Source organism: Streptomyces sp. NBC_00510 (assembly GCA_036013505.1).
In the GTDB taxonomy this organism is placed as follows: Bacteria; Actinomycetota; Actinomycetes; order Streptomycetales; family Streptomycetaceae; genus Actinacidiphila.
The window spans coordinates 2984808-3352500 of the sequence record CP107851.1 but is presented as its reverse complement, the minus strand read 5'-3'; the positions used below and the strand labels follow the sequence as shown (position 1 = coordinate 3352500).

Annotated in this window: 296 protein-coding genes, 1 tRNA gene, 2 rRNA genes, 2 pseudogenes and 1 riboswitch (2 of these 302 only partly in view); of the genes and pseudogenes, 179 read left to right on the top strand and 122 right to left on the bottom strand. The window is 72.8% G+C overall.

Annotation, left to right across the window (positions count from 1 at the left end):
* From OG937_14670 to OG937_14655, 4 genes are all read left to right on the top strand, one after another.
* Window positions 1-1226, top strand: a 23S ribosomal RNA gene (locus OG937_14670); it begins 1897 nt to the left of the window's first position.
* 65 nt (window positions 1227-1291) lie between these two features.
* Window positions 1292-1408 (top strand): 5S ribosomal RNA (gene rrf / locus OG937_14665).
* A 141-nt stretch (window positions 1409-1549) separates the two neighbouring features.
* Window positions 1550-2515: a DegT/DnrJ/EryC1/StrS family aminotransferase gene (locus tag OG937_14660; protein WUD72850.1), complete on the top strand. Its 966-nt coding sequence runs from the start codon at window positions 1550-1552 to the stop codon at window positions 2513-2515.
* A gap of 83 nt (window positions 2516-2598) precedes the next feature.
* Window positions 2599-2671: transfer RNA gene (locus OG937_14655), tRNA-Thr, on the top strand.
* 72 nt (window positions 2672-2743) lie between these two features.
* Here the strand turns inward: OG937_14655 and OG937_14650 are convergent.
* Entirely contained in the window at window positions 2744-5359 is a 2616-nt protein-coding gene (locus OG937_14650; GenBank protein WUD72849.1) for a SpoIIE family protein phosphatase, read from the bottom strand.
* Between the two features lie 446 nt (window positions 5360-5805).
* Between OG937_14650 and OG937_14645 the strand changes: the two genes are divergently transcribed.
* The 9 genes from OG937_14645 to OG937_14605 all read left to right on the top strand — a co-directional run bounded on the left by OG937_14645 (window position 5806) and on the right by OG937_14605 (window position 19814).
* Complete coding sequence (locus OG937_14645) at window positions 5806-11121, top strand: HAMP domain-containing protein (GenBank protein WUD78739.1); 5316 nt, start codon at window positions 5806-5808, stop codon at window positions 11119-11121.
* Between the two features lie 258 nt (window positions 11122-11379).
* Complete coding sequence (locus OG937_14640) at window positions 11380-12060, top strand: response regulator (GenBank protein WUD72848.1); 681 nt, start codon at window positions 11380-11382, stop codon at window positions 12058-12060.
* A gap of 114 nt (window positions 12061-12174) precedes the next feature.
* Entirely contained in the window at window positions 12175-14811 is a 2637-nt protein-coding gene (locus tag OG937_14635; protein ID WUD72847.1) for a DNA translocase FtsK, read from the top strand.
* A 220-nt stretch (window positions 14812-15031) separates the two neighbouring features.
* A complete protein-coding gene (locus OG937_14630) occupies window positions 15032-15832 on the top strand; it encodes a DUF4115 domain-containing protein (GenBank protein ID WUD72846.1) in 801 nt (266 codons plus the stop codon).
* A 114-nt stretch (window positions 15833-15946) separates the two neighbouring features.
* Window positions 15947-17431, top strand: a complete 1485-nt coding sequence (rimO, locus tag OG937_14625; GenBank protein ID WUD72845.1) for a 30S ribosomal protein S12 methylthiotransferase RimO — start codon at window positions 15947-15949, stop codon at window positions 17429-17431.
* Window positions 17428-18165: a CDP-diacylglycerol--glycerol-3-phosphate 3-phosphatidyltransferase gene (pgsA, locus tag OG937_14620; GenBank protein ID WUD72844.1), complete on the top strand. Its 738-nt coding sequence runs from the start codon at window positions 17428-17430 to the stop codon at window positions 18163-18165. The genes rimO and pgsA overlap by 4 nt, the downstream gene beginning before the upstream one ends.
* The gene (locus OG937_14615) at window positions 18162-18704 is read left to right on the top strand and encodes a CinA family protein (protein WUD72843.1); all 543 of its coding nucleotides are present in this window, start codon (window positions 18162-18164) and stop codon (window positions 18702-18704) included. The genes pgsA and OG937_14615 overlap by 4 nt, the downstream gene beginning before the upstream one ends.
* Before the next feature lie 94 nt (window positions 18705-18798).
* Complete coding sequence (locus OG937_14610) at window positions 18799-19182, top strand: helix-turn-helix transcriptional regulator (GenBank protein ID WUD72842.1); 384 nt, start codon at window positions 18799-18801, stop codon at window positions 19180-19182.
* A gap of 161 nt (window positions 19183-19343) precedes the next feature.
* Complete coding sequence (locus OG937_14605; GenBank protein ID WUD72841.1) at window positions 19344-19814, top strand: DNA starvation/stationary phase protection protein; 471 nt, start codon at window positions 19344-19346, stop codon at window positions 19812-19814.
* 538 nt (window positions 19815-20352) lie between these two features.
* Here OG937_14605 and OG937_14600 read toward each other — a convergent pair.
* The 3 genes from OG937_14600 to OG937_14590 are packed head-to-tail and all read right to left on the bottom strand — an operon-like array spanning window position 20353 to window position 26735.
* A complete protein-coding gene (locus tag OG937_14600; protein ID WUD72840.1) occupies window positions 20353-21150 on the bottom strand; it encodes an SDR family oxidoreductase in 798 nt (265 codons plus the stop codon).
* A gap of 32 nt (window positions 21151-21182) precedes the next feature.
* Window positions 21183-22007, bottom strand: coding sequence for a DNA glycosylase (locus OG937_14595; GenBank protein WUD72839.1), 825 nt, complete (start codon window positions 22005-22007; stop codon window positions 21183-21185).
* 18 nt (window positions 22008-22025) lie between these two features.
* On the bottom strand, window positions 22026-26735 hold the full coding sequence (locus tag OG937_14590) for an ATP-dependent helicase (protein ID WUD72838.1): 4710 nt from the start codon (window positions 26733-26735) through the stop codon (window positions 22026-22028).
* A 111-nt stretch (window positions 26736-26846) separates the two neighbouring features.
* Here OG937_14590 and OG937_14585 point away from each other — a divergent pair, with 111 nt between their 5' ends.
* From OG937_14585 to OG937_14570, 4 genes are read left to right on the top strand one after another with little or no spacing between them, the layout of a single operon-like run.
* Entirely contained in the window at window positions 26847-27695 is an 849-nt protein-coding gene (locus tag OG937_14585) for an AraC family transcriptional regulator (GenBank protein WUD72837.1), read from the top strand.
* A gap of 25 nt (window positions 27696-27720) precedes the next feature.
* Complete coding sequence (locus tag OG937_14580; protein ID WUD78738.1) at window positions 27721-28434, top strand: AzlC family ABC transporter permease; 714 nt, start codon at window positions 27721-27723, stop codon at window positions 28432-28434.
* Complete coding sequence (locus OG937_14575; GenBank protein ID WUD72836.1) at window positions 28431-28739, top strand: AzlD domain-containing protein; 309 nt, start codon at window positions 28431-28433, stop codon at window positions 28737-28739. The genes OG937_14580 and OG937_14575 overlap by 4 nt, the downstream gene beginning before the upstream one ends.
* Before the next feature lie 48 nt (window positions 28740-28787).
* Window positions 28788-30008 carry a helix-turn-helix domain-containing protein gene (locus OG937_14570; protein ID WUD72835.1) on the top strand — a complete coding sequence of 407 codons (1221 nt, stop codon included), beginning with the start codon at window positions 28788-28790 and terminating at the stop codon, window positions 30006-30008.
* A gap of 7 nt (window positions 30009-30015) precedes the next feature.
* Here the strand turns inward: OG937_14570 and OG937_14565 are convergent, their stop codons facing one another.
* Entirely contained in the window at window positions 30016-30918 is a 903-nt protein-coding gene (locus tag OG937_14565) for a hypothetical protein (protein ID WUD72834.1), read from the bottom strand.
* A gap of 164 nt (window positions 30919-31082) precedes the next feature.
* Between OG937_14565 and OG937_14560 the strand changes: the two genes are divergently transcribed.
* The 6 genes from OG937_14560 (at window position 31083) to OG937_14535 (ending at window position 42014) form a co-directional block, all read left to right on the top strand.
* Entirely contained in the window at window positions 31083-32258 is a 1176-nt protein-coding gene (locus tag OG937_14560; GenBank protein WUD72833.1) for a hypothetical protein, read from the top strand.
* A 100-nt stretch (window positions 32259-32358) separates the two neighbouring features.
* Window positions 32359-34800: a SpoIIE family protein phosphatase gene (locus tag OG937_14555; GenBank protein WUD72832.1), complete on the top strand. Its 2442-nt coding sequence runs from the start codon at window positions 32359-32361 to the stop codon at window positions 34798-34800.
* Between the two features lie 174 nt (window positions 34801-34974).
* Window positions 34975-37038, top strand: coding sequence for a SpoIIE family protein phosphatase (locus OG937_14550; protein ID WUD78737.1), 2064 nt, complete (start codon window positions 34975-34977; stop codon window positions 37036-37038).
* Window positions 37039-37110: 72 nt separating this feature from the next.
* Complete coding sequence (locus tag OG937_14545; protein ID WUD72831.1) at window positions 37111-38136, top strand: AraC family transcriptional regulator; 1026 nt, start codon at window positions 37111-37113, stop codon at window positions 38134-38136.
* Between the two features lie 61 nt (window positions 38137-38197).
* Window positions 38198-39157: a polyphosphate kinase 2 family protein gene (locus OG937_14540; protein WUD72830.1), complete on the top strand. Its 960-nt coding sequence runs from the start codon at window positions 38198-38200 to the stop codon at window positions 39155-39157.
* A 67-nt stretch (window positions 39158-39224) separates the two neighbouring features.
* A complete protein-coding gene (locus tag OG937_14535) occupies window positions 39225-42014 on the top strand; it encodes an HAD-IC family P-type ATPase (GenBank protein ID WUD72829.1) in 2790 nt (929 codons plus the stop codon).
* Here OG937_14535 and OG937_14530 read toward each other — a convergent pair.
* The 4 genes from OG937_14530 to OG937_14515 form a co-directional block, all read right to left on the bottom strand.
* On the bottom strand, window positions 41975-43075 hold the full coding sequence (locus OG937_14530) for a histidine kinase (protein WUD72828.1): 1101 nt from the start codon (window positions 43073-43075) through the stop codon (window positions 41975-41977). The two genes, OG937_14535 and OG937_14530, sit on opposite strands and share 40 nt — an antisense overlap.
* Complete coding sequence (locus OG937_14525) at window positions 43072-43737, bottom strand: response regulator transcription factor (GenBank protein ID WUD72827.1); 666 nt, start codon at window positions 43735-43737, stop codon at window positions 43072-43074. The genes OG937_14530 and OG937_14525 overlap by 4 nt, the downstream gene beginning before the upstream one ends.
* Before the next feature lie 332 nt (window positions 43738-44069).
* On the bottom strand, window positions 44070-44786 hold the full coding sequence (locus OG937_14520) for a HEAT repeat domain-containing protein (protein ID WUD72826.1): 717 nt from the start codon (window positions 44784-44786) through the stop codon (window positions 44070-44072).
* A 71-nt stretch (window positions 44787-44857) separates the two neighbouring features.
* Window positions 44858-46708, bottom strand: a complete 1851-nt coding sequence (locus OG937_14515; protein ID WUD72825.1) for a Na+/H+ antiporter NhaA — start codon at window positions 46706-46708, stop codon at window positions 44858-44860.
* Window positions 46709-47031: 323 nt separating this feature from the next.
* Between OG937_14515 and OG937_14510 the strand changes: the two genes are divergently transcribed.
* From OG937_14510 to OG937_14495, 4 genes are all read left to right on the top strand, one after another.
* The gene (locus tag OG937_14510) at window positions 47032-49686 is read left to right on the top strand and encodes a phosphopantetheine-binding protein (protein WUD72824.1); all 2655 of its coding nucleotides are present in this window, start codon (window positions 47032-47034) and stop codon (window positions 49684-49686) included.
* A gap of 208 nt (window positions 49687-49894) precedes the next feature.
* Entirely contained in the window at window positions 49895-52309 is a 2415-nt protein-coding gene (locus OG937_14505) for an ATP-dependent Clp protease ATP-binding subunit (GenBank protein WUD78736.1), read from the top strand.
* Between the two features lie 94 nt (window positions 52310-52403).
* On the top strand, window positions 52404-52823 hold the full coding sequence (locus tag OG937_14500) for a PLDc N-terminal domain-containing protein (protein WUD72823.1): 420 nt from the start codon (window positions 52404-52406) through the stop codon (window positions 52821-52823).
* Between the two features lie 61 nt (window positions 52824-52884).
* Complete coding sequence (locus OG937_14495; GenBank protein ID WUD72822.1) at window positions 52885-53496, top strand: DUF308 domain-containing protein; 612 nt, start codon at window positions 52885-52887, stop codon at window positions 53494-53496.
* Here the strand turns inward: OG937_14495 and OG937_14490 are convergent, their stop codons facing one another.
* The 3 genes from OG937_14490 to OG937_14480 form a co-directional block, all read right to left on the bottom strand.
* A complete protein-coding gene (locus OG937_14490) occupies window positions 53497-55803 on the bottom strand; it encodes a SpoIIE family protein phosphatase (protein ID WUD72821.1) in 2307 nt (768 codons plus the stop codon).
* A 91-nt stretch (window positions 55804-55894) separates the two neighbouring features.
* Entirely contained in the window at window positions 55895-57115 is a 1221-nt protein-coding gene (locus OG937_14485; GenBank protein ID WUD72820.1) for a serine/threonine-protein phosphatase, read from the bottom strand.
* Between the two features lie 194 nt (window positions 57116-57309).
* Window positions 57310-57891: a TMEM165/GDT1 family protein gene (locus OG937_14480; GenBank protein ID WUD72819.1), complete on the bottom strand. Its 582-nt coding sequence runs from the start codon at window positions 57889-57891 to the stop codon at window positions 57310-57312.
* 339 nt (window positions 57892-58230) lie between these two features.
* Here OG937_14480 and OG937_14475 point away from each other — a divergent pair, with 339 nt between their 5' ends.
* The 5 genes and pseudogenes from OG937_14475 (at window position 58231) to rny (ending at window position 63298) form a co-directional block, all read left to right on the top strand.
* Complete coding sequence (locus OG937_14475) at window positions 58231-58425, top strand: DUF3046 domain-containing protein (protein WUD72818.1); 195 nt, start codon at window positions 58231-58233, stop codon at window positions 58423-58425.
* Between the two features lie 135 nt (window positions 58426-58560).
* Entirely contained in the window at window positions 58561-59724 is a 1164-nt protein-coding gene (locus OG937_14470; GenBank protein ID WUD72817.1) for an AI-2E family transporter, read from the top strand.
* Between the two features lie 257 nt (window positions 59725-59981).
* Entirely contained in the window at window positions 59982-61118 is a 1137-nt protein-coding gene (gene recA / locus OG937_14465) for a recombinase RecA (GenBank protein ID WUD72816.1), read from the top strand.
* Window positions 61070-61717, top strand: a pseudogene (recX, locus tag OG937_14460) (recombination regulator RecX). Before recA ends, recX begins: the two are co-directional and overlap by 49 nt.
* 93 nt (window positions 61718-61810) lie before the next feature.
* Entirely contained in the window at window positions 61811-63298 is a 1488-nt protein-coding gene (rny, locus tag OG937_14455; protein WUD72815.1) for a ribonuclease Y, read from the top strand.
* A gap of 112 nt (window positions 63299-63410) precedes the next feature.
* Here the strand turns inward: rny and OG937_14450 are convergent, their stop codons facing one another.
* The 5 genes from OG937_14450 to OG937_14430 form a co-directional block, all read right to left on the bottom strand.
* The gene (locus OG937_14450; protein WUD72814.1) at window positions 63411-65066 is read right to left on the bottom strand and encodes an FAD-dependent monooxygenase; all 1656 of its coding nucleotides are present in this window, start codon (window positions 65064-65066) and stop codon (window positions 63411-63413) included.
* Window positions 65067-65171: 105 nt separating this feature from the next.
* Entirely contained in the window at window positions 65172-66020 is an 849-nt protein-coding gene (locus OG937_14445; GenBank protein ID WUD72813.1) for an amino acid ABC transporter permease, read from the bottom strand.
* Window positions 66017-66664 carry an amino acid ABC transporter permease gene (locus OG937_14440; protein ID WUD72812.1) on the bottom strand — a complete coding sequence of 216 codons (648 nt, stop codon included), beginning with the start codon at window positions 66662-66664 and terminating at the stop codon, window positions 66017-66019. The genes OG937_14445 and OG937_14440 overlap by 4 nt, the downstream gene beginning before the upstream one ends.
* Window positions 66665-66775: 111 nt before the next feature.
* A complete protein-coding gene (locus tag OG937_14435) occupies window positions 66776-67696 on the bottom strand; it encodes a glutamate ABC transporter substrate-binding protein (GenBank protein ID WUD72811.1) in 921 nt (306 codons plus the stop codon).
* A gap of 39 nt (window positions 67697-67735) precedes the next feature.
* Window positions 67736-68512 (bottom strand): amino acid ABC transporter ATP-binding protein, encoded by a 777-nt coding sequence (locus tag OG937_14430; GenBank protein WUD72810.1) that lies wholly within the window; start codon window positions 68510-68512, stop codon window positions 67736-67738.
* A gap of 290 nt (window positions 68513-68802) precedes the next feature.
* Here OG937_14430 and OG937_14425 point away from each other — a divergent pair, with 290 nt between their 5' ends.
* Both OG937_14425 and OG937_14420 read left to right on the top strand, forming a co-directional pair.
* Window positions 68803-69513: a response regulator transcription factor gene (locus OG937_14425; protein ID WUD72809.1), complete on the top strand. Its 711-nt coding sequence runs from the start codon at window positions 68803-68805 to the stop codon at window positions 69511-69513.
* 14 nt (window positions 69514-69527) lie between these two features.
* The gene (locus OG937_14420) at window positions 69528-70916 is read left to right on the top strand and encodes a HAMP domain-containing histidine kinase (GenBank protein WUD72808.1); all 1389 of its coding nucleotides are present in this window, start codon (window positions 69528-69530) and stop codon (window positions 70914-70916) included.
* Here the strand turns inward: OG937_14420 and OG937_14415 are convergent.
* Window positions 70891-71658, bottom strand: a complete 768-nt coding sequence (locus OG937_14415) for a GntR family transcriptional regulator (GenBank protein WUD72807.1) — start codon at window positions 71656-71658, stop codon at window positions 70891-70893. The genes OG937_14420 and OG937_14415 overlap by 26 nt on opposite strands.
* A 277-nt stretch (window positions 71659-71935) precedes the next feature.
* Between OG937_14415 and OG937_14410 the strand changes: the two genes are divergently transcribed.
* The 5 genes from OG937_14410 to OG937_14390 are packed head-to-tail and all read left to right on the top strand — an operon-like array spanning window position 71936 to window position 77755.
* Entirely contained in the window at window positions 71936-73096 is a 1161-nt protein-coding gene (locus OG937_14410) for an ABC transporter substrate-binding protein (protein WUD72806.1), read from the top strand.
* 8 nt (window positions 73097-73104) lie between these two features.
* The gene (locus tag OG937_14405; GenBank protein WUD78735.1) at window positions 73105-74001 is read left to right on the top strand and encodes an ABC transporter permease subunit; all 897 of its coding nucleotides are present in this window, start codon (window positions 73105-73107) and stop codon (window positions 73999-74001) included.
* On the top strand, window positions 73989-74825 hold the full coding sequence (locus OG937_14400; protein ID WUD72805.1) for an ABC transporter permease subunit: 837 nt from the start codon (window positions 73989-73991) through the stop codon (window positions 74823-74825). The genes OG937_14405 and OG937_14400 overlap by 13 nt, the downstream gene beginning before the upstream one ends.
* A 7-nt stretch (window positions 74826-74832) precedes the next feature.
* Window positions 74833-75924 (top strand): ABC transporter ATP-binding protein, encoded by a 1092-nt coding sequence (locus OG937_14395; protein ID WUD72804.1) that lies wholly within the window; start codon window positions 74833-74835, stop codon window positions 75922-75924.
* 49 nt (window positions 75925-75973) lie between these two features.
* Entirely contained in the window at window positions 75974-77755 is a 1782-nt protein-coding gene (locus OG937_14390) for an HAD-IA family hydrolase (GenBank protein WUD72803.1), read from the top strand.
* Between the two features lie 43 nt (window positions 77756-77798).
* Here OG937_14390 and OG937_14385 read toward each other — a convergent pair whose 3' ends face one another.
* Both OG937_14385 and OG937_14380 read right to left on the bottom strand, forming a co-directional pair.
* Window positions 77799-79643: a bifunctional serine/threonine-protein kinase/glutamate ABC transporter substrate-binding protein gene (locus OG937_14385; GenBank protein WUD72802.1), complete on the bottom strand. Its 1845-nt coding sequence runs from the start codon at window positions 79641-79643 to the stop codon at window positions 77799-77801.
* Window positions 79644-79767: 124 nt separating this feature from the next.
* Window positions 79768-80751 (bottom strand): TAXI family TRAP transporter solute-binding subunit, encoded by a 984-nt coding sequence (locus tag OG937_14380; GenBank protein ID WUD72801.1) that lies wholly within the window; start codon window positions 80749-80751, stop codon window positions 79768-79770.
* A gap of 131 nt (window positions 80752-80882) precedes the next feature.
* Here OG937_14380 and OG937_14375 point away from each other — a divergent pair, with 131 nt between their 5' ends.
* The 4 genes from OG937_14375 (at window position 80883) to OG937_14360 (ending at window position 84487) form a co-directional block, all read left to right on the top strand.
* Window positions 80883-81770, top strand: coding sequence for an MBL fold metallo-hydrolase (locus tag OG937_14375; protein ID WUD72800.1), 888 nt, complete (start codon window positions 80883-80885; stop codon window positions 81768-81770).
* Window positions 81771-81892: 122 nt separating this feature from the next.
* Entirely contained in the window at window positions 81893-83383 is a 1491-nt protein-coding gene (gene miaB / locus OG937_14370) for a tRNA (N6-isopentenyl adenosine(37)-C2)-methylthiotransferase MiaB (protein WUD78734.1), read from the top strand.
* Between the two features lie 53 nt (window positions 83384-83436).
* Window positions 83437-83766 (top strand): hypothetical protein, encoded by a 330-nt coding sequence (locus OG937_14365; protein WUD72799.1) that lies wholly within the window; start codon window positions 83437-83439, stop codon window positions 83764-83766.
* Between the two features lie 25 nt (window positions 83767-83791).
* A complete protein-coding gene (locus OG937_14360; protein ID WUD72798.1) occupies window positions 83792-84487 on the top strand; it encodes a hypothetical protein in 696 nt (231 codons plus the stop codon).
* Between the two features lie 31 nt (window positions 84488-84518).
* On the opposite strand, the gene OG937_14355 is transcribed toward OG937_14360, so the two are convergent.
* Complete coding sequence (locus OG937_14355; protein WUD72797.1) at window positions 84519-84758, bottom strand: antitoxin; 240 nt, start codon at window positions 84756-84758, stop codon at window positions 84519-84521.
* A 108-nt stretch (window positions 84759-84866) separates the two neighbouring features.
* Between OG937_14355 and miaA the strand changes: the two genes are divergently transcribed.
* The 6 genes from miaA to hflX all read left to right on the top strand — a co-directional run bounded on the left by miaA (window position 84867) and on the right by hflX (window position 92760).
* Window positions 84867-85808: a tRNA (adenosine(37)-N6)-dimethylallyltransferase MiaA gene (miaA, locus tag OG937_14350; GenBank protein WUD72796.1), complete on the top strand. Its 942-nt coding sequence runs from the start codon at window positions 84867-84869 to the stop codon at window positions 85806-85808.
* A 99-nt stretch (window positions 85809-85907) separates the two neighbouring features.
* Entirely contained in the window at window positions 85908-86384 is a 477-nt protein-coding gene (locus tag OG937_14345; GenBank protein WUD78733.1) for a hypothetical protein, read from the top strand.
* Between the two features lie 16 nt (window positions 86385-86400).
* Window positions 86401-87279, top strand: coding sequence for a diaminopimelate epimerase (dapF, locus tag OG937_14340; protein ID WUD72795.1), 879 nt, complete (start codon window positions 86401-86403; stop codon window positions 87277-87279).
* 152 nt (window positions 87280-87431) lie between these two features.
* Window positions 87432-89558: an HD domain-containing protein gene (locus tag OG937_14335; protein ID WUD72794.1), complete on the top strand. Its 2127-nt coding sequence runs from the start codon at window positions 87432-87434 to the stop codon at window positions 89556-89558.
* Window positions 89559-89630: 72 nt separating this feature from the next.
* A complete protein-coding gene (locus OG937_14330) occupies window positions 89631-91115 on the top strand; it encodes a M1 family metallopeptidase (protein ID WUD72793.1) in 1485 nt (494 codons plus the stop codon).
* A 145-nt stretch (window positions 91116-91260) separates the two neighbouring features.
* Window positions 91261-92760 (top strand): GTPase HflX, encoded by a 1500-nt coding sequence (hflX, locus tag OG937_14325; protein WUD72792.1) that lies wholly within the window; start codon window positions 91261-91263, stop codon window positions 92758-92760.
* A 69-nt stretch (window positions 92761-92829) separates the two neighbouring features.
* Here hflX and OG937_14320 read toward each other — a convergent pair whose 3' ends face one another.
* A complete protein-coding gene (locus OG937_14320) occupies window positions 92830-94005 on the bottom strand; it encodes a hypothetical protein (protein WUD72791.1) in 1176 nt (391 codons plus the stop codon).
* A gap of 203 nt (window positions 94006-94208) precedes the next feature.
* On the opposite strand from OG937_14320, the gene OG937_14315 reads away from it, so the two are divergent.
* The 4 genes from OG937_14315 (at window position 94209) to OG937_14300 (ending at window position 100355) form a co-directional block, all read left to right on the top strand.
* Complete coding sequence (locus OG937_14315) at window positions 94209-95591, top strand: diaminobutyrate--2-oxoglutarate transaminase family protein (GenBank protein WUD78732.1); 1383 nt, start codon at window positions 94209-94211, stop codon at window positions 95589-95591.
* Between the two features lie 67 nt (window positions 95592-95658).
* Window positions 95659-97515 (top strand): iron transporter, encoded by a 1857-nt coding sequence (locus OG937_14310; GenBank protein WUD72790.1) that lies wholly within the window; start codon window positions 95659-95661, stop codon window positions 97513-97515.
* Between the two features lie 51 nt (window positions 97516-97566).
* The gene (locus OG937_14305; GenBank protein WUD78731.1) at window positions 97567-98286 is read left to right on the top strand and encodes an acetyltransferase; all 720 of its coding nucleotides are present in this window, start codon (window positions 97567-97569) and stop codon (window positions 98284-98286) included.
* 80 nt (window positions 98287-98366) lie between these two features.
* Window positions 98367-100355: an ATP-dependent DNA helicase gene (locus OG937_14300; protein WUD72789.1), complete on the top strand. Its 1989-nt coding sequence runs from the start codon at window positions 98367-98369 to the stop codon at window positions 100353-100355.
* Between the two features lie 127 nt (window positions 100356-100482).
* Here OG937_14300 and lexA read toward each other — a convergent pair whose 3' ends face one another.
* Window positions 100483-101253 (bottom strand): transcriptional repressor LexA, encoded by a 771-nt coding sequence (gene lexA / locus OG937_14295; GenBank protein WUD72788.1) that lies wholly within the window; start codon window positions 101251-101253, stop codon window positions 100483-100485.
* A 535-nt stretch (window positions 101254-101788) separates the two neighbouring features.
* On the opposite strand from lexA, the gene nrdR reads away from it, so the two are divergent.
* The 3 genes from nrdR (at window position 101789) to OG937_14280 (ending at window position 106360) form a co-directional block, all read left to right on the top strand.
* A complete protein-coding gene (gene nrdR, locus OG937_14290) occupies window positions 101789-102301 on the top strand; it encodes a transcriptional regulator NrdR (GenBank protein ID WUD72787.1) in 513 nt (170 codons plus the stop codon).
* 127 nt (window positions 102302-102428) lie between these two features.
* Entirely contained in the window at window positions 102429-105338 is a 2910-nt protein-coding gene (locus tag OG937_14285) for a vitamin B12-dependent ribonucleotide reductase (GenBank protein ID WUD72786.1), read from the top strand.
* A gap of 299 nt (window positions 105339-105637) precedes the next feature.
* Window positions 105638-106360 carry an alpha/beta hydrolase gene (locus tag OG937_14280; GenBank protein WUD72785.1) on the top strand — a complete coding sequence of 241 codons (723 nt, stop codon included), beginning with the start codon at window positions 105638-105640 and terminating at the stop codon, window positions 106358-106360.
* Window positions 106361-106370: 10 nt separating this feature from the next.
* Here OG937_14280 and OG937_14275 read toward each other — a convergent pair whose 3' ends face one another.
* Complete coding sequence (locus tag OG937_14275) at window positions 106371-106526, bottom strand: hypothetical protein (protein ID WUD72784.1); 156 nt, start codon at window positions 106524-106526, stop codon at window positions 106371-106373.
* A 132-nt stretch (window positions 106527-106658) separates the two neighbouring features.
* Between OG937_14275 and OG937_14270 the strand changes: the two genes are divergently transcribed.
* The 3 genes from OG937_14270 (at window position 106659) to OG937_14260 (ending at window position 110315) form a co-directional block, all read left to right on the top strand.
* Window positions 106659-108026: a dipeptidase gene (locus OG937_14270; protein ID WUD72783.1), complete on the top strand. Its 1368-nt coding sequence runs from the start codon at window positions 106659-106661 to the stop codon at window positions 108024-108026.
* Between the two features lie 174 nt (window positions 108027-108200).
* A complete protein-coding gene (locus tag OG937_14265) occupies window positions 108201-108668 on the top strand; it encodes a hypothetical protein (protein ID WUD72782.1) in 468 nt (155 codons plus the stop codon).
* 30 nt (window positions 108669-108698) lie between these two features.
* A complete protein-coding gene (locus OG937_14260) occupies window positions 108699-110315 on the top strand; it encodes a serine/threonine protein kinase (protein WUD72781.1) in 1617 nt (538 codons plus the stop codon).
* Window positions 110316-110418: 103 nt separating this feature from the next.
* Here OG937_14260 and OG937_14255 read toward each other — a convergent pair whose 3' ends face one another.
* Entirely contained in the window at window positions 110419-111420 is a 1002-nt protein-coding gene (locus OG937_14255) for a hypothetical protein (GenBank protein WUD72780.1), read from the bottom strand.
* Window positions 111421-112010: 590 nt separating this feature from the next.
* Here OG937_14255 and OG937_14250 point away from each other — a divergent pair.
* From OG937_14250 to OG937_14240, 3 genes are all read left to right on the top strand, one after another.
* On the top strand, window positions 112011-112712 hold the full coding sequence (locus OG937_14250) for a DUF4232 domain-containing protein (protein ID WUD72779.1): 702 nt from the start codon (window positions 112011-112013) through the stop codon (window positions 112710-112712).
* Window positions 112713-113545: 833 nt separating this feature from the next.
* Window positions 113546-114271, top strand: a complete 726-nt coding sequence (locus tag OG937_14245) for a helix-turn-helix domain-containing protein (protein ID WUD72778.1) — start codon at window positions 113546-113548, stop codon at window positions 114269-114271.
* The gene (locus OG937_14240) at window positions 114268-115044 is read left to right on the top strand and encodes a GNAT family N-acetyltransferase (protein WUD72777.1); all 777 of its coding nucleotides are present in this window, start codon (window positions 114268-114270) and stop codon (window positions 115042-115044) included. The genes OG937_14245 and OG937_14240 overlap by 4 nt, the downstream gene beginning before the upstream one ends.
* Window positions 115045-115111: 67 nt before the next feature.
* On the opposite strand, the gene OG937_14235 is transcribed toward OG937_14240, so the two are convergent.
* The 5 genes from OG937_14235 to OG937_14215 form a co-directional block, all read right to left on the bottom strand.
* Window positions 115112-115696: a DUF4255 domain-containing protein gene (locus tag OG937_14235; GenBank protein ID WUD72776.1), complete on the bottom strand. Its 585-nt coding sequence runs from the start codon at window positions 115694-115696 to the stop codon at window positions 115112-115114.
* Between the two features lie 202 nt (window positions 115697-115898).
* Window positions 115899-116534, bottom strand: a complete 636-nt coding sequence (locus OG937_14230; GenBank protein ID WUD72775.1) for a hypothetical protein — start codon at window positions 116532-116534, stop codon at window positions 115899-115901.
* A 186-nt stretch (window positions 116535-116720) separates the two neighbouring features.
* Window positions 116721-119597, bottom strand: coding sequence for a tetratricopeptide repeat protein (locus tag OG937_14225; GenBank protein ID WUD72774.1), 2877 nt, complete (start codon window positions 119595-119597; stop codon window positions 116721-116723).
* Window positions 119598-119677: 80 nt separating this feature from the next.
* Entirely contained in the window at window positions 119678-120526 is an 849-nt protein-coding gene (locus OG937_14220; protein WUD72773.1) for a GNAT family N-acetyltransferase, read from the bottom strand.
* A gap of 206 nt (window positions 120527-120732) precedes the next feature.
* Complete coding sequence (locus OG937_14215; GenBank protein WUD72772.1) at window positions 120733-121113, bottom strand: antibiotic biosynthesis monooxygenase; 381 nt, start codon at window positions 121111-121113, stop codon at window positions 120733-120735.
* 413 nt (window positions 121114-121526) lie between these two features.
* On the opposite strand from OG937_14215, the gene OG937_14210 reads away from it, so the two are divergent.
* The gene (locus OG937_14210) at window positions 121527-122630 is read left to right on the top strand and encodes a ricin-type beta-trefoil lectin domain protein (protein WUD72771.1); all 1104 of its coding nucleotides are present in this window, start codon (window positions 121527-121529) and stop codon (window positions 122628-122630) included.
* A gap of 95 nt (window positions 122631-122725) precedes the next feature.
* Here OG937_14210 and OG937_14205 read toward each other — a convergent pair whose 3' ends face one another.
* Both OG937_14205 and OG937_14200 read right to left on the bottom strand, forming a co-directional pair.
* A complete protein-coding gene (locus OG937_14205; protein ID WUD72770.1) occupies window positions 122726-124192 on the bottom strand; it encodes an MFS transporter in 1467 nt (488 codons plus the stop codon).
* Window positions 124193-124282: 90 nt separating this feature from the next.
* Window positions 124283-124687 (bottom strand): VOC family protein, encoded by a 405-nt coding sequence (locus tag OG937_14200; GenBank protein ID WUD72769.1) that lies wholly within the window; start codon window positions 124685-124687, stop codon window positions 124283-124285.
* An 84-nt stretch (window positions 124688-124771) separates the two neighbouring features.
* On the opposite strand from OG937_14200, the gene OG937_14195 reads away from it, so the two are divergent.
* On the top strand, window positions 124772-125380 hold the full coding sequence (locus OG937_14195; protein WUD72768.1) for a YdbC family protein: 609 nt from the start codon (window positions 124772-124774) through the stop codon (window positions 125378-125380).
* Window positions 125381-125420: 40 nt separating this feature from the next.
* On the opposite strand, the gene OG937_14190 is transcribed toward OG937_14195, so the two are convergent.
* Entirely contained in the window at window positions 125421-126212 is a 792-nt protein-coding gene (locus OG937_14190; GenBank protein WUD72767.1) for a VOC family protein, read from the bottom strand.
* 210 nt (window positions 126213-126422) lie between these two features.
* On the opposite strand from OG937_14190, the gene OG937_14185 reads away from it, so the two are divergent.
* From OG937_14185 to OG937_14175, 3 genes are all read left to right on the top strand, one after another.
* Complete coding sequence (locus OG937_14185; protein WUD72766.1) at window positions 126423-127088, top strand: histidine phosphatase family protein; 666 nt, start codon at window positions 126423-126425, stop codon at window positions 127086-127088.
* A gap of 55 nt (window positions 127089-127143) precedes the next feature.
* A complete protein-coding gene (locus tag OG937_14180; GenBank protein WUD72765.1) occupies window positions 127144-128046 on the top strand; it encodes an ADP-ribosylglycohydrolase family protein in 903 nt (300 codons plus the stop codon).
* Window positions 128047-128262: 216 nt separating this feature from the next.
* On the top strand, window positions 128263-129912 hold the full coding sequence (locus OG937_14175) for a DUF4173 domain-containing protein (protein WUD72764.1): 1650 nt from the start codon (window positions 128263-128265) through the stop codon (window positions 129910-129912).
* Between the two features lie 59 nt (window positions 129913-129971).
* On the opposite strand, the gene OG937_14170 is transcribed toward OG937_14175, so the two are convergent.
* A complete protein-coding gene (locus OG937_14170; GenBank protein WUD72763.1) occupies window positions 129972-131519 on the bottom strand; it encodes an MFS transporter in 1548 nt (515 codons plus the stop codon).
* Between the two features lie 110 nt (window positions 131520-131629).
* Here OG937_14170 and OG937_14165 point away from each other — a divergent pair, with 110 nt between their 5' ends.
* The 3 genes from OG937_14165 to OG937_14155 all read left to right on the top strand — a co-directional run bounded on the left by OG937_14165 (window position 131630) and on the right by OG937_14155 (window position 133711).
* Window positions 131630-132223: a TetR/AcrR family transcriptional regulator gene (locus tag OG937_14165; protein ID WUD72762.1), complete on the top strand. Its 594-nt coding sequence runs from the start codon at window positions 131630-131632 to the stop codon at window positions 132221-132223.
* Window positions 132224-132317: 94 nt separating this feature from the next.
* Window positions 132318-133013 (top strand): ribonuclease HII, encoded by a 696-nt coding sequence (locus OG937_14160; protein ID WUD72761.1) that lies wholly within the window; start codon window positions 132318-132320, stop codon window positions 133011-133013.
* Between the two features lie 59 nt (window positions 133014-133072).
* The gene (locus OG937_14155) at window positions 133073-133711 is read left to right on the top strand and encodes a hypothetical protein (GenBank protein WUD72760.1); all 639 of its coding nucleotides are present in this window, start codon (window positions 133073-133075) and stop codon (window positions 133709-133711) included.
* On the opposite strand, the gene OG937_14150 is transcribed toward OG937_14155, so the two are convergent.
* Both OG937_14150 and OG937_14145 read right to left on the bottom strand, forming a co-directional pair.
* The gene (locus OG937_14150; protein ID WUD72759.1) at window positions 133712-134308 is read right to left on the bottom strand and encodes a hypothetical protein; all 597 of its coding nucleotides are present in this window, start codon (window positions 134306-134308) and stop codon (window positions 133712-133714) included. It abuts the gene before it with no gap.
* 197 nt (window positions 134309-134505) lie between these two features.
* Window positions 134506-136665: a RecQ family ATP-dependent DNA helicase gene (locus OG937_14145; protein WUD72758.1), complete on the bottom strand. Its 2160-nt coding sequence runs from the start codon at window positions 136663-136665 to the stop codon at window positions 134506-134508.
* A gap of 154 nt (window positions 136666-136819) precedes the next feature.
* Here OG937_14145 and OG937_14140 point away from each other — a divergent pair, with 154 nt between their 5' ends.
* A complete protein-coding gene (locus OG937_14140; protein ID WUD72757.1) occupies window positions 136820-138061 on the top strand; it encodes a DUF4192 domain-containing protein in 1242 nt (413 codons plus the stop codon).
* On the opposite strand, the gene OG937_14135 is transcribed toward OG937_14140, so the two are convergent.
* A complete protein-coding gene (locus tag OG937_14135; protein WUD72756.1) occupies window positions 137973-139283 on the bottom strand; it encodes an alpha/beta hydrolase in 1311 nt (436 codons plus the stop codon). The two genes, OG937_14140 and OG937_14135, sit on opposite strands and share 89 nt — an antisense overlap.
* Window positions 139284-139415: 132 nt before the next feature.
* On the opposite strand from OG937_14135, the gene OG937_14130 reads away from it, so the two are divergent.
* The 6 genes from OG937_14130 to OG937_14105 all read left to right on the top strand — a co-directional run bounded on the left by OG937_14130 (window position 139416) and on the right by OG937_14105 (window position 147789).
* Window positions 139416-141395 (top strand): glycogen debranching protein, encoded by a 1980-nt coding sequence (locus OG937_14130; GenBank protein ID WUD72755.1) that lies wholly within the window; start codon window positions 139416-139418, stop codon window positions 141393-141395.
* Window positions 141396-141515: 120 nt separating this feature from the next.
* Complete coding sequence (locus OG937_14125; protein WUD72754.1) at window positions 141516-142232, top strand: NUDIX hydrolase; 717 nt, start codon at window positions 141516-141518, stop codon at window positions 142230-142232.
* Window positions 142233-142261: 29 nt separating this feature from the next.
* The gene (locus OG937_14120; GenBank protein ID WUD72753.1) at window positions 142262-143896 is read left to right on the top strand and encodes an ABC transporter ATP-binding protein; all 1635 of its coding nucleotides are present in this window, start codon (window positions 142262-142264) and stop codon (window positions 143894-143896) included.
* A 92-nt stretch (window positions 143897-143988) separates the two neighbouring features.
* Window positions 143989-144897, top strand: coding sequence for a FadR family transcriptional regulator (locus OG937_14115; protein ID WUD72752.1), 909 nt, complete (start codon window positions 143989-143991; stop codon window positions 144895-144897).
* Between the two features lie 323 nt (window positions 144898-145220).
* Window positions 145221-146786, top strand: coding sequence for an RNA polymerase sigma factor (locus OG937_14110; protein WUD72751.1), 1566 nt, complete (start codon window positions 145221-145223; stop codon window positions 146784-146786).
* 142 nt (window positions 146787-146928) lie between these two features.
* On the top strand, window positions 146929-147789 hold the full coding sequence (locus tag OG937_14105) for a serine protease (protein ID WUD72750.1): 861 nt from the start codon (window positions 146929-146931) through the stop codon (window positions 147787-147789).
* A gap of 77 nt (window positions 147790-147866) precedes the next feature.
* On the opposite strand, the gene OG937_14100 is transcribed toward OG937_14105, so the two are convergent.
* Window positions 147867-148097, bottom strand: a complete 231-nt coding sequence (locus OG937_14100; protein ID WUD72749.1) for a hypothetical protein — start codon at window positions 148095-148097, stop codon at window positions 147867-147869.
* Between the two features lie 424 nt (window positions 148098-148521).
* On the opposite strand from OG937_14100, the gene OG937_14095 reads away from it, so the two are divergent.
* From OG937_14095 to OG937_14050, 10 genes are all read left to right on the top strand, one after another.
* Window positions 148522-150651: a type IIA DNA topoisomerase subunit B gene (locus OG937_14095; GenBank protein ID WUD72748.1), complete on the top strand. Its 2130-nt coding sequence runs from the start codon at window positions 148522-148524 to the stop codon at window positions 150649-150651.
* A 189-nt stretch (window positions 150652-150840) separates the two neighbouring features.
* Window positions 150841-151290: a DUF485 domain-containing protein gene (locus OG937_14090; protein ID WUD72747.1), complete on the top strand. Its 450-nt coding sequence runs from the start codon at window positions 150841-150843 to the stop codon at window positions 151288-151290.
* Entirely contained in the window at window positions 151287-152894 is a 1608-nt protein-coding gene (locus tag OG937_14085; GenBank protein WUD72746.1) for a cation acetate symporter, read from the top strand. Before OG937_14090 ends, OG937_14085 begins: the two co-directional genes overlap by 4 nt.
* A gap of 78 nt (window positions 152895-152972) precedes the next feature.
* The gene (locus tag OG937_14080; GenBank protein ID WUD72745.1) at window positions 152973-153116 is read left to right on the top strand and encodes a hypothetical protein; all 144 of its coding nucleotides are present in this window, start codon (window positions 152973-152975) and stop codon (window positions 153114-153116) included.
* Window positions 153116-153922 carry an ABC transporter permease gene (locus tag OG937_14075; GenBank protein WUD72744.1) on the top strand — a complete coding sequence of 269 codons (807 nt, stop codon included), beginning with the start codon at window positions 153116-153118 and terminating at the stop codon, window positions 153920-153922. Before OG937_14080 ends, OG937_14075 begins: the two co-directional genes overlap by 1 nt.
* A gap of 27 nt (window positions 153923-153949) precedes the next feature.
* The gene (locus OG937_14070) at window positions 153950-155026 is read left to right on the top strand and encodes a substrate-binding domain-containing protein (protein ID WUD72743.1); all 1077 of its coding nucleotides are present in this window, start codon (window positions 153950-153952) and stop codon (window positions 155024-155026) included.
* 24 nt (window positions 155027-155050) lie between these two features.
* Entirely contained in the window at window positions 155051-156607 is a 1557-nt protein-coding gene (locus OG937_14065) for a sugar ABC transporter ATP-binding protein (protein WUD72742.1), read from the top strand.
* Between the two features lie 12 nt (window positions 156608-156619).
* Window positions 156620-157384 (top strand): SDR family oxidoreductase, encoded by a 765-nt coding sequence (locus OG937_14060; protein WUD72741.1) that lies wholly within the window; start codon window positions 156620-156622, stop codon window positions 157382-157384.
* Between the two features lie 14 nt (window positions 157385-157398).
* The gene (locus tag OG937_14055; GenBank protein WUD72740.1) at window positions 157399-159036 is read left to right on the top strand and encodes a thiamine pyrophosphate-binding protein; all 1638 of its coding nucleotides are present in this window, start codon (window positions 157399-157401) and stop codon (window positions 159034-159036) included.
* Window positions 159037-159053: 17 nt separating this feature from the next.
* A complete protein-coding gene (locus OG937_14050; GenBank protein WUD72739.1) occupies window positions 159054-159803 on the top strand; it encodes an IclR family transcriptional regulator in 750 nt (249 codons plus the stop codon).
* A 6-nt stretch (window positions 159804-159809) separates the two neighbouring features.
* On the opposite strand, the gene OG937_14045 is transcribed toward OG937_14050, so the two are convergent.
* Both OG937_14045 and OG937_14040 read right to left on the bottom strand, forming a co-directional pair.
* Window positions 159810-160502, bottom strand: coding sequence for a response regulator (locus tag OG937_14045; protein WUD72738.1), 693 nt, complete (start codon window positions 160500-160502; stop codon window positions 159810-159812).
* Window positions 160499-162127 carry a sensor histidine kinase gene (locus OG937_14040; protein WUD72737.1) on the bottom strand — a complete coding sequence of 543 codons (1629 nt, stop codon included), beginning with the start codon at window positions 162125-162127 and terminating at the stop codon, window positions 160499-160501. The genes OG937_14045 and OG937_14040 overlap by 4 nt, the downstream gene beginning before the upstream one ends.
* Window positions 162128-162358: 231 nt before the next feature.
* Here OG937_14040 and OG937_14035 point away from each other — a divergent pair, with 231 nt between their 5' ends.
* Genes OG937_14035 through OG937_14025 form a run of 3 tightly spaced genes read left to right on the top strand, consistent with a single transcriptional unit; the run spans window position 162359 to window position 165128 of the window.
* Complete coding sequence (locus tag OG937_14035) at window positions 162359-163174, top strand: ABC transporter ATP-binding protein (GenBank protein WUD72736.1); 816 nt, start codon at window positions 162359-162361, stop codon at window positions 163172-163174.
* Window positions 163164-164042: an ABC transporter permease gene (locus OG937_14030; protein WUD72735.1), complete on the top strand. Its 879-nt coding sequence runs from the start codon at window positions 163164-163166 to the stop codon at window positions 164040-164042. The genes OG937_14035 and OG937_14030 overlap by 11 nt, the downstream gene beginning before the upstream one ends.
* A 48-nt stretch (window positions 164043-164090) precedes the next feature.
* The gene (locus tag OG937_14025) at window positions 164091-165128 is read left to right on the top strand and encodes an ABC transporter substrate-binding protein (GenBank protein ID WUD72734.1); all 1038 of its coding nucleotides are present in this window, start codon (window positions 164091-164093) and stop codon (window positions 165126-165128) included.
* On the opposite strand, the gene OG937_14020 is transcribed toward OG937_14025, so the two are convergent.
* The 3 genes from OG937_14020 to OG937_14010 form a co-directional block, all read right to left on the bottom strand.
* On the bottom strand, window positions 165095-166000 hold the full coding sequence (locus tag OG937_14020; GenBank protein WUD72733.1) for a sucrase ferredoxin: 906 nt from the start codon (window positions 165998-166000) through the stop codon (window positions 165095-165097). The two genes, OG937_14025 and OG937_14020, sit on opposite strands and share 34 nt — an antisense overlap.
* A gap of 161 nt (window positions 166001-166161) precedes the next feature.
* Window positions 166162-166398 (bottom strand): hypothetical protein, encoded by a 237-nt coding sequence (locus tag OG937_14015; GenBank protein WUD72732.1) that lies wholly within the window; start codon window positions 166396-166398, stop codon window positions 166162-166164.
* Between the two features lie 143 nt (window positions 166399-166541).
* On the bottom strand, window positions 166542-167219 hold the full coding sequence (locus OG937_14010) for a DUF6082 family protein (GenBank protein ID WUD72731.1): 678 nt from the start codon (window positions 167217-167219) through the stop codon (window positions 166542-166544).
* 338 nt (window positions 167220-167557) lie between these two features.
* Here OG937_14010 and OG937_14005 point away from each other — a divergent pair, with 338 nt between their 5' ends.
* From OG937_14005 to OG937_13985, 5 genes are all read left to right on the top strand, one after another.
* A complete protein-coding gene (locus OG937_14005; GenBank protein ID WUD72730.1) occupies window positions 167558-168565 on the top strand; it encodes a LacI family transcriptional regulator in 1008 nt (335 codons plus the stop codon).
* Window positions 168566-168813: 248 nt separating this feature from the next.
* Window positions 168814-170226: an extracellular solute-binding protein gene (locus OG937_14000; protein WUD72729.1), complete on the top strand. Its 1413-nt coding sequence runs from the start codon at window positions 168814-168816 to the stop codon at window positions 170224-170226.
* Window positions 170227-170263: 37 nt separating this feature from the next.
* On the top strand, window positions 170264-171238 hold the full coding sequence (locus tag OG937_13995) for a sugar ABC transporter permease (GenBank protein ID WUD72728.1): 975 nt from the start codon (window positions 170264-170266) through the stop codon (window positions 171236-171238).
* 15 nt (window positions 171239-171253) lie between these two features.
* A complete protein-coding gene (locus OG937_13990) occupies window positions 171254-172135 on the top strand; it encodes a carbohydrate ABC transporter permease (GenBank protein WUD72727.1) in 882 nt (293 codons plus the stop codon).
* A 98-nt stretch (window positions 172136-172233) separates the two neighbouring features.
* The gene (locus tag OG937_13985) at window positions 172234-173883 is read left to right on the top strand and encodes a glycoside hydrolase family 13 protein (GenBank protein WUD72726.1); all 1650 of its coding nucleotides are present in this window, start codon (window positions 172234-172236) and stop codon (window positions 173881-173883) included.
* A gap of 69 nt (window positions 173884-173952) precedes the next feature.
* Here OG937_13985 and OG937_13980 read toward each other — a convergent pair whose 3' ends face one another.
* Window positions 173953-176403, bottom strand: coding sequence for a DNA topoisomerase IV subunit A (locus OG937_13980; protein ID WUD72725.1), 2451 nt, complete (start codon window positions 176401-176403; stop codon window positions 173953-173955).
* A 206-nt stretch (window positions 176404-176609) separates the two neighbouring features.
* Between OG937_13980 and OG937_13975 the strand changes: the two genes are divergently transcribed.
* Together OG937_13975 and OG937_13970 are read left to right on the top strand one after the other, a co-directional pair.
* Window positions 176610-177962 (top strand): insulinase family protein, encoded by a 1353-nt coding sequence (locus OG937_13975; protein ID WUD72724.1) that lies wholly within the window; start codon window positions 176610-176612, stop codon window positions 177960-177962.
* Complete coding sequence (locus OG937_13970; protein ID WUD72723.1) at window positions 177959-179350, top strand: insulinase family protein; 1392 nt, start codon at window positions 177959-177961, stop codon at window positions 179348-179350. Before OG937_13975 ends, OG937_13970 begins: the two co-directional genes overlap by 4 nt.
* A gap of 71 nt (window positions 179351-179421) precedes the next feature.
* On the opposite strand, the gene OG937_13965 is transcribed toward OG937_13970, so the two are convergent.
* Window positions 179422-180267: a class I SAM-dependent methyltransferase gene (locus OG937_13965; GenBank protein WUD72722.1), complete on the bottom strand. Its 846-nt coding sequence runs from the start codon at window positions 180265-180267 to the stop codon at window positions 179422-179424.
* Between the two features lie 278 nt (window positions 180268-180545).
* Window positions 180546-180703, top strand: a riboswitch (cyclic di-AMP (ydaO/yuaA leader).
* Window positions 180704-180717: 14 nt separating this feature from the next.
* Between OG937_13965 and OG937_13960 the strand changes: the two genes are divergently transcribed.
* Window positions 180718-181482, top strand: coding sequence for a M23 family metallopeptidase (locus tag OG937_13960; protein WUD72721.1), 765 nt, complete (start codon window positions 180718-180720; stop codon window positions 181480-181482).
* A gap of 220 nt (window positions 181483-181702) precedes the next feature.
* Entirely contained in the window at window positions 181703-182395 is a 693-nt protein-coding gene (locus OG937_13955; protein ID WUD72720.1) for a GntR family transcriptional regulator, read from the top strand.
* A 215-nt stretch (window positions 182396-182610) separates the two neighbouring features.
* On the opposite strand, the gene OG937_13950 is transcribed toward OG937_13955, so the two are convergent.
* A complete protein-coding gene (locus tag OG937_13950) occupies window positions 182611-182892 on the bottom strand; it encodes an HPr family phosphocarrier protein (protein WUD72719.1) in 282 nt (93 codons plus the stop codon).
* 121 nt (window positions 182893-183013) lie between these two features.
* On the opposite strand from OG937_13950, the gene OG937_13945 reads away from it, so the two are divergent.
* The 4 genes from OG937_13945 to OG937_13930 are packed head-to-tail and all read left to right on the top strand — an operon-like array spanning window position 183014 to window position 188236.
* Window positions 183014-185737, top strand: coding sequence for a GNAT family N-acetyltransferase (locus OG937_13945; GenBank protein WUD72718.1), 2724 nt, complete (start codon window positions 183014-183016; stop codon window positions 185735-185737).
* 28 nt (window positions 185738-185765) lie between these two features.
* Window positions 185766-186353 (top strand): DUF5998 family protein, encoded by a 588-nt coding sequence (locus OG937_13940; GenBank protein WUD72717.1) that lies wholly within the window; start codon window positions 185766-185768, stop codon window positions 186351-186353.
* A complete protein-coding gene (locus OG937_13935) occupies window positions 186353-187537 on the top strand; it encodes an alkaline phosphatase family protein (GenBank protein ID WUD72716.1) in 1185 nt (394 codons plus the stop codon). Before OG937_13940 ends, OG937_13935 begins: the two co-directional genes overlap by 1 nt.
* 54 nt (window positions 187538-187591) lie before the next feature.
* Window positions 187592-188236: a thymidine kinase gene (locus OG937_13930; GenBank protein ID WUD72715.1), complete on the top strand. Its 645-nt coding sequence runs from the start codon at window positions 187592-187594 to the stop codon at window positions 188234-188236.
* Here the strand turns inward: OG937_13930 and OG937_13925 are convergent.
* The gene (locus OG937_13925) at window positions 188233-189027 is read right to left on the bottom strand and encodes a VOC family protein (protein ID WUD72714.1); all 795 of its coding nucleotides are present in this window, start codon (window positions 189025-189027) and stop codon (window positions 188233-188235) included. The two genes, OG937_13930 and OG937_13925, sit on opposite strands and share 4 nt — an antisense overlap.
* A gap of 128 nt (window positions 189028-189155) precedes the next feature.
* Here OG937_13925 and OG937_13920 point away from each other — a divergent pair, with 128 nt between their 5' ends.
* Window positions 189156-189995 carry a sulfurtransferase gene (locus OG937_13920; protein ID WUD72713.1) on the top strand — a complete coding sequence of 280 codons (840 nt, stop codon included), beginning with the start codon at window positions 189156-189158 and terminating at the stop codon, window positions 189993-189995.
* A gap of 76 nt (window positions 189996-190071) precedes the next feature.
* Here the strand turns inward: OG937_13920 and sepH are convergent, their stop codons facing one another.
* The 3 genes from sepH to OG937_13905 form a co-directional block, all read right to left on the bottom strand.
* Window positions 190072-191175 carry a septation protein SepH gene (gene sepH, locus OG937_13915; protein WUD72712.1) on the bottom strand — a complete coding sequence of 368 codons (1104 nt, stop codon included), beginning with the start codon at window positions 191173-191175 and terminating at the stop codon, window positions 190072-190074.
* Between the two features lie 331 nt (window positions 191176-191506).
* Window positions 191507-192829, bottom strand: a complete 1323-nt coding sequence (locus OG937_13910) for an FAD-binding protein (protein WUD72711.1) — start codon at window positions 192827-192829, stop codon at window positions 191507-191509.
* On the bottom strand, window positions 192786-194033 hold the full coding sequence (locus tag OG937_13905; protein WUD72710.1) for an MFS transporter: 1248 nt from the start codon (window positions 194031-194033) through the stop codon (window positions 192786-192788). Before OG937_13905 ends, OG937_13910 begins: the two co-directional genes overlap by 44 nt.
* A 149-nt stretch (window positions 194034-194182) precedes the next feature.
* On the opposite strand from OG937_13905, the gene OG937_13900 reads away from it, so the two are divergent.
* Window positions 194183-195307, top strand: coding sequence for a ferrochelatase (locus OG937_13900; GenBank protein WUD72709.1), 1125 nt, complete (start codon window positions 194183-194185; stop codon window positions 195305-195307).
* A 29-nt stretch (window positions 195308-195336) separates the two neighbouring features.
* Complete coding sequence (locus OG937_13895; protein ID WUD72708.1) at window positions 195337-196137, top strand: inositol monophosphatase; 801 nt, start codon at window positions 195337-195339, stop codon at window positions 196135-196137.
* A 124-nt stretch (window positions 196138-196261) separates the two neighbouring features.
* Here the strand turns inward: OG937_13895 and OG937_13890 are convergent, their stop codons facing one another.
* Window positions 196262-196435, bottom strand: coding sequence for a hypothetical protein (locus OG937_13890; GenBank protein WUD72707.1), 174 nt, complete (start codon window positions 196433-196435; stop codon window positions 196262-196264).
* Between the two features lie 331 nt (window positions 196436-196766).
* Between OG937_13890 and OG937_13885 the strand changes: the two genes are divergently transcribed.
* From OG937_13885 to OG937_13870, 4 genes are all read left to right on the top strand, one after another.
* Window positions 196767-197420, top strand: a complete 654-nt coding sequence (locus tag OG937_13885; protein ID WUD72706.1) for a response regulator transcription factor — start codon at window positions 196767-196769, stop codon at window positions 197418-197420.
* 6 nt (window positions 197421-197426) lie between these two features.
* A complete protein-coding gene (locus tag OG937_13880; GenBank protein ID WUD72705.1) occupies window positions 197427-198689 on the top strand; it encodes a HAMP domain-containing histidine kinase in 1263 nt (420 codons plus the stop codon).
* Window positions 198690-199087: 398 nt separating this feature from the next.
* Window positions 199088-199387, top strand: a complete 300-nt coding sequence (locus OG937_13875) for a DUF4193 domain-containing protein (GenBank protein WUD72704.1) — start codon at window positions 199088-199090, stop codon at window positions 199385-199387.
* Window positions 199366-200148: a hypothetical protein gene (locus OG937_13870; GenBank protein ID WUD78730.1), complete on the top strand. Its 783-nt coding sequence runs from the start codon at window positions 199366-199368 to the stop codon at window positions 200146-200148. The genes OG937_13875 and OG937_13870 overlap by 22 nt, the downstream gene beginning before the upstream one ends.
* A gap of 42 nt (window positions 200149-200190) precedes the next feature.
* Here OG937_13870 and OG937_13865 read toward each other — a convergent pair whose 3' ends face one another.
* Together OG937_13865 and OG937_13860 are read right to left on the bottom strand one after the other, a co-directional pair.
* Entirely contained in the window at window positions 200191-200640 is a 450-nt protein-coding gene (locus OG937_13865; protein WUD72703.1) for a DUF3093 domain-containing protein, read from the bottom strand.
* A 26-nt stretch (window positions 200641-200666) separates the two neighbouring features.
* On the bottom strand, window positions 200667-201551 hold the full coding sequence (locus tag OG937_13860) for an SDR family oxidoreductase (protein ID WUD72702.1): 885 nt from the start codon (window positions 201549-201551) through the stop codon (window positions 200667-200669).
* Between the two features lie 105 nt (window positions 201552-201656).
* Between OG937_13860 and OG937_13855 the strand changes: the two genes are divergently transcribed.
* The 12 genes from OG937_13855 to OG937_13800 all read left to right on the top strand — a co-directional run bounded on the left by OG937_13855 (window position 201657) and on the right by OG937_13800 (window position 215082).
* Entirely contained in the window at window positions 201657-202262 is a 606-nt protein-coding gene (locus tag OG937_13855; GenBank protein ID WUD72701.1) for a PaaI family thioesterase, read from the top strand.
* Window positions 202259-202792, top strand: a complete 534-nt coding sequence (dut, locus tag OG937_13850; protein ID WUD72700.1) for a dUTP diphosphatase — start codon at window positions 202259-202261, stop codon at window positions 202790-202792. The genes OG937_13855 and dut overlap by 4 nt, the downstream gene beginning before the upstream one ends.
* Window position 202793: 1 nt before the next feature.
* On the top strand, window positions 202794-203558 hold the full coding sequence (locus OG937_13845) for a DUF3710 domain-containing protein (GenBank protein WUD72699.1): 765 nt from the start codon (window positions 202794-202796) through the stop codon (window positions 203556-203558).
* 298 nt (window positions 203559-203856) lie between these two features.
* Window positions 203857-203946, top strand: a complete 90-nt coding sequence (gene kdpF / locus OG937_13840; protein WUD72698.1) for a K(+)-transporting ATPase subunit F — start codon at window positions 203857-203859, stop codon at window positions 203944-203946.
* Window positions 203947-203955: 9 nt separating this feature from the next.
* Complete coding sequence (gene kdpA, locus OG937_13835; protein WUD72697.1) at window positions 203956-205617, top strand: potassium-transporting ATPase subunit KdpA; 1662 nt, start codon at window positions 203956-203958, stop codon at window positions 205615-205617.
* A gap of 35 nt (window positions 205618-205652) precedes the next feature.
* Complete coding sequence (gene kdpB, locus OG937_13830) at window positions 205653-207758, top strand: potassium-transporting ATPase subunit KdpB (GenBank protein WUD78729.1); 2106 nt, start codon at window positions 205653-205655, stop codon at window positions 207756-207758.
* 20 nt (window positions 207759-207778) lie between these two features.
* Window positions 207779-208408, top strand: a complete 630-nt coding sequence (kdpC, locus tag OG937_13825; protein WUD72696.1) for a potassium-transporting ATPase subunit KdpC — start codon at window positions 207779-207781, stop codon at window positions 208406-208408.
* A 667-nt stretch (window positions 208409-209075) separates the two neighbouring features.
* On the top strand, window positions 209076-210446 hold the full coding sequence (locus tag OG937_13820; GenBank protein WUD72695.1) for a hypothetical protein: 1371 nt from the start codon (window positions 209076-209078) through the stop codon (window positions 210444-210446).
* 150 nt (window positions 210447-210596) lie between these two features.
* Window positions 210597-213140: a sensor histidine kinase KdpD gene (locus OG937_13815; GenBank protein WUD72694.1), complete on the top strand. Its 2544-nt coding sequence runs from the start codon at window positions 210597-210599 to the stop codon at window positions 213138-213140.
* A 58-nt stretch (window positions 213141-213198) separates the two neighbouring features.
* Window positions 213199-213882, top strand: a complete 684-nt coding sequence (locus tag OG937_13810) for a response regulator (protein ID WUD72693.1) — start codon at window positions 213199-213201, stop codon at window positions 213880-213882.
* A 39-nt stretch (window positions 213883-213921) separates the two neighbouring features.
* Window positions 213922-214320 carry an OB-fold nucleic acid binding domain-containing protein gene (locus tag OG937_13805; protein WUD72692.1) on the top strand — a complete coding sequence of 133 codons (399 nt, stop codon included), beginning with the start codon at window positions 213922-213924 and terminating at the stop codon, window positions 214318-214320.
* Window positions 214321-214323: 3 nt separating this feature from the next.
* Window positions 214324-215082, top strand: a complete 759-nt coding sequence (locus OG937_13800; GenBank protein WUD72691.1) for a DUF3159 domain-containing protein — start codon at window positions 214324-214326, stop codon at window positions 215080-215082.
* Between the two features lie 95 nt (window positions 215083-215177).
* Here OG937_13800 and OG937_13795 read toward each other — a convergent pair whose 3' ends face one another.
* Together OG937_13795 and OG937_13790 are read right to left on the bottom strand one after the other, a co-directional pair.
* Window positions 215178-215855 (bottom strand): TrkA family potassium uptake protein, encoded by a 678-nt coding sequence (locus OG937_13795; GenBank protein WUD72690.1) that lies wholly within the window; start codon window positions 215853-215855, stop codon window positions 215178-215180.
* A complete protein-coding gene (locus tag OG937_13790) occupies window positions 215852-216520 on the bottom strand; it encodes a TrkA family potassium uptake protein (GenBank protein ID WUD72689.1) in 669 nt (222 codons plus the stop codon). The genes OG937_13795 and OG937_13790 overlap by 4 nt, the downstream gene beginning before the upstream one ends.
* 137 nt (window positions 216521-216657) lie before the next feature.
* Here OG937_13790 and OG937_13785 point away from each other — a divergent pair, with 137 nt between their 5' ends.
* From OG937_13785 to OG937_13775, 3 genes are all read left to right on the top strand, one after another.
* The gene (locus tag OG937_13785) at window positions 216658-218709 is read left to right on the top strand and encodes an APC family permease (GenBank protein ID WUD72688.1); all 2052 of its coding nucleotides are present in this window, start codon (window positions 216658-216660) and stop codon (window positions 218707-218709) included.
* Between the two features lie 77 nt (window positions 218710-218786).
* A complete protein-coding gene (locus tag OG937_13780; GenBank protein ID WUD72687.1) occupies window positions 218787-220139 on the top strand; it encodes a methyltransferase domain-containing protein in 1353 nt (450 codons plus the stop codon).
* 344 nt (window positions 220140-220483) lie between these two features.
* A complete protein-coding gene (locus OG937_13775; GenBank protein WUD72686.1) occupies window positions 220484-221188 on the top strand; it encodes a phosphatase PAP2 family protein in 705 nt (234 codons plus the stop codon).
* 7 nt (window positions 221189-221195) lie between these two features.
* Here OG937_13775 and OG937_13770 read toward each other — a convergent pair whose 3' ends face one another.
* The 21 genes from OG937_13770 to OG937_13670 form a co-directional block, all read right to left on the bottom strand.
* Window positions 221196-222530, bottom strand: coding sequence for a glutamate-1-semialdehyde 2,1-aminomutase (locus OG937_13770; GenBank protein WUD72685.1), 1335 nt, complete (start codon window positions 222528-222530; stop codon window positions 221196-221198).
* 7 nt (window positions 222531-222537) lie between these two features.
* On the bottom strand, window positions 222538-223089 hold the full coding sequence (rfbC, locus tag OG937_13765) for a dTDP-4-dehydrorhamnose 3,5-epimerase (GenBank protein ID WUD72684.1): 552 nt from the start codon (window positions 223087-223089) through the stop codon (window positions 222538-222540).
* Entirely contained in the window at window positions 223086-224336 is a 1251-nt protein-coding gene (locus OG937_13760) for a polysaccharide pyruvyl transferase family protein (protein ID WUD72683.1), read from the bottom strand. Before OG937_13760 ends, rfbC begins: the two co-directional genes overlap by 4 nt.
* Window positions 224333-225280, bottom strand: coding sequence for a glycosyltransferase (locus OG937_13755; GenBank protein ID WUD72682.1), 948 nt, complete (start codon window positions 225278-225280; stop codon window positions 224333-224335). Before OG937_13755 ends, OG937_13760 begins: the two co-directional genes overlap by 4 nt.
* Window positions 225277-226584 carry a hypothetical protein gene (locus OG937_13750; GenBank protein ID WUD72681.1) on the bottom strand — a complete coding sequence of 436 codons (1308 nt, stop codon included), beginning with the start codon at window positions 226582-226584 and terminating at the stop codon, window positions 225277-225279. Before OG937_13750 ends, OG937_13755 begins: the two co-directional genes overlap by 4 nt.
* On the bottom strand, window positions 226581-227864 hold the full coding sequence (locus OG937_13745) for a DUF4910 domain-containing protein (GenBank protein ID WUD72680.1): 1284 nt from the start codon (window positions 227862-227864) through the stop codon (window positions 226581-226583). Before OG937_13745 ends, OG937_13750 begins: the two co-directional genes overlap by 4 nt.
* The gene (locus OG937_13740) at window positions 227852-228877 is read right to left on the bottom strand and encodes an SDR family oxidoreductase (GenBank protein ID WUD72679.1); all 1026 of its coding nucleotides are present in this window, start codon (window positions 228875-228877) and stop codon (window positions 227852-227854) included. Before OG937_13740 ends, OG937_13745 begins: the two co-directional genes overlap by 13 nt.
* A 3-nt stretch (window positions 228878-228880) precedes the next feature.
* A complete protein-coding gene (locus OG937_13735; GenBank protein WUD72678.1) occupies window positions 228881-229528 on the bottom strand; it encodes a PIG-L family deacetylase in 648 nt (215 codons plus the stop codon).
* Complete coding sequence (locus OG937_13730) at window positions 229525-230319, bottom strand: glucose-1-phosphate cytidylyltransferase (protein ID WUD72677.1); 795 nt, start codon at window positions 230317-230319, stop codon at window positions 229525-229527. Before OG937_13730 ends, OG937_13735 begins: the two co-directional genes overlap by 4 nt.
* On the bottom strand, window positions 230316-231551 hold the full coding sequence (locus OG937_13725) for a class I SAM-dependent methyltransferase (GenBank protein WUD72676.1): 1236 nt from the start codon (window positions 231549-231551) through the stop codon (window positions 230316-230318). Before OG937_13725 ends, OG937_13730 begins: the two co-directional genes overlap by 4 nt.
* Window positions 231548-232825: a glycosyltransferase family 4 protein gene (locus OG937_13720; GenBank protein WUD72675.1), complete on the bottom strand. Its 1278-nt coding sequence runs from the start codon at window positions 232823-232825 to the stop codon at window positions 231548-231550. The genes OG937_13725 and OG937_13720 overlap by 4 nt, the downstream gene beginning before the upstream one ends.
* Window positions 232826-232827: 2 nt before the next feature.
* Window positions 232828-234132: an O-antigen ligase domain-containing protein gene (locus tag OG937_13715; GenBank protein WUD72674.1), complete on the bottom strand. Its 1305-nt coding sequence runs from the start codon at window positions 234130-234132 to the stop codon at window positions 232828-232830.
* A 1-nt stretch (window position 234133) separates the two neighbouring features.
* The gene (locus OG937_13710; protein ID WUD72673.1) at window positions 234134-235675 is read right to left on the bottom strand and encodes a right-handed parallel beta-helix repeat-containing protein; all 1542 of its coding nucleotides are present in this window, start codon (window positions 235673-235675) and stop codon (window positions 234134-234136) included.
* A gap of 8 nt (window positions 235676-235683) precedes the next feature.
* Complete coding sequence (locus tag OG937_13705; GenBank protein ID WUD72672.1) at window positions 235684-237648, bottom strand: heparinase II/III family protein; 1965 nt, start codon at window positions 237646-237648, stop codon at window positions 235684-235686.
* Complete coding sequence (locus OG937_13700; GenBank protein WUD72671.1) at window positions 237645-239825, bottom strand: bi-domain-containing oxidoreductase; 2181 nt, start codon at window positions 239823-239825, stop codon at window positions 237645-237647. The genes OG937_13705 and OG937_13700 overlap by 4 nt, the downstream gene beginning before the upstream one ends.
* Before the next feature lie 29 nt (window positions 239826-239854).
* Complete coding sequence (gene asnB, locus OG937_13695) at window positions 239855-241789, bottom strand: asparagine synthase (glutamine-hydrolyzing) (GenBank protein ID WUD72670.1); 1935 nt, start codon at window positions 241787-241789, stop codon at window positions 239855-239857.
* A 2-nt stretch (window positions 241790-241791) separates the two neighbouring features.
* Window positions 241792-243321, bottom strand: a complete 1530-nt coding sequence (locus OG937_13690) for a Wzz/FepE/Etk N-terminal domain-containing protein (GenBank protein WUD72669.1) — start codon at window positions 243319-243321, stop codon at window positions 241792-241794.
* A complete protein-coding gene (locus tag OG937_13685) occupies window positions 243318-244685 on the bottom strand; it encodes a polysaccharide biosynthesis protein (protein ID WUD72668.1) in 1368 nt (455 codons plus the stop codon). The genes OG937_13690 and OG937_13685 overlap by 4 nt, the downstream gene beginning before the upstream one ends.
* Window positions 244682-245947, bottom strand: coding sequence for a glycosyltransferase family 4 protein (locus tag OG937_13680; protein ID WUD72667.1), 1266 nt, complete (start codon window positions 245945-245947; stop codon window positions 244682-244684). Before OG937_13680 ends, OG937_13685 begins: the two co-directional genes overlap by 4 nt.
* Window positions 245937-247253: a nucleotide sugar dehydrogenase gene (locus OG937_13675; GenBank protein ID WUD72666.1), complete on the bottom strand. Its 1317-nt coding sequence runs from the start codon at window positions 247251-247253 to the stop codon at window positions 245937-245939. Before OG937_13675 ends, OG937_13680 begins: the two co-directional genes overlap by 11 nt.
* Before the next feature lie 73 nt (window positions 247254-247326).
* Window positions 247327-248805 (bottom strand): sugar transferase, encoded by a 1479-nt coding sequence (locus OG937_13670; protein WUD72665.1) that lies wholly within the window; start codon window positions 248803-248805, stop codon window positions 247327-247329.
* A gap of 1086 nt (window positions 248806-249891) precedes the next feature.
* On the opposite strand from OG937_13670, the gene OG937_13665 reads away from it, so the two are divergent.
* Together OG937_13665 and OG937_13660 are read left to right on the top strand one after the other, a co-directional pair.
* Window positions 249892-250509 (top strand): TetR/AcrR family transcriptional regulator, encoded by a 618-nt coding sequence (locus OG937_13665; protein ID WUD72664.1) that lies wholly within the window; start codon window positions 249892-249894, stop codon window positions 250507-250509.
* 30 nt (window positions 250510-250539) lie between these two features.
* Window positions 250540-252213, top strand: coding sequence for an acyl-CoA dehydrogenase family protein (locus OG937_13660; GenBank protein WUD72663.1), 1674 nt, complete (start codon window positions 250540-250542; stop codon window positions 252211-252213).
* A 48-nt stretch (window positions 252214-252261) separates the two neighbouring features.
* On the opposite strand, the gene OG937_13655 is transcribed toward OG937_13660, so the two are convergent.
* Window positions 252262-252654, bottom strand: a complete 393-nt coding sequence (locus OG937_13655; GenBank protein ID WUD72662.1) for a PPOX class F420-dependent oxidoreductase — start codon at window positions 252652-252654, stop codon at window positions 252262-252264.
* A 145-nt stretch (window positions 252655-252799) separates the two neighbouring features.
* On the opposite strand from OG937_13655, the gene OG937_13650 reads away from it, so the two are divergent.
* From OG937_13650 to OG937_13640, 3 genes are all read left to right on the top strand, one after another.
* Window positions 252800-253813 carry an alcohol dehydrogenase gene (locus OG937_13650; GenBank protein WUD72661.1) on the top strand — a complete coding sequence of 338 codons (1014 nt, stop codon included), beginning with the start codon at window positions 252800-252802 and terminating at the stop codon, window positions 253811-253813.
* A 175-nt stretch (window positions 253814-253988) separates the two neighbouring features.
* Window positions 253989-255938: a TetM/TetW/TetO/TetS family tetracycline resistance ribosomal protection protein gene (locus tag OG937_13645; GenBank protein ID WUD72660.1), complete on the top strand. Its 1950-nt coding sequence runs from the start codon at window positions 253989-253991 to the stop codon at window positions 255936-255938.
* A gap of 85 nt (window positions 255939-256023) precedes the next feature.
* Window positions 256024-257019 (top strand): PHB depolymerase family esterase, encoded by a 996-nt coding sequence (locus OG937_13640; GenBank protein WUD72659.1) that lies wholly within the window; start codon window positions 256024-256026, stop codon window positions 257017-257019.
* A gap of 39 nt (window positions 257020-257058) precedes the next feature.
* Here OG937_13640 and OG937_13635 read toward each other — a convergent pair whose 3' ends face one another.
* Window positions 257059-257601, bottom strand: a complete 543-nt coding sequence (locus OG937_13635) for a DUF1697 domain-containing protein (protein ID WUD72658.1) — start codon at window positions 257599-257601, stop codon at window positions 257059-257061.
* A gap of 102 nt (window positions 257602-257703) precedes the next feature.
* Between OG937_13635 and OG937_13630 the strand changes: the two genes are divergently transcribed.
* From OG937_13630 to OG937_13580, 11 genes are all read left to right on the top strand, one after another.
* A complete protein-coding gene (locus OG937_13630; protein WUD72657.1) occupies window positions 257704-258972 on the top strand; it encodes an ATP-binding protein in 1269 nt (422 codons plus the stop codon).
* A 10-nt stretch (window positions 258973-258982) separates the two neighbouring features.
* Window positions 258983-259315, top strand: coding sequence for a nucleotide pyrophosphohydrolase (locus OG937_13625; GenBank protein ID WUD72656.1), 333 nt, complete (start codon window positions 258983-258985; stop codon window positions 259313-259315).
* 241 nt (window positions 259316-259556) lie between these two features.
* Entirely contained in the window at window positions 259557-260012 is a 456-nt protein-coding gene (locus OG937_13620) for a DUF6099 family protein (protein ID WUD72655.1), read from the top strand.
* 118 nt (window positions 260013-260130) lie between these two features.
* Window positions 260131-261054, top strand: coding sequence for an LLM class F420-dependent oxidoreductase (locus tag OG937_13615; GenBank protein ID WUD72654.1), 924 nt, complete (start codon window positions 260131-260133; stop codon window positions 261052-261054).
* Window positions 261055-261085: 31 nt separating this feature from the next.
* A complete protein-coding gene (gene mmuM / locus OG937_13610; protein ID WUD72653.1) occupies window positions 261086-262048 on the top strand; it encodes a homocysteine S-methyltransferase in 963 nt (320 codons plus the stop codon).
* Entirely contained in the window at window positions 262039-263496 is a 1458-nt protein-coding gene (locus tag OG937_13605) for a 3' terminal RNA ribose 2'-O-methyltransferase Hen1 (GenBank protein ID WUD72652.1), read from the top strand. Before mmuM ends, OG937_13605 begins: the two co-directional genes overlap by 10 nt.
* Window positions 263493-266039, top strand: a complete 2547-nt coding sequence (locus OG937_13600) for a polynucleotide kinase-phosphatase (protein WUD72651.1) — start codon at window positions 263493-263495, stop codon at window positions 266037-266039. The genes OG937_13605 and OG937_13600 overlap by 4 nt, the downstream gene beginning before the upstream one ends.
* Window positions 266040-266114: 75 nt before the next feature.
* Window positions 266115-267338 (top strand): arginine deiminase, encoded by a 1224-nt coding sequence (locus OG937_13595; GenBank protein WUD72650.1) that lies wholly within the window; start codon window positions 266115-266117, stop codon window positions 267336-267338.
* A 115-nt stretch (window positions 267339-267453) separates the two neighbouring features.
* A complete protein-coding gene (argF, locus tag OG937_13590) occupies window positions 267454-268458 on the top strand; it encodes an ornithine carbamoyltransferase (GenBank protein ID WUD72649.1) in 1005 nt (334 codons plus the stop codon).
* Window positions 268459-268556: 98 nt separating this feature from the next.
* Window positions 268557-269384 carry an enoyl-CoA hydratase family protein gene (locus OG937_13585; protein ID WUD72648.1) on the top strand — a complete coding sequence of 276 codons (828 nt, stop codon included), beginning with the start codon at window positions 268557-268559 and terminating at the stop codon, window positions 269382-269384.
* A 2-nt stretch (window positions 269385-269386) separates the two neighbouring features.
* Window positions 269387-271654, top strand: coding sequence for a bifunctional salicylyl-CoA 5-hydroxylase/oxidoreductase (locus OG937_13580; protein ID WUD72647.1), 2268 nt, complete (start codon window positions 269387-269389; stop codon window positions 271652-271654).
* A gap of 48 nt (window positions 271655-271702) precedes the next feature.
* On the opposite strand, the gene OG937_13575 is transcribed toward OG937_13580, so the two are convergent.
* Complete coding sequence (locus OG937_13575; protein WUD72646.1) at window positions 271703-272527, bottom strand: PaaX family transcriptional regulator; 825 nt, start codon at window positions 272525-272527, stop codon at window positions 271703-271705.
* 4 nt (window positions 272528-272531) lie between these two features.
* Window positions 272532-274136: an AMP-binding protein gene (locus OG937_13570; GenBank protein ID WUD72645.1), complete on the bottom strand. Its 1605-nt coding sequence runs from the start codon at window positions 274134-274136 to the stop codon at window positions 272532-272534.
* Window positions 274137-274231: 95 nt separating this feature from the next.
* Between OG937_13570 and OG937_13565 the strand changes: the two genes are divergently transcribed.
* Both OG937_13565 and OG937_13560 read left to right on the top strand, forming a co-directional pair.
* Entirely contained in the window at window positions 274232-275338 is a 1107-nt protein-coding gene (locus tag OG937_13565) for an acyl-CoA dehydrogenase family protein (protein WUD72644.1), read from the top strand.
* Complete coding sequence (locus OG937_13560) at window positions 275335-275733, top strand: RidA family protein (GenBank protein WUD72643.1); 399 nt, start codon at window positions 275335-275337, stop codon at window positions 275731-275733. The genes OG937_13565 and OG937_13560 overlap by 4 nt, the downstream gene beginning before the upstream one ends.
* Window positions 275734-275818: 85 nt before the next feature.
* Here OG937_13560 and OG937_13555 read toward each other — a convergent pair whose 3' ends face one another.
* The 7 genes and pseudogenes from OG937_13555 to OG937_13525 all read right to left on the bottom strand — a co-directional run bounded on the left by OG937_13555 (window position 275819) and on the right by OG937_13525 (window position 285560).
* Window positions 275819-275965 (bottom strand): hypothetical protein, encoded by a 147-nt coding sequence (locus OG937_13555; protein WUD72642.1) that lies wholly within the window; start codon window positions 275963-275965, stop codon window positions 275819-275821.
* 98 nt (window positions 275966-276063) lie between these two features.
* Window positions 276064-278976, bottom strand: coding sequence for a hypothetical protein (locus OG937_13550; GenBank protein WUD72641.1), 2913 nt, complete (start codon window positions 278974-278976; stop codon window positions 276064-276066).
* Entirely contained in the window at window positions 278976-280820 is a 1845-nt protein-coding gene (locus tag OG937_13545) for an HSP90 family protein (GenBank protein WUD72640.1), read from the bottom strand. The genes OG937_13550 and OG937_13545 overlap by 1 nt, the downstream gene beginning before the upstream one ends.
* Window positions 280821-280870: 50 nt before the next feature.
* A complete protein-coding gene (locus OG937_13540) occupies window positions 280871-281893 on the bottom strand; it encodes a hypothetical protein (protein ID WUD72639.1) in 1023 nt (340 codons plus the stop codon).
* Window positions 281894-282016: 123 nt separating this feature from the next.
* Entirely contained in the window at window positions 282017-283546 is a 1530-nt protein-coding gene (locus OG937_13535) for a UDP-N-acetylglucosamine 1-carboxyvinyltransferase (GenBank protein ID WUD72638.1), read from the bottom strand.
* A 14-nt stretch (window positions 283547-283560) separates the two neighbouring features.
* A complete protein-coding gene (locus OG937_13530; GenBank protein WUD72637.1) occupies window positions 283561-284067 on the bottom strand; it encodes a methylated-DNA--[protein]-cysteine S-methyltransferase in 507 nt (168 codons plus the stop codon).
* A gap of 3 nt (window positions 284068-284070) precedes the next feature.
* Window positions 284071-285560 (bottom strand): annotated as a pseudogene (locus tag OG937_13525) (DNA-3-methyladenine glycosylase 2 family protein).
* A 133-nt stretch (window positions 285561-285693) separates the two neighbouring features.
* On the opposite strand from OG937_13525, the gene OG937_13520 reads away from it, so the two are divergent.
* The 12 genes from OG937_13520 (at window position 285694) to OG937_13465 (ending at window position 303395) form a co-directional block, all read left to right on the top strand.
* Window positions 285694-286521 carry an isocitrate lyase/phosphoenolpyruvate mutase family protein gene (locus OG937_13520; GenBank protein ID WUD72636.1) on the top strand — a complete coding sequence of 276 codons (828 nt, stop codon included), beginning with the start codon at window positions 285694-285696 and terminating at the stop codon, window positions 286519-286521.
* A gap of 270 nt (window positions 286522-286791) precedes the next feature.
* Window positions 286792-289506, top strand: coding sequence for an aconitate hydratase AcnA (acnA, locus tag OG937_13515; GenBank protein ID WUD72635.1), 2715 nt, complete (start codon window positions 286792-286794; stop codon window positions 289504-289506).
* A 266-nt stretch (window positions 289507-289772) separates the two neighbouring features.
* Window positions 289773-291167 carry an N-acetylglucosamine/diacetylchitobiose ABC transporter substrate-binding protein gene (ngcE, locus tag OG937_13510; GenBank protein ID WUD78728.1) on the top strand — a complete coding sequence of 465 codons (1395 nt, stop codon included), beginning with the start codon at window positions 289773-289775 and terminating at the stop codon, window positions 291165-291167.
* Window positions 291168-291269: 102 nt separating this feature from the next.
* Entirely contained in the window at window positions 291270-292202 is a 933-nt protein-coding gene (locus tag OG937_13505; protein ID WUD72634.1) for a sugar ABC transporter permease, read from the top strand.
* A 16-nt stretch (window positions 292203-292218) separates the two neighbouring features.
* A complete protein-coding gene (locus OG937_13500; protein ID WUD72633.1) occupies window positions 292219-293154 on the top strand; it encodes a carbohydrate ABC transporter permease in 936 nt (311 codons plus the stop codon).
* A gap of 220 nt (window positions 293155-293374) precedes the next feature.
* Window positions 293375-294577, top strand: a complete 1203-nt coding sequence (locus OG937_13495) for an ROK family transcriptional regulator (GenBank protein WUD72632.1) — start codon at window positions 293375-293377, stop codon at window positions 294575-294577.
* 146 nt (window positions 294578-294723) lie between these two features.
* A complete protein-coding gene (locus OG937_13490; protein ID WUD72631.1) occupies window positions 294724-295827 on the top strand; it encodes a substrate-binding domain-containing protein in 1104 nt (367 codons plus the stop codon).
* 187 nt (window positions 295828-296014) lie between these two features.
* The gene (locus tag OG937_13485; GenBank protein ID WUD72630.1) at window positions 296015-296803 is read left to right on the top strand and encodes an ATP-binding cassette domain-containing protein; all 789 of its coding nucleotides are present in this window, start codon (window positions 296015-296017) and stop codon (window positions 296801-296803) included.
* Window positions 296800-298101, top strand: coding sequence for a sugar ABC transporter permease (locus OG937_13480; protein ID WUD72629.1), 1302 nt, complete (start codon window positions 296800-296802; stop codon window positions 298099-298101). Before OG937_13485 ends, OG937_13480 begins: the two co-directional genes overlap by 4 nt.
* Before the next feature lie 136 nt (window positions 298102-298237).
* Window positions 298238-300166: a 1-deoxy-D-xylulose-5-phosphate synthase gene (dxs, locus tag OG937_13475; protein ID WUD72628.1), complete on the top strand. Its 1929-nt coding sequence runs from the start codon at window positions 298238-298240 to the stop codon at window positions 300164-300166.
* Window positions 300167-300313: 147 nt separating this feature from the next.
* Window positions 300314-301825, top strand: coding sequence for an amino acid permease (locus tag OG937_13470; GenBank protein WUD72627.1), 1512 nt, complete (start codon window positions 300314-300316; stop codon window positions 301823-301825).
* 37 nt (window positions 301826-301862) lie between these two features.
* Window positions 301863-303395, top strand: a complete 1533-nt coding sequence (locus tag OG937_13465; protein ID WUD72626.1) for a glycosyltransferase family 39 protein — start codon at window positions 301863-301865, stop codon at window positions 303393-303395.
* Here OG937_13465 and OG937_13460 read toward each other — a convergent pair whose 3' ends face one another.
* A complete protein-coding gene (locus OG937_13460) occupies window positions 303396-303803 on the bottom strand; it encodes an NTP pyrophosphohydrolase (protein WUD72625.1) in 408 nt (135 codons plus the stop codon).
* 129 nt (window positions 303804-303932) lie between these two features.
* Between OG937_13460 and OG937_13455 the strand changes: the two genes are divergently transcribed.
* The 3 genes from OG937_13455 (at window position 303933) to OG937_13445 (ending at window position 306996) form a co-directional block, all read left to right on the top strand.
* Window positions 303933-304670: a DsbA family protein gene (locus OG937_13455; protein ID WUD72624.1), complete on the top strand. Its 738-nt coding sequence runs from the start codon at window positions 303933-303935 to the stop codon at window positions 304668-304670.
* An 89-nt stretch (window positions 304671-304759) separates the two neighbouring features.
* On the top strand, window positions 304760-306043 hold the full coding sequence (locus OG937_13450; protein ID WUD72623.1) for a peptidoglycan-binding protein: 1284 nt from the start codon (window positions 304760-304762) through the stop codon (window positions 306041-306043).
* The gene (locus OG937_13445) at window positions 306040-306996 is read left to right on the top strand and encodes an SPFH domain-containing protein (protein ID WUD72622.1); all 957 of its coding nucleotides are present in this window, start codon (window positions 306040-306042) and stop codon (window positions 306994-306996) included. Before OG937_13450 ends, OG937_13445 begins: the two co-directional genes overlap by 4 nt.
* 63 nt (window positions 306997-307059) lie before the next feature.
* Here the strand turns inward: OG937_13445 and OG937_13440 are convergent, their stop codons facing one another.
* The 5 genes from OG937_13440 to OG937_13420 form a co-directional block, all read right to left on the bottom strand.
* Window positions 307060-309198, bottom strand: a complete 2139-nt coding sequence (locus OG937_13440; protein ID WUD72621.1) for a 3-hydroxyacyl-CoA dehydrogenase NAD-binding domain-containing protein — start codon at window positions 309196-309198, stop codon at window positions 307060-307062.
* On the bottom strand, window positions 309195-310415 hold the full coding sequence (locus OG937_13435; GenBank protein WUD72620.1) for an acetyl-CoA C-acyltransferase: 1221 nt from the start codon (window positions 310413-310415) through the stop codon (window positions 309195-309197). Before OG937_13435 ends, OG937_13440 begins: the two co-directional genes overlap by 4 nt.
* 660 nt (window positions 310416-311075) lie before the next feature.
* The gene (locus tag OG937_13430; GenBank protein ID WUD72619.1) at window positions 311076-312317 is read right to left on the bottom strand and encodes an HRDC domain-containing protein; all 1242 of its coding nucleotides are present in this window, start codon (window positions 312315-312317) and stop codon (window positions 311076-311078) included.
* 79 nt (window positions 312318-312396) lie between these two features.
* Complete coding sequence (locus OG937_13425) at window positions 312397-313059, bottom strand: response regulator transcription factor (GenBank protein ID WUD72618.1); 663 nt, start codon at window positions 313057-313059, stop codon at window positions 312397-312399.
* Between the two features lie 215 nt (window positions 313060-313274).
* Window positions 313275-313925, bottom strand: a complete 651-nt coding sequence (locus OG937_13420; GenBank protein ID WUD72617.1) for a DUF3000 domain-containing protein — start codon at window positions 313923-313925, stop codon at window positions 313275-313277.
* An 89-nt stretch (window positions 313926-314014) separates the two neighbouring features.
* On the opposite strand from OG937_13420, the gene hemE reads away from it, so the two are divergent.
* Window positions 314015-315058 (top strand): uroporphyrinogen decarboxylase, encoded by a 1044-nt coding sequence (gene hemE, locus OG937_13415; protein WUD72616.1) that lies wholly within the window; start codon window positions 314015-314017, stop codon window positions 315056-315058.
* 46 nt (window positions 315059-315104) lie between these two features.
* Here hemE and OG937_13410 read toward each other — a convergent pair whose 3' ends face one another.
* Window positions 315105-316136, bottom strand: a complete 1032-nt coding sequence (locus tag OG937_13410; protein ID WUD72615.1) for a DUF4349 domain-containing protein — start codon at window positions 316134-316136, stop codon at window positions 315105-315107.
* Window positions 316137-316263: 127 nt separating this feature from the next.
* Here OG937_13410 and hemG point away from each other — a divergent pair, with 127 nt between their 5' ends.
* Both hemG and OG937_13400 read left to right on the top strand, forming a co-directional pair.
* Window positions 316264-317709, top strand: a complete 1446-nt coding sequence (hemG, locus tag OG937_13405; protein WUD72614.1) for a protoporphyrinogen oxidase — start codon at window positions 316264-316266, stop codon at window positions 317707-317709.
* 4 nt (window positions 317710-317713) lie between these two features.
* The gene (locus OG937_13400) at window positions 317714-318445 is read left to right on the top strand and encodes a chlorite dismutase family protein (protein WUD72613.1); all 732 of its coding nucleotides are present in this window, start codon (window positions 317714-317716) and stop codon (window positions 318443-318445) included.
* 118 nt (window positions 318446-318563) lie between these two features.
* On the opposite strand, the gene OG937_13395 is transcribed toward OG937_13400, so the two are convergent.
* The 5 genes from OG937_13395 to OG937_13375 form a co-directional block, all read right to left on the bottom strand.
* On the bottom strand, window positions 318564-319313 hold the full coding sequence (locus OG937_13395) for a TIGR04222 domain-containing membrane protein (protein WUD72612.1): 750 nt from the start codon (window positions 319311-319313) through the stop codon (window positions 318564-318566).
* Window positions 319314-319386: 73 nt separating this feature from the next.
* Window positions 319387-320559, bottom strand: coding sequence for a DUF1996 domain-containing protein (locus OG937_13390; protein WUD72611.1), 1173 nt, complete (start codon window positions 320557-320559; stop codon window positions 319387-319389).
* A 14-nt stretch (window positions 320560-320573) separates the two neighbouring features.
* On the bottom strand, window positions 320574-321311 hold the full coding sequence (locus OG937_13385) for a DUF4142 domain-containing protein (GenBank protein ID WUD72610.1): 738 nt from the start codon (window positions 321309-321311) through the stop codon (window positions 320574-320576).
* 161 nt (window positions 321312-321472) lie between these two features.
* Window positions 321473-322828 (bottom strand): DUF692 domain-containing protein, encoded by a 1356-nt coding sequence (locus tag OG937_13380; protein WUD72609.1) that lies wholly within the window; start codon window positions 322826-322828, stop codon window positions 321473-321475.
* Window positions 322829-322921: 93 nt separating this feature from the next.
* Window positions 322922-323728, bottom strand: coding sequence for a peptidyl-tRNA hydrolase (locus tag OG937_13375; protein ID WUD72608.1), 807 nt, complete (start codon window positions 323726-323728; stop codon window positions 322922-322924).
* Between OG937_13375 and OG937_13370 the strand changes: the two genes are divergently transcribed.
* From OG937_13370 to OG937_13360, 3 genes are read left to right on the top strand one after another with little or no spacing between them, the layout of a single operon-like run.
* A complete protein-coding gene (locus OG937_13370; protein ID WUD72607.1) occupies window positions 323670-324344 on the top strand; it encodes an AIM24 family protein in 675 nt (224 codons plus the stop codon). The genes OG937_13375 and OG937_13370 overlap by 59 nt on opposite strands.
* Before the next feature lies 1 nt (window position 324345).
* Window positions 324346-325170, top strand: a complete 825-nt coding sequence (locus tag OG937_13365) for an ATP-binding cassette domain-containing protein (GenBank protein ID WUD72606.1) — start codon at window positions 324346-324348, stop codon at window positions 325168-325170.
* Entirely contained in the window at window positions 325167-325838 is a 672-nt protein-coding gene (locus tag OG937_13360; protein ID WUD72605.1) for an ABC transporter, read from the top strand. The genes OG937_13365 and OG937_13360 overlap by 4 nt, the downstream gene beginning before the upstream one ends.
* An 18-nt stretch (window positions 325839-325856) precedes the next feature.
* On the opposite strand, the gene OG937_13355 is transcribed toward OG937_13360, so the two are convergent.
* The 6 genes from OG937_13355 to OG937_13330 all read right to left on the bottom strand — a co-directional run bounded on the left by OG937_13355 (window position 325857) and on the right by OG937_13330 (window position 331992).
* A complete protein-coding gene (locus tag OG937_13355) occupies window positions 325857-326480 on the bottom strand; it encodes a LysE family translocator (GenBank protein WUD72604.1) in 624 nt (207 codons plus the stop codon).
* A 4-nt stretch (window positions 326481-326484) separates the two neighbouring features.
* Window positions 326485-328554 carry a spermidine synthase gene (locus OG937_13350; protein ID WUD72603.1) on the bottom strand — a complete coding sequence of 690 codons (2070 nt, stop codon included), beginning with the start codon at window positions 328552-328554 and terminating at the stop codon, window positions 326485-326487.
* A gap of 97 nt (window positions 328555-328651) precedes the next feature.
* Entirely contained in the window at window positions 328652-329059 is a 408-nt protein-coding gene (msrB, locus tag OG937_13345) for a peptide-methionine (R)-S-oxide reductase MsrB (GenBank protein WUD72602.1), read from the bottom strand.
* Window positions 329060-329073: 14 nt separating this feature from the next.
* Window positions 329074-330465 carry a UDP-N-acetylmuramate--L-alanine ligase gene (gene murC, locus OG937_13340; GenBank protein WUD72601.1) on the bottom strand — a complete coding sequence of 464 codons (1392 nt, stop codon included), beginning with the start codon at window positions 330463-330465 and terminating at the stop codon, window positions 329074-329076.
* A gap of 79 nt (window positions 330466-330544) precedes the next feature.
* Window positions 330545-331018, bottom strand: coding sequence for an indole-3-glycerol phosphate synthase (locus OG937_13335; protein ID WUD72600.1), 474 nt, complete (start codon window positions 331016-331018; stop codon window positions 330545-330547).
* Window positions 331019-331215: 197 nt separating this feature from the next.
* A complete protein-coding gene (locus tag OG937_13330; protein WUD72599.1) occupies window positions 331216-331992 on the bottom strand; it encodes a pyrimidine reductase family protein in 777 nt (258 codons plus the stop codon).
* An 86-nt stretch (window positions 331993-332078) separates the two neighbouring features.
* On the opposite strand from OG937_13330, the gene zapE reads away from it, so the two are divergent.
* Window positions 332079-333182: a cell division protein ZapE gene (zapE, locus tag OG937_13325; protein WUD72598.1), complete on the top strand. Its 1104-nt coding sequence runs from the start codon at window positions 332079-332081 to the stop codon at window positions 333180-333182.
* 151 nt (window positions 333183-333333) lie between these two features.
* Entirely contained in the window at window positions 333334-334212 is an 879-nt protein-coding gene (locus tag OG937_13320; GenBank protein WUD72597.1) for a polyphosphate kinase 2 family protein, read from the top strand.
* Window positions 334213-334231: 19 nt separating this feature from the next.
* Here OG937_13320 and OG937_13315 read toward each other — a convergent pair whose 3' ends face one another.
* The 3 genes from OG937_13315 to OG937_13305 are packed head-to-tail and all read right to left on the bottom strand — an operon-like array spanning window position 334232 to window position 337077.
* Window positions 334232-334369 (bottom strand): hypothetical protein, encoded by a 138-nt coding sequence (locus OG937_13315; protein ID WUD79094.1) that lies wholly within the window; start codon window positions 334367-334369, stop codon window positions 334232-334234.
* A 13-nt stretch (window positions 334370-334382) separates the two neighbouring features.
* Complete coding sequence (gene treZ / locus OG937_13310) at window positions 334383-336140, bottom strand: malto-oligosyltrehalose trehalohydrolase (GenBank protein ID WUD72596.1); 1758 nt, start codon at window positions 336138-336140, stop codon at window positions 334383-334385.
* Window positions 336141-336168: 28 nt separating this feature from the next.
* A complete protein-coding gene (locus OG937_13305) occupies window positions 336169-337077 on the bottom strand; it encodes a GNAT family N-acetyltransferase (protein WUD72595.1) in 909 nt (302 codons plus the stop codon).
* Between the two features lie 238 nt (window positions 337078-337315).
* Between OG937_13305 and OG937_13300 the strand changes: the two genes are divergently transcribed.
* Window positions 337316-337870 (top strand): FHA domain-containing protein, encoded by a 555-nt coding sequence (locus OG937_13300; GenBank protein WUD72594.1) that lies wholly within the window; start codon window positions 337316-337318, stop codon window positions 337868-337870.
* A gap of 22 nt (window positions 337871-337892) precedes the next feature.
* Here OG937_13300 and OG937_13295 read toward each other — a convergent pair whose 3' ends face one another.
* From OG937_13295 to glgX, 5 genes are all read right to left on the bottom strand, one after another.
* Entirely contained in the window at window positions 337893-338429 is a 537-nt protein-coding gene (locus OG937_13295) for a hypothetical protein (GenBank protein WUD72593.1), read from the bottom strand.
* A gap of 44 nt (window positions 338430-338473) precedes the next feature.
* Window positions 338474-338956, bottom strand: a complete 483-nt coding sequence (locus tag OG937_13290) for a VOC family protein (protein WUD72592.1) — start codon at window positions 338954-338956, stop codon at window positions 338474-338476.
* Between the two features lie 83 nt (window positions 338957-339039).
* Window positions 339040-339765 carry a hypothetical protein gene (locus OG937_13285; protein ID WUD72591.1) on the bottom strand — a complete coding sequence of 242 codons (726 nt, stop codon included), beginning with the start codon at window positions 339763-339765 and terminating at the stop codon, window positions 339040-339042.
* 117 nt (window positions 339766-339882) lie between these two features.
* Window positions 339883-342279 (bottom strand): malto-oligosyltrehalose synthase, encoded by a 2397-nt coding sequence (gene treY, locus OG937_13280; protein ID WUD72590.1) that lies wholly within the window; start codon window positions 342277-342279, stop codon window positions 339883-339885.
* A 52-nt stretch (window positions 342280-342331) separates the two neighbouring features.
* Entirely contained in the window at window positions 342332-344452 is a 2121-nt protein-coding gene (gene glgX / locus OG937_13275) for a glycogen debranching protein GlgX (GenBank protein ID WUD72589.1), read from the bottom strand.
* 343 nt (window positions 344453-344795) lie between these two features.
* Here glgX and OG937_13270 point away from each other — a divergent pair, with 343 nt between their 5' ends.
* From OG937_13270 to OG937_13255, 4 genes are all read left to right on the top strand, one after another.
* On the top strand, window positions 344796-345527 hold the full coding sequence (locus OG937_13270) for a Tat pathway signal sequence domain protein (protein WUD72588.1): 732 nt from the start codon (window positions 344796-344798) through the stop codon (window positions 345525-345527).
* A gap of 19 nt (window positions 345528-345546) precedes the next feature.
* Entirely contained in the window at window positions 345547-346839 is a 1293-nt protein-coding gene (locus OG937_13265; GenBank protein WUD72587.1) for a copper amine oxidase, read from the top strand.
* A 126-nt stretch (window positions 346840-346965) separates the two neighbouring features.
* Window positions 346966-348213: an SAV2148 family HEPN domain-containing protein gene (locus OG937_13260; protein WUD72586.1), complete on the top strand. Its 1248-nt coding sequence runs from the start codon at window positions 346966-346968 to the stop codon at window positions 348211-348213.
* A 222-nt stretch (window positions 348214-348435) separates the two neighbouring features.
* Window positions 348436-349149, top strand: a complete 714-nt coding sequence (locus tag OG937_13255; GenBank protein WUD72585.1) for a 3'-5' exonuclease — start codon at window positions 348436-348438, stop codon at window positions 349147-349149.
* On the opposite strand, the gene OG937_13250 is transcribed toward OG937_13255, so the two are convergent.
* Together OG937_13250 and OG937_13245 are read right to left on the bottom strand one after the other, a co-directional pair.
* A complete protein-coding gene (locus tag OG937_13250; GenBank protein WUD72584.1) occupies window positions 349130-350773 on the bottom strand; it encodes a hypothetical protein in 1644 nt (547 codons plus the stop codon). The two genes, OG937_13255 and OG937_13250, sit on opposite strands and share 20 nt — an antisense overlap.
* A 66-nt stretch (window positions 350774-350839) precedes the next feature.
* Window positions 350840-351700 (bottom strand): aminoglycoside phosphotransferase family protein, encoded by an 861-nt coding sequence (locus OG937_13245; protein ID WUD72583.1) that lies wholly within the window; start codon window positions 351698-351700, stop codon window positions 350840-350842.
* Between the two features lie 33 nt (window positions 351701-351733).
* On the opposite strand from OG937_13245, the gene OG937_13240 reads away from it, so the two are divergent.
* The 3 genes from OG937_13240 to OG937_13230 all read left to right on the top strand — a co-directional run bounded on the left by OG937_13240 (window position 351734) and on the right by OG937_13230 (window position 353519).
* Complete coding sequence (locus tag OG937_13240; GenBank protein WUD72582.1) at window positions 351734-352090, top strand: hypothetical protein; 357 nt, start codon at window positions 351734-351736, stop codon at window positions 352088-352090.
* A gap of 165 nt (window positions 352091-352255) precedes the next feature.
* A complete protein-coding gene (locus tag OG937_13235) occupies window positions 352256-353155 on the top strand; it encodes a hypothetical protein (protein ID WUD72581.1) in 900 nt (299 codons plus the stop codon).
* A gap of 64 nt (window positions 353156-353219) precedes the next feature.
* A complete protein-coding gene (locus OG937_13230) occupies window positions 353220-353519 on the top strand; it encodes a YciI family protein (protein ID WUD72580.1) in 300 nt (99 codons plus the stop codon).
* 17 nt (window positions 353520-353536) lie between these two features.
* On the opposite strand, the gene OG937_13225 is transcribed toward OG937_13230, so the two are convergent.
* Window positions 353537-357235, bottom strand: coding sequence for a CHAT domain-containing protein (locus OG937_13225; protein ID WUD72579.1), 3699 nt, complete (start codon window positions 357233-357235; stop codon window positions 353537-353539).
* A 223-nt stretch (window positions 357236-357458) separates the two neighbouring features.
* Between OG937_13225 and OG937_13220 the strand changes: the two genes are divergently transcribed.
* The gene (locus OG937_13220) at window positions 357459-357698 is read left to right on the top strand and encodes a hypothetical protein (GenBank protein WUD72578.1); all 240 of its coding nucleotides are present in this window, start codon (window positions 357459-357461) and stop codon (window positions 357696-357698) included.
* Window positions 357699-357887: 189 nt separating this feature from the next.
* On the opposite strand, the gene OG937_13215 is transcribed toward OG937_13220, so the two are convergent.
* The 6 genes from OG937_13215 to OG937_13190 are packed head-to-tail and all read right to left on the bottom strand — an operon-like array spanning window position 357888 to window position 364911.
* Window positions 357888-358964 carry a glutamate--cysteine ligase gene (locus OG937_13215; protein WUD72577.1) on the bottom strand — a complete coding sequence of 359 codons (1077 nt, stop codon included), beginning with the start codon at window positions 358962-358964 and terminating at the stop codon, window positions 357888-357890.
* A gap of 45 nt (window positions 358965-359009) precedes the next feature.
* Window positions 359010-360302: a condensation domain-containing protein gene (locus OG937_13210; protein ID WUD72576.1), complete on the bottom strand. Its 1293-nt coding sequence runs from the start codon at window positions 360300-360302 to the stop codon at window positions 359010-359012.
* Window positions 360303-360355: 53 nt separating this feature from the next.
* Window positions 360356-361267 (bottom strand): NAD-dependent epimerase/dehydratase family protein, encoded by a 912-nt coding sequence (locus OG937_13205; protein ID WUD72575.1) that lies wholly within the window; start codon window positions 361265-361267, stop codon window positions 360356-360358.
* Window positions 361264-362412: an N-acetyltransferase gene (locus OG937_13200; protein ID WUD72574.1), complete on the bottom strand. Its 1149-nt coding sequence runs from the start codon at window positions 362410-362412 to the stop codon at window positions 361264-361266. The genes OG937_13205 and OG937_13200 overlap by 4 nt, the downstream gene beginning before the upstream one ends.
* A complete protein-coding gene (locus OG937_13195; protein WUD72573.1) occupies window positions 362409-363650 on the bottom strand; it encodes an aminotransferase class I/II-fold pyridoxal phosphate-dependent enzyme in 1242 nt (413 codons plus the stop codon). The genes OG937_13200 and OG937_13195 overlap by 4 nt, the downstream gene beginning before the upstream one ends.
* A 16-nt stretch (window positions 363651-363666) precedes the next feature.
* Complete coding sequence (locus OG937_13190; protein WUD72572.1) at window positions 363667-364911, bottom strand: cytochrome P450; 1245 nt, start codon at window positions 364909-364911, stop codon at window positions 363667-363669.
* Window positions 364912-365459: 548 nt separating this feature from the next.
* Between OG937_13190 and OG937_13185 the strand changes: the two genes are divergently transcribed.
* The 4 genes from OG937_13185 to OG937_13170 form a co-directional block, all read left to right on the top strand.
* Window positions 365460-366572: an LLM class flavin-dependent oxidoreductase gene (locus OG937_13185; GenBank protein ID WUD72571.1), complete on the top strand. Its 1113-nt coding sequence runs from the start codon at window positions 365460-365462 to the stop codon at window positions 366570-366572.
* Window positions 366569-367201, top strand: a complete 633-nt coding sequence (locus tag OG937_13180) for an FMN reductase (protein WUD72570.1) — start codon at window positions 366569-366571, stop codon at window positions 367199-367201. The genes OG937_13185 and OG937_13180 overlap by 4 nt, the downstream gene beginning before the upstream one ends.
* An 8-nt stretch (window positions 367202-367209) precedes the next feature.
* Complete coding sequence (locus OG937_13175) at window positions 367210-367533, top strand: N-acetyltransferase (GenBank protein ID WUD72569.1); 324 nt, start codon at window positions 367210-367212, stop codon at window positions 367531-367533.
* A 122-nt stretch (window positions 367534-367655) separates the two neighbouring features.
* A protein-coding gene (locus tag OG937_13170) for a pirin family protein (GenBank protein WUD72568.1) crosses the window boundary here: on the top strand, window positions 367656-367693 show its 5' portion. The gene runs 952 nt beyond the window's last position; only the first 38 of its 990 coding nucleotides appear in the window; it begins with the start codon at window positions 367656-367658; its stop codon lies off the right edge, out of view.

Below are 367693 nucleotides of genomic sequence, written 5' to 3'. Positions count from 1 at the left end.
CCCCCGTAACTTCGGGAGAAGGGGGGCCATTGCTGGTGAGGGGACTTGCTCCCTGAGCTGGTGGTGGCCGCAGAGACCAGCGAGAAGCGACTGTTTACTAAAAACACAGGTCCGTGCGAAGCCGTAAGGCGATGTATACGGACTGACGCCTGCCCGGTGCTGGAACGTTAAGGGGACCGGTTAGCTCCATTTCGGTGGGGCGAAGCTGAGAACTTAAGCGCCAGTAAACGGCGGTGGTAACTATAACCATCCTAAGGTAGCGAAATTCCTTGTCGGGTAAGTTCCGACCTGCACGAATGGCGTAACGACTTCTCGACTGTCTCAACCACAGGCCCGGTGAAATTGCACTACGAGTAAAGATGCTCGTTTCGCGCAGCAGGACGGAAAGACCCCGGGACCTTTACTACAGCTTGATATTGGTGTTCGGTTCGGCTTGTGTAGGATAGGTGGGAGACTGTGAAGCGATGGCGCCAGCCATTGTGGAGTCGTCGTTGAAATACCACTCTGGTCGTGCTGGATGTCTAACCTCGGTCCGTGATCCGGATCAGGGACAGTGTCTGGTGGGTAGTTTAACTGGGGCGGTTGCCTCCTAAAGAGTAACGGAGGCGCCCAAAGGTTCCCTCAGCCTGGTTGGCAATCAGGTGTTGAGTGTAAGTGCACAAGGGAGCTTGACTGTGAGACTGACGGGTCGAGCAGGTACGAAAGTAGGGACTAGTGATCCGGCGGTGGCTTGTGGAAGCGCCGTCGCTCAACGGATAAAAGGTACCCCGGGGATAACAGGCTGATCTTCCCCAAGAGTCCATATCGACGGGATGGTTTGGCACCTCGATGTCGGCTCGTCGCATCCTGGGGCTGGAGTCGGTCCCAAGGGTTGGGCTGTTCGCCCATTAAAGCGGTACGCGAGCTGGGTTTAGAACGTCGTGAGACAGTTCGGTCCCTATCCGCTGTGCGCGTAGGAGTCTTGAGAAGGGCTGTCCCTAGTACGAGAGGACCGGGACGGACGAACCTCTGGTGTGCCAGTTGTTCTGCCAAGGGCATGGCTGGTTGGCTACGTTCGGGAGGGATAACCGCTGAAAGCATCTAAGCGGGAAGCCTGCTTCGAGATGAGGACTCCCACCCCCTTGAGGGGTTAAGGCTCCCAGTAGACGACTGGGTTGATAGGCCGGATGTGGAAGCCCAGTAATGGGTGGAGCTGACCGGTACTAATAAGCCGAGGGCTTGTCCATAGGTTGCTCGCGTCCACTGTGTAGTTCTGAAACAACGAACCGTTGGTTCGATAGTTTCATAGTGTTTCGGTGGTTATAGCGTTAGGGAAACGCCCGGTTACATTTCGAACCCGGAAGCTAAGCCTTTCAGCGCCGATGGTACTGCAGGGGGGACCCTGTGGGAGAGTAGGACGCCGCCGAACAATCTTTAGCAGCCGTGCCCCCGGACCCAGTCCGGGGGCACGGCTCTTTGGCGTATCCACACCCGCTGTTCATGTTCAGATCAGCAACGCATCACCGGCTGCGGTGATCCTTGCCGGAACGGGTAAGTGGAGGTGAGCCTGATGCAGCAGTTTCTGGTTCAGGGTGCTGAAGTAGCCGCGCTGGAGGACGAGTTCGCGTCCGCGGTGGACGGGCGTCATGCCGTCGCCGTCGACTCCGCGACCTCCGCGTTGCATCTGGCGCTGCTCTCGCTCGGCATCGGTGCCGGCGAGGAAGTGATCCTGCCGTCGTTCGCGCCCGTGGAGACCGCGGCCGCGGTGCGGCTGGCCGGCGCCGTGCCGGTCTTCGCCGACATCGACCCGCTGACGTTCTGCCTCGACCCGGAGGCGGTGGTCGCCGCGATCACGCCCCTCACGGTGGCGATCCTGCCGGTGCACCTCTTCGGGCACCCCGCCGCCGTCGACCAGATCACCGACATCGCCGCCCGGCACGGCCTGGCGATCGTCGAGGACGCCACCCAGGCGCAGGCGGCGACGCTGGCCGGCCGCCGGGTCGGCACCTACGGGGCGCTGAGCGTGTTCGCGGTCGAGGAGGGGGCCGTGGTGACCACGGAGCACCCCGAACTGGCCGGTGCCGTCAAGAGGCTTCGGGACACGGCCCACGCCAGGGCCCGGATGACCGACGGCAAGGCGGCCGCGGGCCGCGGGGTGCTGGCGAAGCTCGCCGGTTCCGTGGCCCGGCAGCGGGCCAACTGCCGTTACCTGGACTCGGCCCTGACCGGTGTCCTCGTGCCGTACGTGGAGCCCGGCGCGCACCACGTCTACCACCGCTACACGGTGCGGATACCCGGGAACGGCCGGCCGGACCGGGACGCGTTCGCGATGGCGCTGGCCGCGCGCGGCGTGCGGGCGAACGTGAGCATCCCGACCCCCGTGCACCGGTTGCCGGAGTACCGGTCCAGCTCGTACCTGCCCAGCACGGAGAAGGCGGCCGGTGAGACGTTGTCGCTGCCCGTCCACCCGGGCCTGACGGAGAAGGAGTTGGAGCGGATGGCCGTGGCGTGCAACACGCTCGGCGGACTGCTCTGAAGCCGGGCCGCCCCGGTCGGGCCGTGCGTCGATCGGATTTCCGAACCGGGGCGTGCATGCGTTAAGATCCTTCACGTCGACGCGCCCCAATAGCTCAGTCGGCAGAGCGTCTCCATGGTAAGGAGAAGGTCTACGGTTCGATTCCGTATTGGGGCTCTGATGAGGAAAGGCCCCCGCCATTCGGCGGGGGCCTTTCTTGTTTTCCTTCCCCTTCGCGGACCGCCGCCGCTACGCGGGCAGTTCCGGGACGCGCATCGTGAGGATGGCCATGTCGTCGGAGGGGGCGTCGGAGGCGAAGCGTTCGACGGCCCGCTGGATGCGGGCCGCCACGGCGCCCGCCGTGAGGCCCGTACAGGTGGCCAGGACGTCGGCGAGGCCGTCGTCGCCCAGCATGCGGGTGCCCTCGCGCCGTTCGGTGACGCCGTCGGTGACGCAGAGCAGGACGTCGCCGGGGTCGAGCGTGACGGTCTGCTCGACGAGTTCGAGGTCCTCGATGACGCCGAGCAGCGGCTGGGGTTCCGCGGCGGCTTCCACGACGCCGCTCTGCCGCAGTCGCAGCGGCAGGGGGTGGCCGGCGCAGACGACCTTCAGGACGGCGCTGCCGTCGCTCTGCGGCCACATCTCGCCGTAGAGGAGGGTGAGGAAGCGGCTGCGGGCCCCCTCGTCCAGGATGGCCGCGTTGAGCCGTTCCAGGACGGAGGGGCCGCTGAAGCCCTCGCGGGCGAGCAGGCGCAGCGCGTGGCGGGCGAGACCGGTCACGGCGGCGGCCTCGGGGCCCGTGCCGCACACGTCGCCGATGGCGAAGCCCCAGCAGCCGTCGCGGATGGGGAACACGTCGTAGAAGTCGCCGCCGACCTCGTTGCCCTCGCCGGCGGCGCGGTAGACGACCTCGACCTCGACGCCGGGGATCACCGGGAGGCCGGGCGGCAGCAGGCTGCGCTGCAGGGACTGGCTGATGGCCGTGCGCTCGCTGTAGAGGCGGGCGTTGTCCAGGGCGAGGGCGGCCCGGCGCGACAGGTCCTCGGCGAGTTCCAGGATCTCCTGGCGGAAGCGCTCGTCGGCGGACCTGCCGAGGGTGAGCATGCCGATGACGCGGTTGCGGGCCACGAGCGGCAGGACGACCGTCTCGCCGCCGACCGCGGCCGCGGTCGCCAGGGCCGTGCCGGGGCCCGTGGCGGGCCGGCCCGCCTCGCCGAGGCCCAGGCTGCGCAGGGAGGCGCGCAGGGCGGTGGAGTGCGCGGCGTCGGCGGGGGCGGTCCACACGCGGGCGCCGGGGGTGGGGTCGGGCTCGGGAGGCGCGAGGCGGGACAGCAGGGCCTTGATGCCGTCGATGCGGTCCTCGTCCTCGTGCAGGACGAAGGCGAGTTCGGGTTCCGAGGCCTGGTCGGCGATGGTGTAGACGGCGCACCAGCTGGCCAGGGTCGGCACGGTCATCTGGGCCATCAGGGCGAGCGTCTGGTCGCGTTCCAGGGTGCCCGCCAGCAGGTCGGATGCCTCCACCAGGAAGGACAACGAGCCGCGGCGCAGCCGCTCGAGCTCGGTGAGGCGGGCGCTCTCCACCGCCAGCGCGATGCGGTCGGCGGCGAACTGCAGCCGCAGCGCCTCCTCGTTGGTGTAGCGGCCGGGGCTCTCCGCGGCGACGCCGAGCGAACCGGTGAGGCGGCCCTCGACCTTGAGGGGGACGGTGACGATGGAGCGCATGCCCGTGCCGGCGAGCAGCGGGACGGCCCCCGGCACCGCCGTGAGGTCCTCGTGGACGGCGGGCATGCGGGCGCTGCCGTAGCGGCCGGTGCCGGCCTCGACGGGGACCCGTGCGAAGCGCTGCCGGGCGGAGGGGAGGCCGGTGGAGGCGCGCACCTCGAGCTCGGTCTCGTCGTCGGTGGCGAGCAGCAGGTAGGCGGCGTCGCCGTCGAGCATGTCGCGGGCCCGCTCCACGGTGCGCTGCAGCAGCCCGTCGAGGTCGTCGGGGGCGGGGGAGCCGATGAAGGACTCGAAGGGGTCCACGGCCTTGCCGCGTTCGACGCCGCCCTCGACGGAGATCATCCCGCGGCCGGGGTTCTGCAGGACGGCGCGTTCGTCCTCGCGCACCAGCAGGCACACGGTGGACGGCTCGCCGGAGGAGTCGCGGACCCGCAGGTGCGCTCCGTAGACGGGCAGGATCCGGCCGTCCGCGCCGCGGATGCCGTAACTGCCCTCCCAACGGGACAGCCGCAGCGCCTCGGCGATGCCGTGTCCGGTGCCGGGGGTCTGCGGCCAGGCGGCGAAGTCGCCGAGCGGTTTGCCGGTGACCTGGTCGCCGAGGTGGCCGAAGAGCTCGGCGGCGTCCTGGTTCCAGCGGGTGATGATGCCTGCGCGGTCGACCTGCACGACCGCGACGCGGACCCGCTCGTCGGCGAGCGGCAGCGCCTGGACGGGCAGGGCGGGACCCGCGGAGCGGGTGCCCGCGGGGCGCTGGGGGAGCTCCAGGCGGAACCAGACGTGCTTGTTGGCGGCGGTGTACTCCACGCCCCAGCGGCTGGCCAGCGCCGAGCACAGGAGCAGCCCGCGGCCGCCCTCGTGGTCGGGGTGGATCTGCTTCTTGGCGTCGTGGAGAGGAAGCTCACGTTCCGGGTAGCGGTCGGCGACCTCGATGCGCACGGCGGACTCGTAGCGCAGGCACTGGACGTCCGCGGCGGTGCCGGCGTGCACCACGGCGTTGGTGACGAGTTCACTGGTGAGCACGACGGCGTCGTCGACCACCTCGGAGAAGCCCCAGCCCTGGAGCGTGTCGCGGACGAACGCGCGTGCGGTGGCGACCGAGCGTCCCACGGGTTCGAAGGTGGCCGCTGCCCGCGCCGTGATCACAGATCTCCTTGTTTGTCCCGGGACGTCACCATTCGTCGTCCGCTGTACTGTCACCACCGGCCCCCACTTCGAGGTGTACGCCCGGCCCAAGGTGGGCAACCGCATGCCAGGTTACTTACCCCCGGCGACCGCGTGTGTGCCGGTTGGGGGTGTTCCTGCCCCGATCATGACGCCGGTCATATGCGATGCTGCCGAACTGTTATGGCCGGGCCCGGGCATGGTGAAACACTGGTCATGTCTGAACGAGGCACCTGCAGGTCGGTCGACCCTCCGGGAGGGACACGGTGGAGTCTGGCGCATCGGCGCGAGGCGGCGCGGCATCCGCGGCGAAGCGGGGCGGTTCCGCACGGGTGAAGAACGCGCGGTCGCGTAAGAGCGGGGCCGGTACGGGGACCGTCGAGGTCGACTCGGCGGCCCTGCACCGGCTGCTGTCCGCGCTGGAGTCCATGCGGGACGGCAACTTCCGCAAGCGGCTGACGGTCACCGGCGACGGGGTCATGGCGGAGATCTCCGCGGTGTTCAACGAGGTCGCCGACCGCAACCAGCACCTCACCGGGGAGCTGGCGCGGGTGCGGCGGGTCGTGGGCCGCGAGGGCAAGCTCGCCGAGCGCCTGGAGACGGGGGCGTGCGAGGGCGCCTGGGCGGCGGCCATCGACGCCTCCAACGCGCTCGTGGACGACCTCGTGCGCCCCATGTCCGAGGTCGGCCGGGTGCTGTCGGCGGTCGCCGAGGGCGACCTGGAGCAGCGGATGGATCTGCGCTCGCAGGGCGCCGACGGCTCGGGGCATCCGCTGCGCGGCGAGTTCCTCAAGGTGGGCCGCACCGTCAACGGGCTGGTCGACCAGCTGTCCACGTTCACCGACGAGGTGACCCGGGTGGCGAGCGAGGTCGGCACCGAGGGCAAGCTCGGCGGTCAGGCGCGGGTGCGCGGTATGTCCGGTTCGTGGAAGGACCTCACGGACTCGGTCAACACCATGGCGTCCCGTCTGACGGCCCAGGTGCGTGACATCGCCCTCGTCACGACGGCGGTCGCCAAGGGCGACCTGTCGCGCAAGGTCACCGTGCACGTGGCCGGCGAGATGCTGGAGCTGAAGAACACCGTCAACACGATGGTCGACCAGCTCTCCTCCTTCGCCGCCGAGGTGACCCGCGTCGCACGCGAGGTGGGCACCGAGGGCCAGCTGGGCGGCCAGGCCAAGGTGGCCGGTGTCGACGGCGTGTGGAAGGACCTCACGGACTCCGTCAACCTGATGGCCGGCAACCTGACGGCCCAGGTACGCGACATCGCCCAGGTGACGACCGCGGTCGCCAACGGCGACCTGTCGCAGAAGATCACCATCGGCGCGCGCGGCGAGGTCGCGCAACTCGCCGAGACCGTCAACGCGATGACCGAGACGCTGCGCACCTTCGCCGACGAGGTGACCCGTGTCGCGGGCGAGGTCGGCGCGGAGGGCCGCCTCGGCGGCCAGGCGCAGGTGCCGGGCGCGGCGGGCATCTGGAAGGACCTCACCGACTCGGTGAACACCGCGTTCCGCAACCTGACCGGCCAGGTGCGGGACATCGCGCAGGTGACGACGGCGGTCGCCAACGGCGACCTGTCGCAGAAGGTCACGGTGGACGTCTCCGGCGAGATGCTGGAGCTGAAGAACACCGTCAACACGATGGTCGACCAGTTGTCGGCCTTCGGTGCCGAGGTGACCCGGGTGGCGCGCGAGGTCGGCGTCGAGGGTGAACTGGGCGGCCAGGCGCAGGTGCCGGGTGCGGCGGGTCTGTGGAAGGACCTGACGGATTCGGTGAACACCGCGTTCCGCAACCTGACCGGCCAGGTCCGCAACATCGCGCAGGTGACGACGGCGGTCGCCAACGGCGACCTGTCGCAGAAGGTCACGGTCGACGTCTCCGGCGAGATGCTGGAGCTGAAGAACACCGTGAACCGCATGGTGGACCAGCTCTCCTCGTTCGCCGGGCAGGTCACACGCATGGCCCGGGACGTGGGCACGGAAGGCCGCCTGGGCGGTCAGGCCCGCGTCGACGGCGTGAGCGGCGTGTGGAAGGAGCTGACGGACTCCGTCAACTTCATGGCGGGCAACCTCACCTCGCAGGTCCGCCAGATCGCGCAGGTGACGACCGCGGTGGCCCGCGGTGACCTGTCCCAGAAGGTCGACGTCGACGCGCGCGGCGAGATCCTGGAACTGAAGAACACCATCAACACGATGGTCGACCAGCTCTCCTCGTTCGCCGAGCAGGTGACCCGGGTCGCCCGCGAGGTGGGCACCGAGGGCCGGCTCGGCGGCCAGGCGCAGGTGCCGGGCGTCGCCGGTGTGTGGCGCGACCTCACCGACTCCGTGAACGGCATGGCGGGCAACCTGACCGCACAGGTCCGCAACATCGCCCAGGTGGCGACCGCGGTGGCCCGCGGTGACCTGTCCCAGAAGATCGACGTCGACGCGCGCGGCGAGATCCTGGAGCTCAAGAACGTCCTCAACACGATGGTCGACCAGCTCTCGTCCTTCGCCGAGCAGGTGACCCGGGTGGCCCGCGAGGTGGGCACCGAGGGCATCCTGGGCGGCCAGGCCGAGGTGAAGGGGGTGTCGGGCACCTGGAAGGACCTGACGCAGTCCGTCAACTTCATGGCGAACAACCTGACGATGCAGGTCCGCAACATCGCCGAGGTCACCACCGCGGTCGCCCAGGGCGACCTGTCGAAGAAGATCACCGTCGACGCCAAGGGCGAGATCCTCGCCCTGGTCACCACCGTGAACACGATGGTGGACCAGCTGTCCGCGTTCGCCGACGAGGTGACCCGGGTGGCCCGTGAGGTGGGCACCGAGGGCCAGCTGGGCGGTCAGGCCCGGGTGCGGGACGTCTCCGGCATCTGGAAGGACCTCACCGACAACGTCAACCTGATGGCCAACAACCTGACCAGCCAGGTGCGTTCGATCTCCTCCGTCGCCACCGCCGTCGCCAACGGCGACCTCACCAAGAAGATCACCGTCGAGGCGCGCGGCGAGGTCGCCCAGCTCGCCGAGACCATCAACACGATGGTGGACACGCTCTCCGCCTTCGGTGACGAGGTGACCCGGGTGGCCCGCGAGGTGGGCACCGACGGCATCCTCGGCGGCCAGGCGCGCGTGCCGGGTGTGTCCGGCTCGTGGAAGGACCTCACCGAGTCGGTGAACAACATGGCCTCCAACCTGACCGGCCAGGTCCGCAACATCGCCATGGTCACCACCGCGGTCGCCCGCGGTGACCTGTCCAAGAAGATCGACGTCGACGCGCACGGCGAGATCCTGGAGCTGAAGACGACCATCAACACGATGGTCGACCAGCTGTCGGCCTTCGGTGACCAGGTGACCCGGGTGGCCCGGGAAGTGGGCACCGAGGGCCGCCTGGGCGGCCAGGCCCGCGTGCCGGGCGTGTCCGGGATCTGGAAGGACCTCACCGAGTCGGTGAACTTGATGGCGAACAACCTGACCCGTCAGGTGCGCAACATCGCCCAGGTGGCCACCGCGGTGACCCGCGGCGACCTCAACATCCGCACGGACGTGGACGCGGCGGGCGAGATCCTGGAGCTCCAGGACTACATCAACACCATGATCGTCCGACTCCGCGAGACCACGCTCGCCAACAAGGAGCAGGACTGGCTCAAGGGCAACCTCGCCCGCATCTCCGGTCTGATGCAGGGCCGCCGCGACCTCAACGACGTGGCGGCGCTCATCATGAGCGAGCTGACCCCGGTGGTCTCCGCCCAGCACGGCGCCTTCTTCATCGCGGAGGAGCCGGCCGGCGGGGAGGAGATCGAGGAGGGCTACGAGCTGCGGCTGTCCGGCTCGTACGGCTTCTCCAAGCGGACGATGCCGACGGTGTTCCTGCCCGGCGAGGGACTGATCGGCACGGCCGCGGTCGAGAAGCGCTCGATCCTGGTGGAGGACGTCCCGCCGGGCTACCTGAGGATCTCCTCCGGGCTCGGCGAGGCGCCTCCGGCCCACGTCATCGTGCTGCCGGTGGTGTTCGAGGACCGGGTGCTGGGTGTGATGGAGCTGGCCTCCTTCCAGCCGCTCACGCAGATCCAGAAGGACTTCCTCGGCCAGATCACCGACATGATCGCGGTCAGCGTGAACACCATCAGCGTGAACACCAAGACCGAGTACCTGCTGGAGCAGTCGCAGGAGCTGACCGAACAGCTGCGGGAGCGCTCGGCGGAGCTGGAGAACCGGCAGAAGCAGCTGGAGATGTCCAACACGGAGCTGGAGGAGAAGGCGGAGCTGCTGGCCCGCCAGAACCGGGACATCGAGGTGAAGAACACCGAGATCGAGGAGGCCCGGCAGGTCCTGGAGGAGCGCGCCGAGCAGCTGGCCGTCTCGATGCGCTACAAGTCCGAGTTCCTGGCCAACATGTCGCACGAGCTGCGCACCCCGCTGAACTCGCTGCTCATCCTGGCCAAGCTGCTCGCGGACAACGCCGAGGGCAACCTGTCCCCGAAGCAGGTCGAGTTCGCCGAGACGATCCACGGCGCCGGCTCCGACCTGCTGCAGCTCATCAACGACATCCTGGACCTGTCCAAGGTCGAGGCGGGCAAGATGGACGTCAGCCCGACCCGCATCGCCCTGGTCCAGCTGGTCGACTACGTGGAGGCGACCTTCCGCCCGCTCACCGCGGAGAAGGGCCTGGACTTCTCCGTACGGGTCTCCCCGGAGCTGCCCGCCACGCTCCACACCGACGAGCAGCGGCTGCTGCAGGTGCTGCGCAACCTGTTGTCGAACGCGGTGAAGTTCACCGACAGCGGTTCGGTCGAGCTGGTCATCCGCCCGGCCGGTCCCGACGTGCCGCAGGCCATCCGGGAGCAGTTGCTGGAGTCCGGCTCGCTGCGGGGCGCGGACGAGCCGCTGATCGCCTTCTCGGTGACCGACACGGGCATCGGCATCGCGGCGAGCAAGATGCGGGTCATCTTCGAGGCGTTCAAGCAGGCGGACGGCACCACCAGCCGCAAGTACGGCGGCACGGGCCTCGGTCTGTCCATCAGCCGGGAGATCGCCCGGCTGCTCGGCGGCGAGATCCACGCCGACAGCCAGCCCGGCCGCGGCTCGACCTTCACCCTCTACCTGCCGCTCAACACCACCGAACTGCCGCCCCAGGGCTACCCGCAGCTCCCCGGCGGCGAGGCCGGGGAACTCGAGGGGGCGCCGGCCTCGCCGTTCCACGTCCCGGCCCACGGTCACGTGGCCATGCGCGGCCGGGGCGCGGGCAGCAGCCTGGCCCGGCTGCGCCGACGTTCCGCGGCACCGCGGCCCGCCGCGGCTGCCGGGCCGGTGGAGCGCGCCGCGCTGCCCGAGTCGTGGGTGGAGGGGGCGCACAGCGACGCCTACACCGGCTTCGCGGGCGGGTTCAGCGGTGAGAAGGTGCTCATCGTGGACGACGACATCCGCAATGTCTTCGCCCTCACCAGCGTGCTGGAGCAGCACGGGCTGACCGTTCTGTACGCCGAGAACGGCCGGGAGGGGATCGAGGTCCTGGAACAGCACGACGACGTCGCGGTCGTCCTGATGGACATCATGATGCCCGAGATGGACGGTTATGCGACCACGGCCGCGATCCGCAGGATGCCCCAGTTCGCGGGGCTGCCGATCATCGCGCTGACGGCGAAGGCGATGAAGGGCGACCGGGAGAAGAGCATCGAGTCCGGGGCGTCCGACTACGTCGCCAAGCCGGTGGACACCGACCACCTCCTCGCGGTGATGGAGCAGTGGATGCAGTCCAGGTGACGCCACGTTGGGTGAGCGGCCGGGCAACGGACGGTGAACGTCCATGACTCGGCGTGTGTGAAGAGGTGTGAGAGTGCGGGATTCTGGGAACCTTCTGGTCTCCGCTTGCGTTTCTGCTACGTGCACAGTGACATGGCGGTGACAGGGTGTGGCGGACAGCGGGGTGCGGCTACCATGACCGGCACAAGGACGGGCGGCACTCAGGAGTCGTCCATGGGGGCGGCGACCGGTGCAGTGCCGGGGCGAGGAGGGCGGGCCATGGTGCAGAAGGCCAAGATCCTCCTGGTCGATGACCGGCCGGAGAATCTGCTGGCGCTGGAGGCCATCCTCTCCGCGCTCGATCAGACCCTGGTGCGGGCATCGTCCGGGGAGGAAGCGCTCAAGGCGCTGCTGACCGACGACTTCGCGGTGATCCTGCTCGACGTCCAGATGCCGGGCATGGACGGGTTCGAGACCGCGGCGCACATCAAGCGGCGCGAGCGCACCCGCGACATCCCGATCATCTTCCTGACCGCCATCAACCACGGGCCGCACCACACCTTCCGCGGCTACGCGGCCGGCGCGGTGGACTACATCTCCAAGCCCTTCGACCCGTGGGTGCTGCGCGCCAAGGTCTCGGTCTTCGTCGAGCTCTACATGAAGAACTGCCAGCTGCGCGAGCAGGCCGCCCTGCTGCGGCTGCAGCTGGAACAGGGCGCGCGGCAGGGCGGCAACGGCGCCAAGGAGCCCGTGGGCCTGCTCGCCGAGCTCTCCGCACGGCTCGCCGCGGTGGAGGAGCAGGCGGAGGCGCTGTCCAAGCAGCTCGACGAGTCCGCGGACGCGGCGGCGGTGGCCACGGCCGCCCACCTGGAGCGGAAGCTGACCGGACTGCGCCGCGCGCTGGACGCGCTGGAGCCGGGCACGGGCGGCGGCGACAAGAAGATTCCCCCGCAAGAGTGAAGCGTGTGCGCCACTTGATGCAGTGTCATCCATGGCGCATCAGGGGCACGACACGAATGGCGGTATGCGTGGCCACGCGTGTCGTGCGCGGGGCGGAACGGTAACCTCACCATCATGGCCTCACGTACGTCCGGCACCGCCAAGAAGGCTGCCGCCAAACCTGCGGCCAAGCCCGCGACGAAGAAGGCCCCCGCGAAGAAGACGGCGGCGGCCAAGAAGCCGCCTGCCAAGGCGGCGGCGGCCAAACCCGCGCCGAAGCCCGCGCCGTCCCCGACCGGCGGCGTCTACCGGCTCGCGCGAGCGGTGTGGCTCGGCCTGGCGCACACCGTGGGTGCCCTCTTCCGGGGCGTCGGCCGCGGCGCGCGCGGGCTCGACCCGGCGCACCGCAAGGACGGCCTGGCGCTGCTGCTGCTCGGCCTCGCGCTGGTCGTCGCCACCGGCACCTGGTCGGACCTGCGCGGTCCGGTGGGCGATCTGGTCGAGATACTGATCACCGGGCTGTTCGGGCGGCTGGACCTGCTCGTGCCGTTCCTCGTCGGTGCCGTCGTCTGGCGGCTGATGCGCCACCCGCAGAAGTCCGACGCCAACGGGCGCATCGTCATCGGCCTGACCACCCTCACCGTCGGTGTACTGGGCCTGGTGCACATCGGCTGCGGTTCCCCCGGCCGCGGGCAGGGCGCCGACGCGATCCGCGACGCGGGCGGCCTGATCGGCTGGGCGGCGTCCGCGCCGCTCGACTACACCGTCGGCGCACCGCTGGCGGTCGCGCTGCTGGCGCTACTCACCTTCTTCGGGCTGCTGGTCACCACCGCGACGCCGGTCAACGCCATCCCCCGGCGGCTGCGCGAACTCGGCATCCGGCTGGGCCTGGTGGAGGACCAGGGCAGCGCCGGGACCGAGGACGACGCCGTGCCGTTCAGCGACCTGCTGGAGGAGGACACCGCCCCGCAGGACGGCGGGGAGAAGTCGCGCCGCCGGTCCAGGCGCCGCCAGGAGCGGTCGGAACTGCCCGATCTCAGGCCCAGCGACGGACTGGACGCGGTCGACCTCGCCTACGGCGTGGCCGCCGACCTCGACGGCGCCCTCGCCTACGGCGTCCCCGGCTCCTCCGTCGTCGCGGACCTCGTCAGCCACTCCCTGCCGCAGGCCCGGGACACCGGGGAGGCCGCCGCCGAGGACACCGCCGACCGGTCCGTGCCCGACCTCACCAAGCGCGCGGCGCCCGAGCAGGGCCCGCCGCTGCCGCCGCGCGCCGAGCAGCTCCAGTTGTCCGGCGACGTGACCTACGGCCTGCCGTCCCTGGACCTGTTGGAGCGCGGCGGTCCAGGACGCACCCGCAGCGCAGCCAACGACGCCGTGGTCGAGTCGCTGACGAGCGTCTTCTCGCAGTTCAAGGTGGACGCACGGGTCACCGGCTTCACGCGCGGCCCGACGGTGACCCGTTACGAGGTGGAACTCGGCCAGGCCGTCAAGGTCGAGCGGATCACGGCCCTCGCCAAGAACATCGCGTACGCCGTGGCCAGTCCGGACGTACGGATCATCAGCCCGATCCCCGGCAAGTCGGCGGTGGGCATCGAGATCCCCAACAGCGACCGGGAGATGGTCAACCTCGGCGACGTGCTGCGGTCGGCGGAGGCCGCCGGCGAGGAGCACCCGATGACGGTCGGCCTCGGCAAGGACGTCGAGGGCGGCTACGTCATGGCCAACCTCGCGCGCATGCCGCACATCCTCGTCGCGGGCGCCACCGGATCCGGCAAGTCCTCCTGCATCAACTGCCTGATCACCTCGATCCTGGCGCGCGCCACGCCCGACGAGGTGCGGATGGTGCTGGTCGACCCCAAGCGCGTCGAGCTGACCGCGTACGAGGGCGTCCCGCACCTCATCACCCCGATCATCACCAACCCCAAGCGGGCCGCCGAGGCGCTGCAGTGGGTCGTGCGCGAGATGGACCTGCGTTACGACGACCTCGCCGCCTACGGCTTCCGGCACATCGACGACTTCAACGCGGCGGTGCGTTCGGGCAAGGTGAAGCCGCCGGAGGGCAGCGAGCGGGAGCTCGCGCCCTACCCCTACCTGCTGGTGATCGTGGACGAGCTGGCCGACCTGATGATGGTCGCGCCGCGGGACGTCGAGGACGCGATCGTCCGCATCACCCAGCTCGCCCGGGCTGCCGGCATCCACCTCGTGCTGGCCACCCAGCGGCCCAGCGTCGACGTCGTCACGGGTCTCATCAAGGCCAACGTGCCGTCCAGGCTGGCCTTCGCGACCTCCTCGCTCGCCGACAGCCGGGTCATCCTCGACCAGGCCGGCGCCGAGAAGCTGATCGGAAAGGGTGACGGGCTGTTCCTGCCGATGGGCGCGAACAAGCCGGTCCGCATGCAGGGCGCCTTCGTCACCGAGGACGAGATCCAGGCCGTCGTCGCCCACTGCAAGGCGCAGTTGACCCCCGCCTACCGTGACGACGTGGTCGTCGGCTCGGGCCCGAAGAAGGAGATCGACGAGGAGATCGGCGACGACCTGGACCTGTTGTGCCAGGCCGCGGAACTGGTCGTCTCCACGCAGTTCGGCTCGACTTCGATGCTCCAGCGGAAACTGCGTGTCGGCTTCGCGAAAGCGGGCAGGCTCATGGACCTGATGGAATCGCGCGGGATCGTCGGCCCCAGCGAGGGGTCGAAGGCCCGTGACGTACTGGTCAAGCCGGACGAGATGGACGGAGTGCTCGCCCTGCTCCGGGGCGAGGCCGGTTCGTAGCCATTCCGTGGCTCACTCGTAAGTGGGTTGGACGCAACCGTTGCTCCCGCCCGTACGTCAAGTTAGTGCAGGGGGAAGGCGTATGGCCGACTGTCATCGGCGCCGGGAAAGACGGCAATCCTGATGGCGGACAAACAACGCCCGCCCGCTTGCCCGTCCTTTTGCACACCCCCCTAGACTGAGTCTCCAGCAGGTGGCTGCACGCTCGAAAGGCGCCCCCGTGTCCATCGGCAACCCGCCCCCCGACGACCGGCTCTCGGTCGGTCGCGCCCTCGCCCAGGCCCGCATCGCCGCGGGTCTGACCGTCGACGAGGTCAGTACCACAACGCGTGTGCGCCCGCCCATCGTGCACGCGATCGAGCAGGACGATTTCTCCCGCTGCGGCGGCGACGTGTACGCCCGCGGCCACATCCGGGCGCTCGCGCGCGCCGTGGGTCTCGATCCCGAGGCCCTGATCGAGCAGTTCTCGGCGGAGCACGGCAGTGCGCCCGCCCCGACCCCGGTGGCGCCGCTGTACGAGGCGGAGCGGATGAGGTCCGAGCCGCGCCGCCCCAACTGGACCGCCGCGATGGTCGCGGCGATCGTCGCCGTCATCGGTTTCGTCGGGTTCACCCTGTTCAGCGGTGGCGAGGACGGCGGCAAGGAGCCGGTGGCGGGCAAGCCGAGTGCGGCGAGCCCGGAGGCGAAGCCGTCCGGCAACCCCACGAGCTCCGCACCGAGGCCCGAGGAGTCCGACAGCGCGATCGCCGCGGCGCCGGCCGACAAGGTCACCGTCAAGCTCACCGCCCGGAACGACAAGAGCTGGATCCAGGCGGTGGACGGCAACGGAAGGCAGCTCTACCAGGGCAGTCTGGAGCCGGGCGACTCCAAGACCTTCACCGACAAGAGCAAGATCAACCTCATCATCGGCAACGCGGGCGCGGTCGACCTCTTCGTCAACGGCAAGGACCTCGGACCTGCGGGCGACCCCGGTCAGGTCCAGCGCCTCACCTTCACCCCCGGCGACCCGGAAGCAGGGTGACGCCCGGTTCCACGGGCGCGCACGGACACCGCGGCGCCCGGCGCGGGACACCCGTCCCGGCGCCGGGCGCCGCTGCGCGTCGGAGCCCCGTCGGGGACAAAGTAGGCTGAGCCTATGTCCGAACCCCGTACCGTCGCTCTTGTCACGCTCGGCTGCGCCCGTAACGAGGTGGATTCCGAGGAGCTCGCCGGCCGGCTGGCGGCGGACGGGTGGCAGCTCGTCGAGGACGCCGCCGCCGCCGACGTGGCCGTCGTGAACACCTGTGGCTTCGTCGAGGCCGCCAAGAAGGACTCCGTCGACGCCCTGCTGGAGGCCAACGACCTCAAGGGCCACGGCCGCACCCAGGCCGTCGTCGCGGTCGGCTGCATGGCCGAGCGCTACGGGAAGGAGCTGGCCGAGGCCCTGCCCGAGGCGGACGGGGTGCTCGGCTTCGACGACTACGCGAACATCTCCGACCGCCTGCAGACGATCCTCTCCGGCGGCGTCCACGCCTCCCACACCCCGCGCGACCGCCGCAAGCTGCTCCCGGTCAGCCCGGCCGCCCGGCAGGCCGTGAGCGAGGTCGCGCTGCCCGGCCACGCGCAGGGCGCCACGGAGCCGGTCCCCGCCCCCGCGGACCTGCCCGAGGGCGTCGCGCCCGCCTCCGGGCCGCGCGCACCGCTCCGCCGCCGCCTGGACAGCAGCCCGGTCGCCTCGGTGAAGCTGGCCTCCGGCTGCGACCGCCGCTGCTCCTTCTGCGCCATCCCGTCCTTCCGGGGCTCCTTCATCTCCCGCCGCCCCTCGGACGTGCTCGGCGAGACGCGCTGGCTGGCCGAGCAGGGCGTCAAGGAGGTCATGCTGGTCAGCGAGAACAACACCTCGTACGGCAAGGACCTCGGTGACATCCGGCTGCTGGAGACGCTGCTGCCGGAACTGGCCGACGTCGACGGCATCGAGCGGATCCGGGTCAGCTACCTGCAGCCCGCCGAGATGCGCCCGGGCCTGATCGACGTACTGACCTCGACGCCGAAGGTCGCGCCCTACTTCGACCTGTCCTTCCAGCACTCCGCACCCGGGGTGCTGCGCGCGATGCGCCGCTTCGGCGACACCGAGCGCTTCCTGGAGCTGCTGGACACCATCCGCTCGAAGGCGCCGGAGGCCGGGGTCCGCTCCAACTTCATCGTCGGTTTCCCGGGCGAGTCGGAGGCGGACCTGGAGGAGCTGGAGCGCTTCCTGGGCGCCGCCCGGCTCGACGCCATCGGCGTCTTCGGCTACTCCGACGAGGAGGGCACCGAGGCGGCCGGTTACGACGGCAAGCTCGACGAGGACGTCGTCGCCGAGCGGCTGGCCCGGGTCTCGCGGCTGGCCGAGGAGCTGACCGCGCAGCGTTCCGAGGAGCGGCTGGGCTCGACGGTGCAGGTGCTGGTCGACTCCGTCGACGAGGAGGAGGGGGCGGTCGGCCGCGGTGCCCACCAGGCGCCGGAGACCGACGGCCAGGTCGTCCTGACCTCCCACGCGGGCCTGGTGCCCGGATCGTTCGTCGCGGCGAAGGTGGTGGACACCGAAGGCGTCGACCTCGTCGCGGAGCCGCTTGGCACGACGCAGGAGGCGCGCAGATGACGGGAGTCCCGGCGTCCGCCGCCGGCAATCACCGGTCCGCACCCGCCGCCCCGGCGGCCGCGGTCCGGCGGCCTTCGTTGTGGAACATCGCCAACGTCCTGACGATGGTGCGGCTGCTCCTGGTGCCGGGCTTCGTCATGCTGCTCGTGCACGACGACGGGCACGACCCGGCGTGGCGCTCCTTCGCGTGGGCGGCGTTCGCCATCGCGATGATCACCGATCTCTTCGACGGCGAGCTGGCCCGGCGCTACGGGCTGGTCACCGACTTCGGCAAGATCGCCGACCCGATCGCCGACAAGGCGATCATGGGCGCGGCGCTGATCGGCCTCTCGGCCCTCGGGGACCTGCCCTGGTGGGTCACCGCGGTGATCCTCTTCCGCGAGCTGGGCATCACGCTGATGCGGTTCTGGGTGATCCGCTGGGGAGTGATCCCGGCCAGCCGGGGCGGCAAGCTGAAGACGCTCACCCAGGGCGTCGCCGTCGGCATGTACATCCTGATCCTCACCGGGCCGCTGGCGACGCTGCGGGCGGTGCTGATGGGCGCCGCGGTGGTGCTGACCGTGGTGACGGGCCTGGACTACGTGCGCCAGGCCGTCGTCATGCGCCGGGCCGGACTGGCCGCGCAGCGCGCGGCCGCCGTGCGCCGGGCGCGCGAGGGGGCGGACGAGGAGGAGGGGGCGCTCGCGGAGGACGTCCCGCTGGAGTTCCCGGAGGAGCAGGGACAGGGCGCGTGAACGTCGCCGCCGAGGTGCTGGGGCTGCTGGAGGGGCGGCAGCAGTGGCTCGCCGTCGCCGAGTCGCTGACCGGCGGCCTGGTCGCCGCCGAGCTGACCTCGGTGCCCGGCGCCTCCAGGTCCTTCCGCGGTTCGGTCACCGCGTACGCCACCGAACTGAAGCGGGACGTGCTGGGCGTGGACGGCGCGCTGCTGGCCGAGCGCGGGGCCGTCGACCCCGACGTCGCGCGGGGGATGGCGGAGGGCGTGCGGCGCGTGCTGCGCGCCGACTGGGGGCTGTCCACCACCGGAGTCGCCGGCCCGGACCCGCAGGACGGACAGCAGGTCGGGACGGTCTACGTGGCGGTCGCCGGGCCGACCGGCTCGTGGTGCGAGAGACTGCAGTTGAACGGCGACCGTGCCGAAATCCGTACCACCACCGTGAACGCCGTTCTGACCCTCTTGCAGCAGACGCTTCTGACGGGCGGGGGAACACCCGACGAATCCCCGACGGCGAAGGGTAGGGAAGACAGCGGGGGGAAGGGATGTTTGCAGCCCTGAGTGAACACGTCATCGCTCCCCGCACGGCCGGTGTCGGAGGCGGTACGGTGGGGCAAGAAGGTTGCGAATTCGCGGTCCGAGGAGGGAGCCACCGATGATTCTGCTCCGTCGCCTGCTCGGTGACGTGCTGCGTCGGCAGCGCCAGCGTCAGGGCCGCACCCTGCGTGAGGTCTCCTCATCCGCCCGGGTCTCCCTGGGCTATCTGTCGGAGGTCGAACGAGGGCAGAAGGAGGCTTCCTCCGAACTGCTCTCCGCGATCTGTGACGCCTTGGACGTCCCGATGTCCGAGGTGATGCGGGAGGTCAGCGACGATCTGGCGCTTGCCGAACTCGCCGAGTCGGCTGCTGTCGGGTCGGCAGCCGCGCCTATGCGGCCGCTGCTGGGCGCGGTTCCGTCCGTACCGTCCGGTCCGGACGAGCGGGTCACCATCAAGGCGCCGAAGGCGCCCACCGAGGCCGTGGACGTCGTCGCGGCCTGAGCGACACCAAGCAGTTCCGAACCGTGGCCCCGGCCGGTGGGCAACCGGCCGGGGCCACGGCGTGCCCGCGTGTGATCCGCGGATCCGGGGAAGGCGCTCATGAGGCGGGGCCGCCGTGGAGGTGGCCCTGCGGCGCCAGGCAATTCCCGAGGAGGAGCAGCATGACCATCGTGAAGAGCACGCTGCCCGAGGCCGACCGCAAGACCGTCGGTGAGGCCCTGCAGCACACCCTCAGCGATCTCATCGACCTGTCGCTCGTGGCCAAGCAGGTGCACTGGAACGTGGTCGGGGCGCGGTTCCGGTCGGTCCACCTCCAGCTCGACGACGTGGTGACCACCGCGCGGACCTACGCCGACACCGTCGCGGAGCGGGCGGCCGCGATCGGGGTGACGCCGGACGGGCGCGCGGGGACGGTCTCCAAGAGCAGCAGGATCGACGAGGTGCCGGACGGCTGGATCAAGGACGAGAAGGTGGTCTCGGTCATGATCGTGGCGCTGGACGCCGTGATCAGGCGGGTGCGCCAGGGGATCGAGGCGACGGAGAAGCCCGATCCGGTGAGCCAGGACATCCTGATCGGGCTCGCCGCCGAGCTCGAGAAGCACCACTGGATGTTCCAGGCCGAGAACGTCTAGGCCGGTGGGGCGTCGTCGGCGGGAGCATCGGGGGCCGTCGCCCTGGGTTGCGCCCGGGCCGGGGAATGTCGCAGGTAGTAGCCGTACGTGTCCTCCTTCCGGGTGAACGTTGTGCGGGGTGGGGCGGCAGAGGTCTAGAGATCTTGCCGGACGGGGATCGCACCTGTGTACGGGGAAAGCCCGGGATTGGGTCCCTGGTGATACCCGCCGCAACCTCGGGGCTCCGAAGGAGGCGGCCATGCACGTTCTCCGCCTGTTTCACGAGCTGTGGGCCCGGCGGCCGGTCCGCTGGGCGATCGCTTTCGTCGCGGGAGTGGTGTGGTGGTGGGCCCTGCTGAGGCTCATCGTCCAGCCCGCGCAGGCAGGCTCCTTCGAGGGCCTGGTCGTCGCCGGTGGATGGGGGCTCAGCATCGTCCCCCTGCACACGGCGAGGTGGTCACGGGGATCATCATCCGCCGCTCCGGCGGCCGTCCGTGAGGTTGAGGGCCCGGCGCCGGGAGAGCTGTCGGGAAGACTTCCGGGACCGCGAAGTCAGTCACTACCAGGGCATGACGACGCCCCCGTTGGGGCGCAGGATCTGGCCGGTCGTGAAGGCTGAGGCGTCGGAGGCCAGGAAGAGCACGGTGTGCGCCACGTCCTGCGGGTCGCCCACACGGCCCAGGGGCGAGGCGCGCACCAGCGCCTCCTCGGCGCGCGCCTGGGCCCGCTCGTCGAAGAGGCCGTCGGGGCCGGTGCCGTAGTGGCTCGTCATCGGTGTGCGGACGAAGCCGGGCGCCACGGCATTGGCCCGCACGCCGTGGGGTCCCAGCTCCGTGGCGAGGGTCCGGGTCAGCTGGACGACGGCGGCCTTTGAGACGCTGTAGCAGAGCAGCCCGCGGGTGCCGGTGTCGATGGCTCCGGAGGCCATGGTGACGATGCTGCCGGCACCGCGCTCCGCCATCGGGCGGGCGGCCTCGCGGGCGCAGTGCAGCACCCCCTTGAAGTTCACCGACAGCACCCGGTCCAGGTCGGCCTCGTCGGTGTCCAGGACGGAACCGGAGTGCATGACGCCCGCGATGGCCGCCAGGACGTCCAGCCGTCCGTGGGCGGCCACGATCGCCGCGACGGCCTCGGCCACCTGCGCACGGTCGGTGACGTCCACGGCACGCGCCTTTGCCGCGCCGCCGGCCTTCACGGCGAGTTCGGCGGTGTGCCGGGCCCCCGGCTCGTCCACGTCCGCGCACGTCACGGTGGCCCCGGCCTGGGCGAGCAGCAGCGCCGAGGCCCGGCCGATGCCGCTGGCGGCACCGGTGACCAGAGCGGTGCGCCCGGTGAGGTCGTACGCCGGTACGGTCATGCGGCGACGGTACGACCAGATCTGACGGTCCGTCAATCGGTGTGTCGCGGCGCCGACGCGGGCGCCGGCGCGGGGCCGCGCTGGCACTGCGGGCACCAGTACGTCGCACGGGTCTGGCCGGGCGGGCCCAGCTCGGCGACGCGGATCGCCGTCCCGCAGCGCAGGCAGCCGTGCCGGTCCCGGCGGTACACCCAGTGCGTCCGGCCGCGCCGGGTGTCGCCGGTGGTGATGTGGCCGTGCCGGGTCTTGTTGGCCTGCAGCAGCTTCCTGGCGAGCTCGACGACCCGTTCGGGCTCGGGGACCTCGCCGACCGGCATCCAGGGCGTGACGCCGCGCAGGAAGCACACCTCGCACTTGTAGACGTTGCCGATGCCCGCCAGATTGCGCTGGTCCAGCAATGCTTCCCCGACCGGCCGGGCCGGGTCGGCGGTCAGCCGGCGCAGCGCCTCGGCCGGATCCCAGTCCGGGCCCAGCAGATCGGGACCGAGGTGGCCGACGGCCCGGTCCTCCTCGGCGGTGCGCAGCAGCTCCAGCACGGGCAGCCGGTAGCCGACCGCGACCCGCTCGGCGTTGGCCAGGACCGCCCGGACCTGGTGGTCGGGACCGCCCCGCCAGCGCTCGCCGGGTGCGTACAACTGCCAGGAACCGTCCATGCGCAGATGCGAGTGGAGGGTCAGCCCGCCCTCGACCCGGATCAGCAGGTGCTTGCCGCGGGCCACGACCTCCTCCACGCGGCGTCCCGACAGATCGGTCGTCGCCAGCCGCGGCACACGCAGGTCCGCACGGAGCAGGACATGCCCCGCCAGCGCCCAGTGCAGCCGGTGCGCGGCCAGCCAGATCGTGTCGCCCTCGGGCACGGATCCCCCTGTTCCCGTTCAGGCCCGCAGCCGCAGGCCGCGGGGTGTCGCATGGAAGCCGGCCGCCTCCAGGGCCCGGCCGAGCACCGAGGTGAGGGCGGACTCGCCGTTCGTGCGTTCCACCGTGAGCCGGCCGAGCGCTCCGTCGCGCACGGCCAGGGCGAGCGCGTCGGCGGCCGCCTGCAACCGCTCCTCGTCCGCGCCGCCGCCTCCCCGGCCGTCGCCCTCCGCCGCGGAGGGGCCGGGCCAGGCCAGCAGGGTCTTGCCGCCGCGCTCCACGTACAGCGTGAGCTCGCCGTCGACCAGGACGACCAGGGCCCCCGCCTTGCGTCCCGGCCGGTGGGTCACCCCGGCGGGCTGCTCGGGCCAGGGCAGGGCGGCGCCGTAGGCGTTGGCCGGGTCGGCCGCGGCCAGCACCACGGTGCGGGCCTTGTCGTGCCGGACGTCCTCGCGGTCCCGGGCGTTGCTGATGGCCCGCAGGCGGTCCACCGCGCCGTCCATGGCGAACTGGGCCGCGCCCAGCCCCTCCACGACGTAGCCACGGCGCGCCTGGCCGGTCTCCTCGAAGGCCGACAGGACGCGGTACGCGGCGGAGAAGCCGCCCTCCACACCCTCGGCGGCCACCGCCCCCCGGGTGACCACGCCGTGCCGGTCCAGCAGCGCGTGGGTGAGGGCGTGTGCCCGGTGCGTCGCGTCGGGCTCCACCTCCGGCACCAGGGACCAGCGGCCCGCGGTCGTCGGCGGCCCGCCCCGTGACGCCGTCACCCGGGGCGCGGGCCGGCCGGTACGGGCCGTGAAGGCGCCGTAGCGGCCGCGGGGCACCGCGCGCGGCGCCCGGTGCGCGGTGGAGCCCGCCGTACGGCCGGAGCCGAGCAGGGCGCGCAGCGGCGCGAGCGTGTCGTTGGTCAGCCGGCCCGACCAGGCCAGCTCCCAGACCACCTCGGCCAGTTCCGGATCGGACAGCTCGTGCCCGGCGGCGCGGACCTGTTCGGAGATCTGCCGGAAGAACAGCCCGTAGCCGCCCGAGAGCCCGTCCAGGACCGCGTGGTGCACCGGGGAGAGTTCCAGCGGCTGGGGCTGCGGCAGCAACAGGGGCGCGGTGTCGGCGAGATACAGCGACAGCCAGCCGTCCTTGCCCTGCAGGGCGCCGGCCCCCGCCCACACGATCTCGCCCGCCGACGTCAGCTCGTCCAGCATCGCCGGGGTGTAGTCCGCCACACGGGCGGGCAGGACCAGCTTCTCCAGGGCCGAGGCGGGGACGGCGGCGCCCTGCAACTGCTCGACGGCCCGCACCAGGCCGTCGAGGCCGCGCAGGCCGTGCGTGCCCACGTGCTGCCACTGCGGCAGGAAGGTGGCCAGCGTGGCCGGCGGCACGGGTTCCAGTTCGTGCCGCAGCGCCGCCAGCGAGCGCCGCCGCAGCCGCCGCAGCACACCGGCGTCGCACCACTCGTGGCCCGCGCCTCCCGGCCTGAACTCGCCCTGCACGACCCGGCCGGACGCGGCGAGCCGGTGCAGGGTGCCGTCGGCGACGGCGGTGCCCAGGCCGAAGCGCTGTGCGGCCTCGGCCGAGGTGAACGGCCCGTGCGTACGGGCGTAGCGGGCCAGCAGATCCGCCAGCGGGTCCTTGACGGGCTCGGTGAACGCCTCGGGCACACCGACCGGCAGGGCGGTGCCCAGCGCGTCCCGCAGCCGCCCGGCGTCCTCCACGGCGGCCCAGTGGTCCACGCCCGCGACGCGGACCCGGATCGCCCGGCGCGCGCCCTCCAGCCCGGCCGCCCAGCCCGGCTCCGCTCCGCGCGCGGCCAGCTCGGCGTCGTCCAGCGGGCCCAGCAGCCGCAGCACGTCGGCGACCCCCTCGGGGCCCTTGATCCGCCGGTCCTCGGTGAGCCACTGCAGCTCCTGCTCCAGTTCCACCATCACGTCGGCGTCGAGCAGCTCGCGCAGCTCCGCCTGGCCCAGCAGCTCCGCCAGCAGCCGGGAGTCCAGCGAGAGCGCCGCGGCGCGCCGCTCGGCCAGCGGCGAGTCGCCCTCGTAGAGGAACTGCGCCACGTAGCCGAAGAGCAGCGACTTGGCGAACGGCGACGGTTCGGGCGTCGTCACCTCGACCAGCCGCACCTTGCGGGACTCGATGTCGCCCATCAGCTCGACCAGCCCGGGGACGTCGAAGACGTCCTGCAGGCACTCGCGTACCGCCTCCAGCACGATGGGGAACGAACCGAACTCCGAGGCCACCTGGAGCAGCTGGGCGGCCCGCTGGCGCTGCTGCCACAGCGGCGTGCGCTTGCCAGGGTCCCGGCGGGGCAGCAGCAGCGCACGGGCCGCGCACTCCCGGAACCGGGACGCGAACAGCGCGGAACCGCCGATCTGGTCGGTGACGAGCTGCTCGACCTCGCCCTTGTCGAAGGCGACGTCGGCGGCGCCGACCGGGGACTGGTCGGCGTCGTACTCGGTGCCCTGCCGCGCCGGATCCACGTCCAGCAGGTCCAGGCCCATCAGATCCGCGTCCGGCAGACGCAGCACGATGCCGTCGTCGGCGTGCATCACCTGCGCGTCGAAGCCGTACCGCTCACCGAGCCGGGCACCCAGTGCGAGCGCCCAGGGGGCGTGGACCTGGGCGCCGAAGGGGGAGTGGACGACCACCCGCCAGTCGCCCAGCTCGTCCCGGAAGCGCTCCACCACGATGGTGCGGTCGTCGGGCACATGGCCGCAGGCCTTGCGCTGCTCCTCCAGGTAGGCCAGCACATTGTCGACCGCCCACGGGTCCAGCCCCGCCGCGGCCAGCCGGGCCCGGCCCTTGCCCGGGGCCAGGGCGGCGACCTCGCGCAGGAACGCGCCGAGGGCGCGGCCCAGCTCGAGCGGACGGCCGAGCTGGTCGCCCTTCCAGAACGGCAGCCGCCCGGGCACGCCCGGGGCGGGGGAGACCAGTACCCGGTCGCGGGTGATGTCCTCGATCCGCCAGGAGGTCGTGCCCAGGGTGAAGACGTCTCCCACCCGGGACTCGTAGACCATCTCCTCGTCCAGCTCGCCGACCCGGCCGCCGCCCTTCTTCGGGTCGGCGCCGGCCAGGAACACCCCGAACAGCCCGCGGTCGGGGATCGTGCCGCCCGAGGTCACCGCCAGGCGCTGCGCGCCGGGCCGGGCCGCCACCGTGTTCGCCACCCGGTCCCACACCACGCGCGGCCGCAGCTCCGCGAAGGCGTCCGACGGATAGCGCCCGGCCAGCATGTCCAGCACCGCGGTGAACGCCGAGTGCGGCAGCGCGGCGAAGGGCGCGGCCCGGCGCACCACCGCCAGCAGTTCGTCGACGTCCCATGTGTCCAGCGCCGTCATCGCGACCAGTTGCTGCGCCAGGACGTCCAGCGGGTTGGCCGGGATGCGCAACGCCTCGATCGCGCCCTCCCGCATCCGCTCGGTGACGACCGCCGACTGCACGAGATCGCCGCGGTACTTGGGGAAGACCACCCCGGTCGAGACCGCCCCCACCTGGTGCCCTGCCCGGCCCACGCGCTGCAGCCCGGACGCCACCGAGGGCGGCGACTCCACCTGGACGACCAGGTCCACCGCGCCCATGTCGATGCCCAGCTCCAGGCTGGACGTGGCGACGACGGCCGGCAGCCGTCCGGCCTTGAGGTCCTCCTCCACCAAGGCGCGCTGCTCCTTGGAGACCGAGCCGTGGTGCGCCCTGGCCAGCAGCGGCGGCGCCCCGCGCGCCGCGCCGGACTGCGCCATGATCTCCGCGGGGGGCGCGCCCTCGGGTAGCGGCTCGCCCATGGCCCGTTCGTACGCGATCTCGTTGAGCCGGTTGCACAGCCGCTCGGCCAGGCGGCGCGAGTTGGCGAAGACGATCGTGGAGCGGTGGTCCTGCACCAGGTCGGCGATGCGCTCCTCGACGTGCGGCCAGATCGAGGGCCGCGGGTCGTCGCCGTCGGTGGCGGGGGAGCCGCCGAGCTCGCCCAGGTCCTCGACCGGGACGACCACCGACAGGTCGAACTCCTTCTGCGACGGGGGCTGGACGACCGTCACCTTGCGCTGCGGCGACAGGAAGCGCGCCACCTCGTCCACCGGGCGGACCGTCGCCGACAGGCCGATACGCCGCGCGGGACGCTCCAGCAGCTCGTCCAGCCGCTCCAGCGACAGCGCCAGGTGCGCGCCGCGCTTCGTCCCGGCGACGGCGTGCACCTCGTCGAGGATCACCGTCTCGACGCCGCGCAGCGACTCCCGGGTCGAGGAGGTCAGCATCAGGAACAGCGACTCGGGGGTCGTGATCAGGATGTCCGGCGGCCGGGTGGCGAGCGCGCGCCGCTCGGCGGCCGGGGTGTCGCCCGAGCGGATGCCCACCCGCACCTCAGGCTCCGGCAGCCTCAGCCGCACGGACTCGTGCCGCAGGCCGGTCAGCGGACTGCGCAGGTTGCGCTCCACGTCGACGGCGAGCGCCTTCAGGGGCGACACGTACAGCACACGGCAGCGGCGCTTGGCCTCGGCCGGCGGCGGCGTCGACGCCAGCCGGTCCAGGGCGGCCAGGAACGCCGCCAGCGTCTTCCCGGAGCCCGTGGGGGCCACCACGAGCACGTCGGACCCGCCGGCGATCGCCCGCCAGGCCCCCGCCTGCGCGGCGGTGGGCGCGCTGAAGGCCCCCGTGAACCACGCGCGCGTGGCGGGGGCGAACGCGTCGAGGGCCCCCGCCGGATCCCGCTCCTCCGGGGTGGCCCCAGTGCTCCGTCGCGACATGCCATCCATCCTGCCTCGCCCCACTGACAAACCGCCCCCCTCCGTGCGCGTACGCGGCCTTTCCCGGGCCGGGCGGGCGGGAGGAGGGCGGGCACGGCGCAGAATGGGGGGATGGGGTCGGACGAGCGGGCGCGGTTCTGGAGGCATCCGGGCTTGCCGGACGTCGATCTCCTGCGGGCGCGGTACGTGCGCAAGACGTTCGTCCGGCACACGCACGAGTCGTTCGTGATCGCCGGCATCACCCAGGGAGTCGAGGCCTTCCACCACCACGGCACCATCGAGCGGGCGGGGCCGGGGGCGGTGGCGCTGATCAACCCCGACACCGCGCACACCGGGCACGCGGGCGTGCCCGAGGGGTGGACGTACAGCGTGCTGTACCCCGGGGCCGACGTCGTGGCCTCCGTCGCGGCGGAGACGACGGCGATCCGCGGGACGGCGGGCTTCACCGTCGCCGTCGCCGAGGACTCGTACGCCGTGCACCTGGTCACCCAGGTGCTGCGGGCGGCCGACCAGGGCAACGCGCTCGCCGCCGACACCATGATGCGGCTCGCCGTCGCCCGGCTGCTGCGCGCCCACGGGGGCACGCTGCCCGAGCGCGCCCTTCTCACCGCGGGCGCCCGCAACGCCGAGCGGGCCCGGCAGATCCTGGAGGCGCGCCTCACCGACCCGCCGCCGCTGGCGGAGCTCGCGTCCGGGCTGGGCACGAGCCCCTTCGCGCTGCTGCGCGGGTTCCGCGACCTGTACGGCATGCCCCCGCACGCCTGGCTCACCGACGCCCGGGTCCGGCGCGCGCGGCGGCTGCTGGACGACGGGACGGCACCGGCCGAGGCCGCGGTCGCCGTGGGCTTCACCGACCAGCCCCATCTGAACCGCCACTTCACGCGGATCGTGGGGGTCCCGCCGGGCGCGTACCAGCGGGAGCGCAAGAACGTACAAGACGGCTCCAAGGGCGCGGCCTAGCGTCGGTCAGGTGACCGCAGCACCCTTGGAAGCCGGCCGGGACCGGCAGCACCCCCCGCCGTCCGTCAAGCCGCGTTCCGCGGTGGTCCGTGACGCCCTGGGAGTGGGCGTCGCCGTCGGTCTGTCCGGCTTCGCCTTCGGAGTGACCTCGGCCGGGGCCGGGCTGAGCCTGCTGCAGACCTGCGCGCTCAGCCTGCTGGTGTTCACCGGCGCCTCGCAGTTCGCGCTCGTCGGCGCCCTGGGCGCGGGCGGCAGTCCCCTGGCGGCCGCCGCCGGGGCGTTCTTCCTCGGGGTCCGCAACGCCTTCTACGGGCTGCGGCTGTCCGAACTGCTGCGCGTCCCGCGCGCGGTGCGCCCCTTCGCGGCGCAGTGGGTGATCGACGAGACGTCCGCCGTCGCCCTGGCGCAGCCCGACCGGGCGAGCGCCCGGCTGGGTTTCACGGTCACCGGCGCCACCCTCTACACGCTGTGGAACCTGACCACGTTCCTGGGCGCGTTCGGCGCCGCCGCGCTCGGCGACCCGGCCGACTGGGGCCTGGACGCGGCCGGTCCGGCGGTCTTCCTCGCGCTGCTCGCACCGATGCTGCGGGGCCGCCGCGAGCGGGCCACGGCGGCGGTCGCCGTACCGCTCGCCCTGGTGTGCCTGCCGCTGCTCCCCGCGGGGGTGCCCGTCCTGGTCGCGGCGCTGGCCGCACCGCTCGTCCTGGCCGTGACCCGCCGCAAGGAGGCCGACCGTTGAGCACGTGGATCGCCGTGGGCGTCACCGCCTTCGGCTGCTACGCCGTGAAACTGCTGGGCCTGTCCGTTCCCGCGGGCTTCCTGGAACGCCCCGTCGTGCGGCGGCTGGCCGCGCTGCTGCCCATCGCCCTGCTGGCGGCCCTCACCGCACTGCAGACCTTCGGGGACGGGCGCGGCCTGGTGCTCGACGCGCGCGCCGCGGGTCTGGCGGCGGCCGGCGTCGCCCTCCTGCTGCGCGCCCCCTTCCTGGTGGTCGTCGCCGTCGCGGTGGTGGTGACCGGAGCGCTGCGGGCCGTCACCGGGTGACGGGTTAGTGTGACCCGTCACAACGGATGCGCAAGTGAGGGTGGGACGATGGCGGTCGACTCCCTGCCGGTCCTCTCCGACGCGGCCCGCGCTCTCGCGGCGCGCTGCGAGCACCGGGTGCACGAGATCGCCCGCTCCATGACGACGCGCGCCTTCGCCGACCTCCCCGGCTATGCCGAGCTGCCCTCGGACGTCAAGGACGGGGAACTCGCCGCCACCGCGCGCCACGGCCTGCGGCTCTTCCTGCGCCGGGTCGTCCACGGCACTCCGGCCGAGCGGCCGGAGCGGGGCGACTTCGACCGCTTCAGGGAACGCGCCGCCCAGCGCGCCGAGGAGGGGCTGCCCCTGCACCTGGTGCTGCGCGGCCACCTGCGCGGCACCGCCGTGCTGTGGCGGGCGCTGCGGGAGGTGGCGCGGCCGGGCGAGGAGGCCGCGCTCGCGGAGCTCGCCGACGTCCTCATCGGCATCCAGGAGGGCATCGTCGGCGCCGTCTCCGAGACGTACCTGGACGAGCAGAGCACGCTCGCCGCAGAGCGCCGTGAGGAGCGCCGCGCCCTGGTGCGGGCGCTGCTGGACGGCTCCCTGCCGCCGGAACGGTTCCCCGCCGGGCGGCTGGGCCTGGCGGGCGGCGCCCTCGTGCTCGCCCTCCACTTCCCGCCCGAGGACGCCGCCGGCCGTCCCCCGGCGGCCGCGCACCGCAGGCCGCGCCGGGCCCAGGCCGCGCTGGACCGCGCTTTCGGCACCGAGGTGCCGGCCCTGCTCGACGACACCGGCGGCCACGCCGTCGTCCCCGGCCACCCGGTGCTGCCGGGCGGCGACGACGCCCTGCTCGCACCGCTGCGCCGCGCCTGCTCCGCGGACGTGCGGCTGGCCGCCGTCACGGCCGCCGGCCCCGAGGACATCCCCGGTGCCGCCCGCACGGCGACGGAGGTGCTGAGGGTGGCGCGCGCCGGAGGGCTGCCGCCGGGGCTGCACCGGCTCGACGACGTGCTGCTGGAGTACCACCTGTCACGGCGCGACGAGAGCAGCGATCGCATAGCGGCCCTGCTCGACCCGATCGCGGGCCGCCAGGACCTGGTCGAGACGCTGCGGACCTACCTCGGCAGCCGGCAGGAACGCCGCAGCACCGCCCGGCAGTTGGGGCTGCACCCCAACACCGTCGACAACCGGCTGGCCCGGATCTGCGAACTCACCGGGCTCGACCTCGCCGCGCCGCACGGCACGGCCCTGGCACTGGCCGCGCTGCTGCTGCGCGACGCCGCCGGGTGAGCCGTCCTCAGGCGAGGCGTCCGTACGCCCGCAGGGTGAGCAGCGCGTCGAGGGTGACCAGCGGCCGCCACTCCAGCAGCGTCCCAGGGGCCCACGCGGCCCGGCGCGCGGGCCAGCCGCCGTCGTCCTGCTGGCCGGCCGCCAGGAAGTCCAGCGCGCGGTCCATCTCCGCGTCCGTGAACCACTCCCGCGCCGGGGAGTCCGGCGTGCGCGCGTAGTCGTACGCGAAACGGTGCTCGCCGTCCGGGGATCCGGACGGCGGCGCGGCCTCCGGGGGCCGCCCGGGGTCCAGTACGACGAGCCGCTGCTCGCGCACGATCCGTCCCAGCCGCGCCGCCGCCGCCCGGGCCCGCGCCCGGTCGGGCGCGTGGTCCAGGAACGCCATCGCGGCCACGACCTCGCCGGGGTGGGTCTTGTCGAGGGTCTCGATCGCCTCCCAGCAGAAGTCCGTGGCCCGGAACAGCCAGGCGTGCCAGACCTCGTTGCGGTGCAGCGTGCCCACCACCGGCCCGCTGGCCAGCAGGTCGCCCGGAGGGTTGTCCACCAGGGGCAGCCAGGGGGCGACCGGGAAGCCGCGCAGCGAGGGGTGGAGCGCGGGCAGCGCGCCCTCCGGGGTCGACACGGCCGTCACGTAGCGGCAGATCCGCTCGGCGCGCTGACCGGTGCACCTGCCGATCTCGTCGAGCACGCGCAGCGCGTGGGCCACGTGCAGCGGCTGGCTGACCGTGCCGCGCAGGTCGGGCTCGAGGGCGTGGCCGTAGCCGTCGTCGCCGTTGCGGTAGGCGGTCAGCGCGGTCTCCACCGCGTCCGCCGGGCCGTTCCGGAAGTGGTACGCGAACCTGCGCTGCTCGAGCACGCGTGCGGTCAGCCACACGAAATGCTCGGCGCGTTCTAGCGGGGTTGCTGGCATGTGCGCACAGTAGGCCTCCGTAAGCGCTCTGCACACAGAAGTGCGCAGGGAGCACCCTGGCGTGCGACCACGCGCCCCCCAGTACGGGTCATCCGCCGCCGGGAGTTGACGGCCCTGGCACACCCCGGACTTAATGTGCCGGAAAACACGGGGGAGGGGGCGCGGTGGACGATCCACTGCTGTGGCGGGCCGGTTCCGAGGAACTGGCCGACTGGCTCGACGGCGTACGGCGGAAGCTGCTCGGGGACACGGTCGCCGGGTACGACGTGTGGAGCGGTCCGGTCTTCCCCGACTACGGGAGCGTGATCCACCGGGCCGGCGACACCGGCGCCCTCGCCCGGTACCTCACCACCGAGGGCGCCGACGCGCTGCGCGCCACCACGCACCGCGGTGCCCGGCAGGGGGAGACCGTGGTCGAGCTCCGCGTGGAGGGCCGCACCGGCGCGGACGCCCTGCGCGTCGTGCCGTCGGGCGAGCGCGCGGGCACCGTACGCCTCACCGCCCCGGTCGCCGATCCGGCCGGGCTCGCCGCGTGGCTGCACCAGCTGTCGCCGCTGCTCCCCGTACCGGTCCCGCGCCGGGAGGCGCCGGCCGACCCGCTGCCCGAGCCGCTCGCCGTCACCCTGTACCACCGCGCAGGCGACGTCCTGATCGGCCTGGAGGCGCGCGACGGGCGTCCGGCCGGCTCCGGGCCGCGCCCCGCGGACGGCCGGGTGCTCGTCCGCACGCGGCCGGACACCCTCGCACACGAGTCCGGACTTCTCCTGCATGCGGCCGTCCTCGAACGCAGGCCGGTCACCACGGCCGGCGAACTGGCCCGGTGGCTCGGCGAACTGGACGCGGCGTGGGGGGAGCGGCCGGCGCTGTCCGCGCTCACCGGCCGCGCCGCCCGGGCCGTCCTGCCGTACGGCGACCTCCGCGCGGAGGTGCGGAAGATCGAGCACGGGACGCCGTTGCTCATGGTCGGCCGGCCCTTCGGCCCCGAGGTGACGGCCTCCGGGCCCCCGGAGCGGCTCGCGCGGTGGGCCGGGCCGCTGCTCGGGGTGGTCGTGCACCAGCGGGCCGCGTCCTCGTCGCGCCGCGCCCTGGTGAGATGGCTGCGCGGTGTGGAGGAGTCGGTGTTCGCCGGGCCCGCCGCGTGGACGGTCACCGCGTCCGCCGCCCCGCCCGGCGTGCTGCCCCGGACCCCCGTCACCACCGCCGAGCTGGCCGCCCTCCTGTCCGGCACCCTGGACGGCGGCGTCCCGGGAGTGGACCGCCTCGCCCCCGGCGAAGTCTCCCTGAGGGGCGCCGGCGCGGCGTTCGGCCGGGTCGACGTCACCGGCCGCCCCGCGCACTGAGCCGCCGGCGGCGACGGCGCCCGACCGGGCCCGGTGGCGATGCGCGTGCGGGCTCCCGGGGGTTTGAATGGGAGGGGGAACCACGACATCGGACGACCGGGTGACTACACACACCGACCTGGACAACCTCGGCTCGCCGCATGACGGCAGCGGCGCCCTGTTCGTCGTCGACGGGCACGGCGACGTCCTCATGTGCACCGGATCGGTGCACGAGCTGACCGGACGGCCCCCCGGGGCGGTGTGCGGACACCCGGTCGCCGAACTCCTGACGGCCCCGGAGGTGTGGGCACGCCTCCTCCCCGCGGCCCGCGCCGCCGAAGCGGAGGACGACGCCGAGCTGCGGCACAGCGACGGCACCGCGGTCCCGGTACGGCTGCGGGTGCAGCCGATGGCCGCGGGCGGCGGGCCGGCCGGGGGGATGGTCGTGACCGTCACACCCCGCGCGGTGTCCGAACGCCGCAAGGAGGACGAGGCACTGCTCAGGGCCCTCTTCCGGCAGCGGCACGTCGGCCTCGCGATCCACGACATGGCGCTGGAGACCACCCGGTTCAACCTCGTCTCCGGCGTCGACCTTCCGCCGGGAGCCGGCGTCCGCGTGGATCCGACGGACTGGACCGTCGAGGACGTGCTGCTCCCCAAGGACGCGGCGGCGCTCCGGGAGCAACTGCGGCACGTGGCCGAGACCGGGGAGCCGCTGGTCGACTGGGTGCACAGCGCCCGGCGCCAGGGGACACCGGACGTCAAAAGGGTGGCGTCCTTCTCCGCCTTCCGGCTGCACGGCGCGAACGACCGCCCCGTCGGGGTCGCCGTCATCTTCACCGACGTCACCCAGGAGCACGCCGCCCGCCAGCGCATGGAGTTGATGCACGCCGCCGCGGAGGGCATCGGACGCAGCCTGGACGTCGCCAGGGTCGCCCAGGAACTCGTGGACGTGCTCGTCTCCCACCGTTTCGCCGACCTGGCCGCCGTGGATCTCACCCACACCGTGCTGATCGGCCAGGAGCCCGGCGAGTTCCGGCTCGGTGCCCCCTTCCGCAGGGTCGCGGTGGCCTCCTTCGACGGCTCGTGGCCCCCCGAGATCCACCCCCGGGGCGCCGGTTTCCGCCTGCGCAGCCTGGAGAGCGACCACCTGCGCGGCGGCGCCGCCGTCTTCAGGTCGGACCTGACCTCCTGGCGCGAGGGCCTGGCCGGGGACCTCGAACGCAGCCGGCTGCTGCTGCCCGACACGGCGGCGTCCTTCCTGAGCGTGCCGCTGATCGCCCGCGGCCTGGTGCTCGGCGTCCTGGTGATGTGGCGGACCGCCGCCCTGCCCCCGTACGGCCTGGGCGACGCGGGCCTCGCGGAGGAGCTCGCCTCACGGGCCTCCCTGGGCCTGGACAACGCCCGCCGCTACACGCGCGAGCACCGCACCGTCGAGGCGCTCCAGCGCAGCCTGCTCCCGCCGTCGATCACCGAGACCACCGGGGTGCTGACCGCCGGCAGCTACGTACCGGCGGGCACGACGGAAGCGGTCGGCGGCGCCTGGTTCGACGTGATCCCGCTGTCCTCCAGCCGGCTGGCGCTGGTCAGCGGCGACGTCACCGGCCACGGCCTGAACGCGGCGGCCACCATGGGCAGGCTCCGCACGGCGGTGCAGACCCTGGCCGACCTCGACCTGCCGCCCGGTGAACTCCTGGCCCACATGGACGACCTCGTCGTCAGGCTCGGCGACGTCGCCCCGCCGCACGGCGAGGACCAGGACGGCACGGCGGGCGGCAGCGCGGTCGGCGCCACCTGCCTGTACTGCGTCTACGACCCCGTCGAGGGCCGCTGCGAGATGGCGAGCGCCGGGCATCCCGCGCCGGTGTACGCCGCGCCGGGCGCCCCCGCCGAGGTGATCGGCCTCAAGCCCGGTCCGGCGCTGGGCGTGGACAGCCTGCCCTTCGAGCCGGTCGGCTTCGAGGTCCCCCCGGGCAGTGTGCTGGCGTTCTTCAACGAGCCGCTCCTGTCCCACCCCGACGGCTCCGCGCAGGAGCGGCTCGGGCGTCTGTGCTCGGTGCTCGCCACGGACCCCGGCGGGACCCGCACCCCCACCCAGACGGGCCGCGCGATCCTCGAAGAACTCCTGGCAGAACCGCCCGGCGACGACGTCACGCTGCTCGTCGCCCGTATGCGCCCCCTGCCGCCCGGCTCCGTCGCCACCTGGGAGTTCCCCGCCGATCCCGCCGTCGTGGCGCGGGCCAGGACCGCGGTGGAGAGCCAGCTGCAGCTGTGGGACCTCAAGCACCTGGCGTTCACGACCGAACTCATCACCAGTGAGCTGGTCACCAACGCGATCCGCTACGGCGGCGACCCCGTCGGGCTGCGCCTGATCCGCGACGACACCCTGGTCTGCGAGGTGTCCGACCCGAGCCAGACCCAGCCCCGGCTGCGCCGGGCCCGGCTGTCCGACGAGGGCGGCCGCGGGCTGTTCCTCATCGCCCAGCTCTCCAGCCGCTGGGGCAGCCGCTACACCGCGGGCGGGAAGACCATCTGGGCGGAGCAGCCGCTGTCCGAGTCCTGAGGCGGGCGGGGCGGTGTGTCCGGGCGGTGTCAGGCATCCGGGCCGCCCGGGTCGCCGGTCGCGGTGGTTCGCACTAAACCTGGGAGGACGGCCGTAGGCGGCGCCCGTCCGGTGTCCACCGGGCGGGCGCCGACGGAGGTGGTTCCAGTGGCGCACGGCAGCCCGCCCGCTCCCATGGGTGACGCGGAGGCGGCGATCCTGCGCGCCCTGTTCACCCAGTCGCCGGTCGGCCTGCACGTCCTCGACCCGGACCTGCGGGTGGTCCGCGTCAACATGGGCACCCCTGCCATGCGCGGGGTGCGCTCGGAGGACCTCCTCGGGCGGTACTTCCGCGACGCCTATCCCGTCGTCTCGCCCGACGACGTGGAGGTGCGCCTGCGCCAGGTGCTGGAGACCGGCGTCCCGCTGATCGAGGACCTCGTGCGGACGTACCCGCTGACCGGGGACGGCGAGGCGCATTCCTACTCGCTCTCCGTCTTCCGGCTGGAGGACCCGGACGGGACGGTCCTGGGCGTCGCGCTCGCCCTGGTCGACGTGACCGAGAGGGAGAAGGGGCGTGCCCGGCTGCGCGTCCTCAACGCGGTGCGCGATCGCGTGGGCCGCACCCTGGACGTGGTGGTGACCTGCGAGGAACTCGTCGACGCCGTGGTGCCCGCCTTCGCCGACGTCGTCGTGGTGGAGGTCGTCGACGACGTGGTCCGCGGCGACGACCCGCCGCTGTCGCCGCTCCCCCTGGGGACCCCGTTGCGGCGGGCCGCGTTCGGGAGCAGCGCCGGCCTCGGGCAGCCCCAGGCGTACCCGGTGGGCGACGTGCGGAGCCTGCCCGACCCGACCCCGTACACCCAGGCGCTGTCCGACCTGCGGCCCCGCGTGGTGCGGCTGCACGCCGGGCTGCCGTGGCTGGCCACCGACCCCGCCCGCGCCGAGGCGATCCGCGCCTCGGGGACGCGGACGCTGCTCACGGTGCCGCTGACACTGCGCGGGACGGTACTCGGGCTGATCAGCCTCTACCGCACGGAACGCCTGGAGCCCTTCACGGAGGACGACGTCGAGATCGCGCTGCAGCTGGCCGACCACACTGCCCTGTGCGTCGACAACGCCCGCCGCTACACCCGGGAGCACAGCGTCGCCGCCACGGTGCGGCGGCAATTGCTGCCCCGTCGCCCCGTCTCGCACACCGCGCTGGAGACCGCCTACCTGTCGGCGGCGAGGGAGAGCGCGGCGGGGTCCTGGTACGACACGATCCCGCTGTCCAGCGCCCGCACCGCGCTGGTCGTCGGGGACGTGGCGGGACAGGGCATCCACGCCACCGCCGGCATGGGCCAGTTGCGTACCGTCATCCGCTCGCTGAGCGCGTTCGACCTGGAGCCCGACGAACTGCTGGCCCGGCTCAACGACATCACGACGCACCTTGCCGCCGAGCGCGCCTCGCTGCCGCCCGCCGACCCGCTGCACCGGGAGGCCCTCACCGCCGCCTGCATGTACGCCGTGTACGACCCGCTGACCCGCAGATGCACGATGGCCCGCGCCGGTCATCTCGCGCCGGTGATCGTACGGCCGGACGGCAGTGCGCAGATCCCGGAGATCCCGGACGGGCCGCGCCTGGGCACCGCAGGGGGGACGCCCTTCGCCGCCGCCGAGCTCGACATCCCGGAGGGAAGTGTCCTGGCCTTCACCAGCTCGCCGGTGCTGTCCCTGCACCTGGCGGGCGGTTCCACACCGCTCAAGGGCGGCCGGCCGGGGCGGGAACGTCCGCTCCAGGATCTCTGCGACGAGATCATGTACACGCTTCCCGGTGGCGTCGACCGCGGGGTGCCGATGCTCCTGCTGGCCCGCACGCGCCCCTTCCCGCCGGACCGCGTCGCCGCCTGGCCGCTCGCGGACGACCGTACGGCGGTCGCCACCGCGCGGGCCCTGGTCCGCGACCGGCTCGCCGAGTGGGGAGCGGACGAGGACACCGTCTTCAACGCCGAGCTGATCGTCAGCGAACTGGTCACCAACGCGATCCGCTACGGGAGCCCCCCGATGCGGCTGCGCCTCATCAACGACCGGATGCTGACCTGCGAGGTCCGGGACACCAGCCCCGCCGCCCCGCACCTGCTGCACGCGCGCACCGTGGACGAAGGCGGGCGTGGGCTGTTCATCGTCGCCCAGCTCGCCGACCTGTGGGGCACGCGGTACGCGGAGGACGGCAAGACGATCTGGACCGAGCAGGCCCTCCCCGCGCCTGCGGGCTGACCGGCCCGCCCGCCGGCGTCGAGGCTGACGAAGACCGGGCCGGGTGCCGTGCTACGTTGCCGACTCCGCCGCGTGCCATACGCCGAGCTGAGCCGCTCCCTCGGCATCGACCCGCGGACGCTGATGAGGCGCGTTGGCCTGGACGTCGCGACGCTCGCCGGCCCGGAGCGGTGGATCTCCGGCGCGGCCGTGGCACAGGTGCTGGAACTCTCGGCGGAGGCCTCCGGGCGCGAGGACTTCGGGCTGCTCCTCGCGGAGTTCCGCCGCTTCCGCGACCTCGGTCCCATCGGCCTGGTCGTCCGTCAGGAGCCCGACGTCCGCGGTGTGCTCGGCGTCCTGATCCGGCACCAGCGCGGGTACAACGAGGTGCTGGACGCCCGGCTGTCCGAGGGGGACGGACTCGCCGCCCTCAAGGTGGGCGTACGGCTCGGCGTGCCGATGGAGGCCCGGCAGGCCACGGAACTGGCCGTCGCCGCCTACCACCGGACCCTGCGCGAGGTGCTGCACCCCCACTGGCAGCCGCTCTCGGTGTGGTTCGCCCATCCCGCACCGGCGGACACGGTGACGTACCGGCGGCTGTTCGGCCCGGTCGTGCAGTTCGACCGGGAGTTCGACGGCATCCTCCTGCGGGCCGACGACCTCGACGCCCGCAACGCCACCGCGGACCGCCCGCCCGGGTACGTGGGCGGGCAGCCGCAGGTGCTCGCGGGTCCCCGGGACGCCACCGTCGTGGACCGGGTGCGGGAACTGATCGAGGTGCTGCCTTCCGGCCGCTGCTCGATCGAGCAGGTCGCGCGCAGCCTCGGCGTCGACCGGCGCACCCTCCACCGGCACCTGGCCCGCTCGGGCGAGACGTTCTCCTCGCTGCTCAACGCCACCCGCATGGACCTGGCGCGGCAGTTCGTGGCCGGCCCGTACCGGTCGCTCACGGAGGTCTCCCGTCTGCTGGGCTTCTCGTCGCTCAGCGCGTTCTCCCGCTGGTTCCACGACCGGTTCGGCTGCAGCCCGCGGGAGTGGCGCAGGTGCGGGCAGGCCCGGCCGCCGATCCGGTCCGCGGCCGGCGCCGCCCGTTCAGGCGAACGGACCCGGTCCGTTTGACGCACCGTCCGGGGCGGCGGACCGTGGCGGGTATCCCCGCTCGTAGAAAGGCCGGACGGCGATGGCGGACACGCAGGCCAGGCGCATAGCCGCGTTCATCGAGCCGCTGCGTGTGGAGCCCGGGTCCACCGTGGACCTGGCCAGGGACTTCGACCCCCGGTACAAGGGCAGCCTGAAGAAGCGGGACGGCGTCGGACTGCTGAGCACGGGCGTGTCGCTGCTGGCCGAGTACCAGGCGCGGCTGGCCGCCCAGGACACCTACGGGGTGCTGCTCTGCCTCCAGGCACTCGACGCCGGGGGCAAGGACGGCACCATCCGTCACGTCATGAGCGGGGTGAACCCGCAGGGCGTGCGGGTCAGCAGCTTCAAGGTGCCCTCCGCGGAGGAGCTCGACCACGACTACCTGTGGCGCTACGCGCAGCGGCTGCCCGCGCGGGGCGAGATCGCGATCTACAACCGCTCCCACTACGAGGAGGTGCTCGTCGTCCGGGTGCACCACGAGATCCTCCAGCGGCAGAAGCTGCCGGAGCAGCCCAAGGGCGCGGGCATCTGGGAGCGCCGCTACCGGGAGATCAACAACTGGGAGCGCTACCTGACCGACAACGGCTTCAAGGTCGTCAAGGTCTTCCTCAACCTCTCCAAGGAGGAGCAGCGCGCCCGCTTCCTGAAGCGGATCGACCTCCCCGAGAAGAACTGGAAGTTCTCCGCCGCCGACGTACGGGAGCGCCGCCACTGGGACGAGTACCAGAAGGCCTTCTCCGAGATGCTGTCGGCGACGAGCACCAAGCACGCCCCCTGGTACGTCGTCCCGGCGGACCGGAAGTGGTTCGCGCGGATCTGCGCCGCGGCGGTGCTCGCCCACACGCTGATGGAGATCGACCCCCAGTACCCCACGGTCGGCGAGGAGGCCCGGCGCGACCTGCTCGCCGCCCGGCGGGAGTTGGAGGCCGAGGCCCCGCAAGGGGCGCCGGCCGACCCGTACGCGCCCCGGCGGCGGACGAAGGACGCGCGGCGCCCCTAGGCCCGGGACCGCCGGACCGCCGGACCGCCGGACGGCCCGACGCAGCGACCGGATCGGAGGCAGGACGATGACGGTGCAGCCCAAGCCGGAGGGGGAAGGGCCCGCGTCACCGGAAGGCTGGTACGCGCGGTCCCCGCAGGACGTTGCCATGGCGTTCGAGGTCGACCCGGACGTCGGCCTGCCGGCCACGCGGGTGACGGAACTGCTCGCCGCGCACGGCCCGAACGCGCTGCCCGAGGAGAAAACGCCGCCCGCGTGGCGGCGCTTCCTCGACCAGTACCGCAGCTACATGCAGATCATCCTGGTCGCCGCGGCCGTCGTCTCGTTCCTGATCGCCCAGTGGAGCACCGGCATCCTCCTGGTCCTGCTGACCCTGCTCAACGCGGTCGTCGGGCTGCGCCAGGAGGGCAAGGCCGAGAGCGCGATGAACGCACTGAAGTCGATGATGAAGGCGACCGCGCGGGTGCGGCGCGACGGCACCGAGTCGGAGATCCCGGCCGAGGGCGTCGTGGCGGGCGACATCGTGCTCATCGCCGCCGGCGACCAGGTGCCGGCCGACGGGCGGATCGTCCGGGCCAACGCCCTGCAGATCGACGAGTCCGCGCTGACCGGCGAGAGCGTCCCCGCCGCCAAGGACACCGGCACCCTGCCCGCGGGCGCCACCCCCCTCGGGCCCGGCGACCAGACCAACATGGCCTTCATGAACACCCCCGTCACGCACGGGAGCGGTGTCCTGATCGTCACCGGCACGGGCTCGGGCACGGAGCTGGGGAAGATCTCCGGGATGCTGTCGGCCACCGCCAAGGAGCAGTCGCCGCTGACCAAGGAGCTCGACGACCTCACCCTGTGGATCGCCGCGGCCGCGGGCCTGACGATGGTCGTGATGTTCGCCCTCGGCCGTGCCCGCGGCCAGGAGTGGGACGCGCTGTTCGTCAGCGCGGTGTCCCTGGCCATCGCCGCGATCCCCGAGGCGCTGCCCACGGTGACCCAGGTGATCCTCTCGGTCGGCAGCCTCAACCTCGCCCGGCGCAACGCGATCGTGAAGGAACTGCCCTCGGTCGAGACCCTCGGCTTCACCTCCGCCATCAACTCCGACAAGACCGGCACCCTGACGATGAACCAGATGACCGCCGTCGAGGTGGTCAGCCCCACCGACCGCTACACCGTCTCCGGCACCGGCTACGGCCTGGAGGGCAGGATCCACCACGCCGCGGGCTCCTCCGCGGGCATCGAGGACGCGATCCTGCCGTACGTGGTGGCCAGCGACGCCAAGCTGGTGGACGGCACGGTGGTGGGCGACCCCACCGAGGGCGCACTGCTCGTCCTCGGCCACAAGGCCGGGCTGGACATCGAGGCCACCCGCGAACGGCTGCCCCGGCTGGCCACCCTGCCGTTCGACCCCGGCTACAAGCTGATGGCCACCTTCCACTCGGCCACCGACGCCTCGGGCCGCCCGGTCGTACGGTGCTTCGTCAAGGGCGCGGCGCCGGCCGTGATGGCACGGGCCGCGACCGCGCTGTCCGCCGGCACGACCGTTCCCTGGGACGACGACCTCAGCCGGCGCGCCCAGGGGGCCACCGAGCGGATGGGCGGCGAGGGACGCCGCGTCATGGCCGCCGCCACCCGCGACCTGGACCCCGTCGGCTTCGACCCCGCCGGCGACCTCCTCGCCCTCGTCACCGACCTGCGGATGACCAGCCTCGTCGGCATGATCGACCCGCCCCGCGACGAGTCCCGGGACGCGGTGGCGGACGCCCAGGCCGCCCACATCAGGGTCCGCATGGTGACCGGCGACGACGTCACCACCGGCGCCGCCATCGCGCGGCAGCTCGGCATCCCCGGGGAGGCGATGCTCGGCGCGGACTTCGCCGCCCTGCCGGAGGAGGAACGCCTCGCCCGCATCGACGACATCGGCGTGGTCGGACGGGTCGCCCCCGAGCACAAGGTCCTGCTCGCCGACACCCTCAAGAAGAAGGGCGAGGTGGTGGCGATGACCGGCGACGGCGTCAACGACGCCCCCGCCATCAAGGCCTCGGACATCGGCATCGCCATGGGCAGCGGCACCGACGTCGCCAAGAACGCCGGCCGCATGATCCTGTCCGACGACAACTTCGCCACGATCATCCACGCCGTGGAGGAGGGCCGGAAGCTCTACGACAACCTCACCAAGTACATCCGCTTCGTCCTCCTGCTGCTGGTCACCTTCGTCCTGACCTTCCTCGGCGCGACCCTGCTCAACATCGCCGCCGGTGAACCCTTCACCCCCGCCCAGGTCCTGTGGGTGCACTTCGTCGTCAACGCCCCCTTCGGCTTCGCCCTCGGCTTCGACCAGGAGAGCCCCGGCCTGATGCGCCGCACGCCCCGGCCCCGGGGGCAGTCCGTGCTCACCAGGCCCGTGCTGATCACCGTGGGGCTGAGCGGGCTGGCGATCACCGCCATCCTGCTGGCCCTGATCAAGGTGGGGGAGAGCCACTTCCACAGCGCCGCCGTCGGCAACTCGATGGCCTTCACCGCCTTCGCGCTCTGCCTGATCGTGGCCGCGTTCGAGTGCCGCAGCGAAACCGCCTCCGTCCTCACGACCACCACCTTCGACAGCAAGCAGATGAACTGGGCGGCCCTGGGCGAGTTCGTCCTCGCCGTCCTGGTGACCCAGATGGACGGCTTCCGGCGCATCCTGGGCACCACCGGGATCAACCTGCGGCAGTTCGGCTGGGCCCTGCTGTCCGCCGTCGTCCTGCTGCTGCTGTGGGAGCTCGGCAAGCTCCTGGCACGCCGGGTGCGGGCGGCGGCCGCGGAGCGGGGCCGGGCGGCGCCGCTTCAGGTGCCCGCGGCGGGCAGTTCCAGCCTGAGCTCGTAGCCGCCGTCGGCGGTCGGGCCCGAGGTGACGGTGCCGCCGAGCAGCGCGGCGCGTTGCCGCAGGCCCACGAGGCCGTAGTGGGCGCTGGGCAGGGGGAGCGCGGGCCGGGTGGGGGCGGTGTTGGTGACCGTGACCCGGACGGTGCCGCCCTGGCGGTGGATACGGACCCGTGCAGAGGCCCCGGGCGCGTGCTTGCGCACATTGGTCAGCGCCTCCTGGACGGTGCGGTAGACCGCGCGCTGCACCGTCGGCGGCAGCCCGTCCGGCAGGTCAGGTTGCAGCTCGGCCTCGATGCCGCTGCCGCTCACCAGCCGTTCCAGGTCCGCGAGGGAAGGCTGCGGGGTCAGCTCCGTGGGCCGGCCGCCGGCGGCGCGCAGCACGCTCACCATGTGCCGCAGCTCGTCCAGGGTCTGCACGCTCAGCCGCCGGATCGTCGCCGCGGCCTCCTTGACCTCGGCGTCCTGCGTGCCGACCTGGAGCGCCCCGGCCCGTACGGCGATCAGGCTGACCTGGTGGGAGACCACGTCGTGCATCTCGCGGGCGAGCTGGGCGCGTTCCTTGGCCAGTACGGTCTGCGCGGTGAGCAGCCGCTCGTGGTCACGGGCCTCCGAGATCTCGGTGAGCCGCAGCGACAGGTCCCGCCGGGCCTGCACGAGCTGGCCCAGGAAGACCGGTGCGGCGGCCGTCGCGGCGGTGTAGCTCAGGGTGATCAGGGTCGAGGGCTCGGACAGGTCGAACTTCGGCGCGGGCCACGGCGCCATGTCGGCGATCGTGAAGGCCAGCGCGCAGCCGGCCAGCAGCCACCGGCGCTGGGAGAGCGAGGCGAGGGTGTAGAGCGCGGCCAGCGTGGCGAAGGCCGCGTCCGAGACCAGCACGGCGGGCAGCGCCAGCACGAAGGTGACCAGCGGCAGACGCCGGCGCAGCATCAGGGCGACGGCGCCGCCGAGGGCGCACCCGAGGCGTACCGGCTCCTCGGGGTCGACGTTGACCCAGATGTCGAACAGCGCCACCGCGACGACGACGAGGTCCATCGCCATGGGCGTCGGACGCCGGAACCTCATCCGCCCTCACCGTCCTGCGGCCGCTTGAGCAGCCCCGCGCGCTCCGCGAGCAGCGCGGCCTGCACCCGGCTGCCCACCTGCAGCTTGGTCAGGATGGCGCTCACATGGTCCTTCACCGTGCCCGTCCCCAGGTGCATCCGCCCGGCGATGTCCGCGTTCGACAGGCCCTCGGCGACCAGCAGCAGGACGGCGCGCTCGCGCTCCGTCAGCCGGGCCACGCCGCGGGCCGCCGGCTCCTGCGGGCCGGCGCCCAGGTAGCCGTCCACGACCGTCCGGGTGACCTTGGACGACAGCACGGCACCGCCGTCGGCCAGGGTCCGCACCAGGAAGGGCAGTTCCTCGGGGTCGGTGTCCTTCAGCAGGAAACCGGCCGCGCCCGAGCGGAGCGCCGTCGTCACGTACTCGTCCATGTCGAAGGTCGTCAGCATCGCCACCACCGGAGGCTGCGGCAGCCGCCGGAGCCCGGCCAGGACGGTGAGGCCGTCCACGTCGGGCATCCTGATGTCCAGCAGGACGACGTCGGGCTGGGCGTCCTGCGCCGTACGGATCGCCTGCCCGCCGGGCACCGCACCCACGACCTCGATGTCGTCCGCCGCGTCGAGGATGCGCTGGAAGCCCGTACGGATCAGGGCCTCGTCGTCGACCACCAATACCCGGATCACGCGTGCTCCACTCACCACCGGACCCCTGCCCGATTCCTACCACGCCGCGCGCCGTCCGGCAGGGCACCGGGCCGCGTCCGGCCAGGTGACGGGGAGCGTCGGTCGGGGGGCGGGCGCGGTTCCGGACGACTGCCCGGCGGGGTGCCGCGGGCGGTTTCCACAACCCTGGAGCACTGACCAACGTAACACCGGGTGCGCCGCGGGCCACGGCACGCGCGGTGGGGCCCGCCCCGTCGGCGGGGCTCCGGTCGCGCTCCACCTCGCCCGCGGTCCGGCGGTGCTCGGCAGGTTCGCGTCCCCCGTACGCCGCCCCAACCCTCCGGCCGCCCTGATCAACCGGCGCCGTACCGGGCGGGGAAACGGGCGAGTGCGACGGACACCCAGGAACGGACCCTCTCGTCGGGGTCGTCCGCGAGCCCGCGGATCGCCGGCAGGGTCTCCGGGCGCCGTGCGAAACCGAGGCTGCTCAGGGCCGAGATCCGCACGCGCGGCGAGGCGTCGGAGAGCAGCCCGGTCAGGACGACGACGGCCCCCGGATCGGTCCCGCAATGCCCGGTCAGCGCCCCCGCCACCGTGCGGCGGACGCCCTCGTCCGGGTCCGCGGCGGCCCGCGCGAGCCGTTCGACGTCGGACGCGTGCCGCACGTGGCCGAGCAGCCAGAACGCCGTCCGCCGCAGTTCCGGGTCCGGATCGAGGGTCCAGGGGAGCAGCAGCGCGCGGGCGGAGGCGGGGTCCTCCTCGGCGAGGTGGGTCAGCTCCGCCGTGAGGGAGTCCTGGTCGTCCCCGAGGTCCCGGGCGTGGGCGCGCAGCAGTGCCGTCAGCGCGGCACGGCCCGCCGTGTGCACGAGGATCCCGGCGAGAACGGCGCGCGCGTACCAGCCCCGCGCCTCCACCGCGGCCGCGAGGTGGGCCTCCAGCGCAGGGACGAGGGCCGCGTCGCGGGCGGCGAGCAGCCGCCGCTCCAGCACGTGGAGGGCGTCGACGTCGGCGTCGGGGTCCGCCAGCCCGGTGGCGAGGGCCTCGAGGTCGGCGACCACCGTCTCGTCCATGGGGCGTCCCTCCCGGTTCGTGCTTGCGGTACCGGGAGCCTACGGGCCCGGTACGACAGAGCCCCGGGGAGTCAGTGGTGGAGGGCCGCCTTCGCGCGCTCCAGCGCGCCGCGGACCCCGGCCGAGAGGCTCTCGATGTCGTACGCGCGGTAGTGGCGGCGGCCGTTGATGAAGAACGTCGGGGTCCCCGACACATTGCTCAGGTCCGCGGACTCGGCGTCCTCGGCGACCCGGACCGCGACGGAGCGGGTCTCGACGTCACGCCGGAAGCGCTCGATGTCGAGACCGATCGCCGTGGCCAGGCGTTCGAGTCCCCGAGAGTCGAGCGCCTGGGGGTGGGCGAAGATCTGGTCGTGCATCTCCCAGAAGCGGTCCTGCTCGGCGGCGGCCTCCGTGGCGCGGGCGGCCTGGACGGCGTGGGGGTGCACGTCGGCGAGCGGCAGGTGGCGCCACACGTAACGGACGTCGCCGAAGTCGGCGAGCAGGTCGCGGATGACGGGCTCCGCCTCGCCGCAGTAGGGGCACTCGAAGTCGCCGTACTCGACGACGGTGACCAGGGCGTCGTGCGGGCCGCGGACGTGGTCGCGCTCCGGGTCCACGGGGACGGCCAGGTCCTCCAGTTGCTGCGACTTGCCGAGCAGCGCCCGCCGGCGCACCGCCCGGGGAAGCCGGTTCAGGACGAGCGTCACGCACCAGGTGAGCAGGAAGGAGAGGACCACCGCGGCGAGGATGCCGATCTTCGCCTCGGCGAGCCGTCCGCCCTGGAACGCGCGGTCCGCGATGAGGAGGGCGATGGTGAAGCCGATGCCGGAGATGGTGCCGCCGGCCGCCACCGCTCCCCAGCCGACCGCCGGGCGCAGCCGGCCGCGGCTGAGCCGGGTGGTCAGCGCGGAGGCGCCCACGATCCCGAGCGGTTTGCCCACCACGTACGCGACGACGATGCCGAGGGTGACGGGGGAGGTGAACGCGGCCGCCAACTGCCGTGCGTCGATGGTGATGCCGGCGTTGGCCAGGGCGAAGGCGGGGACGATGAGATAGCTGGTCCAGGGCCGGAACAGCTCCTGCAGCCGGGAGTTGAGCGAGACCGACAGCGCCAGACCCCGCCGGGCGCTGCGCTCCAGTGCGGGTGTGGGCTGCTCCCTGAAACGCAGGTAGAGCGTGCTGGCCCGGCGCAGGTCGGCGCCGCGCGCCGGGTGGTCGCAGGCCATCAGACCGAGCGCCAGCCCCGTCACGACCGGGTCCACCCCGGAGCCGAGCAGGGCGAACCACACCGCCACGCCGGTCAGCGCGTAGGCGGCGCCGCGGAACTCGCCGCAGGTCCGCACGATGGAGTTGGCCGCCCCGATCCCGACGGCGAAGAGGCCGATGGCGACGAACAGTTCGGGCCACGAGATGCCGCTGGTGTACGCGAACGCGATGACGGCGAGCGCGATGAAGTCGTCGACGACGGACGCGGTCAGGATGAACGCCCGGGTGGCCGCGGGGAGTCTGCGGCCCAGCAGGGCGTACATCCCGAGGGCGAACGCGGTGTCGGTGGAGATCACGGTGCCCCAGCCGCGCGCTTGCGGGGTGCCGTGGGTGAAGGCGAGGTAGAGGGCGAGCGGCACGAGCATCCCGGCGAGTCCGGCCATGGTCGGCAGGGTGATCCGGGTCCGTTCGCGGAACTCGCCGAGGTCGAACTCCCGGCGGGCCTCCAGGCCGACGATGAAGAAGAACAGGGTCATCAGCCCGCTGTTGATCCACTCCCGCAGGTCGAGCGACACCCCCCGTGAGCCCAGCGTGAGCGACAGATGGGTGTGCCACACCGACTCGTAGTTGCCCGGCGCCAGGTTGGCCCAGGCCAGGGCGACGATCGTGGCGGCCAGCAGGAAACCGGCGCCCGCCGTCTCGGTGCGCAGGAACCGCAGGCGCGGAGTGGTCACGCCGGGGCGGCGCGGAGTCTGCCCCGTTGCCCGCAGTGACGAGAACGCGCTCACCCGCACATCGTGGCACGAGCCCGCGACGGTGGCCTGTCGCACGGGCCCACGGGGCAGGAAGGCGGCCCGGGCGGTGGTTCCGCGGCGCGCGCCCGCCCTACGCACAGTGACGGTTCCGGCGGTCGCGGGCCCGGCGGTTGGCGCCCCGGCGCCGGACGTTCGAGACTGCAAGGAGACGACTTCTTCCCGTACGGCCGGACAGGCGCCCACGACCCCTCGTGGCAGCGGGCCGCTGGGACGCGGATGGTCGTAGACCCTCAGGGGATCACATGGTGGACAAATCAGCCGAAGCCGGTCGGCGCGATCAGGATGAAGCTTCAGCCGCCGGGGGTGATCGTGCCGGTCCGCGGACCGGCACGGAAAGGATCCTCGCGGAGACCCTGGCCGGCGTCGTCCACGTCGAGCAGGTCCGCGTCGACAGCCACTTCTTCGAGGACCTGGGCGCCGACTCCCTGGTGATGGCCCACTTCTGCGCGCGGCTGAGGAAACGGCCGGACGCGCCGTCGGTGTCGATGAAGGAGATCTACCGCCATCCCACGGTCCGCAGCCTGGCGGCGGCCCTCGAGGAGGCCGCACCGGCCGCCTCCGCCGCCTCCGCCCGGGCGCCCGCCCCTTCCGGCTCCGTACGCGCCTCGTCCGCGCCCGGCGCGCCCGGTGTGAACGGGTACACCGGCGCCGACCCGTCGCGCGCCGCGGTGCCACGGCCGGTGGTGGGGCCGCCCTCCGGCACCCCCCACTACGTGCTGTGCGCGACGCTGCAGCTCGCCTTCTTCGTGGCGTACTCCTTCGGGGCCGCGCTCGTCCTCACCAAGGGCGTGGACTGGATCGCCGGGGCCTCGGGCCTGGTCGACACCTACCTGCGGGCGATCGCCTTCGGCAGCATGACCTTCGCCGCGGTGTGCGTGCTCCCGATCGTCGCCAAGTGGGTGCTCGTCGGCCGGTGGCGGCCCCGGCAGATCCGCATCTGGAGCCTGTCCTACCTGCGCTTCTGGTGCGTCAAGACCCTCATCCGGTCGGATCCGCTGGTGTTCTTCCACGGGTCGCCGCTGTACACGCTCTACCTGCGGGCACTCGGCGCGAAGATCGGGCGCCGGGTCACCGTGCTGTCACGGCGCGTGCCGGTCTGCACCGACCTGCTCACCATCGGCGACGACACGGTGATCCGCAAGGACGTGCTCTTCTCCTGTTACCGCGCCGAGTCCGGGGTGATCCGGACCGGACCCGTCACGCTCGGCAAGGACGTGCTGGTCGGCGAGGTGACGGTGATCGACATCGACACGGTCATGGGCGACGGCACCCAGCTCGGGCACGCCTCCTCGCTCCACGCCGGCCAGCGCGTCCCCGACGGCGAGCACTGGCACGGGTCCCCCGCCCAGCCCGCCGAGGTCGACTACCGGGCCGTCGGCCCGGCCCGCTGCGGCACCGCGCGCAGGGCGGGCTACTCCCTCTCGCAATTGCTGGGAGCGGTCCTGGTCTACGTGCCGCTGGCCGTCGCCGGCTCGGTGCTGCTGTTCGCCGCCGTGCCGCAGTTCGCCTCGCTCCTGGAGCCCGGCCCCAGGGCGCTGACGACCTGGTCGTTCTACTCCGACGCCCTGGTCACCTCGGCCGCCCTGTTCTTCGGCGCGGTGGTGCTCGGCCTGCTGTTCACGGTGACGGTCCCGCGCGTGCTGAACCGGGCCGTCCGGCCGGACACGGTCTACCCCCTGTTCGGCTTCCGGTACGGGATGCACCGGACCATCGGATTCCTGACCAACCGGCGTTTCTTCAAGACCCTGTTCGGCGACAGCTCGGCCATCGTCCACTACCTCGGCGGCCTGGGCTACCGGCTCTCCCACGTGGAGCAGACCGGGTCGAACTTCGGCACGATCATGAAGCAGGACAACCCGTTCCTCAGCGCCGTCGGCCGGGGGACGATGGTGGCCGACGGACTGTCGATCATCAACGCCGACTTCTCCAGCTCGTCCTTCTGCGTCTCGCGCGTCACCATCGGGCCGCACAACTTCGTCGGCAACTACGTCGCCTACCCGTCGCAGGGCAGGACGGGGGACAACTGCCTCCTGGCGACCAAGGTCATGGTCCCGGTGGACGGGAAGGTGCGGGAGGGCGTCGGCCTGCTGGGCTCGCCCAGCTTCGAGATCCCGCGGTCCGTCCTGCGCGACAGCAAGTTCGACCACCTCAAGGACGGCGAGACCTTCCGGCGCCGCCTGGCGGCCAAGAACAAGCACAACGTCTCCACCATGGCGCTGCACCTGCTCGTGCGGTGGGTGTTCTTCTTCTGGGTGGCGCTCGTGGTGTCGGTGGCCGCGGACCTCTACGACGCGCTCGGGGTGTCGGTGATCGCGCTCGCCAACATCCTCACGCTCGCCTTCACGGTCGCCGACATGGTGCTGTCCGAACGCATCGCCACCGGCTTCCGGGGGCTGCGGCCGCTGTACTGCTCGATCTACGAACGTCCCTTCTGGCGGCACGAGCGGTACTGGAAGGTCACGAGCGTGAGCGAGGCGATCATGGTCTTCAACGGCACGCCCTTCAAGAGCGTCATCTGGCGCTGGCTCGGCGTCCGGGTGGGCCGGCGGGTCTTCGACGACGGCTGCTACTTCCCGGAGCGTTCCCTGGTCGCCGTCGGGGACGAGTGCGTCCTCAACGAGGGCAGCCGCATCCAGTGCCACTCCCAGGAGGACGGCACCTTCAAGTCCGACCACAGCGCCCTCGGGGCCGGCTGCACGCTCGGCGTCGGTGCCCTCGTGCACTACGGGGTGACGATGGGCGACGAGGCGGTCCTCGCGCCCGACTCCTTCCTGATGAAGGGCGAGGAGATGCCGCCGGGGGCCCACTGGGCCGGCAACCCCGCCCGGGAGATGCCGGACGTGCTGCCGGTGCCCCCGGCGCACCGCGACGCCGCGGCCGCCGCCCGGACCGGCTGAGCGGCGGCGCCGCGCCGCGTCCGGTCACCGGCCGGGACCCCCGGTGGCACGCGCGTCCGATCGGGCCAACACTGGTGGAGTACGGGCAAATCGACTACGGCGGGCGCCACTCAGCCGTTGTGGGCCCGCCGGACGGGTGGGCAAGGTGACGACTTCCCCCTTCGGGTCCGGCGACCCGTTCTCCGACCTCTTCAACCGCTTCTTCGGGATGAGTCCCGCGGCGTCGCCGCCCGCGGTCCAGCGCGTCCCCATCGGGCGCCTGCTCAGCGACTCCTCGAACGAACTGCTGGCGGCCGCCGCGAGCCGGGCGGCCGCCGACGGCGCCGACCTCGACACCGAGCACCTGCTGTGGGCGGCCACCCGCGTACCGGCGGGCAGGCAGCTGCTGGAGCAGGCGGGCGTGGACCCCGACCGGCTGGCCGAGGACGTGGGCGCGATCCTGCCCTCGGGCACCGGCAGCGGGGAGCCCGCGCTGACCCCGGCCGCGAAACGCGCCCTGCTCGCCGCCCATGCGCGCTCCCAGGCCTCCGGCGCCTCCTACATCGGCCCGGAGCACATCCTCGCCGCGCTCGCGGACGACCCCCGCTCCGGCCTCGAGATGCGCTCCGAGGGCGCCGATCCCACGGCCCTCGCCGGCAAGGGCGGCCGCCCCCGGTCCGCGCCGACCGACACCCCGACCCTGGACGAGTACGGCCGGGACCTCACCGAGGAGGCGCGCGCCGGACGGCTGGACCCGGTGATCGGCCGGGGCGAGGAGATCGAGCAGACCGTCGAGGTGCTGTCCCGGCGGACGAAGAACAACCCCGTGCTCATCGGCGACCCCGGCGTCGGCAAGACCGCCATCGTCGAGGGCCTCGCGCAGCGCGTCGTGGCCGGCGAGGTGCCCAGGACGCTCCGGGACCGCAGGGTGGTCGGCCTGGACCTGGCCGGACTCGTGGCCGGCTCCAAGTACCGGGGCGAGTTCGAGGAACGCCTGAAGAAGGTGATCGACGAGGTCACCGCGGCGAAGAGCAGCGTCATCCTGTTCATCGACGAACTCCACACCGTCGTCGGCGCCGGGGCGGGCGGCGAGGGCGCCATGGACGCGGGGAACATCCTCAAACCCGCCCTGGCCCGCGGCGACCTGAGCGTGGTCGGCGCCACCACCATCGACGAGTACCGCAGGTACATCGAGAAGGACGCCGCCCTCGAGCGCCGCTTCCAGCCCGTGATGGTCCCCGAGCCCTCCGTCGACGAGACGGTCGAGATCCTGCGCGGGCTGCGCGACTCCTACGAGGCGCACCACCAGGTGCGTTACACCGACGAGGCACTGGACGCCGCGGCCGCCCTGTCCGACCGGTACATCAGCGACCGCTTCCTGCCCGACAAGGCGATCGACCTCATGGACCAGGCCGGCGCCCGCGTGGGCCTGCGCTCCCTGGGCGGCCCGGGCCCGTCCGACGAGCTGGAGGAGCGCCTGACCAAGCTCCGCCGCGAGAAGGACGAGGCCGTCAGCACCGAGGACTTCGAACGTGCCGGCGGCCTCAAGGAGCGGATCCGGGAGCTGGAGAACGAACGCGCCGCGGTCACCGCGGAACGCGAACAGACCCCCGGCGTCACGGCCGAGGACATCGCCGAAGTGCTGTCGGCGCGCACCGGCATCCCCGTCTCCCAGCTGAACGAGACCGAACGCGAGCGGCTGATGAAGCTGGAGGAGGACCTCCACCGGCGGGTGATCGGCCAGGACGAGGCGGTCGACGCCGTGGCCCAGGCCGTGCGCCGCGGCCGCGCCGGCATGGGCGACCCCGACCGGCCCACCGGCAGCTTCCTCTTCCTCGGACCGACCGGCGTCGGCAAGACGGAGCTCGCCAAGGCGCTCGCCGAGCTCCTCTTCGGCGACCCCGAGCGCATGATCCGCTTCGACATGAGCGAGTTCCAGGAGAAGCACACCGTCTCCCGGCTCGTCGGCTCCCCGCCCGGCTACGTCGGGTACGAGGAGGCCGGGCAGCTCACCGAGGCGGTGCGCCGCAAGCCGTACAGCGTCGTGCTGTTCGACGAGGTCGAGAAGGCCCACCCGGACGTCTTCAACCTGCTGCTGCAGGTGCTGGACGACGGGCGCCTCACCGACGCCCAGGGCCGCACGGTGGACTTCCGGAACACCGTGGTCATCATGACCAGCAACATCGCCTCCAAGCACATCCTCGACCACGAAGGGGCCATCGACGACATCAGGGACGACCTGATGGCCGAGCTCCAGGCGCACTTCCGGCCCGAGTTCCTCAACCGCATCGACGAGATCATCGTCTTCCACGCGCTGACCCGGTCGGACCTCGTGCAGATCGTCGACCTCCTGCTGGAGCGCAGCCGCCGCAGGCTCCACGCCCAGCAGGTCGGCCTCGAGGTCACCCAGGCCGCCAAGGAATGGCTGGCCGACCGGGGCTACCAACCGGAGTTCGGAGCACGGCCGTTGCGCCGCACCATCCAGACCGAACTCGACAACAGGCTCTCCAACATGCTGCTCGACGGCACCCTCAACCCCGGGGACACGGTCGTCGCCGACGTCAAGGACGGGCAGCTGTCCCTCGGCCTCAAGGAGGGCGAACCGCGGGAGCCGGCCAAGGAGGCGGCGGCGTCGGACGGTTGACCCCGGCCCACCGCGCAGCTTCACGGGCGGGCATCCGCCACGGGCCCGCGCCCTCCCCGGAACCGCACGGGGCGGGCGCCAGGAGGAGACGGAAATGACCGGTCACATGTACCTGGCCTACGACTACCCGGTCCTGGGCGCGTTCTGGACGATGATGTGGATCTTCCTGTGGGTGATCTGGATCTTCCTCATCGTCCGCGTCGTGATGGACGTCTTCCGCGACGACACCATGAACGGATGGGCCAAGGCGGCCTGGCTGCTCTTCGTGCTGGTCCTCCCCTTCATCGGGATCCTCGCCTACCTCCTCTTCCGCGGCTCGGGCATGGGCAAGCGCGAGGCGGAGCAGGCGCGCACCCGTCAGAAGGCGTTCGACGACTACATCCGCGAGACCGCGGGCGGCGCCGGCACGGCGACGGGCGGGGTCGACGCGCTCGCGAAGCTCTCGGAGCTCAAGGCGAGGGGCGACCTGACCGAGGAGGAGTTCCAGCGCTTCAAGGAGAAGGTCCTGCACTGAGCGGTCCCAGCCCTTCGTCCCGCGGCGGCGTCCGCCGCCGCGGGCACCGCCGGGAGACACCATGAACGCACCGTACGGACACGCCACGACGCAAGGGCCGGCCGACCCCGACGAGGTGCTCGGCAGGCTGGGGGGCTCCTGGGGGTGGTCCCTGGGCTTCGGCCTCGCGACGCTCGTGGCGGGGGTGGTCGTGCTCGTCTGGCCGGACGAGACGCTGCACGTGCTGGCGGTCGTCATCGGCCTGTACCTGCTGGTCACGGGGGTCTTCCACTTCGTCACGGCGTTCTCCCGCCGGGACGGCGGCAGCAGGGTGACGGCGGTGATCGTCGCGGTGGTCGCCGTGCTCGCGGGGGTGCTGTGCCTGCGGCACCCGCTGCAGACCGCCGCCGTGCTCTCCCTCGTCCTCGGCGCCTACTGGCTGGTGTCCGGCCTGCTCGTGGGCTTCATCGCCGTCGCGGGACGGGACATGCCGCACCGGGGCATGGCCTTCGCCGTGGCCGGGCTCGGCGTCGTCGCGGGGATCGTCGTGCTCGCCTTCCCCGTGCAGTCGGCGGTCGCGCTGGCCCGGCTGGTCGGGCTGTGGCTCGTCCTGCTCGGCCTGGCCGAGGTGGCGGCGGCGCTCGCGTTGCGCTCCCTCGCGAAACGTCCGGCGTCCGCGCCTCCGCCCGTGTGATCAGGGCCCCGCGTCGTCGTCGGCGGCCCGTAGGGGCGGGACCGGCGTCTGCAGGGACTGCTCGGCCCAGATGGTCTTGCCCTCGGCGTGGTAGCGGGTGCCCCACTGGTCGGCGCAGCGGGAGATGATGAACAGGCCGCGCCCGCTCTCGTCCAGGGTGCGGGCGTGCTTCAAGTGCGGGGCGCTGGCTCCCGCGTCGCTGACCTCGCAGGTCAGCGTGGCGTCCAGCACGAGCCGCAGTTGCAGGGGCGGGGCCCCGTACCGCACCGCGTTGCCGACCAGTTCGCTGACGATCAGCTCCGTGGTGAAGGCCGTCTCCTCGTCGACCCCCCACTGCGCCAGCCGGCGCCGCGCCAACGACCGCGCGATGGGCGCCGCCTCCGCGTCGCTGGGCAGCGGGCAGGTCAGCACCCGGTCGCCGGGGAACCCCCGGGTGCGGGCGAACAGCATGAGCAGGTCCCCGGGCTGGCTGCCGTTCCTGATGGCGTACGCGAAGGCGTCGCTCAGCTCCTGCAGCGGGCCCCGGCCGTACCGCTCCAGCAGGCCGTGCAGCGTTCCGGAGCCCGGGTGGAGCAGGTCCGTCAGCGGGGAGGTGCCGAACAGCAGGGTGGTGTGCTCGGGGAGCGCGACCGTGGTCGCGGAGAAGGGGGTGTTGCTCGTCTCCGCCAGCAGCGGCCCGGCGGAGACGGGGAGCGACTCGATCGCGCCGTCGGGGAAGACGGCGATCGGCTGCGGGTGGCCCGCGAGGGCGATCGTGCAGGTGAGGTCGAGCGGGTCGTAGACGGCGATGACGCACTCCGCGGTCAGCGGCTCGCGGTGCAGGGGGTCCCCGGCCGGCAGCGCCGCCCGCTCCGCGGCCAGCCGGGTCGCCGTGTCGCTCAGCCGGGCCAGCAGTTCCTCGGGCTGCAGGTCGAGCGCGGCCAGGGAGTGGATCACCGTACGCAACTGCCCCATGGTGGTGGCGGCCTCGACGCCCCGCCCCTTGACGTCACCGGCGACCAGCGCCGTCCGCGCCCCGGGTAGCGGGATCACGTCGAACCACGCCCCTCCGCCCTCCATGCCGGGCAGGTGGAGATGGGACGTCTCCAGCGCGATCCGCGGCGCCGGCCGCTGCGGCAGCAGCCGGCGCTGCACGGTCGCGGCGATGGTGCGCTCGCGGGTGAAGCGCCGGGCGTTCTCGATGCACAGCGCCGCGTGGGTGCACACGTCCAGCGCCAGCCTGACGTCGTCCTCGTCGAAGAGGTCCTCGTCCTCGTGCCGGTAGAAGCTGACCAGACCCAGCGCCTCACCGCGCACCGCCAGCGGCGCCACGATCAGGGAGTGCACGTTCTGCCGGCGGATTGCGTCGGCCCGCGCCGGGTCGGCCGCCAGCCACATGCTGTCCTCGTCCACCGGGATGAGCCGCGGCTGCAGATCGGCCAGCACGCGGGCGAACGGGGTGCCGTAGGGCAGGTGCCGGACGTCCCCCACGGGGTACGCCGAGATCTTCCCGCGGTAGGCGGCCCTGCGCAGCGGCACGTCGCGGTCGACGGGGACCAGCGGCGGCACCTCGCCGCGCACGACGTCCTCCACCACCTCCACCACCACGATCCCGGCGAACGCCGGGACCACCGTCTCCGCGAGCTCCTCGCAGACCGCGACCACGTCCAGCCGCTGCCCCACCCGCTCGCGCACCGCGTCCAGGACGGCCATCCGCCGGCGGCTCGTCTGCCGCTCGGTGACGTCGGAGGCCGCGGCCACCAGCCCCAGCACCTCGCCGTGCGGGCCCTCCAGGCGGAAGACGGACGTGAGGTACATGCGCCGGTGCGGCCGGCCCTCGCCCAGTGCGCCGCGCACCAGGCGGTTCACCACCGGCTCCCCGGTCTCCAGCACCCGCCGGGCGACCTCCTCCTCCGTCACCGGGTCGTCCAGCTGGAACACCTCGCCGAAGTGCCGCCCGGGGCTGAGCGCCGCATCGTGCAGCGCCCGCGTCGCGCTGTTCATCCGCACCAGGCGCAACTGGTCGTCGAGGACGTGCAGACCCACCGGGGCCTGCGAGAACATCACCTTCAGCAGCGCCATGTCCCGCGCGCCGAGGGAGTCGCCGCCCGCGCGCACCTCCCACATCACGGAGTCACCGCACAGGAGCGGCCTGACCAGCAGCTCGCTCTGGCCCAGGGCGGAACCGGGTGCGCGGACGAGGTCGGCGACGGGCTGTCCCACGGCCCGGTCGGCGGGCAGGCCGAACAACTCATCGGCCTTGGGCCGCCACTCGGCCACCCGCCCGTCCTCGTCGACGAGCAGGAGCACGTCACCGCCACCCGCCATCCGCACGCACCTCCCACCTCACCCTCTCCCACCCCACCAGCCCCCGCACCCTGGCGTTTTCCCCCGGGGAGGGTCCGCCGCCGCGACCGCGTCAGGAGGTGAGGAGCCGCTCGTCGGACGGGGCGGGGGAGGGCGAGGGGAACCCGTCGCCGTACTGCACCGCGATCATGGCGATGTCGTCGTCGAGCTTGATGTCGCCGCCGCCCACGTGCAGGGAGAGCCCGTCGAGCACGTGCTGGAGCAGTTCCTCCGGACGGGAGCCCGGCCAGTCGGCCACGTGGGCGCCCAGGTCGTAGAACTGGCCGTCGTCGTTGCGGGCCTCGATGGCGCCGTCGGTGTAGAGCAGCAGCGTCGCCTCACGGCCGAAGGGGAAGGTGTCGACGACGTAGTCCTCGGCGTTCAGGCTCCCCAGGCCGAGCGGGGGAGAGGGCACGGCCGGGGACAGCAGCAGGGTGTCGGACCGCTGTGCCATGTAGGGCGGGGGGTGTCCGCAGGTGACCATGTGGATCTCGGCGCAGTCGTCGGGTACCTCCAGGACCAGCGCGGTGATGAACCGTTCCACGGCGTCGCTGTCGGTGCGGCCGGTCTCCTCGAAGTGGCCGCGCACCGCGTGCTCCAGGTCGGCCACCAGCTCCGGGAGCGAGCCGAACCTGCGGGCGGCCCCCCGGAACGCCCCGAGCAGGGCCTCCGCGTCCTCGACCGCCGGCAGCCCCTTGCCCTTGACGTCCCCGATCAGGAAACGGACCCCCGCCGCGCTCCGGGCCACCGCGTACAGGTCCCCGCCGATCTGCGCGTACGGATGGGAGGCGTGGTACGTCGCCCGTACGAGCAACGGCCCGATGCGCGGGGGCAGCGGGCGCAGCAGGACGCGCTGGATGGTGTCGGACACGATCCGCACCTCCATCAGCTCCCGGACGCTGCGGTCCCGGATGCTGCGGGAGGCGATGACGAAGGCCGAGACGAGGAGGATCTCCAGCTGGTGCACGGCGGGGATGGAGGTGCCCAGCAGGTTGTCGTGGACGTCCAGCACGAAGGCGGCGACGCAGGACAGGGCGGCGCTCAGGGTCGTCGTCCCCGGCCCCGCCAGCACGGCCGTGGTGGCGGGGACCACCACCATCAGCGAGGCCAGGTGCTCGGTGGGCGGCAGTATGAAACCGGTGACGACGATCGCGCCGATCATGAACACGGCCAGCGCCAGTGGCCCGTGGCCCTGGGCCACCCGCGTCACCCAGGAGGGGCCGGGCCCTGAGCCCGGCGCGGCCGCCCGCCGCCCGGGCAGCCGCCGCAGGCGGTGCGTGAGACTGCCCTTCATCGCGGCTCCGGGTCCCTGACGGGGCCGGGGGCCGCGGCGCGAAGGTCGTCCTCCACCGCTGGCGCTCGCATACACCGAATGTACGCCCGGCAAACATCTCCGGTCATCGCACCACTTAATGGCAGCATTCGGAAAAAGCGGACGGTGCGAGGAAAGAAGGCGGTGGTGCGCCCTCCCCGGAAGCCGGGGACCGGTCAGCCCGTGAACGCCTCGACCAGGGTCCAGACGGCCAGGCCCGCCATGCAGGCGCCGCCGATGCGCTGGACGGTCTTCAGCGGCACCTTCTTGGCGATGAACCGGCCCACCACCAGGGCCAGGGCGGAAACCGACATCAAGGCCGCTGCCGAGCCTATGGCCGTCGGCAGCCAGCCGTTGGTGGCGGCGAGGTTGGCGGTGGTGATCTGCGTGAGGTCGCCCCACTCGCCGATGAAGACGGCCATGAAGGCGGTGGAGTACACCGGCCAGAAACCGGTCACGGTCCTGCCGGCCTCGTCGTGGTCGTCGTCGCCCCCGCTCCGCAGCAGCATCACGGCGCCGAAGGCGAACAGGGCGGCGGAGACCAGCTTCACGGCCATGTTCGGCAGCATGCTGATCAGGCTGCCGGCGCCCACCGCGATGGCCACGTGCACGATGAAGGCGGTCGAGGTGCCGAACCAGACGTACAGCGGGCGCATGCGCGTGCCCATCGCCAGTGAGGCGAACATCGTCTTGTCCGGGAGCTCGGCGAGGAAGATCAGCCCGAAGGCGGTGACGAGCGCCAGGGGGTCGAAGGTCATTCCGGTGCTTTCTGCTGGGGCCGGACCGCGGACTCGACGGCACCCAGGGGGTGACGGGAAGCGCCAACGGCCCGGCACGACGGAGCGGCCCGCACGGCGGTGCGGACCACGTCTTGCCTTGGCCGAAGGTCTCGTCCACCCCCGCACCTGGTGCGGCGGCCCGGTGGCCGGGACGTCCAGGACGTCCAGTGTGTCGACCAGCCGGTATTGCGGGACTACTCCCCTTCGCTGCAGCCCAGTGTACCCAACGCACGGATCGGCCCCGCCGGCCCGGCGGCGGACGTGTGCGCCCTTGTGCGACGCCCGCCCGTTCGGTCGGCGGCGCGGGATACTGGCCGCATGAAGCTGACGGTGTTCTGGGAACGGATGCGCACGCACTTCGGCGAGACGTACGCCGATTCCTTCGCGCGCGACCACGTGATGTCCGAGCTCGGCGGCCGGACCGTGCACCAGGCACTGGACGAGGGCTGGGAGACCAAGGACGTGTGGCGGGCGGTCTGCGCGGCCGTCGACGTTCCGGCCTCGCGCCGCTGATCACGGGGTGGGACTGGGGTCGTGGCGGGAAGCGACGAGACGATAGCCGGGGCGGCCGCGGGTCCGCGGTCGCCGGGGGAGCCCGGGGACCCGGGACACGGAACGGGTGCCGGGGAGGGCGCGGGGGGTTCCGCGATGCCGCGGTGGCTGCCGAAGGCGATGCTGCTGGCGATCGCGCTGCTGGCCGCCTTCCAACTGGCGAACTGGGCGTTCCACCAGGTCATCGGTTTGCTGGTGAACATCCTGCTGGCCTTCTTCGGCGCCCTGGCGATCGAGCCGGCGGTGGACTGGATGGCCGCGCGCGGCATGCGCAGGGGGTGGGCGACCGGGCTGGTGTTCCTGGTCGTGCTCGCCGCGGGCGGGATCTTCGTGGTGCTGCTCGGTTCCCTGCTGGTGGACCAGATCACCTCGATCGGGCGCAATCTGCCGGAGTACGTCGACGACGTGGTCGTGTGGGTCAACCAGACCTTCGGCACCGACCTGTCCGTCGGCAAGGTGCAGGACAACGTGCTGCACTCCGACTGGCTGCGCACCTACGTGCAGCGGCAGGCGGGCAACGTGTGGGGGCTGTCGGCGACGGTCCTCGGCGGGGTCTTCCAGGTGCTGACGATCAGCCTGTTCACCTTCTACTTCGCCGCCGACGGGCCCCGGATACGCCGTGCCGTGTGCTCGGTGCTGCCGCCCGCCCGGCAGGCCGAGGTGCTGCGGGCCTGGGAGATCGCGGTGGCCAAGACCGGTGGCTACCTGTACTCGCGGGCGCTGATGGCGCTGATCTCGGCCGTCTCCCACTACGTGCTGTTCGTGATCATCGGGGTGCCGTACGCGCCGGCGCTGGCGGTCTGGGTCGGCGTGGTCTCGCAGTTCGTGCCGACGGTCGGCACGTACCTGGCGGGGGCGCTGCCGATGCTGATCGCGTTCACGCAGGACCCGTGGGACGCGGTGTGGGTGCTCGGCTTCGTCGTGGTCTACCAGCAGTTCGAGAACTACGTGCTGCAGCCGCGGATCACCGCGCGCACCGTCGACATCCACCCCGCGGTGGCCTTCGGGTCGGTGATCGCCGGCACGGCGCTGCTGGGGGCGGTGGGCGCGCTGGTGGCGATCCCGGCGACGGCGACGCTGCAGGGCTTCCTCGGGGCGTACGTGAAGCGGTACGCCGTCACGGACCCGCGGGCGCACGGGCCGCAGCGGCGGCCGTTGTTCCGGTTGCGGTCGCGCAGGGCCGGCCGGGGGAGCGGTCCGGGCGACGGGCAGGGCACCGGTCCGGGCGACGACGGGCCGGAGGGGCCTGCGGGGGCGTGAGGGACCGGCGGGACGGCCGGGACGGGGCGGACGGGGCGGACGGGGCGGACGGCGGGGGGCGACCGAGGTCCGGGAGTCGCTTGACACGAAAATCGAACATCCATTCTCATGGATGTCCCGGACCCGGTTTCCCAAGGGTTTTCACGGACTCCCGTGGGTTGTCCACAGGCCGGGGGCGGCGTCGGGACGCGTTGTCAGTGGCAGGCAGTAGCGTCATGGACGTGAAGCGAACGACTCAGACACCCAGGGTGGAACCCATGGCAGGAACCGACCGCGAGAAGGCGCTCGACGCCGCGCTCGCACAGATTGAACGGCAGTTCGGCAAGGGCGCCGTCATGCGCCTCGGCGACCGGCCGAACGAGCCCATCGAGGTCATCTCGACGGGATCCACCGCCCTGGACGTCGCCCTCGGCGTCGGCGGTCTCCCGCGCGGCCGCGTGGTGGAGGTCTACGGCCCGGAGTCCTCCGGCAAGACGACCCTGACCCTGCACGCGGTGGCCAACGCCCAGCGGGCCGGCGGCAAGGTCGCCTTCGTGGACGCCGAGCACGCCCTCGACCCCGACTACGCCAAGCGCCTCGGCGTGGACGTGGACTCCCTGCTGCTGTCCCAGCCGGACAACGGTGAGCAGGCCCTCGAGATCACCGACATGCTGATCCGTTCCGGCGCGCTGGACCTCATCGTGATCGACTCCGTGGCGGCCCTCGTGCCGCGGGCCGAGATCGAGGGCGAGATGGGTGACTCGCACGTGGGTCTGCAGGCCCGTCTGATGAGCCAGGCGCTGCGCAAGATCACCGGTGCGCTCAGCCAGTCCAAGACCACCGCGATCTTCATCAACCAGCTCCGCGAGAAGGTCGGCGTGATGTTCGGCTCGCCGGAGACCACCACCGGTGGCCGCGCGCTGAAGTTCTACGCCTCCGTGCGGCTGGACATCCGCCGCATCGAGACCCTCAAGGACGGCACTGACGCGGTCGGCAACCGCACCCGCGTCAAGGTCGTCAAGAACAAGGTCGCGCCGCCCTTCAAGCAGGCCGAGTTCGACATCCTCTACGGTCAGGGCATCAGCCGCGAGGGCGGCCTGATCGACATGGGCGTGGACCACGGCTTCATCCGCAAGTCCGGTGCCTGGTACACCTACGAGGGCGACCAGCTCGGCCAGGGCAAGGAGAACGCGCGCAACTTCCTGCGCGACAACCCCGACCTCGCCGACGAGATCGAGAAGAAGATCAAGGAGAAGCTCGGCATCGGCGTCCGGCCCGAAGCCTCGGGCGAGCAGCCTGGTGAGGACGCGGTCGCTCCCGCCGCGGTGACCGATCCGGCCAAGGCGGACGCCGGCGCGACGGTCCCGGCGCCCAAGGCCGTCAAGGCGACCAAGGCCGCGGCTGCCAAGGCCTGACGGTGGTATCCGGGCACAAGGATCGTGGCGGCTCTTTCTCTCGCTCCTCGCCCGCCGTAGGGCAGGAGGGACCGAGGGCGGAGCAAGAGCGCCCGCTCGACCCCGTGGAGCAGGCGCGGGCGCTCTGCCTGCGCCTGCTCACCGGGACCCCTCGTACCCGCAAGCAGCTCGCCGACGCCATGCGCCGCCGGGAGATCCCGGAGGACGCGGCGGAGCACGTGCTGGAGCGGTTCGAGGACGTCGGGCTCATCGACGACCAGGCGTTCGCCAACGCCTGGGTGGAGTCCCGGCACCACGGCCGGGGCCTCGCCCGGCGTGCCCTGGCCCAGGAGCTGCGCACCCGGGGGGTGGACGCCGAGGCGATCGGCCAGGCCGTGGGACGGCTCGACGCGGGGCAGGAGGAGGAGACCGCCCGCGCCCTCGTCGACCGCAAGCTCCGGGCCACCCGCGGCCTGGAGAAGGAGAAGCGGATCCGCCGGCTCGCCGGGATGCTCGCCCGCAAGGGGTACGCGGAAGGGCTCGCCCTGAGGGTGGTCCGCCGTGCTCTGGAGGAGGAGGGCGAGGACCCGGAGTCGCTGGAGCACTACCTGCCCGACTGAACCTCCGTTGAGGTTCCTTGACCGTGCCTCTGAGTCGACTTAGCCTCACAACCGGTGAGGGATCGCGTCCTCAGAGATACGGGAGTTGGTGCCATGGGCATCGCGCTGGGGACCGAATCCGTGTTCACGGCCGTGGCCGTGGCCGTCACCGTGGTCGTCGCGGTCACCGCGGGGGTGCTGCTCCAACGGCTCCGCGCGGAACGCGAAGAGCTCAGGGCGGCGGCCGAGCGTGAGGCCCGGGAGATCCGGGCCACCGCCAAGGAGGAAGTCCGCGAGATCCGGGCCGACTTGGAGCGACGTGAGCAGCGGCTCGCCGACCGGGAGGCCCGCATCGACGCCGAGTCGGAGCAACTGCACCGGCGTCGCCGTGAACTGGCCGAGGAGCGCGAGGAGCTGGAGCGCCGCCGCGCCGAGCTCAACCGGCTGGAGGAGGAGCGGCGCGACGTCCTGGAGCGCGTCGCCGCCTACACCGCAGCCGAGGCCCGCGCCGACCTCGTGCGCTCCGCCGAGCAACAGGCCAAGCGTGAGGCGGCGGTGATCGCCCGCGACATCGAGCGGGCGGCCCGCGACCGCGGCGAGGAACGCGCCCGGCGGATCGTGGCCGGGGCCATCCAGCGCGTGGCCACCGAGCAGACCGCCGAGTCCGTGGTCTCGGTGCTCCAACTGCCGGGCGACGAGATGAAGGGCCGGATCATCGGCCGTGAGGGCCGCAACATCCGTGCCTTCGAGGCCGTCACCGGGGTCAACCTCATCATCGACGACACACCCGAGGCGGTGCTGCTGTCCTGCTTCGACCCGGTGCGCCGCGAGGTCGCCCGGCTCGCCCTCGACGCGCTCGTCACCGACGGCCGCATCCACCCGCACCGCATCGAGGAGGTCTACGAGCGCAAGCAGGCCGAGGTCGAGCAGCTCTGCGTGCGCCACGGCGAGGACGCGCTCACCGAGATCGGCATCACCGACATGCACCCCGAACTGGTCACGCTGCTCGGGCGGCTGCGCTACCGCACCTCCTACGGCCAGAACGTGCTCGGCCACCTCCTGGAGTCCGCGCACATCGCGGGCATGATGGCCGCCGAACTCGGCATCGACCCGGCCGTGACGAAACGCGGCACGCTGCTGCACGACATCGGCAAGGCCCTCACCCACGAGGTCGAGGGCAGCCACGCCCTCATCGGCGCGGACCTGGCGCGGCGGCACGGCGAGTCAGAGGACGTCGTCCACTCCATCGAGGCCCACCACAACGAGGTCGACCCTCGCACCGTCGAGGCCGTCCTCACCCAGGCCGCCGACGGCATCTCCGGGGGCCGTCCCGGCGCGCGGCGCGAATCCCTGGAGAGCTACGTCCGCCGGCTCAAGCGACTGGAGCAGATCGCCGCCGCGCACACGGGCGTGGCCAAGGTCTTCGCTATGCAGGCCGGACGCGAGGTCAGGGTCATGGTGCGCCCGGAGGACGTGGACGACATCCAGGCGCAGGTCATCGCCCGTGACGTGGCCAAGCAGATCGAGGAGGAACTCACCTACCCCGGCCAGATCCGCATCACCGTCGTCCGTGAGTCCCGCGCCACGGAGTTCGCCCGCTGAGCGGACCGGCCGGGACGAACGGACCGGCCCGGCGGCTCACCCCGGCTCCTCCGGAGGTCCAGCGGACGGAGCCGGGACCGGGCTCCCCGGGCCCGCGCCCCGCCCCGCCCCGTCAGTGGGGGACGCGGTCCTGGACGGGGCTCGGGGGGCCGCCGCGGGCGAGGTCGGCGTAGGCGTACAGCTCGGTCGGGCGGCAGCCGGTCATCACGGTCACCAGGTGGCCGTCCGGGCGGATCAGCAGCACGCTGTGCGCCGTCGACCCCGGGTACGCCTCCGTGACGAGCAGCTCCGCCCGGGTGGGCAGGGCCGCCACCGCCTTGGCCAGCCGGGGCATCAGGCCCGCGGTGAGCCAGTGCCGGCTCTCCCACACACCGGTGCCCGGCGCGACGAGGACGACCAGCAGGTCACGCCCGAGGCGCTCGTACAGGCGCGCCCCGGAGCCGTCGAGCGCCGTGACCGGGACGTCGACGACCGCACCGCCCGGGGGAGTGGCACAGGACCCCAGGAGCGGCGACGGCGCGGCCGCCGAGGAGGCCGAGGCCGCGGCGCCCGCCCCGCGGGGAGCGGGCAGCGCGAGCGGGGAGCGGGCGTAGACCGGCGGCGCGCCGAGCGGGCCCCGGCCGAGGTGGCCGTCGGTGAGCAGTTCGGCGTACCGCCGGGCGGAGCCGGACAGCACGGAGCGTCGCACCGTGTGCCAGACACCGCTGGCCCGCAGCAGCGGCAGCACCTGGTCGGTGGCCCGCAGCCGGGCGCCCACCGCGCCGCGCCGCTCGGCCTGGTAGCTGTCGAGCAGGGTGTCCGAGGCGCCGTGGTGCCAGGCCAGGGAGAGCTTCCAGGCGAGGTTGTCGGCGTCGCGCAGGCCCTCCTCCAGGCCCTGCGCGCCCAGCGCGCCCATGAGGTGCGCCGCGTCCCCGGCCAGGAAGACGCGTCCGGCGCGCCAGCGCCGGGCCAGCCGCTGGTGCACCGGGTACTCGGCGGAGCCCAGCAGCTCGTACGACGGAACGCTTCCGCACCAGGCCGAGAGGGTGCCGCGGATCCGCGAGACGAGCTCGTCGGAGGTGAGCGGCTCACCGCGCGCGGGCAGCAGCCAGTCCAGCCGCCACACCCCGTCCGGCAGCGGACGGGCCGTCACCTCCGGTCCCGCGCCCGGCCCCGGCGGCTCGCGGTGCAGCAGCGCCACGCCCTCGTCGGGCAGTGCGACCCGCAGGGCGGCGACGGCGTGCCGGTCGACGGCCGTGCGGCCGGGGAAGCGCACGCCCAGCAGCTTGCGCACGGTGGACCGCGGGCCGTCGCAGCCGATCAGGTAACTCCCGCGCCACCAGGTGGCGTTGGCACCCTTGGTGCGGACGCTGACACCGCGGTCGTCCTGCTCGACGGAGTCGACGCGCGCCCCCGGGACGATCCGCACCAGCGCCTGCTCGGCGAGGGCCCCGCGCAACCCGTGCTCCAGGCGCTCCTGCCCGATGTGCAGCGGGGAGGGCCCCTGCCCGCCGGAGGCGCGGTCGCCGAACTCCACCCGGACGGTCTCCTGCCGCCGGCGCAGCGTCCGCCACGCCTCCCAGGTGGCGCCGGACTCGTAGAGCCGGCGGTGGCCGAGCCGCACCAGCAGCCCGGCGGTCTCGGGACTGAGGACGGCCGTGCGTTCCGCGGGGAGCGAGGGCGCGTGGTCGTGCTCGTCCAGCACGATGCTCGGCACGTCGTGCCGGGCCAGGCAGAGCGCGAGGGCGAGCCCGACCGGACCCGCCCCCGCGATGATCACCGGGTCCACTGTGTGGTCCCCGGAAGTTGTGCAGTCACATTGCGTATGCAACCTACTGCGCGTGCGTGCGTCAAGTGACCACACCTGCCGCGCGGTGGTGCGCCTGGCGCGCCGTCACTCCGCGGCGGCCTCCACCGCCTTGATGTCGCCCGCCTTCGGCGGCGCGCCCTTGCGGCTGCGGCGGCCGCGACGCTCGATCCAGTTGGCCAGCGCGCTGAGCGCCAGGCACATCAGGATGTAGATCGGCGCCACGATGATGATCATCGGGATGAAGGGGAAGCCCGCGCTGTTCTTCGCGATGAGGTTGCCGGTGTAGAGCAGCTCCTCGTACGTGATGATGTAGCCGAGCGAGGTGTCCTTCAAGGTGACCACCAGCTGGCTGATGATCGAGGGCAACATCGCCCGGACCGCCTGCGGGATCAGCACGAAGACCATGACCTGCGTCTTGCGCAGGCCGATCGCGTACGCGGCCTCGCTCTGGCCCTTCGGTACGGCGTTGATGCCGGCCCGGAAGATCTCGGCCTGCACCGAGCCGTTGTAGAGGGTCAGGCCGATCACCAGCGCCCACAGCGGGGCCGAGGTGAAGACGCCTACGTACAGCGCGAAGATCATGATCAGCAGCGGCATCGCGCGGAAGAACTCCACGACGACCGTCGCCACCCACCGCACCGGGGCGTGGTCCGACAGCCGGCCCGCCGCCAGCGCCGCGCCCAGCACCAGCGAGAAGACGGCGGCCAGCGCGAACGCCTTCAGCGTGGCGAGCAGACCGTCGACGATGCGCTGCTGGATGTCGGTGTACTGGAAGGGCTCCCAGAGGTACGAGGCGAACTGCCCCGACTCGTCGAGCCGCCGGTGGACGAACCACAGCAGTGCGAGGATCACCAGGGCGGCGGCCGCGCCGACGACCCGGTTGCGGATCCTGGCCCGGGGGCCGGGCGCGTCGAAGAGGACGTTCGCGCTCATCGGGCCACCGCCAGCCGGCTCTCGAGCAGTCGGAAGACCGCGCTGATGAAGAGGGTGAGGACCAGGTAGGCGAGTGCCACCCAGACGAAGGTCGCGAAGATGCTGTAGCCCTTCTCACCGAGCGCCTTCTGCACGCTGAACAGCTCGGTGACGCTGAACCCACCGGCGATCGCGGAGTTCTTGGTGAGCGCGATCAGCAGGCTGCCGATGGGCGGCAGCACGGTCCGGGTGGCCTGCGGCAGGATGATCAGCCGCAGGGTCTGGGTGAAGGTCATCCCCAGGCTCCGGGCGGCCTCGGCCTGCCCGAGCGGGACGGTGTTGATGCCCGAGCGCACGGCCTCGCAGATGAACGCCGAGGTGTAGCAGCTCAGGGCGAGCACGGCGAGCCGGAAGAAGCTCCAGGTGTTCAGCCCCAGCCGGGGCAGCACCAGCACCGCGATGAAGAAGAGCAGGGTCAGCGGGGTGTTGCGCAGCAGGGTCACCCACGCCGTGCCGAAGGCACGCAGCGGCGGCACCGGGGACACCCGGAATGCGGCCATGATCACCCCGAGCACCAGGGCGATCGCCCCGCTGAGCGCGGTCAGCTCGACCGTGCCGAGGAACCCCTCGCGGAAGAGCGCGAAGTTGTCCAGCAGTACGTTCATCGATTCTCCGAAAGGGGTGCGCCGACGGCCGCTCCTGGCCGCCGGCGCATCAGGCTCGGGCTGTGCCGGGGAGGGGGGACGGGACCCGGGTCAGGCCGGGTCCCGCCCGCTTCAGGACTGGAGCTGCGGGATCTCGGCGCTCACGCCGGACTTGCCGAGCGTGGCGTCGTACGCCTTCTTCCAGTCGCCGTTGTCCTCGTGGTTCTTCAGCGCGTTGGTGATGGCCTCCTGCAGGACGGTGTCGTCCTTGAGCAGGCCCACGCCGTAGGGCTCCTCGGAGAACGGCTTGCCGACGACCTCGAGGTTGGCCGGGTCCTGGGCCGCGTAGCCCTTGAGGATGGCGTCGTCGGTGGTCACCGCGTCGACCTGGCCGGAGGCCAGGTTCTGCACGCACAGAGAGTAGGAGTCGTACTCGACGGGCTCGGCGCCGTAGTTGCCCTCCTTGATGCGCTGGATGGAGGTCGAACCGGTCGCGGAGCAGACCTTCTTGCCCTTGAGGTCGCCCGTGCTCTTGATGCCGCTGCCCTTCTTGACCAGGAGGTCCTGGCCCGCGACGAAGTACGGGCCGGCGAAGGAGACGGACTTCTTGCGCTCGTCGTTGATGGTGTACGTGCCGACGTAGTAGTCGACCTGGCCGCCGGAGAGGGCGGTCTCGCGGTTGGCCGACTGGATCGTCTTGTACTCGATCTTGCTCTCGTCGAAGCCGAGGTCGGCGGCGATCATCTTGGCGATCTCGATGTCGAAGCCGGAGTACTTCTTGCTGCCGGGGTCCTGGTAGCCCAGGTTCGGCTGGTCGGCCTTGACGCCGATGACGAGCTTGCCGTTCTTCTTGATCCGGTCCCAGGTCTTGGAGCCGGCCAGGTCCACACCGGTCTTGACGGTGTAGGTGGGCAGTTCGGCGGCGGCCGCGCTGCTGGAGCCCTTGTCAGGGGTGCTGGAGGAGGAGGGCGAGCCCTCCTTGCCGCACGCGGTCGCGGTGGCGGTCAGCGCCAGGACGGCCAGAGCGGCGGCGGCAGTGGTACGGAAGCTCATCGTGATCATCCTTAGGTCGGCGAACCGTCGGTGTCGCTCTCAGTGGTGAAGGATCTTCGAAAGGAAGTCCTTGGCCCGGTCGCTCCGGGGATTGCTGAAGAACTGGTCGGGCGTCGCCTGCTCGACGATCCGCCCGTCCGCCATGAAGACCACGCGATTGGCGGCGGACCGGGCGAAGCCCATCTCATGGGTGACGACTACCATCGTCATCCCGTCGCGCGCGAGCTGCTGCATGACCTCCAGCACCTCGTTGATCATCTCCGGGTCGAGCGCCGAGGTCGGCTCGTCGAAGAGCATGACCTTCGGCTCCATCGCCAGCGCCCGGGCGATCGCCACGCGCTGCTGCTGGCCCCCGGAGAGCTGCGCCGGGTACTTGTCCGCCTGGCTGCCCACGCCCACCCGGTCCAGCAGCGCGCGGGCCCGCTCCTCGGCGGCCTTCTTGCCGGCCTTGCGCACCTTGACCTGGCCGAGCGTGACGTTCTCCAGGACCGTCTTGTGCGCGAAGAGGTTGAACGACTGGAAGACCATGCCGACGTCGGCGCGCAGCCGGGCCAGCTCCCTGCCCTCCTGGGGCAGCGGCTTCCCGTCGATCGTGATCGCGCCCGAATCGATCGTCTCCAGGCGGTTGACGGCCCGGCACAGCGTCGACTTGCCCGACCCCGAGGGGCCGATGACGACCACGACCTCGCCGCGGCCGATGCTGAGGTTGATGTCCTGGAGCACGTGCAGCGCGCCGAAGTGCTTGTTCACGTCCTTCAGTACGACCAGGTCGTCGGGCGCCGTAACGGCGTCCTCGGTCACCGGCACTTCGGTCATCGGCGTGTGCTCCATCCTCGTCGGTTGACCAGACCTTGGCGATCACCCTATTGACGCTTGGCAAACCGAGTCAGCACATCTGAGGGGAACTTGAGCATCACGATCCGGTCACTGGCTGGCACAAATCCGGCACTGTGGGTGAGCCCGGCCGGTTGTGCAGCGTACCGGCTCCGTAACAGTCGTCCCGCAGGACCGGGCTGCGCTTGACGCGCACGTGGCCCATCGGCGTGTATTCGGTGGTAGAGCATGATTGCGGGGGCGTGAAGGGCCGGACCGCGGGAGGTGAACGGATGAGACTGCTGCTCGTGGAGGACGACCACCGGGTCGCCGCCGCGCTGTCGGCCGTGCTGGCCAAGCACGGGCTGCAGGTCACCCACGCCCGAAGCGGCGAGGAGGCGCTGCACGCGCTGCTGCCCGACCACGGGCCCGGTTTCGACGTGGTCCTGCTCGACCTCGGCCTGCCCGACCAGGACGGCTTCGAGGTGTGCAGCCGCATCCGGCTGCGCACCGCCATCCCCGTGATCATGGTGACCGCGCGTGCCGACGTGCGGTCCCGCATCCACGGCCTCAACCTCGGCGCCGACGACTACGTGGTGAAGCCGTACGACACCGGTGAGCTGCTCGCCCGCATCCACGCCGTCTGCCGCCGCAAGGCGCAGGAGGCGCCCGCCGGGCCCGAGACGGAGGGCACGGAGGCCGCGGGCGGCGTCATCGGGCTCGGCCCGGTCCGTGTGGAGCTGGAGACCCGCAAGGTCACCGTCGGCGACGAGCCGGTCGCGCTCACCCGCAAGGAGTTCGACCTGCTCGCGATGCTCGCGCAGCGGCCCGGTGTGGTCTTCCGCCGTGAACAGATCATCAGCGAGGTGTGGCGGACGAGTTGGGAGGGGACCGGGCGCACCCTTGAGGTGCATGTGGCGTCCCTGCGGTCCAAGCTGCGCCTGCCCTCCCTGATCGAGACCGTGCGCGGGGTCGGCTACCGCCTCGTCGTGCCCTCCGGCTAGGAGGCCGTTCCTCCGTGCGCACCCGGCTGCTGCCGCTGCTCATCGTGCTGATGGCCGGTGTGCTGCTGGCCCTCGGCTTCCCGCTCGCCGCCAGCCTGGCCGCCGCCCAGCAGCAGCGCGTCGTCGTCGACCGCATCGACGACACCGCGCGCTTCGCCGCGCTGGCCCAGTACGTCAGCACCGACGGCAGCGGCGAACGGGTGAAGACGCTGCGGGCGGAGCTGCTGCAGTACCACTACGTGTACGGGATCCGGGCCGGCGTCTTCGACCGCGACGGCGAGCCGATCGCCTCGGCCCCGAAGGGCTGGACGCTGCCCACCGGCGGTGAGGCCTTCACCGCGTACAGCGAGGCCCTGGCCGGGCGGCGCAGCCACGACCCCAAGCAGATCTGGCCCTGGCAGCACCGCTCCCTGTCGGTCGCCTCCCCGGTCGTCCGGGACGGCGACGTCGTCGCGGTCGTGCTCACCGACTCGCCGACCGGCGCGATGCGCTCGCGCATCCTGCGCGGCTGGCTGCTGCTCGCGGCCGGTGAGCTGGCCGCCATGATCGTGGCCGTCATGGCCGCCTTCCGGCTCACCGGCTGGGTGCTGCGCCCGGTCCGGGTGCTGGACCGGGTCACCCACGACATCGCCACCGGCCGGATGAAGTCCCGTGTGGCGGTGTCCGGGGGGCCGCCGGAACTGCGGCGCCTGGCGCGCTCGTTCAACGAGATGGCCGACAACGTCGAGGAGGTGCTCGACCAGCAGCGGGCCTTCGTCGCCGACGCCTCCCACCAGTTGCGCAACCCGCTGTCCGCACTGCTGCTGCGGATCGAGCTGCTGGGCCTGGAACTGCCCGACGGGCACGAGGAGATCGCCTCGGTCCGGGAGGAGGGCAAGCGCCTCGCCTCGGTCCTGGACGACCTGCTGGGCCTCGCCACCGCCGAGCACGCGGAGGCCAACCTCGCCCTCACCGACATCGCCGCCCTCGCCGCGGAACGCGTCGAGGCGTGGCGGCCGGTCGCCGAGCGCGACGGCGTGGAGCTCTCCTACGGGGGCGCCGCCGCCGTGACCGGCTGGGCCGACCCGGTGGCGCTGTCCAGCGCCCTCGACGCCGTGATCGACAACGCCGTGAAGTTCACCCCGGACGGTGAACGCGTGCGGGTCACCACCGAACTGCGCGGCCGCCCCGGCGCGATCGACGTGACCGTCGCCGACGGCGGCCCGGGTCTCACCGAGGACGAACTCGCCCGCATCGGCGACCGTTTCTGGCGCAGCCCGCGTCACCAGAACGTCGACGGCTCGGGCCTCGGCCTGTCCATCGCGCGGGTGCTGCTGACGCAGGGCGGCGGCAGCATCGCGTACGCGCCGAACGAGCCGCACGGACTGGTGGTGACCCTCACGGTGCCGCGTACGGCTCCCTGAGCCCGGGGCCGGCCTGGCGGGCCAGCGGGTTGGAGCCGATCGAGTTGTGGATGCTGAAGTTGACGGCGTCCGAGCGGTAGCGGTCGTCCGACCACTCCACCGGGCGGCCCTTCTGCGTGGTGGTGACCCGGCGCACCCGCAGCAGCGGGCTGCCGCGCCGCACGCCCAGCAGTTCGCTGTCCCGGGTGCCGGCCGCGACCGCGTCGATCAGGTGCTCCCCGTAGGCGAAGACCAGGCCCGTGTCGTCGTACAGCCGCTGGGTGACCGACTCGCAGTCCGGCTCTATGCGCAGCACCGCGGGGGCGATCCAGTCGGCGTAGACCGTGCGCTCCACCAGGACGTGCTCACCGTCCAGTCCGCGCACCCGCAGCACGTACAGCACGTCCGCGCCCGTGCGCAGGTGCAGGCGCGTGGCGTCCTCAGCGGTGGCCGGCCGGGTCTCGGTGCGGACCACGGTGCCGGAGGCGGCGCGGCCCATGGCCCGCGCCCACTGGGCGAAGCTGCGCAGCTCCGCGAAGCTCTGGCTGCGCCGGCTGGCCAGCACGACGCGGCGGGCGCCCTGACGGGAGCCGATCAGCCCCTCCGCGGTCAGCGCGGCCACGGCCTGGCGCACCGTGCCACGGGAGACGCCGTACCGGGCGGCCAGTTCGGTCTCCGGCGGGAGCAGGGCACCGACCGTGTACTCCTCGTCGTCGATGGCCCGCCGGAGCTCCTCGGCGATCTCCTCGTGCCGCGCCGCCACCGCGCCCCCTTCCGTTCATTCACCGTCTGCGCACAACATCGCTCAGCGTAGACGAGCCGGGCGCCGATCGCGCGCAGGGGTTCACGGCTCCCGGGGCCGCTCCCGGGCTCCTTGGCTGAAAAGGGACGACTGCCCTCTGCAGGCTTGCCGAGGTTTTCCCGCCGTTTACGGAAAGGCCATTGACGCACGGCCTACTGAAGGCCAACTTGTTCGGACAAGTTGAACCGCCCCGACCTCCCTGGCCCTCAGGACCCGACTTCCCCTCCAGGAGACTTCCGTGCCCGCGTCCCTCCCGAAGGCGGCCGCACTCGCCGCCGGCCTCGCCGTGACCGCGCTGGCGCTCAGCGCCTGCGGCTCGGCCCCCACCACCCAGACCGCCGCCGACGGCAAGAACGGCAAGAGCGCGGCCACCGCGACCTCCGCCGAGGAATTCGGCGGCATGGACGCCCTGGTCGCCGCCGCCAAGAAGGAGGGCACGCTCAACGCGATCGCCCTGCCCCGCGACTGGGCGAACTACGGCGCGCTGATCGACGGCTTCACCAAGAAGTACGGCATCAAGATCCAGAACGAGACTCCGGACGCCGCCAGCCAGGACGAGATCAACGCCGTCACCTCCCGCAAGGGCCAGGACCGCGCCCCCGACGTCCTCGACCTCGGCGCGTCCTTCGCGATCAGCGGCGCCCAGCAGGGCCTGTTCGCCCCCTACAAGGTCGCCTCCTACGACGACATCCCGGCCGCCCAGAAGGACGCCCAGGCCCGCTGGTACAACGACTACGGCGGCTACGTCTCCATCGGCTGCGACGCCAAGCGCGTCAAGAACTGCCCGACCACCTTCGCCGACCTGCTCAAGCCCGAGTACAAGGGCCAGGTCGCGATGAACGGCAACCCGACCAAGTCGGGCTCGGCCTTCGGCGGCGTCTACGCGGCGGCGCTGGCCAACGGCGGCTCCTTCGACGACATCCAGCCCGGCATCGACTTCTTCGGCAAGCTGAAGAAGAACGGCAACTACAACCCCGTCGAGTCCACCCCGGCCACCGTCGAGAAGGGTGAGACCCCGATCAGCATCGACTGGGACTACCTCAACGCCGGCTACGCCGAGGAGTTCGCCAGCAAGGGCGTGGACTGGAAGGTCTCCGTCCCGAGCGACGGCGAGTACGCCCAGTACTACGCGCAGGCGATCAACAAGGACGCCCCGCACCCGGCGGCCGCCCGCCTGTGGCAGGAGTACCTGTACAGCACCGAGGGCCAGAACCTGTGGCTCGCCGGCTTCGCCCGCCCCGTCCTGATGCCCGCCATGGACACGGCCGGCACCCTCGACAAGACCGCCGCCGCCAAGCTCCCCGCGGTCAGCGGCACCCCGTCCTTCCCGACCGACGCCCAGCAGAACAAGGCCAAGGAAGTGCTGGCCCAGGGCTGGGGCAAGGCCGTCTCCGGATGACCGACCCGATGACCGCCACCGCGGCGCCCGTCGCCGCCGCTGCCGGGGCCACCGCCCCGGCGCGGCGGCGCTCGGCCGGCTGGCTCGCGGTGGTCCCGCTGCTCGTCTTCGTGGCGATCAGTTTCGGGGCCCCCGCGGTCGCCATGCTCAACGGCGCCTTCACCGTCAAGGACCCCGCGACCGGGGCCACCTCGTACACCACGGCCAACCTGACCGCCTCCCTGCAGGGCGCCTACCTGACCGCCCTGTGGGGCAGCGTGAAGCTGTGCGGGCTCTCCGCCGCCATCGGCGCGGTGTTCGGGCTGCTGCTCGCCCAGGCGGTGGTGACCTCGCGCTTCCGCGCGCTGCGTGAAGCCGTGCTGACCGCCTCCGGCGTGCTCGCCAACTTCGGCGGGGTGCCGCTGGCCTTCGCCTTCGTGGCGACCCTGGGCAACGCCGGCGTCCTCACCCGCCACCTGGGTCTCGCCGACCACGGCTGGAGCCTCTACAGCTTCTGGGGCCTGGTCATCGTCTACCTCTACTTCCTCATCCCGCTCATGGTGCTCACCGTGACCCCGGCGCTGGAGGGGCTGCGCGTCCAGTGGCGCGAGGCGGCCCAGAACAACGGCGCCACCAACGGGCAGTACTGGCGGCACGTCGCCCTGCCCGTGCTGGCCCCCTCGCTCCTCGGCGGCCTGGTCCTGCTCTTCGGCAGCGCCTTCGCCGCCTACGCCACCGCCGCGGCGATGGTCGGCAGCTCCGTGCCGCTGATCACCCTGCAGATCGCCGACGCCATCTCCGGCAACGTCCTGGTCGGGCAGGAGAACGTCGCCCTCGCCCTCAGCCTGGACATGGTCGTCGTCGCCGGCCTGGTCATGGCGGTCTACCTGCCCCTGCAACGACGGAGCGCGCGATGGCTGGTCTGACGAGCACCCGGATCCGGCCCTGGCGCGGCATCGTCCTCGCCGGTGCCGGCCTCTACTTCCTGGTGCCGCTGGCCGCCTCGGTGATCTTCACCGTGGACGTCCCCGGCCAGGGCATCACCTTCGACGCGTACGGGCAGATCGTGGGCGCCGAGGGCTTCACCTCCAGCCTGCTGCTCTCCCTGGAGCTCGCGGCCGCCACCATCGCCGTCGTCCTGCTGCTGATGGTGCCGGCCATGGTCGCGTTGCGGCTGTCCGCGCCCCGGCTGCGCCCGGTGGTCGAGGTCGTCTGCTCGCTGCCGCTGGTCGTGCCGCCGATCGCGCTGGTCGCCGGGGTGAGCAACGTGCTGCGCTGGGGCCCCGAGCACCTGGCCACCACGCCGCTCTTCCAGACCTTCGTGGCCATCCAGAACCCGTCCTTCCCGGTCGTCCTGGTGCTCACGTACGTCGTGATGGCGCTGCCCTTCGTGTACCGGGCCCTGGACGCCGGACTGCGGGCGGTGGACGTCCGCACCCTGGTCGAGGCGGCCCGCTCCTGCGGCGCCGACTGGCCGCGCGCGCTGGTCCGGGTCGTGCTGCCCAACCTGCGCGGGGCGCTGCTCAACGCCTCCTTCCTCACCCTCGCCCTGGTGCTCGGCGAGTTCACCGTCGCCCAGCTGCTGGGCTTCCAGCCTTTCGCGGTGTGGATCGTCACGGTCAGCGGCTCGCAGGCCCAGCTGTCCGTGGCCGTCTCGGTGCTCAGCCTGCTGGTCACCTGGGTGCTGCTGCTCATCCTGGCCGCCGTCGGCGGACGCCGCCCCACCTCACGTACCGCCTCCCGGAAGTGACCGAGACATGACCGACACCGTCCCCGCCCCGGCCGACGCCGCGCCGACCGTGCCCGGCGGCGCCACCGTCGAGTTCCGGGCGCTGCGCCGCGCCTTCGGGCCCACCGTCGCCCTCGACGGACTGGACCTGACCGTCCGGCCCGGAGAACTCCTCGCCCTGCTCGGCCCGTCCGGCTGCGGGAAGACCACCGCGCTGCGGATGCTCGCCGGCTTCGAGCACCCCGACTCCGGTCAGGTGCTGGTCGACGGCAAGGACATCACCAAGATCCCCGCGCACCGCCGCGACGCGGGCATGGTCTTCCAGTCCTACAGCCTCTTCCCGCACCTGAGCGCCGCCGACAACGTCGCCTTCGGGCTGCGCATGCGCAAGGTCGGCGCCGCCGAACGGCGCGCCCGCGCCGCGGAACTGCTGGAACTCGTCGGCCTGCCGGACCACGGGGACCGCTACCCGCACCAGCTCTCCGGCGGCCAGCAGCAGCGCGTGGCCCTCGCCCGCGCCCTGGCGCTGCGACCGCGCGTCCTGCTCCTGGACGAGCCGCTGAGCGCGCTGGACGCCAAGGTGCGCACCAACCTGCGCGAGGAGATCCGCCGCCTCCAGCTCGAACTCGGCATCACCACGCTGTTCGTGACGCACGACCAGGAGGAGGCGCTGTCCATGGCGGACCGCGTCGCCGTCATGAACGCCGGGCGGATGGAGCAGTGCGCCGCCCCCGCCGAGCTGTACGACCGCCCCGCCACGGCCTTCGTCGCCGAGTTCGTGGGCACCAACAGCCGCCTGCCGGGCCGGCTGACCGACGGCGGCGACGTCGAGGTCCTCGGCCGGCGGCTCCCCGCCCAGGGCGACGTGCCCGCCGGCACCGAAGTGGACGTCCTCGTCCGTCCCGAGGCGGTGCGCCTGACCGCCGACCCCGCCGGCGACGCGCGCGTCATGGCGACCGCCTTCCTCGGCGCCGTCACCCGGGTGACCGTGCAACTGCCCGACGGCACCTCCGTCAAGGCCGACGTGGCCGGCTCCGACGCCGCCGCCCTCCCGCCGGGGGCGACCGTCACCGTCTCCCTGCCCGACCGGCCCGTCCTGGTCACCGCGCGCACCGCCTGACCCCGATCGCACCTCCCATCCCCCCACACCCCCGAGGAAAGAGAGCCCCGTGACCCACCCACCGCACCACCCGCTCCAGGCCGTCCTGTTCGACATGGACGGCACGCTCGTCGACACCGAGGAGCTGTGGTGGGAGGCGGTCGCCGAGGTGGCCGCCGGGCTGGGACACGTGCTCGGCGACGCGGACGTGACCGAGGTCCTCGGCCGCGCCGTCGAGCACACCGCCACCCACCTGGTGACCACGACCGGGACGGCGGCCGGCGCCGAGGAACTGGCCGCCCTCCTGCACCGGGAGTTCGCCGAGCGGGTCCGCGCCCGCACGGTGCCCCGCCCCGGCGCGCTGGAGCTGCTGGACGAACTCGCCCGGCACGAGATCCCCATCGCCCTGGTCTCGGCGTCCCCGCGCGAGGTCGTGGACATCGTGCTGGCGGTGCTGGGCCGCGAGCGCTTCGCGGTATCCCTGACCGCCGACGACACCCCCCGCACCAAGCCCGCCCCCGACCCCTACCTCGCCGCCGCCCACGCCCTCGGCGTGGACCCCGGCGCGTGCGTGGCCGTCGAGGACACCCCGACCGGTGTCGCCTCCGCCGAGGCCGCCGGCTGCCGCGTGCTGGCCGTGCCCTCCCTGGCGCCCATCGCCCCCGGCGCCGGACGCGCGGTGCTCGGCAGCCTGGAACGGGCCGACGTCTCCGTGCTGCGGGCCCTGGTCGCGCGGCCGCCGTCCTTCCTCGTGCCCGCCTTCACCAGCCGCCGCGCCCGCGTCGGCGAGCCGTTCCGCGCCACCGTCGCCGGGCTCCTGCGCGGCGCCCCCGTCACGTACGCCGGGACCGCGGGCCCCGGCTGGGCGCGGGTCTCCGCCGACGGCACCGTCACCGGCACCCCCGACGCAGCCGGCGACGTGGAGGTCGCCGTCACCGCCACGGACGCCGACGGGCGCTCCGCCACCGTCACCGTGCGTGTGCCGGTCGTCGCGGCGGGCGAACCCGTCGTGCGCGAGCTGCGCGTCATGAGCTGGAACCTGTGGCTCGGCGGCACCCGCGTCGACGACCACCGGGACAAGCAGTTGCGCGTGCTGCTGGAAGCCGACGTGGACGTCGTCGGCCTGCAGGAGACGCGGACGCACTCCGCCAAGGAACTGGCCGAGGCACTGGGCTGGGACCACCACCAGGCGGGCGACAACCTCGGCGTCATCAGCCGCTACCCGATCGTCTCCCGTCACGGCCTGCCCGCGAGCCCGTTCTACGGCGGCCTCGGCGCCACCGTCCGGCTCGACGAGGGCCACGACCTCACGCTGTGGAGCGCGCACCTGAACTACACCCCGTACGGCCCCTACGACGCCCTCCACGACCGGCAGCCGGTCGAGGTGCTCGTCGAGCACGAGGCGGCCTCGGGACGCCTGGACCAGATCCGGGACATCCTGCACGACATGGCCGACGACCTCGCCGCCCGCGACACCACCCCGGTCGTCCTCGTCGGCGACTTCAACGTCCCCTCCCACCTGGACTGGACCGCCGAGGCGGCGCCCCTGCACGGCGGGTACGGACCCGTGCCCTGGCCGGTCACCCTCGCCGCCGAGGCCGCCGGACTGCGCGACTCCTACCGCGAGGCCCACCCGGACCCCGTGCGCGAGCCCGGCACCACCTGGTCACCCGTCACCCCCGAGCCCGAGCCGCAGGACCGGATCGACTACGTCCTGTACGCCGGGCGGGGCCTGCGGGTGCTGGACTCCACCACCCTGGTCACCGGGGAGCCCCGCCCCGAACCGGACGTGGCGGGCAACGCCTGGCCCTCCGACCACGCCGCCGTGGTCACCACGTTCGCCCTGTCCTGAACGGGCGGGCCCGCGCGACCGACCGGTCGCGCGGGTCACGGCCCTAGTCGCACTCGCTCATCTCGTCCAGCCTCGGCCGCTGGTCCGCCACCTCCTGGGAGGCCAGCGGCTTGAGGTGCTTGACGTACGAGGCGCGCCAGGCCCCGGAGGAGATCTCGTCCTTGATGGCGTCGCATATGGCGTGCTTCAGCTCGGGCTCGTTCTGGGCCAGCCCCACGCCGTACTCCTCGGTCCCGAAGGGGACCCCCAGCAGCCGCAGTTGCCCGGTGTGCTGGGCGCGGTAACCGGCCAGGATGATGTCGTCGGTGGAGACGGCGTCGACCTTCCCCGCCAGCAGCTGGTTGACGCACAGCCCGTACGAGGTCTGCTGCTCGGTCCTTATCTGCGGGTACTCCTTGCGGAGCCGTTCGGCGGGCGTCGAGTCGGTGACGGTGCAGACATGACGGCCGAACAGGTCCTGCACGCTGTGGACGGGGGCGTCCTTGCGGACGAGGAAGTCCTGGCCGGCCTGGTAGTAGGGGCCCGCGAAGTCGACCGACCTCTTGCGTTCCTCCGTGATGGAGTAGCTCGCCACTATGAAGTCGACGTACCCGGCGCGCAGGAAGTACTCGCGCGACTGGGTGTCCACGACCGTGAACTGCACCTTGTCGAAGCCCAGATGCCGGGCGATGGCCCTCGCCAGGTCGATGTCGAACCCTTCGTAGCCGTCCTTGGCGGTGCTGGAGGCCTCACTGAGGCCCGGCTGGTCCTTCTTGACGCCGACCACGAGGTAGCCGCGGTCACGCGCCGTCCGGTAGGTCGGCGAGGAGGAGAGGTCGGGGCCGTCGTCCCCCAGCCGGTCGACGGCGAACCACCCGGCAGCGGCCAGGACCGCGAGCGCGACCCCGCCCGCCGCGAGCGTGTACCACCGGCGCAGGGACGTGCGCCCCCCGGGTTCCCGTGCCGGCTCCGCCACCGCGGGGGCATCGGGCTCCGTCCGGTGCGACGGGGGCGCGGCGCCGCCGTCCGTCCGCGTGGCGTCCGGGTCGTAGTCCGGGTAGACGCCGACCGGGAACTGCGGGGTCTCCTGCGCCACGTGCTGCAGCAACTGCTCGGTGCGCTCCGCCGACAGCCGTGCCCCCGGCTCCTTGACCAGCAGCCCGTCGATCAGCGGGCGCAGCGGCCCCGCGTGCGCCGTCGGCGGCACCTCGGCCGTGCGGACGGCCTCCAGCACCTCGTACGGCGTCGGGCCGCGGAAGGGGGGCCGGCCCTCGACCATCTCGTAGAGCGTGACGCCCAGCGACCACAGGTCGGCGGCGGGCGTGGGCGCCAGCCGGTTGGCCAGCTCCGGTGCCAGGTACTGCGGGGTGCCGACGGTCTCGTGCACCCGCGTCACCTGGGCCGCGCCCTCGAAGGTCGCGATCCCGAAGTCCATGAGCACCGCCCGCCCGTCCCGGCGGAACAGGATGTTGTGCGGTTTCACGTCGCGGTGCAGCACCCCGGCCGCGTGCACCGCGCGCAGCCCGCGCAGCACCTCCAGGCCGATCCGCGCCGCCTGCAGCGCCGGGATCCGGCCCTGCTCGCGCAACTGGTCCGCCAGGGAGTGCGGGTTGACCTGCTCCATGACGATCCAGACCTGGCCGTCGGCCTCGATCACGTCGTGCACGGCGACCACGTGCTCATGCCCGATCCGGGCGATGGCCTGCGCCTCCCGGCGCGCCCGCTCCACCCACTGGGCCTGCGTCTCCGGGTCCAGCGCGCCCCGGAACAGCAGCTCCTTGACGGCGACCTGACGGCTGAGCCGGTTGTCGTAGGCCTCCCACACCACGCCCATGCCACCGCGCCCCAACTGCCGGCGCAGCTCGTAGCGGCCGTCGACGAGGGTGTGCGGCATCCCCCCAGAACTCATGCGTGTGCCCCCATCGGTACGTGGTCCGCTACAGGTTAGGGGGCTCTGACGGGGATGAACATCGTCCCCGGGGCGGGGAGCGATCACATGTCGGGCGGAATGGTCCGTACCGGTCCCGGATCCCCTAGGGCTTGACGGACCGGTAGTAGCGCTCGGCGCCGTCGTGCAGCCGCAACGGGTCGGTGAAGACCGCCGTCCGCAGGTCCATCAGCTGGGCGGCGTGCACCTCCTGACCGATCCGGTCACGGCTGTCGATCACCGTGCGGGTGAGGCGGTCCACCAGCCCGGTGTCCGTCCGGTCCGTGGTGATCAGCAGGTTGGCCACGGCGATCGTCTGCACCGCGCGGCCGCCCTGGACCATGGGGTACGCGTCCGCCGGCATGACCGCCTGCCGGTAGTACGTCGACTCGTCGCTCTCGGCGTGCAGCCGGGCCACCAGGTCGCCGAGCTGCACCAGCTTCACGTCGGTGGTCTCCGCCAGGTTCGCGACGGTCTTGGTCGGCAGTCCGCCCGACCAGAAGAACGCGTCCAGCTTCCCCCGGCGCAGCATCTCCGGCGCCCGGTCGATGCCGACCGTCCGGCGCCGCACGTCGCCCGGTTCCCCGAGGTCGGCCGCCTCGAGCAGCCGCTGCGCTATCAGGTTCACCCCGGAGCTGGGCTGGCCGATCCCCACCCGCAGCCCGCGCAGGTCCTTCGCCGACCTCACGGGCGAGTCGGCGGGCACCACGAGCTGCACGTAGTCGTCGTACAGCCGGGCGCAGGCACGCAGCCGCCCCGCGCCCGGGCCGTGGTAGTCGGCGACGGCGTCGGCCGCGGCGATCGCGAAATCGGCCTTGCCGGTCGCGACCCGCCGGACGTTGTCCACGGACCCCTCGGACCGCACCAGGCGCACCGGCACCCCGGGCAGGTCCGTGTGCAGGTAGGGCTGGAGCCGCTTCCCGTACGTGTCGTACACGCCGTTGCGCACACCGGTGGCGAAGTCGACCCGGTCCTTCGGGTACGACGGCCCGTCGGAGGGCAGCACCCACCACAGCAGCAGCGCGACCGCCGCCGCCACCGCCAGCACGGCCTGCACGGCCCTGCGTCTGCCGATACGGGGGAACTCCATCCCCGCGATAGTGCCAGGCCCGGCGGCGCGGCGGCCAGCGCCGTCCTGCCGCGTCCGGATTTCGGACGTGACGGCCCGCCCCACGGGGAACACTCGTCCCAGGGCGCACCCCGTACGAAGGGAGGCCCCGCATGGGACGCACGGTGAGCTGGACGGTGGGCGACCTCGTCGTGCATCGCGTCGACGAGACCACGCTGCCCGCGGCGACCGGACGGCGGCTGCTGCCCGCCGCCACCGCGCGGGTGGTGGCGGGGGCGCCGTGGCTGCGGCCGGACTTCGCCGCCCCCGACGGCACGCTCCGGCTGGCCACCCACACCTTCGCCGTGGTGGCCGGCGGCCTGCGCGTCCTGGTGGACACCGGGATCGGCAACGGCAAGACCCGGTCGGACCCCGCGTGGCACCGGCTCGCCACCGACTACCCGCGGCGGCTGGTGGAGGCGGGCTTCCCGCCGCACGCCGTGGACCTGGTGATCCTCACCCACCTGCACACCGACCACGTCGGCTGGAACACCCGTGACGACGGCGGCACCTGGGTGCCCTCCTTCCCCCGCGCCCGTTACCTGGTCTCCCGTGCCGAATGGGACCACTGGGCGGGCACGGACCTGGACGACGACCACCGGCAGGTCTTCCGCGACTCGGTGCTGCCGGTCCGCGACGCCGGACTGCTCGACTTGGCCGACGTCACCGACGCCCCCGTGGAGGCGGCCCCCGGCATCCGTCTCCTGGCGGTGCCCGGGCACACCCCGGGGCAGGTCGCGGTGGAGCTGCACGGCACCGGGCGGTCCGCGCTGGTCACCGGCGACAGCTTCCACCACCCCGTGCAGATCGCCGATCCCGCGATCACCAGCACCGCCGACTTTGACGCGGCCCTGGCCGTGCGCACCCGCCGCGCGCTGCTCACCGCGTACGCGGGTACGGACACCCTGCTGCTCGGCACCCACTTCCCGCCGCCCACCGCGGGCACCGTCGTCCCGGGGGCGGGCGGCCACCGCCTCCTCGCCGAGCCACCCGGCACCTGATGCGGCGGGCGCCGTCCGGTGCCGTGCGGCGCCGTCCGCTGCCGTCCGCGCGGGGGCGGGCGCGGGCACGAGCGCGCGCGGCGCGCCCTTACCCTGGATGGGTGCAGCGTGAAGAGCAGGGTGTGAAGAGCTACGAGATCCGCACCTACGGGTGCCAGATGAACGTCCACGACTCCGAGCGGCTGGCAGGCCTCCTGGAGGCGGCCGGCTACGTCCGCGCGCCCAAGGGCGAGGACGGCACGGTGTCCGCAGATGTTGTCGTCTTCAACACCTGCGCGGTCCGGGAGAACGCCGACAACCGCCTGTACGGCAACCTCGGCCGCCTGGCACCGCAGAAGGCCGCCCGGCCGGGCATGCAGATCGCCGTCGGCGGCTGCCTGGCGCAGAAGGACCGGGACACGATCGTCAAGAAGGCCCCCTGGGTCGACGTCGTCTTCGGCACCCACAACATCGGCAGCCTCCCCGTGCTGCTGGAGCGTGCCAGGATCGCCGAAGAGGCGCAGGTCGAGATCGCCGAGTCGCTGGAGACCTTCCCGTCCACGCTGCCGACCCGGCGCGAGTCGGCCTACGCGGCGTGGGTGTCGATCTCGGTCGGCTGCAACAACACCTGCACCTTCTGCATCGTCCCCGCGCTGCGCGGCAAGGAGAAGGACCGCCGCCCCGGCGACATCCTCGCCGAGGTCGAGGCGCTGGTCGCCGAGGGCGTCACCGAGGTCACCCTGCTCGGCCAGAACGTCAACGCCTACGGCTCCGACATCGGCGACCGCGAGGCCTTCGGCAAACTGCTGCGCGCCTGCGGGAAGATCGACGGCCTGGAGCGGGTCCGCTTCACCTCGCCCCACCCGCGCGACTTCACCGACGACGTGATCGCGGCCATGGCCGAGACCCCGAACGTGATGCACCAGCTGCACATGCCGCTGCAGTCCGGCTCCGACACCGTGCTGCGCGCGATGCGCCGCTCGTACCGGCAGGACCGCTACCTCGGCATCATCGAGAAGGTGCGCGCGGCCATGCCGGACGCCGCCATCTCCACCGACATCATCGTGGGCTTCCCCGGCGAGACCGAGGAGGACTTCGAGCAGACGCTGCACGTGGTCCGCGAGGCGCGCTTCGCGCAGGCCTTCACCTTCCAGTACTCCAAGCGCCCGGGCACGCCCGCCGCCGAGATGGAGGGGCAGGTCCCGAAGGCGGTCGTCCAGGAGCGCTACGAGCGGCTGGTCGCGCTGCAGGACGAGATCTCCTGGGCCGAGAACAAGAAGCAGGTCGGCCGCGTCCTGGAGGTGCTGGTCGCCGAGGGCGAGGGCCGCAAGGACGACGCCACGCACCGCCTGTCCGGCCGCGCCCCCGACAACCGCCTGGTGCACTTCGCGCCGCCCGCCGAGCCCGTCCGCCCCGGCGACATGGTCATGGCGGAGATCACCTACGCCGCGCCGCACCACCTGCTCGCCGAGGCGCCGGCCTTCGGCGTCCGCCGCACTGCGGCGGGCGACGCCTGGGAGCGGCGTACCTCGGCCGCGGCGGCCAAGCCCGCGGGTGTCATGCTGGGCCTGCCGACGATCGGCGCGCCCGTTCCGGCAGCGGCGGCGGCCGCGCCGGGCTGCGGCTGCGACTGACGGAGCGGGGACCGCGAGGACCGCGAGGACCGCGGGGACGAGGGGGGACACGGATGGCTCGTTGGGGGCTCTTCGCCGAGGAGACCGTGGGCAGCGGCGACGCCAGGCGCTGGGAGTTCGAGCTCCTCGGCCACGCCGAGGGCACGCGCGAGGAGGCGCTGGGCAAGCTGGAGGAGGCGGCGCTGGCCTACCGGCCCAGCAAGCCGTTCAGCGTGCGGCGCAGCTGGCTGTACCGCTCGGGGGAGGGGTTCGTCCAGGTCAACGAGGGTGTGACCACGACCTACATCTGCCGTTTCACGGTCGCCGAGCTGGTCCGCGACAGCAAGGACCCGAAGGTCGCCGCCACGGCCGAGCCCTGGGACCGCGTGCCCGAGGGCTTCTGAGACGGCGGACGGTAGGGTTCCGATCATGCTGGTCGCCGCCGCCGTCTGCCCCTGTCCGCCGCTGCTCGTGCCCGACGTCGCGTCGGGCGCGGCGCCGGAACTGGACCCGCTGCGCGCCGCCTGCGCGGACGCGTTGGCCGTGCTGGCCGCCGCGCGTGCCGATCTGCTGGTCGTGGTGGGTGCCGCGGACTCCGCGCACGTCTGGGAAGGCGGCGGTACGGGCTCGCTGCGCCCGTACGGCGTCAATCTGACGGTGCGGCTCGGCGACGGCAGCGACCCCGAGCCCCTGGCCCCGTCGCTGACGCTCGCAGCCTGGCTCCTGACGCAGGCGGGCTCCGCCGCGCCCCTGCACGCCTGCGCCGTGCCCGCGCACGCGCCGGCGGCCAGGATGCTGGAGCTGGGACAGGGCCTGGCGGGACTGGCCGACCGGGTGGCGCTGCTGGTCATGGGCGACGGCACCACCTCCCGCACGCTCAAGGCTCCCGGCTACCTCGACGAGCGGGCCGAGCCCTTCGACGCGTCCGTGGCGCGCGCCCTCGGTGCCGCCGACACCGGGGCGCTGGCGGCCCTTGACGCACGGCTCGCCACCGATCTGGGGGCGGCCGGCCGCGCCCCCTGGCAGGTCCTGGCCGGCGCCGCGGACGGCGCCGGGCTCGGCGGCCAGCTGCTGTACGACCAGGCGCCCTACGGCGTCGGCTACTTCGTGGCGGCCTGGTCGTAGACCGGCCGGTTCTCGGGGTCCGGGACCGTCCTCAGGGCGTGCCCTTGGAGCCGCCCTCCTTGAGGTGCTCCATGGCGTCCTTCGTCTTGTCGACGCCCTTGTGGATCTTCCCGCTGTACTTGTGCTTGGTCTTCTCGTCGACCGTGCGCGCGACCTTGTCCAGGCGGGAGCCGATCGACTCGCCGTGGTGCTCCATGAAGTCGCCGGCCTTGGCGCCGGCCCTGGCCTTGGCGTGCTCGGCCTTGGCCTTCAGCGTGTCCTTGAAGCTCATGCGTCACCGTCTCCCGTGGATGCCTTTGCCGGAAATGACCCTTTTCCCGTAAAGATCTTACCCGTCCACAGGTAAATCCGCGCCGCCGGAATTTGCGAAACTGTGCACGTGAGAATCGACGTCCCCCACGTGATCGCCGTCGTCGGCCCCACCGCGGCCGGCAAGTCCGACCTCGGAGTCGCCCTGGCCCAGGCCCTCGACGGCGAGGTGGTCAACGCGGATTCCATGCAGCTCTACCGCGGCATGGACATCGGCACCGCCAAGCTCACCGAGGACGAGCGGCAGGGTGTGCCGCACCACCTGCTCGACATATGGGACGTCACCCAGGCCGCCAGCGTCGCCGAGTACCAGCGCCTCGCCCGCGCCGAGATCGACCGGCTGCTGGCCGCCGGTCGCACCCCCGTGCTCGTCGGCGGATCGGGGCTCTACGTGCGCGCCGCCATCGACGCCCTGGAGTTCCCCGGTACCGACCCGCAGGTGCGCGCCCGGCTGGAGGCCGAGCTCGACACGCTCGGCTCCGGCCCGCTGCACGCCCGCCTGGCCGCCGTGGACCCGGAGGCGGCCCGCGCGATCCTGCCCAGCAACGGCCGGCGGATCGTCCGCGCGCTGGAGGTCGTGGAGATCACCGGCCGCCCCTTCACCGCCAACCTGCCCGGGCACGACTCCGTGTACGACACCGTCCAGATCGGCGTCGACGTCCCCCGCCCGGAGCTCGACGAACGCATCACGCTGCGGGTCGACCGCATGTGGGAGGCCGGACTGGTCGGTGAGGTCGCCGCCCTGGAGACGGCCGGCCTGCGCGAGGGGCGCACGGCCTCCCGGGCGCTCGGCTACCAGCAGGTGCTGGCCGCGCTGGCCGGGGAGTGCACGGACGCGGAGGCGCGCGCCGAGACCGTCCGCGCCACCAAACGCTTCGCGCGCCGGCAGGACTCGTGGTTCCGCCGGGACGGCCGGGTGCACTGGCTGGCGGGCCGTGGACAGGAACTGGTCGGCCAGGCGCTCGCCCTGCTCGGCCCCGCCCGGTCGGGCGGTCACAGCCTGATCACGTGATGGCATCGGGACGCCCCAGCGGCACTTGACGCCTCTTCGAGCGTGCCATCATCGAGCATCGGAGCTACGGTGTCGGACTTCTTGGGAGGGCGCGTGGCGATGGAAGCCGGCCCTCGCAACGGACCGCAGCCGGAACACACCGAGCACACCTCTGGCGGGGAGCTCGAGCCGCGCGACCGGCTCGTGGTGGACGGCCCCCTGGAGGACCCGCTGGACGGGCAGACCCTCGCGGAGGAGGAACAGTCCTTCCGCGAGCTGCGTCCCGAGCGGCGCCTGCGCGCGTGGCAGCTCGCCCCGATCGTCGCCCTCGGCGTGCTCGGCTCGCTCATGTTCGCCTTCCCGCTGGCCTTCGAGACCGGCGACGGCGGTGCCGTCGTCGCGATGCTCGGCCTCCTGCTGGGCTGCTGCTCCGCGGGCTGGGGGATCATGGCCGCCCGCCGGGTCGGCTACACCTGGCCGGGACTGCCGGCCCGCGGCTCCGGCCGCCGCCCGGACTGGCGCTTCGTGGCGCTGTACGCGGCGATCACGGTGGTGCTCACGCTGCTCGCCTTCTGGCGGGTCGCCCGTCTGCGCTGACCCGTAGACTCGGCGCATGACCAGCGCAGCACCGCAGGGCCTGCCCTTCCTCAAGGGGCACGGCACGGAGAACGACTTCGTGATCATCCCCGACCCCGACGGGGCCCTCGACCTGACCGCGGGGACCGTCGCGCGCCTGTGCGACCGCCGCGCCGGGATCGGCGGCGACGGGGTGCTGCGGGTCGTGCGGTCGGCGAAGCACCCGGAGGCCGCTGCCATGGCCGCGGAGGCCGAGTGGTTCATGGACTACCGCAACAGCGACGGCAGCATCGCGGAGATGTGCGGCAACGGCGTACGGGTCTTCGCGCACTACCTCCGGCGCGCCGGTCTCACCGGTGCCGGGGACGTCGCCGTGGCGACCCGCGCCGGCGTGCGCCGGGTGCACATCGACAAGGACGGCGACATCACCGTCGACATGGGCCGCGCCGCGCTTCCCGCCGGCGAGGTCGAGGTGACCGTCGGCGAGCGCAGCTGGCCCGCCCGCAACGTGAACATGGGCAACCCGCACGCCGTCGCCTTCGTCGACGACCTCGCCGACGCCGGCAAGCTGCTGGACCCCCCGGCCCACGCGCCTGCCGCGGCCTACCCGGACGGTGTGAACGTGGAGTTCGTCGTCGACCGGGGTGAGCGCCACGTCGCCATGCGGGTCCACGAGCGCGGCTCCGGCGAGACCCGTTCCTGCGGCACCGGGGCCTGCGCCGTCATGGTCGCCGCGGCCCGGCGCGACGGCCGCGACCCGGCCGTCACCGGCCGTCCCGAGACGTACCGCGTCGACCTGCCGGGCGGCACCCTGGTGATCACCGAACGTCCCGACGGCACCGTCGAGATGACCGGTCCCGCCGTGATCGTCGCCGAAGGCGTCATCGATCCGGCCTGGCTCGGCGACGGCGGCTGAGGATACCCGCTCCGAGGGCCCGGTATTCGCTCGAACGGGTGATGCCGATCACGCTGGGCGAGAGCGTGGCAGCGGCACGTGATGGGCTCGGTAGCATCAAGCACCGGCACGGAAGCCATCCCGCCGGTGGGTGACGCTGCCGGAGGTGCCGCATGAGACCGGACAACGCAGTGGAGACCGCCCCGGGCGCCGCAGGACGCAGGCGCATCCCCCGGGCCGCGGACCTGCGCCGGCTGGGACGCGCGGCCCTGCTGGGCCCCGGCGGACGCGCCGGCCGGCTGCCGGAGTCCATCGAGCACATCGCCAAGGTGCACCGTGCCCGACATCCCGGCGCGGACCTCGCCATCCTGCACACGGCGTACGTGCTCGCCGAGTCCTCGCACCGCGGCCAGATGCGCAAGAGCGGGGAGCCGTACATCACGCACCCGCTCGCCGTGACCCTGATCCTCGCCGAACTCGGCGCGGAGACGACGACGTTGACCGCGTCGCTGCTCCACGACACCGTCGAGGACACCGATGTGACGCTCGATCAGGTGCGGGAGGAGTTCGGCGAGGAGGTCCGTTTCCTCGTCGACGGCGTCACCAAGCTGGAGAAGGTGGACTACGGCGCCGCCGCCGAGCCCGAGACCTTCCGCAAGATGCTCGTCGCCACCGGCAACGACGTCCGCGTCATGTCCATCAAGCTCGCCGACCGGCTGCACAACATGCGCACCCTCGGCGTCATGCGCCCCGAGAAGCAGGCCCGCATCGCCAAGGTCACCCGGGACGTGCTGATCCCGCTCGCCGAACGCCTCGGCGTCCAGGCGCTGAAGACCGAACTGGAGGACCTGGTCTTCGCCATCCTCCACCCCGAGGACTACCTCCGCACCACCGAACTCATCCTGGAGCACGCCGCCCTGCCCGATCCGCTGGGCGCCGTCGCCGAGGACGTCCGCAAGGTGCTCCGCGAGGCCGGCATCAGCTCCGAGGTCGAGGTACGGCCCCGGCACGTGGTGTCCGTGCACCGGGTCCGGCTCAAGCGCGGCGGTGCGCAGCCCGGCGGCAGCGACTTCGGGCGGGTGCTGATCCAGGTCGCCGAGGACGCCGACTGCTACGCCGTCCTCGGTGAACTGCACACCTGCTTCACCCCCGTCATCGCGGAGTTCAAGGACTTCATCGCCGCGCCCAAGTTCAACCTGTACCAGTCGCTGCACACCGCCATCCGCGACGGTGAGGGCCGCATCGCCGAAGTCCTCATCCGCACACGGCAGATGCACCACGCCGCCGAGGCCGGGGTCATCGCGCTCGGCAACCCGTACGCCACCGCCGAGGCGGCGGACTCCGACGAGGGCGAGCGCGTCGACCCCACGCGCCCCGGCTGGCTGGCCCGGTTGCTGGAGTGGCAGCGCGAGGCTCCCGACCCGGACTTCTTCTGGAGCACCCTGCGCGACGAGCTCGCCCAGGACCGCGAGATCACCGTCTTCTCCGCCGACGGCGGCACCGTGGGCCTGCCCGACGGCGCCACCTGTACCGACGCCGCGTACGCGCTGCACGGTGAGGGCGCCCACTCCTGCGTCGGGGTGCGGGTCAACGGGCGGCTCGCGCCGCTCGGCACGGTCCTGCGGGACGGCGACACCGTCCAGCTCCTGATGACCGAGGCCACCGACGGGGACGGGTACGGGCCCTCGCCCGAGTGGCTGGAGCACGCCCGCACCCCGGCCGCCCGGATCGCCATCGCCCGCTGGCTGGAGGCCCACCCGGCGGCCACCGCCGAGGAGGAGCCGGCCGCCCCCGCCGTCCGCGCCGCCGCAACGGCCGCCCGCAGGGCCGCCGAACCGCTCGCGGACACCGACCCGCCCGGGACCGCCGTCCGCATGGCCCGCTGCTGCACGCCCGTGCCGCCCGACGGGATCACCGGCTTCCCCATCCGCGGCGGCACCGTCGCCGTGCACCGCAGCGAGTGTCCCGTCGCCGCGCGCATGGCCGCCTCGGGCCGCGCCAGGGTCGCCGTCCACTGGCGCTCCGACGCCCCCGTCACCGGTCACCGGGCCACCCTCTACGCCGAGGCGCTCGGCAGGCCCCGGCTGCTCGCCGACCTCACCGAGGTGATCGCCACCCAGGGCGTCGCCATCGTCTACGCCGCCGTGGAGCCGCCGCAGGAGCACCGCGTACGCCACACCTACACCGTCGAACTGCCCGACCCGGAAGCGCTGCCCGCCCTCATGCGCGCCATGCGCGCCGTCCCCGGTGTGTACGACGTGTACCGCGCCCAGGAGGCCGTGGCCGCCGCGCAGCCGTAGAGGAGTACCCGATCGGGTGGGGTGCTGACGTGCCGCCGTCGGGCGGGCACGGTGCGCTGATACCGGTATCCCATGATCGGATCCTTTGCGCGCCGTGCCACCGTCACCGCGGCGGCCGTGGTGGCGCTCACCGCGGCCGGACTGCCCGGCGACGCGACGCCCGCGGGGCTCGGTGACCGGCTCTACCCCGAACTCGGCAACCCCGGGTACGACGTCTACGACTACGACATCTCGTTCACCTACCGCGGCAACGACCGGCCCCTGGACACGGTGACCCGGGTCGACGCGCTCGCCACGGACACCCTCGACCGCTTCCACCTCGACTTCCGCGGCGACGTCCGTTCCGTCGAGGTCAACGGCCGCCGGGCGGCGTTCAGCACCTGGCGCGAGGAACTGGTCGTCACCCCCGCCGTCCCGGTACCGCGCGGCGACCGCCTGCGGGTGACCGTCGTCCACACCAGCGACCCCGCGGTCAAGGGGGACACCGGCTGGATCCGCACCAAGGACGGCCTGGCCATGGCCAACCAGGCAGCCGCCGCCCACACCGTCTTCCCCTGCAACGACCACCCCTCGGACAAGGCCCGCTTCGCCTTCCACGTCACCGCGCCGAACGACCTCACCGTCGTCGCCAACGGCCTGCCCGAGACGGCCGTCCGCAAGGGCCCCGTGACGACCTGGAACTACCGCACCGTCCACGTGATGGCCACCGAGCTCGCCCAGGTCTCCATCGGCCGCTCCGCGGTGCTGCGCCGGACCGGCCCCGGCGGCCTCCCGTTGCGCGACGTCGTCGGCTCCGCCGACCCCGACCGGGCCAAACTGGAGAAGCGCCTGGCGATGACCGCCGGGCAGATCGCGTGGATGGAACAGCAGGTCGGCCCGTACCCCTTCGAGACGTACGGCATCCTCAGCGCCGACACCGTCACCGGCTTCGAGCTGGAGACCCAGACCCTCTCGCTCTTCGAGCGGCGGGTGCTGCTGTCCCGGGAGGCCGACGCGGCGCCGGTGATGGTGCACGAACTGGCCCACCAGTGGTTCGGCGACAGCGTCTCGCCCGCGACCTGGTCCGACCTGTGGCTCAACGAGGGGCACGCCACCTGGTACCAGTGGCGTTACGCCGCCGAGCACTACCACGAGCTCACGCTGGAGCAGCTCGCCAAGGCCGCCTACGGCGCCGACGCGCGTCTGCGCCGCGACGGCGGCCCGGCCGCCGCCCCCAAGCCGCCCGGCGCCGACGGCAAGCTCGGCATCTTCCGCGGCAACGTCTACTTCGGCGGAGCGCTCGTGCTGTACGCGCTGCGCCAGGAGATGGGCACCGACGCCTTCCAGCGGCTGGAGCGGGCCTGGGTCGCCCGCCACCGCGACGGGGTCGCCTCCACCCGGGACTTCATCGCCCTCGCCTCCGAGGTCGCCGGCCGCGACCTGGGCGGCTTCCTGGGCGCCTGGCTCTACGGTCCGACCACGCCCCCGATGCCCGGCCACCCCGACTGGAAGCGCTCCGTGCCCGCCAAACCGGTGCACGGTCCCGCGCACCGGCGCGAGGCGGGGAAAGTCGCGTGACCCGGCGGCGACGACCGTGCGACCATCTAGGTACGGCGACGGCGGCGTGCCCGGGCCGGGGGAATCCTCCGGGTCCGTGCGGCGTTCTCTCCGTACGAGGGGCGAGAGCCCCCCGTTCCCGTCGATCTTCCGAGCAAAGGATCCAATGACCTCCTCTTCCTCCTCTTCTTCTGCCCGCAGCCGCCAGCGCCTCCCCGAGAGCCTTCGGGCCGACGCCCTGATGGAAGAGGACGTCGCCTGGAGTCACGAGATCGACGGAGAGCGTGACGGCGACCAGTTCGACCGCTCCGAGCGAGCGTCGCTGCGCCGCGTCGCGGGCCTCTCCACCGAGCTCGAGGACATCACCGAGGTCGAGTACCGCCAGCTCCGCCTGGAGCGGGTCGTGCTCGTCGGGGTGTGGACGGACGGCACGGTCCAGGACGCCGAGAACTCCCTCGCGGAGCTCGCCGCCCTCGCCGAGACCGCCGGCGCCCTCGTCCTGGACGGTGTCATCCAGCGCCGTGACAAGCCGGACCCGGCCACCTACATCGGTTCCGGCAAGGCCCAGGAGCTGCGCGACATCGTCATGGAGAGCGGTGCGGACACCGTGGTCTGCGACGGTGAGCTCAGCCCCGGCCAGCTCATCCACCTCGAGGACGTCGTCAAGGTCAAGGTCGTCGACCGCACCGCGCTGATCCTCGACATCTTCGCCCAGCACGCCAAGAGCCGTGAGGGCAAGGCCCAGGTCTCGCTCGCGCAGATGCAGTACATGCTGCCGCGGCTGCGAGGCTGGGGTCAGTCGCTGTCCCGGCAGATGGGTGGCGGTGGCGCCGGCTCCTCGGGCGGCGGCATGGCGACCCGTGGTCCCGGTGAGACCAAGATCGAGACCGACCGGCGGCGCATCCGCGAGAAGATGGCCAAGATGCGCCGGGAGATCGCGGAGATGAAGACCAGCCGCGACCTGAAGCGCCAGGAGCGCAAGCGCCACAAGGTGCCCTCGGTGGCGATCGCCGGCTACACCAACGCCGGCAAGTCCTCGCTGCTCAACCGGCTCACCGGCGCCGGCGTCCTGGTGGAGAACGCGCTGTTCGCCACCCTGGACCCGACCGTGCGCCGGGCGGAGACCCCGAGCGGCCGGCTCTACACCCTGGCCGACACCGTCGGTTTTGTGCGGCACCTGCCGCACCACCTGGTCGAGGCGTTCCGCTCCACCATGGAGGAGGTCGCCGAGGCCGACCTCATCCTGCACGTGGTGGACGGCTCGCACCCCAATCCGGACGAGCAGCTCGCCGCCGTGCGCGAGGTCTTCCGCGACGTCGGCGCGCTGGACGTGCCGGAGATCGTGGTGATCAACAAGGCGGACGCCGCCGACCCGGTGCTGCTGCAGTCCCTGCTGCGCCGCGAGAAGCACGCCATCGCCGTCTCCGCCCGCACCGGGCGGGGCATCGCGGAGCTGCTCACCATGATCGACGACGAGCTGCCGAGGCCCGCCGTCGAGATCGAGGCCCTGGTGCCGTACACGCGCGGTGCGCTCGTCGCCCGCGTCCACGCGGACGGCGAGGTGCTCTCCGAGGAGCACACCGGCGAGGGCACCCTGCTCAAGGCGCGGGTGCACGACGAGCTCGCGGCGGAGCTCGAACCGTTCGCGCTGGTCGCGCGCCGCTAGGCGGTACGCACGTACGAGGAGGGCCCGCCCCCGGCCGGGGGCGGGCCCTCCTCGTGTCCGACGGCGGTGTCAGCCGCGGATCGCGTCGAAGACCTCCTCGGCCTCGGAGCCCAGGTGCGGTCCTGCCAGCCAGCGGGGACTGTCCTGCGGGCCGATGGAGGTGTTGCTGACCAGGGCCGGCTTCCCACCGGGCCCCCGGGCGAACCAGCCGCCGCCGGAGGAGCCCGCCGTCATGGTGCAGCCGAGCCAGTGCATGGTCGGCGCCCCCGGGTCCAGCGCGAGGCGGACCGGGTCGCCCGAGCAGTGGTACTGCTGGTAGCCGAAGCCGTCGAAGGGGGCCGCGGCGGGGTAGCCGCGGATGTCCATGGAGTCGATGCCGGCCGAGGTGGGCGCGTCGAACCAGACCGGCACCGACGCCCCGACCGTCTCCTCCAGCGACGTGTCGGAGTCCGGGTTGGTCACCTTCAGCACCGCGAAGTCGTAGGGGTAGGCGGAACTCGTCTGCGAGGACTCCCCGCCCCCGTCGATCCACTGCTGGGAGGTCCCCGCCTTCGTCGCCCACCACGTGCCGTACGGGGCGAGCTGCTGCTTGGTGGCGCTCCGCAGCGCGGCGCCGCTCAGGCCCGTGTCGTTGAAGGACGGCACGAAGACGATGTTGCGGTACCAGCCGCCCTGGGCGCCCGCGTGCACGCAGTGCCCCGCCGTCCACACCAGGTTGCTGCGGCCCGGGTTGGCCGGGTCGCCGACCACGGTCGCCGAGCAGACCGCCTGGCCGTCGGGCATGTCGAAGAGCAGCTTGCCCGTCGCCGGGGAGGCCTCGTGGTACGGGGTCGAAAGGCGCTGCGCCCGGATCGCGGCGGGCTCACGGTCGGTGGTGCCGTCGTCCACCCGCCCCAGGTCGGGCCGTTGCTCGTCGTCCGGGGTCCCGTCGGCGTTGCGGAGCCGGTCGGCGTCCCAGAGGTCCTTGATGATGGGGTTGATGAAGTCGGCCGCGTCGCGCAGCCACTTGTCCTTGTCCCAGTCCTTCCAGCCGCCGTTCTTCAGCGCGTCGGCCCACTGGTCCAGGTCGTCGAGGCTGGTCGGGAGGGCCGTCGGCAGTTGGAGGCCGCCGTCACCGGCCGTCGCGGTGGGTGTCGGGCTCGGCTTGGCGTCGGCGTTGTCGTCCGACGGGCCGCAGGCGGTCGCGGTCACGGCCAGCAGCGCCGCGGCGACGGCGGCCACGGCCAACCGGCTTATCGGTGCCATGGGTTGTGGTCCCCCTGTTGTGAACATGTCGTCTGCCCGCTCAAGGGCAACCCCTCACTGTGCCCTCGAAGGGAGGACGGCGGGCGCCGCGCCCGCGGTTCCTCGCCAGGATCTCGGCCCGAGACAGTTGCCGGTAAGCGCGTGCGTCGTTGGTAGCTCCGGGGACGGAGCAGCCGACACCGAGGAGTGAGCACGTGGCCGCCATGCCGAGCGCCAGGAGCCGACCGGCGGTGCACGAGGGCGAGTTCGACGACACCGAGGGCATCCTGCGGCGTCAGTCGGCGCGCGAGTCCGCCGCCCGCACCTACGCCCGCTCGCTGCCCGTCGTCCCCGTGCGCGCCCGCGGCATGACCGTCGAGGGCGCCGACGGCCGCCGCTACCTCGACTGCCTCTCCGGCGCCGGCACCCTCGCCCTCGGCCACAACCACCCCGTCGTCCTGGAGGCCATCCGCGCCGTCCTCGACTCCGGTGCCCCGCTCCACGTGCTGGACCTCGCCACCCCCGTCAAGGACGCCTTCACCACCGCGCTCTTCGAGACCCTGCCGCGCGAACTCGCCGACCGCGGACGCATCCAGTTCTGCGGCCCGGCCGGCACCGACGCGGTCGAGGCCGCCCTCAAGCTCGTCCGCACCGCCACCGGCCGCGGCGGACTGCTCGCCTTCTCCGGTGGCTACCACGGCATGACCGCCGCCGCCCTCGCCGCCACCGGGGACATCGCCGTCCGGGGCGCGGCCTGCGCCGCCGACGCCCGGATCACCCGGCTCCCCTACCCGTACGACTACCGCTGCCCGTTCGGCGTCGGCGGGGAACACGGCGCCGAACTCTCCGCCCGCCTGACGGAGAACCTGCTCGACGACCCCAAGGGCGGCATCCAGCCCCCCGCGGGCATGCTCCTCGAACCCGTCCAGGGCGAGGGCGGCGTCATCCCCGCCCCCGACGCCTGGCTGCGGCGGATGCGCGACCTCACCGCGGCCCGCGGCATCCCGCTCATCGCCGACGAGGTGCAGACCGGCGTGGGGCGCACCGGGACCTTCTGGGCCGTCGAGCACAGCGGCGTCGTCCCGGACGTGATGGTGCTGTCCAAGGCGATCGGCGGCAGCCTCCCGCTCGCCGTCATCGTCTACCGCGAGGAACTCGACTCCTGGCAGCCCGGCGCCCACGCGGGCACCTTCCGCGGCAACCAGCTCGCCATGGCCGCGGGCACCGCCACCCTCGCCTACGTGCGGCGCAACGGCCTCGCCGAGCGCGCCGCCGAGCTCGGTTCCCGGATGCTCGCCCGGCTGCGCGCCCTGGCCGCGGAGCACCCCTGCGTCGGCGACGTCCGCGGCCGCGGCCTCATGCTGGGCGTCGAACTCGTCGACCCGGACGCCGCCCCCGGCCCCCGCGGCGTCCCCCCGACCGCGCCCCGCCTCGCGGCGGCCGTCCGTCGGGCCGCCCTCGAGCGTGGCCTCATCGTCGAACTCGGCGGCCGCGACGCCGCCGTGATCCGGCTGCTGCCCCCGCTGACGATCACCGAAGAACAGTCAGAAGCCGTCCTCGACCGCCTCGCCGACGCCCTCGTCGCGGCGACGGCCGTCCGGGCGTGACCATGCGCCCGCCGGCCCCGCCCCGGGGCGGATCCCACCGGGCGCCGATCCCTCACGGAGCGAAGCGATGACCGTACGTCCCGGCGACGAAGCCACCGCGGCCGTCCCCCAGCAGCGCGCCGCCGCGGCCGAACCGCCGGGCCGGGCCGAACCGCCGGGCCGGGCCGGGCTGCCCGGACCGTCCACCCCGTCGCCCGGCGCCGACCCGCTGGAGCAGGCGGATCCGTGGGCCGCCGCCGACGCCGCCGGCACGGAGGCCCTGCTGCGCTGCTGGGTCCGCGAGACGGGGCTGCCACCGGAGCCCGACGGCCGCACCCTGCGCGTGCCGCTGCCCGCGAGCGGCGCGGAACTCCTCGTCCCGGTCCTCCACTGGTCGGCCGTCGGCCACCACCGCCTCGGCGCCCCGCAGCCCGCCGCCGGGGGCGCCCCACTGGACGCCGTCACCCTCGCCGCGCTGCTCGCACGGGAGGCCGCCGCGGCCGGTCCGGACGGTCCCGGCCTCGTCGCGCGGGTCGCCGACTCCGTACGCCAGACCGCCGTCTTCCTCTCCGCACGCCGCGCCCGCCCCGCCGCCCCCCGGGGAACCCATCCCTTCCTCGACTCCGAGCAGGCCCTCGTCCTGGGCCACCCGCTCCACCCCGCGCCCAAGGGCCGGGAAGGACTCACCGAGGCCGAGGCCGTGGTCTACGCCCCGGAAACGCGCGGGGCCTTCGCCCTGCACTGGCTGTCCGTGCACCGCTCGCTGCTGGCCACCGACTCCGCATGGACCGAACGCGGCCGCCCGGTCCCCGCCGAGCACCTGCTGGCGGCCCTCGCCGGACCGGAACTCGCCCGGCGGCTCCCCGCCGGCACCGTGGCCCTGCCGCTCCACCCCTGGCAGGCCCGCGAGGTCGCCCACCGCCCGGCGGTGCGCGCACTGCTGGAGGCCGGGCTGCTCCACGACCTCGGCGCCGCGGGCGACCCCTGGCACCCCACGTCCTCGCTGCGCACGGTGTTCCGCCCCGGCGCCCCCGCGATGCTCAAGCTCTCGCTGGCGCTGCGGATCACCAACTCCCGCCGCGAGAACCTCCGCAAGGAACTCCACCGGGGCGTCGAGGTGCACCGGCTGCTCCGGGCCGGCCTCGCCACGCGCTGGCACGCCGCGCACCCAGGGTTCGACATCGTCCGCGACCCCGCCTGGCTGGCCGTCGGCACGGACGCCCCCGTACCCGGCCTCGACGTCGTCCTGCGGCACAACCCCTTCGGCCCCGGCGACGAGGTGCGCTGCCTCGCCGGGATCACGGCCCTGCGCCCCGCGCCGGACGGGGGCGCCCTGCGGTCCCGGCTCGGCGAACTGCTGGCCCGGCTCGCGTCCCGTACCGGACGACCGGTGGCGGCCGTCGCCACCGAGTGGTTCCTGCGCTACCTGGACGCCGTGGTCCGGCCGGTGCTGTGGCTGGACGGCGAGGCGGGCATCGCCCTGGAGGCCCACCAGCAGAACACCCTGGTCGTCCTCGACGCCCACGGCTGGCCGGCCGGCGGCCGCTACCGCGACAACCAGGGCTACTACTTCCGCGAGTCCGCGCGCGCCGGGCTCACCGCGCTGCTGCCCGGGGCCGGCGGGAGCAGCGACACCTTCGTGGACGACGCCGTGGCGGACGAGCGCTTCGCCTACTACCTCGGCGTCAACAACGTCCTCGGCCTGGTCGGCGCCCTCGGTTCCCAGCGCCTCGCCGACGAACGGGTGCTCCTCGCCGCCCTGCGACGCTTCCTGGAGCAGGCCGCCCGCACCGGCCGCTCCGGGCTGCCCGCACGGCTGCTGGAGGAACCCGGGCTGCGCTGCAAGGCCAACCTCCTCACCCGGCTGCACGGGATGGACGAGCTGGCCGGCCCCGTCGACACGCAGTCCGTCTACGTCACCGTCCCCAACCCCCTCACCGCCTGACGAGAGGAGGCCGCGACCACCGTGGCGACCGCCGACCCCACCCGCGCCCCCGTGTGCCCGCCCGCGACCGCCGGCCCCCGGGACCCCGGTGCCGGGAACGCCGACGACACCCTCGACCTGGAACTGCCCCCCGAGCTCCGCGCCCTCCTCGACGAGGACGTCACCGCCGACGACCGCGCCGGCGGCCCGGCCCCGCTCGACGACCTCCTCGACGGCGTCGCCGACTGGGGCCCGGTCGGCACCCCCGCGGGCACCTTCCAGCTCGTCCCCGTACGCCCCGAGCGCGACCTCCCGGTCATCACCCACTGGATGAACGACCCCGCCGTCGCGGAGTTCTGGGACCTGGCCGGCCGGCCCGAGGTCGCCGAGCGGCACCTGCGCGCCCAGCTCGACGGCGACGGGCGCAGCATGCCCTGCGTCGGGGTCCTCGACGGGGTGCCCATGAGCTACTGGGAGGTGTACCGCGCCGACCTCGACGCGGTGGCCCGCTACTACCCGGCCCGCCCCCACGACACCGGGCTCCACCTGCTCATCGGTCCCGTCGCCGACCGGGCCCGCGGCCTCGGCGGCACCCTCCTGCGGGCCGTCGCCGACCACGCCCTGCGACAGCGCCCCCGGTGCACCCGGGTGATCGCCGAGCCCGACCTGCGCAACACCCCGTCCGTGGCCGCCTTCCTCGCCGCGGGCTTCCGCTTCTCCGCGGAGGTCGAGCTGCCCGGCAAGCGGGCCGCGCTGCTGGTCCGCGACCGCGCGCTGCGTCACGTCCTGTGACCGGCCGCGCCCTCGGGCGGCTCCCCGGTACGTTCGGTGGCGACCGCGGTGTCAGTGCCGCCCCGTAGGCTGGATGCCCTATGACACAGCCCGCGAAGCCCGCCCTCACCGACCTCCTCCACGCCGCCGTCACCGCGGTCGGCGGAGTGGAGCGCCCCGGCCAGGTCACCATGGCCGAAGCCGTCGCCGAAGCCGTCGACACCGGCTCCCACCTGCTCGTCCAGGCGGGTACCGGAACCGGCAAGTCGCTGGGCTACCTGGTGCCCGCGCTGGCGCAGGGCGAACGCGTCGTGGTGGCCACCGCGACCCTGGCCCTGCAGCGCCAGCTCGTCGAGCGCGACCTGCCGCGCACCGTCACCGCACTGCAGCCGCTGCTGCGCCGCGAGCCGCAGTTCGCGATGCTCAAGGGCCGCTCCAACTACCTGTGCCTGCACCGACTCCACGAGGGCGTGCCGCAGGACGAGGGCGACGGGCTCTTCGACCAGTTCGAGGCCGCGGCGCCGACCAGCAAGCTCGGCCAGGACCTGCTCCGGCTGCGCGACTGGTCGGACGAGACGGAGAGCGGCGACCGCGACGACCTGACCCCCGGCGTCTCCGACCGCGCCTGGCAGCAGGTCTCGGTGACCTCCCGCGAGTGCCTGGGCGCCTCGCGCTGCGCGTACGGCGCCGAGTGCTTCGCGGAGGCGGCGCGCGAGCGCGCCAAGCTCGCCGACGTCGTGGTCACCAACCACGCGCTGCTGGCCATCGACGCCCTGGAGGGCGCGCCCGTCCTGCCCAGCCACGAGGTGCTCGTCGTCGACGAGGCCCATGAACTGGTCTCGCGCGTCACCGGGGTCGCCACGGGCGAGCTCACCCCCGGCAGGGTCAACCGGACGGTGAAGCTCGCGGCCAAGCTGGTCAACGAGAAGGCCGCGGACGCCCTGATGAGCGCGTCGGAGGGCTTCGAGCGGCTCATGGAGCTGGCCCTCCCCGGGCGTCTGGAGGAGCTGCCCGAGGATCTGCGCTACGCCCTGATGGCGCTGCGCGACGCCTGCCGCCAGGTCATCACCTCGCTCGGCGAGACCCGTGACCGCTCCGTGCAGGACGAGGACGCCGTGCGGAAGATGGCCCTCGCCGCCACGGAGAACGTCCACGAGGTCGCCGAGCGCATCGTGGAGGGCTCCGAGTACGACGTCGTCTGGTACGAGCGCCACGACCGCTTCGGCGCCTCGCTGCGGGTCGCCCCGCTCAGCGTCTCCGGACTGCTGCGGGAGAAGCTGTTCACCGAGCGCTCCGTCGTCCTGACCTCGGCCACACTGCGGCTCGGCGGCGACTTCAACGGGGTCGCGGCCTCGCTCGGGCTGGCCCCGGAGGGCACCGTGGCCGCCGAGGGCGAGGAGGAGCCGCCGGTGTGGAAGGGCGTCGACGTCGGCTCGCCCTTCGACTACCCCCGGCAGGGCATCCTCTACGTGGCCCGTCATCTGTCGCAGCCCGGCCGGGACAGCGGCCGCGAGGACATGCTGGACGAGCTCGCGGAGCTGATCGAGGCCGCGGGCGGCCGTACGCTCGGGCTGTTCTCGTCCATGCGTGCGGCCCAGGGCGCCGCCGAGGCGCTGCGCGGCCGCATCGACCACCCGGTCCTGCTGCAGGGCGAGGAGACCCTGGGCGAGCTGATCCGCCGCTTCGCCTCGGACGCCCGCACGTGCCTGTTCGGCACCCTCTCGCTCTGGCAGGGGGTGGACGTGCCCGGGCCGAACTGCCAGTTGGTCGTCATGGACCGGATCCCGTTCCCCCGCCCCGACGACCCGCTGATGAGCGCGCGCCAGAAGGCGGTGGAGGACCGGGGCGGCAACGGTTTCATGGCGGTCGCCGCCACGCACGCGGCCCTGCTCATGGCGCAGGGCGCCGGCCGGCTGGTGCGGGCCTCCGGCGACCGGGGGGTCGTCGCCGTCCTCGACCCCCGGCTGGTGACGGCCCGCTACGGCGGCTTCATCAAGGCCTCGATGCCGGACTTCTGGCAGACGACCGACCGCAACCAGGTCCGCCGTTCGCTGGCCGCCATCGACGCCGCCGCCTCGGCGGCCGAGTGACGCCCACGGGCACCCCCGGCAGAGCACGACAGCAGCCTCGGCAGAGCACGACAGCAGCCCCGGCACACAACGGGGCCCCGGAACCGGCGCAGAGGTTCCGGGGCCCGGTCACGGGCGGGTCCTTGGCTCAGACCCGGCGCAGCACCGCCACCACCTTGCCGAGGATGGTCGCCTCGTCACCGGCGATGGGCTGGTACGCGGCGTTGTGCGGCATCAGCCAGACATGCCCGTCCTCGCGCTTGAAGCGCTTGACCGTGGCCTCTCCCTCGATCATCGCCGCGACGATGTCGCCGTTCTCCGCGACCGGCTGACGGCGCACGGTCACCCAGTCGCCGTCGCAGATGGCGGCCTCGATCATCGAGTCGCCGACGACCTTCAGGACGAACAGCTCGCCGTCGCCCACCAGCTGGCGGGGGAGCGGGAACACGTCCTCCACGGACTCCTCGGCGAGGATCGGGCCACCGGCGGCGATCCGGCCCACCAGGGGGACGTACGACGCGGACGGCTTGCCCGCGGTGTCCGTGGGCTGCGCCTGCGCGGAGTCGGAGGCCCGCACTTCGTAGGCGCGGGGCCGGTGCGGGTCACGCCGGAGGAAGCCCTTGCGCTCCAGCGCCATGAGCTGATGGGCGACCGACGAGGTGCTCGACAGCCCGACGGCCTGGCCGATCTCGCGCATGGACGGCGGGTATCCGCGCCGCTGGACGGAATCCCGGATCACCTCGATGACGCGCCTTTGGCGGTCGGTGAGTCCGGAACTGTCCGCCCGGATTCCTGGAGGTCGTCCGGGTAGCGCTCGCGCGGGCTTTGGCGTCTCGTCGTTCATCGCTTCCATCGGGCGTAGCCGGTCCTGGGGGCGGTCATGGGCGGTCAATGTGGCGCTGTCGGCGGTGGTGGTCACGGCGGCCCCTCTCGAGATGTTCTCCCTAGTAGGACAACGGTAGTTGCTTTCGAAAGGTTGCGCCAAACACACGTTCGAGTGAATTTGCGCGGATCCAGTGACGCGATCAAGGTGTAGATGGTATTGATCGAATATGATTTCGAATTCATCCCGCATTCGGGATCCGAACGCCGTTTCCCCGAGCCGGTATTGCGGTGTCGCCCCCGTCCGCCCGCCCGGTTCCATGATGCGCGAGCCGTGACGATCCGTACACCCAGTGTGTCATCCGCGCCCCGGCTCTCCCGGGAGGCCGCGCGTCGCGTAGGCTCCCGTCCCGTCGACGGGCCGCGACACGCGGTCCGAGCGATGGGCGCATATGGCCACCACGCCACCAGATCTAGTGGTTGGATGGGGTCCAGCCCCCACAAGTAGTGGTCCCCGGGTCATCAAGCCCTCCCGGATCGCCTATGCTTGTGGCTGCTTCGCGGGGCCGTGACCGGCCCCTCGGGCTCAGAAGTCGTGCGCTCACCGTGGGTGAGGGAGGGAGAGGGAAACGATGCACTGCCCCTTCTGCCGACACCCCGACAGCCGCGTCGTCGACAGCCGGACCACCGACGACGGCACCTCGATCCGCCGTCGCCGGCAGTGTCCCGACTGCGGCCGCCGCTTCACCACCGTGGAGACGGCCTCGCTGATGGTGATCAAGCGCAGCGGGGTCACCGAACCCTTCAGTCGTAACAAGGTCATCGCCGGAGTCCGCAAGGCCTGCCAGGGCCGGCCCGTCACCGAGGACGCCCTCGCCCAGCTCGGGCAGCGCGTCGAGGAGGCGGTACGCGCCACGGGCAGCGCCGAGCTGTCGACCCACGACGTCGGACTGGCCATACTCGGCCCGCTGAAGGACCTGGACCTGGTCGCCTACCTCCGCTTCGCCTCCGTCTACCGGGCCTTCGACTCGCTCGAGGACTTCGAGACGGCGATCGCCGAGCTGCGCGACCAGGGGCCACCGGACGACACCGGTGGGCGGGACCGGGACGGAACCGTCCCGACCGCCGCCGTCGCCGCAGAGTAGCGGCGGCACACCGGTACGAGACTTGCCGGGCACCCGGGGGGTGCACCGGCCGTGAGAGACACAGACGCGGGAAGACCGCGGCGCTTCAGGGCGTTTTACCTGTAATGCCTGTAATGGGAGGCGGCACATGACAGAGACGACGAGCGGCCCGGCACGGAGCTCCCGAGCCAAGGCCGGCAAGGCGGCCGCGGCGGCCCCGGCCGCCAAGGGGCTGCGCATCGAGCGCATCCACACCACCCCGGGGACGCACCCCTACGACGAGGTGGTCTGGGAACGCCGTGACGTCGTCATGACCAACTGGCGCGACGGCTCGATCAACTTCGAGCAGCGCGGCGTGGAGTTCCCCGACTTCTGGTCGGTGAACGCGGTCAACATCGTCACCAGCAAGTACTTCCGCGGCGCCGTCGGTTCCCCGCAGCGCGAGAGCAGCCTCCGCCAGCTGATCGACCGCGTGGTCACGACGTACCGCAAGGCCGGCGAGGACCACGGCTACTTCGCGTCGCCCGCCGATGCGGAGATCTTCGAGCACGAGCTCACCTGGGCCCTGCTCCACCAGGTCTTCAGCTTCAACTCCCCGGTCTGGTTCAACGTCGGCACCGCCCAGCCGCAGCAGGTCTCGGCGTGCTTCATCCTCTCGGTCGACGACTCCATGGAGTCCATCCTCGACTGGTACAAGGAAGAGGGGATGATCTTCAAGGGCGGTTCCGGCGCGGGCCTGAACCTCTCCCGCATCCGCTCCTCCAAGGAGCTGCTCTCCTCCGGCGGCAACGCCTCCGGCCCGGTCTCCTTCATGCGCGGCGCGGACGCCTCCGCCGGCACCATCAAGTCCGGCGGCGCCACCCGCCGCGCGGCCAAGATGGTCGTCCTGGACGTCGACCACCCCGACGTCGAGGCCTTCATCGAGACCAAGGTGAAGGAGGAGGAGAAGATTCGCGCCCTGCGCGACGCGGGCTTCGACATGGACCTGGGCGGCGACGACATCGCGTCCGTCCAGTACCAGAACGCCAACAACTCCGTCCGCGTGAACGAAGAGTTCATGAAGGCGTACGAGAACGGCGAGAAGTTCGGCCTGCGCGCCCGGATGACCGGCGAGGTCATCGAGGAGATCGACGCCAAGGCGCTGTTCCGCAAGCTGGCGGAGGCCGCCTGGGCCTGCGCCGACCCCGGCATCCAGTACGACGACGTCATCAACCACTGGCACACCACGCCGGAGACCGGCCGCATCACCGCGTCCAACCCCTGCAGCGAGTACATGCACCTGGACAACTCGTCCTGCAACCTCGCCTCGCTCAACCTGATGAAGTTCCTCGACGACGACGGCAAGGGCACCCAGCGCTTCGACGCCGTGCGCTTCGCCAAGGTCGTCGAACTCGTCATCACCGCGATGGACATCTCCATCTCCTTCGCGGACTTCCCGACGCAGAAGATCGGCGAGACCACCCGCGCCTTCCGCCAGCTGGGCGTCGGCTACGCCAACCTCGGCGCGCTGCTCATGGCGACCGGGCACGCCTACGACTCCGAGGGCGGCCGCGCGCTGGCCGGTGCCATCACCTCCCTGATGACCGGCACCTCGTACAAGCGCTCCGCGGAGCTCGCCGAGGTCGTCGGCCCGTACGACGGCTACGCCCGCAACGCCACCGCCCACAAGCGCGTCATGAAGCAGCACTCCGACGCCAACGCGGTCGCCACGCGGATGGACGACCTGGACTCCCCGGTCTGGGCCGCGGCCACCGAGGCCTGGCAGGACGTCCTGCGCCTCGGTGAGAAGAACGGATTCCGCAACGCGCAGGCCTCCCTGCTGGCCCCGACCGGCACCATCGGCCTGATGATGGACTGCGACACCACCGGGATCGAGCCGGACCTCGCCCTGGTCAAGTTCAAGAAGCTGGTCGGTGGCGGCTCCATGCAGATCGTGAACAACACGGTCCCGCAGGCCCTGCACCGCCTGGGCTACCAGCAGGAGCAGATCGAGGCGGTCGTCGCCCACATCTCCGAGCACGGCAGCGTCATCGACGCGCCCGGCCTGAAGCCCGAGCACTACGAGGTCTTCGACTGCGCCATGGGCGAGCGCTCCATCGCGCCGATGGGCCACGTCCGGATGATGGCCGCGACCCAGCCGTTCCTGTCCGGCGCCATCTCCAAGACGGTCAACATGCCGGAGTCGGCGACCGTCGAGGAGATCGAGGAGATCTACTACGAGGGCTGGAAGCTCGGCCTGAAGGCGCTCGCGATCTACCGCGACAACTGCAAGGTCGGCCAGCCGCTCTCCGCCAAGAAGAAGGCGGACGAGAAGAAGGCCGGGACGGTGGAGGCCCCCGCCCCCGCCGCGGTCGAGAAGGTCGTCGAGTACCGCCCGGTCCGCCGCCGGCTCCCCAAGGGCCGTCCGGGGATCACCACCTCCTTCACGGTGGGTGGCGCCGAGGGCTACATGACCGCCAACTCCTACCCGGACGACGGTCTGGGCGAGGTCTTCCTGAAGATGTCCAAGCAGGGCTCGACCCTCGCGGGCATGATGGACGCCTTCTCCATCGCCGTCTCGGTCGGCCTGCAGTACGGCGTGCCGCTGGAGACCTACGTCTCGAAGTTCACCAACATGCGCTTCGAGCCGGCCGGTCTCACGGACGACCCGGACGTGCGGATGGCGCAGTCGATCGTCGACTACATCTTCCGCCGCCTGGCGCTGGATTTCCTGCCCTTCGAGACCCGCTCCGCCCTCGGCATCCACTCCGCCGAGGAGCGCCAGCGCCACCTCGACACGGGCTCGTACGAGCCCGCCGCCGAGGAGGTCGACGTCGAGGGCCTGGCGCAGTCCGCCCCGCGCCAGACCGAGGTGCCCAAGCCGGCCGTCACGGCCAAGCCCGAGGCCGTCGCGGTGACCCCGGCGCCGAAGACCGCGCACAACTCCACGGAGCTGCTGGAGATCCAGCTCGGCCTCAACGCCGACGCCCCGCTCTGCTTCTCCTGCGGTACGAAGATGCGCCGCGCGGGCAGCTGCTACCTCTGCGAGGGCTGCGGCTCCACCAGCGGCTGCAGCTGATTTCGGGCGGTCGACACCCGAAGGCACCCGCGAGGGGGATCCGGATTCGTCCGGATCCCCCTCGCGGGTCTTCCCAGCCGCACCGCCCGGGGCCGGGCGGGTCCGTGCGGGTCCGGCGTGGGTGAAAAACCCGTTGGCGGACCACGGCGACCGCTGCTACCTTTCCGGAGGCCGTGCGAGAGAACGAGGAGGTGGTACCCGTGAACGCAGTATCGACATGGGTGCTCCCCTCCGGGGTCGCGGTCGGGCGATAGGTCGTCCGGGAGCGCCGTTCAAGCGCACTCCCGAAAGGCACGACCATGCGATTCACTTCCGAGCAGCGCCTCGACGACGGCGTCCTCGAACGCGAATTCACCCTCGGCGAGATCCCCGGCACCCTGTGGACGCCTGAATCCGCCGCACCGGCCCCGCTGATCCTGATGGCCCACAACAACGGCCTGCCCAAGGGGGAAGCCCGGCTGGTGGCCCGCGCCCGGATCACCGCGGCGTCCGGCTACGCGGTGGCCTCCATCGACGCCGCCGGGTGCGGTGACCGGCCCCGTTCCGCCGCCGACGAGCAGGCCCGCGCCGACCTCCGCCGGGCGATGCAGGCCGGCGAGCCGGTCGATGAGATCTTCGAGTCCCTCGTCGGCCCGCTGGTCGCAAAGGCGGTCCCGGACTGGCGGACCACCCTGGACGCCCTCCTTCCGCTGCCCGAGATCGGCGGCCCGGTCGGGTACTCGGGGTGGACCGCCGTCGGGATCCGGCTGGCGGCGACCGAGCCGCGCATCGCGGCCGCCGGTTTCTTCGCCGGGGGTTACGTGCCCCGCGCCCAGCGCGAGGAGGCCCGGCAGGTCACCATTCCGCTGCTCTTCCTGCTGCAGTGGGACGACGAGGGGAACCCCCGGCGCAGGGCCCTGGACCTGTTCGACGCCTTCGGCACCAAGGAGAAGACGCTGCACGCCAATCTGGGCGGGCACACCGGCACCCCGTTCTTCGAGTTGGAGGACGGGATCCGGTTCTTCGGCCGGCACCTGAAGTGAGGCCGGGCCGTCAGGCCGGCAGCAGACGGTAGGCGGTGCCGGCCAGGACGCCGCTCATCGAGGACGGGCCCCGGCCCTCCTCGATGGCGGCGTTCGGCCACCAGCGCCTCCGTAGGTCTCCGGCCGGACCGCGTGTTTTCCTCCGGTATTCGGCGCCACCGAACATGGCACTCACCTTCTATTCCCGTCCATCGCGACGCGATTAAGGTCGAGGGGGTTGTCGAATTCCCGTGACGGTGAGGCGTTTTCCCTCCTCCGGCGATCGGCGCTCCCTTCCCCGCACGCCAAGGAGTTCCCGTTGTCCACCGATCCCCTCGCCGACACCGTCGCCTCGCTGATCCCGGCAGCGCGGGACGAGCTCACGGAACTCGTCGCGTTCAGGTCGGTCGCGGACCCGGCCATCTCACCCCCCGAGGAATGCCGCAAGGCCGCCGCCTGGGTGGCCGGCGCCCTGCGGGACGAAGGATTCGACGACGTACGCATCCTCGACATGCCCGACGGCCACCAGTCCGTCCACGGTCACCTCGCGGGGCCGGCGGGGGCTCCCACGATCCTGTTGTACGCGCACTACGACGTCCAGCCGGCCCCGGACGAACAGGCCTGGCACACCCCGCCGTTCGAGCTGACCGAACGCGACGGACGGTGGTACGGACGCGGCACCGCGGACTGCAAGGGCGCCGTGGTCATGCACCTCCTGGCCCTGCGCGCGCTCAAGGCGCACGGCGGCGTGCCGCTGAACGTCAAGGTGATCGTGGAGGGCTCCGAGGAGCAGGCGACGGGCGGCCTGGAACGGTACGCGCGGGCTCACCCCGAACTGCTCGACGCCGACGTGATCCTCATCGGTGACGCCGGGAACTTCCGCCTCGGGACGCCGACCGTCACCGCGTCGCTGCGCGGCATCACGATGCTCCGGATCGACGTCGAGACCCTGCGCGGCAACCTGCACTCCGGCCAGTTCGGCGGGGCCGCGCCCGACGCGCTCACCGCGCTCGTGAAGATCCTCGGCTCGCTGGTGGACGACGACGGATCGCCCCGGGTCGAGGGCCTGGAGACCGACGGCGCATGGCGTGGACTGGCCTACCCCGAGGCCGATTTCCGCGTGGACGGCGGGGTGCTGGACGGGGTGGACCTCGTCGGCACCGGCTCCGTCGCGGACCGTCTCTGGGCACGGCCGTCCCTCAGCGTGATGGGCATCGACTGTCCCCCCGTCGTGGGCGCCACCCCTTCCGTCCACGCGAGCGCGCGGGCGGCGGTCAGCCTGCGCATCCCCCCGGGCGTCGACGCCGCGCAGGCCACGGAGCTGCTGACCGCCCACATCGAGAAGCACACCCCGTGGGGCGCGCGGGTGTCGGTGGAGCAGGTCGCCCAGGGCGAGCCGTTCCTCGCCGACACCTCGAGCCCCGCCTACACGGCCATGGCCGAGGCCATGCGCACGGCCTACAGCGGTCGCGACCTGAACATCGCGGGGCTCGGCGGCGGCATCCCCCTGTGCAACACCCTCGCCTCCCTCTACCCCCGGGCGGAGATCCTCCTGATCGGGTTGTGCGAACCGGAGGCACAGATCCACGCCGTGGACGAGAGCGTGTCCGTCGACGAACTGCGGCGCCTCGCCGTCGCCGAAGCCCATTTCATGCGCCACTACGCCGGAACGGGAGACCGCGGATAGCGGGCGGATCCCGTGAATCCGGTGCCCTTTCCGAAGGAAAGCGCCGTCGTCCTCAACGCGGCCCCCGATCCGCGATCCGTCATTGATCCCGCAGCACCCGCGGCGACCCGCTGCCCGGAGGCATCCGCCGTCCGGCGGCGCCCGCCGCGGGTCGCCCGCCTCCTGGAGCACCCGGTGCGGAAAGCACTCGTACCCGCCGTACTCGCCACCGCCGTACTCGGCGTGTTCGCCGTCGTGCAGCCACGGGGTTCCGACGCGCACGGGGCGGCGGTCGAGGCCGCCCCGCCGGCCGGTCTGCGGGTCGGCGCCGTCTGCTCGTCGGACATCGACTACGCCACCGAGGTCTCCTGCGGGCTGGGGAACTTCGGCGACGTGCGCTTCCGGTGCGGGTCCGCGGGCACCGCGGCCACTCCGTGCCCGCGGACCCGCACCGTCACCCTCGAGAACACCGGCCGTACCGCCCTGCGGCTCGTCACCGTCAGCGGCACGGCCCCGGGCGAGCGGCACGAGACCGTCTCCCGCCTGCTGCGCCCCGGGACCCGGACGGCCCTGGGGCCCCGGGCCGGCGACACCTACCTCTACGACATCGTCCTGCGTTTCGACGCGGGCCCGGCGCAGGCACGGGTCGTCGCCCTGTCCTGAGCCCGGCCGGCCGAGGAGACCCGTCAACGGATGACCAAGGAGAATCGCGCGATGTCCGAGCTCGGACGCCTGGTGGCCGGGAGATACCGGCTGGTGGAGCGGATAGGCCGTGGCGGCATGGGCACGGTCTGGCGGGCCATGGACGAGCTGCTGGGCCGTGCGGTGGCGGTCAAGCGCCTTCACCCCCAGGTCCACCTGGAGGACGACGAGCTGGAGACGTTGTTCGAGCGGACCCGGCGGGAGGCGCGCAGTGCGGCGCGGATCAGTCATCCCAATGTCGTGGTGGTGCACGACGTGGTGGATGACGAGGGTCTGCCGACGATCGTGATGGAGTACGTGCCGTCGACGACCTTGGGTGATCTGCTGAAGGAGCGGGGTCCGGTGGGGCCGGGGGAGGCGGCGCGGATCGGCCGGGGGATGGTGGCGGCGCTGCGTGCGGCGCATGCGGCGGGGGTGCTGCACCGGGATGTGAAGCCGGGCAATGTGCTGTTGTCGGAGTCGGGGCGGGTGGTGCTGACCGATTTCGGGATCGCGCAGGCTTCGGGGACGTCGACGCTGACGCGGACGGGTGAGTTGATCGGTTCGATCGATTTCCTGGCTCCGGAGCGGCTGACCGGTGGTGCTCCGGGTCCGGAGGCGGATCTGTGGGCGTTGGGGGCGACGTTGTTCCAGGCGGTGGAGGGGCGTTCGCCGTTCCGCCGGGACACGGCGATCGAGACGGCGTACGCGATCGCCACCGATGAGGTGCCGGTGGCGGGTCTGGCGGGGCCGTTGGGGCCGGTCATCGCGGGGTTGCTGGTGCGGGAGCCGGAGCGGCGTCTGTCGGCGGCGGACGCCGAGCGGATGCTGCGGGCGAGCGCCACCGAGACCGAGACCGAGACCGCGAACGCGTCGCGGGACGGCCTCGTATCCCCGATCGGGCCGGCCCCTGCCGTGCGCCCCCGGAGCAGCGGCACCACGACCGCCCCCGTCCGCTTGCCGCGCCCCCGGCGCCGCCGCGCCCCGCTGTGGACCGCCGCCGCCCTGGTGCCCGCCCTCGCCGGCGGGGTCGTGTACGCCGTCCCGCACTTCGGCGACCGGGACCACGGCACGGCGACCTCGCCCTCGTCCCCGCCCGCGGTGACCACGCCGGGCACGCCCTCCGCCTCCGCCGCGGCCGGCCCTTCCGCGTCGCCGGCACCCTCGTACACACCGCCCCCTGTCCCGGACGGCTACCACCTCGTCGCGGAGCGGGACCGCGGCTTCTCCGTCCCCGTGCCGGACGGCTGGAAGCGCCAGGTGAGCGACGACGGGCGGCAGTTCGTCTACGTCGACCCGACGGGGCTGGTGGGCCTGCGGGTCGCCGCGCTCGACTTCGCGGGCCCCAGCCCGCTGCAGCACTTCGAGGACGTCGAGGAGCAGATGGTCCCCGACCTGGAGGGCTACGAGCGGCTGCGGATGCAGAGCACCCGCTGGCGCGGGCGGCCCGCCGCCGTATGGGAGTTCACCTTCAAGGGGACGGCCCGGGACTTCCGGGCCGTCGACCTCGGCTTCGGGCAGCCCGGGGAGCGGGAGTTCACGGTCTACCTCTCCGCTCCGTCGGACCGATGGGGCTCCTACCGGGCGGTCTTCGACAACGCGGTCGCCGGACTCCGCCTCGACGGCTAGGCGCCCGGGACGCGTCCCCCGCGGCGGGCGTCCATCGGACACCGACGTCGTGTCCACTGCCGCCGGGGGGAGTCGGATCGTCTGAACCGCGACCCCGGCGCGCTCAGGCCCCGACGGGCTCCGAGCCGGCGTCGCGCTGTGCGGGGTCGCCGGCTTCGGCGGCCCCGGCCGGTACCGAGGGGGCGGCGTCCGCGAGGGTGCGCAGGTGCGGCCGGCGGTCACGGCGGACGTCCCCGGCGACGAGGGCGACGACAGCCGCGGAACCCACGAACTCCAGCAGGCTCTGGGACGTGTCCACGAGGGACTGCGGCACCGTGCCCGCCGCGTGCGCCCACAACTCCGTGAGCGCCGACGGCATCATGAACAGCGACAGACCCACGGAGAAGCCGGTCGCGACGGGGCGGCGCCGGGCGGCGAGGAACATGCCGGCCCCGCAGAGCACCGTCAGGCAGGCCCACTGGTAGGGGGCGGAAACGCCGAGGACCGCCCGCCCTGTGCCCTTGCCGACGAGCAGCTCGCCGAGCGTGCCGGGCCCGACCTCGAAGGCCGTCACCGCGTTCCGGCCGATGTAGAAGACGTTGAGCACCGCCAGCAGCAGGCCGGAGGTCGTGGCCGTGACCTTCACCGGGCGGATCCCGCTGCCGGAGACCGCGTCCGCGGCGGCCCCGTACTCCATCTGCCGCGCCAGGACCAGGAGCGCGCCGAGGGCGAGGGCCAGCACCACGGCGACCGCGGCGGTGCCGCCGACGGCGCTCACCGAGGCACCCGTGAGCGTGCCGAACCACGGGTCGGAGGGCGAGTCGAGCAGGAAGTACCAGACCGCGGGCAGCCTGAAGCCGAGCGTCACCGCGCACGCGGTCACCAGCAGACCGCCGGCGCCCCGGGTCTGATGGAACGTCGCCAGTCCGGCGCCCAGTTGCAGCGCCGCCAGGCCGAGGTCCAGTGAGGACGTCGCCGACAGGCCGGGCGCGTCACCGGCCGTCCACAGCGCCCATGCCCCCGGCAGGCCGCGCACGACGACGTCGTGCACGAGCCAGATCGCCGTCTGGGCGAACAGCGCGAGGCTCAGCACGGCCATGGCGACGCGCACCTGATGGAACGACACACACGGATGGTTCACGGTGTGCGGTCTCCTTCGACCTCGGACGGTGGTTGATGCACCAGGGCCCGCGCCGCACGGCGATGCGCGAGGTTCAGGGGGCGGCGGGGAGATCAGCATGACAAAGCGTCAGAGGCGATGGCCAACGCCCCCGCGATATCGGCACATCCCTTCCATCGCGGGGCGCGGATCTTCCATTCGGGCGTGCCGGGACGCCCGGTCGGCACCCGCGTCAACCGCCGAAGGACGATTCGTCAACGCGCAGTCGACGAGGCGTGAACGCCCACCGGATTGACTGAGGGGAGCGACAGCGCAGCACGAACGAAAACGACGGAACGGATACGCGGTGGATGTCAAGAAGGTGCCGTGGAAGCGCCGGCCGGCGGATCTATGTCCCGCGCGCCGACAGCACCGGCTGAATGCACGTGCATCTATTTAGGTGCCGGGAATTTCTCCGGTGTCATCGGTCGGTAACCGATCACGGATGGGGTCGTCACAGGGCCCCTGCGTGCCTGGTCCGGTGCCGGGTGAGCGGTCAGAGTGAGGGACATGGCGGGGAAAGGCCTCGCCGGCGTCAAGAAATTGGGGTTATTCCGATGCAGGTTTCGACTGCCCGCCGTGCCGTTCCCGTTCTCGCTCTGGTCGTGGCCGGTTTCGCCGTGACGGCGTGCGGACCGGATACGAAGGACGCTTCCGGAGCCGGCTCGTCCCCGTCCTCCGCGGCGGCGCCCTCCGGGATCGCGTCACCGGCCCGCGGGAATTCGGGCGACGGCGGTTCGGACGGGGAGGGCCGGGATTCCGGGGCCGGGTCGCCCGACCGTTCCGCGGGACAGGATTCCGTCGCCGATTCCGGCTCGGGGCGTGAGGGCGGAGCGCAGCGGTGCGCGTCCGCGCAGCTCTCGGTTTCCATCGGGGACAAGGACTCCGGCGCCGGCACGACGCATTTCCAGCTGGTCTTCCGGAACACGGGCAGGACGGCGTGCACGCTCACGGGCTTCCCCGGGGTGTCCTTCCACGGGCGTGACGGCGGGCAGGTGGGAACTGCCGCGGAACGCACCACGGGGACGCCGGTCGCCACGGTGACCCTGGACCCGGACGCCCGCGCCGTCGTCGACGCGCAGGCGCCGAACGGGCAGGCCGGGTACTCCGACGACGTGTGCGCGCTGCGGAGCGTCAACTACCTCGGCGTGTTCCCGCCCGGTTCGAAGGACCAGATCAACGTGGCGTGGAAGGCCTCGCAGTGCAGCGGCCGGGGCGCGGGCGGCCTGAAGGTCGGCCCGGTCCGGCCCGCCCGCTGACCCGCGCGTCCCGGGGGATCCGGCCACCGGGCCGGTGGCCGGATCCCCCCGGCGGTCCGGGGCCGTGACGCATGGAAGCGGAGTGCCGGTCCCACGTTCCACGCGGGGGGCGATCTGGCACGGTCGTACTATTCGATGAGCGGTGCCGTCGGAAATAATGCCGACGAGCAGCCGTCGACGCGCCCGTGGCGTGTCGTACGAGCTGTGCCCGCCCCCGCTGTGCGGTGTTGCCGTCGGCTGACGTGCACTCCTGGCGCCGGGCGCACCCGGTCGTGAACGACCTCGCGGGCAATGAGGCCCGTCTCGGTGACAACCTTGTCAAGGGTGCCGGAGCGCGCTGTGGCCCTCTTGGGTACGGGCGCCCGGCTGCGGCGTCCTCATCGTCGGGAATCGGCTGACGTGCTCGACATCCCCTTGTGTGGGGGTGTGCCGACCGGGCGGCCGATCAGGGGTGAACAACATCAATGCAGGTTTTACGTCGATCGCTCAACGCGTTGTGTGGCGGGTGACGGGGCGATCGCGGGAGGATACGGGTGGAAGGTCAGCGGACGGCGGGCTCGGTGAATCCATGGCCGGTTCACGACAGCGCGATAAACTACCGGGAGAGAATGAGCCTCACGGCCGAACAGGCACAAGTTTCCGAGCGCCATTTCTCGCAATGGGAGCGGGGCCCGTTCTCACACCTCATACGCCTTGCCGTTCCTCGTCCCGCCGTTTACCGCGGTTTTCGATTCGCCGCGAACGGGCACCTCATCGACGGCCTGCTGTCCGCCCAGGTGTACTGCGATTCGCTGACCGGGGTATCGGGCAACAACCACGACCGGGATCCGATCGTGGCCGATCTGGTGACCTCGGGCTGGATCGAGTTCCTGGGCGGGAGGAAAAGGCATGCGGTCAAGCCCGGGCAGATCTGCATTCGCGACACCAAGTCCTCCTGGGAGTTCTCCTGCTCGCCGGCGACGACCGCGCACGTCATATCGATCCCGCGGCACCTCGTCGTTCCGCACCTCGGATCGCTCAAGGCGCTCAGCGACGCGTACGTGTCGGACGTCGACGTCCCCGAGGTCCGGTTCTTCGTCAACTTCCTTGAAACGATCAAGAGGAGCAGCGGTGAACTGGAGGGTTCGGTCGCCGCGCAGCGGATGGCCAGGGACGCCCTGGCCACGCTGTTCTCCCGGATCATCTCGGAGCGCCCCGGCCCGCGGCTGGACGACCACCCCGGGGCCGTCGTGGTCGCCGCCAAGAACGTCATAGAGAAGCACCTGGAGAGCGGTGACCTGTCCCCTCCGATGGTCGCCCGGAGCGTCGGGGTGTCCCTGCGGACGCTGCACCGGTGCTTCTCGGCGTCGGACGACTCCGTCATGGCGTTCGCCCGGCGGAGGCGGTTGCAGAGGGCGCACGACGAGCTCATGAACGTGGGCGGCGCGGCCGGGATGTCGGAGATCGCGGCGCGTTGGCACTTCTCGGACGCCAGTCACTTCATCAGGCACTTCAAATCGTTCTACGGGGCCACTCCGGCCGCGTACTTGAGAGACCAGAGAAAGGTCGGTCCGTCATGACCCGAGTCCAGGACCCGCTCGCGCCGGTCGCATCCGCCTACACCGACGTCGTGGAGGGACTGGCCGGCGTGGCCACCGGACGCACCCGCAGGGGTGCGGGCGGCGCCCTGCTGGCCGTCACCGGGGCGCCGGTCGCCTCGCTGAACGGCATCCTCGCCCCGGCGCTGGAACCGAGTGCGGAAGAGATAGCCGCGCTGGCGGCCTCCGAGCCGTGGGACGTCCCCTGGAGCATCTACGTGCGCGGGGTACCCGCAGCCGAGGTCACCGAGGTGGCGGCGCGGCACGGGCTGACCCGGTTCGACCGCACACCGCTCATGATCAGGAATGCAGCCGAGGGAATGCCGCCGGAGCCCGTCGACTGGTCCCTGACCGTCCGCGCGCTGGACGGCGGCGAACTCGGCCTGTACGCCAAGGTGATGGCGGAGGGCTTCGAAGCACCGTACGCGTTCTTCAGCATGTTCGCCGATCCGGGCATCGCCCGCATCGAGGGCTTCACCTGCTACCTGGCCGAGGTGGATGGCGTTCCGGTGGGGACGGGGCTGGGAGCCGTGGCCGGTGGTCTGACGGGGATCTTCAACATCTCCACGCTCCCGGAGTACCGGCGCCGCGGCTACGGGAGGGCCGTCACCATGGAGATCGTGCGCGCGGGCCACGCCGCCGGTGCCACCACCGCGTACCTCTACGCGAGCAGCATGGGCGAATCCGTGTACGCCTCGGCGGGCTTCCGCACCGAGGAGCAGCTGACCATGATCTCGGCCCCGCAGCAGGCGTGACGACCGGTGCGGCCCGGCCGGACGGCGTCCCGCGTCGCCGGGCCGGGGCACCTGGAGTCCCCGCCTTTCACGGCCGCCGGGGGAAGTCGTGCACCATCGCCACCCTCGGCTCCAGGACCTGCCGCGGCACCGTGTGGTCCGTGTGGACCGCCACCGGCATGGTCACCACGACCTCCAGCGAGGGCTTGAGCTCCCCGCCGAGGGCGGACCGGGTGTCCGCGCCGGATCGGGGCTCGTCCTGCCGGGTCCCGATCACGAGGGGAACGGTCAGGCCGAGGTCCGCCAGGGCTCCTTCGAGGTACCCGGCCGGCAGTGACTCGTGGGGGAGCAGGCAGGACAGGACCGCGGAGAGGAGCCGGTGCTCGTCCTCGGCGCGGTCGGCCCACGCCGTGAGCAGGTACGACAGCCGGAACCAGCGGGGCGGTCGCCGATGCGCGGTGAACGTGCCGGCGGGATCGCGCAGTGCCGCCGTACCGTGCTCCCGAGCGGCCGTCTCCTCCCGCACGTCGTAGAGGTGCGCGTTCACGGTGGGAGCCTCGCGCCGGGTCGCCCAGGCGCGGGTGGGAGCGTCGAAGACGATGTCCGCGGCCCCGCCCGGCAGCGCCCGCGCGGACAGCAGGCGCCGCAGTGCCTCGTCAACCTCGTGGATCACCGGTGGGCTCCCGGGGTGCCGGCGCGTGCGCCCTGCGTGAGGTGGGGCCCTGGCCGCCGGGTGATCGCCTCGGCCGCCCTCCCTGCCCTTCCTGCCTTACCTGTTGTGCCTGTCGCGTGTGCCGCCATCGTCGTCACCGTCCTGTCCCACGCGTTCCGGGCGCCGGGCCGGTGGGGGTCCGGCCCGGCGCCCGACCGGGCCGTCAGTCCTTTCTGTCCTTGGCCTTCGTGCCGTCGGGGGCGACGGCGAACCAGGTGCCGCCGACGCCCTCGCCCTTGGTGTCCCCGGCCGCCGTGTCCTTGGAGAACTTGTAGACCGGCCAGCCCCCGATGGTCAGCTGATGCGTGCCGTCGGGCCTGGTGACCGCGGAGATCGTGGTGCTGTCCAGCCCCTTGAAGGTGATCTCGTCGTTGACGAGGACGGGCGGCCAGGTGACCGCGCAGGCGTCGACGCAGGTCGCCTTCGAGGGATGGGCGGAGTCCGGGTCGAAGCGGTAGAGCGTCCTGCCCTCACCGTCCACCACGGTGCTGCCGAGACCGTCGTTGTGGCCGAGCTGCACGGTGGCGGGCCAGTAGCCCCCGGACGGGTTGGTCGACCCGGACCCCTGACCGCCGGAGGCGCCGTTACCGGTACCGCCGTTCCCGGTACCGCCGTTCCCGGTACCGCCGTTCCCGGTACCGCCGTTCGCGGCGCCGCCGGATCCGGCGTCCTGCGAGGCGGCGGCGGGCGCGGCGGGAGCCTGGGACGCGGATCCGCCGTCGGGGTCACCGCATCCGGCGAGCAGCAGGACACCTCCGAGCGCGGCGGCCATGCCGAGCGATGCGTAGGAACGCGACATTGCTTCTTCCCTTGCTGTGTTCGTACGAGCAGGTGCACACGGCACGCGGGGGCGCACCGCCCCCACGGGGCGATGCCGTGCCACCGACAGGCAACCGCGCGGGCATCCACGTTCCATGGACGTCTCGTTGACGACCCGTTCACGGGCGACCCGGCGCGGCTCCGGGGGGCGGCCGGGAGGCAGGACCTAACCGCCCCCGTCCAGCTCCTTGATCCTGGTCCGGATGTCGTCGCCCCGCCCGTGGCCCATCGCGTCGAAGACGTCCAGGGCGTCGCACCAGGCGTCCCGCGCGTCCGCCGGCCGGCCCATGCTCAGGTAGGTGTCGCCGAGCCGGCCGAGGGTGTCGGCACTGCCGTACAGGACGCCGATCGCGCGGTAGCGGGCGAGGGCCTCCCGGTAGGCGGACACGGCCTGCTCGTGCCGGCCCAGTTGATGATGGGCGTAGCCGATGCTGTCGTGGGTGTCCGCCGAGCCGCACACGTCACCGACCGCGTCGTGCAGGGGCACGGCCTCCCGGCAGTGGACCAGGGCCTGGTCGTACTGTCCGAGCAGGGCGTGGTACCAGCCGACCGCGTTGAGCGAGCGTGCCGTCGTCACGGCGTCGCCGCTCGCCCGGCTCAACTCCAGTGCCTGTGAGGCGTAATCCAGCGCGCCGCGTACGTCGCCCAGGCGCTCGGCCAGCCATCCGGCCTGGCGGTAGGCGTTCCCGGCGGTGGCGGCGTCCCCGGTCCTGACGAACAGCTCCACCGAGCGGGCCATGTGCCCACGGGCCTCCTCCATGCGACCGAGCGTCGCCGTCGCCCGGGCGAGCCCCAGGAGGGTGTGCGCCTCGGCGAGCAGGTCGCCCAGGCGGCGCGTCGCGCCCAGGGCCGCCCGGTGGGTCACCTCTATCTCGTGCCATCCGAACCGGCGGTCCAGGTAGGGCCTGACGGCCCAGGCGAGTCGCCACGCGTGCGTGTCGAAGGACCGGTCGGAGGCCAGGCCGACGCAGGCGACCAGCGCGGCGTGCTCGGCGTCGAACCATCGTCGTGCCGCTTCGCCGCCGCCCCCGCGGGCGAACTCCTCGACGTACGCGCCCGGCGCCGCCGGGGGTATGCCGATGTCGTCCCGGCCGGAGGTGAAGAGCCGCCTCGCGTGGCCGGCGCTGTGCAGGTAGTGGTCCAGCAGCCTGCGGCGTCCCGCGTCCTGCTCGTCCTCCGTCTCCGTCGAGTCGAGCAGTTCGGAGGCGTACGCGCCCAACAGGTCGTGCGAGGCGAACCGGCCGGGGCAGCGCTCGTCCACGAGATGGGCCTGGAGCAGTTCGTCCAGCAACCGGCGCGTGTGCGCCATGGAGAACCCGCCGAGGCTCGCCGCGGCACCCGGCCCGATGTCGGGGCCCGGATGGAGCGCGAGCATCCGGAACAGCCGTGCGGCATCGGTGCCGAGCGCCCGGTAGGAGCAGGCGAAGGCGGCGCGGACGTCGGCCGCGGCGTCGCCGCTGCGGAAGGCGTCGAGGTCACCGGCGCTGTCGTGCAGTTCCGCCGCGATGACCGACAGCGGCATGGCCGGGCGGGTCACCGCGCGGCCGGCGGTGATCGCCAGCGCCAGCGGCAGCCGGCAGCACATCGCGACGATGTCCGCGACCGCCTCGGGCTCGGCCGCCGTCCTGGTACCTCCGAGACGACGCGTCAGGAGGCTGTGTCCCTCCGACGCCGACAGCACGTCCAGGGGGATCGGCCGGGCACCGTCGACGGCCACCAGGCCGGCCATCTGGTCGCGGCTGGTCACGATCACCAGGCATCCGGGCGCCCCCGGCAGCAGGGGCCGGACCTGGGCGGCGTCGCGCGCGTTGTCCAGGAGCAGCAGCACGCGCTTCCCGGCGAGCCAGGTCCGGTGCAGGGCCGCCAGCGCGTCGACGTCCTGCGGCTCGCTCCCGACGCTGGCGCCCAGGGCGTCCAGCACCGTGCGCAGGGCCTGTTCCGGGCCGAGCGGAGGACCCGCGTGGTCGAAGCCCCGCAGATTGAGGAAGATCTGCCCGTCGGGGAAGCCGTCGGCGACCTGCCGGGCCCAGTGGACGGCGAATGCCGTCTTCCCGACACCCGCCATGCCGGTGACGACGCTCACCGCCGCCCCGCTCTCCGCCGGCAGGCCCGTCGCGACGGACAGTTCGGCCTCCCGGCCGACGAACGGCGCCGGGCCCGCAGGCAATTGGGCGGGCGTCGCCGCCGCGGGGGGCACCTGCCCGCGGGCGGTGTCCACCTGCTCCGTACGGGCCTGCTCCGTACAGGTCCGGTCCGTACGGGCCTGGGCCACCGGGGCGACGAGGTCGCCGTCCGCACGCAGCACGCGCTGGAACATCCGCTGGAGGCCCGGGCCGGGGTCGACGCCGAGCTCCTCCGCCAGCAGTTCCTGTCCCTCGCGGTAGGTGGCCAGGGCCGCAGCCTGCCGTCCCGACCGGTAGAGGGCGAGCATCAGCATCTCCCGGAACCGCTCGTCGAGCGGGTGCTCGCTCACGAGCCCGGTCAGCTTGCCGACCGCCTGCACGTGCGAACCGAGGTCGATCTCGGCCCTCATGAGCATCGCCTCGCCGGACAGCCGTTGTTCACCGAGCCTGTGCCGCTGGGAGTCCGCGTACGCGCCGCGGACTCCCGACAGGGCGGATCCCTGCCACAGCGCCAGGGCCGCACGTGCGTGCCCGGCCGCCTCCTTCGGGCTCCCCGCGTCGAGGGCGCGCTCCGTCCGGTTGAGCAGCTCCTGGAAGATCCCGAGGTCGAGTCCGTCCGGTGGCATACGGAGCTGGTAACCGCGCCCCACGGACTGGATCGTGGAGGACGCGCCCTCCCCGGCGGGGTCCAGTGCCCTGCGCAGCCGGTGCACGTAGGTGCGCAACGTGCCCAGCGCGGAAGCGGGCGTCCGCGTACCCCACACCGCGTCGATCAGTTCGCCGGCCGACACCTGGGCACCGTCGGCCAGCAGGAGCGCGGCCAGCACCGCCCGCTGCTGGGGCGGTCCCAGGTCGACCTCGTCCGCACCCCGCCATGCCCTGACCGGGCCCAGGACGGCATAACGCAACTGGTCCTTCAATGGTCTTCCTTCTGGGCATCCCTGATGCCACGCCGTGTGTGGCGGGCCGCCCGCGCCGTGACCGGCCCGCGGGAACCGCCTTACGCGCCGGTCGGTCGCCAGATCCAGCTCGGCCGCCGATAGGCGATCCCGAAGCCGTACCGCAGCATGTTCCGGTAGGAGGGGTTCGGGTCTTCCGGGGTCGAGGGCCCGGTCTCCACGACGAGCCACTCGCAGCCCGCCTCCCGGGCCGCCAGGGCGCGGGCGTGGATGAGGGCCCCCTGCGCCCCGAGGTCGCGCGCCTGCGGCAGGGTCCCTCCCGCGAAGAGGGAGGCCACCCGGCCGTGGATCCGGACGTTGCCTCCCGCGACGATGTTCCCCTCGCCGTCCCACACACCGAAGGGACGCCATGAGGGATGCCCCGTCGTGGCGACGGCGGCGGGCGGGAAGCACCGTCCGCCGATCCCCATCGCGGTGGCGACCGTACGCGCCCACTCCGCGGCGTGCCGCGGTCGTACGACCTCCACGGACAGGCCGTCACCCAGGCGGAGGGAGCGGCCGGCGGCGATGACGTCCTCCACCGGAGCCGCGAACTTGACCACTCCCGCGCTGCCCTGCAGCGCGAACTTCTCGGCGATCCGGTCCCAGTCCGCGGGCAGCACGGAGGGCGCGAACTGGAGAACGGCCAGGCCGGGCCGGTGAGCCGCGTAGAAGTCGAGCACGTCGGCGACGAGGCCCGCGGTGACCGGTGTCCCGAAGCCGAACCCGAGCGCCCTGCTCCAGAAGCTGTCGGGGTCGTCACCGACCGACAGGCAGACGCCTCCGTGGAGCCGTGCCGCCGCCATGGCCAGGTCGACGCGGTCCTGTCCGGACACCAGACCCTCGAACTCGAACATCTCCTCCGCCTCCGCCGACTCCAGGAGGGGAAGGATGTCGCTCGGAATCTTCATGGAACCCCCGTGATGCGCCGCTCACCCCCGTGCCGCCCCCGCGCCCGCCCGGACCGCCCCGCGATGCGCGGGGCCGCCCGGGGTTTCCGCGACCTGGGCGAAGTCTTCCGGCCCCAGTTTTCCCGGCCGTCACGGCGATTAATAGAACGGACGTGCCAAATTTGTTTCCCCGTGGGCCGCTTGGCGCGGGGAGCTTTCCGGCCGCCTCACACGACGGTGGTGACGACCGCGTGACGGTCCCTCAGGAGCGGGATGACGCGCTCCAGGGCGAGGCCGCGGAAGTGGGGGCTGTCGCGGTGGGCCTGGAGGGCCGCCCGGTCCTCGTAGCGCTCGACCAGCACGATGTCCCCGTCGTCGGTCCCATCCGGGTGGAAGACCTGGTAGCCCAGGCAGCCCGGTTCGTCCCGGGAGGCCCGTACCAGTGCCGTGAGCGTGGCGAGGACGGTGTCGCGGCTGCCGGGCCCGGGGCTCCACCGGGCGATCACGACGACCTGGCCCGGCTGGGCGTCGGTCAGTGGCCACGTTGCCTCGGGGGTGTCGTTCATCGGCTCGGTGCTCCCGTCGTCCGCGGCGTGGATGGCACACACACCGGCCACCCAGGGGCATGGTGGCACCCGTCCACGGGGAGGTCGGTGCCCTGAGGGGCGTGTCCCCTCCCCTTCGCCCGGAGGCCGGACACCGTGGAATCGCCCCGGATCTCCGAGGCGGAGCCGGACGGCGGTTTCGCCGATGAGCCGGCCATCGATCCAGGGTGACGCCAGGACGGCACGCGGGTTCTATGGGGCGACGGTGTGCCCGGGGATAGTGGGAGCGGTGGCCGCCGGCCGATGCGTCTGCGGGCCGTCCCTGCCCTGTCTCGCCCGGGGTGCGGATGGGGCTGTCCGCCCGGGCCGCATGCCGGGGCCGGGGCGAGCCCCGGCGGGGAGCGGCCGGCCGCGACGTCCGTCTCCGGACCGCGCGGTGGTGAAGTTCCCTCGCCCCCTGACGCTGGAAGGATCCGATGGCAGCCTCTCCTGACGAGCCGACGGCTGCGGACGACGAGGCGGGGGCCGTGCGCCGCCCCGGCCCCGCACCGCTGCCCCGGCGGACGCGGAGGACGAACGCGATCGCCGAGGCCGACGCCACCAGGAGCCGGAACCCCCCTGACTGGTCCACGCACAGGACCGTGACGATGCGCGCCGGCCAGGCCGCCGCCCTTCCGGTCGAACCCGAGGACACGTCCGGGGGGTCGCCCTCCGGCTACGCGGACGGATTCGCGGCCGGGCTCGCCTTCGCCTCGTACCCCGAGGCGACCGCGGCCGAGGACGATCCGACGCCCGGGGCCGAACCGCACGGGGACGCCGGCCGGGAGGGGACCGCGCTTGTGGCCTCCCCCGGCCGCAGGCCCCGCCGGCTGCTGCTGCTGGGTGCCTGTCTGGTGGCCGGCCTGCTGGTGTGCGTTCCCTTCCTGGTACGGGGTTCGGACTCCGGCGAGGGCGGTTCGACGGCCGCCCCCCGCCCCGGCTCGGCGCCGGGCATCGGGTCCTCCCCGGCCGGCACCGTCCCGGCGAGCCCGCTCGACGTGACACGTCCGTCCCCGGGACGGACTCCGGGGCGGCCGTCCGCGGGCGTTGCCGCGAGCGACGCCCCGCCGTCCCCTCGGGATCCCGAGGTGGGCGAGGCCGCCCCCGGAGCGGAGAGCGGCGAGGTTCCCGCCTCCGGGGGACCCTCCTCCTCCGAGGTGGTTCCCGGTGTGGCGATACGGAGTCACGCTTCCCGAAGGTGCATCGACGCGGGCTCCGCGGAGGGCGTGCCGCTGAGGCTCCGGGACTGCACGGTCGGCGCCGGACAGTCGTGGCGGATCGTGCCGGAGGACAGGAGCATCCGGATCGCGGCCACGTGCATGGACGTCGCGGGCGGATCCACGGCCGACGGTGCGGCCGTCCGGCTGGTCGACTGCAACGGCGCCGCATCCCAGAGGTTCCGGCTCAACCCCGCCCACGACCTGGTCAACCTCCAGGCCCACAAGTGCGTGGAGGCCACGGACGCGCACGGAGGCGACGGCACGACGCTGCGGCTGTGGACCTGTACGGGCGCGGACAACCAGAAGTGGAGTGCCGGCTGATCCCCCGGCCCGTGGGTCACGCGGCAGGAGCAACGGCGACCGCCACCGTGGGCAGGACCGGCCGCGGGCGGCCCGTCCCCGTCGGCCGCCCGCCGTCAGGCCGGCGGAGGGACGTCCCGTTCGCGCCGCGGCCGCAGTATCACCAGCGCGAGCACGAAGGCCGCGGCGAGCAGGGCCGCGCCGGTGCCGAAGGCGAGGCGGAAGCCCGCGGTGAGGGCGGACGCGGCGTCGTGCCCGTCGGCGACGAGGGCGTGCGTCCGGGAGCCGGCGAGGGTGGACAGGACGGCGACGCCGAGGGCGCCGCCCACCTGCTGGGTGGTGTTGAACAGGCCCGAGGCGACCCCCGCGTCCTCGGGGCCCGCGCCGGACATGCCGAGCACCGTCAGCGCGGAGACGGCGAGGCCGAAGCCGGCCGCCAGCAGCATCGTCGGCAGCAGGTCGGCGGCGTAACCGGCGTGGACCGGCAGCCGGGTGAGCAGACCGAGTGCCACCACGAGAAGGGCGAGCCCGGTGAGCAGGACGCGGCGCTCGCCGAAGCGCGCGCTCAGCCGGGCGGAGAGCAGCAGCGAGACGGTGCCGATGGACAGCGCGGCGGGCAGCATGGCCAGCCCCGTGGCGGCGGCACCGTACCCCCGGACGTTCTGCAGGTAGAGCGCCATGAGGATCTGGAAGCCGAAGAGGGCGGAGATCATCAGCACTTGGACGAGGTTGGCTCCGGAGACCTCGCGTGAGCGGAACATGCGCAGCGGCAGCAGCGGGGACGCCGCCGTCGCCTGGCGGACCACGAAGGATCCCAGGAGCGCCGCGGCCAGGGCGGCGAGGCCGAGGGTGCGTGCGGAGGCCCAGCCGTGACCGCCGGTCTGGACGATCGTGTAGACGCCGGTCATCAGGCCCGTCGTGACCAGGAGTGCGCCGAGGGCGTCGGCGCCCCGGGCGGGGGGACGTGCCGGGTCGGGCTCCAGCACGCGCGCCGCCAACAGCGCGGCCGCCAGCCCGATGGGCAGGTTGATGAAGAAGATCCAGTGCCAGCCGGCGGCCTGGGTGAGCACACCGCCGAGCACCTGGCCGATCGACGCCCCGGCGGCGCCGACGAAGCTGAACGCGCCGATGGCCCGGCCGCGTTCACGGGGTTCGGGGAAGAGCGTGACGAGCAGGCCGAGGCTGACGGCTGAGGTCATCGCGCCGCCGATGCCCTGGAGGAAGCGGGCGCCGATGAGCACGGCCTGCCCGGTGGCGAGGCCGCACAGGAGCGAGGCCCCGGTGAAGACGGCCAGTCCGGCGATGAACATCCGCTTGCGCCCGAGGAGGTCGCCGAGCCGGCCGGACAGCAGGAGCAGCCCGCCGAAGGCGATCATGTAGCCGTTGACGGTCCAGGTCAGGTCGGCGGGGGAGAAGTGCAGGTCATGCTGGATGGCGGGCAGTGCCACGGTGACGATGCTGCCGTCCAGGATGATCATCAGCATCCCGGCGCACAGGACCGCGAGGGCCAGTCCGCGGGATCGGTGGTCGGGGGCGGCTCCCGTGGTCGCCGCCGCGGGCGAGAGCTGTGCGCGTAAGGGCATGGCGTCGTCTCCTGGTTGTCGAGGACCCAGGTAAGACGCTAGCAGATGGTTTTGTTGAAGACTATTTGTTTCGGGCCTTCTGAGGTCCGGTCAGTACGACTGGAGCTCCACGAGGCTGCCGTCCGGTGTGCGCAGATGCGCGGTCCGCAGCCCGGCGCCCCACTCGGGCCGGTCCCGGGGTTCGGTCACGACGCTCGCACCGTGCGCGGTCAGCTTCCCCGCGGCCGCCTCGACGTCGTCCACCCGCAGGACGAGCATGGCCGCGTCCTGTGCGGGGGCGTGCGCGGGCAGGGCCTCGGTGCCGATCGCACGGGCGAGCGCGGCACGGGAGAAGAGGGTGAGGGCGGCTTCGCCGCCCAGGTCCCAGTTGGCGTATCCGGCCTGCGGGATCACCTTGACGGGCTCTATGCCGAGCAGGTCGCGCAGGGCTGCGGTCCAGAAGCGGGCGGCGGTGTCGAAGTCCTCGACGAGGAGGCGCGGGTACAGGGCGTCCATGTCGTGATCGTATTCCTCTCCCGTTCAGGGGAGTTGGTCCCTTGATGGGGCGGAAGGGCCGCCGGCGGGCCATAGGATGGCGCGGTGCTGGTGAAGTGGATTCGCTGCGGAATCGTCGATCGCGCCGGATTCGAGCGCGGGCAGCGGAAATGGGCCAACGGGCTCACGGGGGAGCCGGGGTTCCGGGGGCAGGGCGGCGGCTGGAGCCGCAGCCAGCCGGGCGTCGCGCACCTCTTCGCGTTCTGGGAGGACCGCGAGTACTACGACGCCTTCATGGCCGGCGCGCACGACCGCCTCGCGGCCGCCCAGGCCGGCACCTACGAGAGCCTCGGCGTCAAGCTCTTCGAGCACCGCCTGGACGTCAAGGTCGGCTTCCGCCCCCGCTTCGCCGACAGCGACCTGCTGCGGCTGGCGCACTGCAAGGTGCGGCCGGACCGTGTCGAGCACTTCGTGCTGATGCAGGAGAAGGTCTGGAACCCGGCCATGGCCGGATCCCCGGGGATGCTGCGGGGGGTCTTCGCGCAGGGACCCGAGTCCGACTTCCTGGTGCTGTCCATGTGGGACTCGGCGTCCGAGCACGCCAAGTACCGGGACGGCTCCATCCTGCGACTGTCCGAACGTGCCGATCTCGACGCCGACGTGCTCACCGTCGCCGGTGACGTCGTCGACCTGGAACAGGCCTGGTCGATATGACGGCACGGCGACCGGGGGCCGCCCCCGGGAGCCGCCGCGGTCAGCCCTTCCCGCCCTGCGCGGGGCGGGTGATCACCGAGAAGTACGCGCCGTGCGGATCGTCGAGCACGGCGACCCGCCCGACGTGCTCGAGGTCGAACGGCGGCACGGAGACGCTGCCCCCGAGCTCGGTGGCCCGCGCGGCGGCCGCGTCGGTGTCGGCGACGGAGAAGTAGTGCATCCAGTGCTGGGGTATCTCCTGCGGCCAGGCGTCGTTCATGAGCAGGATGCCGCCGAACTTCCGGTCCGTTCCCTCCACTTCGAGCTCGGTGTACGAGCTGTCCCCGGCGAACGGGTGGGTCTCGCCCGTCCAGCCGAAGACGTTGCGGTAGAAGGCGCGGGAGCCGTCCACGTCCCGGGTGTTGAGCTCGATCCAGCACAGCGCTCCCGGCTCGTCGAGCAGGCCCGCGCCGCTGAACCGGCCCGGCTGCCACGCGGCGAACTCCGCCCCGTGCGGGTCCGTGAACTGCGCGAAGCTGCCCTGGTCGAAGACCGCCATCGGCGGTACGCACACCGAGCCGCCCGCCGCCTCGACCGCCTTGGCCGTGTCGGTCACGTCGCTCGTGGCCATGTAGGTGATCCACCGCGGCCGGTCGCCCTCGGCCATCACGGGCCCGACGGCCGCCACGTGCTCGCCGCGCAGGCTGAAGAAGGTGTATCCCCCGGCCTCCGGGGGGCCCGCCTGGGAGTCCCAGCCGAACAGGCCGCCGTAGAACGCACGGGAGGCCTCGATGTCGGGACTGCTCAGATCGGTCCAGCAGGGTGTGCCGGGAACGAACGACGTGGTCTTCATGGCGGCCTCCAACCGTGGCGCGCGAACGCGCCCCCCTCTTCATGCTGAGTCTGAGGTACGCCACTGACAATCGGGGGCGGGACGCCCGGCCTGTGGACGGAGCCGGCGACCGTCGGCCGGGGCCCGTGGCAGGCCTGCGGCGGGGTCCGCCCACGGCCTCCGCCGGGGACCGCCGCGACCTTGCTCGCGCGTACGAATTACAGTGAGGCCATGGCCCGACCGCGTCGCATAGTGCTCATCAGGCACGGAGAGTCCCAGGGCAATGCCGACGACACGATCTACGAGCGGGTGCCCGACCACGCGCTGACCCTCACCACGAGAGGGGAGGAGCAGGCCAGCGCGGCGGGCCGGGAGCTTCGGGAGCTGTTCGGCGAGGAGCGGGTGCAGGCCTTCGTCTCGCCATATCGCCGGACGCATCAGACCTTCCACCTGCTCGGTCTCGAGCCGTGCCGTACCCGCGCCAAGGAGGAGCCCCGGCTGCGCGAGCAGGACTGGGGGAACTACCAGGACGCCGAGGACGTGCAGCGGCAGCGCAAGGCCAGGGACGCCTACGGTCACTTCTTCTACCGCTTCGCCCAGGGCGAGTCCGGGGCGGACGTCTACGACCGCGTCGGGTCCTTCCTGGAGACGCTCTACCGCGCCTTCGACAAGCCCGAGTTCCCGCCGAACGTCCTGCTCGTCACGCACGGGCTCACCATGCGGCTGTTCTGCATGCGGTGGTTCCACTGGACCGTCGACGAGTTCGAGTGCCTGTCGAACCCCGACAACGGCGAGACGCGGATGCTGCTGGCCGAGCCCGACGGCCGGTACCGGCTCGACCGGCCCTTCGCCCGCTGGCGGACCACCGACTCCGGCCTGGCGCGATATCACGGGTGAGATTGCGCACAGGACGATTGACCCGGGTGGCACCGGATGTCAGAGTTCTCCCGCCATGACCGCTGACCCCCATGACCTCCCACGCCGCCGCGCGCTGTCCAGCCTGCGCGGTCTCGCCCTGGGCGACGCCCTCGGCTCCCAGTTCTTCGTGCCGGCGCACTACCCGGCACTGCAGGGCCGCACGCTGCCGCCGGGAACCTGGCAGTGGACGGACGACACCGAGATGGCGTGCTCGGTCGTCGCGGTCCTGGACTCGCACGGCGCCGTCGACCAGGACACCCTGGCCGCCTCCTTCGCGGCACACCACGACTTCGACCGCGGCTACGGCCCCGGCGTGAACCGGATGCTGCGGCTGATCCGGCAGGAAGGCGCCGACTGGCGCACGCTCGCGGCCGAGATGTTCAACGGCCAGGGTTCCTGGGGCAACGGCGCCGCCATGCGCGTGGCGCCCCTGGGCGCCTGGTACGCGGGCGAGCCGGAGAAGGCCGCCGAGCAGGCCGAGCTGTCGGCGTACACCACCCACCAGCACCGCGAGGCCGTCGTCGGCGCGATGGCCGTCGCGGCCGCCGCCTCGCTCGCCGCGGACCCGGCCGGCCCCGGCGACCCCGCGGACCTGATCACCCGCGTCGTGGCGCTGCTGCCGCGCAGCGCCGTGCACGCCGGGCTGCGCCGCGCCGTCGACATGCTCGACTACGACGACGTGGCCACCGTCGCGGCCGTGCTCGGCAACGGCCGCCGCACCAGTGCGCACGACACCGTCCCCTTCGCCCTGTGGTCCGCCGCGCGGGGCCTGGGCGACTACGAGGGCGCCTTCTGGACCACCGCCCGCGCGGGCGGCGACGTGGACACCACCTGCGCCATCGTCGGCGGGATCATCGCCGCCGGCGCCGGTGGCGAGCCCCCGCGGGAGTGGCAGGAGCGGTGCGAGCCCCTGCCGGAATGGCTGCCCGCCGGCTGAGCCGCGCCCGCCGGCCCCGCCCCCGGCCTCCCAACCCTCTGCATTGTCACGGCCCTGTCACAGACTGCGCCTCGGGCCCGTACCGCGTTTGCGCAGCTCGTCGGCGCGCCTAGCCTGTCGGCCACGCCGTCCGGCCGATCTTCGCCGGACGCGCAGTCGAGCACCGGTCCCGCGCGCAGCCCCCGGGCGCCGTGCGACCGGCGGGGAGGGGTTCTCATGTCCGACACACCGTCCGACGCCGCGCCGACGGCGCAGGCGCCCGCGCAGGCACATCCGCAGGCACCGCTGCGGAAGCACGGTCCACCCGTCCATCCGGCGCCGCCGTACCCGCGTCCCTGGACGCCCCCGCCACCGCCCCCGCCGCCCGCGTGGGTGATCGCGAGCCGCTCGCGGACCCCACGCGCCGCACGGCCCGCCGTGCTGTGGACGGCGCTGCTCACCGGTGTGCTGGCCGCGGTTCTGCTGCGCGGCGGCCTGGGGATCAACCTGTTGCTGGTCAGCGTGCCCGCCGCGGCCGCGGCCGCGGTCGCCGCCCTCGACCATGGACGCCGGCTGCGGCCCTGGTCGGCCCTCTGGGCGGTCGCAGGCCTGACGCTGCTGCTCATTCCGGCACTGCGGGACGCCTGGTGGCCGTCGTTCCTGGCCGTCGTCGCCGCCGCCTTCCTGGGCTCGCTGGCCCTGCACGGCGGCCGCCGCTGGCCGGGCGTCCTGCTCGGCGGCGTCGGGCTGTGGTCCGCTCCGGCGTCCGCGATCGGCTGGGCGCTGCGCGGGCTGCGCGAGCGGTCCGCCCGTGACCGCAGCCGGCTGCTGCCGATGCTGAAGACCGTCGGCGTGACCGTCGTGCTCCTCGTCGTCTTCGGCGCGCTCTTCGCGGGGGCCGACGCGGCGTTCGCCGACCTGCTGGGCGACCTCATGCCCGATGTGACCGTCACCGACGCCCCCCTGCGCGTCCTGCTCCTCCTCGTCGGGACGCTGTTCGCCCTCTGCGCGGCGTGGACCGCCGCGGCGCCGCGCCGCTGGGACCGGATCGAGGTGAAACCGGGACGCGCGCGCCGGCGCGCAGAGTGGGCACTGCCGTTGGTCGTCCTCGCCGCGCTGTTCGCGGCCTTCAACGCCGTCCAGCTGGCGGTGCTGTTCGGCGGCTACGAGAAGGTGCTCGCCAAGACCGGCCTGACCTACGCGCAGTACGCCCGGCAGGGCTTCTGGCAGTTGCTCGTCGTCACCCTGCTCACCGTGGTGGTCATCGCCCTCGCCCAGCGCTGGGCGCCGCGCGGCACCGACCGCGACCGCCTGCTCGTGCGCTCCGTCCTCGGCACGATCTGCGTGCTGACCCTGGTCGTGGTCGCCTCCGCGCTGCGTCGCATGGACCTGTACGTCGACGCGTACGGGCTGACCCGGCTGCGGATCTCGGTGGCGGGTGTGGAGCTGTGGCTCGGGCTGCTGATCGTCCTGGTCATGGCGGCCGGGGTGTTCGGCGCGCGCTGGCTGCCGCGCGCCGTGGCGGTGAGCGCCGCGGCGTCCGTCCTCGCCTTCGGGCTGGTGTCGCCCGACGCACTCATCGCCGACCAGCAGGTGAGCCGCTACGAGAGCACCGGCAAGATCGACCTGGAGTACCTGCGGCACCTCTCCGCGGACGCCGTCCCGGAGCTGGACCAGCTGCCGGAGCCACAGCGCTCCTGCGCCCTGGAGAAGATCGTCGAGCACCTCTACGAGGACGGCACCGAGGCCTGGTTCACCACCAGTCTGGGTGAGGTCCGGGCGCGGTCGCTGCTCGACGGGCACCCGCCGCAGACCGGCGGCCGGCCGTGCGACGAGGCGGGGCTGCCGGGCCTCTACGACGAGTGGGGCGATCCGGTCTTCCCGTGAGGTGGAACGCCGTGTGCCGCCGCCCCGGCCTCCCCTCGGGCCGGGCGGCGGCGCCGGCGTCAGGCCGCGGGCACGCCCGCGCTGCCGCTGAGCGCCTCCAGGTCGCTCTTGCGGACCCGGATCACGAACAACGCCGTGACCAGGGCGAGCACGACGAGCCCCACGGCCGCGTAGAACGCGGTCGAGATGCCGTGCGCGAGGACCTCGTGGCCCCACGGCGGCGGCAGTTCGTGCGTCCGCTGGAAGGCGGTCTGCTGCTCCCGGGTGGCGTGCGCCAGGAAGTCCGGGACGAGACCGGTGGCCTTGTCGCGGCTCGCGGTGCCGAACACCGTCACCAGGATGGACAGCCCGAGCGAACCGCCCACCTGCTGCATCGCGTTGAGGAGCCCGGAGGCGGCCCCCGCCTCGTGCTGGGCGACACCGGAGACGGCCGTCAGGGTCAGCGTGACGAAGTTCAGGCCCATGCCGAAGCCGAAGAGCAGCATGGGACCGAGCACGCCGCCCACGTAGCTGCTGCCGGGGTCGATCAGGGTCAGCCACGCCATCCCGGAACCGGTCAGCGCCGAGCCGGCCACGAGGAACGGCTTCGGCCCGAGCACCGGCAGGAAGCGGGTGGACAGCCCTGCCCCGGTCACGATCGCCGCGGTGACCGGGAGGAAGGCGAAGCCCGCCGCGATGGGGCTGTAGCCGAGCACGTTCTGCACGAAGATGACGATGAAGAAGAACATCCCGAACATGGCCGCGGCCAGGCTCAGCATCATCAGGTAGGTGCCCGAGCGGTTGCGGTCGGCGAACATCCGCAGCGGGGTGATCGGCTCCCGGGCCCGCCGCTCGATGACCACGAAGGCGCCGAGCAGCACGACGGCGGCCGCGAACGAGGACACGGTCAGGGTGTCCCGCCAGCCCGAGTGGGCGGCGCGGATGAAGCCGTAGACCAGCGAGGCCATGCCGAGCGTCGAGGTGACGGCTCCGGCGACGTCGAACCGCCCCGGGTGCCGCTGCGACTCGCTGATGAAGCGCGGTGCCAGGAAGGCGATCAGCAGGCCGATCGGCACGTTGACGAAGAAGACCCAGCGCCAGTCGAGCCAGTCGGTGAGCATGCCGCCGGCCAGCAGGCCCACGGCGCCGCCGCCCGCGGAGACCGCGGCGAACACGCCGAAGGCCCGGTTGCGCTCCGGGCCCTCGGGGAAGTTGGTGGTGATGAGGGCGAGCGAGGTCGGCGAGGCTATCGCACCGCCGACGCCCTGCAGGGAGCGCGCGGCGAGCAGCTGCCACGGCTCCTGGGCGAAGCCTCCGAGGAGGGAGGCGAGGGAGAACAGCAGGATGCCGAAGACGAACACCCTGCGCCGTCCGAGGATGTCGCCCGCGCGCCCGCCGAGCAGCAGCAGACCGCCGAAGGTGAGCGTGTAGGCGTTGAGCACCCAGGACAGATCGGTGGTGGAGAAGGAGAGCGCGTCCTGGATGTGCGGGAGCGCGATGTTCACAATGGTGGCGTCCAGCACGACCATGAGCTGGCAGGCCGCGATCACCGCGAGTGCGATGCCCGGCCTGCCGTCGCGTCGCGCGGCTCCGGGCTTTCGTGGTGAGGTGAGTTGCCCAGTCGTCACGAGGTCCCCCAGTCGGTGACTTAGTGAACGGTCGCGTTCACTGTGTACGACACTAGGGTGATGGTGGTAGTGAACGCAAGCGTTCACTAGAGAGTGAATGAGAAGGTGGCATGACCATGTCGCAGGGAGCGGGAACCCGCCGCCGCGGGCCCGTTCTGGAGCGGGCGATCCTCGGAGCCGCTCTGGACCAGCTCAGCACCGTGGGCTGGCGAGGGCTGACCATGGAGGGCGTCGCAGCCGGCGCCCAGACCGGCAAGGCGGCCGTCTACCGCCGCTGGCCGTCCAAGCAGGCCCTCGTCGCCGACGCCCTGCAGACGGCCTTCCCCGAGGTCCCCGACGTCCCGGACCTGGGCGGCCTGCGGGAGGACCTGGTCTTCCTCGTGCTGCGGATGCGCGAGGCGATGTACTCGCGCGGCGGGCTCGCCCTGCGCTCGGTGATCGACGAGTGCGACCAGGAAGCCGCCCACTGCTTCGTACGGCTGATCATGGAAGGGGTCGTCGAACCCACCAAGCACCGCATCCTGGACGTGGTCCGCCGCGGCATCGAGCGCGGTGAGGTGCGGCCCGACGCCACCGGTGACATCGTCGCCGACGTGGTGCCCGCGCTGATGATGTACCGGTCGAAGATCGGCGGCCGGGAGATCACCGAGGAGGACCTGATCGAGGTCGTCGACCAGGTGATGCTGCCCCTGCTGCGCCCCTGACGCGGTCGCCGGGCCGGCCCGCCCGCGACCTCCGGCCGTGCTCCCCGGCCTGCTCCCGGCCGGTCCAACACGGGAGCGTAGGCTAAGCCTTGCCATGGTCCACGAACCCCCCACCCACACCGTCGAGCGCTCGCTGCGCGCGACCCTCGGCGCCAAGGTCATCGCGGGCGTCGACGAGGTCGGACGGGGCGCCTGGGCCGGGCCCGTCACCGTGTGCGCGGCCGTCACCGGGCTGCGACGGCCCCCGGACGGCCTCACCGACTCCAAGCTGCTCACCGTCAAGCGCCGTACCGCGCTCGCCGGTGCGCTCACCGGATGGGTGAACTCCTTCGCGCTCGGCGACGCCTCCCCGGAGGAGATCGACGCACTGGGGATGACCGCCGCGCTGCGGCTCGCCGCCACGCGCGCCCTGGACGCCCTGCCCGTGCGTCCGGACGCGGTGATACTCGATGGCAAGCACGACTACCTCGGGGGTCCCTGGCGTGTGCGCACGGTCATCAAGGGCGACCGCTCGTGCGTGGCCGTGGCGGCCGCGTCCGTGATCGCCAAGGTGCGGCGGGACGCGATGATGGCGGAACTGGGCGTCGACTATGCTCCGTTCGGCTTCGAGGACAATGCCGGGTACCCTTCGCCGGTGCACCGGGCGGCACTGGAGGAGCTGGGGCCCACCCCCCTCCATCGGCTGTCCTGGGCATATCTCGATACGCTGCCGCGTTGGCAGCACTTGAAGAAGGTCCGGGAGACCGTGGAGGCGGGGGAGATGGGTGAGCAACTCGGGTTCGACTTCTGAGTCGAGTTGTGACCTACCCGCCGCTGCGTTGTTCCGGTGCATTTGATAGACATCAGCACATGCCTCTCACCCCCGAGGAGCCTCAGATTCACGAGAGTGTCCCGGGTCCCCGCGTAGCCCCGGCCGCCGGCCGGCCCGCGCCGACCCCCCGCCCCGTACCGGGCCCCGGCCCTCGCCCCGCGCCGCCGCGTGGCGCCCCGGCGGCCAACGCCCGGCCCGGCCGTCCCGGTCCGGCCCGCGGACCCGTCGTACCCCCGCAGCAGCGTTCGCCGCGGGACCCCGAGGTCGTGGCCTCCGTCTCCGCCGGCCCGTCGGCGCAGATCCAGCTCATCCCCGCCCCGGTGGACGGCGCCCTCGACGCCGCCGACGAGGCCGTCGACCTGCTGCTGGACAGCGGGCGCGCTCCGGGTGAGGTCCTGGTGCTCACCACCGGCGAGCAGCACCCCTGGGCCGCCCACGAGCTGAGCTTCGGCGAAACGTCCTACTGGGCCCAGCACGACGCCGGCGACGACGTGTTCTACGCCGCTCACGACGCCGACCGCGCCAAGGGCCGGCCCGTGGTGGTCGTGGCCGTCAACGGCGGCTCCGACGAGACCGTGGCACGTGTCCTGCCCTCCGCGATGGCACGGGCCGGAACCCTGCTGGTCGTCTGCGGCGACCCGCAGCGGATCAACGCGCTGCTCGGCGTCAACGCCTGATCAACGCGCCGCCGCGCGGCGCAGGGGCGGCGTCCCACTGGGACGCAGGCTCGCTGCGCCGCGGCTCGTGGCCGACCAGGAAGTGGCGTTCGGGGAACGTCCCGAACGGTCCTCGCCCTGCACCCGCCAGCCGTCGTCGGTCAGGGTGATGTACGAACCGGGGCGCAGCCCGTACAGCGAGCAGGCGTCGCGCAGTCCCCACATCCACGCACCGTCCACCTCGGTCCACCCCGCTCCGCCGTCGCGGCAGACGAGCAGGACCGCGGTGCGCACGGGCCTGCGCCGCCGCAGGTCGTCCGCGGTGATCCGGCGCAGGTGGACGAGGATCGCGTTGCGCCGTTCCCAGCCGTCGGTGACGCCGGGGCGCTGTGCGAAGGACGCGCTGGCCGTCAGCCGTTCGTCCGGGGAGTAGACCGCGACCACGGCGGTTCCCGGGGCCGGGAGGTGGCGTGTGTGGAGGTCCGTGACCACTTCGCGCGGGTTGATCAGCAGGGGGATGCCCGCGGCCGTCCATTCGGCCGGCTCGAGGGTGCGATGGCGTCCGGCACGGCGGGAGGAATTCACGGAAGCGGTTTCCGGAGCGAAGCCGATGGCCACGGTCCTCCCTTCGGGTATGCGTCCGCGACCGGGCGTGCGCGGGCATGCCGGTCGTGGGGCTCCAAGAGCCGATGCGGGGATCCAGACTCAATTGTTCCTGTCGCACACGCAGGCGGCAACGGTCATTTTGTCGACCTGTCTGTTATCTGACCCTCCGCCGCTTAGATCCCGTCTCCGTCTCACATGGTGACTACCGGTCAGCCCTGCAAGGCCAGGACCAGCGGAAACACCGCCGTAACACCGGATCGGCGCAACAGCCGCGCGGCGACGGCCACGGTCCACCCCGTATCGGTGAAGTCGTCGACCAGCAGAACCGGTCCCGCGGCCGCGGCGAGGGCGTCGGAGAGGGCGGGTGGAACGGTGAACGCCCCGTGCAGCGCCCGCAGTCGCTGTGCGCTGTTGCTGCGCGGCACCCGCGAGGGCTCCAGGTCACCGCTGTGCGCCACTTCCCCGAGCAGCGGCATACGGCCGATCTCGGCGATGCGCGCACCGAGCGACGCGATGAGCTGCGGCCGGGTGTGCGAGGCGACGGTGACGACGCCGACCGGCCGCTGCGGGGCGTCGGGCTCGCCGCTCGCCCAGCCGCCCGGGCCCTTCGCCCAGTCCGCGAGCACCTGCACCACGGCCTGCGCCACGTCGTCCGGAACGGGGCCGTCCGTCGCGTTCTCGGCGAACAGCGGGCGGAGCCGGTTGCCCCAGCCGATGTCGGAGAGCCGTCCCAGTGCCCTTCCGGTCGCGGCCTGTTCGCCCGGCGGGATCTTCCCCTTGAGGTCGATGCCGATCGCGGGCAGACCCGTCGGCCACATCCGGCGGGGCTCGACCTCGACCCCCGGGCGCCCGAGGGCGGCCCGTGCCGCCTCCAGGGCCTCGCGGGAGACCTCCGCGGTGAACCGGGGCCCGGCGCAGTTGTCGCAGCGGCCGCAGGGGGCGGCCTCCTCGTCGTCGAGCTGACGGCGCAGGTACTCCATGCGGCACACCGAGGTCGTGGCGTACTCGCGCATCGCCTGCTGCTCGGTCTTGCGCTGCCGGTCGACCCACGCGTACCGCTCGGTGTCGTACGTCCAGGGCAGGCCCGTGGCCGTCCAGCCGCCGCGCACCCGGTGCACCGCGCCGTCCACGTCGAGGACCTTGAGCATGGTCTCCAGACGGTTGCGGCGCAGGTCCACCCGGGTCTCGAGCGCGGGCACCGACATCGGGCCCCCGGAGGCGGCCAGCGTCTCCAGGGTGCGCCGCACCTGTTCCTCACGGGGGAAGGCGAGCGAGGCGAAGTAACGCCAGATCGCCTCGTCCTCCGGCCCGGGGAGCAGCAGCACCTCCGCGTGGTCCACACCGCGTCCGGCACGTCCGACCTGCTGGTAGTAGGCGATGGGGGAGGAGGGCGAGCCCAGGTGCACCACGAAGCCCAGGTCCGGCTTGTCGAAGCCCATGCCGAGCGCCGAGGTGGCGATCAGCGCCTTGACCTCGTTGTTCAGCAGCGCGGACTCGGCGGCCCGGCGGTCGGCGTCCTCGGTGCGCCCCGAGTAGGCGGCGACCCGGTGACCGCGCTGCCGGAGGAAGGCCGTGACCTCCTCCGCGGCCGCCACGGTCAGGGTGTAGACGATGCCCGAGCCCGGGAGGTCGCCGACGTGGTCGGCGAGCCAGGCGAGCCGGTGGGCGGCGTCGGGCATGCGCAGCACCCCGAGCGACAGGCTCTCGCGGTCCAGCGGCCCGCGCAGCACGAGGGCACCTTCGTGGTCGCCGGTACCCAACTGCTCGGCGACGTCGGCCGTCACGCGTGCGTTGGCGGTGGCCGTCGTGGCCAGCACCGGAACGCCCGGAGTGAGATCGGCGAGCATCGTCCGCAGCCGGCGGTAGTCGGGCCGGAAGTCATGGCCCCAGTCGGAGATGCAGTGGGCCTCGTCGACCACGAGCAGGCCGGTGGTGGAGGCCAGCTTGGGCAGCACCTGGTCCCGGAAATCGGGGTTGTTGAGCCGCTCCGGGCTCACCAGCAGGACGTCGATCTCCCCTGCGGCGACCTCGGCCTGCACCGTGTCCCATTCCTCGGGGTTGGCCGAGTTGATCGTGCGGGCGCGGATCCCGGCCCGGTCGGCGGCCTCGATCTGGTTCCGCATCAGCGCCAGCAGCGGGGAGACGATCACCGTGGGACCGCTGCCCCGCTCGCGGAGCAGCGCGGTGGCCACGAAGTACACGGCCGACTTGCCCCAGCCCGTGCGCTGGACCACCAGGGCGCGGCGGCCGTGCGCGACCAGCGCCTCGACGGCACGCCACTGGTCCTCGCGCAGGCGGGCGGTGCCCGTCGGGTCCCCGACGAGCCGGCTGAGGATCGTGTCGGCGGCGGTGCGCAGTGCGGTGGTCATGCCCCCATGCAACCCGATGGCACCGACACCGCGCCAACCGTGGGGAGGTAGCCTGTGGACAACCCGCCCCGGATAATTGCGATGATATGCGCGAGTTATCCACAGGTTTTGGAGGGGTCTGGCGGAGATCCACGGCGTACGGGACCTTCGGATCATGACTCAGCACACCGAATCCCCCCGTCCCTCGGACGACCCGAAGGTCACGCTGCGCAGCCCGGCCGAACTCGCCGCCGCGCTCCCCTACCTGTGCGGCTTCCACCCCGACGACAGCATTCTGATGATCGCCCTGCACGGCGAGCACGGCCGTTTCGGCGGCCGGGCCCGGCTCGGCATCCCGCGGGACGCCGCCGAGTGGCCCGGCGCCGCCCAGCAGTTGGCGGAGTGCCTCGTGAACGGCAGCGAGCAGCGCGGCGCGCGGCCGGACGCGATCGTGCTCTTCCTCGTCCAGGAGCCCGCTCCCGGCGAGGACCCCCACCAGGTCATGGAACGGCTGCGTCCGCTGGCGCAGCGGCTGCGGATCGCCTGCGGCACGCTCGACATCCCCGTCGTCGAGGCGCTGTGCGTCTCCGCCGGCCGCTGGTGGTCGTACTGCTGCCCGGACACGGAGCGGTTCCCGCGTGAGGGCATCGGGATCACGCGGTCCGGCGATTCCGTGATGGCCGCGGCGGCCGCCTACGCGGGCCTGCGGATCAGCGGCTCCCTCAAGGAGATGGAGGAGCGCCTGACCCCGCCGCCGCCCGGCGCACCGGCCTCCACGGCCCGTGGGGACGCCCTGGACGCGGCGGCCGCCGCACTCGTCCCCCGCATGCTGGAGCGCGACGACTCCGAAGCGGTGCGGCGCAGCACCCTGCGGCTGCTGCGGGAGGCGCTCGAGCGCTTCCGGGCCGCCACCCCGGTGGGGGACGGAGCGGAGGCCGACCGCGGCGACGACGCGCTGCTGGACGACGACGAGGCCGCCACGATGATTCTCGGCCTGCAGGACCGCACCACCCGCGACGAGGCCGCCGAGTGGATGGACCCGCCGCACACCGACCCTGCGGTACGCCTGTGGCGGGCGCTCGCCCGGCGCTGCGTCGAGCCTTACCACGAGCACGCCGCCGCGCCCCTGACCCTCGCCGGCTGGGTGGCCTGGTCCGCCGGGGACGAGGCGGCGGCGCGCGTGGCCTTCGGCCGCGCCCTGCACCTCGCCCCCGACTACACCTTCGCCCGGCTGCTCCACGCCGCCGTCAACAACGGCCTCTCACCGGAGCCGCTCCGCCGCTACCTGCGGCGGCAGAGCATCGCACGGGCCCGCCGGGCAGCGCTCCTCACAGCTCGCCGTGGGCCAGCCGGATCAGCCGGTCGAGGACCCGGCCGCCGCTCACCCGGAGCCCGTCGTGCTCGTACTCGTCGGTGACCCAGGTGCGCAGGCCGCGGACCGAGCGTGCGGTGGCCAGCGAGTCGGCCGTGTCCACGTACATGTCGTCGTGATAGACGGCCGCCGCCACCGGCACCTCGTTCCGCGCCAGCTGATCCGGGTCGTACAGGTCGGGCCACTCCTCGTGCTGCGCGAGGTGGTGCGCCGTCTCGCGCAGCGGCGCCAGTGCCGGGTCCGTGGCGAACATCCAGGGGTAGATCATCTCGCCGGTCAGCAGCACCGGCGCGTCGTCCGCCAGCGGCTTGTCGACGTCGAACTGCGGGAACTCGGCCCGGACCGACTCGGCGGCCCAGCCGGTGGCCCGCGGCGAGACCGAACGCTGGCCGTAGATCGACTCGTGCAGCACCGCGTAGAGCGGATTGCCCGCGAACGACAGGTGGCCCTGGACCTCGGCGAGGAAGGAGTCGGAGAGCTGGAGGCCGGATCCTGCGGTCACGAAGGCGTCCTCGAGCAGGTAGTGCAGCGTGTGCGAGCCGGTGCCCGTGCCGAGCAGCATCCCGGTGGTCTGGAAGGCCTCCGCGGTCAGCAGTCCGCCGCCCGGGAGCCTGACCTCGCGCTCGCGCAGGTGCCGCACGATCGCGCGGACCGTCTCGACGTCCTCCGGGTAACGCGCGTAGTGCGCCGCGGCCTTCCGCTCCACACGGGGGTAGGCGGCCCGGTAGACGTCCTCGGCCGTGCTGCGCAGGCCGGCCAGCCCGCCGGTCACGAAGGCCTCGCGGACGCCCTCGGGGGCGAAGGACAGGTAGGTGAGCGTGCAGAAGCCGCCGTAACTCTGGCCGAGCAGGCTCCACTGGCCGTCCTCGCCGAGCAGCTCACGGCGGATCAGCTCGCAGTCGCGGACGATCGAGTCGGCCCGGAAGTGCTCCAGATAACGGGCCTGGGCCGAGGCGTCCCCGCGCAGCGGCAGGGTCTGCCGGTTCGCCGGGGTGGAACGGCCGGTGCCCCGCTGGTCGAGCAGCAGCACCCGGTAGTCGTCCAGCGCCCGGGTGAGCCAGCCGTCGCGGCCCAGCGGCCGCGGCGACCGGCCGCCCGGCCCGCCCTGCAGGAACAGCAGCCAGGGCAGCGGATCTCGTTCCTTCCCGGCGGCCACGACCTCCCGTGCGTACACCTCGATCCGTTCACCGCCGGGGTCCGCGTGGTCGAGCGGCACCTGGAAGGCGTGGTCGGTGATGACGGTTCCCGGCTGACGGTAGACGGCCATGGCTCTCTTTCCGGTGATACGGACGGCTTCCCGATCAGGAACGGTAGACGGCGCGTGACCCGAGTGCCCACACGGCCGTTCTCGTGGGTAGTGGCGGCAGCGCCCGAGCGACCGATTCGACGAGGAGGTGGCATGAGCCCGCAGCCGGTCAACCGGCCGCCCCGGCAGGACCGGGGGCCGCAGCCGGTGCACGACGCCGTGATGTGCGTCGCGGCCCCGGCCCTCGCGGTCTCGCCGGAGCACGGACAACTGGACGGAAGCGGCCTCGCCGGCTTCTACCAGGGCGGCCGCCGGGTCCTGGCCCGCTGCGAGCTGCGCATCGCAGGGGCGCCACCGGTCCCCGTGCAGGGCGGGCTCGTCACGGCGGGGCGGGCGCGGTTCACCTCCGTCGCCCGCGTTCCCGGCGACACCGCACCCGACCCGGCCCTCACCGTCGAGAGGCTCCGCACGGCCGGGGGCACCGAGCGCATCACGGTCCACAACACCGGTTCCCGCGCCCTGCGCATCCCGTTCGAGGTGGCCCTGGCGACCGACCTCGCCGAGCTGGCGGCGATCGCCGCCGGATCCTCCGGGCCTGAGCTGCAGCCCAGCGTCTGCGACGCGGGGCTGCTGTGGTCGGCGGAGGGCCTGCGGGCCCGGGTGACCGCCGTGCCGGCACCCGAGAGCGCCATGGCCTCCGCCGGGCTGCTGTGCTGGGAGCTGGCGCTGCCCGCGGGGGCGTCCCGCACGATCGAGCTGCGCGTGACGCTGGAGCCCGCGGCGGCCGGCGTGAACGGCGGATCCGCCCCGGCGGTCCCCGTGCCCTGGTCGGCCCCGGAGATCCGCGGCGCCGACGGCCGGGCGGAGACGCTGCTGCGCGCCGCCCTCGACGACCTGCGGGCGCTGCTGCTGCGCGACCCGGGGCACCCGCTGGACGTCCATGTGGCGGCGGGCGCCCCGTGGCGGCTCGGTCCCGCCCCGGCCGACGCCCTGTGGGCGGCCCGCATGCTGCTGCCGCTCGGCACCCGCCTGGCGGCCGGCACCCTGCGGGCGTTCGCCCGCCGCCAGGACCCGGAGACCGGCGGCCTGCCCGGGCCGCTGCGCCATGCCGGCCCGCATCTGCCGCCCACCTGTTCCGGAGTGGAGGCGGGGCTGCTCTTCGTCACGCTGCTCGCCGAGGCACGCCGGTGGGGACTTCCGGAGCGGGACACCGAACAGTTGCTGCCGGCCGCCGAGCGCAGTCTGTGGTGGCTTCGGTCCGTCGCGGGTGAGGGCGGATACGTCCCCGACCCCGCGCCGGGCGGTCCGCTGCGCTGCGATGTGCAGGCGCACGCCCACCGGGCCATGCTGCACGGCGCCGATCTGCTGCAGGCCCACGGACGCCCGGGCGCTGAGGAGTGGCGGGAGCGTGCCGAGGTGCTGCGCCGGAGGTTCCGGGAGGACTTCTGGCTTGACGACCCGGCCGGCGGGAGCCCGGCCGCCGCGCTCACCCCTGACCGCAGACCCGTGCCCCACCTGGGCTCGGCAGCCGCCCATCTGCTCGACACCGGTCTGCTGGGCGGTTGCGAGCTCGCCCCCGGTCTGCTGGACAAGGTGCAGACGGAACAGCTCGCCCGCCTCCTGGCGGCTCCGGAGCTCGACTCGGGGTGGGGGCTGCGCACCCTGTCCGCCAAGGCCCCCGGCTACAACCCCTTCGGCCACCGCGGCGGAGCGGTACGCGTCCACGAGACGGCCGTCGCGGTCGCCGGGCTGGCGGCCGCCGGCCACGAGCGAGAGGCCTCGGCGCTTCTCCTGGGCGTGCTGGACGCAGCCGGTGCCTTCGGCCACCGGCTGCCCGAGATGTACGCGGGGGAGCAGCGTGACGACTCCCGCCGTCCCGCCCCGCACCCGACGGCCTCGCGGCCCGCCGCGGTGGCCGCGGCCGGGGCCGTCCACATGCTGATGGCCCTCGCCGGGATCCGCCCCGACGCCCCCGAACGCATGGTGGCCCTACGCCCTCTGGTCACCGCCCCGCTCGGCGACCTCGGGCTCGCCGGGCTGCGGGTGGCCGAGGAGCCCTTCGCGCTGCGGATCGGCGTGTCCGGTACGGCCGTGATCGAGGAGGCGGCTCCCGGACTCCAGCTCGGTGCCTGAACCCGCCGGCGGCACCGGACGCCGGACCTGCGCCGTGACGTCGAACAACAGGCCGAAAGCGGGTCGCGTCATCCCGCCAACCTGCTGTTTATCGTCAGGCAGACGACTATGATCGCGGGCATGGCGCCCTACGACCCGTCAGCTTTCCCGCCCTTCGCCGTCACTGTCGATCTCGTCGTGCTCACAGTGCGCAGCCACGCCCTGTGCGCCCTCGCGGTCCGCCGCGGTGAACCGCCCTACCAGGGCCGGTGGGCGCTGCCCGGCGGCTTCGTACGCGGCGACGAGGACCTGTCCGGGGCGGCCGCCCGCGAACTGGAGGAGGAGACCGGACTGCGCGCGGGCAGCGGGGTCCACCTCGAGCAGCTGGCCACCTACGGCGATCCCAAGCGCGACCCGCGCATGCGCGTGGTGAGCGTCGCCCACCTCGTGCTCGCCCCGGACCTGCCCGCGCCCCGCGCCGGGGGTGACGCCCGCAGCGCCCGGTGGGCACCGGTCGAGGAACTGCTGCGCAACGGCGAGGACGGTGCCCTCGCCTTCGACCACGCGCGCATCCTGGCCGACGGCGTGGAGCGCGCCCGCTCCAAGCTGGAGTACTCGGCTCTGGCCACCGCCTTCTGCCCGCCCGAGTTCACCGTCGGCGAGCTGCGCCGGGTCTACGAGGCGGTGTGGGGCGTCGCCCTGGACCCGCGCAACTTCCACCGCAAGGTGACGGGGACGGTCGGCTTCCTCGTCCCCAGCGGCGGCACCACGACCCGTCAGGGCGGCCGCCCCGCGCAGTTGTTCCGCGCGGGTGGTGCGACCATCCTCAATCCGCCTATGTTGCGACCAGAGGTGTAAATTCCGGGCCATTTGCGCGTTATGGTGCAATGGTGATCCAGGCCATCGGATTGACCAGCGCGTCCCGGGGCGAAGAGCCCCCCGCCGTCGACGACCTCAGCTTCGACGCCCGTCCCGGCGAGATCACCGTCCTGCTCGGCGACGGCGGCGCCGGCAAGTCCACCGTCCTGCGGCTGATGCTCGAACTCGAACCGGGCCGCGGCATCACGCTGTTCGGCGGGCGCCCCCTGCACCGCCACACCCATCCGGCCAACGCGGTGGGCGTGCTGCTCGGTGAGGTCCCCGGCCACCCCTCCCGGACCGCGCGCGGCCACCTGCGCATGCTCGCAGCCGCGGCCGGGGCCCCCGCCGAACGCGCCGACCAGGTCCTGGAGATCGTGGGCCTGCGCGAAACGGCCGGACGGCGCCTGTCGACCTTCTCTCTCGGGATGGACCGCCGCCTGGGCGTGGCCGCGGCGCTCCTCGGAGACCCTCCCGCGCTGCTCCTGGACGATCCCGCCCAAGGGCTCTCCCCGCACGACACCGCCTGGTTGTACGGCCTGCTCAAGGCGTACGCGGCGCGCGGCGGCGCCGTCGTGGTCACCTGCGCCGACCCCAAGGCGGCGGGCCGGCTCGGCGACCGCGTCGTCACCCTCGACAAGGGCCGGCTCGTCGCCGACCAGTCCGCCCACGAGTTCGGCCGCCGCCGGCTGCGTCCGTACGTGGCCGTCCACTCGCCCCAGGCCGAACGCCTGGGCCTGCTGCTGACCGACGACGGGACCGAGATCACCCACGAGAGCGGCAGCCGCATCCGCGTGCACGGCGCGACCACCGCTCAGGTCGGCGAAACCGCCTTCCGCAACGGCATCCTGCTGCACCGCCTCGCGGACGAGGTCGCCGACACCGGTGTTCCGGAGGGTCCTCACGGCGACCGCGACCGGCCCGCCGTGCCCCTGGCGGCCGCGCGCGCCGCGGTGCCGCCCGCCGGTCCCGCCCGGCCCGTCCGCTACGAACTGCGCCGCCTCACCGGCGTCCGCGGCCCCTGGCTCGTCGCGCTGGTCTCCGTCCTGGCCTCGGGACTGGCCACCCTGGCGCTGCTGCGCACCGGGCACGACGCCTTCTCCCTGCGCCTGCTGACCGGCTGGTCGCACTCCCTGCCCCTGCCGCCCGCCGCATTGGGCGGCGGGCTCCTCGGCGCCCTCGCCTACGGCCAGGAGTTCCGCTATCCCGCGCTGGCGCCCGCGCACGCGCCCGTGCCCCGTCAACTCCGTCTGCTGCTCGCCAAACTCGTCGTCAACGGGTCGGCGGCGGTGCTGATCGCCCTCCTGGGGACGGGGCTCGGCCTGGTCGCGATGCGCCTAGAGTTCGGGGCGGGCGGACTGCCCGCGCCGTTCGCGCTGGCCTCCGCCACGGCGGCCTCGGTCGCCCTCGCGCTCGTCTGCTGCTGGGCCGGGGTGCTGGCGGCCGGGGTGTTCCGCACCACCGCGCTCGGGCTGGCCGGTGTCCTCGCGGTTCCGCTGCTGGTGGCGCCGGTGGTGAGGCGGGCGGCGTCCGCCCCGGCGATCGACGTGGTCCGCATGGCGACCCAACCGGTGCGCTATTCCTTCGTTTTGTCGCTCCTCGCTCTCTTGTGTGCCTATGCGGCAACGGTCTTGCGCCGGAGAAACCCCATTTCCTTCCGATAAAGCGTCAATTATCAGGTGATGAGTGCTCACCCTTTCGTGTGCTTTTCAGGAAAGCCCTCAAGGCCTCCCGCGCCATCGCCGACAAATGATGCGTGAGTACCCTTGCGCACACCATGATGACCGCGGCCCGCCCCGCCGACCCGAGTCTCGGCGGCGGGGACATCGACCGCTATCCGTACGCCGACGCCCCCGTCGGCCTCGACCGCCCCGGTCCCGCACCCTCCTGGGACGGTGGCGACACCGACATGGGCCGGGTCGGCCGCCGCGCCGCCGGGAGCCGTGGCCGCGGGCTGCACGGCCAACTCGTCCAGCAACTCGGCCAGATGATCGTCTCCGGCGATCTCGGGGCCGACCGCCCGCTCGTCCCCGAGGAGATCGGCCAGCGTTTCGAGGTCTCCCGTACCGTCGTCCGCGAGTCGCTGCGGGTGCTGGAGGCCAAGGGCCTCGTCAGCGCCCGGCCCAACGTCGGCACCCGGGTCCGCCCGGTCAGCGACTGGAACCTGCTCGACCCCGACATCATCGAATGGCGGGCCTTCGGCCCGCAGCGCGACGACCAGCGTCGGGAGCTGTTCGAACTGCGCTGGACGATCGAGCCCCTCGCCGCGCGCCTCGCGGCGGGTCACGGCCGGGAGGACGTCCAGCAGCGCCTCGTCGACATGACCGACATCATGTCCCACGCCGTGGGGCAGGGTGACGGCCTCACCTTCTCCCGGGCGGACGCCGAGTTCCACGCCCTGCTGCTGCAGGTCGCGGGCAACCGGATGCTGGAGCACCTCTCCGGCATCGTCTCCTCCGCCCTGCAGGTCTCCGGCGGCCCCGTCACCGGCTGCGAGCGCCCCGGTGAACACTCGGTGGCCCTGCACACGCGGGTCGTCGAGGCGCTGGCCGCCTCCGACGGTGCCGAGGCGGAGACCGCCATGCGCCAGCTGCTCGCCGCCCACCCCGACCCGGGTGCCGGCGGGTCGACGGACCACGTCGTGCCCGCCCCCCGGGAGCACTGACCGCTCCCGCGCAGCACGAGACGGCACCGACTTCCGCCGCCGGCCCACGCCCTCCGGGCCCGGCGGCGGAGCCGTCCGCCATGTTTGACGCCCGCATCCGACCGGGCATGGTCGTGGCGTGCACGGGGAGTGTCCCGCTATCGACGGTTTGGTGCCGATCCGGGGTGTGACCCGGCCCACGTACGGCCGGGCGTAACGCTCTCGGCGGCAGCGCGATGAGCTTAGAGGTGGCGGCCGTGCGAGGAATATCCGCGACGAACATGACGCTGAGTTGCTGAGCGGTTCCCACCGTAGTCGTTTTCCATCGTTCCGAGAGGTTGTTCGTGTCGGCCAGCACATCCCGTACGCTCCCGCCGGAGATCGCCGAGTCCGAGTCTCTGATGGCGCTCATCGAGCGGGGTAAGGCTCAGGGTCAGATCGCCGGCGACGACGTGCGCCGAGCCTTCGAAGCGGACCAGATCCCGGCAACCCAGTGGAAGAACGTTCTGCGCAGCCTCAACCAGGTCCTCGACGAGGAGGGTGTGACGCTGATGGTGAGTGCCGCCGAGGCGCCCAAGCGCACCCGTAAGAGCGTCGCAGCCAAGAGCCCGGCGAAGCGTACTGCCACCAAGACCGTCGCCACCAAGGCCGCCCCGGTCAAGAAGACCGTCGCTGCCAAGACCACCGCGGCCCCCGCCCCCACCATGGCGGCGGAGCCCGTGGCGGAGCCGGAGGACGATGCCGTGGCATCCGCGAAGAAGGCCGTCGCCAAGAAGACTGCGGCGAAGAAGACCACCGCGACCGCCAAGAAGACCGCGGCGAAGAAGACCACCGCGACCAAGACCAAGAAGGACGACGAGCTCGTCGAGGGCGAGGAGCTCATCGAGGACGCCGCCCCCGGCAAGGACGAGGACGTCCCCGCCGAGGCCGAGGCGGAGAGCTTCGTCCTGTCCGACGAGGACGAGGACGACGCGCCCGCGCAGCAGGTTGCCGCGGCCGGCGCCACCGCCGACCCGGTGAAGGACTACCTCAAGCAGATCGGCAAGGTCCCGCTGCTCAACGCCGAGCAGGAGGTGGAGCTCGCCAAGCGCATCGAGGCCGGTCTGTTCGCCGAGGACAAGCTGGCCCAGGCCGACAAGCTCGCCCCGAAGCTCAAGCGTGAGCTGGAGATCATCGCCGAGGACGGCCGCTGGGCCAAGAACCACCTCCTGGAGGCCAACCTCCGTCTGGTGGTCTCGCTGGCCAAGCGTTACACCGGCCGCGGCATGCTCTTCCTGGACCTGATCCAGGAGGGCAACCTCGGTCTGATCCGTGCGGTCGAGAAGTTCGACTACACCAAGGGCTTCAAGTTCTCGACGTACGCGACCTGGTGGATCCGCCAGGCGATCACCCGCGCGATGGCCGACCAGGCCCGCACCATCCGCATCCCGGTGCACATGGTCGAGGTCATCAACAAGCTGGCCCGCGTCCAGCGCCAGATGCTCCAGGACCTGGGCCGCGAGCCCACCCCGGAGGAGCTGGCCAAGGAACTCGACATGACCCCGGAGAAGGTCATCGAGGTCCAGAAGTACGGCCGCGAGCCCATCTCGCTGCACACCCCGCTCGGCGAGGACGGCGACAGCGAGTTCGGTGACCTCATCGAGGACTCCGAGGCCGTCGTGCCGGCCGACGCGGTCAGCTTCACGCTGCTGCAGGAGCAGCTGCACTCGGTGCTCGACACGCTCAGTGAGCGCGAGGCGGGCGTGGTCTCCATGCGCTTCGGCCTCACCGACGGCCAGCCGAAGACGCTGGACGAGATCGGCAAGGTGTACGGGGTCACCCGTGAGCGCATCCGCCAGATCGAGTCCAAGACCATGTCCAAGCTGCGTCATCCCTCGCGTTCCCAGGTGCTCCGCGACTACCTGGACTGATCCGGCAGGACGCCCGGACGGGCCCGCGACCGCCACGGCGGCCGCGGGCCCGTCGGCTTTTCCGGACAGTTCTCCGGATGCGGCTCCCGTTCCGTCACGTCACTGTGGGTGTTCTGGGCATTCCGGAGGGTGAGGAGAATGCATGCGTTCCTCGGTCAGCACGCTGATCGGCGGGCTCATAGCCGGGTCCGCGCTCGCGCTGTCGCTACCGGCTTCCGCCACCGCCGCGGCGGTGGAGTACGCCCCCCGCGCCCCGGGCGCCGACAACGGTGTCATAGGCGGCACGCCGGTCACCACGGAGCAGCACCCGTGGGCGGTGGTCCTGTCGAGCCGGTCCCGCTACGGAACGGGTCGCTCGGGGCAGTTCTGCGGCGGAGCGCTCGTCGGGCCGACCACGGTGGTCAGCGCCGCGCACTGCTTCAGTCCTACCGCACTGGGCGGGGACTGGGGCCAGGTGCCCGACCTGCGCATCATCGCGGGGCGGACGGACCTCGCCGGTTCCGACGGCCGGGAGGTGGCGGTCCGCAACGTCTGGGTCAACCCCGCGTACGACCCCACGACCAACAGCGGCGACGTGGCGGTCGTCACGACCGCGGAGCCGTTCCCCGCGGGAAGCGCGATACGCATGGCGGCGCCGGGGGACGTGACCTCCTACGAGGCGGGCACGCCGGCGCAGGTCTTCGGCTGGGGGGACACCGCGGGCCTGGGGACCTACTCGAACGTCCTGATGGCGGCGAACGTCTCGGTGCTCGCCGACTCGGTCTGTGAGCAGGCCTATCCGGGCAGTACCGAAGGCAAGTACCAGAAGAGCGGCATGGTCTGCGCCGGCGACCTGGCCGGCGGGCACGACTCGTGCCAGGGGGACAGCGGCGGTCCGCTGGTGGCGGAGGGGCGGCTGATAGGGCTGGTGTCCTGGGGCGCGGGATGCGCCCAGGCGGGGCATCCCGGTGTGTACACCCGGGTCTCGGCGGTGGCGGGACTGGTCGGCCAGCACTCTTCGTGACGTGCGGCGGACAAGCCGACGGGCGGCCTCCCGCAAGGGGGGCCGCCCGTCGTGAGAGCTCGTCGCAGTGCTACGCGTCAGCGTTCGTCTTCGGCCGCGACGGCCGGGGTGGCGGTGAGCCGACCGGTCTCGTCCTGTATCTCCGTAGCGATCTTCTTCAATTCGGGCTCGAACTTACGCCCGTGGTGCGCGCAGAAGAGCAGCTCGCCGCCACTGATGAGTACGACGCGCAGGTAGGCCTGGGCGCCGCAACGGTCGCAGCGGTCCGCCGCCGTCAGCGGGCTCGCGGGGGTCAGAACTGTAGTCACGTCGCCTCTTCTCTAGCTCGACGAGCTGTCGTACCAGGGTCAACATCCAACCAGGCCCAAACTGTTCCCGCTCAGGTCTTTTCCTTGGAAACTGTCGTTGTAGCGGCCGGATGCTACCGATTGGCGGCGAAAGATCCTCTGGCGTCTTATCTGTCGGCTTCGGGTCGATCTGGCAGATCTGGTCAGATTGTTCGGTTGTGTCCCCCCGGCCCGGAAGCCGGTTGTTGAGGAGGACGTGCCCCGAGCCTAAATGGTTCATGCCTCCAGGGGAACGTGACATGTGTATCACTCAAACGAGGGATCGAACGTACCTTCGAAAAAGGGCTAGCATGATGCCCGTACCGGGTCGCGGCGAAACGGCCGTGCGTGACCTCGGTACCCTCTCACCGATACGGGCTGAAGAACTTCATGAGGAGACGTTCGCGTGACCGCCGAAACATCCGTGCCGTCCACCGCGTTGCTGACCGGTGCAGATCGTGACGGCTCCAACTACACCGCGCGACACCTGCTCGTGCTCGAGGGCCTCGAAGCGGTCCGCAAGCGCCCCGGCATGTACATCGGTTCCACCGACAGCCGCGGCCTCATGCACTGCCTGTGGGAGATCATCGACAACTCGGTGGACGAGGCCCTGGGCGGCCACTGCGACCACATCGAGGTCGTCCTCCACGGCGACGCCTCCGTCGAGGTGCGGGACAACGGCCGCGGCATCCCCGTCGACGTCGAGCCCAAGACCGGTCTGTCCGGCGTCGAGGTCGTCATGACCAAGCTGCACGCCGGCGGCAAGTTCGGCGGCGGCTCCTACGCCGCCTCCGGCGGTCTGCACGGTGTCGGCGCCTCCGTCGTCAACGCGCTCTCCGCCCGGCTGGACGTCGAGGTCGACCGCGGCGGCCACACGCACGCGATCAGCTTCCGCCGCGGCGTCCCCGGCAGCTTCGCCAAGGTCGGCCCCGAGGCGGCCTTCGAGCCGGGCAACGGGCTGGACAAGGTCAAGAAGGTGCCGCGGGCCCGCACCGGCACCCGCGTCCGCTACTGGGCGGATCGTCAGATCTTCCTCAAGGACGCCAAGCTCTCCCTGGACACGCTCCACCAGCGCGCCCGCCAGACCGCGTTCCTGGTCCCCGGGCTCACGATCGTCGTCCGCGACGAGCGCCCCGACAACGGCTCGGAGGACGGGAAGCCGGTCGAGGACACCTTCCACTTCGACGGCGGCATCAGCGAGTTCGCCGAGTACCTCACCCCGGACAAGCCGATCTGCGACGTGCTGCGGCTGACCGGCAGCGGCACCTTCAAGGAGACCGTCCCGGTCCTCGACGACCTCGGCCACATGACCCCGACCGAGGTCACCCGCGAGCTCGGCGTCGACGTCGCCCTGCGCTGGGGCACCGGCTACGACAGCACGCTGCGCTCCTTCGTGAACATCATCGCCACCCCCAAGGGCGGCACCCATGTGCGCGGTTTCGAGGGCGCCGTCACCAGGACGTTCAACGAGGTCCTGCGCGCCACCAAGCTGCTGCGCGTCGCCGAGGACGACATCGTCAAGGACGACGCCCTGGAGGGCATGACGGCGGTCGTCACGGTCCGGCTCGCCGAGCCGCAGTTCGAGGGCCAGACCAAGGAGGTGCTGGGCACCTCGGCGGCCAACCGCATCGTGGCCAACGTGGTGTCCCGCGAGCTCAAGGCGTTCCTCACCTCCACCAAGCGGGACGACAAGCAGCAGGCCCGCGCCGTCCTGGAGAAGGCCGTCGCCGCGGCCCGCACCCGGATCGCCGCCCGGCAGCACAAGGACGCGCAGCGCCGGAAGACCGCGCTGGAGTCCTCGTCGCTGCCGGCCAAGCTGGCCGACTGCCGCAGCGACGACGTGGACCGCAGCGAACTCTTCATCGTCGAGGGTGACTCGGCCCTGGGCACGGCCAAGCTCGCGCGCAACTCCGAGTTCCAGGCGCTGCTCCCGATCCGGGGCAAGATCCTCAACGTCCAGAAGTCCTCGGTCACGGACATGCTGAAGAACGCCGAGTGCGGCGCCATCATCCAGGTCATAGGAGCAGGCTCGGGCCGCACCTTCGACATCGACCAGGCCCGCTACGGCAAGATCATCATGATGACGGACGCCGACGTCGACGGCAGCCACATCCGCTGCCTGCTGCTGACGCTCTTCCAGCGCTACATGCGGCCCATGGTCGAGGCCGGCCGGGTCTTCGCCGCCGTGCCGCCCCTGCACCGGGTCGAGCTGACCAACCCCCGCAAGGGCCAGGACAAGTACGTCTACACGTACTCCGACCGGGAGCTGCGCGAGACGCTGCTGGAGTTCGAGCGCAAGGGCATCCGCTACAAGGACTCCATCCAGCGCTACAAGGGTCTCGGCGAGATGGACGCCGACCAGCTGGCCGAGACCACGATGGACCCGCGCCACCGCACCCTGCGCCGGATCAACATCAGCGACCTGGAAGGCGCGGAGCTCGCCTTCGACCTGCTGATGGGCAACGAGGTCGCGCCGCGCCGCGAGTTCATCGCCAACTCCGCCGCCACGCTCGACCGTTCGCGGATCGACGCCTGACGGACCGGTTCCCCGTGCCGGCGCCCTCCGCGGTCACCCACCCGTGGAGGGCGCCGGAGCTTCCCCACCCCCAGGAGTGGGGCACCATCACCCGATGAGGTGAAGGTTTCTGCTTGGAGGCTCCCGGATCTTCCCGCAATGTCCATGCTTGGGCGCACGGCCGATCGGCCCGTGAGGCGAGGAGAGTTCGTGAAAGATCACGACCGGGCGGAAACCGGAGGGCTGTGGGTGGACGACCCCTGGTACGACGTCCTGGCCGCGGGGGAGTGGGAGGGCCCCGAGCCACCGCCGGTCTCCCTCCCGTCGCAGGCCCGCCCGGCCGACGCGCACGCCCGGGTGTACCGCGAGGTGCAGGCCAGCGGCCCCTTCCAGGAGGTGCGTTCCCGGTACCGGCGGTTCGTCTTCCCGGCAGCCGCCGCCTTCCTCGCCTGGTACCTGCTCTACCTCGTCCTGGCGACGGCCGCGCCGCGGCTGATGGCCCGGCCGCTGGTCGGCGAGTTCAACGTGGCCATGGTCCTGGGCCTCGCCCAGTTCGCCACGACCTTCCTCCTGACCTGGGCCTACGCCCGGCACGCCCGGCTGCGCCGGGACCGGGCCGCCCTCGACCTGCGCTGGGACACCCAGGAGCGGATGCGGTGACCGGCAACCACCAGGGCCTGGCGCTGGTCCTCTTCACCGTCTTCGTCTCCGTCACCCTGGCGATCACGGCCTGGGCCGGCCGACGGCGCAGCTCGTCCGTGGAGTTCTTCGCCGGCGGCCGTCTCTTCTCCCCGCTGGAGAACGGATTCGCCATCGCCGGCGACTACATGTCCGCCGCCTCCTTCCTCGGCATCTCGGGGCTCATCGCGCTCTTCGGCTACGACGGCATGCTCTACTCCGTCGGCTTCCTCGTCGCCTGGCTGTTCGTGCTGCTGCTCGTCGCCGAACTGGTCCGCAACTGCGGCCGCTACACCCTCGCCGACGTCCTCACCGCCCGTATGCGCCAGCGCCCGGTCCGGATCGCCGCGGGCACCTCCGCGGTCACCGTCTCCGTGCTCTACCTGGTCGCGCAGATGGTCGGCGCCGGGAGCCTGGTCTCCCTCCTGCTCGGCGGTCAGGGATCGGCCGCCCGCACCTGGACCGTCATCGGCGTCGGCGCGCTCATGGTCTTCTACGTCGCCTTCGGCGGCATGCGCGCCACGACCTGGATCCAGATCGTCAAGACCGTGCTCCTCATGGGCGGCACGATCACCCTCACCGTCCTGGTCCTCCTTCGCTTCCACGGCGACCTCGGAGCGCTGCTGCGCTCGGCCGCCGACGGCAGCGGCCAGGGCCGGGAGTTCCTCGCCCCCGGAAGGCTGTACGGGCAGAGCTGGACCGACCGGCTGGACTTCATCAGCCTCGGCCTCGCCCTCGTCCTGGGCACCGCCGGGCTGCCGCACATCCTCTCGCGCTTCTACACCGTGCCCACGGCCCGCTCGGCGCGGCGTTCCGTGGTCTGGGCGATCGGGCTCATCGGCGGCTTCTACCTGATGACGATCGTGCTGGGCTTCGGCGCGGCGGCGCTGGTCGGCTCGAACACCGTGCGCGCGTCCAACGCCGCCGGGAACACGGCGGTGCCGCTGCTCGCCCTCGACCTGGGCGGGGGAGCGGGCTCCACCGGTGGAACGGTTCTCTTCGCGGTCGTCGGGGCGGTCGCGTTCGCCACGATCCTGGCCGTCGTCGCCGGTATCACGCTCGCCTCGTCCGCCTCGGTCGCCCACGACCTCCACGCGACGCTGCGCCGTCGAAGGACCGCACCGGGCGGCAGGCGCCGGGAGAACCAGGACGTGCGGGTGGCCCGGGTGGCCGCCGTCTGCATCGGTGGGGTGGCCATCGCGCTGAGCCTGTTCGCGCAGGGCCAGAACGTGGCCTTCCTGGTGGGGCTCGCGTTCGCGGTGGCCGCGTCCGCCAACCTGCCCGCGCTGCTGTACACGCTGTTCTGGCGGAGGTTCACGACCCGCGGCACGGTGTGGGCGATCTACGGGGGTCTCGTCCCGGCGGTCGTGCTGGTGGTGCTGTCCCCGGTGGTGTCGGGCAGCCCGCAGTCGCTGTTCCCGGGCGTGGACTTCCAGTACTTCCCGCTGGAGAACCCGGGCCTGGTGTCCATCCCGCTGGGCTTCGCGGCGGGCTGGCTGGGCACGGTCCTGTCCCGCGAGCGCGCCGACGAGGACAAGTTCGCCGAGGTCGAGGTCCGTTCGCTCACCGGGGCCGGAGCGGTGTGACACCCGTTCCGCCTGGCGGAACGCTCTGATTGCCGCGGGCCCGCGGCGCCTCCACGCTGTGCGGCATGCCATCGAGCCGTGTGCGTTTGGCTGCTGCGCGACGAGACGGGCGTGGCAGCGGTACTGGTCCTGCTGGTGCTCGTCGTGGGCATCGCCGAGCCCGACTTCCTGACGCGGTCCAACCTGACCGGGACCGCCCACAACGCCTGCTACGTGGGCTGATGGCGGCCGGCATGGTCTTCGCCCTCGCCATGCGCGAGGTCGACCTGTCGGTCGGCGGGGTCTACGCGCTCGGCGTGACCGTCGGCGCGGTCTGCATCCGCGACGGCTGGTCCCCCTGGGCGGCGGCCGCAGCGGTGCTGGTGCTGTCGGCGCTGCTCGGGGCGGGCAACGCGATCGTGGCGACGTACGTGGGGCTGCCGACGTTCATCGTCACCCTCGCCACCGCCATGCTCTTCCGCGGCATCGGCCTCGCCCTGGCCGACGGCAGGCAGATCAGCGCGATGCCGCAGGACCACGCCTTCTTCCAGGTCGTGGGCGGTGACGTCGGCGGCCTGCCGACCGCCGTGTGGGTGCTGCTCGCCACGACGGCGGCGCTCAGCGTGCTGCTCACCCGCACCCGCTTCGGGGCACAGGTCAGGGCGGTCGGTTCCAACCCGGACGCGGCGCTGTTCACCGGGCTGCCGATCGTACGGACGCGGATCAAGGCCATGGCGCTGTCCGCGTCGACGGCCGGTCTTGCGGCCGTCCTGGCCCTGGCCTTCTTCATCTCCGGGGACCCGACCATCGGCCAGGGGTACGAGCTGAGCGCGATCGCCGCGGCGATCATCGGCGGCACCCCGCTCGCGGGCGGCCGCGGCTCCGTGCCGGGGGCGGTGATCGGCGCGCTGATCCTGGCCGCCGTGGCGTCCGCCCTGGTGTTCTTCGACGTACCGATCAACTGGACGACGTTCGCGACCGGAGCGGTGATCCTCGCCGCCGTCGCCGCCGACAGCGCACTGCGCCGTTTCCGCGGCCGCCACACCTGATGCCACGTCACCGCTCCGGAGGCCACCATGGCGTACTTCCCGCACCCCCGGCAGGCCCACCGTCCCACCCGGCGTTCCCTCCTCCTGGCCGGGGCGGTGGTGCCCGCCGCGGCCCTCCTGCCCGGGTGCGGCGACGACGGCGGCCGCGACGGCAAGGGCGACGGCACCCTGCACATGGGCATCGCCGTCGCCAACATCAGCCTCAACTTCGCCGCGGAGATGGTGAACGGCGCCAAGGCGGCAGCCGCGCGGGCCGGGGGCGTGGACTTCACGGCGGTCGGCCCGCCCAACACCGACGGCCCGGCCGAGGCCCAGCTGTTCCAGAACCTCACCACGACCGCGAAGGACGGCGTCGTCCTGGAGAACCTGGACCCGCCGATCTTCGTCCGCCCCGCCGCTCAGGCCGTCGACCGGGGCGTCCCGGTCGTCGCCCTCGACACCGCCCCGCTGGACGGCTCCAAGGTGACGTTCTACGTCGGCAACGACAACTACGAGATGGGCGCCAAACTCGCCGAGGAGGCCCTCAAACGCCTCCCCGCCGACCCCGCCGGCACGGTCGTCGTCGGTGTCCCCAACCCCGGCACGCCCGTCCTCGACAGCCGGGCCGAGGGCATCCGGGAGGCCTTCGCCGCCAAGGCCCCCGGCATCAAGGTGCTCGGCCCCTTCCAGACCTACAGCGACCCGGCCCAGAACTACGGCGCCTGGCTCGCCCAGGTGCACGCCAACCCCGGGGCCCTGGCCTTCCTCGGCGTCGGCGACGCGGACAGCTACAACCTCGGCCGGATCAAGACCAAGGAGAAGGGCGCGTACCTGGTCGCGGGCGCCGACGTGGACGTGAAGACCCTCGAGTACGTCAAGAGCGGGGCCAACTTCTGCACCGTCGACCCCGAGCACTTCCTCAAGGGCTACGTCGCCACCGCCGTCCTCATCGACACGGTCAGGAAGGGCGGCGAACTGCCCGAGGGCTGGTTCCGGATGCCCAGCCTCGTCGTCGACTCCTCCACGTCGACGGGATCATCGCGCGCCAGAAGAGCAGCGAGGCCGCCCACCGCTGGTACAAGCCGCAGATCGACGACCTGCTCGCCCACCGGGACGCGCACATGAAGCCCCTGCGGGACGAGCGCTGACATGGCCGCCGTGACCCCCGTCCTCGCCGCCGCCGACCTGGTGAAGTCCTACGGGGGCGTCACCGCCCTCGACGGGGCGGGCATCGCCCTGTCCGCCGGCGAGGTGCACGCCCTCGTCGGCGAGAACGGCGCCGGGAAGTCCACCCTCGTCCGGCTGCTGCTGGGCATCGAGCGCCCCGACGCCGGCACGGTCGAGGTGGAGGGCGCGCCGCCGCCGTACGCGGGCGCACGGCAGGCCGCGGCCGCCGGGATCGCCGTCGTCGCGCAGGAGCTCAGCCTCTTCCCCGACCTGACCGTGCTGGAGAACCTCTACCCCTACGGGCCTCCGCGCCGGGCCGGACTGGCCTCGCCCTCGCGCGCCAGGGCCGGGGCCCGCGAGGTGCTCATCGCCCTCGGCCTGGCCGACGTCCCCTGGGACACCCCGCTCGGCCGCCTCGACCTCGCCGACCGGCAGCTCGTCGAGATCAGCAGGGCCCTGCTGGGGCGCCCGCGCGTCCTCGTCCTCGACGAGCCGACCTCCGCCCTGCCCGTCGACGCCGTCGAGCGGCTCTTCGCGGTGATCCGCAGGCTCGTCGGCGGGGGCCTCGCCGTGCTCTACATCTCGCACTTCCTGGAGGAGGTGCGGCGACTGGCCGACCGGATCAGCGTCCTGCGCGACGGCCGTACGGTGATGCGCGGCGCCCCCGTCGGCGAGGTGTCGCTGGACTCCCTCGTCGCCGCGATGCTCGGCGACACCCCGCCGCCTGCCAGAGCGGCTCCCCGGCCGGCGGCCGCCGCGCCGTCGGCGGACGGGCTCGGCTTCACGCGGGTCAGTGCCGCGGGGAGCCTGCGCGAGGTCAGCTTCGAGGCGGCCGCGGGCGAGGTCACGGGCTTCACGGGTCTGCAGGGCGCGGGGCACCTCACCGTCCTCGACATCGTCTGCGGTCGCGCCCGGCCCACCGCGGGCCTGGTCACCCTCCCCGGCGGCGGACCCCCACCGCGTGACGTGCGCCGTGCCGTCGCGGCCGGGGTCGCCTTCGTGCCCGGCGACCGCAAACGGTACGGGCTCATGCTCGACCGCATGGTCTGGGAGAACACCTGCGCCGCCTCCTGGCTCGCCCGCGGCGACGGCTCGCCCTGGCTGCGCCGCTCCCGTCACGTCGCACGGGCCCTCGCCCACGCACGGCGCCTGCGGCTCCAGGGCACGCCCCACACATCGGTCGGCGCGCTCTCGGGCGGCAACCAGCAGAAGGTCGTCTTCGCCAAGTGGCTCGACATCGAGCCCTGCGTCGTCGTCCTCGACGACCCGACCCGGGGCGTGGACGTCGGCGCCCGCGCCGAGATGCACGCGATCGTCGGGGAACTCAGGGCCGCGGGCACGACCGTCCTCGTGGCCTCCACCGACCTCGCCGAACTGGCCGAAATCTGTGACCGGGTGCTGGTCCTCCACCGCGGCAGGATCGCGCGGGAGCTGTCCGGCGCGGCCCTGACCGAGCACGCACTGGGCCTCGCCATGAACGCCGGCCCCACCGGACCGGAGCCCGCCCCGGGCGGCGACCCCGGAACCACGGACGACTGACAAGGGGACCCCATGGCACCAGGACGCCTCGACGGCAAGGTCGCCCTGATCACCGGCGGCGAGAGCGGCATCGGCCTGGCCACCGCGCGGCTCTTCGTCGCCGAGGGCGCGCAGGTCCACCTGCTCGGCCTCGACGCCGCCGCACTGCGCGCCGCGGCGGCCGAGTCCGGCGCCGGCCGCCGCTCCACCGGCGTCGTCGACGTCACCGACGCCACGGCGGTGGCCGCCGCCGTCGCCGAGGGCCTCGCCCGCTTCGGCCGCCTCGACGTCGTCTTCAGCAACGCCGGGATCACCGGTGAGGTCGCGGCCGTCGAGGACTACCCGGAGGAGGTCTTCCGGCGGGTCCTCGAGGTCCACGTCGTCGGAGCCTTCCTCTTGCTCAAGCACACCCTCCCGCACCTGGGGCCCGGTGCCTCCGTGATCATCAACTCCAGCGTCGCCGGACTCACCGCAGACCCCGGCATCAGCGGCTACGCGGCGGCCAAGCACGCCCAGGTCGGGCTGATGCGCGTCGCGGCACGCGAGTGCGCCGCCCGCGGCATCCGCGTCAACACCATCCACCCGGGCCCCACCGACACCCCGTTCATGCGGCGCATCGAGACCGCCGCAACCGGGCAGCCTTCCGAGCACGCGGCCAGGGCGTTCGACGCGATGATCCCCCTCGGCCGGCACGCGGCACCCGAGGAGATCGCCCGCACCGTGCTCCACCTCGCGGGCGACGACGCGAGCTTCACCACCGGAGCCACCGTCGCGGTCGACGGCGGCATGAGCGTATGAGAGGCGTCCCCGCCATGACGACCGCCCTGCGGGCCCTGCTGGAGATCCTCGCCGACGAAGGGGTGGACCGGGTCTTCGGCAACCCGGGCACCACCGAACTCCCCTTCCTGGAGGCGCTGTCCGGGCCCGGCGCCCCGCCCGAGTACGTCCTCGGGGTCCAGGAGGGCTCGGTCGTCGCCATGGCCGACGGCTACGCCCGGGCCACCCGCCGTCCGGCCTTCGCCAGCCTGCACATCGCCGCCGGCACCGCCAACGGCCTGATCGGGATGCTCAACGCCCGGCGCTCCCGCACCCCGCTGGTCGTCATGGCGGGCCAGCAGGACCGGCGCCACCTGCTCCAGGACCCCATGCTCGCCGGGGACCTGGTCGCCCTCGCCTCCGGAGCGGCCAAAAGGGCCGAGGAGGTGCACCGCCCCGAGGACCTGCCGCTCGTGCTGCGCCGTGCCTTCGCGCTGGCCCGGCAGCCGCCGCAGGGCCCGGTGTTCGTCTCCGTGCCGATGGACGTCCTCGAGGACGCCGCCCCCGTGGAGGTCCCCGCACGCTCCCCCCTCGCGCCGCCCGGGCCGGCCGGCGGGCTCGACCGGGCGGCGGCCCTGCTGGCCGCCGCCGGACGGCCCGCGGTCGTCGCCGGTGACGGGGTCGGCAGGGACGGGGCGGTCGCGGCGCTGGTACGGGTCGCCGAGGCGCTCGGCGCGGTCACCTACCACCAGCCGATGAACGACCACCTGGACTTCCCCGGCTCCCACCCGCTGTACGCCGGACCGCTGCCGCCCGTCAACGCCCGCATCCACGAGCGGTTGAAGGGCCACGACGCGCTGCTCATCGCCGGCTGCCGGGCCTTCACCCCGCACCACTACAGTCCCGGCCCGCCCGTCCCCGAGCACCTGACGGTCGTGCAGATCGACGCCGACCCCGCAGAACCGGGCCGCAACTTCCCCGTCGCCCTGGGCCTCACCGGGCCGCTGGACTCCTCACTGGCCGCGCTCGCCGGCCATCTGGCCCGGCTGGTCCCCGAGGACACCGCCCGCGAGCGGATGCGGGAGGCGGGTGCCCGCCACGCCGAGACGCGGGACCGGCTCGACCTGCGGGCCCGGTCGGCGCGGCACCGTGCCCCGGTCGACCCACTTGCCGCCGCGCACGCCCTGGCCACCGCGCTGCCGGAGGAGGCGGTGCTCGTCGAGGAGTCGATCACCGTCGGGGTGCACCTGCGTGGCGTGCTGCGCCGGGACCGGCCGGGCGGCTTCGTCCACACGGTCGGCGGGGGCCTGGGCTGGGGCATCGGCGCGGCCGTCGGCCACCGTCTCGGCGCGCCCGAACGCCCGGTGGTGGCCGTGCTGGGGGACGGCTGCGCGATGTTCGGGCTGCAGGGGCTGTGGAGCGCGGCGCACCACCGGGTGCCGGTCCTGTTCGTGGTGATGGCCAACGGCGAGTACCGCACCCTGAAGGACACCCTCGACACCCGTGGTGGCAGCCCCTCCGTCCCCCACCCCGGCCTCGACCTGGGCGAGCTCGACTGGCGGCTGGCCGCACGCTTCTTCGGCATCCCCGCGGTCCGTGCGGACGGGACGGAGGAACTGGCCCGGACCGTCGCGGCGGTGCGCGGGCTCGACGGCCCGCTCCTGGTCGAGGTGCCCTTGCGGGGGCACTCATGAGCGCCGAGGATGCGACCGTGACGGAGAGCCGGTCGATGCTGGCCCGCGGGGCCGCGCTGCTCGGCGCCTTCGCCGCGGGGGAGGACGGGATCCCGCTCGGCGAACTCGCCGCCCGCACCGGCCTGCCCAAGTCGACCGTGCACCGGCTGCTCGCCGAACTGACCGCCGTCGGCCTCGTGGAGCGCGGGACGGACGGCTACCGGCTCGGCCTCGCCCTCTTCGAACTGGGCCAGCGGGTGCCGCACCGGCGGCTGCGCGAGGCGGCGCTGCCGTTCATGGAGGAGCTGTACGAGGCCACCCACGAGAACGTGCACCTCGCCGTCGTCGACGGCGCCGACACCGTCTTCCTGGAGAAGCTCACCGGCCGCCGCTCCATGCAGATCATCTCCCGGGTCGGCGGCCGCCTGCCCGCCTACTGCACCGCCACCGGCAAGGCGCTGCTCGCCTACGGGACCCCGCCCGGCCTGGCCGCGGTGCTCGGCGGCGGGCTGCGCCGTCGCACCCCGCGGACCATCGTCGTGCCGCGGCTGCTCCAGCAGGACCTCGTCCGCACCCGGGCCCGCGGCTACGCCGTGAACTGGGAGGAGGCCGAAGTCGGCGTCTCCGCCGTCGCCGCCCCCGTCTACGGGCCGCGGCTGGGCCCGCGTGCCTTCCCCGTCGCCGCCGTCTCCGTCACCGGCGCCACGCGGGGGCTGCGGCCGGACCGCGTCGCGCCCGTGGTGTGCGCGGCGGCGCGGGCGCTGAGCCATGAACTCGCCCGCCGGTGAACCGGGTCAGCCGGTCCGCGCCCAGGCGTACCGGTGCTCGGGGCGGCCGGTGTCGCCGTACTTGAGGGTGAGGCTGATCCGGCCCTCGCGCTCCAGGAACTTCAGGTAGCGCTGCGCGGTGGAGCGGCTGATGCCCGCGCGTGCGGCGACCTCGTGGGCGGAGAGCGGCTCCGCGGCCTCGGTGAGGACTTTGCGCACCAGGTCGGCGGTGGGTGCCGAGTGCCCCTTGGGCAGGTCCGCCGGCGCCGCGCCGGCCGTGCGCAGCGCGCCGAAGATGCGGTCCACCTGCTCCTGGCCGGCCTCTCCGCGCCCGCCGACGCCGTCGAGCGTGCGGCGCAGCGCCGCGTAGGCGTCCAGCTTGGCCCGCAACCCGGCGAAGCTGAACGGCTTGACCAGGTACTGCAGCGCGCCGAAGCGCATCGCCGCCTGCACCGTCGCCACGTCGCGGGCGGCCGTCACCATGATCACGTCCGCGCTGTGGCCGAGCTGCCGCATGCGCCGCACCAGGGTGAGGCCGGTCTCGTCCGGCAGGTAGTGGTCGAGCAGGACGAGGTCGACGTGCATGCGCTCCAACGTCGCCAGCGCCTGGGCCGCGGTGTGGGCGCGGGCGGTCACCCGGAACCCGGGGACCCTGGCGACGTACGCCGCGTTGATCTCAGCGACGCGGAAGTCGTCGTCCACGACCATGACGTCGATCATCGTGTTCCCCCCGCGGATGCCCCGGACACCGCGGACGCGGCCGAGGTGAGTTCCGCGCCGGCCAGTGCCTCCGGCAGGACGACGGTGAAGACCGCGCCGCCGCCCGCGCGGGCGGTCACCCGGGCCATGCCGCCGTACCGTTCGGCGAGCCGCCGCACGAGCGCGAGGCCGAGCCCGCGGCCGCGGTGGGCCGGGGACCGCTTCGTCGTCCAGCCCTCGGCGAAGATCTGCTCACGGGCCTCGGGCGGTACGCCGGGACCGTCGTCGGACACCCGCAGCACGACCGTCGTGCCCTCGGCACGCAGCTCCACCTCGATGAGCGAACCCGCCGCGTCCAGGGCGTTGTCGATGAGGTTGCCGAGCACGGTGACCAGGTCCCGCGGGTCCACGACCCGGTCCGGGAGCAGGGTGACGGGGGAGACCGACAGGGCCACCCCCCGCTCCGCGGCGATCGCCGACTTGCCGACCAGCAGGGCGGACACCAGCGGGTCCCTGACCCGTTCCGCGACCTGCTCCGCGGAGGCCCGCTGGGCGTCGGCGACCTCGCCGACGAAGTCCACCGCCTCGTCGTACAGGCCGAGTTCGAGCAGCCCGAGCAGGGTGTGCAGGCGGTTGGCGTGCTCGTGGTCCTGGGCGCGCAGCGCGTCCAGCAGGCCGTGCGTGCTGTCCAGCTCCCGCCCCAGCCGCTCCAGTTCGGTGCGGTCCCGCAGGGTGGCCACCGCCCCGCCGTCCCCGGTCGGCATCCGGTTGGCGACCAGCACCCGCGCCCCGCTGACGGTGAGCAGGTCGGTGCCCGCGACCCGGCCGGTCAGCACGTCGGTCGTCCGCCCGGGGGGCAGCACCTCGTCCAGGGCGCGGCCCGCGGCGTCCGGGCCGAGGCCGAGCAGCCGTTGCGCCTCGTCGTTGAGCAGCCGCACCCGCCCCTGGGCGTCCAGGGCGATGACGCCCTCACGGATGCCGTGCAGCATCGCCTCGCGCTCGTCGAGCAGCGCGGAGATGTCGGCGAAGGCGAGCCCGTGCGTCCTGCGCTGCAGCCGCCGCGACACCAGGAGCGCCGCGAGGACGCCGACCGCGAGCGCCGCTCCCGCGTACAGCAGCAGCACCGGCACCGTGGCCAGCAGCCGCTCCCGCACGCTGTCGTAGGCGATGCCCACCGACACGGCGCCCACGATCCTCCCGTCGGCCCCGTGCAGCGGCACCTTGGCGCGCGCGGAACGCCCGAGGGTGCCCCGGTCGATCTGCATGATCTCGCGCCCCGACAGGGCCACGCTGGGGTCGGTGGAGACGTGCCGGCCGATCTGGGCGACGTCCGTGTGCGACCAGCGCACACCGCGGGTGTCCATGACGACGATGTACAGGGCGCCGGTGGCACGGCGGATCCGCTCGGCCTCCTCCTGCACCGGCCCGGTGACGCTCGGGCGCGTGGTGACCAGGTCGTGGGCGAGACCCGGGGTCGCGGCGGTGGTCTGGGCGATCGACAGCGCCTGCCGCATCGCCTGCTGGTCCAGCTGGGAGCTGAGCGGGGCGAGGAACAGCCCGGTGGCCAGGGTGATGACGCCGGTGGTGAGGACCACCTGGACGAGCAGCACCTGGGCGAAGACGCGGCGGGGCCAGCGGATGCGCATCTACGTCACCCCTGTCCTTCCCGGTGTTCCGCGCCCTTGCGGAATTCGCTCGTCCGTTTGCCCGGCTGTGAACGCAACGTAAACGCGGCCGGGGTCCGCTGCCCAGCCCCCGTGGCCCTTTCGTTGTTGTAGCGCGAGCAAAACGAGCAGAACAGGGGGTTGTGGGCACAAGGCGGAGTTGTGACCGCAAGGGTGCCGCTGTGGCCCGGGCCACGCCTACCGTCCCGGCGCATGAGCACACAGACCGGCCCCGCCATCGAACTGCGGGGAGCGAGCAAAGCGTTCCGGACCCCGTCCGGGGCCCTCCACACCGCCGTCCGCGACCTGGACCTGACCATCGGCCGCGGGGAGTTCGTGGCCGTCGTGGGCCCGACCGGCTGCGGCAAGTCCACGACCCTGACCCTGGTCAGCGGGCTGGAGGAGCCCACCGAGGGCGAGGTGCTGGTCGGAGGCGAGCCGGTGCGCGGCATCGGCGACAAGGTCGGCTACGTCTTCCAGCAGGACGCCGTCTTCCCCTGGCGGACCGTGCTGTCCAACGTCATGGCCGGCCCCCGCTTCCGCGGCGTGTCCAAGGCCGAGGCCAGGGAGCGGGCCCGCGAGTGGCTCGCCCGCGTCGGCCTGTCCGCCTTCGAGGACCGCTACCCGCACCAGCTGTCGGGCGGCCAGCGCAAGCGCGTCGCGCTCGCCGCCACCTTCGTCAACGACCCCGAGATCCTGCTCATGGACGAGCCCTTCTCCGCGCTCGACGTGCAGACCCGCGCGCTGATGTCCGACGAGCTGCTGGAGCTGTGGTCCGGCACGGGCGCCTCGGTCGTCTTCGTCACCCACGACCTGGAGGAGTCCATCGCGCTCGCCGACAAGGTCGTCGTCATGACCGCCGGGCCGGCCACGGTCAAGGAGGTCTTCGAGATCGACCTGCCGCGCCCGCGCCAGGTCGAGTCCGTGCGGCTGGAGCCGCGGTTCATCGAGATCTACCGGGAGATCTGGGCCTCGCTCGGCGAAGAGGTCCGCATCACCCGCGAGAGGGGTGCGGCCGATGTCGCCTGAGACCGTGGCGGCCCCCTCGGCCGCCGTCACGAAGGACCCCGTGGGCACCGACCGCGCGCGCTCGCGCGCCCGTGCCGCCCGCAACCGGAGTTACCTCGTCCACGGCAGCCGCGTGCTGCTCCTGGTCGCCGTCCTCGGGCTGTGGGAGTGGCTGGCCAGGGCCGGGGCCGTCGACCCCTTCCACTTCTCGATGCCCTCCAGGATCTGGGAGCAGATCCGCACCTGGGCCGTGGACGGCACCGCGCAGGGCACCCTGTGGGAGCAGATCTGGTACACGCTCTACGAGGCCCTGCTCGGCTGGGTCATCGGCGTCGTCGCGGGCGTGGTGCTCGGTATCGCCCTCGGGCGGATCCGTTTCCTCGCCGACGTGCTCGGCCCGTACATCAAGGTGCTCAACGCGCTGCCGCGGATCGTGCTCGCGCCGATCTTCCTGATCTGGTTCGGACTCGGCCCGGCCTCCAAGGTGGCCTCCGCCGTCGTCCTGGTCTTCTTCCCGGTCTTCTTCAACGCCTTCCAGGGCGCCCGCGAGGTCGACCGCAACCTGGTCGCCAACTCCCGCATCCTGGGCGCCCGCGACCGTCAGGTCACCTTCCAGGTCGTCATCCCCTCGGCCACCTCGTGGATCTTCACCAGCCTCCACGTGAGCTTCGGCTTCGCCCTCATCGGCGCCATCGTCGGCGAGTACATCGGCGCCACCAAGGGCCTGGGCCTGCTGGTCGCCGCCTCGCAGGGCACCTTCAACTCGGCCGGCGTGTACGCCGCGATGGCGATCCTGGCGGTCGTCGCGCTGCTCGCCGAGGGCCTGCTGACCTTCCTGGAGAAGCGGCTCTTCCGCTGGAAGCCGGGCGAGGCCGGCTCCGCCCGCTGACCCCGCCACCGCCTCCCGCCCACCCCCCTTCACAAGGACGTGAACCAGATGCGCGCAACCCTCAGGGCCGCGGCCGCCGTCGCCGCCTCCGCCGTCGCCCTCACCACGCTCACCGCGTGCGGCGGCGACTCCGCCTCCGCCTCCGGCGGCAAGGGCGACAAGGTCAAGATCATGGTCGGCGGCCTGGACAAGGTCATCTACCTGCCCGCGATGCTCACCGAGCGGCTCGGCTACTTCAAGGCCGAGGGACTGGACGTCGAACTGCTCACCGAGCCGGCCGGCGTACAGGCCGAGACCGCGCTCGTCTCCGGCGACGTGCAGGGGACCGTCGGCTTCTACGACCACACGCTCGACCTGCAGGTGAAGGGCAAGCAGGTGGAGTCCGTGGTGCAGTTCTCACAGGCGCCCGGCGAGGTGGAGATCGTCTCCAACGCGGCGGCCGGCGACCTCACCGGCGCCGAGGACTTCAAGGGCAGGAAGCTGGGCGTGACCGGCATCGGCTCGTCCACGGACTTCCTCACCAAGTACCTGGCCGTCAGCAACGGCGTGAAGACCAGCGAGTTCACCCCGGTCGCGGTCGGCGCCGGCCAGACCTTCATCTCCGCGATGGAGCAGGGCTCGATCCAGGGTGGCATGACCACGGACCCGACCGTGGCCACGATCCTGGACAAGGGGCTCGGCAAGGTGCTCATCGACATGCGCACGCCGGAGGGCTCGCGGCAGGCGCTCGGCGGGCTCTACCCGTCCTCCAGCCTCTACATGCAGACGGAATGGGTGGACAGCCACAAGGAGACGGTGCAGAAGCTCGCCAACGCCTTCGTGAAGACGCTCCGCTGGATGTCCACGCACAGCGCCGCGGAGATCGCCGCGAAGATGCCCGCCGACTACGCGCAGGGCGGTGGGCAGGAGCTCTACGTCAAGGCGATCGAGAGCACGCTGCCGATGTTCACCAAGGACGGCGTGATGCCCGAGGGCGGACCCGAGACGGTGGAGCGGGTCCTGAAGGCCTTCAACCCCAACCTGCAGAACGCCCAGGTGGACCTGGGCAAGACCTACACCACGGAGTTCGTCAAGAGCGCCGGCTGAATGCCGCTGATCTCCATCCGCAGCGGCGCCCCCAGGGCCGCCCCGCAGCTCTCGGGCCGGGGCGGCTCCGCCGCGACCGGCGTCACCTCGACGTCCCAGGCCCGGCCGTCGCGGTGCCGCACGCGGGTGCCGTGCTCGCCGTCCACGGTCAGCGCCTCGGCGTTCAGCTCGCCGGTCAGCCGCCGCACGGCCAGTTCGGCGGCCTGGCCCGGACGCTCCCACGCGGAACGTCCGCGGCAGCCCTCCAGCACCATGTCGCCCTCGCGGGCGGCCGCCAGCACCTGCCGGGCCAGCGCGGCGTCGACCCGGCCGTAGGCGTAGCCGTACGGCAGCACCAGCATCGTCGGGGAGAACCGGTGCCCGCCCAGGTGGGTCACCTCCCACACCTCGCCGAGCCCCGAGGCGGCCAGCTCCGCGGCGAGCGGCCGGCCGTTGAGGGCGCAGCAGCGGTCGCGCTTGCCGTTGGTGCAGACGAGGGCGAGCGGGTCGCCCTCGTACGGCATCCCGAAGCCGCGGTGGTCGCCGCGGCCCAGCGCCTCGAAGTCCAGGCCCAGCAGCGCGGCCGGGTCCTCCACGACCGCGTCCCGCACCCAGGAGCCACCCGGCACGGTGTGCGCCACGTACGCCGCGCGCCGCCGCACGTCATGCCGGTCCGCGTGCCGCCCGGGCCGCCGGATCAGCCCGACCCGTACCCCGGTCCCGGCCGCGGCCCGCTCCAGCGCCCTGCCCACCCGCGGATCCAGATGGCTCCCGGTCAGCGCCTTGGGACCCCACGGCCCCGGCTGCTCCAGCAGCAGCCAGGTCCGCGCGGTGGCCGCCGTCGCGGCGACGGGCTCCGCCAGTGAGCTGGACGCGGAGGTGCAGGTGCTCATGAAGGTAAGCCTAACCTTCGGCACCACCCCCGGCTCTCCCGCCCCTCCCGTATTACGTTGGGCGCCCCGTCGAAGGGGCTTGGGATGGCCCGACACGGCATGGTGCGGCCTCCCCCTCCGAGCAGTTCGTGGGGGGAGGCCGACGGTTCGCGAGCGGCGGTTCAGAGGTCGGGGATGTCCTGTTTGGCGCGAAGGAGCGTGTCGCGAGTGATCACTACGATCCGCTCGTAGTCCGCCCGGGCCGCGTCGGCCGGAAGTTTGCCGTCCAGGTCAGCTGTGGCATCGGTGCCGATGACTGCAAAGTTGCCATCGGACAACTCGAAGATATCGGGGCATGTCGCGGCGGCGGTGCTTCCGCGTTCGCGAGGTGAGGCCCCGATCCTGCGCACGATCTCCACGCTGATCCATCCCATTCCGGGAGGTCGCGCCGTTCCGTGAATGGCCCCTTCCCTCCCATGAGGCTTCGAAGATCCTTTCTCTTTAGCGGATCGAGTGCTTCCAGGGTGCAGTTTTGGTGCAGCCGTGACAGAAATTCAGCCGATCAGGGGTACCTGCCTCCGCCATTGGCTTCCAGTTCCCTGATGAACGCGTCCACCATCGCCCCCAGCCGCGCTTCGTCGCCGGTGGGGTCCAGGCGTGTCTGACGGAACGGTCGGGACCACGTCCAGTACTCGCGGAACCTGCGGCTCTTCACCAGGTCGCGCAGCACCTGTTGGAACTCGATCGCGGACAGGCTGCCCAGGCGCAACACAAAGAGGTGATGAGTGAAGATCATGTTGGCGTACAACAGTTCTCGGGCCTGATCGGCGGGAACCGTCTCCAACTCCGGCCACACGGAGGCCAACTCCGGATGCTCAATGCCGATCTTGAGGAGTTCGACGTGCAAGGTGCGCAGCTCTGCCTCGGCGGTGCGGTAGAGCTGGTTGTGCGTGCCGCTCAACTCCCTGCGCTGGGCTGCCAGTTCCCGTCGCTGGAGGTGGGCCTTCCGCTGCTGGACGCCGAACGTCACGAGCACCGCCGCCAGCGCCAGCCCCGAGAAGGCGGCGTTGGCGGCCATGAAGGTGGACGCGGCGGAGTCCTGGCCGGGGCCCGAGGGGGAGGCAAGGGCCACCATGAGCTTGCCCAGGGCCACGGCGACGGCGGCCGTGAGCAGCAGGACGGAGGTGACCCCGATGACCAGCAGGGCGGCGATTCCGCCCACCTCTCTGGAACGCGCCATGTGACCCCCCGATCGGCGCACGCCCGCCCGTCATGGCGGCCGCAGCCCGAAGAAACGAAGCTCCGGGCAGGTGCGAGCGGCTCTGGTCGACTGCCTCGGAGAGGTGAGAAGCACGCAGGGACGCACGGGTCCGGCACCCGCCGTCGAATGAGTGTTACCCGCAGGGAACGGTCGTGAAGCGCGCTATTCAGGACAGGTGGGCGCTGTATTGGCCCAGGTTGAGGGTGAGGCGACGCCTCGGTCCCTGACGCCACGGCGGCACCGCCGGGTGTCGGGCGCCCCAGCGGTCTTGCGCAAGAGCGCAAACCACTTGCATGTCATGTCGTATGCTTGCGCTCATGACGCGACGGCTTGCCGAAGTAGCGAAGAAGGTCGGGGTCAGTGAGGCCACCGTCAGCCGTGTGCTGAACGGGAAGCCGGGGGTGTCGGAGGGCACCCGGCAGGCGGTGCTCACGGCGCTGGACGTGCTGGGGTACGAGCGGCCGACGCAGTTGCGGGGGAACCGGGCCCGGCTGGTCGGGCTGGTGCTGCCGGAGCTGCAGAACCCGATCTTCCCGGCCTTCGCCGACATCGTGGGGGCGGCCCTCGCCCAGCAGGGCCTGACGCCGGTGCTGTGCACGCAGACCGCGGGCGGGGTGTCGGAGGCGGACTACGTCTCGCTCCTGCTGCAGCAGCACGTCTCCGGCGTGGTCTTCGCCGGCGGTCTGTACGCGCAGGCGGACGCGCCGCACGACCACTACCGCCTGCTGGCCGAGCGGAACCTGCCGGTGGTGCTGATCAACGCCGCGATAGAGGACCTCGGTTTCCCGAGGGTGTCGTGTGACGACGCGGTCGCCGTGGAGCAGGCCTGGCGGCACCTGTCCTCGCTGGGCCACGAGCGGATCGGCCTGCTGCTCGGGCCCACCGACCACATGCCGTCGCGGCGCAAGCTGACCGCGGCGCGGGCCGCGGCCGCCGCGGGCGGCGGGTCGCTGCCCGACGAGCACGTCGGGCGGGCGATGTTCACGCTGGAGGGCGGCCAGGCCGCTGCTGCCAAGCTCTGGGAGCGCGGGGTCACCGGGATCATCTGCGCCAACGACCCGATGGCGCTCGGCGCGGTGCGGGCGGCGCGCCGGCTGGGGCTGTCCGTGCCCGGGGACGTCTCCGTGGTCGGTTACGACGACTCGGCGTTCATGACCTGCACCGACCCGCCGCTGACCACGGTGCGGCAGCCCATCGAGGCGATGGGCCGCACCGCCGTCGAGCTGCTCGCGCTGAAGATCGCGGGCAAGCAGGTGGCCTCCGACGAGCTGCTGTACGAGCCCGAGCTGGTCGTCCGCGGGACGACGGGGCCCGTGCGCGGCTGAGCGGCCGCGCGCCCCGCGGACCGGGCGGTTCCGACGACGTCGGAACCGCCCGGTCCGCGTTTGCGGCCTCGGGGTTCCCGCTCCGTTCCCGGTGTTCGCGGGCTTCGTTGCCGAGCTGCGCAAGGCCGTCAATCTTTTGCGAAATCTGCGCGAGATCTTGCGGACACCTGTTTGTGGTGCTTGAGTGTGCGACGCCCCCGCTGCGTGTGGTCGGGGGCTTCCACGCTCATGCCCGAAGGGGACCACCGATGAGAAGCTCCTGGTTCCGCCCCGCTCGCCGTGCCTCCGCGGCCACGCTCGTCTCCGTGATGGCCCTGGCCGTCCTCACCGCCTGCGGCACCAGCAGCAGTGCGGACAACGACAACGACGCGGCCGGCGGTTCGTCCGACCCCACCGCCCCGCTGGACCCGAAGGCCAAGGTCACGCTGACCATCGACTGCATGCCGCCGGCCGCGAAGAAGGCGGAGCTCAAGGAGTGGAAGGAGGACGTCGCCGCCTTCAACAAGAAGTACCCGAACGTGACGATCGACGGTAAGTCGACGCCCGGCCAGTGCGAGGAGCCGGCCCGCTTCACGGCCGCGCTGAAGGCCAAGTCCCAGCCGGACGTGTTCTACACGTACTTCACCGACCTGCAGCAGGTGCTCGACAACGACGGCGCCGCGGACATCTCCGCGTACGTCACCGACAAGACCGTCCCGGCCCTGAACGACATCGACCCCAACGTGCTGAACGTCCTGAAGAAGGACGGCAAGCTCTACGGCCTGCCCACCAGCAACTACACCATGGGTCTGCTGATCAACCGCAAGCTCTTCACGCAGGCCGGCCTCGACCCCAACAAGCCGCCGACCACCTGGGAAGACGTGCGCACCGCGGCCAAGGCGATCGCCGGCCTCGGCAAGGGCATCGCCGGGTACGGCGACTACAGCGCCCAGAACACCGGCGGCTGGCACTTCACGGCCACGATGTACGGCCTGGGCGGCGACGTCATCTCCGCGGACGGCACCAAGGCGGGGTTCAACTCCGACCTCGGCAAGCAGATCGTGCAGAACCTGCACGACATGCGCTGGACCGACAACAGCATGGGCCAGACGCAGCTGCTCAAGTGGGGCGACCTGCAGAAGCAGATGGCCACCGACAAGCTCGGCATGTTCCTGGCCGCGCCGGACGACATCACGTACATGGTCCAGCAGCTCGGCGCCGACTACGCCAACTTCGGCATGGGCCCGATCCCTGGCGGCAAGGCCACCCTCTTCGGCGGCAACGACTACATGATCAAGAAGGGCAGCTCGCCCGACAAGATCAAGGCCGCCATCGCCTGGCTGAACTTCAAGACGCTCAGCGTCGGCAAGGGCCAGTTCGAGTACGCGCGCTCCAAGGCGGACGGCCTGCCCGTCGGTCTGCCCCAGCCGGCCTTCTTCATCGGTGCCAGCAAGACCAAGGACGACCAGCTGAAGACCGAGAGCGCCACGATGCCGGTGGAGAACTTCCGCGCCTTCATGGACAACCCGATCCCCGGCAAGGCCGAGCCGCCGAAGGCGCAGGAGATCTACAAGGTCCTGGACAACGTGATGTCCGGTGTTCTCACCAACAAGAACGCGGACCCCGCCAAGCTGCTGTCCACCGCGGAGACCCAGGTCAACCAGGTCCTCGCCAACCAGTAGCCCAGGCCCCCTCGGCACCCGGCACCCAGGAGCGACGATGTCGGCCCCCAGCGCCCCCACCCTGCCCACCAGCACTCCCGCGAAGAGCCGGTCGCGCCGTACGGTGCGCCGCCCCGCCCCGGACGGCCGCCGTCCGGGGCGGGCCGGCCGCGCCCTGCGCCGCAACCTCACCGCGCACGGCTTCCTGATCGGCGCCGTGCTCTGCTTCGGGTTCTTCTCCTGGTACCCGATGGTCAGGGAGGTCCTGCTGGCCTTCCAGAAGACCGAGGACGGGGCCACCACCTGGGCCGGCTGGTCGAACCTGAACTACGTCTTCCACGACCCCGCGTTCTGGCAGGCCTGGCGCAACACCCTGCTCTTCACCGCCCTGGCGCTGCTGCTCGGCTTCGCGGTGCCGTTCGTCATCGCCCTGCTGCTCAACGAACTGCGGCACGCGCGGGGCTATCTGAGACTGCTGGTGTACCTGCCGGTGATGCTGCCGCCGGTGGCCTCGGTGCTGCTCTTCAAGAACTTCTACAACCCCGAGTACGGCCTGTTCAACCGCATCTTCGAGGTGCTGCACCTGCCCCAGCAGCAGTGGCTGCAGTCCACCAGCACCTCCATGCTGTCGGTGGTCATCGCCGCCACGTGGATGAACATGGGCGGTGCCACCCTGATCTACCTGGCCGCGCTCCAGGGCATCCCCGGCGAGCTCTACGAGGCCGCCGAACTCGACGGCGCCGGACTCCTGCGCAAGATCTGGCACGTGACGATCCCGCAGACCCGGCTGATCCTGTCGCTGATGCTGCTGATGCAGATCATCGCCACGATGCAGGTCTTCACCGAGCCGTTCCTGCTGACCGGCGGTGCCGGCCCAGAGGGCTCCACGACCACCGTCGTCTACCTGATCTACCAGTACGCGTTCAATTTCGGCAACTACGGCAGCGCCGCGGCGCTCGGCCTGGTCCTGCTCGTACTACTGGCGGTCTTCTCCGCCGGGTACGTGCGGCTCAGCCGCGCCACGGACGAGTAGGGCGGGGAACCACCGATGAGCAGCAGCACCCGAACGCTGATATCGCCGACGCAGCTGGCGAGCCGCCGTGGCAAGATCGTCTACCGGACCGTCCTCGCCCTGGTACTGGTCGCCTTCACGCTGGTCTTCCTCGGTCCGCTGTACTGGATGGCCTCCAACGGCCTGAAGTCCACCGAGGAGTTCGCGCAGATCCCGCCCACCGCCTTCCCGCACGCCCTGCACCCCGAGAACTACAAGAGCGCCTGGGACGTGATGGACCTGTCCCACCTGCTGCTCAACACCCTCTGGTACGCGTTCGGGGCACTCGCCTTCCAGCTCGTGTTCGACGTGGCGGCCGCCTACTCGCTGTCCAAGCTCCGTCCGGTGCTGGGCAACGTGATCCTGGGGATGATGCTCGCCACGCTGATGATCCCGGCCACCGTCCTGGTCGTACCGCAGTACCTGACCGTGCTGGACGTGCCGATCTTCGAGCGCAACCTGCTCAACTCGCCCTGGGTGATCTGGCTGCCGTCGGTCACCAACGCCTTCAACATCTTCCTGCTGAAGCGGTTCTTCGACTCGGTCCCGCAGGAACTGCTGGACGCCTCCGCCATCGACGGAGCCTCCCAGCTGCGCACCCTGTGGTCGGTCGTCCTGCCGATCTCCCGCCCGATCCTCGGAGTGGTCTCCATCTTCGCGATCGTCGGGGTCTGGAAGGACTTCCTCTGGCCGATGCTCACCCTGCCCGACCCGACGAAGCAGACGCTCAACGTCGGCATCTACTCGCTCGCCAGCGGGGTGCCGGAGAACTGGCTGGTCGCGGCCATCGCGATGGCCTCGGTGCCCACCCTGCTGATCTTCTTGATCTTCCAGCGCAACATCATGAGCGGTCTCACCGCCGGCGGCCTCAAGGGCTGAGACCCGGCCCCGACGGCCCCCGGCCGCACCCGTCCAGCACCACGCCGCCCGCCACGGGGCGGGCGGCGCGGTCCCAGCTGCCCGAAAGGACCAGTCACGTGGCAGACACCCACCCGGCCGAGGCCACCGACGCGTGGTGGCGCGGCGCCGCCATCTACCAGGTGTACGCACGCAGCTTCGCCGACGGAGACGGGGACGGCACCGGCGACCTCGCCGGGGTGCGGTCCAGACTGCCGTACCTGGCCGCGCTGGGTGTGGACGCGCTCTGGTTCAACCCCTGGTACCCCTCGCCGATGGCCGACGGTGGCTACGACGTCGCCGACTACCGGGCGATCGACCCGGCCTTCGGGACCCTGGCCGACGCCGAGAAGCTGATCGCCGAGGCACGCGCCCTGGGCATCCGCACCATCATCGACATCGTCCCCAACCACATCTCCGACCAGCACGTCTGGTTCCAGGCCGCTCTCGAGGCCGGGCCCGGCAGCGCCGAGCGCAAACTGTTCCACTTCCGCACCGGCCGCGGCGAGGACGGCGAGCTGCCGCCCAACGGCTGGCGTTCGCAGTTCGGCGGCTCCGCCTGGACCCGGCTCCCGGACGGCGACTGGTACCTGCACCTGTTCGCCCCGGAGCAGCCCGACCTCAACTGGGCCCACCCCACGGTGCGACGGGAGCACGAGGACGTACTGCGCTTCTGGTTCGAGCGCGGCGTGGCCGGGGTGCGCATCGACTCGGCGGCCATGGTCGCCAAGGACCCGGACCTGCCCGACTTCGTGGAGGGCACCGACCCGCACCCCTACATCGACCGCGACGAGCTGCACGATATCTACCGTTCCTGGCGCAGCGTCGCCGATCCCTACGACGGCGTGCTGATCGGCGAGGTGTGGCTGCCGGACACCGAGCGCTTCGCCCGCTACCTGCGTCCCGACGAGCTGCACACCGCCTTCAACTTCGACTTCCTGGCCTGCCCGTGGGACGCCGGCCGGCTCCGCGCCTCCGTAGACGCGACGCTCGCCGCGCACGCGCCGGTCGGTGCCCCCGCGACCTGGGTGCTGGCCAACCACGACGTGACGCGTACGGTCACCCGATACGGCCGCGCCGACACGGGCTTCGACTTCAAGACCAAGGCCCACGGCATCCCCACGGACCTGGAGCTCGGCACCCGGCGCGCCCGCGCCGCCGCTCTGCTGACCCTGGCCCTGCCCGGCTCGGTCTACCTCTACCAGGGCGAGGAACTGGGGCTGCCCGAGGTCGAGGACATCCCGGCCGAACTGCTGCAGGACCCGATGTACTTCCGCTCCGGCGGCACCGACCCGGGCCGTGACGGCTGCCGGGTGCCGCTGCCCTGGTCGGGGGACGCGCCGCCGTACGGCTTCGGGGGCGAGCACCCCTGGCTGCCGCAGCCGGCGGACTGGGCGCGCTACACCGCCGAGGCGCAGGAGACGGACCCCGGTTCCCTGCTGAGCCTGTACCGGATGGCGCTGGAGCTCCGCCGCGCGGAACCCGGCCTCGGCGAGGGCCCGATGGACTGGCTCGACGGTCCCGCCGACGTGCTCGCCTTCCGCCGCGCGGGCGGGTTCGCCTGCGTGCTCAACCTGTCCGCGGACCCCGCCGCGCTCCCCGCGCACCGGCAGCTCCTGCTGGCCAGCGGACCGCTCGCCGAGGACGGCCGGCTGCCCCGGGACACCTGTGTGTGGCTGCGCCTGGACGACCCGGCCGGACCCGGCGGGGCGCAGGCGTACGCGTCCTGACACCGCGTACGCCGAGGGGCGCGGCACCCGGTACGGGTGCCGCGCCCCTCATCGCTGTGGACGTGCCGGTCACACCGGCCCGGCGACCACCGAGACCCGCTTGGTGAGGGCCACGCCCGAGCCGTCCCGGCGCGGGTCCTTGGGCGGGAGGTCGGCCGGCGCGCCCGTGGAGGTGGCGGCACGGGCGGGGGTGCAACCGGCCCAGGCGAGGAGCAGCATGTCCTCGCCCTTCAGGAAGCGCTGGCAGCGCACGCCGCCGGTCGCCCTTCCCTTGCGCGGGAACTGGTCGAACGGCGTGAGCTTGGCCGTGCCCTCCTCGGCCCCTTCGAGCGTCTCCCGGGTCCCGGCGAGGGTGAAGACCACGGCGTCGGCCGAGGGGTCGACGGCGGTGAAGGAGATCACCTTCGCGCCGTCCGTCAGCTTGATGCCGGCCATGCCGCCCGCCGGGCGGCCCTGCGGACGGACCTGGCCCGCCGGGTAGCGCAGCAACTGCGCGTCATCGGTGATGAAGACCAGGTCCTCCTCACCGGTGCGCAGTTCGACCGCGCCCACGATGCGGTCGCCCTCCTTGAGCGCGATGACCTCCAGGTCGTCCTTGTTCGCCGGGTAGTCCGGCACGACGCGCTTGACCACGCCCTGCTCGGTGCCGAGCGCCAGACCGGGCGAGGACTCGTCGAGCGTGGTGAGGCAGAGCACCTGCTCGTCCGGCTCCAGCGACAGGAACTCCGCGAGCGGCGCCCCGCCCGCCAGGTTCGGCGCGCCGGAGGGCTCCGGCAGGATCGGCAGGTCGATCACGGCGATCCGCAGCAGGCGCCCGGTGGAGGTGACCATGCCGATGTCGGCCCGCGCCGTCGTCGGGATCGCCGAGACGATCACGTCGTGCTTGACGCGCTTGCCGTCGCCCGGGGCCAGGGCCTCGCCGTTCGCCGTACGGGCCAGCAGCCCGGTGGAGGAGAGCAGCACGCGGCACGGGTCGTCGGCGACCTCCAGCGGCACGGCCGCGACGGGGGCCGCGCCCGGCTCCATCAGCAGGGTGCGGCGCTCGGTGGCGTACTTCTTGGCGACCGCCGCCAGCTCGGCGCCGACCAGCTTGCGCAGCTCGGCGTCGGACTCCAGGATCCGGGTGAGCTCCTCGATCTCGGCGGTCAGCCTGTCCCGCTCGGACTCCAGTTCAATCCGGTCGAAGCGGGTCAGCCGGCGCAGCGGGGTGTCGAGGATGTACTGGGTCTGGATCTCCGACAGCGCGAAGCGCTCGATGAGGCGCTCCTTGGCCTGGGCGGCGTTGTCGCTGGCGCGGATGATCGAGATGACCTCGTCGATGTCGACCAGGGCGACCAGCAGGCCCTCCACCAGGTGGAGGCGGTCCCGGCGCTTGCCGCGGCGGAACTCGCTGCGCCGCCGGACGACCTCGAAGCGGTGGTCGAGGTAGACCTCCAGCAGTTCCTTCAGGCCCAGCGTGAGCGGCTGGCCGTCGACCAGCGCCACGTTGTTGATGCCGAAGGACTCCTCCATGGGGGTCAGCTTGTACAGCTGCTCCAGGACGGCCTCGGGGTGGAAGCCGTTCTTCACCTCGATGACCAGCCGCAGTCCGTGCTCGCGGTCGGTGAGGTCCTTGACGTCCGCGACGCCCTGCAGCTTCTTCGAGCCGACCAGGTCCTTGATCTTGGAGATGACCTTCTCCGGGCCGACCGCGAACGGCAGCTCGGTCACCACCAGGCCCTTGCGGCGGGCCGTCACGTCCTCCACGGCCACCGTGGCGCGGATCTTGAACGTGCCGCGGCCGGTCTCGTACGCGTCCCGGACGCCGTCCAGGCCCACGATCCGGCCGCCGGTCGGCAGGTCCGGGCCGGGGACGTAACGCATCAGCGTCTCGAGGTCCGCGTTCGGGTAGCGGATCAGGTGGCGGGCGGCCGCGATGACCTCGCCCAGGTTGTGCGGCGGCATGTTGGTCGCCATGCCGACCGCGATGCCCGAGGCGCCGTTGACCAGCAGGTTCGGGTAGGCGGCGGGCAGGGCCACCGGCTCCTGCTCCTGGCCGTCGTAGTTCGGCGTGAAGTCGACGGTGTCCTCGTCGATCGACTCGACCATCAGCATCGCGGCGGGGGTCGTGCGGCACTCCGTATACCGCATCGCGGCCGGCGGGTCGTCGTTGCCGAGCGAGCCGAAGTTGCCGTGGCCGTCGACCAGCGGCACGCGCATCGAGAACGGCTGGGCCATGCGCACCAGCGCGTCGTAGATCGAGGAGTCGCCGTGCGGGTGGAGCTTGCCCATCACCTCGCCGACGACGCGGGCGCACTTCACGAAGCCGCGCTCGGGGCGCAGCCCCATCTCGTTCATCTGGTACACGATCCGCCGGTGCACCGGCTTGAGCCCGTCGCGGGCGTCCGGGAGGGCGCGCGAGTAGATGACCGAGTAGGCGTACTCGAGGAAGGACCCCTGCATCTCGTCGACGACGTCGATGTCGAGGATGCGCTCCTCGAAATCGTCCGGCGGCGGGGTCTTCGTGGTGCGGCGGGCCATCAGGGCGCTGCTCCTTCGGCTGGACCTCATCGGATAAGGACACGGGACTGTCGCGGACCATTGTGGACCGCCCCACCGACAGCCCGGACCACCCCCCCGCCTCATACGTGGCGGTGACGGGAACTTCGCGGGCCGTTTGTCCGCTGCCTAGAGTGGCAGGTCTCAGCACAAAACAACGAGTACGCGACCGGAAGGACAGCTTGCCCATGGGTCACACGGCCACGCCGGAGGCAGAATCCGGCGGCCTCACCGCGACCGAGCACCGCCTGGCCAACGGCCTGCGCGTCGTGCTCTCCGAGGACCACCTCACCCCGGTCGCCGCGGTCTGCCTCTGGTACGACGTCGGTTCCCGCCACGAGGTGAAGGGCCGTACCGGACTCGCCCACCTCTTCGAGCACTTGATGTTCCAGGGTTCGGCGAACGTCAAGGGCAACGGCCACTTCGAACTGGTCCAGTCCGCCGGCGGCTCCCTCAACGGCACCACCAGCTTCGAGCGCACCAACTACTTCGAGACCATGCCGGCCCACCAGTTGGAGCTCGCGCTCTGGCTCGAGGCCGACCGCATGGGCAGCCTGCTGTCCGCACTGGACCTGCAGAGCCTGGACAACCAGCGCGACGTGGTCAAGAACGAGCGCCGCCAGCGGTACGACAACGTCCCCTACGGCACCGCCTTCGAGCGGCTGACCGCGATGGCGTACCCGGACGGCCACCCTTACCACCACACCCCCATCGGCTCGATGGCGGACCTGGACGCCGCCTCCCTGGAGGACGCGCGCGCCTTCTTCCGGACCTACTACGCCCCGAACAACGCCGTCCTCGCGGTCGTCGGGGACATCGACCCGGAGCAGACGCTGGCCTGGATCGAGAAGTACTTCGGCACCATCCCGTCCCACGACGGCAAGCCGGCGCCCCGTGACGGTTCACTCCCCGGGGTGATCGGCGGGGAGCTCCGCGAGGTCGTCGAGGAGGACGTCCCCTCGCGCGCCCTGATGGCCGCCTACCGGCTGCCGCACGACGGCACCCGCGAGTCCGACGCCGCGGACCTGGCGCTGACCGTCCTCGGCGGCGGTGAGTCCTCCCGGCTGCACAACCGCCTGGTGCGCCGGGACCGCAGCGCCGTCGCGGCCGGGTTCGGCCTGCTGAGGCTGGCCGGGGCGCCGTCGCTCGGCTGGCTCGACGTGAAGACGTCCAGCGGCGTCGAGGTGCCCACCATCGAGGCCGCGGTCGACGAGGAACTGGCCCGCTTCGCCGAGGAGGGCCCGACCCCGGAGGAGATGGAGCGGGCCCAGGCCCAGCTCGAGCGCGAGTGGCTGGACCGGCTCGCCACGGTCGGCGGCCGCGCCGACGAACTGTGCCGGTACGCCGTGCTGTTCGGCGACCCGCAGCTCGCGCTGACCGCCGTCAAGCGCATCCTGGACATCACCGCGGACGAGGTGCGCGCCGTCGCCGCGGCCACCCTGCGGCCCGACAACCGAGCCGTGCTGGTCTACGAGCCCACGGGTTCGGCGGCCGCCTCCGGCGAGGACTCCGACGAGGACGAGGAGGGCGCGGACCAGTGACCGACGTCCACACCACCATGACGTTCCACCCGCAGCCACGGCCGGGGCAGCCCAAGCCCTGGGACTTCCCGGCCCCCGAGCGGTCCACGCTGCCCAACGGGCTGACGGTGCTGCGCAGCCGGCGCCCCGGCCAGAAGGTCGTCGCCGTCGAGGTGCTGCTCACGGCGCCGCTCGACGCCGAGCCCGAGGGCCTGGACGGCGTCGCCACGATCATGGCCCGGGCCCTGTCCGAGGGCACCGACAAGCACACCGCCGAGGAGTTCGCCGCCGAGCTGGAGCGCTGCGGGGCCACCCTCGACGCGCACGCCGACCACCCCGGCGTCCGGGTCTCCCTGGAGGTCCCCGCCTCCCGTCTCGACAAGGCCCTCGGCCTGCTCGCCGACGCGCTGCGCGCCCCGGCGTTCCCGGACGGCGAGGTCGAGCGGCTGGTGCGCAACCGCCTCGACGAGATCCCGCACGAGCTGGCCAACCCCGCGCGCCGCGCCGCCATGGCGCTGTCCAAGGAGCTCTTCGCCGCCGACCTGCGCTGCTCCCGGCCGCGCCAGGGCACCGAGGAGACGGTCGCGCGCATCGACGCCTCCGCCGTCCGTGCCTTCTACGACACGCACGTACGGCCGTCCACCTCGACGGCCGTCGTGGTCGGCGACTTCACCGGGATCGACCTGGAGGCGCTGCTCGAGAGCACGCTGGGGGAGTGGAGCGGCAAGCCCGCCGAGCGCCGCCCGCTGCCCGCGATCACCGCGGACGACACCGCGCGCGTCGTGATCGTCGACCGGCCCGGGTCCGTCCAGACCCAGGTGCTCATCGGCCGCGCCGGCGCGGACCGCCACGATCCCGTCTGGGCCGCCCAGGTGCTCGGGACGTACTGCCTCGGCGGCACGCTGACCTCGCGCCTGGACCGCGTCCTGCGCGAGGAGAAGGGTTACACCTACGGCGTGCGGGCCTTCGGCCAGGTGCTGCTCTCCACGCCCGAGGGCACCGGTGTCTCCCTGCTCGGCATCAGCGGGTCCGTGGCGACCGACGTCACCGCGCCCGCGCTGGCCGACACCTGGCAGGTGCTGCGCACCCTGGCGGCGGAGGGGCTCACCGACGAGGAGCGCGACGCCGCCGTGCAGAACCTGGTGGGCGTCGCGCCGCTGCGCTACGAGACCGCCTCGGCGGTGGCCGGGACCTTCGCCGACCAGGTCGAGCAGTCCCTGCCGGACGACTTCCAGGCCCGGCTCTACGAGCGGCTGGCCGTCACCGGCACGGTGGAGGCGACGGCCGCGGCCGTCAACGCCTTCCCCCTGGACCGGCTGGTGGTCGTCCTCGTCGGCGACGCCTCCGTCATCGCGGACCCGATCCGCGAGCTGGGCATCGGCCCGGTCGAGGTCGTCACGGGCGGCTGACCGGTGGCTCCACGGCGCGGCCCCGGGTGCCCTTGCGGCGCCCGGGGCCGCGGTGCGCGGGGGGTGCCCGTTCAGCGGCCCAGCCGGGCCGCCGCCACGTTGATCCGCATGCCGCACGGAATCCGTCCGCCGGCTCCGCTCAGGCCGGCGGCCCGGTCCAGGAACACGGCGCGCAGCTCCGCGGTCGGCTCCTCGTCCAGGACCTCCATGTTGTAGAACGTCCCGGTGAGGGCGGACCAGACCTCGTGGGGCGTCCCGTCCATGCCGATGACGACCGTCTCCCAGGACAGCGGCGCGAAGCCGAGGGGTGCGAGGAGTCCGTCGAGCCCCTCCCGGCTCCGTGTCCTGCGGTCGCCCAGCCGCGGAAGGCGCCGCTTCGCCGCCCGGAAGTACGGCACGGCCAGCGTCAGGAAGAGCTCCACGGCCTCGCCGGGGACGGGCCCGCCGCCGACGGCGACGGCGAACGTGCCGCCCGGTGCGAGCACCCGAGCGGCCTCGGCCACGACCCGGTCGGGGTCCGACATCAGCATGAGCGCCATGTGGGAGACCACGGCGTCGAAGGAGCCGTCGGCGAAGGGCAGCTCCTGCGCACGCCCCTGCCGCAGGTCGGCGCCGGCCAGCGCGGGCCGCCGGCGGGCGAGGGCCAGCTCGCCCTCCGACAGGTCGACGCCGGCGGGAACCTCGGCCCCGCGCCCGGCGAGCAGCTCCAGCAGGGCGCCGTCCGCGCAGCCGAGGTCCAGGACCCGCCGGGCGCCGGCGACACGCTCGGCGAGCACCTCGTAACTCGTCCGCCCGTCGCGGGTGGGGGCGGCCTCGGTCCCCTCCGACTGACGGCCGGGCATCCGGTCGTGGAAGGCGCGCAGGAAGTCCTCGGCGGCGCGGGCGGCGTCGGTGGCCGCCCCTGGTGTCGTGGTCACCCCGTGACCCTACGTACGCGGTGCCGCCGCCGGGTCCCGTTCGGCCGGGCCGGACGGTGACGCCGGTCACCGCGACCCGCGCCACGGCCGTGCGGGGGCTTCCCGGAGGGGCGCGCACCGCCGGGGAGCTGCGGCATCGCGGGATTGCGGACGGTTGCGACCGGTTGGCGGCCGGTGTGGCATCCCGCACATATTGCCGGATTTTTTTGGAGCCGGGAGCAACGCCTGGTTAACGTCCTCGGGTTGTCCGGCGGAAGCAGCCGCCTCCCGCGGCACCGGAGCAACGATCGCCGAGTCCCCGTCGGGCGTGAGCCTGGGGAGCCGGGGACCCACCTGAGATGTCCCTGGGGTGAATCGGGCGGCCTGTCGCCGCCCGTAGGAGACCTTCCTGCTCCGAACCCGTCAGCTAACCCGGTAGGCGAGAAGGAAGGAAAGGATCCCCGCCTGCCCATGGCGTCGTTCTCCATACGTTCCACCCTGGCCGGCGCCGCCGCGCTGACCACCGTCACCACCGGCGCGTTCGTCGTGCCCGCCGCGGCTGCCGACGCCAGGGCCGAGGGTTCCGCCTTCGCCCGCTGCGCCGCGGTCGCCGGGGACCTCGCCGCGCACCTCGCCGACCAGGCCTCGGCCCAGCACCGGGCCGCCGTCGTCACGCGCCAGCGCCACGACGCCCATGTCGCGCGCGCCAAGCGTGCCGCTCGTGAGCGCGCCGCCAAGGAGGTGGCCGCCAAGGAGGCCAAGGCCAAGGCGGCCCGGGAGAGCGGCACCGCGCACGCCTCCCGGGGCGCCGCCAAGGGCCGCGGCACGCTCGGCGGCTGGATGCCGCCGGTCGCCGGCTCCATCGGCACGCCCTACCACGCGACCAGCAGCCTGTGGTCCTCCGGCTACCACACCGGCGTGGACTTCCAGGCCTCCGTCGGCACCCCGGTGCACGCCGCCGGCGCGGGCACCGTCGTCGAGGCGGGCTGGGGTGGCTCCTACGGCAACAACGTCGTGATCCGCCACGCGGACGGCATGTACACCCAGTACGCCCACCTGTCCTCGCTGGGCGTGTCCGTGGGCCAGGCCGTCTCCGCGGGGCAGCAGATCGGCCTGTCGGGCGCCACCGGCAACGTGACGGGACCGCACCTGCACTTCGAGGCCCGTACGGCACCGTCCTACGGCGCCGACGTGGACCCGCTGGCGTACCTGCGTTCCAAGGGCGTCCGCATCTGAGCCATTCCCCTCCCCCCACACGAAGGCCCCGGTTCCCCCGCCGGGGCCTTCGGCATGCCGGCGCTTCCCGGCCGAGGGGTGTCCAAAAATGCTCCATGAATTCAGGCCGGCCGTCGGAATCGACGGCGTGCTGGAATAGAGTCGCGGCAGAAACGCCGGCTCCTCCGTTACGCGGGGATTAAAAGACGGCCGTCGGCGCGCACCGAAAGGAACCTGCGATGTGGGGTCGTACGTGAAGGGGGCTGGCGGCACGGGCCGCCCGATTTCGGCCCGGGCGGTGTGCACCGCGATCCGTGACGACATCATCAGCGGGTTCTTCGCGCCGGGGAGCCGGCTGACCGAGGAGCAGTTGGCCAAGCGCTACGGGGTGTCCCGGGTCCCGGTGCGCGAGGCGCTGCGCACCCTGGAGTCCGAGGGCTTCGTGCGGACCCGCCGGCACGCCGGGGCGTCCGTGGCCGAGCCGACCGAGCAGGAGGCCGCCGACCTGCTGGACATCCGCGCCCTGCTGGAGCCGCTGGGCGCGGCGCGGGCGGCGCAGCGGCGCACCGAGGCCCATGTGAAGGTACTGCGCGGGCTCGTCCGGCTGGGCCAGGAACGTTCCCTCCGGCGCCAGTTGTCCGACCTGCCCGCGTTGGACGGCTGGTTCCACGAGACGCTGGCCCAGGCCTCCGGCAGCCCGACCCTGGTGGCGCTGCTGACCCAGCTGCGGCACAAGATCGCCTGGGTGTACGCGGTGGACACCCCCGGGCGCGCCGTGGAGTCCTGGGAGGAGCACGGGGCGGTCGTGGACGCGGTGGCGCGCGGTGACGCGGAGCGGGCCCGGAGGCTGATGGCGGCCCATGTGGAGCGGGCGACGGCGGTGCACCGGCTGCGCCGTCCGGAGAGCACGGGACGCGGCGCCGCGGCGCGGTGAGGAATCGGAAACACGCCGTACACACTTCACGCGGCCGGGTTTAACAGAAGTGCCGTATACAACTTGGGGAATTGTGCGCGGGATATTTCCGCGCCCTATTGTGCTGCGCGCTGCCCGAAAATGACTTCGCAATGACGAAGGGGCGGGTCCGCGAAATCCGGCCGGATTTCACGCGCAGGCCCGCCCCTTTTGCCGCACCACGGCTCCGCGCGATGTCAGACGGTCTCGGGGAGCTCGTCCAGCCCTTCGGAGACGAGCTTGGCCAGGCTGTCCAGAGCGGCGTCCACGCCCTCCGCGTCGGAGGCCAGCACGACCTCCTCGCCGCCGGCCACGCCCAGGCTCAGCACGGCGAGCATCGAGGCGGCGTTGACCGGGGCCCCGTCCGCCTTGGCGATGGTGACGGGGGCGCCCACGGCGGTGGCCGCGCGGACGAAGATCGAAGCGGGACGTGCGTGCAGGCCCTCGGCCCAGCCGATGGTGACGCGGCGCTCAGCCATGGTGTTGCCCTTCGGGTCGTTCCTGGGAGGTCTAGACCAGTCTGCCATGCCTCGGACACCGGTCCGTCCCCACATCGTCGCACCGGTCCCGCGACCGGCAGGGTGCCCGTACGCTTGGGCCATGACGACGCCGTCCGCCGCAGAGCGCGACTACCCGGTCCACTGGGAGGCGGACGTGGTCCTGCGCGACGGCGGGATCGCCCACGTCCGGCCCATCGCGCCGGACGACGCGGGACGGCTGGTGAGCTTCTACGAGAAGGTCTCCGACGAGTCCAAGTACTACCGCTTCTTCGCGCCCTACCCCCGGCTCTCCGACCGGGACGTGCACCGCTTCACCCACCACGACTACCGCGACCGCGTCGGCCTGGCGGCCCTGGTCGGCGGCGAGTTCATCGCGACCGTCCGCTACGACCGCACCGACGACGGCGAGGCCGAGGTCGCCTTCCTGGTCCAGGACGCGCATCAGGGCCGCGGGGTGGCCTCCGCCCTGATGGAGCACATCGCGGCGGTGGCCCGCGAGCGCGGCATCCGCCGCTTCATCGCCGAGGTGCTGCCCTCCAACCGCAAGATGATCAAGGTCTTCACCGACGCGGGCTACACCCAGCAGCGCAGCTTCACCGACGGCGTCGTCCGCCTCGAATGCGACCTGGAGCCCACCGAGCAGTCCCTCGCCGTCATGCGCGCCCGCGAGCAGCGCGCCGAGGCCCGCTCCGTGCAGCGGCTGCTCGCCCCCGCCTCGGTGGCCGTCATCGGCACCGGCCGCCGGCCGGGCGGCGTCGGCCGCGGAGTGCTCCGGAACATCGTCGCGGGCGGCTACACCGGCCGCGTCCACGCCGTGAACCGCTCCTTCCCCGAGGACCTGCGCACCCTCGACCCCGAGGGCGTCCCCGCCCACCGCTCCGTCGCCGAGATCCCCGACACCGTCGACCTCGCCGTGATCGCCGTGCCCGCCGACGACGTCGCCGAGGCCGTCGACGCATGCGGCCGGCACGGCGTCCTGGGCCTGCTGGTGATCTCCTCCGGCTACGCCGAATCCGGGGCCGACGGCCGCCGTAGGCAGCGCGCCCTGGTGCGGCAGGCCCACTCGTACGGGATGCGCGTCATCGGCCCCAACGCGTTCGGCATCCTCAACTCCGCCGAGGACGTCCGGCTCAACGCCTCCCTGTCGCCGCAGACCCCGGACGCCGGACGGCTCGGCCTGTTCACCCAGTCCGGCGCCATCGGCATCGCCCTGCTGTCCGGGCTGCGCCGGCGCGGCGCCGGGCTGTCGTCCTTCGTCTCCGTCGGCAACCGGGCGGACGTCTCGGGCAACGACATCCTGCAGTTCTGGTACGACGACCCGGCCACCGACGTCGCCCTGCTCTACCTCGAAACCCTCGGCAACCCGCGCAAGTTCTACCGCCTCGCCCGGCGCACCGCCGCCGTCAAGCCGGTCGTCGTCGTCAAGGGCGCGAGGCACTCGGCGGCCGCCCCGCCCGGCCACGCGGTGCCCCCCGCCCGCATCCCGGACAGCACCGTCTCCGCCCTGCTGCGGCAGGCCGGCGTCATCCGCACCGACACCGTCACCGAGCTCCTCGACACCGGACTGCTGCTGTCGTGCCGGCCGCTGCCCGCGGGCCCCCGTGTCGCGGTCCTCGGCAACTCGGAGTCGCTCGGCCTGCTCACCTACGACGCCTGCCTCACCGCCGGGCTGGAACCGGGCCTCCCGCTCGACCTCACCACGGCCGCCGGCCCCGAGGACTTCCGGGCCGCCCTCACCGCCGCCCTCGCCGACCCCGCCCACGACGCCGTCGTGGTCACCGCCATCCCGCGCGTGGGCTCCGACCTCGGGGAGGCCCCCGCGAGCAGCGACGACCCCGCGCTGGCCGAAGCCCTCCACGCCGCCGCGGACGAGGCCGGCACCGGGAAGCCCGTCGTGATCGTCCACACCGCCCTGGAGGCCATGGCCACCCGCCTCGCCGCCGTCCGCATCCCCGCGTACGGCGCCGCCGAGCGCGCCGTGAAGGCACTGGCCAGGGCCGCCGCCTACGCCCAGTGGCGCAGGGACGCCCAGGTGCCCGGCAGGGTGCCGGAGTTCGAGGACGTCGACGAGGCGGGCGCCTGCCAGGACGTCACCCGGCTGCTCGACGAGGCGGCGGAGCCCGCCGGCGACACCCACGGCGTCCCCCTCGACGACTCGGCGGCCGCCGCCCTGCTGGCCCGCTACGGCATCACGGTCCGGCCCACGCTGCCCGCTCCCGGGATCGACGCGGCCCTGGAGGCGGCCCGGCGGCTCGGCTACCCGGTCGCCCTCAAGACCACCGCGCCCCACCTGCGGCACCGCGCCGACCTCGGCGGCGTACGCCTGGACATCGCCGGCCCCGACGACCTCGGCCGCGCCTTCGAGGAGCTGACCGCCCGGCTGGGCAAGCCCGAGGAGCTGCACCTGGTCGTGCAGGCCATGGCACCGCGCGGCGTCGACACGGTCGTACGCGCCACCGTCGACCCGGCCGCGGGCGCCGTGCTCTCCTTCGGCATCGCCGGCGCCCCCTCCGAACTCCTCGGCGACATGGCGCACCGGCTGGTCCCGGCCACCGACCGGGACGTCGCCGAGCTGGTCCGCTCCATCAAGGCGGCCCCGCTGCTGTTCGGCTGGCGCGGCGCGGAGCCGGTGGACACCGGCGCCCTGGAAGAGCTGCTGCTGCGGGTGTCGCGGCTGGTCGACGACCTGCCCGAGGTGGTCTCCGTCGACCTCGAACCGGTCGTGGTGGCCCCCGCCGGCCTCACCGTGCTCGGCGCCTCCGTGCGCCTCGCGCGGCCCCCGGCCCGCACGGACCTCGGGCCTCGCGCACTGTCGTCCTTCTGAACACGTGCTCCGCACTAGGATGGTCGCCATGGCGAAGACCGGTACGACGACCCAGGGGCTGCGCGCGGCGATCGAGCGCAGCGGCTACTACCCCGCCCTCGTGGCCGAGGCCGTGGAGGCCTCCGTCGGTGGGGAGGCGGTCGCCTCGTACCTGGTCCACCAGGAGACCACCTTCGACGCGAACGAGGTCCGCCGGCACGTCACCGTCCTGGTCCTGACCAGCACCCGCTTCATCGTCAGCCACACCGACGAGCAGAGCGCCGACGACACCTCCCCGAGCCCCTACGCCACCACCTCCACCGAGTCGGTCAAGCTCGAGCGGATCTCGTCGGTCGTGCTGAGCCGGGTCGTCGCCAACCCCGAGTCGTACACCCCGGGCACCCTGCCCCGCGAGGTCGTGCTGACCATCGGCTGGGGCGCGGTCAGCCGCATCGACCTCGAGCCCGCCGCCTGCGGCGACCCCAACTGCGAGGCCGACCACGGCTACACCGGCTCCTCCAGCGCCGACGACCTGAGCCTGCGGGTCAGCGAGGCGGGCGACGGCCCCGAGACCGTCCGCCAGGCCCTCGCCTTCGCGCAGGCGCTCTCCGAGGCGACCGCGGGCGCGGCCTCCTGATGGTCCATCCCGCCCCGTCCTACGAACCGCTCGATCCGTACGCCGCGCCCGCCCCGCGCTACGGCAGCGGCTCGCTGAGCGACCTGCTGCCCGCGGTCGCCGCCGGGCTCGGCATCACCGGCGCCCCGCGGACGGCGCTCGACCTCGCGCCCGCCGACCGGGTCTGCGTGTTCCTCGTCGACGGCATGGGCTGGGAACTGATCCGCCGGCATCCCGACGAGGCGCCGTTCCTCACCTCCCTGATCGCCGGCTCGGCCACCGGCAGCGGCCGGCCGATCACCGCGGGCTTCCCCTCCACCACCGCGACCTCGCTCGCCTCCGTCGGCACCGGGCTGCCGCCCGGCGCGCACGGCCTGGCCGGGTACACCGTGCTGAACCCGGACACCGGCGAGCTGATGAACCAGCTGCGCTGGCAGCCGTGGACCGACCCGTACGCCTGGCAGCCGTACCCCACGGTCTTCCAGCTCGCCCAGGCCGCCGGCATCGAGACCTGCCAGGTCACCTCGCCCACCTTCCAGCACACCCCGCTGACGAAGATCGCCCTCAGCGGCGGCACCTTCCACGGGCGGCTCACCGGCGAGGAGCGCATGGACCTCACCGCCGAGCGGCTCGCCGCGACCGACCGGGCGCTGGTCTACACGTACTACAGCGAGCTGGACTCCATGGGTCACCGGCACGGGGTCGACTCCGACGCCTGGCGCGGCCAGCTGATGATGGCCGACCGGCTCGCCCAGCGGCTCGCCGAGCAGCTCCCGCCGCGCAGCGCGCTCTACATCACCGCCGACCACGGCATGATCGACATCCCCTTCGACCCGGAGTCCCGGATCGACTTCGACGAGGACTGGGAGCTGCGCGCCGGCGTAGCCGTCCTCGCCGGCGAGGCCCGGGCCCGTCACGTCTACGCCGTGCCCGGCGCCGCAGCCGACGTGCACGCGGTGTGGAGCGAGGTGCTCGGCGAGCAGATGTGGGTGGCCTCCCGTGAAGAGGCGGTCGCCGCGGGCTGGTTCGGGCCCGTCGTGGAGGACCGGGTGCTCGGCCGCATCGGCGACGTCGTCGCCGTCGCCCGGGACGACATCGCGATCGTCGCCACCCGCTCCGAGCCGGGGGAGTCCACCATGGTCGGCCTGCACGGCTCGATGACCCCCGTGGAGCAACTGGTGCCGCTGCTCGAAGTCCGCACCTGACGCATCTCCCTCCCCACCGCCCACCGCCCCGCCCCGAAAGGCCGCCTCCTCCTCATGCCTGAGCTCGTGTTCTTCTCCGGAACGATGGACTGCGGGAAGAGCACCCTCGCCCTGCAGATCGAGCACAACCGCTCGGCACGCGGCCTGGAGGGCCTGATCTTCACCCGCAACGACCGGGCCGGCGAGGGCGTCCTCTCCTCCCGGCTCGGCCTGGAGACCAAGGCCGTCGAGGCCGCCGACGACTTCGACTTCTACGGCTACCTCGTCACGCACCTGTCCGGCGGCGCCCGCGCCGACTACGTCATCGTCGACGAGGCCCAGTTCTTCACCCCGGACCAGATCGACCAGCTCGCGCGCATCGTCGACGACCTGCGGCTGGACGTCTTCGCCTTCGGGATCACCACCGACTTCCGCACCAAGCTCTTCCCCGGCTCCCGGCGCCTGGTGGAGATGGCCGACCGGATCGAGGTGCTCCAGGTCGAGGCCCTGTGCTGGTGCGGCGCCCGTGCCACGCACAACGCCCGTACGGTGGGCGGGGAGATGGTCGTCGAGGGCGAGCAGGTCGTCGTCGGCGACGTCAACCGCCCCGGCGCGAAGATGGGCTACGAGGTGCTCTGCCGCCGCCACCACATCCGGCGGATGACCGCGGCCGCGGCGCGCGCGGCGGCGATCTCGCCGGACGTCCTGCCGGTCGACTAGCTGCCGCCGCCCCCCGGCTGCGGCCGGGACCGGATCACGGTGAAGACGGCGCCCTCGGGGTCCGCCACGGTGGCCAGCCGGCCGTACTCGGAGTCGCGCGGCGTGCGGATGACCGTCCCGCCCAGGTCCGTCACCTGGCGGGCGGCGGCGTCGGTGTCGGCGACCTCGAAGTACGTCATCCAGTGCGCCCCGCGATCGCGCGGCAGGGCCCGGCCGACGCCGTGGATCCCGCCGACCGGACGGCCGGCGAGGTGGAGCGTGAGGTAGTCGAAGTCGGTGGAGACGACCGCGTCGGTCTCCAGCCCGAAGACCACCGAGTAGAACTTGCCGACCAGCGAGGTCTCCCGGGTGACCAGCTCGTTCCAGACCGGCGCGCCCGGTACCCCGAAGACCTCGGTCCCGCGGTGGTGCCGGGCCTGCCACACCCCGAACACCGCGCCCATCGGGTCCGAGGCGACGGCCAGCCGTCCCGCGTCGTCCGCGTCCAGCGGGCCGACGCCCACCGTGCCGCCGCAGATCCGGATCAGCTCGGCGGTCTTGTCGGCGTCGTCCGTGGCGAAGTAGGTCGTCCAGGCGATGGGCAGGTGCCGGTCCCTGGGCAGCTCGCCGATGCCGGCCACGCTCTTCCCGTCCAGCGTGGCGCGCACGTACAGGCCCAGCGAATGCGGACCGGGGTGGAACTCCCAGCCGAACAGATGGCTGTAGAACTCCTGCGTGGCCTCGACGCTGTGAGCCAGCAGGCTGACCCAGCACGGGGTGCCGTGCGGGTGGCGGTTCCCTACCTCGGTCATCAATTCTCTCCTGGGGAGCAACGCTCGGGCTTGCAGGGGACGTGCCACAGCGATGCTCGCACCACCAGGTGTGCCGCGGACCGGGGCCGCGCCGCAGATTTCCCGCGCCGGGTGACCACAATGGGCTTATGCATCCTGTCATTACCGTAACCGAATTGGCCGCGCCGCCGAAGGGCGTCCCGGCAGGCGCCGCCCTTCTGGACGTCCGCTGGCAACTGGGCGGGCCGCCCGGCCGTCCCGCGTACGAGGCCGGTCATCTGCCCGGCGCGCACTACGTCGACCTGGACACCGAACTCGCCGGACCGCCCGGGGAGGCGGGCCGCCATCCCCTCCCGGACCTCGCGGTGTTCACCGCCGCCATGCGCCGCGCGGGCGTCGGCGCGGACCGCGACGTCGTGGTCTACGACGGCGGTCTCGGCTGGGGCGCGGCCCGCGCGTGGTGGCTGCTGCGGTGGGCCGGGCACGAGCGGGTCCGCGTCCTGGACGGCGGGCTCGCGGCGTGGACGGCGGCGGGACTGCCCCTCGAGACGGACGTCCCCGCCTACGAGGAGGGCGACTTCACCGCGGCGCCGGGCGCGCTTCCCGTGCTCACCGCCGACGAGGCGGCGGCACTGGCCCGCCGCGGCGTCCTCCTGGACGCCCGTGCGCCGGAGCGCTACCGGGGCGACACCGAGCCCATCGACCCCGTCGCCGGTCACATCCCCGGCGCGGTCAACGCCCCGACCACGCAGAACGTCGTCCCGGACACCGGAGTCTTCCTCGCCGCCGACGAACTGGCGGCGCGCTTCGGCAAGGCCGGCGCCACGCCCGGCGCCGAGGTCGGCGTCTACTGCGGCTCGGGCGTCTCCGGCGCCCACGAGGTGCTGGCCCTGGCGGTCGCCGGCATCCCCGCGGCGCTCTACGTCGGCTCCTGGAGCGAGTGGTCCACGGCGGGCCGCGACGTCGCGACCGGGCCGCAACCGGGCTGACAGGGCGCCGGCGGCCGGCGGCCGGCCCACACGGAGGACCGCACCGGGGCACCCCCTGAGGGGCAGCGTGCCCCGGTCAGTCCTGCTTCTTGCGCCGGCTCCCGAAGACGATCTCGTCCCAGCTCGGCACCGTCGCCCGCCGCCCCGGACGGACCCCGTCCGCCTCGGCCTGGCGGTCGGTGGACCCGACCAGCCGGTCGCGGTGGGCGCCGACCGAACGCGGCATCAGGACGTCGGCGTACGCGGAGCCCGCGCCGGCGCTCGCGGCGGGGGCCGGCGGCGCCTCCTCCTCCGCCCCGGGCGTGTCGGGACCGTCTTCCGTGACCGCTGCCGCGGCCGCGGCCGGCGTGTCGGGCGTGACGGTGGGCGGCCCCGCCTGGGCCGGCACCACCATGTCGCCGCGGAAGCTGGGGACCGCCTCCAGGAGGCTGGTCAGGGAGTCGCGCTCCTCCTCCGCCCGCTCCTCGGCCGTGCGTTCCGCCCGCTCGGCGCGGTCGGGCCGCTCCAGCGCACGGTCGCGCGGCAGCCGCGCGATCCGCGGTACGAAGGGGTAGCTCGGCTCCTGCGCGGCCTCCTGGGTCGTCTCCCCGATGAGCGCGCGCGCCTCGTCGTCCACGGCCTGGACGAGCCGCCGCGGCGGGTCGTACGTCCAGCTCGCGGAGTGCGGCTCACCGGCCACCCGGTAGACGAGGAGCACCTCCCAGGTGCCGTCGTCACGTCGCCAGGAGTCCCACAGGACGCTGTCCTTCTCGGCGCCGCGCAGCAGCAGCCGCTCGGCGACGGCCTCACCGAGCTGCGGACCGGTGCTCTCGCCCTGACGCCGCACCGCGGTCTTGCGGGCCCGCTCGGCCATGAAGGCGCGCTCCGCCAGCACGGGGCCCTCGAAGCGCCGGACGCGCTCCACCGGGATCCCGCCGAGCTGCGCGACCTCCTCCGCGGTGGCACCGGCTCGTATCCGCGCCTGGATGTCGCGCGGACGCAGATGGCTCTCGACCTCGATCTCGATCTGGCCCAGCCGCGCCCGGTCGTTGCGGATGGCGGCACGTAGGCGTTCGTCGATCGGAAGCGTGTACTCCGTGCTGTCGGCAGCCTTGAGCACCAGTCGTGTGCCGTCGTTGCTGACGGCCACGACACGCAGTTCGGGCACGGTTACCTCCCGGGTGGTGCCTGCCGACGTCACGTGCGTCGCTGCTCCCGATGGACGAGTGTGACCTGCCCGGGTGCAGCCTGCCACAACCTTGCTGAGTTTCCCGGCGTGTCGGGCATGTGCCGTGACTCGCCGTTATGGCACGGTTACCTATTTGCAACGCTGAGTGACCAAACGAACCACTCGGCGTCAAGCGTCTCCGGTTCGATCGACGGCACCCCGGGACGAGTGCGCCGTCTCCCCCCGGAGCCAGGATTTGTCACAGTACTCCATTTGGGCCACGTCGGTGGGGCGCCGCGCCGTCGAACTTCGCGCGCGCCAAGGGAGTTGGGGCGGGATCTTCACAAAAACCACATAAGTGGAACTATTCGCCGAGCACCCGCCGCAGGTAGTCGTTGCGGAACAGCCGGTCCGGGTCCAGCCGGTCGCGCAGGGCGGTGAACTCGGCGAAGCGCGGGTAGGCCTTGGCGAAGTAGTCCGCGTCCCGGGTGTGGATCTTCCCCCAGTGGGGGCGCCCCTGATGGGCGGTCATGATCTGCTCGACCGCCGTGAAGTACTCCTGGTACCGGCTGCCGCGGTACATGTGCACCGCGACGTACGCGGTGTCCCGGCCGGAGGCCGTCGACAGCGCGATGTCGTCCGCCGGGGCGACCCGCACCTCCACGGGGAAGCTGATCCTGAACTGAGAGGACTCGACCATGGACTTCAGTTCGCGCAGCACCTCCACCGCGGCCTCGCGCGGCACCGCGTACTCCATCTCCACGAAACGCACACGACGTGGATGGGTGAACACCTTGTACGGGACGTCGGTGTAGGCGCGGGCCGACAGGGCCCGGCTGGAGACCTGGGCGATGCCCGGGATCAGGGCGGGCGCCGCCCGGCCCACGGCGCAGGCCGCGTGGAAGACCCCGTTGGAAAGGAACTCGTCGTCGATCCAGCCGCGCACGCCCGGGACCGGGGCGGCGGGCCCCTGGCTGCGGTTGTTCCGCTTGGTGTTGCAGCTGTCGGTGTGCGGGAACCAGTAGAACTCGAAGTGCTCGTTCTCCTCGACCAGTTGGTCGAACTCGGCGACCACCCGGTCGAAGCGCATGGGCTCCTCGCGCGCGGCGAGCAGGAAGAGCGGCTCGACCGCGAAGGTGAGCGCGCTGACCACGCCGAGCGCGCCCAGCCCGATCCGGGCGGCGGCGAAGACCTCGGCGTTCTCCTCCGCCGAGCAGGTGAGCACCGAACCGTCGGCGAGCACCAGTTCCAGCGCCTTGATCTGGGCGGCTATGGAGCCCGAGTCGCGGCCCGTGCCGTGGGTCCCGGTGCTGGTCGCGCCGGCCACGGTCTGTTCCATGATGTCGCCCATGTTCGTGAGCGACAGGCCCTCGGTGGCGAGCAGCGCGTTGAGGTGCTTGAGCTGGACGCCCGCCTCCACCGTGACCGTGCCGGCCTCGCGGTCGATGCCCCGCACCGCGGTCATCGCCTCGGGCCGGATCAGGACGCCCGAGGTCGCCGCCGTCGAGGTGAAGGAGTGCCCGGTGCCGACCGCCTTGGCCGGGAGCCCGTCCGCCGCCGCCTTGCGGACCACGGCCGCCAGTTCGTCCACCGAGGCGGGTGACTCGGTCCGCGCGGGCAGGGCCTGCACGTTGCCCGCCCAGTTACGCCATGTGGCCTTCCCGGCGGTCCTGTTCGTCGTAGCCATGCGCACGCGTCCCCTCCAGCTCAGGCGCCGGCTCCAGCCGGCGGTACCCCAGGAAGGCCGCCACCACGGCGAGCGCCGCGGCGGAGGCGGGCACCGCGAACGCGGCCCGGGCCCCCGCCGCGTCGATCACCCACCCGGCCGCAGAGGCGCCGAGCGCCACACCGACCGCGAGCCCCGTGCTCGTCCACGTCATGCCCTCGGTCAGCTTCGCGCGCGGTACCAACTGCTCGACGAGCGCCATGGTGGTGACCATCGTCGGTGCGATGGACAGGCCCGCGACGAACAGCGCCACGGCCAGGAACGGCAAGTTCCCGACCAGTAGTGGCGGGATCATACTCACGGCCATGGCCACCACGCCCAGGAGGAAGCGGCGGGAGGCCGTTCCCGTCGGCTTCATCAGTCCGAAAAGCACCCCCGCGAGGCAGGAACCCGCCGCGTACACCGCCAGCACCACGCTCGCCGCGGCCTTGTGGCCCTGCTCCTCGGCGAAGGCCACGGTGTTCACGTCCACGGCACCGAAGAGCGCCCCGGTCGCGACGAAGGTCAGCACGAGCACCTGCAGCCCGCGGGAGCGCAGCGCGGAGCCGGGGGTGTGCTGTTCGCGCGGGTGGGGCGGCGGTTCGGTGGCGCGCTGCGCGCTCAGCAGCCACACCCCGGCCGCCAGGAAGAGCACGGCCAGCAGCGGCCCCGCCTCGGGGAACCAGATCGTGCACAGCCCGATCGACAGGATCGGGCCCACGATGAAGCAGACCTCGTCGACGACGGACTCGAAGGAGTAGGCGGTGTGCAGCAGCGCGGGCGACCCCCGGTGGATCATGGCCCAGCGCGCCCGCACCATGGCGCCCAGGCTCGGGGTCGTCCCCGCCGGCGCGACGCACACGAAGAGCGCCCAGTCCGGAGCCCCGGTCCGTACGCACACCAGCAGGCCCGCCACCGCCAGCACCGTCACCCCGGCCGCCGGGCGCAGCACCCTGCGCTGGCCGTACCGGTCGACCAGGCGGGAGACCTGCGGACCCAGCGCCGCCCCGGCCAGCGCCAGGGTGGCCGCGAGCCCGCCCGCGATCCCGTAGCGGCCGGTGACCTGGGACATCATCGTCACGATGCCGATGCCGAGCATGGACAGCGGCATCCGGCCGATGAAGCCCGCCGCCGAGAAACCCCTGGTCCCCGGAGTGGAGAAGATCGCACGATAGGGACTGGGCACAGGGCGCTCCAACGGCTTCGTCGCCGATGTTCGGGGGCTGAGGTGGGGGCCGGAGTAAGGAATGTGACTGCCTCACACAGCTTACAAAGGGAGCGCAAGCGAATTTTCCCGGTTCCTCGGCCGTCACCCCCGGGTGGCAGGATCGGAACATGTCCGATCACACCGAGGCCGGCACCGCCACTCCGTACGACGCACTGCTCCTGCTGTCCTTCGGGGGGCCCGAGGGGCCCGACGACGTCGTCCCCTTCCTGGAGAACGTCACGCGCGGCCGTGGCATCCCCCGCGAGCGCCTGAAGGAGGTGGGGCAGCACTACTTCCTGTTCGGCGGGGTCAGCCCCATCAACGCGCAGAACCGCGAATTGCTGGAGGCGCTGCGCAAGGACTTCGCCGGGCACGGCCTCGACCTGCCGGTGTACTGGGGCAACCGCAACTGGTCGCCCTACCTCACCGACACGCTGCGCGAGCTGGCCGGGGACGGCCACCGCCGGGTCCTGGTCCTGGCCACCAGCGCGTACGCCTCCTACTCCGGCTGCCGGCAGTACCGCGAGAACCTCGCCGACTCCCTGGCCGCCCTCGAGGCCGAAGGACACCCCGTCCCCCGTGTGGACAAGCTGCGGCACTACTTCAACCACCCCGGCTTCGTCCGGCCGATGGCCGACGCGGTGCTGACCGCCCTCGCCACGCTGCCGAAGGACGTCCGGGACGGGGCGCACCTGGCGTTCACCACCCACTCGATCCCCACCGCGGCCGCCGACACCTCCGGCCGCCCCGAGGACCACGGTGAGGGCGGCGCCTACGTCGCCGAGCACCTGGACACCGCCCGGGTGATCGCCGACGCCGTCCGCGAGGCCACCGGCACCGACCGCCCGTGGAAGCTCGTCTACCAGTCCCGCAGCGGCGCCCCCCACATCCCGTGGCTGGAGCCCGACATCTGCGACCACCTGGAGGAGCTGCACGCCTCCGGCGCCCCCGCCGCCGTCATGGTGCCGATCGGCTTCGTCTCCGACCACATGGAGGTCAAGTACGACCTCGACACCGAGGCGACCGCCAAGGCCGCGGAACTGGGGCTGCCCGTCGCCCGCGCCGCCACCGTGGGCGCGGACCCGCGCTTCGCGGCCGCCGTGCGCGAGCTGGTGCTGGAGCGCGCCGCCACCGAGCGGGGCCTGACCCCCGAGCGGTGCGCGCTGGGCGCGCTCGGACCCAGCCACGACGTGTGCCCCGTGGGCTGCTGCCCGGCGCGCAGCCCCCGGCCCGCTGCCGCGGGCGCCGAGTGACCGACGTACCCGAACGCACGAGGAGTACCGTGAACGACCACCTCAAGGACGAACTCCTGGCCGTGGCCCTCGAGGCCGCCCGCAGGGCGGGCGAGCTGCTGCGCGACGGCCGCCCGGCCGACCTCGGTGTGGCCGCCACAAAGAGCAGTCCGATCGACGTCGTCACCGAGATGGACATCGCCGCGGAGAAGCTGATCGCCTCCTTCATCATCGAGCGCCGCCCGGACGACGGGCTCCTGGGCGAGGAGGGCGCCAGCACCCCGGGCACCAGCGGGGTCCGGTGGGTGATCGACCCGCTGGACGGCACCGTGAACTACCTGTACGGCCTGCCGTCGTGGGCGGTGAGCATCGCGGCCGAGCGGGACGGCGAGACGCTCGTCGGGGTCGTCGAGGCCCCGATGCGCGGCGAGAGCTACCGCGCGGTGCTGGGCCGGGGCGCGTGGGTGGGCGACCGGCCGGCGGCCGTGCGCCCGGCGCCGCCGATGGACCAGGCGCTGATCGGCACCGGCTTCGGCTACCTGCAGGAGCGCCGCGAGGGCCAGGCGAGGGTGCTGCGCGAGCTGGTGCCGCAGGTGCGGGACATACGCCGCGGCGGATCCGCCGCCATCGACCTGTGCGACGTGGGCTGCGGCCGCCTCAACGGCTACTACGAGCGCGGCCTGAACCCGTGGGACTACACGGCGGGCGCGCTGTTCGCCCGCGAGGCAGGTGCCCTGACCGGCGGCCGCCCCGGGGTGCCGGAGTCCACGGAGCTGACCGTGGCGGCCCCGCCGGGACTGTTCGAGCCCCTGCAGCGCCGGCTCGACGAACTCGGCGCCTGGCACGACTGAGGGCCGCTGACGCCCCTTCCCGTGACGGCCGGCCGCCCCACGGGAACCGGCGGCGGGCACGCGAACGCCCCGGCACCTGTCCAGGTGTCCGGGGCGCGGCGTTCGGCTGTGCCGCCCGGCGATCTCAGGCGATCTTGGGCAGCACCTGGACGCCGTGCTCAGCGGCGAGGCGGCGCAGGTCGGCCAGTTCGGCCTCCTCGACCTCGGCCAGGAACTCGTCCCCGTCCTCGCGGGCGCGCAGAAGGTCCGATTCGGTGCTGTGTATGCGCTGCAGGATTCCAGTGGTGAATGCGTCCATCAGGTGGCGCCCCCTCGTCGTCGTGGGTTGACACAGGGATATTCGGGGTCGTGCGATGTGCGGGGTCGTTCACAGGTCTTGTCCGGGGACCCCTCGGATCACACAGCGGCTACTGCCACGGGAGTTGCGGACGCCCTGGGGGCGTGATCGGGGGTGTGCAGTCGTCCTCCCCAGGCCCGCCGGAGGGGAAACCTCCGGGACGCGAAGAATTAGGCGCCAACTGCTCTTACCCCTGTTTTACGGCCTCCCGGTGCAGGATGGAGGGGCGTTCAGCCTGCGCACGCGGGCTGTGCACGGCTCTTTGAGAAGTGCCTAGGGAAGGAACAGCGCCTTGCGCGTACTGGTCGTCGAGGACGAGCAACTGCTCGCCGATGCGGTAGCCACCGGACTGCGCCGTGAGGCCATGGCCGTCGACGTCGTCTACGACGGCGGCGCCGCCCTGGAGCGGATCGGGGTCAACGACTACGACGTCGTCGTCCTCGACCGCGACCTGCCGGTCGTCCACGGGGACGACGTGTGCCGCAAGCTCGTGGAGCTGGGCCTGCCGACCCGCGTCCTGATGCTGACCGCCGCGGGCGACGTCAGCGACCGCGTGGAGGGGCTGGAACTGGGCGCGGACGACTACCTCCCCAAGCCCTTCGCCTTCACCGAGCTGACCGCCCGCGTGCGGGCCCTCGGGCGCCGTACGACCGCGCCGCTGCCGCCGGTGCTGGAGCGTTCCGGGATCAAGCTCGACCCCAACCGCCGCGAGGTGACCCGGGAGGGCCGCCAGGTCCACCTGGCCCCCAAGGAGTTCGCGGTGCTGGAGGTGCTGCTGCGCAGCGAGGGTGCCGTGGTCTCCGCGGAGCAGTTGCTGGAGAAGGCCTGGGACGAGAACACCGACCCCTTCACCAACGTCGTGCGCGTCACCGTCATGACCCTGCGCCGCAAGCTCGGGGAGCCCGCGGTGATCGTCACCGTGCCCGGCTCCGGTTACCGGATCTGATCCGCCGTGCCCGCGCCCTCGTCCTCGCCGACGACCCCGCCCGCGTCGCAGGCCATCCCGCCCAAGCCCACCTGGGACCCGAAGCCGGCCGCCCGCCCCATGCCGCTGCTGCGCCCCACGATCCGGATAAGGCTCACCCTGCTCTACGGCGGCATGTTCCTGATCGCCGGGGTGATACTGCTGTGGATCATCTACCTGCTGGCGGCCCAGGCCATCCGCCAGGGCACCGAGGCGCAGTTCCACGTCGAGGCCGGCCGGCTGTCGCTCACCGGGCTGTGTCCCGAGCTGCCCACCGGCCCGACCAACCCCGACGCCTTCAACAAGGCCTACGTCCACTGTCTGGCCGTGCAGCGCGAGACCGCCCTGAACGTCCTGCTCAAGCGCTCGCTGTTCGCGCTCGTCGGTCTCGCCGTGCTCGCCTTCGCCTTCGGCTACCTGCTGGCCGGCCGTGTGCTGGCGCCGCTCGGCCGGATCACCCGCACCGCGCGCGGCGTGGTGAGTTCCGACCTGACCCAGCGGATCCACCTGACCGGCCCGGACGACGAGCTCAAGGAGCTGGCGGACACCTTCGACGACATGCTGGAGCGCCTGGAGCGGTCCTTCGACGCCCAGCGGCGCTTCGTCGCCAACGCCTCCCACGAGCTGAGAACGCCGCTGGCGATCACCCGCACGCTGCTGGAGGTCCAGCTCGCCGACCCCAACGCCTCCCCGGACATGGCACAGCTGGGGAAGAACCTGCTCGTCACCAACACGCGCAGCGAGCAGCTGGTGGAGGGCCTGCTGCTGCTCGCCCGCAGCGACAACGAGATCGTCGACCGCAAGCCGGTGGACCTCGCCGAGGCGGCCACCCAGGCGCTGGAGCAGACCCGCAGCGAGGCCGACGCCAAGGGCGTGGAGCTGCGTGCCGCGCCGGGCGAGGCGGTCGTCCAGGGCAACGGGGTGCTGCTGGAGCGCATCGCGCTGAACCTGGTGCAGAACGCCGTCCGGTACAACGTCGCGGACGAGGGCTGGGTGGAGGTCACCACGGGCGTCGAGGCGGGCTCCGCGGTCCTGACGGTCGTCAACACCGGGCCCGTCGTCCCCGCGTACGAGATCGACAATCTGTTCGAACCCTTCCGTCGGCTGGGCAACGAGCGCACGGGCAGTGACAAGGGCGTCGGTCTCGGGCTCTCCATCGCCAAGTCCGTCGCCCGGGCCCACGGCGGCACGATCAGCGCGGTCCCGCGCGAGGGAGGTGGCCTGGTCATGCGGGTTGTCATCCCCGTGTGACCCGTCACACGACACCCCCGGAGGCGTGTTCGCTTTGCGCTGAATTTTGCGGTCTGCGCGCCTCGGGGGCATGCTGTGAGCGATCACACATACGATTCCGGCCGCGGGTACTCTCCGTGATTGCGACCTCCGGGAAAAGACCGGAAAAATCCATGTTTCCGCAGGTCATGATCACGGGAAGTACACGTGGAGGCGCGAGCAAGGTGCGACAAGCGGGCCGTTTCCGGTCATGACCGGCAGCGGATGCGATCACCTCTTCGGGGGTGCGTTTGGGTGTCGATTGAGTAACGGCACTTGATGTAAGGCAAAATCTCCGCTTCGGGCCGGGCACAAGACCGGCCTCCCGTGCGTTACGTGCGCTGGAGACACCGCAGACACCCAGAGGGGGAGAGCGATACATGGCTACTGATTACGACACCCCACGCAAGACCGACGATGACGTCAACGAGGACAGCATCGAGGAACTCAAGGCCAGGAGGAACGACAAGTCGACCTCGACGGTCGACGTCGACGAGTTCGACCAGGCCGAGTCCCTCGAGCTGCCCGGAGCCGACCTCTCCAATGAGGAGCTGTCGGTCCGGGTGCTGCCCCGGCAGGCGGACGAGTTCACCTGCATGAGCTGCTTCCTCGTGCACCACCGCAGCCAGCTGGCGACGGAGAAGAACGGCAACCCGATCTGCCGCGACTGCGCGGCCTGACGGAGAGCCGGACCGTGGCGAGCGACGACGAGCGGGGCCATGAGGCCTCGCTCGCGGGCGCAACGGAGGGGCCGGCGGGAGATCTCGTCCCGCTCCGTCCCCCCGGCCGTGCCGCACGGGCACGGGCACGCGCCAAGGCGGCGCTGAACACCTTCGTCGACGGGCTCGTCGAGACGGCCCCGAGGGTCCCCGTCAGGGACCTGGAGACGCTTCGCCGCCAGTTCCCCGGGCTCGGGCCCGAGGAGCTGGCCGACAAGCTGGTGGGCGCCGCCACGATGGGCACCGCGACGGTCGGCGCCGGCATCGGCGCCGCCGCCATGCTGCCCACCCCGCCGGCCATGCCGGCGGAGCTGGCCTCGGAGACCCTCGGCGTCGCCCTGGTCGAGTACAAGCTCATCGCCGAGCTGCACGAGGTCTACGGGCTGCGCGCCCCGGGCACGCTGCGTCAGCGGTCGACGATGTACCTCGCCGAGTGGACCGAGCGGCGCGGGATCGACTTCTCCAAGCCGTCCACGCTGAACATCGCCCTCGGCGGCAGGATGAAGCGCGAGCTGCGCCAGCAGCTGATGAAGCGCACCATGCGCAACCTGCCGACACTGACCCCGTTCATGGTCGGCGCGGCCGTCGGTGCCGTGATGAACCGGCGCGACACCAAGAAGCTCGCGGAGCAGATCCGCAAGGACCTGCGCGTCCGCCAGGTGCCCTGGGGCCTGCTGTCCGCCGAGGAGGAGCCCCCGCCCGCGCTCGGGCCCGGTGGCTGAGCCACCCGGCACCGGGCACCCCGTGCCGGGGCGCCCGTGTGCTCAGACGCGCACGTCCCGCAGGGCCGCGGCGAGGCGCTCGGGCGAGCGGGTCGACAGGTACAGGTAGGGCGTCGGGTCGTCCGGGTCGGTGACCTCGACCTTGAGCGCGGTCGGCACGTACGCGCGCAGCAGCATGAAGGCGCGCGGATCGGCCTTGTACGACCGCCAGGCCACGGCCTCGTCCCGGTCCAGCACCGTGGCCTCGCCGAGCGCCGTCACGGGGATCTTCGCGTCCCCGGCCACCAGCGAACCGGCGACCACCCGCAGCCGCGGCGAGCCGTACGCGCTGACCAGGGCCGCTCCGGCGGCCGTACCGCCCACCAGCCCGCCGAGCAGCGCCAGGGGCCCGAAGGGCAGCAGGATCAGCGCCAGTGAGACGCCCGCGCCGACGGCGAGGCCCCACCACGAACGCGGCGCGGTCAGCCGCTCCTCATAGCTCATGACGGTCATGACACCAAGCTTGTCATGCCGTGTCCTCAGCGCCCGCCCCGGGACCGCAGCCTCGTCAGCGCGTGCGCCGCGCGCGGGGGACGCCGCAGCCCCGTGGCGACCTGCTTGGCCCAGTCGGTCGCGGCGGTCGGCAGGGCGGCGTCCAGGACGGCGGAGGACCGGGCGTCGGTGCCCACCAGGTAGCGGGGGAGCGGCCGCGGTGCCGTGAGCGCCCTCAGGACCGTGCGCGCCACCGGGCGCGGCGAGGGCAGCTCCCGCTTGATCATCTCCTCCGCGGCCTCGTACTGGTGCCGGTAGGCGGAGTTGCGGCGCTGCGGGAGCCGGCTCGCGCCGCGCTGCCAGATGTCCGTGCCGTACGAGCCGGGCTCCACCAGCACGACCTTGACGCCGAACGGGGCGGCCTCCATCCGCAGAGCGTCCGTCACCGCCTCCAGGCCCTGCTTGCTGGCGCAGTACCAGCCGAGCAGCGGCATCGAGACCCGCCCGGAGATCGACGAGATGTTGACGATCCGCCCCGCGCGCCGGGCCCGCATCGTGGGCAGCACCAGGCGGGCGATGCGCGCCGGGGCCACCAGGTTGGTCTCCAGTTGCTGCCGCACCTGCTCGTCGTCGACGTCCTCGATCGCACCGGGCTGGGCGATCCCGGCGTTGTTCACCACCGCCCACGGGCCGCCGTCCGTCATCGTGGCGATCTCGGTGAACGCCCGGACGGAGGACGTGGCGTCCGTGACGTCCAGGAGGACGGTGCGCACCGACGCGCCGGTGCGCTCCACCGCCTCGCGCAGCGCCTCCGCCTTCTCCTCGCTCCGTACCGTCCCGATGACGTCGAAACCGGCGTGGGCGAGTTCCAGGGTGGTGGCGAGGCCGATCCCGCACCCGGCTCCTGTGACGACGACGGACCTGGGGGTCATGTGGTGCTCCAAGGGAGGGTGCTCCGGTGATGGGCGGGCCGCGGGGCCGCAAGGACAACGGCCGGGCGGCGGGAATGGATCCCGCAGGAGGGTAGGGTCTCCCGCGTGAGTGGAGCTACGACCGACGCCGGCCCGGACCGCCCGGGCCTGACACCGCCGAGCGACGCCGTCGCGCCCGAGCGGCACCCCGACGCCCCCGCTCCCGGTGAACCGCTGGGCGCGCACTACGACCACTGCTTCGGCTGTGGCGGGGCGCAGCCGCACGGCCTGCACCTGGAGGCCACGGCCGGTGAGGGCGTCAGCGTGACCGCGGAGTTCACGGTCCAGCCCGCCCACCAGGGCGCCCCGGGCCTGGCGCACGGCGGTGTGCTGGCCACGGCGCTCGACGAGACGCTCGGTTCGCTGGCCTGGCTGCTGCGGACCATCGCCGTGACCGGCCGCCTGGAGACCGACTTCGTGCAGCCCGTGCCGGTCGGTGCCACCCTCCACCTGCAGGCCCGCTGCACCGCCGTGGCCGGGCGCAAGATCTACTCGACCGCGGTCGGCCGCATCGGCGGCCCGGACGGCCCGGTCGCCGTCCGCGCGGACGCGCTGTTCATCGAGGTCAAGCTGGAGCACTTCACCGACAACGGCCGCCCCGAGGAGATCCGGGCCGCGATGTCCGACCCCGACCAGGTCAAGGTCGCGCGCGCCTTCGAGGTGAACCCGTGACCGGCGGCGGTCGCCCCCCGGTCGACGTCCTCATCCACCGTTTGCACGAGGACGTCCCGATTCCTTCGTACGGGCACCCGGGCGACGCCGGGGCCGACCTCGTCACCACCGAGGCGGCCGAACTGGCCCCCGGTGAGCGTGCCGTGCTGCCCACGGGGGTGTCGATCGCGCTGCCGTACGGCTACGCCGCCTTCGTGCACCCGCGCTCGGGCCTGGCCGCGAGGTGCGGAGTGGCGCTCGTGAATGCCCCGGGAACGGTTGATGCCGGGTACCGTGGGGAGATCAAGGTGATCGTGGTCAACCTGGACCCGCGCGAGAGCGTACGGTTCGCAGCAGGGGACCGGATCGCCCAACTGGTCGTCCAGCAGGTCGAGCGGGTCCGCTTCCACGAGGTGGCGGAGCTGCCCGGCTCGGAACGGGCAGCAGGGGGCTTCGGCTCCACGGGGGGTCATGCCGCGGTGGATGGCTCGCCGGTCGGTCCGTCCGGCAATGGATACGCATCGGTCATCGCTGACCGGGAAGGACAGTGACGTGTTCCGTCGTCGTCGCAAGGAGCGCGGAGACGCCCTCGACGAGCTCGAGGCCGAGGGCCCTGACGAGCTGGCCGAAGACGCCGAGGAGTCGGACGACTCCATGGAGTCCCGTCGGTACAACCTTCCGCCCGCCCCCAGGCCGGACGGCCCGTGGGACGTGAGCGAGGTCAGGGACCCGGCCGAGGGCCGGGTCGACCTGGGCGGGCTGTTCGTGCCCGGTGTGCAGGGCATGGAGCTGCGCGTCGAGGTGGCCGGGGAGTCCATCGTCGCCGCGACCGTGGTGCTCCGGGAGAGCGCCGTCCAGCTGCAGGGCTTCGCCGCCCCCAAGTCGGAGGGCATCTGGGGCGAGGTCCGCGACGAGATCGCGTCCGGCATTACCAAGCAGGGCGGCATCGTCGACGAGGTCGAGGGTCCGCTGGGCTGGGAGCTGCGCGCCCAGGTCCCGGTGCAGCTGCCCAACGGCGCCAACGGCGTCCAGGTCGTGCGCTTCGTCGGCTGCGACGGCCCGCGCTGGTTCCTGCGGGGCGTCATCTCCGGTCAGGGCGCCGTCCAGCCCGAGACCGCCGGCCTGCTGGAGCAGATCTTCCGCGACACGGTCGTCGTCCGCGGCGAGTCGCCGATGGCGCCGCGCGACCCGATCGTGCTGAAGCTGCCCAACGACGCCCAGATGGTGCCCGAGGGCATCGCCCAGGAAGAGGCCGGTCGCTTCTCCGACGGCATCGACCCGATGCGTCGCGGACCGGAGATCACCGAGGTGCACTGAACCCCGGGGCCCAGCGCCCCGGCCACGCCGAACGCCCGTGGGCCGACCTGTGAGAACAGGTCGGCCCACGGGCGTTTTCGCAGGTCATCGGGGTGAACGTCAAAGGTCCGTCAAGGCGCCGTGAGGGCCCGTATGGAAGCCGTCAACGAGGTCCGCGTACGGCGGGGACGGAGGTTTCCTGGCCTGGTAAACGTCCGATCCGAAGCTAGGAGCACACGATGGCCGACCTGGCCTTCGTGGTCACCACGATCGCGGTCTTCGCGCTGGTGGCCCTCATCGCCAAGGGGGTGGCGAAGCTGTGAGCGCCGAGAACATCGTCGGACTCGTCGTCGCCGTCGCCCTGCTGGTCTACCTGATCCTGGCGCTCGTCCGACCCGAGAGGTTCTGAGTTCCGGACATGGGCCCCATCACCGCTGACGTGCTCCAGGTCACCGCCCTCATCGTGGCGCTGGCCCTGGTGTACCGCCCCTTCGGCGACTACATGGCCGCCGTCTACAGCTCCGACCGGCACCTGCGGGTGGAGCGGCTGATCTACCGCTGCTTCGGCGCCGACCCGGACGCCGAGATGCGCTGGCCCGCCTACCTCAGGGCGGTGCTGGCCTTCTCCTTCGTGGGCGTGCTGTTCCTGTACCTGTTCCTGCGGCTCCAGGACCACCTCCCGCTGTCGCTCGGCTTCGCCGCCATCACGCCCGACCAGGCGTTCAACACCGCGGCCTCGTTCGTGACCAACACGAACTGGCAGTCGTACATGGGTGAGAACGCCATGGGGCACGCCGCCCAGACCGCGGGCCTGGCCGTGCAGAACTTCGTCTCGGCGGCGGTCGGCATGGCCGTGGCCGTGGCGCTGGTCCGCGGCTTCGTGCGCTCCCGCACCGGCGAGCTCGGCAACTTCTGGACCGACATGGTCCGCGGCACCGTCCGCATCCTGCTGCCCGTGGCGTTCGTCGCCGCGATCGTGCTGGTGGGCTTCGGGGCGATCCAGAACTTCGCCGGCTGGCACGAGATCACCACCCTCGCCGGCGGCCACCAGACGCTGACCGGTGGCCCGGTGGCCTCCCAGGAGGCCATCAAGGAGCTCGGCACCAACGGCGGCGGCTTCTACAACGTCAACTCCGCCCACCCCTTCGAGAACCCGGACGCGTTCACCAACCTCTTCGAGATCTTCCTGATGCTGGTGATCCCGCTCTCGCTGACCCGCACCTTCGGGAAGCTGGTCGGCAACATCAAGCAGGGCTACGCGATCCTCGCCGCGATGGGCCTGATCTGGATCGGCTTCGTCACGCTGATGACCTGGGTCGAGTTCGCGCACCCCGGCTCGGCGAACCAGATCGCGGGCGCCGCCATGGAGGGAAAGGAACAGCGCTTCGGCGTCGGCGCCTCGTCGCTGTTCGCGGTGAGCACCACCTTGACGTCGACCGGCGCGGTGGACTCCTTCCACTCCTCCTTCACCGGCCTCGGCGGAGGCATCACCCTGCTCGGGATGATGCTGGGCGAGATCGCGCCGGGCGGTGTCGGCTCCGGCCTCTACGGCATCCTGATCATGGCGATCATCGCGGTGTTCATCGCCGGCCTGATGGTCGGCCGCACCCCGGAGTACCTGGGCAAGAAGATCGGCACCCGGGAGATCAAGCTCGCCGCCCTCTACATCCTGGTCACCCCGACCGTCGTGCTGGTCTTCACCGCCCTGGCGATGGCCCTGCCGACCCCGCCGCACTCCATGCTCAACAGCGGGCCGCACGGCTTCTCCGAGGTCCTGTACGCCTACACCTCCGCCGGCAACAACAACGGCTCCGCCTTCGCCGGCCTGAGCGCCAACACGCAGTGGTACAACACCACGCTCGGCCTCGCGATGCTCCTCGGCCGCTTCGTGCCGATGGTCTTCGTCCTGGCCCTGGCCGGGTCGCTCGCCCGGCAGAAGCCGGTGCCCGCCACCGCGGGCACCCTGCGCACCGAGAAGCCGCTCTTCGCGAGCCTGCTCGTCGGCGCGATCCTGATCATCACCGCCCTGACCTACTTCCCCGCGCTCGCCCTCGGCCCGCTCGCGGAGGGCCTGTCATGAGCCGTGCGACCACCCCCACCCCCGCAGAGGAAACCATGTCCACCGACACGCCCGTACGCGCGCCCGAGGGAGGACTGGCACCGCACGCCCCGGACGCGGGCCACGGCGCCCGCGTCTCGGGCGGGCTCTTCGACCCGGCCCAGCTGCTGCGGTCCCTCCCGGACGCCCTGCGCAAGCTCGACCCCCGGGTGATGATCAAGTCGCCCGTCATGTTCGTGGTCCTGATCGGCTCGGTGCTCACCACCGTGCTGGCGCTGCTCTCCCCGGCCGACTGGTTCGGCTGGGCGATCACCGCATGGCTCTGGCTCACCGTGATCTTCGCCAACCTCGCGGAGGCCGTCGCCGAGGGCCGCGGCAAGGCCCAGGCCGACACGCTGCGCCGGGCCAAGACCGACACCGTCGCCCGCCGTCTCATGGACGGCGCCGAGGAGCGTGTGCCGGGGACAGAACTGCGCGTCGGCGACCAGGTGGTCTGCGAGGCGGGCGACGTGATCCCGGGTGACGGTGACGTCGTGGAGGGCGTCGCGTCGGTCGACGAATCGGCGATCACCGGTGAGTCGGCCCCGGTCATCCGGGAGTCCGGTGGTGACCGCAGCGCGGTCACGGGCGGCACGAAGGTGCTGTCGGACCGGATCGTCGTGCGCATCACGACCAAGCCCGGTGAGACCTTCATCGACCGGATGATCGCCCTGGTGGAGGGTGCGGCCCGGCAGAAGACGCCCAACGAGATCGCGCTGAACATCCTGCTGGCCTCGCTGACCATCGTCTTCCTGCTCGCGGTCGTCACCCTGCAGCCGTTCGCGATCTACGCGGGCGCCGAGCAGTCGATGATCGTCCTGGTCGCGCTGCTGGTCTGCCTCATCCCGACGACGATCGGCGCCCTGCTGTCGGCGATCGGCATCGCCGGCATGGACCGCCTGGTGCAGCGCAACGTGCTCGCCATGTCCGGCCGCGCCGTCGAGGCCGCCGGCGACGTGTCCACCCTGCTGCTCGACAAGACCGGCACCATCACCCTCGGCAACCGCCAGGCCGCGGAGTTCGTGCCCGTGGCGGGCGCGGACGAGGCCGGGCTCGCCGACGCCGCGCAGTTGTCGTCGCTGGCCGACGAGACGCCCGAGGGCCGTTCCATCGTCGTCCTGGCGAAGGAGAAGTACGGCCTCCGCGAGCGAAACGAGGGCGAGCTCGGGCACGCCGAGTTCGTGCCCTTCACCGCGCAGACCCGCATGTCCGGCGTCGACGTCGACGGCCGCCAGGTCCGCAAGGGCGCGGCCGGCGCGATCGCCGCCTGGGTCACCGGGAACGGCGGCACCGTCGCCCCCGACGCGCAGCGCACCGTCGACACCATCTCCGCTGCCGGCGGCACCCCGTTGCTGGTCGCGGTCAAGGAGGACGGCGCGGCCCGCGTCTTGGGTGTCATCCACCTGAAGGACGTGGTCAAGGAGGGCATGCGGGAACGGTTCGACGAGCTGCGGCGGATGGGCATCCGCACGGTGATGATCACCGGTGACAACCCGCTGACGGCCAAGGCGATCGCGGACGAGGCGGGGGTCGACGACTTCCTGGCGGAGGCGACGCCCGAGGACAAGATGGCGCTGATCAAGCGGGAGCAGGCGGGCGGCAAGCTCGTCGCGATGACCGGTGACGGCACCAACGACGCCCCGGCGCTGGCCCAGGCCGACGTGGGCGTGGCCATGAACACCGGCACCTCGGCCGCCAAGGAGGCCGGGAACATGGTGGACCTGGACTCCAACCCCACCAAGCTGATCGAGATCGTGGAGATCGGCAAGCAGCTGCTCATCACCCGCGGCGCGCTGACCACCTTCTCCATCGCCAACGACGTGGCGAAGTACTTCGCGATCATCCCCGCGATGTTCGCGATCGTCTACCCGGGCCTGGACAAGCTCAACATCATGCAGCTGTCCTCGCCACAGTCCGCGATCCTGTCCGCGGTCATCTTCAACGCGCTGATCATCATCGCCCTCGTGCCGCTCGCCCTGCGCGGCGTGCGCTACCGGCCCACCAGCGCCGACCGGATGCTCCGCCGGAACCTCGGGATCTACGGACTCGGCGGCCTGGTCGCCCCGTTCATCGGCATCAAGCTGATCGACATGCTCATCTCCCTGATCCCCGGAATCCACTGACGCGAGGCGTGCAGAGAACCATGAACACTTCCGTACGCAACTCCGCCCGGCTGCTCTGGAGCGCCCTGCGCGCGCTGCTGGTGCTGACCGTCGTCCTCGGCGTCGTCTACCCCGTCGCGGTGTGGGGGGTGGGCCAAGCGGCCTTCCACGACCAGGCAGGCGGCTCCGAGGTGAAGGTCGGCGGCAAGGTCGTCGGCTCCACGCTGATCGGCCAGAACTTCACCACGGGCAAGGACTTCGCCCCGGACCCCAAGTGGTTCCAGCCGCGCCCCTCGGCCGCCGACGCGGGAGCCGGAGCCGGGCCGTACGACCCGACCTACACCAGCGCGTCCAACCTCGCGGTCACCAGCAAGGCCCTCACCGACCTGGTGAAGGAGCGCAAGCAGGAGGTCGCCGCCTTCAACGGCGTCCCGGAGTCCGAGGTCCCCGCGGACGCGGTCCAGGCGTCCGGCTCCGGCCTCGACCCGGACATCTCCCCGGCGTACGCGGACATCCAGACCGCGCGCGTAGCCAAGGCCAACGGGCTGAGCACCGCCGAGGTCGCCCGGCTGGTCAAGGGGCACACGGACGGACGGCAGTTCGGCATCCTCGGCCAGCCGACCGTCAACGTCCTGGAGCTCAACATCGCGCTGCAGAAGCTGGCCGGCTGACCCACCGCCGCCCCCACCCACCCGGCATCCCACCCGCCGGGTGGGTTTCGGCGCGCGCGAGGGACGCACCGCCGTGGCGGCGGGTGACCGACTCCCCGGTGCGGTACCGCGCCGCCGGACCGCTCGCGCTGCTCGTCGTCGCTGTGCTCGGCAGTCAAAGACCGGCCCGGGCGGCCGCGTGACGGCCCGTTGCGCCGAACGGCGCCCGAGCGGTGGGCGTTCATGGGCCGGGCGGCGGCGGCCCCGCTGACCGCCGGGCTGCCTGGCCCGCGGCGCCGGGCACCGCCGCGCCGGCGGACCTGCTACGCCCGGCCGTGTGCGCCTGGGCGCGTACCCCGCCGCGGCGCCCGCCGTCGTGGGGGCGTGGGGCGGGTCGCGTCAGGAAGGCGTCAAGCGCCGGGGGTTTGCCGTCAGGGGGCCGACAACGCAGGGCCCGGGACGTGGCCGGCGGGGAGAGAGTGGAAGCACGGAGGGGAGGCCGGCGGAGGCCGCTCGGCGGTGCGGAGGGGGCTGCGGAATGGCGCACACCGTTACCGCTGAGGAGCGGCGGCAGGTGCCACCTGGTCCGGATCCGGACGGCGGTGGGGATTCCGGGTCAGGGAGACGGCACCGTGTTCCGCGCAGGCCTCCCCTCCGTGGGGGGTCGCCGGGCCGGCCGCGTTGCACGTTGACAGCGTCGCTGCGCGGCCGCCCCGGCACCGTACCCGCGCGGTTACGGCTGCTGCGGACGACCGCCCTCGCCGCGTGCGCCGCCCTGGCGGCGGTGCTTCTGGCGGGCGGTGCGTCGGCGGACGACTCCTGGGCGGCGATCCGCACGCACTCCGCGCCCCAGGTCACCAGCGCCGCGGGCCTGTACTTCGCGCTCAGCGACATGGACGCCCAGGTCGCCAACCAGCTCCTGACCCCCGGCGGCGGCGACGCCGCGCGGATCTACGGCCAGCGCCGCTCCGAAGCCGCCGGATACCTCCGCGACCTCGCGGAGGCCGCGGCGGGCGACCCCGCCGCCGAGCGGGAGGTCGCCGCCGCCATCCGCGACTTCGGCCGCTACGAGGAACGGGCCGCCCGGGCGCTGCTGCTCGGCGAGCGCTCCGACCGGGCCGCCGTCGACGCCTACCGCTCCGCGTCCGACCTGATGCGCACCCGGCTGCTCCCCGAGGCCGACGTCCTGGTGACGGTCAACGACGCCTCCTTCGAGCGCGCCTACCGCCACGCGTACGACAAGGCAGGCGCCGTGCGCACGGCCGTCGTGTGCACCGGCCTCCTCCTGCTCGCGGTCCTTGTGGTGCTGCAGCTCTTCCTCGCGAGCCGCTTCCGGCGCGTGGTCAGCCCCGCCCTCGCCGCCGCCACGCTGATCGCGCTGGCCGTGACGGCCGCCGGCACGGTGGGCCTCGGCGCCCAGCGGGACGACCTGACGGTGGCCCGCCGGGACGCCTTCGACTCCGTCCTCGCGCTCACCCGTGCCCGCGCGGTCGCCTACGACGCCAACGCCGACGAGTCCCGCTACCTCCTGGACCGGGCGCACGCCGCCGGGCACGAGGCGGACTTCCTCGACAAGAGCCAGAGGCTGGCGCGGCTGCCGGGCGTCGCCTCCGTCGACGACTACGACCCCGCCCTCGCCCGGGCCCTCGGCGCCTACCGCGCGGATCCCGCGGACCTGCGTTTCACCGGGTTCCTCGGTGACGAGTTCCGCAACATCACCTTCCCCGGTGAGCGCGCCGCCGCCGAGCGGGCGCTGCTCCGCTACCAGGTGTACGAGCGGGACGACCGCACGATCCGGGCCCTGGCCGAGGCCGGCCGGCTTCCCGCTGCCGTCGCGTACGGCACCGGCTACGGACCCGGGGAGTCGAACCACGACTTCGCGGCGTTCGACCAGGCGCTCGGCGAGGTCATCGCCATCAACTCCGCCGCCTACGAGCGCGCCGCCGCGGACGGCGCGGACCGGGCGCTGTCCGTCCCCCTGGGCCTCGCCGGGGCGCTGGTGGCCGCCGCGGCGCTGGCCGTCCTCGGCCTGAGGCCGCGGCTCGCGGAGTTCCGCTGACCGCAGGCGGCGGCACGAGGAGGGCGTCAAGGACGCGTCAACGTGCTCCCCGCAGGAACATCACGCCCGATTTGTCCGCTGCTGGGACCATAGGATTCTTAACGTCGGACGCGCCCGGAAGGGGCACGCCACGAGGCGGAACGTGGAGCCATGGCACGCGGGACTTTGCGGATATACCTGGGGGCGGCCCCGGGAGTGGGCAAGACCTACGCCATGCTCTCCGAGGCCCACCGGCGCCTGGAGCGCGGCACCGACGTCGTCGTCGCCTTCGTCGAGCACCACAACCGCGCCCGCACCGAGGTCATGCTGCACGGCCTGGAGGTCGTGCGGCGCAAGGAGATCGAGTACCGGGACACCGTCTTCACCGAGATGGACGTCGACGCGGTGCTCGCGCGCCGGCCCGAGGTCGCCCTCGTCGACGAGATGGCGCACACCAACATCCCGGGCAGCCGCAACGAGAAGCGCTGGCAGGACATCGAGGAACTGCTCCAGGCCGGCATCAACGTCATATCGACGGTGAACATCCAGCACCTGGAGTCGCTCGGCGACGTCGTCGAGTCGATCACCGGGGTACGCCAGCGCGAGACCGTGCCCGACGAGGTGGTCCGCCGCGCCGACCAGATCGAGCTGGTCGACATGTCGCCACAGGCGCTGCGCCGCCGCATGGCGCACGGCAACATCTACGCCTCCGACAAGGTCGACGCGGCCCTGTCCAACTACTTCCGGCCCGGCAACCTCACCGCGCTGCGCGAGCTGGCCCTGCTGTGGGTGGCCGACCGGGTCGACGAATACCTGCGGCAGTACCGCACCGACCACCGGATCTCCGCCACCTGGCAGGCGCGTGAGCGCATCGTGGTCGGCCTCACCGGCGGCCCCGAGGGACGGACGCTGATCCGGCGCGCCGCCCGGATGGCCGCCAAGGGCTCCGGCGGGGAGATCCTCGCCGTCCACATCGCGCGCAGCGACGGCCTGACGGCCGGCTCGCCCAAGGAACTCGCCGTCCAGCGCACCCTCGTGGAGGACCTCGGCGGTTCCTTCCACCACGTCGTCGGCGACGACGTCCCCGGCGCCCTGCTGGACTTCGCCCGCGGAGTCAACGCCACCCAGGTCGTGCTCGGCACCAGCCGCCGGCCCGCGTGGCAGTACGTCTTCGGGCCGGGCGTCGGCGCGACCGTGGCCCGCGAGTCCGGGCCGGACCTCGACGTGCACATCGTCACCCACGAGCACGCCGCCAAGGGCCGGGGCCTGCCCGTGGCCCGCGGCGCCCAGCTCGGCCGCTCCCGGGTGATCGCCGGCTGGCTGACCGGTGTGCTCGGCCCCGCGCTGCTCTGCCTGGTGCTCACCCAGCTGCACCCCGCCCTGGGCATCGCCACCGACATGCTGCTGTTCATGACCCTGACGGTCGCGGCGGCCCTCGTCGGCGGCCTCTACCCGGCGCTGGTCTCGGCGGTCGGCGGCTCACTGCTGCTGAACTACTTCTTCGCCCCGCCCCTGCACACCTTCACCATCGCCCAGCCCGAGAACCTGATCGCCATCGTGATCTTCGTGCTGGTCGGCATCGCGGTGGCCTCCGTGGTGGACCTGGCGGCGCGCCGCACCCACCAGGCCGCCAGACTCCAGTCCGAGGCCGAGATCCTGTCGTACCTGGCCGGCAGCGTGCTGCGCGGCGAGCACTCCCTGGACGCCCTGCTGGAACGGGTCCGGGAGACCTTCGGCATGGAGGCCGTGTCGCTGCTGGAGCGGGCCAGCGAGCACGACGCGTGGACCTGCGCCGCCGGCGTCGGCAGCCGGCAGTGCCCGCGCCCCGAGGACGCGGACGTGGAGGTGCCGGTCAGCGACAACCTCTCGCTGGCCCTGGTCGGCCGGGTGCTGCCCGCCTCCGACCGCCGGGTGCTCTCCGCCTTCGCGGCCCAGGCCGCCGGCGTCCTGGACCGGCAGCGGCTGGAGGACGAGGCCGCCAGGGCCCACAAGCTCGCCGAGGGCAACCGCATCCGCACCGCCCTGCTCGCCGCCGTCTCGCACGACCTGCGCACCCCGCTCGCCGCCATCAAGGCGGCCGTCAGCTCGCTGCGCTCCGACGACGTCGCCTGGTCCGAGGAGGACGAGGCCGAGCTTCTGGAGGCCATCGAGGAGGGCGCGGACCGGCTCGACAACCTGGTCGGCAACCTCCTCGACATGTCGCGCCTGCAGACCGGCACGGTCACCCCGCTGATCCGCGAGGTGGACCTCGACGAGGTCGTCCCCAAGGCCCTGCGCGGAGTCCCCGACGGCAGCGTCACCCTGGACGTCCCCGAGACCCTCCCGATGGTCTCCGTCGACCCGGGGCTCCTCGAGCGCAGCGTCGCCAACATCGTCGAGAACGCCGTCAAGTACAGCCCCGCCGGCACCCGGGTGCTGGTCGCCGCCAGCGCCCTGGGCGGCCACGTCGACCTGCGCGTCGTCGACCGCGGGCCCGGTGTCCCCGACGTCGCCAAGGAACGGATCTTCGAGCCGTTCCAGCGGTACGGCGACGCCCCCCGCGGCAACGGCGTGGGCCTCGGCCTCGCGGTGGCCCGCGGCTTCGCCGACGCCATGGGCGCCACCCTCCAACCCGAGGACACCCCGGGAGGCGGCCTGACGATGGTGCTCACCCTCCCGGCCGCGCCCGGCAGCACCCCCGCCGCCCCGGACCTACCGGCCGAGGCGACGACCTGACCGTGCCCGCACCGCACCCCCGCTCCACCCCCCTCACCGAGAAGGAAAGGCAGGCTCCATGAACCGGGTGCTCGTGGTCGACGACGAGCCGCAGATCGTGCGCGCTCTCGTGATCAACCTGCGGGCCCGCAAGTACGAGGTCGACGCCGCCCACGACGGCGCGACCGCGCTGCAGCTCGCCGCCGCCCGCCACCCCGACGTCATCGTGCTCGACCTCGGCCTGCCCGACATGGACGGCGTCGAGGTGATCCGCGGACTGCGCGGCTGGACCCGGGTGCCGATCATCGTGCTCTCCGCCCGCCAGGCCTCCGACGAGAAGGTCGAGGCCCTCGACGCGGGCGCCGACGACTACGTCACCAAGCCCTTCGGCATGGACGAGCTGCTGGCCCGGCTGCGCGCCGCCGTCCGCCGCGCCACGCCCGGTGGCCCCGAGGACGGCGCCGCGACCGTGGAGACCGAGTCCTTCACCGTCGACCTCGCCGCCAAGAAGGTCAACCGCGACGGCGCCGACGTCCGGCTCACGCCCACCGAGTGGCACCTGCTGGAGGTCCTGGTCCGCAACACCGGCCGTCTGGTCAGCCAGAAACAGCTGCTCCAGGAGGTCTGGGGCCCGTCCTACGGCACCGAGAGCAACTACCTGCGGGTCTACATGGCGCAGTTGCGGCGCAAGCTGGAGGCCGACCCCGCGCACCCGCGGCACTTCATCACCGAGCCGGGCATGGGCTACCGCTTCGAGAAGTGATCGGTGATCCGTTCACCCGGGCCCGGTACCCTTCCAGGTATGAGTGGTACCACCCGTTCGGACCGGCCTGCCGGCCGCTTCCGCAGGATGCTCGACCGACTGTCCAGCTCCCAGGAGGAGCTGCACTCCGACGAGCTGCGGCAGGACACCGCGGACGTCGGGTGCACCCGGATCTGCGACTGCTCCGATCGCGACATAGTGACCGTGACCGGTACACTACGCGCTGTCACTCTGCGGCCGCGGGCCGGCGTGCCCGCCCTGGAGGCCGAGCTGTTCGACGGTTCCGCACCGCTGGACGTGGTGTGGCTGGGCCGGCGCAGCATCGTCGGCATCGAGCCGGGCCGCAGGATCATCGCGTCGGGGCGGATCTCCATGAACCGCGGCCGTCCGGTGCTGTTCAATCCCAAGTACGAGTTGCGTCCGGTCGGACAGGAGTAGCCGGTGGCGTCGATCGACAAGCGGACCGGGGCACAGCCCACGACCGGGACCGAGCACGGGCCGGAGCAGGACGCGGCCGCCTCCAAGGCGGCCGCCGACCATGCGCTCCTGGAGGCCTTCGGCGGCGTCTGGGGCATGATCGACACGACGGTGCCCGGCCTCGTCTTCGTCCTGATCTACACGATCAACCGGGACATCCACGTCGCGGCCATCGCCGCCCTGGGCCTGTCGCTGGTGCTGGCACTGGCCCGCCTGGTGCGCAGGCAGACCCTCAAGCACGCCTTCAGCGGCGTCTTCGGCGTCGCCTTCGGCGCGGTGTTCGCGATGATGTCCGGCGACGCGAAGAACTTCTACCTGCCCGGCATGCTCTACACCCTCGGGCTCGCGGTCGCCTACGTGGTCTCCGCGCTGGTGAAGTACCCGCTGATCGGACTGCTGCTCGGCCCGATCCTCAAGGAGAACCTGTCCTGGCGGACGCGGAACCCGGGACGGCTCGTCGCGTACACCAAGGCCACCTGGGCCTGGGGCGTCATCCTGCTCGTCAAGTCGGCGATCCTCTTCCCGCTCTACTTCTGGGGGAACGCCACCCAGCTCGGCTGGGTCAAGGTCGCCCTCGGCATCCCGCCGTTCCTGCTCTGCGTCTACCTGACCTGGATCTTCCTGGCCAAGGCGCCGCCGCCGATCGACGTGATCGCGGAGATGGAGGAGGCCGAGCGGGCCGAGAAGGCCGAGCGCGCCGCCGAGGAGGCCGCCAACCGCTGACCCGGCGCCCCGCGCCGACGGCGAACGCACGAGGGGCGGCCGGAACCCACGGGTTCCGGCCGCCCCTCGTGCGTACGGCCTGTACGTCCTACGCCTTACGCACCGGCCTCGGCGCTGCGCACCGAGAGCAGGTCCTCCAGCTGCTCCTCGCGGTGCGGGGCCGCGACGAACAGCAGCTCGTCGCCCGCCTCGAGCGCGTCGTCCTTGGACGGGGTGAGCACGCGGTGGCCGCGGATGATCGTGACCAGCGAGGTGTCCTCCGGCCAGGCGACCTCCCCGACCCGGGTGCCCACCAGCGCGGCCTCCTCCGGGAGGGTCAGCTCGACCAGGTTCGCGTCGCCCTGGCTGAAGCGCATCAGCCGGACGAGGTCGCCGACGCTCACCGCCTCCTCCACCAGCGCCGACATCAGGCGCGGGGTGGAGACGGCCACGTCCACGCCCCAGGCCTCGTTGAACAGCCACTCGTTCTTGGGGTTGTTCACCCGCGCGACGACGCGCGGGACGCCGTACTCGGTCTTGGCGAGCAGCGAGACGACCAGATTGACCTTGTCGTCGCCCGTGGCGGCGATCACCACGTTGCAACGCTGCAGCGCGGCCTCGTCCAGCGACGTGATCTCGCAGGCGTCGGCCAGCAGCCACTCGGCCTGGGGCACCCGCTCCACCGAGATCGAGGTCGGGTTCTTGTCGATCAGCAGGACCTCGTGGCCGTTCTCCAGCAGCTCACCCGCGATGGAGCGGCCGACCGCCCCGGCCCCGGCAATGGCGACCCTCATCGGTGCGCCTCCTCAGGGCCCTTTGCGAACGCGGCCTCGACCTGTTCGACCTCGCCCGTGCGCATCATCACGTGCACCAGGTCGCCTTCCTGCAGGACCGTCTCCGACGTGGGGAGCATCGCCTCGCCCAGCCGGGTGAGGAACGCCACGCGCACTCCGGTCTCCTCCTGGAGCCTGCTGATCTTGTGGCCCACCCAGGCGGTGTCCGTGTGCACCTCGGCGAGCTGCACACCCCCGCTCGGGTCGCGCCACAGCGGCTCCGCGCCGGACGGCAACAGGCGGCGCAGCATCTGGTCGGCCGTCCAGCGGACGGTGGCGACGGTGGGGATGCCCAGGCGCTGGTACACCTCCGCCCGCCGGGGGTCGTAGATCCGGGCGGCGACGTTCTCGATCCCGAACATCTCCCGGGCCACCCGGGCCGCGATGATGTTGGAATTGTCACCGCTGCTGACGGCCGCGAAGGCGCCCGCCTCCTCGATGCCGGCCTCGCGCAGCGTGTCCTGGTCGAATCCGACCCCGGTCACGCGGCGTCCGCTGAACCCGGAGCCCAGGCGGCGGAACGCCGTCGGGTCCTGGTCGATCACGGCCACTGTATGACCTTGCTGCTCAAGGGAGTGCGCGAGAGTGGAACCCACTCGCCCACACCCCATAATCACGACGTGCACGACCGTCCTTCCGGCTGTCAACAATTCCGGCCGATCCCCCTCAGGGTCTCAGACCGCGCCCAAAGCTACACACGCACGTAAGCCCTTGATAGGTGGGCGGGGGATCGGAAATCTTGACGATCCTCTAACATCGCGGGGTGTCCAAACTGACCGACCTTCCGAAACGGATCCTGATCGGGCGGGCGCTCCGCAGCGACAGGCTCGGAGAGACGCTCCTCCCGAAGAGGCTGGCGCTCCCCGTCTTCGCCTCCGACCCGCTGTCCTCCGTGGCGTACGCGCCCGGAGAGGTGCTCCTGGTCCTGTCGATCGCGGGAGTGTCGGCCTACCACTTCAGCCCCTGGATCGCGGTCGCGGTCGTCGTGCTGATGTTCACCGTCGTCGCCTCGTACCGGCAGAACGTGCACGCCTACCCCTCCGGCGGTGGCGACTACGAGGTCGCGACGACCAACCTCGGCCCGCGCGCCGGGCTCACCGTGGCCAGCGCGCTGCTGGTCGACTACGTCCTGACCGTGGCCGTGTCGGTCGCCTCCGGCGTGGAGAACCTCGGCTCCGCCGTGCCGTTCTTCGTCGAGCACAAGGTGCTGGGCGCCATCGGCATGATCGTCCTGCTCATGCTGATGAACCTGCGCGGCGTGCGCGAGTCGGGCACGATCTTCGCCATCCCCACCTACGCCTTCGTCTTCGGCGTCTTCTGCATGCTGGCCTGGGGGATCTTCCGGATCGCGATCGGCGACGAGATGCACGCGCCGACCGCCGGCTACACGATCAAGGCCGAGCACACCGGACTCGCGAGCTTCGCGCTCGTCTTCCTCCTGCTGCGGGCCTTCTCCTCCGGCTGTGCCGCGCTGACCGGCGTCGAGGCGATCAGCAACGGCGTGCCCGCCTTCCGCAAGCCCAAGTCCAAGAACGCCGCGACGACCCTGGCGCTGATGGGCGTCCTCGCCGTGACCATGTTCTGCGGCATCATCGCGCTCGCCCTCAACACCAACGTCCGCATGGCCGAGAACCCGGCCGCCGACCTGCTGGTGAACGGCAAGCCGGTCGGCCCCGGCTACACCCAGGACCCGGTGATCGCCCAGGTCGCCTCCGCCGTCTTCGGCGACGGGTCGATCCCCTTCATCTTCCTGGCCGGGGCCACGGCGCTGGTGCTGTTCCTGGCCGCCAACACCGCGTACAACGGCTTCCCCGTGCTCGGCTCGATCCTCGCCCAGGACCGCTACCTGCCGCGCCAGCTGCACACCCGCGGCGACCGGCTCGCCTTCAGCAACGGCATCGTGCTGCTCGCCGCCTTCGCGTGCGTGTTGGTCTACATCTACGGGGCCGACTCGACGCGGCTGATCCAGCTGTACATCGTCGGCGTCTTCGTCTCCTTCACCCTCAGCCAGATCGGCATGGTCCGGCACTGGAACCGGCACCTGGCGACCGAGACCGACCCCGCCGTGCGCCGCCACATGGTCCGCTCCCGGGCGATCAACACCTTCGGCGCCTTCTTCACCGGGCTCGTCCTCGTCGTCGTGCTGCTGACCAAGTTCACGCACGGCGCCTGGGTCGCCGTCCTCGGCATGGTCCTCTTCTACGGCATGATGACGGCCATCCGGCGCCACTACGACCGGGTCTCCAGCGAACTCGCGGCCGCCGAGGAGCGCAGCGAGGAGGAGGTCAAGCCCTCCCGCGTGCACTCCATCGTCCTGGTCTCCAAGGTGCACAAGCCCACCCTGCGGGCCCTGTCGTACGCCAAGCTCTTCCGGTCGGACACACTGGAGGCGCTCAGCATCAACGTGGACCCGGCCGACACCAAGGCGCTGCAGGCCGAGTGGCACCGCCGCGGCATCGAGGTGCCGCTGAAGGTGCTGGACTCGCCGTACCGCGAGATCACCCGGCCGATCATCGACTACGTCAAGAGCCTGCGCCGCAGCAGCCCGCGCGACGTCGTGTCGATCTTCATCCCGGAGTACGTGGTCGGCCACTGGTACGAGCACCTGCTGCACAACCAGAGCGCGCTGCGGCTCAAGGGCCGGCTGCTGTTCACCCCCGGCGTCATGGTGACCTCCGTGCCCTGGCAGCTGGAGTCCTCCGAGCGCGCCAAGCAGCGGGCCCGCAAGGGCGCCGAGTGGAACGCGCCGGGCTCCGTGCGCCGCGGCGAGGCGGGGCCGTCCAAGCGGCGCCGGGAGCCCAGCGGGCGGGCGTGAACCCGGGGCGGCGGCGGGCCGTAGACTGGTGAGCTGCCGTCCTTCCCCGCCCCCTGCCCCCAGGAGCCTGTTCCGTCATGCAGCACCGTACGAAGGCCCCTGAGGCCGACGCCCTCGTCGGCGAGCGCTACGAGGTCGAGGTCGGCCCGGTGGCGCACGGCGGCCACTGCATCGCGAGGACGGTCCTGCCGGGCCACGACCGGCCGCAGGTGATCTTCGTCCGGCACACGCTCCCCGGCGAGCGGGTCATCGCCGAGATCACCGAGGGCGGCCCGGACTCGCGCTTCCTGCGCGCCGACGCCGTGGAGGTCCTGGAGGCCTCCCCGGACCGTGTGGAGGCGCCCTGCCCGTTCTCCGGCCCCGGCAAGTGCGGCGGCTGCGACTGGCAGCACGCGGCCCCCGGCGCGCAGCGGCGGCTCAAGGTGCAGGTGATCACCGAGCAGCTGCAGCGGCTCGCCCACCTCACCCCCGAGGAGGCCGGCTGGGACGGCACCGTGGAGCCCGCCCCGGGCGACAAGGTCGCCAAGGGTGAGGTCCCGGCCTGGCGCACCCGCGTCCAGTACGCGGTCGACGCCGAGGGCCACGCGGGGCTGCGCCGCCACCGCTCGCACGAGGTCGAGCGCATCGACCGCTGCCTGATCGCCGCCCCCGGCGTCCGCGAGCTGGGCGTGGAGTCCCGCGACTGGTCCGGCATCGCCTCGGTCGAGGCCATCGCCGCCACCGGCTCCTCCGACCGCCAGGTGATCCTCACCCCGCGCCCCGGCGGCCGGCTCCCCCTGGTCGAGCTGGACCGTCCCGTCTCCGTCCTGCGCGTCGACGAGCAGGACGGCGTCCACCGCGTGCACGGCCGCGGCTTCGTGCGCGAGCGCGCGATCGACCGCACCTGGCGCGTCGGCTCCGGCGGCTTCTGGCAGGTCCACCCGCAGGCCCCCGGGCTCCTGGTCGAGGCCGTCATGCAGGGCCTCATGCCGCGCAAGGGCGAGACCGCCCTGGACCTCTACTGCGGCGTGGGCCTGTTCGCGGGCGCCCTCGCCGAGCGGGTCGGCGAGACCGGCGCGGTGCTCGGCATCGAGTCCGGCAAGCGCGCCGTGGAGGACGCCCGGCACAACCTGGCCGACTTCGACCGCGTCCGCATCGAGCAGGGCAAGGTCGAGTCCGTACTGCCGCGCACCGGGATCACCGAGGCCGACCTCGTCGTCCTCGACCCGCCCCGCACCGGCGCCGGCCGCGCCACCGTGGAGCACGTCGCCTCCCTCGGCCCCCGCCGCATCGCCTACGTCGCCTGCGACCCCGCCGCCCTCGCCCGCGACCTCGGCTACTTCGCCGCGGCCGGGTACGCCCCGCGGCGTATGCGTGCGTTCGACCTCTTCCCGATGACGCACCACGTGGAGTGCGTGGCCATCCTCGAACCGGTGCGAGAGGCCGTCTGAGCCCACAACGTGCCCCGGCCCACGTCGGGGCCCGCAGGAGGGTGACACCAATCCGAAGTTCGCCAAGTGTTGACCCGCGGACGCTCCGACGGCGGTTTGCCGCGACCGCGTTGTTGGTTAGGGTGGGCCGCACGGGCTGATGGCTCCCGCGGGGGCCACGCCGGACACGACGGGGGGTCGTTGGTGGGGAGTTGGCGCCGGCAGGAGCCGAAGGCCGGAGCGGGCCCGGAAGTCGGCCCGGCTCCGTTCACGCTCGACGTGTTGGTCATCGTGCCCGGTCGAGCCGTGCGCAGTCCGTGCGACTGACGATCCCGGCCGTGCCATCGGCCGGACGCGGTGGGCCCGTGACCCGCCGGACGGGGCCCGCGGTGCTGCCTCCTTCGCTGCGTGGGTGGCTCGGGCCGATCGCGGCCCTCGCCGCGCTGATGGTCCTCGTGCTCGGGGTCCTGTATGCGGGCGACAGCGAGCCCGGCAGGGTGGACGCGCGGATCTCGGCGGCCGTGGACGGTGTGCAGGAGTCGTGGCGGAACGTCGCTCTGGCCACGGACTTCTTGGGCGAGCCCAAGGGAGCGGTGATGCTGCTCGTGGCCACCGTGACGGGCTGCCTGCTGCTTCGGCGTCCTCGCGCGGCGGTGCTCGTCGTCGCCGGCGCCGGCCTGACCGTGGGGACGACGACGCTGCTCAAGTCCGTGGTGGGACGCACCATCCACGGCGCGAACCTGTCCTATCCGAGCGGGCACACCGCCTTCGCCACCGCGCTCGCCCTCGTGGTGGCGCTGCTCGCCGCCGACCGGCTCCGCCTCGGCAGGACGGCCGGCACGTCACTCGTGCTCGCCGCGGCGCTGGTTGCCGGCGCCGCCATGGGCTGGGCGCAGGTCGCCCTGGGCGCGCACTACCCGACCGACGCCCTCGGCGGTGGGTGCACCGCGCTGGCCGTGGTACCGGCGACCGCCTGGCTGGTCGACCGGATGGCCGACCGGCTGGTCGACGGGACGGCCGATGGGACGGCCGGTGAGATGGCCGACGCCGGTCGGCTGGAGCGTCACTGACGCCCCGTCACGCCAGGCGGCGGAACACGGGTTTCACCGGTCGTCCGGTCAGCCAGGGGGTGGGGTCGGCGGCGTCCAGTGCCTTCCTGTACACCGCGCATGCCCGGGCCACCACGTCGACGGTGTGATCGATGTCGGCGTCGCTGAGCGCGCTGCTCACCACGAACGACGGGGCCAGCACCCCGCCGGCGAGGAGCCGGTGCAGGAACAGGGTGCGGTACTCCTGCGAGGGCTGCAGGTTCTCGTCGAGGGTGGCGAAGACCAGGTTGCTGGGCCGGCCCCGGACGACGATGTGGTCGCCGACGCCCATGGCGGCCGCGGCGTCGCGGACACCCGCGGCCAACCGCTCGCCCAGGGTGTGCAGCCGCGCGGTGACGCCCTCTTCGACGTAGGTGGTGAGCACGGCCATCGCGGCTGCCAGGGAGTGCGTTTCCGCACCGTGCGTGGTGGACAGCAGGAACACCCGGTCGCCGGAGTGCCGCAGCCCGCCCCGCTCCATCAGATCGCGGCGCCCGGCCAGCGCGGAGACGGCGAATCCGTTGCCCAGCGCCTTGCCGAACGTGGAGAGGTCGGGGACGACGCCGTACAGGCCCTGGGCGCCCGCCTCCGACCAGCGGAAGCCGGTGATCATCTCATCGAAGATCAGTACGCAGCCATGCCGGTCGGCCAGCTCGCGCAGGCCGGCGAGGTACCCCGGCGGCGGCTCGGTGTGGGTGGCGGGTTCGAGGATCAGACAGGCGACCTCGTCCCGGTACCGGGTGAGCAGCTCCTCCGTGGCGGCCAGGTCCCCGTAAGGGAACGCCACGGTGAGCTCGTTGGACGCCGCCGGAACACCGGCGGACATCGGCGTGGTGCCGATGAACCAGTCGTCGACGGAGAAGAAGGGATGGTCGGCGCAGAGGGCCACCCGCGGGCGTCCGGTGGCGGCGCGGGCGAGGCGCACCGCGGCGGTGGTGGCGTCGGAGCCGTTCTTCGCGAACTTCACCATCTCGGCGGTCGGCACCGTGGCCAGGAAGCGTTCCGCGGCTTCGACCTCCACGATGGACGGCCGGACGAAGTTGCTGCCGCGGTCGAGTTCCCGCCGCACGGCCTCGACCACACGTGGGTGGGCGTGACCGAGGCTGACCGACCGCAGGCCGGAGCCGTACTCGACGTAGCGGTTGCCGTCGACGTCCCACACGTGGGCACCGTGGCCGTGGCTGATGACCGGGGCCAGGTTCTCGGGGTACTGGTCGTCGCCCTTGGCGTAGGTGTGCGCACCCCCGGGGATCATGGCGTGCAGCCGCTCGTTTGCCATCCGCGACCGGGGCAGGAGCAACTCTTCGGTGTCTTCGGTGTACACGCCGACCTCAACCTTCCTGGTGCTTGAGGACCTCGGCGAGGCTCGGCGCCTCCCGGTCCCGCTGGGACATCGATGTGACCGGCAGCGGCCAGGCGATGGCGAGCTCCGGGTCGTCGAAGGCGATCGTCACGTCCTCGGCCGGATCGTGCGGGCGGTCGATCCTGTACGAGGTGTCGGCGGTGTCGGTCAGCGCCTGGAAGCCGTGCGCGCACCCCGCCGGGATGTACAGGGTCACCTGCGTCTCGCCGGACAGCTCGAAGGTGGCCCGGTTGCGGTACGTCGGCGAGTCCGGCCGCAGGTCCACGACGACGTCGAAGATCCTCCCGTACGAGCACCGCACCAGCTTGGCCTCGCCGGCGCCGGAGCGCAGGTGCAGGCCGCGCAGTACGCCCCGGACCGAGCGGGACAGGCTGTCCTGGATGAAGGCGTCCGGGTCGAGGCCCACCGAGCGGACCACGTCGGCGTCGAAGGTGCGGCAGAAGAAGCCGCGTTCGTCGGCGTACGGCGTCGGTTCGAAGAGGTACGCGCCGGTGATCTCCGGGACTTGGGTCGCCTTCATGGGGCCTTCCGCGAGGTGTGGGCGTGGTCGGCCGCAGGGAACAGGGCCGCGGTCAAGGAGTGGAACTGGTGCTGGAGTCGCAGGGCGGCGGCCAGGTTCCGCTCGGTGAGGGTCCGCCGCAGCTCGGCCGAACGCTTCTCCAGCGCACGGAACTGTTCGAGCAGCCGGTCGGCGTCGACCTCGCGCGCCGGGTGGCAGTACGCGCCGAGGCCCATCTCCGCCATGAGCGCGTCACTCTTCGCCGCGTAGCTGAGGGCGAGCACCGGCGTACCGGTCTTCAGCGCGCAGATCAGGTTGTGGTAGCGGACCGCCACCACGGCGTCGGCAGTCGCCATCTCCTTCATCAGGTCGGCCAGTGAGGACGGCTCGGCGGCGGTGACCAGCGGCGAGTCCACCGCGTCGAGGATCGCGGCGACCACCGACGTGTCGCACTCGTCACCGGTGAGCAGCCGGACGGCCCGGTCCTCCTCGACCAGCGCGCGGACGAACCGGATCGTCCCGTCGAGGTAGCGCCGGTGTATCTCATCGGCCCGGGCACGATCGTCGTTGCCGCCGTGGAAGTCCATGACGCCGACGCAGACCGGGCCCTGCGGCGCCGACGGGACTGAGAGCTTGTCGGGTCCGCCCGACTGTGGCGTCGGCAGGGCGAACGCGAGGTCCGGGTAGACCTCGTCGCGCGCGGTGTCCACGCCCATCGCCCGCATCGCGTCGCGGGACTGCGCGTCCCGGTACGACCGGTAGGCGGCCAGCCGCGCCGACCAGCGCACCAGGGCCCGCGTCGGCCGGTCGCCGATCGTCGCGGCGCCGACGCTGACCAGCGCCACCCGGGTGCGCAGCAGCCGGCCACTGGCGCAGAGCAGGAACAGCGAGTACGGGAAGCCCCACGGCCGCAGCGGCAACGTGGCCTCCAGGACGCCCATGCCCGGGACGATCACCACGTCGTGCCGGCGTACCCAGGCGGCGGTGCGGAAGACGTCGACGAGTTTGCCCAGGCCCTTCCCCGCTACCGCGCCCGCACGCGAGGCGGTCCGGTACTCCCCGCGGTACCAGTGCAGCCGCGTCGCGGGGATCCCGAACCGGGTCGTCACGGCCTCGGGTCCGCCGCACAGCGCGTCCACGACCGCCTCCGGGTGTTCGGCGCGGAGGTACCCGAGCACGGCCTCGAGCGATCCGTCGTTGCCGAGGTTGCCCGAGCCGAGCAGGCCGAACACCCCGACGCGCACCGGGGCCCCGGCCGCGGCCGTCATGTCCGCCTCCCCTCACGGCCGGCGACGAGGGCGTCGACGGAGACGGTGAGCAGACCCGGGTCGACCGGGGCGCGGTCCTCGACCCGTTCGCCGGCGCCCGGCCGGACCCGGCTGGTCATCCATGCGGCCAGGTGGCGGTAGCACGCACGCCGGTCGGCCGCGGACAACGGCGCGCGCCGGATCGCCGAGGCGAAGCCCCAGACGTACTCGGCGAGCAGCCGGGGCGTCGGGTGCAGCAGGCCTGCCCGGCGCGGGTCCAGGTTGACGCACCGGGAGCGCTTGGAAGGGTTCGCCCGCTCGGCGCGGGTGGGGTGGTCGCGGCGGAAGTACAGCAGCTCCGGCACCTGGTGGAAGGGCCCGTGCAGGCCGATCTCGCTGACGAACGTGCGGTCCGCGTGGTGGTAGCTGTCGTGCGGCTTCACCCGGCGCAGCACGTCGGCACGCATCACCCCGTAGAAGTCGTCGCCGCCGGGCTCGAACAGCATGCTGCGGAATCGCTCCGGCGCGTGCGGCGAGTCGGTGGCGAGCGTGTACTCGTACGGGACCTTCACCGTGCCATCGGCGTCGATGACCGCCTGGTCGGCGTGCGCGAGGATCACGTCCGGCCGTTCGTCCAGCGCCTCCACGCAGCGCCGCAGCAGGTCCCGGGCGTACAGGTCGTCGTGCGAGGCCCACTTGAACAGCTCGCCGCGGCACTCGGTGAACACGTGATTGTGGTTCGGGGCGGCGCCGATGTTCCGGGGCAGCCGGAGGTAGCGGATGCGCGAGTCCCGCGCGGCGTACTTGCGGCAGATCTCCTGGGTTCCGTCGGTCGAGGCGTTGTCGGAGATGACGAGCTCGAAGTCCTCGTAGGTCTGGCCGAGCAGGGCGTCGAGCGACTCGGCCAGGTACTCCTCGCCGTTGTACACGGGCAGGCCTATGCTCAGCCTGGGTTGGGCGGTCATGAGGTCCTCACTTCGGGGATGGGATCGCGGTGGTGCTCGCGCAGGGCGGAGCGCAGTTGCAGCCACCACACGGCCGAGCCGCTGACGGTCGCGGCGGCGACGCCCCAGGCCGAGCCGACCGTGCCGGCGGCGGCCGCCCCGCCGAGCCCGCCGCCGACGTAGCAGGCGGAGGCGAACAGCTGGCAGCGCAGGCTGCGCCGGGCCGCGCCGAGCGCGCGCAGTCCGGCCGCCGCGCCGGTGCCCAGGCCCGCGCCCGCGACGCCGAGGGTGACCGGCACGATGAGCTCCGAGGCGGAGTGCCAGACGCCGCCGAGCATCAGCTCGCCGAGCCGGCCGGGCATCAGCAGCAGCGCCGAGCCCCAGAGCAGAGCGGCGGCGGCCTGCCCCCCGCCCAGCAGGAGGCAGAACGTGCCGAGCCGGTGCGGGGCCCGCCGTAGCACCCGGGCCGCCTCCGGGACGGTGACCAGCGAAAGCCCCATGAGTACCGCCAGGAACGGGCCGAGCAGGAGCTCTGCGCCCCGCACCGCACCCACCGCGCTCACCCCGACGATCGCGCCGAGCCCGTACGCCCGCAGCTGGCTCGCACCGCTGAGGCTGACGTTCTCGACCAGGTACCGGTAGCCGAGGTCGCGCTGCTCGCGGAGCCACCCGCGCGCCTCGGTCAGCCGGGGCCGGATGCCGGACTGGAGGTAGCCGTACCCGGCCGCCACCGTGGCGGACGCGCCCCAGGCGAGCACGAAGGCCGCCACGCTGCCCGCACGGGCCGCCACCACCATGGCCGGGACGAGGGCGACACCCCACACGACGTCGTTGACGAACGCCTTCCGCCCGGTGCCGGCGGCGAAGAACGAGAACCGCCAGGCGTCCTGGAGCAGCAGCCCCGGCAACACGACACCAAGGGCGGCGAACGCGGGCCCCACCCGGCCGCCGAGGCCGAGCCCGGCCACCAGGCACGCCGCGCCGATGGCCGCACCGACGCCGAGCGCGGTACCCGTCGACCGGGCCACCGCCCCGCGCCAGGACGCCTCCGGCACGCCGCTGAAGCGCACCACGAGCGGATCGGTGGCCAGCCCGCGGGAGACGTTGAGCACCACGCCGTACGTCACCCAGGCGAGGCTGAACACGCCGAACGCGGTCACTCCCAGCGAGCGGGCGACGTAGACGCCCACCACGAAGTTGCTCACGCTGGAGGCCGCCTGGTCGGCCAGTCCCCAGGACAGCCGGCCGACCAGGGCCCGTCTGGCGGACCCGGCCGGTGGCGCCGTCGTCCGCGGATTCTCCCCCTCGGTGGTCATCGGTGTCATGCCTTGATCAGCCCGGCGTCGTGCAGGGCGCCGGCCGCGGCGGCGACGGCGTCGAACGGCAGCCCGGACCGCTCGGCGACGTCCAGCAGACTGCGCTCGCCGTCGGAGAGGCTGAGCACCCAGAGCATGGCCATCTGGGCCTGCTGCGCGTCGCTGCGGCCGCCGAGCGAGTCGTACAACCCGCGCCGGCCCAGCTGTGGCTCCCCGTAGGGGCTGAGGTTGACATACCGCCGGTTGCGGTCGAGCACGGCGAACGCCTCGCGGCAGACCGCGAGGGTGTCCGCCATCGCCTGCGGGGAGACAAAGTCCGGGTTGTCCGCCGAGGTGTGGTACTCGGGGTACCCGGCGTACGGGGTCCGGCTGAGCGATCCCACGCCGAGGTCGAACCCGGGCGAGCAGTACTGCCGCTCGTCGTAGCCGTACGGGGTGAACTCCTTGACGTGGTGCGGGCGTTCGGAGGCGGTCAGGACATGTCGCATCACCCGGTCGATCTCCGCGTCGCCGCGTCTGCTCTGCTTGTACGTCAGCCGGCCCGGGTCGCCGGCGCAGGCCAGTACGAGCCCGTGCTTGACCCGGTCCACCCGCTCCGCGTTGCGGGCCAGCCAGGTGATCGCCCCGATGGTGCCGGGCGCGTAGATGAACCGGTAGGTGTAGTACGGCGTCCCCTGTGCCAGCGCGCGGGCCAGGAACGTCGCCACCGCGATGCCGGCGAGGTTGTCGTTGGCCAGCGACGGGTGGCAGACGTGGCAGGAGACGATCACCTCGTCGGGGACCTGCCCGGGGACCACGTGCTCGGCGTAGGTGAGATGACCGTCCGCGAGCGTGGAGTCGATACGGACCTCGTACTCGCCGTCCGGCAGCCCGTCCAGGGTCTCCTGCGCCAGGCAGAACCCCCATTCCGGCTTGTAGTAGCTGGTGCGGTACGGCACCCAAGCCGGGTGCTCCGGCAGGGTGTGCAGATGCGACCGCAGCTCGGCCAGCGGCATGGTCGCCGACACCGGCACGCTGTAGCCGAGCACGTGCAGGCTCGACGCGGCGAAGTCGACGACCCGGTTGCCGCCGGCGTCGGCGACGTACGCGTCACGGATGTTCCACTCCTGCGGCACCGTCCAGTCGAGCACCTGCGTCCCGGTCGGCACCTCGTGCACCTGCAGCGGGACGTACTCGCCGACGATCTCCAAGGTGGCGCGCACACCGTCGCCGGTGATGCTCCGGCACAGCGGGTACAGCCGCTCCACCAGCGCGTGCATCTCCTCGCCGACTGCGGTCATCGGCGCCACCGCAGGGTGTCGTCGACCTCGCCGGCGCCGGACGCCGCGCGCAGCACGGCGAGCCGGGTGAAGCGCTGCTCGAAGTCCTCCCGGGACAGGTCGAACTTCCGGTAGGCGTCGGCGAGTTCGAGCGCGCCCTGCTTCACCGTCCACTCGCAGTCGAAGCCGGGGATCGCGGCGCGGAACCGGGAGAAGTCCACCCGGTACGACCGCGGATCGGCACCGGTCTCGCCCGTGATCACCACCTTCGCGCCGGACACCGCCTCGGCGACCTGCTCGGCGATCTCGGCGACCGTGACGTTGTTGACCTCGCTGCCGATGTTGAACGCGCGGTCGTGCACCGCCTCGCGCGGCGCGGTCAGCGCGGCCGTGAAGGCCCGTGCGATGTCGGCGGCGTGCACCAGCGGGCGCCAGGGGGTGCCGTCGGAGAGCACGAGGACCTCGCCGGACAGGAGTGCGTGGCCCACCAGGTTGTTCAGCACGATGTCGGCGCGCAGCCGGGGCGAGTAGCCGAAGGCGGTGGCGTTGCGCATGAACACCGGGGTGAAGTCGCCGTCGGCCAACTCGTGCAGGTCGTCCTCCACACGCACCTTGGACTCCGCGTACGGCGTCACCGGGCGCAGCGGGGCGTCCTCGGTCACCAGGTCGTCGCCGCCGGCGGCGCCGTAGACGGAGCAGGTCGACGCGTACAGGAAGCGCCGCACCCCGGCGTCGCGGGCCAGCCGGGCCAGGTGCACGGAGGCCTGGTGGTTGATGTCGTAGGTGAGCTCCGGCGCCAGCGATCCCAGCGGGTCGTTGGAGAGCGCGGCCAGGTGGATCACGGCGTCCACCCCGGCCACGTGGTCGGCCGTGACGTCGCGCAGGTCCACCCGGTGCCCCGGCGGGTCCGCGGGCGCCGGGCCCAGCACGCAGTCGGCGAACAGGCCGGCGTCGAGACCGACGACCTCGTGCCCGGCGGCCGCCAGGACCGGGGCCATCACGGTGCCCAGGTAGCCCTGGTGTCCGGTCAGCAGTACGCGCAAGGTTCATTCCCCCAGGTCGAGAGTGAGTTTGGTGACGGCGAACGCCTCGGCGTAGCGCGCGTGGCATTCGATGCCGCGGATCCGCGCAAGGCCGAGGAAGGCCTCCCGGTCGTACCAGGGCCGGTGCCGCTGCGAGGGGTAGTGCTCCTGCAGCAGCCGCACCTTCTGTTCGGCGGTCTCCGGCGACAGCGGCTGGTACGCCGACGGACGGCCGAGGTCGCCGTCCCACTTGACGATCTCGTAGCCGAGCACGAGGTGGTCGCGGAACGCGGTGGGCAGCAACCGCGCGAGGCCGCGGTGGTCCTGGTGCGCGTCATCGGTACGCGGCGCGAGGATCAGATCCGGCTCGGTCCGCTCGCGCAGCTCCTCTACCGCGGCCTTGGCCTCCTCCCAGTGCGCGGGCAGCCGGCCGTCCGGCAGCTTGAGCACGGTCAGCCGCAGGTCGGCACCGGGGCAGAAGGCGGCGAGCGCGGCCTGCTCCTCCTGCTCCCGCTCGCTGCCGCCGCCGGAGAGCACCAGCGCGTCGACGCGGATGCCCGGCCGCGCGCGGCACAGGGTCAGCAGCGTGCCGCCGGCGCCGATGGCGATGTCGTCGCAGTGCGCGCCCACCGCGACGATCCGGTCCGGGCGCCCGGCGCTGAGCCGGATCATGCGGTCCTCATTCCGGCGCCCTGTTCCCACACGGCCCACGGGCGGTCGCCCCTGGCGTAGGCGTCGTCGAGCGCGGCCCGCTCCTTCACGGTGTCGGTCGGCTTCCAGAAGCCGCGGTGCCGGTGTGCCACCAGCCGGCCGCGCTTGGCCAGTTGGGCGCATCCGTCGGCGACCAGGTCCCCGTTCTCCGGTATGTGGTCGAAGACCTCCTGGCGGAGCACGAAGTAGCCGCCGTTCTCCCACATCGGCAGGTCGCTCACCGCGGTGATGCCCCCCACCAGGCCGTCCTCGCCCAACTCCACGCAGTGGAACGAGGACTGGGGTGGCACCACCATCATCGACGCCCCTGCGTCGCGCCCGGCGAACCGGTCGATCATCTCCGGCAGCGGGGCGTCGGTGAGCACGTCGGCGTAGTTGGCGAGGAACATCTCGTCACCGTCCAGGTGGTGCCGCACCCGGCGCAGCCGCTCCCCGATCGGGGACTCGATGCCGGTCTGCGCGAACGTGATCGTCCAGTCGGCGATGTCGGTGGACAGCAGCTCGGTCCTGCCGCCCCGCAGCACGAAGTCGTTGGACGTCGTCTCCTCGTAGTTGAGGAAGAAGTTCTTGATGTGGTGCGCCCCGTACCCGAGGCACAGGATGAACTCCTTGTGCCCGAAGTGCGCGTAGTAGCGCATGACGTGCCAGATCAGCGGACGCGGGCCGACCATCGCCATCGGCTTGGGCACGTCGTCGGAGACGCCGTTGCGCATCCGCATCCCGTAACCGCCGCAGAACAGGACGACCTTCATGACTCGACCTCGACAATGCTCAGTTCCGGGATGGGAAAGACAAGGCGGCCGCCCCAGTCGTGCACGAAGGACAGCTGCTCGACCAGCTCGGCCCGCAGGTTCCACGGGAGGACGAGGACGTAGTCGGGTTCGTCGGCGGCTATCTGCTCGGGCGGCAGGATCGGGATGCGGGTGCCCGGGGTGAATCTGCCGTGCTTGTAGGGGTTGCGGTCGACCGTGTACGCGAGCAGGTCGGGCCGGATGCCGCAGTGGTTGAGCAGGGTGTTGCCCTTGCCCGGGGCGCCGTAGCCGACGACCGTCTCGCCGCGTTCGGCCGCCTCGATGAGGAACCGCAGGAGGTCCCGGCGCACCTTGGCCACCCGAGCGGAGAACTCGGTGTACCCCGACAGCTCCTGCAGCCCGGCGGCCTTCTCCCGGGCCAGCACGTCGGCCACCCGCTGCGTCGGCTCGCCGGCCACCTCGGACGGCCGGGCCCACAGCCGGATCGAGCCGCCGTGCGTGGGCAGCAGCTCGACGTCCACGAGCGTGAGTCCGCCGCTGGCCAGCGCCCGGATCGCGGACGCGACCGTGTAGTACTGGAAGTGCTCGTGGTAGATCGTGTCGTACTGGTTCTCCTCGATCAGGGTCAGCAGGTGCTGCACCTCGATGGAGACCCAGCCGTCGTCGGCGACCAGGGCGCGCAGCCCCTGGGTGAACCCGACGACGTCGGGGATGTGCGCGTACACGTTGTTGGCCACGACCAGGTCCGCCGGGCCGTGCTCCGCGCGGACGGCCGCGCCGGTCTCCGGGCTCAGGAACTCCGTGAGCGTGGGTACGCCCGCGTCCCGCGCCGCACCGCCGACGTTCACCGACGGCTCGATGCCGAGGCAGCGGATCCCCCGGTCCACCACGTGCTTCAGCAGGTACCCGTCGTTGCTCGCGACCTCGACCACGAAGGCTTCGGGGCCGAGACCCAGCCGTTGCACGGCACCGGCGACGAACGTGCGCGCGTGCTCCACCCAGGAGGTGGAGTAGGAGGAGAAGTACGCGTACTCCTTGAACGTCTCCTCCGGCGTGATCAGCGGCGGTATCTGCGCGAGCCAGCAGTCGGTGCAGACCCGCAGGTGCAGCGGGTACGCCGGTTCCGGTCGGTCGAGTTGGTCCGCGGCGAGGAAGCTCTCGCACGGCGGGGTCGCCCCCAGGTCGACGACGCTCGCCAGCGCCGTCGAGCCGCAGAGTCGGCATCGTGTCATCTACTGCCCCCATCCCTGCCCGCGCGGGTGTCCCCACCGCGAGCCAGCGTTTCCGTTCCTACCGGCGGCGCACTGTCCCCGCCGCCGGACCGACCCGCGATCGCGGCTCGGTACCCCTCCACCAGACGCTCCAGCCCGACGGCCGGACTGAAACCCTGCTCGTAACGGCGCCGGGCCGCCCGACCCATCTCCCGGTTGCCGGCCGGATCGGCCGTGATCCGGCGCAGGCACGACGCGAGCGAGGCGGCCTCCCCCGGCTGGTGCAGCAGCCCGGTCACCCCGTCCTCGACGAGTTCGACGAAGGCGCCGTGACGGGCCGCGACGGTCGGGACCCCCGCCGCCATGGCTTCCGCGACCACCAGGCCGAACGTCTCCAGGGCCATCGAGGGAGCCACCACGGCGACCGACCGCGCGACGACCTGCCGGCACTCTGCCGGGTCAAGCAGGCCGACGTACCGCACGTCGTCCCGGCCCGCCGCCCAGGTGGTCACCTCTCGCTCCAGCGGCCCCGCGCCGGCGATCACGAGCGGTACGCCCACACCGCCGCTCGCCGCGATCTCGTCCCACGCGGCCATGAGCAGGTGCACGCCCTTGCTCTCCGCGAGCCGGCCGAGAAAGAGCAATTGCTCACCGACGCCGGCTCGGCAGGCGCCCGGGTCGGGCACGAAGTTGTGCTTCACCGCCAGCCGCTCGGGCGGCATGCCGGACCGCACCAGGACGTCGCGCTGGGCCGCGGAGATGCAGAAGAACCGGTCCACGCCGGACCACCACCGCCGCCGGTTGACCGACAGGCTGACCGCGAGCGGCACCGTCGCCAGCCGGGAGTTCCGGTAGCAGCCGTGCCGGACGGCGGGCAGCGGCGCCGCCGACCCGACGCACTCGGTGCACAGCCGGCCGTCCCGCTGCAGCGTGCCGGGCGGGCAGACCTGGGTGTAGTTGTGCAGCGTGGCGACGGCGGGCACGCCGGCGTCGGCGCAGGCGGCCAGCACCGCGGGCGACAGGAGCGGGAAGACGTTGTGGACGTGCACCACGTCCGGCCGCTCGGTGCGAAGCCGGCCGGCGAGCTCCGCGCGGACCGCCGGATTCCACGGCACCAGCAGCGGCACCGCGACCTTGCCCAGCAGGGACCGGGTGGCGATGTCGTCGCTGCGGCGCTCGAACACCTCGACCCGGTGGCCGGCTTCGCGCAGCAGCCCCACCTCCTCATCGACGACCCTGTTCTCCCCGCTCGGCTGCGCCGAGGAGTAGCGGTTGTGCACCACGAGGACGTGCATGGTCAGGTCACCTCCCGATCCCGGGCCCAGCGAGGGATACGTCGCCGGGGGACAGCGGGCGTCGTCAGGGGCGTGGCCGCGGCAGGTGCCGCCAGCAGCGAGGCGGCCAGGGCCAGATGCAGCAGGTACGGTGAGGCGTCGCCCAGCCCGGCCTCGGTGTACGACGAGATCGCGACGTAGCTGATCAGGAAGATCGCGCAGGCCCTCGGCAGCGACGGTGGCCGCAGCAACGCGACACCGCCCAGCACGAGGATGAACGCCGCCACGAGGGTGACGCCGATCAGACCCTGCTCGTTGTAAACGGCCAGCCAGCTGTTGTCGATCGGCAGCCCGCCGAACGACTTGTCGCCCAGACCCATGCCGAACAACTTCTCCGCGGTCGTCCGGGGCGCTGCCAGCAGGGCGTCCCAGACCTTGGCCCGACCGGTGAGACTGGTGAAGTTCTCCTGGCTCTGTCCGCGCAGGAACCACGCCTGTAGCGCGGAGGCGAACCCCACCGCGGCCACCGCGGCGCACAGCACCGCCCAGGCGAAGAACCGGCGGGCGGCGGCGCTGGTCAGGACGAGCGAGCCGATCGCCAACGCCAACCCGAGGAGCAGGCCGACCGTGGCCGTCCGCGTATGGGTCAACGCGAGCAGGACGAGTGACGGCACGATGATCATCGCCGCGCCCGCCCTGTCGGTCCGGCGGCCCATCAGGAGCAGCACGGTGAGCCCGATGATCACCGCGGCGTACTGTCCGATCTGCGGCGGGGTGAGCGGCCACAACGCGCCGACCAGTCGCTCGCCGTAGAGCTCGGGCATGGCCGCACCCGGTGAGATGACCAGGCCGGCCATCACCAACGCGAGCACCGCGAAGTACATCCGGATGTGGTACCGGACGAACGTCAGGCTGCCGTCCCACCAGCGGCTGAGCAGCCACAGTGTGCCGACGAAGAGAGCGAGCCGGGCGCAGCGGAACAGCGCGCCGAACCCTGACTCCAGGTCCGCGCTGGAGATCACGCTCGGCACCAGCAGCAGGGTGAGCAGGAGCACGAAGGCGCTGGGCCGGATGCGCAGCCGGAGATTGAGCGTGAGCGCCAGCGCGAACGCGGCGACCAGCGCACCCATGGTGGCCATCTGGATGAGGGAGCGGGGCAGCGGGATGATGGTCTTCGCCCCGGCGGAGCCGAGCGTGTTGAGGACCAGCAGCCCCCAGACCACCCCGACGGTCTTCGGCGTGCCGGCAGGGCGCGGTTCGGCGCCGGGCCGCGTGCCCGCCGCGGCCGGTCCGCCCGGCGGCACACCGGGCGTCATGTCCCCGCCCATCTCAACCACCGGCCCGTGGGCGGAAGGTGCTGCCCGTGTCCTGCCGGTACGGCGTGCCCTGCCACTGCAGGACGTCGAGCGTCCGGCTCGGGTCGTGGGCGACGAAGCTCCACGGCCCGACGTAGACGTTGCCGTGCCAGCGGTTGTGCTGCTTGTTGGTGATCGCCTCTGCCACCCGTTGGCCCTGGTACGGCGACCAGTCCGGATAGGTGCCGTAGTTGGACAGCACCGCCATGCGGCCGCACTGCACCGTGCACCCGACGACGGACGCGTCCAGCATGAAGCGGTTGTCGTGGATGTCCACCCGCTGGGTCTTCCACCGGCAGTCGTCGTAGAGCGGTGCGGTGGCGATCGCCGGCTGTGCGCAGCGGTCGATGTCCGGCACCAGCAAGGTGCATTCACCGGCCGAGGTGTTGGCCGGGCTGTTGCAGAACCGGTCGGCGTTCTCCCACAGGGTGATCCCGGACCAGTTGTCCGTCAGTACGTTCCGATAGATTTCGATCTTGTCCGTGCGGGCCCGGATCCGTGGCTCGCCGCCGGACTCGGACAGGTAGATGGTCGCGAACGGGAAGCTGTCGCCGGCTTCGGCGGATGTGCGGCCCTCGACCCAGTTGTTCCGCCGGATCGTGTTGTTCCGGATGACCGCGTTGTAGCTGGTCTCGTAGATCAGCGCGGCACCGTCGTTGGCCTCGAGCACGTTGTTCTCGATACGGAAGTCGTTGTTGTTGTTGTCCGCCCACAACCCGGCGCCGCGGTTGTCGTGCACCCAGTTGCCGCGGACGTCGGCGCCGTTGACGGCCCAGAACTTGATGCCACCGGTGCAGCCGCAGCCTGGCCGCTGCTTCTCCCAGTCGTCGGTGTTGTTGCCCACGATCTCGTTGCCCTCGACCACCAGGTCGCGGATGGTGTCACCGGTCTTGTACGCGTTCATTCCGTATTGCCCGTTGTCGCGCAGGCAATTGGCCCGGACCTGTTGGCGGGCACCGGCCATCAGCCCGGCGCCGGAGTTGTTCTGGATCGTCGCGTGCTCGATCACCCACCCGTCGGCCATGTCGTGGTTGACCACGCCTTCGTCGTGCGGCGCGACGAAACGCTGCACGGTCAGATAGCTGATGGTGACGTCGGGGGCAGTGCCGCTGAACGCGTAGTTGTTGGTCTTCCGGCCGTCGAGCACCGCGCCCGGCGCGCCGAGGTAGCGGTTCCCCTTCTTGGCGATGACCTGGGCGTAGCGGCCCTTGTCGAGCGTGTGCGTGCCCGGTCGAAGCCAGAACGTGGTGCCCGGAGGGCTGTTCTCGGTCTTCTCGGCCAGGTCGCCGACCACCCCGGGGTCGACCGTCACCGCGCCCGCCGGCGCTTTCGCCGGCCCGGCCGCGGGCTTGACGCACACCCGGGCCACGGACTTGGAGGGCGCTCCGGACGTGGAGGGCGCACGCGTCGGCTCCGCCCGGGCGTCGTCCGGCGTGCTCGTACAGGCGGTCGCCGCCAGCAGGGCCAGCGCCAGCGGTGCCGCCGGCCACGCCCCGTGCCTCCACTTGAATCCCACGCGTCCCCCTAGCCGCGGAACCTGAGTACGGTGGTGAACTCCCCCGACAGCGCCGTGCCGTCGGCGAACCCGGTGCCGACCAGCGTCGTGGCGGGTTCCTTGCGCCCGAAGCCGGGGGAGTACCAGCCCAGCGGCGGGTCGCTCTCGCCGCGATGCGCCCGCCAGCGCAGCTGCCCGGGCAGGTCGAGCACCGCGGAGCGGTCCTCGCCGTCCCGGGTCCAGGTGAGCACCGCCCGGTTCTCCACCAGGTCCGCGGCGATCGCCGGGCCGAGGTGGAACGCCAGCTGCACGGCGGCCCGCCGCGGGCCGCGCACCTCGTCGACCACCCGCAGCTCCCGGCTCGCGGCGGTCAGCTCCACCCGGCGGCGGTGCACGGAGCGCTGGTAACCGTCGTGCTCCGCGCACCAGCGGACCGTCCCCCCTTCCGAGGCGCCGGACGTGTCCGCGACCAGGACGCGGCTGCGGGCATGCCGGGTCCACAGGAACGGGCCGCCGGAGACGGACTGGTCGCCGTCGTCCAGCTGCAGGGTGTTGTGGCCGAGGGTCGAGCGGAAGTACCGCCGCCACTCGGGCTGCCCGTGGTAGCAGAACGTCCCGGGGTCGGCGAGCACGTCGACCCCGTCGTGCCGGACCTCGACGGACAGCGCGTCCGCGTGGGCGTGCGCGGCGATGGACAGGAAGCCGTGCGGACCGCCGTCGCAGCGGCACCAGATCTCCCCCGGACCGCGCAGGATGGTGAGCCCCGCGTCGGCGAGGTGGTCCGGCCGGCTTGCCGGGCGGGTCACGGCCGGTGCGCCGGGTCGGATGAGCGCGGCCAGCAGCGGGGTGCGTACGTCGGCGCCGGTCACCGCGGGCCACCAGGCGAGCCGGCCGAACACGGCCTCCCCGGTCGCCAGCAGCGAGGCCCAGCGGTCGGTGCCCGCGCCGTCCACGACCAGACCGTGCCCGTCGTCCGCGTCCCCCTGACGCGGCGGCCGCAGCCGGCTGTCCACGACGGCCGCGAGCGCGTCGGTCATCCGCAGCAGCACCAGCCGGATCGACGCCGGGACCGGCACGCCGGCGGCGTCCGCCTCGGCCACCGCGGCCAGGCCGAGCTCCAGCACGAGTCCGTGGTACTCGGTGGCCAGCTCGCGGTTGAGGCCGGACTCGAAGGTGTTGCTCCTCAGGTGCCGTTCCAGCGACCGCACCGCGCCTGCCCGCCAGCGCGCCGAGGCGGGGAACCACCCGAACGCGCAGGCCGCGGCGAACTGCCCGGCGGCCTCGGCGACGACGTGGTTGTTCGCAGAGGACCCCCGGCTTGGGAAGGCGGCCAGCCAGCGCTGGTGGTGCCAGATCTGCCGGAGCGCCACCGGGTTGCCCTCGAACAGCCCGGCCGCACCCGGCCAGCCGTCGAGCAGCCGGCGGATCCACACCCAGGACAGCAGCCGGATGCCCAGCTCGATGCCGCTGGTCCAGTGCACCGAGCGCAGCGGCGGGTTGGCCGCCCACCACGACCGCAGGTGCTCGGCCACCCGCTCGGCGTACCGGTCGTTCCCGGTGATCGCGTAGGCGACGGCGAGCACGGTCAGGTACTGGTGCCGGGACGGCTCCCAGATCTGCTTGATGTCCCCGACCGCGTCCTCGTCCCGGTACGGCACGTCGAAGGCGTAACCCGACGGGGCCCGGCGCCCGGTCTTCGGGTCGTACCACCAGTCCGGGTCGGCGAGGTCGTCGCGTTCCACCCCGAAGAACTCGGCGTGCCCGTCCATCAGCCGGTCCGCCTGGGCGATGAGACGTTTCGCCGCGTCCGGTGGCACCGCGGCGATCGTCCCGGCGGGCAGGACCGCGGTGAACCGGGCGCCGGTCACGCCCGGGCCGTCGGGCAGCACCGACCGCCACCGCCGCCTGCGCACCGCGTCGCCCACCCGGCCGCCGACCTCGCGCGGTCCCATCCGGGACAGCCGCCGCAGGTACCAGCCCGCGGTCATGGTCATCGCGCCCTCGCCAACGTCACCGGCGCGCCGCCGGCCAGGCCGGCCTGCACGGCGAGGGTGGCCGCCGTGGTGGCGACCAGCGACTCCAGCGGCACCGGCATCGGTCCGCCGGTCCGCACGGCCTTGACGAACGCGGCCAGCTCGGCGGACTGGCCCTTGTCCCGGGCCTTGGGCAGCCGCGAACTGACCCACCGCTTGCGGCCGTAGACCGAGGCACGGACGAAGTCGTCGAGCCTCAGCACCCTGCCGTCCGCGACGAGGTCCAGCGTCTCCTTGGGGAAGCTGGGCGCGCCGGTGGTGACGTAGCTGATGGTGGCGGTGGACCCGTCCGGGTAGTGCAGCACGACCTGCAGGTCCTCGTTGCCCGACGTGGCGACCGCGTACACCGACACCGGGTCGGCATCGAGCAGCCAGCTCGCCGTGTCGATGAAGTGCCCGCCCTCGCCGGCGAAGCGCGAGCCCTCGGTGCCCTGCTGGAGGTACCAGCTCCCGTGCTGCAGCCGGCCCGCGTTGACCAGGTAGCGCAGGCTCGCCGGACCGGTCCGGGCGCCGAACCGCTTCTTGGCCTCCTGCAGCAGCGGCGCGAACCGGCGGTTGAAGCCCACCTGCAGCCGGTCGTTGCCGGATTCCTCGACCGCCGCGAGCACGTCCGCCAGCTCGTCCTCGGTGAGTGCCAACGGCTTCTCCACGAACACCGTCTTGCCGGCCAGCAGCGCCCTTCGGGTCAGTTCGGCGTGCGAGCTGTGCCGGGTGACGACGAACACCGCGTCGATGGACGTGTCGCCGAGCACGGCGTCGAGATCGGTGGTGGCCTGCGCGAAGCCGAACTTCCGCTGCGCGTTGGCCGCGGACAGCGCCGTCGTGGTGACGACCGTGGACAGCTCGACGCCGTCGCGCTGTGCCAGGTGCGGCAGCAGCATCGACGTCGCGTAGTTCCCCGCGCCGACGAACGCGAGCCGCACCGGTGCCTTGGCGGACCGGGCCGGGGCGGAGACTCCTTTGTCGCGTCGCACCGCGGGCACGGCCACCGCCGGGGCCTGCGCCTCTCCCGCGTGTTCGGGGTAGCGGAACAGCACGGCCACGGCCTTCAGGTCGCCGTCCTTCAGGCTCCGGTACGTCTCGACGGCGTCATCGAAGTCGGCGACGTGGGAGACCAGGGGCTCCACGTCGACGGCGCCGCGGGCGAGGAGATCGAGGAAGCACGCCAGGTTGCGGCGCTCGGTCCAGCGCACGTAGCCGATCGGGTAGTCCCGCCCTTCGAGCTCGTACGACGGGTCGTAGCGCCCGGGACCGTAGGAGCGGGAGAACCGGACGTCGAGCTCCTTCTCGTAGTACGCGTTCCACGGCAGGTCCAGACGGCACTTGCCGATGTCGACGACCCGGCCGCGGTCCCGGCTCAGCCGCGCGGCCAGCTCGACGGGCTGGTTGCTGCCGCCGCCGGCGGCCAGGTACACCTGGTCCACGCCGTGACCGCCGGTGAGTTCGGCGACGGCGGCTTCCACGGCCGCGGACGAGGGATCGCCGCAGGCCGCGGCGCCCAGGCGCTCGGCGAGCTCGCAGCGCGCCGGATCGGGGTCGACCCCGACGACGCGCACCCCCGAGGCGGTCAGGAGCTGCACCACCAGCTGCCCGATCAGCCCGAGGCCGATGACCAGCGCCACCTCGCCGAGCTGCGGCTCGCCTTGGCGGACGCCCTGCATCGCGATCGACCCGACGGTGCCGAAGGCCGCGTGCCGCGGCGCGAGGCCGTCCGGCACCGGGGCGTAGAGGTTCTTGGGAACCCAGTTCAGCTCGGCGTGCAGCGCGTGCTCGTTGCCGGCGCAGGCCACGAGGTCGCCGACCTTCACGTCGTCGATCCCGCTGCCGACCTGCTCGACCACCCCGCACAGCGAGTAGCCCAGCGGGGTGTAGGAGTCCAGCTTGCCCATCACCTTGCGGTAGGTGGCGGGCACCCCGTTGGTGGCCACGCTCTGCATGACCTTGGCCACCTGGTCCGGCCGCGAACGGGCCTTGCCCAGCATCGACATGCCCGCCTCGGACACCTTCATGAGCTCGGTCCCGGTGGAGATCAGCGAGTAGGCGGTCCTGACCAGCACACCGCCCGGCTTGCACCCCGGCTCCGGCACGTCGAGCACCGCCAGCTCGCCGCTCTTGTAGTTCTGCACAACCTGCTTCACCCGAAGTCCCCTTGTTTCTACGCCGTCTTCTACGCCGCCGAGCGAGCGTCCTGGCCGGACCCGGAGGTCGCGTCGCGGTACCAGTACTCGAGGGTCAGTACATGCCACAGATGCTTGGAGAAGTCCCGCTGTCCGGCGGCGTCCTCGGCGACCATGCGGGCCAGCGCGTCGCGGCGCAGGAACCCGGAACTGACGAGCACGCCGTCGTTCACCACCTCGCGCACCAGCGGTGCCAGGTCCCGGCTCATCCATGCGCGCAGCGGGGCGCTGAACAGGCCCTTGGGCCGGTACACGATCTCCCGGGGCAGGATCGAGGTGGCCGCCTCCTTGAGGACGGCCTTGCCCTGCCGTCCGACGATCTTGCGGTCGCCGGGCACGGCGAACGCCGCCCTGACCACCTCGACGTCCACGTACGGCACCCGCACCTCGGTCGAGGCGGCCATGCTCGACCGGTCCGTGTAGGTGAGGTTCAGGCCCGGCAGGAACATCCGGGCGTCGCCCAGGCACATGCGGTTGACGAAGTCGTCCAGGTCGTTGTCCTGGTAGACGTCCGCGTGCTCGGTCAGCACGTCCTCGACCGACCCGGCCAGGTCCGGATCGACCAGGGCGAGCAGCTCGTCCTGGTCGTACATGGTGTAGCTGCGCCGGAACGCGGTCTCCTCCGGCAGATCGGCGAAGGACAGGAACCGCTTCGCGAAGCGCACCGAACGGTACCCCCGGCGGGCCGTTGCGACCGGCAGCCGGTCCACGGCCGCGGACAGACCGCGCCGCACGGGCCGCGGGACGCGCTGGTAGCGCAGCGCGATCATGTTGGCCAGGTGCTTGCGGTAACCGGCGAACAGCTCGTCGGCGCCCATCCCCGAGAGCATCACCTTGACCCCGGCCTCCCGGGCGGCCGAGCAGATCAGGAACGTGTTGATCGCGGCGGGGTCGCCGATCGGCTCGTCCAGGTGGTGGGTCATCTGCGGCAGCAGGTCGAGCACGTTCGGAGCGATCTCGATCTCGTGCAGGTCGACGCCGAACCGCCCGGCCACCTGCCGGGCGTAACGCAGGTCGTCCGGCATCGCCTCGAACTTGGCGTCCTCGGCGCGGAACCCGATCGTGTAAGCGGAGATCCCGGGGCGGTCGCGGGCCGCCAGCGCGGTCAGGTAGCTCGAGTCCAGCCCGCCGGACAGGAAGGTCGCCACGGGTACGTCGGAGAGCAGGTGGCGCCGGGTCGACTCCTCGACGACGGCGGCGATGTCCGGCTGCTCGCCGCTCAGGGCCCGCTCCCGTCCCTCGGTGGCGACGTCCTTCAGGTTCCAGAACCGGCCGCGCTCCACGCGGCCGTCGGGCCGGCACCGCAGCCAGGTCCCCGGCGGCAGCTTCTCCGCTTCGCGGAACGCGCACCGCGAGTCCGGCACCCAGTAGTACAGCAGCGAGGCCACCAGCGCCGCGGGGTCCACCTGCAGCGACCCGTCGGTCACGGCGGCGAGCGCCTTGAGCTCGGAGGCGAACACCAGACCCTCGCCGCGCCGGAGCAGGAACAGCGGCTTGATGCCGAGCTGGTCGCGGGCGAGCACCAGTTCACCGGTTCGCTCGTCGAAGATCCCGAACGCGAACATGCCGCGCAGCCGGGGCAGGCAGTCCGTGCCCCAGCGTCGCCAGGCCTCCAGCAGGACCTCGGTGTCGGAGGTACCGCGGAAGCGCACCCCGGCGGCCGCCAGCTCGGCACGCAGCTCGGGCGCGTTGTACAGCTCGCCGTTGTACGTCAGGACGAGGCCGCCGGAGACCATCGGCTGGGCGCCGGTCTCGGACAGGTCGATGATGGCCAGCCGGCGGTGCCCGAGGTGCACTTCGCCGTCACCGACGGGATGGCTGTACCGGCCCGCCCCGTCCGGACCGCGGTGGGCGAGGGTGTCGGTGAGCCGGTCGGCCACGGCCTTCCCGTCCGGCCATCGGTACGTTCCTGCGATGCCACACATGTCTAGCGCGCCTCCTGGTCGCTGTCCGGGACCCGTGCGGCCCACGACGGCTGCTTCGGCCGCGGCTGGCCCGTCCCGCTCTGCCGGGCCAGCCGTTCGTTGTGGCCGCGCAGCGCGGTGTGCAGCCCGTCCCACAGCGTGCCGTCGGTCCGGTCACGCGGATCGGGGTCGATCAGCACCACACCGATCACCGGGATGCGCAGGTCCGCGAGCTGCCGCGCCACGGTGTGCAGCCATGCGGCGCTGCCGTGCCCGGCACGCACGACGAGCACCGTCTGGGTACCGAGGTACTGGAGGTCGGTCCACGCCGTGCCGGGCGCGACCGAGCCGACGCCGAGCCGGCGCACCTCGTGCGACACGGTCGCGGCACGCTCGCCGCCGACCACGGCCGGGTCTCCCGATTTCCGGCGGCGGTTGGCGAGCTGCCGGCCGGGCAGACCATCGATGATCACCACGGGCCCCTCCGCCGCCAGTGCGCCGGCGAGGTCCAGGGCGATCACGCTCGCGCCGCGTGCGCAGCCCAGTTCCAGCAGCGACACCGGCTCCGCGGAGCCGCGTACGGTGCGGGCCAGGGTCGCGGTGAGCCGTTCGCGTGCCGCCCGGGTCCGTCGGCGCTGCCACCGCCCGGCCGACCGGCGGCGGGGCGTGCGGCGCAGCTCCGCGATGACCGAGGCGCCCAGGTTCGCCGCGATCTCCCGGCGCAGCACGGGGCGGTCCGCCACCACCGCGCCGACCGCGGCCAGCGCGAGCCCGAGCGCGAGCCCGAGGCCGAGTCCGATCGCGGAGTTGGTGGCGGCGGCCTCGGGCAGGGAGTGCTGCACCGCGCGCGGGGCGTCCACGATCTGCGTGCCGGCGATGAGCTGGGGCGTGCCGACGCCCGCCTCCGCGGCGCGCTGGTCGAAATCGGCGATCCGCGAGGTGAGTTCGGCCCGGCGGGCGAAGAGCGACTCGAGGTTCGCCGACGCGTTCGGGTCGCTCTCCGGCGGCCCTTCCCCGATCGCCTTGTTGACCTGGGCGAGTTCGTCCCGCATGCGGTCACGCTGGTCGAGCAGGGTCTTGGCCTCGGCGTTCGCGGCCTTCTGTATCCGCTTCACATGGTCCGTGACGAAGGCGTCGGCCAGTGCTTTGGCGCGGGCCATGGCTTCCGCGTCGCTGTCAGCCGTCACGTTGATCTGCAGCAGGTTGTTGGTCAAACCGATGCCCCGGTAGTCCCGCATGAAGTGTTCCGGGTCTTCCGAGGACTTCAGCGACCGCAGGGCCTCACCGGCGATCTGCGTGGTCTCCAGCAGCGCGGCGTCGGTGCGGATCAGCGTTCCGGGGTCGTTCGGCTGGTCCGCCTGATGGGCGACCAGCACCGTGGTCACCGCGGTCGGCTGCGGCGGCAGCAGGACCGCGGCCCCCGCGCCGACCAGCAACCCCAGCAGCGCCACGGAACACCACAGGCGGCGGCGCCTGCGTACCGCCACCACCAGCGCCTGCAGGTCCAGCAGCGGAGCGGCTGCCGACGACTGCGAAGTCGTGCTCGTCGTCACACCGAACCTCCCATCGCGTCGACGCCAACCGCGATCGCCGGCGTGGCGCCATCCGGAGGAGGGGCGGCAGACCGTGTCCGACGGTCCCTGACCCCGCCGGCGACGACGATGCCGACGACCGTATGCCGGGCGTCCGCACATGCCTCGCCGATGCCGGCGAGCTCCCCTGCCGTCCAGCTGCCCGCGCTGAGCACGATCAGGACACCGGACTCGGTGTCGCGGTCCGGCACCAACGGCCGGGACACCGAAACCCCCACCACCCGCAGCAGCGGATCGCTCCCGGCCTCGGCGACGAGTTGTTCGGCGGCCCGGCGGGCGGTCCCGTCGCCGTCCGGGACGACCACCAGCAGCCGCCGGGGGGCCGGCAGCTGGTCCCGGAGCCGAGCGCACACCCGGCCGTAGCGGATCTTCCTGCTGGCCTCGTCACCGGACGCGTGCAGGGCCGGCACGTCCCACCGGGTGTCGACACCCAGCAGCCGGCGGATCCGAATCCGCGCGCCACGGCCTTCCGGCCGGTGCGCGCGCCGTCCATCAGGTACGTCGACGGTACCCAGCAGCGCCGAGCCCAGCGCCGCGGCGATCTCCGGCTCGGTGCGCGGCCGGCGACTCATCCGTGCGGCGGCGAGATGACCGATGACCGCGAACAGGAGGAACAGCAGCGCCCCGGTGACGATGAACTGCGTCCTGGTCGGTGGTGCCTCGCCGATCGGCCGGGCCGCCGCCCCCATGACGACCATGTTGGCCTTGTTGGTCGCCGGATCGGTCTGGTCCAGCTTGTCCATGGCCTGCTCCAGCGTCGTGCGCAGTTTCTCGAGCTCGGTGCGGGCCTGCACGCTCTCCACGGTCCGGCCCGGATCGGCCGCCTTGGCCAGGTCGGTGATGCGGCGGCTGGTCTGCTCCATCAGCTCCCGCAGCGCCTCGGGCTTCGCCGACGCCTCGGGATCGGTGTTGTCGCCCACGACCCGTGCGGCGAAGGTGACGTACTGCCGGGCCACCTCGTCGGAGAGCCGCTGCGCGCGCTCCGGGGTGTCGGCCGTACCCGAGATCTTGATGATGTTCCCGGCGGTGGCCTTGGCGCTCACCCGGTCCCGCAGCTCGGCGCCGCCGACCCCGGCCCAGTCGAGCGTGGCGGCCGACCGGTCGAGCACCACCGAACTGGTCGCGATCTCCGACTGGGTCAGCAGCTCGCGCTCCTCCCACGCCCCCGGCAGCAGTACCGATGCCGACGTCGTGTACCGCGGTGGGAACAGCAAGGAGGCGCCGTAGCCGACGAGCCCGCCCACCACGGCGAGGACGGCGAGCAGCCGCCAGCGCCGACGGATCATCCGCCCGATCATGGCCAGGCGCATCGTGTCATCGCTCAACGGGGCGGCCTTTTCTCTGTCGTGACCGGGTCGCCCGCCGACGCCGGAGCCCGGTCACGGCAGGCAGCGGCGTAGGCGGCGAGGAGCGACCGCTGCGAGGTGCGCCAGGAGAGCTGCCCGGTGATCCGCTCCTGGCCGATCTTGCCCATCCGGGCCCGCTCCTCCGGATCGTCCAGCAGCAGTGCGATGAGCCCCGCGAATTCGGCCTCGTCGTTGGCGGGCGCGTAGACGGCCGCGTCACCGGCGGAGACGCGTGCCTCCCGGAGGTCGAACGAGACGATCGGCCGCCCCATCACCATGTACTCCAGGACCTTGTTCATGGTCGACACGTCGTTGAGCGGATTGCGCGGGTCGGGGGAGAGGCACACGTCCGCGGTCGACAGGTAGCGCACCAGGTCGGCGTCCGGAATGCGCCCGGTGAACTGCACCTGGTCCGAGAGCCCGAGCCGCCGGGACAGCTCCACCATCGCGTCGAAGGCGTCCCCGGCGCCGACGAACACCGCATGCCAGTCGCTCCGCCCGAGCTCGTCGCGCAGCTTCGCCAGGGCCCGCAAGGCGTAGTCGACGCCGTCCTGCGGGCCCATGACACCGAGGTAGCACAGCAGATGAGGCTTGCCGCGCTTCAGCTCCGGCTCGGGCGGTACCGGGTGGAAACGGTCGACGTCGGGCGCGCTGCGCACCACGAAGACGTCCTCCGGCCGCTTGCCGCCACGGCGCAGCGCCACGTCCCGGTAGCTCTCGTTCGTGGCGAGCACGACGTCCGCGGCCCGGTAGGTCCGCCGTTCCAGCGCGCACACGGCGCGGTAGAGGAGGTCCTTTCCGCGGTCGAACCGGGACAGGTACAGCTCGGGTACCAGGTCGTGCTGGTCGAAGACGAACCGCGCGCCGCGCCGCTTCAGCCACAGTGCCGGCAGGAACAGCAGGTCGGGCGGGTTGCAGGCGTGGACCACGTCGACCGGGCCGACCTTGCGGGCCAGCCGGAACGTATGCCACAGCGCCGATCCGTACTCGCTGAGGTAGCCGGCCGGCCCTCCGGTGGCCGCGCGCAACGGGTAGCGGTGGATCCGCACCCCGTCGATCTCCGCCTCCGGCTCCGTGTCCCGCTTGCTCCCCCGGGGACAGATGACGTGCACCTCCCAGCCCGCGTCGCGCAGCGTCGTGCACTCCTGCCACACCCGCCGGTCGAACGGGACCGACAGGTTCTCCACCAGGATCAGCGCGCGCCGGTCCGGCCGGTCGCCGCTGGTCGTGTCACCAAGCAAGGCCTATGTACCCCGGTTCGGCCCGGCGCGCCTCGGCGTCGGGAAGGCGGATGAGGTCGACGATCACCGGGCCGTCGCCATGCGGCAGCGCCGACAGCACGGCAGGATCCCTGGTCCCGACCAGGACCACCTCGGCGTGCTCGAGCACCTCGCCGACGGAGTCCCCGAGCAGCTGCGCCAGGTGCGGCAGCCGGGTCTCGATGTACTCGCGGTTCGCGCCCATCAGCCGGGAGAGGCTCACGTTGGCGTCGTGGATGCGCAGGTCGTACCCCTTGCCGAAGAGCCTCTCCGCCAGCTCGACGAGCGGGCTCTCGCGGAGGTCGTCGGTGCCGGGTTTGAAGGACAGCCCGAACAGGCCCACCCGGCGCTTGCCGGTGCGCTCGACCAGCTCCACCGCGCGCTGCAGATGTTCGGAGTTGGAGGTCAGCACGTTGGCGAGGATGGGCACCGAGACGTCGGCCCGCTGCGCGGCGTGGACCAGGCTGCGCAGGTCCTTGGGCAGGCAGGAGCCGCCGAAGGCGAAGCCGGGCCGCAGGTAGGCGGGGCTGATGTTCAGCTTGCGGTCGGCCAGGAACACGTCCATCACCTGGTGCGAGTCCACCCCGAGCGCCTGGCACACCGCGCCCAGTTCGTTCGCGAAGCCGATCTTGAGGCCGTGGAACGCGTTGTCCGCGTATTTGATCGCCTCGGCCGTCGGCACCGGTACCCGGAACACCTCGCCGGGCAGGCCGTCGTACAGCGCCGCCACCACGTCGCCGCTCGCCGCATCGAGCTCGCCGATGACGGTCTTGGGCGGGTCGAAGAAGTCCCGCACGCTCGTGCCCTCGCGCAGGAACTCCGGGTTGACCGCGACTCCGATGTCCACCCCGGCCGTGCCGCCGAGGTACTTCTCCAGGATCGGCACCAGCAGGTTCAGGCAGGTGCCCGGGAGCATGGTGCTGCGGAACACGACGGTGTGCCGCCCACCCCGCTCGGCCAGCGCGGCGCCGATCTGCTCGGTGACCCGCTCCAAGTACGTGGTGCACAGGCTGCCGTTGGGCTCCGACGGTGTGCCCACGCAGATCAGTGACACCTCGCTGCCCATGATCGCCTCGCGGACGTCGCCGGTGGCGCGCAACGCTCCGGTCCGCACGACCTCGGCGGTGAGCTCGCCGATCCGCTCCTCGACCACCGGGGCCTTGCCGTCGTTGACCAGGTCGACCTTCACCGGGTTCACGTCCACCCCGATGACCTGGTGACCCATGCTGGCCAGGCACGCGGCCGACACGCAGCCCACGTAGCCGAGCCCGAAAACGCTGACTCTCATGACCCGTTCCTCCCCCCAGGCAGGCTCTCCCGGCCTGCGATCCTCGCGCCGGCCGGACGACGACCTCCGCGCATCAGTAGGCCCCCTGCCCGTGGAGCACCGCACGCAGCGTCTTCCACAAGATCACCGTGTCCAGGGCGAGCGACCAGTCCTCCACGTACCGCAGGTCCAGCCGGACCGCCTCGTCCCACGGCAGGTCGCTGCGTCCGCTGATCTGCCACAGGCCGGTGAGCCCGGGCTTGACCAGCAGCCGTCGCCGGATGTCCGGGCCGTACGCGGCGGACTCCTCCGGCAACGGAGGCCGCGGACCGACGAGCGACATCGAGCCGGTGAGCACGTTGAAAAGCTGCGGGAGCTCGTCGATCGAGTACCGGCGCAGCACCGCTCCCACCCGGGTCACCCGCGGATCCCGGCGGAGCTTGAACAGCAGGCCGGCACCTTCGTTGCGGTCGGCCAGCTCGGCACGTGCCCTGTCGGCCCCGGAGACCATGGTGCGGAACTTGAATATGGTGAACTCGCGACCGTCCTTGCCGACCCTGCGCTGGCGGTAGAACGCCCCACCCGGACTGTCCGCCAGCACGAGCAGCCCGACGAACACCATCAGCGGCGCGAACAGCATCAGCAGGACCGCCGCGCCCAGCCGGTCGACGACCTCCTTGACCGCGCGGCGGCCCCCGGTGAAGGTCGGCATGCTGAGCCGCAGCAGCGGTATCCCCAGCACCGCATCGACGTGCAGCCGCGGGCCGGCCACCTCCATCAGCACGGGGGCCACGACCATCTCGGCATCGCTGCCCTCGAGGTTCCAGGCAAGCCGCTGCAGCCGGTCCGGTGACCAGTGCGGGTCCGGTGTGACCGCGACGACTCGGTAGCCGTTGCGGCGGACGTGGCCCGCGACGTCGGTCAGTCGGCCGACGACCGGCACCCCGTCCACGTGGTCACCGTCGAGCCCGGGAGTGTCCGCCGTGCACACCGCCTCCACCTGCCAGCCGAGGTGCGGGAACTTGCGGATCCGGGTGATCAGGTCGCGCACGGTGGCCGGGCTCCCGGCAGCGAGCACCGGTCGCAGGCACCGCCCTTCCTTCCGCTGTTTGTGCAGCCACAGGCGCAGCAGGTACCGCTCGGTCATGGTGACGAGTGCGATCGCCGGGATCGCGACGAAGATCCAGAGCTTGATGTTGCGCGAGGTGACGGCGACCCCGCCGAGCGCCAGCACGACGGCCGCCGTGCACAGTGAGCGTCCGAGCCGGCGGAACTCCTCGGCGCCCTGGCCGAGCACGGCCGGAGCCCACGACCGGCTCACCGCAAGCGTCCCCAGCACCAGCAGCTCGGTGCCGAAGGCGAGCATCCCCCACTTCTCATGCCAGTTGGCCGCGTCCCGGACCCCGAAGAAGCCGCCGATCGCGGCCACCACGAAGGCGGTGGCCACCGTATCGCTGGTGATCACGGCACGGCGGTACCGCTGCTCCCATTCGATTGCGGGCCGGCTGACCGCGCCGTTCCCCAGATGCTCGCGTGCCGACGGAAACGGGCTGACTAGTCCCCCATGCCGCACAGAACCCCCCAGGTCCCCAGTGGTTCGACGTGTTCGCCCAACACGGTCCCTCCCCCCGGGAGGCCCCCGCCTCCCGCACCGTTCCTCCCCTCGGGAGGCCCCCGCCCCCCGCGCGTGAACTCCCGGTTATTTCGGAGTCACTTGAACAACCCACCCTGGCGGAAGCTGACGTGCCGGTTCCGCCGGACCCTCGAGGTGTGCCGGAACCCGTCGAAACCTCGGGGCTCCCCGCACCCAAGGCCCCTTCTCGGGCTCCAAGAACTGATCACCCCCACGTCTGGCGCCGGGTACGCGACTGCTGGCTTTCCGTAGCGCCGAACCTGTAGATCATTAGTGGTCGCCTCGTGCCCGAACGGCTGAAGCAAGGTCAATCTAGACCATCGGCGCCGGTATGAAGAGTGAATGTGTGTAATTTGTGCTCAAGCTTTGAGGCTGGATCCATCGAGCGCCGACCGCCTATGGATGCCTTCGCGCCACAGCGCGCTCCAGCGGCAACTCCCCGCTGAGGTGCACTGGTTGATCTTGCCGGAGTGCGGCGGTGTGTCCAAGGCCGGTCGCGACCGCCTCAAGGCCCCGGTGCATGCCGCGATGTCGGCCCAGGCGTTGATGGAGAAAGTGTGGCCGAGAACAACCGGTGCTCGAAGCGCGGGGCGAGCATGATCGGAATTCGTGACTCCCCTGTGACGCTTATCGACTCGCAAAGCCTGGCCGGGAAGCCCGAAAACATGGCCTGATCTTTGGGTTTACCCCGCGGGGATCGGTTGCACGTCTTCCCGGCGACACGCCACGTGGAGTGCGGGGCGGCCCTGGAGTGGGCGGAACGTGCAGATCGGGCAACAACCACGCGATGTGCGGCAGCGGTTGCGGGTCCCGTCGCAGGGCTGCTCCGAGTTCCGGCGCGAGCCGCTCGTGCGGTTCCCGGTCCACTGCCGGAGCTTCGCGATGCGCTCCCGCCCGTGCATGGTCCGTGGTCGTGGTGAGGATCCGCCGGTCGTGGGGCCGGTCGCACGCGTTCGCCCGGCTCCGCGGGCGGCGCTGCCGACCGAGGGGTGGCTCGAAGCTCTGAACGGTGCTTCACTTGTTGCCATGGCCTACCGGAAGACCCCCGCGGAGCAGGACCGCCTGACCGCCGCCAGGGAGCACCTGGTGGCGCGGGCCACGGCCGTCGTCGCCGACGTGGGCTGGGCGAACGCCTCCGTCACCGCGGTGGCGGCCGCGGCCGGCATGTCCGTGGGCACGGTGTACCAGCACTTCGCGTCCAAGGGCGCGCTCGCGGTCGAGGTCTTCCGCCGGGCCTCGGGCCGCGAGGTCGAGGTGCTCGGAGAGGTGCTCCGCGACGGCGCCGGCGACCCGGTGCAGCGGCTGACCCTGGGGGTCACCGTCTTCGCCCGCCGAGCCATGGAGAACCGGGGACTGGCCCACGCCCTGCTCGCGGCCCCCGCGGAACCGGCCCTGGGCGCGGCGCGGCTGGACTTCCGGCGCCGCTACCGCACCGTCTTCGCCGAGGTGATCCGCGAGGGGATGGCCGCCGGGCTCCTCCCCGCCCAGGACCCCGAGGTCACCGCGGCGGCGCTGACCGGGGCCATCGGCGAGGTCCTGGTGGACCCGCTGTCCGCCCCGGCCGAGGGCGCCGCCGCGGACCACCTCGTCACCGAACTGGTGGCGATGTCCCTGCGCTGCGCGGGCGCCGCGCCCGCCGTCTGACTCCCCACGACCACGAAGGGCCCGACTGCCATGACCGCGATCGCAGATGCCGCGCCGCGCAGCAACCCCACCGCGCGCACGCACGAGGTGACCAACCAGGCCCCGCCGCTGGTCGGCCACGACGTCGCCGACGACGACGTGCTGCTGGAGGGCGTACGCCGCGAGGGAGCCGGCTGGTACGTCGACGACCTGCACCGGCTGGGCCGGCTCGCCGGATCGGAGCAGGTGCAGCGCTGGGCCGAGGAGGCCAACCGGTACGAGCCGGTGCTGCGCACCCACGACCGGTACGGCAACCGCGTCGACGAGGTGGACTTCCACCCCTCCTACCACGCGCTCATGGAGGTCGCCCTCGCCGAGGGCCTCGCCGGCGCACCCTGGGCCGACGACCGGCCCGGCGCGCACGTGGCCCGCGCGGCCGGCTTCATGGTGTGGAGCACCGCCGAGGCCGGCCACGGCTGCCCGGTGTCCATGACCTACGCCGTCGTCCCCGCGCTGCGTGCCGCGCCGGACCTGGCGGCGGTGTACGAGCCGCTGCTCACCAGCCGCGTCTACGACCCCGGACTGCGCGCCCCCGCCGGCAAGCGCGGGCTCCTGGCGGGCATGGGGATGACCGAGAAGCAGGGCGGCACCGACGTACGGGCGAACACCACCACCGCCGTCGAGCAGCCGGACGGCACCTGGCGGCTGCGCGGGCACAAGTGGTTCACCAGCGCGCCCATGAACGACCTGTTCCTCGTGCTGGCCCAGGCCCCCGCGGGCCTGTCCTGCTTCCTGGTGCCCAGGGTGCTGCCGGACGGCAGCCGCAACACCTTCCGCATCCAGCGGCTGAAGGACAAGCTCGGCAACCGCAGCAACGCCAGCAGCGAGCCCGAGTTCGACGACACCGTGGCCTGGCTGGTCGGTCCCGAGGGCCAGGGCGTACGGACGATCATCGAGATGGTCACCATGACGCGGCTGGACTGCATCCTCGGCTCCGCCTCCGGCACCCGTGCCGCGCTCGCGCAGGCCGCCCACCACGCGCGCCACCGCTCGGTGTTCGGAGCCCGGCTGATCGACCAGCCCCTGATGCGCAACGTCATCGCCGACCTGGGCCTGGAGTCCGAGGCCGCCACCACCCTCGCGCTGCGCGTCGCCGGAGCGGTCGACCGGGCCCGCCGCGGGGACGCGCAGGAGCGGGCCTTCCTGCGGCTGGCCACCGCGGTCGGCAAGTACTGGGTGTGCAAGCGGCAGCCCGCGGCGGTCGCGGAGGCCCTGGAGTGCCTGGGCGGCAACGGCTACGACGAGGCCTCCGGCATGCCCCGGCTCTACCGCGAGGCCCCGCTGAACGGCATCTGGGAGGGCTCGGGCAACGTCAACGCCCTCGACGTGCTGCGCGCCCTGACCCGTGAGCCGGACTCCCTCGAGGCCTTCCGCGCCGAGGTCGAGGCCGCCTCGGGCGGCGACGCCCGCCTCGACGAGGCGTGGCGCCAGGTGCGCGGGGAACTGGTGCCCACCGAGGACGCCCCGCTGCGGGCCCGCCGTCTGGTCGAGCGCCTGGCGCTGGTGCTGCAGGGTTCGCTGCTCGTCCGGTACGCGCCGGCACCGGTCGCGGACGCCTTCTGCGCCTCCCGCCTGGCCGGCGACCGGGGCCTGGCCTTCGGCACCCTCCCGGCCGGGACGGACCTGGCCGCCGTCATCGAGCGCGTGCCCGGCGCCACGGGCTGAACGGGCCGGGGTCCGCGGCCGCCTGCCGCGGTCGCGGACCCGCTGCGGTCACGCCGTGCCGCTGATGCTCTCGGCCTCGATCACGAAGACCACGCGCACCTGGTCACGGCCGCCGTACCAGGGGTAGGGGCCGCCGGTGTACCGGTGCGAGAGCTTCTCGATGTGGTCGGCCGCGCCCTCCGTGGTCACCTCGCGCACGCGCCCGCGGACCTGGAAGTAGCGGGACGGGTCGTCCGGATCGGAGACGGCGACGGCCACCCGCGGGTCCCGCGCGATGTTCCGCGTCTTCACATGGCTCTGGACACTGTTGACGAGCACACGCTCGCCGTCCGTGTCGACCCACGTCTGGGTCAGCTGCGGCGAGCCGTCCGGCATGGTGGTCGCCAGGAAGCACAGGCTCGGGCGGTGCAGCAGGTCGAGCAGGTCGGCGGGTAGTTTCACGATGATCCCTCGGTCGGCTGGGCGCAGCCTACGCTCCCCGCCCGGCGGCCCGGCGACCGGTGTTCGGCGCGAGAAATCACGCCCCCGGGGTCACGATGGGTGGGAAGGGCGCTACGCGCCGCAACCCCTCACACACCGGACGGCCATGAACTCCATGCGGGTGGCCCAGGTCGCAGAACCGGGCGGACCATTCGAAATCGTCGAGCGCGCGCTGCCGGAGCCCGGCCCCGGCCACGTCCGGATCGCCGTCGAGGCGTCGGGCGTCTGCCACAGTGACGCCGGCTTCGTGCACAACGCCTTCCCCCACATCACCTTCCCCCTGGTCGCCGGCCACGAGGTCGCCGGGCGCATCGACGCCCTCGGTGAGGGCGTGCGGCACTGGACGGTGGGCGACCGCGTGGAGGTCGGCTGGTTCGGCGGGCACTGCGGGCACTGCCCGCCCTGCCGCGAGGGCGACTTCATCGACTGCCGGAACCTGCAGGTGCCCGGCTGGGCGTACGAGGGCGGCTACGCCACGCACATGGTCGCGCCGGTCAACGCGCTGGCCCGGATCCCCGACGGGCTGACCGCGGTCGATGCCGCCCCCCTCGGCTGCGCCGGCGTCACCACGTACAACGCCTTCAAGAAGAGCTCCGCCCGGCCCGGCGACCTCGTCGCGGTGATCGGCATCGGCGGCCTCGGCCACCTGGCGGTGCAGTACGCGGCCAAGTTCGGCTTCGAGACGGTCGCCGTCGCGCGAGGGGAGGACAAGCGGGCCCTGGCGATGGAGCTCGGCGCCCACCACTACATCGACAGTTCCGCCAACGACCCGGCCAAGGAACTCCAGGCCCTCGGCGGGGCCACCGCGGTGCTCGCCACGGCCTCCAACTCCCAGGCCATGGCGGCCGGTGTCGAGGGTCTCCAGCCGCGCGGCCAGCTGATCGTCATCGGGATCGACTCCGAGCCGCTGCCGATCACCCCGGCCCAGCTGATCCTGTCGTCCCGTTCGGTCGTCGGCCACCCCTCCGGCACCTCGCGCGACGTCGAGCACACGATGAACTTCAGCGCGCTCGCGGGGATCCGCCCGATGACCGAGACGGTGCCGCTGGAGGAGGTCAACGAGGCGTTCGCCCGCATGATGTCCGGCGCCGCGCGCTTCCGCATGGTCCTCGTCCCCTGAGCCGCCCGGGTGCCGCCGGCCGGCCGGCGGCCGGGGGTAATCCGGTTGCCCCGGCCGGCGGCCTCTGCTGCACTGCCAGGACCACAGGCCATCCACCGGGGAGTCGTGATCATGCGGGGACTGCACATGTCCACCCAGCCCGAATTCATCGCCTATTCGGAGGACATGGCATTCCATGCACGTGCTCAACCTGGGGATCCTGGCGCATGTTGACGCCGGGAAGACCAGCCTGACCGAGCGGCTGCTGCACACCGCCGGCGTCATCGACACGCTCGGCAGCGTCGACGACGGCAGCACCCAGACCGACACCCTGGCCCTGGAACGGGCGCGGGGCATCACCATCAGGTCCGCCGTCGCCTCGTTCGCGATCGGCGACGACATCACCGTCAACCTCATCGACACCCCCGGCCACCCGGACTTCATCGCGGAGGTGGAACGGGCGCTCGGCGTCCTCGACGGCGCCGTGCTCGTGGTGTCGGCGGTGGAGGGCGTGCAGGCGCAGACCCGCGTGCTGATGCGGACGCTGCGCCGGCTGCGCATCCCCACCCTGCTCTTCGTCAACAAGACGGACCGTTCCGGCGCCCGGGACGCCGAAGTGCTGCGCGCCGTCGCGGAGCGGCTCAGCCCGGCCTGCGTGGCCATGGGCCGCGTCGAGGGCCTCGGCACCCGGGACGCGCGCTCCACGCCGTACGGTCCGGACGACACCGGGTTCGCCACCCGGCTGCTGGACGTCCTGTCCGTGCGGGACGAGGAACTCCTGGCCGGCTACGTCGCGGACGGGACGGCGCCGTCCCACCCGCGGCTGCGGGCGGCCCTCGCCGCCCAGACGCGCGGGGCGCTGGTCCATCCGGTGTACTTCGGCTCGGCCGTCACCGGCGCCGGGGTGGACGCCCTGGTCCAGGGGGTCGCGGAACTGCTCCCCGTCGCCGCGGGCAGCGCGGACGGCCCGGTCTCCGGCACCGTCTTCAAGATCGAACGCGGCCCCGCGGGCGAGAAGATCGCCCACGTACGGATGTTCTCGGGGACCGTCCGCGTACGCGACCGCCTGACGCACGGTGCCGGGGAGGAGGGCAAGGTCACCGCGGTCAGCGTGTTCGAGCGCGGCGTGGACACGCCCGGGGAGGCGGTCTCCGCGGGGCAGATCGGCAGGCTCTGGGGGCTCGGCGGGATCCGCGTCGGCGACGCGATCGGCGAGCCGCACCGTACGGCCCCCGGCGCGGACCGGCACTTCGCGCCGCCCACGCTGGAGACGGTCGTCGTGCCCCGCCGGCCGGCGGACGCGGGCGCGCTGCACGTGGCGCTCACCCGGCTCGCCGAACAGGACCCGCTGATCGACCTGCGGCTGGACGACGTGCGGCAGGAGATCGCCGTCTCCCTCTACGGGGAGGTGCAGAAGGAGGTCGTACAGGCGACGCTGGCGGACGACTTCGGCGTCGAGGTGACCTTCGAGGAGACCACGACGATCCACATCGAGCGGCCGGTGGGCACGGGCGCGGCCGCCGAGGTCATCCACACCGCCTCCAACCCCTTCCTGGCGACCGTGGGACTGCGCGTCGACCCGGCACCGGCGGGCAGCGGGGTGGCGTTCGGGCTGGAGGTCGAACTCGGCTCCATGCCCTACGCGTTCATCCGGGCCGTCGAGGAGACCGTCACCGAGACGCTGCGGCACGGCCTGTACGGCTGGCGGGTCGTCGACTGCACGGTCACCATGACGCACTCGGGTTACGCCGCGCGGCAGAGCCACGCGCACGCGGTGTTCGACAAGAGCATGTCGAGCACCGCGGGCGACTTCCGGGGCCTCACCCCGGTGGTGCTGATGCGCGCGCTGGAACGGGCGGGCACGGTCGTCTGCGAGCCGGTCCACCGCTTCACCCTCGACCTCCCCGAGCAGGCCTACGCCCGGGTGCTGCCCGTCCTCGCCCGGTTGCGCGCGGTACCGCGCACCTCGGCGCCTCAAGGTGCGTCGTACGTCGTCGAGGGCGACGTCCCCGCGGCGCAGGTGCACGCCCTGGAACGCCGACTGCCCTCCCTGACCAGCGGCGAGGGCGTCCTGGAGTACGCCTTCGACCACTGGCGGGAGGTCCGCGGCGAGCCCCCGGCGCTGCCCGGGCACCGGCGGGACTGAGCGGTCCGGGGCACCACGCGCGGCGCCCGCGATGTGGTGCCCCGGGCCATGTCGCGGGCGCCGCACCGCTCCTACCGTCCGGCGCATGACCTTACTCAGAGCCGCACTCCACCGGGGCCGCCCGCGTGCCGCCCTGCTCGCCGTCCTCGTGGCGCTCCTCGCCGCGCTCGTCCCCGTCCGTCCCGCCCACGCCGCCGGCGCGATCGAGGAGGTGACGGGCTTCGGCAGCAACCCGGGCGCGCTGCGGATGTACCGTTACGTCCCCGCCGGGCTGCCGCAGGGCCGGCCGGTCGTCGTCGCCCTCCACGGCTGCACCCAGAACGCCCAGGGGTACGGCGCCCAGAGCGGCTGGACCGCCCTGGCGGACCGCTGGGGCTTCTCCGTGGTGCTGCCCGGGCAGACCTCGGCCAACAACCTCAGCCAGTGCTTCAACTGGTTCCAGACCGGCGACATCGCGCGCGGCCAGGGCGAGGCCGCCTCCATCCGGCAGATGACCGACCGCCAGATCGCGGACGCCGGCGGGGATCCGGCCCGGGTGTACGTCACCGGGCTCTCCGCGGGCGGCGCGATGACCGCGGTGATGATGGCGGCCTATCCCGACGTGTACGCCGCGGGCGGCGTGGTCGCCGGGCTGCCGTACGGCTGCGCGCAGGCGGCGGGTTCGCCGTACGTGTGCATGTACGTCGGCGCGACGCAGACCCCCGCGCAGTGGGGGGCCCGGGTCCGCGCCGCCTTCCCCGGGCACGCGGGCCCGTGGCCGCGGCTGACCGTCTTCCAGGGCACCGCCGACTACACGGTCAAGCCCGTCAACATGGACGACCTCGTACGGCAGTGGACGGACGTGCACGGCGCCGACCAGACCGCCGACGTCTCCGACACCGTGGCGGGCTTCCCGCACCGGACGTACAAGGACGCCTCCGGCGCCGCCGTCGTCGAGACGTACAGCATCACGGGCATGGGACACGGCCAGCCCGTCGACCCGGGCAGCGGGGCGGCCCAGTGCGGCACGGCCGCCGCCTACATGCTCGACGTCAACCTCTGCGCGGCGTACCGGCTCGGGACGGGCTGGGGCCTGGGCTGAGCGGGAGGGGGTGACGGGGCGCGCGCCGGCCCCGCCCCGTCACTCCGCGGCCATCGCCGCCAGGCGGGTCACGGTGTTCCAGTTGCGGGCCGTGGCCGTCAGACCCAGGCGCTTCTCCCACAGCGCGTGGGAGAGCCGGGTCTTCTGCACCCCGCCCGGGCAGTGCACGTAGATCTCGCGCTCGCCGGGACGGAAGTCGTCGGGCGCGAAGTCGGCCGGGTCGAGACCGGCGATCCGGTCCGGATCGACCGGCCCGGACAGGAAGGTGACCAGGAAGCGCGCGGGATCGACGCCCGTCATGTCGAACGGGTTGCGCTCGACGACCCCGGCGAGCGCGGCCGCCTCGCGGACGACGCACGGCACCTTCCGCCCGTCGAACGCCGCGGCGATGGCCGCCTCCAGGGCGTCCGCCAGCTTCCCCGGGTCGGCCTGCTCGTGCTCGAACAGGGCGTTGCCGCTCTGCAGATGGGTGCGCACGCAGGCGCCGCCGATCTCCTCCAGCAGCTGCCGCAGGTCCTGCATCGGGAGCCTGGTCGTCGCCCCGACGTTGATCCCGCGCAGGAGCGCCACGTATCCGGTCACCCTGCCACATTAACCTTCGCCTCGCCGGGCTTACCCACTTTCGGAGGACCACCGGCCCGGCGGAACGGTTCGGCACCGGGCGCCGCCGCTACGTTCGCGTCCATGAGCACGAAGCGTGACCGCCCGGTCGTCACCGAACTGCGGCTCTCCGCGTTCAAGTCGCATCGCGGCGCGAGCTTCCCGCTCGGGCCGCTCACCCTGCTGGGCGGGGCGAGCGGGACCGGCAAGTCCAGCGTCCTGGAGGGGCTCGGCCTGCTCGGCCGGCTCGCCGCGGGAGAGGAACTGGCGACGGCGTTCGACGGCGTGCGCGGGGGAGTGGCGGCCTGCGTGCCCCACGCGGCCCGGCCGGACGCGGAGGGGCGGCGCGGATTCCGCATCGGGTGCACGGTGGACGGCGCGGTCGGCCCCGTCGTGCTCGACGTCGCCGTGCAGACCGAACCCGAACTGCGCATCGTCGGCGAGCGGTTGACCGGCGCCGGGGAGACCCTGCTCGCCACCGCGCTGCGCGACCCGGGACGGCGCACGGTCCAGGCGGCCTGGCACACGGCGGGGCTGGTCCCGGTGACCCGGGCCCCGCTGCCCGACGACCGGCTGGCCACCTCCCTGCTGCCGCTGCGCGTCGCGGGGACGACGCAGGGGCAGCGGCTGGTGCTCGCCGCCGCCGAGCAGACGGTGCTCGCGCTGCGTGGGGCGTTCCCCGTCGACCCCCGGCCGCACGCGATGCGGGAACCCGCGCGCGTGGCGGACGGCCTGCTCCGCGGCGGCTGCGACAACCTCTCGGCGGTGCTGCGCCGCACCCAGGGCGAGTGCCGTACGCGGCACGCGGCGCTGGTCGGTGCCCTGCGGGCGGTGTGCAGCCCGCCCGTCGAGGGACTGACGGTGATCCCCGCGGGGGAGCCGGGGACGGGGGCGTACGCGGAGTCCGTACTGGCGGCCATCGACCGGGGACCGCTGGGGCTGGTGCCGGTGGACCGGCTCGGCGACGGGGAGTTGCGCTTCCTCGCGCTGGCGCTGGTGCTGCTCACCGGGCCGGGCGTGCTGGAGGTGGACACCAGCGCCGAGGTGCCGGACGCCGTGCAGGTGCTCACGGTCCTGGCGGACGGACTGGACGCCGGTCTCGACCGGGCGCAGACGCGGCAGTTGCTGGCGCTGGCCGCCCTGGTCGCCGAGCGCGGCCACATCAGGCTGCTCGGCACGGTGCACGACCCCTCGGTGGCCGAGGGGGCGGACGGGGTCAACCTGCTGCGCCTCGGGAGCGCCGCGGCCGACCCGGAACGGGTGCCGGCCCAGGGGACGGGTCCGGATGCGCCGGACGCCGGGGCCCCGCCGGCCGGGCAGGCCCCGGCGCAGCACGCGGCGGCGATGGGGTAGACCTGCGGGTGTGACCGAGGATCTGCACGCGCTGCAGCGCAGGCTGGCCGCCTTCGCGGCCGCCCGGCGCTGGGAGCCGTACCACACGCCCAAGAACCTGGCCGTGGCCCTGAGCGTCGAGGCCTCCGAGCTCCTGGAGATCTTCCAGTGGCTCACGCCCGAGCAGGCCGCACGGGTCATGGAGGAGCCCGACAGCGCCCACCGGGTGCGGGACGAGGTGGCGGACGTGCTCGCGTACCTGCTGCAGTTCTGCGAGGTGCTCGGTGTCGACGTGCTCGAGGCGCTGTCCGCCAAGATCGACCGCAACGAGCTGCGCTTCCCGCTGCCGGGGGCCGGGGACTGAGGCGCGGCGGCCGGTGCGTCGCGGGTGCGGGCGTCGCGGGTGCGCGCGCCGGGCCGCCGATCGATTCACAGGTCCGTCGGTTCACCGGTCCATCGGTCAACCGCGCGTTCGCCCGTTGGCACGGGCGGGTGAGCGGGTTGTCCACAGGCGGGAACCGGCCACTTCCACCTCGCGTCACGATCCGTCACTCTGAGTGAGGAGCGGGATCGACGGGGCGGAGACGGGGCGGAGGTGCGTCGTGATGGACGCGGTACGGCTGATCCGGGCCACGCGGGAGGCGCTGCGAAGCGGCGGGACCGAGCGTGAGCTGATGGCGGAGGCCTGGCAGGTACAGGCGCTGACGGAGGCGGTCGGCAGCCACCTCGCCCTCCACGGGGCGCCCGAGCTGCGCACCCCAGGCTTCTCCGTCTGCGAGGCGGGCGGCAGGGCGTGCGGCGCCACGGGACCTCCGGGGGTGGCCTCCGGGCCGTTGCGGGCGTCCCTGCTCACCGACGTGCGCGAGCCGGCCGGGACCTTGCGCGAACTGCGCGAGCTGCTGTCGGAGCTGGGCATGGCCCTGGTCTCGGTGGCCTGCGCCGCCGAGAGCGAGACGGAGTACTGGCAGTGCATCGAGGCGGTGGACGCCGCCGACGAGTCCAAGGACCGGGTGGGTGTGCTCTTGCGCGCGGTCGAGGCGCGGCAGCGGGAGGGCGCATGAGCGGTAAGCCGCCGGAGCGTGAACGGAGTTGGCGGAGTGCCGTCGCCCCCGGCCCGGGAAGGTGCCACGCGCGACAGGTTGCCGATCGATTCGGACCGGAGAGGTGCAGGATGGAGTCATGGATCTTCGAATCTTCACCGAGCCCCAGCAAGGGGCCTCGTACGACACCCTGCTCTCCGTCGCCAAGGCGACCGAGGAGCTCGGCTTTGATGCCTTCTTCCGGTCGGACCACTACCTCAAGATGGGCGACGCGGACGGTCTGCCGGGGCCGACCGACGCGTGGATCACCCTGGCCGGACTCGCCCGCGAGACGAAGCGGATCCGGCTCGGCACCCTGATGACGGCCGCCACGTTCCGGCTGCCCGGTGTGCTCGCCATCCAGGTCGCGCAGGTGGACCAGATGTCGGGCGGTCGCGTCGAGCTGGGCCTGGGCGCCGGGTGGTACGCGGACGAGCACACCGCGTACGGCATCCCCTTCCCGAAGGAGAAGTTCGCCAGGCTGGAGGAGCAGCTCGCCATCGTCACCGGGCTGTGGGGCACCCCGACGGGCGAGACCTTCGACTTCAAGGGCACGCACTACACGGTGGAGAACTCGCCCGCCCTGCCCAAGCCGGCCCAGGCCAAGCTCCCCGTCCTCATCGGTGGGCACGGCGCCAGGCGCACCCCACGGCTCGCGGCCCGCTACGCCGACGAGTTCAACCTGCCGTTCGGTTCGCTGGAGGACACCGCCCAGCAGTTCGCCCGGGTGCGGGAGGCCGCCGAGGAGCACGGCCGGGGCAAGGACGAGATCGTCTACTCCAACGCCCTCGTCGTGTGCGTCGGCAAGGACGACGCCGAGGTCGCCCGCCGGGCCGCCACCATCGGCCGCGAGGTCGACGAGCTCAAGGCCAACGGCCTCGCCGGGTCCCCTGCCGAGGTCGTCGACAAGATCGGCCGCTACGCCGAGCTCGGTGCCACCCGCTTCTACCTGCAGATCCTGGACCTGAGCGACCTCGGGCACCTGGAACTGATCGCCTCCGAGGTCCAGTCGCAGCTCGGCTGACCCCGGCACACCACCGCAAGGAGCACCCGCGATGCCCGCACCCCACCGGCCCCTGGCGCAAGCCCTCGCCGAGTCCACCGTCGTCCTCGACGGCGGGCTGTCCAACCAGCTCGCCGACCAGGGCTGCGACCTGGCCGACGCGCTCTGGTCGGCCCGGCTGCTCGCCGACGCGCCGGAGCAGATCGAGGCGGCGCACACCGCCTACGTAAGGGCGGGCGCGCGGGTGCTCATCACCTCCAGCTACCAGGCGACCTACGAGGGCTTCGCCGCGCGCGGCATCGGACGGCAGGAGGCGACCGCCCTGCTGCGCCGCAGCGTCGCCCTCGCCCGTGCCGCCGCCCGCGACCGCGAGGACGTATGGGTGGCGGCCTCCGTGGGACCGTACGGCGCCATGCTCGCGGACGGCAGCGAGTACCGGGGCCGCTACGGGCTGAGCGTGGCGGAACTGGAGCGCTTCCACCGGCCCAGGATCGAGACGCTGGCCGAGGCCGGTCCGGACGTCCTGGCGCTGGAGACCGTGCCGGACACCGATGAGGCGGAGGCGCTGCTGAGGATCGTCGGCGACCTCGGGGTGCCGGTCTGGCTGAGCTACACCGTCGCCGGCGGGACTACCCGGGCGGGTCAGCCGCTGGAGGAGGCGTTCCGGATCGCGGCGGACGCGGACGCGGTGATCGCCGTCGGCGTCAACTGCTGCGACCCGGCCGACGCTGCCCGGGCGGTCGAGACGGCGGCGGCGACCGTGGACCTTCCCGTGGTCGTCTACCCCAACAGCGGCGAGAGCTGGGACGAACGGGCCCGGGACTGGCGCGGCGGCTCCGTCTTCGACCCGGCACTGGCGTCCGGCTGGCAGCGGGCCGGTGCCCGGCTCATCGGGGGATGCTGCCGGGTCGGGCCCGCGCAGATATCCGCCCTCGCCTGCGCACTCACCCCACAGTCGGGGAAAACCGCTGTTCGGAGCGGGGACGGGCAGGCGATACTCAGGCGGTGTTCCTGACGATAACGACCACCGGCAGCGGCGGCATGCCCGCCACGGACCTCGGCTTCCTGCTGCACAAGCATCCGGAGAAGGCCCAGGTCTTCTCGACCTCCTACGGCGACGCCCACGTCTTCTACCCCGTGGCGTCCGAGCAACGGTGCACGGCCGCGCTGCTGCTGGAGGTCGATCCGGTGGCGCTCGTGCGGCGCGGCAAGGGCAAGGGCCGGGGCGGGGCCCCGGACTCCGCTCTCGGGCACTACGTCAACGACCGGCCGTACGCCGCCTCGTCGCTGCTGGCGGTCGCCCTCCGCACGGTGTTCGCCAGCGCTCTGAGGGGCGTCTGCGACGCCCGCCCCGAGCGGGCCGCGCAGCCCCTGCCGCTGCGGATCGAGATCCCCGCCGTGCCCGCGCGCGGCGGCGCCGCCCTCGTCCGCCGGCTGTTCGAGCCGCTGGGCTGGACCGTCGAGGCCGAACCGGTCGCGCTGGACGAGCAGTTCCCCGAGTGGGGCGAGTCGCGCTACGTGCGGCTGGCCCTGGAGGGGGAGCTGCGGCTGTCCGAGGCCCTGCGGCACCTGTACGTGCTGCTCCCGGTCCTGGACGACGCCAAGCACTACTGGGTGTCGCCCGACGAGGTCGACAAGCTGCTGCGCATGGGCGACGGATGGCTCGCCGTCCACCCGGAGCAGCGGCTGATCACCAGCCGCTACCTCGCCCGCCGCTGGTCGCTGACCCGGCAGGCCATGGAGCGGCTGGAACTGGCCCGGCTCGCCGAGGCCGACGACAGCGAGGCCGAGGAGCTGGACAACGCCGTCGACGAGGAGGTGGACACCGAGGAGAAGCCGCTGCCCCTGGCGGTGCAGCGCCGCGAGGCGATCCTGGCGGAGCTGCGCGACGCCGGGGCGAGCCGGGTCCTCGACCTCGGCTGCGGTCAGGGCCAGCTGGTCGGCGCGTTGCTGAAGGACGTCCGCTTCACCGAGATCCTCGGCGTCGACGTATCGGCCCGGGCCCTGGGCGAGGCGGCGCGGCGACTGCGGCTGGACCGCATGGGCGAGCGGCAGTCCTCCCGCGTCCGGCTCGTGCAGGGTTCCCTGACGTACACCGACGCCCGCCTCAAGGGCTACGACGCCGCGGTGCTCAGCGAGGTCGTCGAGCACCTCGACCTGCCCCGGCTCCCCGCCCTGGAGTACGCCGTCTTCGGTGCGGCACGACCCGCGACCGTGGTCGTGACCACGCCGAACGTCGAGTACAACGTGCGCTGGGAGACGCTGCCCGCCGGGCACGCCCGGCACGCGGACCACCGCTTCGAGTGGACGCGGGCGGAGTTCCGCTCGTGGGCGGAGCAGGTCGCCGGACGATACGGCTACGGCGTGCGGTTCGTCCCCGTCGGCCCCGACGACCCCGAGGTCGGCCCGCCCACCCAGATGGCAGTTTTCACGATGACCGCGAAGGAGGTCACGTCCGCATGACCGGCAAGCACACCCTCCCGGTGACCGACCTTTCCCTCGTGGTCCTGATCGGTACCACCGGCTCCGGCAAGTCGACCTTCGCCCGGCGCCACTTCAAGCCCACCGAGGTGATCTCCTCGGACTTCTGCCGCGGCCTGGTCAGCGACGACGAGAACGACCAGGGCGCCAGCGGTGACGCCTTCGACGTGCTGCACTACATCGCGGGCAAGCGGCTGGCCGCAGGCCGGCTCACCGTCGTCGACGCCACCAGCGTGCAGCAGGAGAGCCGCCGCCAGCTCGTCCGGCTCGCCCGCGAGTACGACGTGCTGCCCATCGCGATCGTCCTCGACGTCCCCGAGCAGGTCTGCATCGAGCGGAACGCGTCCCGTCCCGACCGCGCCCACCTGCCCCGGCACGTCGTGCAGCGCCAGCAGCGCGAGCTGCGCCGCTCCCTGCGGCAGCTGGAGCGCGAGGGCTTCCGCAAGGTGCACGTCCTGCGCGGCACCGAGGAGGTCGAGGCGGCCGAGGTCGTGCTGGAGCGCCGCTACAACGACAAGCGCGAGCTCACCGGCCCGTTCGACATCATCGGCGACATCCACGGCTGCAGCTCCGAGCTGGAGACCCTGCTCGGCAAGCTGGGCTACGTCGACGGCGTGCACCCCGAGGGCCGCACGGCCGTCTTCGTGGGGGACCTCGTCGACCGTGGCCCCGACAGCCCCGGCGTGCTGCGCCGCGTCATGGGCATGGTCGCCGCCGGCGACGCCCTGTGCGTGCCCGGCAACCACGAGAACAAGCTGGGCCGCTGGCTGAAGGGCAAGAAGGTCCAGCACACCCACGGCCTCGCCGAGACCATCGAGCAGATGGAGCAGGAGGACGAGAAGGCCCCCGCCTTCCGCGAGCAGGTGCGCGAGTTCATCGAAGGACTCGTCAGCCACTACGTCCTCGACGGCGGCAAGCTGGTCGTCTGCCACGCCGGCCTGCCCGAGAAGTACCACGGCCGCACCTCCGGCCGGGTCCGCTCGCACGCCCTGTACGGCGACACCACCGGCGAGACCGACGAGTTCGGCCTGCCCGTGCGCTACCCGTGGGCCGAGGACTACCGCGGCCGCGCCGCCGTCGTCTACGGCCACACACCCGTGCCGAGCACCTCGTGGATCAACAACACGATCTGCCTCGACACCGGCGCCGTCTTCGGCGGGCGGATGACGGCCCTGCGCTGGCCCGAGCGCGAGATCGTCGACGTCCCCGCCGAGCGGGTCTGGTACGAGCCGGCCAAGCCGCTCGCCGGCGAGGCCCCGGGTGGGCAGGACGGGCGACCGCTCGACCTCGCCGACGTCGCCGGCCGCCGTGTCGTGGAGACCGTGCACCACGGCCGGGTCGCCGTCCGTGAGGAGAACGCGGCCGCCGCGCTGGAGGTCATGAGCCGCTTCGCGGTCGACCCGCGGCTGCTGATGTACCTGCCGCCGACGATGTCGCCGTGCGCGACCTCGCAACGGGAGGGTTACCTGGAGCACCCGCACGAGGCGTTCGCCGCCTACCGCGCGGACGGCATCGGCCAGGTGCTCTGCGAGGAGAAGCACATGGGCTCCCGCGCCGTGGCGCTGGTGTGCCGCGACGCGGAGACGGCCGGCGAGCGCTTCGGGGTGACCGGCGGCGTGACGGGCGCCCTGCACACCCGCACGGGCCGTCCGTTCTTCGACGACCCGGCCGTCACCGAGCAGGTCCTCGACCGGCTGAGGGCCTCGGTCACCGCCGCCGGGCTCTGGGAGGAGCTGGGCACGGACTGGCTGCTGCTCGACGCCGAGCTGCTGCCCTGGTCGCTGAAGGCCACCGGCCTGCTGCGCAGGCAGTACGCCGCCGTGGGCGCCGCCTCCGGCGCGGTCTTCCCGGGTGCGATCGCCGCCCTGGAGCACGCCGCCGCGCGCGGCACCGACGTGACGGGCCTGCTGGAGCGGCAGCGCGGGCGGTCCGCTGACGCCGCCGCCTTCACCGAGGCGTACCGGCGCTACTGCTGGACGACCGAGGGCCTGGACGGGGTGCGTCTCGCGCCGTTCCAGATCCTGGCCGCCCAGGGCCGCAGCCTCGCCGCGCTCCCGCACGACGAGCAGCTGGCGCTCATCGACCGCATGGTCGCCAACGACCCGACGGGACTGCTCCAGGAGACCCGCCGGCTGCTGGTCGACACCCGCGACGAGGAGTCGGTGGCGGCCGGTACGCAGTGGTGGCTGGAGCTGACCTCCGCCGGCGGCGAGGGCATGGTCGTCAAGCCGCTCCAGGCCCTGGTGCGCACCGAGGACGGCAACCGGCTGGTCCAGCCCGGCATCAAGTGCCGCGGCCGGGAGTACCTGCGGATCATCTACGGTCCCGAGTACACCCGTCCCGACCAGCTGGCCAGGCTCCGCTCCCGCGCCCTGGGCCACAAGCGCTCCCTCGCGCTGCGCGAGTACGGGCTGGGCCTGGAGGCGCTGGACCGGCTGGCCGCGGGCGAGCCGCTGTGGCGCGTGCACGAGGCGGTCTTCGCCGTCCTGGCGCTGGAGTCCGAGCCGGTGGACCCCCGGCTGTGACGGGCGAGGGGCGGGCACCCGGGTGCCCGCCCCTCCCTGGCGGTAAACCCTTGCCAAGTGGGAATGTCTAGCTCCATGGCATTCCATGTGGACTCCGAGGCAGGGCGGCTGCACCGCGTCATCCTCCACCGCCCCGACCTGGAGCTGAAAAGGCTCACGCCGTCGAACAAGGACGCCCTGCTCTTCGACGACGTCCTGTGGGTGCGCCGGGCCCGTGCCGAGCACGACGGCTTCGCCGACGTGCTGCGCGACCGGGGCGTGGCCGTGCACCTCTTCGGTGACCTGCTGCGGGAGACGCTGACCCTGCCCGAGGCCCGGCGCATGGTGCTGGACCGGGTCTTCGACGAGAAGGAGTACGGCCCGGTGGTCACCGACCACCTGCGCGCGGCCTTCGACGAGCTGTCCGCGGCCGAGCTGACCGAGGCCCTGGTCGGCGGCATGACCAAACGGGAGTTCCTGGCCCGTTTCGCGGAGCCGACCTCGGTCCGCTTCCATGTGACGGACCTGGACGACTTCCTGGTCAACCCGCTGCCGAACCACATCTTCACCCGGGACACCTCGGCCTGGGTCTACGACGGGGTCAGCATCAACGCGATGCGCTGGCCGGCCCGCTGGCACGAGACGATCCACTACGAGGCGATCTACCGCCACCACCCGCTCTTCGCGGGCGGCTCCTTCCACGTGTGGTCCGAGGGCCAGGCGGCCTACCCGTCCACCATCGAGGGCGGCGACGTCCTGGTGATCGGCAACGGCGCCGTCCTCATCGGCATGAGCGAGCGCACCACCCCGCAGGCCGTGGAGATGCTGGCCCAGCGCCTGTTCAACGCCGGGTCGGCCACCACGATCGTGGCCCTCGACATGCCCAAGCGCCGTGCCTTCATGCACCTGGACACCGTGATGACGATGGTCGACGGCGACACCTTCACCAAGTACGCGGGCCTGGGCATGCTGCGCTCGTACACCATCGAGCCCGGCGCGGGGGAGCGCGACCTGAAGGTCACCGACCACCCGCCGGAGCACATGCACCGGGCCATCGCGGCGGCCCTGGGCCTGGACGACATCCGCGTGCTCACCGCGACCCAGGACGTCCATTCCGCCGAGCGCGAGCAGTGGGACGACGGATGCAACGTGCTCGCGCTGGAGCCGGGCGTCGTGCTGGCGTACGAGCGCAACGTCACCACCAACACCTTCCTGCGCAAGCGCGGCATCGAGGTCATAGAGATCCCCGGGAGTGAACTCGGGCGCGGCCGCGGCGGTCCGCGCTGCATGAGCTGCCCCATCGAGCGGGACCCGGTCTGACGGGGCGATCCGTGGCCGGGCCCGGACTGTATAAGGATGCATCTGTTCGTATAGACTTCCATGGTCTCGGCGCACTCATGTTCGGCACCCGGCCGACCCCGACCTAGGAGCCCCCATGGCCATCGACCTCACGGGCCGCCACTTCCTCAAGGAGCTGGACTTCGCCCCCGAGGAGTTCCGCGGGCTGGTGGACCTGGCCGCCGAGCTGAAGGCGGCCAAGAAGGCGGGCGCCGAGGTCCGGCGGCTCGCCGGCAGGAACATCGCCCTGATCTTCGCCAAGACCTCCACCCGCACCCGCTGCGCCTTCGAGGTCGCCGCGGCCGACCAGGGCGCGTCCACCACCTACCTGGACCCGGCCGGCTCCCAGCTCGGCCACAAGGAGTCGGTGAAGGACACCGCCCGCGTGCTCGGCCGGATGTACGACGGCATCGAGTACCGCGGGACGGGTCAGGAGGTCGTCGAGGAACTGGCCGCCCACGCCGGGGTGCCGGTGTGGAACGGCCTCACCGACCAGTGGCACCCCACCCAGATGCTCGCCGACGTGCTCACCATGGCCGAGCACTCCCGTTCCCCGCTGGGGGAGACCGCCTACGCCTACCTCGGCGACGCCCGCTCCAACATGGGCAACTCGCTGCTGGTCACCGGCGCCCTCCTCGGCATGGACGTCCGCATCGCCGCCCCGGAGCAGCTGTGGCCGGACGACGGCGTCGTCGCCGAGGCGCGGCGCCTCGCGGAGACCACCGGCGCCCGCGTCACCCTGACCGAGGACGTCGCCGAGGGCGTCGCCGGCGCGGAGTTCGTCCACACCGACGTCTGGGTGTCCATGGGCGAGCCCGCCGAGGTGTGGGACGAGCGCATCGCGCTGCTGAAGCCGTACGCCGTGACCGCGGACGTGCTGCGCGCCACCGGCCGCCCGGACGCGAAGTTCATGCACTGCCTGCCCGCCTTCCACGACCTGGGCACCACCTTGGCCCGGGAGATCCACGAACGGCACGGGCTGACCTCGCTGGAGGTCACCGACGAGGTCTTCGAGTCGGCGCGGTCCATCGTCTTCGACCAGGCCGAGAACCGGATGCACACCATCAAGGCCGTCCTCGTCGCCACGCTGGGAGGCGTGTGAGGCGCCGCGCATATCGCGCACTCGTGACGGCGGTCACGAAGGAGTGATAACTTCGCGGTGTTGGCAAGCCTGCCTCCCCCGCGAAGGAGGACGTGCCCATGAGCCCCTACCGAGGCTCCGCAGGCCGGACCGAGGAATGGCGGCACCTGCGCGTCGAGCGCGCCGACGGCGTCGTCACCGTCACCCTCGACCGGCCCGACAAGCTCAACGCGCTCACCTTCGGTGCCTACGCCGACCTGCGCGACCTGCTCACCGAGCTGCCGCACCACGGCGACACCCGCGTGCTCGTGCTCGCCGGGGCCGGTCGCGGCTTCTGCTCCGGCGGGGACGTCGACGAGATCATCGGCGCCACCCTCGCCATGGGTGCGGGCCAGCTCCTGGACTTCACCCGCATGACCGGACAGGTCGTCCGCGCCCTCCGCGAGGCCCCCTTCCCCGTCGTCGCCGCCGTCCACGGCGTCGCGGCCGGAGCCGGTTCCGTCATCGCCCTCGCCTCCGACTTCCGGATCGTCGAGCGCTCGGCCCGCTTCGCCTTCCTCTTCACCAAGGTCGGCCTCGCGGGCGCCGACATGGGCGCCGCCTACCTGCTGCCCCGCATCGTCGGCCTCGGCCATGCCACCCGGCTGCTGATGCTCGGCGACACCGTCGGCGCCGCGGAGGCCGATCGCATCGGCCTGGTCAGCGAGCTCGTCGACGACGGGCAGGCGGACGCGAGCGCCGCCGCCCTCGCCAAGCGCCTGGCGGCCGGCCCCGCGCTGGCGTACGCGCAGACCAAGGCCCTGCTCACCGCGGAGCTCGACATGCCGCTCGGCGCCGCCGTGGAGATGGACGCCGCCACCCAGGCGCTCCTGATGACCAGCGAGGACTACGCCGAGTTCCACGCCGCGTTCACCGACAAGCGCAGCCCCAACTGGAAGGGCCGTTAGCCGTGCGGGTGGCCATCATCGGCGGCGGCCCCGGCGGGCTCTACGCGGCCGCACTGCTCAAGCGCCTCGACCCGGAACGCGAGATCACCGTCTGGGAGCGCGGCTCGCCGGAGGACACCTTCGGCTTCGGCGTCGTGCTGTCCGACGAGACGCTCGGCGGCATCGAGCACGCCGACCCGGTCGTCTTCCGCGCCCTGGAACGGGAGTTCACCCGCTGGGACGACATCGACGTGCGCCACCGCGGCCGTGCCGTCACCTCCGGCGGCCACGGCTTCGCGGCGGTGGACCGGCGCACGCTGCTGGCGGTCCTCCACGACCGCTGCCACGACCTCGGCGTGACCGTCCGCAGCCGCGAACTCGCCCCGGCCGCCGAACGGCTGGCCCGCGACCACGACCTCGTCATCGCCGCCGACGGCGCGGGCAGCGCCACCCGCGGGGCCCACGCCGCCGTCTTCCGCCCCACCCTCACCGGCCACCGCTGCCGCTACATCTGGCTCTCCACCGACCTCGTCCTGGACGCCTTCCGCTTCGAGATCGCCGAGACCGAGCACGGCGTGATGCAGGCCCACGGCTATCCGTACCGGCCGGACGCGAGCACCTTCATCGTCGAGATGCGCGAGGACGTCTGGCAGCGCGCCGGACTGGACCGGCTGGACGAGGCCGAGTCGATCGCCCGCTGCGAGAAGATCTTCGCCGACGCCCTGCACGGCCACGGCCTGCGCGGCAACCGCTCCCGCTGGATCGCCTTCACCACCGTCGTCAACGAGCGCTGGCGGCACGGGAACATCGTGCTCCTCGGTGACGCCGCCCACACCGCGCACTTCTCCATCGGCTCCGGCACCAAGCTCGCCATGGAGGACGCCCTCGCCCTCGCCGCCTGCCTGCACGAGCAGCCCGGCGTCCCCGAGGCGCTCGCCGCCTACGAGGCCGAGCGCAAGCCGGTCGTCGCCAGCACGCAGCGCGCCGCGCGGGCCAGCCTGGAGTGGTTCGAGCACCTGGAGCAGTACACCGCCCAGCCGCCCCGGCAGTTCGCCTTCAACCTGCTCACCCGCAGCCGCCGGGTCACCCACGACAACCTGCGCCTGCGCGACGCGGAGTTCACCGCCTCCGTGGAGCGGGAGTTCGGCACCGGGCCGGACACCCCGCCGATGTTCACCCCGTTCACCCTGCGCGGGCTGACCCTGCGCAACCGGGTCGTCGTCTCGCCGATGGACATGTACTCCGCCACCGACGGCACCCCCGGCGACTTCCACCTCGTCCACCTCGGCGCCCGTGCCCTCGGCGGCGCCGGCCTGGTCATGACCGAGATGGTCTGCGTCAGCCCCGAGGGCCGCATCACCCCCGGCTGCGCGGGCCTGTGGAACGACGGGCACGAGGACGCCTGGCGCCGCGTCACCGGCTTCGTGCACGCCCGGCCCGGCGCCGCGATCGGCCTGCAGCTCGGCCACAGCGGCCGCAAGGGCTCCACCCGGCTGATGTGGGAGGGCATCGACCAGCCGCTCCCGGAGGGCAACTGGCCGCTCGCGGCCCCCTCCCCGCTGCCGTACCACCCCCACGTGAGCCAGGTCCCGCACGCCCTGGACGCCGAGGGGCTCGCCGCGATCCGCGAGCAGTTCGCCGCCTCCGCCGCGCGCGGCGCCCGCGCGGGGTTCGACCTGCTGGAACTGCACTGCGCCCACGGCTACCTGCTCTCGTCCTTCCTCTCCCCGCTCACCAACCGGCGCACCGACGCCTACGGCCGCGACCTGACCGGGCGGCTGCGCTTCCCCCTGGAGGTCTTCGACGCCGTCCGCGAGGTCTGGCCCGCCGACCGCCCGATGACCGTCCGCATCTCCGCCACCGACTGGGCCGAGGGCGGCACGACCGCCGACGAGGCGGTCGAGATCGCCCGGGCCTTCGCCGCCCACGGTGCCGACGCCATCGACGTCTCGACCGGCCAGGTCGTCGCCGACGAGGCCCCCGACTTCGGCCGCTCCTACCAGACCCCCTACGCCGACCGGATCCGCAACGAACTCGGGGTGCCCGTCATCACGGTCGGCGCCATCTCCTCCTGGGACGACGTCAACTCCCTGATCCTCGCGGGCCGCGCCGACCTGTGCGCGCTCGCCCGCCCCCACCTCTACGACCCCAACTGGACGCTCCACGCCGCCGCCGAACAGGACTACTCCGGCCCCGGCGCACCCTGGCCCCTCCCGTACCAGGCGGGCAGCCGCCGCCCGCCCACGGGCCGCACGGACGCCCCCCGGCCCCGTCTCACGCTGGACGTGTGAGGGGTCGCGGGCCGCTGGTCAGGCGAAGAGGGAGGTGTCGGTGCCCGGTCACGCCGTGGGGTCGGCGGACCGCGCGAACTGTGCCCCCGCGTCGCGCAGCCGTGCGTGCAGGCCCTCGAAGACCGCCGCGGCGCGGCCGCCGGGCCAGTCGGGCGGGAGGAGGGCGGGCGACAGGCCCGGGTCGGCGTAGGGGAGGCGGCGCCAGGAGTCGAGGGCGCGCAGGTAGTCCGCGAAGGCCTCCTGCGGCGGGGTCGTCTCCCGGGCGGCCCAGGCGCGCAGTACGGGCTCGTGGGCGTCGAGGAAGGCGTGGTGGCGCTTGGCGACGGCGTCGAGGTCCCACCAGCGGCGCACGGCCGCGGCCGTCGGCTCGAAGCCGAGGTGGGTGCCGGTGAAGAGGTCGACATAGGTGTCCAGGCCGAGCCGGCGCAGGGTGTGCAGGGCCTCCTCGTGGAGGCGAGCGGGCGCGATCCACACGCCCGGGGCGGCGGTGCCGAAGCCCAGCCGGGCCAGGCGGGAGCGGAGCAGGTGCCGCTTGTGGCGCTCGCTCTCCGGCACGGAGAAGACCGCGAGCACCCATTCCTGGTCCCCGGCTCCGCCGGCCGGGTGACCGTAGATGCGGCGGTCGCCGTCGGCGAGCAGCTGCCGGGCGTCCTCGGACAGGGCGTAGCCCGCGGCGCCGCCGACGCGGTCCGGCTCCAGCAGGCCGCGGCGCTTGAGCCGGGAGACCGCCGAGCGCACCGACTGCGGGTCCACGTCCACGGCGCCCATCAGCCGGATCAGCCCGGCGACGGGTATCCGCCCGTCCCAGGCCTCGGCCCGGCCGTAGGCGCCGAAGAAGGTCACGATCAGCGAACTGGGGGTGTGCTCGGTCACGCGATCACTGTAGGTCGCGCAGCCGGAAGCGCTGCAGTTTCCCGGTGGGAGTGCGGGGCAGGGCGTCGAGGAAGGCGATCTCGCGGGGGCACTTGTAGCTCGCGATCTCCTCCCGGGTGAAGGCGCGCAGCGCCTCGACCGTGTGCTCGTCGCGCGGGGGGCCGTCCCGCAGCACGACGAAGGCCCGGACGATCTGGCCGCGCTGGTCGTCCGGCACGCCGATGACCGCGGCCTCCCGCACGTCGGGGTGGCGCAGCAGCGCCTCCTCGACCTCGGGGCCGGCGATGTTGTACCCCGACGAGATGATCATGTCGTCGGCGCGGGCCACGTAGCGGAAGTAGCCGTCCGGCTCGCGCACGTAGGTGTCGCCGGTGATGTTCCAGCCGTCGCGCACGTACTCCCGCTGCCGTTCGTCCGCCAGGTAGCGGCAGCCCGTGGGGCCGCGCACCGCGAGCAGCCCCGGCTCGCCGTCCGGCACGGGGGAGAGCGTCGAAGGGTCGACGACCCGGGCCTGGTAGCCCGGCACCGGCAGGCCCGTGGTGCCCGGCCGGATCACGTCGTCGGCGGCGGAGATGAAGATGTGCAGCAGCTCCGTGGCCCCTATGCCGTTGATGATCCGCAGCCCCGTCGACGCGTACCAGGCGTGCCAAGTCGCCTCGGGCAGGTTCTCGCCCGCCGACACGCAGCGCCGCAGCGAGGACAGGTCGCGGGTGCCGTGCGAGGCGAGTATGGCCCGATAGGCGGTGGGCGCGGTGAACAGCACGGTCACCGCGTGCTCCGCGACGGCCCGGGCGAGCTGTTCGGGGCCGGCCTGCTCCAGCAGCAGCGCCGACGCCCCCACGCGCAGCGGGAAGACGACCAGGCCGCCCAGCCCGAAGGTGAAGCCCAGGGGCGGGCTGCCGGCGAACACGTCCGCGGAGGTCGGTCGCAGTACGTGCGCGGAGAAGGTGTCGGCGATCGCCAGCACGTCCCGGTGGAAGTGCATGCACCCCTTGGGCCGTCCGGTCGTCCCGGAGGTGAAGGCGATCAGCGCGACGTCGTCGGCCGAGGTCTCCACCGCGGGGAAGGAGTCCGGCCGCTCGGCCGCGAGCCGCAGCAGATCGTCCGGCGCCTCCCCACCGTACGTGGCGATGCGCAGCCCGGGCGCCTCGCACTTGGCGAGGTCGTCGACCGCGCGGATGTCGCACAGCGCGTGCCGGACGGCGGCGATCTCGCAGATCGTGGCCAGCTCGTGCGGGCGGTGCGCCGCGAGCACGGTCACCGCGACCGCGCCCGCCTTCATGACGGCGAACCAGCACGCCACCAGCCACGGCGTGGTGGGGCCGCGCAGCAGCACGCGGTTGCCGGGCACCACCCCGAGGTCGTCGGTCAGCACGTGCGCGATGCGGTCGGAGGCGGCGCGCAGGTCCGCGTACGACCAGACCTCACCGCCCGGCATCCGCAGGCAGGGCGCCTCGGGCAGGCCGGCGGCGAGGAGTTCGGTGCCGCAGTTGAGCCGGCCGGGATAGGCCAGTTCGGGGAGGTCTTGGGTCAGGACGGGCCACTGGTCACGCCGCGGGAGGTGATCCCGCGGGAAAGTGTCCACGTGTGCTGATGGCAGCAGGTCCATGGCGGGTTCGCCCCTCGTTGGCACCTGGTTGCGGGCGGATTCAGCGTAACGTGTTTGTGACGGCAGTCAACGGTACGCGATACGGGAGGTGCCGCGTGGCATCGTTCGCGCTGGACCCGGAACAGCTCAAGTGGTGTGCGCAGGTCCGCGATTGGGCCGCCGAACGGCTCCGGCCGCTGGCGGCGTCCGGCGAACCCGGGCGGGTCAACCGGCCGCTGCTCGCCGCCCTCGGCGAACTCGGCCTGCTGGGGCGCCTCTTCCCCGGCACCGCCCTCGAGCTGTGCCTGCTCCGGGAGTCCCTGGCCCGGGAGTGCACCGAGGCGGAGACCGCGCTCGCCCTGCAGGGCCTGGGCGCCCACCCCCTGCTGGAATCCCCTGAACTGGCCGCCCGCTGGATCCCGCGGGTCGTCTCCGGCGAGGCCGTCGCGGCCTTCGCGCTCACCGAACCCGCAGCGGGCTCCGACGCGGCCGCCCTCGAACTGGCCGCGGAGCCCGCGCCGGACGGCGGCTGGCGGCTCACCGGAGAGAAGTGCTGGATCTCCAACGCCCCCGAGGCCGACATCTACACGGTCTTCGCCCGGACCACCCCCGGAGCCGGGGCCCGCGGCGTGACCGCCTTCGCCGTCCCGGCCCACCGCCCCGGCCTCGGCGGCGAACACCTCGACATGCTCTCCCCGCACCCCATCGGGCGGCTGCGCTTCGACGCCGTACCGGTCGGGCGGCACGACGTGATCGGCGAGGTCGACCGCGGCTTCCGGGTCGCCATGACCACCCTCAACCGCTTCCGGCCCAGCGTCGGTGCCTTCGCGGTCGGCATGGCGCAGGCCGCCCTCGAGGCGGCCACCGCCCACGCCGCCTCCCGCACCGCCTTCGGCGCGCCCCTGAAGGAGCTCCAGGCCGTCTCCCACACCCTCGCCGAGATGGCCACCCGCACCGAGGCCGCCCGCCTGCTGGTCTACGCCGCCGCCGAGGCCTACGACTCCGGTGCCCCCGGCACCGCCCGCAGCTCCGCCATGGCCAAGCTCTTCGCCACCGAGACCGCCCAGTACGCCGTCGACGCGGCCGTCCAGATCCACGGGGCCCGCGCCCTGGAGCGCGGCCACGTCCTGGAACACCTCTACCGCGAGGTCCGCGCACCGCGTATCTACGAAGGTGCCACCGAAGTCCAGCGGTCGATCATCGCCAAGGAGCTCTTCGCATGACCCTCAACCGGATCAATCCGCCCGAGCTCTCCCCGCCCACCGGCTTCAGCCACGCCGTCACCGCCACCGGCCGCACCCTCGTCCTCCTCGCGGGCCAGACCGCGCTGGACTCCGGGGGCAAGGTCGTCGGCGACACGCTCCCCGCCCAGTTCGAGCACGCGCTGATCAACCTGCTCACCGCCCTCCAGGCTGCCGGCGGCACCCCCGCCGACCTCGCCCGCCTCACCGTCCACACCACCGACGTCGCCGCCTACCGCGACCACGCGCCCGAACTCGGCCGCATCTGGCGCGCCCTGGCAGGCCGTGACTACCCGGCGATGGCGGTCATCGGCATCACCCGCCTGTGGGACGAGGAGGCCATGGTCGAACTCGACGGCCTCGCCGTGCTCTCCTGACCCAACGTCAAGGCACGGCCGCGGCAACCGCCGTCGCGTCCGCCGCCCCGAGCCCGCCCGGCCAGGACGGCCTTCGCGGGGCCGGTCAGGGTGGGCCGCCGAGCGCCTCGCGTCTGCGCCGCAGGAAGTCCCGTTCGGCCTCGTTCTCGGTGCGGGCGGCGGCTGCTCCGTACGCCTGCGCGGCCTCGCGCGTCCGCGCGGTCCGGGCCGGCCCTTCGCCGGCGTTCCACACCCTCTACACGAACGGCGACCGCCCGGATCGACACCCCGCGCCTCCGGATGTCCGGGGCGCGGGCGCCGAGGGCGGTCGCCTCGTTCGTGCCACGGGTGTCAGCCCCGGCGGCGCGACGACACCTCGTCCCTGACCCGGGACAGGACCCCGGCCGCGTGGTCGAGCCCCGCCGCCCGGCACCGGGTGATCGCGGCACCGAGACGGGACAGGGCCGCGTCCGGCCGGTCCAGGCCGTTCGCCTCGACGAGGGCGGCGACGCGGACGGCCTCGGCGCGCGGCGCCTCGCCCCGCGGCCCGCCCTCCTCGTGGGCGGCGATCGCCCGCTCCAGTTCGGCGAGCGCCTCGGGGAAGCGCTCGGCGCCGGCATAGGCCCGGCCGCGCTGGTAGTGCGTGGCGCCGCTCTCGTACCAGAGGGCGAAGTCCTCGTCGTCCGCGGGCACGGCCGCCAGCACCTCGTCGGCCCGGCGCAGGTGGTCCAGGGCGGTCTCCAGGCCCTCGGCGCCCTGTGCCGAGACGGCGGAGCCCGCGAAGTCCCGCATCATCTCCGCGACCGCGTGGGGGTTCGGCCCCTTCGCGTGCGAGGCGACGGCGCGGTCGTACGCGGAGCGCGCCGCGTCCTCGCGGCCGGCCTCCAGCAGGGCGACGGCGGCCTCCGAGGCGGCGAGCGTGTGCGTGAACTGCTCCTGCCACCCCTGGACGGCGTCGGCCAGCAGCAGGAACTGCTCGGCGCTCGCGCGGTGCTCCTCCAGTCCCCGCAGGCCCCGCGCCAGCAGCAGCCGGGCCTGGGCCAGGGCGCGTTCGTCCATGCCGGCCGCGGCCTCGTCGCAGACCAGCGACTCCAGCACGGCGACGGCGTCCGCCTGGCGGTCGGCACGGGCGAGCACGTCCGCCAGCTCCACCCGCAGTTCGGCGGCGCCCGTGACGTCGCCCTCGCGGTCCAGCCGCGCCGCGGCGTCGGACAGGTGGCGTACGGCGGCGTTCAGGTCGCCCGCGTGGTCGGCGGCGTGGCCGAGCAGCGCGTGGGTGCGCGCCACCGGGAACGCGGTGTCGCCATGGGCGGTGGCCGTGGCGAGCGCGCCGTGGAACTGCTCCATGGCCTCCTCGGGGCGGTGCTGCTGCAGCAGCACCTGGCCGAGCAGGCCCCGCGGGCGGGTGGCGCGCCAGGGCGTCCCGGCCGCCTCCACGACCCGCAGGGCGCTCCGCAGTTCCCGCTCGGCCCCGTCCAGGTCCCCGGAGCGCGCCGCGAGATCGGCGGCGGACATCCGGGTGTTGACCGTGCGCTCCGGGATGCCGAGCCGCTCCGACTCCGCCAGGGCCTCGGCCACGGCGGCCTCGAAGCGCTCGCGCAGTTCCGCGGGGACGTCCGGCAGCGTGGCCGCCGCCTCGGTATGGGCGAGGTAGGCGCGGCACTGCAGTACGACGCAGTAGGCGCGCCGGACCTCGGCGGAGCCCTCGTCCACCAGTGCGCGGGCCTCGGTCCGCACCGCGTCCAGCTCCGCCCGGCCCGCGACGGCCTCCGGGCCGGGCTCCACGCCCACCGACGCCAGCCGTGCGCGGGAGGTCAGGACGCGCTCGGGCATGCCGGCCAGGGCGAACAGCTCCCGTGCCTCGGTGAGCGCGGCCCTGGCCGCCGTGCGGTCCTCGTCCTCCATGGCCGCGAAGGCGCGGTGCTCGGCCAGTTCGGCCCGCAGCCGCTCCTCCGGGCCCAGCCGGGGGTCGTGCACATGGCCCTCGGCACCGGCGCGCTCGGCGATCCGGCGCCACAGCTCCTCGTCGCCGGGACGGCCCGCGTCCCCCATCTCGCGGGCCTTCTCCACCAGTTCGACGAAGTCCTCGGGCACCTCCCGCGCGGCCACGGCCGTGGGCGTGGCCGTCGCCGCCGGCCCGGCCGCCGGGGACGGCACGGCCGCGGTGCGCAGACCGAGTGCCAGCGGCTCGGCGAGCGGCGGGCGCCGGGTCAGGCGTGCCCGGCGGCGCTCGCCGACGGTGCCGGTGCCGTTGCGCCGGTCGAACGCCGCGGCCAGGGTGTCGCCCTGCTCGCTCACGTGGTCCTGCAATTCCCGCGCGGTCCAGGTGCGCCCCAGCGGTCCGGCGACGGGGGTCGTGTCGTACCCCTGGTCGACCAGGCGCCGGGTGAGGACCTCGACGCCGGTGAGGAAACCGAGCAGCGACAGCGGCGCGCCGGTGGTGCCGAAGAGGGCGCGGTTCTCGGCGAGGATCTCCAGCGCCCGGCCCTCGTTGCCGGACAGCGCGCAGAACTCCACGTGCAGTCCGGTCTCCTCGGCCATGCCGATCCGGCCCCGGGCGTGCCGGTAGCCCGTCAGATGGTGGGAGCGGGCCTCGTCGGTGCGGCCGAGGCGCAGCAACGGCAGCAGGGCGTGGGCCTGGGTGACCCAGGGCTCCTCCTCGCAGTTCTGGACGCCGCCGAGGACCGGTTCCCAGGTCCGCAGGGCGCGCTCGTCGTCGCCCGCCGCGAGGTGGTGCAGTCCCTGGTGCCGGGTCTCGCAGGCCTGGCAGTCGCTGAGCCGCTCCTGGCGCCGGGTGACCCACAGGTCCCAGGCCGTCTCGCGGTCCGCGCCGGTGTGGGCGGCGATCCGGTGCCGCATGGCCGCGACCGGCTGCAGGCCCTCACCGGCCGCGCGGTAGCGCTCGCCCATCTGGCCGACCCACCCGTGGACCGCCGCCAGCGGGACGTCCGGCACCTGGAGCAGCGAGGTCGTCACCCACTTGTGGCGCCACAGCACCTGATGGCCCTCCCACTCGCTGAAGGAGCCGGGCACCTCCTCCCACAGCTTGAGGATCCGGGCGAAGACGACCGGCGACTTGCGGTGCTCGGCGGCGTACTCGTACGCCGACATGAGTTCGAGCAGCGCCGTCACGAGGACGTCCTTCTCCTCGAACTGCTCGGCCGCCTCGACCAGTTCCTCGGCGGTCACGGTGCGGGGCGTTCCGTAGGGGCGCTCGTTGTTCTCGCGGAGCGCCTCGAACACGGCCTCGGGGGTGTCCAGCATCAGTGCTCCTTGGCGTCCGGCCCGGACGCGGGGGTGTCCTGGTCGTGCATGGCGTGGGTGAGCAGACCGATGAAGGCCCGGTTGAGCAGCGCGCTCTCCGAGGACTTCAGCGGCCGCCGGGTGAGCAGCAGCGCCTGCCCGTACAGGGCCTCGGCCGTGGTGAGGGCCAGCCCGCGCTCGGTGACGGTGGCGGCCCGGCGCACCAGCGGGTTGAGGTGGTTGAGGACGAGCTGGGCCCGCGGGGCCTGCGTGCGCAGCGAGCCGAGGATGTCCGCCCACAGCCCGTCGCTGCTCTCCGCGAGGCCGGACCGGGTGCGCTCGTGGCGTGCCTCGCGGTCGTCCAGGAGCAGCGCGGGCGCCGTGACCGGCTGGAAGGCCCGCAGCACGACGTCGCAGTCGTACTGGCCGACGACCTCGCGGGCGACCGCGAGGAAGGAGGCGGCGGCGAGTTCGGCGGCCGAGTCGACCGGGTCGAGGTGCGCGGTCATGGTGGCCGGGTCCAGGTCGGTGACCGTGGTGCCGGGACGGATCTCCGGCAGCCGGTGCACCAGGTCCCGGTCGTAGGTGTAGCCGCCGTTGACGACGCCGAGACCGGCCGCCGCCGCGATCGGGGCGACCTGCCGGAACTCGTCGACGCTGCGGGTGACCAGCACCGTGGGGTGGGCGCGGGCGAACTCCTCCAGGGTGACGTTGCCGTCCGTGGTCTCGAAGGGCAGCCACGGCAGCAGCATCCGCAGCAGTGCGTCGTCGTAGCGGGCCAGCGCCTTGACGGCGAGGTGGTGGCTGTCGACGAAGCGCCGCAGGAGCGCCGGGTCGCTGGCGGCGAGCCCGGTCAGCCAGTCGCGGATGCGGGCGCCCAGCGCGTCGCGGACGGCGGCCAGGGTCTCGTCCTCGTACAGCGCCTCGCGGGAGGCCGTCGGGCGCAGGCTGGTGACGTCCACGACGCATCGGACGAAGAACGCCCACTCCGGCAGGAGTTCGGCGGCCCGGTCCGAGAGCAGCATGCCCTTCAGGTGCACCCGGTGCCCGGCCCGCTCCGACGGGTTGACGGGGGTCGGCAGTACGTAGGCCACGCCGCGCAGCCCGGCGACGGGCAGGTCGAGGTCGATGGCGTCGAGCGGGGTGAAGCCGAACGTCGCGCGGCAGTGCTCGGCCAGCGCCTCGGCGCGGGCCAGCGGGGAGCCGTGGCGGCGCTCCCACGGCGGGGTCTCGTTGATCAAGGTCGTCTCGCCGCGCGGGTCGACGACGGTGACCTCGTGCCGCAGCAGGCTGCCGTAGTGCCGGGCCAGCGACGCCACCCGGCCGGGCTCCGTCCACTCGCCGGCGTCCGCGCGCGGGGTCAGCGTCACGCGCGTGCCCGGCTCGGGCAGCGCGTCGGCGGGGAGCGTGCGGAGGGTGTAGCTGCCGTCGGAGCGGCCGCGCCATTCGACGGCCGGGGCGCCGGGGGCGGTCGCCGGGCGGCTGACGACCGTGATCTCGTCGGCCACCACGAAGCAGGCCAGCAGCCCGATGCCGAACTGGCCGATGAAGTCGCCGCGGGCGGCCTCGATCTCGCCGTCGGCGGCGCGCTTGGAGCTGCGCCCGATGGTGGCGAGGAAGGTGTGCACGTCGGCCTCGCTCAGCCCGACACCGGTGTCGGTGACGCTGAGCGTCTCACCGGTCCGCACGGTGATCCTGGCCGGTGCGCCCGGCTGGACCGCCTGCCGGGCGGTGATCGCGTCGACGGCGTTCTGCAGCAGCTCCCGCAGGTAGACGCGGGGGCTGGAGTAGAGGTGGTGGGAGAGCAGGTCGACCAGGCCGCGCAGGTCGACCTGGAACGTGTGCGCTGACGGGGACTGGGACACCGAAGGGGCCTTCCGGGCGGTGCGCGGACGGGGAACGGGGCGCGGGGCGGTCAGGGACGTCCGGCGCGGGACCGCAGGGAGCGGTAGGCCGCCACCGGGTCGTTGCCGTTGAGGTACTGCCACGGGAACTCGGTGACGAGTCCGCCGGTGGCGGCGAAGGCCTCGGCCGCCGCCTTCCTCTCGCCGGCCAGCGCGAAGGCCATGGCGAAGGTGTTGAGCGTCCCGACCGGGTCGAGGGCGCCCTGGTACGCCGCGTTGCGGTAGGAGCGGTCCGCGGCCTCGTGCAGCTCCTTCTCGACCTGCAGGCGGAGCATGTACGCCGTGTCGTCGCCGCGGTCCAGGTCGCCCCAGTGCTCGAGGTGCGCGACCGCGACGAGCACGCCCAGGTCGCTGCCCTCGGGGGCGGCGAGCATGGACTCCCGGGCGAAGGCGTGCATCTCCTCGTGCGAACCGCCCCACTTGCGGCACACCTGCTGCAACTGCTGCTGGTGCGCCCCCAGGTGCAGCGGGGAGCGCCGTACGGTGGCCTCGAAGCGCAGCCGCGCGAGGTCCGGGCCGACCTGCAGCCCCCGGCCGCTCATCTGCAGGAAGTACCAGGGGGAAGCCCATGCGGGTTCGAGCTCCGCGGCCCGGTACAGCAGGTCCTCGGCCACTTCGAGGCGCTCGTGGAACACCTGGAACTGCTCACGCGAGACGTGCTGCGCGCGCAGTCCGGTCCGGGCCTCCCAGGCCCAGGTCACCTGGCGGGCGCCCGCCACCAGCCGGGCGAGCCCGGAGTCGGGCTCGGCCGCCACGACGGCCGGCATCCAGCGTTCCCAGCCGTCGACGTCCACGACGTTCGCCACGAGCCAGCTGCGCTCACGGTCGTCGGTCACCGCCGACAGCCGCTCCCGGATCGCGGGCCAGTCCGCCGCGGCGGCGGCCGCGCGCAGGCCCGCGAGCGCGGGGTTGCCCCGCGCCGGATCGAGCCGGGGCGACGGGCGCGGCGCCCACCGCCTCAGTGAGAACGCGGAACTGCGCCGCGCGTTGCCGTCCACCGTCCCGCCCGCGGTACCACCTCGGACCGCCACCATGAAGACCCCCTCCTGGCCTGGCCGTTCCTCCCCCATGGGCCATGATCCGCGGCCCGGAGCATGACTATCACGGCCACCTTGCGGGGGAGTAGCCGGATTCCCGGCCAGGAGGGGCGGGGCGGGTCAGATGTCGCGGAACGTCTCGATCTGCGCCCCGATGGAGTTGAGCCGCTCGGCCAGCTCCTCGTAGCCGCGGTTGATGACGTACACGTTCCGCAGCACCGAGGTGCCCTCGGCGGCGAGCATCGCCAGCAGGGTCACCACGGCGGGCCGCAGGGCCGGCGGGCACATCATCTCGGCGCTGCGCCAGCGGGTCGGGCCCTCGACCAGCACCCGGTGCGGGTCCAGCAGCTTGACGTTGGCGCCGAGCCGGGTCAGCTCGGTGAGGTAGATGGCGCGGTTGTCGTAGACCCAGTCGTGGATGAGGGTCGAGCCCTGGGCCGTGGCGGCGATGGCCGCGAAGAAGGGCACGTTGTCGATGTTGAGGCCCGGGAAGGGCATGGGGTGGATCTTGTCGATGGGGGAGCGCAGCTTGGAGGGGCGCACGGTGAGGTCGATCAGCCGGGTGCGGCCGTTGTCGGCGGGGTACTCGGCCGAGCGCTCGTGGTCCAGGCCCATCTCCTCCAGGACCGCCAGCTCGATCTCCAGGAACTCCACCGGCACCCGCCGGATGGTCAGCTCGGACTCGGTGACCACGGCCGCGGCCAGCAGGCTCATGGCCTCCACCGGGTCCTCGGAGGGCGCGTAGTCCACGTCCCGGTCGATGTCGGTGACACCGTGCACGGTCAGCGTGGTGGTGCCGATGCCGTCCACCCGGACGCCCAGCTCCTCCAGGAAGAAGCACAGGTCCTGGACCATGTAGTTCGAGCTGGCGTTGCGGATGACGGTCACCCCGTCGTGCCGGGCGGCCGCCAGGAGCGCGTTCTCGGTCACGGTGTCGCCGCGCTCGGTCAGCACGATCGGCCGCCGCGGGGCCACCGAGGGGGCGACCCGGGCGTGGTACATCCCGCTGGTGGCGGTCACCTCCAGCCCGAAGTGCCGCAGGGCGGTCATGTGCGGCTGGACGGTACGGGTGCCGAGGTCGCAGCCGCCCGCGTACGGGATGCGGAAGCGGTCGGTGCGGTGCATCAGGGGGCCGAGGAACATGATCACGCTGCGGGTGCGGCGGGCGGCGTCGGTGTCCATGGCGTCCAGCTCCAGCCGGGCGGGCGGGACGATCTCCAGGTCGTTGCCGTCGTTGATCCAGCGGGTCCGCACGCCGATGCTGTTCAGCACCTCCAGGATGCGGTAGACCTCCTCGATCCGCGCGACGCGGCGCAGGGTGGTCCGCCCGGAGTTCAGCAGCGTGGCGCACAGCAGCGCCACGCACGCGTTCTTGCTGGTCTTGACGTCGATGGAGCCGGAGAGCCGGCGCCCGCCCACGACACGCAGATGCATGGGACCCGCGTAGCCGAGGGAGACGATCTCGCTGTCGAGCGCTTCACCGATTCGGGCGATCATCTCAAGGCTGATGTTCTGGTTCCCGCGTTCAATACGGTTCACCGCGCTCTGGCTGGTCCCGAGTGCCTCCGCCAGTTGGGACTGAGTCCAGCCCCGGTGCTGGCGGGCGTCACGGATGAGCTTGCCGATGCGTGCGAGGTAGTCGTCTCCCATGCGGAGAGACTATCTCACATATGAGATGGCAACCCGAGCTCCAGGTCCAGCAGGTACCGCTTGCGCTCCAGTCCGCCCCCGTATCCGGTGAGGCTGCCGGAGGCCCCGACCACACGGTGGCAGGGCACGATGATGCCGACCGGGTTGCGTCCATTGGCGAGCCCGACGGCGCGCGACGCGCCGGGGCTGCCGAGCTCCTCCGCCAGCTGACCGTACGTCATCACGGTGCCGTACGGGATGGCCCGCAGACCCGCCCAGACACGCTGCTGGAAGGGGGTGCCGCGCAGGTCGAGCGGCAGGTCGAAGGCGGTCAACTCACCCGTGAAGTACGCCCGCAGCTGCTCGGCGGCCCGAGTGAACGGCGACGTCGCCGGGTCGCGGCGCGCGCCGAAGGACTCCTCCGGCGGCCGGTGACGCTGCGCGGGCATGTAGAGACCGGACAGGACGCCGTCGGTCGCGACCAGGGTCAGCGGCCCGACGGGGCTGTCGATCAGGGCGTGTGTGCGAGGGGACATGATCATTCCTCAGGCCGGGTCGGCGGGCAGGACGTTGACGGGGTGGTCGCCGGTGGCCCACAGGTGCTGCACGGCGTACGCGCGCCACGGCCGCCAGGCCGCGGCCCGCCGGACGAGGGCCGCGGGGGTCGTGGGGAGGCCCAGTTTTTCCGCGGCCGACCGTACGCCCAAATCGGTGGCGGGGAAGGCGTCCGGGTCGCCGAGCGCCCGCATCGCGACCACCTCGACCGACCACGGGCCGAAGCCCGGCAGCGCGGCGAGCTGCCGCCGGGCCTTCTCCCAGTCGCTGCCGACGTCCAGGTCCAGGCCCCCCTCGGTGAGCGCGGCCACCAGGGAGGTCAGCGTGGCCCGCCGGGTGCCCGGCATCGCCAGGGACCCCGGGTCCAGGGCCGTCAGCGCCCACGGCGAGGGGAACAGGTGGGTCAGCCCGCCCCCGGGGTCGGCGACGGGCTCGCCGTGCGCCGTCACCAGCCTGCCGGCCAGCGTGCGCGCCGCGGCGGTCGACACCTGCTGCCCGAGCACCACGCGCACCGCGAACTCCGGCCCGTCCACCGTGCGCGGTACCCGGCGCCCGGGGTCCTTGTCCACGTACGGGGCGAGCAGCGGGTCCTCCCGGAGCAGCCCGTCGACGGCGACCGGGTCGGCGTCCAGGTCGAGCAGCCACCGGCAGCGGCTGATCGCGTGCGACAGGTCCCGCCAGTCGGTGAGGGAGAGCCGGCAGGCGACGTGGTCGGGCTCGGGCCGCAGGGCCACGATCCCGTGGCCGTGGGGCAGCCGCAGTGTGCGGCGGTACGCACCCTCCCGCCACTCCTCCACGCCCGGCACGGCGGTCGCGGCCAGGTGCCCGAAGAGGTTGCCGGGGCACAGCGGTGCCCGGAAGGGCAGCCGCAGCGCCAGCGAGCCCGCCACGTCGGCGGCGGGGGCGGAGTGCCGCCCCCGTGCCGCCCGCGTCCGCAGCTCGGTCGGGGTGAGCGCGAAGACCTCGCGCACGGTGTCGTTGAAGGTGCGGATGCTGCTGAACCCGGCGGCGAAGGCGACGTCGGCCATGGGCAGCGCCGAGGTCTCGACCAGCAGGCGGGCCGTCTGCGCCCGCTGCGCACGGGCGAGGGCGAGCGGCCCGGCCCCGAGTTCGGCCCGCAGTTGCCGCTCCACCTGCCGGGTGCTGTAGCCGAGACGTGCCGCGAGCCCGGGTACGCCGTCCCGGTCGACGACCCCGTCCGCGATCAGGCGCATGGCGCGGGCCACCAGGTCCGCCCGCTCGTTCCACCGCGGGGAACCGGGGCGGCGTCGGGGCGGCAGCGCTTGCAGGCGCGGAACCCGGCCTGCTGGGCGGCGGCCGCGCTCGGGTAGAAGGTCATGTTCTGCGGCTTCGGCGGCACCGCGGGGCAGCCGGGCCGGCAGTAGATGCGGGTGGTCAGCACCGCGGTGAAGAACCACCCGTCGAAACGGGAGTCCTTCGACTGCACGGCGCGCACACAGCGCTCGAAGTCCTCATGCACATCCCCCAGCATCCGTGGCCCGCGCGGGCCGGGGCTAGCGAGAATCCGACGTGGACGTACGGGGAGGCGGCGCGGGACGTAGGTGTCGGAAATCCGCCGGACCCGGGGCCCGGCCGGTGATGGACTGCGGTCCGTGATCAGCGAACTCAAGGCCAAGGCCGAACTCTTCCGCTCCCTCCACGTCCCCGGGCGCCCGCTGCTGCTGGCCAACGCCTGGGACGCCGCCAGTGCCCGCGTCGCCGAGCGCGCCGGGGCCGCCGCCGTCGCCACCACCAGTTCCGGGGTCTCCTGGACCCTGGGCACCGCGGACGGCGACCACGTCGACCGCGGCCTCGCGCTGGAGCTGACCGCGCGGGTCGCCGCGGCCGTCTCCGTCCCCGTCAGCGCCGACGTCGAGGGCGGCTACGCGGCCGACCCCGAGGGCGTCGCGGAGACGGTGCGGGCGGTGCTGGCCGCGGGCGCGGTCGGGATCAACATCGAGGACTCCCACGACGGCGGCCCCGCGCCGCTGCGCACGGCCGACGGCCAGGCCGCCCGCATCGCCGCCGCCCACCGCGCCGCCGACGAGGCCGGGGTGCCGTTGTTCGTGCACGCCCGTACCGACACCTTCCTGCGGGGCGCGGGCGACCTGGGGGAGACCCTGGAGCGTGCCGCCGGCTACCTCGCGGCGGGCGCCGACGGCATCTTCGTGCCCGGCGTGACCGACCCGGCCGTCGTCGCCGCCCTGGCCGAGGGCATCGACGCCCCCGTCGGCATCCTCGCCGGGCCCGGCGCGCCGCCGGTGTCCGTACTGGCCTCCGCCGGCGCCGCGCGCGTCAGCCTCGGCAGCGCGGTCGCCGAGGCCGCCTACGCCCTCGTCGACCGCGCCACCCGCGAGCTGCTCGCCACCGGCACGTACGCCGCCGTCGCGGGCGGCATCCCCTGGGGCGAGCTCAACGCTCTGATGCTCCCGCAGGCGTGAGGGCAGGGCCTCACGGCGGCACCCTGGCGGGGCGGGGCGGGACGGGCCCCCGGGGCACGGGGAAGGGGCGTGATGCCGCACACGGGCGGCCCAGCGCATGACCCGGCAGCGGTGATGTATTAGAGTTATCTCGACATCGAGATATCTGCCAAGGCGCACCGCTGCCGCCAGAGGTAAGGCTCACCTTACTTAGCCTTACCTTAGCGGATCGACCAGGGGTCGAAGCGGCAGCATTGCGGTGGTACGCGCAAAGTTACGAAGGAGACTGTCGTGTCGGCGAACAGCTTCGACGCCCGCAGCACCCTGCAGGTGGGCGACGAGTCGTACGAGATCTTCCGGCTGGACAAGGTCGAGGGCTCCGCGCGCCTCCCTTACAGCCTGAAGGTGCTGCTGGAGAACCTGCTCCGCACCGAGGACGGCGCCAACATCACGGCCGACCACATCCGTGCGCTCGGCGGCTGGGACTCCCAGGCCCAGCCGAGCCAGGAGATCCAGTTCACGCCGGCCCGCGTGATCATGCAGGACTTCACCGGTGTGCCGTGCGTGGTGGACCTCGCCACCATGCGCGAGGCCGTCAAGGAGCTGGGCGGCGACCCGTCCCGCATCAACCCGCTGGCCCCGGCCGAGCTGGTCATCGACCACTCGGTCATCGCCGACAAGTTCGGCACCCCGGACTCCTTCGCGCAGAACGTGGAGCTGGAGTACGGCCGCAACAAGGAGCGCTACCAGTTCCTGCGCTGGGGCCAGACCGCGTTCGACGAGTTCAAGGTCGTCCCGCCGGGCACCGGCATCGTCCACCAGGTGAACATCGAGCACCTGGCCCGCACCGTCATGGTGCGGGGCGGCCAGGCCTACCCCGACACCCTCGTCGGCACCGACTCGCACACCACCATGGTCAACGGCCTCGGCGTGCTGGGCTGGGGCGTCGGCGGCATCGAGGCCGAGGCCGCCATGCTCGGTCAGCCGGTCTCCATGCTGATCCCGCGCGTCGTCGGCTTCAAGCTGACCGGCGAGCTCCCCACCGGCACCACCGCGACCGACCTCGTGCTGACCATCACCGAGATGCTGCGCAAGCACGGTGTCGTCGGCAAGTTCGTCGAGTTCTACGGCGAGGGCGTCTCCGCCACCTCGCTCGCCAACCGCGCCACCATCGGCAACATGTCGCCGGAGTTCGGCTCCACCGCGGCGATCTTCCCGATCGATGCGGAGACCATTAACTACCTGAAGCTGACCGGCCGTTCGGAGCAGCAGCTCGCGCTCGTCGAGGCGTACGCCAAGGAGCAGGGCCTGTGGCTGGACCCGGCCGCCGAGCCGGACTTCTCCGAGAAGCTGGAGCTGGACCTCTCCACGGTCGTACCCTCCATCGCCGGTCCCAAGCGCCCGCAGGACCGGATCGTCCTCGCAGGCGCCGCCGAGCAGTTCAAGAGCGACGTGCGCAACTACGTCGACACCGCGGACGAGTCGGGGAAGGAGTCCTTCCCGGCCTCCGACTCCCCGGCCGCCGCCAACGGCGTCCCGACCCGCCCGACCCTGGTGACGGCTCCCGACGGGTCCACGTACGAGATCGACCACGGCGCCGTCACCGTCGCCGCGATCACCTCCTGCACCAACACCTCGAACCCGTACGTCATGGTCGCCGCCGCCCTGGTGGCCAAGAAGGCGGTCGAGAAGGGCCTGACCCGCAAGCCGTGGGTGAAGACCACGCTCGCCCCGGGCTCCAAGGTCGTCATGGACTACTACGACCGCGCCGGCCTCACCCCGTACCTGGACAAGATGGGCTTCAACCTGGTCGGGTACGGCTGCACCACCTGCATCGGCAACTCCGGCCCGCTGCCGGACGAGGTCTCCAAGGCCGTCAACGAGCACGACCTGGCCGTCACCTCGGTGCTGTCGGGCAACCGCAACTTCGAGGGCCGGATCAACCCGGACGTCAAGATGAACTACCTGGCGTCCCCGCCGCTGGTCGTCGCGTACGCCATCGCCGGCTCCATGAAGGTGGACATCACCAGGGACGCCATCGGTACCGACACCGAGGGCAAGCCGGTCTACCTGCAGGACATCTGGCCGTCCGAGCAGGAGGTCAACGAGGTCGTCGCCGCCGCGATCGGCCAGGACATGTTCGCCTCCTCCTACCAGGACGTCTTCGCCGGCGACGCCCAGTGGCAGTCGCTGCCGATCCCGACCGGCAACACCTTCGAGTGGGACCCGCAGTCGACCTACGTCCGCAAGCCCCCGTACTTCGAGGGCATGAAGGACCAGCCGGACCCGGTCACCGACATCTCCGGTGCCCGCGTGCTGGCCAAGCTGGGCGACTCGGTCACCACCGACCACATCTCCCCGGCCGGTGCGATCAAGGCCGACACCCCGGCCGGCAAGTACCTCACCGAGCACGGTGTGGAGCGTCGTGACTTCAACTCCTACGGCTCCCGCCGCGGCAACCACGAGGTCATGATCCGCGGCACCTTCGCCAACATCCGCCTGCGCAACCAGATCGCGCCGGGCACCGAGGGCGGCTACACCCGCGACTTCACCGCCGACGGCAGCCCGGTGTCGTTCATCTACGACGCCTCCCAGAACTACCAGGCCGCCGGCATCCCGCTGGTCGTCCTGGCGGGCAAGGAGTACGGCTCCGGCTCCTCCCGCGACTGGGCCGCGAAGGGCACCGCGCTGCTGGGCGTCAAGGCCGTCATCGCCGAGTCCTACGAGCGCATCCACCGCTCGAACCTGATCGGCATGGGCGTCCTGCCGCTGCAGTTCCCCGAGGGCGCCTCGGCGGCCTCGCTGGGCCTGACCGGTGAGGAGACCTTCTCGTTCACCGGCATCACCGAGCTCAACGACGGCACCACGCCGCGCACCGTCAAGGTGACGACCGACACCGGCGTCGAGTTCGACGCCGTGGTCCGCATCGACACCCCCGGTGAGGCGGACTACTACCGCAACGGCGGCATCATGCAGTACGTCCTGCGCTCCCTGATCCGCAAGTAGGGATCACCGCGTCCGGACCCGACGAACGGGCCCGCACCCCTGCCGGGGGTGCGGGCCCGTTCGCGTTACCGGCAGGTCTCAACTAGGGAAAGCTGTCCGTCAAAAGCGCGCATGACCTTGCCCACCTCGCGGGAAGTGGACTATACCTGTCGGCGTCCAGGAGGCCCGCTGAACGCGGGCTTGCGCGGGGGGAACAACGGGTGCGTGGCCCGTGCACAGATTCAACTCCGCACCGCATGGGTCCTGGAGAAGGTGAGGACTTGAGCATGAGATCCGACGTCAACCGGCGCGATCTGATCAAGCGGGCTGCAGCGGTGGGCCTGTTGGCCGCTCCGGCCGCGGGTCTGCTGAGTGCCTGTGCGTCCAGCGGCAGCGGCAACGACAAGACCGGCGAGAAGGGCGAGAAGTCCAAGGACAACCCCTTCGGCGTGGCCAACGACGCCCCTCTGGACGTCGTGATCTTCAAGGGCGGCTACGGCGACGCGTACGCCATCGAGTTCGAGAAGATCTACAAGAAGAAGTTCTCCGGGTCGAAGGTCAGCCACCTCGGCACCCAGGAGATCACCGGAAAGCTCCAGCCCCGCTTCAACGCCGGCAACCCGCCGGACGTCGTCGACGACTCCGGCGCCCAGCAGATCAAGCTGGACGTGCTCTACAAGAGCGGCCAGCTCACCGACCTCACCCCGCTCCTCGACGCGCCCTACATCGACGACCCGAGCAAGAAGATCAGGGACGTCCTGCAGCCCGGCACCGTCGAGATCGGCAGTTTCGACGACGGCAAGATGTACCAGCTGTCCTACATCTACACCGTCTGGGGCCTGTGGTACTCCGGCAAGCTCTTCAAGGAGAAGGGCTGGACCGCGCCGAAGACCTGGTCCGACTTCATGTCCCTCTCCGAGGAGATCAAGAAGTCGGGCATGGCGCCCTTCTGCCACCAGGGCAAGTACCCGTACTACATCAACATCGTGGTCATGGACCTGATCGCCAAGCACGGCGGTCCCGACCTGGTGAAGCGGATCGACAGCCTCGACCCGACGGTGTGGGACGAGCCCGCCGCCAAGGCGGCCGTCGAGGCCGTCTACCAGATCGCCGACAAGGGCTACCTGCTCCCCGGCACCAACGGCATGACCCACATCGAGTCGCAGACCGCCTGGAACGAGGGCAAGGCCGCCTTCATCCCCTGCGGTTCGTGGCTGGAGAACGAGCAGCTGAAGGCCACCCCCGCGGACTTCGAGATGACCTTCCTGCCGATCCCCTCACTGGACGGCGACAAGCTGCCCTTCGAGGCGATCCGGGCCGGCGCCGGTGAGCCCTTCATCGTCCCGAAGAAGGCCAAGAACCAGGCTGGCGGCCTGGAGTTCCTGCGGATGATGCTCACCAAGGAAGCCTCGAGCAAGTTCGCCCAGACGGCCAACTCGCTGACCGTGCTCAAGGACGGCGTCGGCTCCGACGTCCAGCTGCGCCCGGGCACCAAGTCCACCGTCACGGCGCTCACCGCGGCCGGCGGCAACGTCTTCAACTACAACTACATCAACACGCAGAGCGCCTTCGACACGGACGTGCAGAACGCCAGTGCCGAGTTGATGGCCAAGCGCATCAAGCCCGCCGACTGGCTCAAGCGGGTCAAGGCGGCGGCCGAGAAGGCCAAGAAGGGCTCTTAGTACCGACCGGCCCTTGCGCACCGGGGCCCCGGTGCCCCCTGATGGTCCAGGGGGCGTTCGGGGCCCCGGTGCGACGGTCTACCCGATGGCAGGAGCAGTGCCATGCGTTACCGCAAGTACCCGTTCATCGCGGGATTCCTCTTCATTCCGGTCGTGCTCTACGTCGTCTTCGTGATCTGGCCGTACCTGCAGACGTTCGGGTATTCCCTGACGGACTGGTCCGGGCAGTCCCAGGAGATGCACTTCGTCGGCCTGGAGAATTACACGAAGCTCTTCGGGGACCACGTCTTCCTGCAGGCGCTCCGGCACAACGTGCTGCTGCTGGTCTTCCTGCCGGTGATCACGATCCTGCTGGCGCTCTTCTTCGCCTTCATGCTCAACGTGGGCGGCCGCGGCGGCACGACGGGCGTCCGGGGAGTACACGGATCCGCCTTCTACAAGGTGATCTTCTTCTTCCCCCAGGTGCTTTCCGTCGCCATTCTCGTCGTGCTCTTCCAGGCGGTCTACCGCAGTGACGGAAGCGGCCTGCTGAACGGCATCCTGATCAAACTGCACCTCGAGGACCCACAGGCCCCGATCGAATGGCTGAACAGTCCCAACCTGGTGATGTGGTGCCTTCTCGGCGTGCAGATCTGGGCCGGTGTCGGTTTCTACCTGGTGCTGTTCTCGGCGGCCATGCAGTCCGTTCCCAAGGACATCTACGAGGCCGCCCTGCTGGACGGCGCCGGCCGCCTGCAGACCTTCTTCAAGGTGACCCTTCCGCTCCTGTGGGACAGCGTGCAGACGGCCTGGGTGTACCTCGCCATCGCCGCCATGGACTTCTTCGTACTGGCCTCGGTCCTCACTCCGGGATCGAACTTCGGCGGCGGTCCCGACTACCACGGTGAGGTCATGGCGACCTACCTGATGCGCAACTTCCTCACCTTCGGAAAGAGCGGCTACGCCTGTGCGATGGGCGTCGTCATCCTCTTCCTCACCCTGATCCTTTCCGCCGTCGCGCTGCGGGTCTCCCGCCGCGATCGCATCGAGTACTGAGCGGGGAGCGCATCCCATGGCCACTCCCATCAAGCAGCCCACTCCGGTACCGGTATTCAAGGGGCAGCCCACCACCATCGGCAGCAAGAAGACGGAACGGGAACGCTTCGCCGACGGCGGCGCGACGCTCAACGTCTTCTCGCACGGTTTCCTGGTCCTGTGGGGCGTGCTGATCCTCCTGCCCCTGGGCTGGATCGTCCTCGGGTCCTTCAAGAACAATTCCGAGATCGGCGCGAGCGCCTGGTCCTGGCCCTCGCACTGGTCCTTCGACGCGTTCTCCCGGGCCTGGGAGAAGGGCATCGGCGACTTCTTCGTGAACACGGTGATCGTGCTGGTGTTCTCGGTGCCGCTGACGATGCTGCTCGGGTCGATGACGGCGTACGTGTTGGCGCGCTACGAGTTCCCCGGCAACCGGATCATCTTCTACCTGTTCGTCGGCGGCGCGATGTTCCCGGTGTACCTCGCCCTCGTGCCGTTGTTCTTCATGGTCAGCAACCTGGGCATGCTCAACACCTACCAGGGCCTGATCCTGGTCTACGTCGCCTACTCGCTGCCCTTCACCGTCTTCTTCATGCACTCCTTCTTCAGGACCCTGCCCACGGCGGTGCACGAGGCGGCCATGATCGACGGCTGCTCCCACTCCCGGGCCTTCTTCCAGGTGATGCTGCCGATGGCGAAGCCGGGCCTGATCAGCGTGGGCATCTTCAACGTGCTGGGCCAGTGGAACCAGTACATCCTGCCGATGACCCTGCAGCAGCAGCAGTCCAGCAGCGACCCGGACCGCTCGATGCTGGCCCAGGGCCTGGTGAACCTGGCGCAGCAGCAGGGGTACTCCGGTGACTACCCGGCGCTCTTCGCGGGCATGACCATCGCGATGCTGCCGGTGCTCGTGGTCTACCTCTCCTTCCAGCGGCAGGTGCAGGCGGGTCTGACGGCCGGCACCTTGAAGTAACCGGAAGGTCACTCCACGTGGCCGCCGTCCGGTCGCCCGGACGTTGGAGCGGAAGCGGTCCCGCCGTATGCGGGGCCGCTTCTGGATTTTTCGGGCATTACGTCAGCGGTCTGGTTCTGCCCCTTGACGGGAAGCGGGCCTAAAGGCTTGCTTAGAGTTCACATGTTGTAGACGACGGGGTCTCATCGGCGTGGCTCCCGTCCGGTTCGGCAGGAGTGGAATGGTCGTGGAGACTCCGGGGTCCCAGTCGTCGCTGCACCGGGCCAACCTCGAGCGGGTGGTCCGGGCCGTACGGCTGGCGGGTTCGCTGACGCAGGCGGAGATCGCCCGTACGACGGGGCTGTCCGCGGCGACGGTCTCCAACATCGTCCGCGAGTTGCGCGACAACGGGACCGTACAGGTCACGCCCACCTCCTCGGGAGGCCGCCGGGCCCGCGCGGTGGCGCTGTCCGGCGACGCGGGTGTCGTCGTGGGCGTCGACTTCGGGCACTCCCACCTGCGCGTCGCGGTCGGCAACCTGGCCCACCAGGTGCTGGCCGAGCAGTCCGAGCCGATCGACGTGGACGCCTCGGCCTCCGAGGGCTTCGACCGGGCCGAGCAGCTCGTCGCGCGGCTGATCGAGTCGAGCGGCATCGACGCCGACAAGGTGATCGGCGTCGGCCTCGGCGTCCCGGGCCCGATCGACGTGGAGACCGGCGCGCTGGGGTCCACCGCCATCCTCCCGGGGTGGGGCGGCATCAACCCGCGCCAGGAACTGGCCGAGCGGCTGCGCATGCCGGTCCAGGTGGACAACGACGCGAACCTCGGTGCCCTCGGGGAGCTGGTCTGGGGCGGCGGCCGGGGCGTGAAGGACCTGGCGTACATCAAGGTGGCCAGCGGCGTCGGCGCCGGGCTGGTGATCGACGGCCGCATCTACCGCGGTCCCGGCGGCACCGCGGGCGAGATCGGCCACATCACGCTGGACGAGTCCGGCCCGGTCTGCCGCTGCGGAAACCGCGGCTGCCTGGAGACCTTCACCGCCGCCCGTTACGTGCTGGACCTGCTGCGCGGCAGCCACGGCCCGGACCTGACCCTGGCGCGCATGGTGCAGCTGGCCAGGGAGGGCGACCCCGGCTGCCGCCGGGTGATCGCGGACGTCGGCCGGCACATCGGCATGGGTGTCGCCAGCCTAGCCAACCTCTTGAACCCGAGCCGGGTGGTGCTCGGCGGTGATCTCGCGGAGGCCGGGGAGCTGGTCCTGGCGCCCATCAGGGAGTCGGTGGCGCGGTACGCGATCCCCAGCGCGGCCCGTAGGCTTTCGGTGGTCTCAGGGGGCCTCGGGGCCCGTGCGGAGGTCCTGGGCGCCCTGGCGCTGGCCCTCAGCGAAGTGGGCGATTCATCCCTTTTGGATGCTAACGTTCCTGCGGCCGTTGCTGTGCCGTAGAGATCACTCTGCGTTCATCTAGATAACGAAACGCACCGTTGCCATCTCGTTAAGTATTTACTTCTTGACGTCAAGGCAGTTGCCGAGTTGACTCACGCTCACCTCGGCCGCAGTCTTTTGCGGCCCTGTCAGGGAGGCAACCCCACATGAACGCAATGATGCGTCGCGTCGTGATCGGCACCGCGGCCGTCTCCATGGCCCTTTCCGTCGCTGCGTGCGGCAAGGCCGGTGACGACAAGGCGGACGGCGGCAGCAGCAGCGCCGGCAGCAAGAGCAAGACCATCGGTCTGCTGCTCCCCGACAGCGTCACCGCGCGCTACGACAAGTTCGACAAGCCGCTGTTCGAGGCCAAGGTCAAGGAGCTGTGCGCGGACTGCGACGTTCAGTACGCGAACGCCGCGGGTGACTCCGGCAAGCAGGCCCAGCAGGTCAGCACCATGATCACCAAGGGTGTCAAGGTGATCGTGATCAGCGCCCAGGACGCCGCTGCCATCAAGTCCTCCGTCCAGGCCGCCGTCGACAAGGGCATCAAGGTCATCGCGTACGACCGTCTGGCCCAGGGCCCGGTCTCCGCGTACGTCTCCTTCGACAACGAGAAGGTCGGCGAGCTGCAGGGCCAGGCGCTCCTCGACTCGCTGGGCGACAAGGCCAAGCCTTCGGCGAACGTCGTCATGATCAACGGTGACGACGCCGACCCGAACGCCGCGCTGTTCAAGGCCGGTGCCCACAAGGTCCTCGACGGCAAGGTCAAGATCGCCTACGAGCAGAGCGGTCTGTGGAAGGACACCGTCGCCAACCAGAAGGTGACGGCGGCCATCACCCAGATCGGCGCCAAGAAGATCGCGGGCGTCTACGCCGCGAACGACGGCATGGCCGGCGGTATCGCCACCGCCCTCAAGGGCGCCGGCATCAGCGGCATCCCGCTGACCGGCCAGGACGCCGAACTCGCGGGCATCCAGCGGATCATCGCGGGCACCCAGTCGAGCACCGTCTACAAGGCGTTCAAGCCCGAGGCCGACGCCGCCGCCCAGCTCGCGGTGAACCTGGTCGAGGGCAAGGCCATCGACTCGCTGGCCACCACCTCGCTGACCAGCGGTTCCGGTGACAAGGTCCCGTCGCAGCTGCTGACCCCGGTCTCGGTCACCAAGGCCAACGTCAAGGACACGGTCGTCGCCGACAAGCTGTGGTCCGTCGAGGAGATCTGCACGGCCGAGTTCGCCAAGGCCTGCAAGGCCGCCGGCCTCCAGTAACACGGCAGGCCCTCCCTCCGGAGGCCGCCACGCGAACCTGTCCGGTGCCCGCCCCGTCCAACAGACCCCGCTGACGGGGCGGGCGCCGGACAGACAGTCCGTTCCAGTTCATGTAAAGCTGTGCAGTTTGCACAAAACTCCGCGCCCCTCCAAGCGCGGCATCCCCGCCGGTCAGGCGGCGAAGGAGATGGTTCACGTGTCCGCTACGCCCGTGCTGGCGTTGCGCGGAGTCTCCAAGCGATTCGGTGCGGTCCAGGCACTCACCGATGTCGACCTGGAGGTTCACGCCGGAGAAGTCGTCGCGCTCGTAGGCGACAACGGCGCAGGGAAGTCGACCCTGGTCAAGACGATTGCCGGTGTGCACCCCATCGATGACGGCGTCATCGAGTGGGAAGGCAAGCCGGTCAACATCAACCGGCCGCACGACGCCCAGGGTTTGGGCGTCGCCACCGTCTACCAGGACCTCGCGCTGTGCGACAACCTCGACGTCGTCGCCAACCTCTACCTCGGCAGCGAGATCAAGCGCGCCGGTGTGATCGACGAGGTCATGATGGAGAAGCGGTCCCGGGAGCTGCTCAGCACGCTGTCGATCCGCATCCCCAGCGTCCGCATCCCGATCGCCAGCCTCTCGGGTGGTCAGCGTCAGGTCGTCGCGATCGCGCGCGCCCTGATCGGTGACCCCAAGCTGGTCATCCTCGACGAGCCCACCGCCGCCCTCGGTGTCGAGCAGACCGCCCAGGTGCTCGACCTGGTCGAGCGGCTGCGCGAGCGCGGCCTCGCCGTCATCCTCATCAGCCACAACATGGTTGACGTCAAGGCCGTCGCCGACAAGGTGGCGGTACTGCGGCTCGGCCGCAACAACGGCGTCTTCGACGTCAAGAGCACGTCCCAGGAAGACATCATCTCCGCCATCACCGGTGCCACGGACAATGCCGTGACCCGCCGTCAGGGGCGGCGCACGGAGGCTGCAAAGTGAGCGACACGTCGAAGACCGTAAAGCAGGACGTGGTGGCAGCGGCGGTCGAGGACGCGTCCTCGGCGGCTGTGCCCGTGGTCGACCCGCGCCTGCTCGTCCGTGAAGAGGGCTTCAAGGGCTACCTCACCGAGTTCAAGCGCAAGGTGCGCGGCGGTGAGCTCGGCTCGCTGCCGGTCATCATCGGCCTGATCATCATCTGGACGATCTTCCAGACCCAGTCGAGCAACTTCCTGAGCGCCGGCAACCTGGCCAACATCGGCTTCTTCCTGGCCGCCACGGGCATGCTCGCCATCGGTCTGGTCTTCGTACTGCTGCTCGGTGAGATCGACCTGTCGGTCGGCTCGGTCAGCGGTCTGGCCTCGGCCGTCTTCGCCATCTTCGTCACGAACCACGGGATGAACCCGTGGCTGGCCATGATCCTGGCCATCGTCACCGGCATCCTCATCGGTGCCCTGCACGGCTGGTTCTTCGCGAAGATCGGCGTCCCCGCGTTCGTCGTCACCCTGGCCGGCTTCCTCGGCTGGAACGGCCTGATGCTGCAGCTGCTCGGCGACAGCGGAAGCCTCTCGATCCCGGACGACGGCCCGCTGCACATCCTGGGCCAGCGTTCCTTCTTCATGGACCAGGACATCTCCGGCGCCTACCTGCTGGCCGGCCTCGGCACCGTGGCCATGCTGGCGGGCTCGCTGATCGAGCAGCGGCGGCGTCGCGCGGCCGGCGTCCCGTTCCGGCCCACCGGCGAGATCGCGTTCCGCGTGGGCGCCCTGGCGGTCGTCTCCTTCGTCGCCGCGTACGTCCTGAACCAGGCGAGCGGCGTGCCCAACGCGCTGGTCGTCTTCCTGGCGGCCCTGGTCGTCACGGACTTCGTGCTCCGGCGCACCTCGTACGGCCGCAAGGTGTTCGCGGTCGGCGGCGGCATCGAGGCCGCCCGTCGTGCCGGCATCAACGTCGCCATGGTCCGCATCTCGGTGTTCGCCATCTCCGGCGGCTTCGCGGCGCTCGGCGGTCTGTTCTTCGCCGCGCAGACCTTCACGGCGACCCTGGGCGCCGGCGGCGGCAACACCCTGATGCTGGCCATCGCGGCCGCGGTCATCGGTGGCACCAGCCTCTTCGGCGGCCGCGGAAACGTTTGGTCCGCGCTGCTCGGCATGCTGGTCATCCAGTCCATCCAGACCGGCCTGGACCTGCTCAACATGAACACCGCGCTCCAGTACATGATCACCGCCGCGGTGCTGCTCGCCGCCGTGGTCATCGACTCGGTGTCCCGCAAGAGCCAGAAGGCCGCGGGCCGCGGCTGAGGGTCCGCACCGCACCAGTGGCGTGACGTGCCCGGCGCAGGGAAGATCATCCCAGCGCCGGGCACGGGTGTGTGCGGAGCTGAAAACGCGAACACATACACTCGGGAAACCGGCAAGCGACAACAAGGAGGCACGGGTGGCTCTGCTGACCCGTATCAAGGGACCGCGCGACCTCGACCGGCTCAGCCCGGAGCAGCTGGTCGAGCTGGCAGGCGAGATCCGTACCTTCCTGGTCGACGAGGTCTCCAAGACGGGCGGGCACCTGGGACCGAACCTGGGTGTCGTCGAACTGACCATCGCGCTCCACCGTGTCTTCGACTCGCCGCAGGACAAGGTGCTGTGGGACACCGGGCACCAGTCCTACGTCCACAAGCTGCTCACCGGCCGTCAGGACTTCTCCAAGCTCAAGAGCAAGGGGGGCCTGTCCGGCTACCCTTCGCGCGCCGAGTCCGAGCACGACGTCATCGAGAACAGCCACGCCTCCACGGTGCTCGGCTGGGCCGACGGCCTGGCCAAGGCCAACGAGCAGCTGGGCAAGCACGACCACACCGTCGCCGTCATCGGTGACGGCGCCTTGACCGGCGGCATGGCCTGGGAGGCGCTGAACAACATCGCCACCGCCAAGGACCGCCCGCTGGTCATCGTCGTCAACGACAACGAGCGCTCCTACGCCCCCACCATCGGCGGCCTCGCCAACCACCTCGCCACGCTGCGCACCACCGACGGCTACGAGCGCTTCCTCACCCGCACCAAGGAACTGCTGGAGCGCACCCCGGTCATCGGCCAGCCGCTGTACGAGACCCTGCACGGCGCCAAGAAGGGCTTCAAGGACTTCATCGCCCCGCAGGGCATGTTCGAGGACCTGGGCCTGAAGTACGTCGGCCCGATCGACGGCCACGACATCGCCGCCCTGGAGTCCGCGCTGCAGCGCGCCAAGCGCTTCGGCGGCCCGGTCATCGTCCACTGCCTGACGGAGAAGGGCCGCGGCTACACCCCCGCCCTGCAGGACGAGGCCGACCGCTTCCACGCGGTCGGCAAGATCCACCCGGACACCGGCCTGCCGATCGCGGCCTCCGGCGCCGACTGGACCTCGGTCTTCGGCGAGGAGATGGTCAAGCTCGGCAGGGAGCGCAAGGACATCGTGGCCATCACCGCCGCGATGCTCCAGCCCGTGGGCCTGGACAAGTTCGCCAAGGCGTTCCCCGACCGCGTCTACGACGTCGGGATCGCCGAGCAGCACGCGGCGGTGTCCGCGGCGGGCCTGGCGACCGGCGGCCTGCACCCGGTGGTCGCCGTCTACGCGACCTTCCTCAACCGCGCCTTCGACCAGGTCCTGATGGACGTCGCGCTGCACAAGTGCGGCGTCACCTTCGTGCTGGACCGCGCCGGCATCACCGGCACCGACGGCGCCTCGCACAACGGCATGTGGGACATGTCGATCCTGCAGGTCGTCCCGGGCGTGCGGATCGCCGCCCCGCGCGACGCCGACCAGGTGCGCGCCCAGCTCCGCGAGGCCGTCGAGGTGTCGGACGCCCCGACCGTGGTCCGCTACTCCAAGGGCGCGGTCGGCCCGGCGGTCAAGGCCGTCGGCAAGGTCGGCGGCATGGACGTGCTGCGTCAGGCCAAGCCGCAGGACGACGACGCCACGCCGGACGTCCTGCTGGTCTCCGTCGGCGCGCTCGCCCCGATGTGCCTGGAGATCGCCGACCTGCTCGACGCCCAGGGCATCACCACCACCGTCGTCGACCCCCGCTGGGTCAAGCCCGTCGACGCGGCCCTGCCCGGTCTCGCGGCCGGCCACCGGGTCGTCGTCACCGTCGAGGACAACGGGCGCGTCGGCGGTGTCGGCTCCGCCGTCGCCCAGGCGCTGCGCGACGCCGGCGTGGACGTGCCGCTGCGCGACTTCGGCATCCCGCAGGAGTTCCTCGACCACGCCAGCCGCAAGGAGGTCATGGCCGAGATCGGTCTGACCGCCCCGGACATCGCGCGCCAGGTGACCGGCCTCGTCAGCCGGCTCGGGGGCCGCTACGCCGACGAGCCCGCGCCCCAGGTCGCGGGCGACTGACGGCCGCTCCCCGTCCTTCGCACCACCGGGCCGGGCGACACCCCAATGGGTGATCGCCCGGCCCTTCTGCTGATGTGTAGGCGCGCCAGATCCGGTCACAAGCATCTGCGGGTGCTGTGATGCAGGAACAACTGTGGAGGTGCGCCGGTGGACGTGGGCGGTAACGCTGCGAAGGGTCGGAGCGGTTTCTTCCGTACCAAATCGGTCGAGGACTCCCTGCGGGACACCCAGGAGCCCGAGCACGCGCTCAAGAAGTCGCTGTCCGCCCTCGACCTCACGGTCTTCGGTGTCGGCGTCGTCATCGGCACCGGCATCTTCGTCCTCACGGGCAAGGTGGCGAAGGAGAACGCGGGCCCGGCCGTCGCGCTGTCCTTCGTCGCCGCGGGCGTCGTGTGCGCGCTCGCCGCCCTGTGCTACGCGGAGTTCGCCTCCACCGTGCCGGTGGCCGGATCCGCGTACACCTTCTCCTTCGCCACCCTCGGCGAACTGCCCGCCTGGATCATCGGCTGGGACCTCGTGCTGGAACTGGCGCTGGGCTGCGCCGTGGTAGCCGTCGGATGGTCAGGCTACCTGCGCTCGATCATGGACAACTGGGGCTGGCACCTGCCGTCCGTGCTGTCCGGCGGCGAACAGAGCGGCTTCCACTTCGACCTGCTGGCCTTCCTGCTGGTGGCCGTGCTCACCGCCGTCCTGGTCGCCGGGATGAAGCTGTCGGCCCGGGTCACCTCCGTGGTGGTCGCCATCAAGGTCACCGTGGTGCTGATCGTCATCATCGTGGGCGCGTTCTTCATCAAGAGCCACAACTACACCCCGTTCGTCCCGCCCGCCGTGCCGTCCGAGGGGGCGGAGGCCGGCATCAAGGCCCCGCTCATCCAGCTGATCTCGGGCTTCACGCCGTCCCAGTTCGGCGTCATGGGCATCTTCACCGCGGCGGCCGTTGTCTTCTTCGCGTACATCGGTTTCGACATCGTCGCCACCGCCGCCGAGGAGACCAGGAACCCGCAGCGGGACGTGCCGCGCGGCATCCTCGGCTCGCTGATCATCTGCACCGTGCTCTACGTCGCCGTCTCCATCGTCGTCACCGGCATGCAGCACTACACCCGGCTGACGGTGGACGCGCCGCTGGCCGACGCCTTCAAGGCGGTGGGCCACCCCTTCTGGGCCGGGCTGATCGCCTTCGGCGCGGTGGTGGGCCTGACGACGGTCTGCATGATCCTGCTGCTCGGGCAGAGCCGGGTCTTCTTCGCGATGAGCCGCGACGGGCTGCTGCCGCGCTTCTTCTCCCGGGTGCACCCCACCCGGGGCACGCCCTACCGTTCGACGATCCTGCTCGGCGGCATCGTGGCGATCGTCGCCGGCTTCACGACCATCGAGGAACTGGCCGAGCTGGTGAACATCGGCACCCTCTTTGCGTTCATCGTCGTCGCCATCGGCGTCGTGGTGCTGCGCCGTACCCGCCCCGACCTGCCGCGTGCCTTCCGCACCCCGCTCGTGCCGTGGCTGCCCGCGGTGTCGGTGCTCGCCACGCTGTGGCTGATGCTCAACCTCCCCGCCGAGACCTGGCTGCGGTTCGCCATCTGGATGGCCCTCGGCTTCCTCGTCTACTTCCTCTACGGCTACCGGCACAGCCGGGTCCGCACACCGGCCCGGCAGGGGTGAGCTGACGCACACCGAGGGCGCCCGGTACGTTGGGCGCGTGCCGACCCGCCCCGAGACCGCCCGCGCCGCCGCGCCCGCGCTCCAGGACCGGCGGGCGGACGGCGCCCCGTCCCGGACGCCCTCACCGTTCACCCGGTTCTCGTGGCCCGTGCTGCTCCCGCTGCTGACGCTGGTGGCGGCGCTGGTCCATCTGCCCTCCTTCGTACGCCCCGTCTGGAACCCCGACGAGGGGTTCCTCGCGACCCAGGCGCGCGTGCTCGCTTCCGGAGGCGTCCTCTACGACACCGTCGTGGACCGCAAGCCCCCGCTGCTGCCGTGGCTCTACGAGGGGGCGTTCGTGCTCTTCGGCGACGGCTCGCTCCGGCCCGTGCGGGCGGCGGCCGTCGTGGCGCACGTGGTGACCGCGGCGCTGCTCGTCGCCCTCGCCCGGCGCCGCTGGGGCGACCGGTGGGGCGCGGCCGCCGGGTTCGGCTACCTGCTGCTGTCGGTGGGGCTGGCGCCCGAGGACACGCAGGCGGCGTCCTTCGAGGTCTTCACCCTGCCGTGGACGGTCGCCGCCGTGCTGTGCGCCGACCGCGGGCGCTGGGGCGCGGCCGGGGTGGCGGTGGCCGGGGCGGCGCTGACCAAGCAGACCGGCGCGGTGGTGCTCCTCCCGGTGGTCTGGATGCTGTGGCGGGCCCGGCGGGGGAGTGCGGCCGCGTCCGCGTCCGCTGGAGCATGGGCCCGGTTGGCGGCGGGGTGCGCGCTGCCCGTCGTGGCCGTGGCCCTGGCGACCGGTGCGGGGCGCTTCGTCTTCTGGACGGTCACCGGCTCCGGGGCCTACATCTCGCCCGAGGGAGCCTGGCTGCTCGCGGCCGGGCGGGGGCTCGGCAACGCCGCGATCCTCGCGGCGGCCGGGGCTGGGCTGGTGCTGCCGGCCGTCCGGCTCGCCGCGCGCCGGAGGGCCGGTGCCGGGGCCGAGTTGTGGATCTGGCTCGGCGCGGCCGCCGTCGCCGTCGTGGCGGGCTTCCAGTTCTACGGCCACTACTACCTGCAACTGCTGCCCCCGCTCACGCTCGTCGGGGTGGCCGCGCTGCGCCGGCTGCCCGCGCGCGGTCCGGCCCGAAAGGCGGCCGCGGTCTGGACGGTGCTGGCGGCGGCCGTGTTCACCGGCTGGGGCTTCGCCGCCCCGCGCGCCGAACTCGACCACGCCCGGGCCGTCGCCGCCGCGATCCGCGCCCACACCGACGCGGACGGGACCGTCCTGGTGTGGGGCATGCACCCGGAGCAGTACTGGCTGTCCGGGCGCGCACCGGCCGGCCGGTTCCTCACGGCGGGATTCCTCACCAACTTCAGCGGCGGCCGCGGCGGGGCCCGGGTCGGCGAGGAGTACGCCGTACCGGGCGCCTGGGCGGCCTTCCGCCGCGAGTTCTCCGCCGCGCCCCCGGCCGTCGTGGTCGACGACTCGCGGGACGCCCCCTACGGCGCGGCGCACGTGCCCGGTCTGCGCCGCCTGCTCGACCGGGGCGGCTACGAGCGCGTCGCCACCGCAGACGGCGCGGTGCTGTACGTCCGGCCGTCTCGCCGGTAGTCAGGCACGCACCGACCGCGGCCCCGTGACGGCCGCGCCGTGGGCGGTCACCCGGCGGCGCAGCTCGCGGTCGGCCGTCACGACCAGGCACGGCAGCTCCGCCGGACGGCCCGCGACGAGTTCGGCGATGAGGTCGTCACCGCTGCCGGGCGCCGCCTCGACCCGTACCCCCGGCACGGGTGCCACGCCCCGGGCCGCGCCCTCCACGACGAGCACGACGTCGAGCGGCGCCCGCCGGGCCCATTCCGGCACGTCCGCCCGCTCCGGCAGCCCGGTACCGGCCAGCCCGGCGAGGGTGTCCCGCAGGCGCTCCGTCGCCCCGTGCCGGTCCCGCCACCACCCGTCGGGGACGGACCCCACGGTGTTGGCGGCGTCGACCACGACCAGGGGCGCGCTCCCACCGTTCACCGGCCCACCCTGTCACAGCCGGCCCGGGGCCGGGTGTCCTGCTCGGTGACCGGCCGGCGGGGCAGGTGCATAGGGCGGAGGCCGTACCCTCCCACGGGGCGTGCTCGTACGCGGTGGTAGAAAGTCCCGGTGAAGCAGACGAAGTCCAAGCGCTGGCAGTCCTACGCCGGGACGGTGATCGTCCTGGGCGTGGTGTTCGGGGGTTCGGCCGTCCTCGGGGCGCATGTGCGCAGTGAGAAGCAGCACGAGGTCAAGGTACCGGCCGGCGCCTCGGGCGAGGAACAGCTGGCGGTGCCGGTCAAGCCGACGAAGCTGCCGGTGACGCTGACCGTGTACGAGGACCTGCGCAGCCCGGAGTCGAAGGCCTTCGCCGCCGAGTACGGGGACACCCTCGCGAAGCTGGTCGCCACCGGTCAGGTGGGGATCGACTACCGCCTGGTGACGCCGACCGACACCGCGGACGGCGGCACGGGCTCCCTGGCCGCCGCCAACGCGGCCGCGTGCGCCCAGGACGTGGGCCGTTTCCAGGAGTACGTCGCGCAGGTGTGGGACGCCCAGCCCGCCGACGCCTCGGAGGACCCGTTCACCAGTGACACGTTCCTGAAGGGCCTGGCCAAGAAGGCCGGCGACGTGGACGAGACGCACTTCGTCCCGTGCGTCCAGGGCGGGGACCACGACGGGTGGGTGCGGCGCTCCCAGGAGGAGTTCGCCGCGGCCGGGTTCACCTCCGCGCCGGTCGTGCAGGTGAACGGCGAGACCGTCACCGACCCTTCGGGCGGCGCGTCCGGGCTCACCCCCGAGAGGCTGACGCAGCTGGTCGACAAGGCCGTCGCCGAGGTCGTGAACAGCACCACCGCGACAGGCTGACCACACCACCTGCTGTCATTCCATCAGATTTATGTGGAAATCGGGTAATAAGGGCATGTGGCACTCGATCGCGAGGAGTGGTGGTGCGCATGTCCACACCGGTGTTCGACGAGGTCGGGCCGCAGCCGGGCTGCGTCTGTGAGGACTGCGCACGGCGGCGGCTGATCCGGGCGGCGACCCGCGCCACGCCCCCGTGCGCGCCACCGGCCGCCGCTCCCGTCGCGCTGGTCCTCCTGGCCACGGCCGGCGCGGCCGTCATGGCGCCCGCCGCCGTGGCGGCCCCCGCGGAGGACGCCGGCCAGGCCGCGTCCGCGGGCCTGACCGAGCAGGCGCAGCCCGACCGGATCGGCGCCGTGGCCCCGCTCCGGCTGACCCGCGATCAGATCCTGGAGCGGGCCCAGCGCTGGATCGACGCCCGCGTCCCGTACGACATGCGCCGCCGCTGGCGGGACGGCTACCGGCAGGACTGCTCCGGATTCGTCTCCATGGCCTGGGGCCTGGGCAGCAGCCAGTGGACCGGCACGCTGCCGCGCTTCGCGGAACGGATCGGCCGCGGTGATCTCGAACCCGGCGACATCCTGCTCTTCCACAACCCCCGCGACCCCGTCGACGGCTCCCACGTCACGATCTTCGGGGGCTGGGCGAACGCCGCGCACAACCGCTACGTGGCCTACGAGGAGACCCGGCCGCGCGCCCGGGTGCGCACGACCCCGTACGCCTACTGGGACCATTCCAAGCGCTACGTCCCCTACCGCTACAAGTACCTGAGCGGCGAGGGCTACGACGACTTCTACGACGACCTCTACGGGGACCTCGACCTCGGTGACCTGGCCTCCGGCTACCCGGGAAGCGTGTCCTTCGGCCCCGGCGCCTCCAACGGCTACGTCACCCGGCTCGGCCGGATGCTGCGGAAGCGGGGCGCGGGCGCGTACTACCACGACGGTCCGGGACCCCGCTGGAGCGACGCCGACCGCGAGGCCACCCGCGCCTTCCAGCGCGCCCAGGGCTGGAAGGGCGACCAGGCCGACGGCTTCCCGGGCCCCCTGACGTGGCGTTACCTGACCGAGGGTGCCGGGTCCGACGTCGGCGGCGGCCGCTCGCCGGCGCCCCCGGCCCGCCAGGCACACCTGGCCCAGCCGGCCTACCCGGGCCTCGGGGGCTTCCGGCCCGGCCAGTCGGGCCCGCACGTGCTCGCGCTGGGACGGCGGCTGGCTGCCAAGGGCTTCGGCCGGTTCTACGCGAAGGGGCCCGGCCCCCGCTGGGGCGAGGCCGACCGGCGCGCGGTGGAGGCCTTCCAGCGGTCCCAGGGCTGGTCGGGCAGCCAGGCGGACGGCTACCCGGGTCCCGAGACGTGGAGGCGGCTCTTCTCATGACGATCACCCCCCAGGGGAGCCGGGCCGAACGTCCCGTCCCCGCCCAGGCCCCCACCGCCTACGCCACCCCCGGCCGGGCCGGCGCGGCGCCGCTGCCCGAGATCGCCGAGCGTCCGGGACGCTGCCTTCCCGGCGGCCTCGCCGTGCTCACGGCCCTGGCGGCGGCCGGAGGCACGGCGGCGCTCGTGCTGGGCCCCACCGGGACGTCCCCCGCCGTCCGCGGCGGCGCCGTGGCCGTCCTCGTGGCGCTCACGGCCCTGACCGCGCTGGGCCTCGCCCGGGGCCGCCCCGGCTCCGTGTGGATGCTCACCCGGCACGGCGCCTACCACGGCACCGTCCGCCGCACCGGACTGCTGTGGATCAGCCCGCTGCTCGTCCGCCGCCGCATCGACACCAGCCTGCGCCACTGGCGCAGCAGCCCCATCGAGGCCACCGACGCGGGCGGCACCCCGCTGCAGATCACGGTCCTGGTGGTGTGGCGGGTCCGCGACACCGCGCGGGCCGCCTTCGGCGTCCACGACCACGTCCGCTACCTGCGCGAACAGGTCGAGGCCGCGGTCGCCCGCTGCGTGTCCCGGCTGCCAGCCGACGACTTCCACGGTCCCGGTCCCACGCTCCGCGCCACCGACCGTCTTGCGGACGACCTCACCCGGATCCTCGTCCAGGACCTGCGGCCGGTCGGCGTCGAGGTGTTCTCCGCCCAGCCCGTCCGCGTCGACTACGCCCCCGCCGTGGCCTCCGCCATGCGCCGCGCCCAGCTGGCGGCGCTCGACGCCCGCCACCGCCGGGCCGCCCTCGACGACGCCCTCACCGCCGTCGGCGAGACCGTACGGGGCCTGCTCGAGCGCGGCCTGGTCGACCTCGACGACTACGAACGCAAGGCCCTCGTGCGGGACCTGACGGTCGCCTACTGCACCGCCCACGTCCCCGACGGCGGCGCGCAGGCCTCCTGAGCCGCGCACGCGGAAGGGGCCCCCGCCGGACGGCGGGGGCCCCTTCCGCGTACGCAGCCGGCGTTACGCCGGGACGGAGGCCACGCCCGGGGCCAGGAACGGCTTGCCGTTCACCCGCTCCGAGACGCCCTCACGGTCCAGGTACGGCGTGATGCCGCCCAGGTGGAAGGGCCAGCCGGCACCGGTGATCAGGCACAGGTCGATGTCCTGCGCCTCGGCGACGACGCCCTCCTCCAGCATGATCCCGATCTCCTGCGCGACGGCGTCCAGGACGCGGGCGCGCACCTGCTCCTCCGTCAGGACGCTGTCACCCTGCACCAGGAGCGCGGCGACCTCGGGGTCCAGCTCCGGCTTGAAGCCGTTCTCGGCGGAGTAGACGTAGAAGCCGCGCTTGCCCGCCTTGACGACGGCCGCGAGGTTCGGGGAGACCGTGAAGCGGTCCGGGAAGGCGCGGTTGAGCGTCTCGGAGACGTGCAGACCGATCGCCGGGCCGACCAGCTCCAGCAGCACCAGCGGGGACATCGGCAGGCCGAGCGGCTCGATGGCCTTCTCCGCCGTCTCCACCGGGGTGCCCTCGTCGATGACGTTCTGGATCTCGCCCATGAAGCGGGTGAGGATGCGGTTGACGACGAACGCCGGGGCGTCCTTGGTCAGCACCGCGGTCTTCTTCAGCTTCTTCGCCACGGCGAACGCGGTGGCCAGCGACGCGTCGTCGGTCTGCTCGCCGCGCACGATCTCCAGCAGCGGCAGCACCGCGACCGGGTTGAAGAAGTGGAAGCCGACGACCCGCTCCGGGTGCTCCAGCTTCGAGGCCATCTCGGAGACCGAGAGGGAGGAGGTGTTGGTGGCCAGGATCGTCTCCGGCTTCACCACCGCCTCGACCTCGGCGAACACCTGCTGCTTGACGCCGATCTCCTCGAAGACCGCCTCGATGACGAAGTCCGCGTCGCCGAAGGCGGCGGCCTTGTCGAGGGAGCCGGACACCAGGCCCTTGAGGCGGTTCGCCTTGTCCTGGTTGACCCGGCCCTTGAGCAGCAGCTTGTCGATCTCGCCGTGGACGTAGCCCACGCCCTTGTCCACGCGCTCCCGGTCGATGTCGGTGAGGACCACCGGCACCTCCAGGCGGCGCGCGAAGAGCAGCGCCAGCTGCGAGGCCATCAGACCGGCGCCGACGACGCCCACCTTGGTGACCGGGCGGGCCAGGTTCTTGTCCGGGGCACCGGCCGGGCGCTTGCCGCGCTTCTGCACCAGGTTGAAGGCGTAGATGCCGGAGCGCAGCTCGCCGCCCATGATGAGGTCCGCCAGGGCCTCGTCCTCGGCGTCGAAACCGGCCGACAGGTCACCGTCCTTGGCGGCGGCGATGATGTCCAGCGCGCGGTACGCGGCCGGGGCGGCGCCGTGCACCTTGGAGTCGGCGAAGGCGCGGCCCTTGGCGACGGCCTCGTCCCACGCCGCGCCACGGTCCACCTCGGGGCGGACGATCTGGATCTCGCCCTTGAGGACGGCGGCGGTCCAGGAGAGCGACTGCTCCAGGAAGTCCGCGCCGTCGAACAGCGCGTCGGCGATGCCCAGGTCGTAGACCTGACCACCCTTCAGTTGCTTGTTCTGGTTGAGCGAGTTCTCGATGATGACGCTCACCGCGCGCTCGGCGCCGATGAGGTTCGGCAGCAGCGCGCAGCCGCCCCAGCCCGGGACCAGGCCCAGGAAGACCTCGGGGAGGGAGAAGGCCGGGATGGCCGAGGAGACGGTGCGGTAGCCGCAGTGCAGGCCGACCTCGACGCCGCCGCCCATGGCCGCGCCGTTGTAGTACGCGAAGGTCGGCACCGCGAGGGACTGCAGACGGCGGAAGACGTCGTGGCCGCCCTTGCCGATCGCCAGGGCGTCCTCACGCCGCTTCAGCAGCTCGACGCCCTTGAGGTCGGCGCCGACCGCGAAGATGAACGGCTTGCCGGTGATGCCCACACCGACGATCCCGCCGTCCGCGGCCTCCTTCTCGACCTGGTCGAGGGCGGCGCTCAGGTTCGCCAGCGACTGCGGTCCGAAGGTGGTCGGCTTGGTGTGGTCCAGGCCGTTGTCCAGGGTGATGAGCGCGAAACGCCCGGCGCCCTGGGGGAGGTCGAGGTGGCGCACCTGCGCCTGCGTCACGACCTCGTCCGGGAACAGCTCGGCCGCTCCCTTGAGGAGCTCGGCGGTGGTGGTCACTTGCTGCCTCCGTCGAAGTGCGGGTTCTCCCAGATCACGGTGCCGCCCATGCCGAAGCCCACGCACATGGTGGTCAGGCCGTAGCGGACGTGCGGCTGCTCCTCGAACTGGCGGGCCAGCTGCGTCATCAGACGGACGCCGGAGGAAGCGAGCGGGTGGCCGAACGCGATGGCGCCACCGTACTGGTTGACGCGTGCGTCGTCGTCGGCGATGCCGTAGTGGTCGAGGAACGACAGCACCTGCACGGCGAACGCCTCGTTGACCTCGAACAGGCCGATGTCGGAGATCGACAGGCCCGCCTTGGCGAGCGCCTTCTCCGTCGCCGGGATCGGGCCGACGCCCATCACCTCGGGCTCGACGCCCACGAAGGCGTAGGAGACCAGGCGCATCTTCACCGGGAGGCCCAGCTCCTGGGCGACGTCCTCGGCGGCGATCAGGGAAGCGGTGGCACCGTCGTTCAGCCCCGCCGAGTTGCCCGCCGTCACGTTGCCGTGGGCGCGGAACGGGGTCTTGAGGCCGGCCAGGTTCTCCAGCGTGGTGCCCGGGCGCATCGGCTCGTCCGTCGTCGCCAGGCCCCAGCCGGTCTCGCCGCCCTCGGGGGAGGTGCGGCGCACCGAGATCGGCACCAGGTCCTGCTGGATCTTGCCGTTCGCGTACGCCTTCGCGGCCTTCTCCTGGCTGCGGACCGCGTACTCGTCGGCGCGCTGCTTGGTCAGGTGCGGGAAGCGGTCGTGCAGGTTCTCCGCCGTCATGCCCATGAACAGGGCGGAGTCGTCGACCAGCTTCTCCGACACGAAGCGCGGGTTCGGGTCCACGCCCTCGCCCATCGGGTGCCGGCCCATGTGCTCCACGCCGCCCGCGACCGCCACGTCGTACGCCCCGAAGGCGACGCCGCCGGCGACGCTGGTGACCGCGGTCATCGCGCCCGCGCACATGCGGTCGATGGAGAAACCGGGCACCGACTTGGGCAGCCCCGCCAGGATCGCGGCCGTACGGCCCAGGGTCAGGCCCTGGTCGCCGATCTGGGTGGTCGCGGCGATGGCGACCTCGTCGATGAGCTCCGGGGAGAGCGCGGGGTTGCGCCGCAGCAGCTCCCGGATGGACTTGATGACCAGGTCGTCGGCACGGGTCTCGTGGTAGATGCCCTTCGGGCCCGCCTTGCCGAACGGGGTGCGGACGCCGTCGACGAAGACGACGTCCCTAGCGGTACGAGGCACGTTGGCTCTCCTCAAGATGCGGGTTCGCTTGCCGCGGGCAGAAGACGGCGGCTCCGCCGTACATGCTACTCGCGGGTAACCGATGTGCACAGTGCGGGTGTGCGGGGTCACACGTTCGGTCTTCCTCCGGGGTTCCCGCGTGCGGCCGTTCGTGCTTGCCGTGGGGTTTCTGAGGGTGGCCCGGCGCGGTCAGTGCGGGTTCGCCCTGTGGGTCGTGGGCCGGGGTCGGGGCCTGCGGGGCTGGGCATTCTGGACCGCATATTTATGTGCATGACGGGCGGTCCAGGTCCTTGCCGTCCGTGCCGCACAACAAATACACGTCAGCGTCCAGAACGCCCACCCCTACGCCCCCGCCCCCTCCGCATGCGACGCGACTGACGGCCGGAGAGTGGGGTGAGAAGGCGGTCCGGGGTGGCCGCAAGTGCCTTACTCACCCCCCACCGGCCGTCATGCGCCCCAACCCGTGGGAGGGGGTGTGGCGAGGTGCGCCCATGGGGGTCCCCCCGGCCGAAGGCTGGGGGAGTGCGCCGGCGCGGCCCCGACCCAGGCACACGATGCGAGACCCGCACTGACCGCGCCGGGCAAGCGGGCGGGGGAACCGCCCGCCGCAGGCGCAAACAACCCGCACACAACAGGCGGCCGCGAGGGGCAACCCCCGGGTTACGCCGGAGGCGTTGCCGCGAGCGCCGCCGTGAGGATGGGCGTGGTGAGCTCGACCTGCCAGGGGCGCGCGCCGGCGTCCTGGAGGAAGGCCGACACGGACTCGGGGCTGCGGTCCCGCGGGGGCGCCCAGCACAGGCGGCGGACGGTGTCCGGGGTGATGAGGTTCTCCTGGGGGAGGTTCAGCTGCTCCGCCAGCGCGGAGACCGCCGCGCGGGCCGCGGAGAGCCGGGCCGCGGCGGCCGGGTCCTTGTCGGCCCAGGCGCGCGGGGGCGGGGGGCCGGTGTAGGCGGGGCCGGGCTGCGGGAGGTCGCGCTCGGGGATGCTGCGGGCGTGGTCGATCGCGGCCTGCCACTGCTCCAGCTGGCGCCGCCCCATGCGGTGCCCGAACCCGGGGAGCGCGGCCAGCGCGTGCGCGTTGGGGGTGGCCTCCAGCGACGCCGTGACGATCGCGGCGTCGGTGAGGACGCGGCCGGGGGAGACGTCCCGTTCGCGGGCGAGCCGGTCCCGGAGGTTCCACAGTTCGCGTACGACCGCCATCTGGCGGCGCCGGCGCACCTTGTGCATGCCGGAGGTGCGGCGCCAGGGGTCGACGCGGGGCGGGGGCGGCGGGGCCGCGGCGATGGCCGCGAACTCCTGCAGCGCCCACTCCAGCTTGCCCTGGGCGCGCAGTTCCTCCTCCAGCGCGTCGCGCAGGTCGACCAGGAGCTCGACGTCGAGCGCGGCGTACCGCAGCCACGGTTCGGGGAGCGGCCGGGTCGACCAGTCGACGGCGGAGTGGCCCTTCTCCAGGGCGTACCCGAGGACGTTCTCCACCATCGCGCCGAGCCCGACCCGAGCGAACCCGGCCAGGCGGCCGGCCAGCTCGGTGTCGAACAGCCGGGCGGGTCGCATGCCCGCCTCGTCGAGGCACGGCAGGTCCTGCGTGGCGGCGTGCAGCACCCATTCCGTGCCGTCGAGCGCGGCGCTCAGCGCCGACAGGTCCGGACAGGCGACGGGGTCGATCAGCGCGGTCCCTGCCCCGGTGCGGCGCAGCTGGACCAGATAGGCCCGCTGACCGTAGCGGTAACCGGATGCGCGCTCGGCGTCGACGGCGACAGGTCCGGAGCCCGCGGCGAAAGCCGCGACGATGTCGGCGAAGGCCTCCGGGCTGGCGGTCACCGGCGGGATTCCCTCGCGCGGGTCCAGCAGCGGGACCGGCGCCGGGGGTGCTTCTGTTGCGGTCTCTCGGGCGTCGGTCACCAGTCAAGAGTATCTGTGTACAGCAGGCGCCCGCCGACGGAACGTTCCGTCGGCGGGCGCACGCGGGATATGACTTCGATCAGTGGATGATGCCGGTACGCAGCGCTACCGCGACCATGCCCGCGCGGTCACCGGTGCCCAGCTTGCGGGCGATCCGGGCCAGGTGGCTCTTCACGGTCAGCGCCGACAGCCCCATGGAGACGCCGATCGCCTTGTTCGACTGGCCCTCCGCGACCAGTCGCAGCACCTCCACCTCGCGGCCGGACAGTTCGCGGTAGCCGCCGCCGTGGCCCGGGGCGCCCGGTGGGCGGCGCTGCAGCCGCTGGCCGGCCGGGCCGAGGGGTACGGCGCCGGGGCGGCCCGGGATGCCGAGGTTGGTGCGGGTGCCGGTGACGACGTAGCCCTTCACACCGCCCGCGAGGGCGTTGCGCACGGCACCGATGTCGTCGGCGGCGGACAGGGCCAGGCCGTTGGGCCAGCCCGCCGCCCGGGTCTCGGCGAGCAGGGTCAGCCCGGAGCCGTCGGGGAGGTGTACGTCGGCGACGCAGATGTCTCGGGGGGTGCCCACCCGGGGCCTGGCCTCGGCGATGGAGGACGCCTCGATCACGTCGCGTACTCCGAGCGCCCACAAGTGGCGCGTGACGGTGGAACGTACGCGGGGATCGGCGACCACCACCATCGCCGTCGGCTTGTTGGGGCGGTAGGCGACCAGGCTTGTGGGGTGCTCGAGAAGAACCGACACCGGGCCTCCTGGGACATTGGCGGGAAGGGTCACAGGTTCCTTCGGCAGCAACTTCGCCCGGCTTTAGAGAATGATCACGACTTGTTTAGTAACAATTCCGGCAATTCGGACGCGCTGTCGACCAGGGTCGATCGAAGGTGTGAAGATCGCGGTCACCGGGTGTCAGACCTTGTTGACGGCGGTAAAGCGAATGGTCAGCGCGGGCGCGGCGGCCCTCAGCGCGTCTGCTGCGGACCGCGCCGCTTCGGCAGCGGCACCACCGAGGGGCCGCCGCCCGGCGGAGGGCAGGAGGGGTCCGTGGGCGCCGGCGGCAGCCCCGCGCAGGTGCACACCAGGTCGCACCAGGCCGCCAGGTGGGTGGCCATGTCCGGTACGCCGCCGTTCACGGCGAGCGGCGTCCACGAGGCCCGGATCTCGATGCGGGTGGAGTCCTCCCGCCCGGCCAGGGCGCCGAAGTGGTGCGAGGAACTGCGTGAGACCGTGCCGCCCGCCGCGGTGAAGGCCGCGCCGCGGCCCTCCAGGGCGCCGGTCAGCCACGACCAGCTCACCTCGGGCAGCAGCGGGTCCGCCGCGATCTCCGGCTCCAGCTCCGCCCGGACGAGGGTGACCAGCCGGAAGGCGCCGTGCCAGCCCTCCTGCCCGTCGGGGTCGTAGAGCAGCACCAGGCGCCCGTCCCCGATTTCCTCGTCGTCGACGACGACCGCCGCCTCCAGGGCGTACGCGTGCGGTGCCAGGCGCTTGGGCGGGGGCACCGGATCGAGCTCCACCTCGTGCCGTACCCGGGCGCGCAGCAGTGCGTCGACCGCGTGCTGGAACGGGAGGGGGGCGTCGTTCCCGTCCGAGAGGTGCCCATGAGCCGCTGCCATGCCCGGAAGCGTAGGCCGAAGGGGGCCCGCAGTGAGGGAGGACACCCGGTCGGGCGGGTCGCCCACTTGGCGCATGCGAAGATTCGGGGGTGAGTGCGCACCAGCAGACCGCTGCTTCCCCCTTCATCCTGGCGTGCCGGCGCCGGCCCGTGCCGCACACCCCCGTGTGGTTCATGCGCCAGGCCGGGCGCTCCCTCCCCGAGTACCTCAAGCTGCGCGAGGGCATCCCCATGCTCGAGTCGTGCATGCGGCCCGACCTCGTCACCGAGATCACGCTGCAGCCCGTTCGGCGGCACAAGGTCGACGCGGCGATCTACTTCAGCGACATCGTGGTGCCGCTCAAGGCCATCGGGCTCGACCTCGACATCAAGCCGGGCGTCGGCCCGGTCGTCGAGCAGCCCATCCGCACCCGGGAGGACCTGCAGCGTCTGCGGCCGCTCGACCCGGACGACGTCAAGTACGTCACCGAGGCGATCGGCATGCTCACGGGTGAACTCGGCACGACGCCGCTGATCGGCTTCGCGGGCGCGCCCTTCACCCTGGCGAGCTACCTCGTCGAGGGCGGTCCGTCGCGCAACCACGAGCGCACCAAGGCCCTCATGTACGGCGAGCCCGAGCTGTGGGCGGAGCTCCTGGACCGCCTCGCGGACATCACCTCGGCCTTCCTGAAGGTGCAGATCGAGGCCGGCGCCAGCGCGGTGCAGCTCTTCGACTCCTGGGTCGGCGCGCTCGCCCCCGAGGACTACCGGCGCTACGTCATGCCCGCCTCCGTCAAGGTCTTCCGGGCCGTCGCGGACTACGGCGTGCCCCGCATCCACTTCGGCGTCGGCACCGGCGAGCTGCTCGGGCTCATGGGCGAGGCCGGCGCGGACGTGGTCGGCGTGGACTGGCGCGTCCCGCTGGACGAGGCCGCCCGCAGGGTCGGCCCCGGCAAGGCGCTCCAGGGCAACCTGGACCCCGCGGTGCTCTTCGCCCCGCGCGAGGCGGTGGAGAAGAAGACCCGCGAGGTCCTGTACTCGGCCGGAGCCGCCCCCGGCCACATCTTCAACCTGGGCCACGGCGTCCTGCCCACCACGGACCCCGACGCCCTGACCCGTCTCGTGGACTTCGTCCACACCGAGACGGCCCGCTGACGGCGGTGTCCCCGCGCCGCCCGGCGCGGGGACACCGGGTCCGCCGCTACTCCCGCGGCTGTGCCCCGCCGTCGCCCGCACCGAGCGGCGCGGGCGCGGTCACCGGCTGCGGGGGCGCGGCGACGGGACGCCGCGCGGGCAGCACCCGGCGCAGCAGCCGGAAGCCCAGGTAGCCGAGGAGGGCCAGGGCGGCGAACGGGGCCAGCACGGCGAGGGCGACCAGGAGGGCCCGCAGGGTCAGGTAGAAGGCGTGCCAGCCGCTGCCGAAGGCGCTGCCCACGGTGGCCCAGAAGCCGTCGTCGTCCTTCTCCGGCGCCTCCTTGACGGCCGGCTCCTGCACCTCCAGCGTGATCGTCGCCATCCCGGTCCGCTCCTTGAGCGAGGCCTGCTGGGCCTCGAGCGACTCCAGGTCGGCCTGGCGGGAGCTGAGTTCGCTCTCCAGGGAGACGATGTCGCTGAGCTTCGCCGCCCGGTCCATCAGCTCCCGTACCCGCGCCACGCTCGCCCGCTGCGTCTTGAGCCGGCTCTCGACGTCCACGACCTGGCCGGTGACGTCCTGGGCGTTCACCTTGCGGTTGCGGAGCGTGCCCAGCTCCGACAGGTCGCGCAGCACCCGGTCGTAGCCCTCCGGCGGCACGCGGAGGGTGATGGTCGAGTACTCGCGGCCGTCGTCGTCCAGGCTGGTGCTCTCGTTGCCGACGTAGCCGCCCGTGCCCTCCACGAGCGTGCGCGCCTTGGCCACCGCGCCGGAGACGTTCTTGGCCTCGACCGTCAGCGTCGCCGTACGCACGATGTACGACTGCGCCAGGGTCGGGGTCCTTCCCGCCCCGGTGCCGGTGCCGGGTCCGCTGCCGGAGCTCTTGCCGGTGGCGTTCTTCGCGTCGCCGTCCGCCGCCCGCGCGCCGGGCTGCTCGGCCACGTCGGGGGCGGCGGCCCCTGCCTTGCTGCCCGCCTCGCTGTAACTGCTGTCGGTGCTGTCGTCGGCGCCGCAGCCGGTGAGCGTGAGGGCGGCGGCCAGTGCCAGGGCGCCGAGGACGGCGGCAAGTGGTCTGCGGGCGGTGGTGGTTGACGTGCTCACAGGGCGTCCCCCCGGGGTCGTTGCGTCTGTTGCCGATTCGACGCGAGGGGCGCGGGGCGGGTTTCGGGTGCGTGATCCCGAAGAGGTCACGGTTAGGGCTCGTTCCGGCGTCTGAGACAGTGGAGCCATGAGCAATACGCAGCCCCGGGCCGGGCATGTGGTGGTCGTGGGCGGCGGGGTCTCCGGACTCGCCGCGGCGCATTTCCTGCTGGAGGACGGGGTGGCACGGGTGACCGTGCTGGAGTCCTCCGGGCGCCTGGGCGGCAAGCTGTACGCGGACGAGATCGCGGGCGTCCCGGTCGACCTGGGCGCCGAGTCGATCCTGGCGCGCCGCCCCGAGGCGGTCGACCTGGCCCGCGCCGTCGGCCTCGGCGACGACCTGGAGGCGCCCGCCACGACGAACGCGGGCCTGTGGACGCGCGGCCGGCTGCGCCCCATGCCCAAGGGCGGCGTCATGGGCGTCCCCGGCGACCTCGGCGCGCTCGCCGCGTCCGGGGTGCTCTCGGCGGCCGGCCTCGCGCGGCTGCCGCTCGACCACGTCCTGCCCCGCACCAAGGTGGGCGAGGACGTGGCGGTGGGCGCCTACGTCGCCGCCCGGCTGGGCCACGAGGTCGTCGACCGGCTCGTCGAACCGCTGCTCGGCGGGGTGTACGCGGGCAACGCGTACGAGATCTCGCTGCGCGCCGCCATCCCGCAGCTGTACGAGGGCGCGCGCGGCGGCCGCTCCCTGATCGAGGCCGTCCGCGAGAGCCAGCGCAAGGCCGCCGCCGCGCGGCAGGACGGCCCGGTCTTCGCCGGCATCCGCGGAGGCGTCGGACGGCTCCCGGTCGCCGTCGCCGCGGCCTGCCGGGCCGCCGGTGCCCGCATCGAGACCGACGCCCCGGTGCGTACGCTGCGCCGCACCCCCGACGGCTGGGAGGTCGCCTTCGACCACGACGGCACCCGCGAGACGCTTTCCGCGGACGCGGTCGTGCTCGCCGTGCCGGCCCCGGCCGCCGCCAAGCTGCTGGCCGCCGAGTCACCGGGCGCCGCCGCGGAGCTCTCGACGGTGGAGTACGCCAGTGTCGCCCTGGTCACCATGGCCTTCCGGCGCCGCGAGATCGCCCACGCGCTGCCCGGCAGCGGCTTCCTCGTCCCGCCGGTGGACGGGCGGACCATCAAGGCGTCCACGTTCTCCAGCCAGAAGTGGCACTGGAGCGGCGCCGCCGACGCGGACGTCTACGTCCTGCGCACCTCGATCGGCCGGCACGGCCAGGAGGCCGACCTCGCGTGGGACGACACCGACCTCGTCCGCCTCTCCCGCGAGGACCTCGGCGAGGCCGTCGGGCTCACCGCGGCCCCCGTCGCGGCCCGCGTCACCCGCTGGGACGGCGGCCTGCCGCAGTACCCGGTCGGCCACCTGGCCCGGGTCGCGCGGCTGCGCGAGCACGTCGCGAAGCTGCCCGGCCTCGAGGTGTGCGGCGCCCTCTACGAGGGCGTCGGCATCCCGGCCTGCGTCGCGAGCGCGCGCGGCGCGGCCACGCAGGTCCTGGGCACCCTGCGGCAGGCTGCGGAACCGGACGCGGGACAATAGCCCCATGACCGACTCCACTGCATCCGCCGCCCCCGCCAAGGCCCCCAACGCCGGCAAGAAGGCCAAGGACCTCAACGAGGTCATCCGCTACACCCTCTGGTCGGTGTTCCGGCTGCGCGACGTCCTGCCCGACGACCGCACCCGCTACGCGGAGGAGGTGGAGGAGCTCTTCGAGCAGCTCGCCGAGAAGGACGTCACGGTCCGCGGCACGTACGACCTGTCGGGGCTGCGCGCCGACGCGGACGTCATGATCTGGTGGCACTCCGAGACCGCCGACGCCCTCCAGGACGCGTACAACCGCTTCCGCCGCACCATGCTGGGGCGCCTGCTGGAGCCCGTCTGGTCGAACATGGCCCTGCACCGCCCGGCGGAGTTCAACAAGAGCCACGTCCCCGCCTTCCTCGCCGACGAGACGGCCCGCGACTACGTCTCCGTCTACCCCTTCGTCCGCTCCTACGACTGGTACCTCCTCCCCGACGAGGACCGCCGCCGCATGCTGGCCGACCACGGCAAGATGGCGCGGGGCTACCCGGACGTGCGGGCGAACACGGTGGCGTCGTTCTCGCTGGGCGACTACGAGTGGATCCTGGCCTTCGAGGCGGACGAGCTGCACCGCATCGTGGACCTGATGCGTCATCTGCGGGCTTCGGAGGCGCGTATGCACGTCCGCGAGGAGGTGCCGTTCTACACCGGTCGTCGTAAGTCGGTGGCGGATCTGGTGGCGGGCCTGGCCTGAGGCCCGGCCCCGCGCGGGGGCTTTGCCGGGCGGCCGTGGGGGAGGGGCCACCGGTCGTCGTAAGTCGGTGGCGGATCTGGTGGCGGGTTCGGCCTGAGGCCCGGCCCCGCGCGGTGCGTCAGCTCAGGGCGGCGCGGAGGGCAGGGTCGGGGAGGGCGGAGGGGCCCCGGACGGCGACGGCGGTGAGGAGCTGCCGGCGGTCGTCGGGGGCCGGGCCGTCGGGGACGTCAACGGCGCGCAGCAGCTCGCGGCCCGCGGGGGCGGCCCAGCGGGTGTAGGGGTGGATCTCGAAGCGCGCGATGGCCAGGCAGCCCAGGGTGACCAGCAGCGGGAGCGCGAACCAGGGCAGCAGGGACCGGCCGGCGGGGCTGAGGGTCGTCGCGGCGGCCAGCGTGACCAGGATGAGGGCGGAGGCCGCGCGGACCTCGCGGATGCCGGTGGAGATCGACTCCCGGGCCGCGGGAGGCACCGCGAGCCCCGCGTCGGCGAGGCCCTGCGCCAAGGCGCGGACCCCGTCGGAGGTCGCGTGCGCCGCGCGTATCGCGGGAACGGGGGCCTGACCCTCGGGGCCGGTGGCGGCGATCAGGGAGCGCTCGATGGCGTCCCGGCCGTCCGGGTCGACGACGGTCGCCCAGCCGGCCCTGGCGAGCAGCAGACGCCGTTCGCGCCCCATCGTGACCATCGCCAGTTCGGTGACCCGGCGTGGTCCGCCGGACAGGAAGGCCATCTCGTAGAGCCCGAGCGCGTGGTCGGCGGCCGGTGCGGCGCCCCCGTCAGGCAGATCGGCCGCGGCGACCGCCGCCCTGCACAAGCGTGTGCAGGAGGCGATCGCCGCGGCCCAGGCCACGAGGAGGAAAAGCATCCACATGGAGGAGTTGTAGCCGACCCCCGTGGGGGTCCGCCCGCGGTTTCCCGAATCGGGGGCGGCGCGGGCTACCGCGTCAGCCGCAGTTGCGGTTGCCGTTGATGCAGCTGACGACCTGGTTCATCAGGCGCGTCGGCATGAAGTTGGCGAAGTCCGCGTGGTCCGTGACCGGCTTGTGCAGCTGCTCGGGGAAGCTGTCGAGCGCGTAGTTCGGGCCCTGCGGGACCTTGTAGGTGAGCCGCATCTTCAGCTGGGGCACGGCCTTGAAGCCGGCCTGGCACTGCCCGGCACCGTCGGGGAAGACGATGTGCGTGCGGTGGTTGGCGCTGTCGGCGTTGGTCCCGTCCCAGCAGCTGGGGAAGTTCAGCGTGCGGACCACCCGGCTGCCCTGCGGGCACAGCGGGTACTTGTCGGTGAGCTGGCGGTTCTCGAAGCCGGTGCAGCTCCACGACGCCTTGGCGTTGGCCACGCCGTTGGTGAAGGACTTGGCGTCACCCATGATGATCCGCAGCGTGGACGGCATCGCCACCACCTTGGCCCTCGGGTTGCCCCCGAAGAGCAGCTGCACCGAGGTGGCCTGCAGGATGGTGCCGGTGTTGCCGTCGGCGTCCGGCGCGTCGTTGGCGGAGCGGGTGCGCAGCACCGGCCAGAAGTACGCCGACTTGTCCCCGCGGGCGCAGGTGGTGCCGGCCGCGGCCAGGGATTCGTTGGTCGAGAAGCCGTCGGTGCTCAGGTTGCCGACGTAGTCGTGGACGTGGTGCGCGCCGTTGGCGACGCCGGGGGCCACGATGAAGTTGTCGGGGTTGTGGTGCTTGTTCTCGTTGCGGCCGCAGCGCGCCGTGAACGTGCCGCGCGAGGCGCCCCGCTGGTTCGCCGCCCGCTGGACGTTGGGCTGAATGGAGCGGATGTCGGCGAAGTCCTCGGGGGAGGGGCCGTTGGTCTGCGTGCCGCCGCCGGCGGGCGCGGACGCCGAGGCCGAGGCGGACGCGGAGGGGGCCGCGGAGCCGTTCTGGCCGCCGTTGTTCTGCCCGCCGTTGTTCTGGCCCCCGTTGTCCGCCTTGGTGCTGTTCCCCGGGCTGGGGCTCTGCCAGCCGCCCGAGTGACCGGAGTTGGACCGCCAGTGGGCCGAGGCCGAACCGGTGACCAGGGCGAAGGTGCCGCCGGAGCCGAGCAGTGCCAGCACGGCTATCAGCACGAGTTGCTTGGTGCTCAACCTGCGCCGGTGGTTCATGTGTTGTCGTGTGGGCATCGGATCGCTCATTTCTACTGCGACGGCTGGGGGGACGAAGCCGCTGGGGGAAGTGAGTACGTCGGGGACGGGGTGACGATGAAGGTCGGCTCACCGGGAGCAGGGGAGACCGGCACCGCCGCACCGGGGTTGGTGGGGCTGGCGGTCGTGTCCACGGCGACTTGGTCGAAGTTGACCAGTCCGGTCTTCTCCAGAACGGTGATGTGGTCGAGCACCGTCGCGTTCGCCTGGTCGGCCAGTTCGCGCACCAGCGAATTGCGGGTGGTGGCGCGTACCTGGGCCACGACCGAGAACACCTGGCCGTGGGCGAGCCTCAGGATGTTCGCGAACTTCTGGTCGAAATCCGGTCCGGTCGCCGCGGACATGGTGGCCAGGAAGCCCATTTGCTGTGCTGTGGGCTGGTTGGGCAGGGTGATGCCCAATTGGGGCGCGATCGTGCGGCACGTCGAGTCGAGGTTCGTGTGTCCGTCGATCAGGTGCTGCCCCGCGCGCTTGACCGCAGGCGTCGTCCCCTTCTGCAGGGCCATCTGCCCGGCGGGGAACTCCCACAGGCCGGCCAGTCGGACCTTGGTGACGAAGGTGCGGTCCAGCTGGGTGAGCGGACCGTACTGCGTGGACACGGTCTGGGCGCCGGCCGCGGTCACGGCGGGGCTGTTCAGCCCGGACATGACGGGGTAGGCCAGCGCGGCGAGCGTGACCACGAGAGCCCCGACCACGAGGCTGAGTCCGGTGGCGTAACGGGTGGATCGCATGGGACCGCACGTTAGTGCGTTTGAAGCGTCCAGGGCGAGGAACAGTCACGTATTCGCGAATTCCAGGAATCCGGACCCGGTCCTTGGTACGTTGTTGCCTTTTCGCGCCCGATGGGCCCCGCCGCCATTCCCTTCGCAGGTCGGAGGCCCTTGGAAAAAGATTATGGCAGCTTTGAACGGAGCGTGTCCCGCATACGTATGAATACGTGTGAGGGCTGTCGCGGCGCCGGGAAAACCCTTCCGCGCAGACGCTGCCGCCAGGCCGGGAGCGGTGCCGGGCCCGAGCGTTCGCGCCACCACGCGGCCAGCCGCCTGGTGACCGCGGGGTCGTGCGGGTCGTCCCCGTCCAGGACGTACGCGGCGAAGGCCATGGCGTCGTGGCGGTAACCCCCGTCGAGCGGCCGCCGTGCGGCGTAGCGCAGGAACTCCGGCCGGTACGCGGCCCCCAGGATCTCCGGCAGCTCCGGCGCCACCTTGGCGACGATGCCGGCGCGCTTGGCGGCCAGCGCGCGGCTCTGCACACCGATCCGGGTCCGGTCGAAGCCCTCCGGCACCGGCGTCCCGGCCACGAGCGCCGACAACAGCGCGGTCTGGCGCAGCGCGAGGCGCTGACGGGCCGCCCCGGGCGCCGCGGCGACCCCGGCGGGCGCGGCCGGCGGCACATCCGCCCGCCGGCCCGTTCCCGCGTCCACCACGCGGCGTATCGCGGCCAGTTCGCGGGCCAGATCGCCGCCCGCGGGGAAGTCGTCGTCGCGCTCCAGCAGCACACCGGGCGGGCAGGCCCGCTCGTACAGCGCCGCCAGCACGTCCAGGACGGCCTCGGGGACGGGGTGCGCGTGGCTGTCGTGCCACACGCCGTCCTTCTCGACGCCGCCCGCCACGTGGACGTAGGCGATCGCGTCCACCGGCAGCGCGTCGAGCGCGGCGAGGGGGTCCTCGCCGCGGTTGACGTGGTTGGTGTGCAGGTTGGCGACGTCGATCAGCAGGCGTACCCCGGTCCGTTCGACGAGCTCGGCGAGGAAGGCACCCTCGCTCATCTCCTCGTCCGGCCAGGCCACCAGCGCCGCGATGTTCTCCAGCGCGAGCGGCACCGGCAGCGCGTCCTGCGCGATGCGCACGTTCTCGCACAGGACGTCCAGCGCGTCCCGGGTCCGCGGCACGGGCAGCAGGTGCCCCGCCTCCAGGTGCGCCGAGCCCGTCAGCTCCCCGCCGCCGCGTACGAAGGCGATGTGCTCGGTGACCAGCGGGGCGCCCAGCGCCTCCGCGCGCTGCGCGAGCGCGGCCAGCCGGTCCGCGCCGGGCCGCTCGGCGCCCCCGAGGCCGAGCGAGACACCGTGCGGGACGACCGTGACACCGCGCTCGCGCAGCCGCAGCAGGGAGTCGGGGAGATGGCCCGGGCAGACGTTCTCGGCGACCGCCTCGACCCAGTCGACACGGCCGGCCTCCGCCAGCGCCTCGACCGCCGCCGCGATCTCCGGCCGCCAGCCGATGCCCGTGCCCAGATACGAGTGCTCCATGCGCCCCCCTTCCTCCTGCCGGGGTTCTGGCCCCGTGCGGGGCGGGTGAACCCCGCGGGGGCGGGTTTCAGAGCTTGATTTGAGCTTGGCGCCTCAGCGGCGCAGCGCCGGGTGGTCCGCCACGACGGTGCACGACCCCGGGGCGATCTCGGTGAACCCGGCATCCCGCACCACGGGCAGCCCGGAGGCGGTGAGCGCCTCCCAGCCGGCCTGGGGCGCCGTGCGCACGGCCAGCGGGAATCCGGCGTCGCGCCACTGCGCGCGCTCGGCGGGGGGCAGTGCGAGCCAGGCGAGCTGGGCGCCGTGCCCGGCCTGCGCCATGGCCTTGCCGGCCGACATCTGCACCCCGGGGTTGAGCCAGAGCACGGGCGTCCCGGTCTCCGGCCCGGCGGGCGGCTCCGGGTCCTCCAGTTCCGTCCCGGACACCTGCAGCCGCGCCAGGTCCTTGGGCCAGCCGTCCAGCGGCACCGGCGGGAAGACGCGGACCTCGGCGGACTTGCCGGTGACCGTGATGCCGGGCAACGCCTCGGCCCGCAGCCACTCGGCGCCGCGCGCCCGCCGTACGACCTTGCGGATGCGGGCGTCCTCCCAGCCCCGTACCGCCCCGGCCCACTCCCCGTCCCCGGCGGTGGCGCGCTCGTCGGAGCGCAACAGGAGCACGGCACGGGCGGCCGTCTCCAGCGCGTCGGTCCGCGCCGGCGGGGCGGTCCGCTCGATGCGGACGACCAGGGGGAGGACGAACTGGGGAGCGGCGTCGCGAGGATCGGTTGTCACCTCGACAGTCTGCCACCCGCCCCGCAAGAGCTTGTCGGAGCCGATCCCTCCGGGCCAGGATGCCGGGGTGCACAGCGACCTCTTCGCGACCGAGAACACGGCGCAGCCGGCCACCGAGCCCGGCATGACCCTCCAGAACGCCAAGTCGATCAAGTACGCGGTGAACGGCGAGTGCCTGGCGCGCCAGGGCTCGATGATCGCCTTCCGCGGCAACCTGCAGTTCGAGGTGAAGGGGCAGGGCGTCGGCAAGTTCCTCAAGCGCGCCTTCACCGGTGAGGGCCTGCCGCTGATGTCGGTGCGCGGCCAGGGCGAGGCCTGGTTCGCGCACGAGGCCGCCAACTGCTTCGTCATCGACCTCGACCCCGGCGACAGCCTCACCATCAACGGCCGCAACGTGCTGGTCTTCGACTCGACGCTCTCCTACGAGATAAAGGTCGTGAAGGGCGCGGGCATGGCCGGCGGCGGCCTGTTCAACAGCGTCTTCACCGGGCACGGCCGCCTCGGCGTGATGTGCGAGGGCACCCCGATCGTCATCCCGGTCACCCCGCAGGCCCCGGTGTACGTCGACACCGACGCGGTCGTCGGCTGGAGCGCCCAGCTGCAGACCTCCCTGCACCGCTCGCAGAGCTTCGGCTCGATGCTGCGCGGCGGCTCGGGCGAGGCCGTGCAGCTGATGCTGCAGGGGGAGGGCTTCGTGATCGTCCGGCCCAGCGAGTCCACACCCCACCAGCCGTCCAACTGACGTGCGGCTGGAGGCGGTCGGCCGCCGGTACGGGGCGCGCGGACCCTGGGTGCTGCGCGGCGTCGACCTTGACGTGCCCGGGGGACGGGTGCTGCGCGTCGAGGGGGCGAACGGCAGCGGCAAGTCCACGGTCCTGCGGATCCTCGCCGGCATCGACCGCCCCACCACGGGCCGGGTCAGGGGGCGCCCGCGCACCGCGTACGTGCCCGAGCGGTTCCCGCCGGCACTGCCCTTCGACGCGCACGGCTACCTCGTGCACCTGGGGCGGGTGCACGGGCTCGGCGGCGCCGCCGCCGCCCGGCGGGCCGCGGAGTGGCTGGAGTGCTTCGGCATCGCCGGGTACGCCCGGACCCCGCTCGCCGAGCTGTCCAAGGGCACCTGCCAGAAGGTCGCGGTGGCCCAGGCGCTGGTGGCAGAGCCGGAACTCCTCGTCCTCGACGAGGCGTGGACGGGGCTCGACCGGGACGCGCGCACCGTCCTGGACGACGCCGTGCGCGCCCGGAGCGCCGCCGGCGGCACCGTCGTCTTCGTCGACCACGACCCGCGCCGGCTGGCCGGCGAGACCACGGAGGTCCACCGCGTCGAGGACGCCCGGCTCGTGCCGGTGCCCCTGGACGCCGCCGCCGGGCCGCGCGTCGTCATCGAGGCCACCGGCGGCGGGGAGCCGCCGGCCGGGCTCGCGTACGAGCCCGCCGCGCCCGGCACGCTCCGGGTGACCGTCCCTGTCGCCGGGTCCGACGCCGTCCTGCGGCGGCTGCTCGCCGCGGCCCCGCCCTGGCACATCCGCGCGGTCCGCCCCGCGGAGCCGCCCACGGAGTCCTCATGACCGCACTGCTGCACTACCGGACCGCCCTGCTCCTGCGGTCCTTCCGCTGGCTGCCGCCGCTCCTGCTCCACCTGGCCGTCATGGGGATCGGGCTGGCCGGGGGCCCGCAGCCGCTGCTGGACTCGCTCGGCTGGAGCGCCGCCGCGCTGCTCCCGGCCGCGGCCTGGCTGGTGCGGGTCAGCGTGACGGCCGAGCCGCCGGCCGCCCGCGCCTGCGTGGCGGCCGCCACCGGGCCGGGGCGGGCCCACACGGCGGGCGTCCTGGCGGCGCTGCTGTGCTCGGTGGTGCTGGGCACCGCGGGCACCGCCGTGGTGCTCGGCATCGCCGACCCCCGCACCACGGACCACCTGAAGGCCATCCCGGTGGCCCCGGCGGCCGTGGCCGGTCTCCTGGCCGCCCTGGTGACCGCGCTGCTCGGCACCGCCGTCGGCGCCCTCACCAACCCCCCGGTGCTGCTCCGCCCCGGATGGGCGGTGCCCGTCACGGCCCTCACCGCGGTCCTGGTCCTCGTCGCCGCCGGATCGCCCGCCAACGCGGCGGTCACCGGGCTCGTCACCGGTTCCCGCACCGGCGCGGTCCCGTTCCCGCTGGTTCCCCTCCTGCTCGCGGCGCTCGCCGCCGCGGGCGCCTGCTGGCTCGCGGCGTCGCTCAGCGCACGCCGCGGGTGAGGGGCAAGGCGCGGGCGCTCAGCCCTCCAGGGCCATCCGGACGCCCAGCGCGACGAGCACGCCGCCGGACACCGCCTCCAGGCGGCGCCGCACCGCGGCGCGGCTGAACACCGCCCTGAGGCGGTCGACGAACCAGACGTACGCCCCGTAGTAGCCGACCTCGTAGACCGCCCACAGCGCCGCGAGCCCGACCATCGTGGGGAGCTGGGGCGCGCCGGAGGGCACGAACTGCGGCAGGAACGACATCGCGAAGACCGCCGCCTTGGGATTGGCCAGGTTCATGCCGAGCCCGGCGCGGTAGGCCGCCCACGGGGTCACCGTCGCGTCCTCACCCGCCGCGGCCCGCTCGGGGTCCGGGCCGCGGCGGGCGGCACGCAACGCCTGGACGCCGAACCAGATCAGGACGGCGGCGCCGACGATCCGCACGACGTCGTAGGCGAGCTGTGAGGCCGCGAGGAGCGCGGTGAGACCGAAGGCGGCGCACAGCCCCCAGACGAACACACCGGTCTCGTTGCCGAGGACGGTCGCGAAGCCGGCCCGGCGGCTGCGCAGGGAGTGCCTGATGATCAGCACCGTGCTCGGCCCGGGGGCCGCGGCGATCAGGGTGCAGGCACCGAGGAAGGGCAGCAGGACGCTCAGCATCCCGTCATGGTGCTGCCGCGGGCCCCTCGCGCACCAGCCGGTTTCCGTGCGCCGTGGCGTCCTGCCGGCCCTGCCCCGCGCCGTCGCCGCCGGCGGGGCCACCGCCGCCGGACAGCCGCATCGCGACGCAGGCCCCGGCGTACAGCACGGCCACCAGGATCAGCAGCGCGCGGTAGCCGGTGAGCAGCGCGAGGTACTCCAGGGTGCCGCCGGTCAGCGCGCCCAGGAGGTTGGCGCCGAAGGCGGCGGTCGGGTCCGGTGCCTGGGCGAGGCGGTCGGAGAAGATCAGGTTGGCGCAGAAGATCGGCGCGAAGGCGAGCGCGACGGCCGCCGCCAGCCGTGCCGCGAAGGGCAGCGACAGCACGGCCTGCGCCGGGACCAGCCAGCCGACGGCGAGCGTGACGAAGAGCAGGATCTGCAGTGTCGTCTGGTTGAGCCGGCGCATGCGGCGCCGCACCTCGACGGCGGCCAGCACCGCCAGCAGCACCCCGATGAAGACGAGCGCGTTCACCAGCCAGGTGGTGCCGAAGTACAGGGCGAAGCCGATGACGTTCTTCGTCTCCAGCAGCAGGAAGGCCGCGCCCATCAGGAACATGTCGGCGTAGCGCAGCGTCCCGCGCAGCCGCACCCCGGCCAGCCGCACCGAGATCACGGTGACCAGCAGGATCAGGCCGAGCGCGCCGAGGTAGAGGCTCGGCACCGTGCGGTGCAGGAGGTAGGGGAACGGGTGGTCGTCGTCCGCGGGCGGCGGCACCGCCCCGCTGGGCCGCCAGACCGTCCCGCAGGTCTGGTCGGCCGGCGTCAGCCCGGCCACGAGGACCGCGGCGCGCTTGCTGTACTCCGTCATGCACGGGGCGTGCCCGAAGACCTGGTCCAGGCTGCCCGCGAAGCGGTCGATCAGCCAGTTCTGCCGGTAGTAGTTGTACATCGCGAACGCGCCGCCGGGCGCGAGGTGGTCACGCGCCGACTCGAAGGCCTGCTGGGTGAAGAGGTAGCTTTCCAGCCGCAGGTTGCTCGCCCCCGACACCAGCGTCAGCGAGTCGGGCAGAGCCAGCACGACGAGGTCGTACTTCGTCTTCGTCCGCTCCAGGAAGGCCCGCCCGTCGTTGATGTGGACGTGCACCCGCGGGTTCTCGTACGGCCGCGCGGGGTGCAGCTGCGCCCCGATCTCCTGCAGCCGCGGGTCGATCTCGACGGCGTCCACGTACTGCGCGCCGTTGGCCAGCGCGACGGCCACGTCGTTGCCGTTGCCCGCGCCGATCACCAGCACCTTGCGGTGCGGATTGTCCGGGGTCTCCCGGTAGGCCTGCTCGTACGGCGAGTTGGGCTGCTGCAGCACCTTCAGCGGCGCGATGCTCTGGTGCGGCACGCCGTTGGCGGCGATCTTGTACGTCCGAGAACTGGTGCCCGGCTCCGGGCGGGTCAGCTCGATCTTGTAGTACGGCGACCAGGACACCCCCGGCGCCAGCGACTCGAAGAGCAGCGCCAGGACCATCGCCGCCAGCGGCAGCGCGTACCGCAGCGTGTTCCGCCGGCCGCCGAGGACCAGCAGCGCCGCAGCGGCGATCAGCCCCCACACCAGGGAGGGCGCGCGCAGCCAGGACACCCCCGCGAAGGCCACCGAACCGGTCAGCGAACCGAGCAGGTCCCACCGGTACGCCTCCAGCGACGGCAGTTGCCGGAACAGATCGGCGGTGATCTTGCCGATCGCCATCATCGCGAACGCCACCAGCAGGAAGAGCACGGGCAGCGTCACCCACTGCGGCAGCCCGGTGGTCTTCACCGCCGTGAAGTAGATGATGTCGCCGCTGCTCTGCCGCACCTGGACCGGGAACTCCCGCACCAGCACCACGAGCACGGCCAGCGGCAGCGGCGCCCACCGCTTGAGCCACTGGCCGCGTTCCGCCGCGATCAGGAAGCCCAGCCCGATCCCCAGGAACGAGCCGAGCAGGATGAAGTTGGAGAAGTAGCTCAGATGGACGACGTTCGCGCCCGCCCACCGGATCAGCGCCAGTTCGACGAAGAGCATGGTGGCGCTGGCCAGCAGCAACCTGGCCCGTACGTGGTGTTCCATGCCGGGCCACGTTGCCAGCCGGTGGGCGGGGAGTCGACGGACGCGCCCCGCGTGGCGCGTCGGCCCACGCGAGGGGCCTAGCCGTCGGATTTCGTGATCAGTCCTCCACGGGGGCCAGCCGCAGCGAGATCGAGTTGATGCAGTACCGCTGGTCCGTCGGGGTGTCGTAGCCCTCGCCCTCGAAGACGTGGCCCAGGTGCGAGCCGCAGCGGGTGCAGCGGACCTCGGTGCGGACCATGCCCATCGAGCGGTCCTCGATCAGCTCGACGGCCTTGCTGTCCTTCGGGTCGTAGAAGGACGGCCAGCCGCAGTGCGACTCGAACTTGGTGTCCGAGGTGAACAGTTCGGCGCCGCAGGCGCGGCACGAGTAGACGCCGCGGGTCTTGGTGTCGGTGTACTCACCCACGAAGGGACGCTCCGTGCCCGCCTGGCGCAGGACCGCGTACTCCTGCGGCGTCAGCTCCTGACGCCACTGCTCCTCGGACTTGTCGACTTCGTACGCCATGGTCCTCCCTCTCCTCAGTTCTCCAGGCGCGCGAGGATGCGCGGACCGAGATCGGTCACGTCGCCCGCGCCCATGGTGAGAACAAGGTCACCGGGCTTGGCCATTCCGGCGACGACCTCGGGGACCGCGTCCTTGTCGTGTTCCGCGGTGACGTCGGCGCCCGCCGCGACGGCCGCGTCGATGATCAGGTCGCTGGTGATGCCGGGGATCGGGTCCTCGCGGGCCGGGTAGATGTCCAGCACCACCGAGGCGTCGGCGAGCGCGAGGGCCTGGCCCATCTCGCGGCCCAGCTCCTGGGTGCGGCTGAACAGGTGCGGCTGGAAGACCACGACGATGCGCCGGTCGTCCGCCGCCTCGCGCAGGGCCTGCAGGTCCGCGGTCATCTCGGTCGGGTGGTGCGCGTAGGAGTCGATGACCTGGACGCCGGCGGCGGTGCCCTTCAGCTGCAGCCGGCGCTTCACCCCGGTGTAGGTGCCGAGCGCCTTGGCCAGGTCCTCCGCCGGGACGCCCAGCGCGACGCCCGCGGCGAGGGCGGCGACCGCGTTGTGGGCGTAGTGCCGGCCGGGCACGGAGACGGTGAAGGTGTGCTCCTCGCCGTCCAGGCGGACGGTGACCTCGCTGGACATCCCGTGCGGGGTGACCCGCAGGATCCGCACGTCGGCCTGCTCGTCCTCGCCGACGCGCACGACGGTCAGCCCCTCGCGGCCCGCCACCCGGGCGGCCAGCTCCCGCGCGCCGGAGTGCTCGCCGACGACCAGGGTGCCACCGGGGACGATCTTGCCGACGAAGACCTCGAACGACTCGTGGATCTCGTCCATCGACGCGTAGTTCGCGTGGTGGTCGAGCTCCACGTTGAGCACGATCGCCACCTCGGGGTCGTACTTCTGGAAGCTGCGGTCGCTCTCGTCCGCCTCCGCCACGAAGATCTCGCCGGTGCCGTGGTGGGCGTTGGAGCCCGGGGCGTCCAGGTCGCCGCCGATGGCGTACGACGGGTCCAGGCCCAGCGCGGACAGGCTCACCGCGAGCATGGAGGTGGTGGTCGTCTTGCCGTGCGTGCCGGCCACCGCGATCGGGCGCGAGCCCCCCATCAGCGCCGCCAGCGCGTCCGAGCGGTGCACCACCGGGATGCCACGCTCGCGGGCCGCCACCAGCTCCGGGTTGTCCTCACGGATGGCGCTGGAGACGACCACGCAGGTCGCGTCCTGCGCGAGGTGCGCGGCCGCGTGACCGATGTGGACGGTCGCGCCCAGCTCGCGCAGCGCCTCGGCCGTGTCGGAGTCCTTCGCGTCGCTGCCCGCGACGGCGGCGCCGCGCTGGGTCAGGATCTTCGCGATGCCCGACATCCCGGCCCCGCCGATCCCGATGAAGTGCGGTCGGTCCATACCGGGGGGAAGGGTGGGGCTCATGCGAGGTGCTCCCTGGAACTCACGAGGTCGGTCGTCGGCCGTCCCCGATTCTTCCACCAGTCGGGGACACGGCGTCCGCTCAGTCCTCCGCGTTGTGGGCGAACAGCTTCAGCACCGGCACGCCGACCTTGTGCCGGGCCCGGGAGGTCCAGTCACGGTGGAAGAACTCCTCCACCAGGTGCGGGGCGGTCAGCACGATCACCTCGTCGGCGTGGGTCTGCTCGACCACCGACTTCATCAGCTCGATGGGGTGCCGCTCGACCACCTCGCCCACCGCCTCGCAGCCCGCCTCGCGCAGGGCGGTCAGGCTGTGGCTCAGCGCGCGCTCGGCGGGCATCAGGGCCTTGTCGCCCTCCGGGCGCTCGCGCTCGTGGACGGCTTTGTCGAGTTCGCCGAGGGCGACGTCGTCGATGGCCCGCAGCAGCCGGTCCTGGTCGCCCCGTGGCTGCATCAGGACGACGAAGGAGACGGGCTCGTCACCGTGGAGCGTGGTGACCAGTTCCACATCGGCGGGGACGAGCGGCTGCTCGATCATGAGTACGGTCGTGAACACGGACGCGTCCTTCTCTCTCGCGGGCCGTCGGGCCTGCCACGGAAACCATCCTGCCCCGTCCGGGCGCGGGGCACGCGGGGACATCCGTTCCCGGGCCGTGGCACGCGGACAAGTGCGGGGCGGGCAATCGGCGCCATCCGGGTGAGGCCGGTGGCGCGGGCGGCCGGTGGCCGGTCCCGGTCGCACCGGGGGGCCGGTCAGCCGCGTACGTAGCGGGTGAACAGGAAGCCGTCCTCCTCCAGGATCGACACCGGGGTGTAACGGACGGGGTCGGTGATGCCGGGCCCGTTCATGATGCGCATGGCGTCACCGGCGGTCAGCAGCGGGGCGATCGTCAGGCACAGCTCGTCGACCACCCCGGCCGCGGCGAACTGGGCGAGCAGCCGCGGCCCGCCCTCGGTCAGCATCCGGCGCAGCCCCAGCGCGGCCAGTTCGCGCACCACGCGCGCCGGCTCCACGCCCGTGCCCGAGCCGGCCCGGACGACCCGCGCCCCCGCCTTCTCGGCCGCCGCGACCCGGTCGGCCGGGGCGTCCTCGCCGGTCAGCAGGAGGGTCGGCACCAGCGGCTCGGTGAACAGGGGCAGCGAGAAGTCCAGGTCGAGCCGGGCGCTCACCACGGCGATCGCGGCGGCCGGGCCCTGCCCCGCCGCGGCCCTGCGGTCCGCGAAGGCCTCCCGGGCGCGCGCCGGGCGGTAGCCCTCCTGCCGCACCGTCTCCGCGCCGACGACCACCACGTCGGCCAGGGCCCGCAGCACCCCGAACACCCGCATGTCGGCGTCCGAGGACAGCGGCTGGGAGCGCCCGTCGTGCCGGGCCGCTCCGTCCAGCGACGACACCATGTTCGCGCGCAGCCAGGGCGCCCCGCCCGCGGGTTCCGGGTACGCGTAGGCGTCGGCCAGCGCCTCCGGCGTGTCCAGGGTCTCGGCGGGTGCCGGTGCGGCAGCGGTCGCGGGGGCGGGGAAGAGGCGGCGCATGGCTGCAGTCTTCCACGCCCTCCACGCAGTGGGGTCGGCCACACGGCGGCGAGGGGACCACCGGCGAGGCACTAGGCTGGAGTGCTGTGTCCTCGTCCTTCGCCGCCGCGCAAGAAACCAGCCCGATACCCGGCGGGACGCCGCCCGTCTCGCTGAGCGGACGTGAGCCGCACGTCCCGGTGGACCGGCTGGTGGCCGAGATGGTGCCGCCGCCGCGCTTCGACTCCGTACGGTTCGACACCTACCTCCCGGACCCGAAGCAGCCGAGCCAGGCCGAGGCCGTCGGCACGCTGCGGGCCTTCGCGGAGGGGCTGGGCGCCCCCGCCGACGGCGGGCGCAAGCGCTGGTTCCGGCGTCAGGCCGCCCCCGCCGCCCCGGCCGGCCCCGGCGGGGTCTACCTCGACGGGGGCTACGGCGTGGGCAAGACCCACCTGCTCGCCTCGCTGTGGCACGCCACGCCCGCGCCGCGCGAGCAGAAGGCCTTCGGCACCTTCGTGGAGCTGACCAACCTCGTCGGCGCCCTCGGCTTCCAGCAGGCCGTGCAGGCGCTCAGCGGGCACCGGGTGGTCTGCATCGACGAGTTCGAACTCGACGACCCCGGCGACACCGTGCTCGTCTCGACCCTGCTGGGCAAGCTGGCCGACGCCGGGGTGAAGCTGGCCGCGACCTCCAACACCCTGCCCGGCAAGCTCGGCGAGGGCCGGTTCGCGGCCGCCGACTTCATGCGCGAGATCCAGGGCCTGTCCGCCCGCTTCCGGTCGCTGCGCATCGACGGCGAGGACTACCGCCACCGCGGCCTCCCGCAAGCCCCCGCGCCGTACACAGACGAGCAGGTCACCGCTGCCGCGGGCCGCACCCCGGGCGCCTCCCTTGACGACTTCGGCGCCCTCCTCGCCCACCTCGCCCGGGTCCACCCCAGCCGCTACGGCGCGCTCTGCGACGGCGTCGAGGCGGTCTTCCTGCGCGGCGTCCACCCCGTGGAGGACCAGGCCACCGCGCTGCGCCTGGTCGTCCTGGCCGACCGGCTCTACGACCGCGAGGTCCCCGTCATGGCCTCAGGCCGGCCCTTCGACGGCATCTTCAGCGAGGAGATGCTCGCCGGCGGCTACCGCAAGAAGTACTTCCGGGCCATCTCCCGCCTCACCGCCCTCGCCCGCGACGCCAAGCGCCTCGCCACCCCGGAGGCCTGAGCCCCCTGCGGTGCGCGCGGCGCCCGGGCCGTGACACCCGTGACACCCGTGGCCCCCGGCCGCGTTGGCGGCGCCGGGGGATCCGGCGCACCCTCGGATCACCGGACCGGAGCCCGCGGGGAGCGGGGAGGGTCCCCCGGAGGGAGGCGCGGTGACGAAGCGGAGCCCGGACACCGCATCCGGAACCAGGCCCGGGCTGCGCGCGAAGCTGCGGGTCCCGTCGGGCGGCGGCCCCGTGCGGCTGCGGTCGTACGACCCGCGCGCCACGCCGGGCGGTCCGGCGGGCAAGGCCGAGGCGCTGGCGTGCGTGCCGTACGCACGGGACCGGATCACGGCGCTGCAGGAGCGGCTCTTCGCGCAGAGCACGGCGGGCGACCCGCGTTCGGTCCTCGTCGTCCTCCAGGGCATGGACACCTCGGGCAAGGGCGGCTCGGTGCGGCACCTCGCGAGCCTGCTCGACCCCGCGGGGTGCCGGATCACCGCCTTCAAGGCCCCGACGGCGGAGGAACAGGCCCACCACTTCCTGTGGCGCGTCGAGCGGGCCCTGCCCGGTCGCGGGCGGATAGGCGTCTTCGACCGCTCCCACTACGAGGACGTCCTCGTGCCGCGGGTCAGGGGCCGGGCACCGCGCTCGGTGTGGGAGGAGCGCTGCGAGACCATCAACTCCTTCGAGGCCTCGCTCGCCGACGACGGCGTCAGCGTCGTCAAGGTCTTCCTGCACATCAGCCGCGACGAGCAGCGCACCCGCCTGCTGGACCGGCTGGACGACCCCTGCAAGCACTGGAAGTTCCGCCCCGGCGACCTGGAGGACCGGGCGATGTGGCCCTCGTACCAGGAGGCGTACGAGGACGTGCTCGGCCGCTGCTCCACGGAGGCCGCGCCCTGGTACGTCGTCCCCGCCGACCGCAAGTGGTACCGGAACTGGGCCGTCGGGCGGCTGCTGATGGAGCACCTCGACCTGATAGACCCGGTGTGCCCGCCCGCGTCCTTCGACGTCGAGGTCGCCCGCAAGCTGCTGCTGGAGGACTGACCCCACCGGGCCGCGCGGCTCAGCCGCTGCAGGCCGTGCGCTGGGCCTCGTGCCAGGCGCAGACCGGGCAGAGGGTCGGGCCCGGCTGAGAGTCGGGGTACTCGGTCGGGTCGCCGCAGTGGACGCAGATCGCGCGGGGCTCGTCGTCGGTCGTCACCCGATCAGGGTAATCAGCGCTCACGGAGCACGGCGACCGAGTGGCCGGGCAGGTGGAGGCAGCCGGTGTCGGCGGGCGGTGGTCCGGGACGCCAGGCGGCGACCGGGACGTAGCCCGGCGGGTCGGCGCGGCCGGGGTGGTGGAGGGGGACCAGCGCCTCCTCGGGGGAGAAGTTGACGGCGATCCGGAAGCGTCCGCGATCCAGCCGCAGGGTGTGCTCGCCCGCGGTGACGTGGACGGCGTCCAGGGCCGGGTCGGTCAGCTCGGGCTCGGCGTGGCGCAGCGCGATGAGCCGCCGGTACCAGGCCAGCAGTTCCGCGTGCGGCTCCCGGGCGGGTTCGGACCAGTCCAGGCAGGAGCGCAGCCGGGTCGCCGGGTCCTGGGGGTCGGGGATGTCCTCGGCCTTCCAGCCGTGCTCGGCGAACTCGCGGCGGCGGCCCCGGGTGATGGCGGCGGCGAGCTCGGGGTCGTCGTGGTCGGTGAAGAACTGCCAGGGCGTGCGGGCGCCCCACTCCTCGCCCATGAAGAGCATCGGCGTGTACGGGGAGGTGAGGACGAGCGCGGCGGCCGCGGCGAGCAGCCCCGCGGGGACGCTCGCGCCGAGGCGGTCACCGGTGGCGCGGTTGCCGATCTGGTCGTGGGTCTGGGTGTAGGCGAGGAAGCGGTGGCCCGGGGTGGTCGTCAGGTCGACGGGGCGGCCGTGGACGCGGCCGCGGAAGTTCGAGTGGGTGCCGTCGTGGAAGAAGACCCGGCGCAGTGCCTTGGCCACGGCGGTCACCGGGGAGACGGCGAAGTCCGCGTAGTACGCCTGGGCCTCGCCGGTGACGGCGGTGTGCAGGGCGTGGTGGAAGTCGTCGTTCCACTGGGCGTGCACACCCAGGCCGCCGGCCTCGCGCGGGTCGGTGGTGCGCGGGTCGTTGCGGTCGGACTCGGCGATCAGGAAGAGCGGGCGGCCGACCGCGGCCGACAGGGCGTCGACGGCGGTGGAGAGCTCCTCGAGCAGGTGCACCGCGCGGGTGTCGACGAGGGCGTGGACGGCGTCGAGCCGCAGTCCGTCGAGGCGGTAGTCGCGCAGCCAGGACAGGGCGCTGCCGACCAGGAAGTCGCGCACCTCGTCGGAGCCGGGGGCGTCGAGGTTGACGGCGTCGCCCCACGGGGTGTGGTGGCGGTCGGTGAAGTACGGGCCGAAGGCGGGCAGGTGGTTGCCCGAGGGGCCGAGGTGGTTGTGGACGACGTCCAGCACCACCCCGAGCCCGTGGCCGTGCGCGGCGTCCACGAAGCGCTTGAGCCCCTCGGGGCCGCCGTAGGGCTCGTGCACGGCCCACAGCGACACGCCCTCGTACCCCCAGCCGTGCGTGCCGGGGAACGGGCAGAGCGGCATCAGCTCGATGTGGGTGATCCCCAACCCGGCCAGGTACGGCAGGTGTTCGACCGCCGCGTCGAAGGTGCCGTCGGTGGTGAAGGTGCCGACGTGCAGCTCGTAGAGGACCGCGCCGGGCAGCGGGCGGCCCGCCCACTCATGGGCCCAGGCGAAGCGGTCGTGGTCGACGACCGCGCTCGGGCCCTCCGGCCCGTCCGGCTGCCGCCGGGAGCGGGGGTCGGGCCGCGGCGGGCCCCCGTCCAGCGCGAAGGCGTAGCGGCTGCCGTGCCCGGCGGGCACGTCCGCGTACCACCAGCCGCGCCGTTCGGGGTCGCGCTCCATGTCGTGAGCCCGGCCGTCGACCCGTACCTCCACCTCACCGGCGTCCGGTGCCCACACGTCGAAGCGCATGGGCACCATGCTGCCCGCCGTCCGGGGGTCACACCAGGTTGACGCGCTCCCCGGCGACCGGATAACCCGCCTTGGCGAAGTGCGCCGCCATCGGCGCGTTGCCCTGGTCGGTGGCGGCGGCGATCCGCTCGGCGCCGTGTCCGGCCAGGTCGTGCGTGCACTCGACCAGCAGGTCGTAGGCGTAGCCGTGGCCGCGCTGCTCCGGCAGGACACCGATGAAGCCGACGCAGAACGCACCCGGGTTGCGCCCCGGCACCTGGATGCCGGCGAGCTCGCCCTGCGGGGTGTACGCAAGGCGCCACCACTCGCGGGGCGACTGCAGCCAGTTGAGGAACTCCAGCTCCTCGCGGGCGGCCGCGTCCGGGCCGTGCAGCCGCACCATGCGGCGGGTGTGCGCGTCGAGGCTGCCGACCCCGATGCGCCTCAGTACGTCCAGGATCACGGCGTCGTCCGGCTCCGGCCGGTACTCGAGCCGTCCGGTGCGCTCGGGCAGCCCGCACTCGGGGGTCCAGACGTAGCGGTAGCGTTCGACGAGCAGCTCCATGCCGGAGACGATCGCCGCGTCGATGCGGGACTGGGCGGCCTCGCGGACCTCGCGCCGCTCCCGCCAGCCGGGCGGCAGCACCAGCTCGTACTCGGCCTTGAGCGGCGCCGTCCGCAGCAGCTGCACGGCCGCGTCGGCGTCGGTGAAGTCGAACCAGTCGAGCGCTATCGGCTTGTCGTCGGCCGGAGCGGCCCACCAGGCCGCGCGGGCGACCACGACGCCGTCGCGCAGGGCCACCCACGTCCAGTCGGGGCGGTACTCGCCGCCCTCGTCGGTCATGACGTAGGAGTGACCCATCAGGGACCGGCCGACCAGGCCGTGGTCCTCGGGGGTCAGGGAGTGGAAGAGATGCGATTCGCCCGCGACGAGCGGGCGGAAGACCAGATCGGTCATGAAGGAGAAGTCCTCACGGAAGAGCGGAGCGCTCCCGGTCAGACGGAGTACGCCCTGCGGACAACGGGGCGGGAGCGCGGAACGGTGAACAGGCACATGGCTTCCGCCTCCTTCCTCGGTCAAGGGCGTGCGCCCACCGTAGCCATCCGGCCTCCGCGGCGTCCACGCAATTAAGGGCGGCGCCGCACGGGCCGCACCTTCTGGACACCCCGGCCTCCGCGGCCCGACAATCACGCAGGTGAGCTATGAGTTCCCCACGCACCCGGCGCGTCCCACGGACGCCGAACGCGAGCGCGCCATCGAGGTACTCCGCGAGGGGGCCGTCGACGGGCGGCTGTCGCACGACACCTTCGTGCGCCGCATGGGACTCGCGCTCACGGCCCGCCACTCCGACGAGTTGGCCGCCCTCGTCGCCGACCTGCCGCCCGGACAGGGGCGTTGGGCCCGGCTGACCGGTTCGATCGTCCGCGCCGTCACCAAGACGTCGGCCTTCCGCGCCCGCATGCGGCAGGCCTGGGCCGTCCAGCAGCTGCCGCCCCTGCTGCTGCCCGCCCCCGGCCCCTTCCCGGTGCGGATCGGCCGGGACCTGTCGTGCACCTTCCGGCTCAGCCACTCCTCGACGTCCCGTTTCCACGCCGAGCTCAGCCACGAGGGCGGGCTGTGGGTCCTGCGCGACCTCGGTTCGATGAACGGCACCTGGGTCAACGGCCACCGCGTCATGGGTGCCGCCGCCGTCCGCCCGGGCGACCAGGTCACCTTCGGCGCGATGAGCTTCCGCCTCACCACCGCCTGAGGCCGCGCCGGGCCTTTGGGCCTCAGGGCCGGAACAGCGGCTCGTACGGCTCGTGATCGTCGTCGTCCACATACGGCAGGAAGTCCGGCGCCGTGCGCGCAGCCGTCGCCTGCAGCCGGGCGACGACCTCCTCGACCGGAGGGAGCGTCAGCCCGAGGGCCGCAGCCACCTCTTCGCGCTGCCGGTCCAGGTCCGGGTGGTCCTCGCGCACCTCGGACTCCAGCTCCTCCCGGGGGAGTCCCGAGTCCACGTCCCGCCACCACATCGGGCAGGACACGATCAGCTCGACCGCCTCCGCCAGGTCCGCGCCGATCAGCGCCGCCTGCCCCTCGGAGTCCGCGTACACCACGGGCCGCTCGGCGTCGCCGGGCTCACCGCAGAGGAAGAACGTGCCGCCGGCGCCGTCGCCGGCTATGGGGCGCATCACGAGGCCGGAGGGCAGGCGCACGTCCTCGACCGGGTCGCGGCGGGTGATGTCGAAGTCACCGGGCCAGGCGAGGTGCTGTGCCGCGACCGGGTCGTTCTCGATGCGGATGAGCAGGGCTTCCGAGGCGTCCATGGCAGGACGCTAACAGCGGGGTCCGACAGTCCGGCCCGCGTCGCTCAGGCGGTGCGGGACCGGAGCACCGGCTCGCGGCCGCCCGCGAGGCGCAGGACCTGCCCGCGGCACGGCGGCGGCCCTTCGTCGGCGGTCGCGAAGCGCAACTCGTGGCCGTCCGGGTCGCGCAGCTGCGCGAGGAGCCAGCCGCGGGCGGTGCGGACGACGGCGCCGCGCGGTTCGCCGAGCGCGTCCAGACGGGCGGCCAGCGCCTCCAGCGCGGGGAGGTCGGGGACGCCCAGGGAGAACCACGCGAAGCCCGCGGAGGCGGCGGCGAGGGCGGGGTCGTGGCGCAGGCACAGCACGGGTCCGCCGCCGGGGTGGGCCATGGCGATGCCGGCGAAGGCGCCGCCCTCCGTGAACTCCGCGATCCGGTGGTGGCCCAGCACCCGCTCGTACCACGCCTCCGACCGGGCCGGATCGCCGACGGGCAGCGTGACGTGGTGCACCCCGGCGAGACGCGGGATGAAGGGAATATCGGTATACATGCCGCATACCGTACAGTGCGCCCGGTCGTGCGCCGCGGGGGCAGCAACGGCGTGCCGCACGGCGGTTGACGGTCCGTCAGTGACTAGCCAACCGTGCCGCCGGGGTCGACGACGACGTCGTAGGCCGGCGTGGTCAGCGAGTGCAGGGGCGAGTCGAGCTTCTCCGTGCGCAGGATGTAGGTGCCCGGCGCCAGGTCGGCGATCGGCTGGTACCGGCCGGTGAACCAGGGCTCCGTCCCCGTCCAGTAGCCGGACCCCAGGCTGTGCTTGAGGACCCACCCGCCGGGCAGGACGACGGCCGGGTACACCGGCCCCAGCGCGTCCTGGGTGAGGGTGAACGACGGTCCGGCGTACGCGTCCGCGCCGGGCGCGGTGGGCAGGGTGAACGAGAAGTACCGGACGTTGAAGGGCGAGCCCGGGGTCAGCGGCGCGCAGCCCTCGGCGACCACGGGACCGTCGACGACGCCGAGCTGCAGCGGGTTGGTGAAGGTGCCGCTGCCGGGCAGGGTGCCGCAGCTCGTCGTCCGGGGGCCGCCCGCCGGCGCCCCGTCCGGTTCGCCGGACGGACCGGCGCCGTCGGAGGGGGCGCCGGCCGGCGTGCCGTCCTCGGTGACCACCGCCTCGGACGGCTCCACGGCGGACGGCGACGGCGCGGTGCTCTCCGGGACGGGCGAGGTGCTGTCCGGAGCGGTCACGGAGGGTCCCGTCGACGCTGATTGCGCGGCAGCCGTGCGGACGGGGGCGGACCCGCCGCCGCAGCCGCTCGCCAGCAGTGCGGCGGCGAGTGCCGGCACCCACTTCCGGAGCATGGACGTCCCTCCCCCCGCGCCGCCGGGTGGTGCCCCGACGGCGCTCAATGGGCGGGACATTACCGGCTTTCGTGCTCCGTATCCGTCCGTACCGGATCTCTCCCGCCCACCGGGACCTCACTCGTCCACGTCGCGCACCAGCAGGCCCACGGGCAGCCGGTCCAGCAGCTCCGCCAGCGGCACCACGGCCTGGAACGGACGGCCCGTCAGCACCTCCGTCCAGACCCCCTCCGGCAGCACCAGCTCCGTGCCGCGCCAGCCCCCGGCGTCCACGAGGCGCCGGGACAGCCGGGTGACGACCGTGAGCGCCCGCCCGCCGCGGACGAAGGCCACGCAGTGCTCCCCGGCCGGGCCGCGCGCGTACAGCGGCTCGTACGAGGCCTCCGGGCCGGTGAACCACTGCGGGCGAGCCCGGCGCAGGCGCAGCGCGAACTCGGTCACCCGCCGCTTCTCGCTCGGGTCGCCCTCCGCGGTGCCCGGGTCGTACGGGCGGCGGTTGGCGGGGTCGACGAGCAGCAACTGCCGTTCCTCGTCGCCCTGGTAGACGTCGGGCACGCCCGGCATCGTCAGGTGCGCCAGGTGCGCGCCGAGGACGTTGACGCGTTCGGGCCCGCGCAGGGCGCGGTCGATGCGCCCGGTGGCGAAGGCGGCCGGTCCGCCGACCAGTTCGCGGACGAAGCCGGTCAGCTCCTGCTCGTACTCCGGACGCTGGTCGGTCCACGAGGTGCGCAGGCCCGCCTCGCGCTCCGACTTGAGCATGGTGGCGGCCACCGGCTCGGCGGCACCGGGGTCGCAGAAGACCGCCGCGTACTGCCAGGCCTGGTACTCCGCATGACGCGCCGGGAGCGGGACCCCGCGGTGCTCCAGGTACTCCCGCAGGTCCGCCGAGACCTCGCCCAGCCAGCCGGCCCACTCGCCGGGCAGCTCGCTCAGCGCGGCGAGCCGGGCGCGGACGTCGGCGCTGCGCTTGGTGTCGTGGGTGGAGCGCACCGTCCCGGTGAGCGGCCATTCGCGCCGCAGCCGCTCGCAGAAGGCGTGGAAGTCCTCGGGCGAGGTGGCGGGACGGTCCGGCTCGCGGCCGACCTCGTTGAGGCTGAGCAGGGGGTGGTAGCGGTAGAAGGCGGTGTCCTCGGCGGACTTGGCGCGCAGCGCCGAGGAGACCTGGGCGAAGCGCACCACGAAGTCCGCGGCGGCCTCGCCGCCGCCCGGGTGCCGGCCCAGGGCCAGGTCGCACACCGTCCCGGCCGCCGGGTGCCCGGCGGCACCGGCCGCGGCCTCCAGCAGGGCGGTGTCCTCCGCGTCCGCCGGCTCGCCGGGGACGACGTACGGGCGGTAGCGCGGCAGCCGGACGAGCGTCGCCTCGATCGCCTCGCGCAGTGCGGCGGGCTCCAGCCCGGTGGCGCGGACCGCGGAGCGGGTCAGCCGATCCACCTCCGCGGCCAGGTCGTGCGTGACGATGCGTTCGGCGGCGGCCCGTACGGTGGGTTGCCACTCGCCGCCCGCGTCGGCGGGGGCGGCGGTGAACCCGCGGTAGAAGGCGGTGATCTCCTCGACGCCCGCCGGGTCGGTGAACAGCCCGTCGAGGCGGTCCAGGGCGTCGTAGCCGGTCGTGCCGGAGCAGGCCCAGCCGGCCGGCAGCCGTTCGTCGCCGGTGAGGATCTTCTCCACGACCGTCCAGCGGCCGCCGGAGGCGTCCGCCAGCCGCCGCAGGTAGCCGGCGGGGTCGGCGAGGCCGTCCGGGTGGTCGATGCGCAGGCCGTCGGCGACACCCTCGTCCAGCAGGCGCAGCAAGGTGGCGTGGGTGGCGGCGAAGACCTCGTCGTCCTCGACGCGGACCGCGATGAGCTCGGAGATGGTGAAGAAACGCCGGTAGTTCAGCTCGGTGCGGGCCTGTCGCCACCAGGCGAGCCGGTACCACTGGGCGTCGACCAGCGCGCGCAGCGGCAGCCCCTCGGTGCCGGGGCGCAGCGGGAAGGCGTGGTCGTGGTAGCGCAGCACCCGCTCCCCGGCGGCGCGGTCGCGCTCGACGCGCAGGTCGGGCAGCACCTCCTCCAGCGGGCCGCCCAGCACCGGCAGCAGCAGCCGGTCGCCCTGCGCCGCCCAGTCGACGTCGAACCAGCGCGCGTACGGGGACCGCGGCCCGTCCCGCAGCACCTCCCACAGCGGCCGTGCCAGATGCTCGGGCGCCGGCACGGCCATGTGGTTGGGCACCACGTCCAGGACGAGCCCGAGACCGTGCGCCCGGGCGGTGCGCGCCAGCGCGCGCAGCCCCTTCTCGCCGCCGAGCTCCTCGCGCACCCGGGTGTGGTCGACGACGTCGTAGCCGTGCGTGGAGCCGGGCACGGCCTGCAGCACGGGGGAGAGGTGCAGGTGGGAGACGCCGAGCGCCGCCAGATGGGGGACGACGGCCTCGGCCGCGGCGAACGGGAAGTCGGGCTGGAGCTGGAGCCGGTAGGTGGCGCTCGGCACGGAGGGGACGACAGCGGTCGGCGGGATCGCGGCGCTTTCTGTCATGGAGGACTGACTACCCCGCCGACCGGTACGCCCATCACATCGGGCGGCACGGTTACGCCGGGCGCTGCAGGACCACCATGCTGCGGTCGGCCAGCCGCAGCCGGTCCCCCTGGGTCACCTTGCGCCCCGAGCCGGGGGCCACGCCCTCCGGCCGCTGGGTGTCCACGACCACCTGCCACTCCTTGCCGTGGTTCACCGGGACCACGAAGTCCAGCGGCTCGTACCAGGCGTTGAACATCAGCAGGAACGAGTCGTCGCAGATCCGCTCCCCGCGGTCGCCGGGCTCGGAGATCGCGCTGCCGTTGAGGAAGACCACCAGGGCGTTGGCCTGGGCCTCCTGCCAGTCGTCCTGGGCCATCTCCTCACCCTCAGGGGTGAACCAGGCGATGTCCGAGAGTTCGTCGTGCGTGCCCTCGACCGGCCGCCCGTGGAAGAAGCGGCGGCGGCGGAAGACGGGGTGGTCGCGGCGGAGCCACACCATCTGGCGGGTGAAGTCGTGCAGCCGCTCGGTGTCCGCGTCGCCCTCCTTGGGCCACGGCACCCAGGCCAGCTCGTTGTCCTGGCAGTAGGCGTTGTTGTTGCCCTGCTGGGTGCGGCCGAACTCGTCGCCGTGGGCGAGCATCGGCACGCCCTGGGAGAGCAACAGGGTGGCGATGAAGTTGCGCATCTGGCGCTCGCGCAGGGCGAGCACGTCCTCGTCCTCGGTCTCGCCCTCGGCGCCGCAGTTCCACGAGCGGTTGTGGCTCTCGCCGTCCCGGTTGTTCTCGCCGTTGGCCTCGTTGTGCTTGTCGTTGTACGACACCAGGTCGCGCAGGGTGAAGCCGTCGTGGCAGGTCACGAAGTTGATGGAGGCGAGCGGCCGGCGGCCGTCGTCCTGGTAGAGGTCGGAGGAACCGGTCAGCCGGGAGCCGAACTCGGCCAGCGTGGCCGGTTCGCCGCGCCACAGGTCGCGCACCGTGTCGCGGAACTTGCCGTTCCACTCCGTCCACAGCGGCGGGAAGTTGCCCACCTGGTAGCCGCCCTCGCCGACGTCCCAGGGCTCGGCGATCAGCTTCACCTGGCTGACCACCGGGTCCTGCTGCACGAGGTCGAAGAACGAGGAGAGCCGGTCCACCTCGTGGAACTGCCGGGCCAGGGTCGCCGCGAGGTCGAAGCGGAAGCCGTCGACGTGCATCTCGGTGACCCAGTAGCGCAGCGAATCCATGATCATCTGCAGGACGTGGGGGCTGCGCATCAGCAGCGAGTTCCCGGTGCCGGTGGTGTCCGTGTAGTAACGCGGGTCGTCGGCCAGCCGGTAGTACGAGGCGTTGTCGATGCCCCGGAAGCACAGCGTCGGCCCCAGGTGGCTGCCCTCGGCCGTGTGGTTGTAGACCACGTCGAGGATCACCTCGATGCCCGCCCGGTGCAGCTCGCGCACCGCCGTCTTGAACTCCAGCACCTGCTGGCCGCGGTCGCCCATCGAGGCGTAGGCGTTGTGCGGGGCGAAGAAACCGATCGTGTTGTAGCCCCAGTAGTTGCGCATCCCCGCGTCCACCAGCCGGTGGTCGTGGACGAACTGGTGGACCGGCATCAGCTCCAGCGTCGTGACGCCCAGCTCCGTCAGGTGCGAGATCACCGCGGGGTGGGCGAGCGCGGCGTAGGTGCCGCGGATCTCCTCCGGGAGCTCCGGGTGGAGCATCGTCAGGCCCCTGACGTGCGCCTCGTAGATGACCGTGCGGTGGTAGTCGATGCGGGGGCTGCGGTCCTCCGCCCAGTCGAAGTACGGGTTCACCACCACCGAGGTCATGGTGTGGGGCGCCGAGTCCAGGTCGTTGCGGGACTCGGGCTCCCCGAAGCGGTAGCCGTACACCGCCTCGTCCCAGTCGATCGTCCCGCTTATCGCCTTCGCGTACGGGTCCAGCAGCAGCTTCGCGGAGTTGCAGCGGTGGCCCCGGGTCGGCTCGTGGGGGCCGTGGACCCGGAAGCCGTAGCGCTGACCGGGCATGATGCCCGGGAGGTACGCGTGGCGGACGAAGGCGTCCGCCTCCCGCAGCTCGACGGCGGTCTCCGAGCCGTCGTCGTGCAGCAGACACAGCTCGATCCGTTCCGCGGTCTCCGAGAAGACCGCGAAGTTGGTGCCGGCGCCGTCGTACGTGGCGCCGAGGGGATATGCCTGACCCGGCCAGACCTGCATGTCGTCGACTCTTCCACTTGTCCGCCGGGCGCCGGTAGGCCGCACCCCGGCCACTTCGGTGCCGAAAAGGGCATCGTCACGCAATTGGGCCCCTCCGGGCATGGAATCGCCAAGATCTTCCCCGTTACGGGTGTCCCAATTCCCCTGCCTGCCGCAAGAATCCACCGTCCCGGGGCAACCTGTGCCGTCGAGGTCCCGTCGATAAGAGTGACAGTACGACACAGGGGAGATTTAAGTGACAGATCAGGGGGAAAGCCGCTCCTTACCGCGAAAGGGAGGGGTCGGGCGCGGTCTCAGGCGCGCCCTGTGGGGTGGCGGCGTCGCCGTCGCCGCCACCACGGTGATGATCGCCGTCACCCTGCCGCGTGACGCCGCCGGCGACGACCACTCCACGACGGGCGGCCCCGCCGCCGCGTCGGGAGCGCCGGGGCAGCAGGACGCGGGCAGCGGTGGCGTGATCGAGGACGACGCGCCCCAGGGCGGACAGCAGACCGGTCGCGGGCCTCTGACCAAGGCCGAGGTCGACCGGGCGAAGTCCATAGCCCTGCAGCGCGACGCGCTGCGCAGCGCGGAGGACGTGGACGGGGAGCGCGGACCGGAGTACCTCGACACCGACCTCGCCGAACCGGCCGACGCCACGGAGGCGTCCGCGGACGGGGCCCGCCGGGTCGAGGTGCTCTTCTACGACTACGGGCACGACCGGCTCGTGAAGAAGACCGTCAACCTCACCGCCGGCACCGTCGAGCACACCGACACCGCCACCGGCATGCAGCCGCCGCCCTCGAACGACGAGACCCGGGAGGCCGCGGAACTGCTCATCCGGGACGCCCTCGGCAACGGCCTCCGCGCCGACTTCACGGCCGCCACCAAGGGCCGGGAGCTCACCTCGCCCGACCAGCTGCGGCTGCGCGGCATCTCGTTCAACACCGCCGAGCAGTCCGCCCCGGCCGGTTTGGCCAAGTGTGGTCAACACCGGTGCGTACGGCTGTTCACGCAGGTGAAGGACGGGCCGTGGATCGATACGACCCATCTGGTCGTCGACCTCAGCGATCGCACCGTCGGCCGAATCCACTAAGAGCGGAGACCCAGCAACCATGCGCACCACCAACGTGCGCCGGGCCATCGGTACGGCCTCGGCGCTCCTGCTCCTGCCCGCGCTCTTCGCGGGCTCCACGGCCGGCGAGGCCGGCGCGGCCCCCCGGGCCGGCACCGCGGCCGCGGTGGACTGCGGCACCGCCACCGCCATCACCAAGACCCTGCCGAACGGCACCGGCTGGAGCATGTGCTGGCGCATCAGCGGAACCAAGGGCCTGGTCCTGGAGAAGATCGCGTACAAGCCGAAGAAGGAACCGCAACCGCTCAAGGTGCTGACCTCGGCCACGCTCGCACAGGTCAACGTCCCGTACGACTCGGGGCTGACCGAGTACAACGACCTGTCCGACATCGGCTTCGGCAACACCGCGGTCGACATCGGCCCCGAGGAGTGCCCCGGCGGGACGATCAGCTCCGCCTACGTCCCGCAGCAGCAGCGGAACGTCAAGGCGCTGTGCACCACCACCGCCCCGCACGGCTACGCCTACCGCAGCGACGTCCTCGACGACCAGGGCGACTCCAAGAAGTACACCAAGCAGGGCAGCGACCTGGTGGTCTTCTCCGTCTCCCAGCTCGGCTGGTACGAGTACGTCACCCAGTGGAACTTCTCCGACGACGGCACCATCACCGCCAAGATGGGCGCCACCGGCGACCTGTCGCCCGGCGACTACAGCGGAGAGGGCACCGGCTGGCCCATCGGCCGGGGCGACCACGACCACTCCACCAGCCACTACCACTCGGTCTTCTGGCGGCTGAACTTCGGCCTGGACGGCTCCACGCAGGCCAAGGTCGAGCAGTTCGACACCAAGAAGGCCGGCCAGGGCTCCGGCTCCGCCGTCCTGAAGACCACCAGGACCCCGGTCACCAAGGAGCTGGCCGCCTCCTCCGCGCTGCGCCGCTGGTGGCGGGTGGTCTCCACGGCCGGCAAGAACGCCGACCAGCACCCGCGTTCCTGGGAGCTGGTCCAGCAGCACTCCGACCACTACGACGCCCACGCCTACACCTCGAAGGACGTGTACTTCACCCAGTACCGCGCCTGCGAGCAGCTGGCCAGCGGGAACAGCGACCCGGCCTGCAACGGGCGGGGGACCTCGGTGGACAAGTGGGCGGACGGGGAGGCACTCAAGCACCCGGTCGTGTGGGTCAACGTCGGGTTCCACCACATCCCGCGCGACGAGGACCAGAGCCCCATGCCGATCCACTGGCAGGGGTTCCAGCTCGCGCCGCGCGACGTGACGGCCATGAGCCCGCTCACACCGGACGAGCTCTCGGGCAACAACGGGCAGGGACACTGAGCGTCCCGCCGCGCGCCGGACCCGGTAAGCATGTGGTGAAGTAGCGTCGTTACGGCTGCACCGCCTCCCGCCCCGCAGTACCCTTCCTTGATCGTGGACGGGGGCGGGAAGGCGGGTGCAGTCGTGATGTCGGGAGGTCTGGTGCTCCCCGGTGGTGGTGATCAGGGGGACCCGGGCGGCGGCATCGGCGAGGGAACCACCGGCACCGCCTCCCTCGCACTGCCGTTGGAGATCGGAGCGGAACTGGACTGGGGCGCCGACGAGTGGTCCGAGGTGCGTACCCGCGCCCGGCGCGCCGGACGGGCGTACGTGTGGCTCAACCTCGTCGAACAGCGCCTGCGCGCCGTCGTCAACGCCGTGCTGCGCCCGATCTACGAACCCGTGCACGGCGACGAGTGGGTGGTCGCGGCCGCCGGCCCGGCCGGCCACGAGTGGGTGCAGCGGGCCGCCGCGGTACGCGAGGTCAGCCGCCGCAAGGGGTTCCTGCTCGACCCGGCCGACGACAACATCCTCAGCTTCCTGACGCTGCCGCAGCTGCGCGAACTCGTCGTCCAGCACTGGCCGTGCTTCGAGCCGTACCTGGACGACCGCCGGGAGCTCGAACTCGCCCTGGACGAACTGGAGGTGGCCCGGCACGTCGTCTCCCGCAACCGTGCCCTGTCCCGCACCGTGCTGGACCAGGCCGAGCGGGCCGCCGCCCGGCTGCTGGACATGCTCGGCTCCGGACCCGGCTACCCCTCCGCCGAGCGGCTGCCCGTGGACGCCGTCGAAGAGCTCGTCGCCGACCGCTACGCCGACGTCGTCGGCGTCTACCCCGACCGGGTGCGGCTGCAGCGGCAGCTGCCCGCCGAGGACCTGTTCGGGGGCGCGCGACGCCTCGACGCCGTGGGCATCGGCCTCAACCTGCTCGTGCAGAACTACTCGGGCAAGCGGCTGGTGCGGCTGGCGGAGTCCGGCTGCCGGGTGCGGCTGCTGTTCCTCAACCCGGCGAGCAGCGCCGTCCGCCGCCGTGAGCGTGAACTCGGCCTCGGCCGCGGCGAGCTCAGCCGCTCCGTGGAGATGAACATCATGCACATGCGGCGGGTGCGGGCCCGGCTGCGGGACACCGCCGCGTTCGAGATCCGGGTCTTCGACGAGACCCCGCGCTTCACCGCCTACCTCGTGGACGGCGACACCTCGGACGGCATCGCGGTCGTCCAGCCCTACCTGCGCAAGGCCCGCGGCATGGAGGCGCCGGTCCTCATCCTGCGCGGCGGGCCGCGGGAACTCGTGCAGATCAGGGCCGGCGAGGCCCCCGAGGCCGAGCACGGGCTGTTCGAGATCTACCGCGAGGAGTTCGAGGGCGTCTGGGCCGACTCCCGTCCGGTCTCCTGAGGGCCCGGCGGACCGCTGCGGCCGGACCTCCCCCGCAGCCCGGCCGCAGGAGTGTCAGTGGCGCGCGGGATGATGGAGCGGCACACGGGGGAACTGCGGGAAGGACGTACGCCACATGGGCATGGGACGACGCCGGGCATGGCGGGCCGGCTCCGGACGGGGGAGGACCGCGGGCGACCGCCCGCGCGGCGCGGTGAGCGCCGTGGTCACGGGGGGCGCGCGATGAGCTGGATCAGCGACGCGCTGGTCGCGTTCGACCTGGAGACCACCGGCACCGACGTCGAGACCGACCACATCGTCACCGCCGCCGTCGTACGGCTGGAGGCCGACGGGGCCGTCTCGCGGGAGTGGAGCTGGCTGCTCGACCCGGGCGTGGCCATACCCGAGCAGGCCTCCGCGATCCACGGCATCTCGACCGCCCACGCCCGCGCGCACGGCGCCCCGGCCGGTGCGGCGGTGGAGGAGATCGCCCGCACCGTGGCCGAGGTGCTGCGCTCGGGCACACCTCTGGTGGTGATGAACGCGCGCTACGACCTGTCCTTGCTGGACCGCGAGTGCCGGCGGCACGGCGTCGCGTCGGTGAGCGAACGGCTGGGCAGCGTGCCCTCGCCGGTCATCGACCCGCTGGTCATCGACAAGCACGTCGACAAGTACCGCAAGGGCAGACGGGCGCTGCAGGCGCTGTGCGCCCACTACGGCGTGCAACTGGAGGGCGCCCACGACGCGCGGGCCGACGCGGTGGCCGCGGCCCGCGTGGTGCGCCGCATGGGGGAGCGGCACGAGCCCGTCGGCCTGATGCCGCTGGCGGACCTGCACGCCCTTCAGGTCCGGGCGGCGGCCGAGCAGTCGGCCTCCCTCCAGGCGTACCTGCGGCGCACCGCCGACCCGGCGGCCGTCGTCGAGCAGGCCTGGCCGGTCATCCCCCGGCCGAGGTGACCTCGGGGCCCGGCGCGACCGGGGCGCAGTCGAGGATCCGCCCGTCCACGGTGCCGACCAGGAACCTGCCGGCACCGGCCGCCACGAGGGACAGGGGCACGACCGCCTGACCGTCGACGCGCAGCCGGTGCCGCCGGCGCGGACTGCCGGTGCGCGCGTCGAGCGCCACGACCTCCCCGGACCGGTGCGCGGCGTAGACGGTGTCCTCGTCGGCGTCCAGGGCCGTGACCGGCTCGTCGGCGGCGAACACCCACTCCGGGGCGCCGTCCGGGAGCCGACGCCGCACCACGAAGGCGTTCCGTGCCGGCGCCGCCCCTGCGTCCCGGACCACGGCGGTCTGGACCACGGCGGCCTGGACCAGCGCGTCGCCGTCCAGCCGTACGGCCGGTCCGGGGAAGAGATGGGAGCCGCGCCCGGGTTCCCAGTCGAGGGGGAAGAGCCTGCGCAGCTCCGGCTCGCCGTCCGCTGCGCCGCCGTCGAGCGCGCCGACCCACGCCCGGCCCCGCGGCACACCGTGGAGGTCCCGCACGAAGAGCAGTTCGGCGCCGCGCCGCAGACGGAAGTCGCTCGCCGTCAGCGTGAAGCGCGCCGCCTCGGTGCCGTCGGGGGCCAGCAGCCGGGTCTCGCCGCCCCCCTGATCCGGCCCTCCCTGCCGGACGGCGAGCCGGCCGTCACGGCTGCCGGTGAACGTCACGGCGTGACCGGGCTCGAAGGCCTCCAGCAACCGCCCGTCCGCCAGGGACACCCGCTGCACCAGCGTGCCGGACCGCTGCCACCCCTGCCCCGACGGGCGCAGGGTGTGCCGGACGTTGACCCAGGCCGAGCGCTGGTCGGCGGCCACGTGGATCTGCTGCCCGCCGTCCGGGTCGGGCACCGACCACTGGAGCTCCCCCGACGGCAGCCGGCACTCCAGCAGCGCGCCCTCGGCCGTCGCCAGCACCCGGCCGTCGGCGAGCACCTCGACGGCCCGCACCTGACGGCGCGGCTCCCACGCCGTCCCCAGGGCGGTGCCGCGCTCCGTCAGCAGGTCGCGGGCGTCGCCGCCCGCGGGGTACGCGTACGGCACCCGAGGGCCCATCACCTCGCGGTACCCGACGGAGCGGGCGGGCACCGCCCGCCAGTCCTCGCGTTCCAGGACGGACTCGAAGCCGTGGCTGAAGGCGTACTCGTGGTCCTTGTCCTCGGGGGTGACGACCAGCCGCAGCCGCCGCCCGTCCAGCCACCGGACGGAGGTCACCTCGCGGCCGCCGTCCAGGACCGGCCGCACGTCGCCCGACTCCAGGTCCATCAGCAGCAACTGGCCCTCGAAGTCCCAGCTGCCGTCGTAGCGGCCCACGCCCACGGCCACCAGCGGGAGGGTCGGATGGAAGGCGACGGAGTTCACCGGCCACGGGCAGTCGTACACGTGCCGGCAGCGCAGGTCCTGCGCGTCGTAGACGCCGACGCGGTACCGGGGCCAGCGGTCGATCCCCGCCCGCCCCGACTGCGGCCAGGAGATCCACCCCATGTCGCCGCCCACGACCAGGCGCCCCAGCCGCTCGTCCGCGACGGCGACGCGCGGTTCACCGACCTCCGCGAAGGCACGGTCGGCGAGGACACGACGGACGATCGAGGAATCTGACATGGACACCGCCCAGGCCGGAGGGGTGCCCATCCTCGCAGCCCGAGCCGGACGGCGAGGCGGGAAGGGTCAGAAGGCGTACCAGCGCACGGCCGGATCGCCGCCCCGCAACGAGGCCACCCGCCGGCGGAACTCCGTGAGCGCCGCCGGGTTGCCCGGCGCGTGCTGCGCCACCCAGGCACAGCTCGCCGTCTCCCGCGCCCCGCGCAGCACCGCGCAGCCGTCCCACTCGCGCACGTCCCAGCCGTAGGCGGCCGTGAAGGCGTCGTAGGCGTCCGTACCGAGGCCGTAGCGGTCCCGGCTGAGCGCCATGACGACCAGGTCGTGCTCGCGCAGATCGGCGGAGAAGGTCTCCAGGTCCACCAGGACCGGACCGTCCGGGCCGACGTGCACGTTGCGCGGCAGCGCGTCGCCGTGGATCGGCCCCGCGGGCAGGTGCGGGGTCAGCGCGGCCGCCGCGGCGGCGAAACCGTCCCGGCGCTCGCGCAGGTACGCCGCGTCCGCGGGGTCGACCGCCGGCCCGGCCAGCCGCAGCCACCGCTCCACCCCGTCCAGCAGGTCACGGCGCGGCAGGGCGAAGTCCGGCTCGGGCAGGGCGTGCACGAGCCGCAGCAGCGCGGCGAGGTCGGCGGGTTCCGCGGGCCGTACAACGTCCGGCAGCCGCTCCCAGTACGTGACCGGGTGCCCCTCGACCAGCCGGGCCTCCGGCGCCGCCGCCCGTACCGCGGGAACGCCGTGCGCGGCCAGCCAGGACGCCGTGCGCACCTCGCGGGCGGCCCGGTCCAGCAGTTCGGGACCGCGGCCGACCTTCGCGACGGTCACGCCGTCCGCGAGTTCGAACACCGCGTTCTCGCCGAGCGCGATCAGCTTCGCGCCGTGCTGCCCGTCCGCCGCGAGCACGGCCCGGGCGAGCTCTTCGGTGAACGCCATACGGCAATGATCGCAGATCAGTAGGCTGGGCCGGTGACCGAGGACGACGTCATGGCCTTCTGCGAGATGCTGCCGCGGCTGCGGCGCGCCGCGAGTGGCGACCCGGCCGACGCGGCCGAGCTCGAGGCCGTCGCCGAGACCGTACGGCAGGGCGCCGGCGACATGGAGGTGGTCACCGACCTCGGGCACCGGCTCGGCGTACGGGTCTTCGACTCCCGCAAAGTCGCGGGTGGTTACGCCCAGGTGCCCGGCATGACCGGCGGGGGCGGCGGCCTCCTGCGCCACCGCTGCCCGCGCGGCGTCTGCGCCCGAAGCGAGGACCCGACGGCATCCGTCACCGCCCCGCGCTGCGCGATGTTCGACGCCGAACTGCGGCCCGTCTGGTACTAGCCCTGTCGTCCCGGTTCCTGCGGGTGAAGGAGGAGCGTCCGGTGCGCGCAGCCCCACGGTGGAGGAAGCAGCCGGCACGGGTGGCCGGTCCTTACGGGCGACGCGGCGGATGCGCCCACCGGACGGCGCGGGGCCGCAGCGGCCCGGAAGGCGGGTACTAGCGCGGTGGCGGGTCTGCTGGACGAGATCGGCGGGAAGCTCGCCGAGCGCTGGGTGTCCCTGCTCGCGCTGCCCGGATCGCTCTTCCTGGGCACCGCCTGGGCCGCCCATGTGCTCGGCGGACGAGGGCCGTTCGACGCGGGCCGCCTGCTGCGCGAGGTCGAGCGCTACGCGGACTGGACCGACGCCCACGGCGGCGCCGCGCTCTTCCTGGCCCTGGTGGCCGTGCTGCTGCTCGCCGTCGTACCGGGCCTGGCGGTGCAACTCCTGGCCCGCGCCGTCCAGGTGCTCTGGCTCGGGCGCTGGCCGGGAGGATCGGGGGAATGGCTCGTGCGCCGGCGCCGCGCCCGCCGCGAACGCGCCGACGCGGACGTCGCGGCCCACCTGCGGAACCACGAACGCGACGGCGACGAGGCCGAACTGGCCGCCGCCCGCGCGGCCGAGGCACGCCGCGACCGGATCGCGCCCCTGCCCCCGGCCCGGCCCACCCGCATGGGCGACCGGATGCACGCCCTGGAGCACCGCGTCGGCGCGTACTACGCGGTGCCCTTCACGGCGGTCTGGCCGCGCCTGTGGCTGGCGGCCACGGAGGCCGACCGCGGGGAGATCCGCACGGCGGCCGGTGCCTTCGAGGCGTCCACCCGGCTGTGCGGGTGGGGCCTGCTGTACGCGGCGCTGGCCTGCGTCACCGCGTGGTGGCCCGCGCTCGTCGTCGGCGCCGTGCTCGTGTCCGCCGCCTGGTGGCTCGGCCGCGAACGGCTCTTCGCCCTGGCGGACCTCGCCGACGCCGTCGTGGACCTGCGCCTGCGCTCCGTCGCCCGCGCGGTGGGGATCCCCGTCCCGCCGGGGCCCGTCGCCCCGGCGACCTGGCGGGAGCTCGACCTGGTGCTGCGCCGCCGAAGGTGACCCCGCGGGAGCGGGCGCTGCCATGATGTGCGGGCCGCCCGGCCCGCCACGAGATCGGACGAGCATGCTGCACCTGCTGTTCCTGACGTACACCGGATCGGAAGCAGACGCCGCGCCTTTCGTCACCGCCCACGTCGCGTTCCTGGAACACCACCATCGCGCCGGCACGTTCCTGCTCTCCGGGCAGACGGTGCCCTCGTCCGAGGGCGGCGTGATCGTCGCCCGGGGGACGGACCGCCGGAGGATCGAGCGGATCGCGGCGGAGGACCCCCTGGTGACCTCGGGGGTCGCCGCGTACACCGTCACCACCGTCGACCCGGACCGCGCGCACCCGGACCTGGCCGGACTGCTGGGCGGCGCCTGACGTCCCGTCGCGGGGGCTCAGCGGCCGATGTGGACGAAGGGCGCCCAGGCCGCCGGGGAGCGGGCGTAACGGGTGCGCAGGGCGCGGATGACGTGGTTGAGGGCGCGGCCCGCGTCCGCGGGGGCGACGGCGCCGGGCGCCGGACCGCGGAGGGCGGCGTACAGGCGGGCGGCCAGGAGCGCGCAGACCGCGTCGTCGGCCTCCCAGAGGGCGCCGACGACCTGGGGGTAGCCGGCGGTCTGGAAGGCGGAGGCGAGGTGGACGGCCTCGTCCGGCAGCTGCCCGGTGTGCGCGGTGTGGCAGGCGAGCAGCACCGCCAGTTCGGCGTAGAGCAGTTCCTGCCGGGAGACGTCCGCGGCGCTGAGCGGCCCGCCGTGCAGGAGCAGGTGGCTGGCGGACGGGTCCTGCGGGTCGCTGACGCCGTGGCAGGCGAAGTGCACCCAGCGGGCCGTGCGCAGGGCCGACAGGACCCGTTCCGGCGTGGCCGCCTCGCCCTCGACGGCGCGTACGCCGCCGAGCGCGTCCGCGATCGCGGCGACCTCACGGGCCGAGGCGCCCGCCGAGCCCGCCGTGCCGGTGGGCCGGCCGACGGCGAGCAGCCGTCCGCCGGTGCGGCCGGAGGAGACCTGCCGGGCGTGCCGCAGGGCGCGCAGGGTGGGGGTGTAGGAGGAGGCCACCCGGTCCAGGACGGTGCGTCCGTCACGCAGTTGGTGCGCCCGTTGCAGTCCGGCTGCGTGCAGCGGCAGGTACGCCAGCGGTCCCGAGGCCGACCACCACAGCCGCGGCGCGGCCGACGCGGGGGCGTCCGCGGGGAGCGGCCGGGTGAGGCCGAGGGCGGTGAGCACCGGCTCGGCCACCGTGCGCCAGAGCCAGGCGAGGGTGTCCAGCACGAGTTCGCGGGCGCGGTCGTGCTCCTCGTCGGGCGCGGTCCGCGGCAGGCTCACCGCGCCGAGGAACTCCTGCGTCCGCAGGGCCAGCTGCCCCTCCGTCAGCTCACGCAGCGGAACGGAGAAGATGCGCTCCTGCGTGACGACGAGCGCGTCGCACCGGAGCCGGTCCACGTTGACCGCGACGACCGGTCCCTGCGCCGCCACGGCGCGCATCTCCCGTTCCGTGGGCGGCATCAGGAACCGCTCGAAGCCCGGCTTGCCGCGGACGCGCATCAGCAGCGCCTCCCACTCGGCGGCCGGCACGTGCCGTTCCATGAAGTCCTCGCCCGCCTCGGCCCGCCGCAGGCGTCCCCCGAGCCCGGCGAACTCCCGGGCCAGCAAGGGGTGCGCCGCGGACAGGGCGGTCAGATCGGCGCGGGCTTCCAGGTCCTGGCCCATCAGGACGGCCCGGCCCCGCTCCAGCAGCGCCAGCGCCTGCGCGGGGCGCCCGGCGGCGAGCGCCGCGGCGCAGCCGGTGCGGCCGAGGCTCGTACCGGTCAGGGGATCGGGCCGGCCCGCCCCCGACGGGTCGGCGCCGTCCACCCCCAGGTGCGCCATGGGGTAGCGGCGGCCGAGCAGCGCCCCGCCGACGGAGGCCCGGCGGTCCTCCCGCGCCAGGGCCCGCGAGGCCAGCGACGGCAGGGTCTCCAGGGCCCGTGCCGCCGCGTCGGCCGCGGCCGCCCAGTCGTGGTGCTCCAGGGCGTCGGCCATCGCGATGCGCGCCACTTCGAACCGCAGCGCCGGCATCTCGCCCGCGGGCGACGCCACGAACGCGACCTCGGCCGCCCGCGCCGCCCGCTGGTCCCCGCGGACCGTGGCGTCGGTGTAGTCCGCCCAGTGGCCGTACGAGGTCACCATCCCGCCCAGCAGGTCCGTCAGGCCCGGGGTCCGTTCCACGCGCCGTGAGGCGTCGGCGATCCTGCGGCGCGCCTCGGCGGCCAGGACGGGGTCCTGGGTGAGCCCGGCGAGGTTGGTGAGCGCGTTGGCGTACTCGACCTCCCCGGCGGTGCGCTCGGGCGCGTCCCCGGGCAGAAGGTCGAGCGCCGCGCGCAGCTCCCGGCAGCAGGCGCGCAGGGCGCCGGTGTCCATGGCGAGCACCGCCCGCATGTGCTGCCACGGCGCCGAGGCGAGGACCAGGCGGACGTGCTCCCCGGAGCCGTGGGGGAGTTCGGCCAGGACGCGGTCGCCGAGCGCGGCCGCCTCCTCGATCACGGCGGCGTCCTGGTCGGCCATGTAGCGCATCCCGATGACCGCCATCAACAGGCCTGCCGTCCACGCGCGTTCGGTGCTGCCGGCCTCCGTCCGCTCCAGCGCCTCGCGCAACCTCCGCTCGGCGTCGGCGACGAAGGCGGGATCCATGCCCTGGGGCGTGCCGGGGCCCTTGGCCAGGGCGTCCAGCAGGGGCCGCATGTCGGGCGGGACGGGGAAGGCGGAGGTGAAGCGCGCGTACAGGTCGTCGGCTGCGCCATCGCCATCGCCATCGCCGTTGCCGTTGCCCGTGCCCCCACTCACGCCCGGTTCCGGTCCGGGCTCCGGGGCGGGGGCGGGGGCAGGGGCGGGGGTGACGGGGTCGGTGCGGAAGCCGTCCGGCGGCAGGGCCGACCGCAGCTGCACCGGCGGCAGCGCGGGCGCGAACCGCACCATCATCGGCAGGAACCGGGTCGCCACCGCGCCGAGGGCCCGCGGTACGAGCCGCATCCTGCCGCGGAGTTCGCCCACCGCGGCGGCCTTCTCGGCGACGTGCGGCAGCAGCGGATGGCCCGGTGGCAGCCGCTCCACGAGCGCGCGCAGCATCCGCTCGGCCTCGGCGGCGTCCGCGGCCTCCCAGTCGACGACCGCGCGGGCGGCCAGCAGCGAGGCCAGGTTCACCTCGTAGGTCCCGTTGTCGTCCGGCAGGCCCTCGGCCCGGTACGCCTCCAGGTGGCCCATCGCCTCGTCGATCGTCGCGCGGGCCGGCGCCCAGGGCAGCGTGCACATCAGCGCCGCCGCCAGCGCGAAGTGGACGCTGCGCATCTCGTGCCGGTCCCGGAGCCCGCCCATGGTGCGCCCGCTCGCCGCGGCCAGCGCCAGCCGCCCGCCCCGCACGGCGACGTCCACCGCCTCCCGGTCCCGCGGGTGGGCCCGGACCCAGGCGATCCCGGCGAGCACCGCCACCCGGCCCGCGTCCGGGGCGTCGACGTGCCCGGTGGTGACCGCGGCGAAGGCCTCCCGGGCACGCGCCCACAGCGCCGGCAACTCGTCCGTGGCCCCGCACTCGTAGCGGATCAGCGCGGAGTGCGCGAGCCGGGCGAGCAGCCCGGGGCGGCACAGGTCGTCCGGAGGCAGCGTGGCCAGCAGCGCGGCCGCCCCGCCCTCCACGGGGTCCGCGGGCCGGAACGGTTGCTGGGCGGGGCCGGACGGGTAGCGGGCGGCGACGGCCACGAGGTCGTCGGGCGAGCGGTGCTGGGTCTGCGCCCCCAGGTGGTGGCGGACCTCGGGCGCGGTGCGGAAGTCGCCGTGCAGGTGCGCCAGGGTGCGGTCGGCCAGTTGCAGGTGCAGGACGAGCCGGGCGCGCAGCGGATCGTCGCGGGGCGCCGTGTCCAGGCCCAGCACGATCAGCGCGAGGGCGGCGGCGGCCGGGGCCCGGCCGTCCTCGCCCCGCCATGACTCCCGCAACAGGTCCTCCGCCGCCCGCAGCAGGCTCCCGGGCGCCGGTCCGGCGCCGTCGACGAGGCGGCCGGTGCCCGGCGGCTCCGCCAGCGCGAAGCGCCTCAGCATGCGGTCCACGGCCGCGCGCGCGTCCGTCATCAGCCGCCCCCGATCCCCGTTGCCGGCGTCGCGGCAGGATAGCGCGCCACCCGTGACCGACCGCTCACTCCGCGGTACGGAGGAGCAGGACTTCCGGGCTGATGAGAACCCGCGCCGTTGGCCGCTTACGATCGGTGCAGAGCCCGCAACCTTGTGGCGGCCCTCGGGGCCTCGTCGAGGCCGTCCACGGATCATCCGACGATTCCGCAACCGGAGGGGCGCGATGGAAGACCGCGGTATCCGAGAGGCGCTGGACCGGCACTGGGCAGCCTCTGCCGCCGGGGACCAGGACATCGAGCACGAGATCTATCACGACGACGTGATCACGGACTATCCCCAGTCCGGTGAGCGCATCCACGGCCGCCGCAATCTCCAGGCGCTGCGCTCGGGCCACCCGCCAAGCTCGACTTCACCGTCCGCCGGATTCTCGGCAGTGGGGATCTTTGGATCACCGAGTACGTGATCGCCTACGACGGGAAACCGACACCGACCATCAGCATCATGGAATTCCGCGACGGCAAGGTCGCGCACGAGACCCAGTACTTCGCGGACACCTTCGCCCCGCCCGCCTGGCGGGCCCAATGGGTGGAGTCGATGCCCCACTCCTGAGTCCGCGGCGATCCGCCCGCGTGGTGCGCTTGCCGGTGCGTGATCACGCCGCGGTGCGGAGCACCGCGTCCCGCAGGACCGCGGCGGGGCCGCCGCGCGCGTACACCTGGCGCTGCCGGCGGGCACCGGAGCCCTGGGAGGTCAGGCGGTCCACGCCGGCCCGGACGGTGTACAGGTCGCCCGCGTCCTTCAGCGCGCCCTCGACGTGGGCGACCAGGGACTCGACGACGTCGTGCGCGCTCGCCGGACGGAAGGTGCGCGGATCGAGCAGGGCGCCGTCCAGCCCGGAGCGGCTGGCCCGCCACGAGGCGAGCCGGAGCAGGGACACGTCGTCGCCGGGCGCGGGGCACCCGTCGGCCCACTCGCGGGCGGCGGTCTCGACCAGGCCGCGCACCAGCGCGGCCAGCACCACCGCGTCCTGGTACTCCGGGCACACGTCGCAGACGCGCACCTCCACCGTGGGGAACTTCGCCGACAGCCGGGCGTCGAAGTAGAGCATGCCCTGGTCGATCAGGATCCCCGAGGCCAGCAGGCGCGACACCGCGGCGCGGTACCCCTCGGCGGAGCCGAAGCCGCGGGTCGGCCCGGCGGTGGGCCAGCGGCCGAAGACCTGGTAGCGGTAGCTCGCGTACCCCGTGTCGGCGCCCTGCCAGAGCGGCGAATTGGAGCTGAGCGCGAGCAAAGGCGGCAGCCAGGGGCGGATGCGGTCGACGACGGCCACGCCCTCCTCGTCCGACTCCACCCCCACGTGGACGTGGCAGCCGCAGGTCAGGGTCTCCTGCGCGGTGAGGCCGAAGGACTGGGCCATCCTGCGGTAGCGGCCCCTGGGGGTGAGCCGGGGCGGCACCGCCATCGGGGAGGTCCCCAGCGCCGCCACCGCGACGCCCTCCGAGCGGGCGAGCCCGGCCGCCCGGCAGCGCCAGGCGCGCAGCTCCTCCCGCAGCTGGTCCAGGGTGACGCAGGGGGAGCTGTTCAGTTCGAGCTGCTGTTGCTGCAGCTCGGCCACCAGTTCCCGGGGCCAGGGGCCGCCGTCCAGCACCGCGTCGGCCACCGCGCGCGGTTCCCCGGACCGCGCGTCCACCAGGAGAAGCTCTTCTTCCACTCCCACGGTGCGTGCCACGTCCTTCCGATACCCGCTGAGCCCGCCGCTATCCGTCAGCGAACCTCACTCGGCGGACAGGAGGTGCTCCATGGCGCGCCGGCACAGGTCGGCGGCCTCCTCGCCCGCCGTGGACGTCACGCTGAGGAACAGCCGCCCGCCCAGCCCCACCACGATCACCAGCGGCGCCCCGGACAGGCTGGTGTGCGCGGCCCCGTGGACGGCGGCCAGCCGCAGCGGTCCGTACGTCCCGGGAAGGTCGAGGCGCGTGTTGCTCACCGACACGTCGAACCGGGGGCCGCGGGTCTCGCCGCGCCGCAGGAGGGCGCCGACGGCGCGGTGCGGCAGGAACGAGGTCAGCCGGAAGACGCGCACGAGCGGCCGCAGCTCCTCCGGGGTGAGCCGGGCGTGGATCCCGGCCCGCGCGTCGCGCGCGGCCGCCCACAGGTCGTCGGTGCCGCCGTCCACGGGGACGACGAAGCTCGCCGCGTACAGGCCCATGGCCTCACCGGGCGACGGTTCGAGCACCCGGCGCAGGTCCGCCGCCACCGCGATGCGCGCCGGGCGGCCGGGCGCGGCGGCCCGCGCGAAGGCCGCGCACAGGGCGGCCTGCAGCGTCGCGCCCTGCGCCCGGCACCGCTTGAGCAGCAGCTCCGTCTCCTCGCGCTCCAGTGACCACGCGCGGTAGGCGAGCCGCCCGTCCGGGGGGTACGGCGGCCGGACGGGCCCGCCCAGGGCGCGGGCGGTCTTCAGCAGGTCCCCGGGGTGGGCGCGGGGGCCGGGGATCAGCTCGTCCGCGGGTGCCGCCAGCACCGGCACCGGCACCGGCACCGGCATCGGGCCCGCGTCCGCCGCGGCCTCCCGGTGTGCGCCGGGCGGCTGCGCCGGGCCGGGCAGGGGCGTGCACGCCGGATCCGGCCCCCCGAGGTGGGTCAGCAGGTCGCGCATGACGACGCCCGCGGAGACGGCGTCGGCCACCAGGTGGTGGTAGACGGTGACGAGGTCGAAGCACTCGCCCGCGTCGACGAGCACGAAGCGGGCGAGGGGACCCGTACGGGTGTCGAAGGGCCGCTGGAGCTCCTCCTCCACCACGCGGGACCAGGCACCCGCACCGGCGTCCGGGACCACCCGCACCCCCGGGTCCGGTACCCCGGCCGTGGTGAGCCGCCCCTGCCACGGCCCCGGGTCGGCGATGCGGACGCCGAGCAGGGGGTGGCGGCGGCGCACGGACGCCACGGCCGCGCGCACGCGCCCGGGCGTGGTGCGGCCCTCGACCCGGGCCACGGCGGCGATGTTGACGGGGAGCCGCTCGCCCGCGGCCCAGATGACGCGTTCGTACGGGGACAGTCGGCGGCGCATGCGGGTGCTCCCCCTTCCTGGCGGGGTTCCTGGTGGGGTTCCTGTCGGGGCGGTCAGCGCTTCAGGGCGCCGCGCAGCCCCTCGGGCAGCGTGACGGCGGGCCGGTACGGGAGGCGGCCGCCGGGGGCGCAGGTCCACGCGGGATGCAGCGCCTCGGCGACCTTGTCGGGGTTGAGCGCCGACGAGCTGCCGAACAGCCGGGCCGCGGCCATCGCCAGCGGCCCGGGGATGTGCACCACCCGCGGCGCCCGGCGTCCGAGCGCGGCCGCCACGGCGGCGCCGATGTCCTCCCAGCGGTGCTCGGTGCCGTCGCAGACGTGGTACGTGCCCACGTCCGTCGTGCCGGGGTCGGCGGCGGTGATCAGCGCCCTGCACAGGTCGTCGACGTGGATCAGCGAGTAGTGCCGCGGCCCGGGCCGGCCGACCGCGGGCAGCAGGCCCGTACGCACCGCCGCCACCAGCCGCGGCAGGAACTCGGGGTCGCCGGGGCCGTAGACGATCGGCGGCCGGACCACGACGGCCGGCAGCCGGTCCGCCGCGTCCCGCACCGCCCACTCGCCGCCGAGCTTGCTGCGCCCGTACGCGGAGACCGGCTCCGGCGGCGCGTCCTCGTGACGCCGCCGCCCAGGGCCGGAGGCGGCCAGCGACGAGCAGTACACCAGGCGCGGCGGCACGGCGGCCGCCGCGGCGGCCTCGCACAGCCGCCGTGTGCCGGCGGCGTTGACGGCGGCGTAGGCGCGGGGGTCCCCGGCCTTGGTGACCCCTGCCAGGTGGACGACCCGGTCCACGCCCCGCAGTGCGACGGCCAGCCCCTCCCCGGTGGCCAGGTCACCGGGCACGCTGCGGGCGCCGGGCACGTCGCGGCCGCCGCGCACCAGCGCGGTCACCTCGTGGCCGCGGGCGGTGAGGTGGCGTACGAGGTGGCCGCCGATGAAGCCGGTGGCGCCGGTCACGAGGTACCTCACCGCAGGCCCCCGCCGTCGCGCTCGTACAGCCGGTGCGTCCTGAAGTGCACCCCGCCCATGGCCTGCGCGTGCCGGTTGGAGCCGCGGTTGTCCTCCAGGATCCAGGACAGGTCGGTCTCGGTGTAGCCGAGCCGGAACGCGGCGCGCTGCGCGTCGGCGAGCAGCACCGCCACCAGCCCGCGGCTGCGGTGCTCCTTCCGCACGCCCGAGGTGCCGCCCCTGACACGGGTGATGCGCCCCATGGCCCGGCTGATCCGCAGCATGCCGACCGGCAGCCCCCAGGTGGTGAGCCTGCCCCGCGCGGTGCGCAGCGCCTGGTTCACGTCCGGCACCCACAGCGTGAAGGCGGCCGGCTCGCCGTCCACCTCGGCGATCCGCACCAGCTCCGGGTGGACGACCGACTTCAACTGCGCGGCCATGTGCAGGAACTCGGCGTCGGTCAGCGGCACGGAGGCGTAGTTCTCGGCCCAGGCGTCGTTGTAGATGTCCTTGATGACGGCCATGTCGGCCTCGTAGCGGTCCCGGTCGAGCGGCCGCACCCGCACGGCCGGGTCGGCCAGGGTGCGCGCGGCGACCCGGGCGATCGCGGCGGGCGGCTCGCCGTCCGGGGGCATCGGCACCAGCCAGGACAGCAGGTCCTTGGCCTTGCCGAAGCCGCAGCCGGTCAGCAGGTCCGCGTAGTAGGGCGGGTTGTACGGGATGCCCACGCTCGGCGGCCCGTCGAAGCCGTCCACGAGCAGCCCGCACTCGTCGTTGACGGAGAAGCTGAGCGGGCCCAGCATCCGGGTCAGCCCGCGCCCGGCCAGCCAGTCGGCCGCCGCGTCGAAGAGGGCCCCGGCGGCCTCCAGGTCGTCGGCGCACTCGAAGAGCCCGAAGTGACCGCACTTGTAGTCGTGCCGCTCGTGGAAGCGGGGGTCGGTGACGGCCGCGATCCGGCCGACGGTCCGGCGCCCCCGGCGGGCGAGGAAGAGCCGCGCCTCGGCCGTCTCGAAGAAGGGGTTGCGGCGCGGGTCGAGGAAGGCGCGCACCTCGCGCTCCAGCGGCGCGACCCAGTGCGGTTCGTCGCGGTAGAGCGCGTACGGCAGCCTGATGAAGGCCGTCGTGGCGGCGCGGTCCTCGACGGGGGTGACGGTGACGGCGTTCACCGGGCCACCGCCTGCGCGGGCAGGTCCGGGACGAGGCCGACCCGGCGGCCGGCGGCCGCGAAGGCGCCCAGGATCCGCTCCAGGTGGGCGTCGGAGTGCGTGGCCTGCACGGTCACCCGGATGACGCAGCGGCCCTCGGGGACGGCGGGGGCACCGACCGCGTTGGTGAACACGCCCTCGTCGAGCAGGGCCTGCCACATCCGGGCGCACACGGTCGCGTCCCCGATGAGGACGGGCACGACCGGGGTGACCGAGTCACCCGTGTCGTAGCCGAGGGCGCGCAGCCCCGCCCGCAGCGCCTCCGCGAGGGCGAGCACGCGCCGGCGCCGCCAGGGCTCGGCCGCGGCGATGCCGAGCGCGGCGATCCCGGCGGCGAGGGCGGCCGGCGGCATCGAGGCGGAGAAGAGGATGGAGCGCGCGCTGTAGCGCAGGTAGTCGATGACGTGCGCGGGACCGGCGAGGAACCCCCCGGTGGAGCCGAAGCACTTGGACAGGGTCCCGGTGAACAGGTCGACCCGGTCCATGAGGCCGAAGTGGTCCGCGACACCGCGCCCGGCAGGGCCGAGCAGCCCGATGTCGTGGGCGCCGTCCACGACGAGGCGGGCGCCGTGCCGGGCGGCGAGCTCCGTCAGCGCGGGGAGCCGGCACAGGTCGCCGTCCATGGAGAACATCCCGTCGGTGAGGACGACCTTGCCCGCGGCCGGTTCCGCGGCCGTGGCCTGCTCCAGGAGCGTGTCCAGCCGCACGGTGTCCGCGTGCGGGTACAGGACGCGGCGGGCCGCGCCGAGCCGGATGCCGTCGACCAGCGAGGCGTGGTTGGACATGTCGCTGAAGGCGATGTCGCCGCGGCCGAGCAGGGCGGCCACGGCGAGGTTCGCCTGGAAGCCGGTGGTGACCACGGCGGCCGCCTCGGTGCCCAGGAAGTCCGCGATCCGCTCCTCCAGTTCGCCGTGGAGGGGGAGGGTGCCGTTGAGGGTGCGCGCACCGGAGCAGGAGGCGCCGTAGCGGGTCAGCGCCTCGGCCGCGGCCGCCGTCACCCGGGGGTCCGTGGACAGGCCCAGGTAGTCGTTGCAGCCCGCCATGACGACGTCCCGCCCCTCGACGACGGCCTCCCCGTCACCCGTCATGTGCAGGGAGCGGTAGAAGGGCCGGACGCCCGTCTCCACCATGGCCCGCACGAAGGTCGACGACGACAGGTCCTTGCGGAACGCGTCGGTGGCGTCCTGGATTTCGGTCACTTGCCTTCGGTCTCCCTTAGGTGAGGGGCGAGTGGATGGTGAGCCGGGCGATGTCGGCCATGCTCGGCCCGGCGTGCCGCACCGGCGGGGCGGCGGCCCGGGCGCCGGGCAGCTCGCGGGCGAAGGCCCGGGCGAACGCGAGCGCCTGCGCGCGGGCCAGATGGGACCCGAGGCAGTAGTGCAGGCCGCCGCCGAAGGCGAGCAGCCGCGCCGGCCGGTCCGGGTCGAAGACGTGCGGGGCGGGGAAGCGCGCCGGGTCGCGGTGCGCCGCGCCGATGAGCGCGTGGACGACCCGTCCGGCGGGCACCGGGCGGCCGCCCAGCTCGGTGTCCGCGTCCGCCACGCGGGTCACCACGCGTCCCGGCGGGTCCCAGCGCAGCAGCTCGTCCGTGAGCGGCCCCGCGAACCCCGGCTCCTGGCGGATCCTTTCGGCGGTCGCGGGGTCGGTGACCAGCGTCAGCGCCGCGCCGGCCAGCAGGGCGGCCGTGGTGGGCACCCCCGCGGAGAACAGCGTCAGCAGCAGATAGCGGGCCCCCGCCGGGTCCTCGGCGGCCCACCGGGACAGCAGGTCCCCCGTGGGGTGCCTGCGGCGTTCGGCCAGCGCGAGGTCGTACGCGTCGAGCAGGGACAGCGCGGCGGCGTCCGCCCGCCGTACGACGCTGGGCGGCGCGGCGAGCTCCTCCACGCGCACCATGGCGGCGCTCTCGGCGGCGAGCCACCCCCGGTCGATCCACTCCGGCAGCCCGGCCATCTCCGCCAGGACCGCGGTGGGCAGCGGCCGGCAGACCCGGGCGACGACGTCGGCGGCGCCGTCACGGCGCACGGCCGCGGCGAACTCCCGCACATGGCGGTCGGTGAGCGGCTCCACGAGCCGCTCCGCCGCCTCCCGCACGACCCGCGGGGCCAGCACCGCGTTGAGCGGACGCCGGCGCGCGGTGTGCTCCGGCGGATCCTGCTGCAGGGGCGTCTCGCACAGCCCGACCGTGCTCGCGCTCTCCCGCCACCCGGGGCGGTGGGCGTCGCGCCACCGGGCCCCGAGGGTGAGCCATTCCCGCCCGGTCAGCACCTGCCGGCACTCCTCGTACCCCGTGACCAGGAGCGCGCCCCACGGCGTCGGCACGAGCGGCCCTGCCGCGGCGAGTGCGTCGTACGCCGCGGCGAGCGCCTGCGGCTCCACGGCTCTGCGCCACTGCCGGACGAGGCCCGCCGCGGAACGCGCGTCAAGGGCGGTGGGCTTCGGGGACAGCATCACGTGGCTCATGTGTCAGGAAACGGACTTCGGCTCGGAGGCGGGAGGGGGAGCCTCGCAGGGCGCACGAGGCGGCGTACGCCGGGCTGGCGCCCCTGAGAGTGCTCTGCCGAAGGTGTTCCGATCCAGTCACATAGGCACTTTTCACCCACCCGTGAACGTAATTCGCCTTTCTCTTTCACGGTCCGCTACGGTCGACCGTCCGTGTCCCAACCGCCCCGCGCCCCCCGCAGGTGCCATGGACCCATGGACGCGTGGTGCGTGTGCGGGGCGCCTGTCGCCGGGGTCGTCGGCGGTACCCCCGCCCGCGGCGAGCCGGCCGGAGCCGGGTCCGCGGACCGCGGACCGCCTGCACGGTGGCCGCTGATGTGTGCGCGGGGGGCTCGCGGTGGGTGTCCGTCCTGGGGCGAAGCGGCCCGGCCCCGTGGTTCGTGAACCGTGCCTTTCCACGAGCGCCGTCTACGGCGCCCCCGTGGGAGGAATAGCCCGATGGGGCATCTCGTTGAAAGGGGTGGTTGAATAATCAACAACATATGAGACGACGGAGGAGGGTGAAGCCGGTGCAGTTCGGGATCTTCACTGTGGGTGACGTGACCATGGACCCCACGACCGGCAGGGCGCCGACCGAGCACGAGCGGATCAAGGCCATGACGGCGATCGCGCTCAAGGCCGAGGAGGTGGGCCTCGACGTCTTCGCGACCGGTGAGCACCACAACCCGCCGTTCGTGCCCTCGTCCCCGACGACCATGCTCGGCTGGATAGCCGCCCGCACGGAGAGGCTGATCCTCTCCACCTCGACCACGCTGATCACCACGAACGACCCGGTGAAGATCGCCGAGGACTTCGCGATGCTGCAGCACCTGGCCGACGGCCGCGTCGACCTGATGATGGGCCGTGGCAACACCGGACCGGTCTACCCCTGGTTCGGGCAGGACATCCGGCAGGGCATCCCGCTGGCGGTCGAGAACTACGCGCTGCTGCACAAGCTGTGGCGCGAGGACGTCGTCGACTGGGCCGGCCGCTTCCGCAGCCCGCTGCAGGGCTTCACCTCCACGCCCCGCCCGCTGGACGACGTGGCCCCCTTCGTCTGGCACGGCTCCATCCGCTCGCCGGAGATCGCCGAGCAGGCCGCGTACTACGGCGACGGCTTCTTCCACAACAACATCTTCTGGCCGGCCGACCACACCAAGCGGATGGTCGAGCTGTACCGCGCGCGCTACGCGCACTACGGCCACGGCACCCCGGAGCAGGCCATCGTCGGCCTCGGCGGCCAGGTGTTCATGCGGAAGAACTCGCAGGACGCCGTCCGCGAGTTCCGGCCGTACTTCGACAACGCGCCGGTGTACGGGCACGGCCCGTCGCTGGAGGACTTCACCGAGCAGACCCCGCTGACCGTCGGCTCGCCGCAGCAGGTCATCGAGCGGACGCTGGGCTTCCGCGAGTACGCCGGCGACTACCAGCGCCAGCTGTTCCTGATGGACCACGCGGGACTGCCGCTGAAGACCGTGCTGGAGCAGCTCGACATGCTCGGCGAACAGGTCGTGCCGGTGCTGCGCGAGGAGTTCGCCAAGGGCCGTCCCGCGGACGTGCCTGAGGCCCCGACGCACGCCTCGCTGGTCGCCCGCCGTGACGCGCAGGCCCTGGAGGAGAAGGAGAAGGAGGCCGCGAAGTGACTGCCGCACCCCTCAAGCTCGTGGTCGTCTCGGCGGGCCTGAGCACGCCGTCGTCCACGCGGCTGCTCGGCGACCGGCTCGCCGAGGCCGTACGGCGGGCCGTCACCGACGGCGGCCGTACGGTCGACGTGCGGGTGGTCGAACTGCGCGACCTGGCCGTGGACATCGCCCACAACATGGTCACCGGTTTCCCCGGTCGCACCCTGGCGGACGCCGTCGCCGCCGTCACGGAGGCGGACGGCCTGATCGCGGTGACGCCGGTCTTCTCCGCCTCGTACAGCGGGCTGTTCAAGTCGTTCTTCGACGTGATCGACAACGACGCGCTGGCCGGCAAGCCCGTGCTGATCGCCGCCACCGGCGGTACGGCCCGGCACTCGCTGGCGCTGGAGCACGCCCTGCGGCCGCTCTTCGCCTACCTGCGGGCCGTGGTCGTCCCGACCGCCGTGTACGCGGCGTCGGAGGACTGGGGCGGCAGCGGCGACGCGCTCACAGACACCCTGCCGACCCGTATCGTCCGCGCCGCGGGCGAGCTGGCGGCGCTGCTGGTGACGCGGCCCCCGGCTCCTGTGACCGCGGCCGATACGGTCGTTCCGTTCGCACAGCAACTGGCCGCCCTGCGGCCCGAGTAGGAGAGACGATGGCACTGCGCGTCGCCGACAACCCCGGCAAGTCCCGTTTCGAGATCTTCGACGCGGCGGAGGAGGGCGGTGCCGAGGAGGTGGCCGGCTTCGCCGAGTACCACCTGTACCGGGACCAGATCGCGTTCATCCACACCGAGGTGGACCCCCGTTTCGGCGGTCGCGGGCTCGGCGGCGCCCTCGCCCGGGCCGCGCTGGACGCGGCCCGGGAGCGGAAGCTCGCGGTGCTGCCCTTCTGCCCGTTCATCCGCGCGTGGATCGGCAAGCACCCCGAGTACGTGGACCTGGTGCCGGAGGGCGAGCGCCCGCGCTTCGGCTTCTGAGGCCGGCCGGGGCCCGGGGCCTCCACGGCGGACGGAGGGCCGGAATGGATCCGGTTGGTTGAATGTTAAATCGACCGTGCGGAGCCCGGACCGGGCCCGCCGGGACTGCCGAGGAGGGCGTCATGCCTGCCGTGACCGTGGAGAACACCCTGCTGCTGCC

Excerpts from the sequence above, each read along its gene's own strand:
- OG937_14660 (WUD72850.1), top strand. The coding sequence starts at position 1,550 with ATGCAGCAGTTTCTGGTTCAGGGTGCTGAAGTAGCCGCGCTGGAGGAC.
- OG937_14645 (WUD78739.1), top strand. The coding sequence starts at position 5,806 with ATGCGGGACGGCAACTTCCGCAAGCGGCTGACGGTCACCGGCGACGGG.
- OG937_14640 (WUD72848.1), top strand. The coding sequence starts at position 11,380 with ATGGTGCAGAAGGCCAAGATCCTCCTGGTCGATGACCGGCCGGAGAAT.
- OG937_14635 (WUD72847.1), top strand. The coding sequence starts at position 12,175 with ATGGCCTCACGTACGTCCGGCACCGCCAAGAAGGCTGCCGCCAAACCT.
- rimO (WUD72845.1), top strand. The coding sequence starts at position 15,947 with ATGTCCGAACCCCGTACCGTCGCTCTTGTCACGCTCGGCTGCGCCCGT.
- pgsA (WUD72844.1), top strand. The coding sequence starts at position 17,428 with ATGACGGGAGTCCCGGCGTCCGCCGCCGGCAATCACCGGTCCGCACCC.
- OG937_14610 (WUD72842.1), top strand. The coding sequence starts at position 18,799 with ATGATTCTGCTCCGTCGCCTGCTCGGTGACGTGCTGCGTCGGCAGCGC.
- OG937_14605 (WUD72841.1), top strand. The coding sequence starts at position 19,344 with ATGACCATCGTGAAGAGCACGCTGCCCGAGGCCGACCGCAAGACCGTC.
- OG937_14600 (WUD72840.1), bottom strand. The coding sequence starts at position 21,150 with ATGACCGTACCGGCGTACGACCTCACCGGGCGCACCGCTCTGGTCACC.
- OG937_14590 (WUD72838.1), bottom strand. The coding sequence starts at position 26,735 with ATGTCGCGACGGAGCACTGGGGCCACCCCGGAGGAGCGGGATCCGGCG.
- OG937_14585 (WUD72837.1), top strand. The coding sequence starts at position 26,847 with ATGGGGTCGGACGAGCGGGCGCGGTTCTGGAGGCATCCGGGCTTGCCG.
- OG937_14570 (WUD72835.1), top strand. The coding sequence starts at position 28,788 with ATGGCGGTCGACTCCCTGCCGGTCCTCTCCGACGCGGCCCGCGCTCTC.
- OG937_14565 (WUD72834.1), bottom strand. The coding sequence starts at position 30,918 with ATGCCAGCAACCCCGCTAGAACGCGCCGAGCATTTCGTGTGGCTGACC.
- OG937_14550 (WUD78737.1), top strand. The coding sequence starts at position 34,975 with ATGGGTGACGCGGAGGCGGCGATCCTGCGCGCCCTGTTCACCCAGTCG.
- OG937_14540 (WUD72830.1), top strand. The coding sequence starts at position 38,198 with ATGGCGGACACGCAGGCCAGGCGCATAGCCGCGTTCATCGAGCCGCTG.
- OG937_14535 (WUD72829.1), top strand. The coding sequence starts at position 39,225 with ATGACGGTGCAGCCCAAGCCGGAGGGGGAAGGGCCCGCGTCACCGGAA.
- OG937_14530 (WUD72828.1), bottom strand. The coding sequence starts at position 43,075 with ATGAGGTTCCGGCGTCCGACGCCCATGGCGATGGACCTCGTCGTCGTC.
- OG937_14520 (WUD72826.1), bottom strand. The coding sequence starts at position 44,786 with ATGGACGAGACGGTGGTCGCCGACCTCGAGGCCCTCGCCACCGGGCTG.
- OG937_14510 (WUD72824.1), top strand. The coding sequence starts at position 47,032 with ATGGTGGACAAATCAGCCGAAGCCGGTCGGCGCGATCAGGATGAAGCT.
- OG937_14505 (WUD78736.1), top strand. The coding sequence starts at position 49,895 with ATGAGTCCCGCGGCGTCGCCGCCCGCGGTCCAGCGCGTCCCCATCGGG.
- OG937_14500 (WUD72823.1), top strand. The coding sequence starts at position 52,404 with ATGACCGGTCACATGTACCTGGCCTACGACTACCCGGTCCTGGGCGCG.
- OG937_14495 (WUD72822.1), top strand. The coding sequence starts at position 52,885 with ATGAACGCACCGTACGGACACGCCACGACGCAAGGGCCGGCCGACCCC.
- OG937_14490 (WUD72821.1), bottom strand. The coding sequence starts at position 55,803 with ATGGCGGGTGGCGGTGACGTGCTCCTGCTCGTCGACGAGGACGGGCGG.
- OG937_14485 (WUD72820.1), bottom strand. The coding sequence starts at position 57,115 with ATGAAGGGCAGTCTCACGCACCGCCTGCGGCGGCTGCCCGGGCGGCGG.
- OG937_14480 (WUD72819.1), bottom strand. The coding sequence starts at position 57,891 with ATGACCTTCGACCCCCTGGCGCTCGTCACCGCCTTCGGGCTGATCTTC.
- OG937_14475 (WUD72818.1), top strand. The coding sequence starts at position 58,231 with ATGAAGCTGACGGTGTTCTGGGAACGGATGCGCACGCACTTCGGCGAG.
- OG937_14470 (WUD72817.1), top strand. The coding sequence starts at position 58,561 with ATGCCGCGGTGGCTGCCGAAGGCGATGCTGCTGGCGATCGCGCTGCTG.
- recA (WUD72816.1), top strand. The coding sequence starts at position 59,982 with ATGGCAGGAACCGACCGCGAGAAGGCGCTCGACGCCGCGCTCGCACAG.
- rny (WUD72815.1), top strand. The coding sequence starts at position 61,811 with ATGGGCATCGCGCTGGGGACCGAATCCGTGTTCACGGCCGTGGCCGTG.
- OG937_14445 (WUD72813.1), bottom strand. The coding sequence starts at position 66,020 with ATGAGCGCGAACGTCCTCTTCGACGCGCCCGGCCCCCGGGCCAGGATC.
- OG937_14440 (WUD72812.1), bottom strand. The coding sequence starts at position 66,664 with ATGAACGTACTGCTGGACAACTTCGCGCTCTTCCGCGAGGGGTTCCTC.
- OG937_14435 (WUD72811.1), bottom strand. The coding sequence starts at position 67,696 with ATGAGCTTCCGTACCACTGCCGCCGCCGCTCTGGCCGTCCTGGCGCTG.
- OG937_14430 (WUD72810.1), bottom strand. The coding sequence starts at position 68,512 with ATGACCGAAGTGCCGGTGACCGAGGACGCCGTTACGGCGCCCGACGAC.
- OG937_14425 (WUD72809.1), top strand. The coding sequence starts at position 68,803 with ATGAGACTGCTGCTCGTGGAGGACGACCACCGGGTCGCCGCCGCGCTG.
- OG937_14405 (WUD78735.1), top strand. The coding sequence starts at position 73,105 with ATGACCGCCACCGCGGCGCCCGTCGCCGCCGCTGCCGGGGCCACCGCC.
- OG937_14400 (WUD72805.1), top strand. The coding sequence starts at position 73,989 with ATGGCTGGTCTGACGAGCACCCGGATCCGGCCCTGGCGCGGCATCGTC.
- OG937_14395 (WUD72804.1), top strand. The coding sequence starts at position 74,833 with ATGACCGACACCGTCCCCGCCCCGGCCGACGCCGCGCCGACCGTGCCC.
- OG937_14385 (WUD72802.1), bottom strand. The coding sequence starts at position 79,643 with ATGAGTTCTGGGGGGATGCCGCACACCCTCGTCGACGGCCGCTACGAG.
- OG937_14380 (WUD72801.1), bottom strand. The coding sequence starts at position 80,751 with ATGGAGTTCCCCCGTATCGGCAGACGCAGGGCCGTGCAGGCCGTGCTG.
- OG937_14375 (WUD72800.1), top strand. The coding sequence starts at position 80,883 with ATGGGACGCACGGTGAGCTGGACGGTGGGCGACCTCGTCGTGCATCGC.
- OG937_14365 (WUD72799.1), top strand. The coding sequence starts at position 83,437 with ATGGCTCGTTGGGGGCTCTTCGCCGAGGAGACCGTGGGCAGCGGCGAC.
- OG937_14360 (WUD72798.1), top strand. The coding sequence starts at position 83,792 with ATGCTGGTCGCCGCCGCCGTCTGCCCCTGTCCGCCGCTGCTCGTGCCC.
- OG937_14355 (WUD72797.1), bottom strand. The coding sequence starts at position 84,758 with ATGAGCTTCAAGGACACGCTGAAGGCCAAGGCCGAGCACGCCAAGGCC.
- OG937_14345 (WUD78733.1), top strand. The coding sequence starts at position 85,908 with ATGGAAGCCGGCCCTCGCAACGGACCGCAGCCGGAACACACCGAGCAC.
- dapF (WUD72795.1), top strand. The coding sequence starts at position 86,401 with ATGACCAGCGCAGCACCGCAGGGCCTGCCCTTCCTCAAGGGGCACGGC.
- OG937_14335 (WUD72794.1), top strand. The coding sequence starts at position 87,432 with ATGAGACCGGACAACGCAGTGGAGACCGCCCCGGGCGCCGCAGGACGC.
- OG937_14330 (WUD72793.1), top strand. The coding sequence starts at position 89,631 with ATGATCGGATCCTTTGCGCGCCGTGCCACCGTCACCGCGGCGGCCGTG.
- hflX (WUD72792.1), top strand. The coding sequence starts at position 91,261 with ATGACCTCCTCTTCCTCCTCTTCTTCTGCCCGCAGCCGCCAGCGCCTC.
- OG937_14320 (WUD72791.1), bottom strand. The coding sequence starts at position 94,005 with ATGGCACCGATAAGCCGGTTGGCCGTGGCCGCCGTCGCCGCGGCGCTG.
- OG937_14315 (WUD78732.1), top strand. The coding sequence starts at position 94,209 with ATGCCGAGCGCCAGGAGCCGACCGGCGGTGCACGAGGGCGAGTTCGAC.
- OG937_14310 (WUD72790.1), top strand. The coding sequence starts at position 95,659 with ATGACCGTACGTCCCGGCGACGAAGCCACCGCGGCCGTCCCCCAGCAG.
- OG937_14300 (WUD72789.1), top strand. The coding sequence starts at position 98,367 with ATGACACAGCCCGCGAAGCCCGCCCTCACCGACCTCCTCCACGCCGCC.
- nrdR (WUD72787.1), top strand. The coding sequence starts at position 101,789 with ATGCACTGCCCCTTCTGCCGACACCCCGACAGCCGCGTCGTCGACAGC.
- OG937_14285 (WUD72786.1), top strand. The coding sequence starts at position 102,429 with ATGACAGAGACGACGAGCGGCCCGGCACGGAGCTCCCGAGCCAAGGCC.
- OG937_14280 (WUD72785.1), top strand. The coding sequence starts at position 105,638 with ATGCGATTCACTTCCGAGCAGCGCCTCGACGACGGCGTCCTCGAACGC.
- OG937_14275 (WUD72784.1), bottom strand. The coding sequence starts at position 106,526 with ATGTTCGGTGGCGCCGAATACCGGAGGAAAACACGCGGTCCGGCCGGA.
- OG937_14260 (WUD72781.1), top strand. The coding sequence starts at position 108,699 with ATGACCAAGGAGAATCGCGCGATGTCCGAGCTCGGACGCCTGGTGGCC.
- OG937_14250 (WUD72779.1), top strand. The coding sequence starts at position 112,011 with ATGCAGGTTTCGACTGCCCGCCGTGCCGTTCCCGTTCTCGCTCTGGTC.
- OG937_14240 (WUD72777.1), top strand. The coding sequence starts at position 114,268 with ATGACCCGAGTCCAGGACCCGCTCGCGCCGGTCGCATCCGCCTACACC.
- OG937_14230 (WUD72775.1), bottom strand. The coding sequence starts at position 116,534 with ATGTCGCGTTCCTACGCATCGCTCGGCATGGCCGCCGCGCTCGGAGGT.
- OG937_14220 (WUD72773.1), bottom strand. The coding sequence starts at position 120,526 with ATGAAGATTCCGAGCGACATCCTTCCCCTCCTGGAGTCGGCGGAGGCG.
- OG937_14210 (WUD72771.1), top strand. The coding sequence starts at position 121,527 with ATGGCAGCCTCTCCTGACGAGCCGACGGCTGCGGACGACGAGGCGGGG.
- OG937_14205 (WUD72770.1), bottom strand. The coding sequence starts at position 124,192 with ATGCCCTTACGCGCACAGCTCTCGCCCGCGGCGGCGACCACGGGAGCC.
- OG937_14200 (WUD72769.1), bottom strand. The coding sequence starts at position 124,687 with ATGGACGCCCTGTACCCGCGCCTCCTCGTCGAGGACTTCGACACCGCC.
- OG937_14190 (WUD72767.1), bottom strand. The coding sequence starts at position 126,212 with ATGAAGACCACGTCGTTCGTTCCCGGCACACCCTGCTGGACCGATCTG.
- OG937_14185 (WUD72766.1), top strand. The coding sequence starts at position 126,423 with ATGGCCCGACCGCGTCGCATAGTGCTCATCAGGCACGGAGAGTCCCAG.
- OG937_14180 (WUD72765.1), top strand. The coding sequence starts at position 127,144 with ATGACCGCTGACCCCCATGACCTCCCACGCCGCCGCGCGCTGTCCAGC.
- OG937_14175 (WUD72764.1), top strand. The coding sequence starts at position 128,263 with ATGTCCGACACACCGTCCGACGCCGCGCCGACGGCGCAGGCGCCCGCG.
- OG937_14165 (WUD72762.1), top strand. The coding sequence starts at position 131,630 with ATGACCATGTCGCAGGGAGCGGGAACCCGCCGCCGCGGGCCCGTTCTG.
- OG937_14160 (WUD72761.1), top strand. The coding sequence starts at position 132,318 with ATGGTCCACGAACCCCCCACCCACACCGTCGAGCGCTCGCTGCGCGCG.
- OG937_14155 (WUD72760.1), top strand. The coding sequence starts at position 133,073 with ATGCCTCTCACCCCCGAGGAGCCTCAGATTCACGAGAGTGTCCCGGGT.
- OG937_14145 (WUD72758.1), bottom strand. The coding sequence starts at position 136,665 with ATGACCACCGCACTGCGCACCGCCGCCGACACGATCCTCAGCCGGCTC.
- OG937_14140 (WUD72757.1), top strand. The coding sequence starts at position 136,820 with ATGACTCAGCACACCGAATCCCCCCGTCCCTCGGACGACCCGAAGGTC.
- OG937_14135 (WUD72756.1), bottom strand. The coding sequence starts at position 139,283 with ATGGCCGTCTACCGTCAGCCGGGAACCGTCATCACCGACCACGCCTTC.
- OG937_14130 (WUD72755.1), top strand. The coding sequence starts at position 139,416 with ATGAGCCCGCAGCCGGTCAACCGGCCGCCCCGGCAGGACCGGGGGCCG.
- OG937_14125 (WUD72754.1), top strand. The coding sequence starts at position 141,516 with ATGGCGCCCTACGACCCGTCAGCTTTCCCGCCCTTCGCCGTCACTGTC.
- OG937_14120 (WUD72753.1), top strand. The coding sequence starts at position 142,262 with ATGGTGATCCAGGCCATCGGATTGACCAGCGCGTCCCGGGGCGAAGAG.
- OG937_14105 (WUD72750.1), top strand. The coding sequence starts at position 146,929 with ATGCGTTCCTCGGTCAGCACGCTGATCGGCGGGCTCATAGCCGGGTCC.
- OG937_14075 (WUD72744.1), top strand. The coding sequence starts at position 153,116 with ATGGCGGCCGGCATGGTCTTCGCCCTCGCCATGCGCGAGGTCGACCTG.
- OG937_14070 (WUD72743.1), top strand. The coding sequence starts at position 153,950 with ATGGCGTACTTCCCGCACCCCCGGCAGGCCCACCGTCCCACCCGGCGT.
- OG937_14065 (WUD72742.1), top strand. The coding sequence starts at position 155,051 with ATGGCCGCCGTGACCCCCGTCCTCGCCGCCGCCGACCTGGTGAAGTCC.
- OG937_14060 (WUD72741.1), top strand. The coding sequence starts at position 156,620 with ATGGCACCAGGACGCCTCGACGGCAAGGTCGCCCTGATCACCGGCGGC.
- OG937_14055 (WUD72740.1), top strand. The coding sequence starts at position 157,399 with ATGACGACCGCCCTGCGGGCCCTGCTGGAGATCCTCGCCGACGAAGGG.
- OG937_14045 (WUD72738.1), bottom strand. The coding sequence starts at position 160,502 with ATGATCGACGTCATGGTCGTGGACGACGACTTCCGCGTCGCTGAGATC.
- OG937_14040 (WUD72737.1), bottom strand. The coding sequence starts at position 162,127 with ATGCGCATCCGCTGGCCCCGCCGCGTCTTCGCCCAGGTGCTGCTCGTC.
- OG937_14035 (WUD72736.1), top strand. The coding sequence starts at position 162,359 with ATGAGCACACAGACCGGCCCCGCCATCGAACTGCGGGGAGCGAGCAAA.
- OG937_14030 (WUD72735.1), top strand. The coding sequence starts at position 163,164 with ATGTCGCCTGAGACCGTGGCGGCCCCCTCGGCCGCCGTCACGAAGGAC.
- OG937_14025 (WUD72734.1), top strand. The coding sequence starts at position 164,091 with ATGCGCGCAACCCTCAGGGCCGCGGCCGCCGTCGCCGCCTCCGCCGTC.
- OG937_14020 (WUD72733.1), bottom strand. The coding sequence starts at position 166,000 with ATGAGCACCTGCACCTCCGCGTCCAGCTCACTGGCGGAGCCCGTCGCC.
- OG937_14010 (WUD72731.1), bottom strand. The coding sequence starts at position 167,219 with ATGGCGCGTTCCAGAGAGGTGGGCGGAATCGCCGCCCTGCTGGTCATC.
- OG937_14005 (WUD72730.1), top strand. The coding sequence starts at position 167,558 with ATGACGCGACGGCTTGCCGAAGTAGCGAAGAAGGTCGGGGTCAGTGAG.
- OG937_14000 (WUD72729.1), top strand. The coding sequence starts at position 168,814 with ATGAGAAGCTCCTGGTTCCGCCCCGCTCGCCGTGCCTCCGCGGCCACG.
- OG937_13995 (WUD72728.1), top strand. The coding sequence starts at position 170,264 with ATGTCGGCCCCCAGCGCCCCCACCCTGCCCACCAGCACTCCCGCGAAG.
- OG937_13990 (WUD72727.1), top strand. The coding sequence starts at position 171,254 with ATGAGCAGCAGCACCCGAACGCTGATATCGCCGACGCAGCTGGCGAGC.
- OG937_13980 (WUD72725.1), bottom strand. The coding sequence starts at position 176,403 with ATGGCCCGCCGCACCACGAAGACCCCGCCGCCGGACGATTTCGAGGAG.
- OG937_13975 (WUD72724.1), top strand. The coding sequence starts at position 176,610 with ATGGGTCACACGGCCACGCCGGAGGCAGAATCCGGCGGCCTCACCGCG.
- OG937_13960 (WUD72721.1), top strand. The coding sequence starts at position 180,718 with ATGGCGTCGTTCTCCATACGTTCCACCCTGGCCGGCGCCGCCGCGCTG.
- OG937_13950 (WUD72719.1), bottom strand. The coding sequence starts at position 182,892 with ATGGCTGAGCGCCGCGTCACCATCGGCTGGGCCGAGGGCCTGCACGCA.
- OG937_13945 (WUD72718.1), top strand. The coding sequence starts at position 183,014 with ATGACGACGCCGTCCGCCGCAGAGCGCGACTACCCGGTCCACTGGGAG.
- OG937_13940 (WUD72717.1), top strand. The coding sequence starts at position 185,766 with ATGGCGAAGACCGGTACGACGACCCAGGGGCTGCGCGCGGCGATCGAG.
- OG937_13935 (WUD72716.1), top strand. The coding sequence starts at position 186,353 with ATGGTCCATCCCGCCCCGTCCTACGAACCGCTCGATCCGTACGCCGCG.
- OG937_13930 (WUD72715.1), top strand. The coding sequence starts at position 187,592 with ATGCCTGAGCTCGTGTTCTTCTCCGGAACGATGGACTGCGGGAAGAGC.
- OG937_13925 (WUD72714.1), bottom strand. The coding sequence starts at position 189,027 with ATGACCGAGGTAGGGAACCGCCACCCGCACGGCACCCCGTGCTGGGTC.
- OG937_13920 (WUD72713.1), top strand. The coding sequence starts at position 189,156 with ATGCATCCTGTCATTACCGTAACCGAATTGGCCGCGCCGCCGAAGGGC.
- OG937_13910 (WUD72711.1), bottom strand. The coding sequence starts at position 192,829 with ATGGCTACGACGAACAGGACCGCCGGGAAGGCCACATGGCGTAACTGG.
- OG937_13900 (WUD72709.1), top strand. The coding sequence starts at position 194,183 with ATGTCCGATCACACCGAGGCCGGCACCGCCACTCCGTACGACGCACTG.
- OG937_13890 (WUD72707.1), bottom strand. The coding sequence starts at position 196,435 with ATGGACGCATTCACCACTGGAATCCTGCAGCGCATACACAGCACCGAA.
- OG937_13875 (WUD72704.1), top strand. The coding sequence starts at position 199,088 with ATGGCTACTGATTACGACACCCCACGCAAGACCGACGATGACGTCAAC.
- OG937_13865 (WUD72703.1), bottom strand. The coding sequence starts at position 200,640 with ATGACCGTCATGAGCTATGAGGAGCGGCTGACCGCGCCGCGTTCGTGG.
- OG937_13860 (WUD72702.1), bottom strand. The coding sequence starts at position 201,551 with ATGACCCCCAGGTCCGTCGTCGTCACAGGAGCCGGGTGCGGGATCGGC.
- kdpA (WUD72697.1), top strand. The coding sequence starts at position 203,956 with ATGGGCCCCATCACCGCTGACGTGCTCCAGGTCACCGCCCTCATCGTG.
- kdpB (WUD78729.1), top strand. The coding sequence starts at position 205,653 with ATGTCCACCGACACGCCCGTACGCGCGCCCGAGGGAGGACTGGCACCG.
- kdpC (WUD72696.1), top strand. The coding sequence starts at position 207,779 with ATGAACACTTCCGTACGCAACTCCGCCCGGCTGCTCTGGAGCGCCCTG.
- OG937_13815 (WUD72694.1), top strand. The coding sequence starts at position 210,597 with ATGGCACGCGGGACTTTGCGGATATACCTGGGGGCGGCCCCGGGAGTG.
- OG937_13810 (WUD72693.1), top strand. The coding sequence starts at position 213,199 with ATGAACCGGGTGCTCGTGGTCGACGACGAGCCGCAGATCGTGCGCGCT.
- OG937_13805 (WUD72692.1), top strand. The coding sequence starts at position 213,922 with ATGAGTGGTACCACCCGTTCGGACCGGCCTGCCGGCCGCTTCCGCAGG.
- OG937_13795 (WUD72690.1), bottom strand. The coding sequence starts at position 215,855 with ATGAGGGTCGCCATTGCCGGGGCCGGGGCGGTCGGCCGCTCCATCGCG.
- OG937_13780 (WUD72687.1), top strand. The coding sequence starts at position 218,787 with ATGCAGCACCGTACGAAGGCCCCTGAGGCCGACGCCCTCGTCGGCGAG.
- rfbC (WUD72684.1), bottom strand. The coding sequence starts at position 223,089 with ATGAAGGCGACCCAAGTCCCGGAGATCACCGGCGCGTACCTCTTCGAA.
- OG937_13760 (WUD72683.1), bottom strand. The coding sequence starts at position 224,336 with ATGACGGCCGCGGCCGGGGCCCCGGTGCGCGTCGGGGTGTTCGGCCTG.
- OG937_13755 (WUD72682.1), bottom strand. The coding sequence starts at position 225,280 with ATGACCGCCCAACCCAGGCTGAGCATAGGCCTGCCCGTGTACAACGGC.
- OG937_13750 (WUD72681.1), bottom strand. The coding sequence starts at position 226,584 with ATGACACCGATGACCACCGAGGGGGAGAATCCGCGGACGACGGCGCCA.
- OG937_13735 (WUD72678.1), bottom strand. The coding sequence starts at position 229,528 with ATGATCCGGCTCAGCGCCGGGCGCCCGGACCGGATCGTCGCGGTGGGC.
- OG937_13730 (WUD72677.1), bottom strand. The coding sequence starts at position 230,319 with ATGAAGGTCGTCCTGTTCTGCGGCGGTTACGGGATGCGGATGCGCAAC.
- OG937_13725 (WUD72676.1), bottom strand. The coding sequence starts at position 231,551 with ATGACACGATGCCGACTCTGCGGCTCGACGGCGCTGGCGAGCGTCGTC.
- OG937_13720 (WUD72675.1), bottom strand. The coding sequence starts at position 232,825 with ATGCACGTCCTCGTGGTGCACAACCGCTACTCCTCGGCGCAGCCGAGC.
- OG937_13715 (WUD72674.1), bottom strand. The coding sequence starts at position 234,132 with ATGGGCGGGGACATGACGCCCGGTGTGCCGCCGGGCGGACCGGCCGCG.
- OG937_13705 (WUD72672.1), bottom strand. The coding sequence starts at position 237,648 with ATGACCATGACCGCGGGCTGGTACCTGCGGCGGCTGTCCCGGATGGGA.
- asnB (WUD72670.1), bottom strand. The coding sequence starts at position 241,789 with ATGTGTGGCATCGCAGGAACGTACCGATGGCCGGACGGGAAGGCCGTG.
- OG937_13675 (WUD72666.1), bottom strand. The coding sequence starts at position 247,253 with ATGAGAGTCAGCGTTTTCGGGCTCGGCTACGTGGGCTGCGTGTCGGCC.
- OG937_13665 (WUD72664.1), top strand. The coding sequence starts at position 249,892 with ATGGCCTACCGGAAGACCCCCGCGGAGCAGGACCGCCTGACCGCCGCC.
- OG937_13660 (WUD72663.1), top strand. The coding sequence starts at position 250,540 with ATGACCGCGATCGCAGATGCCGCGCCGCGCAGCAACCCCACCGCGCGC.
- OG937_13650 (WUD72661.1), top strand. The coding sequence starts at position 252,800 with ATGAACTCCATGCGGGTGGCCCAGGTCGCAGAACCGGGCGGACCATTC.
- OG937_13645 (WUD72660.1), top strand. The coding sequence starts at position 253,989 with ATGCACGTGCTCAACCTGGGGATCCTGGCGCATGTTGACGCCGGGAAG.
- OG937_13640 (WUD72659.1), top strand. The coding sequence starts at position 256,024 with ATGACCTTACTCAGAGCCGCACTCCACCGGGGCCGCCCGCGTGCCGCC.
- OG937_13630 (WUD72657.1), top strand. The coding sequence starts at position 257,704 with ATGAGCACGAAGCGTGACCGCCCGGTCGTCACCGAACTGCGGCTCTCC.
- OG937_13620 (WUD72655.1), top strand. The coding sequence starts at position 259,557 with ATGGACGCGGTACGGCTGATCCGGGCCACGCGGGAGGCGCTGCGAAGC.
- OG937_13615 (WUD72654.1), top strand. The coding sequence starts at position 260,131 with ATGGATCTTCGAATCTTCACCGAGCCCCAGCAAGGGGCCTCGTACGAC.
- mmuM (WUD72653.1), top strand. The coding sequence starts at position 261,086 with ATGCCCGCACCCCACCGGCCCCTGGCGCAAGCCCTCGCCGAGTCCACC.
- OG937_13600 (WUD72651.1), top strand. The coding sequence starts at position 263,493 with ATGACCGGCAAGCACACCCTCCCGGTGACCGACCTTTCCCTCGTGGTC.
- OG937_13595 (WUD72650.1), top strand. The coding sequence starts at position 266,115 with ATGGCATTCCATGTGGACTCCGAGGCAGGGCGGCTGCACCGCGTCATC.
- argF (WUD72649.1), top strand. The coding sequence starts at position 267,454 with ATGGCCATCGACCTCACGGGCCGCCACTTCCTCAAGGAGCTGGACTTC.
- OG937_13585 (WUD72648.1), top strand. The coding sequence starts at position 268,557 with ATGAGCCCCTACCGAGGCTCCGCAGGCCGGACCGAGGAATGGCGGCAC.
- OG937_13570 (WUD72645.1), bottom strand. The coding sequence starts at position 274,136 with ATGGACCTGCTGCCATCAGCACACGTGGACACTTTCCCGCGGGATCAC.
- OG937_13560 (WUD72643.1), top strand. The coding sequence starts at position 275,335 with ATGACCCTCAACCGGATCAATCCGCCCGAGCTCTCCCCGCCCACCGGC.
- OG937_13550 (WUD72641.1), bottom strand. The coding sequence starts at position 278,976 with ATGCTGGACACCCCCGAGGCCGTGTTCGAGGCGCTCCGCGAGAACAAC.
- OG937_13540 (WUD72639.1), bottom strand. The coding sequence starts at position 281,893 with ATGGTGGCGGTCCGAGGTGGTACCGCGGGCGGGACGGTGGACGGCAAC.
- OG937_13535 (WUD72638.1), bottom strand. The coding sequence starts at position 283,546 with ATGGGAGACGACTACCTCGCACGCATCGGCAAGCTCATCCGTGACGCC.
- OG937_13530 (WUD72637.1), bottom strand. The coding sequence starts at position 284,067 with ATGATCATGTCCCCTCGCACACACGCCCTGATCGACAGCCCCGTCGGG.
- ngcE (WUD78728.1), top strand. The coding sequence starts at position 289,773 with ATGAGATCCGACGTCAACCGGCGCGATCTGATCAAGCGGGCTGCAGCG.
- OG937_13505 (WUD72634.1), top strand. The coding sequence starts at position 291,270 with ATGCGTTACCGCAAGTACCCGTTCATCGCGGGATTCCTCTTCATTCCG.
- OG937_13500 (WUD72633.1), top strand. The coding sequence starts at position 292,219 with ATGGCCACTCCCATCAAGCAGCCCACTCCGGTACCGGTATTCAAGGGG.
- OG937_13495 (WUD72632.1), top strand. The coding sequence starts at position 293,375 with ATGGTCGTGGAGACTCCGGGGTCCCAGTCGTCGCTGCACCGGGCCAAC.
- OG937_13490 (WUD72631.1), top strand. The coding sequence starts at position 294,724 with ATGAACGCAATGATGCGTCGCGTCGTGATCGGCACCGCGGCCGTCTCC.
- OG937_13485 (WUD72630.1), top strand. The coding sequence starts at position 296,015 with ATGGTTCACGTGTCCGCTACGCCCGTGCTGGCGTTGCGCGGAGTCTCC.
- OG937_13450 (WUD72623.1), top strand. The coding sequence starts at position 304,760 with ATGTCCACACCGGTGTTCGACGAGGTCGGGCCGCAGCCGGGCTGCGTC.
- OG937_13445 (WUD72622.1), top strand. The coding sequence starts at position 306,040 with ATGACGATCACCCCCCAGGGGAGCCGGGCCGAACGTCCCGTCCCCGCC.
- OG937_13420 (WUD72617.1), bottom strand. The coding sequence starts at position 313,925 with ATGGCAGCGGCTCATGGGCACCTCTCGGACGGGAACGACGCCCCCCTC.
- hemG (WUD72614.1), top strand. The coding sequence starts at position 316,264 with ATGAGCAATACGCAGCCCCGGGCCGGGCATGTGGTGGTCGTGGGCGGC.
- OG937_13400 (WUD72613.1), top strand. The coding sequence starts at position 317,714 with ATGACCGACTCCACTGCATCCGCCGCCCCCGCCAAGGCCCCCAACGCC.
- OG937_13395 (WUD72612.1), bottom strand. The coding sequence starts at position 319,313 with ATGTGGATGCTTTTCCTCCTCGTGGCCTGGGCCGCGGCGATCGCCTCC.
- OG937_13390 (WUD72611.1), bottom strand. The coding sequence starts at position 320,559 with ATGCCCACACGACAACACATGAACCACCGGCGCAGGTTGAGCACCAAG.
- OG937_13385 (WUD72610.1), bottom strand. The coding sequence starts at position 321,311 with ATGCGATCCACCCGTTACGCCACCGGACTCAGCCTCGTGGTCGGGGCT.
- OG937_13380 (WUD72609.1), bottom strand. The coding sequence starts at position 322,828 with ATGGAGCACTCGTATCTGGGCACGGGCATCGGCTGGCGGCCGGAGATC.
- OG937_13375 (WUD72608.1), bottom strand. The coding sequence starts at position 323,728 with ATGCCGGGCTCGGTGGCCGGCTGCGCCGTGTTCTCGGTCGCGAAGAGG.
- OG937_13360 (WUD72605.1), top strand. The coding sequence starts at position 325,167 with ATGACCGCACTGCTGCACTACCGGACCGCCCTGCTCCTGCGGTCCTTC.
- OG937_13355 (WUD72604.1), bottom strand. The coding sequence starts at position 326,480 with ATGCTGAGCGTCCTGCTGCCCTTCCTCGGTGCCTGCACCCTGATCGCC.
- OG937_13350 (WUD72603.1), bottom strand. The coding sequence starts at position 328,554 with ATGGAACACCACGTACGGGCCAGGTTGCTGCTGGCCAGCGCCACCATG.
- msrB (WUD72602.1), bottom strand. The coding sequence starts at position 329,059 with ATGGCGTACGAAGTCGACAAGTCCGAGGAGCAGTGGCGTCAGGAGCTG.
- murC (WUD72601.1), bottom strand. The coding sequence starts at position 330,465 with ATGAGCCCCACCCTTCCCCCCGGTATGGACCGACCGCACTTCATCGGG.
- OG937_13330 (WUD72599.1), bottom strand. The coding sequence starts at position 331,992 with ATGCGCCGCCTCTTCCCCGCCCCCGCGACCGCTGCCGCACCGGCACCC.
- treZ (WUD72596.1), bottom strand. The coding sequence starts at position 336,140 with ATGCGCTTCGACGTGTGGGCACCGGACGCCGGTGAGGTGGAGGTACGG.
- OG937_13305 (WUD72595.1), bottom strand. The coding sequence starts at position 337,077 with ATGACCGATCTGGTCTTCCGCCCGCTCGTCGCGGGCGAATCGCATCTC.
- OG937_13295 (WUD72593.1), bottom strand. The coding sequence starts at position 338,429 with ATGGACGCCTCGGAAGCCCTGCTCATCCGCATCGAGAACGACCCGGTC.
- OG937_13290 (WUD72592.1), bottom strand. The coding sequence starts at position 338,956 with ATGTATACCGATATTCCCTTCATCCCGCGTCTCGCCGGGGTGCACCAC.
- OG937_13285 (WUD72591.1), bottom strand. The coding sequence starts at position 339,765 with ATGCTCCGGAAGTGGGTGCCGGCACTCGCCGCCGCACTGCTGGCGAGC.
- treY (WUD72590.1), bottom strand. The coding sequence starts at position 342,279 with ATGACAGAAAGCGCCGCGATCCCGCCGACCGCTGTCGTCCCCTCCGTG.
- glgX (WUD72589.1), bottom strand. The coding sequence starts at position 344,452 with ATGCAGGTCTGGCCGGGTCAGGCATATCCCCTCGGCGCCACGTACGAC.
- OG937_13270 (WUD72588.1), top strand. The coding sequence starts at position 344,796 with ATGATCGCCGTCACCCTGCCGCGTGACGCCGCCGGCGACGACCACTCC.
- OG937_13265 (WUD72587.1), top strand. The coding sequence starts at position 345,547 with ATGCGCACCACCAACGTGCGCCGGGCCATCGGTACGGCCTCGGCGCTC.
- OG937_13260 (WUD72586.1), top strand. The coding sequence starts at position 346,966 with ATGTCGGGAGGTCTGGTGCTCCCCGGTGGTGGTGATCAGGGGGACCCG.
- OG937_13255 (WUD72585.1), top strand. The coding sequence starts at position 348,436 with ATGAGCTGGATCAGCGACGCGCTGGTCGCGTTCGACCTGGAGACCACC.
- OG937_13250 (WUD72584.1), bottom strand. The coding sequence starts at position 350,773 with ATGTCAGATTCCTCGATCGTCCGTCGTGTCCTCGCCGACCGTGCCTTC.
- OG937_13245 (WUD72583.1), bottom strand. The coding sequence starts at position 351,700 with ATGGCGTTCACCGAAGAGCTCGCCCGGGCCGTGCTCGCGGCGGACGGG.
- OG937_13230 (WUD72580.1), top strand. The coding sequence starts at position 353,220 with ATGCTGCACCTGCTGTTCCTGACGTACACCGGATCGGAAGCAGACGCC.
- OG937_13225 (WUD72579.1), bottom strand. The coding sequence starts at position 357,235 with ATGACGGACGCGCGCGCGGCCGTGGACCGCATGCTGAGGCGCTTCGCG.
- OG937_13220 (WUD72578.1), top strand. The coding sequence starts at position 357,459 with ATGGAAGACCGCGGTATCCGAGAGGCGCTGGACCGGCACTGGGCAGCC.
- OG937_13210 (WUD72576.1), bottom strand. The coding sequence starts at position 360,302 with ATGCGCCGCCGACTGTCCCCGTACGAACGCGTCATCTGGGCCGCGGGC.
- OG937_13190 (WUD72572.1), bottom strand. The coding sequence starts at position 364,911 with ATGAGCCACGTGATGCTGTCCCCGAAGCCCACCGCCCTTGACGCGCGT.
- OG937_13175 (WUD72569.1), top strand. The coding sequence starts at position 367,210 with ATGGCACTGCGCGTCGCCGACAACCCCGGCAAGTCCCGTTTCGAGATC.